The sequence below is a fragment of the Halostella pelagica genome (assembly GCF_004762015.1).
Taxonomy (GTDB): Archaea; Halobacteriota; Halobacteria; order Halobacteriales; family Natronoarchaeaceae; genus Halostella; species Halostella pelagica.
The window spans coordinates 447,783-863,190 of the sequence record NZ_SJES01000001.1; the positions used below are offsets into that span (position 1 = coordinate 447,783).

General features: G+C 65.3%; 412 protein-coding genes, 12 tRNA genes, 2 rRNA genes, 1 other RNA gene and 3 pseudogenes. 221 read left to right on the plus strand and 209 right to left on the minus strand.

The features are described 5' to 3' along the window. Positions 1–140 precede the first annotated feature (140 nt). The 4 genes and pseudogenes from EYW42_RS20500 to EYW42_RS02250 all read right to left on the minus strand — a co-directional run. A pseudogene (locus tag EYW42_RS20500) lies at positions 141–278 on the minus strand (hypothetical protein); the annotation flags it as partial. Next, complete coding sequence (locus tag EYW42_RS02245) at positions 253–1,023, minus strand: response regulator (protein WP_135533625.1); 771 nt, start codon at positions 1,021–1,023, stop codon at positions 253–255. The pseudogene EYW42_RS20500 and the gene EYW42_RS02245, both read right to left, overlap by 26 nt. Before the next feature lie 54 nt (positions 1,024–1,077). Further along, entirely contained in the window at positions 1,078–1,242 is a 165-nt protein-coding gene (locus EYW42_RS19385; protein ID WP_161972900.1) for a hypothetical protein, read from the minus strand. Between the two features lie 83 nt (positions 1,243–1,325). Further along, positions 1,326–2,306: a transcription initiation factor IIB gene (locus EYW42_RS02250; RefSeq protein ID WP_135533626.1), complete on the minus strand. Its 981-nt coding sequence runs from the start codon at positions 2,304–2,306 to the stop codon at positions 1,326–1,328. Between the two features lie 337 nt (positions 2,307–2,643). Here EYW42_RS02250 and EYW42_RS02255 point away from each other — a divergent pair, with 337 nt between their 5' ends. Beyond that, entirely contained in the window at positions 2,644–3,822 is a 1,179-nt protein-coding gene (locus EYW42_RS02255; RefSeq protein WP_135533627.1) for a redox-regulated ATPase YchF, read from the plus strand. Positions 3,823–3,898: 76 nt separating this feature from the next. Here the strand turns inward: EYW42_RS02255 and EYW42_RS02260 are convergent, their stop codons facing one another. Further along, on the minus strand, positions 3,899–4,366 hold the full coding sequence (locus EYW42_RS02260; protein ID WP_135533628.1) for a GNAT family N-acetyltransferase: 468 nt from the start codon (positions 4,364–4,366) through the stop codon (positions 3,899–3,901). A gap of 335 nt (positions 4,367–4,701) precedes the next feature. Between EYW42_RS02260 and EYW42_RS02265 the strand changes: the two genes are divergently transcribed. The 3 genes from EYW42_RS02265 to EYW42_RS19665 all read left to right on the plus strand — a co-directional run bounded on the left by EYW42_RS02265 (position 4,702) and on the right by EYW42_RS19665 (position 6,975). Further along, complete coding sequence (locus EYW42_RS02265) at positions 4,702–5,427, plus strand: phosphocholine cytidylyltransferase family protein (protein WP_135533629.1); 726 nt, start codon at positions 4,702–4,704, stop codon at positions 5,425–5,427. Positions 5,428–5,431: 4 nt separating this feature from the next. Beyond that, positions 5,432–6,598, plus strand: coding sequence for a CDP-glycerol glycerophosphotransferase family protein (locus tag EYW42_RS02270; protein ID WP_135533630.1), 1,167 nt, complete (start codon positions 5,432–5,434; stop codon positions 6,596–6,598). A gap of 206 nt (positions 6,599–6,804) precedes the next feature. Then, positions 6,805–6,975 carry a hypothetical protein gene (locus tag EYW42_RS19665; RefSeq protein ID WP_168192926.1) on the plus strand — a complete coding sequence of 57 codons (171 nt, stop codon included), beginning with the start codon at positions 6,805–6,807 and terminating at the stop codon, positions 6,973–6,975. A gap of 45 nt (positions 6,976–7,020) precedes the next feature. Here the strand turns inward: EYW42_RS19665 and EYW42_RS02275 are convergent, their stop codons facing one another. The 6 genes from EYW42_RS02275 to EYW42_RS02295 all read right to left on the minus strand — a co-directional run bounded on the left by EYW42_RS02275 (position 7,021) and on the right by EYW42_RS02295 (position 13,023). Then, the gene (locus EYW42_RS02275) at positions 7,021–7,800 is read right to left on the minus strand and encodes a class I SAM-dependent methyltransferase (protein ID WP_135533631.1); all 780 of its coding nucleotides are present in this window, start codon (positions 7,798–7,800) and stop codon (positions 7,021–7,023) included. Positions 7,801–7,836: 36 nt separating this feature from the next. Continuing rightward, entirely contained in the window at positions 7,837–8,688 is an 852-nt protein-coding gene (locus EYW42_RS02280; RefSeq protein WP_135533632.1) for a UbiA family prenyltransferase, read from the minus strand. Between the two features lie 106 nt (positions 8,689–8,794). Then, positions 8,795–9,916, minus strand: a complete 1,122-nt coding sequence (locus tag EYW42_RS02285) for a pyridoxal phosphate-dependent aminotransferase (protein ID WP_135533633.1) — start codon at positions 9,914–9,916, stop codon at positions 8,795–8,797. A gap of 99 nt (positions 9,917–10,015) precedes the next feature. Then, the gene (locus tag EYW42_RS02290) at positions 10,016–11,896 is read right to left on the minus strand and encodes a PAS domain S-box protein (protein WP_135533634.1); all 1,881 of its coding nucleotides are present in this window, start codon (positions 11,894–11,896) and stop codon (positions 10,016–10,018) included. Between the two features lie 72 nt (positions 11,897–11,968). Beyond that, positions 11,969–12,115, minus strand: coding sequence for a hypothetical protein (locus tag EYW42_RS19670; RefSeq protein WP_168192925.1), 147 nt, complete (start codon positions 12,113–12,115; stop codon positions 11,969–11,971). 164 nt (positions 12,116–12,279) lie between these two features. Next, a complete protein-coding gene (locus tag EYW42_RS02295) occupies positions 12,280–13,023 on the minus strand; it encodes a proteasome assembly chaperone family protein (RefSeq protein ID WP_135533635.1) in 744 nt (247 codons plus the stop codon). A gap of 125 nt (positions 13,024–13,148) precedes the next feature. Between EYW42_RS02295 and EYW42_RS02300 the strand changes: the two genes are divergently transcribed. Then, the gene (locus tag EYW42_RS02300) at positions 13,149–14,057 is read left to right on the plus strand and encodes an RsmB/NOP family class I SAM-dependent RNA methyltransferase (RefSeq protein WP_135533636.1); all 909 of its coding nucleotides are present in this window, start codon (positions 13,149–13,151) and stop codon (positions 14,055–14,057) included. After that, on the plus strand, positions 14,054–14,602 hold the full coding sequence (locus EYW42_RS02305; RefSeq protein ID WP_135533637.1) for a DUF7122 family protein: 549 nt from the start codon (positions 14,054–14,056) through the stop codon (positions 14,600–14,602). The genes EYW42_RS02300 and EYW42_RS02305 overlap by 4 nt, the downstream gene beginning before the upstream one ends. Before the next feature lie 26 nt (positions 14,603–14,628). Here the strand turns inward: EYW42_RS02305 and EYW42_RS02310 are convergent, their stop codons facing one another. Together EYW42_RS02310 and EYW42_RS02315 are read right to left on the minus strand one after the other, a co-directional pair. Continuing rightward, positions 14,629–14,919, minus strand: a complete 291-nt coding sequence (locus EYW42_RS02310; RefSeq protein WP_135533638.1) for an ion channel — start codon at positions 14,917–14,919, stop codon at positions 14,629–14,631. Positions 14,920–14,954: 35 nt separating this feature from the next. After that, positions 14,955–16,466, minus strand: a complete 1,512-nt coding sequence (locus tag EYW42_RS02315) for a DUF790 family protein (RefSeq protein WP_135533639.1) — start codon at positions 16,464–16,466, stop codon at positions 14,955–14,957. An 83-nt stretch (positions 16,467–16,549) separates the two neighbouring features. Between EYW42_RS02315 and EYW42_RS02320 the strand changes: the two genes are divergently transcribed. Next, entirely contained in the window at positions 16,550–17,005 is a 456-nt protein-coding gene (locus tag EYW42_RS02320) for a hypothetical protein (protein WP_135533640.1), read from the plus strand. A 137-nt stretch (positions 17,006–17,142) separates the two neighbouring features. On the opposite strand, the gene EYW42_RS02325 is transcribed toward EYW42_RS02320, so the two are convergent. Continuing rightward, positions 17,143–18,483 (minus strand): DEAD/DEAH box helicase, encoded by a 1,341-nt coding sequence (locus EYW42_RS02325; protein ID WP_135533641.1) that lies wholly within the window; start codon positions 18,481–18,483, stop codon positions 17,143–17,145. Positions 18,484–18,644: 161 nt separating this feature from the next. On the opposite strand from EYW42_RS02325, the gene grpE reads away from it, so the two are divergent. The 3 genes from grpE (at position 18,645) to EYW42_RS02340 (ending at position 22,988) form a co-directional block, all read left to right on the plus strand. Beyond that, positions 18,645–19,643 carry a nucleotide exchange factor GrpE gene (gene grpE, locus EYW42_RS02330; RefSeq protein ID WP_135533642.1) on the plus strand — a complete coding sequence of 333 codons (999 nt, stop codon included), beginning with the start codon at positions 18,645–18,647 and terminating at the stop codon, positions 19,641–19,643. A gap of 133 nt (positions 19,644–19,776) precedes the next feature. Beyond that, positions 19,777–21,684, plus strand: a complete 1,908-nt coding sequence (gene dnaK / locus EYW42_RS02335; RefSeq protein WP_135533643.1) for a molecular chaperone DnaK — start codon at positions 19,777–19,779, stop codon at positions 21,682–21,684. A 296-nt stretch (positions 21,685–21,980) separates the two neighbouring features. Then, positions 21,981–22,988 carry a sodium:calcium antiporter gene (locus tag EYW42_RS02340; protein WP_135533644.1) on the plus strand — a complete coding sequence of 336 codons (1,008 nt, stop codon included), beginning with the start codon at positions 21,981–21,983 and terminating at the stop codon, positions 22,986–22,988. Between the two features lie 41 nt (positions 22,989–23,029). Here the strand turns inward: EYW42_RS02340 and EYW42_RS02345 are convergent, their stop codons facing one another. Beyond that, the gene (locus EYW42_RS02345) at positions 23,030–24,808 is read right to left on the minus strand and encodes a Rieske (2Fe-2S) protein (RefSeq protein ID WP_135533645.1); all 1,779 of its coding nucleotides are present in this window, start codon (positions 24,806–24,808) and stop codon (positions 23,030–23,032) included. A 129-nt stretch (positions 24,809–24,937) separates the two neighbouring features. Here EYW42_RS02345 and dnaJ point away from each other — a divergent pair, with 129 nt between their 5' ends. From dnaJ to EYW42_RS02360, 3 genes are all read left to right on the plus strand, one after another. Continuing rightward, positions 24,938–26,101 carry a molecular chaperone DnaJ gene (gene dnaJ, locus EYW42_RS02350; protein ID WP_135533646.1) on the plus strand — a complete coding sequence of 388 codons (1,164 nt, stop codon included), beginning with the start codon at positions 24,938–24,940 and terminating at the stop codon, positions 26,099–26,101. A 110-nt stretch (positions 26,102–26,211) separates the two neighbouring features. Further along, entirely contained in the window at positions 26,212–26,721 is a 510-nt protein-coding gene (locus tag EYW42_RS02355) for a DUF7504 family protein (RefSeq protein ID WP_135533647.1), read from the plus strand. A 42-nt stretch (positions 26,722–26,763) separates the two neighbouring features. Continuing rightward, positions 26,764–27,498: a hypothetical protein gene (locus tag EYW42_RS02360; protein ID WP_135533648.1), complete on the plus strand. Its 735-nt coding sequence runs from the start codon at positions 26,764–26,766 to the stop codon at positions 27,496–27,498. A gap of 44 nt (positions 27,499–27,542) precedes the next feature. Here the strand turns inward: EYW42_RS02360 and EYW42_RS02365 are convergent, their stop codons facing one another. The 5 genes from EYW42_RS02365 to EYW42_RS02385 all read right to left on the minus strand — a co-directional run bounded on the left by EYW42_RS02365 (position 27,543) and on the right by EYW42_RS02385 (position 31,991). Continuing rightward, positions 27,543–27,830, minus strand: coding sequence for a transcriptional regulator (locus EYW42_RS02365; protein WP_135533649.1), 288 nt, complete (start codon positions 27,828–27,830; stop codon positions 27,543–27,545). 4 nt (positions 27,831–27,834) lie between these two features. After that, positions 27,835–28,455: a hypothetical protein gene (locus EYW42_RS02370; RefSeq protein WP_135533650.1), complete on the minus strand. Its 621-nt coding sequence runs from the start codon at positions 28,453–28,455 to the stop codon at positions 27,835–27,837. Between the two features lie 146 nt (positions 28,456–28,601). Next, positions 28,602–29,504: an ABC transporter ATP-binding protein gene (locus tag EYW42_RS02375; protein WP_237561259.1), complete on the minus strand. Its 903-nt coding sequence runs from the start codon at positions 29,502–29,504 to the stop codon at positions 28,602–28,604. After that, on the minus strand, positions 29,501–30,355 hold the full coding sequence (locus EYW42_RS02380; RefSeq protein WP_135533652.1) for an ABC transporter permease: 855 nt from the start codon (positions 30,353–30,355) through the stop codon (positions 29,501–29,503). The genes EYW42_RS02375 and EYW42_RS02380 overlap by 4 nt, the downstream gene beginning before the upstream one ends. A gap of 163 nt (positions 30,356–30,518) precedes the next feature. After that, complete coding sequence (locus EYW42_RS02385) at positions 30,519–31,991, minus strand: short-chain fatty acid transporter (protein ID WP_135533653.1); 1,473 nt, start codon at positions 31,989–31,991, stop codon at positions 30,519–30,521. Between the two features lie 58 nt (positions 31,992–32,049). Between EYW42_RS02385 and EYW42_RS02390 the strand changes: the two genes are divergently transcribed. The 6 genes from EYW42_RS02390 to EYW42_RS02415 all read left to right on the plus strand — a co-directional run bounded on the left by EYW42_RS02390 (position 32,050) and on the right by EYW42_RS02415 (position 37,065). After that, positions 32,050–33,282: an MFS transporter gene (locus tag EYW42_RS02390; protein ID WP_135533654.1), complete on the plus strand. Its 1,233-nt coding sequence runs from the start codon at positions 32,050–32,052 to the stop codon at positions 33,280–33,282. A gap of 122 nt (positions 33,283–33,404) precedes the next feature. Further along, positions 33,405–34,667, plus strand: coding sequence for a dicarboxylate/amino acid:cation symporter (locus tag EYW42_RS02395; protein ID WP_375137121.1), 1,263 nt, complete (start codon positions 33,405–33,407; stop codon positions 34,665–34,667). A gap of 172 nt (positions 34,668–34,839) precedes the next feature. After that, positions 34,840–35,379, plus strand: a complete 540-nt coding sequence (locus EYW42_RS02400) for a GNAT family N-acetyltransferase (RefSeq protein ID WP_135533656.1) — start codon at positions 34,840–34,842, stop codon at positions 35,377–35,379. Next, a complete protein-coding gene (locus EYW42_RS02405) occupies positions 35,379–35,945 on the plus strand; it encodes a GNAT family N-acetyltransferase (RefSeq protein ID WP_135533657.1) in 567 nt (188 codons plus the stop codon). The genes EYW42_RS02400 and EYW42_RS02405 overlap by 1 nt, the downstream gene beginning before the upstream one ends. After that, complete coding sequence (locus EYW42_RS02410; RefSeq protein WP_135533658.1) at positions 35,945–36,502, plus strand: GNAT family N-acetyltransferase; 558 nt, start codon at positions 35,945–35,947, stop codon at positions 36,500–36,502. Before EYW42_RS02405 ends, EYW42_RS02410 begins: the two co-directional genes overlap by 1 nt. Continuing rightward, positions 36,502–37,065 carry a GNAT family N-acetyltransferase gene (locus EYW42_RS02415; RefSeq protein WP_135533659.1) on the plus strand — a complete coding sequence of 188 codons (564 nt, stop codon included), beginning with the start codon at positions 36,502–36,504 and terminating at the stop codon, positions 37,063–37,065. The genes EYW42_RS02410 and EYW42_RS02415 overlap by 1 nt, the downstream gene beginning before the upstream one ends. 48 nt (positions 37,066–37,113) lie before the next feature. On the opposite strand, the gene EYW42_RS02420 is transcribed toward EYW42_RS02415, so the two are convergent. Then, positions 37,114–37,983 (minus strand): SDR family oxidoreductase, encoded by an 870-nt coding sequence (locus EYW42_RS02420; RefSeq protein WP_135533660.1) that lies wholly within the window; start codon positions 37,981–37,983, stop codon positions 37,114–37,116. 75 nt (positions 37,984–38,058) lie between these two features. Continuing rightward, on the minus strand, positions 38,059–40,095 hold the full coding sequence (locus tag EYW42_RS02425) for an AMP-binding protein (protein ID WP_135533661.1): 2,037 nt from the start codon (positions 40,093–40,095) through the stop codon (positions 38,059–38,061). 95 nt (positions 40,096–40,190) lie between these two features. Between EYW42_RS02425 and EYW42_RS02430 the strand changes: the two genes are divergently transcribed. Next, positions 40,191–40,772: a GNAT family N-acetyltransferase gene (locus EYW42_RS02430; RefSeq protein WP_135533662.1), complete on the plus strand. Its 582-nt coding sequence runs from the start codon at positions 40,191–40,193 to the stop codon at positions 40,770–40,772. A gap of 42 nt (positions 40,773–40,814) precedes the next feature. Here the strand turns inward: EYW42_RS02430 and EYW42_RS02435 are convergent, their stop codons facing one another. Beyond that, a complete protein-coding gene (locus EYW42_RS02435; protein ID WP_135533663.1) occupies positions 40,815–41,048 on the minus strand; it encodes a hypothetical protein in 234 nt (77 codons plus the stop codon). A 131-nt stretch (positions 41,049–41,179) separates the two neighbouring features. On the opposite strand from EYW42_RS02435, the gene EYW42_RS02440 reads away from it, so the two are divergent. From EYW42_RS02440 to EYW42_RS02450, 3 genes are all read left to right on the plus strand, one after another. Further along, positions 41,180–42,862 carry an acyl-CoA mutase large subunit family protein gene (locus EYW42_RS02440; protein WP_135533664.1) on the plus strand — a complete coding sequence of 561 codons (1,683 nt, stop codon included), beginning with the start codon at positions 41,180–41,182 and terminating at the stop codon, positions 42,860–42,862. Between the two features lie 318 nt (positions 42,863–43,180). After that, positions 43,181–43,564, plus strand: a complete 384-nt coding sequence (gene mce, locus EYW42_RS02445) for a methylmalonyl-CoA epimerase (RefSeq protein ID WP_135533665.1) — start codon at positions 43,181–43,183, stop codon at positions 43,562–43,564. Positions 43,565–43,628: 64 nt separating this feature from the next. Next, positions 43,629–44,441 carry an aldo/keto reductase gene (locus EYW42_RS02450; protein WP_135533666.1) on the plus strand — a complete coding sequence of 271 codons (813 nt, stop codon included), beginning with the start codon at positions 43,629–43,631 and terminating at the stop codon, positions 44,439–44,441. A 13-nt stretch (positions 44,442–44,454) separates the two neighbouring features. Here the strand turns inward: EYW42_RS02450 and EYW42_RS02455 are convergent, their stop codons facing one another. Further along, on the minus strand, positions 44,455–45,015 hold the full coding sequence (locus tag EYW42_RS02455) for an NUDIX hydrolase (protein ID WP_135533667.1): 561 nt from the start codon (positions 45,013–45,015) through the stop codon (positions 44,455–44,457). A gap of 103 nt (positions 45,016–45,118) precedes the next feature. After that, positions 45,119–45,742 carry a ferredoxin--NADP reductase gene (locus EYW42_RS02460; RefSeq protein ID WP_135533668.1) on the minus strand — a complete coding sequence of 208 codons (624 nt, stop codon included), beginning with the start codon at positions 45,740–45,742 and terminating at the stop codon, positions 45,119–45,121. Between the two features lie 206 nt (positions 45,743–45,948). Between EYW42_RS02460 and EYW42_RS02465 the strand changes: the two genes are divergently transcribed. Together EYW42_RS02465 and EYW42_RS02470 are read left to right on the plus strand one after the other, a co-directional pair. Beyond that, complete coding sequence (locus EYW42_RS02465; RefSeq protein WP_135533669.1) at positions 45,949–47,700, plus strand: 2-oxoacid:acceptor oxidoreductase subunit alpha; 1,752 nt, start codon at positions 45,949–45,951, stop codon at positions 47,698–47,700. Continuing rightward, positions 47,697–48,560, plus strand: coding sequence for a 2-oxoacid:ferredoxin oxidoreductase subunit beta (locus EYW42_RS02470; protein WP_135533670.1), 864 nt, complete (start codon positions 47,697–47,699; stop codon positions 48,558–48,560). The genes EYW42_RS02465 and EYW42_RS02470 overlap by 4 nt, the downstream gene beginning before the upstream one ends. Positions 48,561–48,664: 104 nt before the next feature. Here EYW42_RS02470 and EYW42_RS02475 read toward each other — a convergent pair whose 3' ends face one another. Then, positions 48,665–49,330: a DUF6517 family protein gene (locus tag EYW42_RS02475; protein ID WP_135533671.1), complete on the minus strand. Its 666-nt coding sequence runs from the start codon at positions 49,328–49,330 to the stop codon at positions 48,665–48,667. A 113-nt stretch (positions 49,331–49,443) separates the two neighbouring features. Between EYW42_RS02475 and EYW42_RS02480 the strand changes: the two genes are divergently transcribed. The 5 genes from EYW42_RS02480 (at position 49,444) to EYW42_RS02500 (ending at position 54,000) form a co-directional block, all read left to right on the plus strand. Next, positions 49,444–50,811: a geranylgeranyl reductase family protein gene (locus tag EYW42_RS02480; protein ID WP_135533672.1), complete on the plus strand. Its 1,368-nt coding sequence runs from the start codon at positions 49,444–49,446 to the stop codon at positions 50,809–50,811. 125 nt (positions 50,812–50,936) lie between these two features. Continuing rightward, positions 50,937–51,767 (plus strand): aldo/keto reductase, encoded by an 831-nt coding sequence (locus EYW42_RS02485; protein ID WP_135533673.1) that lies wholly within the window; start codon positions 50,937–50,939, stop codon positions 51,765–51,767. A gap of 47 nt (positions 51,768–51,814) precedes the next feature. After that, on the plus strand, positions 51,815–52,555 hold the full coding sequence (locus EYW42_RS02490; protein ID WP_135533674.1) for a hypothetical protein: 741 nt from the start codon (positions 51,815–51,817) through the stop codon (positions 52,553–52,555). A 49-nt stretch (positions 52,556–52,604) separates the two neighbouring features. Further along, positions 52,605–52,796: a DUF7333 family protein gene (locus EYW42_RS02495; RefSeq protein ID WP_135533675.1), complete on the plus strand. Its 192-nt coding sequence runs from the start codon at positions 52,605–52,607 to the stop codon at positions 52,794–52,796. Positions 52,797–52,920: 124 nt separating this feature from the next. Then, on the plus strand, positions 52,921–54,000 hold the full coding sequence (locus tag EYW42_RS02500; RefSeq protein ID WP_135533676.1) for a guanosine monophosphate reductase: 1,080 nt from the start codon (positions 52,921–52,923) through the stop codon (positions 53,998–54,000). Between the two features lie 321 nt (positions 54,001–54,321). Here EYW42_RS02500 and EYW42_RS02505 read toward each other — a convergent pair whose 3' ends face one another. The 4 genes from EYW42_RS02505 to EYW42_RS02520 form a co-directional block, all read right to left on the minus strand. Then, a complete protein-coding gene (locus EYW42_RS02505) occupies positions 54,322–55,293 on the minus strand; it encodes a phosphoadenosine phosphosulfate reductase family protein (protein ID WP_135533677.1) in 972 nt (323 codons plus the stop codon). A 115-nt stretch (positions 55,294–55,408) separates the two neighbouring features. Continuing rightward, complete coding sequence (locus EYW42_RS02510) at positions 55,409–55,981, minus strand: DUF7110 family protein (protein ID WP_135533678.1); 573 nt, start codon at positions 55,979–55,981, stop codon at positions 55,409–55,411. A gap of 164 nt (positions 55,982–56,145) precedes the next feature. Beyond that, positions 56,146–56,793, minus strand: coding sequence for a transcriptional regulator GfcR (gene gfcR / locus EYW42_RS02515; protein WP_135533679.1), 648 nt, complete (start codon positions 56,791–56,793; stop codon positions 56,146–56,148). Beyond that, a complete protein-coding gene (locus tag EYW42_RS02520; protein WP_135533680.1) occupies positions 56,780–57,856 on the minus strand; it encodes a glucose 1-dehydrogenase in 1,077 nt (358 codons plus the stop codon). Before EYW42_RS02520 ends, gfcR begins: the two co-directional genes overlap by 14 nt. Before the next feature lie 199 nt (positions 57,857–58,055). Between EYW42_RS02520 and EYW42_RS02525 the strand changes: the two genes are divergently transcribed. From EYW42_RS02525 to EYW42_RS02540, 4 genes are all read left to right on the plus strand, one after another. Next, positions 58,056–59,312, plus strand: a complete 1,257-nt coding sequence (locus EYW42_RS02525; RefSeq protein ID WP_135533681.1) for an HAD family hydrolase — start codon at positions 58,056–58,058, stop codon at positions 59,310–59,312. An 87-nt stretch (positions 59,313–59,399) separates the two neighbouring features. Further along, entirely contained in the window at positions 59,400–60,638 is a 1,239-nt protein-coding gene (locus EYW42_RS02530; protein WP_135533682.1) for a mandelate racemase/muconate lactonizing enzyme family protein, read from the plus strand. Positions 60,639–60,808: 170 nt separating this feature from the next. Next, positions 60,809–61,390 (plus strand): NADPH-dependent FMN reductase, encoded by a 582-nt coding sequence (locus tag EYW42_RS02535; protein WP_135533683.1) that lies wholly within the window; start codon positions 60,809–60,811, stop codon positions 61,388–61,390. Positions 61,391–61,399: 9 nt separating this feature from the next. Then, positions 61,400–62,257: an arylamine N-acetyltransferase family protein gene (locus tag EYW42_RS02540; protein ID WP_135533684.1), complete on the plus strand. Its 858-nt coding sequence runs from the start codon at positions 61,400–61,402 to the stop codon at positions 62,255–62,257. A gap of 252 nt (positions 62,258–62,509) precedes the next feature. Here EYW42_RS02540 and EYW42_RS02545 read toward each other — a convergent pair whose 3' ends face one another. Continuing rightward, a complete protein-coding gene (locus EYW42_RS02545; protein ID WP_135533685.1) occupies positions 62,510–63,121 on the minus strand; it encodes a translation initiation factor IF-2 subunit beta in 612 nt (203 codons plus the stop codon). A gap of 278 nt (positions 63,122–63,399) precedes the next feature. Between EYW42_RS02545 and EYW42_RS19675 the strand changes: the two genes are divergently transcribed. From EYW42_RS19675 to EYW42_RS02560, 3 genes are all read left to right on the plus strand, one after another. Then, positions 63,400–63,561: a DUF7563 family protein gene (locus tag EYW42_RS19675; RefSeq protein ID WP_202613786.1), complete on the plus strand. Its 162-nt coding sequence runs from the start codon at positions 63,400–63,402 to the stop codon at positions 63,559–63,561. Positions 63,562–64,462: 901 nt separating this feature from the next. Next, positions 64,463–65,854, plus strand: coding sequence for an arylsulfotransferase family protein (locus EYW42_RS02555; protein WP_135533687.1), 1,392 nt, complete (start codon positions 64,463–64,465; stop codon positions 65,852–65,854). Positions 65,855–66,000: 146 nt separating this feature from the next. Beyond that, a complete protein-coding gene (locus EYW42_RS02560) occupies positions 66,001–66,444 on the plus strand; it encodes a hypothetical protein (protein WP_135533688.1) in 444 nt (147 codons plus the stop codon). A 504-nt stretch (positions 66,445–66,948) separates the two neighbouring features. Here EYW42_RS02560 and EYW42_RS02565 read toward each other — a convergent pair. Next, the gene (locus EYW42_RS02565; RefSeq protein ID WP_135533689.1) at positions 66,949–68,373 is read right to left on the minus strand and encodes a hypothetical protein; all 1,425 of its coding nucleotides are present in this window, start codon (positions 68,371–68,373) and stop codon (positions 66,949–66,951) included. A gap of 366 nt (positions 68,374–68,739) precedes the next feature. After that, positions 68,740–68,813: transfer RNA gene (locus EYW42_RS02570), tRNA-Tyr, on the minus strand. A gap of 131 nt (positions 68,814–68,944) precedes the next feature. Between EYW42_RS02570 and EYW42_RS02575 the strand changes: the two genes are divergently transcribed. The 3 genes from EYW42_RS02575 (at position 68,945) to ftsZ (ending at position 71,094) form a co-directional block, all read left to right on the plus strand. Continuing rightward, positions 68,945–69,499, plus strand: coding sequence for a double zinc ribbon domain-containing protein (locus EYW42_RS02575; RefSeq protein WP_135533690.1), 555 nt, complete (start codon positions 68,945–68,947; stop codon positions 69,497–69,499). Between the two features lie 222 nt (positions 69,500–69,721). Beyond that, a complete protein-coding gene (locus tag EYW42_RS02580) occupies positions 69,722–69,901 on the plus strand; it encodes a ribbon-helix-helix domain-containing protein (RefSeq protein WP_135533691.1) in 180 nt (59 codons plus the stop codon). Between the two features lie 2 nt (positions 69,902–69,903). Continuing rightward, positions 69,904–71,094, plus strand: coding sequence for a cell division protein FtsZ (ftsZ, locus tag EYW42_RS02585; protein ID WP_135533692.1), 1,191 nt, complete (start codon positions 69,904–69,906; stop codon positions 71,092–71,094). Between the two features lie 197 nt (positions 71,095–71,291). Here the strand turns inward: ftsZ and ncsA are convergent, their stop codons facing one another. Both ncsA and EYW42_RS02595 read right to left on the minus strand, forming a co-directional pair. Then, positions 71,292–72,269, minus strand: a complete 978-nt coding sequence (gene ncsA / locus EYW42_RS02590; RefSeq protein WP_135533693.1) for a tRNA 2-thiolation protein NcsA — start codon at positions 72,267–72,269, stop codon at positions 71,292–71,294. Between the two features lie 101 nt (positions 72,270–72,370). After that, the gene (locus EYW42_RS02595; protein ID WP_135533694.1) at positions 72,371–73,069 is read right to left on the minus strand and encodes an alpha/beta fold hydrolase; all 699 of its coding nucleotides are present in this window, start codon (positions 73,067–73,069) and stop codon (positions 72,371–72,373) included. Between the two features lie 136 nt (positions 73,070–73,205). On the opposite strand from EYW42_RS02595, the gene EYW42_RS02600 reads away from it, so the two are divergent. Next, entirely contained in the window at positions 73,206–73,859 is a 654-nt protein-coding gene (locus EYW42_RS02600) for a DUF7095 family protein (RefSeq protein WP_135533695.1), read from the plus strand. Here EYW42_RS02600 and EYW42_RS02605 read toward each other — a convergent pair. Together EYW42_RS02605 and EYW42_RS02610 are read right to left on the minus strand one after the other, a co-directional pair. Next, positions 73,856–75,025 (minus strand): MinD/ParA family ATP-binding protein, encoded by a 1,170-nt coding sequence (locus EYW42_RS02605; RefSeq protein WP_161972901.1) that lies wholly within the window; start codon positions 75,023–75,025, stop codon positions 73,856–73,858. The genes EYW42_RS02600 and EYW42_RS02605 overlap by 4 nt on opposite strands. Positions 75,026–75,141: 116 nt before the next feature. Further along, a complete protein-coding gene (locus EYW42_RS02610) occupies positions 75,142–76,137 on the minus strand; it encodes a glycosyltransferase family 4 protein (protein ID WP_135533697.1) in 996 nt (331 codons plus the stop codon). A gap of 155 nt (positions 76,138–76,292) precedes the next feature. On the opposite strand from EYW42_RS02610, the gene EYW42_RS02615 reads away from it, so the two are divergent. Continuing rightward, positions 76,293–76,784, plus strand: a complete 492-nt coding sequence (locus EYW42_RS02615; protein WP_135533698.1) for a GNAT family N-acetyltransferase — start codon at positions 76,293–76,295, stop codon at positions 76,782–76,784. Positions 76,785–76,861: 77 nt separating this feature from the next. On the opposite strand, the gene EYW42_RS02620 is transcribed toward EYW42_RS02615, so the two are convergent. From EYW42_RS02620 to EYW42_RS02630, 3 genes are all read right to left on the minus strand, one after another. After that, positions 76,862–77,611, minus strand: a complete 750-nt coding sequence (locus EYW42_RS02620) for a class I SAM-dependent methyltransferase (RefSeq protein WP_202613808.1) — start codon at positions 77,609–77,611, stop codon at positions 76,862–76,864. 53 nt (positions 77,612–77,664) lie between these two features. Next, entirely contained in the window at positions 77,665–78,492 is an 828-nt protein-coding gene (locus EYW42_RS02625) for a deoxyribonuclease IV (RefSeq protein WP_135533700.1), read from the minus strand. A gap of 139 nt (positions 78,493–78,631) precedes the next feature. Beyond that, complete coding sequence (locus EYW42_RS02630) at positions 78,632–79,465, minus strand: lipoate--protein ligase family protein (RefSeq protein ID WP_135533701.1); 834 nt, start codon at positions 79,463–79,465, stop codon at positions 78,632–78,634. Between the two features lie 309 nt (positions 79,466–79,774). Between EYW42_RS02630 and EYW42_RS02635 the strand changes: the two genes are divergently transcribed. The 3 genes from EYW42_RS02635 to EYW42_RS02645 all read left to right on the plus strand — a co-directional run bounded on the left by EYW42_RS02635 (position 79,775) and on the right by EYW42_RS02645 (position 82,527). Continuing rightward, entirely contained in the window at positions 79,775–80,686 is a 912-nt protein-coding gene (locus EYW42_RS02635; protein ID WP_135533702.1) for a serine/threonine-protein kinase RIO2, read from the plus strand. Between the two features lie 262 nt (positions 80,687–80,948). Then, positions 80,949–82,088 carry a multicopper oxidase domain-containing protein gene (locus EYW42_RS02640; RefSeq protein ID WP_135533703.1) on the plus strand — a complete coding sequence of 380 codons (1,140 nt, stop codon included), beginning with the start codon at positions 80,949–80,951 and terminating at the stop codon, positions 82,086–82,088. A 181-nt stretch (positions 82,089–82,269) separates the two neighbouring features. Beyond that, positions 82,270–82,527: a DUF5789 family protein gene (locus EYW42_RS02645; protein WP_135533704.1), complete on the plus strand. Its 258-nt coding sequence runs from the start codon at positions 82,270–82,272 to the stop codon at positions 82,525–82,527. A 72-nt stretch (positions 82,528–82,599) separates the two neighbouring features. Here the strand turns inward: EYW42_RS02645 and EYW42_RS02650 are convergent, their stop codons facing one another. Further along, positions 82,600–83,001: a DUF7344 domain-containing protein gene (locus EYW42_RS02650; protein ID WP_202613787.1), complete on the minus strand. Its 402-nt coding sequence runs from the start codon at positions 82,999–83,001 to the stop codon at positions 82,600–82,602. Between the two features lie 120 nt (positions 83,002–83,121). Between EYW42_RS02650 and EYW42_RS02655 the strand changes: the two genes are divergently transcribed. Together EYW42_RS02655 and EYW42_RS02660 are read left to right on the plus strand one after the other, a co-directional pair. Further along, positions 83,122–83,400 (plus strand): HalOD1 output domain-containing protein, encoded by a 279-nt coding sequence (locus EYW42_RS02655; protein WP_135533705.1) that lies wholly within the window; start codon positions 83,122–83,124, stop codon positions 83,398–83,400. A 236-nt stretch (positions 83,401–83,636) separates the two neighbouring features. After that, on the plus strand, positions 83,637–84,227 hold the full coding sequence (locus EYW42_RS02660; protein ID WP_135533706.1) for a 50S ribosomal protein L15e: 591 nt from the start codon (positions 83,637–83,639) through the stop codon (positions 84,225–84,227). A 295-nt stretch (positions 84,228–84,522) separates the two neighbouring features. Here the strand turns inward: EYW42_RS02660 and EYW42_RS02665 are convergent, their stop codons facing one another. The 5 genes from EYW42_RS02665 to EYW42_RS02685 all read right to left on the minus strand — a co-directional run bounded on the left by EYW42_RS02665 (position 84,523) and on the right by EYW42_RS02685 (position 88,950). Further along, complete coding sequence (locus EYW42_RS02665) at positions 84,523–84,753, minus strand: hypothetical protein (RefSeq protein WP_135533707.1); 231 nt, start codon at positions 84,751–84,753, stop codon at positions 84,523–84,525. Between the two features lie 337 nt (positions 84,754–85,090). Then, positions 85,091–86,668: an acetolactate synthase large subunit gene (locus EYW42_RS02670; protein WP_237561260.1), complete on the minus strand. Its 1,578-nt coding sequence runs from the start codon at positions 86,666–86,668 to the stop codon at positions 85,091–85,093. Beyond that, positions 86,665–88,065, minus strand: coding sequence for an NAD-dependent succinate-semialdehyde dehydrogenase (locus EYW42_RS02675; protein ID WP_135534027.1), 1,401 nt, complete (start codon positions 88,063–88,065; stop codon positions 86,665–86,667). The genes EYW42_RS02670 and EYW42_RS02675 overlap by 4 nt, the downstream gene beginning before the upstream one ends. Before the next feature lie 120 nt (positions 88,066–88,185). Further along, a complete protein-coding gene (locus EYW42_RS02680; protein ID WP_135533708.1) occupies positions 88,186–88,419 on the minus strand; it encodes a hypothetical protein in 234 nt (77 codons plus the stop codon). A gap of 261 nt (positions 88,420–88,680) precedes the next feature. Continuing rightward, a complete protein-coding gene (locus EYW42_RS02685) occupies positions 88,681–88,950 on the minus strand; it encodes a glutathione S-transferase N-terminal domain-containing protein (RefSeq protein ID WP_135533709.1) in 270 nt (89 codons plus the stop codon). A 609-nt stretch (positions 88,951–89,559) separates the two neighbouring features. Here EYW42_RS02685 and psmA point away from each other — a divergent pair. Both psmA and psmB read left to right on the plus strand, forming a co-directional pair. Continuing rightward, complete coding sequence (psmA, locus tag EYW42_RS02690; protein WP_135533710.1) at positions 89,560–90,309, plus strand: archaeal proteasome endopeptidase complex subunit alpha; 750 nt, start codon at positions 89,560–89,562, stop codon at positions 90,307–90,309. Positions 90,310–90,312: 3 nt separating this feature from the next. Beyond that, positions 90,313–91,023: an archaeal proteasome endopeptidase complex subunit beta gene (gene psmB, locus EYW42_RS02695; RefSeq protein WP_135533711.1), complete on the plus strand. Its 711-nt coding sequence runs from the start codon at positions 90,313–90,315 to the stop codon at positions 91,021–91,023. A 30-nt stretch (positions 91,024–91,053) separates the two neighbouring features. On the opposite strand, the gene EYW42_RS02700 is transcribed toward psmB, so the two are convergent. After that, positions 91,054–91,557, minus strand: a complete 504-nt coding sequence (locus EYW42_RS02700; protein ID WP_135533712.1) for a hypothetical protein — start codon at positions 91,555–91,557, stop codon at positions 91,054–91,056. Positions 91,558–91,831: 274 nt separating this feature from the next. On the opposite strand from EYW42_RS02700, the gene EYW42_RS02705 reads away from it, so the two are divergent. Then, on the plus strand, positions 91,832–92,047 hold the full coding sequence (locus EYW42_RS02705) for a DUF7535 family protein (protein WP_135533713.1): 216 nt from the start codon (positions 91,832–91,834) through the stop codon (positions 92,045–92,047). Between the two features lie 4 nt (positions 92,048–92,051). On the opposite strand, the gene EYW42_RS20665 is transcribed toward EYW42_RS02705, so the two are convergent. The 3 genes from EYW42_RS20665 to EYW42_RS02715 all read right to left on the minus strand — a co-directional run bounded on the left by EYW42_RS20665 (position 92,052) and on the right by EYW42_RS02715 (position 93,261). After that, entirely contained in the window at positions 92,052–92,222 is a 171-nt protein-coding gene (locus EYW42_RS20665) for a DUF7577 domain-containing protein (RefSeq protein WP_449271863.1), read from the minus strand. A gap of 15 nt (positions 92,223–92,237) precedes the next feature. Then, complete coding sequence (locus tag EYW42_RS02710) at positions 92,238–92,444, minus strand: heavy-metal-associated domain-containing protein (RefSeq protein WP_135533714.1); 207 nt, start codon at positions 92,442–92,444, stop codon at positions 92,238–92,240. Between the two features lie 181 nt (positions 92,445–92,625). Further along, complete coding sequence (locus tag EYW42_RS02715) at positions 92,626–93,261, minus strand: DsbA family oxidoreductase (protein ID WP_135533715.1); 636 nt, start codon at positions 93,259–93,261, stop codon at positions 92,626–92,628. Positions 93,262–93,492: 231 nt separating this feature from the next. On the opposite strand from EYW42_RS02715, the gene EYW42_RS02720 reads away from it, so the two are divergent. The 7 genes from EYW42_RS02720 to EYW42_RS02750 all read left to right on the plus strand — a co-directional run bounded on the left by EYW42_RS02720 (position 93,493) and on the right by EYW42_RS02750 (position 102,814). After that, positions 93,493–95,508, plus strand: coding sequence for a hydantoinase/oxoprolinase family protein (locus EYW42_RS02720; protein ID WP_135533716.1), 2,016 nt, complete (start codon positions 93,493–93,495; stop codon positions 95,506–95,508). Beyond that, positions 95,505–97,184 carry a hydantoinase B/oxoprolinase family protein gene (locus tag EYW42_RS02725; RefSeq protein WP_135533717.1) on the plus strand — a complete coding sequence of 560 codons (1,680 nt, stop codon included), beginning with the start codon at positions 95,505–95,507 and terminating at the stop codon, positions 97,182–97,184. The genes EYW42_RS02720 and EYW42_RS02725 overlap by 4 nt, the downstream gene beginning before the upstream one ends. A 71-nt stretch (positions 97,185–97,255) precedes the next feature. Beyond that, positions 97,256–98,197, plus strand: a complete 942-nt coding sequence (locus EYW42_RS02730; protein ID WP_135533718.1) for an oxidoreductase — start codon at positions 97,256–97,258, stop codon at positions 98,195–98,197. A gap of 76 nt (positions 98,198–98,273) precedes the next feature. Continuing rightward, on the plus strand, positions 98,274–99,278 hold the full coding sequence (locus tag EYW42_RS02735) for a Cdc6/Cdc18 family protein (RefSeq protein WP_135533719.1): 1,005 nt from the start codon (positions 98,274–98,276) through the stop codon (positions 99,276–99,278). Positions 99,279–99,470: 192 nt separating this feature from the next. After that, positions 99,471–100,220: a hypothetical protein gene (locus EYW42_RS02740; RefSeq protein ID WP_135533720.1), complete on the plus strand. Its 750-nt coding sequence runs from the start codon at positions 99,471–99,473 to the stop codon at positions 100,218–100,220. After that, positions 100,221–100,595: a hypothetical protein gene (locus EYW42_RS02745; RefSeq protein WP_237561261.1), complete on the plus strand. Its 375-nt coding sequence runs from the start codon at positions 100,221–100,223 to the stop codon at positions 100,593–100,595. It abuts the gene before it with no gap. Between the two features lie 2 nt (positions 100,596–100,597). Continuing rightward, a complete protein-coding gene (locus tag EYW42_RS02750; protein ID WP_135533721.1) occupies positions 100,598–102,814 on the plus strand; it encodes a type B DNA-directed DNA polymerase in 2,217 nt (738 codons plus the stop codon). Positions 102,815–102,824: 10 nt separating this feature from the next. Here EYW42_RS02750 and EYW42_RS02755 read toward each other — a convergent pair whose 3' ends face one another. Further along, positions 102,825–103,949, minus strand: coding sequence for a serine hydrolase domain-containing protein (locus EYW42_RS02755; RefSeq protein ID WP_135533722.1), 1,125 nt, complete (start codon positions 103,947–103,949; stop codon positions 102,825–102,827). Between the two features lie 278 nt (positions 103,950–104,227). Here EYW42_RS02755 and EYW42_RS02760 point away from each other — a divergent pair, with 278 nt between their 5' ends. Next, positions 104,228–106,504: a NosD domain-containing protein gene (locus EYW42_RS02760; RefSeq protein ID WP_135533723.1), complete on the plus strand. Its 2,277-nt coding sequence runs from the start codon at positions 104,228–104,230 to the stop codon at positions 106,502–106,504. A 35-nt stretch (positions 106,505–106,539) separates the two neighbouring features. Here the strand turns inward: EYW42_RS02760 and EYW42_RS02765 are convergent, their stop codons facing one another. Next, on the minus strand, positions 106,540–106,896 hold the full coding sequence (locus tag EYW42_RS02765; protein WP_135534028.1) for a thioredoxin family protein: 357 nt from the start codon (positions 106,894–106,896) through the stop codon (positions 106,540–106,542). 128 nt (positions 106,897–107,024) lie between these two features. On the opposite strand from EYW42_RS02765, the gene EYW42_RS02770 reads away from it, so the two are divergent. Beyond that, entirely contained in the window at positions 107,025–107,798 is a 774-nt protein-coding gene (locus tag EYW42_RS02770) for a DUF2267 domain-containing protein (protein WP_202613789.1), read from the plus strand. A gap of 167 nt (positions 107,799–107,965) precedes the next feature. After that, the gene (gene mutS, locus EYW42_RS02775) at positions 107,966–110,749 is read left to right on the plus strand and encodes a DNA mismatch repair protein MutS (RefSeq protein WP_135533725.1); all 2,784 of its coding nucleotides are present in this window, start codon (positions 107,966–107,968) and stop codon (positions 110,747–110,749) included. Positions 110,750–110,879: 130 nt separating this feature from the next. On the opposite strand, the gene EYW42_RS02780 is transcribed toward mutS (EYW42_RS02775), so the two are convergent. Beyond that, on the minus strand, positions 110,880–111,818 hold the full coding sequence (locus tag EYW42_RS02780) for a diacylglycerol/lipid kinase family protein (protein ID WP_135533726.1): 939 nt from the start codon (positions 111,816–111,818) through the stop codon (positions 110,880–110,882). Positions 111,819–112,049: 231 nt separating this feature from the next. Between EYW42_RS02780 and EYW42_RS02785 the strand changes: the two genes are divergently transcribed. Next, complete coding sequence (locus tag EYW42_RS02785; RefSeq protein WP_135533727.1) at positions 112,050–112,508, plus strand: hypothetical protein; 459 nt, start codon at positions 112,050–112,052, stop codon at positions 112,506–112,508. 1 nt (position 112,509) lies between these two features. Here the strand turns inward: EYW42_RS02785 and nucS are convergent, their stop codons facing one another. Beyond that, a complete protein-coding gene (gene nucS / locus EYW42_RS02790) occupies positions 112,510–113,220 on the minus strand; it encodes an endonuclease NucS (RefSeq protein ID WP_135533728.1) in 711 nt (236 codons plus the stop codon). Positions 113,221–113,391: 171 nt separating this feature from the next. Further along, entirely contained in the window at positions 113,392–114,060 is a 669-nt protein-coding gene (locus EYW42_RS02795; RefSeq protein WP_135533729.1) for a DUF6735 family protein, read from the minus strand. 126 nt (positions 114,061–114,186) lie between these two features. Between EYW42_RS02795 and EYW42_RS02800 the strand changes: the two genes are divergently transcribed. Continuing rightward, positions 114,187–115,194 carry an AIR synthase-related protein gene (locus EYW42_RS02800; RefSeq protein WP_135533730.1) on the plus strand — a complete coding sequence of 336 codons (1,008 nt, stop codon included), beginning with the start codon at positions 114,187–114,189 and terminating at the stop codon, positions 115,192–115,194. Between the two features lie 74 nt (positions 115,195–115,268). Then, positions 115,269–116,636, plus strand: coding sequence for a bifunctional hydroxymethylpyrimidine kinase/phosphomethylpyrimidine kinase (thiD, locus tag EYW42_RS02805; RefSeq protein WP_135533731.1), 1,368 nt, complete (start codon positions 115,269–115,271; stop codon positions 116,634–116,636). 14 nt (positions 116,637–116,650) lie between these two features. Here thiD and EYW42_RS02810 read toward each other — a convergent pair whose 3' ends face one another. Next, the gene (locus EYW42_RS02810; protein ID WP_135533732.1) at positions 116,651–117,067 is read right to left on the minus strand and encodes a hypothetical protein; all 417 of its coding nucleotides are present in this window, start codon (positions 117,065–117,067) and stop codon (positions 116,651–116,653) included. 83 nt (positions 117,068–117,150) lie between these two features. Here EYW42_RS02810 and mutS (EYW42_RS02815) point away from each other — a divergent pair, with 83 nt between their 5' ends. Then, on the plus strand, positions 117,151–119,850 hold the full coding sequence (mutS, locus tag EYW42_RS02815; protein WP_135533733.1) for a DNA mismatch repair protein MutS: 2,700 nt from the start codon (positions 117,151–117,153) through the stop codon (positions 119,848–119,850). A gap of 67 nt (positions 119,851–119,917) precedes the next feature. Here the strand turns inward: mutS (EYW42_RS02815) and EYW42_RS02820 are convergent, their stop codons facing one another. Then, the gene (locus EYW42_RS02820) at positions 119,918–121,423 is read right to left on the minus strand and encodes a hypothetical protein (RefSeq protein WP_135533734.1); all 1,506 of its coding nucleotides are present in this window, start codon (positions 121,421–121,423) and stop codon (positions 119,918–119,920) included. A 239-nt stretch (positions 121,424–121,662) separates the two neighbouring features. On the opposite strand from EYW42_RS02820, the gene EYW42_RS02825 reads away from it, so the two are divergent. The 6 genes from EYW42_RS02825 (at position 121,663) to EYW42_RS02850 (ending at position 129,608) form a co-directional block, all read left to right on the plus strand. Next, positions 121,663–122,811, plus strand: a complete 1,149-nt coding sequence (locus EYW42_RS02825) for a site-2 protease family protein (protein ID WP_135533735.1) — start codon at positions 121,663–121,665, stop codon at positions 122,809–122,811. An 88-nt stretch (positions 122,812–122,899) separates the two neighbouring features. Then, the gene (gene mutL / locus EYW42_RS02830) at positions 122,900–125,239 is read left to right on the plus strand and encodes a DNA mismatch repair endonuclease MutL (RefSeq protein ID WP_237561262.1); all 2,340 of its coding nucleotides are present in this window, start codon (positions 122,900–122,902) and stop codon (positions 125,237–125,239) included. 164 nt (positions 125,240–125,403) lie between these two features. Further along, positions 125,404–126,357 carry a bifunctional 2-dehydro-3-deoxygluconokinase/2-dehydro-3-deoxygalactonokinase gene (kdgK1, locus tag EYW42_RS02835; RefSeq protein ID WP_135533737.1) on the plus strand — a complete coding sequence of 318 codons (954 nt, stop codon included), beginning with the start codon at positions 125,404–125,406 and terminating at the stop codon, positions 126,355–126,357. A 143-nt stretch (positions 126,358–126,500) separates the two neighbouring features. Beyond that, positions 126,501–127,901, plus strand: a complete 1,401-nt coding sequence (locus EYW42_RS02840; protein ID WP_135533738.1) for a dihydrolipoyl dehydrogenase family protein — start codon at positions 126,501–126,503, stop codon at positions 127,899–127,901. A 133-nt stretch (positions 127,902–128,034) separates the two neighbouring features. Further along, positions 128,035–128,802 (plus strand): CbiX/SirB N-terminal domain-containing protein, encoded by a 768-nt coding sequence (locus EYW42_RS02845; protein WP_135533739.1) that lies wholly within the window; start codon positions 128,035–128,037, stop codon positions 128,800–128,802. Between the two features lie 275 nt (positions 128,803–129,077). After that, a complete protein-coding gene (locus EYW42_RS02850) occupies positions 129,078–129,608 on the plus strand; it encodes a hypothetical protein (RefSeq protein WP_135533740.1) in 531 nt (176 codons plus the stop codon). A gap of 97 nt (positions 129,609–129,705) precedes the next feature. On the opposite strand, the gene EYW42_RS02855 is transcribed toward EYW42_RS02850, so the two are convergent. The 4 genes from EYW42_RS02855 to cobN form a co-directional block, all read right to left on the minus strand. Then, on the minus strand, positions 129,706–130,089 hold the full coding sequence (locus EYW42_RS02855) for a hypothetical protein (protein WP_135533741.1): 384 nt from the start codon (positions 130,087–130,089) through the stop codon (positions 129,706–129,708). Positions 130,090–130,203: 114 nt separating this feature from the next. Next, complete coding sequence (locus tag EYW42_RS02860) at positions 130,204–130,956, minus strand: cobalt-precorrin-7 (C(5))-methyltransferase (RefSeq protein WP_135533742.1); 753 nt, start codon at positions 130,954–130,956, stop codon at positions 130,204–130,206. Beyond that, positions 130,953–131,699, minus strand: a complete 747-nt coding sequence (locus EYW42_RS02865; protein WP_135533743.1) for a precorrin-8X methylmutase — start codon at positions 131,697–131,699, stop codon at positions 130,953–130,955. Before EYW42_RS02865 ends, EYW42_RS02860 begins: the two co-directional genes overlap by 4 nt. Then, positions 131,689–135,582, minus strand: a complete 3,894-nt coding sequence (gene cobN / locus EYW42_RS02870) for a cobaltochelatase subunit CobN (protein ID WP_135533744.1) — start codon at positions 135,580–135,582, stop codon at positions 131,689–131,691. Before cobN ends, EYW42_RS02865 begins: the two co-directional genes overlap by 11 nt. 35 nt (positions 135,583–135,617) lie before the next feature. Between cobN and EYW42_RS02875 the strand changes: the two genes are divergently transcribed. The 4 genes from EYW42_RS02875 to EYW42_RS02890 all read left to right on the plus strand — a co-directional run bounded on the left by EYW42_RS02875 (position 135,618) and on the right by EYW42_RS02890 (position 139,136). Then, on the plus strand, positions 135,618–137,792 hold the full coding sequence (locus EYW42_RS02875) for a VWA domain-containing protein (protein ID WP_135533745.1): 2,175 nt from the start codon (positions 135,618–135,620) through the stop codon (positions 137,790–137,792). Positions 137,793–137,909: 117 nt separating this feature from the next. Next, the gene (locus EYW42_RS02880; protein WP_135533746.1) at positions 137,910–138,095 is read left to right on the plus strand and encodes a CbtB domain-containing protein; all 186 of its coding nucleotides are present in this window, start codon (positions 137,910–137,912) and stop codon (positions 138,093–138,095) included. Then, positions 138,095–138,790 (plus strand): CbtA family protein, encoded by a 696-nt coding sequence (locus EYW42_RS02885; RefSeq protein ID WP_202613790.1) that lies wholly within the window; start codon positions 138,095–138,097, stop codon positions 138,788–138,790. The genes EYW42_RS02880 and EYW42_RS02885 overlap by 1 nt, the downstream gene beginning before the upstream one ends. Then, positions 138,774–139,136 carry a (2Fe-2S) ferredoxin domain-containing protein gene (locus tag EYW42_RS02890; protein WP_135533748.1) on the plus strand — a complete coding sequence of 121 codons (363 nt, stop codon included), beginning with the start codon at positions 138,774–138,776 and terminating at the stop codon, positions 139,134–139,136. The genes EYW42_RS02885 and EYW42_RS02890 overlap by 17 nt, the downstream gene beginning before the upstream one ends. Here EYW42_RS02890 and EYW42_RS02895 read toward each other — a convergent pair. From EYW42_RS02895 to EYW42_RS02940, 10 genes are all read right to left on the minus strand, one after another. After that, the gene (locus EYW42_RS02895; protein ID WP_135533749.1) at positions 139,099–139,878 is read right to left on the minus strand and encodes an MOSC domain-containing protein; all 780 of its coding nucleotides are present in this window, start codon (positions 139,876–139,878) and stop codon (positions 139,099–139,101) included. The two genes, EYW42_RS02890 and EYW42_RS02895, sit on opposite strands and share 38 nt — an antisense overlap. 189 nt (positions 139,879–140,067) lie before the next feature. Continuing rightward, positions 140,068–141,336, minus strand: coding sequence for an outer membrane protein assembly factor BamB family protein (locus EYW42_RS02900; RefSeq protein ID WP_135533750.1), 1,269 nt, complete (start codon positions 141,334–141,336; stop codon positions 140,068–140,070). Then, entirely contained in the window at positions 141,329–141,700 is a 372-nt protein-coding gene (locus tag EYW42_RS02905; RefSeq protein WP_135533751.1) for a DUF3209 family protein, read from the minus strand. Before EYW42_RS02905 ends, EYW42_RS02900 begins: the two co-directional genes overlap by 8 nt. Positions 141,701–141,761: 61 nt before the next feature. Further along, positions 141,762–142,139, minus strand: coding sequence for a hypothetical protein (locus EYW42_RS02910; RefSeq protein WP_135533752.1), 378 nt, complete (start codon positions 142,137–142,139; stop codon positions 141,762–141,764). 105 nt (positions 142,140–142,244) lie between these two features. Beyond that, on the minus strand, positions 142,245–143,468 hold the full coding sequence (locus EYW42_RS02915; RefSeq protein ID WP_135533753.1) for a CbiX/SirB N-terminal domain-containing protein: 1,224 nt from the start codon (positions 143,466–143,468) through the stop codon (positions 142,245–142,247). Further along, positions 143,465–144,121 (minus strand): cobalamin biosynthesis protein, encoded by a 657-nt coding sequence (locus EYW42_RS02920; RefSeq protein WP_135533754.1) that lies wholly within the window; start codon positions 144,119–144,121, stop codon positions 143,465–143,467. The genes EYW42_RS02915 and EYW42_RS02920 overlap by 4 nt, the downstream gene beginning before the upstream one ends. Next, positions 144,121–144,384 (minus strand): ferredoxin, encoded by a 264-nt coding sequence (locus tag EYW42_RS02925; protein WP_135533755.1) that lies wholly within the window; start codon positions 144,382–144,384, stop codon positions 144,121–144,123. The genes EYW42_RS02920 and EYW42_RS02925 overlap by 1 nt, the downstream gene beginning before the upstream one ends. Beyond that, positions 144,384–145,343, minus strand: coding sequence for a precorrin-3B C(17)-methyltransferase (gene cobJ / locus EYW42_RS02930; protein ID WP_135533756.1), 960 nt, complete (start codon positions 145,341–145,343; stop codon positions 144,384–144,386). The genes EYW42_RS02925 and cobJ overlap by 1 nt, the downstream gene beginning before the upstream one ends. 3 nt (positions 145,344–145,346) lie before the next feature. After that, positions 145,347–146,210 carry a precorrin-3B C(17)-methyltransferase gene (locus EYW42_RS02935; RefSeq protein ID WP_135533757.1) on the minus strand — a complete coding sequence of 288 codons (864 nt, stop codon included), beginning with the start codon at positions 146,208–146,210 and terminating at the stop codon, positions 145,347–145,349. 155 nt (positions 146,211–146,365) lie between these two features. Then, a complete protein-coding gene (locus EYW42_RS02940; protein ID WP_135533758.1) occupies positions 146,366–147,913 on the minus strand; it encodes an HTTM domain-containing protein in 1,548 nt (515 codons plus the stop codon). 147 nt (positions 147,914–148,060) lie between these two features. Here EYW42_RS02940 and EYW42_RS02945 point away from each other — a divergent pair, with 147 nt between their 5' ends. Together EYW42_RS02945 and EYW42_RS02950 are read left to right on the plus strand one after the other, a co-directional pair. Further along, complete coding sequence (locus EYW42_RS02945) at positions 148,061–148,477, plus strand: thiol-disulfide oxidoreductase DCC family protein (protein ID WP_135533759.1); 417 nt, start codon at positions 148,061–148,063, stop codon at positions 148,475–148,477. A 79-nt stretch (positions 148,478–148,556) separates the two neighbouring features. Then, a complete protein-coding gene (locus EYW42_RS02950; protein ID WP_135533760.1) occupies positions 148,557–149,024 on the plus strand; it encodes a hypothetical protein in 468 nt (155 codons plus the stop codon). A gap of 65 nt (positions 149,025–149,089) precedes the next feature. On the opposite strand, the gene cbiG is transcribed toward EYW42_RS02950, so the two are convergent. The 4 genes from cbiG to cbiT are packed head-to-tail and all read right to left on the minus strand — an operon-like array spanning position 149,090 to position 152,313. Then, positions 149,090–150,082 (minus strand): cobalt-precorrin 5A hydrolase, encoded by a 993-nt coding sequence (cbiG, locus tag EYW42_RS02955; protein ID WP_135533761.1) that lies wholly within the window; start codon positions 150,080–150,082, stop codon positions 149,090–149,092. Positions 150,083–150,084: 2 nt separating this feature from the next. Next, positions 150,085–150,969 (minus strand): cobalt-precorrin-4/precorrin-4 C(11)-methyltransferase, encoded by an 885-nt coding sequence (locus tag EYW42_RS02960; protein ID WP_135533762.1) that lies wholly within the window; start codon positions 150,967–150,969, stop codon positions 150,085–150,087. Beyond that, positions 150,962–151,738: a cobalt-factor II C(20)-methyltransferase gene (locus EYW42_RS02965; RefSeq protein WP_135533763.1), complete on the minus strand. Its 777-nt coding sequence runs from the start codon at positions 151,736–151,738 to the stop codon at positions 150,962–150,964. The genes EYW42_RS02960 and EYW42_RS02965 overlap by 8 nt, the downstream gene beginning before the upstream one ends. Then, positions 151,735–152,313, minus strand: a complete 579-nt coding sequence (gene cbiT / locus EYW42_RS02970; RefSeq protein WP_135533764.1) for a precorrin-6Y C5,15-methyltransferase (decarboxylating) subunit CbiT — start codon at positions 152,311–152,313, stop codon at positions 151,735–151,737. The genes EYW42_RS02965 and cbiT overlap by 4 nt, the downstream gene beginning before the upstream one ends. Positions 152,314–152,669: 356 nt before the next feature. Between cbiT and EYW42_RS02975 the strand changes: the two genes are divergently transcribed. After that, positions 152,670–152,918 carry a hypothetical protein gene (locus EYW42_RS02975; protein WP_135533765.1) on the plus strand — a complete coding sequence of 83 codons (249 nt, stop codon included), beginning with the start codon at positions 152,670–152,672 and terminating at the stop codon, positions 152,916–152,918. Positions 152,919–153,057: 139 nt separating this feature from the next. Here the strand turns inward: EYW42_RS02975 and EYW42_RS02980 are convergent, their stop codons facing one another. After that, complete coding sequence (locus tag EYW42_RS02980) at positions 153,058–154,848, minus strand: DNA mismatch repair protein (protein WP_135533766.1); 1,791 nt, start codon at positions 154,846–154,848, stop codon at positions 153,058–153,060. A gap of 137 nt (positions 154,849–154,985) precedes the next feature. On the opposite strand from EYW42_RS02980, the gene EYW42_RS02985 reads away from it, so the two are divergent. Continuing rightward, on the plus strand, positions 154,986–156,047 hold the full coding sequence (locus EYW42_RS02985) for a zinc-dependent alcohol dehydrogenase family protein (protein ID WP_135533767.1): 1,062 nt from the start codon (positions 154,986–154,988) through the stop codon (positions 156,045–156,047). 166 nt (positions 156,048–156,213) lie between these two features. Here EYW42_RS02985 and EYW42_RS02990 read toward each other — a convergent pair whose 3' ends face one another. Continuing rightward, positions 156,214–156,456 carry a glutaredoxin family protein gene (locus EYW42_RS02990; protein WP_135533768.1) on the minus strand — a complete coding sequence of 81 codons (243 nt, stop codon included), beginning with the start codon at positions 156,454–156,456 and terminating at the stop codon, positions 156,214–156,216. A 111-nt stretch (positions 156,457–156,567) separates the two neighbouring features. Here EYW42_RS02990 and EYW42_RS02995 point away from each other — a divergent pair, with 111 nt between their 5' ends. Both EYW42_RS02995 and EYW42_RS03000 read left to right on the plus strand, forming a co-directional pair. Further along, the gene (locus EYW42_RS02995) at positions 156,568–157,122 is read left to right on the plus strand and encodes a metal-dependent hydrolase (RefSeq protein ID WP_135533769.1); all 555 of its coding nucleotides are present in this window, start codon (positions 156,568–156,570) and stop codon (positions 157,120–157,122) included. A 52-nt stretch (positions 157,123–157,174) separates the two neighbouring features. Further along, entirely contained in the window at positions 157,175–157,618 is a 444-nt protein-coding gene (locus EYW42_RS03000; RefSeq protein WP_135533770.1) for a TIGR03668 family PPOX class F420-dependent oxidoreductase, read from the plus strand. Here the strand turns inward: EYW42_RS03000 and EYW42_RS03005 are convergent. Then, positions 157,610–159,283 carry a hypothetical protein gene (locus tag EYW42_RS03005; protein ID WP_135533771.1) on the minus strand — a complete coding sequence of 558 codons (1,674 nt, stop codon included), beginning with the start codon at positions 159,281–159,283 and terminating at the stop codon, positions 157,610–157,612. The two genes, EYW42_RS03000 and EYW42_RS03005, sit on opposite strands and share 9 nt — an antisense overlap. Before the next feature lie 244 nt (positions 159,284–159,527). Here EYW42_RS03005 and EYW42_RS03010 point away from each other — a divergent pair, with 244 nt between their 5' ends. The 6 genes from EYW42_RS03010 (at position 159,528) to EYW42_RS03035 (ending at position 165,521) form a co-directional block, all read left to right on the plus strand. After that, positions 159,528–159,986 carry a CopD family protein gene (locus EYW42_RS03010; RefSeq protein WP_135533772.1) on the plus strand — a complete coding sequence of 153 codons (459 nt, stop codon included), beginning with the start codon at positions 159,528–159,530 and terminating at the stop codon, positions 159,984–159,986. A 168-nt stretch (positions 159,987–160,154) separates the two neighbouring features. After that, positions 160,155–160,583, plus strand: coding sequence for a hypothetical protein (locus EYW42_RS03015; protein ID WP_135533773.1), 429 nt, complete (start codon positions 160,155–160,157; stop codon positions 160,581–160,583). Between the two features lie 102 nt (positions 160,584–160,685). Next, positions 160,686–161,579: a phosphogluconate dehydrogenase (NAD(+)-dependent, decarboxylating) gene (gnd, locus tag EYW42_RS03020; protein WP_135533774.1), complete on the plus strand. Its 894-nt coding sequence runs from the start codon at positions 160,686–160,688 to the stop codon at positions 161,577–161,579. 212 nt (positions 161,580–161,791) lie between these two features. Beyond that, the gene (locus EYW42_RS03025; RefSeq protein ID WP_135533775.1) at positions 161,792–162,376 is read left to right on the plus strand and encodes a 2Fe-2S iron-sulfur cluster-binding protein; all 585 of its coding nucleotides are present in this window, start codon (positions 161,792–161,794) and stop codon (positions 162,374–162,376) included. 175 nt (positions 162,377–162,551) lie between these two features. Next, a complete protein-coding gene (locus tag EYW42_RS03030; protein ID WP_135533776.1) occupies positions 162,552–163,898 on the plus strand; it encodes a metallophosphoesterase in 1,347 nt (448 codons plus the stop codon). Between the two features lie 192 nt (positions 163,899–164,090). Continuing rightward, on the plus strand, positions 164,091–165,521 hold the full coding sequence (locus tag EYW42_RS03035) for an MATE family efflux transporter (protein ID WP_310732938.1): 1,431 nt from the start codon (positions 164,091–164,093) through the stop codon (positions 165,519–165,521). A gap of 178 nt (positions 165,522–165,699) precedes the next feature. On the opposite strand, the gene EYW42_RS03040 is transcribed toward EYW42_RS03035, so the two are convergent. Beyond that, positions 165,700–165,774: transfer RNA gene (locus EYW42_RS03040), tRNA-Arg, on the minus strand. A 172-nt stretch (positions 165,775–165,946) separates the two neighbouring features. On the opposite strand from EYW42_RS03040, the gene EYW42_RS03045 reads away from it, so the two are divergent. After that, positions 165,947–166,477: a GNAT family N-acetyltransferase gene (locus tag EYW42_RS03045; RefSeq protein WP_135533777.1), complete on the plus strand. Its 531-nt coding sequence runs from the start codon at positions 165,947–165,949 to the stop codon at positions 166,475–166,477. A gap of 219 nt (positions 166,478–166,696) precedes the next feature. Here EYW42_RS03045 and EYW42_RS03050 read toward each other — a convergent pair whose 3' ends face one another. Then, positions 166,697–167,911 (minus strand): MFS transporter, encoded by a 1,215-nt coding sequence (locus EYW42_RS03050; RefSeq protein ID WP_135533778.1) that lies wholly within the window; start codon positions 167,909–167,911, stop codon positions 166,697–166,699. A gap of 261 nt (positions 167,912–168,172) precedes the next feature. After that, the gene (locus EYW42_RS03055) at positions 168,173–169,264 is read right to left on the minus strand and encodes a molybdopterin-dependent oxidoreductase (protein ID WP_135533779.1); all 1,092 of its coding nucleotides are present in this window, start codon (positions 169,262–169,264) and stop codon (positions 168,173–168,175) included. Positions 169,265–169,742: 478 nt separating this feature from the next. On the opposite strand from EYW42_RS03055, the gene EYW42_RS03060 reads away from it, so the two are divergent. Next, positions 169,743–169,991 carry a DUF6684 family protein gene (locus tag EYW42_RS03060; RefSeq protein ID WP_237561263.1) on the plus strand — a complete coding sequence of 83 codons (249 nt, stop codon included), beginning with the start codon at positions 169,743–169,745 and terminating at the stop codon, positions 169,989–169,991. A gap of 1 nt (position 169,992) precedes the next feature. Further along, positions 169,993–170,997, plus strand: a complete 1,005-nt coding sequence (locus EYW42_RS03065) for a Gfo/Idh/MocA family protein (protein WP_135533780.1) — start codon at positions 169,993–169,995, stop codon at positions 170,995–170,997. A gap of 15 nt (positions 170,998–171,012) precedes the next feature. On the opposite strand, the gene EYW42_RS03070 is transcribed toward EYW42_RS03065, so the two are convergent. The 3 genes from EYW42_RS03070 to EYW42_RS03080 form a co-directional block, all read right to left on the minus strand. Next, the gene (locus tag EYW42_RS03070; protein WP_135533781.1) at positions 171,013–171,501 is read right to left on the minus strand and encodes a hypothetical protein; all 489 of its coding nucleotides are present in this window, start codon (positions 171,499–171,501) and stop codon (positions 171,013–171,015) included. Positions 171,502–171,571: 70 nt separating this feature from the next. Next, positions 171,572–172,414, minus strand: coding sequence for a YihY/virulence factor BrkB family protein (locus EYW42_RS03075; protein ID WP_135533782.1), 843 nt, complete (start codon positions 172,412–172,414; stop codon positions 171,572–171,574). A 41-nt stretch (positions 172,415–172,455) separates the two neighbouring features. Further along, the gene (locus tag EYW42_RS03080; protein ID WP_135533783.1) at positions 172,456–174,585 is read right to left on the minus strand and encodes a helix-turn-helix domain-containing protein; all 2,130 of its coding nucleotides are present in this window, start codon (positions 174,583–174,585) and stop codon (positions 172,456–172,458) included. 307 nt (positions 174,586–174,892) lie between these two features. Here EYW42_RS03080 and EYW42_RS03085 point away from each other — a divergent pair, with 307 nt between their 5' ends. Beyond that, complete coding sequence (locus EYW42_RS03085) at positions 174,893–175,720, plus strand: hypothetical protein (protein ID WP_135533784.1); 828 nt, start codon at positions 174,893–174,895, stop codon at positions 175,718–175,720. Here EYW42_RS03085 and EYW42_RS03090 read toward each other — a convergent pair. Further along, positions 175,717–176,775, minus strand: a complete 1,059-nt coding sequence (locus EYW42_RS03090; protein ID WP_135533785.1) for a TrmB family transcriptional regulator — start codon at positions 176,773–176,775, stop codon at positions 175,717–175,719. The two genes, EYW42_RS03085 and EYW42_RS03090, sit on opposite strands and share 4 nt — an antisense overlap. Before the next feature lie 55 nt (positions 176,776–176,830). After that, positions 176,831–177,292, minus strand: a complete 462-nt coding sequence (locus EYW42_RS03095; protein ID WP_135533786.1) for a deoxyuridine 5'-triphosphate nucleotidohydrolase — start codon at positions 177,290–177,292, stop codon at positions 176,831–176,833. Between the two features lie 180 nt (positions 177,293–177,472). On the opposite strand from EYW42_RS03095, the gene EYW42_RS03100 reads away from it, so the two are divergent. Then, the gene (locus EYW42_RS03100) at positions 177,473–179,446 is read left to right on the plus strand and encodes an aconitate hydratase (RefSeq protein ID WP_135533787.1); all 1,974 of its coding nucleotides are present in this window, start codon (positions 177,473–177,475) and stop codon (positions 179,444–179,446) included. A 316-nt stretch (positions 179,447–179,762) separates the two neighbouring features. After that, positions 179,763–180,272 (plus strand): GNAT family N-acetyltransferase, encoded by a 510-nt coding sequence (locus EYW42_RS03105; RefSeq protein ID WP_135533788.1) that lies wholly within the window; start codon positions 179,763–179,765, stop codon positions 180,270–180,272. Between the two features lie 39 nt (positions 180,273–180,311). On the opposite strand, the gene EYW42_RS03110 is transcribed toward EYW42_RS03105, so the two are convergent. Further along, positions 180,312–180,539, minus strand: a complete 228-nt coding sequence (locus EYW42_RS03110) for a hypothetical protein (RefSeq protein ID WP_135533789.1) — start codon at positions 180,537–180,539, stop codon at positions 180,312–180,314. Positions 180,540–180,681: 142 nt separating this feature from the next. On the opposite strand from EYW42_RS03110, the gene EYW42_RS03115 reads away from it, so the two are divergent. The 4 genes from EYW42_RS03115 to EYW42_RS03130 all read left to right on the plus strand — a co-directional run bounded on the left by EYW42_RS03115 (position 180,682) and on the right by EYW42_RS03130 (position 182,849). After that, complete coding sequence (locus tag EYW42_RS03115) at positions 180,682–181,104, plus strand: DUF5810 domain-containing protein (RefSeq protein ID WP_135533790.1); 423 nt, start codon at positions 180,682–180,684, stop codon at positions 181,102–181,104. Between the two features lie 25 nt (positions 181,105–181,129). Further along, positions 181,130–181,543: a DUF5809 family protein gene (locus EYW42_RS03120; protein ID WP_135533791.1), complete on the plus strand. Its 414-nt coding sequence runs from the start codon at positions 181,130–181,132 to the stop codon at positions 181,541–181,543. Between the two features lie 119 nt (positions 181,544–181,662). Next, entirely contained in the window at positions 181,663–182,244 is a 582-nt protein-coding gene (locus EYW42_RS03125; protein ID WP_135533792.1) for an NUDIX hydrolase, read from the plus strand. A gap of 248 nt (positions 182,245–182,492) precedes the next feature. Further along, the gene (locus EYW42_RS03130; protein ID WP_135533793.1) at positions 182,493–182,849 is read left to right on the plus strand and encodes a rhodanese-like domain-containing protein; all 357 of its coding nucleotides are present in this window, start codon (positions 182,493–182,495) and stop codon (positions 182,847–182,849) included. A 51-nt stretch (positions 182,850–182,900) separates the two neighbouring features. Here the strand turns inward: EYW42_RS03130 and yciH are convergent, their stop codons facing one another. The 5 genes from yciH to EYW42_RS03155 all read right to left on the minus strand — a co-directional run bounded on the left by yciH (position 182,901) and on the right by EYW42_RS03155 (position 188,045). Then, positions 182,901–183,194 carry a stress response translation initiation inhibitor YciH gene (gene yciH / locus EYW42_RS03135; protein WP_135533794.1) on the minus strand — a complete coding sequence of 98 codons (294 nt, stop codon included), beginning with the start codon at positions 183,192–183,194 and terminating at the stop codon, positions 182,901–182,903. Between the two features lie 66 nt (positions 183,195–183,260). Continuing rightward, positions 183,261–185,522 (minus strand): transglutaminase TgpA family protein, encoded by a 2,262-nt coding sequence (locus EYW42_RS03140; RefSeq protein ID WP_135533795.1) that lies wholly within the window; start codon positions 185,520–185,522, stop codon positions 183,261–183,263. Positions 185,523–185,545: 23 nt separating this feature from the next. Beyond that, positions 185,546–186,580 (minus strand): DUF58 domain-containing protein, encoded by a 1,035-nt coding sequence (locus EYW42_RS03145; RefSeq protein ID WP_135533796.1) that lies wholly within the window; start codon positions 186,578–186,580, stop codon positions 185,546–185,548. Next, positions 186,577–187,563 (minus strand): AAA family ATPase, encoded by a 987-nt coding sequence (locus EYW42_RS03150; protein ID WP_135533797.1) that lies wholly within the window; start codon positions 187,561–187,563, stop codon positions 186,577–186,579. Before EYW42_RS03150 ends, EYW42_RS03145 begins: the two co-directional genes overlap by 4 nt. A gap of 164 nt (positions 187,564–187,727) precedes the next feature. Continuing rightward, positions 187,728–188,045, minus strand: coding sequence for a DUF7573 domain-containing protein (locus EYW42_RS03155; protein WP_135533798.1), 318 nt, complete (start codon positions 188,043–188,045; stop codon positions 187,728–187,730). An 83-nt stretch (positions 188,046–188,128) separates the two neighbouring features. On the opposite strand from EYW42_RS03155, the gene EYW42_RS03160 reads away from it, so the two are divergent. Next, on the plus strand, positions 188,129–188,335 hold the full coding sequence (locus EYW42_RS03160) for a hypothetical protein (protein ID WP_135533799.1): 207 nt from the start codon (positions 188,129–188,131) through the stop codon (positions 188,333–188,335). Here the strand turns inward: EYW42_RS03160 and EYW42_RS03165 are convergent. The 3 genes from EYW42_RS03165 to EYW42_RS03175 form a co-directional block, all read right to left on the minus strand. Next, entirely contained in the window at positions 188,292–189,272 is a 981-nt protein-coding gene (locus tag EYW42_RS03165) for a 5,10-methylenetetrahydromethanopterin reductase (RefSeq protein ID WP_135533800.1), read from the minus strand. The genes EYW42_RS03160 and EYW42_RS03165 overlap by 44 nt on opposite strands. A gap of 22 nt (positions 189,273–189,294) precedes the next feature. Beyond that, positions 189,295–190,053, minus strand: a complete 759-nt coding sequence (locus tag EYW42_RS03170) for a coenzyme F420-0:L-glutamate ligase (RefSeq protein WP_135533801.1) — start codon at positions 190,051–190,053, stop codon at positions 189,295–189,297. 82 nt (positions 190,054–190,135) lie between these two features. After that, positions 190,136–190,654 carry a metallophosphoesterase family protein gene (locus EYW42_RS03175; protein WP_135533802.1) on the minus strand — a complete coding sequence of 173 codons (519 nt, stop codon included), beginning with the start codon at positions 190,652–190,654 and terminating at the stop codon, positions 190,136–190,138. Positions 190,655–190,713: 59 nt separating this feature from the next. Between EYW42_RS03175 and EYW42_RS03180 the strand changes: the two genes are divergently transcribed. Next, positions 190,714–192,099, plus strand: a complete 1,386-nt coding sequence (locus tag EYW42_RS03180) for an initiation factor 2B (RefSeq protein WP_135533803.1) — start codon at positions 190,714–190,716, stop codon at positions 192,097–192,099. Between the two features lie 186 nt (positions 192,100–192,285). Further along, on the plus strand, positions 192,286–193,218 hold the full coding sequence (gene ddh / locus EYW42_RS03185; protein ID WP_135533804.1) for a D-2-hydroxyacid dehydrogenase: 933 nt from the start codon (positions 192,286–192,288) through the stop codon (positions 193,216–193,218). Positions 193,219–193,435: 217 nt separating this feature from the next. Here ddh and engB read toward each other — a convergent pair whose 3' ends face one another. Continuing rightward, positions 193,436–194,053 carry a GTP-binding protein EngB gene (gene engB, locus EYW42_RS03190; protein ID WP_135533805.1) on the minus strand — a complete coding sequence of 206 codons (618 nt, stop codon included), beginning with the start codon at positions 194,051–194,053 and terminating at the stop codon, positions 193,436–193,438. A gap of 92 nt (positions 194,054–194,145) precedes the next feature. On the opposite strand from engB, the gene EYW42_RS03195 reads away from it, so the two are divergent. From EYW42_RS03195 to EYW42_RS03205, 3 genes are all read left to right on the plus strand, one after another. Next, entirely contained in the window at positions 194,146–195,558 is a 1,413-nt protein-coding gene (locus EYW42_RS03195) for a TIGR00341 family protein (protein ID WP_135533806.1), read from the plus strand. A 98-nt stretch (positions 195,559–195,656) separates the two neighbouring features. Further along, the gene (locus EYW42_RS03200; protein ID WP_135533807.1) at positions 195,657–197,045 is read left to right on the plus strand and encodes a DUF389 domain-containing protein; all 1,389 of its coding nucleotides are present in this window, start codon (positions 195,657–195,659) and stop codon (positions 197,043–197,045) included. 34 nt (positions 197,046–197,079) lie between these two features. Then, positions 197,080–197,850: an SIMPL domain-containing protein gene (locus EYW42_RS03205; protein WP_135533808.1), complete on the plus strand. Its 771-nt coding sequence runs from the start codon at positions 197,080–197,082 to the stop codon at positions 197,848–197,850. A gap of 199 nt (positions 197,851–198,049) precedes the next feature. On the opposite strand, the gene EYW42_RS03210 is transcribed toward EYW42_RS03205, so the two are convergent. Beyond that, entirely contained in the window at positions 198,050–199,060 is a 1,011-nt protein-coding gene (locus EYW42_RS03210) for an NOG1 family protein (RefSeq protein ID WP_135533809.1), read from the minus strand. 196 nt (positions 199,061–199,256) lie between these two features. Between EYW42_RS03210 and EYW42_RS03215 the strand changes: the two genes are divergently transcribed. Further along, a complete protein-coding gene (locus tag EYW42_RS03215; RefSeq protein WP_135533810.1) occupies positions 199,257–199,658 on the plus strand; it encodes a DUF5518 domain-containing protein in 402 nt (133 codons plus the stop codon). Positions 199,659–199,674: 16 nt separating this feature from the next. On the opposite strand, the gene hisE is transcribed toward EYW42_RS03215, so the two are convergent. From hisE to EYW42_RS03235, 4 genes are read right to left on the minus strand one after another with little or no spacing between them, the layout of a single operon-like run. Next, positions 199,675–199,974: a phosphoribosyl-ATP diphosphatase gene (gene hisE, locus EYW42_RS03220; RefSeq protein WP_135533811.1), complete on the minus strand. Its 300-nt coding sequence runs from the start codon at positions 199,972–199,974 to the stop codon at positions 199,675–199,677. Continuing rightward, entirely contained in the window at positions 199,971–200,420 is a 450-nt protein-coding gene (locus EYW42_RS03225) for a bifunctional nuclease family protein (protein ID WP_135533812.1), read from the minus strand. The genes hisE and EYW42_RS03225 overlap by 4 nt, the downstream gene beginning before the upstream one ends. Positions 200,421–200,455: 35 nt before the next feature. Further along, entirely contained in the window at positions 200,456–201,097 is a 642-nt protein-coding gene (gene pdxT / locus EYW42_RS03230) for a pyridoxal 5'-phosphate synthase glutaminase subunit PdxT (protein WP_135533813.1), read from the minus strand. 43 nt (positions 201,098–201,140) lie between these two features. Then, on the minus strand, positions 201,141–201,302 hold the full coding sequence (locus EYW42_RS03235) for a preprotein translocase subunit Sec61beta (protein WP_135533814.1): 162 nt from the start codon (positions 201,300–201,302) through the stop codon (positions 201,141–201,143). 178 nt (positions 201,303–201,480) lie between these two features. Here EYW42_RS03235 and EYW42_RS03240 point away from each other — a divergent pair, with 178 nt between their 5' ends. Further along, on the plus strand, positions 201,481–201,750 hold the full coding sequence (locus EYW42_RS03240; protein WP_135533815.1) for a thioredoxin family protein: 270 nt from the start codon (positions 201,481–201,483) through the stop codon (positions 201,748–201,750). Positions 201,751–202,131: 381 nt separating this feature from the next. Here EYW42_RS03240 and npdG read toward each other — a convergent pair whose 3' ends face one another. Genes npdG through EYW42_RS03260 form a run of 4 tightly spaced genes read right to left on the minus strand, consistent with a single transcriptional unit; the run spans position 202,132 to position 204,076 of the window. Then, entirely contained in the window at positions 202,132–202,800 is a 669-nt protein-coding gene (npdG, locus tag EYW42_RS03245; RefSeq protein WP_135533816.1) for an NADPH-dependent F420 reductase, read from the minus strand. A 39-nt stretch (positions 202,801–202,839) separates the two neighbouring features. Beyond that, the gene (locus tag EYW42_RS03250) at positions 202,840–203,400 is read right to left on the minus strand and encodes a hypothetical protein (protein WP_135533817.1); all 561 of its coding nucleotides are present in this window, start codon (positions 203,398–203,400) and stop codon (positions 202,840–202,842) included. Further along, positions 203,400–203,780: a hypothetical protein gene (locus EYW42_RS03255; RefSeq protein ID WP_135533818.1), complete on the minus strand. Its 381-nt coding sequence runs from the start codon at positions 203,778–203,780 to the stop codon at positions 203,400–203,402. Before EYW42_RS03255 ends, EYW42_RS03250 begins: the two co-directional genes overlap by 1 nt. 32 nt (positions 203,781–203,812) lie before the next feature. After that, complete coding sequence (locus EYW42_RS03260) at positions 203,813–204,076, minus strand: hypothetical protein (RefSeq protein WP_135533819.1); 264 nt, start codon at positions 204,074–204,076, stop codon at positions 203,813–203,815. 169 nt (positions 204,077–204,245) lie between these two features. Between EYW42_RS03260 and EYW42_RS03265 the strand changes: the two genes are divergently transcribed. Next, the gene (locus EYW42_RS03265; RefSeq protein WP_135533820.1) at positions 204,246–204,668 is read left to right on the plus strand and encodes a hypothetical protein; all 423 of its coding nucleotides are present in this window, start codon (positions 204,246–204,248) and stop codon (positions 204,666–204,668) included. Here EYW42_RS03265 and EYW42_RS03270 read toward each other — a convergent pair. Next, positions 204,640–205,506, minus strand: coding sequence for a TIGR01548 family HAD-type hydrolase (locus EYW42_RS03270; protein WP_202613809.1), 867 nt, complete (start codon positions 205,504–205,506; stop codon positions 204,640–204,642). The two genes, EYW42_RS03265 and EYW42_RS03270, sit on opposite strands and share 29 nt — an antisense overlap. 111 nt (positions 205,507–205,617) lie before the next feature. Beyond that, a pseudogene (locus tag EYW42_RS19680) lies at positions 205,618–205,953 on the minus strand (UPF0146 family protein); the annotation flags it as partial. Positions 205,954–205,993: 40 nt separating this feature from the next. Here EYW42_RS19680 and EYW42_RS03275 point away from each other — a divergent pair. Together EYW42_RS03275 and EYW42_RS19390 are read left to right on the plus strand one after the other, a co-directional pair. Further along, the gene (locus EYW42_RS03275) at positions 205,994–206,515 is read left to right on the plus strand and encodes an archaemetzincin family Zn-dependent metalloprotease (protein WP_135533822.1); all 522 of its coding nucleotides are present in this window, start codon (positions 205,994–205,996) and stop codon (positions 206,513–206,515) included. Positions 206,516–206,594: 79 nt separating this feature from the next. Further along, positions 206,595–206,756 (plus strand): UPF0058 family protein, encoded by a 162-nt coding sequence (locus EYW42_RS19390; RefSeq protein WP_161972902.1) that lies wholly within the window; start codon positions 206,595–206,597, stop codon positions 206,754–206,756. Positions 206,757–206,858: 102 nt separating this feature from the next. Here the strand turns inward: EYW42_RS19390 and EYW42_RS03285 are convergent, their stop codons facing one another. From EYW42_RS03285 to EYW42_RS19685, 4 genes are all read right to left on the minus strand, one after another. Then, complete coding sequence (locus EYW42_RS03285; protein WP_135533824.1) at positions 206,859–208,673, minus strand: ribosome biogenesis/translation initiation ATPase RLI; 1,815 nt, start codon at positions 208,671–208,673, stop codon at positions 206,859–206,861. Position 208,674: 1 nt separating this feature from the next. Continuing rightward, on the minus strand, positions 208,675–209,010 hold the full coding sequence (locus tag EYW42_RS03290) for an EMC6-like membrane protein (RefSeq protein WP_202613791.1): 336 nt from the start codon (positions 209,008–209,010) through the stop codon (positions 208,675–208,677). Between the two features lie 198 nt (positions 209,011–209,208). After that, a complete protein-coding gene (locus EYW42_RS03295) occupies positions 209,209–210,459 on the minus strand; it encodes an RNA-guided endonuclease TnpB family protein (protein WP_135533825.1) in 1,251 nt (416 codons plus the stop codon). After that, positions 210,443–210,586 carry a hypothetical protein gene (locus tag EYW42_RS19685; protein WP_202613792.1) on the minus strand — a complete coding sequence of 48 codons (144 nt, stop codon included), beginning with the start codon at positions 210,584–210,586 and terminating at the stop codon, positions 210,443–210,445. The genes EYW42_RS03295 and EYW42_RS19685 overlap by 17 nt, the downstream gene beginning before the upstream one ends. Positions 210,587–210,814: 228 nt before the next feature. Here EYW42_RS19685 and EYW42_RS03300 point away from each other — a divergent pair, with 228 nt between their 5' ends. Then, complete coding sequence (locus EYW42_RS03300; protein WP_135533826.1) at positions 210,815–211,126, plus strand: winged helix-turn-helix transcriptional regulator; 312 nt, start codon at positions 210,815–210,817, stop codon at positions 211,124–211,126. A 35-nt stretch (positions 211,127–211,161) separates the two neighbouring features. On the opposite strand, the gene EYW42_RS03305 is transcribed toward EYW42_RS03300, so the two are convergent. Beyond that, on the minus strand, positions 211,162–213,030 hold the full coding sequence (locus EYW42_RS03305; RefSeq protein ID WP_135533827.1) for a PINc/VapC family ATPase: 1,869 nt from the start codon (positions 213,028–213,030) through the stop codon (positions 211,162–211,164). Between the two features lie 200 nt (positions 213,031–213,230). On the opposite strand from EYW42_RS03305, the gene EYW42_RS03310 reads away from it, so the two are divergent. Next, positions 213,231–214,862 (plus strand): protoglobin domain-containing protein, encoded by a 1,632-nt coding sequence (locus EYW42_RS03310; protein WP_135533828.1) that lies wholly within the window; start codon positions 213,231–213,233, stop codon positions 214,860–214,862. Between the two features lie 52 nt (positions 214,863–214,914). Here EYW42_RS03310 and EYW42_RS03315 read toward each other — a convergent pair whose 3' ends face one another. Then, on the minus strand, positions 214,915–215,289 hold the full coding sequence (locus tag EYW42_RS03315) for a hypothetical protein (RefSeq protein ID WP_135533829.1): 375 nt from the start codon (positions 215,287–215,289) through the stop codon (positions 214,915–214,917). 301 nt (positions 215,290–215,590) lie between these two features. Between EYW42_RS03315 and EYW42_RS03320 the strand changes: the two genes are divergently transcribed. From EYW42_RS03320 to EYW42_RS03345, 6 genes are all read left to right on the plus strand, one after another. After that, positions 215,591–216,706 carry a M20 family metallopeptidase gene (locus EYW42_RS03320; RefSeq protein ID WP_135534032.1) on the plus strand — a complete coding sequence of 372 codons (1,116 nt, stop codon included), beginning with the start codon at positions 215,591–215,593 and terminating at the stop codon, positions 216,704–216,706. A gap of 27 nt (positions 216,707–216,733) precedes the next feature. Further along, positions 216,734–218,254 (plus strand): carboxypeptidase M32, encoded by a 1,521-nt coding sequence (locus tag EYW42_RS03325; RefSeq protein ID WP_135533830.1) that lies wholly within the window; start codon positions 216,734–216,736, stop codon positions 218,252–218,254. 302 nt (positions 218,255–218,556) lie between these two features. Then, positions 218,557–218,829 carry a hypothetical protein gene (locus tag EYW42_RS03330; protein ID WP_135533831.1) on the plus strand — a complete coding sequence of 91 codons (273 nt, stop codon included), beginning with the start codon at positions 218,557–218,559 and terminating at the stop codon, positions 218,827–218,829. Positions 218,830–219,042: 213 nt separating this feature from the next. After that, on the plus strand, positions 219,043–219,966 hold the full coding sequence (locus tag EYW42_RS03335) for an ABC transporter substrate-binding protein (RefSeq protein WP_135533832.1): 924 nt from the start codon (positions 219,043–219,045) through the stop codon (positions 219,964–219,966). Further along, entirely contained in the window at positions 219,963–220,439 is a 477-nt protein-coding gene (locus EYW42_RS03340) for a desampylase (protein WP_135533833.1), read from the plus strand. Before EYW42_RS03335 ends, EYW42_RS03340 begins: the two co-directional genes overlap by 4 nt. 73 nt (positions 220,440–220,512) lie before the next feature. Further along, complete coding sequence (locus EYW42_RS03345) at positions 220,513–221,838, plus strand: hemolysin family protein (RefSeq protein ID WP_135533834.1); 1,326 nt, start codon at positions 220,513–220,515, stop codon at positions 221,836–221,838. 13 nt (positions 221,839–221,851) lie between these two features. Here EYW42_RS03345 and ubaA read toward each other — a convergent pair whose 3' ends face one another. Next, positions 221,852–222,676, minus strand: coding sequence for an SAMP-activating enzyme E1 (gene ubaA / locus EYW42_RS03350; RefSeq protein WP_135533835.1), 825 nt, complete (start codon positions 222,674–222,676; stop codon positions 221,852–221,854). Between the two features lie 121 nt (positions 222,677–222,797). Here ubaA and EYW42_RS03355 point away from each other — a divergent pair, with 121 nt between their 5' ends. The 6 genes from EYW42_RS03355 (at position 222,798) to EYW42_RS03375 (ending at position 227,095) form a co-directional block, all read left to right on the plus strand. After that, a complete protein-coding gene (locus EYW42_RS03355; protein ID WP_135533836.1) occupies positions 222,798–223,139 on the plus strand; it encodes a rhodanese-like domain-containing protein in 342 nt (113 codons plus the stop codon). After that, a complete protein-coding gene (locus EYW42_RS03360; protein ID WP_237561264.1) occupies positions 223,136–223,384 on the plus strand; it encodes a hypothetical protein in 249 nt (82 codons plus the stop codon). Before EYW42_RS03355 ends, EYW42_RS03360 begins: the two co-directional genes overlap by 4 nt. 139 nt (positions 223,385–223,523) lie before the next feature. Continuing rightward, positions 223,524–223,709 (plus strand): HVO_0416 family zinc finger protein, encoded by a 186-nt coding sequence (locus EYW42_RS03365; RefSeq protein WP_135533837.1) that lies wholly within the window; start codon positions 223,524–223,526, stop codon positions 223,707–223,709. Positions 223,710–223,891: 182 nt separating this feature from the next. After that, positions 223,892–224,050 carry a DUF7563 family protein gene (locus EYW42_RS20670; RefSeq protein WP_449271864.1) on the plus strand — a complete coding sequence of 53 codons (159 nt, stop codon included), beginning with the start codon at positions 223,892–223,894 and terminating at the stop codon, positions 224,048–224,050. A 90-nt stretch (positions 224,051–224,140) separates the two neighbouring features. After that, positions 224,141–225,979 carry a UvrD-helicase domain-containing protein gene (locus EYW42_RS03370; protein WP_135533838.1) on the plus strand — a complete coding sequence of 613 codons (1,839 nt, stop codon included), beginning with the start codon at positions 224,141–224,143 and terminating at the stop codon, positions 225,977–225,979. A 6-nt stretch (positions 225,980–225,985) separates the two neighbouring features. Then, a complete protein-coding gene (locus EYW42_RS03375) occupies positions 225,986–227,095 on the plus strand; it encodes a M24 family metallopeptidase (protein ID WP_135533839.1) in 1,110 nt (369 codons plus the stop codon). Positions 227,096–227,198: 103 nt separating this feature from the next. Here EYW42_RS03375 and EYW42_RS03380 read toward each other — a convergent pair whose 3' ends face one another. Both EYW42_RS03380 and EYW42_RS03385 read right to left on the minus strand, forming a co-directional pair. Then, the gene (locus tag EYW42_RS03380; RefSeq protein ID WP_135533840.1) at positions 227,199–227,450 is read right to left on the minus strand and encodes a hypothetical protein; all 252 of its coding nucleotides are present in this window, start codon (positions 227,448–227,450) and stop codon (positions 227,199–227,201) included. A gap of 77 nt (positions 227,451–227,527) precedes the next feature. Continuing rightward, on the minus strand, positions 227,528–227,764 hold the full coding sequence (locus EYW42_RS03385; protein ID WP_135533841.1) for a DUF7533 family protein: 237 nt from the start codon (positions 227,762–227,764) through the stop codon (positions 227,528–227,530). 83 nt (positions 227,765–227,847) lie between these two features. Between EYW42_RS03385 and EYW42_RS03390 the strand changes: the two genes are divergently transcribed. After that, positions 227,848–228,444 (plus strand): riboflavin synthase, encoded by a 597-nt coding sequence (locus EYW42_RS03390; RefSeq protein ID WP_135533842.1) that lies wholly within the window; start codon positions 227,848–227,850, stop codon positions 228,442–228,444. A 41-nt stretch (positions 228,445–228,485) separates the two neighbouring features. Here EYW42_RS03390 and EYW42_RS03395 read toward each other — a convergent pair whose 3' ends face one another. Further along, a complete protein-coding gene (locus EYW42_RS03395; protein ID WP_135533843.1) occupies positions 228,486–229,502 on the minus strand; it encodes a PrsW family intramembrane metalloprotease in 1,017 nt (338 codons plus the stop codon). Between the two features lie 130 nt (positions 229,503–229,632). Between EYW42_RS03395 and EYW42_RS03400 the strand changes: the two genes are divergently transcribed. From EYW42_RS03400 to EYW42_RS03410, 3 genes are all read left to right on the plus strand, one after another. Continuing rightward, positions 229,633–229,815, plus strand: coding sequence for a hypothetical protein (locus EYW42_RS03400; protein WP_135533844.1), 183 nt, complete (start codon positions 229,633–229,635; stop codon positions 229,813–229,815). A gap of 215 nt (positions 229,816–230,030) precedes the next feature. Beyond that, complete coding sequence (locus EYW42_RS03405; protein ID WP_135533845.1) at positions 230,031–230,408, plus strand: DUF7532 family protein; 378 nt, start codon at positions 230,031–230,033, stop codon at positions 230,406–230,408. Beyond that, positions 230,405–231,823, plus strand: a complete 1,419-nt coding sequence (locus tag EYW42_RS03410) for a DUF402 domain-containing protein (protein WP_135533846.1) — start codon at positions 230,405–230,407, stop codon at positions 231,821–231,823. Before EYW42_RS03405 ends, EYW42_RS03410 begins: the two co-directional genes overlap by 4 nt. Before the next feature lie 6 nt (positions 231,824–231,829). On the opposite strand, the gene EYW42_RS03415 is transcribed toward EYW42_RS03410, so the two are convergent. The 3 genes from EYW42_RS03415 to EYW42_RS03425 form a co-directional block, all read right to left on the minus strand. Beyond that, entirely contained in the window at positions 231,830–232,207 is a 378-nt protein-coding gene (locus EYW42_RS03415) for a NifU family protein (protein WP_135533847.1), read from the minus strand. Between the two features lie 58 nt (positions 232,208–232,265). Next, positions 232,266–233,747 (minus strand): LVIVD repeat-containing protein, encoded by a 1,482-nt coding sequence (locus tag EYW42_RS03420; protein WP_135533848.1) that lies wholly within the window; start codon positions 233,745–233,747, stop codon positions 232,266–232,268. Between the two features lie 81 nt (positions 233,748–233,828). Then, on the minus strand, positions 233,829–234,803 hold the full coding sequence (locus EYW42_RS03425; RefSeq protein ID WP_135533849.1) for an ROK family protein: 975 nt from the start codon (positions 234,801–234,803) through the stop codon (positions 233,829–233,831). A gap of 222 nt (positions 234,804–235,025) precedes the next feature. Between EYW42_RS03425 and EYW42_RS03430 the strand changes: the two genes are divergently transcribed. Further along, positions 235,026–235,415 (plus strand): hypothetical protein, encoded by a 390-nt coding sequence (locus EYW42_RS03430; protein ID WP_135533850.1) that lies wholly within the window; start codon positions 235,026–235,028, stop codon positions 235,413–235,415. Position 235,416: 1 nt separating this feature from the next. On the opposite strand, the gene EYW42_RS03435 is transcribed toward EYW42_RS03430, so the two are convergent. After that, on the minus strand, positions 235,417–235,866 hold the full coding sequence (locus EYW42_RS03435) for a universal stress protein (RefSeq protein WP_135533851.1): 450 nt from the start codon (positions 235,864–235,866) through the stop codon (positions 235,417–235,419). A 241-nt stretch (positions 235,867–236,107) separates the two neighbouring features. Here EYW42_RS03435 and EYW42_RS03440 point away from each other — a divergent pair, with 241 nt between their 5' ends. Next, positions 236,108–236,848, plus strand: coding sequence for an SDR family NAD(P)-dependent oxidoreductase (locus EYW42_RS03440; RefSeq protein ID WP_135533852.1), 741 nt, complete (start codon positions 236,108–236,110; stop codon positions 236,846–236,848). A gap of 124 nt (positions 236,849–236,972) precedes the next feature. Here the strand turns inward: EYW42_RS03440 and EYW42_RS03445 are convergent, their stop codons facing one another. Further along, positions 236,973–237,557 carry an LURP-one-related/scramblase family protein gene (locus tag EYW42_RS03445; protein WP_135533853.1) on the minus strand — a complete coding sequence of 195 codons (585 nt, stop codon included), beginning with the start codon at positions 237,555–237,557 and terminating at the stop codon, positions 236,973–236,975. Between the two features lie 211 nt (positions 237,558–237,768). Between EYW42_RS03445 and uvrA the strand changes: the two genes are divergently transcribed. The 3 genes from uvrA (at position 237,769) to EYW42_RS03460 (ending at position 242,967) form a co-directional block, all read left to right on the plus strand. Next, the gene (gene uvrA / locus EYW42_RS03450) at positions 237,769–240,720 is read left to right on the plus strand and encodes an excinuclease ABC subunit UvrA (protein ID WP_135533854.1); all 2,952 of its coding nucleotides are present in this window, start codon (positions 237,769–237,771) and stop codon (positions 240,718–240,720) included. A gap of 84 nt (positions 240,721–240,804) precedes the next feature. Further along, entirely contained in the window at positions 240,805–241,800 is a 996-nt protein-coding gene (locus EYW42_RS03455) for a WD40/YVTN/BNR-like repeat-containing protein (protein WP_135533855.1), read from the plus strand. An 87-nt stretch (positions 241,801–241,887) separates the two neighbouring features. Next, positions 241,888–242,967, plus strand: coding sequence for a geranylgeranyl reductase family protein (locus EYW42_RS03460; protein ID WP_135533856.1), 1,080 nt, complete (start codon positions 241,888–241,890; stop codon positions 242,965–242,967). A gap of 154 nt (positions 242,968–243,121) precedes the next feature. Here the strand turns inward: EYW42_RS03460 and ygfZ are convergent, their stop codons facing one another. After that, on the minus strand, positions 243,122–244,204 hold the full coding sequence (gene ygfZ / locus EYW42_RS03465) for a CAF17-like 4Fe-4S cluster assembly/insertion protein YgfZ (protein WP_135533857.1): 1,083 nt from the start codon (positions 244,202–244,204) through the stop codon (positions 243,122–243,124). Positions 244,205–244,322: 118 nt separating this feature from the next. Beyond that, positions 244,323–244,622, minus strand: a complete 300-nt coding sequence (locus tag EYW42_RS03470; protein WP_135533858.1) for a DUF6432 family protein — start codon at positions 244,620–244,622, stop codon at positions 244,323–244,325. Positions 244,623–244,712: 90 nt separating this feature from the next. On the opposite strand from EYW42_RS03470, the gene EYW42_RS03475 reads away from it, so the two are divergent. Beyond that, positions 244,713–245,618, plus strand: coding sequence for a DUF7093 family protein (locus tag EYW42_RS03475; protein ID WP_135533859.1), 906 nt, complete (start codon positions 244,713–244,715; stop codon positions 245,616–245,618). 40 nt (positions 245,619–245,658) lie between these two features. Continuing rightward, positions 245,659–246,051 carry a DUF5611 family protein gene (locus EYW42_RS03480; protein ID WP_135533860.1) on the plus strand — a complete coding sequence of 131 codons (393 nt, stop codon included), beginning with the start codon at positions 245,659–245,661 and terminating at the stop codon, positions 246,049–246,051. 60 nt (positions 246,052–246,111) lie between these two features. Here EYW42_RS03480 and EYW42_RS03485 read toward each other — a convergent pair whose 3' ends face one another. Next, entirely contained in the window at positions 246,112–246,471 is a 360-nt protein-coding gene (locus EYW42_RS03485) for a cell division protein SepF (RefSeq protein ID WP_135533861.1), read from the minus strand. 155 nt (positions 246,472–246,626) lie between these two features. On the opposite strand from EYW42_RS03485, the gene EYW42_RS03490 reads away from it, so the two are divergent. Genes EYW42_RS03490 through EYW42_RS19395 form a run of 3 tightly spaced genes read left to right on the plus strand, consistent with a single transcriptional unit; the run spans position 246,627 to position 248,334 of the window. Further along, on the plus strand, positions 246,627–247,337 hold the full coding sequence (locus EYW42_RS03490; protein ID WP_135533862.1) for a DUF1028 domain-containing protein: 711 nt from the start codon (positions 246,627–246,629) through the stop codon (positions 247,335–247,337). Between the two features lie 40 nt (positions 247,338–247,377). Further along, entirely contained in the window at positions 247,378–248,124 is a 747-nt protein-coding gene (locus EYW42_RS03495) for a DUF7537 family lipoprotein (RefSeq protein WP_135533863.1), read from the plus strand. A gap of 3 nt (positions 248,125–248,127) precedes the next feature. Next, positions 248,128–248,334: a hypothetical protein gene (locus EYW42_RS19395; RefSeq protein ID WP_161972903.1), complete on the plus strand. Its 207-nt coding sequence runs from the start codon at positions 248,128–248,130 to the stop codon at positions 248,332–248,334. A gap of 158 nt (positions 248,335–248,492) precedes the next feature. Here the strand turns inward: EYW42_RS19395 and EYW42_RS03500 are convergent, their stop codons facing one another. After that, on the minus strand, positions 248,493–248,972 hold the full coding sequence (locus EYW42_RS03500) for an RNA-binding protein (RefSeq protein ID WP_135533864.1): 480 nt from the start codon (positions 248,970–248,972) through the stop codon (positions 248,493–248,495). 147 nt (positions 248,973–249,119) lie between these two features. Here EYW42_RS03500 and EYW42_RS03505 point away from each other — a divergent pair, with 147 nt between their 5' ends. The 7 genes from EYW42_RS03505 (at position 249,120) to EYW42_RS03535 (ending at position 257,441) form a co-directional block, all read left to right on the plus strand. Next, a complete protein-coding gene (locus EYW42_RS03505; RefSeq protein ID WP_135533865.1) occupies positions 249,120–249,416 on the plus strand; it encodes a DUF7562 family protein in 297 nt (98 codons plus the stop codon). A gap of 226 nt (positions 249,417–249,642) precedes the next feature. Further along, complete coding sequence (locus EYW42_RS03510; RefSeq protein WP_135533866.1) at positions 249,643–250,929, plus strand: RNB domain-containing ribonuclease; 1,287 nt, start codon at positions 249,643–249,645, stop codon at positions 250,927–250,929. A 503-nt stretch (positions 250,930–251,432) separates the two neighbouring features. Beyond that, on the plus strand, positions 251,433–252,890 hold the full coding sequence (locus tag EYW42_RS03515) for a sulfatase (protein ID WP_135533867.1): 1,458 nt from the start codon (positions 251,433–251,435) through the stop codon (positions 252,888–252,890). 77 nt (positions 252,891–252,967) lie between these two features. Further along, positions 252,968–253,150 (plus strand): DUF1450 domain-containing protein, encoded by a 183-nt coding sequence (locus tag EYW42_RS03520; protein ID WP_135533868.1) that lies wholly within the window; start codon positions 252,968–252,970, stop codon positions 253,148–253,150. Then, positions 253,147–254,730, plus strand: a complete 1,584-nt coding sequence (locus tag EYW42_RS03525) for a sulfatase (protein WP_135533869.1) — start codon at positions 253,147–253,149, stop codon at positions 254,728–254,730. Before EYW42_RS03520 ends, EYW42_RS03525 begins: the two co-directional genes overlap by 4 nt. Next, on the plus strand, positions 254,730–255,185 hold the full coding sequence (locus tag EYW42_RS03530) for a DUF2243 domain-containing protein (protein WP_135533870.1): 456 nt from the start codon (positions 254,730–254,732) through the stop codon (positions 255,183–255,185). Before EYW42_RS03525 ends, EYW42_RS03530 begins: the two co-directional genes overlap by 1 nt. Before the next feature lie 156 nt (positions 255,186–255,341). Beyond that, entirely contained in the window at positions 255,342–257,441 is a 2,100-nt protein-coding gene (locus EYW42_RS03535; protein WP_135533871.1) for a hybrid sensor histidine kinase/response regulator, read from the plus strand. Positions 257,442–257,504: 63 nt separating this feature from the next. Here the strand turns inward: EYW42_RS03535 and EYW42_RS03540 are convergent, their stop codons facing one another. Beyond that, the gene (locus EYW42_RS03540) at positions 257,505–260,162 is read right to left on the minus strand and encodes an efflux RND transporter permease subunit (RefSeq protein WP_135533872.1); all 2,658 of its coding nucleotides are present in this window, start codon (positions 260,160–260,162) and stop codon (positions 257,505–257,507) included. 222 nt (positions 260,163–260,384) lie between these two features. On the opposite strand from EYW42_RS03540, the gene EYW42_RS03545 reads away from it, so the two are divergent. The 3 genes from EYW42_RS03545 (at position 260,385) to EYW42_RS03555 (ending at position 264,094) form a co-directional block, all read left to right on the plus strand. Then, positions 260,385–261,146, plus strand: a complete 762-nt coding sequence (locus EYW42_RS03545; RefSeq protein WP_135533873.1) for a TrmB family transcriptional regulator — start codon at positions 260,385–260,387, stop codon at positions 261,144–261,146. Between the two features lie 317 nt (positions 261,147–261,463). After that, complete coding sequence (locus tag EYW42_RS03550; protein WP_135533874.1) at positions 261,464–262,717, plus strand: inorganic phosphate transporter; 1,254 nt, start codon at positions 261,464–261,466, stop codon at positions 262,715–262,717. Positions 262,718–262,888: 171 nt separating this feature from the next. Next, entirely contained in the window at positions 262,889–264,094 is a 1,206-nt protein-coding gene (locus EYW42_RS03555) for an inorganic phosphate transporter (protein ID WP_135533875.1), read from the plus strand. Positions 264,095–264,105: 11 nt separating this feature from the next. Here the strand turns inward: EYW42_RS03555 and EYW42_RS03560 are convergent, their stop codons facing one another. Together EYW42_RS03560 and EYW42_RS03565 are read right to left on the minus strand one after the other, a co-directional pair. Then, positions 264,106–264,537: a universal stress protein gene (locus EYW42_RS03560; RefSeq protein ID WP_135533876.1), complete on the minus strand. Its 432-nt coding sequence runs from the start codon at positions 264,535–264,537 to the stop codon at positions 264,106–264,108. A 184-nt stretch (positions 264,538–264,721) separates the two neighbouring features. Beyond that, positions 264,722–265,303 carry a cation:proton antiporter regulatory subunit gene (locus tag EYW42_RS03565; protein WP_202613794.1) on the minus strand — a complete coding sequence of 194 codons (582 nt, stop codon included), beginning with the start codon at positions 265,301–265,303 and terminating at the stop codon, positions 264,722–264,724. A gap of 120 nt (positions 265,304–265,423) precedes the next feature. Here EYW42_RS03565 and EYW42_RS03570 point away from each other — a divergent pair, with 120 nt between their 5' ends. Next, positions 265,424–265,873, plus strand: coding sequence for a universal stress protein (locus EYW42_RS03570; protein WP_135533877.1), 450 nt, complete (start codon positions 265,424–265,426; stop codon positions 265,871–265,873). Positions 265,874–266,039: 166 nt separating this feature from the next. Here EYW42_RS03570 and EYW42_RS03575 read toward each other — a convergent pair. From EYW42_RS03575 to EYW42_RS03610, 8 genes are all read right to left on the minus strand, one after another. Further along, a tRNA-Ala gene (locus tag EYW42_RS03575) sits at positions 266,040–266,111 on the minus strand. 25 nt (positions 266,112–266,136) lie between these two features. Continuing rightward, positions 266,137–266,760: a rhomboid family intramembrane serine protease gene (locus EYW42_RS03580; protein ID WP_135533878.1), complete on the minus strand. Its 624-nt coding sequence runs from the start codon at positions 266,758–266,760 to the stop codon at positions 266,137–266,139. A gap of 127 nt (positions 266,761–266,887) precedes the next feature. Next, positions 266,888–267,196 carry a 30S ribosomal protein S10 gene (gene rpsJ / locus EYW42_RS03585; protein ID WP_135533879.1) on the minus strand — a complete coding sequence of 103 codons (309 nt, stop codon included), beginning with the start codon at positions 267,194–267,196 and terminating at the stop codon, positions 266,888–266,890. A 1-nt stretch (position 267,197) separates the two neighbouring features. Continuing rightward, the gene (gene tuf, locus EYW42_RS03590) at positions 267,198–268,466 is read right to left on the minus strand and encodes a translation elongation factor EF-1 subunit alpha (RefSeq protein WP_135533880.1); all 1,269 of its coding nucleotides are present in this window, start codon (positions 268,464–268,466) and stop codon (positions 267,198–267,200) included. Positions 268,467–268,688: 222 nt separating this feature from the next. Next, positions 268,689–269,639, minus strand: a complete 951-nt coding sequence (locus EYW42_RS03595) for a homoserine dehydrogenase (protein WP_135533881.1) — start codon at positions 269,637–269,639, stop codon at positions 268,689–268,691. Then, positions 269,636–270,259 carry an amino acid-binding protein gene (locus EYW42_RS03600; RefSeq protein WP_135533882.1) on the minus strand — a complete coding sequence of 208 codons (624 nt, stop codon included), beginning with the start codon at positions 270,257–270,259 and terminating at the stop codon, positions 269,636–269,638. Before EYW42_RS03600 ends, EYW42_RS03595 begins: the two co-directional genes overlap by 4 nt. Before the next feature lie 354 nt (positions 270,260–270,613). Then, positions 270,614–271,642 (minus strand): CBS domain-containing protein, encoded by a 1,029-nt coding sequence (locus EYW42_RS20055; protein WP_237561265.1) that lies wholly within the window; start codon positions 271,640–271,642, stop codon positions 270,614–270,616. A gap of 278 nt (positions 271,643–271,920) precedes the next feature. Further along, a complete protein-coding gene (locus EYW42_RS03610) occupies positions 271,921–274,110 on the minus strand; it encodes an elongation factor EF-2 (protein WP_135533883.1) in 2,190 nt (729 codons plus the stop codon). Between the two features lie 255 nt (positions 274,111–274,365). Between EYW42_RS03610 and EYW42_RS03615 the strand changes: the two genes are divergently transcribed. The 5 genes from EYW42_RS03615 (at position 274,366) to EYW42_RS19695 (ending at position 277,196) form a co-directional block, all read left to right on the plus strand. Next, positions 274,366–275,457 carry a saccharopine dehydrogenase family protein gene (locus EYW42_RS03615; RefSeq protein ID WP_135533884.1) on the plus strand — a complete coding sequence of 364 codons (1,092 nt, stop codon included), beginning with the start codon at positions 274,366–274,368 and terminating at the stop codon, positions 275,455–275,457. Between the two features lie 93 nt (positions 275,458–275,550). Then, positions 275,551–276,306, plus strand: a complete 756-nt coding sequence (locus EYW42_RS03620; RefSeq protein ID WP_135533885.1) for a DUF5781 family protein — start codon at positions 275,551–275,553, stop codon at positions 276,304–276,306. 38 nt (positions 276,307–276,344) lie between these two features. Then, positions 276,345–276,509: a hypothetical protein gene (locus tag EYW42_RS19690; RefSeq protein ID WP_202613795.1), complete on the plus strand. Its 165-nt coding sequence runs from the start codon at positions 276,345–276,347 to the stop codon at positions 276,507–276,509. A gap of 268 nt (positions 276,510–276,777) precedes the next feature. Beyond that, positions 276,778–277,026: a hypothetical protein gene (locus EYW42_RS03625; protein WP_135533886.1), complete on the plus strand. Its 249-nt coding sequence runs from the start codon at positions 276,778–276,780 to the stop codon at positions 277,024–277,026. Next, positions 277,023–277,196, plus strand: coding sequence for a hypothetical protein (locus tag EYW42_RS19695; protein WP_168192900.1), 174 nt, complete (start codon positions 277,023–277,025; stop codon positions 277,194–277,196). The genes EYW42_RS03625 and EYW42_RS19695 overlap by 4 nt, the downstream gene beginning before the upstream one ends. A 218-nt stretch (positions 277,197–277,414) precedes the next feature. Here the strand turns inward: EYW42_RS19695 and EYW42_RS03630 are convergent, their stop codons facing one another. Together EYW42_RS03630 and EYW42_RS03635 are read right to left on the minus strand one after the other, a co-directional pair. Further along, a complete protein-coding gene (locus tag EYW42_RS03630) occupies positions 277,415–278,758 on the minus strand; it encodes a PQQ-dependent sugar dehydrogenase (RefSeq protein ID WP_135533887.1) in 1,344 nt (447 codons plus the stop codon). Between the two features lie 74 nt (positions 278,759–278,832). Next, positions 278,833–280,062 carry an MFS transporter gene (locus tag EYW42_RS03635; RefSeq protein WP_202613796.1) on the minus strand — a complete coding sequence of 410 codons (1,230 nt, stop codon included), beginning with the start codon at positions 280,060–280,062 and terminating at the stop codon, positions 278,833–278,835. A 110-nt stretch (positions 280,063–280,172) separates the two neighbouring features. Here EYW42_RS03635 and EYW42_RS03640 point away from each other — a divergent pair, with 110 nt between their 5' ends. Further along, a complete protein-coding gene (locus EYW42_RS03640) occupies positions 280,173–281,390 on the plus strand; it encodes a serine hydrolase domain-containing protein (RefSeq protein ID WP_135533888.1) in 1,218 nt (405 codons plus the stop codon). Positions 281,391–281,446: 56 nt separating this feature from the next. Then, positions 281,447–282,805 carry a hypothetical protein gene (locus EYW42_RS03645; protein WP_135533889.1) on the plus strand — a complete coding sequence of 453 codons (1,359 nt, stop codon included), beginning with the start codon at positions 281,447–281,449 and terminating at the stop codon, positions 282,803–282,805. Between the two features lie 79 nt (positions 282,806–282,884). Here the strand turns inward: EYW42_RS03645 and EYW42_RS03650 are convergent, their stop codons facing one another. The 8 genes from EYW42_RS03650 to EYW42_RS03685 all read right to left on the minus strand — a co-directional run bounded on the left by EYW42_RS03650 (position 282,885) and on the right by EYW42_RS03685 (position 292,379). Then, positions 282,885–283,499, minus strand: a complete 615-nt coding sequence (locus EYW42_RS03650; protein WP_135533890.1) for a 30S ribosomal protein S7 — start codon at positions 283,497–283,499, stop codon at positions 282,885–282,887. Between the two features lie 2 nt (positions 283,500–283,501). Continuing rightward, positions 283,502–283,930: a 30S ribosomal protein S12 gene (locus EYW42_RS03655; protein WP_135533891.1), complete on the minus strand. Its 429-nt coding sequence runs from the start codon at positions 283,928–283,930 to the stop codon at positions 283,502–283,504. Positions 283,931–284,115: 185 nt separating this feature from the next. After that, positions 284,116–284,586: a NusA-like transcription termination signal-binding factor gene (locus EYW42_RS03660; protein WP_135533892.1), complete on the minus strand. Its 471-nt coding sequence runs from the start codon at positions 284,584–284,586 to the stop codon at positions 284,116–284,118. Next, on the minus strand, positions 284,586–285,788 hold the full coding sequence (gene rpoA2, locus EYW42_RS03665; RefSeq protein ID WP_135533893.1) for a DNA-directed RNA polymerase subunit A'': 1,203 nt from the start codon (positions 285,786–285,788) through the stop codon (positions 284,586–284,588). The genes EYW42_RS03660 and rpoA2 overlap by 1 nt, the downstream gene beginning before the upstream one ends. Continuing rightward, entirely contained in the window at positions 285,781–288,744 is a 2,964-nt protein-coding gene (locus EYW42_RS03670; RefSeq protein WP_135533894.1) for a DNA-directed RNA polymerase subunit A', read from the minus strand. The genes rpoA2 and EYW42_RS03670 overlap by 8 nt, the downstream gene beginning before the upstream one ends. Before the next feature lies 1 nt (position 288,745). Further along, positions 288,746–290,578 (minus strand): DNA-directed RNA polymerase subunit B, encoded by a 1,833-nt coding sequence (rpoB, locus tag EYW42_RS03675; RefSeq protein WP_135533895.1) that lies wholly within the window; start codon positions 290,576–290,578, stop codon positions 288,746–288,748. Positions 290,579–290,581: 3 nt separating this feature from the next. After that, positions 290,582–292,150 (minus strand): DNA-directed RNA polymerase subunit B'', encoded by a 1,569-nt coding sequence (locus EYW42_RS03680; RefSeq protein WP_135533896.1) that lies wholly within the window; start codon positions 292,148–292,150, stop codon positions 290,582–290,584. A 1-nt stretch (position 292,151) separates the two neighbouring features. Next, positions 292,152–292,379: a DNA-directed RNA polymerase subunit H gene (locus tag EYW42_RS03685; RefSeq protein WP_135533897.1), complete on the minus strand. Its 228-nt coding sequence runs from the start codon at positions 292,377–292,379 to the stop codon at positions 292,152–292,154. Between the two features lie 301 nt (positions 292,380–292,680). On the opposite strand from EYW42_RS03685, the gene EYW42_RS03690 reads away from it, so the two are divergent. Together EYW42_RS03690 and EYW42_RS03695 are read left to right on the plus strand one after the other, a co-directional pair. Next, positions 292,681–292,753: transfer RNA gene (locus EYW42_RS03690), tRNA-Asp, on the plus strand. A gap of 385 nt (positions 292,754–293,138) precedes the next feature. Continuing rightward, positions 293,139–293,211, plus strand: a tRNA-Asp gene (locus EYW42_RS03695). 65 nt (positions 293,212–293,276) lie between these two features. Here EYW42_RS03695 and EYW42_RS03700 read toward each other — a convergent pair. Then, positions 293,277–294,356, minus strand: a complete 1,080-nt coding sequence (locus EYW42_RS03700; protein WP_237561266.1) for an ATP-binding protein — start codon at positions 294,354–294,356, stop codon at positions 293,277–293,279. Positions 294,357–294,431: 75 nt separating this feature from the next. Between EYW42_RS03700 and EYW42_RS03705 the strand changes: the two genes are divergently transcribed. After that, entirely contained in the window at positions 294,432–294,881 is a 450-nt protein-coding gene (locus EYW42_RS03705; RefSeq protein WP_135533898.1) for a DUF7382 domain-containing protein, read from the plus strand. A 153-nt stretch (positions 294,882–295,034) separates the two neighbouring features. On the opposite strand, the gene EYW42_RS03710 is transcribed toward EYW42_RS03705, so the two are convergent. From EYW42_RS03710 to EYW42_RS03740, 7 genes are all read right to left on the minus strand, one after another. Further along, positions 295,035–295,766, minus strand: a complete 732-nt coding sequence (locus EYW42_RS03710; protein ID WP_135533899.1) for a protein-L-isoaspartate O-methyltransferase family protein — start codon at positions 295,764–295,766, stop codon at positions 295,035–295,037. A gap of 119 nt (positions 295,767–295,885) precedes the next feature. Beyond that, positions 295,886–296,524 carry a protein-L-isoaspartate(D-aspartate) O-methyltransferase gene (locus EYW42_RS03715; RefSeq protein WP_135533900.1) on the minus strand — a complete coding sequence of 213 codons (639 nt, stop codon included), beginning with the start codon at positions 296,522–296,524 and terminating at the stop codon, positions 295,886–295,888. Between the two features lie 3 nt (positions 296,525–296,527). Then, positions 296,528–297,184 (minus strand): HVO_0476 family zinc finger protein, encoded by a 657-nt coding sequence (locus EYW42_RS03720; protein WP_135533901.1) that lies wholly within the window; start codon positions 297,182–297,184, stop codon positions 296,528–296,530. A gap of 198 nt (positions 297,185–297,382) precedes the next feature. Continuing rightward, a complete protein-coding gene (locus EYW42_RS03725) occupies positions 297,383–298,528 on the minus strand; it encodes a DoxX family protein (protein WP_135533902.1) in 1,146 nt (381 codons plus the stop codon). A 61-nt stretch (positions 298,529–298,589) separates the two neighbouring features. Further along, on the minus strand, positions 298,590–299,540 hold the full coding sequence (locus EYW42_RS03730) for an aminopeptidase (RefSeq protein WP_135533903.1): 951 nt from the start codon (positions 299,538–299,540) through the stop codon (positions 298,590–298,592). Positions 299,541–299,565: 25 nt separating this feature from the next. Then, positions 299,566–300,066 carry a metallophosphoesterase gene (locus tag EYW42_RS03735; RefSeq protein ID WP_135533904.1) on the minus strand — a complete coding sequence of 167 codons (501 nt, stop codon included), beginning with the start codon at positions 300,064–300,066 and terminating at the stop codon, positions 299,566–299,568. A 130-nt stretch (positions 300,067–300,196) separates the two neighbouring features. Continuing rightward, positions 300,197–301,291 carry a phosphotransferase family protein gene (locus EYW42_RS03740; RefSeq protein ID WP_135533905.1) on the minus strand — a complete coding sequence of 365 codons (1,095 nt, stop codon included), beginning with the start codon at positions 301,289–301,291 and terminating at the stop codon, positions 300,197–300,199. 84 nt (positions 301,292–301,375) lie between these two features. Here EYW42_RS03740 and EYW42_RS03745 point away from each other — a divergent pair, with 84 nt between their 5' ends. Then, a complete protein-coding gene (locus EYW42_RS03745) occupies positions 301,376–302,077 on the plus strand; it encodes an SDR family oxidoreductase (protein ID WP_135533906.1) in 702 nt (233 codons plus the stop codon). Positions 302,078–302,172: 95 nt separating this feature from the next. Here the strand turns inward: EYW42_RS03745 and EYW42_RS03750 are convergent, their stop codons facing one another. After that, the gene (locus EYW42_RS03750) at positions 302,173–303,384 is read right to left on the minus strand and encodes a phosphoglycerate kinase (RefSeq protein WP_135533907.1); all 1,212 of its coding nucleotides are present in this window, start codon (positions 303,382–303,384) and stop codon (positions 302,173–302,175) included. Between the two features lie 6 nt (positions 303,385–303,390). Beyond that, positions 303,391–304,476 carry a type I glyceraldehyde-3-phosphate dehydrogenase gene (gene gap, locus EYW42_RS03755; RefSeq protein WP_135533908.1) on the minus strand — a complete coding sequence of 362 codons (1,086 nt, stop codon included), beginning with the start codon at positions 304,474–304,476 and terminating at the stop codon, positions 303,391–303,393. A 291-nt stretch (positions 304,477–304,767) separates the two neighbouring features. Between gap and EYW42_RS03760 the strand changes: the two genes are divergently transcribed. Both EYW42_RS03760 and EYW42_RS03765 read left to right on the plus strand, forming a co-directional pair. Next, positions 304,768–305,781, plus strand: coding sequence for a type II glyceraldehyde-3-phosphate dehydrogenase (locus EYW42_RS03760; RefSeq protein ID WP_135533909.1), 1,014 nt, complete (start codon positions 304,768–304,770; stop codon positions 305,779–305,781). A gap of 99 nt (positions 305,782–305,880) precedes the next feature. Further along, entirely contained in the window at positions 305,881–306,279 is a 399-nt protein-coding gene (locus tag EYW42_RS03765) for an Hsp20/alpha crystallin family protein (RefSeq protein ID WP_135533910.1), read from the plus strand. Between the two features lie 59 nt (positions 306,280–306,338). On the opposite strand, the gene EYW42_RS03770 is transcribed toward EYW42_RS03765, so the two are convergent. From EYW42_RS03770 to EYW42_RS03780, 3 genes are all read right to left on the minus strand, one after another. Next, positions 306,339–307,229 (minus strand): ATP-grasp domain-containing protein, encoded by an 891-nt coding sequence (locus EYW42_RS03770; RefSeq protein ID WP_135533911.1) that lies wholly within the window; start codon positions 307,227–307,229, stop codon positions 306,339–306,341. A 72-nt stretch (positions 307,230–307,301) separates the two neighbouring features. Then, entirely contained in the window at positions 307,302–307,832 is a 531-nt protein-coding gene (locus EYW42_RS03775; RefSeq protein WP_135533912.1) for a 50S ribosomal protein L16, read from the minus strand. Positions 307,833–308,170: 338 nt separating this feature from the next. Continuing rightward, positions 308,171–308,401, minus strand: a complete 231-nt coding sequence (locus EYW42_RS03780; protein ID WP_135533913.1) for a TrmB family transcriptional regulator — start codon at positions 308,399–308,401, stop codon at positions 308,171–308,173. A gap of 216 nt (positions 308,402–308,617) precedes the next feature. On the opposite strand from EYW42_RS03780, the gene EYW42_RS03785 reads away from it, so the two are divergent. Both EYW42_RS03785 and EYW42_RS03790 read left to right on the plus strand, forming a co-directional pair. Beyond that, entirely contained in the window at positions 308,618–309,217 is a 600-nt protein-coding gene (locus EYW42_RS03785; RefSeq protein ID WP_135533914.1) for a DUF6663 family protein, read from the plus strand. Positions 309,218–309,268: 51 nt separating this feature from the next. Next, positions 309,269–309,625 (plus strand): CHY zinc finger protein, encoded by a 357-nt coding sequence (locus EYW42_RS03790; protein WP_237561267.1) that lies wholly within the window; start codon positions 309,269–309,271, stop codon positions 309,623–309,625. A 35-nt stretch (positions 309,626–309,660) separates the two neighbouring features. Here EYW42_RS03790 and EYW42_RS03795 read toward each other — a convergent pair whose 3' ends face one another. Together EYW42_RS03795 and msrB are read right to left on the minus strand one after the other, a co-directional pair. Next, on the minus strand, positions 309,661–309,870 hold the full coding sequence (locus tag EYW42_RS03795) for a hypothetical protein (RefSeq protein ID WP_135533915.1): 210 nt from the start codon (positions 309,868–309,870) through the stop codon (positions 309,661–309,663). A gap of 107 nt (positions 309,871–309,977) precedes the next feature. Continuing rightward, positions 309,978–310,391 carry a peptide-methionine (R)-S-oxide reductase MsrB gene (gene msrB, locus EYW42_RS03800; protein ID WP_135533916.1) on the minus strand — a complete coding sequence of 138 codons (414 nt, stop codon included), beginning with the start codon at positions 310,389–310,391 and terminating at the stop codon, positions 309,978–309,980. A 104-nt stretch (positions 310,392–310,495) separates the two neighbouring features. On the opposite strand from msrB, the gene EYW42_RS03805 reads away from it, so the two are divergent. From EYW42_RS03805 to EYW42_RS19400, 6 genes are all read left to right on the plus strand, one after another. Further along, positions 310,496–310,789 (plus strand): hypothetical protein, encoded by a 294-nt coding sequence (locus tag EYW42_RS03805; RefSeq protein WP_135533917.1) that lies wholly within the window; start codon positions 310,496–310,498, stop codon positions 310,787–310,789. A 56-nt stretch (positions 310,790–310,845) separates the two neighbouring features. Next, positions 310,846–312,078 (plus strand): cation:proton antiporter domain-containing protein, encoded by a 1,233-nt coding sequence (locus EYW42_RS03810; protein WP_135533918.1) that lies wholly within the window; start codon positions 310,846–310,848, stop codon positions 312,076–312,078. 256 nt (positions 312,079–312,334) lie between these two features. Next, positions 312,335–312,658 (plus strand): DUF2892 domain-containing protein, encoded by a 324-nt coding sequence (locus EYW42_RS03815; protein WP_135533919.1) that lies wholly within the window; start codon positions 312,335–312,337, stop codon positions 312,656–312,658. Between the two features lie 118 nt (positions 312,659–312,776). Next, on the plus strand, positions 312,777–313,580 hold the full coding sequence (locus EYW42_RS03820) for an HpcH/HpaI aldolase family protein (protein ID WP_135533920.1): 804 nt from the start codon (positions 312,777–312,779) through the stop codon (positions 313,578–313,580). A 327-nt stretch (positions 313,581–313,907) separates the two neighbouring features. Further along, the gene (locus EYW42_RS03830) at positions 313,908–314,927 is read left to right on the plus strand and encodes a tyrosine-type recombinase/integrase (protein ID WP_135533921.1); all 1,020 of its coding nucleotides are present in this window, start codon (positions 313,908–313,910) and stop codon (positions 314,925–314,927) included. A gap of 80 nt (positions 314,928–315,007) precedes the next feature. Further along, positions 315,008–315,157, plus strand: a complete 150-nt coding sequence (locus tag EYW42_RS19400) for a hypothetical protein (protein WP_161972904.1) — start codon at positions 315,008–315,010, stop codon at positions 315,155–315,157. A 136-nt stretch (positions 315,158–315,293) separates the two neighbouring features. Here EYW42_RS19400 and EYW42_RS20060 read toward each other — a convergent pair whose 3' ends face one another. From EYW42_RS20060 to EYW42_RS20280, 5 genes and pseudogenes are all read right to left on the minus strand, one after another. Beyond that, entirely contained in the window at positions 315,294–315,785 is a 492-nt protein-coding gene (locus tag EYW42_RS20060; RefSeq protein WP_135533922.1) for an FxLYD domain-containing protein, read from the minus strand. A gap of 955 nt (positions 315,786–316,740) precedes the next feature. Continuing rightward, a complete protein-coding gene (locus EYW42_RS03845) occupies positions 316,741–318,594 on the minus strand; it encodes a hypothetical protein (protein ID WP_135533924.1) in 1,854 nt (617 codons plus the stop codon). Between the two features lie 687 nt (positions 318,595–319,281). Continuing rightward, positions 319,282–319,355 (minus strand) — tRNA-Phe (locus EYW42_RS03850). 78 nt (positions 319,356–319,433) lie between these two features. Next, a pseudogene (locus EYW42_RS03855) lies at positions 319,434–319,760 on the minus strand (GNAT family N-acetyltransferase); the annotation flags it as partial. A gap of 33 nt (positions 319,761–319,793) precedes the next feature. Then, entirely contained in the window at positions 319,794–319,928 is a 135-nt protein-coding gene (locus tag EYW42_RS20280) for a hypothetical protein (protein WP_259371273.1), read from the minus strand. A 92-nt stretch (positions 319,929–320,020) separates the two neighbouring features. On the opposite strand from EYW42_RS20280, the gene EYW42_RS20285 reads away from it, so the two are divergent. Further along, positions 320,021–320,146 (plus strand): hypothetical protein, encoded by a 126-nt coding sequence (locus tag EYW42_RS20285; RefSeq protein ID WP_259371274.1) that lies wholly within the window; start codon positions 320,021–320,023, stop codon positions 320,144–320,146. Here EYW42_RS20285 and EYW42_RS03860 read toward each other — a convergent pair. Next, positions 320,128–320,201, minus strand: a tRNA-Val gene (locus tag EYW42_RS03860). The genes EYW42_RS20285 and EYW42_RS03860 overlap by 19 nt on opposite strands. Positions 320,202–320,284: 83 nt before the next feature. Here EYW42_RS03860 and EYW42_RS03865 point away from each other — a divergent pair. Genes EYW42_RS03865 through EYW42_RS03875 form a run of 3 tightly spaced genes read left to right on the plus strand, consistent with a single transcriptional unit; the run spans position 320,285 to position 323,191 of the window. Next, positions 320,285–320,938 (plus strand): DUF192 domain-containing protein, encoded by a 654-nt coding sequence (locus tag EYW42_RS03865; protein WP_135533926.1) that lies wholly within the window; start codon positions 320,285–320,287, stop codon positions 320,936–320,938. Further along, positions 320,935–321,204 carry a DUF7538 family protein gene (locus tag EYW42_RS03870; protein ID WP_135533927.1) on the plus strand — a complete coding sequence of 90 codons (270 nt, stop codon included), beginning with the start codon at positions 320,935–320,937 and terminating at the stop codon, positions 321,202–321,204. Before EYW42_RS03865 ends, EYW42_RS03870 begins: the two co-directional genes overlap by 4 nt. A 52-nt stretch (positions 321,205–321,256) precedes the next feature. After that, the gene (locus tag EYW42_RS03875; protein WP_135533928.1) at positions 321,257–323,191 is read left to right on the plus strand and encodes an ABC transporter ATP-binding protein; all 1,935 of its coding nucleotides are present in this window, start codon (positions 321,257–321,259) and stop codon (positions 323,189–323,191) included. A 100-nt stretch (positions 323,192–323,291) separates the two neighbouring features. On the opposite strand, the gene otsB is transcribed toward EYW42_RS03875, so the two are convergent. The 3 genes from otsB to EYW42_RS03890 form a co-directional block, all read right to left on the minus strand. Continuing rightward, positions 323,292–324,107, minus strand: coding sequence for a trehalose-phosphatase (gene otsB, locus EYW42_RS03880; RefSeq protein ID WP_135533929.1), 816 nt, complete (start codon positions 324,105–324,107; stop codon positions 323,292–323,294). Beyond that, on the minus strand, positions 324,107–325,627 hold the full coding sequence (locus EYW42_RS03885) for an alpha,alpha-trehalose-phosphate synthase (UDP-forming) (protein WP_135533930.1): 1,521 nt from the start codon (positions 325,625–325,627) through the stop codon (positions 324,107–324,109). The genes otsB and EYW42_RS03885 overlap by 1 nt, the downstream gene beginning before the upstream one ends. Before the next feature lie 281 nt (positions 325,628–325,908). Then, entirely contained in the window at positions 325,909–326,253 is a 345-nt protein-coding gene (locus tag EYW42_RS03890; protein WP_135533931.1) for a DUF5789 family protein, read from the minus strand. Positions 326,254–326,338: 85 nt separating this feature from the next. On the opposite strand from EYW42_RS03890, the gene EYW42_RS03895 reads away from it, so the two are divergent. Beyond that, positions 326,339–327,076, plus strand: a complete 738-nt coding sequence (locus EYW42_RS03895; protein WP_135533932.1) for a creatininase family protein — start codon at positions 326,339–326,341, stop codon at positions 327,074–327,076. Between the two features lie 100 nt (positions 327,077–327,176). Here the strand turns inward: EYW42_RS03895 and EYW42_RS03900 are convergent, their stop codons facing one another. Together EYW42_RS03900 and EYW42_RS03905 are read right to left on the minus strand one after the other, a co-directional pair. Next, entirely contained in the window at positions 327,177–327,614 is a 438-nt protein-coding gene (locus EYW42_RS03900; protein ID WP_135533933.1) for a DUF5790 family protein, read from the minus strand. Positions 327,615–327,694: 80 nt separating this feature from the next. After that, entirely contained in the window at positions 327,695–328,042 is a 348-nt protein-coding gene (locus EYW42_RS03905) for a dihydroneopterin aldolase family protein (RefSeq protein WP_135533934.1), read from the minus strand. Between the two features lie 115 nt (positions 328,043–328,157). On the opposite strand from EYW42_RS03905, the gene azf reads away from it, so the two are divergent. Next, positions 328,158–328,928 (plus strand): NAD-dependent glucose-6-phosphate dehydrogenase Azf, encoded by a 771-nt coding sequence (azf, locus tag EYW42_RS03910; RefSeq protein ID WP_135533935.1) that lies wholly within the window; start codon positions 328,158–328,160, stop codon positions 328,926–328,928. Positions 328,929–329,118: 190 nt separating this feature from the next. Here azf and EYW42_RS03915 read toward each other — a convergent pair whose 3' ends face one another. Beyond that, entirely contained in the window at positions 329,119–329,340 is a 222-nt protein-coding gene (locus tag EYW42_RS03915) for a hypothetical protein (protein ID WP_135533936.1), read from the minus strand. Between the two features lie 167 nt (positions 329,341–329,507). On the opposite strand from EYW42_RS03915, the gene EYW42_RS03920 reads away from it, so the two are divergent. Beyond that, positions 329,508–331,799: a PAS domain S-box protein gene (locus EYW42_RS03920; RefSeq protein WP_135533937.1), complete on the plus strand. Its 2,292-nt coding sequence runs from the start codon at positions 329,508–329,510 to the stop codon at positions 331,797–331,799. On the opposite strand, the gene EYW42_RS03925 is transcribed toward EYW42_RS03920, so the two are convergent. Both EYW42_RS03925 and EYW42_RS03930 read right to left on the minus strand, forming a co-directional pair. Beyond that, entirely contained in the window at positions 331,796–332,416 is a 621-nt protein-coding gene (locus tag EYW42_RS03925; RefSeq protein ID WP_135533938.1) for a DUF309 domain-containing protein, read from the minus strand. The two genes, EYW42_RS03920 and EYW42_RS03925, sit on opposite strands and share 4 nt — an antisense overlap. Positions 332,417–332,619: 203 nt before the next feature. Then, positions 332,620–332,692, minus strand: a tRNA-Arg gene (locus tag EYW42_RS03930). Positions 332,693–332,881: 189 nt separating this feature from the next. Here EYW42_RS03930 and EYW42_RS03935 point away from each other — a divergent pair. The 4 genes from EYW42_RS03935 to EYW42_RS03950 all read left to right on the plus strand — a co-directional run bounded on the left by EYW42_RS03935 (position 332,882) and on the right by EYW42_RS03950 (position 336,571). Next, on the plus strand, positions 332,882–333,454 hold the full coding sequence (locus EYW42_RS03935) for a hypothetical protein (RefSeq protein ID WP_135533939.1): 573 nt from the start codon (positions 332,882–332,884) through the stop codon (positions 333,452–333,454). Between the two features lie 138 nt (positions 333,455–333,592). Next, positions 333,593–335,056, plus strand: a complete 1,464-nt coding sequence (locus tag EYW42_RS03940) for a single-stranded DNA binding protein (RefSeq protein ID WP_135533940.1) — start codon at positions 333,593–333,595, stop codon at positions 335,054–335,056. A 67-nt stretch (positions 335,057–335,123) separates the two neighbouring features. After that, entirely contained in the window at positions 335,124–335,555 is a 432-nt protein-coding gene (locus EYW42_RS20410; RefSeq protein WP_135533941.1) for a histone, read from the plus strand. Then, a complete protein-coding gene (locus EYW42_RS03950) occupies positions 335,555–336,571 on the plus strand; it encodes a histone deacetylase family protein (protein WP_135533942.1) in 1,017 nt (338 codons plus the stop codon). Before EYW42_RS20410 ends, EYW42_RS03950 begins: the two co-directional genes overlap by 1 nt. Here EYW42_RS03950 and cca read toward each other — a convergent pair. After that, positions 336,550–338,010: a CCA tRNA nucleotidyltransferase gene (cca, locus tag EYW42_RS03955; protein ID WP_135533943.1), complete on the minus strand. Its 1,461-nt coding sequence runs from the start codon at positions 338,008–338,010 to the stop codon at positions 336,550–336,552. The two genes, EYW42_RS03950 and cca, sit on opposite strands and share 22 nt — an antisense overlap. Before the next feature lie 108 nt (positions 338,011–338,118). On the opposite strand from cca, the gene EYW42_RS03960 reads away from it, so the two are divergent. The 11 genes from EYW42_RS03960 (at position 338,119) to EYW42_RS04010 (ending at position 351,209) form a co-directional block, all read left to right on the plus strand. After that, positions 338,119–338,191, plus strand: a tRNA-Asn gene (locus EYW42_RS03960). Positions 338,192–338,272: 81 nt separating this feature from the next. Next, positions 338,273–338,347 (plus strand) — tRNA-Ile (locus EYW42_RS03965). Positions 338,348–338,615: 268 nt separating this feature from the next. Further along, on the plus strand, positions 338,616–341,303 hold the full coding sequence (locus tag EYW42_RS03970; RefSeq protein ID WP_135533944.1) for a transglutaminaseTgpA domain-containing protein: 2,688 nt from the start codon (positions 338,616–338,618) through the stop codon (positions 341,301–341,303). Then, positions 341,300–342,001, plus strand: a complete 702-nt coding sequence (locus EYW42_RS03975) for a DUF7269 family protein (protein ID WP_135533945.1) — start codon at positions 341,300–341,302, stop codon at positions 341,999–342,001. Before EYW42_RS03970 ends, EYW42_RS03975 begins: the two co-directional genes overlap by 4 nt. Further along, a complete protein-coding gene (locus EYW42_RS03980; RefSeq protein WP_135533946.1) occupies positions 342,001–343,308 on the plus strand; it encodes a DUF58 domain-containing protein in 1,308 nt (435 codons plus the stop codon). The genes EYW42_RS03975 and EYW42_RS03980 overlap by 1 nt, the downstream gene beginning before the upstream one ends. Further along, positions 343,305–344,828 carry a DUF7519 family protein gene (locus EYW42_RS03985; RefSeq protein ID WP_135533947.1) on the plus strand — a complete coding sequence of 508 codons (1,524 nt, stop codon included), beginning with the start codon at positions 343,305–343,307 and terminating at the stop codon, positions 344,826–344,828. Before EYW42_RS03980 ends, EYW42_RS03985 begins: the two co-directional genes overlap by 4 nt. Before the next feature lie 86 nt (positions 344,829–344,914). Next, positions 344,915–345,619, plus strand: a complete 705-nt coding sequence (locus EYW42_RS03990) for a hypothetical protein (protein ID WP_135533948.1) — start codon at positions 344,915–344,917, stop codon at positions 345,617–345,619. Between the two features lie 119 nt (positions 345,620–345,738). Further along, positions 345,739–346,713, plus strand: coding sequence for an AAA family ATPase (locus EYW42_RS03995; RefSeq protein ID WP_135533949.1), 975 nt, complete (start codon positions 345,739–345,741; stop codon positions 346,711–346,713). A 120-nt stretch (positions 346,714–346,833) separates the two neighbouring features. Then, complete coding sequence (locus EYW42_RS04000; protein WP_135533950.1) at positions 346,834–347,547, plus strand: queuosine precursor transporter; 714 nt, start codon at positions 346,834–346,836, stop codon at positions 347,545–347,547. Positions 347,548–347,625: 78 nt separating this feature from the next. Next, positions 347,626–347,895 carry a hypothetical protein gene (locus tag EYW42_RS04005; RefSeq protein WP_135533951.1) on the plus strand — a complete coding sequence of 90 codons (270 nt, stop codon included), beginning with the start codon at positions 347,626–347,628 and terminating at the stop codon, positions 347,893–347,895. A 242-nt stretch (positions 347,896–348,137) separates the two neighbouring features. After that, a complete protein-coding gene (locus EYW42_RS04010; RefSeq protein WP_135533952.1) occupies positions 348,138–351,209 on the plus strand; it encodes an FAD-binding and (Fe-S)-binding domain-containing protein in 3,072 nt (1,023 codons plus the stop codon). A 12-nt stretch (positions 351,210–351,221) separates the two neighbouring features. On the opposite strand, the gene EYW42_RS04015 is transcribed toward EYW42_RS04010, so the two are convergent. After that, positions 351,222–351,995 carry an NAD-dependent protein deacylase gene (locus EYW42_RS04015; RefSeq protein ID WP_135533953.1) on the minus strand — a complete coding sequence of 258 codons (774 nt, stop codon included), beginning with the start codon at positions 351,993–351,995 and terminating at the stop codon, positions 351,222–351,224. A gap of 242 nt (positions 351,996–352,237) precedes the next feature. On the opposite strand from EYW42_RS04015, the gene EYW42_RS04020 reads away from it, so the two are divergent. The 6 genes from EYW42_RS04020 (at position 352,238) to EYW42_RS04040 (ending at position 355,557) form a co-directional block, all read left to right on the plus strand. Continuing rightward, positions 352,238–352,987, plus strand: coding sequence for a hypothetical protein (locus EYW42_RS04020; protein WP_135533954.1), 750 nt, complete (start codon positions 352,238–352,240; stop codon positions 352,985–352,987). A 111-nt stretch (positions 352,988–353,098) separates the two neighbouring features. After that, entirely contained in the window at positions 353,099–353,452 is a 354-nt protein-coding gene (locus EYW42_RS04025) for a hypothetical protein (RefSeq protein ID WP_135533955.1), read from the plus strand. Positions 353,453–353,599: 147 nt separating this feature from the next. Then, positions 353,600–353,851, plus strand: coding sequence for an MTH865 family protein (locus EYW42_RS04030; protein WP_135533956.1), 252 nt, complete (start codon positions 353,600–353,602; stop codon positions 353,849–353,851). Positions 353,852–354,184: 333 nt separating this feature from the next. Then, positions 354,185–354,352: a hypothetical protein gene (locus EYW42_RS19405; protein WP_161972905.1), complete on the plus strand. Its 168-nt coding sequence runs from the start codon at positions 354,185–354,187 to the stop codon at positions 354,350–354,352. Between the two features lie 447 nt (positions 354,353–354,799). Beyond that, a complete protein-coding gene (locus tag EYW42_RS04035; RefSeq protein WP_135533957.1) occupies positions 354,800–355,108 on the plus strand; it encodes a hypothetical protein in 309 nt (102 codons plus the stop codon). Positions 355,109–355,203: 95 nt separating this feature from the next. Next, positions 355,204–355,557 (plus strand): hypothetical protein, encoded by a 354-nt coding sequence (locus EYW42_RS04040; RefSeq protein WP_135533958.1) that lies wholly within the window; start codon positions 355,204–355,206, stop codon positions 355,555–355,557. Positions 355,558–355,627: 70 nt separating this feature from the next. Here EYW42_RS04040 and EYW42_RS04045 read toward each other — a convergent pair whose 3' ends face one another. After that, positions 355,628–357,187, minus strand: a complete 1,560-nt coding sequence (locus EYW42_RS04045) for a long-chain-fatty-acid--CoA ligase (protein ID WP_135533959.1) — start codon at positions 357,185–357,187, stop codon at positions 355,628–355,630. A gap of 275 nt (positions 357,188–357,462) precedes the next feature. Between EYW42_RS04045 and EYW42_RS04050 the strand changes: the two genes are divergently transcribed. Beyond that, positions 357,463–358,560: an aminopeptidase gene (locus EYW42_RS04050; protein ID WP_135533960.1), complete on the plus strand. Its 1,098-nt coding sequence runs from the start codon at positions 357,463–357,465 to the stop codon at positions 358,558–358,560. Between the two features lie 27 nt (positions 358,561–358,587). Here the strand turns inward: EYW42_RS04050 and EYW42_RS04055 are convergent, their stop codons facing one another. The 3 genes from EYW42_RS04055 to rnpB all read right to left on the minus strand — a co-directional run bounded on the left by EYW42_RS04055 (position 358,588) and on the right by rnpB (position 360,883). Continuing rightward, positions 358,588–359,364, minus strand: coding sequence for a YihY/virulence factor BrkB family protein (locus EYW42_RS04055; RefSeq protein ID WP_135533961.1), 777 nt, complete (start codon positions 359,362–359,364; stop codon positions 358,588–358,590). A 114-nt stretch (positions 359,365–359,478) separates the two neighbouring features. Beyond that, a complete protein-coding gene (locus EYW42_RS04060; protein WP_135533962.1) occupies positions 359,479–360,459 on the minus strand; it encodes a matrixin family metalloprotease in 981 nt (326 codons plus the stop codon). 57 nt (positions 360,460–360,516) lie between these two features. Further along, positions 360,517–360,883, minus strand: an RNA gene (gene rnpB, locus EYW42_RS04065) — RNase P RNA component. 318 nt (positions 360,884–361,201) lie between these two features. On the opposite strand from rnpB, the gene EYW42_RS04070 reads away from it, so the two are divergent. Next, on the plus strand, positions 361,202–361,804 hold the full coding sequence (locus EYW42_RS04070) for a TIGR00296 family protein (RefSeq protein ID WP_135533963.1): 603 nt from the start codon (positions 361,202–361,204) through the stop codon (positions 361,802–361,804). 72 nt (positions 361,805–361,876) lie between these two features. On the opposite strand, the gene EYW42_RS04075 is transcribed toward EYW42_RS04070, so the two are convergent. The 3 genes from EYW42_RS04075 to EYW42_RS04085 all read right to left on the minus strand — a co-directional run bounded on the left by EYW42_RS04075 (position 361,877) and on the right by EYW42_RS04085 (position 366,218). Beyond that, positions 361,877–363,025: a nicotinate phosphoribosyltransferase gene (locus tag EYW42_RS04075; protein WP_135533964.1), complete on the minus strand. Its 1,149-nt coding sequence runs from the start codon at positions 363,023–363,025 to the stop codon at positions 361,877–361,879. A gap of 74 nt (positions 363,026–363,099) precedes the next feature. Beyond that, on the minus strand, positions 363,100–364,410 hold the full coding sequence (locus EYW42_RS04080) for an Hvo_1808 family surface protein (RefSeq protein WP_135533965.1): 1,311 nt from the start codon (positions 364,408–364,410) through the stop codon (positions 363,100–363,102). 86 nt (positions 364,411–364,496) lie between these two features. Beyond that, positions 364,497–366,218, minus strand: a complete 1,722-nt coding sequence (locus tag EYW42_RS04085; protein ID WP_135533966.1) for an Hvo_1808 family surface protein — start codon at positions 366,216–366,218, stop codon at positions 364,497–364,499. Between the two features lie 97 nt (positions 366,219–366,315). On the opposite strand from EYW42_RS04085, the gene EYW42_RS04090 reads away from it, so the two are divergent. Then, a complete protein-coding gene (locus EYW42_RS04090; RefSeq protein ID WP_135533967.1) occupies positions 366,316–366,888 on the plus strand; it encodes a cysteine hydrolase family protein in 573 nt (190 codons plus the stop codon). A gap of 4 nt (positions 366,889–366,892) precedes the next feature. Here EYW42_RS04090 and EYW42_RS20415 read toward each other — a convergent pair whose 3' ends face one another. After that, positions 366,893–369,205, minus strand: a complete 2,313-nt coding sequence (locus tag EYW42_RS20415; protein WP_135533968.1) for a sensor histidine kinase — start codon at positions 369,203–369,205, stop codon at positions 366,893–366,895. Between the two features lie 74 nt (positions 369,206–369,279). After that, on the minus strand, positions 369,280–370,119 hold the full coding sequence (locus tag EYW42_RS04100; RefSeq protein WP_135533969.1) for a hypothetical protein: 840 nt from the start codon (positions 370,117–370,119) through the stop codon (positions 369,280–369,282). Positions 370,120–370,171: 52 nt separating this feature from the next. On the opposite strand from EYW42_RS04100, the gene EYW42_RS04105 reads away from it, so the two are divergent. Both EYW42_RS04105 and EYW42_RS04110 read left to right on the plus strand, forming a co-directional pair. Beyond that, positions 370,172–370,849, plus strand: a complete 678-nt coding sequence (locus EYW42_RS04105) for a lipoate--protein ligase family protein (RefSeq protein WP_135533970.1) — start codon at positions 370,172–370,174, stop codon at positions 370,847–370,849. A 102-nt stretch (positions 370,850–370,951) separates the two neighbouring features. Next, positions 370,952–372,217, plus strand: a complete 1,266-nt coding sequence (locus tag EYW42_RS04110; protein ID WP_135534038.1) for a dihydroorotase — start codon at positions 370,952–370,954, stop codon at positions 372,215–372,217. 180 nt (positions 372,218–372,397) lie between these two features. Here the strand turns inward: EYW42_RS04110 and EYW42_RS04115 are convergent, their stop codons facing one another. The 5 genes from EYW42_RS04115 to EYW42_RS04135 form a co-directional block, all read right to left on the minus strand. Continuing rightward, positions 372,398–372,745, minus strand: a complete 348-nt coding sequence (locus tag EYW42_RS04115; protein ID WP_237561269.1) for a DUF7268 family protein — start codon at positions 372,743–372,745, stop codon at positions 372,398–372,400. Between the two features lie 2 nt (positions 372,746–372,747). After that, positions 372,748–373,710: an ABC transporter permease gene (locus EYW42_RS04120; protein ID WP_135533971.1), complete on the minus strand. Its 963-nt coding sequence runs from the start codon at positions 373,708–373,710 to the stop codon at positions 372,748–372,750. Next, positions 373,707–374,720, minus strand: coding sequence for an ABC transporter permease (locus EYW42_RS04125; protein WP_135533972.1), 1,014 nt, complete (start codon positions 374,718–374,720; stop codon positions 373,707–373,709). Before EYW42_RS04125 ends, EYW42_RS04120 begins: the two co-directional genes overlap by 4 nt. A 16-nt stretch (positions 374,721–374,736) precedes the next feature. Continuing rightward, positions 374,737–376,374, minus strand: coding sequence for an ABC transporter substrate-binding protein (locus tag EYW42_RS04130; RefSeq protein ID WP_135533973.1), 1,638 nt, complete (start codon positions 376,372–376,374; stop codon positions 374,737–374,739). 100 nt (positions 376,375–376,474) lie between these two features. Then, entirely contained in the window at positions 376,475–378,985 is a 2,511-nt protein-coding gene (locus EYW42_RS04135) for an ABC transporter ATP-binding protein (RefSeq protein WP_135533974.1), read from the minus strand. Between the two features lie 99 nt (positions 378,986–379,084). Here EYW42_RS04135 and EYW42_RS04140 point away from each other — a divergent pair, with 99 nt between their 5' ends. Then, on the plus strand, positions 379,085–379,564 hold the full coding sequence (locus tag EYW42_RS04140) for a DUF7529 family protein (RefSeq protein WP_135533975.1): 480 nt from the start codon (positions 379,085–379,087) through the stop codon (positions 379,562–379,564). Positions 379,565–379,668: 104 nt separating this feature from the next. On the opposite strand, the gene EYW42_RS04145 is transcribed toward EYW42_RS04140, so the two are convergent. Continuing rightward, the gene (locus tag EYW42_RS04145; RefSeq protein WP_135533976.1) at positions 379,669–380,154 is read right to left on the minus strand and encodes a hypothetical protein; all 486 of its coding nucleotides are present in this window, start codon (positions 380,152–380,154) and stop codon (positions 379,669–379,671) included. Between the two features lie 215 nt (positions 380,155–380,369). Continuing rightward, positions 380,370–381,092 (minus strand): DUF5806 family protein, encoded by a 723-nt coding sequence (locus tag EYW42_RS04150; RefSeq protein WP_135533977.1) that lies wholly within the window; start codon positions 381,090–381,092, stop codon positions 380,370–380,372. A gap of 171 nt (positions 381,093–381,263) precedes the next feature. Between EYW42_RS04150 and EYW42_RS04155 the strand changes: the two genes are divergently transcribed. Both EYW42_RS04155 and EYW42_RS04160 read left to right on the plus strand, forming a co-directional pair. Beyond that, positions 381,264–381,632 carry a universal stress protein gene (locus EYW42_RS04155; protein WP_135533978.1) on the plus strand — a complete coding sequence of 123 codons (369 nt, stop codon included), beginning with the start codon at positions 381,264–381,266 and terminating at the stop codon, positions 381,630–381,632. Next, positions 381,629–382,162 carry a GNAT family N-acetyltransferase gene (locus tag EYW42_RS04160; RefSeq protein WP_135533979.1) on the plus strand — a complete coding sequence of 178 codons (534 nt, stop codon included), beginning with the start codon at positions 381,629–381,631 and terminating at the stop codon, positions 382,160–382,162. The genes EYW42_RS04155 and EYW42_RS04160 overlap by 4 nt, the downstream gene beginning before the upstream one ends. A gap of 7 nt (positions 382,163–382,169) precedes the next feature. On the opposite strand, the gene EYW42_RS04165 is transcribed toward EYW42_RS04160, so the two are convergent. After that, the gene (locus tag EYW42_RS04165; RefSeq protein ID WP_135533980.1) at positions 382,170–382,646 is read right to left on the minus strand and encodes a universal stress protein; all 477 of its coding nucleotides are present in this window, start codon (positions 382,644–382,646) and stop codon (positions 382,170–382,172) included. Between the two features lie 135 nt (positions 382,647–382,781). Here EYW42_RS04165 and EYW42_RS04170 point away from each other — a divergent pair, with 135 nt between their 5' ends. From EYW42_RS04170 to EYW42_RS04180, 3 genes are all read left to right on the plus strand, one after another. Further along, positions 382,782–383,207 (plus strand): universal stress protein, encoded by a 426-nt coding sequence (locus tag EYW42_RS04170; RefSeq protein WP_135533981.1) that lies wholly within the window; start codon positions 382,782–382,784, stop codon positions 383,205–383,207. 86 nt (positions 383,208–383,293) lie between these two features. Then, on the plus strand, positions 383,294–384,538 hold the full coding sequence (locus EYW42_RS04175; RefSeq protein WP_135533982.1) for a DHH family phosphoesterase: 1,245 nt from the start codon (positions 383,294–383,296) through the stop codon (positions 384,536–384,538). Then, positions 384,535–385,401 (plus strand): BtpA/SgcQ family protein, encoded by an 867-nt coding sequence (locus EYW42_RS04180; RefSeq protein WP_135533983.1) that lies wholly within the window; start codon positions 384,535–384,537, stop codon positions 385,399–385,401. Before EYW42_RS04175 ends, EYW42_RS04180 begins: the two co-directional genes overlap by 4 nt. Positions 385,402–385,464: 63 nt before the next feature. Here EYW42_RS04180 and EYW42_RS04185 read toward each other — a convergent pair whose 3' ends face one another. The 4 genes from EYW42_RS04185 to EYW42_RS04200 all read right to left on the minus strand — a co-directional run bounded on the left by EYW42_RS04185 (position 385,465) and on the right by EYW42_RS04200 (position 387,942). Then, on the minus strand, positions 385,465–385,896 hold the full coding sequence (locus tag EYW42_RS04185) for a DUF5807 family protein (RefSeq protein WP_135533984.1): 432 nt from the start codon (positions 385,894–385,896) through the stop codon (positions 385,465–385,467). Between the two features lie 36 nt (positions 385,897–385,932). After that, positions 385,933–386,973 carry a hypothetical protein gene (locus tag EYW42_RS19410; protein ID WP_161972906.1) on the minus strand — a complete coding sequence of 347 codons (1,041 nt, stop codon included), beginning with the start codon at positions 386,971–386,973 and terminating at the stop codon, positions 385,933–385,935. An 81-nt stretch (positions 386,974–387,054) separates the two neighbouring features. Then, on the minus strand, positions 387,055–387,501 hold the full coding sequence (locus EYW42_RS04195) for a DUF7112 family protein (RefSeq protein ID WP_135533986.1): 447 nt from the start codon (positions 387,499–387,501) through the stop codon (positions 387,055–387,057). Between the two features lie 48 nt (positions 387,502–387,549). After that, on the minus strand, positions 387,550–387,942 hold the full coding sequence (locus tag EYW42_RS04200) for a 30S ribosomal protein S6e (RefSeq protein WP_135533987.1): 393 nt from the start codon (positions 387,940–387,942) through the stop codon (positions 387,550–387,552). A 172-nt stretch (positions 387,943–388,114) separates the two neighbouring features. On the opposite strand from EYW42_RS04200, the gene EYW42_RS04205 reads away from it, so the two are divergent. The 8 genes from EYW42_RS04205 to EYW42_RS04240 all read left to right on the plus strand — a co-directional run bounded on the left by EYW42_RS04205 (position 388,115) and on the right by EYW42_RS04240 (position 396,796). Next, positions 388,115–388,405, plus strand: coding sequence for a hypothetical protein (locus EYW42_RS04205; protein ID WP_135533988.1), 291 nt, complete (start codon positions 388,115–388,117; stop codon positions 388,403–388,405). 158 nt (positions 388,406–388,563) lie between these two features. Next, positions 388,564–389,406: a QueT transporter family protein gene (locus EYW42_RS04210; protein WP_237561270.1), complete on the plus strand. Its 843-nt coding sequence runs from the start codon at positions 388,564–388,566 to the stop codon at positions 389,404–389,406. Positions 389,407–389,453: 47 nt separating this feature from the next. Continuing rightward, positions 389,454–391,433, plus strand: coding sequence for an ABC transporter ATP-binding protein (locus EYW42_RS04215; RefSeq protein ID WP_135533989.1), 1,980 nt, complete (start codon positions 389,454–389,456; stop codon positions 391,431–391,433). Beyond that, on the plus strand, positions 391,430–392,215 hold the full coding sequence (locus EYW42_RS04220; protein WP_135533990.1) for an energy-coupling factor transporter transmembrane component T family protein: 786 nt from the start codon (positions 391,430–391,432) through the stop codon (positions 392,213–392,215). The genes EYW42_RS04215 and EYW42_RS04220 overlap by 4 nt, the downstream gene beginning before the upstream one ends. A 75-nt stretch (positions 392,216–392,290) precedes the next feature. Further along, positions 392,291–393,538, plus strand: coding sequence for an adenosylhomocysteinase (locus EYW42_RS04225; RefSeq protein WP_135533991.1), 1,248 nt, complete (start codon positions 392,291–392,293; stop codon positions 393,536–393,538). A gap of 107 nt (positions 393,539–393,645) precedes the next feature. Continuing rightward, positions 393,646–394,305, plus strand: a complete 660-nt coding sequence (locus tag EYW42_RS04230) for an HAD family hydrolase (RefSeq protein ID WP_135533992.1) — start codon at positions 393,646–393,648, stop codon at positions 394,303–394,305. A 164-nt stretch (positions 394,306–394,469) separates the two neighbouring features. Beyond that, positions 394,470–395,762, plus strand: coding sequence for an MBL fold metallo-hydrolase (locus EYW42_RS04235; RefSeq protein WP_135533993.1), 1,293 nt, complete (start codon positions 394,470–394,472; stop codon positions 395,760–395,762). A gap of 125 nt (positions 395,763–395,887) precedes the next feature. Continuing rightward, positions 395,888–396,796 carry a DMT family transporter gene (locus tag EYW42_RS04240; RefSeq protein ID WP_135533994.1) on the plus strand — a complete coding sequence of 303 codons (909 nt, stop codon included), beginning with the start codon at positions 395,888–395,890 and terminating at the stop codon, positions 396,794–396,796. A gap of 93 nt (positions 396,797–396,889) precedes the next feature. Here the strand turns inward: EYW42_RS04240 and EYW42_RS04245 are convergent, their stop codons facing one another. The 4 genes from EYW42_RS04245 to EYW42_RS04260 all read right to left on the minus strand — a co-directional run bounded on the left by EYW42_RS04245 (position 396,890) and on the right by EYW42_RS04260 (position 401,401). Beyond that, positions 396,890–398,386, minus strand: coding sequence for a hypothetical protein (locus EYW42_RS04245; protein ID WP_135533995.1), 1,497 nt, complete (start codon positions 398,384–398,386; stop codon positions 396,890–396,892). Between the two features lie 443 nt (positions 398,387–398,829). Then, positions 398,830–399,114: a DUF6360 family protein gene (locus EYW42_RS04250; RefSeq protein WP_135533996.1), complete on the minus strand. Its 285-nt coding sequence runs from the start codon at positions 399,112–399,114 to the stop codon at positions 398,830–398,832. A 52-nt stretch (positions 399,115–399,166) separates the two neighbouring features. After that, the gene (locus tag EYW42_RS04255) at positions 399,167–400,942 is read right to left on the minus strand and encodes a nitrite/sulfite reductase (RefSeq protein ID WP_135533997.1); all 1,776 of its coding nucleotides are present in this window, start codon (positions 400,940–400,942) and stop codon (positions 399,167–399,169) included. A 144-nt stretch (positions 400,943–401,086) separates the two neighbouring features. Then, positions 401,087–401,401: a hypothetical protein gene (locus EYW42_RS04260; protein ID WP_135533998.1), complete on the minus strand. Its 315-nt coding sequence runs from the start codon at positions 401,399–401,401 to the stop codon at positions 401,087–401,089. Between the two features lie 311 nt (positions 401,402–401,712). On the opposite strand from EYW42_RS04260, the gene EYW42_RS20295 reads away from it, so the two are divergent. Further along, complete coding sequence (locus tag EYW42_RS20295; protein WP_259371275.1) at positions 401,713–401,841, plus strand: hypothetical protein; 129 nt, start codon at positions 401,713–401,715, stop codon at positions 401,839–401,841. Between the two features lie 136 nt (positions 401,842–401,977). Beyond that, positions 401,978–402,667 carry a DUF7119 family protein gene (locus EYW42_RS04265; RefSeq protein ID WP_135533999.1) on the plus strand — a complete coding sequence of 230 codons (690 nt, stop codon included), beginning with the start codon at positions 401,978–401,980 and terminating at the stop codon, positions 402,665–402,667. Positions 402,668–402,727: 60 nt separating this feature from the next. Here the strand turns inward: EYW42_RS04265 and EYW42_RS04270 are convergent, their stop codons facing one another. Beyond that, a complete protein-coding gene (locus EYW42_RS04270; RefSeq protein ID WP_135534000.1) occupies positions 402,728–403,978 on the minus strand; it encodes an ArgE/DapE family deacylase in 1,251 nt (416 codons plus the stop codon). A gap of 103 nt (positions 403,979–404,081) precedes the next feature. Here EYW42_RS04270 and EYW42_RS04275 point away from each other — a divergent pair. Beyond that, positions 404,082–404,155 (plus strand) — tRNA-Lys (locus tag EYW42_RS04275). A gap of 297 nt (positions 404,156–404,452) precedes the next feature. Here the strand turns inward: EYW42_RS04275 and EYW42_RS04280 are convergent. After that, positions 404,453–405,298 carry a hypothetical protein gene (locus tag EYW42_RS04280; protein WP_135534001.1) on the minus strand — a complete coding sequence of 282 codons (846 nt, stop codon included), beginning with the start codon at positions 405,296–405,298 and terminating at the stop codon, positions 404,453–404,455. 443 nt (positions 405,299–405,741) lie between these two features. On the opposite strand from EYW42_RS04280, the gene EYW42_RS04285 reads away from it, so the two are divergent. Together EYW42_RS04285 and EYW42_RS04290 are read left to right on the plus strand one after the other, a co-directional pair. Continuing rightward, positions 405,742–411,504 (plus strand): hypothetical protein, encoded by a 5,763-nt coding sequence (locus tag EYW42_RS04285; protein ID WP_135534002.1) that lies wholly within the window; start codon positions 405,742–405,744, stop codon positions 411,502–411,504. A 154-nt stretch (positions 411,505–411,658) separates the two neighbouring features. Further along, positions 411,659–412,117 carry an NUDIX domain-containing protein gene (locus EYW42_RS04290; protein WP_135534003.1) on the plus strand — a complete coding sequence of 153 codons (459 nt, stop codon included), beginning with the start codon at positions 411,659–411,661 and terminating at the stop codon, positions 412,115–412,117. A gap of 134 nt (positions 412,118–412,251) precedes the next feature. On the opposite strand, the gene EYW42_RS04295 is transcribed toward EYW42_RS04290, so the two are convergent. After that, positions 412,252–412,327, minus strand: a tRNA-Cys gene (locus EYW42_RS04295). 160 nt (positions 412,328–412,487) lie between these two features. Between EYW42_RS04295 and EYW42_RS19705 the strand changes: the two genes are divergently transcribed. Both EYW42_RS19705 and EYW42_RS04300 read left to right on the plus strand, forming a co-directional pair. Then, positions 412,488–412,649: a DUF7331 family protein gene (locus EYW42_RS19705; RefSeq protein ID WP_168192908.1), complete on the plus strand. Its 162-nt coding sequence runs from the start codon at positions 412,488–412,490 to the stop codon at positions 412,647–412,649. A gap of 89 nt (positions 412,650–412,738) precedes the next feature. After that, a complete protein-coding gene (locus EYW42_RS04300; protein WP_135534004.1) occupies positions 412,739–413,476 on the plus strand; it encodes a GNAT family N-acetyltransferase in 738 nt (245 codons plus the stop codon). Positions 413,477–413,488: 12 nt separating this feature from the next. On the opposite strand, the gene EYW42_RS04305 is transcribed toward EYW42_RS04300, so the two are convergent. From EYW42_RS04305 to EYW42_RS19710, 3 genes are all read right to left on the minus strand, one after another. Beyond that, the gene (locus EYW42_RS04305) at positions 413,489–414,727 is read right to left on the minus strand and encodes an NADH dehydrogenase subunit (protein WP_135534005.1); all 1,239 of its coding nucleotides are present in this window, start codon (positions 414,725–414,727) and stop codon (positions 413,489–413,491) included. A gap of 223 nt (positions 414,728–414,950) precedes the next feature. Further along, positions 414,951–415,072: ribosomal RNA gene (rrf, locus tag EYW42_RS04310) — 5S ribosomal RNA — on the minus strand. A gap of 111 nt (positions 415,073–415,183) precedes the next feature. Continuing rightward, positions 415,184–415,408 (minus strand): 23S ribosomal RNA (locus EYW42_RS19710); the annotation flags it as partial.

Sequence of the window (415,408 nt, forward strand, 5' to 3'; positions counted from 1 at the left end):
CGCGGCGCTCGCTCCCCTGCTCGAACCTCTCCTCCTCGCTGACGAGTCCGAACAGGTTGTCGAACTCCTCGTCCGGCAGGCTGGTGCACGTCGTCAAGTTCGCTTCTCGGAACGAGGTCGCCGACCAGCGCGACGATAGCCTGTGCGTAGAAGACAGCATCCGACTCCTCGACGTCCGCACGGTCGCAGACGCGGTCGACGAACTCGTCCCAGTCGAACCGCTGGCCGTGGTCTGCGCTTTTCAGAATCGTCCTACTGGTCAGTCTGCCGCTGGACACTACAGATGTGTGCCCCGTCTTCGAGGTGAGTGAGTACGAGCGATTCCGAGATCGAACTCCCGTCGGAGCGTTTGCCGACTGCGGTACCCGACCAGTGGCCGCAGTCTTTCAACTCGGGGAGGATATCGTCGTGGAACCGTTCGACCTCCTCGTCGGGATACAGTTCTTCCCAGTGCCGTCCGATGAGGTCTTCCTTCGACCGTCCGTAGATGGATGCGTAGGCCTCGTTCAGGTACAGATACGTTCCCTCCGAACTGATGACTCCGATCCCCTCTTGCGTGGATTCGAGAGCCTGGAAACACTGCTTGAGTCGCTGTTCGGTTTGGTACTTGTCGATGTGGTTCTGAATGCGGTTGGCCAGAATTTCGAACACGTCGGACGTGCCGCCTTTCTGAAGGTAGTCCGAGACGCCCTCGGAGATGGCCTCGTCCGCGACTTCTTCGCTTCCTTTCCCGGTGAACAGGATGAACGGGAGCATCGAGTGGTCGTTCCGGACCTGCTTGAGAAGTTCGATGCCGTCTAGCGTCGGCATGTCGTAATCGCTGACGACACAATGGATATCGTCCGACGAGACGAGTTCGAGTCCCGCTTCGGGGTCGGTTCGAACGATGATCCGTGCGTCGGGTAGCTTGTTCCGTAATCGCGTTTCCGCAAGATCTGCAAACGCTCGATCGTCCTCTATCAGTAGGATCTGTAGCTCGTCGGTGAAAGATGGAATCGGGAATTGATCTACAGAAAATGACATCTTCCTGTGTTTTTTGTACTTCTCAGACTTATAAATTTTGTTAATATTCTAACACTACCGTCGTGGTACGACGCCGGGACCGGGAGAGACGAACGACAATGGGTCCGTTCGTACTGACGGGGCGAAGACGGCGTCTTCGACATCCCCGTCGCCGGCGTCGCGCTGGAGGGCGAACTGGAGACGGTCGCGGAGCTGGGCGCTGAATGGTTCGAGACGCACCACTGAGTTCGATAGACGGAGTCTCCGTCTGCGTTACGCGTCGGCCGAGAGAAGAGACGGGCCGGTGAAAACGACTGCGGTCATCAGGCGGGCGTGATGGTGCCTTCGGCTTCGAGCAGTTCCTTGTAGCGGTTGCGGATGGTGACCTCACTGATGTCGGCCACTTCGCTGACTTCGCGCTGGGTGATCTGCTCGTTGGTCAGCAGCGGGGCCGCGTAGACGGACGCCGCGGCCAGGCCAACGGGCGACTTGCCGCTGTGGACGCCCTCTTCTTTCGCGTTCTGGAGCAGCTGGCGGGCGCGCCGCTCGGCCTCGTCCGAGATGTCGAGGTCGCTTGCGAACCGGCCGACGTAGCTCTCGGGGTCCGCCGGCTGGACTTCGAGACCGAGTTCGCGGACGATGTAGCGGTACGTCCGCTTGAACTCCTGGTCGTCGATGCGGCTGACGTTGGCGACTTCGTCGATGCTTCGCGGCGTGTTGGCCTGCCGCGCAGCCGCGTACAGCGCGCTGGTCGCGACGCCCTCGATGGAGCGGCCGGGCAGCAGGTCCTCTTCGAGCGCGCGGCGGTAGATGACGGACGCGGTTTCGCGGACGTTCTCCGGGAGGCCGAGCGCCGACGCCATCCGGTCGATCTCGCCGAGCGCCTGCTTCAGGTTGCGCTCCTGGGAGTCGCGGGTTCGGAAGCGCTCGTTCCAGGTGCGCAGGCGCTGCATCTTCTGGCGCTGGCGGGAGTTCAGTGAGTTGCCGTAGGCGTCCTTGTCCTGCCAGCCGATGTTGGTCGAGAGCCCCTCGTCGTGCATCATCTTCGTCGTCGGTGCGCCGACGCGGGATTTCTCGTCTTTTTCCTTGGCGTCGAACGCGCGCCACTCCGGACCGCGGTCGACGTTGTCCTCTTCGACGACGAGACCGCACTCTGCACAGATCGTCTCGCTGCCTTCGGTGACGAGGTCGCCCGAACACTCGGGACAGACCTGCTCGTGTTCGGTCTCCTCTGTTGTCTCCTCTTCTCGTTCAGTGTCCGTTACTCGCCTCTGGTTGCCGGTATGGATGCTTGTTTCAGTCATTGATTTGTACCGTGAGAGGGCAGCGACTGCCGGTGGGGAAAAACCCGAAGAAGACCGGAAGCCACGCTTCCTATCCATAGACAAGGGCGAAAGCTACTTAAACCTTTCGCCGATATTGCGAATCCCGCACAATCTACCGCCGCATTCGACATACATTCTAGGCCGTTCAATATTGGCGTATACAGGCCAGTTACGGCGCTGTACCACAGACTACCTGAGAAGTCCAATTACCAACGGTATTGCTCATCATGTACATTCATGATTGTGAGGTGTTCACGTGGTGGCCGATGGTCGGCAGGATCGAAAGGCAGTTTTCGGCGTCGGCGGTAGGGCCCGTATGCTCTCGATCGCGCTTGCCGGGAAGCCGAACGCCGGCAAGTCCACGTTCTACACCGCGGCGACGCGGGCCGATGTCGACGTCGCGAACTACCCGTTCACGACGATCGACGCGAACCGCGGCGTCAGCCACGCCCGGACGACGTGTCCCTGTCTCGACCGCGACCGTCGCTGTGACAGCGACAACTGTCGTGACGGGAAGCGCTATGTCCCCGTGGAACTGTTAGACGTCGCCGGTCTCGTCCCGGGGGCACACGAAGGGAGGGGCCTGGGTAACCAGTTCCTCGACGAACTCACGAACGCCGACGCGATAATCAACGTCGTCGACGCGAGCGGTGCGACCAACGAGGAGGGCGAACCCGTCGAGATCGGCGACCACGACCCGATGGACGACATCGACTTCGTCGAGGAGGAGATGGACCTGTGGCTCGCGAGCATCGTCGACCGGAACTGGGAGTCGGTCATGCGCAAGTCCCGCTCGCCCGACTTCGACATCGACGACGCGCTGGCGGAGATGCTCACCGGGTTCGGTGCGACGGAGGCCGAGGTGGCCGCCAGCCTCCGCTCGATCGAGTATCCGGACGAACCGCAGCAGTGGACCGACGAACACAGGGAGGCGCTGGCACGCGACGTTCGCAGGCGTACGAAACCCATCATCGTCGCCGCGAACAAGATAGACGTCGCCCCCGAGGAAAACGTCGAGCGGTTGCTCGAACTGGACAAGCCCGTCATCCCGACCACCGCGGAGGGCGAACTCGCCCTTCGCAACGCCGCGGACGCGGGCGTCGTCGACTACGACCCGGGCGACGGGACGTTCGACATCGTCGGCGACGTGAGCGACGACCAGCGCACGGCGCTCGAAGGCCTGCGCGAGGCGACGGCCGAGTACGACGGCACCGGCGTCCAGGCGGCCCTGAACTACGCCGTCTACGACCTACTCGACCGAGTGACGGCCTACCCCGTTCAGGACGCATCCAAGTGGACCGACGCGACGGGGACCATGCTCCCCGACGCCTTCCTTCTCCGTCGCGGGTCGACCCCCGTCGACCTGGCCTACGCCGTCCACAGCGATATCGGCGACGGCTACCTCCACGCAGTGAACGCAAAGACCAGCCGGGAGATCAGTGACGGGTACGAACTCGAAGAGGCCGACGTTATCAAGATCGTGAGCACTAACTAACGGAATCAGCACACGCCAAACCGCCGTTCTATCTCGTTTCAGCCGGGTACGGTGCCAGTACGGGAACCGGTTTGAGTCACTCTAACGGTCGTGCGTAGTCGACCTGTTTCGGTCGGAACCCCGTACTCCTGTAGAACCGGCGCGCGTCTTCGTTCTGCCACTCGCAGGAGACTTTGACGTGGTCGCACCCCTGGTCGCGGGCCATCTCGACGACGCGCTCGACGACTTTCGAGCCGTGACCCTGGTTCCGGTGGTCTCTGTCGATAGCGAGGTTCACGATCCGGAGATACTGAGAGTACTGTCGGGAAGGGTGGTTGCCGTCGCGAAGCGTAACAAAGCCGATCGTCTCGTCCTCGTGAACGACGAGGTAGTCAGTGATTTCGTCGTCGTCGAGATGGTCGCGGAAGCCGTCGTCCGGGACTTCGGTGATTTCCCCATAAGCGAGTTCATTCAGTTCGTCGTACGGTTCCATCGATTTTGCGAGGGAATACCAGCGGTCGACGAGCGTGTCGAGGTCTTCCTCACCGGCTTCGACGAGTTCCATACGACGATCCTCCGCCGCGTCCACTTTACGTTTCGCAGGGTGTGTTTCGGCCCGTCATAGTTCGGGAAAGGACTGGTACTGTCGGACGTAACTGTTGCAGATATTTCGCGGGCGCGTCCCCGCGGAATTCTCCACTGACTTCCGTCCGGCAGTATGTGAGGTGAGCCGACAGTCCGTTCTCGGTTGCGTTCGCCGACGGAGAGTCGGCCGGCCGTCGATCCCTTTTACCTTCGTTCGCGTCTCTCCGGCGACCCTTGCATCTCCGTCCGTACATCTCAATTGATATCCATTGACATACCCGACCCTTTTGACCGTATTCGTTGTCCGCTTCTCTCATGGGGGGAGACAGCCACGCGGTCGTACTCGCCGCCGGCCTGGGTCGCCGGTTGCGGCCGCTGACCGAGGACACGCCGAAGACGCTGTTAGCAGTGGACGACAAACCGATCCTCGACCATATCACGGACGCGCTCGCCGCGACGGGGTACGAGGACCTCACCGTCGTCACGGGCTTCGAGGAAGCCCAGATCCGGGCCTCTCTCGTCGGCCACGGCGATCTGTCGGTGTCGTTCGTCCACAGCGACCGATTCAGGGAGACGAACAACCTCTACTCGCTGTGGCTCGCCCGCGACCGCATCGGGGACGGGTTCACGCTAATCAACTCGGACACCATGTTCCCGCGGTCGGCCCTCGGCCGCCTGCAGTCGGCGGAGGGGTCCGCGCTCGTCGTCGACGCCGAGAAAGACCTCGGCGAGGAGGAGATGAAAGTCGACACCGACGGAGACACCGTCGTCGACATCGGCAAGGAGATAGACAGCGCGACGGGCGAGTACATCGGCGTCTGCAAATTCGACGAGCGCGGAGCGGAGCGGGTGGTCGACGCGCTCGACCGGTTCGTCGACGAGGGACGGGTAAACGAGTGGTACGAAGCCGCCTTTCGGGAGACGTTCGACGACATCGACGTCAGCATCGTCGAGGTGGGCGACGACTGGATCGAGATAGACGACTTCGCCGACCTCCAACGGGCGCGTCAGATGTGGCAGGCCCGGACCATTCCGGAGTGAGCGGATGGGCGCGTTCGGGGTCCTGCTGTCGCTGCTTGCGCACCGTCTCGCCGTTTTGCTCCCGCGGCGCGACGACGTGTGGGCGTTCGGCTCGCGCGGCGGAACCGGGTTCGAGGGGAACACGAAGTATCAGTTCCTGCACGTCGCGAACCGGGACGACACCGACGTTCGCCCCGTCTGGATCACCGAGGACGAGGACCTCGTCTCCGAACTCCGGGCCGAGGGGTACGGCGCTCGCCGCGCGTCGAGCCTTCACGGCATCTGGACGCTTCTGCGGGCCGGTCGAGTGTTCGTCACCGGGGCGCTGACGGACGTTCCGATCTGGCCCACCGGCGGCGCGGAGGTCGTCCAGTTGTGGCACGGCGTGCCGCTGAAGCGAATTTCGACCGACTCCGCGGCGTACGCCGACGCCTCGCTCCCGGACCGTCTCGCCAAACGGTACGTCTACCGCCAGTTCGACTGGGTGACGGTGACCTCGGCAGGGGTGTCGGAGCACTTCGCGTCGGCCTTCCGCCTCCCGCTCTCGCGGATGGTGGTAACGGGATACCCCAGGACGGACGTGCTGTGGCGGGACGTTCCCGGTGCGACGGTGGGGTTCGACGGGCGCGTACTGGACGACATCGCGGACCTCGACGCCGAACGCGTCGTCGCGTACTTCCCGACGTACCGAAACGACCCGGACCGCACACCGGCGTCCGCTCTCGACTTCGCGGCGCTCGACGCCTACCTCGCCGACCGCGACGCCGCGCTCCTGCTGAAGTTTCACCCCGCAGACCAACCCGACGTTGACCTCGACGACTTCGATCAGATCCGTCGGCTGCCGTCGGATGCGGACCCGTACCCGCTGCTGGAACACGTCGACGTGCTCCTAACGGACTACTGCTCTATCTACTTCGAGTTCCTCCTGCTCGACCGCCCCGTAGCGTTCTACGCGTACGACCTGCCGGCGTTCGAGGAAGCGAACGGCCTCTACTTCGAGTACGACGAGTACGCACCGGGACCCGTCGCTACCGACTTCGACGGCCTGACGGCCGCGCTGGACCGGTGTTTCGAGGACCCGTCCGCGGACGCCGACCACCGGCGGCGCGTCCGCGACGAGATGTTCGACCACCGCGACGGTCGGTCGGCGGAGCGGGTCTGTGCGCTCGTCGAGGACGAAAGAGACCGCTGAGAAAGCGCGGTTCTACGCCGCAGGCCTCCCCCTCGACACGCCGCCCTCCGTCCATTCTACACACTACTGACCTCCCAGTCTCTTCTCTACTGCCCTCCGTTCTACTCCTCGCGGCCGTTTGTTGTGACTAGAATCACAACAGTCCTGCGTTCACTATCATCCTCACGATACCATTTAATCCGTGCTGTCGTACGGTCGGTCGGTAAATGGAACGCAAACCAGAGGCCGGGGGGATCCCACAGACGTTCGCGCGGTGTACCGAGTGCGGTACTATCTATCCCGCACAGCTGACCGACGACGACAACCTGCGACCGGTCGGAACTGACGGTAGCTGTAGCTGCGGGAACGACGAGTTCGAACCTCCCGCTTTGCAGTAGCCGCCCCGTTTCTCGGAGCCCGGCGTTCGACTCGACGGCAGTCGGTTACGCCGTCGCGACGAAGACGCCAACGTCCTTCTCGGCTCGAAAGACGCCGTCCTCGAACCGCTCGGCGAACGCCTTCCGGAGAGGGTCGCGGTCCGACTCGTCGAACTCGTCGCGGGAAAGCGCGTACTCGGCCAGCGGTTCGACCGCCGTCACTTCGAGGGCGTCGTCGTACGTCCGGCGCTCGACGCGTTCGAAGAACGGGTCGAGCTGTGCCGCCCCGTTTTGCAGATCGAACCCCGCGGCCCGCGGCAGTGCCTCGCCGGCGATTTCGGCCATCACGTCGTACAGCACCTGCATGTTCGACTCGCCGTTGGTCGACGCGTAGAGGCGACCACCGGAGTTCAGCACGCGACGGATCTCCGCGAACGCCGCCTCGCGGTCCGGGACGTGATACAGCATGTGGTTGGCGGTCACGATATCGAACGTCTCGTCGCCGAAAGAGATGTTCTCGGCGTCCATCACCTCGAAATCGAACCCGTGCGAGCAGTCCGCGAGGTTGTTGCGGGCCGCTTCGACCATCCCCGGCGAGAAATCAGTCACCGTCACGTCTACCCCGTCCGGGATCCGCTCACAGTTCTCGGACCAGAGCGCTCCCGGACCGGACCCGAGCGTGAGGACGCGGCCCTCCGACGGCAGGTCGAATTGGTCGAAGAGCCAGGGGTGGAGGTCGCGGTCCGCGGTGCTGTACCGCTCGTGGAGGGCCGCCCGCGCGTTCAGGTTCGATGCGTCCGCGTACTGCTCCGCCAGCGCGTCGGAGTCGTCCAGCCAGTCGCTCATCCGCGTTGGTTCGCCGTCGTTCGGGATAAAACTGGTTTACGCGAACGGTTCGAACCACACCGCCGCGACGAGGACGGCGAGAAACACGTACGACCCGCGAACGAGCAACATCGTGGCGAGTTCCGGGTCCGCGCGGCGGGCGACGAGTGCCACAGCGCCGAACGCGAGAACGGCGAGGACGCTGGACGGGGGGAACAGTTCCGCCGCGGAGAAGGCGACGACGGCGAGCAGAGCGGTCGCCATCAGCAGGAACGCGACCGTCCGCGCCCGCTCTTTACCGAGGAGGACGGCGACCGTCCGCTTGCGGATGGATCGGTCGTACTCGTAATCCTGCGCGTCGTCTATCACCTTGACGCCGGAGAGCAAGACGAGGAAGACGACGCCGAACGCGAGCGCCGTCGCGCCGACCGTGCCGGCCTGGACGTAGTGACCGCCGACGATGGCGAACGCGATGCCGAGCGGGTAGCCCGTCGTCGCGGTCACGGGGTTCATGTCGAGTTGCGGCGCGTGGTGGTAACCGATGAGCCACGTCGGCAGGGTCACCAGCGCCGCGCCGACGCCGACGAGCGCCCAGAGGCCGGCGAGACACACCGCGAACAGGACGCAGACTCCCGCGAGAGCAGCCTTGCATCCGCGCTCGGTGAGCGGATGGTCGTCGTCCTCGCCGCGGACGTGGAAGTCGACGTAGCCGTCTTTCACGTGGGCGGTGTACACCGCCGAGAAGACCGCGACGACGTGCAGTCCCGCGACGACCGGGGCGACGCCGCTCGCGAGGACGCCGCCGAACAGCGACGCCGCCAGCGGCGGGAGCATGAACACCGGATGAACCTGCGAGAGAAGCGCTCGAAGCGCCGGTTCCGGTCCGGATCCGCGGCGCGAGATGGCCATAGGTTCAACATAGGCTCGACCGAACATAACGTTCGGGGCGTTGGGAGAATTCGGCCGGACACGTAGCCGACTGCATGGCCGGACTGACACTGAGCGGTTCGTTCCGTCAGCGAACCGCTCGCGTCGCCTCGCCCATGACCTCTAGCGCCTCTTTCAGCGTCTCGATGCCCGTCGCGTAGGAGATGCGGGCGTAGCCCTCGCCGTGTTCTCCGAACGCCTCGCCGGGGACGACGACGACGCCGCGGTCGATGCACTCGTCGACCCAGCCCTCGGGCACCTCCGGCATCGCGTAGAACGCGCCGCGAGGCGTCGGGGTGTCGAGGCCGATGTCCGCGAGGCCGTCGAGCAAAACGTCGCGGCGCTCCTCGAAGGCGGTCACCATCTCGTCGACGGGTTCCTGCGGGCCGGTGAGGGCCGCCTCGGCGGCGAACTGCGCCGGGGCGCTGGCGCAGGCCTGCATGTACTGGTGGACGCGGAGCATCCGCTCGATCCGCTCGTTGGACCCGGTCACCCACCCGAGTCGCCATCCTGTCATCGAATACGTCTTCGAACACGCGCCGACGACGACGACGTTGTCGCTTTCAGCGTACGCCATCGGCGAGTGGTGTTCGCCGTCGAAGACGATGTACTCGTACACCTCGTCGGAGATACAGAGCACGTCGTGTTCGTCCGCGATCCGGGCGAACTCGCGGATATCGTCCTCGCTCTGGACCGCACCGGTGGGGTTCGCAGGGCTGTTGACGATAAAGACCGCGGTGTCGTCGGTGATCGCGTCCTCGACCGTCGCGGGGTCGAGAGTGAGGTCCTCGCGCAGTCCCACTGGCTTCGGCGTGCCGTCGGCGAGATGCGTCAGGGCGTCGTAGGAAACGAACCCGGGGTCCGGGAAGATAACCTCTTCGCCGGGGTCGACGTGAGCCTCGATCGCGAGGTGGAGCGCCTCGCTCCCGCCCGAGGTCGCGATGATGTCGTCGGTGTCGACCGAAAACGCTCCGTCGCGGTCGTACTTCGCGCTGATCGCCTCGCGGAGACCGAGCGTCCCCTTGTTCGACGTGTAGGCGTCGGCGTTGCCGTTCTCGACGGCCTCGACGGCGGCCTGCCGAGCGTGGCTCGGGGTCGGGAAGTCCGGTTGCCCGATACCGAGGTTGATCGCGTCCTCGCTCGCAGCCTCGAACACTTCTCGTATCCCGCTCATCGACACCTGTTCGACCCGTTGTGAGAACTCCGTCATGGAGTATACCGATAGCGCCGCCCGCTTAACTGTTCGTGGTCCGCTCCCGTCATCGATACGTAGCCCGTCTCCCGTCATCGATACGTGACCCGTCTCCCGTCATCGACGCGTGACGGTCATCCGGAACTCGAAACGTGCGCCACCGCCGGACTGCATCCGGTGCGTACCGCCCGCATCTCCGTCGGGCGCAGTTCCGCAGGTGGTAGCGTGTCGGCCGGTCTCGGAGTCACGTTCCCGGTCCGAGGTGTCCCCGGAGCCCCTGAGTAACCGGGCGGTGTCGGTGCGGTCGCCGTCCCCGCTCACCGTCGCCGACACCGACCACCCGTGCCCCTCGGCGATCCGCTTGACGATGTTCAGGCCGAGCCCGGTGCCGTCGTCCGCCGTCGTGTACCCCCGGTCGAACACCCGTTCCGAGTCCGATACGGGGATTCCGGGACCGTCGTCCTCCACGTAGAAACCCTCCCCAGTCGTGCCGACGCGCACCGTCGCGTCCGGACCCGCGTGTTCGACCGTGTTTCGGAAGAGGTTCTCGAATAGTTCCCGAAGGCGGGTGCCGTCGGCCTCGACCGTCGGGTCGCCGTCCGGCAACTCCAGCGTCGCATCGCCGGTGGCCACGCCGTCCCAGGCGTTCCGGGAAACCTCGACCAGCGACACCGTCTCCGGGTCGCTCACGACTTTCCCCTGGCGAGCGAGCGCAAGCAGTTCATCGAGGAGGTCCTCCATCCGGTCGACCCCTTCGCAGATCGCGTCGAAGTGCTCCGCTTCGCCCGTCTTTCGGGCGATGTCCAGATGCCCCTGAATGACGTTCAGCGGGTTACGCAGGTCGTGGCCGACGACGCTGGCGAATTCGTCCAGACGTTCGTTCTGCCCTCGGAGCGCCTCGATCCGGCGTTTGCGCTCACTGATGTCGCGGATGACACCGACCGACCCCGCGTAGTTCCCGTCGTCGGTGAGGACTGCCACGTTGTTTTCGGTGAGTATCCGCTCGTCGTTCGCAGTGACGCTTTCCATCTCGTAGGTCCCCCAGTCGCGTTCGTCGTCCTCGTACAGGTCTCTGAGCAGTTCGGTCCCGCGCTCGTAGTCCCCGTCGGCCACGAACTCGCTCGTGTGCGTCCCGACGATATCCGCACGGTCGTAGTCGAGATGCTCGGCCATTGCCTCGTTAGCCATCGTCACGACTTCCTCTTCGTCGAGGATGTACATCGGGTCGCCGACGGCCTCGACCAGCGTTCGGTAGCGGGCGAGTTCCCGCTCTCGTCTCTTCCGGTCGCTGATGTCGCGAATGACGCCGACTGACCCTGTGAGTTCCCCGTTGTCGTCGGTGAGGACGGCGAGGTTGTCCTCGTACTGCCGCAGTTCGCCGTCGGCGTCCGCGATTTCGAACTCCAGTCGCCCGCGCTTCCGGTCGTCGTCGCTGAGGATCTCCCCGATCAACGACTTCGCTTCCGCGACGGCGTCGTCGCCGATGCGTTCGCCGGGATGCGACCCAATGAGGGCCTCTCTCGACTTGTTCGTGAACTCGACGTGAGTCTCGTTGACCATCGTGATCCGCCCCTTCTCGTCGAGCGCGTACATCGCGTCGCCGGCCGTCTCGACGAGCGTCCGGTACCGTTCCAGTTCCCTGTCGCGGGCCGCCCGGGACGTAGTGATATCCCGGACACGGCCCCGGGCGACGCGCGGCGGATCGTCGACGCGGAAGTAGTCCGTAGCGCCAGCGTGTAACGCCTCGTCTACCCCTTCCTCTCCGTCGGTCACGAACAGAACGCCGGGGGCGTCGTCGGCGGTGGCGAGCGAACGGATCAGGTCCGTCGCCCCGTCGACGCCGTTCTCGACCAGAACGCCGTCGAAGCGGCCCGCATCGAGTTCGGCGCGCGCCTCCGCGGTGTCGTCGACTGTGATGGACCGGTCAACGGCCGCGGCGACGCCGTCCGCGACCGTCTCGTCGCCGACGACGAGGAGTCGCTGCTCCGAGAGAGCCATATGATGTTCTGTTCACACAAACCGGACCACGATAAATGGTGTGACTGACCGGAATCGTTCGGAACCGCCGCTCTACTCGCGGGCCTCGCGCAGTTCCTCGACGTGGTCCTCGATCCGGTCGAGCGCAACGTCGGCGTCCATGTAACCCTGTTCGTACTCCCCGAACACCGTGTCCGTATCGTCGAGAAACGTCTCAACTGCCGCTTCGAGGTCGCTCATAGTTCACAGTCGTTCCGCCAGACGCAAAAGAAACTACGATCGCAGTCGGCGATAGTTCGGCGGTCGACGGTCGGACCGGAGAGGCCCATAGCTCTCGCAAGTCAGTTCGGCAGTTCACCGACGCGGGTCGGCGAACACCGCGACACAGTTACAACGTTTCCCTCTCACTGGAACATTCGCAGCGGCTGAGCCTGCGAACTCTCCTGCTCGTTCGCTTCGCCCATCCGCTGTGCGAGTTGCTCCTTCTGGCTCTGGATCTCCTCGGCGCGGTCGACCAGGTCGGAGACGTTCGGGTCGATATCGGCGACCGGACCGATGCCGCGGTCGATAAGTACCCGCGCCGCCTCCGGGTCCGGGAACTGCGGGTCGCTCTCGACTATCAGACCGACGCCGTCGATGTTACGCTCGGCCGCCTGCGATATCAGCGCGCCTGTCGGCCCCGCGATAGCCCCGTTTTCGGTCGGCGTACCGATGTCCAGTTCGTCGAGTATGCCGCCGGAGTCGCCCGTCGAGATGCCGAACATGTCCGGGGCGCTCCCGTCTTTTTCGGCGGGGCGTCCGCTGAGGTACAGCGGCTTGGCGCCCGTCTCTTCGAGCCACGTCGTGACGCAGGTGGCGAAGTCGGTTGCGGTCTCCGCGGAGACCGGCACGTCGCTCTGGAGCGCGAGGAGGTTGCGCTCCCGGTCGGCGTACAGACGGACCGGCGGACGGACCGCCCGGTCGCCGTCCTGATAGACGCCGATCTGCGGGATGCCGTCGGAGTGCACGCTCGCGTAGTACTCCATGTCGAACTGTTCGACGATGTGGTCGGTCGCTATCTTCCCGACGAGACCGACGCCGGGCATTCCCTCGACCAGCCACGCTCCCTCGAAGTCGGCCTCGTCGCTGCGGAGTTTGACGTGCGCCATACACTGGACGTTTCGGGGACGAGTCTTAACCGTGGGGGTAGTCGCGAACCGCGGCGGGGAGGAGACAGCGGCCGCGAACGGTCGCTTCGAAACGCACTTGCGACCGCCGGGCGAATCCGCCGGTAATGGAACCACTGGAACGGTATCGCCCCATCGTCGACGATTTCGACGCTTTCCTCGACGCGTGTGAGCGGCCGCTCCCCTCGGCCGTCCGCGTCAACACGATCAAGTCGTCGACCGAGCGGGTTACCGCCGCGTTCGACGAGGCTGGCGTCGGCTGGGAGCAGGCCGACTGGAACGACCGCGTCATGACGGTGGAGACTGACCGCCCCGGCAACACCTGGCCGTACTTCCACGGCTGGGTCCAGGGCCAGGAGGAGGTGTCGTCGCTCCCCGCCGTCGTTCTCGACCCGAACCCCGGCGAGCGCGTCTGGGACGCCTGCGCCGCACCCGGAAGCAAGACGACCCACCTCGCCGCCTTGATGGAGGACACCGGGACGCTCGTAGCCAACGACAACAACCTCGGTCGCCTCTCGGCGTTGCGGTCGAACGCCGAACGTCTGGGCGTCTCGAACGTCGCCGTCACGAACCGGGACGCGCGGAACTTCTCGCTGAAACCGTTCGACGGCGAACCGTTCGACCGCGCGCTGGTCGACGTCCCCTGCTCCTGCGAGGGGACGGTTCGAAAGAACCCGGACACGTTCGACGAGTGGTCGTTAAACCACGTCCACAGCGTCGCGGGCGTCCAGAAGGGGATACTCCGACGCGCCGTACAGGCCACCCGCGAGGGCGGCACGGTCGTCTACGCCACCTGCACGTTCGCGCCGGAGGAGAACGAGGCCGCTCTCGACCACGTGATCGCCGAGGAGGACTGTCGCGTCGTCGAGATGGACATAGACATCGAACACGCGCCCGGCATCACGGAGTGGGAGGGCGACGGGTTCGACGACAGCGTCCGGAAGGCCGCCCGCATCTACCCCCACTTCCAGGACACCGGCGGGTTCTTCGTCGCGAAGTTGGAGGTGACGGCATGAGCGACGAACCACTGCGGACCGACGGCGGTCGGGCGGACGACGGCCGCACCAATGACGGCCAGCAGTTCGACCGTCTCCCCGAGACGCCCGCGGACCGAGAAGTGGAGGGCCGCGCCTCCCGCCGAGAGGTCCTCGACTGGTGGGACGAACGCTTCGGCGTCCCGCCCGAGACGTTCGATGGGGTCACGTTCTGGGAGAAAGGCGCGGGGAAGGTCTGGGCGTTCGCCGGCGATGTCGACTCGCCGATCCGGATCGAGGGCCTCGGACTGACGTTCATGCGGACCCGTCAGGAACACTGGAAGCCGACGACGGAGGCCGTCCAGCGATTCGGCGCTGACGCGGACCGGAACGTGCTCCGACTCTCCCCGGAGCAGGCCGAGCGGTTCGTCGCGGGAGAGGACCAGGAACTCGACTGGGACGGCGACTGGGGTTACCTCATCGCGGCGCACGAGATAGCCGGTGAGGACGCCCCGCTCGGCGTCGGCCTCTACCTGCACGGCGAACTCCGCTCGCGGATCCCGAAGGGGCGGCGGCGGGAGTTCTGAGCGGACGGGAAAGCGGTATCGCCCGCTCACCGCGGCGTCATGGTCAGCACGTTCACGAGCAAGGCGAGCAGTAGCGACTCAAGCAGCGACTCCACGCCGGCGAGAAAGCGCGCGAAGCTTCCGACCGGGCTGATATCGCCGAACCCGAGCGTGGCGAACGTAACGACGCTGAAGTAGAGCTTCGCTGGTTTCCCGTCCTCGCCAGCGTGCCAGACGCACCGGTCGCGGTCTCCCCAGGTGGGACGCCAGCAGGTCGTCTCACCGACATTTGGAATCGCTGTGACGTCGTGTACGTACCCGCAGCGGTCCTCAGGCATGGGACGTACCACGTTCTTCCCTATACCTGCCGGGGTCACTCGGACCGTTCGCGGACCGTTCCGCCGCCAAGTCCAGTCCACTCGACGCGGTAACCGAGGGTCGCGAGCGCCGCGCTGGCGTCGGTGATACCCGCCTCCTCGAGTACGGCGGTTGCCTCGTCGAGTTCCATCCCGGCCTCGATCCGCTCGCGGAGGTCCGACAGCACCGACGGGTGGACCAGCGTCCGTCCGACTCGCTCGTGGTCGGGAAACGCCTTGCCCTCTATCGCCGCCTCGCTGACGCCGTGGCGGTCGGCGAGCGTTTCCAGCGTCACTACGTCCTCTTCGGGGACGAGTTCGTCGGGGAGCGCCGCCGCACTCTCGGCCACGAGGTCGGTTTCGTACCGTCGGAGTGCGTCACGGACATCCTTGATTCGGACGGTCCCGGAGTAGAGGATCGCTCGATGGTCTCTCGCCTCGATCGCCTCGCCGACACCGAGGCTCTCGTCGGCGGCGACGAGCAGTTCCACGTCCTCGACGGCGTCCATCTGTGACAGTTTCTTCTCGACGTACTCGGGGGTCCAGAACCCTATTATCTCGAAGAAGAGACGGAAGTTCGCGTGCTCATACTCGAACGCGAAGTCCGGGATCATCACGCGGGATCCGGCCGCCAGCGGCTCCGGTTCGCGGACGAGGTTCCAGTCCAGGTCCAGTGACTCGAACCGCGTCGCGAAGTCCGCCTCGACGCCGCTGTCGTAGGTGACGTCGGTCACCGGTTCCACGTCGAGGGGCCGAACGGGGTCGGAATCGGACAGCGATAGCTCCCGCTCCGTGCCCCGGTCGTCTATCGTCGCGGTCAGTTGCCACTCCCGAGCCTTCGCGACGGTGCGAAGCAAGCGAGCGAACCGCGTCCCGTAGCGCCGCGTCGACCGGAACAGGCGGGTCGGCCCGGTGACGACTACCTCGCGCTCGCCCGAGTCGGTTCGCAACACCTCGTACATCAGGCGGAGGCGCTTTACCGCGGAAACGAGCGCCTTCGGGTCCGAGGAACGCACGCGGACCTCCGTCGCGTCGAACAGGACCGTCTGGGCCACCGAGAGGTTGTACTGCGCGATCAGGTCGTCCGGGTCCCAGCGCGCGTCGAACGACGCGAGCACCTGGCGGTCCTCCCGGTCGGCGTAAAGCGCCGTCTCGACCGTCGCGGGGTCCGCACCCAGCGACTCCGCGGCTTGCGACAGCGCCGCGTCTCGCTCCGCTTCAGCGACCACGCCGACCGCCTCCGCGGCGGCGAACGTTTCCCGACGCGCCCGCTCCGGGTCGACGCCCGCGCGCGTCTCGAACGTCGCCTCCCGCTCCAGCAGTTTCGCGAAGCCGCGGACGAGTTTGAAATCCTCGCTCTCGCGTTCGAGGTCGGTCAGGGCGTCCTGCAGGTCGCTCCGTTGCTCGCCGACGTGGCCCTGATAGGTTCCGAGAACTTTCGCGGCGAGCGGTCTGTGCTCGCGGCCGGCGAACTGCGGTCGGTAGCCCCCGCCGGCGCGCGAGACTCGAAGCAGGTCCTTCGTCAGCATCCGACCGGTAGTCGACGCGCCAGCGTCAAAAGCGGTCGGTCCGGGTCGCAAAGCATACGTCCCCCTGCTACCACGTGGCGGATATGAAACGGCGGGAACTCCTCCGGGCGCTCGGCGTCGCTGGCGTTGCGGGGCTCGCGGGGTGTGGCAAGAACCGCGACGAGTGGTCGGCACGCGAGGGGCCGCCCAAATCCGACGACTACCCCACCGCGTCCGAGTCGGGGAACGTCACCCTCAATCTGACTGCGACAGCCTCTCCCGGGGACGGTTTTACCTTCGTCGCCACGGATTACGGCGAGACGGACAACGGGTACCTCTCGGTCACGTCTACCGTCACGAACGAGACCGAAAAACCCCAGGCGGCCGTTCTCGTCTTCAAAGTGGTCGTCGACGAAACGACCTACGCCGAACGAGAGACTGTCCGCCTCGAACCCGGCGAGCGCGAGACCTACGAGTTCGTGTTCGACATAAAGCGCAGCGAATATCTCGAAGCGGACAGTAAGCGGATCGCCCCGCACTGGGAGCCCATCGAGGAGTGAGTTCGTCTCTGCTTCCGAAGCCGTACTCCGATGATACGCAAGCTAAGCGCGTCCTCTCACGTTCCGCTGAGACGGACTCATCGACGGCGAGAGGCCACGCTAAGCACGTGACTTCTCACGTTCCGCTGAGACAAACTTCATCGACGGCGAGAAGCCACGCGCTCCTCCGCCGTTTCCTCGCTCACAATCTCGTAGAGGAGCGCTCGCCCTCCGTCCGCTTTCGGGCGCAGGATCCGTCCGAGACGCTGCGTGAACTCCCGCTCGCTGCCGCTGCCGGAGAGCACCACGGCGACGTTCGCATCCGGCACGTCGACGCCCTCGTCTAACACGTTCGACGTGACGATGCGCGAGTAAGTGCCGTCGCGGAACCGCTCGATGATCTCGCGTCGCTCGGCGGCGCTCGTGCGGTGGGTCACCGCGGGGATCAGGAACCGCTCCGAGATGCGGTAGGCGAGGTCGTTGTGGGCCGTAAACAGGATGACGCGGTCCTCGCGGTGGTCGTCGAGGATATCGGCGAGACGGTCGACTTTCCGCTCGCTACCCATCATGATCTCGCGAGCGCGTTGCTTGGCCAGTAACGCCTCGCGGGCCTCCGGGTCGTTCCCGGAGCGCTTGACGAGTTCCTGATAGTCGCTCCCGCTTCGCATCTGTATGTTCGACCGCACGAGGTAATCCGTGAAAACGTCCTGCTGGCGCTCGTACTCCTCGCGCTCGGCGTCGCTGAGCGAGACGGATATCCGCTTGACGTCGTACGGCGCGAGGTGGTCGCCGGCGAGTTCCTCCGGCGAGACGCGGTAGACGACGGGACCGACGAGTTCCTCTATCACCTCGTGGGCGTCGTCCGGGCGCTCGAACGTCGCCGTCAGTCCAATCCGCGGCGGTGCGGGGAGGAGCCGAGCTATCTCGCGGTACCCCTCGCCGCCGAGGTGGTGCACTTCGTCGAAGACGACGAAGCCGAAGCGGTTTCCGATGTCGTCGGCCCGCAGGTACGCCGAGTCGTACGTCGAGACTGTCAGCGGTTCCAGCCGCTGCTCGCCGCCGCCGAGCTGTCCGACGGGGCGGTCGAACTCGGTTTCCAGTTCGCGCCGCCACTGCGTCACCAGGTCGATAGTCGGGGCGACGACGAGCGTCGGAACCGCGAGGGCTTCGAGCGCTTTGATCGCGATGACCGTCTTTCCGCTGCCGGTGGGCAGTTCGAGGACGCCGCGTTCGTCCGCATCCCGCCAGGCGTCCAGCGCGTCGGCCTGATACGCCCGGAGTTCGTACGCGGAGTCGAGGTTCGACAGCAGGTCGACATCGAGCACGCGGTCCTCGTACGTGACGCCGCGACCGTCGAGGCCCGCCAGCAGGTCGGCGTAGCGGAATCCCGGTGCCCGGCGGGTTTCCGACCGCGGGTCGCTCTCGACGAACGGCGGACACCACCCGTCACCCTCGATCCGAACGGTCCCGTTCTCGTAGCGAAGCGTGAGTGCGGCCACGCCCGCTCGTTGGCGCTACTGGTTTAAATCGGTCCCCGTCCCGTTCTGACGTGTCGGCCCTCCCCGGACCGGAGAGTCCACAGGCGTCTCTGCGACAGCGGGCGATGACTTACGGCCGTCAGTATGAAGTATTAAACCCGCCGGCCGTCTTCGTTCGGGCAATGAGCGAAGACGAGGGACCGGACGCCACGACGGGGGAACGAGACCCCGGCGCCGAGACGGAAGACGCGGAGACGGAACCGGAAGACGCCGAAGCGACGGAGTCCGAATCGGTGGGATCGGAACCGATAGAGTCCGAACCGGAGCGGTCAGTACCGGCAGAGTCCGAAACGACGGACAGCGAACTCGGAGGGGCAGAACCGACGCTGAGTGACCTCCCGGACAGGGTCGCCGAGTACGACGACGAACTCGGAGCGGAGGTCGGCGCACTGCTTTCGAAAGCGGTCGAACTCGACGAGCGGGTGGACGAACTGGAGTCCGCGACCGAGGAGCGCGACGAGGAGATCGAGGACCTAGAGGACCGCCTGAAACGCAAGCAGGCGGACTTTCAGAACTACAAGAAACGCGCAAAGAAGCGCCAGGACCAGATCCGCGACCGCGCGACTGAGGACCTCGTCGAGCGACTGCTCGACGTTCGGGACAACCTGAAGCGGGCCGTAGACGGGGACCACGACGACGTCGAGAGCATCCGCGAGGGCGTGAAAATGACGCTGAAGGAGTTCGACCGCGTGCTCGACGGGGAGAACGTCTCCGAAGTCGACCCGGAACCGGGCGAGGCGGTCGACCCCCAGCGACACGAGGTGATGATGCGCGTCGAGAGCGACCAACCGGAAGACACCATCGCCGAGGTGTACAAACCCGGCTACGAGATGGGCGAGAAAGTCCTCGAAACGGCGCAGGTCACCGTCAGCGACGGGAGCGGCGGGAATGCCGACGTCGAGGCAGATCCGGACGCCGACGAGAGCGAACCGTCCGGATCGAACGGCGATTCCGGCGAGAAAACGGACGGCGGCGAGGTGGACGCCGACGAGGAGGCAGAAGCGATCGAACTCGGCGGCGAAATCGAAGGGTCCGACGACGCGGACGAGCGAGGGACCGGCGACGTTTCGGAGGCGAGCGACAACCAGATTAGCGACGCGATAGACGGGAGCGACAACTGACAGCGCGTATATAAGTCGAGGGGGTTCGGCTCCCCACGGATTTCTTTAATCCAGGCGCTGCGTCGTAGTTTTATTCGGCGGTTCAGGGTGTGTAGCAAGGTTTAAACCAACGAGTGAGCAAGTACTGTTCAAGATGGCGAGTAACAAGATTCTCGGAATAGACTTGGGTACGACAAACAGTGCGTTCGCAGTGATGGAAGGCGGTGACCCGGAGATCATCGTCAACAGCGAAGGGGAACGAACGACGCCCTCTGTCGTCTCGTTCTCCGACGACGGCGAGCGACTCATCGGAAAGCCGGCGAAGAACCAGGCCGTCCAGAACCCGGAACGGACGATCCAGTCCATCAAGCGCCACATGGGGGAGGAGGACTACACCGTCGAGATAGACGGCGAGGAGTACACGCCGGAAGAACTCTCGGCGATGATCCTTCAGAAGATCAAACGAGACGCCGAGGAGTATCTCGGCGACGAGATCGAGAAGGCCGTCATCACGGTCCCGGCGTACTTCAACGACCGCCAGCGTCAGGCGACGAAAGACGCCGGGGAGATAGCCGGCTTCGAAGTAGACCGGATCGTCAACGAACCGACGGCCGCTTCGATGGCGTACGGTCTCGACGACGAGTCCGACCAGACCGTCCTCGTCTACGACCTCGGTGGCGGAACGTTCGACGTCTCTATTCTCGATCTCGGCGGCGGCGTCTACGAAGTCGTCGCGACGAACGGCGACAACGACCTCGGCGGTGACGACTGGGACGGCGCTATTATCGACTGGCTCGCCGACGAGTTCGAGGACGAACACGGCATCGACCTGCGCGAGGACCGCCAGGCTCTCCAGCGACTGAAAGACGCCGCCGAGGAGGCGAAGATCGAACTCTCATCGCGCAAGGAAACCGAGATCAATCTGCCGTTCATCACGGCGACCGACGACGGCCCCATCCACCTCGAAAAGTCGATGACTCGCGCGAAGTTCGAGTCGCTCACGTCTGACCTCATCGATCGGACGGTCGGTCCGACGGAGCAGGCCCTCGAAGACGCCGGCTACGACGAGAGCGACATCGACGAGGTGCTGCTCGTCGGCGGGTCGACCCGAATGCCGCAGGTCGAGGAGCAAGTCGAGTCACTCACCGGTCAGGAGCCGAAGAAAAACGTCAACCCGGACGAGGCGGTTGCACTGGGCGCGGCAATCCAGGGCGGCGTCCTCTCCGGCGACGTCGACGACATCGTTTTGCTCGACGTGACGCCGCTTTCTCTCGGTATCGAGGTCAAGGGCGGTCTGTTCGAGCGCCTCATCGAGAAGAACACGACGATCCCGACCGAGGAGTCGAAGATCTTCACGACCGCGGCGGACAACCAGACCTCCGTCCAGGTCCGCGTGTTCCAGGGCGAACGCGAGATAGCCGAGGAGAACGAACTGCTCGGCGAGTTCCACCTGACCGGCATCCCGCCGGCCCCCGCAGGGACGCCGCAGATCGAGGTGACGTTCTCCATCGACGAGAACGGCATCGTCAACGTCTCCGCCAAGGACCAGGGCTCCGGCGAGAGCGAGGAGATCACCATCGAGGGCGGTGCCGGACTGTCCGACGAACAGATCGAGGAGATGCAGGAGGAAGCCGAGGAACACGCCGAAGAGGACGAGCGCCGCCGCGAGCGCATCGAGGCCCGTAACGAGGCCGAAGCGTCGGTCCAGCGCGCACAGACCCTGCTGGAAGAGAACGAGGACGAAGTCGACGCGGAACTCCGCGAAGCGATCGAAGCCGAGATCGAGAACGTCGAAGCCACCCTCGAGGACGACGACGCCTCCAAGGAGGAGATCGAGGACGCTACCGAGACCCTGAGCAAGGAACTTCAGGAGATCGGCAAGCAGATGTACCAGCAGCAGGCCCAGGCCGGCGCAGGCGGCGCTGGTGCTGGCGCTGGCGGAATGGGCGGCGGCCCGGCCGGCGGTCCCGCGGGCGGCCCCGGCGGCGCGCCCGGCGACGACGAGGAGTTCGTCGACGCGGACTTCGAAGACGTCGACGAGAACGACGAAGACGAGCAGTAGCGAGTCGAGTCGTTCTCGTCGGCTCGGGAGAGCAAAGCTCTCCCGGTGTCTTCGGGAGTAAGAGAAACGAGCGACCGAAGGCTGGAAGCATCGGAGATGCTTCCAAGTCTGAAAACGTGAGCGGAGCGAACTTTTTCAGTTAGGCGACGACGAGCAGTAGCGAGTCGGCGAGAACACGAGACGAAAGCCAGTACAGACTTGCTTACGTCACGTTTCGAAAACGAACGCAGTGCCGTCTCTGTTTCACGCGTCTGGATGAGACACGTCTTTCACTGGGAACCGACAAATACCAACAGATGAACGGCATCCTCGTCTCGCTTGCACTTGCAGTGACTGCGACGGGCGTCATCTGGAAGGGGAGCGAACTCCTCGAAGGGTCAGCTGAACGCCTCAGCAAGTACTACGGGTTGCCCGTCGCCGTACACGGCGCTATCGTCGTCGCCGTCGGGTCGAGCTTTCCCGAACTGAGTTCCGTCGTGATCAGCACGCTGGCCCACGGCGAGTTCTCTCTCGGCGTCGGGGCCATCGTCGGGAGCGCCATCTTCAACCTCCTCGTGATCCCGGCGCTCTCCGCGCTGTTTAGCGACCAACTCGAAGCGACCCGCGACATCGTCCACAAGGACGCCCAGTTTTACATCATCAGCGTTCTCGTCCTCTTTATCGTGTTCGCGCTCGGAGCGACGTACGTTCCCGGCGGGACGAACGGGGCCGCGATACTCACGCCGCCGCTCGCCGCCATTCCGCTCGCCACGTACGGCGTCTACGTCTTCCTCCACCAGCAGGACGCAAGCGACCACGCGGCTACCGAGGTCGTCGACGTGAATCTGCTTCGGGAATGGGCGACGCTCGCGGGGGCGCTGGTCCTCATCGCAGTCGGCGTCGAAGGGATAATCCGGGCGGCGCTCACTCTCGGAGCGATCTTCGACACGCCGAGTTTCCTGTGGGGGATAACCGTCATCGCCGCGGCGACGAGCCTTCCCGACGCGTTCGTCAGCGTTCGCGCCGCCGCGAACGGCGAGGACGTCACCAGTCTCACGAACGTCCTCGGGAGCAACACGTTCAACTTGCTCGTCGCCATCCCCGTCGGCGTCCTCCTAGCTGGGTCGGCGACTATCAACTTCCTCGCGGCGATCCCGACGATGGGGTTTCTCGCGTTCGCGACTATCGTTTTCATCGTGTTCACCCGCACGGATCTCGAACTGACCGACAACGAGGCCGTTGGCTTCCTGGGCCTGTACGCGCTGTTTCTCGCGTGGATGGTCCTCGAATCAGTAGGCCTCATCGAAACCGTACAGGGGATCTAAAGGGAAGAACAGTTCACCCCCGAAGGTGACAAAGGTCGTCGTTACTTGTGGATCCGCTCCCCTTGGTGGAGTCGCTCGGCGATGGTGAACGTCTGCTCGGCCGAGCGCCGCGTGGGGAAGTGCGCGGCCATGTAGCGCGCCGGGGCCATCAGATACACGCTCGCCTCGTCGGGGTCGTCCGCGAGGTCGAACTGCTCGAACCCGGCTTCGACGTGCTGGAGCGTGTGGAACCCGGCGTCCTCACGGAGGAGTCCCCGCCCGAGCGTCGCCTTGAGCGCGGCGGGGTCGCCGTCGGCCGCGAGGTAGTCCGCGACGAGTCGGCCGGCGGTGTCGACTTCGCCCTCCTTGTCGAACGTCTCCAGTAGTTTCTCGGGGATTGTTTCCGGGTCCGCGTCGGGGTCGCCGTCCGGTATCGGCGCGGGCGGCGTGTTGAGGAAGCGGTCGAGGTAGACGCTCATCGCGCCGTGGAGCGCACCGCGGTAGAGCGCGGGCGCGTCGACGCGCCGGGCCCCGCCGTGGACGCCGTTGCAGTAGCTGAACGTGTGATGGACCGTGTTCCAATCGTTGAATTCGTTGGTGGTCGCGAACTGAACGACCCGCGTCGCCGCCGCGAACGTGACGCGAGAGGCCAGTTGCTCGGCGGTCGCGCCGTTCCGGATAGCCCCGCGAACGGCGTCGACGATATCGTGCGGGTCGTCGGAGAGCAGCGTGTCGACGAACCCCGCTTGCGGTTCCCAGCCGCCGGCGTCCCGCGCGTCGAGCAGGTCGGGGAGGTCGCCGTGAAACTCGAACACCAGTTCGCCCAGATCGATCGGCTGACGCCACTCGGACTGCTCCTCGCTGCGGCGCGCCTGCGTGAACCGCGGGACAAGCGTCGGAACGGCCTGCTCGGCGTGCTCCCACCCGACGTGGTCGAGGGTCTCCAGCGCCTTGTTGACGAAATCGAGCGTGTGGCCGGAGTCGAGGTAGACGTGGTCGGTGCCCGCGGCGTAAAGTATCTCCGCGATTTCCGGCGGGTCGAGCGTCGCCACGGCGGTGCGGAGGCAGCGCTCCGCGCCGTCGTCGTCGCGTACTTCGACGGTTTTCCGGAACCACTGTTTCAGGCGGTCCTTCGAGAGGTCAGGGTTGGAAAACGTCGGTTGTTCGAACCGCGGCGGTTCGCCACTGGTGTCGTCCGCGACTTCGAGCAAACCCCGGTAGAGCGCCCGGCGGCGGTCCTCGGGGCGAACGTCGTCGTACATGTTCGCCATCGCGCCGAGGATGACGAGGCCCGGCCCCCACCCGTCAGCGCGGTACTCCGTGCCGAACTCCAGTCCGGTTCTGACGGGGTCTGTGTACGGGACGTTCCGGGACGATGTCCCGGGGCTCGACGAGCTATGCTCGTCGGTGTCGTCCGCAAGCAGGCCGATGACGGATTTGGCGATGACGAGGCGGAGGTCGTCGCGGAGTCCGGCTTCCAGACGGTTCTGCCAGTGTTCGACCGGCGGTTCGTCGGGTTCAGGATACGGGTCCACGTACACGTCGCCGTCCCGGACCTCGACCGGGTACGTCTGGACGTCGTCGGCCCACGGGTCGAACGTGTCGCCGCAGGAGAGTTCGAACCGCGCGTGATGCCAGTGGCAGGTGAGTATCCCGTCCTCGACGGTCCCTTTCGCCAGCGGGAACCCCATGTGCGGACAGCGGTTGTTCACGGCGCGGATCTCCCCCTCGTGGTGGAACAGCGCCATCGGTTGTCCCTCGACTGTGGTCACCGCCCGACCCTCCTCGACGAGGTCGTCGTGGTCGGCGACGCGGACGTACTCTGCTGATTCGGTTGTCATACGTCACCATACCGCAAAGACAGATATCAAGGTTCCCTGAAGGGCGTTTACGTAGAGGCGATGACAATTCTTCTGACGGTCCCGAGCCAGTCTTTTCAAGTAGCTCAACCGTATAGGATCGCTCAACTGATGAGCGAGGATTTCTACGATGTTCTCGGCGTGAGTACGGACGCGTCCGAGGAGGAGATACAGAAGGCCTACCGCGAGATGGCGAGCAAGTACCACCCGGACGTCAGCGACGAACCGAACGCCGAGGAGAAGTTCAAGAAAGCCAAGAAGGCGAAGGAAGTGCTCACCGACGAGGAGAAGCGCCGCGCGTACGACCGCATGGGCCACGAGCGGTTCGAACAGGCCGAGAAACGCGGCGGGTTCGACGAAGGCCGCGGCGGGGGCGCTGGCGGACCCTTCGGCGGTGGCGGCGGCCCGTTCGGCGGCGGTGGGGGCGCGGGCGGCATGGGCGACATCTTCGAGCAGTTCTTCGGCGGCAGCGGCGGCAGCAGACGCGACCGACCGCGACAGGGGTCGGACCTGCGGACGCGTCTCCAGATAGACCTCGAAGACGCGTACGAGGGCGTCGAAAAGGCAGTCACCGTTCGCCGACCGGAGCGCTGTGACACCTGTAACGGCGAGGGCCACCCGCCGGGAACCGAGAGTCAGACCTGCCCCGAGTGTAACGGTCGCGGGCAGACAACGCAGGTGCAACAGACGCCGCTGGGCCGCGTCCAGCAGACGACGACCTGTCCTCAGTGCGAGGGCGAGGGCGAACTCTACGAGGAGACCTGTAGCGACTGCCGCGGCCAGGGGAAGGTCCGCCGCGAAGCGTCCCTGTCGGTCGAGGTCCCCCCAGGGATCCGCGACGGACAGACCCTCCGGATGGAAGGCGAAGGCGCGCCGGGCGAGAACGGCGGGCCGAACGGCGACCTCCTGATCGAGGTGTCCGTCGCCGACCACCCCGACTTCGAACGCGACGGCGACGACCTCCGCTACCACCACGCAATCTCGTTCCCGCAGGCGGCGTTCGGCGACACGGTCACGGTTCCGACGATGGAGGGCGACGTCGAACTCGACGTGGACGCGGGAACCCAGAGCGGAGAAACGTTCCAGCTGGAAGGGAAGGGGATGCCCCGCCTCCGTCGGCGCGGCCACGGCAACCTCTACGTCACGGTGCAGGTAGTGACGCCGGAGAGCCTGAACGAGGAACAGCGCGAGGCGCTCGAAGCGTTCGCCGAGGCCGGAGGCGAGGAGATAGATGTCGAACAGGGGTTCTTCGAGAAGATCAAGAACTCGTTTTGAACGCCTCGGCCGCCGTCGCGATCCCCGGTTTGATGCTCTCTACTGTCCGTTAGGCGACGTGTAACAAAGGTAGGTGGTTCCGGATCACCTGCTGCCGGATGTCACAGTACATGCACGAACCGGACCCGTCGTCGGAGCAGAGTTTCCTCGTCGCCGGACCGTCCGGTACGGGGCAGCGAGAACTGGCGTTCGACGCGCTCTCCCAGTGCGAGACAGTCGTCGCTGTCGCACCGGAGCAGGCGGCCACTACCGTCGGGTCCTGGTATCGGGGCCGTACTGCGGAACTCGTCACCATCGATCCGGCCGAGGGGGGTGGGGGGTCGATGGGGCTCTCGGAACTGGGCGTTTCGGTGTCAGAGGCGATCGAGGAGGCGAACGATGCGGGCGTCTGGGTTGCCATCGACGAACTCCCGGGACTCGTTCCGGAGTGCGACCTCTTCCCGCTTTTCGCCTTCTTCGACCTGCTCCACCGTCGCATTGCCGACGACGGTACCCAACTCGTCTGTACTGTCGACACGCATCGGCTACGGCCGGACGAACTACGAACCCTGGAACAACTGTTCGACTGCCGACGCGTCACGCGTTCCGACCGCGTCGCCGAGCAGACTGAACCGCGGTAGCGTCCCGGCGCGCTTTTCTCGGCCCCGTCCCAAGCCGCAGGCATGGAGACGCTCGACGATCTGGTCGCTCGTGACCGGCGGAGCGAGGCGACCGCGCTCTCGATAGCTGACGGGCCGACGTACGACTACCACCGTTTCTGTACGACGGCCTGGAAGACGGGCAACTTCCTGCGCCACCAGGGTGTCAGGGAGAGCGTTACGGTGTTCGTCGCCGACGACGAGACCCCGCAAGCGCTACTCTCGTTTTTCGGCACTGCGCTACTGGGCGGCGTGACGTTGTTCGACAGCGTCTCACGCTGGAACGACGGCGAGGCGAGCGACCTCCAGGCGCTCGTCCTCCCGGGGGCCGATGCCGACGACGCCGCGGTACCCGCCGGAACGAACCGCGTCGGCTACGGGACGGAACCCTCGGACCCGGCCGTGGCGCACTTCGAGCGGGACGTCTGGAGCGAGAACCCGTCGTTCCCCCCGGTCGAACGGGACCCGACCGCGCCGGTGTTGACGACGGGTGACGCGACCTACTCCCACCGCGACCTGTTCGAGGCGGCGGAGCGGATCGTCGACGGCTACGAACTGACCGCGGACGACCGCGTCGCCGTTCGCGCGCCGTTGTCCGACCCGGGCACTGTCGTCGCGGGCGTCGTCGCGCCGTTGCTCGTCGGCGGAGCAATAGCGTTCGACGGCGCGGACGGCACGAAGGTGGACGCGACGGCCTCCGTCGCGGGAGACGACCAGAGTGACCGGGCGATCCCGGTCGAGGAAGCGCGACCGCGGTAGTCGCCGCAGAACGGTCGAGGAAGCGCGACGCCGTCACCGCGCGGTTACTCGTCTAACCCATCGATCAGTGCCTCTAACCTGTCGATGTGGTCTTCGAAGGCCGTCTCGCCCCCGTCGGTCAGCCGGTAGGTCGTCTTCGGTTTGCGGTCGACGAACTCCTTCTCGACTGCGACGGCGTCCGAGTCCTCCATCGTGCCGAGGTGACTGGCCAGGTTCCCTTCCGTGATCCCGAGTTCCTCCTGTAGTTCGGTGAACCCTGTCTCGCCGTGTCGGTAGAGGTAGGCGAATATCTGCAACCGAGTCGGCTGGTGGACGAGTTTGTCGAACTCCATGGGCTCACTTGGTCAGCGCGTACGCGGCGACAGAGTGGATCAGAAACAGGACACCGAACAGCGCGTAGCCGGTTAGCTGGAGGTATCGAGAGTGGGGTAACAGCACACCCAGTACGAGCATCCAGACGCCGCCCGCGTAGAACGGTAACCTGTCGCGCCGCCGGATCCGTTCGGCTTTGAGTATGTTCCCGGCGACGAGCAGTCCGAGTCCGAGAAAGATCAGCACGTGACTGAAGTAGTGCGCGCCGCGGGCGGCACCAGTGGAGTTTTCGGCTATCAGCGGCCCCAGCGAGGTCCACATGGCGTGGAGCGAAACTATCAGCGCGGTCAGAAGGATCCACCAGTCGAGCCCCGACGAGGAGCGTTCGGTCGACGCGTTCGAAACGAGTCGCCACTGTGCTACCGCGATGACGCCGACCATGCCGTACCAGAGCGCGATGTACGCGGCGTTAGGCAGGTCGGCGGTGAACGCGACGTTCGTGATGATGGCCGTGAGACCGATGACGACGCCGTAGACCAGCCACATCCGGCGCTGGCCGGGGTATCGCTCCTCGATTCCCATCGCGCCCTTGATCTGGTCCAGTTCGCGCTGCAGGTCCTGGGGGTCGACGTCCTGTTCTGACATGATGTGCCGTCAGTCGCTTCGCCGGAGGTTGCGGGGGACGCAGTATGATTGTTCCGCTTCGATCGACCTGACACGACGCCGCGGCCCGCCCAGAAAACACGGACGCGGGGATCGACCGTGGCCGCGGTCGCAGCCGTCGTCGCCTATCAGTTCGTCTCGCCGTCGAGGTGGACGTGGTAGTTGAACAGGTCGGTGTACGTCGGATCCGCTGTCGTCACACGAGCGCTACCGGAGGACTCGGCGTCGGCCAGGACGGCTTTGATGTCGCTTACGTCGCTCTCCGGGTCGAGGAACCCGCGGGCCTCCGCTCCAGCGTGAAACAGTTCGCCACCGACGAAGTGGTCCTTCGCGGCGGTGGCCGCACGCGGTCCGGCAACGCGGACGACAGGCGGTACCGACGCAAGCAGTTCGTCCGGGGGACCGGTCGCCGTCACCGTCCCGTCGACCATGAACGCGATACGGTCGGCCAGTTCGGCGTCCTGTGGGCGGTGGCTCGCGATGACGAAGGTCTTGCCCTCGTCGTTGGCGTCGAGGATGCGGTCGTGGAAGCGCTGGAGCATCGCGAGGTCGATACCGGCCGTGGGTTCGTCGAGCAGGTAGAGCGGCACGTCGACGCTGAGCGTGAGTGCGAGTTCGAGTTTCCGGGTCATCCCCTCCGAGTAGTTCTCGACGAGTTTGTCGAGGTCGTCTTCGAGTTCGAACGCCGCGACGTCCTCACGCCAGCGGTCGGTGAAGCGAGGATGCAGACGAGAGTAGAACCGAGCGTTCTCCCGTCCGGTGAGGCGTCCGATACTCATCGCGTTCTGCAGCATGAAACTCAGCGTCTCGCCGCCGTCCTCGCCGATAGTTCGACCGTCGACTGTCACCGTTCCCGAGGTGGGTCGAGAACTCCCGGCGAGACACGACAGCAGCACGGTCTTACCGACACCGTTCGGGCCCATGAGCAGTAGGATCTCGCCGGGTTCGACAGAGAGGTCGACGTCGTCGACGACGCCGTCGTTGCCGAACGACTTCCGGACGCCTTCGGCGCGGAGCGCGGGGGTACTCACGGCAGAACACCCCGTTTGTAGATCAGACGACGCATGATCCCGAGTGCCAGGAGGAAGCTCCCGGCACCGTACGCCGCGAGCAGACCGACCCACCGGGGACCGGTCGGCACCGGCGGCGGCGTCATGCCGGACGCCCCCCAGTTCGAGATAGTCGTTAGATGATAGTTGAGAAACCGGTTGGGAAGGGTGTTCGGGAGGTAGTTGAGAAGCGTCGCGTCGGCGGCGAACATGGACGGTTCGGCACCGTTGAACCCCGTAACGAAGTAAAGCACCAGCGCGGCGACGGTCGAGATGACAGTCGCGTAGCGGGCGTCACTCAGGACAGCCCCGAGAAGGAGTCCGAGCGTCAGCCAGGGGACCGCGAAAGCGATGAACGCCCCCAACGCGAGCGGTAACGATGCAGGGTCGCGGAGGCCGTACTCGGCACCGGTCAGGACGCCGATGCCGAGCATCACGAGAAACGCCGAGAGCGCGACTATCACGCCGGCCAGAATGCGACCGACCAGGTCGGCAGTGGGTGAGACGGGAAGCGACCGGAACTGCTCGTACCGACCGGCCTCGATGTCGTTGACCAGTAACTGCGCGAACACGCTGATGCAGACGATGATCGTTGTGAACGTCCCGAACCCGATCACGACCGCACCTTTCACCTGGCCGAGAAGTTCGTCGGGAACGGTGCTCAGATCGATAAACAGCGCGAGGTTCAGGAGGTAAAACACAGCGGGAAAGCCGACCGACCAGGCCAGCATTACGCGACTCCGGGCTATCTCCCGCAGGTATCGTTCCGTGAACGCGTGGACCTGGCTGGCCCACCCGCCGTCGTGCGATGTCTCGTACGTTTCCACTGCCATGAGCCTACCGTCACGATCGGTCTGGCTCACAATAAAGTTTGTGCTGTAATCTACTTTGTGCTACAAAGTAGCCTCTCAGCGGCGCTACGGTCGGTTTCGTCGCGCCAGAAGCCAATGGGAGCGGTCGACGACGCGTCGCCGAGAGAAAACGGCACGCCCTCGATCAGTACGGCAGGACAAACAACACGACGGCGAGGAAGGGGATCAGCGCGATGAGCATCGCGATGGCGTAGCCGAACATCTCGCGGGCTTTGATGCCCGTGATAGCGAGCAGCGGGATCGCCCAGAACGGGTTGAACAGGTTCGTGTGAGCGTCGCCGACGGCGTAGGCCATCGTCGCCTTGCCGACCGGAACGCCGAGGTCCTGTGCCGCCTCGATCACGGACGGTCCGATGACTATCCACTCGCCGCCACCGGAGGGGACGAACATGTTCACGACTGCGCCGGTGATCCAGGCGATGACGGGGTACGTCGCCGGTGTCGACACCGCGAACAGCGTTTCGGCGATAGTCTCGGAGAGGCCGGACGCGTTCATCATCCCCTGGATACCCGCGAAGAAGGGAAACAGCAGAATGATGCCGGCGGCGGCCTCCGCGGCCTCGCCGAACCGCTCGCGGTAGAGCGCCGGGCGCTGGTAGATCAACAGGCCGGAAAACAGGAACGCGAAGTTGACGACGTTGAGGTTCCACCCGTCTAGCCCCTGGGTTGCCAGCGTGTAGACGACCATCGCGACGCCGGTCAGCGCGATCACTCCGCCCAGGATACGGCTGTTGTCGATCCGTTCGGCGGGGACCGGTTCGGCATCGGCCGACTCGTCGTCGACCGCCTCGCCCCCGTCAGAGCGGTCCTCAGAGGAGGCTTCCGGACCGTCGGACCGCTCGCCGCCGTCTGATACCGCGCCGAACAGTTCGGTCTCCGGAACGAACTCCGTGATTCCCTCGGACCGTTCCGGACCAGGCGTCAACAGGTACAGTACGGCCGCTGCGAAGAGGATCGAGAGGGCGGTCAAGGTCAGCGCGTACGCGCTGAATATGGTTTGGCTGGTGGGGACGACACCGCCGAGGATATCGAGTTCGACGAACTCGTTGCCCGGCGTGTTGAGAAGCAACGGGGCGGACCCGGACAGACCCCAGTGCCACGTCAGGCCGAGACCCATGTACCCCGCCACGCACAACAGCGGGTAGTGGACCTCGATTCCCCGTTCGTGGGCGGCCTTGCCCATCTCGCGGGCGAAGATAGCGCCGACGATAAGACTCAGTCCCCAGTGGATCCACCCTAGCACCATCGCGAACACGCCGACGAGAACGACTGCCTGCTTGCCGTCGTTCGGTATCGCCGCCAATCGCTGGAGCAGGTCGTTGACCCGTGGGTGATACGCTATCACGAAACCGGTCATGAGGATGAGTACCATCTGCATCGCGAACGTGAGGAAGGCCCAGAACCCGTCGACCCAGAATTCGACCATCTCGAAGGGGCCGGTGTTCTCGACCGCGATCCCGACGACGAACACCACGTATGTCAGGATGATCGCGAACAGGAACGGACTCGGCATCCACCGTTCGACGACATCCGCCAGTCGCCGCCCCGCGCGCTCTATCGCGTTTTCGCCGTCCGCTGAAGTGGTATCAGTTGACATACCTAGTAAAAAGGCAACAATAATAGTTTTAAATCTTTTCGAGACCACGGACGGATAGATGGTCGATAGCGCGAGGGTCTACCGCGGGTGGTCGGTCGTCGCCGGGTGTTTCCTGGGCGCGCTCGTCGTCTTCGGCGTCTCGTACTCGTACAGCGTGTTTCTGGAACCGATCCAGCGCGATTTGGGACTGTCTCGCGCCGACGTGTCGCTCGTGTTCTCCGTCCAGACGGCAGTCATCTACGTCTCAGCCGCCGGGATCGGCGTTCTGGCCGACCGATACGGCGTCCGGCGGTTGCTGGGGCTGGGCGGCGGCCTCTTCGTCGCGGGGACTCTGCTCGCGACGCGGGCGCGGTCGCTTCTGACGTTGCTTCTCAGCTACGGAGTGCTGACGGCGGTCGGCCTCGGCGCGGTGTACGTCGTCTCGTACGCCACCGTCCCGCGGTGGTTCCGGCGACGCCGCGGCCTCGCGGCCGGCGTGGCGACTGCCGGTCTCGGCGTCGGGATGCTCGTGGTCGCACCGGCGGCGAGCGTCCTCGTCTCATCGGCCGGGTGGCGGGCGGCCCTGCTGGCGGTGGCTCTCGGTGCGGCGCTCCTGCTGGCGGTGGCAGTGACACTGGTCGCAGACGACCCCCCGAGTCAAGGTATCGACGCGAGCGTGGAGTTCCCGACGGGGTACCCGGAACGCCCGCCCACGGACTGGTCAGTCTATCGCGACGAGGTCGTCGCGGTCGCGGCCTCGCGGACGTTCCTGCTCGTGTTCGTCGGGTGGGTGTTGGTCTACGCGACGCTGTACGTCGTCTTCGTTCACGTGGTCGCCCACGCCGGCGCGGTCGGCATCGGGGAGCGAGTCGGTGCGCTCGCGCTGGCCGTTATCGGCGCGACCACGAGCGTCGCCCGGATCGCCGTGGGGTGGGGTGCGGACAGGGTCGGTCGACACCGGACGTTCGTCGCGTGCTCGGCGGCGATGGGCGCGTCGACGCTCGCACTGCCGCTTGTCGAATCGGCGGTAGGACTGTACGCATTCGCCGTCGTCTACGGTGTGGCCTACGGGGGGAACGGGGCACTCCTCTCGCCGCTGACGACGGACCTGTTCGGGACCACGAACCCGAACGCGGTCTTCGGCCTCGTCTCGCTCTCGTTCGCCGTGTCGGGTCTGGTCGCACCCTGGGCGGCCGGACTGACGTTCGACGTGACGGGCACCTACGCGCCGGCGTTCGTCGCCGCTGGTGCGGTCGGACTGGTCGGGACCGGACTGGTCGCCGCGGCGCGAACGGCCCCACGAACTAGCTGAAACAGGGACAGCCAATAGTATACCCCCATACTACACGTGAATTTATATGGAGGTGTAATGAAACAGAAGGCCGAGGGATATCAATTAGTAGCACGATTCGATACTGGCGGCAGTACCGTTCGATCCCGATTGTGTACCGGATCGGGGCGGCGTTCGTCCTCGGGTCACTGTTCGGACTCGCTGTGGGTGACCCGGCGACGCGACTGCAACCGCTCGGGGACCTGTTCGTTCGCCTGCTGAGCATGCTCATCATCCCCATCGTCGTGTTCACGCTGGTGATGGGCGCTCGGCGACTCTCGCCGAGCAGTCTCGGAAAGATCGGCGGGCAGGTCGTAATGCTCTACGCGATCACATCGGCATTTGCGGTGTTCATCGGTCTGGCGGTCGGCAACCTGCTGAACCCGGGTACCGGCCTCGAACTCACGGACGCGGAGGCACAGGAGGCGGAAGCGCCAGACATCGTGGAGGTGTTTCTGGGCATCGTTCCGGAAAACCCGATCGCTGCGATGGCGGAGGGGAACGTGTTGCCCACCATCTTCTTCGCCATCGTGTTCGGCCTGGCGCTGGCGATGCTCCAGGAGGAACTAGACGAGGGAGACGTCCGTCGCGGCGTAGAGACGATATTCGACATCATGGAGGCCGGTGCCGAGGCGATGTTCAAGATCGTCTGGGGCGTGATGGAGTACGGCGTTATCGGGGTGTTCGCCCTGATGGCGGCGGTGTTCGGGCAGGCCGGCGTCGACGCTATCGTCCCCTTTGCCATGCTCATCTTCGCGGTGGCGCTGGCGGTGACGATCCACATCGCCGTGGTTCACCTCGGCGGCATCATCGCGCTGCTGGTCGGCGAGTCGCCGCGTGGTTTCCTCGTCGGAGGGAAGGAAGCGTTGATCACCGCGTTGAGCATCCGTTCGTCCAGCGGGACGCTCCCGGTGACGATGTCTAACGCGGAGATCAACCTCCAGATCGACGAGAGCGTCTACAGCTTCTCGTTACCGCTTGGCGCGACGATCAACATGGACGGGACGGCGATGTACCAGGGCGTCGTCGCCATCTTCGCCGCGAACATCGCCGGCGTCTCGCTGACAATCACCGAACAGCTAACCGTCGTTGCTATCGCCGTGCTCGCGAGCGTCGGGGCCGCGGGCGTCCCCGGAACCGGCCTCATCATGCTGACGCTCGTGCTCACGCAACTCGGGCTTCCGCTGGAGATAGTCGGCTTCGTCGCCGGCGTCGACCCCATCCTCGACCGGATGCGGACGATGACGAACATCAGCGGTGACCTTGCGGTGACGACGCTGGTCGCCAAGTGGAACCACGCGGTCGACTTCACGGGCGGTACCTGGGTCGGGAACGAAGCGACCGGGGCGGCCCCGACGGACGACTGAGCGGGCCTGCGGACGACTGAGCGGACCTGCGGACGACTGAGCGGGCCCGCGGTCGACTACCCCTGCCGTTTCCAGTTGCGCGATGGCCGCGCTGTCCGGCGGCGAGCCGTCGTTCGTCAATGCGACCCACTCTCCCGAAACCGATTTAGTGCCCCTGTCTCATCTTTGTGACATGCCAGGGACAGTTTTCCGTCGCGGCGACCGTCTCGCCCTCCGGACGGTCGAACACGAGGACGCAGAGTTCATTCAGCGAGGACACAACCATCCGGATGTAGGGGTGACGCTTGGCCTGAACCGCCCCGAGAGCGAGACTGAAGCCGAGGCAAACATCGAAGACGACGAGGGTGACCCGCTGAACGTCGGACTCCTCGTCTGTCTCGAAGACGGGGACGAGCCGACCCCCATCGGGAAAGTGAGACTGAGCAACCTCCACCACACGCGTCCCGAGATATCGTACTGGATCCTCCCCGAGTATCAGGGCGAGGGGTACGGTACGGAGGCGGTCGGCGTCCTCGTGGACTACGCGTTCAACGCACACGAGATCCGCGGACTGCAGGCGCAGGCGTTCGCACCGAACGAAGGCTCCGTGGGCGTTCTGGAGAACCTCGGGTTCACGCACGAGGGACAACTGCGCGACGCGCGGTTCCGGAACGGCGAACACGTCGACGTCGTCTGGTACGGACTGCTCCGTGAGGAGTGGGAGGACGACTGATGCCGGGGCCGATAGTCGAGGCCGGCGACGACCTCGTGTTGCGTACCGTCGAACGAGAGGACGCCGAGTTCGTACAGCGACTCTTCGCGGACCCGTGGGCGCGTGTCGGGTTTCAGGAACACGGTCACAAGAACCACGCAGAGGTCGAGGAACTGCTCGAAGGCGACCTCGAAGAGAGCGACACGGCGGCGTATCTCGCCTGCGTTGACGATGACGACGCACCCTGGGGACATCCCGAAGAGGACGAGACGACCCCTGTGGCGTTCGTCGCCGTGACCCACGTAGACCGTGACCGGCCGGGCGTCAATCACTGGGTCGCGCCGGCGTTCCGCGGCGAGGGCTACGGCGTCGAGGCGCTCTCGCTGGCGGTCGACACGGTGCTTCGGACGTACGACCCGAACACCATAGGCGTCGAAGTGGTCGCTGGCGACGAGGCGACTCGCGAGCACGTCGAAGCGGTCGGCTTCGTCGAGGAGGGGCGTAACCGCGAGGTTCTGTTCGTCGAGGGCGAGTACCGCGACGTGTATCAGTACGGCTTGCTCCACGAGGAGTGGGAGGGCCGGTGATGCCCGGTCCCGTCGTCACCGCCGGCGAGCGCGTCGTCTTGCGTACCGTCGAGCGCGAGGACGCCGCGGTCCTCCAGCGGTCGAAAACAGACCCCCGGATCCGGTTTTCCCTCGGGTCCGTCTTTCCGAGCAGTCGCGCACAGTTGGAATCGGGCATGGAAGAGTGGCTAGAGAGCGACAGCACCGTAGCGTACATCGCGTGCGTAGACGACGACCCGTCCGCCGGACACCCGGACGAGGACGAAACGACGGTGATCGGGTCGGTGAGCGCGCGCCACGTCGACGGCGACCGGCCGTGGCTGGCGTACTGGCTGCTTCCGGAGTTCCACGGCGAGGGCTACGGGAAAGAGATGGTCCGACTCGCCGTCGACGACATATTCAGTTCGCATCCGGTCCACGGCATCAGTGCGGGCGCGTACGGTTTCAACGAGGCGTCGCGCGGCCTGCTCGAATCACTCGGCTTCACGCAGGAGGCGCGGCAGCGACAGTGCCGCTACATCGACGGCGCGTACCGCGACGAAATACAGTACGGCCTGTTGCGCCGCGAGTGGGAGTGATGCCGGGGCCGATCATCGACGCCGGTGAACGCGTCACTCTGCGTGCCGTCGAACGCGAGGACGCGGAGTTCGTCCAGACGTGTGCGACCCACCCTCGCGTTCGGTTCTCACTCGGCATCGACTCGCACCAGACGAAAGCCGAAGTGCGAGAGCGGATCGAAAACGACACCGAGAACGAGGGAACGCGCGGATTTCTCGTCTGTCTCGACGAAGAGGGCGCGGCCGCTGGCGACCCCGACGAAGAGGAGACGACGCCCGTCGGCGCGGTCCACGCCCGCGGCGTCGACAGGGAGCGGGCGTGGCTCGGCTACTGGCTCGACCCGGACTACCACGGCGAGGGCTACGCCGGCGAAGCCGTCGAACTCGTCGTTGACGCGGTGTTTCGCTCGCATCCGGTCCACGGCATCAGCGCGGGCGCGTACGGCTTCAACGAGGCGTCCCGCGGCCTGCTCGAATCGCTCGGCTTCACGCAGGAGGCGCGTCTGCGGAACGCGTGGTACGTCGACGGCGCGTACCGCGACGGCGTCCAGTACGGCCTGTTACGCCGCGAGTGGGAGTCGTAGCGGGACGGTATTCCCCCGACTACGGCGGGCCAGACGCCACAAACCCGTCTATTCGTACGTGAGCGTCATGCCGCCGTCGAACAGCAGGTCGCCGCCGTTCAGATGCGTCGCGTGTTTCGAGAAGCCGAACACGAAGAGGTTGGCGACGTCGACGGGATCCATCATCTCCGTGACGCGGGACTGGCCGAGCATCACGTCGTCGATGACCTCGTCGACGGAGATGCCTCGTTGCTCCGCGGTGTCTGGTATCTGTTCGGTGACAAGCGGCGTCTTCACGTACCCCGTGCTGATCGAGAACGAGCGCAGTCCGTCTCCCCCCTCGGCGGCGATCGACTGCGTCAGCCCCCGGAGGCCGAACTTCGAGACGTTGTACCCGACCTTGTCGGACGTGACGTAGTGGCCGTGGACCGACGCCATGTTTCCCACGGCACCGACGCCGTCGTCGGTCGCACGGATGTGCGGGATGGTCCGTTTCGCGAGATACAGCGGTGCCCGTAGCATCACGTCGTGCATCCGGTCGTACTGCTCCATCGGAAAGTCCTCGATGGCGTCGATGTGTTGCATGCCCGCGACGTTCGCCAGATAGCGGAGCGTTCCGTGGTCCGCCGCCGTCTCGACGATGCGCTCGATATCGTCGTCGTCAGTGAGGTCGCCAGCGACCGTCTCGACGCGGCCGTCGACGCCTATCTCGTCGCCCAACTCCGCCGTTCCGGCGAGTCCCGACTCGTCGACGTCCGTCGCGACGGCGGTCGTTCCGTTCGCGGCCATCGCGACTGCCGTGGCCCGGCCGATACCGGACCCGGCCCCGGTCACGAGACAGACCGTCTCTTCGACGAAGTGGTCGTCGTCGACGAACATGAGCGAGTCGTCGTCGATAGGCCGTGCTTCGAGGCGCTCGTGCGTGCCAGATTTACCCATACGTCACTAAACGAACCGGACCACCCAAAACCCGGAGGTTGGTATGTCCACCTCTCCGTGCTTGGACAGGCGACGCTACCGCGCCGCGTCTATCTCGTCTAGCGCGTCGGGGTTCTCTATGCTGCTCATGTCGCCGAGGTCCTCGCCGGTGTACGTCGCCTCGATGGCGCGGCGGATGATCTTCCCGCTCTGTGTCTTGGGGAACTCGTCCACGAACAGCACCTCGCGCGGGCGGAACGGTTTGCCGAGTTCCTCGCCGACCTGCGCCCGCAGTTCGTCGCGCAGTTCGTCGGTCTCCTCGACGCCGTCCTCGGTGACGACGTACGTGACGACGGCGGTGCCGGTGGTGTCGTCCGGCGCGCCGACGGCGGCGGCCTGATTCACGTCAGGGTGTTCGATGAGCGCCCCCTCGACCTCGGCGGGGCCGACCTTGCGGCCGGCCACGTTCAGTGCGTCGTCGGCGCGGCCGTGGAGGAACCAGAAGCCGTCCTCGTCCTTCTGCGCCCAGTCGCCGTGGTCCCAGAGGTCGTCCCAGTTCGACCAGTACTCTTCCAGGTAGCGCTCGTCGCCCTCCCAGAGCGATTTCGTCATGCTGGGACAGGAGTCGCGGGCGACGAGGAATCCGCGCTCGTGGGTGTCCGCGATGGACTCGCCGTTGTGGTCCACGATGTCGATGTTCATGCCGAGACCGGGGCCGCCGAGCGTACACGGTTTCAGGTCCTGGATCGGCATCGGCATGAGGAAACAGCCGCAGATCTCGGTGCCGCCGGAGATGTTGATGATCGGCGCGTCACCGCCGCCGACGTTCTCGTGAAACCACTGCCAGGACTCCGGGTCCCAGGGTTCGCCGGTCGACCCCAACAGGCGGAGCGTCGAGAGGTCGTGACCCTCGACCCAGTGGTCGCCCTGCTTGCGGAGGGCGCGGATGGCGGTCGGCGAGATGCCAAACACCGTCAGGCCGTGGCGGTCGATCATCTCCCAGAAGCGGTCCGGTTCGGGGTAGTCGGGCGCGCCCTCGTACATGAACACGGTGCCGCCGAAATGCTGGTTGCCGATCAGCGTCCACGGCCCCATCATCCACCCGATGTCGCTGACCCAGAAGAAACGGTCGTGGTCCTTGTGGTCGAAGCCGAAGTAGATCTCCTTGGCGCACTGAGCGAGGACGCCGGCGTGGGTGTGGACGATACCTTTCGGTCGCCCCGTCGTCCCCGACGAGTAGAGCAGCATCGCCTCCTGGTCCGACGGAAGTTCCTTCGTCTCGTACTCGTCGTCGGCGGTTTCGACGGCGTCGTCCCACCACTCGTCGCGGTCGTCGTTCCACGGAATCGAGGCTTCGGTCCCGCTGTCTCCCGTGGTGTCGCTCTCGGCGTCCGCCTCGCTACCGAATCGGTCGTAGACGATGGTGTGTTCGACGTGTCCCGCCTCTTCGATAGCCTCGTCCGCAGCACCCTTCAGCGTCACCTCGCTGCCGCGCCGGTAGAAGCCGTCACCGGTGAACATGACCGAACACTCGCTGTCCTCGATGCGAGTCGCGGTCGCGTCGACGCCGAACCCGGAGAAGATCGGAACGGCGATAGCGCCGACCTTGAAACAGCCGTACAGGATAGAGATCACCTCGGGGATCATCGGCATGTACAGGCCGACGGTGTCGCCGGTCCCGACGCCCCGCTCTTCCAGAGCGTTTGCGACCTTGTTCGACTGACGCGCGAGTTCGTGATACGTGATCTCCCGGATATCACCGTCCTCGCCCTCCCAGATACAGGCCACCTTGTTCCGCGTCTCGCTCTCGGGGTCGGCGTGGCGGTCGAGCGTGTTGTGCGCGATGTTTATCTCTCCACCCGGGTACCAGTCGGTGAACTGGGGACCGTCCGAGTCATCACGGACCTCGTCGTACCCCTCGTAGAACTCGATGTCGAGGTAGTCGACCATTTCGTCCCAGAACCAGTCGACGCCGGACTCCTCGACCCCCTCGACATCGCCGGTGGTCCGAGCGATCAGTTCGTCGTAGTCCTCCATGCCGTACTCCCGCATGAACTCGTACACGTTCGTAGATTCGACGAACTCCTGTGTCGGCGTGTGGACGACCTCGTCCACGTCAGCAAGTGATTCCATGGTTGGTCCTCGTATGGGATTCTTATTGGATCGACCAAGAACTTTTCCGACCGCGTCGGGGCACCCTTTTTACCACAGGGGACAAACTTCCATCCATGTACGTCCGGGAGGCCAAAAACAGGGAAGAGGTCTGGTTGCTCGACCACATCGAAGCGATGGGACTGGACGAAACGGCGTTTCGCTCCCGCGACTACGTCATCGCGCTGGACGAGGAGACTGGGGAGAAGGCCGGGTTCGGCCGCATCCGGATCCACAAAGTAGAGGATGGTGACGACGTCTGCGAACTGACGAGTATCGGCGTCGTCGAGGACTGGCGAGGGAACGGCGTCGGGGCGCACGTCGTCGAGCGTCTGGTCGAGCACGCCCGCGACGAGGGGTTCTCGTTCGTCTACTCGCTGGTCGACGAACCAGCCTACCTCGCGCAGTTCGGCTTCGAGCGGATCGCCGAGGACGAACTGCCCGCCGTGCTACGGGACCGCCTCGAAAGTAAGCGCGACGACATCGCGCCCGAGGCCGTCGCGATGGTGCTCTCCGTTTCGGAGTTCGTGATGCCGGATCGGTTCCGCCAGCGATTCAAGGGCGCGACGGTAGAAGCGGACGACGAACCGGAGGAGTCCGCGGAGGACTTCGGTATCGATCCGGAAAACACGTCGTACAAGTACGACACCGGGCGGTGAGATCGGTTTCCGCCGTTGCTCAGTGAGTGCGACTGTGGCCTTTCACTCGGCCAGTTCGTTCTCGCGGTCGTGGACGAACCCGCCCTTGAACGCTATCCACCCGATGACGGTGATAAAGAGTATCGGCGGCAGGATAGCGAAGCCCCACAGCGGATTGACGCCCCACTGAAGGATCAGAACCAGGTTCCCGATACCCAAAGCGAGAAAGGGCGCGATGTACAGCGCCGCCCGTCGCCTGTCGGTATCGCCGTCGTCGTCGGGGATGGGCGTCGACATACTCGCAACTCGGTCGTCCACGAGCAAAAACGGACCGGTGGCAGTTTCCGACACCCGGTAACGTGTGGCACCGCCGCCGACCCGCTCGATCCGTCAACCATTAAGGTCGGTGGAAACCTTCCGTTAAAATAATGTTCGACTCGGACGACCTCGAAGCGATCCGCGAGTCGAAGGCCGAGTGGGAGGCGGACGACGTCGACCCGACGGTCGAGCGGTTCGGGGAGCGCAAGGAGCAGTTCACCACCGACACGGGCGGGCAGACGGTTAGCCGGCTGTACACGCCCGACGACGTGGCGGACATGGACTACGACGACGACCTGGGGTATCCGGGGCGAGAGCCATACACTCGCGGCGTCTACTCGACCGGCTATCGCGGCCGCCTGTGGACGATGCGGCAGTACGCGGGTTTCGGGACGCCCGAAGAGACGAACGAGCGGTTCAACTACCTGCTCGACGAGGGCCAGACCGGTCTCTCGATGGCGTTCGACCTGCCGACCCAGATGGGGTACGACTCCGACAACGCCATGGCCGCCGGCGAGGTCGGCAAGTCGGGCGTCGCGATCGACACGCTGCACGACATGGAAACCGTCTTCGGCGGCATCCCGCTGGACGAGGTGTCGACATCGATGACGATCAACGCCCCCGCGTCCGTGTTGCTCGCGATGTACATCGCCGTCGGCGACCGGCAGGGCGTCGACCGCGAGCAACTGCGCGGCACCATCCAGAACGACTTACTGAAGGAGTACGTCGCGCGCAACACCTACATCTACCCGCCGGAGCCGTCGATGCGGATCATCACCGACATCTTCGACTTTTGTGCCGACGAGACGCCGAACTTCAACACCATCTCTATCTCCGGCTATCACATCCGCGAGGCGGGGTCTACGGCCGCACAGGAACTCGCGTTCACCCTCGGTAACGGCATCGAGTACGTCGAGGCGGCGCTCGATGCGGGCCTCGACGTCGACGAGTTCGCTCCCCAACTCTCCTTTTTCTTCAACGCCCACAACAACATCTTCGAGGAGGCGGCGAAGTTCCGGGCCGCCAGACGGATGTGGGCGACGATCATGGAGGAGCGCTTCGACGCGGACGATCCCAAGTCGAAGCAGTTGAAGTTTCACACCCAGACCGCCGGGTCGACGCTCACCGCCCAGCAGATCGAGAACAACGTCGTCCGCGTCGCCTATCAGGCGCTCGCCGCCGTCCTGGGCGGCACCCAGAGCCTCCACACGAACGGCAAGGACGAGGCGCTGGCGCTCCCGACCGAGGAGAGCGTTCGCACGGCGCTTCGCACCCAGCAGATCCTCGCCCACGAGTCCGGGGCCGCCGACACCATCGACCCACTCGCCGGGAGCTACTACGTCGAAAACCTCACCGACGAACTCGAATCGGAGGCGTTCGACATTCTGGACACCGTCGACGAGAAAGGCGGCATGTTACGCGCCGTCGAATCACAGTGGGTCCAGCGACAGATCCAAGACACCGCGTTCGAGCGTCAGGAGGAGATAGAGGAAGGCGACCGAATCATCGTCGGCGTCAACGAGTTCGAGACCGACGAGGAGCCCGAGATGGACATTCAGGAGGTCACGGAAGAGGACGAACGCCGGCAGATAGACCGACTGGAGACCGCCAAAAGCGACAGGGACGACGAGGAGACCGAGGCCGCACTCGCCGCGCTCCGCGAGGCCGCCGAGGGCGACGAAAACGTGATGCCGTACATCGTCGACGCCGTGAAAGCGTACGCGACGGTCGGCGAGGTCTGTGACGTGCTTCGCGATGTCTTCGGGGAGCATCGTCCGGGCGGGACGCTATAGTAGCGCTTGCGAGTTGCCCACACTCGACCGCACGGTTGCATGCGGTCGGATGTGTAAACAGTTGCAAGCGCTACTGTCGGTTGACCCCAGGTTTTTGTACGAGGGCGAGGCCACCCGTCGGCGTGACCTGATATGTCGGACGTAACTGTTTCAGACATTTCGCGGGGACGCCCCCGCGAAATTCTTCAGTGATTTGCGTCCGTCAGTATGAATCCGGTCGCGCGACGGCCAGCGCGGGAGTGCGACGCACCGTCGCGCCGAGAACCCGAGCGTCGCCTGTTCGCTTCCTATTAGTGGTTCCTCCGCGTTCGCTCAGCCATGCAGTTCGACCACGCCGGCCTCGCCACCGAAGACGCCGACGACCTCGCGGCCCTGTACGCCGACCTCTTCGACGCGCCGGTCGTCCACGAGGAAGACCTCGACGACCTCCGGGTCGTCTTCCTCGACCTGGGTAACGGCTACTTCGAGTTGCTCGAACCGATCGACGATGGGACCGTCGCGCGCTATCTCGACCGGAACGGCCCGGGGATCCACCACCTCGCCCTGGAAACCGACGACATCGAGGCGGCGCTGGACGCCGCGCGCGACCGCGGTGTCGACCTGATCGACGACGAACCCCGCCCCGGCGCGTGGGGCCACGACGTCGCCTTCCTCCACCCGAAATCGACCGGCGGTATCCTCGTCGAGTTCGTCGAGCACTGACCGGACGCCACAGCGGTCACGCGGACCGACCGGTTTCTTTGGAGTCGCGCCCGTACGTCGAGCGATGGAAACCGTCACCGTCCAGGGCGTTGACGTACCGGTGCTCGGCCTCGGGACGGCCCGCATGGAAGGAGAGGAGTGCCGGAACGCCGTCGAGACTGCTCTCGACCTCGGGTACCGACACCTGGACACGGCCCAGATGTACGACAACGAGGCGGCGGTCGGCGCGGCCATTCGCGACCACCCGGTCGACCGTGAGGATCTGTTCGTCACGACCAAGATCGACCCGTCGAATCTCTCGCCCGACGACGGTCACGCGTCCTTCGAGGCGAGCCTCGACCGCCTCGACGCGGAGTACGTCGACCTCCTGTTGATCCACGCGCCGCGCGACTACGCTCCAGTCGCCGAGACTATCGGTGCGATGAACGAGTTACAGGAGGCGGAGACAGTCCGCCATATTGGCGTCAGTAACTTCTCTGTCGACGGACTGCGGGCGGCCATCGACGCCTCGGAGACGCCGATCCTCACGAACCAGGTCGAGTACCACCCGTACACCGACCAGACGGACCTGCTGTCGTTCTGTATCGACACCGACGTTCTGCTAACGGCGTACAGTCCACTCGCCAAGGGAAAAGTCGCAGACGACGAGACGCTCGCCGAGATCGGCGACCGCTACGACAAGACGCCCTCGCAGGTCGCACTGCGCTGGCTACTCCAGCAGGACCGCGTCGCGGCTATCCCGAAAGCGAGCAGTCGCGACCACATGGCCGAGAATCTCGACGTGTTCGATTTCGAACTCTCGAACGAGGAGATGGAGACAGTGTTCGATCTTCAGGGGGGTTTGCTCGACAGGCTCAGGATGGCGCTCGGACTGTAGGTGCGAACTGTCGTCACCGCGTGACCCGGTTCGCCCCGCTGGCCCATTGCCGGATCCGAGACTGAGCGCTCGTGTGGACGGCTTCGGGCGGTCGTGACCACCACGCGGCGTCCGTTACTGACTCGTCCGCAGGGACCGGCGTTCCCGCCTCGTAGTCGGCATCGAACACCGCCCATAGACTGTGTATCGTCGGCCCGTCGGGGTCGTCGGACGCCACCGTCTGTCGCCGTCGCACCTGGAAGAGATCGCTGATAGCGCACTCGACGGCAGTGTGGTCGCGAACGGCGCGGGCCGCCGCCGTTTCGAGCGTTTCCACGCCTTCCATCGCCGTCCCCGGAACGCACCAGGCGTCGGCGGTATCCCGGGTCCGGACCAGAAGCAGACTGTCGTCGTCGTCGTGGACGAACGCACTCGCACCGCCCACGTACCCGTTACGGGCGCGTCTGCGGGCGACCTCGAACTCCTCGCGCGGCAGTTCGACGGTGTCGCCGGTTACCCGGAATTCGCCGTACTTCGACCGGAGGCGCGCGAAATGACCGTTGACCGCCCCTCTGGTCCGCTCCGCCAAAGACATGTAGGATTTCTAAGAAACAGCGGTACTTAGAACCCGACGTTCTTTCACCGAGGTGCAGTTGCGGGATCCGGTCGTCGACGTGAGTGATCTCGGTCAGTTGCTCTCATCCGAAGTTCTCTATCTTCGCGTCGTCGGAGTCGCCGCCGGCCGAGTCGATAGCCGCCACGGAGTCGTCGACGAACTCGCGGAAGCCGAACACGTACACTTGCCCGCCGTCAACGACCTCCGCGACGGCGTCGTCGATCTCACCGTCGGTGATGATGACTGTCGCGCCGCCCGCGGCGAGTGTCGCGAGGCGGTCCTCGTGCGCGGGACTGTCGTCTTGATACACGACGGCCACGTCGTGACCGTCCGCGAGTGCTCGCTCGCCCATGCCGACTGCGGGGCCGACGCCGGGGCCGCCGGCGAGCAACACGACGTCCTCGTCCTCGTAAAACACCGTGCCGAACGGCCCCTCTACCGTGACCGTGTCGCCGGGTTCGCGGTCCGCGAGCCACGGACTCAGGTCGCCCTCGGGGTCGACTCCGACTGTGATTTCGAAGGTCTCCTCGACGTCGGCCGACGACAGCGTGTAGTGACGTGACACGTCCTCGCCGCCCACTGTCGCCCGCAGGAGTACGAACTGACCGGGTTTCGCGTCGAACTCCGGCGGAGTCTCGAGTTCCAGTGCGACCGTCTCGTCGCCGACGGTCCGCACGTTCCGGACCGTCACTTGCGTTGCGTTCATGTGGGACCGTACAGGTGGGCCGGACAAAGGCCTTCCTTTCGACCACAGGGACCGCTGCGTTCGAACCGCCTGCTCGGGCCAGTATCGACGGTATCTTTCCGCGGACACGGAGGATTCAGTCCACCTGTCGCCGTGTTTACTCGCCGACGTGTAAGGTCGGTGTTTCAGAAGGCTTTTGATTTGGTAACGGCTACTCATACGTCAATATGGCCGACGACCTGAACTGGGCGATAGGTGGGGAGGCTGGCGACGGCATCGCTTCCACCGGGAAGATCTTTGCGCAGGCACTCTCCAGAGCAGGACGACACGTTTTCACATCGAAAGACTTCGCGTCACGGATCCGCGGTGGCTACACCGCCTACAAGATCCGGACGTCGACCGACCGCGTCCAGAGCGTTGTCGACCGACTCGACATTCTGGTCGCGTTGACTCAGCGGACCATCGACGAGAACCTCGACGAACTGCACGACGACAGCATCGTCATCTACGACGGCGAACGCTCCTGGGACGCCGAGATCCCCGAGGGTGTCACCGGTGTCGACGTTCCGTTGAAGTCGCTGGCCGAGGACGCCGGCGGCGCGATCATGCGCAACATCGTTGCGCTGGGTGCCGCCTGTGAGATAGCCTCGTTCCCCATCGAGAACCTGGACGAATCGCTCGAAAAGCGCTTCGCCAGCAAGGGCGAGAAACTCGTCGAGAACAACAAGCAGGCCGCTCGACTGGGTCAGGAGTACGTCCAGGAGAACTACGACGACCTACCGGAGTACAGCCTCGACACCACCGACGAGGACTACGTCCTCCTGAACGGCGACGAGGCGATCGGAATGGGCGCTATCGCCGCCGGCTGTCGGTTCTACTCCGGCTACCCGATCACGCCCGCGACGGACGTCATGGAGTATCTCACCGGTCGTATCGACAAGTACGGCGGCCACGTCGTCCAGGCCGAGGACGAACTCTCCGCGATCAACATGGCGCTCGGTGCGGCCCGCTCCGGCGCTCGCGCGATGACGGCAACCTCGGGTCCGGGCATCGACCTGATGACGGAGACGTTCGGCCTCGTCGCGACCAGCGAGACACCGCTGGTCATCTGTGACGTGATGCGTTCGGGCCCCTCGACGGGGATGCCGACCAAGCAGGAGCAGGGCGACCTCAACATGGCCCTCTACGGCGGTCACGGTGAAGTGCCACGCTTCGTCGTCGCTCCGACGACCGTCGCCGAGTGTTTCCAGAAGACAGTCGAAGCGTTCAACCTCGCCGAGAAGTACCAGCTACCGGTGTATCTGGTCGCTGACCTCGCGCTCGCGGTGACGGAACAGACGTTCCGACCCGAGGAGTTCGATATGGACGCCGTCGAAATCGACCGTGGAAAGGTCGTCGACGAGGACGACATCGACCAGTACCTCGACGAACAAGACCGCTTCCAGCCGCACTACGACGCCGCGGACGGCGTCAGTCCGCGCGCGTTCCCCGGCACTGAGGGCGGCGCGCACATGTCGACCGGTCTCGAACACAACGAACTCGGCCGCCGGACCGAGGACACCGACGAGCGCGTCAGTCAGGTCGACAAGCGCAACCGCAAAGTCGAAACGGCAAAGCAAGAAGAGGAGTTCGACTACCGGGAGTTCGGCGACGAAGACGCCGACACGCTCGTCATCTCGTGGGGGTCGAACGAAGGGGCGATGGTCGAGGCCCTAGAGTACCTCGAAGACGACGGCATCGACGTACGCTTCATCTCGGTACCGTACATCTTCCCGCGTCCCGACCTCTCCGAGGAGGTCGAAAGCGCCGACGACGTCATCGTCGTCGAGTGTAACGAGCAGGGTCAGTTCGCCGACCTGCTGGAGCACGATACCCTTACCCGACTGAAACGCGTGAACAAGTACAACGGAATCCGCTTCAAAGCGGACGAGTTGGCAGACGATATCGCGGCAACCCTGACGGAGGAGATAAAAGCATGAGCTCAGACGTTCGATTCACGGACTTCAAATCCGACAAGCAGCCGACCTGGTGTCCCGGATGCGGGGACTTCGGCACGATGAACGGCATGATGAAAGCGCTCGCCGAAACCGGCAACGACCCGGACAACACGTTCATCTGCGCCGGTATCGGCTGTTCCGGGAAGATAGGCACGTACATGCACTCGTACGCCCTGCACGGCGTCCACGGCCGCGCGCTCCCGGTCGGCACCGGCGTCAAACTCGCCAACCCTAACCTCGAAGTGATGGTCGCGGGCGGCGACGGCGACGGCTACTCCATCGGCGCGGGCCACTTTATCCACGCCGTCCGCCGGAACGTTGACATGACCTACGTCGTCATGGACAACCGCATCTACGGCCTCACCAAGGGCCAGGCCTCGCCGACCTCGCGCGAGGACTTCGAGACGAGTACGACCCCCGAGGGTCCGAAACAGCCCCCGGTCAACCCGCTCGCGCTCTCGCTGGCCGCCGGCGGCACCTTCATCGCGCAGTCGTTCTCGTCGGACTCCCAGCGCCACACCGAGATCGTCAAGGAAGCCATCGAACACGACGGCTTCGGCTTCGTCAACGTCTACTCCCCCTGCGTGACGTTCAACGACGTCGACACCTACGACTACTTCCGCGATTCCATCGTCGACCTCGACGACGAGGACCACGAACCGAACGACCGCGAGGCAGCCAAAGAGAAGATCCTGGAAGGCGACAAAGAGTATCAGGGAGTCATCTACAAGGACGAAAACTCCGTGCCGTACAGTGACCTGCACGGGATCGGCTCGAACATGTCCGAGATACCCGACGGCGCGCCCGAGGACGCGATGGACCTGGTTCGGGAGTTCTACTAGAACGACGGCGTTTCCGTTCGGACTAAAACGACTTTTTTCGGTTCGAGAGAACGGAGCTTTCGACACTCGCCAGCGACGGCTCTACTAATAAAAGAAACGCCGCGTCAGTCGCCGCCGTCGTGTTCGACCGACTGCATCAGCGTCTCGATGTCCTGTTCTCCCTCCGGCCGCTGGGTCGGGTGTGCGCCGAGCATGACGACCCAGTCACCGTCGTGTTTGACTTTCGTGGCGTACACCGCGACTTCTATCTCCTTGTCGTTGAATCGGGTCGTTCCGGTGAAACGCGTCACGTTCACCTGTTCGCCGAGGACGCCGTCGAGACGCTTCTCTTCGTCGACCGAGAAGTCGGCGTCCCGGGAGCTATCAGTCATTTGCGACTGGAACTCGTCGAGTAGGTCCGCGTTTGACATGTCGTCGAGGGGGTTGAACGACTGCCCGAGCACCTCGACTTCCGGCACTGCGACGGCGGTGAACCTGCCGACTTCCCGTCTGTCGTCGAGGATCGTTTCGTGCTTCGAGTAGGCGTTAACGTGACTCTCGACGACTATTTCCCGGTCGCCGGCGTCTTCGAGCGTTCGGTTCTCCACGAGGGCGTGGCTCTCGTTCAGCGAGTAGCCGGTTTCGTCGAGGGCATCGTCGCTCACTGTCGCGTTCGACGCGGTGAATTCGAGCGAGTCGTTCCCGAGAAGGAATCCGATACATCCGCTCGAAGCGAGCAAAACGGCGACCGCGAGAACGGCGACGCGTTTCCGGTCTATCGGTCCCGACATCGTACAGAGACAGAGTGGTACCCGGGTATATTCCTTCCGGCTATCGGTGTGGTTGGACCGCGGAGTTCATTCCCTCCCGTTTTTTATGAGATGGACGCGAAACTGCGACAATAATGACTGAAACCTACGACATCGTCGTCGTCGGTGGTGGGACCGCGGGTTGCTTCGCCGCGGCGACGGCGGCGGACCGCGGGGTAGATGTCGCTCTGTTAGAACGGAAGTCGGAGGAGGAGGCAGGTCATATCGCCTGCGGCGATGCGATCAAGGGGAAAAACACGTTCCCGGACGTGATCGACCGGGAGTATCTCAAGGAGGAGTCGTTCCAGAACCAGAACATCGAGCGCGCGGTGTTCGAGAACCCTCACTCCGGCGACGACATCGATATCCCGTTGCCCGCCTCGGGTGCCGTTCTTGACCGCACCCGCTACGGGGAAGTCCTCCTGGAAGAGGCCGACCGCATCGGAACCGATATCGAGTACGACACGGTCGTACAGGACGTGATACAGGAGGACGGGCGCGTCACGGGCGTTCGCGCCAAGCGCAAAGGCGAGGCGTTGACCTACGAGGCGAACGTCGTCATCGACGGTGCGGGAGCGCTCTCTATTCTGCAGGACAAGGCCGATCTGGAGGACGCGACGTTCGACACGAACGTCGATTACTCGCAGTTTTGCTCCGCGTACCGCGAGATCGTTCACGTCGAGGACCCGGTCGAGTGGCACGACGCAATCGTCTTCAAGCCGACCGAGGAACTCGGATATCTCTGGTACTTCCCGCGGTCGGAAACCGAGATCAACGCCGGTCTCGGTTTCCAGATGAACAAGGAACCGATGGAACTGGTCGACGTTCTCAAACGCGACTTGGAGAACCGTGAGGAGTTCGACGGCGCGGAGGTAGAAGATAAACTCGGCGCTGCGCTCCCGACACGGCGGCCGTACGACTCCGCAACCGGACCCGGGTTCGTCGCCGTCGGCGACGCCGCGGGCCACGTCAACCCTACCACAGGCGGCGGTATTCCGGGAGCGGCGAAAGCGGGACATTGGGCCGCACAACAGGCGATCGAAGCTATCGAGAAAGACGACGTGGGCGAGGCGAACCTCTGGGAGTACAACCAACGCATCATGCAGGACTTCGGGAAGCGCTTCGCCGCGATGGACCTGTACAACATCTTCGGAAGCGCTCACGAAGTCGACGAACTCGTCGCCGTCGTCTCCTCGCTCCCGGGCCAGCAACTCGTCGACGCGCTCGGCAGTAAGGGGACCTCGTCGATGAGTCTCGGCCTCAAACTCAAGACCATCCTGAAGACGTTCGGGCACTGGGAGACGCTGTACGAACTGTACAAGGTCCACGAGTGCGCAGAGCGACTGAAAGAGGTGTACAACGAGTACCCGAGTTCCCCCGACGGGTTCGACCAGTGGCGGGACCGCCGGGACGCGATCATGGACGACGTGTACGAGATAACCGGCGCTGAGCCGAAGTATTAGAAACGACCTTTGTGCCGCGAGCGCCGCAGGCCGTGTCCCTTTCGTAGTTCTACTTCGCCTCTCCATCCCCGTCGTCTCTCTCCGCATTCACAACCCATTTTTGCGTGACGCCCCTCCCTTGCAGTATGTCTCAAGAGCAACAGACACCGGATAGCGTTCCGTCCGTCGATGGCATGCCGCGACTCGGCCTGGGTACGTGGCAAAACACCGACCCGGACCAGTGTCGCGAGAGCGTCCAGACCGCGCTGGAGACGGGGTATCGCCACGTCGACACCGCGCAGGCGTACGACAACGAGGTCGAGGTCGGCGACGGGATAGCGGCGGCGGACGTCGACCGCGACGACGTCTTTCTTGCGACGAAGATCTGGACTGATAACCTCTCGTACGACGACGTGATCCACACGGCGCGCGAGAGTCTGAATCGTCTCGGCGTCGACTACCTCGACCTGCTGTACGTCCACTGGCCGTCCGGGGAGTACGACGCGGAGGACACGCTGGCGGCGTTCGCTGAACTGTACGACGACGGCCTGATCGACCGCGTCGGCGTGAGCAACTTCCTACCCGAGCAGGTCCGGGAGGCAACAGAGGTCTGTGACGCGCCTATCTTCGCCAATCAGGTCGAGATGCACCCGCTGCTTCCCCAGGAGGACCTCCAGGCGTGCGCCGAACGGGAGGACGTGAACCTCGTGGCGTACTCGCCGCTCGCGCGCGGCCGGGTGTTCGACGTACCCGAGATCCAGGCGGTCGCGAAGAAACACAACGCGAGCGCGGCGCAGGTAAGTCTCGCGTGGCTGCTCGAGAAGGGAGCCACGCCGATCCCGAAGGCCACCAGCGAGGACCACATCCGCGACAACTGGAGTAGCCTCTCGATCGAACTCGACGAGGACGACATCGAGACTATCGACGGGATCGACCGACAGGAGCGGCAGGTCGACCCCGGCTTCGCTCCCTGGTAGGTCCAAAGGCCGGAAAGTTGAAACCGAGCGATCCTGTCTACGTGCATATGGCTACCGGGTCAAAGACCAGAGGTGGTGTCTTTCACGCGATATCGGTGGATCTGCGCCGGTTACACGAGACCTGGATGGAACTCGTTTTCCCCCGGCAGCGCACGTCCACGCACTCGGTGCTCGGCAAGTGGACGCCGAACACGACGACTGGCTGGATCGGCTATCGTCTGTGGGCCGCGTTAGGGGTGCTGATAGTCGCCTTGCTGTACCCGCTCGCGCTGTTCGGGTTCATGGCGCGGTTCTACGCGCGGAAGGCGGACGGGACTGCGACTCGGATCGGCATTCTCGGCGTCGTCGCCGTCTCCGTTCTCATCTGGGGGGCACTGACGGTGTTTGCACACTTTCGCTTCTCGCGCACCGGCTTTCTCGCCGTGGGCGCAGCGGGCGTCGTGGCCACCATATCGGCGGCGCTCGCCGTGGTGTTCTCCCGGATCGGCGGTCGGAAGACGACGGTGTTTCTCGGCTATCCGTTCGGCATGACCGCCGTCTTCCTCCCGCCCGTCGTAGCGGCGCTTTACTCCCCGACGCTCGCACAGACGATCTTCCCCCAGAGCGAATCGCTCGCCATCTGGCTCCTCGACAACGTACTGTACGTCGGCGGGATCAACGAGTTCCTTCGGTCCCGATACTCGCTGTCGGGGCTGGGCTACGTCGGCATGTGGTTCGGCATCGCCGTTCCCCTGGGCTGGATCCTCGGGGGGTTAGTGACGCTCGCCGACCTGATCAGGCCGAAGTGAGCTGCTGATCTCGGAACCATTAGGTGTTTCTCGCCCGTAGATGACGGACATGGAGTTCGACCTGTCCAAGACGGCGGCCGCGTTCGTGGCTCTGATCGCCGTTGGCGTGGGAAGTCTGATCGTCACACCGATGATGACGACTCGGATCGTGTTGATGATGGTGCTACCCTCGATGGTCGTGTTCGGTGCGATCTGTCTCGCCATCGGCGTCGCACACGGACAGTACCGCGCGACGCACTGATACGGACTGTTGTGACTGTGTACCGGTGTTCGCCGACCCCGTGTCGGCGCTATCCGGAACTGACTTACAGCAGTCCGACGGTCCGGTATGCTTTTGCCGTTGTGTACGATACACAAGTGGCGGTATGAACAACCTGCGAACGGGACTCTCGTACGGCGACGTCTTGCTGGTGCCCCAGCGGTCGCCCGTCGAGTCCCGAAACGACGTGGACATATCGACAACCCTCACCGACGAGTTAGAACTCGAAACGCCTCTGCTGTCCGCGCCGATGGACACCGTCACGGAGTCCGAGGCGGCTATTGCCCTCTCGCGAGCCGGCGGGTTCGGAACGATCCACCGGTTCGTTAGTATCGAGGAACAGGCGGCGGAAGTTCGGGCCGTGGCGGACGCCGGCGAACAGGTCGGCGCGGCGATCGGGATCAACGAAGACTATCTGGAGCGAACCGAAGCCGTCCTCGACGCGGGCACCGACTGCGTGATGGTCGACGTGGCTCACGGCCACCTGGAGTCGTGTCTCGATGTCGTCTCCCGTCTCCGGAAGGAGTTCGGCGACATCGATCTCGTCGTCGGAAACGTCGCAACGCCGGACGGCGTCCGCGACCTCTACAGCGCCGGTGCCGACTGCGTGAAAGTCGGCATCGGACCGGGATCGCACTGCACCACGCGGAAGGTCGCCGGTGCCGGCGTCCCGCAACTCACCGCAGTCGACGACTGCGCAGCGGTCGCCGACGACCTTGGCGTCCCGATCATCGCCGACGGCGGTATCCGCTCCTCCGGCGACGCGGTGAAGGCGCTGATGGCCGGCGCGGACTCGGTGATGATGGGCAGCCTCTTCGCCGGCACCGAGGAAGCCCCCGGCGAGGTCGTCGACGTCGACGGCCGCACGTACAAGCGCTCGCGCGGGATGGCCACCACCGCGGCGAACGAGGACCGTTCGGACAAGGAGGTAGACGTGGACGCCGACGAGGGCGTCGAGGGACTCACGGAGTACAAGGGTCCGCTCGTCGACGTCGCCGAGGAGTTCGCCGCCGGTATCCGCTCCGGCCTGAGCTACTGCGGCGGCCACACTATCGAAAAAGCCCGGCAGAACGCGGAGTTCATCCGCGTCGCCGCCAGCGCCCGGGAGCGAGAGGGCGCTCACTCCGACGACGAGTGGGAGACGGTGACCGTCGACCACGGCGTCGTCCGCGAAACCGAGCAGTAGACGAGTTCTGTAGGGACGCACCGATCCCGAGGGGGTGGTGTGCGCTTCGCGATGTGGTTTTTCACCCCCGGTTGGGCCAGCGCGAACGTGCTCGCCGAGAGCGGCGAGCGGGTGAGCGTACGGGGGAGGGCAGGCTGTCGCCGATTAGCCGCCAAAGGAAAGCGTCCGCGCGAACGGAGAGTGCGGTTCGCCGTGGAAGGCATACGGCGGCTTCGCCGCCGTTTCACCGGGCGCGACCGTAGAGAGCGCACGGGGTTTTTTGGCCGAGCTTTTTTGCGCGAGTGGTCGCCGAAGGCGACCTGAGCGTCAAAAAAGGGCGTCTTACATGTAGCCGAGGTCGCGCAGGCGCTCCATCAGGTCCTCCTTGTCCTGGGCGCGGCCGGCGCGCTCGGTCGTGTTCTCCATGTCCTGCAGCCAGGCGGGCTCCTCGGCGGACTTGTCGGTCGAGATCTCGCTGCCGAGCGAGCGGAAGCCGGCGAAGTACTTCGGCGAGACGGGAACGTCCTCCTTCTCGATCCCTTCGGGGAGGTCGTCCTGACCCTGCGGGACGTACCCCTCGTCCGGGTAGTCCTCGACGGTGTCCGGTACGACGAAGTTCCAGAACGTCTCCCAGACGTCGGGTTCGGCAAACTGGAGGATCGGCTGGACGCGGTCGTGCGGCGGGTAGATATCGGGGTCGTGGCGCGGCGAGAAGAACGTCTCGTCGGCGCGGGCCTCCTGTTCGTCCCAGCGGACGCCGGAGAGGATGCCGTCGACATCGTGCTCTTCGATAGCGTCGTTCAGCGCCACGGTCTTCAGCAGGTGGTTGCCGACGTAGGTGTCGAGCAGGAACGGGAACTCGTCCTCCTCGTACTCCAGAATGTTGCGGACGTGATGCTGGTTGTGCTCCGAGAGTTCGTCGATCGGGATGTCGTCGCCGGGTTCGAGACCGTTCTCGTCGACGTACTCGCCGATGTCCTCGTTGCGGGCCCAGATGACATCCAGGTCCCACTCGTCGGCCCAGTGGTCGACGTAGTCGATGAGTTCGTCGAAGTGCTGGTAGTGGTCGATGAAGACGACCGGCGGAACTTCGAGGTCGAAGCGGTCGGCAACCTCCTTGACGAAGTAAAGCGTCAGCGTCGAGTCCTTGCCGCCGGTCCACATCACGACCGGGTTCTCGTACTCTTCGAGGCCTGTCTTCGTAACCTCGATGGCCTTCTCGATCTTGTGGTTTACCGACGGGTAGTCGGCGGGGTCTTCGCCCTCGCCGTCCTCGTAGTCGACGTTAACGTAGTCGGGGAAGTTCTCTGCCATCTCGTAATTAGATATAATTAGGAGCGGTAAAAGTTTGATGGACGCTTATCGCTGATCGCTTGCGAGATGGTACCACACGGGTCGTTACGGGAGAATAGCCGCGGGAGACGGGAACTCAGTCCGAGATGAACTTGTTGTCGCGCCAGTTGACGCCGCTTTCGCCCTTGTTGCCGTCTCCGGGGCCCTCGACGACCTCTATCGATGCCGGGCGGTCCTCGCTGTCGACGATGCGGGTCGCCTGAAGTTCGTCTTCTTCGACGGTGATAGCCGTCAGCGTTCCTTTCTCGGCCTGCCGGGCGATGTCACAGAGGACCAGGAACATCTCGTACTGGAGCGTCGAGTTCTGGAGGACGGTTTCGCGGTCGCCCTTGAACGCGGCGTACTCGACGAGTTCGGATTCGATCTCCTCTTCCTCCTCTTCGCCCCACTGCGGGCCGCTCTGGCGTCGCTCCTCGGGTTCTTCCTCGTACACCCTGTTTTCGGTTACGCTGGCTTTCAACTGTGCCGTCGGCGTGTACTTGCTGATGCTCTTGTCGTCCGCGACGGCTTTCAGGATCAAGGTGTTGTTCCGCCGGGTTATCTCTATGTCCTCTATCCCGTCCGGGAGATCAGCGTCCTCGAAGTGGTCATGGACTGTTTCGAGCGGCAGTTCCAGTGTCGAGTGAAGTCGATAAACGTGGTTTGACATAGCTGATTGTGTTCGAGGTCCGCGACAGCAGTTGGTTGTGTGTGTGTAGGACTCCGGCGCTTATATGGACTGCTATTTCATTCTCTAGATGTAGGACCGAAATTTGCTCGCCTATCGCCGCTGTATAATACGGAGTCACGCAGTCTCCGGAACGGTCGGCCCGTCTACTCGTCCTCGGAGCCGACACGGATGACCTGGAGGAGCGAGTACACCGGGACCCCTTCTATCTCCTCGACGCCCTGCTTGTCCGCGAGTACGCCACAGGCGACCGGTTCGCCGCCCTGTTCGCGGATAGCCTTGACCGTCTCGGTCATCGTCGTCCCGCTGGTGATCGTGTCGTCGACGACGTAACACTCGCGGTTTCGTATCTGCGCGAAGTTCCGAGAGAACGACCCGCCCAGTTCCTCGATATCGCCCTCCTCCCACTGATGTTTCCGAGGGGCGTACGTTCCGAGGTCAGTGTCGAGTTCGCGGGCTACGGTCGTCGCGAGCGGCGCGCCGGCTTTCTCGATGCCGATGGTCAGGTCCACGTCTTCCCCGCGCTTCTGGAGGAGGTCGGCCATCGCCGACCCGACGGACGCGAGACGCTTGCTGTCCCGGCCGATGGCGCTCCAGTCGACGTGAATATCGTGCGGACTGCCGGCAGACGGTTCCGCGGACGCCATCGCCGGCGGAGTGGTCGTCCCGCTCCGTTCTACGAGCCAACTCGCCGTCTCGCGCGAGACGTTGAGTTCGTCGGCTATCTCGCCTTTCGACAGCCCCCGCTCCGCCAACTCGGCGGCGCTCTCTATCAGATCGTCAACGTTCTTCATATGTGCTGAATTCGACCGCTGTTTTTATAGTCGTGTCGTCGTCGTCAAACGCGCGGTCGAGTTCGACGAGGCCGTAGACGCCGGTAACGAGGTCGTCGAAGAGCCACTCCGGCAGCGTTTCGAGCGTCTCCACCGCCGCTTCGAAGTGTTCGACGCGGGAGTTGACGCTGCCGACGAGCGCCTTGTTGTGGAGGACGAACTCGTTGTGAAGCGCGCCGCCGTCTATCTCGAACTCCCAGGAGTCGGGGACGCCGAGGAGGGCTCCGACGCCGTTGGGTTCGAGCGCCCGGATCGTTTCAAACGCGTGCTTCGCGTAGCCGGTTGCCTCGTAGACGACGTCCATGCCCTCATGAGCGTCCGGTACGTCGGCGACCGCGGTCTGCCGGGAGTCGATGTACGTCGCGCCGAGTTCCTCGATGATGTCGATGGTCGGGTCCGGGCGGTCGCGGCGACCGAGACAATACGTACGGTCGAACCCCTCCGTGTGTTCGAACATCGCCAGCGTCAGCAGCCCGAGGCTGCCGTTGCCGAGCACCATGGCGGACTCCGGATTCCAGTCGAACGCGGAGCGGGAGGCGTAGGCGAGTTCGAGCGCTTTCTCCGTGATGCTGACCGGTTCGACCAGAAAACCCAGGTCGGCCATGGCCGCAGGGACGGTGACGAGACAGTCGGCGGGGCTGGTGAAATACTCCGCCATGAACCCGTGAGCCCCCTCGATACCGCGTTCCCGATACTGCCCGCTCGGGGCCATGTCGGGTTCGCCGCGCTCGAAGAACTCGTTGCTCTCGCCCGGTGTGCGCCGGACGGTGGGAACGACGACATCACCGTCAGTCAGGTCCGTCCCGTTCGGATCGACGACGACGCCGACGGCCTCGTGACCGAGCACGAGATGGTCCTCGCCGTCCGGAAAGCCGCCGTGCAAGCCATTGATGACCTCGTGGTCGGTGCCGTCGACGCCGACGCGCAGCGTTTCGACCAGCGCTTCTCCGGGCTCCGGGTCTGGTTTCGGTTTCTCGACGACGGTCGGGGTTTGCTCGCCCTCCCTGAGTACGACAGCGTCCATACCTACCCGTTAGCACGGAAGGTGAAAAGTATTTATTCTATTCTGAGTAAATATACTGAAAGTTCCGTTTCACCTCAGTTCTCTCCGAGCGGACCAACAGTAGTCAACCTTGACCGCCACGGCCGGGACGGAGCGGGAGCGTTCGCGGGTAACGACTCCGTCCGGCCACGTTTATGCCGGTCCCGACACGTGATACGGTATGGAACGGTACGACCACCTCTATCGGCTCTACGACGAGTTCGACACGGGGACGCTCCGGGACTATCAGGAGTTCGTCGACGTGTTTCCGCCGGTCGACTCCCGGGTCGCCCTCGAACACTGGCAGAACGCGAGCGACGAACTCAGCGAGCGGAAAGACGAGATCCGAGAGTCGTTTACCGCCGGTGAGACGTTCGCGGAGACCGCCGCGCACGCGACGCGCGACCAGGCGTTTACCGCCCTCGACCTCCTCGCCAAACACGGCCGGTCGGTCAACGTCCTCGTTCTCGACGTCGACGAGACGCTTCGCTCCGCCGGAAGCACGGACAACGAGATCCCGCGCGACACGCTCCACCTGCTGACGGAGTTCCACGAGGACGGCGTGCCTATCGTCATCTGCACGGGACAGACGCTTGAGAACGTGAAGGGGTTCATGATCCAGGGACTCGGCTCGGAGATCGTCCACTCGGGCGACCTGAGCATCGTGTACGAGGCCGGGACCGGCGTGTTCACGCCCGGTCACGGTGCGGAGACGAAGCAACTGCTGTACGACGACCTCGACGACGATATCGTCGAGGTGTTCGACGAAGTACGCTCGCGTATCCTCCGGGAGGCACCGGACCACCTCCGCCGCGGGTGTCACCTCCAGGGCAACGAGTTCAACGTCACGCTCAAGCCGAACTTCGAGATCGGCGGCGAACGGGCGGGCGAAGTGATAGACGACGGACTGGTGTACGAACTCGACCTCCTCGGCGAGGCGGTCGCCGGGCGGGTCGACGGAGTCGAGACGGACGACAGGGCCTCCCGATGGGCCCGGACGTACTACGCGGCACAAGACCCGGAGATACGGAGCGTGCTCGAACAGCGAGGCGAGTATCCCGACACGCACTCCGAGTCGATACCCGACGCCGTCGCGGACGTGTTCGAGCGGATCGACGTGGCGTATTACGAGGCCGACGCCGCGGAGATAGGGAGCCTCGAACTGAACAAGGTCGTCGGCGTCCGGACCGCGTTCGACGTCCTCGGTATCGACGCCCCGTTCGCGCTGGTGATGGGCGACAGCAAGAGCGACCTGCGCGTGATGGAGTGGGTCGCGGAGAACGACGCGGGCATCGGGGCCGCGCCGAACCACGCGTCGCGGGACGCGCTTGATCACGTCCTTTCGACGGACGAACTCGTTTTCGACCGCGGCAAGAGCGCGGAGATGCTGCGGACGATTTACGCGCTGAACCGACTCGCCGCACTGGACGGCGCGTGACTCACGAGAGATCCGTCATCTCAGCGCCCGTAACTGTCCCGGACGCGTATCTCAAACCTTTACTTCCGCGTGAGTAAACGATCCACCATGGGGATCGACTACTCGGACCTGCACGACCCGAACGCGGAGTACACGATGCGCGAACTCTCCGCGCCGGAGATGGGAGTGACGAGAGAACGCGGCGGCGGGCGCGACGTCGAGATCACGGACGTTCAGACGACGATGGTCGACGGGAACTTCCCGTGGACGCTCGTTCGCGTCTACACGGACGCGGGCATCGTCGGCACGGGCGAGGCGTACTGGGGGGCCGGCGTTCCCGAACTCATCGAGCGGATGAAACCGTTCGTCGTCGGCGAGAACCCCCTCGACATCGACCGCCTCTTCGAACACCTGATCCAGAAGATGTCCGGCGAGGGCTCCGTCGAAGGCGTCACAGTCACGGCCATCTCGGGGATCGAAGTGGCCTTGCACGACCTGGCCGGCAAGATCCTCGACGTGCCGGCCTACCAGTTGCTCGGCGGGAAGTACCGCGACGAGATGCGCGTCTACTGCGACTGTCACACCGAACAGGAGGCCGACCCGGACGCCTGCGCCGACGAGGCGGAACGCGTCGTCGAGGAACTCGGCTACGACGCGCTGAAGTTCGACCTCGACGTACCGAGCGGGCACGAGAAAGACCGCGCGAATCGACACCTCCGCCCGCCCGAGGTCCGACACAAGGTCGAGATCGTCGAGAAAGTAACCGAGCGCGTCAAGAACCGCGCCGACGTGGCCTTCGACTGCCACTGGACGTTCTCCGCCGGGTCAGCCAAGCGTCTCACCGCGGCGCTGGAGGAGTACGACGTCTGGTGGCTCGAAGACCCGGTCCCGCCGGAGAACTTAGACGTACAGGAGGAAGTGACGAAATCGACGACGACGCCGATCACCGTCGGTGAGAACCGCTACCGCGTCACGGAGGAGCGCCGCCTCATCGAGAACCAGGCCGTCGACATGATCGCCCCGGACATGCCGAAGGTCGGCGGCATGCGCGAAACCCGGAAGATCGCAGACGCCGCGAACCAGTATTACATCCCAGTCGCGATGCACAACGTCTCCTCGCCCGTCGCGACGATGGCTTCGGCCCACGTCGGCGCGGCCATCCCCAACTCGCTCGCCGTCGAGTACCACAGTTACGAACTCGGCTGGTGGGAGGACCTCGTCGAGGAGACGGTCATCGAGGACGGATACATCGAGATCCCGGAGGAACCCGGACTCGGCGTGACGCTCGACATGGACGCCGTCGAGCAGCACATGGTCGAGGGCGAGGAACTGTTCGACGAGGCCTGATAGCACCCGTCCGCAACGCGCTTTCGGCGGACGGTTGACCGTTCCGCGTCCGGTTCGCAGTGACCGCGGACGCTGTCACTTTTTTCGTCGGGTTGATATAAAATATCGATCAAAAATTCGTTTCAGGGAGCGCTTTAGTGGGTATCGTCGGTAGTACGGAGTAGAGACCGATGCCGAGGAATCCACATGTCGTCGCGGTGTGCGGAAGCCTGAACGACGACAGCAAGACACGAGTCGCGCTACGGACCGCGCTGGACGCGGCGGCGGCCGCGGGCGCGACGACTGAACTGATCGACCTCCGCGACCACGAACTCCTGCCGTACGGGTGGGACGGTGCCGACGCGAGCGACGCGGAGTCGCTCCGGCGGAGCGTCCGCGAGGCGGACGCCGTCCTCTTCGGAACGCCTGTGTACCACGGGTCCTTCTCGGGATCGCTGAAGAACGCCCTCGATTACTGCAAGCGCGCCGACTTCGACGGAACGACAACCGCCGCACTGGCCGTTGCCGGCGGTGGGTTTCCGCGAGCGACGCTCGAACACCTGCGGGAGGTCGCTCTTACGCTCGACGCGTGGCCGCTGCCACAGCAGGTCGCCATCCCGAACTCGGGATCGACGGTCGGTGACGACGAGATACGCGACGGCGACGTCGAGCGCCGCGTCCGCGAGTTAGGCGAGAAACTGGTCCGGTACGCGGGTGTCGAGCGCTACCCCGAGGCCACTCGGGCCCCGGCAGACCCCGCGACCGTCGACTGACCGCGACAGATGAATTCCGAACGCTACCTCGAACGGATCGGCCTCGGCGCGACGGATATCCCGCGTCCCGACCGCGAGTCGCTCGAACGACTTCAGGAGGCACACGTCACCGCGGTCCCGTTCGAGACGCTATCTATCACCGGACATCCGTTCGGAGACCGGAAGTCGAGCGGAGCGGGCGCTCCCAACGAGCGACCGGACGGAACCGCGAATCCCGACGGCGAGGGGGTCTCGCTCGACCGGGCCCACCTCTACGAGAAGGTCGTCGAACGCCGCCGGGGCGGCTTCTGTTACGAACTCAACGGCCTGTTCGGGTGGCTCCTCGGCGAACTCGGGTTCGATGCGGACCGCGTCGCCGCCCGCGTCGTCAACGACGGCACGGCCCGCCCGCCGGCGAATCACCTCACTCACGTCGTCGAGTTCGACCGACGGTACGTGACGGACGTCGGAACGGGGACCCCCCAGATCCGGCGTCCGGTCCCCCTCGACGGGACTGTCGTCGCCGACGCCGCCGACGTCGAGTGGCGCGTCGTCGAGAGCGACCGCCCCGACGCGGAGTATCTAACGCAGTACCAGGAACAGGGTGACGACGGATGGACCGACCGGTACGTGTTTCGCGACCGCCCGCGGCCCCCTGGCTTTTTCGAGGCGACCTGCGAATACCTCCAGAGCGCGCCTGAATCGCCGTTTACCGGCGATCCCGTCGTCGCTATCGCGAGCACGCGAGGGTACAAACGGCTCTCGACGGAGACGTTCACCGAGAGGACCGGCGGCGAATCCCGCGAGAAACCGGTCGCCCCAGAGGAGTGGGATGACGTTCTCGAACGCGAGTTCGGCGTGCGGTATCCGGCGAACAGGACCGGTTGACGACCAGCAGCGAACGTTCCCGTCCGACATCACTCACTTGTGCCCTAGAATCCCACCCTCGGGCAGCGTCCGGCAATCAGGGACCCCGTGACCAAGAGCACAAGAACTCACCGTTTACAGGAATCAGAACCCGGTGCACGGGCGTCCTCTTTCGGCGCCTCGCTCTCCCGACGGTACGGACATCGCTATCGAGCGGAAAATACACGAGAGAGCGCACGGCAGGGGCCTCTGAAGTCGAAAAGCGAACCGGCGTCAGTTCGCGAGGCGGGCGAACGCGAGATTGCCGCTGATGTTTTTGATGTAGATGTTCACGACCTGGCCCTCCTGCGTGCCCGGGACGAAGATTGTGTACTTGCCCTTCTCGGCGACGCCGTCGCCCTTGCGACCGGTGCCGGTGATCTTGACCTCGTAGGTTTGACCCTCCTCGACCGCATCGCGGTTCTGCGTAGTCTCGGTGTTCGACCGCTTCGTGACCGGTCGGAACGCACCGCAGGCTTCACAGCGGAGCATCTGGGTTCGGTCCTCCATCGTCAGTTTGGTGTCGGGGAGTCCACACTGCGAACAGGTGACGAACTCGTCGATGTAACTGTCGATCGCGGCGTCGAAGTCGCTGCCGGTAAACGATCCGTTGTACCGCGCGCGGCCGTCGTCGAACTGACCGGCCGTACCGAGTTCGCGCTGGATGACGCTGTGTAGATGTTCCGGGTCGCGCGAGAGCGCGTCTGCGACAGCGCCGAGGTTCGTGAGTCGCGTGAACGCGCCGTCTTTCTGGGCCTCTGCGTCGGGCACCGACAGTCGTTCGTCGGAGCCGGTGTAATCAGGGACCGCGTCGAGGGCGCGGTCGAGGCTAGCTTCGTAGTCCATATCACACCAAGAGGCCCGGCAGGTAAAGGGGTTCGCTTTGCGCTATCGGCGACCGCAGTCCACATTTAGGACAGCCCGACAGTAGTATTATTCTACATATTAACAGTAAGGAATAATATATAGTGTGATATAGAGTATATGTGGATCAGTATCGCCAGAACCAATTCTACTACTGTCACTTTCGGCAACAGATCAGGTCGTAAGGCACAGTTTAATCGGCAGTATCCAGTGTATAACTATGCCCATACTGTGAGTTGTCGCTGGCAGGGTGAATTAGAATGCCCAAATGTAACAACTGTGGTTCGTTCGTAACACCGGATTTCGTTAGAGTGTTCGGCGGAAACGAAGACGAGGTGTACGGTTGTCTCGACTGCGTCGGCGCGACCGCAGTCAAAAACGGCGCGGGACGAGAACAGATCGAAGCGCGAACCGGACTGTAACCGCAGCGGATTTCACCACACTGTTTGTCCTGATTGTCTCCAGTAGTGTCGCTACTGGGTATCCGCTCACAGGCGATAGCTGACAGCATCCAAATACGTCCGGTAGGTGAGAGAACAGTACGAGATCCGGAAGTCGGACTGGTATCCGAATGCGAATTCACACAGTTCCTATCAGGCCGTCCTGCCCTTGTGAGATGGCCGTCCGTCGACTCTATCAGTGGTTCGCCTCGGACGGAGTTCCGATCCGAAGAACCGATCTGTCCGCAACAAAGTTCCTGCTTACCACCGTTTCGCGGCCGATCCAGTTCCCGATACGAGTGGACACGACTTCCGCGAACGCGAAACCGTCCGAGTAAACGAACGCTACGACGGCCCGGCGCACCGATCTCGCGGGTAGCCGCTCGGACTCGTGACGCTAAACCGTGGGCGTCGACACGTGTCGCTGTACGACCGTAGCCACTGGATAGTCCCGTCCGCCAGAATGAACGTCAATCGACCCCAGTAATGGACACCCTTAGCCGATTGAACGAAAATGCCCTCTTATATCAGACGGGATCGTGTGAGAACACTTACGGGAGGACTGGCGAATGAGCGTATTCGAGAACTTGCGGCAGGTGTTCCGGAGTGAAACCCCGGATCACACGTACGAATGCAAAGGCTGTGGGAAGCCGTTCGAGTTACAGCATCAAGTCTGTCCCTCCTGCGGTGGGTTCCGGGTCGAACGAGTCGACTGGAGCGACATTACGAACTGATTATAACGAGGTCGAAGCGTTTCGCAAGTCTCCGAAATACTGCGACATCTACGACCGCTCCGGATATCGACTGCTATCACGGATCGGAAACGCACACGAGACTCACCCGAAGTGGACAGTTCTTTTAGAGTCCCGTTTGAGGGGTAGGTATGGACGGTGAAACCGCTGACTCCTCCCCGTTCGACCGGATCCGTTCGAGGGTCACGCGTCGACGGCTTCGCATCGCGTTTCTCGTCATCGTTATCCTCTGCGGAGCATACCTGGCGTACGGTGCCGTGACGGGGGTCACGACCGCAACCGAAGACGGCGTCCCCGAGGCCCCGCCGACGGAGAACCACACTGTCGTCACTGAATCAGCCAAATTCGGCACGATAATCGCCTACGCGCCGAACGGGAGCGTCGCGTACTACAACAACACGCACACGAAGTATTTCGACGTCGATCCCGTGGAAGGGGAGTCGATGACCGTGGAGTACGTTGCGACCGACACCATTCACACCGCAGGACCGCGGTGTCAGGACCCGCCGTGTGCCAGAAACGTCATCGAGCGGGCGAATCTCACGACGGGCGAGGTCACTGAACTGTACGTCCGCTACGTTCCGGAAGAGAACGCCGCCGAGTGGCACGACGCCGACCGAGTCAACGAGTCCCACGTCGTGCTCGCGGACATGGTCGACGACGAGGTGTACATGGTCGACACCGAAACGGAGATGATAGAGTGGACCTGGGAAGCCCAAAGCGAGTTCCCCGTCGAAGAGGGCGGTCCGTACCCCGGGGACTGGGCGCATCTCAACGACGTGGAAGTCCTGAACGACGGCCGCGTCATGGCCAGTCTGCGAAACCAGGACCAGGTCGTCTTCATCGACCCCGAGACCGGCATGCAGAAGAACTGGACGCTCGGCGAGGAGGGTAACCACGACATCCAGTACGAACAGCACAACCCCGACTACATCCCCGAAGAGCGCGGCGGCCCCGCCGTCATCGTCGCGGACTCCGAGAACGCACGCGTCCAGGAGTTCCAGCGCGAGGACGGTTCCTGGAACCGTACCTGGGTGTGGTCCGACGAGCGCATGCAGTGGCCCCGCGACGCCGACCGCCTGCCGAACGGCAACACGCTCATCACCGACACGAACGGCAAGCGCGTGATCGAAGTGAACGAGTCCGGCGACATCGTCTGGCAGGTCGAACTCTCGCACCCGTACGACGCCGAACGCCTCGGGACCGGCGACGAGAGCGCAGGAGGACAGAGCGCGACGGCCCTCGGTCTCGACTCCCGGACCGCCGGCGATGACGGGGGCGGAGGCGGGTTCAGTCTCGGCATCTTCGAAACCGTCTCCGACGTCGTCCGCGGACTCTTGCCCTCTCGGGTCGTCAACGCCATCATCTACGTCGGTCCGACGTGGATGGGCAGACCGGAGTTCGGCGCGGCTGCCGTCGCCGTCCTCACCGGTCTGACGTGGACCGGCCTCGAACTCCGCTGGTTCCTGCGGGCGCGAGGGATCACGTTCCAATCGCCGATCACTCGCGACGAGCGGAACTGAACCGCGTCACAGGACCGAGTTCGGCGTTTACCACTCTCCGCCGCCGGACGCTACGAAGCGGGTCACCAGCGTTCTGGTGACAGATCCTCAAGCGCAGATCGAGTACGAGGGCAACAGTTTTCGTCGTCGAACGCTTCGTATCGAACGTGTTTCCCGAACGGAGAGTCCCGTTCGTCCGCGACGCCGTGGTCGCAACTGCGGTCGTCACCGGGTCGTACGCTCTCGCGTCCAACGTCGAATTCGCGCCCCTTCAGATACCGGGCTATCTCGTCATCGTGGGATTCGGCGTACTGGAGGCGGCCTTCGGCTTCGCCGGTGACTACTCCGAGGTGCTGTTCGCCGCGTATCTCATCGGCCTGGGGCTGGCCGGTGCCGTCGCTGCTGCCGCCGTCCGCTCGCGGGCGGACGAAACCGGCGCCCCCGGCTGGCAGACCGGACTGGCCGGCGCTCTCGCCGTCCTCGGGTCGCTCTCGCTCCTGTTCGCGCTGGCCGTTCTCGTCGGGACCTCGCAATGGGAACCAGTTCTCATCACGGGCGCGTTCGGTCTGGGCACGCTGGCGCTTGCAGGCTGGCTAGCCGGAGCGCGGTAGTGGAGCGAGGCCGTCTGGCCAGTAATCGGTAACTATCGGCGGTCCGCACTCGCCGTTCGTCGGTCCTCGTCGACGAGCAGTACATCGATCCCTCGTATACGATTGGGAGACGCGGCTTCAAAGTCGGCGTCTTACAGAACGGAGTTCGGTTGCTGTTACGGATCTGTCCTCAACGATCTTACGCTGGAGTTCCTCCGCGCAGAAGAACGGCGACGCCCTCCCACATCACCAATGAGGCTTCACTGTGCGCCTCGCAGAGACGGGTGACAGAACGCTGTATCCCGCTCTCTCGGGCCGGTCTCATCGCTCCCGTCTCCCAAGACTGGCGTCACTACGAGATCACCGGGAAGGGCGAAGAATACCTCGACGGGGAGCCACGTCTCGCGGTGCTTGCTTCAGATCGGCTCGGGAGAGAGTTTTGACTGCTCACGATGTTCGCAGGAAAAGTCCGCCCTCCCCGAACTGTTTTCTCCGTCTGTCGCCGTCGGTCGTTGATCCGTTTGCTCATAGGTCATCTCGTTCTATCGGTTCGACTATTTCCGTTTCATGGTAGTCGTGGGCCTGACCGTCGATCAATACCCCGACTCGTGCCCGAAGTCGTTTCTCCGGAGGGTAGAGGGTAGTTGTTACCGTTTTGCTTTCCCGAGGGGCAATATTCACTGAGGAAGATCGACCGCTCGTCACTATATTTCCGTTCGGCAACTCCAGTTCTACCTGTGACTCCACGTTTCGAGCAGGTGCTTTCCCTGCGTTCAATATCTGTATCTCGGCCTTTGCCTTCCCGATCTCAGGCGTCATCGACCAACTGAAGACGAGAGACGGATAGGCGTCAACGGACTCGATTTGGGCTCGGTCGTCTTCGATATCTGGGGGGAGTTCCCCGACATTCCAACCGGGGGCGGTAGTCTCAACGTAGTAGTACTGTCGTCCGTCGTGATCGTAATAGGAACCCTCGATCGATTCGTCTCCGGCAACCCCAAGCGCCATGTGGTTCTCGTTACGAAGGACGAGAAGGACGGTCGCATATCCCATTTGATCTAACAGAGAGGAAAGGAGAATGCAGGTGTCTTCGCAGTCACCTCCTTTATCATAAAGCGTTTCGACTGGATACTTCGGATACTCGTCGTATCCAGTCGAAACCTTGTCCTTGGTATATTCTAAGTCTTGTACGAACGCTATCGCGTGGTCTACTACCTCCCGGTCTGAGAGGTTGTTCTGCTCGCCATACTCTTCGAATTCGCTAGCCAGACTCTTGATGTACCTGTCATCAAACCGGTCGGAGACATAGCTTCCATAGTTGGGATTGCGCTCCCGATCCTTGTAGTACTGATACAGGACATCTGGAACTTGGAGCGTGAAGTTCGTTCTAATCCCGTGCGCAGTCTGGGTGAACTCTCGTTGTGTCTGAGAACTCTGTTTGAGGTCCGGTGAGACTGAGCCATTGAGTTTTATGACGTGTGTCGCCACTGGAGGCGTCTGATCCGAACTGACTCGATATAGATCGACGCTCATGTTCGGCCCCTCCCGCGGAACGAGAGCTTCGACCATCGTCTCCATACTGATGAATCCGTATGCCGTCTCACGCCCCGCGATCTTCGTTGAATGAGTTCGCCCATCTGAACGGGAGAACTCGGCAACCACGTCTTCACTATTCTGGGTTTCGAAGCGTAACTTTTCGGCGTCCTTGAGATCGACATCCACCGAAAGACTGTACTGCTCTCCCTCTACCCATTGTTCCTGCCAACTGATCTCCGGAGGTGTCGTCTCTTCAGGAGAGGCTATCTTGGTCGTGTCCGTTTCGGGTTCTGTATTCTCGTTCTGAATCTGTGAACAGCCAGCAACACCTGTTAGTAAACCGCCGGCTGCAAGCATGTATCTCCGTTTGGTGAGACCGCTGTATGAGGATGAGGAGGGACCGTTATCTGACATCTCATAGTAGATGTTATCCGAGATGAATAAGATTAGTGGTAGTTACTTGGAAATAGAGTAGATGCTATTTATAATATTACACAACTCACAACCAAAAGACATTCTGCTTAGGTTTCGTCCGGGCCTTCGAGTACGGGTCACAGTCTCACGCGCCGCTTGAAGTACTCTCAGAGCAAATACGACCGAAACTAGGGGAGAATCCACTGCCATCTATCGACTGTGATGCGGCGGGGTACAGGAGTTCGCTCTCCGGTTTGAACTGAGGAAGGTATTCCTGCTCGCTACGCTGTCGGGCTGTGACTTCCAGACTCGAATCGGCTCAGTTCAATTTTCGGACCTCATCGCGCCCGCTTCGGACACAGAAAATCCGCCCTCCCCGATTTGAACGGGGGACAAGTCGATCTACAGTCGACTGCTCTACCAGTCTGAGCTAAGGGCGGGCAGGCGATTACACGTAGTCCCTCTGTTGGACTTAAGGGTTATTATTCGGTTCGCACGTCGACAGACGAGCGTCAGACATCGCGGGAAGATTGAAATAGGTGGCGCTACATCTGTCTGACGAGAGACGCGCATGAGCAAGATCACGTTCCGCGCCGACGACACTCTCGTCGACGAGTTAGAGCGGTTCGACGCCTCCAAGAGCGAGGTGTTGCGCCGCGCCCTCCGAGAGTATCTCGAGGGCCGGGACGGCGCGAGCGCGGAGCGGAGCGACCGCGGCGCGGAGGGCGGGAGCATCGACGACATCGTCGCGGAACGGGTCGATACGCTCGTCGAGCGGCGACTGGCGGAGCGGACAGCGAACGGCGGCGGACAGGACATCAACGTAAACATCTCACTCGACGGGGACCGCGCGGCGAGCGAACAGTCCCAGGCGGGCGCTCGTAAGACGGCCGCGCCTGACGAACGCGACGCGTCCGACGCTCGCGACCCGGCCCCCGACGGAAGTAATACGTGCGGCCAGTGCGGCGAGAACGTCAGTTCGGACCACGTGTACTGCCCGAACTGCGGGGAAAAAGCGACCCACAGAGTGTTCTGTGACTGCGGCGACGAGCTCAGAACGGACTGGGCCTTCTGTCCCAGTTGCGGTCGTCGGACGCCGGCCGCCGACGTGCTCGATTCCGCCTGACCGGCAGTATCGGCGCTCTACGCCGCTGTTTTCTCCGGTTGTCATACGATCAGCGATACTTTTATTACATATCGGCTGGTGTGTTGATTCGCGTAAGACGGTCGTCTTACACGGCGAGAACATACGGCAGTATCGTACTCCCATCGTGGAGTTATGACGTGTAAGACACCACGCGTGTGAGGGGAATCGCACGTATCCGTCTTACCAAAGGGGAATCTAACAATGGAGCGTGTGACACTGCGAATTCCGAAACAGCAGATCGACGAGGTCGAACAGTTAGTCGAGACGGGGGAGTTTCCGAACCGGAGCGAGGCGATCCGGTCGGCCGTCCGCGAAATGATCAACGAGCAGGGCGAGAAGACCCAGGATAGCTCGAGCAAACACAACTGGGCGAAGGTGTAACTATGCAGGACATCGTTCAGGACGCGCTCGAGAACGCCGAAGCCGAGAAGCGTGACATGGATGTCGACACCGACGGGGACGAGTTCGGCGACCCGCGGATCGTCATCGTCGGAGCGGGCGGGGCGGGCAACAACACCGTCAATCGCCTGTACAACATCGGCGTCGACGGAGCGGAGACCGTCGCGATAAACACCGACAAACAGCACCTGAAGATGATCGAGGCCGACACGAAGATCCTCGTGGGCAAGTCGCTCACGAACGGTCTCGGCGCGGGTGGCGACCCCTCGATGGGCGAACGAGCCACCGAGATGGCTCAGGGGACCATCAAGGAAGTGCTCGGCGACGCCGACCTGGTGTTCGTCACCGCCGGGATGGGTGGCGGCACCGGTACCGGCGCTGCGCCCGTCGTCTCGAAGATAGCGAGCGAGCAGGGTGCCATCGTCGTCGGCATGGTGTCGACGCCGTTTAACGTCGAACGCGCGCGGACGGTCAAGGCCGAGGAAGGCCTCGAAAAACTCCGCGAGGAGGCCGACTCGATCATCGTCCTCGACAACAACCGCCTGCTCGACTACGTTCCGAACCTCCCGATCGGCAAGGCCTTCTCGGTGATGGACCAGATCATCGCCGAGACGGTGAAAGGTATCAGCGAGACCATCACTCAACCGTCGCTCATCAACCTGGACTACGCGGACATGACGACGATCATGAACCAGGGCGGCGTCGCGGTGATGCTCGTCGGGGAGACTCAGGACAAGAACAAGACCCAGGAGGTCGTCAACGACGCGATGAGTCACCCCCTGCTCGACGTGGATTACCGCGGCGCGAGCGGCGGACTCGTCCACATCACCGGCGGCCCCGACCTCACGCTGAAGGAGGCCGAGGGTATCGCCAACAACATCACCGAACGCCTGGAAGCGAGCGCGAACGTTATCTGGGGCGCTCGTATTCAGGAGAACTACAAGGGCAAGGTGCGCGTCATGGCGATCATGACGGGCGTCCAGAGCGCGCAGGTGCTCGGCCCGACCACGCAGAAGCAGGCCAACAAGTCCCGACAGAGCCTTGACGGCGTCGACGAATCCGACTTCGACGCGAGTCAGAACCTCGGGAACGACGCCGTTCACGGCAACGGCGCACAGAGCGACGGCGGCCGGGAAACGGTCGAACAGAACAACGGCCTCGACGTCATCCGATAACCCGTTTTTTCGACGGAGACTCGTGGGGCTTCGGCCCCTTTATTTCGCACCCCACGAGCGACGCTATCGGTGGGCTTCGGACGCATACTCGGGGGCGGGTGCCGCCGCTGGAGTCGCCTATCGGCTCGTTTTCGGCGGACTGGGCGGCTGTCTCGCCGGAAAGACGGCGGAACGAGAACGTCGGGTGACAGTCCGTCTTACACGGCATGAACCGATTCCACGAGAGCACACTTTCGACATTTCTCTCTCGTCGTCGCCGCGCCACACTCCGCGCACTCTCCCAGGTCGCGTTCGCTCGCGTCGCCGTACTTGCTGGCGGCCATGGCCGCGATCTCCTCGTACCCCGCCATGATCGAGTGGCGAGCCCCGGGGTGGTTCTCTTCGAGGTCGAGTAGCAACTCCTGAATCTCGCCGCGGTAGGCCTCGCTGGCGTGGGGACACTCCGTGATGTGGGCGGGGAGGTCACGCAAGTGTGCGTACAGGGCGACCTCCTTCTCGGGGATGTCCCGAAGCGGTTTGGCGCGGGGGACGAAATCGGCCTGCTCGCCGCGAGTGTCGGGGCCGTCACCGAACGGGCCGAGGCTGGCATCGAAATGCTTCGCCATCTGGGGGATATCGCCTTCAAAGAAGTTCATCAGTGCCGTCTGGGCCTCGTCGTCCAGGTTGTGGCCCGTCAGGAGTTTCGTCGCGCCGTACTCCTCGGCGTACTTCGAGAGGAGGTCGCGGCGGAACACGCCGCAGTACGCGCAGGCGGCCATGTTTTCGGGGTCCGTCTCGACGACCTCGTCCATCTTCACGTCGAATTCCTCTTCGTAGGTCACTATCTCGTGGCGGATACCGAGGTCCGCGGCGAGTTCCTCGCAGGCATCGACGGACTTGTCGCGGTAGCCCTCGATCCCTTCGTGGATGGTCAAGGCGATCATCTCGACGCGGGGGTCCTCGGCGAACGTCTGGTCGAGGATCTGCGCGAGGACGACGCTGTCCTTGCCGCCCGAGAGACCGATCACCCACGTCTCGGGGTCGTCCGGCGTGGCCGACCGCGGGAGGAGGTTGTCCTCGCGGATCCGGCTCCGAGCCCTGCTCTCGACCGACTCGCAGAAGTGGTGCTCGCAGAGGTGCGACCCGGAGTAGGCCGCGTGCATCACCGCCTCGCGGTCGCACTTGGTGCAGTCCATTACCGACACGTACCTTCGCGCCGCCCATCACGGTTTCGCCTCGGCGCGTTCGCGGGTGGCTGTCGTCGACGCTGGTCCGCCCGCCACTGCGGCATCACCGGTCACGCCGAGAGCGCGGCCGAACCGTCCTCCAGAGCGGCCAGGAGCGTGTCGAGGTGGCGGTCGCGCACCGACGAGGAAAACAGTTCGTGACCGCCGTCGTAAAGGACGATACGCTCCGGCGGAACCCGGTCTCCGATGGCGCGCGTGCTGACGATCCGGTCCCGAAGGGTGCAGAAGACGACAGCGTCGTCGTCGATGGGCGGAAGGGTCCGCTGTGCCTCGCGGCACTCCCGTATCCACGACGGCGCGGCGGCGTTCGCCCCGGTCGCTATCTGTCGGTCGGTCGCCAGGTCACCGATGTTCTCCGCGTCAGTGTTCGCCGGCAGGAATTCGACGCTGGTCGGGAGTTTCGCGAACAACGGGCCGAGAACGTCGAGCACACCCTCGGGGAACCCCCAGAACGGACTGAGATAGACCCGCCGGTCAGCGCCGTCGAGATGGGCCGCGATCAGGCCGCCGGTGCTGTGCGAGAGCAGGCGGTATCCGTCCAGTTCCGCGACGAACTCGGCGACGGGTTCGAGGTACTCGCTCCGGAAGTCGGAGATAGCCGTCGGGATCCGAAACGCGTGGACGCGGTATCCCGCGCCCGTGAGTTCGTCTATCAGCCAGCGGACGTTCTCGTGGTACAGTTTGTTCCCCCAGCCGAGAACGAACACCAGGTCCTCGTCTCCGCCGTCGTCGAACGTGCGCTGTTCCATACGGTCGGGTTCTCCGTAATACGACAAAAGCGATGCGGGAGACCTACTCCGCCGTCCAGAAGCCGGTGACTGCGCGCACGGCTACTGCGGGACCAGCACGAAGACGTTTTGCGCGTCCGGCGACTACCGGGAAACGATGAGCGGACTGGACCGCGACGACGCCATCGACCGCGTCGAAGCCATCGTCGACGCCGTAGAGAGCGAACGGATGCCCGTCCCCGTCCGCGAGGTGTGGGTGTACGGGGACGTTGCTCTCGGTCTCGACCCGGTCGAACGCCTCGACGTCTACCTGACGAAAGACATCCTGCTGGACGGCGAGAGCGACCGCGAGGGGGAGTTCGTCGACAGCCACGGAATACAGGGGGTCGGCAAGTCCGTCCGAGCGGACTGGGCCGAGGACCACCCCGACCTGCTCCGGGCGAACCCGAACGGTCACGCCGCGCCGGAGAAATGTCTCGCTGCACACCTGATAGACGAGGACGAACCGATCCACCTCGAAGTGTGTAACGCCAGTTTCGAGGACAACGTCACGCAGCGCTTGCGCGGGGCGGTAGACCGCGAAGCCTACGAGGAGATACTCGACCCGCGCGGGGCCTGCCTCTGGGTCGATGGGACTCGGAGCGAGGACGCACTCTCGAAACTCCGCAACAGCGAACTGCCGTTCCCGACGCTGTCGGAATCGCTCGAAATGCTCGGGCTCGAACCCGACCAGGCCGACACCGCCGCAAAGGAGATTCACGCCTGGCGCGAACAGCAGGAGGGCGCGACCGTTCGCGGCGACGTAGTTTAGCTGAAGAACTTGTCGAGCAGGCCTTCCTCGCCGACCTCCTCGCTGCGTTCAGTCTCGCGTTGCTCACGGGCGTTTTGCATCCGGTCTTTGAACGCCGCGGCGACCGGATCTTCCTCGTCGTCGCCTGCTGTCTGTCCGGTCTGATCGGCGGAAACTCCGGCGACGGAGTTGCCCTTTCCGCCGCCGGACCTACCGGATTCGGCGTCGGCCGCCTCGCCGCTGGCTCCGGCCGACCCGTCCGAATCGACCCAGTCGAACGCCGGATTCGAACCGCCGTTCTCGCCGTCCGCGGCCGTCTCCGTCCCGCCTGCAGCGGCCGCCGTCGGCTGATCGGCTTCCTGCGTCGTCTCGGACGCTCGTTCGCTCCCCGCCTCCGCCGCACTCGTCGCTCCCGGAGAGTGATACGTGCCCTCGTCGAGACCGTTTGACAGCGATGACGGGACGATCGGGTCCGCGGACAGGTCGTCCGCGGCGATGCGCGCCGCCAGCTCCCAGTACGTCTCCGCGGTCGGGCTGTCCGGGTCGTGTTCGATCACCGGAACCCCGGCCGCCGAACTCGCAACGACGCTCTCGTCGTGCGGTAGTGCGGCGAGTACGGGGGTCGAAACGTGGCGTTCTATCGCCGACAGGTCCGGCGTCACGCCGGCATCGATTCGGGTCACGATCACGCCTTCGACCGGCGTCCCTAGATACTCCACGGCCTGTCGCCCCTCAGCGGTGGCCGTTAGCGATTCCTCGTCGAGCGTCGACGCGAACACGGCTCTGTCGGCGAGTGACGCCCACAGCATCGCCTCCAACCGGTCGCTGACGCCGACGTCGAGCAACACCACGTCGTAGCGCTGGCGGGCCACGTCGACGATATCCGCGGCGATCCCCAGGTTCGCGTTCCGCTGCCAGTCGCAGTCGGACGCACTGGGAACGACGGCGAAGTCCCTCGACCGCTTGTACGTCGCGTCGAGCAGGGTCGCCTGCCCCGCCAGGACCGACTCGATCGTCGGTCCGTCGACCGCTACGTCGATGCTCTCTGTCAGTTCCGCCCCGCCCAGGTCGGCGTCGACGATGCCGACCCGAAGCGGTCCCTCCGCGAGCGACGCCCCCAGCGCCGCCGTGGTAGTTGTTGCCCCCGCGCCGCTCGATCCCCCGAGTATCGCGTACACCCCTGTCATCTTGCGGGGATCTGTACCGATGCGTAATAAATAATCTCCGTGATACATTAACATTTATTTTCTGAGACTTTCCGCCCCGGTGACTGAACAGGTCACGGGAGAATGGCGTATCCGTCTCAGACAACGCTCCGATACAGCGACACGAGATCGTCGGCGACAGTGTCGAGTTCGAACGACTCGCTCGCGGCCTCCGCGTTCGCGCCGAGGCGCTCGCGCTGGTCAGAGTCTTGCACCTGCTTGATCGCGCCGGCGAAGTCGTCGTCCGCTTTCAGGCAGTTCGTTCCGTCCGTGAGCCACTCGAACGTCGGGATATCGCGGACGACCGGCGGTTTCCCACAGGCCATCGCCTCCAGCAGCGCCATCCCCTCGTTCTCGTTTTTCGTCGGGAAGAAGAACACGTCGCCGGCGGCGTACGCCCCGCGGATGTCCTCGACGTAGCCCGTAAACGTGCAGTTGTCCGGCGCGTTCTCGACGAGTTTCGTCGTCTCTCGCTTCCGGAGGAGGCGGTCGAGACCCCCGCCTCCGGTGGGGTTGAGGTAGCCGAACCAGACGAAGTCCGTGTCAGGCATCGCGCGAGCAGTCTCGACGAACGACCGGAGGCCTTTGCGCTCGATGACGTGGCCCACCATGAACGCGACCGTTCCGGAGAGGTCGTACCTGTCGCGGTACTTCTCGCGGAGGTCCGCGTATCCGGCCAGCATATCCGGGTCGAACCCGTTGCTGATGACGGTTTTCGGAGCGTCCGCGTACCCCTCCAACACCTGGCGGTTGTGCTCGGAGGGACAGACGAGGTGATCGGCCAGCGAGTACGCGTACTCCAGATAGGGGCGCATCGGACGCGCGAGCAGGTTCGAAAGGGCGAAGCTCTCCCGGAAGTCCTCCGCGGTCTGGTGTGCATGGACCAGTACGGGAACGCCGCTCAGGCGTGCTTTCCGGGCGTAATACACGGAGCGCGGCCCCATGTTGTTCAGGTGCAGGAGGTCGGCGTTCAGGTCGGGTTCGGTGGTGTACTCGATCCCCCGCCGGTCCAGTATCTTCCGCTGGTTCCGCACCGACTGGGCGTGTCCGCCCGTGATGTGGTCCTCCCACTCGAAGTAGTGGCTGACGCGCATTCCTTGTCCGCACTCTCAAACGCGGAGGGTTCAACCCTTCCGGTTCCGACGCGGGGTCCCGGCGGCGTTGCGCTCGCCGCCGAGCGACGCCGCGGTTCGACACATCGGACTGCCGAACGGCCGCGTATATCTCCGACGCGCCCGTACGACGCCGCATGAACGTCCGCGAAGCCACGCCCGCCGACGCTGCGGCGGTCAACGCAGTCCATCTCGACTCCGTCGACGGCCTCGGCCCCGCGGCCTACGACGAGAAACAGGTCGCGGCCTGGGGGACCAGCGCAGGGCCCGACGATTATCCGGTCGACGCCGGCGATACCCGCTTCGTAGTCGCGGAAGTAGACGGCGAAGTTCAGGGGTTCGGCGAACTCGCGTTCGATCCGGGCGAGTATCTCGAACCGCCCGCAGACGCCGAGGTAAAAGCGGTTTACGTCCACCCGTCCGTCGCCCGCCGAGGCGTCGGGTCGGCGCTACTCGCCGAACTGGAGGACGCGGCACGCGAAAACGACACCGAGACGCTCGGCCTCTACGCGTCGAAAAACGCCGTCTCCTTCTACGAGGCGTGTGGGTACGACCGCGTCGCCGAACGGGCCCACGAGTTCGGCGGCGAGGTTCCGGGAACCGTTGTGGAGATGCGGAAACGCCTGTAAACGGAGGCGAGGCGACTGGTAACTTCCAAACTTCACCGTCTAACCGTCCGGCGACCACCGACAGTTGTCCGGGTATCCTACACCCGTCCGACGGTCACGAAAAAGGGGACGACCTCCGCTCGCCGGTAGTTCTCATCTTGCATCTGCTCGATGACGTCCCGTCCCATCGCGCGCCACGCTGCGCGCAGGTCGTCGAACTCCTCGGCGGAGAGGTCGCCGTTGAGCATCGTCGTGCGGTCGTCCGTTAGCCCCTCGCCCGACGCCTTCCGCTTCGCTGCGGAGAGCGCAGACTCCGAATACGGCGGGGCGACCGTCCGCTCGTGGTCGTAGCGACGCGTCTCCACGCTATCGAGATCGGCTTCGTCGAACACCCGGCGGGTTCCGGTCCCGCCCAGCGAGACGTCCGTCGGCACGCCGTCGATGTACGCGCGGCGGGCGCGTCCCTCCAGTCGTGATTCGGCGGCGACGCTGGAGTCGACGGTAACGGCACCGTTGTCGGGTTCGACCGCGGCCACGCGGTCCCGCGAGACGCGCGCGAACTCCCGGACCGTCGCCGCGGGGTCGGGGAGGTTGATCAGCAGGGCCTGACAGACGACGAGGTCGAAAGAACCGTCAGGGAACGGGAGGCGGGTCGCGTCGCCAGCGACGACCGGGGCGTGGTCGGCCGCAACCGCGAGCAGGTCGGCGTCGGCGTCGACGCCGATCACCTCGCCCGGCGACTCCTCGGCGAGGACGCGAGTCAACTCACCCGTCCCGCAGCCGACGTCGAGGACGTGGTCCGCGTCCCCGAGTTCGAGCGGGTCGAGGGCCCTGCGGTCCTCCCACATCCCGCGACGCGTCTCGTCGAGGTAATCGGCTGTGAACTGGCGCACGGGGCGCGTTACTCCCGCAACTCCTTGACTCGCTCGATGTTCCAGGCGAATCCCTTCCCGTCCTCGTTCGGCGTCTCAAGCACCAGCGGCACGTCGCGCAGGTCTTCGTGGTTGACGAACGCGCGCATCCCGTCCTCGCCGATGAGGCCCTCGCCGATGTGGGCGTGTTCGTCCTTGTTCGTGCCGCACTCGTGCTTCGAGTCGTTGAGATGGACGCATTCGAGATGCTCCAGTCCGACCACGTCGTCGAACTCGGCGACCGTCTCCTCGACGCCTTCGGCGGACGAGAGGTCGTAGCCCGCGGCGAACATGTGGGCGGTGTCGAGACAGATGTCGAGGTCCTGCTCTGACCGGTCGAGGACCTCGGCGAGATGCTCAAAATCGCCGCCCAGCTTGGTGCCGCTGCCGGCGTCGCTCTCGACGAGGACGGTGACCCCATCGGGGATATCGAGTTCGTCCAGCGCGCTGGCGGCGTTGTCGAGGCCGCCCTCGACGCCCGCGCCGGTGTGTGCGCCGAGATGAACGTTGACGTACTCGATGCCGAGTTTGTCCGCCGCGTCGACCTCCTTCTGCATGGCGTCGATCGACTTCTCGCGGAGGTCGTCTTTCGGCGTACAGAGATTGACGAGATACGATGAGTGGATCACCCACGGCCCGTCGAGTTTCTCGCCGGTACCCTCGCGGAAGGCCGCCGCCTCGTCGTCCCCCACGTTGGGGTCCTGCCACACCTGTGGGGAGTGGGTGAATATCTGTCCGCAGTTCCCGCCGACGTCGCGTTGCCTGTCGACGGCGAGATGAACGCCGTCAGCGATAGACACGTGTGCTCCGACTCGCATGTGTTCGGAGAGTGACCGAACCGGCAAATGCACTTCGACTCCGACGGGCTAACAGTGACTCTAAGCAGTCGCACTGACTGCAGCCGTGCTGGCAGTGTTTCACCCGGTAGCAGCGGCGTCGAGGAATAGCGAACGACTCCTAGGTCGGATCGTCCCGGTGACGGTTCCAGTATTCGCTGTCGTACTTGCGATCCGCGCGCAGTTCGGCGTCGTCGAGTTCCTGGTCGGACCAGCCGCCTTCTTCGGCGTCCGCCCACTCGGCGAGACACGTTTCGAGCGTCTCGACTGCCGCCTCCCGAGTGACATCCGCGTGGTCTGTCACGCTCGTCACCCGACCAGTGAACTCCTCGGGCGACGTGTCCGGCTCCGAGAAGACGCCGAGATGGCGGGTTTCGGTGAGGTCGAAGTTGATCGAACCGTGCTGTATGACGGCGTCACGCTGGCGATACTGAGCGTTCCCGCTTATCTTCCGACCGCCACAGAGCAGGTCGTGAGCGGGGTGGACCGCCCGCAGGTAACAAGCCGGGTCGTGGATCGCCGGGAGGTCGTCCTCAGCGAACTCCGCGAAGACGCCCATCCGTTGGAACGCCTCGACGATAGGTTCACAGAGGAGTCCGTAACAGTCCATCAGGTCACCGGGAAGGTCGTCCGCTGGCGCGATTATCGAGTAAGAGATGTCGCCGAACGAATCGTGATAGATGCCGCCGCCGCCCGTCTGGCGCCGGACCACGTCTATCCCCTCTCGTTCGCAGTACTCCCAATCTACGGATTCGGGATCCTGTCGATATCCGAGCGAGAGGCAACTGGGATCCCACCGATACACCCGGACGGTCCTGATCCCCCCGGTGGACGCCGTTTCGGCGGCTATCTCGTCGAGAGCCATATTCATCGCGCCCGAACGGGACTCTTCGCTGACGAAACGCCAGTCCTTGTCTGCGAGCGAAGACCGGAGAGATCCTGAGTCGTCGGCCATGCCGTGGCGTACGTCGGGTTCCGACAAAAAGCCGGTGCAGACCCACCGTCACAGGTGTCTCCTCGGAGACGAATGCGACGCAGTGGACCGACGCGTAACTGTAGTGCTGTCGGTCAAACCCTGCTTACTGGAGGCCGGTCGAGTCCGTGCGAGCAAAGCGACAGTTCACCAGCCACGCTGACGGCGGTACTCGGCCGTGATCGAAGCAGGACGAGCCACGCCCCATATATTGTGTATATCGGAATGTAGTTTACACATCCGACGGACAACGCACGGGGCTTAAACCTGCCCGTACGCTACGGATACGGTATGGTCCAGAACGTCGCCGGGATCCTCCCGGAACTCGAACCGGAGGATTTCCACCTTCTCTCGGGCGTCGAGCAGGGAATGCGATTTTCGGAGTGGGTAAAACGCGAGAAGTTGCCCGAGTTCTCGCGGTTGACGAAAGAAAACGTCGACTACCGGATAGACCGGTGTCTCGATTACGACCTCATCGAGCGGAACACGATCCAGTACGAGGGGTATCGCCTGAAGTTCGAAGGGTACGACGCGCTGGCGTTGCACGCGTTCGCCGAGCGAGAGACCATCGAAGGGTTCGGGTCGTCACTCGGCGTCGGGAAGGAAAGTGACGTCTTCGAAGTACAGTCGTACAAGCCCATGGCGCTGAAATTTCACCGAGAGGGCTTTACCAACTTCCGTGAGGTGATGCGGGAACGGGATTACACGACGGACAAAGACCACGTTTCCTGGCTCTACACTGCCCGGAAAGCGGCCGAACGCGAGTACGAGGCGCTGGAAGCCGTGTATCCAGATGTCGCAGTGCCGCAACCGATCGACCAGAACCGTCACGCTATCGTGATGGAGAAGATAGACGGGGTTGAGCTCTCCCGCACGAAACTCAAGGACGAACAGGTCGTCCCAGTCTTGCGGTTGCTCTTGGAAGAGATGAGCGAGGCGTACGCGCACGGGCGCGTACACGCAGACATGAGTGAGTACAACGTGTTCGTCGATGAGAGCGGAGTCACGATCTTCGACTGGCCACAGTCGATACCCACGGACCACGAGAACGCCGAGGAGTTCCTGGAACGGGACGTGGAAAACGTTGTCAGCTACTTCCAGCGGAAATATCCCCAGTTACTTCCGGAGGCTGTCGATAGCGCCGCACTCGCGGATGCTGTGGCGGCTGGCGACGACGGCGGGATCCGAACGACGTTAGAATAAACTTCATTTCGATATAGAAAATAGGTTAGTCCAGTAGTTGAGACTGGGAACGAACACGTGCGGGGTCGGACTGAGGGAGGTTGCGATGCAATCCCAAACTGGGGCGTACCGCCGTCTAACTATCACCTGGCCGTGGCACCGAAGACAGGTCGCACGGGAGGCCGTCCGTGCGACTGGCGTTTGTGGCGACAGCCCCCGTTCTCAGATCCCGGGAATCTGAGACGCTCCTTTTTATGGGGGGTTCGAAGTTGCAGGTGAAGCCATGACCCAAATCGGTGCCCCCGGCGACGGTATCTCTCGACGAGCGTTTCTCGCGGCGACTGGCGCAACCGGCCTCGGTGCGGTTGCCGGATGTACGGCTCCCGCCAGTCAACGTGACGAAGGAAATACGGCAGCGGCGACCGAGTCGCCCAGCGATCTGCCGACGACCTCCCCGCCTCAGGTCGTCGATGTCGACGAACAGGGGGGACAGGTGACGCTCAGTTCACAGCCTGCCCGCCATCTCGCACACCCCGGCGAATCGATGGGCGGCCCCGTCGAACTGCCGCAGGTGTGGGCGTTCCAGGCCGACGACCGGGAACCGAGCGTCCCCGGACCGATCCTGCGAACGACGGAGGGCGAAGACATGGAGGTGACGTTTGACAACACCGATGGAAAGCACCCGCACACGGTGCACTTCCACGGCGTCCGAAAGACCTGGGAGAACGACGGCGTTCCCACAACGACGGGTATCACCATTCCGCCCGGGGAAAAACACACGTACGAGATCCCGGCGAACGTTCCCGGCACGCACCTCTATCACTGCCACTACCAGACCCACCGCCACATCGACATGGGGATGTACGGCGTCTTCCGCGTCGACCCCAAGGGGTACGAACGCGCGGACAAGGAGCATTTCCTGACGTTCAAAGATTGGGACTCACGGCTGAACCGGCGGATGGCCGGCGAAGACGTCGAGTACAGCCCGCGCCAGCGCGACCCCGACGTGTTCACGATCAACGGCAAAGTCGCGCCGCGGACGCTTCACCCGGAAGACGGGTCGCCGATCATCGTCTCCGAGGGAGACACGGTCCGCCTTCACATGGCTAACAACGGGTACATGTCCCACCCGATCCACATTCACAACCACCGCTTCGAGCGCGTGGCGAAAGACGGCGGGACGATCCCCGAAGCGGCCAGACACGAAATGGACATCACGAACATAGCGCCCGCCGAGCGACACACGATTGAGTTCGAGGCGGACGCCGACCCCGGCATCTACCTCATGCACTGCCACAAGGTCAGCCACGCGATGAACGGCGAGGTGTACCCCGGCGGTATGGTCGGCGGCGTCGTCTACGAGTCCGCGATGGACACCGACATCTTCGCGGATCTCATGGAGTACGCGGGCTACGAGGGGTAGTGCGGTATCGGCGTTCCGGCCGACGAGAGTGATCCCGAACGCCCGCGTATCGTCGGACGCGTAAGGTACGGAGACTTTTGCACGTCATCACGCACCTGTCGTACGCAGTCGTGTGATCTGGTATGTAAACAGTCGCAAACGCGACTATACATCTAAGCGTCTGGCGCGCGTTTCCGAACGTATGGGACGCACTGTCAAACTCAACGATATCGACTCCGTGGTTTCGGCCCTCGACTATCCAGTCTCTCGTGAGACGGCGGTTGAGGAGTACGCGGACGTGACCCTCAGTCTCGCCGACGGCGAAGAGAACATGGGCGACATCATCTCACAGTCAAGCGACGACACGTTCGACAGCGCCGACGACCTAGAGAACGAACTGATGAACCTCCTCCCGCGTCACGCCGTGGGGGAACCGTATCAGTCTGAGGGTGACGGCTGACGGCGGCAGTGTCGGCGTAACAGTTGGATGCTCGCCGGTCGCGTGCCGTCCGACGAGGATGTGCCTCGTCTGTCAGTGGCTGCCGTACCAGTCGGGTAGTTCCTGCATCGCGGCGTGTTCGGCATACTCCTCTATCGACGGCTGGCCCCAGAACCGAACGGTGTCGGACCGGCTGTCGAAGTCGACGACGCCCGCGTCGTCGAGTTTCGGGAGGTGAATCTGATACAGGTCGGCGGCAATCCGGTCGATCCGCTCCGCGGACGGGTCAGTGTCAGCCTCCAACGATGCGATGTGTTCTACCAAGGAATCGCAGTCGACGGTGTCGTCGTCCGTGTCGACGAGATAGTAAATGACGTAGCGGCGACGTCGGGCCGACAGAAGGTCGAAGACGGTGTCGAGAGACGGAGCGGACGACAGATTACGACTACCGGGTCCGGTGTTCCCGTCGCGATCGTCCCTGTTACCGTCGCTCATTCTCGTGGGTGGACATGAATCTCGTAGTACAAAAAACGCCTTCTTTGTCTGAATGAAATCGCGTCATGGTCAGATAAATCGGCCACTGACTTTAAGCAATGGTGCGGTGCAGGTAGGGTAATGAGTAACAGCGAGGTCGAGTTATCGACCACTTGGGAACCGAGCACGCAAGTGATCGAATCCATCGCGGCGGCCGAAGGTGTCGACCCGATCGATCTCGACCCACCGCTACACACCGCTATCGACCTCGACGCACTCGACGCGCTGTTTTCGCCGACGAGCGGGGTTCCGCGCCCGGAAGGTCGAGTCGAATTCGAGTACGCGGAGTACGAAGTCGTCGTGTCGAGCGACGGTTCCGTCACCGTGGATCCGCGGGACACGACAGCCTCGGAACAATAACTCGATCGGTCGAGTCGAACGACCCGGTGCAGTCGCTTTCGCGCGATAACGGCGACAGAGCGCCTCTGATAGCAGAGCGTCGCCCACCGGGCGGCCGAGCGTTTCGAAGCCCTTAAACTCGGAAGTCGAGAAGAAGCAGTAACTCGCTGGACGACGGGCGCCAGCGGGCACCTGTACACTCAGGACGGAATGTGGCCGGTCAACCGGCTGAACCACAAACGCCCGTGGTGATATAGATGGCACGAAGCTTCTACTCCCACATCAAGGAAGCGTGGAAAGACCCCGGCGACGGCGACCTCGCCGAACTACAGTGGCAACGAAAGCAGGAATGGCGCGACCAGGGCGCGATCGAACGCGTCGACCGTCCAACCCGCCTCGACAAGGCCCGCGAACTGGGCTACAAGGCGAAACAGGGCGTCGTGGTCGCTCGCGTGAGCGTCCGTAAGGGCTCGGCCCGCAAGGAGCGGTTCCGCGCCGGTCGACGCTCGAAGCGCCAGGGTGTCAACGCGATCACCCGACGGAAGAACCTCCAGCGGATCGCCGAGGAGCGTTCCAGCCGGAAATACCGCAACCTGCGCGTCCTCAACTCCTACTGGGTCGGAGAGGACGGCAGTCAGAAGTGGTTCGAAGTAATCATGCTCGACCCCGAGCATCCGGCCATCCAGAACGACGACGATCTCAACTGGATCTGCGACGACACGCACAAGAACCGCGCGTTCCGCGGCCTCACGAGCGCCGGCACCAAAAACCGCGGGCTCTCGGAGAAGGGCAAGGGCTCGGAGCACACTCGCCCGAGCAACAGCAGCGACCAGGGACGCGGGAAGTAAACGCGGCCGGCTGATTTCTCCCGTTTTTCGCGGCGACGAGCGTCCGCTTTAGTGAATGTACTTACGGCAGGTCCTCCGTCTCCCGTCGCTCGACGAACTGGCTCACGGTCCCGCAAAACAAAGCGGCGGTTGGAAGACGGCTAGACTCGCCGATACAGAGATCAGCCACCGACGACTATGCGCCGAAATCCGGTCTCCCGTCGGAACGCGTCGTCAGTTCCCTTCGTCGGGCGATCCGAGCGAGAGACAGGGGTGACCGACCTGTGCGCGGGATGCGAGAGTGGACCATCAGAAGTCAGTCGGACGAGGAGAAGCTACGAAAGACGACCGTCACGGTTGCGTACGTGACGCCGAACGCGATCCCCTGCAGCGTCGCACTGATGAGATCGTCTCCCAGCGCGTACGCTGTCACGGTCACGGTGATGAGCGGGACGAGGACCAGGAGGGCGACCTCGACAAACGGATGCACCGCGAGCAGGTCGTTCCAGCGGTCAACAAGACGCCGAACGCGTGCGAACCTACCCATGATAGATCAGTACTCCGAAGCTCCGGAGCGTCGGTTGCTCTTCGGGATTCGAGGGCGACTGCGTCGGGGTCCAACCGCAGAAGGGCGGAGCGTCGAACGTGCGTTCGGTTCGGAAGAGTACAGACATTGCTTATATAATTTTACTACTGGGTCGGCTTAACTGTCGGTGGATGTCGTCCCGTTTCGGGACCACGTTTATCCCCCACGTCGCCGTAGTCGAACGTATGTCTGGCGCTGACAGGTTCTTTATGGTGGTAACGCTGCTGATCTTCGCGCTAATCGTCGTCGGGTTCGCCATGGCCGCCCTCGGAATGTAAGCGGGGCGAGACCAACTCGATTATCCAAGCGGCACTTCCACGAGCGACAGTTCGTCGGCCCCGATAACGTCGTTCAGGGTCGCCTCGATCTCCCCCCAGTCGTCGGCGCGGTACGCCTCGATCCCGAAGCTCTCGGCGAAGTCCACGAGGTCGGGGTTTGAAATCCTCGTGCCGAAGTGTTCGTCCCGGTGTTCCTCCTGATGCTCGGATATCATGCCGTAGTCGTCGTCGCGGAAGACGACGATGGTGTACGAGCAGTCGAGGCGGTTCGCGGTCTCTATCTCGGCGGCGTTCATCAGGAACCCGCCGTCGCCGGTCGCGACGACGACATCATCGTCGAGCGCCAGGTCGGCCGCGATCCCGCCGGGGACGGCGATCCCCATGCTGGCCAGGCCGTTCGAGATGATGCAGGTGTTGGGTTCGTACACCGGGAAGTGCTTCGCGATGGCCATCTTGTGGCTGCCCACGTCCGATATCAGCACGTCCTCGTCGTTCATCGCGTCGCGGAGGACGGGCAGGACGCGGCGCACCGAGACGGGGTCGCCGGCGTCGGGCCACTCGCTAACGTCGCCGGCGATGCGCTCGCGAAGGTCGTGCCACCAGGTCGAACACTCCGTGGAGAGACGGTCGGTCAGTTCCTCCAGCGTCCGGGACACGTCAGCGACGACTTCCACGTCCGGGTTGTAATGGCGGTACACCTCGGCCGGTTCGTGGTCGACGTGGACTACCGTCTTGTCGGGGACGGGGTTCCACTTCTCGGGGTCGTGTTCGGCGATGTCGTAGCCGACGGCGACGACGCAGTCCGCACGTTCGATGGCCGTCGTCGCCTCGGCCGACGGACCGGAGTCGAGCGTCAGCAACGAGTGTTCGTCCGCGTCGGAAACGGCCCCTTTCCCCATGAACGTCGAGACGACAGGGACGTTAGTCGTCTCGACGAACGCCCGCAGTTGCTCTGCGGCGCGGGTCCGCACCGCGCCGTTGCCCGCGAGGACGAGCGGATGCGCCGACGCCGATATCAGGTCCGCGGCCTCGTCCAGCGATGACCGGTCGGGGTCGGGACGACGGACCCGTTCGCGCGACGCGAGCGGCGTCGATTCGACCGCCTCCGCGGCCACGTCCTCCGGTACTTCGAGGTGTGTCGCGCCGGGTTTCTCGAACTCGGCGAGTTTGAACGCCTTGCGGACCGACTCCGGGACGGTTTCGGGGGCGCTGACCTGCGTGTTCCACTTGACGACCGGTTCGAACGTATCGACGATGTCTAACGCCTGATGGCTTTCCTTGTGCAGACGCTCTAACCCGCCCTGACCGGTGATGGCGACGAGCGGGCTCTTGTCGAGGTGGGCGTCCGCGACGCCGGTGATCAGGTTCGTCGCGCCCGGTCCGAGCGTCGCCAGGCAGACGCCGGCATCGCCGGTGACGCGCCCGTGAACGTCGGCCATGAACGCCGCCCCCTGCTCGTGGCGGACCGGGAAGAAGTCGACGTTGGAGTCCCGCAAAGCGAAGAGTATGTCCTCTAGTTCCTCGCCGGGAATGCCGAAGACGTAGTCGACGCCCTCCTCCTCCAGACACTCCACGAGGAGGTCGGCGGCTTGTATCATTCGACGAGATCACTCTCCTTGCTCGGGCCATGTGAGACCCACACCGTCTTCTCGTTGACGAACTCGCGGATCCCCTGTTTCGCCAGTTCTCGGCCGTACCCCGAGTCCTTGACGCCGCCGAACGGCAGGCGTGGGTCGGACTGAACGAGTTCGTTGACGAACGCGAGGCCGGACTCGAACTGCCGGGCGACGTGCTCGCCGCGCTCTAAGTCCTCGGTCCAGACGCTCGCGCCCAGCCCGTAGTTGCTGTCGTTCGCCTTCTCGATGGCCGTCTCCTCGTCCGGGACGGAGAACACGGGCGCGACGGGCCCGAACAGCTCCTCGCTTTCGGCTGGGGACCCCTCGGGCACGTCGGTGAGCACCGTCGGCGGGTAGAAGTAGCCGTCGCGGTCCATCGGCTCGCCCCCCATCCGGACCTCCGCGCCCTGTTCGACGGTCGTTTCGACCTGCTCGTGCAGGTCCTCCATGAGGCCCTCGCGGGCCTGTGGGCCGACGTCAGTGTCGTCGTCGGTCGGGTCGCCCGTCCGCAGGCTCTCCATCTCGTTCAGGAACCCGTCGAGGAACTCGTCGTACACGTCCTCGTGGACGATGAAGCGCTTCGCGGCGATACAGGACTGTCCGGAGTTGATGATCCGGGCCCTCGCACCGACCTCGCAGGCCCGCTCTATCGGCGCGTCGTCGAGGACGACGAACGGGTCGCTCCCGCCGAGTTCGAGCACGTGGTGCTTGAGGTTCTTTCCGGCGGTCTCGCCGACGTTCCGGCCGGCACCTTCACTCCCCGTGAGCGTGACTGCGCGCACCCGGTCGTCGCTGATCACGTCGCCGATAGCGTCCGAGCCGACCATGAGCGTCGTAAAGACGCCCTCGGGATAGCCGGCCTCCTCGAACACGCCCTCGATGGCTTTCGCACAGCCGGGCACGTTCGAGGCGTGCTTGAGCAGGCCGACGTTGCCCGCGGTCAACGTCGGCGCGGCGAAGCGAAACACCTGCCAGAAGGGGAAGTTCCACGGCATGATGGCGAGAACGGGGCCGATCGGTTGGCGGGCGACGAACGTGTCCGCGCCCGTCTCACCGCCCACGCGCTCGTCCTGCAGGAACTCCCCCGCGCGCTCGGCGTAGTAGTCACAGACCCACGCGCACTTCTCGACCTCCGACCGGCCCTGCTCGATGGGTTTCCCCATCTCGCGGGTCATCAGTTCGGCGTACTCCTCGCTGTTGTCACGCAACACCTCGCCGGCGCGTTCGAGCAACGCTTCGCGTTCGGTTATCGTGTGCTCGCGCCACTCCTCGAACGTCTCGTTGGCGCGGTCGAGTAGGTCGTCGATGTCTCCCTCGCCGTGTGTCTCGTACGATTCCAGAGCCTCCTCGGTCGCCGGATTGACACTGTCCATTGGTATCCCCCACACCCCGGTTATGGCTCCGGGTTGCTGGTAAACGAACTACGGCAGAGACCGGCTTATCTGTGGGGGCACACTCCGGACCGTACAACCGGCGTTCGGCAGTGCCGACGGACGAAATCAGGCGGAACCGGTGTTTTCGGGTGGGTTCCGGAAGAGTCCGTCGAACATCGCACCGACGCCGACTACCGAGGCGGCGATCAGCGTGGTACGTGACGGAAGCGAGAAGAGATAGCCTATCAGCAGTGCGAATATGAACGCCGCCGGGATGACGGCCAGAACGAGGTCGTAGCGCGATACTCCGAGTGACCGACCTGTGGCCGTAGAGCGGCCATCGTTGACACTATCTGTCATACTGTCACCACCCTCAGTGATCACTACAACGGATCCCCACTAAAATCTTATCCCAGTGAAGTTCAGACAACACATTTTGAAGCAGTCTGTGATCAGTTCCGTGAATTCTCCTATTTACTTTGTTGCATACCCATAACTTATGGCACCGTGAACGGACTGACGCTTTGCGGGATGCAATAAAAGAGTCACTTTCCGCTCGCTCGCCGAGAACCGTCTCCGGACGCCGTTATATCGTTATCGTCACCGGCTGACGTTCGACCGTCACCGCGCGTCGCTGTATCGCTCCGCGAGGTAGTCCCGAATGTCGTCGCTCTCGGCGATGACTTCACCGTACCGGTGGTCGACAAGTAGCGGTATCTGGTCTTTGCCGCCGACGGCTTGCAGTTGCTCGTACGTCTGGTCGTTGAGAACCTCCGGGTCCTCGCCGGGCCGGCGCGGGTTATGCGCGACGTAGGACAGGCCCAGATCGGTGAGTTTCTCCCGGACGTCTTCGCTGTGCGGACAGCCTTCTGCCTGGTACAGTTCGAGCACGACGGAGTAAACGACGCGACGAACCAAAAGCGTCGGTACGAACGCCGCGGTAAGTGCCGGAGAAGCCGGACGGGAGGCACGTTCCACAGCCCGTACGACCCCCGCCGATTCACGGACCGCCCTCGCGCGCAGTCCGGTACTCGGTCTTCGTACTCCGCGCTCACAGCGGAGCGACGGGCTGCTGCGGTCCTCCGACGGGCTATCCCCTCGGTCTGGTATTGCGGGTTTCGCCCTTTCCTCTACCCGCCCAACACGGCCGGATATAGGTCGTCCGGTCGGCCTGCATCCGGCACGTTATTTGTTATCGCACTGCACGAAAAAGCCTTCCGCAACGTCACCGCCGTACGACAGGTTCGTCTCAGAGATGGACGTATCAGCGGGGACCACTCGTCACCCCCTAGGAACGGATCCAGCACCCGAACGTATCGGTGACCCTTGCAGGCAGTGACGGTCTTTTGTCCTTGCAGATCCAAGTGACTCACGTCGACGCACCGACGGAAGAGTTAGTCCGAAGCCGACTAACTTCCGGGCGGAGATAGCCATCACACACAAAAGGTACTTGAATGGCCCCGCCTTAACCCGAGGTGAAAGATACATCGGACTTCTACCATGCAAGGACAATCTCAACAGCAGGCGTACGACCGTGGGATCACCATCTTCTCCCCGGATGGTCGTCTCTATCAGGTCGAGTACGCCCGCGAAGCGGTCAAGCGCGGCACGGCGAGTATCGGCATTCGAACGGCAGAGGGCGTCGTCCTCGTCGTCAACAAGAAGCTCCGTTCGCGGCTGATGGAGCCGAACAGCATCGAGAAGCTACACAAGGCAGACGACCACGTCGGCATCGCGAGCGCCGGCCACGTCGCCGACGCCCGACAGCTGATCGACTTCGCACGCCAGCAGGCCCAAGTCAATCAGTTGCGATACGGCGAACCGATCGGCGTCGAGACGCTGACGAAAAACGTCACCGACCACATCCAGCAGTACACCCAGACGGGCGGGGCCCGCCCGTTCGGCGTGGCACTGCTCATCGGCGGGATCCAGAACGGCGAACCGCGCCTGTTCGAGACGGACCCGAGCGGGACGCCGAACGAGTGGAAAGCGCTCGCCGTCGGCCGCGACCGGGGCGAGATCCAGGAGTATCTCGAGGAGAACTACGAAGAGAGCGCCGACCTCGACGCCGGTATCGACCTCGCGCTCGAAGCGCTCGCGTCCGTCTCGGACGACGACTTCGAGGCCAGCGGCGTCGGTGTCGCCACGGTCGACGTCGAAACCGAACAGTACAGCGAACTCGACGACGAGCGCGTGCAGGCGCACCTCGACGAACTCGACCTGCTCGACGAGGAGGACGAGGAGGAGTAAATCATGCACGACAACTTCAACAACACTATCGACAGCGGACTTGCGAACCCGGCCGAACCCGAGGTGGGGGAGATGCCGACGAACGACCACAGTCTGGACGACCTGGAGAACGTGAACAAGACGGGGACGACGACGGTGGGGCTGGCGACGGCGGAGGGCGTCATCATCGCGACGGACATGCGCGCGAGCCTCGGCGGTCGGTTCGTTTCGAACAAGAACGTTCAGAAGGTCGAGCAGATCCACGACACGGCGGCGCTGACGCTGGTCGGCTCCGTCGGCGGTGCGCAGTCGTTCATCAGTAGCCTCCGCGCCGAGGCGAACCTCTACGAGGCTCGCCGCGGCGAGCCCATGAGCATCAACGCGCTGGCGACGCTCGCGGGGAACTTCGCCCGCGGCGGTCCGTTCTTCGCCATCCACCCGATCCTCGGCGGCGTCGACGAGGAAGGCCACCACGTCTACTCGATCGACCCCGCCGGCGGCGTCGTCGCCGACGACTACACCGTCACCGGCTCCGGCATGCAGATCGCCTACGGCGTCCTCGAACAGGAGTACGAAGAGGGCCTCTCCAACGAGGAAGGCAAAGCCATCGCCGCTCGCAGCGTCAAAAGCGCCGTCGAGCGCGACACTGGCTCCGGCAACGGCGTCTTCCTCGCCGAGATCACCACCGACGGCGTCGACATCCGTGGTCACAAGGACTTCGACGACGTCATCTGACGACGTTCGGCACCTGTACCCCGCAGCGGCCTATTCGAGGTCGCTCGGGTCGACGTTCTCGCGTTCTCCACAGTAGTGGGCGAACGCACGTAACTCGTCCTCGGAGAGTTCGTTGTACGCGCCGCGCTCTATTTTCTCGATCACTTCGTCGACCGGAGCGTCGGTTCGTTCCACGTCGAACGTCGCGCTGACGGTACACTGCCCGTCCGCCTGCTTGCGTTCGGCGCGGTAAATCGACTCCAGAAACGTCGCCTTCCGCGAGCGGTCGCCGTCGCCGAGGCCGAGATAGAAGAAAGCGAGCGCGTCGACCAGCGCCTCGTCGAGCGCGTCGTCCGCAAACACCCCCTCGCGGTCGCGCGGTTCCGCGTGTTCGAACAGGAGCGCGAGGTCGCAGATAGCGTTTCGCAAGCGCCGGCGGATGCGGTACCGGGCGTCGTAGGCGGACTGTTCGCTTCGGAGCGTCGTCTCGCCGCGGAGAAACGCCCTGTCGGCCGGAGTGAGTACGCCGCGGTCGCGGTTCTGGTTGTCTTTCATCGTCTGTATCGGACTAACCGTACGGAACGACGCATCTATTTCCGCAAAAACCTTGGGACGAGGTCGGCGACGGAGTTGCCCGTGACGCGACTGCGGGACGGTCCCGCCCTCGTAGCCTCCGCGCCGCGGAGCACGTTCGATGTCGGACCGACTCCCAGCGGACCGCTCCGTTCCGGCGACGGGCCACACGTGACGGTCGTTTTACCGAACGGCCCGAGCGGCGGCGTTCGGGCGGATCAACAGTTAATAGCGGGTAGTTCGTACGTTTACACGTATGCCCAGAAGCGTGACCGAACCCTCCGACTACGAACCGAGCGAGGAGATGAGCGTGATCGGGTATCTGCTGGCCGCGATGACGGCGATCCTGTTGCTCCCCCTGTTGCCGTTCCTTGCCGTGTTGTGGGTGTTCGACCGCCTGTTCGGCGGAAACCGCGTCGAACGGACCGTCAAGCGGGTCGAGTACCGCACCGAGTCGTCCGGCAACGAATAGCCGCTTAGAACGTCTCTCGGCCCCGCGGTGCGTCGGTTCTCGTTCCGTACGGCGACGCGCGGGGAAGTTCGCCGACGCACTGCCGACAGAAGCGGTACCCCGTGTCGTTCTCCGTTCCACACGGGGCAGATACTGCCCGGCGAGCGACGGTCAGCGAGGTCGGAGGAGAAAACACAGAGACAGCAGCCGATCAGACAGCGACGTCATAGCCCGCCTGCTCAACGGCAGCGTAGAGGTCGTCGTCTTCGACGTCCTCTTCGGCGACGATCTCGACGGTGTTCCCGTCGTGGTCGGCCTCGACACGCGTCACACCGTCTATGTTGTCGAGGGCGCTTTCGACGTTCTGCTCGCACCCGGTACAGGACATTCCGGTGACGGAGAGCGTTTCGCGCTTCATATCAGTCGCTTTCTGCTCCACGTCAAAGACCGTTACGACGCGGTGCAAAGTGGAACGGACTCCGCACGCCCGCGAAGTCAGAAACGACGATGGTCTTTGCGGAGATCCACGGGGCAGGGCGAAAAAAGAGAGCGCTTACCAAGCGACTGAGGAAGTAAGAGTCGAAAGAGCCTTGGTCCGATTACGCGCCCTCGACGAGGCGGCGCAACTGCTCCGGCGGCACGGCACCGCGAGCGGCGTGACCCTCGAAGACGAACGTCGGGACGCCGGTGACGCCCTGCTCGTGGGCGGCGTCGAACGCCTCCCCGACCTCGCTCCGGAGCGTGTCGTCGTCGAGCGCCGACCGGACTTCGTCGGGGTCGACGCCGGCCTCGCCGGCGAGGTCGGTGAGTACGTCCTCGTCGCCGATGTCCCGGCCGTCCTTCCAGAGGGCGTCGTACACCGCTTCGTCGAACTCGGCCCACGTCTCGTACGGGTAGTGCCCTTTCATGTAGTAGGAGGCGACCTGCGCGTCCAGCGAGTCGACGTCTGTGACGAGTTCCTGCACCATCTCCACGTCGTACTCCTCCTGCAGGCGCTCGACGTTCTCGCGGGCCTGTGAGTAGTAGTCGTCGTCCTTGCCGTCGTCGACCTCGTGGTCGATCTCGCCGTTCTCGTCGCGCTTTTGCGCACGCAGGTCGAACGGGTGCCAGTCGACCGTCAGTTCCTCGTCGCGAGAGTCCTGATACTGTCGCAGCGATTCGCGCCCGAGATAACAGAACGGGCACACGTAGTCGGCGAACACCGTGATGGCTGCCGCTTCCTGCTGTTTGCTCATGCACCCGGATAGGCGATTCGGACACAAAAGGAAGCCGTTCGGGTGCGTCGCCAGCGCACAGCCACGAGCCGTAGGTTATACCTGGCCAGTCGCCGACGAGCGAACCATGTTCATCGAGTGCAGGTGGCACGCCCGCGGCGGTAGGTGCCGTGGGCCGGAGGACACAAGGTCCGCACGACAGCGGTGCGGTCCGCGGCGACGCGCGAACGCGACGGAGCGCCGGGAGGGCCGATGACGGACCGACCCAGACTCGGAGCGGATGTGGGCGGGACGTTCACCGATGTCGTCCTCGCAACCGGGGACGACCTCGTCACGGCGAAGGTTCCAAGCACCGCCGATCAGAGCGTCGGCGTCATGAATGGCGTCCGGACGGCCTGCGACGAGGCGGGGGTCGATCCCGCGACGATCGGCGAGTTCACCCACGCGATGACCGTCTCGGTCAACGCCCTGCTGGAGGAGACGGGCGCGAAGACGGCGCTCGTCACGACCGAAGGGTTCCGGGACGTGTTAGAGATCGGTCGGCAGGACCGGCCGGACCTCTACGACCTCGATGCGGGGCGGCCAGAGCCGCTGGTGCCGCGCCGCCGCCGCTTCGAACTGCCGGAGCGGGCGACCCCGGACGGCGTCGAGGAACCGGTCGACGAGGCGGCGCTCCGCGAGGTCGCGGCGCGGATCCGCGACGTGGACGCCGAGAGCGTCGGGGTGTGTCTGCTCCACGCGTACGCCGACGCCGAGAACGAGCGGCGCGTCGCGGAGGTCCTCGACGAGGAACTCGACGTGCCCGTCTCGGCCTCTCACGAGGTCCTCGCGGAGTTCCGCGAGTACGAGCGGGCGTCGACGACCGTCGTCGACGCCTACGTCACGCCGACGATCGACAGCTACCTCGGCCGGCTCACGAGCGAGGCCGTCGACGCGGGGCTGCCCGAACCGCTCGTCATGCAGGCCAACGGCGGGATCGCCGACGCGGCGACGGTCAGGGCAAACGCCGTGACGACGACGATGTCCGGCCCCGCGGCGGGCGTCGTCGGCGCGAACGCCGCCGCGGGCGAACTGGTCGCCGAGCGAGGCCTCCGGGGCCTCGTCACCTTCGATATGGGCGGCACGTCCAGCGACGTGAGCCTCGTCCGCGACGGCGAGGCCGAGCGAACAACTGACGCCGAGATCAACGGCCGACCCGTCCGCACGCCGATGGTCGACGTGACGACCGTCGGTTCGGGCGGCGGTTCCGTCGCGTGGGTCGACGAGGGCGGCGCGCTCCGCGTTGGCCCCCGCTCGGCCGGCGCGGAGCCGGGTCCCGCCTGCTACGGCAAGGGCGGAACGGAGCCGACCGTCACCGACGCCGACCTCGTCCTCGGCTACGTCGGCGAGAGCACGGAGCTCGGCGGCGATCTCTCGCTCGACGCAGAGGCCGCACACGACGCGCTCGCCGCCCTCGCGGACGAGGCGGGCCTCGACGGCCCGGTCGAGACCGCACGCGGCGTCTACCGCGTCGCCAACGCGAACATGGCGCGGGCCATCCGCTCGGCGACGGTCGAGCGCGGCCACGACCCGCGGCGATTCGGCCTCGTCGCGTTCGGCGGCGCGGGGCCGATGCACGCCGGCGCGCTCGCCGCCGACCTCGGCGTCGGGACGGTCGTCGTCCCGCCGGCAGGGGGCGTTCTATCGGCCTACGGCCTCCTCGCAGCCGACGAGAAGCACGACGCGGTCCGGACCCACCGCGTCGCGCTCGACGAGACCGACCCCGACCGAGTCGACGACCTGTACGACGACCTCGAACGCGAGGTGCTCGCCGACGCCCGAGACCCGGCGTCGAGCGTCGTTCGCCGGCACGCCGACCTGCGCTACGCCGGCCAGAGCTTCGAACTCACCGTGGACGTGGAGGGGTCGTTCGACCCGGCCCGCGCCGCAGAGCGCTTCCACGACTCCCATGAGTCGACGTACGGCTACCGGATGGACGAGCCAGTCGACCTCGTGAACCTGCGCGCGACGGCGACGGCCGCCCGGAGCAGTCCCGCCACCGAACGCGAGGCGGCGGGCGAGGCCCTGACCGACCGCCGCGAGGCGCGTTTCGGCGACGGGTCGGCGTACGAGACGCCGGTGTACGACCACGCCGCGCTGCCGACCGGCCGGACGGTCGGCGGCCCCGCAGTGATCGAACAGGCGGAGAGCACCGTGGTCGTTCCGCCGGCGTGGGACGCGGAGGTGCGCGCGGACGGCTCGCTCGTTCTCACGGAGGGAGACGCATGACGGGAGATAACGGCGATAGTAGCGCGACGGAGGACGATGGGACGGAGCGGGTCGACCCCGTCACGCTGGAGATCCTTCGCAACCAACTGGAGGGCGTCGCCGAGGAGATGGGCCAGGTGCTGATCCGTGGCGCGTACTCGCCGAACATCAAGGAGCGGCAGGACTGCTCGACGGCGCTGTTCGACGCGGACGGTCGAATGGTCGCGCAGGCCGAACACATCCCGGTCCACCTCGGCGCGATGCCCGAGGCCGTCGACGCCGTCGCCGAGAAAGACCCGCAACCCGGCGAGGTGTACGCCCTGAACGACCCGTTCGCGGGCGGCACCCACCTGCCCGACGTGACGCTCGTCTCGCCGCTCGCGCCCGGCGGCGAGGGGAGCGGAGTGAACGATGGCGGAGACAGCGAGGGCGGCGAGGTGGTCGGCTACGCCGTCTCGCGCGCCCACCACGCCGACGTGGGCGGGTCGACGCCCGGCAGCATGCCCGCCGGCGCGCGGGAGATCTACGAGGAGGGGGTCCGCCTGCCGGGCGTCCGCCTCGTCCGCGACGGGGAGATAGACGACGACGTGATGGATCTGTTCCTCGCGAACGTCCGGACGCCGGACGAGCGCCGGGCCGACCTCCGGGCGCAACTGGCCGCCCACGACCGGGCCGAGGAGCGTCTGGGCGACCTGCTCGACGAGCACGGCGAGACGCTGTTCGCGGCGTTCGACGGCGTGATCGACTACTCCCGCGACCGGGTCGAGGCGGAACTCGCGGAGATCCCCGACGGCACCTACGAGGCCCGCGACGCGATGGAGGGCGACGGCGTCACTGACGACGACGTGCCGATCGAGGTTGCCGTCACCGTCGACGGCTCCCGCTTGCGGGTCGACTTCACGGGGACGGCCGAGCAGGTGACCGGCAACATCAACGCCCCCCTCGCGGTCGCGAAAAGCGCCGTCTACTTCGTCGTGCGCTGTCTCACCGACCCCGATATTCCCCCGAATCATGGGTGTTACGACCCCGTGACGGTCGATGCGCCCGAGGGGTCGCTCCTGAACCCCCGACCGCCGGCCGCCGTCGTCGGGGGCAACGTCGAGACGAGCCAGCGGGTCACAGACGTGGTGTTCGCAGCCCTCGCGCAGGCCGTCCCGGAGCGCGCCCCGGCGCAGGGCCAGGGGACGATGAACAACCTGATCGTCGGCTCCCGCAAGGGCGACTTCGCGTACTACGAGACCATCGGCGGCGGCGCGGGCGCGACCAGCGCCGGCGACGGGACCGACGGCGTGCAGGTCGGCATGACGAACACGCTGAACACCCCCGTCGAGGTGCTGGAGGCGGAGTACCCGCTGCGCGTCGAGCGCTACGCTTTCCGCCCGGGCACCGGCGGCGACGGCGAGCACCGCGGCGGTCTCGGCCTCGAACGGTCGCTCACCGTCGAGCGCGACGCGACGGTGTCGCTGCTCACCGAGCGCCGGCGAACCCTCCCCCGCGGCGTCGCCGGCGGCGAGGACGGCGCGACCGGCGAGAACCTCGTCGGCGGCGAGCGCGTGCCCGCGAAGGCGACCGTCGACGTGCCCGCGGGGACGACCGTCACCGTCCGGACGCCCGGCGGCGGGGGTCACGGCGACCCCGCCGACCGGGACTCGGACGCGCGAGAGCGCGACCGGCGGGACGGGAAAACGGAGGAGTAGCCGCGGGCGACGGTCCCGGCGACTTCCGCGGGTGACGCCAGATAGATTTCGCGCCGGTCCCTAGCGAGCGTATGAGTGAATGGGACGTCTCGTCGATGCCAGACCTGTCCGGGAAAACGGTCGTCGTCACCGGCGCGAACAGCGGGATCGGACTGGAAGCGACGCGGGCGTTCGCGCGGAAGGGGGCACACGTCGTGATGGCGTGTCGCGACGTCGGCCGCGGCGAGTCGGCGAAGGCGACCGTCCGCGAGGACGCCCCGGCCGCGTCGCTGACGGTGCGTGAACTCGATCTCGCGGACCTCGACTCGGTGCGGACGTTCGCCGAGGCGGTCGCGGACGAGGAGCGGGCGCTGCACGTGCTCTGTAACAACGCCGGCGTGATGGCGATCCCCCGCCGGGAGACGGCAGACGGCTTCGATCGACAGTTCGGCGTCAACCACCTCGGACACTTCGCGCTGACGGGCCTGCTCCTCCCCACCCTTCGCGAGACGCCCGGGGAGACGCGGGTCGTCACCCAGAGCAGCGGCGTCCACGAGCGCGGCCGGATCGACTTCGACGACCTCCACGGCGAGTCGTCGTACGACGAGTGGGACGCCTACGCACAGAGCAAGCTCGCGAACGTGCTGTTCGCCTACGAACTCGATCGCCGGCTCGACGCGACGGGGGCGGACGTCCGCAGCGTCGCTTGCCACCCGGGGTGGGCCGCCACGAACCTCCAGCAGCGCGGCCCGGAGATGGCAGGGTCGCGGCTCCGCCTGTGGCTGATGGAGGTCGCCAACCGGGTCTTCGCCCAGTCGGCGGCCGACGGCGCGCTCCCGCTGCTGTACGCCGCCACCGCGCCGGCCGTCGAGGGCGGCGACTACGTCGGCCCGGGCGGCCTGCTGAACATGCGCGGACTCCCTGAGAAGCAGCGCTCCAACGACCGGTCGTACGACGGGTCGGTCGGCCGCCGCCTGTGGGCGGTCTCCGAGGCGGAGACGGGCGTCGCGTATTCCCTCCCTGACCCGGCGTGAGGCGGGTCTCGGTCTGCCGCACGCCGCGAGCGGACGCCCGGCGACTTTATGTCGGTCGAGGAAGCACTGTCCGACGATGATCCGCGACGCTCGGGTTCTCCGGACGGACTTCGTCCCGCGGGAGGTCGAGCACCGCGACCACGAGGTGAACTACCTCTCGGAAGTACTCCGGCCGCTGACCGACGGCGACCCGGCCGACACGGTGCTGGTGACGGGGCCGACGGGGACGGGCAAGACCTGCGTGACGCAGTTCGTCGGGGACCGCCTGCGAGAGGAGACGTTAGACGTCGAGTTCCAGTACGTCAACTGCTGGCGGCACTACACGTTCTTCCGCTGCGCCTACGCCGTCCTCGACGGGATGAACGAGACGATGGACGTCCACCGTCAGTCGACGCCGGGGGACGAACTCCTCGCTCGGCTGGAGGCGTACGACGGGCCGCCGCGAATGCTCGTCCTCGACGAGGTCGACCAGCTAGAGGACCCGAGCCTGCTGTACGACCTCCACGAACTGCCGCAGTTCGCGCCCGTGCTCATCGCCAACCGCGAGGCCGAACTGTTCGGCCAGATCGATGACAGGCTGACGAGTCGTCTCCGCGGGAGCGAGCGGATCCGCTTCGAGAAGTACGGGCTCGACCAGTTAGTCGCCATCCTCGACGCTCGCGCCCGTCGCGGACTGGCGGCGGACGCCGTCGGCACGGCGGAACTCGAACGGATCGCCGACGCGGCGGCGGGCGACGCCCGCGTCGGGATCAGCGTCCTCCGGAGCGCCGCCCGGAAAGCCGACCGCGACGGCGACGAGCGGATCACCGCCGCGACCGTCGAGGCGGCGATCCCCGACGCCAGGGAGGAAGTCCACCAGCGGAACCTGGAGAACCTCACCCGGCACCAGAAGATACTGTACGACATCGTCGAGGATGCCGGGGAGATCGAACCGAACGCGGTGTACGAACGCTACCGCGAACGAGTCGCGGACCCGAAGAGCGACCGGACGGTGCGGAACTACCTGCAGAAGATGGCACGCTACGACCTGATCGAGATCGAGGGAACGAGCCGCGCCCGCGTGTATCGGAGCCTGAACTGACGCGGGGCGAATCGCACTGTTCGCGGCGAGACCGAATCGACCGTGACGGCGGCTTCTGGAACTTCTGGAAACGGCCGCTTTCGACGTTCGATCCCGTCCACGTACGGTTGTTACGGGAACTCTCCGACGACTTCTGGAACTTCTGGAAACGCCACGCCTCGGCTTATGCGGCGAGCCGCGGAACGTACCGGTATGGTTCGAACGCCACCACCAGACGGTAGCACACTCACGGCGGCGCGGGGCGGTCGCCTCGACGTGCCGGAACTGCCGACGCTCGACCCGGGGATCACGCTTCTCTCGACCGAGGAGGGGGCGACCGGTCCCCTGCAGGCGCTGGTCCTCGACCACCTTCTCCTGCAGGGCGGCGAGGCGCTGTGGGTCGACAGCCACGGCCACGCACAGTCGCAACTGCTCGGTCGCCTCGCGCCGAGTCGGCGCGTCCTCGACCGCGTCCGGGTCGCAAGGGGGTTCACGCCGACCCAGCACGCGACACTGGTCGAGCGACTGCCGGAGCGGGTGACGCCGAACACGTCGCTGGTCGTCCTGCCGGCGATAGACGGTCAGTACCGCGGCGACGAACTGCCCCGTGAGAACGGCAGGGAACTGTTCCTGCGGAGTCTCGCGACCGTCGGCCGCCTCGCCCGCGAGCGCGACCTGCCGGTTCTCGTCACCCGGCGGCGGGACGACGAGTTCGGCGCGCCCGCTGCGGCCGCCGCCGACGCGACCGTGGCCTGCGATCGGACCGAGTTCGGCCCGCGGTTCCGGACCGAGGGGTTCGAGACGCTCGTCTACCCGGGCGAATCGGACGGCACCGTCCAGACGACGCTCGCGTACTGGACGCGGATCCTCGAAGCGCGAGATCCGATACACGGCGCGACGGCGACTCCGGACGAGGACCGCGAACCGAGCGTCTCGTCCGCCGGCGCGGAGGGGGTGCGGTAGATGGGCCGAACCAATCCGACCTATCGGGACCTGCTCCGGCGCACCGCCGAGCGGTGGGAGACGTACCGCCGCGGCCTCCGCCACGACGAACAGCGCCGCTTCGACCGGTTGTGGGCACACGCCGACCGCCACGCCGACGCAAGCGGTCTGTTGAACCACCCCGATCCCATCGTCCCGGCGCTGTTTTCCGTCGCGCTGGAACACGAGCGCAGACTGGACGAACTGGCCGAGCGCCTGGACGACCTCGCGGACGGCGACGGGAGCGCCGAGGGCGCAAACGGGACCGGTGAGGGCACGATTGGGACCGGTGAGACCGCAAACGGGAAGACGGAAAGCGCAAACGGGAACGGCGAGAACGCCGGCGCGACGCGGTAGAAATGTTCACGGTCGATTTCCGTGACGACGCCGTCTACGCGTGGTCGCGGACGGGCAACGGCGTCGAGTGCGAGCACGACCCGGACTACACGCCGACGGTCTACCTCGAAGCGAACGACTGGGCGACGGTCGCCGAGAACCGCGAACACGTCGACGCCCATCCGAACGTCGCCGCGACCGCCCGCGAGGAGTGGCGGCCGGGGTTCCGAGAGGACCCGACGGACGTGCTCCGGGTCGACGTGACCGGCGTCGACACCGTGCGGTCGGTCGCGCGCCAACTGCGAAGTTGGGAGCGATCCGGGACGTTCCGGCTGTTCAACGTCGACTTCACGCCGGCGTTTCGGTACTGCCTCGAAACCGACGCGGACCCGACGCCGGACGGGTCGCTCCGGACACTCGCCATCGACGCCCCGGCGACGGAACTCGCCGGCGACGACCCGGAGATAACGGAGTGTACGGTGCGGAGCGGGGAAGGGGCAAACGGGGGCGGGTCGCGCGGCGCGGAGACGGTCGCGGGCAACCCCGAAACCGTCGTCGAACGGGTGGGCGAACGAGTCGAGAGCGCCGACCCGGACGTGCTCGTCCTGAGCACCGCGCGGCTGATACCGGTCCTGTTCGAGACGGCCCGCGAGCGGGGAGTCGATTTCCAGTTAGGGCGGCGTCCAGGCTACCGGAAGCGAGCGGGGGCGTCGACGTACGAGAGCTACGGGCGGGTCGGCCACTCGCCGGCGCGGTACGGCATCCCCGGGCGAGCGGTTATCGACCGCGAGAACACGTTCTTCTATCGCGAGACGAACCTGGCGGGCTGTCTCGACCTGGTCTCGCGGTCCGGCAAGCCGCTCCAGGAACTCGCGTGGGCGTCCATCGGGAACGTCCTCACGGCGATCCAGGTCCGCGAGGCGCTCGACCGGAACGTCCTCGTCCCCTGGCGGTCCTGGCGCGCGGAGTTCTTCAAGACGATGGGGCAGTTACAGGACGCGGACCGCGGCGGCTACACCTTCTCGCCGCGCGTCGGGGTCCACGAGGACGTCCACGAACTCGACTTCGCCTCGCTGTACCCCAACATCATCGTCACGCGCAACGTCAGCCCGGAGACGGTCCGCTGTGACTGCCACCCCGACCGCGAGGACGTACCGGGGCTCGGCTACGCCGTCTGCGACGAGCAGGGGTATCTGCCAGAGATGCTGTCGTCGCTCGTCGACGCCCGCGACGGGATCAAGCGGGAGCGCCGGTCGACGGACGACCCGGAGCGCCGGGAGACGTTAGCGGGTCGGTCGGCCGCACTGAAGTGGATCCTCGTCGCCTGCTTCGGCTATCAGGGCTTCAGCAACGCGAAGTTCGGCCGGATCGAATGCCACGAGGCGATCAACGCGTTCGCCCGGGAGATACTGCTCGACGCGAAGGCGGCGCTCGAAGCCGGCGGCTGGGAGGTAGTTCACGGTATCGTCGACAGCGTCTGGGTGACGCCGCGCGAGGGCGCAAAGCGGCGGCCGCTGGACGCGCTGGCCGCCGAGATCACCGACGACGTCGGCGTCCGCCTGGAGTACGAGTCGGCGTACGACTGGGTGGCGTTCGTCCCGCGGCGGGACTCGAACGCTGGAGCGCTCACGAAGTACTTCGGGAAGCGGGCGAGCGAGGGCGGCACGGAAGGCGGTGCGGAGGCGAGGGATGACGGGGGGAACGGCGGCGAGGATGCGTTCAAGTACCGCGGGGTCGAGTGTCGCCAGCGGTCGACGCCGGAGTGGGTCGCCGACGTTCAGCGCGACCTGATCGCGGCACTGGACCGGTATCGCGAGCCGGAACCGGTTTGTGGCGTCCTCGCGCAGTACCTCCAGCGACTCGACGCGGAACGGGTCGAACCAACGGACCTTGCTGTCTCGAACCGCGTCTCGAAGGAATCGGGGGAGTACGCTCATTACACGCACTCGACGGCGGCGGTAGAGCGCGCGGACGACGCCGGACTCGACGTCGAACCCGGCCAGTCCGTCGACTACGTCGTAGTGGACAACGAGAGAGACACCAGAGAACGGGTCGCGCTCGCGGCGGAGGAACCGGAGGGCTACGACGCCGACTACTACCGCGACCGGACGCTCCGGGCGGCCGAGAGCGTCCTCTCGCCGCTGGGGTGGCGGCGGGGCGATATCGAGGCGTATCTCGCGGACCGCGAGGACGCGGTGGTCACGGCGTACGGCGGCGCGGCGGACGGCGATGGCCCGTAGCGCGAGACGCCTACCCGTACGTCTGTCGCACCGCGTCCGCGACGGTGTTCGCCCGCGCCCAGTGCTCGAACGACCCCTCGCGGATCCCGTTCGTGACGTAGGCGAACCCGAGGTCGGCGGCGCTATCGCCCCATCCGGCGACGCTCCCGAGGCCGAGATGGCCGAACGTCTCCGGACCGCTCAGCGTGCCGAACCCGTCGTTGACGGCGCCGCCGTTCCAGACGCCGAGCGCGTACCGCATCGGCCGGGAGAGCGTCCCGTCGTCGCGGGTGTCGCCGTGTATCGATGTCATCGCATCGACCGTCTCACGGGCGAGGAGCCGGCATCCGTCTATCGCGCCGCCGTCGGCCAGACAGCCGTAGAACCGCGCCATGTCGCGGGCCGTTCCGACGCCCGTCGACGCCGGAACGACGGACTCGAGAACCGACGGGTCGTTGAACGCGGCCGCGGCCTCCCGCGGTGCAAGCGTCTCCAGCCCCTCCCCCGGGTCGCGACAGCGGTCGAACTCCTCGAACCCGACGAGCGTTGCGACGTCGTCGGCGTCGTCGGCACCGAGCGTCGTGTCGTCCATGCCGAGGGGGTCGAACACGTTGGCCTGGACGTACTCCTCGACCGGCGTCCCGGTGACGCGCCGGACGAGTTCGCCGACGATCCAGCCGTACGTGAGCGTCTGGTAGGCGGCCGTCCCCGGTTCGAGGGTCAGTTCGGCGTCCTCCATCGCCGCGACGGCGGCGTCCCAGTCGTGCCACAGGCCGGGGCGGTCGTCAAACGCGCTCTCGGTGAGCCCGGAGTGGTGGCTGAGCACTTGCCGGACGGTGACCGCGGCTTTCGCCGTCCCGTCGTCGGCGAACTCGGGCCAGTGGTCGACGATCGGGTCGTCGTACGAGAGGTCGCCGCTCTCGGCTAACTGGTGGACGCAGACGGCGACGAACGGCTTCGTACACGAAAACAGGAGGTGCTGCTGGTCGGCCGCGGTTTCGTCCCCGTCGGGTCCGGTCGTCCCGCCCGCGAGGTCGAGAACGAGCTCCCCCTGTCGGTACACTGCGAGCTGTGCGCCGTGGTGGAGTCCCACGTCGAGGTGTCGCTGGAACAGGCGTCGAAGCTTCCCGTCAGGGTCCGTGGGAAACGCAGTCATAGTCGTGCCGGTGGTTCGGCGAGACCTGCAAAGAACCTGGCGACGAGTCAGCCGGCCGAAACGAACGGCCGCCGTAGTCGCCGTTTTCGCGGACGTAGGCACTGTTTGATTGTCCGAATGCCGAACGTAACAAAGGCCGTACTTGTCCGATACTCGGACGGTAGCATGACACTGCATCGTATGCAAGAACGGCGAACTGAACCGCCGCGACGGATGAGGCGATCCCTGACGACCGCCGTCGACGGCGCGAACCGACAGATCGACAATGGTGACGACGCATGACGGCCGCTCGGAAACTCTGTGTCGCGTTCGCGGCAGCGCTGATGGTCCTCTCCGCCGCGACCGCGGGAGTCGGGACGGCACTCGCGAGCGGAGCGGCCGCGGCACCCGCTCCCGCCGCGAACGTCGACGGCTGTACCGTCATCGACGAACCGGGCACGTACGAACTCACGCAGGATATCACCACGAGCGAGTCGGGACCGTGCATCGAGATCCGGTCGAGCGACGTGACGCTCGACGGGAACGGGCACTACCTCAGCCAGACCGGACCGTCCGGTGACCAGACGGACGGCGTGTACGTCAACGGAGCAGGCCGGTCGGTGACGAACGTCACGGTGCAGGACATGACCGTCGAGAACTGGCGTCTCGCCGTCTACTACGACCGGACGTCCGACAGCACCGTCCGGAACGTGACGACGCTCGGCAACCTCTACGGGGTTCGAACGGAGCTCTCAGACAACGTCACTGTCGAGGACAGCGTCGCCCGAGGCAACTCGCTCGGATTCACTGACCTCCGGTCCGATGACCTCGAATACCGCGAGAACGTCGCGACCGACAACAAGTGGGGGTTCCATTTCGAGCAGGAGAGCACGGGCCACGTGCTCGTCGACAACTACGCGGCCAACAACAGCCTGAACGCGTTCTACACGAATGATATAGGCGAGCAGGCGAACTACCGCGTCGAGAACTTCACGATCGGCGGGGGCGAACGGAGAGTGTCCGTCGGGTTCGACGGCGGGCGTAGCGTCGCGTTGCGGCCGGCTCCGTCCACCCCGGACGTTCCCGGTAACCGCTCCGACGTGGGCGCGTACGTCGAGGTCGGCATGAGCGGCGGCGACACGACGCTCGGTACGCTCACCGTCCACTACCAGGACGCGTCGGGCGTCGACGAGTCCTCGCTGACGCTCTGGCAGTACGACGAGGACGCCGGATCGTGGTCGGAGTTCGACGAACCGAACGGGGTCGACCGCGACTCGAACGCCGTCACCGCCCTCGGGATCCGCGGCGGACATCTGTCGAACGACCCCGTCATCGTTGCACCGGTCGGTGTCACTCACGACGGTGACGATGGCAGCGACGGTAGTGACGGCGACAATAGTGATGACGGTAGCGACGGCGGCGATGGGAATGACGGTAGTGACGGCGACGACGGTAGTGACGGTGATGACGGCGATGGTGACGACGGAAGCGATGGCGACGACGGAAGCGATGGCGACGACGGAAGCGATGGCGACGACGGAAGCGACGGTGATGACGGCAATGATGACGACGGAAACGATGGTGACGACGGAAACGACGGTGATGACGAAGACGACAGCGACGACAACGGTGGCAGCAGCGCCGGTGGCGGCGTGCCCGTCTCCAACAGCGAACCGATAATGACCGTCGACGTGGAGAGCGACGACGACGGCGTCACCGCAACCGTGCTGAACGGGAACGGCGGCGAACCGGTCGACATCGCCCTCGCAGAGCACGATGTCGGCACGACCGCGGTCGCGTTCGAGGACCTGTCGACAGCGCTCACCGCGGACGCCGACGGAACCCTGTCGGTCGCGGCGAGCGAGACGTCGCCGGTGAGCGAGGACGCGTCGGCGGAGAGCTTCGAACCCGTGTCGTACCTCTCGGTCGCGCACGACCTGCCGCTCGAAAACGAGTCGTTCCGGGTGACGATGAGCGAGGAACAGTTCGCCGCCCTCGACGCTGACCCGTCGGACGTGACGGCGATGGTTCACTCCGACGACGGCTGGGAACGCGTTGAGACGGAGAGCAAGATCGCCATCGGCGGCCGAGCCTACGACATCGACGCCGGCGGCGTCGGCAACGACACCGTCTTCGCTGTCGGCGTCGACCGCCCGGCAGTCGACGTGACGGACGTCACCACGAGCGACGACGCGACGGTCGGCGACGCCGCCACCGTCGAGGCGACCGTGACGAACGACGGCGCGACCGACGGGTCGACGACGGTGACCCTGCAGGTCGACGGCGAGGAGCGGGCCACCCGCAACGCGACCGTCCCCGAAGACGGGTCGGTCACCGTCGCGTTCGAACCGACGTTCGACGAGGCGGGCACGTACGACGTCGCGGTGGGGAACGCCACGGCGACGGTATCCGTCAGCGAAGCGGCGACCGAGACGTCCGACGAGACGACCGCTGCGACGAGCGAGGGATCGGAAGTCGAGGCGGCCTCGACTGAAGGCCAGCCGGGGTTCGGCCCGGTCGTGGCCGCGGTCGCGCTCGCGGCTGCGGCGCTGGTCGCCCTACGCCGTCGCCGGTAACGACCTCGGGCGGCCGCGGACGGTGCGTGAGTCCGTCAGGTGAACTGTTCGACCATGTCGACGAGTTCGTCGGCTTCGACGAATCCGTCGGCGCGGCGGTCGACCGCTTCGCCGTCGGCAAATAGAAGCAGCGTCGGAACGCTTCGCACGTCGTACTCGTCGACGAGGTCGAGGTCGGTCCGCGGGTTGCACATCGCGACGACCGCGTCGGTCGCGCGGGCAACGGTACCGATGACTGGCTCGACCGCCTGACAGAGCGTACAGCCCTTCGTGTAGAAATCGACGAGGACGACGTCGTGTTCTTCGACGAGGGCGTCCAGTTCGGCCCCGGTGTCGACGTGGACGGGCGCGTCGACATCGGCGTCGGGTCCCGGAGTTGTCGTATCGGTCATCACCGTTCGTAGCTGTTCCACGCGTTTTCTCCTTTCGGGGGTGGGCGATGCAGGCACACTATCGCGGCGGCGTGTCACCCGGCCGAGGGCTGTCAACGCTGAAACCGCAGGCGGTCGTGGGTCCGAGTATGGGGGCTGACGACTTCTACGGCACCGTCCAACTGGAAGGGGAACCGGCGTCGAACGAAACGGCCGCAGAGGCGACGCGAGCGGTTCTAACGACGCTCGCGGAGCGGATCACCGGCGGCGAGGCCGAAGATCTAGCCGCCGAACTCCCCGACGAAGTGGGGGACGCGCTCACGAACGTCGACCCGGACGAGGCCGAGGAGTTCTCGCGCGAAGAGTTCCTAAACAGGGTCGAGGAGCGCGCGGACGTGGACGACCCGCTGGCGGCCGCGCGGGCGGTAGCGGCCGCGCTCGGTGAACACGCGAGCGACGCGGAACTGGCGAACGTATGCGAACAACTGCCTGGCGAGTTCGACACGGTACTCGAACCGGGCGTCGGGATTGCCGCCGGCGAGTTCTACGACACCATCGCGGAACGAGGCGGTCCTGAGTCCCGCGACGAGGCGAGGACCGCGACGGCGGCGGTGCTGGAGACGCTCGCTGAACGACTGGCCGGCGGGGAGGCCCGGGACCTCGCGACGTACGTTCCCGGTGACCTGGACGTGCCGCTGAAGGACGCCGAGGGCGACCCGCCGGGGTTCGGCGTCGACGAGTTCGTCGCCCGCGTCGCGGACCGGGCCGGTGTCGACGATGACGCCGCCGCTGAGTACACGCGGGCGGTGACCGACGCCGTGGGGGAGGCGGCGAGCGGTGCGGAGTTCGAGGACGCCATGAGCCAGTTGCCGGGCGAGTACGGCACCGTGTTCCGGAGTCCGGACGCCGCCAACGGCGAGTGATCGGAGCCGCCCCCGACAGCCGCCAACAGCGAATGACGGGAGAACGGCGGTGCTGACGACCGACGACGAATGACCGAGACGGCGGAGCGGTCCTGACGACGACCGGCAGCGGGCGACCCGGATCGGTTTCCGAGAAGTATATTTCCCCGGGGACACGGTGGACAGCCATGGACCCGGCGCTGGGATCGCCCGAGAAGATGGCGGAGCAGAGCGAGGACCTGACGCCGATGATGAGTCAGTATCACGACCTCTGCGAGCGGTACGACGACTCGCTCGTCCTTTTCCAGGTCGGCGATTTCTACGAGACGTTCTGCGAGGCCGCGGAGACGGTGTCTCGGTTGCTGGAGATAACGCTGACGAAACGCGAGGACAGCACGGGAACGTATCCGATGGCCGGCATCCCGATAGACAACGCGGAGTCGTACGTCGAGACGCTGCTGGATGCGGGCTACCGCGTCGCAGTCGCCGACCAAGTGCAAGAGCCAGAGGAGGCAAGCGGCGTCGTGGACCGCGCGGTGACGCGCATCGTCACGCCGGGAACGCTCACCGAAGACGAACTGCTGGAGACAGACGACAACAACTTCGTCGCCTGTTTCACCGAGTCGCCCGTCGACGGCGGTCGAGCGGAGTCGAAACGGGACGGCCCGAGCCACGACGCCGAGTACGGCCTCGCGTTGCTCGACGTCTCGACCGGCGACTTCTACGTGACCGGCACCGATTCGGTGTCGACCGTCGCCGACGAGGTCGGCCGGTTCGCGCCGCCGGAGGCTATCACCGGTCCGGACGTGTGCGTCGGGGCGAAAGAGGTCTTCTCCGCGGACTGCATGGTGACGCCGTACGACGAGGCGGCGTTCGAGAGCGACGCGGCCCGCGAGAAAGTCGCCGCCTACTTCGGCTCGCCGGACCGCCTGCTCGCATCGGACGCGGAGATACGGGCCTGCGGGGCGCTGCTCGCCTACGCCGAGTACACGCGCGGCGGCGGCAAGTCGGCCGACGACCTGCGGGCGCAGCGGGATTCGGAGTCGTCCCCCGACGGACGGGACGGCCACCTCGACTATCTCAATCACCTGACCCGGTACGACCCGCGGGAGTACATGCTGATGGACGCGGTGGCGCTCCGAAGCCTCGAACTGTTCGAGCGCCGGGGCGTCCACGGCGCGGACGGCGCGACCCTCGTCGACGTGCTGGACGAGACGGCGAGCGCCATCGGGAGTCGGAAGCTGAAAGACTGGCTCCGGCGACCGCTGGTTGACCGCGACCGCATCGAGGCCCGACACGCGGCCGTCGCTGAGTGGACCGAACGCGTCCGGACCCGCGAGTCGGTCCACGACCGCCTGCGGGACGTGTACGACATCGAACGGCTCATTGCTCGCGTCTCCCGCGGCCGAGCGAACGCGCGGGACCTCCGCTCCTTGAAGGAGACGCTAGACGTGGTGCCGGAGCTGAAAGCGTCCCTCGCGGACGCCGAGACGGAGCGGCTTCGAGCGATCCGCGGGAACCTCGACGAACTGGCGGACGTCCGTGACTTGATCGGCGAGGCGATCCGGGAGAACCCGCCCGCCGAGATAACCGAGGGCGGCCTGATAGCGCGCGGCTACGACGACGAACTCGACGAACTGCGCGAGACGGAGCAGTCGGGCAAGGAGTGGATAGACAGCCTCGAAGCGCAGGAGCGCGAGCGCACCGGCGTCGACTCGCTGAAAGTCGGGCACAACTCCGTCCACGGCTATTACATCGAGGTGACGAACCCGAATCTGGACCGCGTGCCGGACGACTACACGCGCCGGCAGACGCTCAAGAACTCCGAGCGGTTCTACACCCCGGAACTGAAGGATCGAGAGGACGAGATAATCCGGGCCGAACAGCGCGCCGACGACCTGGAGTACGAACTGTTCCGCGACGTGCGCTCGACGGTCGCCGCGGAGTCCGAGCGCGTCCAGCGCCTGGCCGACACGGTCGCGGAACTCGACGCTCTCGTGGCGCTCGCGGAGGTAGCCGCCAAGCACGACTACTCGCGGCCCGAGATGGTCGACGACCGCATCCGGATCGAGGACGGACGTCACCCCGTTGTCGAGCGTACCCAGGAGTCGTTCGTCCCCAACGACGCCTCCTTCGACGGCGACGCCTTCGTCGGGGTCATCACCGGTCCGAACATGAGCGGGAAGTCGACGTACATGCGTCAAGTGGCGCTGATCTGCGTCCTCGCGCAGGTCGGGAGTTTCGTCCCCGCCGACGCCGCCGAACTCCGGATCGTCGACCGCGTGTTCACCCGAGTCGGCGCGAGCGACGACATCGCCGGCGGCCAGTCGACGTTCATGGTCGAGATGACCGAACTGTCCGAAATTCTGCGGGCCGCCACCGACGACTCGCTCGTCCTACTGGACGAAGTCGGCCGCGGCACCAGCACGACGGACGGGTTCGCCATCGCGCGGGCAGTCACCGAGTACCTCCACGACGAGGTCGGCTCGACGACGCTTTTCGCCACGCACCACCACGACCTCACCGACGTGGCGAGGGACCTGTCCGGCGCGTTCAACCGCCACTTCGCCGCAGAGCGTGAGGGGGAGTCCGTGACATTCAGCCACGAACTCCGGCCGGGTTCGGCGACCGCCTCCTACGGCGTCGAAGTGGCCAGCATGGCGGGCGTCCCCGACCCCGTCGTGGAGCGCTCGCGGGCGCTTCTGGCCGGCGCTGGCGAGGGCGGGTCCGCCACGGCAACTGCGGCTGGCGCGGCCGAGAGCGAGTCACCCGCGGATGTCGGCGACCCGTCGACCGCCGACGTGCCCGACGATGCGTCCGCGACGGCGGACCGCGACCCGCCCGTCGCCGCCGACGGCGACCCGGACGTGCCGCTCTCGGTGGCCGAACGCCTGCGCTCGGCGAGTCTCGCCGACACGACGCCGCTGGAGGCGCTCCAGTTGCTCGACGAGTTAAAGCGCGAACTGGACTAATCGTCCTATCGGGCGGGTCCGGTGGGCGTCCCATCCACCGGGCCGTGGACCAGAAACGCACCCCGTCGTCGACGCATCAGATACGTCACGTCGACAGCGCCGCGACGAGACCGGCGAACGGCGGACCGCATTACGTCGCGTCGTCCGCGGCCACGCTGTACTCCTCGGCTACTTTCACTCGGAGCGCACGGGGGCGAACGGTGATCCGCACGTCTTCGAACGGCCGGATCTCGCCGTCGAGACTGAACCGTACCTCGCCGCCGTCGAGGCTGGAGATATCTATTTCGGATGCCCGCAGGTCGGTCACGTGGGGCGTCTCCTCGTGGAGCAGTCGCTGCTCGATCGCCTCGACGAGGGCGTCGTCCGGCGGCATTTCCTCGACGATGGTCACCCGCAGCAGCCCGTCCTCGGCGTTCGCCTGCCCGCCCGTCTTCGCGAACTGCCGGACGTTGCCGACGAGCACCGCCAGCGCCTCGCCGCGCCACTCGACGCTGCCTTCGGTTGTGTCGGCCTCCACGTCCACCCGCAGACCGTCGAACTCCAGCGCCTCCTGTGCAGCGCCGACGACGAACGCGAACGGGCCGAAGCGCTGTTTCAAACCGTGAGTCGCCGCGGCGCTCACGTCCGCGGGCAACCCCGCGATGGCCGACATCACGAACGGTTCGTCACCGGCCGTCCCCAGGTCGATCCGCCTGATTTCGCCGGAGTCGGTGACCGCGAACCCGTGTTCCACGTCCCGAACACCGAGAGCCGACGCGATGATGTTGGCCGTCCCCGTGGGAACGACAGAGAGCGTCACGTCGCCCAGCGCGTCCGCCTCGACCACCCCCTGAACGGCCTCGTGGACGGTGCCGTCGCCGCCGCAGACTGCGAGCAGGTCGACTCCGTCGGCGGCGGCTCTCGCAGCGAGTGTGACGGCGTGTCCGGTGCGCTCGGTTTCGACCACGTCGAATCCCCGCTCCGCGGCGAGTTTGCGGGTCCGTTCGACGTGGTCGGCCGTGCCGCTCGTGGGGTTCAGGATGAGTCGACGGGCTCCGTCTCCCGCCTCCTCCGCGGCGTCGCCGGTCATCGGACACAGTACGCGACGGGAACACAAAGGCGATGGGCTGTCGACAGTCGTTCGGCGTCGGAGATGACGGTAGATATCACCTCACACTGTCGGCTGTACCTTCGGAACGATACTCGGATCCCTGCTGGTTCGATATTCTCCAAGAGATCACAGCCGACAGTATCAGTGGTTTCATCGGTCGATGAGTAGATTTTTTGCACGACAGTGAGAAGAGAACCGAGAGGGAACAGCGTGTACACGAAAGGAACTGCGGCGCAGACGTACAGAGCGGTCAATCAGTTCGCGGCAGCCCTGCGGTCGAATCTGATCGGTCGGCCCCGCACTGCCGTCGCCGTGACTGTCGCCGCCCTCACGCTGGCAGTCGTCTCCGCACAGCAGGTCGCCGCCAGAGACGCTTATCTGTGGATCGAACATTCGCTTCCGACGTACGCTGGAGAGGTGACTGGCGTTTTCCTCCTCGCCGGCGCAGCGCTCGTCGTCCTGGCAGCGGTCGCCACAGTACTCGGGGCCGGACTGGTTCCGGCGGCCCTGCTGGCTGGTGCCCCGGCGTTCGGGTGGGCGGTCACCCACACGGGTGCGCCGATCACGCTGCAGTACGCGGCCACCTACCCGGTAGAGATGGCACTGCTGTACGGCATCGTCTTCGGGAGCGTCGGCTACGTGTTCGGGAACACTCTCCGACGCACCTGACTCACGGCGGCGACAGCGAAACGAACTCCAGTCCTTTCTCGTTCAGTAGACGGCGCGCGCGGTCCGTGACAGAGGGCGCAACGAGGACGCCGCGGACGCTCGCCTCCGTGTGGAGCGAGCGTTCGAGCGCGTCCACGTAGCGGTCGAGTTGGCCGACGGCGTCCGGGCCGACGCGGCGGCGCTTGAGTTCGACGACGGCGGTGCGGCCGTCCGCGTCCTCCGCGTAGATGTCGACCGCACCGGCCGGCGTCTCACGCTCGGTCGCGAGCGGCGTAAAGCCGGGTTCGACCAGAGACGGGTCGTCGAGGATGCGCTGGCGGAGGTCCTCCTCCGTCCCTTCGAGCGAGAGGTCGTTCGCGTCCGTCACGTCGAACGCTGACACCTGGTCGACGCGCTCGAACTCGACGATGAGTTCCTCGTCGGGCGTGGAGCGGCGGCTACGGACCCGGAGTCGGCCGTCGTCGGTCAGGCCGGGAGCGTGCGTGCAACCCGGCGGCTGCCAGTTGACGGGCTTTTGTCCCTCGTCGGTGTGGACGAGTATCGTCCCGTCGGGCTTGAGCATCACGTGGCGGTCGCCGGGGCCGAGTTCGCTCGACGCCCGACCGTCGTAGTCGACGGTACAGCGGCCGAACAGGGTGACGAGTGACCCCCGTTCGACGCCGTCCTCGACCGTCGCCAGCGCCTCCTCGGCCGTCGGGGCTCGCAGCGTCACATCCGTCGTTCGTCCTCCGCTCGCAGTCACTGGATCGGGGTACGGGCCGGGCGGACAAAAGCGGACCGCGTTGCGGTGCGAGTGAGGGAACGGAACTGCATCGGGAGCCGGACTGGACCCGGCCGGGGAATCGCGAACAGAAACCGCGTGGGGAACGAGGCGAGTATCGTCCTACTCTCGCACGATCACCTCCCGTCGTTCGCCGACGTGTTCCCGGGCCCTGTCAGCGAGATACGCCGCCGCCTCGTCGCGGGAAACCGTCCCCTCGGCAACCACGTCTGCGACCACGGCCTTCGTCGCGCGAAACCACCGGCGCAGGCGCGGGCCGCCGTACGGCCCCCCGTCGGGGTCGGCAGCGACGAGCGCGCCCGCGTCCTCGCGAGCGTCAGCGAGCGAGGGCTCGCCGGAACTCGTTCCGGCGGCGTCCTCGTGAGACGAAGTCGAACGAGGGTTCGATCTGCTTCGCTCATCGGCGTCCTCGCGACCGTCAGTGAGCGAGGGCTCGCTGACGGTCGGCAGGCCGAACCACAGCGACAGGTACGCGGTGGTGTCGTAGTCCGCCGCGACGGCGAACAACGCTTCGTGTTGGCGGAAGTCGACAGCGTCGACCACGCCGTCGAAGTCGAGGTCGGTCACGACGGGGCGACGGTCGACGGGACGCGGACTGGATCCCAGTGACGGGCCGCGTCTGACCCGCGCAGCACCGGTCTGCGCTCCGCCGAACGGCGTATCTTCGGCGATCCGGCGGGCGAGCGACAGGTCGGACCCGCCCCAGCGCGATCGGTGCAGGTCGTAGTTGCCGTTCGGACGTTCGTATGCGACGAGCGCTCTGTGGGCCACGGGAGACGAGGTGGCCGCGGTATCCTACAAAAACCTCAGCCGTCTCCGCAGCGTCGGGCACCGGCGAACCGCTCAACCGGTCCCGGAAATCAGCACGACTTTGCCGCCGCCGACCGGACCCACGGTATGAGCGATACCGGGAAAGTCGACCGAGAGTTCTTCGACGAGTTCATCTACCCGCACCTCGGGACCGACCGCGGTGACGTAGCGCTCGGACCCCGCCCCGGCGTCGACTTCGGCGTCGTCGACGTGGACGGGACGGCGCTGGTGACGGCGACGGACCCCATCTCGATCCTCCCCGGTCTCGGGTGGGAGCGCGCGGCGCGGTTCGCCCTCGGCATCGTCCTCGCGGACGTTGCCGTCTCCGGGCTTCCGCCGTCGCATTTCGCCCCGGCATTCCACCTGCCGCCGGAGATGGACGACGACTCGTTCGCCGCGGTCTGGACTGCGATAGACGAAACGCTGACTGAACTGGGGACCGCGGTCGTCACCGGCCACACCGCCCGGTACGCCGGGTGTTCGTTTCCCTGGATCGGCGGCGCGACCGCGATGGCGGTCGGCGACCCGGACGACATCGTCCGTCCGGACGGCGCGAACCCGGGCGACCGCCTGCTCGTGACCACGGGCGCGGGGGTCGAGGCGACGGCGCTGTTCGCATCGCTGTACTCCGGACAGATCCCCGCGGACGACGTGACTGTCGATGCCGCCGCCGCCCGGCTTCCGGGAGCCAACCACGTCCGCGGCGCGGTCGCCGCTGCCGCTGCCGGCCCTGTGTCGGCGATGCACGACGCGACGGAGGGTGGCCTTCACGGCGCGCTCCACGAACTCGCAAGCGGTGCCGGCGTCCGGGTCGAGTTCGACCGCGACGCGGTTCCACTGCCGGACGACGTGCGGCAGGTCGCCGACGCTCTCGACTTCGACCCGTGGTGTGCGACGAGTTCGGGGACGCTGCTGGTGACCGCGCCGTCGGAAGCAGTCGACCGGGTGCTGGAGGCGCTGCGGGGCGAAGGCCTCGCGGCCGCCGAGGTCGGCGAAGTTCTGGAAGGGGAGGGCGTCGCCGCCGACGGTGAGGCGGTGCCGAAGCCGGAGGGCGACTCGTCGTGGCCGGTGTACGAGCGATTGGCAGGGGAGTGAGAGCTACGACGGACAGAAGGCGACTACTCTCCGACTCCATCACTGCTTTGTATCACCAGGTAATACCACCGGATATGAGACAGCCAGCACCAGTCGACCGTCCCGTTGTCCTGACGGTCGCGGGGAGCGACTCGGGCGGCGGCGCGGGGATACAGGCGGACCTGAAGACGATGGAGGCCCGCGGCGCGTTCGGGACGAGCGTGGTGACGAGCGTCACCGCGCAGAACACGACCGGTGTCGAAAGCACGCACGTCCTGCCCGTCGAGGAGGTGGCGGCGCAGTTCGACGCCGTCCGCGACGACATGGACGTGCGGGCGGTCAAGACCGGGATGCTCGCCACCGCAGCGGTGATCGAGACGGTGACCGAGCGCGTGGCCGCGGACGACGCGCCGGCGGTCGTCGATCCGGTGATGGTCGCAACGTCGGGCGACCGCCTGCTCGAACGCGAGGCCGAGAGCGCGTACGAGGATCTTGTCGCTGAAGCGGCGCTCGTGACGCCAAACGCCGACGAGGCGGCTGTGCTGACAGGTATCGAGGTCGTCGACGAACCGAGCGCCCGCGAGGCCGGCGAGGCGCTCGTCTCGATGGGTGCGGAGGCGGCGCTCGTGAAGGGCGGCCACGTCGAGGCTGACGCCGACGTGGTCCGGGACGTTCTCGTCACCGCCGACGGCGTCGAGACGTTCGAACACCAGCGAGTCGAGGGCGCAGCCACGCACGGGTCCGGTTGCACGCTGTCGTCAGCGATCGCGGCCGATCTCGCGGACGGCGGATCGCTCGTCGACGTCGTCGAGCAGGGCGTCGCGTTCATGGAGCGGGCGATCCGTTACCACCACGACATGGGCGAGGGCCCGGGAGCGGTGCATCACCTCGCCGCGCTCCGCGAGCGCGCCGACCGACAGCCGACCGCCGAGGCCGTCCACAGCGTCGTCCGGGAGTTCGTCGATGCCGACGTGAGCGCCGTCGTTCCGGAGGTCGGGATGAACGTCGTCGGCGCGACACCGTACGCCGAGGAGACGGCGGAGACCGCCGCGGTCGAGGGGCGGATCACTCGCACGATGAGCGGCGTTCAGCCGAATCGCGGCGTGCGCTTCGGCGCGTCGAGTCATGTCGCGCGCTTCCTGCTCTCGGCGCGGGAGTTCGACCCCGACCTGCGCTTCGCGGTGAACTGCCGGTTCGACGGCGACGTGGAAGCGGCGCTCGACGACCTCGGCTGGACCGTCGCGGAGTACGACCGCGACGCCGAACCCGAGGACGTGAAGGAGACGGAAGGGAGTACGATGGGTTGGGGTGCGCGGCAGGCGTTCCGGGCCGCCGACGGAAGCCCCGCGGTCGTCCTCGACCGCGGCGAGGTCGGTAAGGAGGAGATAGCGAAACTGGTCGCGCCCGACATCGAGACGATAGTCGAGCGAGTGCGTTCGCTAAACCGGGCCGTCAGTCGGTGACTGCAGTCCGGCAGTTACTCGTTTTCCCGGTCGTCCGTGCGACGAGACGGGTCTTCGGCCTCCACCGACGGCGACTCGTCCGCTGACCCGCCGCCGCGGACCGACCGAACCTGTGTCAACGCGGACTCGACGGTCCATCCGGCCCAGCGGGCCTCGGCCCCGGTCCAGGCGACCAGCGTGAGAGAGAGAACGGCGATACCGGCGAGTTCGGCGAATCCCACCCGGACGGGGAGCAGGGAAAACAGCGTCGAGGTGAAAGTGTCGGGGACGAACGCCTCCCACGCGCCGAGCAGGTCGACCCACCACTTGACGACCCCAACATCGTCGCCCCGGTCCGTCGACCTGACAGCGTAGCTAAGTCCGACCGAAAGCAAAGCGACGAACACGACGGCGGCGAACCCCGCCCGGAGGAGTTCCCGTCTGGATACCACTGTGATGGTACTACCACGACGGGAGGGAAATATACTCTGCGGAACCCGGAGGGTTTTAGCCGCCGACGCTCCGAAGGGTGGATATGACAGAGGCGACGGGGATAGTCGGGGAATTCCTCGGACTGAAAGCGGAGACCGACGCGGACATCCTGACGATGCAGTGCGGGGACTTCTACGAGTTTTTCGCCGACGACGCGGAGACGGTCAGCGACGAACTCGATCTGAAGGTCTCGCAGAAATCCTCGCACGGGTCGTCGTATCCGATGGCTGGCGTCCCAGTCGACGACCTGACGCCGTATCTCAAGGCGCTCGTCGAACGCGGCTACCGCGTCGCCGTCGCCGACCAGTACGAGACAGAGTCCGGCCACGCCCGCGAGATAGAGCGCGTGGTCACGCCCGGCACCCTGCTGGAGACGACGTCCGCCGACGCGCAGTATCTCGCGGCTGTCGTCGCCGCGGACGACGGCTACGGCCTCGCGTTCGCCGACGTGACGACCGGCCGGTTCCTCGTGACGGACGTCGGCGGCGAGGACGCCACCGGCCGCGCGCTGACTGAGCTGTACCGCTTCGACCCCGCCGAAGTGCTGCCCGGACCCGACGTTCGCAACGACGACGACGAGTTCGTCTCCGCCGTCCGGGAGCGCGTCGACGCCGCGGTGACGCTGCACGACGCCGCCGTGTTCGAACCGGGACGGGCCCGCCACGCCACCCGCGAGCAGTTCGGCGACGAGACGTTAGACAGCGTCGGCGTCGACGACGACGGACCGGCGGTGCAGGCGGCGGGCGCCGTCCTCTCGTACGTCGAGGAGACCGGCACGGGCGTGCTAGCGTCGATGACCCGCCTCCAGCAGTACCACGGCGACGACCACGTGGAACTCGACGCGACCACCCAGCGCAACCTCGAACTCACGGAGACGATGCAGGGCGACCGCTCGGGGTCGCTGTTCGCCACGATCGACCACACCGTCACAAGCCCCGGCGGCCGCCTGCTGAAGGAGTGGCTCCAGCGGCCGCGTCGCTCCCTGGAGACGCTCGAACGGCGACAGGCCAGCGTCGCCGCGCTGACCCGCGGCGTGATGGCCCGCGAGGGGTTGCGGGAGACGCTCGGCACGGCCTACGACCTCGAACGGCTGGCGTCGAAAGCCAGCTCCGAGAGCGCCGACGCGACCGACCTCCTGCGGGTGCGCGACACGCTCGGCCTCCTGCCGGACCTGGTCGACGTCGTCCAGAACGACCCCGAACTCTCGGAGTCGCCGCTCTCCGATATCGTCACCCGCCCGGACCGCGCCACGGCGGCCGACCTCCGGAACACGCTGGACGAGGCCCTCGCCGATGACCCGCCGTCGACCGTCAGGCAGGGCGGTCTGCTGACCACGGGGTACGACGAGGAACTGGACGAGGTGATCGAGCGCCACGAGCAACTCCAGGAGTGGTTCGACACGCTCGAAGGCCGCGTGAAATCGAAACACGGCCTCGCGCACGTCACGGTCGACCGGAACAAGACGGACGGCTACTACATTCAGGTCGGGAAGAGCGAGGCCGACCGGGCGCCCGACCACTACGAGAACGTCAAGACGCTGAAAAACTCCGAGCGGTTCGTCACGGCCGAACTGGAGGAGAAAGAGCGGGAGATCCTTCGTCTGGAGGAGCGACGCGGCGAACTGGAGTACGAACTGTTCCAGCGACTCCGCCGCGACGTCGCCGACCGCGCCGAGTTGCTCCAAGACGTCGGCCGCACCGTGGCGACGCTCGACGCGCTTTCGAGTCTCGCAACCCACGCCGTCGAGAACGACTGGACGCGGCCGGCGCTCCGCCGCGACGGCGACCTCCGGATCGAACAGGGTCGCCACCCCGTCGTCGAGCAGACGACCGAGTTCGTCCCGAACGACGCCGCTCTCGACGGCGACCGGCGGTTCCTCGTCGTGACGGGACCGAACATGAGCGGGAAGTCGACGTACATGCGCCAGGTCGCGCTGATCACGCTGCTGGCGCAGGTCGGGAGCTTCGTCCCCGCCCGCGAGGCCGAGATCGGACTCGTCGACGGGATCTACACCCGCGTCGGGGCGCTTGACGAACTCGCGCAGGGGCGTTCGACGTTCATGGTGGAGATGCAGGAGTTGAGCAACATCCTCCACTCCGCCAGCGAGGACTCGCTGGTCATTCTGGACGAGGTGGGACGGGGAACGGCGACGTACGACGGCATCTCCATCGCGTGGGCCGCGACCGAGTATCTGCACAACCAGGTCAGAGCGAAGACCCTCTTCGCGACGCACTACCACGAGCTAACGGCGCTCGCCGACCACTTAGACCGTGTCGCAAACGTCCACGTCGCGGCCGACGAGACCGACGGCGACGTCACCTTCCTGCGAACCATCCGCGACGGCCCGACGGACCGGTCGTACGGCATCCACGTGGCGGACCTCGCCGGCGTTCCCGCCCCCGTCGTCGACCGCTCGCGGGACGTACTCGAACGCCTCCGCGAGGAGAAAGCCGTCGAGGCGAAAGGCGACGCGGGCGGCGGCGAACCGAAACAGGTCGTCTTCGACGTCGGCAGCGGCGAGATGAAACCGGCGACCGCGGACGGCGGGGCGACGACCGGGGCGAGCGCGGACGGCGCGGACACAACCGATGCCACTGACGCCGGTGGTACGGCGGACACCGACGCGCTCGACCCGGAGACGGAAGCGGTTCTGGAGAACCTGACCGATATCGACGTGGACGAGACGCCGCCGGTCGAACTGATGACGAAAGTCCAGAAGTGGCAGGAGCGCCTGAGCGAGTAGAGACACCGCGGTATAAGGCGCTGAGAGTGCGCGTCCGCATTACTCCGCGGACAGTCCGGTATCGCTGTCACTCGGCGGCCGCGTCTCGGCTGACTTCGTAGTCCTCGCCCCGGAACCGGAACCGCCGCGTCGACTCGTCGGATCCAAAAACGGCGTTAGCGACATGTTCGTCAGTACGAACGACGACGCGGTCGACGTCTGCCGTCATGGCAGAGAGCGCATTCCGAAGGCCTCTACCGCGGGACAGGCCGCCACTGGAACCCATCACCTGTTCGGCGATCACCCGTTCCGTGGCCGAGACAGTCCGCGTTACCGCGAACGTCGCGTCCGGTGGGTGTTCGCCGTCGCCGTATCGGTCCGTCGTAACCGTGACGGTGTTGCCGTTTTGCTCGGCGGTGGCGTCGTCGGTCGGCACCAGCGTCACCGGATCACCCGTCAGTTCGACCAGCGCGGCGCTCTCGTCGGCCGGGTGCCCGTAGCCGGCGACCACGGCGTACTCGCCGCCGCCGAGGTAGCCCTGGGTGAGGCCGCGACACCCGCAGTTCTCGTGACCGCAGGGGACGGCCTCGCCGTTGAACGCTCGGAGCGACCACTGCTCGCGCCCGCCCGGCGGGAGGCTTCGACAGTCCGCGGTGTGGAAGGCAGGACAGACGTGGAACCACCTGCCGTCGACGAGTTTGTAGAGGTTCCAGTGGCCACACCCTAGCTCCTCGTGGCTGTTGTTGACCATCTCGAAATCGATCCGTCCGTCGAGTTCGATCCGCTCGGCCGAGGGGCGGACGAACGCGGGCGTCGTGCTGTCTGCCTCGTGGAACCACTGAACAGTTCGGTCGTTGTCGAACGCGGGGACGGACCGCCCGGCGAACCGCGATTTGGCCTCCGGGCCGGGAGCGTCCGTGTTCCAGACGGTCACGCTGGCGGACTGGTCGTCGCCCCGGTACTCGTAGGTGCCCGTGGGCCGGCCCGACATCCCTCGCTCGCCGACGAGAACGTACTCCAGTTCGACGCGCTCACCGGGGTCCATACGGTAGGTTTCGGTCATCCAGGGACCGATATCCTTGACTCGCCAGTAGCCGTCGTCGGTACGAATGACTTCCGGCACCGTCTCCGCGAGGTCGTTGTTCTCGGTCGGCGCGAAGTGGAGGCGCGCCTCGTGGTCGTACCCCGCGGGCTGCCGCCCGTGCGTCCCGCCGACGACGGGGATCCATTCGATTCGGAACGTGTTCGCGAAGTCGTTTCCGTTCTCGAACCAACCGCGAAGCCTTGCCGGGTGGTCGGCGGTTGCTGTCCTATCGAACCACAGCGCGATGCGCGCTCTGTCGTCGGTGTGCATCGACGTCGGGCCGAACGCGTACGTTCGCGGCCCGGTCTCCAGTTCGACGACGCTCGCCCACCCCTCGGGCTGGGAGTGGTCGTCGGGCCGGGTGCCTGTCTCGCCGTCATCCGTCGGACGACCCGTCGTCCGAGTCCCGTCGTTCGTCGGCACGCTGTCGCCGTTGCCCGTGGAGAGCGAACAGCCGGCCAGTCCGGACGTCCCGGCCGCAAGCGCTGTGAGGAAAGCACGTCTGTCCATAGTTTCCGTACCGAATTTGAATGTAAATCCTTTCGGAAGGCACAAACGCCGGTTTCAGTAAACGGCCGGCTATTCCCCGCCATCCGCCGTTCCTGTCACTGTCCACACCCCCGCACCGCGCGGTCAAGTGAGTCCGAACGGAACCGTCGGCGACGACGTCTCGACCGCGCCGGCGGACTCTGGCGCGAGTAACGCGTACTGGGCGGACGACTTATCCGCGTCTCGACCTTTCGATATGTATGCGCAACTTCACCGTCGCCCGGATCTGGGGGATCCCGATCCGGATCAACGTGTCGCTGCTCGTTTTTCTTCCCGTACTGGCGTGGCTCATCGGGAGCGGCGGGCAGATATCCGCCTACGAAGGGGTCATCGAGGGGCTAACCGGCGTCGAGTTCGACCCCGGAACGCTGGAAGCGGGAACGACACCATGGATCATCGGCGTCGCGGCGGGCGTTGGCCTGTTCGCGAGCGTTCTCCTGCACGAACTCGGTCATTCGTGGGTGGCGATGCGGTACGGGCTGTCGATCGAGTCGATCACGCTGTGGATCCTCGGGGGCCTCGCCGCGCTGAGCGCCATCCCGCGCGAGTGGGACCGTGAGTTCTGGATCGCCATCGCCGGCCCGATCACGAGCGTCCTCGTCGCTGGTGTGAGCTACGTCGCCCTGCTCGCGACGCCGTCGTCGCTGCCGGTCGTCAGGTTCGTCTTCGGATGGCTGGCGATCACGAACGTCGCGCTCGCGGTGTTCAACATGCTTCCCGCCTTCCCGATGGACGGCGGCCGGATCCTCCGGGCGCTGTTGGCACGGAACCGTTCCTACGCCGGCGCGACGCGGATCGCGGGCCGAATCGGCGTCGTCTTCGCGGTGCTTTTCGCCGTCGTCGGCGTCATGGCGTTCGACGTGATCCTCCTGTTGCTCGCCTTCTTCATCTACGGTGCCGCCACGACCGAGTCCAGAACTGTCCTCATCGACGAACTCCTCGAAGGGCTGACCGTCGGCGACGTCGCGACACGCGACGCCGAGGCCGTCCCGGCCGACTCGTCCGTCGCGGAACTGGTCAACCGTATGCTTCGAGACCGGCGGACCAGTTACCCGGTGCGCGTCGACGGGTCGGTCACGAGCGTCGTGACGCTCTCCGACCTCCGCTCGGTCTCCGAGGGCGACCGCGAGACGACCAGCGTGCGGTCGGTCGCGCGTGAGGTCCCCCGCGTCGAATCGTCGACCGACGCGTTCGAGGCGCTCGCGACGTTCAACCGGGCCGACGGCGGGCGCGCGCTCGTCGAGGAAAACGGCGATGTCGTCGGCGTGCTGTCGCAGGAAGACTACTCGCGTGTCCTCGCCATGCGGCGCGATATCGGCGGGACGCTCCCGACGCGCGTCCCGCAGTGACCGCCGGCCGCTCCCGCACGTTCAAGTAGTCTCGGACGGAACCGCCGGCAATGACTCCCCGACCCGCGACTGCGGAGGTGTCTCCGCCGTGAGCGACGCGACCGAGGACTCCGACATCCGGAAGCTAGACGAGTCGACGGTCCAGCGCATCGCCGCCGGCGAGGTGGTCGAGCGACCGGCGAGCGTCGTGAAGGAACTGGTCGAGAACAGCCTGGACGCGGACGCCTCCCGCATCGACGTCACCGTCGAGAGCGGCGGCACCGATCGGATCGCGGTCAGCGACGACGGCACGGGGATGACCGAAACCGACGTTCGGACCGCCGTCCGCGAACACACGACGAGCAAGATACGGAACGTGGAGGACCTGGAATCCGACCTGTCGACGCTCGGGTTCCGCGGCGAGGCGTTACACACCATCGGAGCCGTCTCGCGGGCGACGATCACGACGAAGGCTCGCGACGGCGACGGCGCGGCGACGGAACTCCGGTTCGAGGGCGGCGAGGTGACAGCGGTCTCGCCCGCCGGCCGACCCGCCGGGACGACGGTCGAGGTGACAGACCTCTTCTACAACACCCCCGCGCGGAAGAAGTACCTGAAGACGGAGGCGACGGAGTTCGCGCACGTCAACCGCGTCGTCACCCGATACGCGCTGGCGAACCCGGACGTGGCGGTATCGCTTTCCCACGACGGCCGCGAGACGTTCTCGACGACCGGCCGGGGCGACCTCCGGGCCGCGCTGCTTTCGGTGTACGGCCGCGAAGTGGCGGAGTCGATGATCTCGGTCGACGCCTCGGCCGAGGACCTGCCGGCGGGGCCGCTCGACGAGGTGTCGGGGTACGTCAGCCACCCCGAAACCAACCGCTCCAGCAGGGAGTACGTCTCGTCGTTCGTCAACGGGCGGTACGTCACCGCGAGCGCGGTCCGCGAGGCCGTGATCGACGCCTACGGCGGTCAGCTCGCGTCGGACCGCTACCCGTTCGTCGTCGTCTTTCTGGACGTGCCCGCCGCCGACGTGGACGTCAACGTCCACCCGCGGAAGATGGAGGCCAGATTCGGCGACGAGGCCGGCCTCCGTCGACAGGTCGAGGCGGCCGTCGAGGGGGCGCTGCTCGACAACGGTCTCGTCCGCTCGAACGCGCCGCGCGGCCGGTCCGCACCGGACGAGGCGACCGTCAGCCCGGATTCGCCGTCGGACGGCCGAGCGCGGTCCGAGGCGGGCGTCGACGGGGGGGCGGACGGCGGTGCCGACGCGAACGGCGGAACCAGCGCGGACGGCGTCACGAGCCCGAACGCCGGCGAGACGGCGGCCGACGTTACGTCGTACGGGGACGAGAGCGGCTCTGGCGACGTATCGACGGCAGACGACGGCGGTGACGCGACAGCGGTCGAGTGTGGAAGCGTGACGGCGGAAACGGACGAAAGCTCTACGGACGCCGTAGAACTCGACGGACGTTCGCCCGGTGACGGTTGTACCGAGAGGGGAGCCGCGTCACCAGCACGGACTGCGGACCCTGACCCGGAGCGGTCGACCTCGGGGACCGCAGAGATATCGGGAACTTCGCACGCACCGAGATCCGCGGAGACGCAGGAACCGACGGCCGAAGCCGACGGTGCCGCGGCGGACGGAGCGGCCCCGGAGGGTCCGGGGGTCGACTCGGCGGACGACGCGGCGACCGGCGGAACGAACGCCGACGGAGCCGAACGCGACTCCGCCGGCGCTGGGCGGGACGCGTCGCCGAAGTTCGGCGGCGGCACGAACCAGCGAACGCTCGCCGGCGAGTCCGTCGACCGGACCCGCGAGTACGAGAGCCTCCCGGCGATGCGGGTGCTGGGACAGTTCAGCGACACCTACGTCGTCGCGGAGACGGAGACCGGTCTGGCGCTCGTCGACCAGCACGCGGCGGACGAGCGGGTGAACTACGAGCGCCTCCGCGAAGCGTTCGCGGACGACACCACGGCTCAGTCGCTTGCCGAACCGGTCGAACTCGAACTGACGGCGGGCGAGGCGGCGCTGTTCGAGGAGTACACCGACGCGCTGGCGAGCCTCGGCTTCTACGCGAACCGCGCGGGCGACCGCACCGTCGAGGTGACGACCGTGCCCGCCGTCTTCGACGAGACGCTCGACCCGGCGCGCGTCCGGGACGTGCTCGCGACGTTCGTCTCGACGGCGGACGAGGCGTCGGGGCGGGAGACGGTCGAGTCGCTGGCGGACGAATTCATCGCGGACCTGGCCTGCTATCCCTCCGTCACCGGCAACACGTCGCTCACGGAAGGCGCGGTGACGGAACTGCTGACGGCGCTCGACGGCTGCGAGAACCCCTACGCCTGCCCGCACGGCCGCCCCGTCGTGATCGAACTCGACGAGGACGACCTCGCGGAGCGGTTCGAGCGGGATTACCCCGGTCACGGCGGCCGCCGCGAGGCCTGACCGAGGCCGCCCGGGGAACGCGAACGTGTCCAGCGCCCCGGAACCGCTACGAAACACGAGCGATCGGGGGGACTTATACCAGTCCCGTCCGTTTGCGGGGGTATGAACCGGACGATCGACCGACGTGAATCGGCCGAGCGCCCTCCAGCGCCCGGAAAGAACACATGAGCGACCTCGTAACGTTCGGCGAGACTATGCTCCGCCTCTCACCGCCCGGAGACGAACGCCTGGAGACGGCGTCGGAACTGGAGTTCCGAGCGGCGGGTGCGGAGAGCAACGCCGCGGTCGCCGCCGAGCGTCTCGGAGCGGTCTCGACGTGGATGTCGAAACTTCCCGACTCCCCGCTCGGTCGTCGCGTCGACAACGGCCTGCGCGGGTACGGAATCGACACCGATGTCGTCTGGTCGGACGAGGGCCGCCAGGGGACGTACTACCTCGAATCAGCCGGCGCGCCCCGCGGGACAAACGTCGTGTACGACCGAGCGAACGCCGCGGTGACGACGGCGAGCGCCGAGGAGTTCGACCTCGAAGCCATCCGAAACGCCCGCGCCTTCTTCACGAGCGGGATCACGCCGGCGCTGTCCGACACGCTCCGGGACACGACGGCGAACCTCCTTCAGGTCGCCAAGAAGGCCGGCACGACGACCGCATTCGACCTGAACTACCGCTCGAAGCTCTGGTCCCCGGGCGAGGCGCGCAAGACGGTGACGAAGCTCTTTCAACTGATAGATATACTCGCCATCCCCTTCCGCGACGCGGAGACGGTGCTCGGATACGAGGGTGACGCACCGGAACTCGCACACCACCTCGCCTCGAAGTACGACTTCCAGACGGTCGTCGTCACGCAGGGCGAACACGGCTCGCTCGCCTGGCACGACAACGTCGTCCACGACCAAGAGGTGTACGAGACCGACACCGTCGACGCCATCGGCACGGGCGACGCCTTCGTAGGCGCGTTCCTCGGTCGCCGCCTGACCGGCGACGACGTACCGCGTGCGCTCCAGTACGCCGCCGCCACCGCGTCGCTCAAGCGCACTATCCCCGGCGACGTCGCGACAGTGACTAAACGGGAAGTCGAGTCCGTCATCGGCGACGACCTCGATCAGATATCGCGGTAGCCGGCGTTACGACCGCCGTCCCTGTCAGCCTCAGTCTGGCCGGTATCGCCGCTTTCGTTCCGACACGCACGGGAGTTCGAGTCGTGCGCCCCTGACGCACAGTTCCCCGAACGGATAAGCGGCAGGGGGCCGCACGCTCTCCTATGCCACACGTCGCCATTATCGGCGCGTACGGGAGCGCCGGCGTCGCCGCCGCGGGCGAACTCGTAGACGAGTCGGACGTGGAACTGACGCTGATCGACGACGGGGAACCCGGTGGCGGCCTCTGCATTCTTCGAGGCTGTATGCCGTCGAAGGAGGTCATCTCGGCGGGCGCACACCGCTTTCAGGCCCGTCACGACCACCGCCTGACCGGGGACCTCCCCGAGGTCGACTTAGAGCGCGTCGTCGAGACGAAAGACGACCACGTACTCGGGTTCGCGGAGCACCGCCGCGAGGCTGTCCACGAGATGGCCGAGCGCGACGACGTGGAGTTCCTGCACGAGGCGGCGCGGTTCGTCGACGACCGGACTCTCGCGGTCGGCGACCGGACGATAGAGACCGACTACGTAGTGATCGCGACGGGGTCGACCGTGAACGTACCCAATATCGACGGAATCGACGACGTGGACTACGCGACGAGCGCGGACGTGCTGGACGCCACGGATCTCCCGGAGTCGGGCGTCGTGATGGGGTTCGGCTATGTCGGGCTGGAGTTAGTGCCCTATCTCGCCGAAGCGGGCACCTCGCTCACCGTGATCGAACACGACGAGCGCCCGCTAGACGAGGCGGACCCCGAGTACGGCGACGAACTCCTCGACCTCTACGAGGAGGAGTGGGACGTAAACGTGCTGACGGAGACGTACGAGGAACGGCTCGAACCGACCGACGACGGCGGCGTGCGTCTGCATCTCGACCGCGACGGGGACGACGAGGCGGTCGAGGCCGACGAACTGTTCCTCTTTACCGGCCGCCGGCCGAACATCGACGGCCTCTGCCTCGAAGAGACCGCGCTCGATCCGGGGGCAGGGTGGGTGCAGGACACGATGCAGGCCCGCGATGACGAGCGCGTGTTCGTCGTCGGCGACGTGAACGGGCACGAACCGATCCTCCACGTCGCGAAGGAACAGGGGTTCAAAGCGGCCGAGAACATCCTGTCGCACTGCCGCGAACAGACGCTTTCCTCGTACGAGAACGTCCACCACCACGTCATCTTCTCGGGCCTCGGCGTCTACCCCTTCGCCCGCGTGGGCCACTCGGTCGAGTCGGCCGAAGCGAAGGGGGTCGACCACGTCGCCGTGACGCGCGAGGCGAGCGACGACGGGGTGTTCAAGTCGAAGGACGTTCCAGAGGGTCGTGCGACGCTCGTCGTCGACCCCGACGACGGGACGGTACTCGGCTATCAGGGACTGCACTACCACGCGGACGTCATGGCGAAGACTATGCAGGTCGCAGTCGAGATGGAACTGGACGTGCGCGACCTGCCGGACCGGGCCTACCACCCCACGACGCCGGAGATACTCGACGGCCTCTTTCGTGAAGCGAGCGACCGCTTTGAGGAGTGACGAGCGCCGGATCGCCCGACGTGAAGGGGGTACGATCGCCGAAACCTCCCGAGACGCAAGTTATTTAACCGATTCCATCGATTCGTTAGTCAACCTGAGTTGCGCTAAAGCAAACTCAATTGAACAAAGTACAATGACAGACGCGCTCCTTCTCATCGCCCGAGACACGACCCAAGCCCGCGACGTGGTCGGGACCCACGCTCGGCGACTCCGAGAGTCCGACATCGCCGACTCGGTCCGGACCGCCTACTACGAACACGACACCGTTCACGAACTGGCCGACGAGTTCACCGACATCGAGGCCGAGACGGTGTACGCGTTGCCGGTAACGATCGCACACACCTACGAGACGACGGACGACATCCCGGCGGCGCTGTCGTACTGCCCCGGAGAGGTCCACTACTGCGAGCCGATCGGACGCAGTCCGGGCGTCACCGGAGCGATCTGCGACCGCGCCGCCACGCGTTCCCCCCGCGCGGACTCGCTCGTTCTGGTCGGGTTGGGTAACAGCGCGCTCCCGTACGGCCGACAGACCGTCGAACATCACGCCTCGCGTCTCAGGGACCGGGGCACCTACGACGAGGTGGAGACCTGCTATCTGCTGCAAAACCCCGCCGTGGAGTGCGTCCGGTACAACGTCACTGGCGACGACGCGGTCGCAGTACCGCTGTTTCTCACCGGCGGGCGGGCGACCGAGGAGGAGATCCCGCGGAAACTGGAACTCGACCGCGGCGGCATCGCCTACGCCGACGTGCTCGGGACGCACGAGGGCGTGACCGACGCGATGCGCGCGGCGGTCGACACGCAACGCGTCATGGCCGGCGGCTCGCACCCGTCGTCGTTCGAGGCGACGCTGGCGATGAACGCCCGGCCGATGGCGACCGACGGCCGCGGCGACTGAGGAGCGGACACTACATCGCCGCGGCCCCGCCGAGGGACCGGAGCGCCCCTCGACGACCGGAAGCACGTCTCACTCGTCCGGAACGATCTCGACAGTCATGCCGCGGCGCAGGTCTTCCGCGCGGGAGGGCCCGTCAACATAGCCGGATCGTCGTCGCGACCGTCCAGTCCACCGGAAGCGTCCCGAGCGTACGGCGACGGACGCGAGGCCCCGGAATCACTCGGAACGGCGAGAGGTGGCGACGGACATAATCGTCGCTGTCGCCTACCGCCCGTGTGGTCAACGCGTTCTGGCTGGACCGCGACACCGCTCGCGCCGTCGAGTACCTCGTGGACAAACACGTGCTGAGCAGCGTCTTCGAGTGTTCGATGGTGCTGACGACGGCAGTCCAACTCAACGGTTACCCAGGGTCCGACGACCTCTATTTCACGCACCCGGACCACCCGCTTACGGTCTGGACCGCGGACTCGCTCGCGAACTGGAACCGCCTCCGCGAGTACGTCCGCCTCGCTCACGAGGAGTGGCGGCATCGGTACGACCACCCGCCCGAGAAAGAACACGGGTCGTGGGCGACGGTCGAGTCGCTGGACGAGGAGACTGTCGCCGGACTCGACTGGCCGAGCGAGGAGGCGTCCGACCCGCCGCAGGTCACCGGCGAGTGGCAGGCCACCGACTACGTGGACGCATACCGCCTCTACTACGCCAACGAGAAACGCGGCCTGTTCGAGTGGACTGGCCGCGACTGCCCGCCGTGGATCGAGGCGTACACCGTCCCGGACGGGAACGAGAGCCATCCGTACGAGTAGCCGACCTGACCGTTCGGTCCGCGTTGGTCGCTGAGCGCTCGCCGCTCGTCGTCCACGGGCGTCGATAGCGCCGGGCCTAGTCGTCCGTCGGCGTCACCTACTTCCGTCCCGACTCGGTATCGCCGCGCTCGACTTCGATGCGCTCGGGTTCCCGGTCGCTCTGCTGACTGGACTGCCCCCCGCCGATCAGTTTCGAGCGGAGGTCTTCCGTGATCGACTGCACCTGGTCCCTGATCGTCTTGACCTCCTCCTCGAACTCCTCGACGGACCGCTCGACGTAGTAGACGCGCTGTGCGGGGATCCGCCGCACCGTGTCTCTCCCCTCCATCCGCTCTTCCTCTTCCGTCTCCTCGTCGTCTATCTTGATGATCCAGTGGTCCTGGAAGTACGCCACGTGTTCGTTGTCGACCGTCCGCTCGACGGCGTCGCCGTCCGGTCCCTCGTACACGATAGTCGCCTGTCCGATGTCCTCTTGTACCATGTACGAGGATAGCCCGCGGACACGGGTAGTCCTAGGCAACTGTGGGCGAGGAGTCATGTCGGGGACCGCGAAAGGCGACGCGAGTCGCAGGCCCGTCGCGGGGGCGGGTCGTACCTACCGCCGTATGGCCAGCACCGACAGGTCGGAAAACGGCGTCGACTCGGGGCCGCTCCCGCCGGCGTGTTCCGTCAGGCTGCCGAGCGTCGTCCGCGTGATCGACTCGTCGTCGTGAGTCAGCCGTTCCAGCACGAGCGCCGAAAGTGACGGGTCCGCGCCGGCGTCGAGCAACTCTGCCGCCACGTCGCCGGGCATCAGGTCGAACGGCCGCGGCAGGACGAGCAGGTGGCGGTCGCCGACGGCCGCGCGGAGTCGGTCGAGGTCGTCGGTCAGGTCGCCGCTCTTGTGGAGCGTGACGAACTCGCTGTCCTCCATCGGCGTCCGCGCCCTGCTGGCGGCGACCTGGAGCGAGGAGATGCCGGGAACGACGCGGACGGGGCGGTCCGCTGCGTCGTCTACCTTGCCGAGGAACTGGTAGCCGGAGTGGTTCGGGTCACCCATCAGCACCGCGGTGCCGCGCTCGCCGGCGGCGACGCGCTCCGCGAACGTTTCCAGCGCCGCCGCCTCGTCCTTGTACCCGCAGGTCAGCAGGTCGGCGTCGGTCAGGTCAGCGACGAACTCGACGACGGTCTCGAAACCCACGAGCACGTCCGCATCGCGGATCGCTCGCTCGCCCCGCGGCGTCAGGAACTCGGGGTTTCCGGGGCCGATGCCGACGGCGTAGACGGGAGTTTCAGGGGCCGGATCCTCCGGTTCGGCCGCCGCGAACGTCGCCGGGTCAGGGCCGGCGTCGAGGTCGTAGTCGCTCACGGGTCGCGCTCCGCGAGGGTGACCTCGCCGTCTCTCGCGTCGCTCGCCACGTGTACCAGTTCGTTCGTCAGGCCCGCGGCGAGGCCGCTGCCGCCGCGCCGGCCGACGTTCGTGACGGCGGGGACGCCGTGTTCCTCGCAGACCTCGCGCAGGCGTTCCCGACTCTCGGCGGCCTTCACGAATCCGACCGGCGTCGCGACGACGACGGCCGGGCGGGTGCCGTCCTCGATGCAGTCCGCGAGCGCCAGCGCCGCGGTCGGGGCGTTGCCAATGGCGGCGATCGCACCGTCGTAGACGCCCTCCTTGTCGAGTTCCAGGACCGACGCCGCGGTTCGGGTCATCCCCGTCTCGGCGGCGAGTTCCGTACCGTTTCCGATGGCCTTCCGAACGGGACAATCGTGGCCGCGACCTGTGATCCCCTCCATGACCATCGTGATGTCCGTGACGATCGGCTGTTCGTCCAGCACCGCCCGCGCGCCGACCCGGACCGGTTCGCTGTCGTCGGTCCCGGTAAAGCGCACGAGGTGCTGGAACTCGGGGTCGCCGGTCGCGTGGACCGACTTCTGGCGTATCCGGTCCGCGAGCGTCTCGTCCGGCACGATCCGCCGAACGCGGTCCATGCTCGTCTCCGCTATCTCCATCGCATTCGAAGTCGTCGCGCCGAGGTCGGCGTACTCCTCGAAGTCACCGTCGTCGGACTCGGATCCGGCGGAGTCGGCGTCTTCGGCTCCCTCAGTCGTCATCGCTTGCCACCTCCGTGGAGTCCGTCCCACTGGCACGCGCTTCCAGGTCGCCGTCGACCCGCAGGTTCAGGTCGCGCAGGCGCTCCTCCGTCTCGTCGTCGGCGTCCCAGAGGTTGCGCTCGACCGCTTCCAGCAGGGTGTCGGTGATGCTCTCCAGCGCCCACGGGTTCACGTCGCGGAGCCAGTCCTGCCGGTCGGCGTCGAAGGCGTACTTCTCGGCCACGTCCTCCCAGAGCGTATCGCTGACGACGCCGGTCGTCGCGTCCCAGCCGAGGACGACGTCGACGGTGGTCGAGAGGTCGCCCGCGCCCTTGTAGTCGTGTTCCTCCATCGAATCGAGCCACTGCGGGTTGAGGACGCGGGCGCGCATCGCCTTGCGGACCTTCTCCTCGTTGGTGTACACGTCGACGTTGTCCGGGTCCGAGGAGTCGCCGACGTAGGAGGCAGGTTCCTCGCCCGCCGTCTCCGCGACGGCGGAGATGAAGCCGCCGTGGAACGCGTACCAGTCCGAGGAGTCGAACTCGTCCTGTTCGGCGGTGTCTTCGATCTTTACGGTCGCCTCGACGCTGCCGAGGCGACGCTCGAAGGCGTCGTGGGCCTCCAACACCTTCCCGCGAGAGCCCATGGCGTAGCCGCCCCACTGGACGTACACCTCTGCCAGATCGGAGCGGTCGTCCCAGTTGCCCTCGTCGACCGCCTTGTTCGTCCCCGCGCCGTAGCCGCCGGGACGGGTCGTGAACACGCGGTGCGTGGCGGCCGCCCGGGCGTCGCTCTCGTCCAGACCGCGCTCTTCGGTCAGGCGCTCGGCCTCCTCCTCGACGTGCTTTTTGACGTAGTTCATCTCGTTCGGTTCGTCGAGGTCGACCACCGCCTCCACCGCGTCGTGGATGACGCCCGCCGCGGCGGGGAAGGCGTCACGGAACAGCCCGGAGACGCGCGTCGTCACGTCGATGCGCGGGCGGTCCAGTTCGGAAAGCGGGATCGGTTCCACGTCGTCGACCCGACCGGCATCTGTCCACACCGGTTCGACGCCCATCAGCGCGAGCACCTGCGCGATGGTTTCGCCGCGGGTGCGGACGGTCGGCGTGCCCCACGCGACGACGCCGATCTCCTCGGGGTACTCGCCCTCCTCAGCGTGATGGCGCTCGGCGACGCCGTCGGCGACCTCGCTGCCGACCTGCCACGCGCTCTTCGCTGGCACCTTCCGCGGGTCGAGCGTGTAGAAGTTCCGCGCCGTCGGCAGGAGGTCAACGCCGCCGCGGGTCGGCGCACCGCTGCCGCCCGGCGGGACGTACTCGCCGGCCAGCGCGTCTGCGGTGCGGGGGATCTCGTCCTCGGACCCCTGGACACGCGGTTGCGCCTCCTCGCAGATGTACGTGAGCGCCTCCCGTAGGTCGTCGTGTGCGCCGCGCTTGGCGCGACCGTCACCGAGCGGTTCGATGTCGACGACGAGCAGGTTGGCGTTCACCTCGTCATCCGGTCCCGCCTCCTGCTCGTTCGCCGGCAGGTCGAACTCGTACTCCGCGAGCGTCTCCACGAGGTCGACGCTCGTCTCGTACACCTCGTCGGCGGCCTCGGCGTAGGTCATCCCGAGGGTCTCGTCGTACGCGCCCGGTTCGTCGAGCATCGTCTGGTAGTCGACGCCGAGGACGCCGGCGACGCTCTCGCGGAGGCTCGGCGCGCCCGGGTTTTCGAGCCGGGTGAGCGCGACGAGATACTCCACGAGACGGTCGTCAGCGGGCGGTTCGCTCATCGTGTGCAGGCCGAGGCGGATCTGCGTCGTCTTCACGTCGGTGACGTACTCGTGGACGCGCTCGACGAGTTCGTCGATGTCCGCCTCGTCCCCGTCCACGTCGCCCTCCGCCAGCGTCGTTCCCGCCTCGTCCGGCCCGCGCACGTCGGCCTTCTCGTCTATCTCTCCGGCGATACCCAACTCGACCGCGAGGTCGAGTTCGTCCACCGTCTCCCGGATCAGCTGTTCGAGATGCTCGCCGTCGTCGGTGCGAGCGTCCTCCATCCCGGCCTCTCGGTAGCGGTCGGCGAGTTCCTCCAGTTCGGCTATCTCGTCGTACGTCCCAGCGTTCGACATCACCGGCGTCAGGTAGTCGACGACGGCGGCGTAGGAGCGGCGCTTGGCCTGCGTCCCCTCACCGGGATTGTTGACGATGTACGGGTAGACGTTCGGTAGGTCGTCGATAAGCTGGTCGGGTGCACTCTCGCCGTTCAAACCGACGGTCTTGCCCGGGAGCCACTCTAGACTGCCGTGCGTGCCGAGGTGGACGACGCCGTCGGCGTCGAACTCGTTCCGGAGCCACGAGTAGAACGCGACGTAGTCGTGGGGCGGTTGGAGGTCCGAGTCGTGGTACACCTTCGACGGGTCCATGCCGAACCCGCGCGGGGGCTGAACCGTCACGAGGACGTTGCCGAACTCCACGCCCGGGATGGCGAACGGGCGGTCGGGGGCCTCGCCCCACTCTTCGACCACGTTCTCTCTGAATCGCTCGTCGGTTTCGGCGAACCAGTCGGCGTACTGCTCCGGCGACACCACGTCGACCGAGCGCTCGCGCACGTCTTCCGGCGCGACCCAGCGGTCGTCCAGCGTCAGTTGCGAGGTGAGCGTCTCGACGAGCGACTGGCCGGACTCTGGCCGACGGCCTCCGAGGTCGTACCCTCGCGCGCCCAGTTCGTCGAGCAGGTTCACCGTGCTCTCGGGGCTGTCGAGGCCGAACGCGGTGCCGATGCCGTCGTCGCTCGGCGGGTAGTTGTGCAGGACGACGGCGACCCGTTTCTCGTCGTTGGGTACGTGGCGTAGGTGCGCCCAGTTGACGGCGAGGCGGGCGGCGTGGTCGACCCGGTCCTCGATGGGGAAGTGCTGTTTCGGTGCGGAGCCGATACCGGCGTCGTCGTCGGTGCGCTCCTTCCCACTGATCGGGTGGGTGATGACGTTGCCGTCGAACTCCGGCAGCGCGACCGACAGCGCGAGTTCGAAGCCCATCACGCCCGTGTCCGAGGACTGGTAGCGCGAGCGCGACCGCATCGTCGTGATCGTCTGCAGGACGGGGACGCCGAGGCGGTCGAGGAACACGTCCTCGGCGGAATCGCCCTCGTCGGCGGCGCTGCGGCCCCGCTCGTCCATCGACAGCGAGAACATAAAGGAGGAGAGGACGGCGTCGACGACCGGGTCGCCCTCGTCGTCCGTGAGCCACTCGTCGGTGACCCACTCGGCGTCTTCCTGCTCTTCCGTGTCGGTCGCCGGGTTGCAAAACACAGGGAGCGCGTCCGCGCCCTGCGCCTCGACGTGGCGGACCAGCGCGTCGACGTACCGCGTGTTCTCGTGGGTCCAGTGCGACTCGTAGAACCAGACGGCGACCGTGGGACTGTCGGGGTCGAGCGAGGCGCGCAGTTCTTCGTACTCGGCCCCGGGGTGGTCCGGGTGGTAGACGCCCTCGGTCGGAAGCGCGACGGGTTCGTCGTACTCCCGCTCCGCGTCGGCGAACTCGTCGACGAGGTAGCGCACGCAGTTCTCGACGTTGACCGCGCCGCCGCGGTCGAGGTATTCATAGACCGTCTCACGCTGCTCGGCGGCGGCGGAGGTGTCTTCGAACGCGAACGCGTCGCCGGTGGCTTTCACGACCAGCGGCGTACCGGCCTCCGCCAGACGGGAAACGGCGCGGTCGTAGCCGGGCATGCTGTCCTCTGCGCCGTGGAGCCAGAACACGGCGGCCGTGGCGTCGGCGGCGGCCTCGACGAACTCGTCCACGTCGGGTTCGTCGTCCAGGTCGCTCTCCGAGCGCACGACCAGATCCGCGTCTATCCGCTCGGCGGCGCGCTGGACGGCCCCGAGCTCGTTCTCGGTCGCGGTGTAGATGGCGATGGTAGGCATAACGTTGTTAAACCTCTATTGTGAATAATACAAGTATGGTTGATTTAGCGAGCGGCAAAAAGCTGTCGACGGCCGTGCCGTTCGGGGCGGTCGTCGGGCAGGCGGCGCTGAAGGAGGCGCTGCTCGTCGTCGGCGCGAACGACGCGATAGACGGCCTGCTCGTTCGCGGCGAGAAGGGGACCGCCAAGTCCACCGCGGTGCGGGCGCTGGCCGACCTCCTCCCGGAACAGCGTGCCGTCGCCGACTGCCCGTACGGCTGTCCGCCGGACGACCCCGACCGGCAGTGCGCGGACTGCCGCGAGCGCGCGGACCCGCCGGTCGAGACGCGCCCGGTCCCGCTCGTCACCCTGCCGCTGGGCGCGACGCGAGAGCGCGTCGTCGGCACGCTGTCGGTCGCGGACGCGCTGGACGGCGACCCCGAGTTCGATCCCGGCCTGCTCGCCCGGGCGAACCGCGGCATCCTCTACGTCGACGAGGTGAATCTACTCGACGACCATCTCGTGGACGTTCTGCTCGACGCCGCGGCGAGCGGCGTCAACCGCGTCGAACGTGACGGCGTCAGTGTCGCCCACCCCGCGGAGTTCACCCTCGTCGGGACGATGAACCCGGAGGAGGGTGATCTGCGACCCCAGCTACGCGACCGCTTCGCGCTCCAGGCGACGGTGACCGGCTGCGAGGACGTCGACGACCGCGTGGAGATCATCGACCGCGCGCTGAACGACTCGTGGGCGGCCGCTGACGACGCCACCGCCGACCACCGCGAGTCGCTGCTTTCCGCCCGCGACCTGATAGACGACGTGACGCTCCCCCGCGAGTTCGCGGCGGAGATCGCAGAGCTCTGCCGGGATGCCGGCGTCGACGGCCACCGCGGCGACATCGCCACCGCACGGGCCGCCCGGACCATCGCGGCGCTTTCCGGCCGCGCGAGCGTCATCGAGGGCGACGTGCGCCGCGCCGCAGAGCTGACCCTGCCCCACCGACTTCAGTCGAAACCGTTCGAGGACGCGCCCGACCCGGAGGACGTGGTGGACGACCACTTCGACGAAGGGGAGAGCGCGGGCGACGACACGGCAGACGGTAGAGACAGTGACGATGGCGACGGCGAGAGCGGCGCGGACGGCGACGAGGCAGGTGGTTCCGGCGACGCCGACGGAGAGAGAAACGAACCGACTGAGGACGGAGACAGTTCGGACAACGGATCGGGCGAACCCGGCAAGAGCGACGATACCGGTGGCCAGGACGGCGGCGCAGGCGACGCACCCCAACCGCGACCAGCCGGGGGGAGCGACGGCAACAGTCCGGACGAGCGCGACGGGTGCCGCGGCGATACTGACGATGGCGAAGCGGGCGACCCGGAGAACGGGAACGACGAGAACCGCCCCGACGGTGACGACGGGGTGGACGGCACGCCGCTGATCCCCGGTCAGACCCGGGCTGAGGTCGGCGACGCCGTCGCGCCGGGCGTGGAGACGGAGGCGGCGACAGCGGCGACGGGCGCCGGCGGCACCGGCTCCCGCGCCGACCTGACCCCCAGCGCGGACAACGAGGGAGCACGAGTCCGCACCGAACGAGCTGAATCGGGGAGCGTCGACGCCGCCGCGTCCGTCAGGGCGGCCGCGGCGCGCGGGTCGGACAGCGTCGAGTCACGGGACCTCCGGCAGTCGGTGCGCTCGGGCGAGAGCAACGCCTTAGTCGTGTTCGCGCTGGACGCGAGCGCGTCGATGCGCGGGCCGATGCGGACGGCGAAGGGCGTCGCGCTGGAACTGTTGCAGGACGCCTACGAGCAGCGCGACGACGTCGCCGTCGTGGCGTTCGCGGGCGACGACGCCGAGGTGCTCCTGCCGCCGACGGACAGCGTGACGCTGGCGGCGCGGCACCTGAAGGAACTGCCCGTCGGCGACCGGACGCCGCTCCCGGCGGGCCTGCGGACGACGAGCGAAGTCGTGGCGCGGGCCGACCCCGCGACGAGCGTCGTCGTGCTCGTCACCGACGGGCGGGCGAACGCGAGCGAGAACCCCACTGCGGAGACGCGAGCGGCCGCCGAGGCGCTCGCCGACCGGGGCGCACACGTCGTCGCCGTGGACGCCGGCGGGGACGACCGTACCGGCCTGACCGGGGACGTTGTCGAGGCTACCGGCGGCGAACGGGTGCCGCTCTCCGCGCTCACCCCCGAGCGCGTCGAGCGGGCGGTCGGCCGGGCGCGAGAGTAGCCGGGTGTCCGCCGGACCCGGGAGTGATCGACGGTCGAAGGGACCGACGGCCGAGACGGACGCGACGAGAGGCGGAAGTTTTACAACCATATTTGTTCTATTGAAAGTAGAGTTTCAATGGAGACCGCAGACACCGTTCACGACCGCATCGAACGCGCGGGCACCGAACTGACGCCGACGCGAGCGGCGCTGGCGATCGGCCTCGCGGCCGCGATCGGCTTCACACTCATGTTCCTGCAGGACCCGATGGCCCACGACGCGATGCACAACTTCCGGCACGCCGCCGGCGTCACCTGCCACTGATGTACGACGCCCTGAAACGCGGCGTCGGCGCGGGAGCGGTCGCAGGCGTCGCGTACGGCCTGTTCGTCGCACTCGTGGCGACGCCGGCGATCGCGTTCGCCGAGACGTTCGAGGCGGGCCACGGCCACGAGTCCGGCATCGACCTCGTCGCGGCCGCACCGAGCGTCGTCGGCGGCGGCCTGTTCGGCCTGTTGCTCGGGGCGGCCTTCGGGGTGGTGTACTACCTGTTCGAACCCGCGCTACCGGGCGCTACCGACACGCGGAACTACCTGCTCGCGGCCGCCGGGTTCGTCACCGTCTCCGGCGCGCCGTGGCTGGCGCTACCGCCGCAGGCACCCGGCGCGGAGTACGCGCTCGGGAGCGACGCCAGACTCGTCATCTACGCGGGGATGATGGCGCTCGGAGCGCTGGCCTGTGCGCTGTCGGCGCTCGCCTGGCGGCGGACCGAGGGCACCGCGACCGTCGCTCGCGCGGCGGCCGCCCTCCTTCCGTTCGGCCTCGTCGTCGCCGCGGCGTTTTTCGTGCCGACGGCCTCCTCGTCCGGCCCGATCCCGGACGGGCTGGCGACGGCGTATCGCGGCCTGGTCGTCGTCGGGCAGGTCCTCCTCTGGATGACGCTGGCGACCGCACACACTTGGCTTCTCGACCGCACCGCCGCCTCGGAACTGACGATCCCCCGTGAGACGCCGCACTGACGAGGTCCGCGAGGAGGGATTTACCGATCACGTCCTCGTCTGCACGAACGACCGCGACGCCGAGTACGCCTGCTGTGCGGACGTCGGCGGCCGCGAAGTGCTGGACGCGGTGAAGTCGTGGCTCCGCGAACGTGACGTGTTCTGGTCGCACGTCTACGTCGCCGAGACCTCCTGTCTCGGCCTCTGTAGCGAGGACGGAACCGCGATAGCGATCCAGCCGCGAAACGAGTGGTACTCCGACGTGACCCCTGACGAGGTGCCGGCGCTGCTCGACGGAGAGTTCGGCCCAGCGGCGGACCGCCTCGGCGTCAGTCCGACAGCATCCGTACCGAGTCGCCAACGCTGATCGTTTCTCCCCGGCCGGGTCCGGGAACGCGCGTGTTCGTCATCAGCTTGTAATAGTGGTCGAACCGCTCCGACGGCGTCCACTCGGGAAGCGTCTCCTCGCGCTTTTCGACGAACCGCTCCTGAAACCCCTCCGTTCGTTCACCCGTATCCGGATCGCGGGTCGGAACGGCACAGCGGCCGCAGGGACCGTCGCCTTCGAACCGAACGTCTCCGATCTCGAAGGACCGCGTTCCGTCCGCACCGTAGAGCCTGTCCTCCCAGAACGGCGGGACGCCGCCGATCTCGACGTTGGCGCGGAAGCGGCGACGCGTGCCGTCGACGGTGACGCCGCCGAACCAGGACGCCACCTCTCGGAGCGTCGCCGCGCTGATCACCGTCGGTCCCCGGTCGGGTCGGTCCGGCATGCCGGTCTCGTCGCGCACCACGGTGACGTCGAAGCCGAAGTAGTCGGAGAGCCAGGCGTTCAGGTCCGCACGGTCGTTCAGGTCGAACTCGCGGCGCTCGTTCTCGCCTCTACGGCCGATGACCACCGTCTCGCTCTCGCGGTCGACTGAGACGGAGAGGCCGTGGACGTCGGGCGTCCGGATGCCGTTGACGTACTCCCCCTCGTTGTCGACGATAGCGAACTCGCGGTCGCCGGCGAGACAGCCGCCCGACACCAGTTCTGCCCGCTCGCGCTCCGCGCCGTCCAGCGACTTGATCGGGTAGGTCCGGATCCGTTCGACCGTCGGTAGTTGCACGCGAGGGGATTCTTCGGCAGCGATTACAAGGGTTGTGGTCGGTGAAAGAACCGTTCCCTGACCGCCGCGCGTCGGGGAGGTCCCCGCGGTCGTTCACCGGCGAATACATGATTTTATTTTGAAACCCAACAATAATTGGGCGACTACCGGAGGGTCGGCGTCGAGAGCGTGTCGCGGGAGGGCTCCGGATCAGACGCGCCCGACGTGCAGTCGGTGCGCGCCGCGGCGTTCGCCGTCATCGTGATACTCGACTGGTTCCTCGACGGCGGCGACGGTGTCCCCTGAAAGCGACGCCGCGGTGACGACGCCCGCGGCGTCGAGGAGTTCGCGGCGGCCCTCCGTCACGTCGAACGCGCGGAGCGCGTGGTCGCCGGGGTCGCGCTCCCGGAAGTTCTGCGCGCCCGGCGCGGCGACGAGGTCGCCGTCCGCGCCGAGGCCGGTGACGAACCCGCCCACCCCGTCGGTCCACCGGCACTCGCCGTCGGGCGAGTAGCCGAAGGCGGTGTGATCGCGGGGGTGGCGTGCCTCCGTCTCGCGGCCCTCCTCCGGGTAGGTGTTGCCCGTGACGAAGACGACCCCCGCGTCCGTCGCGTGGACGTGGTTCGGGTAGGCGTACACCGTCTCGCCGTCGCGCTCGACCGGCGTCGCGAGGTCGGCGCGCCAGCGGACGGCCCCGTCGCGGTCGAGGACGTAGCCGCGGTAGTCGCCGTGACTGGTGACCGCGACGCCGTCCGCGAGGAGGGACACGTCGCCGCAGCGCCGCTGCCCCTCGTTGCCGGGGTCCCAGTCGACCAGCGGGTCGCCGCTCTCCGCGTCCAGCACGACCAACCCGTGCTGGTGGTCGTCGAGGCAGCGGTTGAACGCGACCGCGAGACGGTCGTCGCGGCGGTCGAGCGCGATAGGGGAGGCGTCCGTCTTGAACGTCCACTCGATGGAGCCGTCGGCCTCGAACGCGTAGACGACGCTCTCGAAGACGCGGTCAGGGCCAGATTCAGTCCCGTCGCGCTCGTACCGCCGGCTTGCGACGTACGTCCGGTCGCCGTCGGTGACGATGTCGGCGACGAACGGGTAGAAAAACCGCGTTTCCTTCTGCGGGTCACCCACGTCGGCGGCCGTCTCGTAGCGCCAGCGGACGTTCCCATCGGTCGCGTCGAGAGCGGTGACCGCGCCGGACGGGCCGCGCTCACCGACGACGATTCCGGAACCCTCGCCGCCGTCGAGTGTCGCCAGTGACACCGGTTTTCCGCCGCAGTCGACGGACCAGCGCCGGTCGAGGCTCTCGCGGTCGAACGCCCGGATATCGCCGTTTGCAGTGCCAGCGACGACGAGGTCGCCGGTCAACAGGACGCTCGACCGGCGACCGCGGTGGCGCGACCCTGCCGCCGGTACGTCGCCGAGGTCGAGGCTCTCGTGGTCGGGCGCGGCGGGCGTCTCGGTCGGGTCGGCGGCGTCACTCATCGGTCGGGAACGTCTCGTGCAAGACGTGGTGAGCGTCCCCGAGGCCGTCGAGGACGCTCTCGCCCTGCGCGGTGAGTCGCCCCACGGCACGCTCCGCGTCGCGAACGGCGACGAGGCGGCCGCGGAGGTAGTCGTACTCCTGCGAATCGCTGTCGGCCTCGGCGACTTCCTCCTCCAGATCCACGAGCGCCGCGTCGAGATGACGCTCGATCTCGGAGAGCGAATCAGCGTTCGCGAGGCCCTCGATGGGGCCGTCGAGTGCGCCGTCGAGTTCGTTCTCCGCGTGCTCGCGGGTGCTTCGGTCCTCGGTGCCGAGGACGTTCATCAGTCCGAGTCGTAGGGCTTCGAGTTCGTGACAAGTCATGGATGTGTATCGGTCGGTCGGGTCGTTCGGCGATGCGGTCCGTCGAAACCGGACGACGGCGTTACGGAGTCGGGAGCGACACTCGCGGTCGCCAGCGGAGAGCCACCGCGTAGGCGACGAGAAGCGAGACTGCGAGGACGAACGGGACCAGCGCGTCGGAGCGGCCGTCCCCCGAGGCGTCGACGCCGACGGCCGAAATAGCACCGGCGACAACGGCCAGCAGGGCGACCAGCACGACGAATCCGATCAGCGCGTAGCCGAACTCGTCTAACCGGTCGCTCCACGCGGCGTGGACAGCGAGCCCCAGGCCGACAGTCGTCGGAAGCAACCCCGGGAGACTCGTCGGGTCGGTCACGAGGAGACCGGTGATGACCAACACGCCGACCCCGTAGGTGAGAAATTCGACCATCCGGTCCAATCGCTCGTCGAAAGAGGGCATAGCCAAACGCTTCGGAGAGTGAAATAAAGTGTCTGTCGGTCGGTTCGGGCCGTTCGTTTCGCGTGCGAGGGCGGCCGCTTCCGACGGTTCGGGTGACTCGCACAGTCATAGCGTCTGGTCCACGATGTCGCTGACGATCCGGTCGCGGTCGAGATGCGACGAGACGATGCGATCGGCGTCGTCCGCTTCGACGCCGCCGTACCAGACGCCGTCGGGGTAGACGGCGACCATCGGACCGTCGCCGCAGCGGTCGAGGCAGGACGTCCGCGTGATGCGGGCGTCGCACTCGTCGGAGTCGCGGGCGGCCTGGCGCAGGCGTTCGAGGACGGCCGGGGACCCCTCGGCGGCGCAGGTCTGATTCGTACAGACGGCGACGTGTTTCTCCGGCGCGTCGTGGACGTGCGGGTCATCGTCGACGTTCTCCCGGTCGGCGTGGGTCTCCTGGTGGGTCAGCGCGCGGAGCATCGCCCGTGCGCCGCCCTGGTCCTCCTCGTAGCCGTCGAGTTCGACCTTGTACTTGCAGGTGTCACAGGACATCTCGACGCTGCCCGTCCTGGCCTCCTGCCAGCGGTCGCCGAGCACGTCGAGCAGTCGGGAGTCGGTGCCGAGCGGGTCGCCACAGGCCGCGTCGACGTAGGGGTACTCCGCGTCGAACTCGCCCGCGCCGTCGCGGATGCGCCCCGTCAGCACGCCGTCGCCGAGCATGTACGGCACGACGACGACCGCGTCGGGGCGGTGCTTGGCGACGGAGTGAAGCGTGTCGTCGAGCAGCGGCTCCGTGACGCCGATGAACGAGGCCTCCACGCGAGAGAACTCGCGGCCCTCGTACAGCAGGCGGGCGAGTTTGTGAACATCGGCGTTGGCGTCCGGGTCCGAGGACCCCCGGGCACACAGCACGACTGTCACGTCGTCCGCCTCGCGGTCGACGCCCAGATCGCGCTCGACGGCGGCCACGCGGTCGTCGAGCAGGTCGACGATGGCGGGGTGGATGCCGAGGTGCGCGCCGTTGTTGAGCGTCAGCCCCGGATGGTCCGAGCGCGCTCCCTGGACCGCTAGCGGCACGTCGTTTTTGACGTGGCTGGCGGCGAACAGCGATAGCTGGACGACCGTTATCTCCGAGACCGCCGGTGCAAGCCCGCCGATAGCGTCCGGGATCGCCGGCTCCGCGAGTTCGAGGAAGCCGGCGTCGACCGGGATGCCGAGTCGCCCCTCCAGGTCGGCCGCGAGTTCCCGTACCTGCTCGTTCGACTTCTCGCGGCGGGAGCCGTGCCCGACGAGCAGGACCGCCTCGTCGTCGAACCCGCCCGCCGCGTCGGTCGTCCGGCTCATATCCGGTCGAGGCTCCGCCGCAGTTTCCGCCGCCGGCTCGGCGCGAACAGGCCGGTGTCCTCGCTCCCGTCGTACAGCCACGGGCCGAGATCGGGAACGGCGTCGTCGTCCACGCCGAACCAGTGGCCAGACGACGCCTCCGCCGGGTCGCCGTACGGCGCGTCCACCGGCGCGTCGTCGAGCAGCGACTGGACCGTCTCCAGCAGGCGGCGGTCCTCATGGACGAACGACACTCCTACCGCCCCGTCGCCGGACTTGAAACACACCGTCCCGCAGCCTTCGAGCAGGCCCCGCAGGAGCTGTCGGTCGTGGTCCGCGAACGCGCCGAAGCGGTAACCGCCGGGCTCGCCGTCGACCGGCAGGCCCAGCGCCGCGCCGGCGCGGTCCGCCAGGTCGCCGAACACCTGCACGGCGTACTCGTCCTCGGTACGGGTGATCGACGTATCGTGGGCGTACTCGCGCTCGAGGATGCGGCGGTCGACCTGCTCCGCGCCGGCGACGGCGGCGAGGCGTCGGGCCGCCGTCTCGTCGTTGGTCCGCACGGTCACGCAGTCCGATTCGAGGTCGCCGTCGCCCGCGACCCGCCCCCAGAAGTACGCCGTCTCGGGGTGGGCCGCGAGCATGTCGTCTGGCTTGCCGATGCTCAGTGACATTAGATATCTTCCACCGTGATCGCGTTCGGGGGACACGCCGCGGCGGCCTCGCGGGCCTCGTCGGCGCGGTCGTCATCGAACTCCGCGACTATCTTGCCGTCCTCCTCGCGGATCGTGCCGTCGTCGGACCCTTCAGGGGGAACTGGGTCGGCCGCGGGGTCCACGGTCGCGAGGCCGTCGTCGTCCTCGACGAACCGCGGGTCCCGCGTCAGGCAGGCGAAGATGCCGTCGCAGGCGTCCTTGTCGATCGTGATTCGGTACATCAGTACTCGTATTTGGTCTCGTAGCCGCGCGGGGTGACCATCCGCCCGTCCCACTCGTAGGTGTCCTCGTTGCCGACGAGGATGGTGGTCGTCATGTCGATCAGGTCCGTCTCGCCGAGGTCTTCGAGTTCACCGAGCGTGGTGACTTCGACTTCCTCGTCGTCGCGGCCCGCGGCGTGGACGATGCCGACCGGCGTGTCCGCGTCGCGGTGCTCAGTGAGGATCTCACAGCACTTCTCGAAGTTCTCCCGGCGCTTGCGGCTCCACGGGTTGTAGATGGCGATGGTGAACCCCTCCTTGGCGACCGCGTGGAGGCGCGACTCGATGGTCGGCATGTCCGTCAGGTGGTCCGACAGCGAGATAGAGACCGTATCGTTGACCAGCGGCGCGCCGACGCGGGCCGCACAGGACTGCGCGGCGGGGACGCCGGGCACCACCTCGAAGTCGAGCATCGACGCCGTTGCCCCCTTCGACTCGACTATCTCCAGCGCGAGGCCGGCGAGCGCGTAGACGTTCGGGTCGCCGCTGCCGATGATCGCCACGTCGTTGCCCGCCAGCGCGCGGTCGATGGCTTCCTCGGTTCTCGACACTTCACCGCACATCGGCGTCGAGTAGATCTCCTCCGCGTCGTCGGTGATCTCGTCGGGCACCAGGTCGACGTAGGTCGTGTAGCCGACGATGTGCTCGGCGTCCCCGAGCGCGGCCTTCGCGCGGGAGGTCATCCCCTCGGGCTGGCCCGGGCCGAGGCCGACCGCGACGAGGCGGCCGGGATCCGCGTCGAAGTCGTCGACGGTGGAGCCGACCTCCTCCTCCTCGTCACTGCCGGAAGCGCCGCAGGAAGACGACGAGACGGAATCGCTCCCGCTCGCCCCGCATTTCGACTCGCTTTCAGTACTCGTGTCGGTTTTCGATGCCCCGCACTTCGATTCCGATTCGGTCGTGGTGTCGTCAGTGCTCATGGTTCAGAAGTCGTCGACGTCACGCCCGCCGCGCGGGGTGACGAGGAACTGCTCGTAGTCGTTGCTCCAGACCTCCGTCTCGTGGTTGCCGATGACGAGCGAGGTGCCCATCCCGGCGACCTTGTCGTCGTGGTCCGTGGCCTCGCCGAGCGTCGTGATCGTCTGGCTCTCGCCGTTGCGGCCGGCGTCGCCGCGGCCGGCGTCGTTGACGATGGCGACCGCGGCGTCGTCGGCGCGCTCCTCGCGGACGATGTCGACCGCCCGCTCGTAGTTGCGCCAGCAGTTGTACAGGACGATGACGAACCCGGAGATGGCGGCGGCCCGTAGCTTCTCCTCTATCTCGTCCCAGCCGCGCCACTTGTCCGACAGCGAGATGGTACAGAAGTCGTTCGACAGCGGCGCGCCGAGGTTGGCCGCGCCCCCGAGTGCCGCGGTGACGCCGGGGACGATTTCGATAGGAACGTCCTCGACCTCGTCTTCCTGAGCCATCAGGAACAGGAGGTCGGATTTTCCGTACACGTTCGGGTCCCCGCCGGAGACGTGCGCGACCGTCTCGCCGTCGCGGACGCGGTCGAACGCCTCCCGGGCGAGTTCGATCTGGCGGCCCATCGTGGAGCGGATCACCTCCTGGTCCGAGCGCGCGCCGGCGGAGGCGCTCGCCGTCCCGCCGTCGGTCGCCGTCTCCGGCGGGAGCGTCCCGTCCTTGCGGAGGAACTCCTGATAGAGATTGGAGGCGATGACGCAGTCGGCGCTCTGAATGACGTCTTTCGCCCGCTGGGTCATGTCGCCCGGCAGGCCGGGGCCGATACCGACGACGTATACCTTGCCGAGGTCGTCGGAAGCGGCCGCAGTCGACTCCTCGGTCATACCCGTGGAGACCTCCCGACCGCCGCTTGCGCGAGCGTGCCGTTGCTGTGTCGCATATCAAGTGCAACGCTAGTTTCGCATAAAACAATTTTGCTTGTTTTAGCGCAACTCTGTTTTGATAGAGTGCCAGTGAGAGTGAACTGCGAACGGAGAGACTAGCCGTCGCTCTGAACGAACTCGCCCGAACAGTCGTACTCCTGTATGGAGACGTTCCCGCCCGACGTGGACCCGTCGTAGGGGTCGGACTGTTCGTACAGGAAGTAGATGGAAACGTCGCGGACTTCGGTGTCGTGATGCCCGTTCCAGCGGTTACAGAGGTAGTTACTGAGATACGAACGGTGGCGTTCGTTGTCGGCCGACTGGACGGTAGAGAGGTACTTTCGCCACCGCGAGGTGGGATACGCGTCCTGCGCTCTCGCCGGCCGGTCGAGGTCCACTCTCGACCGGTGGAGAACGTCGACCTCCGTCCCGTTCTCCAGCGTTCCGGGGGCCGCAAACCACTTCGTCGTCCGCGTCGGGTTCGGCGCGAACATGCGCCAGTTCTGGTCGCCCTGGATGGCGTCTAACGCCCGGTCGCCGTGGTCCGGCATCGTCGCGTAGCCGACCGCCGCGGCGTTCGACGTGACGACGAGGACGAGAAAGACGAACGGGACGACCGTCAGACACGCTCCGTACGCCCGAGTGACCCCGTCCGAGAGGACCGAGACAGCGGAGCAGTCCCGTACGAACTCGTCGGGGGTAGACACTGCGGTGGACAACTCGACTGACGCCGACCGGCGGCGGAACCAGGAAACCGCTCCCGTCCGGTCCGCCAGAGACTCCACCGCGTTCCAGACGACAGGCGGATAGAACGGGACGAGCCCAGCGACGGCGATCAGCGGGAACAGGTCGATACGGAGCGTGACGAGCATCCCGAGATGCATGCCGGCGAACGCGACTGCAAGCACCGCCCGCGGAATACCGGTACACAAAAGGAGCAACGGCGAGGCGACGATCATCGCCATCCAGAGGTACGTGAACAGTTCCAGCAGCGCGTGATGCTCCGCGATAACGTCGCCAAGCAGGATGGTGAAGTGGTCGGCCTGGAAGATGTAGGCGACCGCTTTCCCGCTCGTCCACGCGTCGCTCCGGGTCTTGTGGACGGCGTTCGTCGCGTACATGAGAACGACCTGAATCAACAGCGCGACTGTCGCGATAGAAGCCACCACTGACCGTTCTCGGTCGTTTCGGCCCGCGTCGACCGCCCACCGCTCGCCCAGGGGCAGAAATGTCCCCCAGAAGAGAAGCATTCGCAACAGGGTATCGCCGGCGTTGAGAACCAGCGGATTGCGAAGGTGAAGCGAGACGAGCAGCACCCAGGAGACGGCGGTCGCGACCCGCGTCCGGTATCCAACGACCATCGCGAGGGCGACCGCGCCCGCGAGGACGAACAGGAGGACCTGCGCCCACGCCGCTCCGGAGAGGGCGTGAAGCGAGTAGAGGGTTCCGTAGTCAGCGAACAGAGCGCTTCGCGGAAGGACGCCGGCGTCAGTGTAGAAGGCGACGAGGTCCCGAGACCGGAGCACTAGATCGACGATCACCAGCGTTCCGACCGCGACTCGGAACGCGGCGAGCGCCCGGAGGTCGACCTCGAACCGCCGGGCGAGGGCGTGTGAAATACGGTCAAGGACGTTCGCGGGGAGGGAGGGCGTGCGTGAATCCATACGTACCGGGCGACCCGTTCGCCAGCCTCCCTCCCAGGTATAAATAAGTTTTCTGTATCATGAAACGAACGCGCGGCGTCCGCCCGAAACCCTCAATTATCATGGATCCCAAGGGCAATTATCACGGGAACCAAGGGAACGCGATCGATGACCGCGGACAAACCGGACGGCGGCCCGGTCGTCCTGTTCGACGGCGTCTGTGATCTCTGCAGCGGGTTCGTCCAGTTCATCGTACCGCGGGACCCGGAGGCGACGTTTCGCTTCGCACCGCTCCAGTCGGACGTCGGGAAAGCCCTGCTCGCCGAACACGACCTCCCGACCGACGAACTGGAGTCAGTCGTGCTGATCGAGGGTGACGACTGTTACGTGAAGACGGACGCCGTCCTCCGGATCGCCACGCATCTGGGCGGTGTGTATGCGCTGTTGCGACCGGCCCGAATCGTCCCGCGGTCGCTCCGCGACCGGATCTACGACTTCGTCGCCGCCAATCGGTACCGATGGTTCGGCGAGAAGGACCGCTGTGAGATCCCGGACGGCGACGTTCGCGGTCGGCTACTGGAGTAGCGCTGCGCTCCACACCTCGTCGGGACGGGACGCTTCCCGCTTTCAGAGAACTTATTGTCTCTATTCCGGAATTACGCCCATGCGATTCCCTCCAACACCCCGCATCGTCGCGATCGGGACCGCCGTTCTCGGCGTGTTCGCCCTCGTCACTGCCGGGGTCACGTTCGCGACCATCCCCGAAAACCCGCCCGGAGACGGATTCGCGGCTGGTCTCGCCGGTATCTTCGTCATGGTCTATCTGGTAGCTGGAGTCCTCGCGCTCGCCGAGGCGGGACTGCTGTATCTCGTCGTTCAAACGTGCACCCCGGGAGAATGGCCGCTGCGACTGCTCACGCTCGGAGCCGCTGTCGGTGGCAGTGCCGTGTTCCTGCTGGTCTCCCAGTACGCGTTATCGATACTCTGGAGCCTCACCGGTAGCTACTACGTACTGCGTATCAGTAGCGCGTTCAGCATGGGCCTGGTGTTCGTTCCGGCCGGCCTCATTTGCACCGGACTCGGAGCCGTCCTGCAGGTCGTCGACGGGATACGTACCGAGACTCACTCGTAACACCCAGCGGTCCGCCGACCGGTTCCAGCCGGTGAATAACGGGGAGAAAGCAGCCAGTATCGCCGCTACCGCCCGATCGCGACCGTCACGGCGTCGTCGTGGCTGATCTTCTCCAGCAGGAGTTCGTGTTCAGCGCCTGCCGCGATGGCGCTCGCTTCGGCGATACCGGGCCAACCGATCAGTTCCTTCGAGCGCGATGGGGTCGGCCCTTCGTACGATTCGAGGTCTTCTTTCTCGAACGATATGACGCCGAGGCCCTTCTCCTCGGCCGCTTCGAGCAGACCGGGTTCCTCCTCCTTGCGCGTGCCAGTGGCGACGAACTCCACGTGGTCCCAGTTCGTGCCCGCCTCGTCGAGCGCCCGCTCCCACGCCGCGTGGAACTGCTCTTTGTCCGCGTCGGAGACGCTCCCCGTGCCGAGTACGACGCCGTCGTCCAGATTGCGTTTCAGGACGGTCACGTCGTCGCCCACGAGGACGGCCTTCGGGCCGTCGAGGCGCTCGATGGGGCCGAGTTCCTCGTCCAGTACCGCGAGGTTCGTCGCCACCGTCGAATCGCCGTTGACCACGTGGGCGTCGAGCGCCTTCGCCCGCTTCTCGACGCCTTGCTTGTCGGCGGCCTCGCTGGCGGTCGTCATCGCCGGAACCGCGCCCATCGACGCGAGGTCGTCCGCGACCTGGTTCGCACCGTGGTGCCCGCCCGTGATCGGGATGGCCCACGTCAACTCCTCGTCGACGACGCAGATGGCGGGGTCGTCCCACTTGTCGTCGAGCAGGGGCGCGGTCTTGCGCATCGCGATGCCGCTCGCCATCAGGCCGACGAAGCAGTCGTACTCTCCCCAGTGCTCTTCGAACACGTCGCCGTGGTACTCGATGATGTCGATGCTGTCGTAGCGGTCGCCGATGCCCTCCTTGATCTCCTCGGCGGTGTCTAGCTTCCGCTCGAAAGAGATGATCGCTATCTCCTCGGCGACTTCGCCGTCGCTGTCCGGCGTGCTACAGTGCCCGCCGCTGTCGTCGGTCGATGCGTCCCCGTCAGTGTCGTTGGCGTCAGTACTCATGGTCAGTCATCAGCCTCGGTTTCGTCGTCGTTCTGTCCGCGGTTCGCCCAATCGCCGTAGAGATACGAGCGCTCGTACCCCGCGCCCGTTCCGGCCTGCCCGATTATCACCATCGCGGAGGCGCGGTAGCCCGCGTCCTCCAGGCGGTCGCCGATGGTCGCGACGGTTCCCTCGACGATGTCCTCGTCGGGCCACGAGGCGTGATAAACTACCGTCACCGGCGTGTCGGGGTCGACGCCCTCGTCGAGCAGGCGGTCCATCGTGTCCGCGACGGCGTGCGTGCCGAGGTAGATACACGTCGTCACGTCGCCCATCTCGGCGAACTCCGTGATGTGGTCGTCCTCGGGGTCCAGCGTCTTCCCCTGCGGCCGGGTGAAGGCGACGTGATTCGCCGTCTCGTTCAGCGTCAGTTGCGTCCGCAGGGTGGCGCTCGCGGCGAACGCCGAGGTGACGCCGGGGACGAAGTAGGTGGGGACGCCCTCGTGTTCCAGCGCGTCCATCTGCTCCAGCGCCGCGCCGTAGATGGCGGGGTCGCCGCTGTGCAGGCGCACGACTTCACGGTCGTCCTGGTAGGCGTCCCGCATCAGCGGGATCAGTTCTTCGAGGTCCTTGCCGACGGAGTTGACCAGTTCGGCGTCGGCGCAGTACTCGTCGAGTAGTTCGCTGTTGACCAGCGACCCCGCGTGGACCACGAGGTCCGCGTCCTCGACCAGTTCCTTCCCGGTCACGGTCAGCAGGCCGGGGTCGCCCGGACCCGCACCGATGAACGGGATCCCCTCCTGTACGTCGCCCGCAGTGTGTTCGTACACGCGTGGGTCGCGCTCGCGCTGGCGCTGTTCGCTCGCTTCGTCTATCGCCGCCTGCGGGTCAGTGGAATCGTTAGTCATCGGACGGCACCCCCTCGTCGCGGCGGTCCGACCTACGGGGCTCGACCTCGTCCCCGTGTTCCGCCGCCTCCGCGCGTTCCTCGCTGTGGCCGAACTTCGCCGTTGCGCGGTCGACCGACAGGTCGGCCTTCTCCGCGTAGGCAAGCGTGTAGTAGTCGCGTTCGGCGATCTCCGCCGGGTCCTCCGTCACGAGCGTCTCGCCCTGCTCCATGTAGAGCCGGCGGCCGTACGTCACGTCGTACCCCGCGTCGGCGAGTCCCTCGTGAGTGGCCGGTGCGTCGGTGACTTTGAACAGAATCATCCGGTCCGGTCCGGTCGGCGACGCCCCCTGTGCGGCTTCGCGGAGCGCCAGACCCGCACCGGCGTCTATCTCGACGCCGAGCGCCGTCGTGAACGCGGTGACCGCGCTGACGCCGGGGACGAGTTCGAGGTCGACATCGGGGTGGAAATGGTCCATCGTCCGGCGCAGGTGGCCGAACGTGGAGTAGACGTTCGGGTCGCCGAGCGTCACGAAGGCGGCGTCGCCCTCTCTCGCTTCAGGCGCTATCTCGGCGGCGGCCTCCTTCCAGGCCCGCCGGAGTTTCTCCTCGTCGCGGGTCATCGGGAAGTCGAGGTCGCCGATGCGCTCCTCGGGGACGTGTTCGGTGGCGACCGTCCGGGAGAGGCGGCCGGGCGAATAGACGACATCCGCCGCTTCGAGCGCTCGCTTGCCCTTGACCGTGATCAGTTCGGCGTCGCCGGGGCCGAGACCGACGCCGTAGAGGGTCATCTGCCGGCACCTCCCGCGTCGCCCGCAACGGGTCCGTCGCTCGCTCCACCGACGAGCATGTACACGGGGTTCTCCGAATCGAAACTCGTCGCGCCGGCGAGTTCGTAGCCGTGGCTCACCTGGAACTGGACGACGTCGTCGAGCAGGTCGCGCTCGCGGAACGCTTCGGTCGCCGCGCCCGCGACTTCGAGCCGCGAGACGTTCATCACGACCGTCTCGACCCCCGCCTCGACGGCGTGGTCGAGGACGGCCTCGTAGTTGCGACTCCCGCCGAGAAAGAGCGCGTCCGCGTCGTCCGGCAGTCCCTCGGGCGCTTCGGCGACGCGGACCTCGACGCCGTCGACGCCGTTCGCGGCGAGGTTCTTCCGCGTCGTCTCCGCGCGCGATTCCTTGCGTTCTATCGCCGTCACGCGGCCGGCGCGTCGCGCCGCCTCTATCGTCACGGCCCCGGTACAGGACCCGACTTCGACGAAGTGGTCGGACGGTCCGAGCGCCAACTTTCCGAGCAACACGGCCCGCACCTCGGATTTCGTCGGCCCGGCTTTCGCGTCGTGGGGTAGCTCCACCCGTGGCATGCGTAAAGCAAGTACAGTAGCACGTAAAACAATTGTGCTTGTTCTAACCCAACAGAGTTTGAGTAGTATCCTATTCAGGTTGTACGTCATCGACGGGTCGGAGAAGCGGCCGTCAGTTACAGTAGACGCGGCGCGGAGCCGATGCGCTATGACCAAGGCAGGGCACTGTCCGTCTTCGTTCGGACGGCGACCGCGATCTGACTGTGCGATTTCATATCTGATCCGACTTATTTAGAATTTCCAATCTTTCTTTTTGCATTACAATTTGGCATACATTTACGTAGTAATAGGTACGTAGCGGGTAATGCGATCCATGTGACGGTCCGGGGTGGCCGTCGCAGGGGGGTTGTGTAACTATGGGAAAACGCATCAACGTCGCTGTCAGCATCGCAGGATTACTAATAACGCTTATGGCCGCGTGGTTCATCATGCGGGGGCCGCTCCTCGGAGCAGCGTTGCCGCCGAAAACGCATTTGATCGGCGCGACGGCCTGGTTCGTCATCGGCCTCATACTGCTCACCTGGGGGTACAAGAAGCTCACCAGCGTGACCGGTACCGAACGGCCGAACGCCGACCGCGCTCAACTGCGAACGTACAAGCGGTAACACGTTCGCCGTGACCACGCCCGTTTTCGCGCACTCGCCGACCAGTCGTATCGCCGTCCTCAGAGGGTATTGGAAGTCAGTTCGGTAGTTCGGCGATCCGAGGCCGGCGAGCACCGGTACACAGTTACAACGGTCGCTATCAGCGACCGTCGGCGGGCCGTTCCTCCCACGCTTCCGCCAGCGTTCGCTGGACCGTCTCGTGACCGACTGCCTCCGCGAGGGTTTCGAAGCCCGCCCGCTCGGTGCGGTCGCTCGCGTCAGCCACTAGTCTGGAAACGATGAACTCCGGCGTCGAACGCCCGACCGTGCCGAAGCGGGGCTGGTAGTCGACTTCGAGTTCCAGGTCGGGCGTCAACCCCTCCGCGAAGATGCCGTCGGTCCGCGCCGCGTCGGGAAGCGGTTCGAGGTCGTCCGCGAGGTGGGTAACGAACGTCCCCAGAGCGCCCTCGTCGACGGCGAGGCGGACCAGTCCGTGCAGGAGGTCCGCGGCGCTGCCGGGTTCAGTGATGGCCTCGAACTCGTCGACCAGCATCAACGTCCGGTCCGACGCCGACAGCGGCGGGACGATAGAGCGAAGGGTCGACTCCAGTACGCCCGCGTTGAAACTCGCGTGCCGCCGGTGGAAGACAACGGTGTCGAAATCCGCGACCGCCGCTCGCTCCGCCGGGACGGGCAGACCCATCGCCGACAGCAAGACCACCTGACAGAGCGTCTCCAGTAGCGTCGTCTTCCCGCCGCTGTTGGCTCCGGTCAGGACGGACACCCGCTCCTCGCCGGGGACGCCGACCGCCGCGTCCGCCGTATCGCGGGTCGACGGAACCTCGTCCACGTCGTGGTCGCCGAGGGCGTAGGTGACCGGCTGTACCGCCTCGTCGCTCGCCGCGAGCGAGAGGTTACGGGCACCGACGACGGCGACCCCGTCGTCGACGAACTCCGGCCGAGTCAGGTCGTGCGCCTCGGCGAACCGCGCGAGCGAGAGGTGAAAGGCGATGTCGCCGACCGCCTCCACCGCGACGTCGACGTCCGCCCGGGCCGCCTCGATCTCCTCCCGGAGGTCCGCGGCGACCGCCGCCTCGCGGTCCTCGACCGCGCCACGGAGGTCGTCGACGAGCGCCCGGAGCGTCCGCGCGACGAAATCCGTCGCGTCCGCCGCCTCGTCCGGCATGGCCTCCCGGACGCGGCCCGCGGTGACGCCCGGTTTGCCCGCGAGGTGGTCGACGAACGAGTCCCGGAACGCGTCGGTGCGGCGAACGTCGCCGTCGCGGACCGCGTCGACGACTTCGACGGGACTCGACGATGCCGATTCGACAGCCGTCAGCGCGTCGCGGAGGCGGTCCAGGTCGTCGTCGACGCCATCGCGGACGCGACCGTCGTCCAGCGCGGCGAGGGCGTCGGCGGCCTCGGCCAGCGCGTCTGGATCGACCGCGGCGATGGCGTCGAACGCGCCCTCCGTCACGTCCGCCTCGCGCAGCGCCAGCGCCGCTTCGACCGCGGGTCGCTCGCCGCCGCCCGTCTCGTCGTACTCCGCGAACGCGTCGAGTACGGTTTCGCGGGTCTCCTCGTCGAGATCGGTCCACGTGTCGCGCGCCGAGAGCACGGCGTGGAGCCGCTTCACTCGCGTCTCGTGGGAAGGCGTCGGCGTCAACACCTGAATCCTGTCCGCGGCGTCTTGCGTGACGGCGTACTGCCGTGCCAGTTCGAGCAGTTCCTTGTACACCGACCGCCCGTCGCTCGTCGCCAGGACGTCCATGCCGGCCTCGCCGTTCGCGCGCCGCAGGATGCGCGTGGCGCGGCCGCGACTCAATCCGGCTTCCGTCAGGGTCCGAACGTCGGCCGATTCGATAGCGGTCACGGCGTCCTCGACGCCGAGTTCCGTCTCCAGCAGTTCGCGGGTCTTCGGCCCGACGCCCCAGTACTCCTCCAGTCGCATGGGTACGTCTGGCGAGCGGGCGGTCTTAACCGGTGCGGTCCCGGCGGCGCGCGGAGTCGGACCACTGCGACGGGTGAGGCCGAGAACGGACTCGACGCGACGCCGGATTTTTCGTGGTGCGCGGTGTCACGGACCGTATGCGAGCCGCCGTCCTCCGAGAGCACGGAGAACCGCTCGTCATCGAAGAGGTCGAGCGACCCGAACCCGACCCCGAACAGGTCGTCGTGGAGACAGAGGCCTGCGGCGTCTGCCGGAGCGACTGGCACGCCTGGCAGGGCGACTGGGAGTGGGTCGGTGCGCAGGCCCAACCCGGCCAGGTCCTCGGACACGAACCCGCGGGAGTCGTCGCCGAAGTCGGCGAGGACGTGGAGACGCTCCGGGAGGGCGACCGCGTCGCCGTGCCGTTCGCGCTCTCCGACGGCACCTGCCACCACTGTCGGAACGGTCGCGCGAACGTCTGCGAGACGGTCCTCCCGCTCGGATTCGCATCGATAGCGCCGGGGGCGTTCGCCGAGGCGTTTCCGGTCCGCGCCGCGGACTACAACGCGGTGAAACTCCCGGACGGCGTCGACTCCGTCGACATGGCCGCCCTCGGCTGCCGGTTCGCAACGGCGTTTCACGGACTCTCCCATCGCGCCGACCTGTCGGCGGGCGACTGGGTCGCCGTCCACGGCTGTGGGGGCGTTGGTCTCTCGGCCGTACACATCGCCGACGCGCTCGGAGCGAACGTTGTCGCGGTCGACATCCAGCAGTCGAAGCTCGACGCCGCCGCCGACCTCGGCGCGGACGAGACGCTCGACGCCAGCGCGGTCGACAACGTCGGGAGTCACGCGAAAGCGCTTGCCGGCGGGGGCGTCGACCTCGCCGTGGACGGCCTCGGCGTCGCCGAGACGTGTCGCAACGCGCTCGACAGCCTCGGACGGACCGGCCAGCACCTCCAGATCGGCCTGACGACCAGCGAGGAAGGCGGCGAGATACCGCTGCCGACGGACGCGATGGTGATGAAGGAGATCGACTTCCTCGGGTCCTTCGGGATGCCGCCGACCCGCTACGACGAGATATTCCGTATGGTCGAACGCGGGAAACTCGACCCCGGAGCCATCGTCTCGGAGACCATCGCACTGGCGGACGTGCCGGACCGCGTCGCCGCGATGAGCGAGTTCGACACGGTCGGGATACCCGTGGTGACGGAGTTCTGAACGACGGTTGCCGCTGGCGGCACTGCCGACGGACCATGACCGACACACGAACACGATGAACACACACGCCCGGCCCGGTTCTCGGTAACGGACACCTCCTAAAGGAGTTCTATCGCGGAGCAAACTGCGCTAGCGCGTTCGATAGGGTCTGCCGGTGAGGATCCCCTTAGGCGTACGTCGTCTCGATGAACTCCAGGATGCGCTCGGACTCGCCCATCGTCACGCCGTACTCCTCGTCTACGAGCACGGGCACCGAGCGCTGATTGGAGACGCGGGCCACCTCGTCGCGTTTCGAGTGTAGACCCTCGACCCAGACGCTCTCGTACTCGATGTCGAGGTCCTGCAGGCGCTCGTGGACGTTCTCGCAGTACGGACAGCCGTCGAGTTCGTACAGGGTGATCTGGCTCATGTGACCAGATCGTGGCGCGCGCGGCAAAAAGCCGCGGGCCGCAGTCACCCGTTTGTCGACGGACGCGACCGAACGGACAGCGTTTTGCCCGTCGTGGCCCTATCGCGATCCATGATGGTGACCACCCACGCGTTCGTCGGTCTGGCGCTGGCGAGCGCGGTGGTCGCGGTCGCACCCGAGTTCGCAGTCGCCGCGGCGGTCGGCGGGGCGGCGGGCGGGATATTCCCGGACCTGGACCTACTCGCCGCCCACCGCAAGACGCTGCATTTCCCCGTGTACTACACCGGTCTCGCGGTCCCTGCGGTCGTCGGTGCCGCGGTTGCCCCGAGTACGACGACCGTCGCCGCCGCCCTGTTTCTCGTCTCCGCGGCGGTCCACTCGGCGAGCGACGCCTTCGGCGGCGGCCTCGAACTGAAACCGTGGGAGGGGACCTCCGACCGCGCGGTGTTTCTCCATCCGACGAAGACCTGGGTTCGGCCCCGGCGGTGGGTCCGCTACGACGGGTCGCCAGAGGACTTCGTTCTGGGCGCGCTGGTTTCGGTGCCGGCGCTCGTTACGTTCGACGGCTCCATCCGGACGGCGGTCCTCGCCGCGCTTCTCACGTCGCTGGTGTACACCGTTCTCCGCAAGCGAATCGTCGAGTTCGCGCCCGAGTGGATGGAGTGAGAATCGGCGTCGCGTGCGGAGCGTTAAGCGGGAGCGAGCGGTATCTCGGGATATGACTCTCTCCGAATCAGAGCGCCAGTTCGTCCGACGAGCGCGGGTCGCGCGCCTGGCGACGGTGACGGGAGACGGCGCGCCACACGCCGTCCCGGTCTGTTACGCGCTCGTCGACGGAGCGGTCGTCTCGCCGCTAGACGAGAAACCGAAGGCAGTCGAGGCGACGGAACTGCGTCGCGTCCGGAACGTCCGGGCCGACCCGCGGGTGACGCTTCTCGTTGACCACTACGCGGAGAACTGGGACGAACTCGGCTGGGTACAGATCCGCGGCACAGCGGAACTGCGACAGCCGAACGACGACGGCCACGAACCGGCGGTGCGGGCGCTGCGCGAGAAGTACGACCAGTACGTGGATCAGGCTATCGAGTCGCGTCCGGTCCTCCGCGTCAGTCCCGGGACGGTAGTGTCCTGGGGCAACCTCTCCGCACGTGAGTCAGTGTAGGTGATACGATTCGAACCGGCGGACAGCGTACGCGACTGAAACGAACGGCGAGACGAGCGCCGCGGCGAGTGCGACGATACCGACGGTTTCCAGAGTCCCCGGCGAAACCGCAATCCGGGGAACGAGAACCGTCACGAGAGCTGCGACGGCCTCTCGGAGCGGAGCCTCGAACGTCAGCCCCGCCGCCAGACCGGCGGCGGCGATCGTCACGGAGTAGGTCAGAAACGCCCGCTTACTCGGCATCACCGCCTTCCGGTTCCCGACGACGTTGACCGCGCCGTACCGCGGGAACAGTGCCCCGATACCGGTCGCCAGCAGCGGCATCAGCGCCGCGAGGACGCCGGCACCGACGGCCAGTTCCGCGACGCTTGCGAGCGAGAGCGGACTGGCGAGACCGCTACCGACAGCCAGGATGACGGTCAGTGGTACCATCAGCCCAGCGGCCACGACGACGTGTCCCGCGACGAACTGCCGGCCGGAAAGCGGCGTCGTCAGCGTCCCCGGCAACACCGCCCCCTGGTCGCCGAAGGGGTTCAGCGTGACGAGTACGCCCGACGCCCACGCGGCGTACAGCGCAAGGGCGTACGGGAGCGACGCCGGTATGCGGCCCTGCTCGATCGCTGACTGAGCGACTGGTATCACGCCGAACAGCGGGTAAATGACGTACGAAAGCTTGATCGGTGCGCGCACCGCTCGACGGACCACCGCGCCGGCCACGGCCCGCGTCGGGCGGGAGAACGCGGAGGACGGGAGCGCTATCGGGAGCGCCGGGAGTACGTCGGCAAACCGCCCGCCAGCGTCGTTATCGTCCTCGGATGTCGGTCCGGCGGGGTCGGAGAACCAGTGGACGGCGGCGATTCGAACCGTGACGGCGAGCGCCGGAACGACTGCGGCGAGGACGGCGGCGGGCGCGACGGTTGCACGGGCGAGCGACCCGTCGATACCTGGGATCCCGACAAGGAGCAGGTCGCCGAGCCACCCGACCGGCGTCCGCGCGAGGGGGTCAAGCAACACGGCCGCTATCTCGTTGATGCCGCCGCCGAAGACGAGAGCCAAGTAGCCGAGAAACGCGAACGCAAAGAGGACCTGACGGTGTTTCGCCAGCACGTCGTAGCGCGTGACGGCCTGCCGGACAAGCAGGCCCACGGGGTACCCCGTCGCGACCCCTAGCGCGCCGAGTGTAGCGACCACCGGGACCATCACGATGAACGGGCCGGGCGTCCCGGCACCGTACGAAAAGCTCCCGGTCAGAAGAACGAGCGGCGGCAGCGTCCACAGCAGGACGAATATCAGTTCGGAGAGGAGTATTCCGCCGACGGCGTCCGCCGTCGGGATCGTCGTCAACAGGCCGTCGGCCTTGGGGACCGTGCCGCGCTTTGCGACGGCGCGGGCGGCGACGAGCGCCGAGATCCCAACCCAGACGAGACCGACGACACCGCGCAGCGTAGAGGTCACGTCGAACCCGCCGAGGTCGCTACCCGAACGAAGCGCCTGACCGGCGAGATAGACGCCGTACGACCCGGCGGCCACGACGGCCAGGACGAAGACGCCCGAGAGAGCGGTCAGCGCCAGACGGGTCCGGTTCTCGACGAACGAGCGGAGCGTCCGCCTGACCTCGACGCGGGCGACGAGCGCGCTCCGCCGCGGAGTTGGCAGTCGTTTCACGGGCGCACCACACGCCGTACTGCGGCGTCACCTCCGAACGCAGTCCGACGGAAGAGAGGGGGACGTGAGCAGGGAAGCAGGGTAAATATCGCGTTCATGCGAGTAAATGTTATCGCGCTCGTCATAAACGGCCCGATACGGGCAACGAACCGGGGCGGACCCGCCGGCGACGGGATCACCGTCTCCTGGCTGACATCTCGGCTCCTTGGAAAAACTGAAACCCTTCGGCCCGAACAGTACAGTAATGTCACTGGTCGACGCGGCGATACGGACGACGCATCTCCTGTTTGCGGCACTGTGGGTCGGTAGCGTTCTGTTCGTGACGCTCGCAGTCCTGCCGGCAGCGCGCGACGGTCACTTCAACGCGGACCCGCTCGAACGTCTCGTAGGCAGTCTGAAGACCATCTCGCGGGTTAGCGCCGCCCTCCTGTTCGCCACCGGCGGCCACATGGCCGCCCAGGGATACCCCGGAAAGAGCCTGCTCGAGACGACGAACGGGAACCTCGTCCTCGCTATGCTCGCGCTGTGGCTGGTGCTCGCCGGCCTCGTCGAAGTCGGGAGTTCGAAACTGACGGCGGACCTGAAGATGAAGAAGGTCAGAGCGCCGGCCAGAGAGAACATCGGCCTGTTTCGCGCCGCTGCGGTCGTCGGCGTCCTCCTGCTCGTCGACGCCGGCCTCATCACGACGGGCGCGCTTCTCTAATTCGCCCGTTTCGTTCGACATCTCGAAGCCCCTCGTCCCGTGGAACCGGGGAGACACAGCTAGTATTCGTGAAACTAGTCGGCGGATACTGACCGCCGTGCGTCAGACAGTTCCCCCGGACGTTCGGCCACGCAAAAGATTAATATATGATAGTTCCAACCGTCCGGTATGAATCGGGACCTGCGTGATCTGCTCTTCTCGCTGGGAATCATCGTAACCACGGCCGCGTACGGACTCGCCCGGCGGCGTACCAGTGGCGACGCAGACGCCGTCACGAGCGTCGCAGCGCGAGTCGTCGAGGACGTGCCGGCGCGAGCGACGGTTCTTTACGACGGTGACGGGATACTCGACGGCGTACCGGGTGTCGGGGCGGCTATCCGCCGCGCGGTCGACCGCGACGTCCGCGACGAGTGGGAGGCAGTCGACCTCTCCGGCCGTGACACGCTCGAACTCGTCGACGTTCTCCAGCATGACCTGCCGTACTACGTCTCGTCGGGAGACGAACCGCACGAGAGCGGCGTCTACGTCAAGTACGGCGGTGCGACGGTCGTCGTCACTGCCGTCGGATACGAACGCGTTGACAGTCTGTCCTACTGACGGACGCGCCGCCGCGGACCGCGTAGGTGCGCTGCTGACGAACCGCACGTATCGCTCTGACGAACCGCAACCACTACCTGCGCCCGCCCGACAGCCCCCACCATGCAACTGGGCGTCATCGGACTCGGACGCATGGGACAGATCGTCGTCGAGCGGACGTTGGACGCGGGTCACGACGTTATCGCCTTCGACTTGGACGAAGAAGCCGTTGCCTCGGCGGCGGACGCGGGCGCGACGCCCGCCGACTCCGTCTCCGACCTCGCAGAGCGACTGGGCGAGGACAAGCGGATCTGGCTAATGGTGCCCGCCGGCGAGGCGGTCGACGCTGCCCTCGACGACCTCGAATCACACCTCGACGGCGATGACGTGGTCGTCGACGGCGGCAACTCCCACTTCGAGGACTCCGTCCGCCGCGCCGAGTCCACCGCGGCCGCGTATCTCGACTGCGGCACCAGCGGCGGTCCCGCGGGCGCGGAACTCGGCTTCTCGCTGATGGTCGGCGGCCCCGAGTGGGCCTACGACGAACTGACGCCCGTCTTCGACGCCGTCGCCACGGGACCCGACGGCCACGACCGAATGGGCCCGGCCGGGAGCGGCCACTACGTGAAGATGGTCCACAACGGCGTCGAGTACGCCCTGATGCAGACCTACGGCGAAGGGTTCGAACTGCTCGCGAACGGCCGCTACGACCTTGACCTCGAAAGCGTCGCGAACACGTGGAACAACGGGGCGGTCATCCGCTCGTGGCTACTGGAACTCTGCGAGGAAGCGTTCCGCGAGGAGGGCAACGACCTCGGTACCGTCGCGGACCACGTCGAAGGCGGGTCCACCGGCACGTGGACCGTACAGGAGGCGCTGGAACAGGAGGTGGCGGTGCCGCTCATCTATCAGGCGCTCTCCGAGCGGTTCGCCAGTCGAGACGAGCGGTTTTCGCGTCGGTTAGCGAATCGGTTGCGGTATGGCTTCGGCCGTCACGAGGTAGTTCGCGACGAGTGAAACGGGGAAGCCATACCACAGGGGCGGGCTTCGGCCGTCACGAGGTAGTTCGCGACGAGTGAAACGGGGAAGCCATACCACAGGGGCGGGCTTCGGCCGTCACGAGGTTCGCGGGAAAGGGACGAGTCCGGAGATCCCGCCCCACCGGACGACCGCTACACGGCGCAAATAATCACAACAGAGTTAAACCAGGATTTCCAACTTCGACGCATATGGTGAACGAAATTGGGCTCGGTCTCGGGTTGCTGCTGACGGTGACGGCAGTGATCTTGCACTTCTCCCGAGGCACCGAGTGGACCGCGAACGAGGACATCTCGCAGGAACTCCTGGAGCGGCGGGCCGAATCGGTGCCCGAGACTGATTTCCCGGAACCGATGAACCGCGCTATCGGCGGTGGCGGCGGTGCCGGTGCGGTCGCAGCGGGCGAGTCCGGCGGCGAACTGGCGGAGGGTGAGGAGGGCGGTGCCGAGGAAACCTCCGGCCCCGGCGACATCCCCGAAGACGAGATCGAACACTACGAGATCGAGTACGTCAAGGAGGGCGAGACTATCGAGGTCGCCAACAACGAGACGCTGCTGGAGGCCGGCGAAGACGAGGGCTGGGACCTGCCGTACGCCTGCCGCCAGGGACAGTGCGTCTCCTGCGGCGGACGCATCCCCGACGGCGACGCCACCGAGTTCGTCGAACACGACGACCAGGAGATGTTAGACGAGAACGAACTCGGCGATGGGTACACGCTGACCTGCGTCGCCTACCCCCGCGGCGAGTTCTCGCTGGAAACCAACGAAACGCCGTAGCGCGGTCAGACGTCGCCGGTCTCGTTTACTCGGTGGTGTCGACGCTCCGGTTTCGAAACCCCCAGCCGCGAAGCGGCGTCAAGCGGGCAATATATACGACTGTTTCCTCATACCTACGTAAGCGAGTCCCGGCCGCCGAATCGACCGTCCACCGGCCGGGAGACGGCTACTAATAATGAGTCAAAGCTCCGAAGCGACGGCCGATGAGCCGGTTTACTACGTCATCAGCGACCTGCACATCGGTGGGGACGAGCAACTGGAAGACGCCGAGTTTCTCGACGAGTTACTCGGGTTTCTCGAACGGTTGGAAACGGCCGAGGAGAACGCGGAGTTGATCATAAACGGCGACGCGTTCGGGCTCTGGGAGTTCACCGCGATAGAGGGACTGGCGAAGTTCGACCGTCTGGAGGAGACGTACCCGAAGCTGTTCGATCAGTTCCGAGCAACTGGCGACAGCGTGCCGATCACGCTCCTGCCGGGCAACCACGACCACGAACTGGCCGCCTACGACGAGTACGTCGAGCGGTTCGCCGAGTACAACGTTAATCTGGTTCAGGACGAGTCGATCACCCGGGAGGTCGGCGACCAAGCGATCCACTTCGAGCACGGCCACCAGCGGGACCCCAACAACCGGATCGAGGACTGGGGGAACCCCCACGCGTCCCCGCTGGGATACTTCTACAACACGCTCGTGACTAGCCGGGCCGGCAAGCTCTCCCACCGGGGACGGTACAACTGGCTGAAGGACGTACAAGCCGTCACCCCTACCGAGCGAATGCCGGTCTGGTTGATCTCGAAGTACTTCTACCGCGAGATGAACCCTCTCCTCCGGTACGCTCTGGTGCCGTTTCTCCTCCTGTTCAACATCAGCGCGCTCCTTTCGGTGCTGGCGGGACTGGACCTGGCCGGCGTCTGGTCGATGCCGGTCGACCGAACCGTTTCGTTTCTCGGCCAGTTCGGCACTGCAGGGACGGCCGTCTGGTTCCTGCTATCGGTCAACGTGGCCATCGCCGGACTGCTCGTACTCGTCGGGATCCCGCTGTATTTCATCCGACGAGACGTTCGCAAAACGATCCAGCGGTTCGGCGTTTTCGAGACGGCGTTGACAGTCGACGCCGAGGCACCCTACGTCGAGGCCGCCCGCGACGTCTTCGCCGAGCGCCCGGACACTGCGATATTCTGTTACGGCCACACTCACCGCCCGACGACGCGGGAGACAGACGGCGGTCTGCTCGTCAACAGCGGGACGTGGCTCAAGCGCCTCCACCGCCGCGACGGGATTATCGGGGTCCTGCCGCCGGTTTTCTTCCCGTCCTATCAGCTGTGCGCCGTCCGCATCGCCGCCGAGTCCGAGGGCGTAGCGGTCGAGTACGAATCGATCGAGAAATCCAACCCGAGCGCAGAGGAACTCACCCTGACCGAGCGTCTTCTCACCCTGGGTCGGGAACCGAATCCCGAGTTACCGGACCGGACGGTCGTCGGGGACGAGTCGACGGTATCGACACCCGAAGCAGTTGATTGAGCGGGCGATATTCGAGTCGCAGCAACCGTCACAGACTCGCCGGAATCGGTCGGTATTCAGATTCGCTCCCGGGAGATGAACCAGTCTGTCGAACTGCCGACGCCTCGAGTAGAGATACCGACCGGTCTTCTCTGATCGGTATCGTTCGCCGGATCAAAGGGTTCAACTACGGGGGTTTCGTTTCGAAATACAGTGAGCGTCGACGAACACGACGGATCGATTACCGAGGGCGGACTCGTTCGGCCGCTGTTCCGGTTGGCCTGGCCGATCGTAGTGATCCAGCTCCTGCAAGTCGCCTACAACGTCACCGACACGTTCTGGCTGGGGCAGTTGTCGGCCGACGCGGTCGGAGCGATGAGCCTCGCGTTCCCGCTCATCTTTCTCCTCATCTCGGTCGCGGGCGGGTTCACGACCGCCGGCAGCATCCTCGTCGCCCAGTACACCGGTGCCGACAGCGAGCGGTCCGCCGGCACCGTCGCGGGCCAGACGCTCTCGTTCGTGACGCTCCTCGCTATCGGTCTGAGCGCGCTGGGCTATCTGTCGACGCGGGACCTACTCGCACTGCTACCCAGCCAGACCGACACGACCGCCCGGATCGTCCCGCTCGCAGCCGACTACATGGAAGTGTTCTTCCTCGGTCTACCCTTCCTGTTCGTCTTTTTCGTCTTCTCGGCGCTGTTACGCGGCTACGGCGACACCAAGACGCCGATGCGCGTGATGCTCGTCTCCGTCGCAGTGAACGTCGTCATCGACCCCGTGCTCATCTTCGGTTGGGGTCCAGCGCCCCAACTCGGCATCGTCGGCGCAGCGGTCGCGACCATCTTCTCACGCGGCGTCGGGTCGGTCCTGGGACTGTACGTTCTCTTTTTCACGTCGGCCGGGCCGGACGTCGCCGTCGGGGACCTGCTCCCCGACCTCTCCATCGTCTGGGAGATCGTTCGCATCGGCACGCCGAGCGCGCTCGAACAGTCGACGAGCGCGCTCGCGATGATCACGCTGACGGCGATGGTCGTCACGTTCGAGCCGCCCGTCGTCGCCGCATACGGCCTCGGCAACCGCCTCGTCTCGCTGGTGTTTCTCCCCGCGATGGGACTCGGCCGAGCGACAAACACGATGGTCGGCCAGAACCTCGGCGCACAGAAGGAAGACCGCGCCGAGCGGGCAGTGTGGCTGGCCGTGAAAACCGGTGCCGGCGTGCTGTTGGTCGCCGGCGTCATCGCCGCCGCCGTCCCGGAACCCATCGTCAGCGCCTTCATCGGAGCCGACACCGACAGCGCGGCGGAGACGGTCCGCCTCGGCAGCGAATACCTCCGGATCCGCAGCATCGAATTCGCCTTTATCGCCGTGACACAGGTATTACTCGGCGCGTACCGCGGCGCTGGCAACACCAAGACCGCGCTCGCGTTCTCGATGGTCGCACTCTGGATCGGCCGTGTCCCCACGGTGTACTATCTCGCGTTCGTCGTCGGATGGGGCGCGACAGGCGTCTGGGTCGGCATGGCGCTCGGCAACATCGTCGGCGCGCTCGCGGCCGGGCTGTGGTTCACGCGCGGCACGTGGAAAGAGCGCGTCGTCGACGAGGACGAGACGGTGTCGGCTCCCGCTGCGAGCGCGGAGGATTAGCGTCCGGAAACCGGCGACAGATGAGCGAAAGAACTCACTACGTCATCCTACGGAGACGGACTTACTGCAACAGCCGGGGAGGTGAGTCCGAGAGCGACAGACGTACGTCGTCGAAGAATCACGCCGGGACGGTCCGCGACGGATCAGAACCGATCAGGTCGGTAGTACAAACAGTGAGCGGGCGGAACGGGATTCGAACCCGCGATCTTTGGCTCCGGAAGCCAATGCCTTGTCCGAGCTAGGCTATCCGCCCACGCCTCCCGCTTGTGTCGCATATACCTTAACCGAACCGATTCACGAAGCGCCGATCCGAGAAGCGGACCCGATCACTCACCGGAGCGCCCCGCCGTGCTCCCGTATGACAGTTCGACTACGGAAATAGAATTCAGCGAACATATAATTCGGATACAGCCTAACCACAGGATATGCCAGGACCAGCGTTCGCGATGGGGGATACTGTCTCTCTCCATCCGGTCGAAGAAGAGGACTACGAGTTCATCCAGCGCGGACGGAACGAGCCGAGTACGCGCGTCCCGCTGACAGACACGACGATTCGCAGTCGCAGCGACGTCGAAGAGATGTTCGACGACGACACGGAGTATCACTTTCTCGTCTGCGCTGACGGGGACAAGGAGGAACCCGAACCCGTCGGCGTCGTCGCGTTCCCGTGGGTGAGTGACGGGGATTCGGGGAGTCTGATGTACTGGATAGCCTCCGAACACCGCCGCGAGGGGTACGTCTCCGAGGCCGTCGAACTGGTCCTCGACTACGTGTTTCGCGAGTGTGGCTTCCACAAGGTGACTGCCCGAGTACTCGTCACGAACGACGCCTCGATCCAGACGCTCGAATCGATCGGGTTCGAACGCGAAGGCCACTTCCGTGAAGACAATTTCTATGACGGGGAGTGGGTCGATGCCTATCAGTACAGCCTGCTCTCGCACGAGTGGTTGAACTGATATCCGGAGTCCAGGGATTACCGACTGATCCCCGGAGTCCAACGGAACTACCGTCATACTGACGGACGCGAGTGCGACCGGTCTCACGCGTTCTAATACTGTCTGTTGTACCTTCGGAACGATACTCAGACCCCCGAGAGTCCGATACTCTGCAAGGAATTACAGCTGACAGTATACCGCCAAACGGTACGCGACCGCAGTCGGTCGCGGCCGAAGATCTCAGTCGGAGTCCGCGGGGGCGGTGGCCGTCGCACCCGCCTTGGTCCCGCCGTCCCGAACCGGTGAGGTCGCCAACCAGAGCAGGCCGGCGAGACTCGCGACGGTCAGGCCGGCCCAGGGGAGGACGCCGACCGCACCGACCGACCCGGCAACTGCTCCCCCGAGAAGCTTCGCAACTCCGCTGGCTAGCGACAGCGCCATCGACACGCCAGAAAGCACCGTCGCCCGACCGAGGTCGCCCAGGCGGTCGTTGAGGTACTGATTCTGTAGCGGACGGAGAACGGTCTGGGTTGCGCGGTACAGCACCAGCGTCGGAACCAGCATGAGCGGCGTGAGAGCGACACTGGCGTAGGTAACGGCGAACGCTGGAACGAGCAGCGCGAACGTCGAGCGGATCCCGAGGGTATCGTCCAGCCACCCGGTCGCGGAGGCCGCGACCGCCGAGACGGCCTTGAACCCGGCGTACAGGAGTCCGATACCGACCACGGGGACGCCGGCGGCGTCGAGCGCCGGTTGCTCGAACGTGCGGGTCACGCCGAAGAGGCCGGCGAACAGCGCGGCGTAGGCGACGAACCACCGGACCTCGGAGCGGCCGACCTGGACGCGGAGCATCTGCGTCGCCTCGCGGACGGTGAACACGTCGTCGGCGTCGTTCTCGCACTCGACGCAGGGGAACGTGGCCAGGACGACGATGCCGGCGGTCGCCAGCCCCGCGTTCACAAGAAACGGGAGACCGGTTCCGACGGTGTAGAGCAGTCCACCGACGACGGCACCGACGCCGGAGGTGGTCAGGAGGACAGTGCTACCGCGGCCGTCGATTCGGGCGTACTCGGACTCGTCGAAGCGCGAGGAGAGCATCTCGTAGAGCCACGCGCTCTGAGTGCCCGAACGGAACGCCCACCCCATCGCCCAGACCGCTTTCACGACGAGAATTCCGAGCGCCGACCCCGCGAAGACGTACGCGACCATCGCGGTCGCCCGGAGGGCGTTCCCGAGCGCGAGGCTCCCTCGCCGACCGATACGGTCGCCGAGGTAGCCCGATGGGATCTCCGCGGCCAGAAGCGCGAAGGAAAACACCGCCTGCGCGAGTCCGATGAACGCCAGGCTGTACCCCTGGTCCTTCAGGTAGAGGATGCTAACGGGGAGGTAGAATCCGGCGGCGCTGCTGGCGCGATAGGCGTAGTACTTCCAGATGAGCCGCCGTGACTCTGTCATCGTCTGAAGGTTGTACGGTCAGTGTAATGGTGTTTTCCGGAAATTCGGTTTTGTACTATTTGTTATATTATCGGGGCCGGGTCCCGGACCGGGGTGGTCGGGGTCTCGAACGGCCCGAACACGCCGATCTTAAACGGTCCACGAACGCGCTGAGTTTGAGCAGCCCGCGGACGTGTCGGACGCCAAGTAACGGGACCCGGCCGGTCACTGGCTGCAGCGTAGGCCAGAGAGTGCCGTCCCCGAGATACTCAGTCTGTAAGTTCAGTCGAGCCCGCTGATCAGCGTCACGATCCATTGCGCCGGGTCGCCCGACTGGCGGACCTCGACCCGCTCGACCCACTTCACCCACTGGAACCCCCGGTGACCTGGCGCTACGAGACGCAGTGGCCCGCCGTGGCCGTGGCTCAGGCGCTCACCGCCGACGTGTGTCGCCAGCAGAGCATCCCGCGCCTCTGCGAGCGGGAGACTCCACCGATACCCCGTCACCGAGACGAAGCGGACGTATTCGGCGTCGTCAGTCGGACCGGCGTCGCCCAGCAGATCGCCGACTCGGATCCCCCGCCAGTCCTGCACGGTGTACCACCCGCTTGTGCAGTCCAGCAGCGCCTCGCGCTCGGCGTCGGGCGTGAGGTCGGCGTACGACAGATCGGCCGCTTCCTCGACTTCGCCGCGGACCGACAGCGACCAGGCGTTCCTGTCGACCGGGGCGGGGTCGTCGGCGACCCACGAGGTGACGGGGAACCCCTCGTTCCCGTCGCCGTCGCGGGGTTGGGACCCCGTGAACCGGCGGTCCGAACCCGGCGTCTTCAGCGCGCGGTTGATCGCCTGCTGGCCGCGGTAGACGACCGCACCGCCGACGAGCATCGCCGAGTACTGAAGCGCGGTGCGTCGGCCCTCGAAGTCGGCCCGGCGTGGCGGTCGAAACCGCGTCCGGACGTGCAGGAGAACGAGCGGTACGAGCGCCAGTCCGAACCCGACGTGGACGGACAGCAGCGTCCAGTACGAGAGGCGCACGTCGAGGCCGAACACCCAGACGACGCCGGTCGTTATCGCGCCCAGCGCCGCGGCGGCGGTCAACAGCGATAGCGCCGTCGATGGACGCCACTCGTCGCTGTCGGTCAGTCGGTACGCGACTCGGGAGAACTTGAATGCCAGGAGGACGATCAGCGATAGCCCGACGGCCCGGTGGAGCCAGAACAGCGGCCACCAGTTAGTACTGGCGACGGTAAACGAGACCAGTCCAGTGACTACTTCGACCACGACCACGAGGAAAAGCGACCAGTCGACCGTCCGCGGACGGGGCCGTAACCGACGGAACGCGGCCGCCGCTGATCCTCGGCTATCGCCGTCCATACGTACGTCTGCGATACGAAGCGTCAAGAATCGCACGGCGAGTATCGGCGCGTCCGGTAGCGTGCGGAGAACGGCGATTGTTTCCCACCGAGCAGTTTTCGCGAAACCGATCAGTCGCGGATACTCCGTTTGTATCACTCCAGCGCTATGTCTACTGGACGGCTGAGACCGAGACAAACCGACAAAAACCGCCCATTTCTTCGGACTGGACCGCGTTACTTGTTCGCAAACCATTGGCCAAATAACATATATACCACCCACCCAATAGATCGGGTAGAGGGTACATTCCAGACCCTCGTTCCCCACCCCCCACCCCTCACACATTTTGCTCTCGTACGACGTACGAGAGTGGCTACATCGGGACGGTAACCATGCAGTCGTCCGACAGAGAGTGACCACTCATATCAGGCAGAATACGCAAGTATCCGGCAGTGAATTGTGAACTAAGCCTTTTTTCGCTCTCGTAGATTAGAGGAGTGTGACGGAGCGCTACATCGACCGCGAAACGATGCTGGACCTGACGGTGAACTTCATTCCACTGGGGATACTGGCGTTTTTCTTCGTCCTCTTTATCGCGTTCGACCCGTGGGGGTGGGAACCGCTGTTCACCACGCTCGCACTGGCGCTGATCGCGTGGCACTTCCTCTTGCTGGCACTCCTCACCTGGATCGCGGGGCGGACGATCGCAAAGGAAGAAAAGACCGGCGACCCCCAGCACACCGAGTGAGATGGACGAACGGACGCTTCGGGTCGGCATTGTCGGCCTCGGATACATCGGACGGACAGTCGGTGGACAGTTCCACCGCCACGACGGAGCGACTGTCGCGGCGGTCGCTGATATCGCCGAGGAGACGCTGTCAGAGATCGGCGACGAGTTCGACGTGCCGGCAGACGCGCGCTACGCCGAATACGAGCGGATGCTAGAGAACGAGGCGTTAGACGCCGTCCTCGTCGGAACGCCACACACCCTGCACTACGACCAGGTCGTCCGTGCGCTAGAGCGAAACCTTCACATCTACTGCGATAAGCCGCTGACCACGTCGCTGTCAGACGCCCGGGAACTGGCCGACCGCATGGACGGGTCGGACCGGACGCTGATGGTCGGCTACCAGCGCCACCTCAACACTGCGTTCCGGACCGCTCGACGGCGCTGGGCCGACGAACTGGAACCGCAGTGGATGACCGCCGAGATCACGCAGGACTGGGCCGAACGGTTCGATGACACGTGGCGGATGAACCCCGACCTCTCCGGCGGCGGCTACCTCTACGACACGGGGAGCCATCTGCTAGATGGGTTACTGTGGATTACCGACCTGACCCCGTCGAGGGTTCGGGCGGACATGACGTTCGCTGACGACGACCGGCGGGTCGACACTCGCGCGACGCTGGAGATAGCGTTCGAGGAGGGTGCGACCGCGACAGTGTCGGTCAACGGCGACGCCCCCTGCACACGCGAACACGTCCACGTCTGGGACGACGAGGGTGCAGTGTACTTGGATGGTCGGCAGTGGGAGACGCGCCAGTTGCGTACTGTCGACGCCGAGAACACGGAACACAAACCGTACATCGACCGCGAGAGCCTGACGACTCGCGCCGCGGCGTTCGTCGAGGCCGTACGGACCGGCGACGACCCACCGGCGACCGCCCGCGACGCCCTGCGCGTGACGGCCGTGACGGAGGCGGCCTACGAGTCCGCTCGTGAGGGTGGATGGGTAGACGTGAACGCGGAGTGAGACGCTCCGTGACCGTCAGTCCCGAACGGTCGCCGAACCCCCCTCGACGACCACGTCCAGCGTGCCGGTTCGGGGGCGCTGGGATTGACAGGCAGTCGTGTAGGAGAGACGGTACCGGCCGTCGTCCGGAAGCGTCGCGCTCCCCTCGTACAGTTTAAATCCTGTGTCCCGGTACACGATATCGTCGAGGAACGCCTTCCACTCGCCGTCCCGGGCGGTCGTCTCGTCGTCGCAGGTCGTCGTTGAGAGCCCGTCGACCGGCGCCGCGTCGAGCACCCAGTCGCCGGCAGTGACGGAGACGTACCCGTCCTCCGCGAAATCGCGGCCGACGTTGGCGACGTACAGTTCCAGGTCGAGAGCGACGCCGTCGGTGGTTCGAACCGCACCGGTCACCTCGGCGTCGACGATCAGCGACGGCCGCTGTATCCAGAACTTGTACACCGTGATAGACGTCGCGACGATGGCGGCGAGGGGGACCACCCACTGTGCCAGTATCGCACTCATTAGTCGGCGAACTGGTAGTACGACTTGTAGGTTTGTCGGTATCGCCGAGTATGGTAATGGATTCGATACGTTACGGGACGATATCTCGGACGTCGGCGTTCGCGATGTCCTCGGTGTCGACAGTCTCGTCGACGCGGCCGGCGAGAACGACGTTGACGGCGGCCCCGGTCATCAGTACGAGGCCGCCGAAGTACAGCCACGTTAACAGGAGGAGGACGGCACCGATCGTACCGTACACCTCGTACGTACTCGCCGCGGCGGCGTACACCTGGAAGAGCGCCTCTAACAGCGCCCATCCGACGGACGCGACGACGGTTCCCGGAAGCACCTCTCGCACGGTCACGTCGGCGTCAGGAAAGACGTAGTACATGGGGAGGAAAGCGAGCGAGAGTCCGACAACGAGGACTAGCGGACTCAGAAACCCGACGTACGGAACCGCCGGGAACAGCGCGAACGCCGCGCCCGCGACACCCGCGGCGAGGATTGCGAAAAGCACCGCGAACAGCACGACGAAGCCGTCCCGCAACTGGTCGAGCAGTGTCGACTCCGCCTCCGACGCGTACAGTTCGGCGAACGCCGTATCGAGCCCTCGAAATATCTTCAGCGTCCCCCACAACAGTGTCACGACGCTGATAGCAGAGAGGCCCGCCTGCCCGGTCCTGTCGGTCAGCGCGCTCGCCAGTAACAGTTGCGCGTTCGGCGTCAGATACCGCTCGGTCAGTTCGACGACGTAGAGGGCCAGCGGGTCGTTACCGACGGCCGCGACGACGAGAAACAGAATGAGAAGGAGCGGTAGCAACGAGACGAACGCGTTGTACGCGATGCTCCCGGCCATGAACGTGATGTTCTTCCGGCGAACGACTCTGACGACGGCGACGACGACCGCCAGCAAACGCCGGAGCCGGTCCCACATGGCGTCCAGTACGACCAGCAGCGACAAAAGGGGCGACCCGGTCAGTCCGCGCTACCGGGCTGGCGCGGCGAATCAACGTCGGCCGCGGGCGACTGGATGACGGGGGCTACGTCGGATGCGAGGCGGTTGACAACGGCCCGGCCGTCCCGTTCTCTGGCGACCAGTCCGTCCTCGTCGAGACGCTTGAGGTGATGGGTGACCGTACTCGGGTCCCGGTCGAGTTCCTCCGCGAGCGTCGACACCGTCGCGGGACCGGTGTGTGCGAGCGTCTCCAACACCGACGCGGCGGCGTCGTCGGCCATCGCGGCGGCGAGTTCCCGCTCGGTCGAGTCAGCCGGGAAGTAGCGACGCTTGCCCCGGTCTTTGACGCTCGACACTAGCCCCTCGCCCTCCAGCACGCGGAGGTGATACCGCGCCGTCGACAGCGATACGTCGGTGCGCTCACACAGCGCCGAGAGGTGCGTCCCCGGCGCTTCGACGATAGTCTCGTGAAGGCGGCCGCGAGCGTCGTGGTCCAGCGGGTCCGAATCGTCGTACTTGCTGTACAGGCCCGCCATGCCGCGGACGGCCCAGTGTTGCTCCGGCGCAAGCGTCGTCGTGGCCGTCGACGTCGTCGAGAGATGGACCACCGCACTGTTACCGTGTCGAACCGCCGCCCCGACAGCGATCACACCGGCCCCGTAGCCGGCCGGAGCGGGCTCGTCCGAGGGCGAGGACGGCTTCGGGGTGTCGGAGTTCGCCGACGAGGATCCGTTCGTGGAGTTCTCGTCGTCAGTTTCGGTCTCCGCGGAGTCCGCGTCCGTCGTATCGTCTGTCGATTCGCCGTCAGAAGCAACGTCGTCCGACACTGCGACTCCTCCGGGTGTCTCGTCGACGGTGTCGTTCGCGTCGGACGAGCCCGTTTCGTTCTCAGTATGCCCGGACTCGTCAGGCACGGCGTCGTCCGTTTCGTTCTCAGTATGCCCGGACTCGTCAGGCACGGCGTCGTCCGTTTCGTTCTTCGGGTTCGGGGGTGTCGGGGCGTCGTCCGAAGGCGGGTCGTCGTCTGACGGCGTATCATCATCCGACGGCGTGCTGTTCTGCGGCACATCGTCGTCCTGAGTGGCGTTGTCGTCGGACGGCGCATTGTTGTCCGGCGTCGAGTTGTCGTTCGGCGTCGGGGTATCGTCCGGCGGCGTCGAGTTAGCGTGATCCGGCGGAGCATCGTCAGTCTGACCGGGTGGTGACGTATCGCCGGCGGGAGTCTCTCCGCTCTGTCCCGGCGGTGTACCGTTACTGGCTGGAGTCTCGCCAGCGTGGCCGGGCGGCGACGTATTACCGGTCGGAGTTTCCCCGCTCTGTCCCGGCGGAGTCGTATCGTCGGCGGGTGTCTCCCCGCTCTGACCCGGCGGAGTCGTATCGTCGGCAGGTGTCTCCCCGCTCTGACCCGGTGAAGACGTGTTTTCTCCGCTCTGTCCCGGCGGTGTACCGTTACTGGCCGGAGAATCACCAGCGTGGCCGGGCGGCGACGTATCGTCGGCGGGTGTCTCCCCGCTCTGACCCGGCGAAGATGTGTCTTCTTCCTTGTTTTCTCCGCTCTGTCCCGGCGGAGACGAATTGGTCGTCGATTCGCCGCTCTGTCCGGGTGCTGGCTCGTTCGTCCCGGACTGCCCCTGTTGCTCCGGCGCATCCCCGGACGAACCGGGAGAGCTTCCGGACTCTCCGCTGCGAGCGTTGGACCCGTTAGTTTCGCCAGTGGAGTTCTCGTCTGTACCGGCGGCGGTCGAGTGGCCCGGTGTCCCGTTACTGGCTTCCGGAGCGGTGTCGTTCCCGGTCGATTCCGAACTGCCCCCGGTTTGGTTGCCCGCGGAACCAGTGTCTCGCGGTGAATTAGAATCGTCAGCCGGGCCGGCAGAACCGTTCGCGTCCGGCGAAGCGTTCTCTGCCGTGTTTCCAGTAGCCTCTGCCGTGCCGTTCACAGGAGTCTCATTCGGCGGACCGCCGCCATCGTCGTTCGGCGGACCGCCGCCGTTCTCGTCTGGTGGACCACCGACGTTTTCCTCCGGCGGACCGCCACCTCCTTCGCCCGGAGCGGCCGCTGCCGCGGCCGGAGTCACACACAGCAACACGACGACCACGATGACGAGAACCGCACTCACCCTGGCCGTCGCCGACCCGTCGTCCGTTTGCACGGTGTTAGTCCGTTTGTCGAGGGACAAATATGTTGTGGTGACTGACGTTTGAGGGTTTCGCACAGAAACCAGAGGGGTCTGACGAGCCCGGTCGTTTCACTGCGACAGTCGCATCCGACGGTAATTGGCATCGCTGAGAACGAGAAACGACGCGAACGTGGCTCTCGTTTGGACTTTCAGTCGTGTCGAGTGGACAGTACGTACTGAAATATTCCTGAGAAACAGGACGGTTCCAGGGACCGTGGAGTGGCTTCAAACGCCCGAGGGAGGAAATTTTAAGCGTTCTGGCCGAGAATAATCAGAAGGAATGGAACTTAGAAAACGAGTAGCGCTCGTCGCCCTTTTGGCCCTCCTCGTCACCGGTGCGGGATGCATCGGGCAGGGTGCCAGCGACAGCGTCGCGGACACCACGACCCCAGCCGAAGAGTACGACAACGCGACGGCCGTCCAGCAGGCCGCCGCCGAGGCGATGGCCGACGTCGACACCTACACCTTCTCGATGGAGATGACGATGGAGGCCGATAACATCACGATGGCATCACAGAGCAACGGTAGTGCCGACGTCGAGCAACAACGACTCCGACAGAACCAGTCGGTAGTGATGACGAGTGCACAGGGCCAGAACATCACACTGAACAGTTCCTCGTATCTCATCGGTGATACCATGTACATATCCACCGAGGGCCAGTCGTGGGAGACGAGGAATCTCTCGGAGATGGCGGGCCCGATGGACGCCGATACTATGTGGAACCAGAGCTCGCAGGTGCGTCAGCAGCAGCAACTTCTGAACGCGTCGGACGTGAGTTTCGGAGACGAGAAGACGACGACGATAGACGGGCAGGAAGTGTACGTCATCGTCCTCGACATCGACGGCGAGGCACTGATGAACGCGACGATGCAGGAGATGGATAGCCAGATGCAACAGCAGATGAGCCGGTCCGGGATCCAGTACGACAACATCTCCGCGACCCAGTACGTCGCGACAGACAGCATGCGTATCGTCAAGACTGAGATGACCGTCGATATGACTATGGACGGCCGCACGATGCACCAGGAGATGGTTATGACGTTCGACAACTTCAACGAGGACGTGACTATCGAACCGCCGGTCGAGACGAACGAGTCGGCAGCTTAGCTGGCCCCATTTTTTCGAGTGTCGCCCTGTGAGAGGACGGTTTCCGCCGCCTGATACTCCTCGATGAACGCGTTGCGTCCGCCGACCGTAACTCGCCCCGACGGAGTTTCGACCACTATCGTGTTCTCTATCGGGAACCTGCTCGTCGTCCGTTCGGCCAGACCCTGTCGCACGTCGACGATACGGCCGTCTATGGTTTCTCCGTCTCTCGTTTCGATGCGAGCGTCGATAGGTCCGCCGTCACGGAGATGGAGCGCCGCATCGAGGACTGCGTGCCGGAACATCGAGTACGTCCGAGGGAGTACCGACGGTTCAGCGACCCACGTTTCGTCCGATATCTGCCAGTAGTTTCCGAGAATAGAACTAGTGAGGGACGGGACTAACTGGTCCTGTACGAGGGATATAGCGCCGTTATCTGTCTGTTCACCCGATATCAGTTCGCTCGGCATGAACAGAGCGGACTGCTGGTCGACCGTAAGCAGCATCGGTGCCGTCTCGCTCCAGACGCGAACGACGTTACCGATCCCGTCGAACGCAGTCTCGTCGACCGAATCGTCAACGCCAGTGACGAGCACCAGCGTCAGAACGCCGCGGTCGACCGCCGCCAGCAGGGCGTCGCGCACCTTCGGTACGACCGACGCGGGAAGCGAGAGAGTCAGCACCTCCGTAGCGCCGTCGATCAGAACGACGGTTCGGTTGTAGGCCGTCGAGCGTGATTTGATGACCTGAACGTCCTGTTGCAGTTCTGTCGGAGCGTTGAATCGGTCCTCGAGTTCGGATTCGATGCGCTCTAGGTCCTCGCGGAGAGCGGCTACCACCTCGGACGGCGGTCTGGCGACGATCGTCGACGGTGTAACGTGGTCGTTGACCTCGACGAAGCCGCGGTCTTCGAACCGTTCGACCACGTTGTACACGTACCGGTTCGAAACGTCTGCGTCCTCCGCTATCGTGCTCGCCTTCGCCGATCCGTGTTCGAGGATAGTCAGATACGTCTCGATCTCTGTTTCGGAGAAACCGAACCGCCGAAGGTGATCAATGAGTGCCCCCTTCTTCATCAATGTTCATGTTATACCTCCGTCCTCAAGAAACCTATTAACTAGAACACATATATTAGCGGTTCTCGCCTTGATACGAACCGTCGTAGGTGTGTTCGTGGTTCGCCCGTGCGAACACGATCTGTGCGACCCGAGCGTCCCGTTCGAGGGCGATCTCGTGGTGGACCTGGAGCAGCCCTTCGCCGCGGCCCTCGTAGCCGGCGTCCCACACTGCAGTGTTCAGCATACAGGAGTTACGCAACAGCGACGACCGCGGATAGATAAATCCGACGTGGTCTGACGGTATTTTGACCGTCTCCCCGTAGCGGAGAACGTAGCCGCCCGGCGAGAGAACGAACGCGTCGCCGGCAGGGTCCACGTCCTCGCGGTCACCCACAGTCTTGCCGTCTCGGCCGATACGGCCGGGTTCGACCTGTTCGAACACCGCATCGACCGTCAGGTCTACGCCGTTTGGCTGTATCTGTTCGTCGTCGACGGGACCGATATGCTCAGCGACGAAGGCTCCGGAACGGAACATAGAGAGACACGGTCTGGAGAGACACAAAACGGTCACGGATTTACCCCGAACCAAAGTGATCGGACGTAATATTTGAATCGCCCCTTTCGAGAAAATTGCCTCCTTACGGCGGATCCTACACGGATGAATGCACGGAAACTCGCGGGATTTATATCCGTGGAAGGATGATATTCGGCCGCTATGGGACAAACCCTTACAGAGAAAATTCTCGATGACCACCTCGTCGAGGGCGAGCTGACGCCCGGCGAGGAGATCGGCATCGAGATCGACCAGGTCCTCACGCAGGACACGACGGGGACGATGGTGTGGCTGCAGTTCGAAGCGATGGGGCTGGACGAGGTCCAGACCGAGATCGCAGCGCAGTACTGCGATCACCAGACGTACCAGTTCGACTTCAAGAACACGGACGACCACCGCTTCCTTCGCTCTGCCGCCGGCACCTACGGCGCTCACTTCTCCCGACCCGGTAACGGTATCTGCCACCAGGTGCACAAGGAGAACTTCGCCGCGCCCGGCAAGACGATGCTCGGAAGCGACTCTCACACCCCGACGCCCGGCGGCCTGGGCGAACTCGCCATCGGGAGCGGCGGCATCGACGTCGCCGTCGCGATGGGCGGGGCACCGTACTACATCGAGATGCCCGAGGTCGTCAACGTCCGCCTCGAAGGCGAACTGCCCGAGTGGGCGACCGCCAAAGACGTCATCCTCGAACTCCTCCGTCGCCTCTCCGTGAAAGGCGGCGTCGGCAAGGTGCTGGAGTACACCGGCCCCGGCGTCGAGACGCTCACCGTTCCAGAGCGTACCACCATCACCAACATGGGGACGGAACTCGGCGCGACCACCTCGATCTTCCCGACCGACGAGAAGACCGAGGAGTTCCTCGGCATCCTCGGCCGCGAAGACGAGTACGTCGAGATCGGCCCCGACGAGGACGCCGACTACGCCGACGAGATCGTCGTCGACCTCTCGGACCTCGAACCGCTCATCGCGACGCCGTCGATGCCCGACAACGTCGTCCCCGTCCGCGAGGTCGAGGGCGAAGAGGTCGAGCAGGTCATCATCGGCTCCTGTACGAACGGCGGCTACGAGGACATCCTCCCCTCCGCGAAGATGCTGGAGGGCCGCGAAACCGCAAAGCACACCGAGATGATCGTCGCGCCCGGTAGCAAGCAGGCATCCGAGATGCTCGCTCGCGAGGGCTGGACGGCCGAGATGATGGCCGCCGGCGTCAACTTCTCCGAGGCAACCTGCGGTGCCTGTATCGGCATCGGTCACGTCCCCGCCAGCGACTCCGTCTCGCTGCGGACGTTCAACCGCAACTTCGAGGGTCGCTCCGGCATCGAGGACGACTCCGTTTACCTCTGCTCGCCCGAGGTCGCCACCGCCGCGGCGATCAAAGGCGAGATCGTCGACCCGCGCGACCTGGCCGACGAACTCGGCGACCTCGAGGACCCCGGCTTCGAGATGGGCGACAAGTACGGCAAGAGCGACGCCGACCTCATCAGCCCCGACGAGGCCATCGACGACGAGCTCATCAAGGGCCCGAACATCGGCGACGTGCCGCTGAAGGACCCGCTCAGCGAGAACCTCAAGGGCGAGGCCCTCCTGAAGATGGAGGACAACATCACGACGGACCACATCATTCCGGCCACGTCGGACATCCTCAAGTTCCGTTCGAACGTGCCGAAGCTCTCCGAGTACACGCTCAGCCGCGTCGACGAGACGTTCGCTGACCGCGCGCTGGAGGCTGACGGCGGCTTCCTCGTCGCCGGCGAGAACTACGGACAGGGCTCCTCGCGCGAACACGCGGCGCTGTGTCCGATGTACCTCGGCGTCGAGGGTGTCCTCGCACAGAGCTTCGCCCGGATCCACAAGGCGAACCTCTTCAACTTCGGTCTCATTCCCCTGGAGATCGACGCGGACGACTACGAGCAGATCGAGCAGGGCGACGACATCGAGATCGTCGACGACGTCCGCGAGGCCGTCGACAGCGGCCAGGAGGAGTTCACGGTTCGCGTGAACGACGACTGGGAGGCCACCGCACGTCTCGACGCCTCCGAGCGCGAGCGTGCCATCCTCTCGGCCGGCGGCAAGCTGGCCTGGACGAAAGAGCAGGCGGAAGGCGGAAGCGGTGCGGCTCCTGCCGACGACTAAACGGTTGCGAGTGCCCGCAAGGGCCGAGCGGCCGTAGTCTCGGCAGGACAACGGCGGACGACTGATCGGGTACGAGTGCCCGCAAGGGCCGAGTACCTGCCATGTCTGTGGTCGGCGGTTTTTTTCTACACGCTGTCAAACAGGTGAGTGACTCGATAGTCTCTCGAGGACCTCGAACACGGACTGCAGCCGATTGGTCGTCGTACTCCCGGATCGCTCGCACAGGTGCGCCGCTGTCCACCGAAGACGCCGGCATCGGACGCAGTCCCACCGAAATGCCGAGAGACTAATTACGGACGGTCACGTACGGCGAGCCGTGACGACCGTCCCCGACGACCAGGACAACGTCAGCATCCGCGAGGCGGAACACGCGGACCTGCTCGCCGTCGTGCGGATAGAGAAGGCGTCGTTCTCGAAGCCGTGGCCGTACGACGCGTTCGCTCGCTATCTCGACGCGCCGGGGTTTCTCGTCGCGACCGACCGAGCGACCGACAACGGCGACGATGATACCGTGATAGACACCGGCGAGGTCATCGGCTTCGTCGTCGCCGACTTCGTTCCGAACCACGGCCGAGGGCTGGGCCACGTCAAAGACCTGGCTGTCCACCCCGATAGGCGGGGCGAGGGCGTCGGCGAGACGCTTCTGACAGCGGCGCTGCGGACGCTCGCCGGTCAGTCCGCGGAAACGGTCAAGCTGGAGGTGCGAGAGACCAACGACCGCGCCCGGGAACTGTACGAGAAGTTCGGGTTCGAGCCGCTGCGGCGCGTGCCACGGTACTACGACGACGGCGAGGACGCGTTGATTCTCGTCCGCGAACTCTCCTAGGGGTTCGACGGCACTGTCCGGTAGGGGCAACCGGCGGTGTCAACTCCGACCGGCAGTGTCGGCTCTCTCCAGAAGGGAGAGACATTTCTCGCACGGCCTGAGGTCCCGCTTTTCGGCCACGTCTCGCGGGAAGACTTCGTGTGCGTCGCCCCCGAAAAACTGGTCTTCCTTGACCGCCCCACAGAGGCTCTGGTCGTTTTCCTCGTCTACGATGTGATAACAGCCCGTGTTCCCCGACTCGGCTTCCCGAGTAGTGACGACACGCATGAGTCGCCCGAGACGTACAACACCGGTCCGGAAAAACGTAACACGTGTGCGCTGAAGACGCTGAGAGTGCTGAAAGCGTCCGGCGGCCTTCCGTCGTCGACTACCCGAACCCGTTTTGCCGCTGGAGGCGCTGCGTCCGACTATGGGATACGCCTGTCCGGTCTGCGAGACGCCTCAGGCAGACGCCGAACACCTCGCGAACCACCTCGCGTTCACCGCCATGCTCGGCCGCGAGGACCACGAGACGTGGCTGGACGACCACGCGCCGGGGTGGGACGAGGACGACCCGGAGACGCTCGGCGACCGCGTCGCGGAACACGCCGAAGCGGCGGAGTACAACGAGGTGTTCGAGGACACGACACATGACCACGATCACGGGGGCGCGACCTTCGAGGAGGAACTGGAACGGCAGGTCGGCGGCGGGCGGAGCGGAGCGGGTCGCGGCGACCTGACCGGCGACGCACAGGAGGCCCTCGCCGAGGCACGGGCGATGACGGAGCGCATGTATGCAGAGGAGGACGCGGACGGCGAAACCAGCAACGACGACGGCGAAGGAAAGGAGTAACTACGACCCCGAGAGAGTCGCAGATATGCAAACTACCGGGTTTCTCTCGCCGAAGAGCGAAAACGAGGTCGACCAGTTGAGCGACGTTCTCGGGCCGACGGCACAGGTGTTAGTCAAGGAGGTGGCGAAAGCAATGGAGTTCGACGCGGCCGAGTACGACGAGCGAGTGACGACCGACGTGGTTCAGACGGCACGTGACGCGCTGTTCGCGTCGCTACTGGAGGTACACGTCGGTTCGCGCGCGGAGTTCGACGAGTGGGCCGAGTCGTTCGACGGCGAGGTGGTGGAAACGGGAAGCGACAACGTCGACAACGTCGCGTGGCACGCCGCCGAGTTCGCGGACATGGCTGTCGCCGCGACGTTCCAGAACGAGGAGCAAGCCGCCGTCGCGACCCTGCGGCGGCAAGCATTCGGCCGTATCTACGCCGAGTGGCTCTGAAACCGACGGCCGTGCGACAGTGAAGGCTCCGGCGAGTGCGTCCCCCGAAACAGCTGAAACGGTCACATTCGTCAGTACGAGGGCGAAACTACCTTTTCCGTCCGCGGCCAGACACGACCATGGACGACCACGACTGGCCCGTCATCGAGTCGCGCGTCGAGTACGAGACGCCGTGGTACACCGGTGGATACGACCTCGTCGAGCAACCCGACGGGACCGAGAAACGCTATTACTGGGCCGAGCTACCGCCCGCTGTGGTCGTCGTCGCGGTGACCGACGGGGATGTCGTGTTCGTCGACCAGTACCGACCGACCGTCCGGGAGACGCAACTCGAACTGCCGGCGGGGATCGTCGAGGCCCACACCGACGGCGACGCACACGCCGACGGGACCGTTCCCCGCGAGAACGGAGAGAGCTACGAGAGCGCGGCCGCCCGGGAACTCCGCGAAGAGACCGGATACGCCGCCGACGAGACGACGCTACTACAGCGCTACGACGTCGCGACCGGCATACTACGACACGAACGAGGCATCGTCTTCGCAGACGGACTCACCGAGGTCGGTCGAGAACTCGACGAGAGCGAGTTCCTCTCGGTTGAGCGCGTCCCGGTCGACGAGGCGCTCGCCGTCGCGCGGACGCTGCCGACGAACGATGCGACTGTCGAAGGGCTGTTACTCGCAAAAGAAGACGGGTTACTCTAGAGGCCAGTGGAAGGCCGGAACGTCTCGGTCCTCTTCGTAGTCTTTCGGTTCGGTAGCTATGAAAGGGTGAAGCAGCGCCAGACGTGAATCGGTTTGTTTCGTTGCCATGGTGATCCTAGCTAGCCGCCAGAGCCTATTTGAGCGTTTCGAACGGTACGAGGCCTGTACCGCCGGAAATTCGCGTTAGAGAGTACCACACGAGGGGCGATATCGGTGGTCTTATTCACGGCGCTCTCAGACGGGCGGACATGGACGGCGAGATCTCTCCCGACGAGGTACAGACGCTGCTCTCCGACGACGCCGATGTCACGGTCGTCGACATCCGCTCGCCGGCGGGGTTCCGGCGGGGCCACATCCCGGGAAGCGTCAACGTCCCGTTCCAGCGACTCCCGAACGAGGTGAACCGACTGGCCGATGCCGAACGCATCGTAACGGTCTGTCCCCACGGGAAGTCGAGCGTTCAGGCCGCCCGCCTGGTCGCATCACACGAGGGGGTCGACGCGACATCCGTCGAAAGCATGGCTGGTGGCCTCGACGCGTGGGAGTACGAACTCGACGAAAAAACGAATGGAGACGAAACCGAGGGGCCCGGCGCGCCGTTCTAATACTACGTCGTTCTGGATGAACAGGCTCGCAGGCCGATCACCGAAGGAGTGTCAGGCCACGTTGAAACCGCGGTCGCGGAGGAAATCCCCCACGCGACCCGAGTGGTTCCCCTGCAGTTCTATCTGCCCGTCCTCAACCGTCCCACCGCAGGCAAACTTCGACTTGAGGTCGGACGATAAGCTGTCCAGGTCCACGTCCTTGGGGTCGAATCCTTCGATGATCGTTACCTCCTTACCGTATCTGCGCTCGTCAATGCGGATGGAGATCTGCTGAGACTCTTTGGCTACGTCCTCGCAGACGCAGAGCTCCTCAGGCAGCCCGCACGTCGAGCAGACTTCCGACATTACGTTTTCACGTACGAAATCGCCCTATTAAACACTGTCGGGAACTCGTCCCTCGACGGAAACCGCTCACGAGCGGACGTACTTGCCGACGACGCGTGTTCGCTCCCTGACCAGACTATCGACCAACCGGATCGCCGTCTCGGCCTCGTCTCGTGGGACGCCGTCGGCGTACCGGGCGCGCTCGTGGATCCGGACGACTCGCTCGGCGCGGTCGTCCAGACCGGCGAGCGAGAGCGCATCGATATACTCCCGTCGCGTCTCCCCGGGTCGGCGGGGCCGATACTCGTCGGCGAGTAGCGCGTCGAGCCGTTCGACTGCGCGTTCGACATCTTCCTCGGGGGTACCCCGAGACCCCTGCCAGTAGAGGCGGACGACGCCGTACGCCTTCTCGGTCAGCCCCGTTCGGTGCGCTCCGGCGACGAGACCGAGACCGAGAAACAGGCTCCACGCCATCGTTTCCGGGGGCGGCAGTTCCGGGACCGGCGACCCGTCGTCGTCGCCGCTCGCGGACGGGTCGGCGGTCGTCGACTCGCTCGACGAGGCGTCTGTGCGGTTTACCGAGTTGCCGGTCGTTCCGTCGATGCCGCCGAGTTGCGGCAGGTTTTCGTCCCGGGCCGAGTCCGGAGAGACGGCGTACCGCGACCGGTTCGCGCGTTCGATCGACGAGGCGGTACTGGGGGTGTCGGTAGTGGTCGTCTGCCGGAGCGGTTCGCCCTGGCTCTGTTCGGTGTCGACGCCGTCGGCGTCGTTCTCGCGGGCCTCCTGGACCGTGTCGCGTTCGGCATCCGAGCGCTCGGCGCTCGGCGTCGGGTCGAACCGGACCCACCCGTGGTCGGGGAAGTACACCTCGACCCAGGCGTGAGCGTCGACGCCGCGGACGACGTACGTGTCGTCCTCGACCTGCTGACCCGGCGTGTATCCGGTTACCATCCGCGCGGGGATACCCTCCTCGCGAAGCATCACCGTCATCGTCGTCGCGTAGTAGGTACAGTACCCTTCGTCCATCTCGAAGAGGAACTTGTCGGCGATGTTACCGTCCGGCCGCTCGATTTCGAGCGAGTACTCGTTGTTCCGTTCCAGATACCGCTCGATAGCGATGGCCTTGTCGTACGGGTTGTCGAGTCCCTCGACAATCTCCGACGTTCGCTCTCCGACGCGGTCGGGCGTGTCGTCCGGGAGTTGGGTGTAATCACGACTGGAGATCCGGTTGGGGTAGTCAGTGCCGGCGTTTCGGAGTTCGCCCGGCGACGCAGTGACCACCTCGCTTTGCACCATGTAGGAGTCTCCCGGAGAGAGCGGCGAGTTGGTCATGAGGCCGCCCTGAGCGGTGACTCTCGCGGGGGATCTCGCATTGCCGCGGAGCGAGACAGGTTCGGCCGCCGCCGGTATCGCCCGCATCGCCGTCTTGACCTCGACGCGCTGTTCGACGGTGACGGATTCACCGGGTGGCCCGCTGAGTTGGCCGTCCAGGTCGGCCGACGTTCCGGACCGAATCCACTCCCGACCGGTGAAGCGGTCGTATGTGGCGACGCGCCAGTACTCGGAGCGGTCGCTCTCGACGGTGAATCTGACCTCGGTCGACAGTTCCGTTTCACCCTGGATAGTCATGCGGTCCGTGGACTCGGCGAGGCCGCCAGCGCCGCCGCCGCCACCGGGAACGAGAAAGAGCGGCTTGTTTCCGTCCCCGCCGACGGCTGGGAGCCACAGCGACGAGACGGCCATGAGAACGACCAGAACGATAAGTACGTCCGCCTGGATCAACGTCCCGCCGCGGCGTTCGAGTTCGCCGAACCCGACGACTGTGACGGCTCCGACGACGCCCACGAGCGTCGGTATCGTCCCGGCGTCGCCGGTCAGCACCAGAACGAGCAACGCGATTCCGCCCGCCGTCACGGAGAGGACGTACCGACGGCGGGCGAGGAGAAACCACGAGAGAAAGACCGGGGCCGGCGCGAACCCGAGCGACCAGACGTGCGCTTTCGTCATGCGGAGGATAGAGTATCCCGTCAGCATCGCTATCGCGTCGGAGACGATGCGGTCCGTCGCCGTGATCAGTACGTCGAGTCCACCGGGCGTCACGACGAGGTAGTACGCGTACCCGCCGGCCGCCAGTCCGGCACCGAGTAACACCGCGGTGCGCTCGCCGACGACCCGGGAGAGCGCGACGCCGCTGACCAGCGACGCCACCACGACCGGGAAGAGTAGTCCGCTGTCGCCGACGACCGTCGCCAGGTCGTGGAGGACAACGACGTACGACGCAGTCAGCGCGAGAAGCCCGCCGACTGCGACCGCACGGTACACGCCCCCGCTCGTGGATGTTGTCGTCATCCTTTCGCGGATAGTCCGGGCGCTCACGGCGACACCTCCTGTCGCGGTGTTCGAGTCCGCGCGGCCGACGGCGTCGCGTTCCCGGACACCACCGCGAGGTCGTCGAACGGAACGCTCCGGCCGTCGGCCTCGACAGTGACCTCTCCCTCCTCCGGGGCGGTGATGACGACATCAGCGGGAGTGCGTCGCTCCGGCGGGACGACGCCGGCACCCGTCCGTGCGAGCAGCGAAAGCACCGCCTCTCGTTGGGCCCGGCCAATGCCCGCATCCACCGACCCGTCGGGAGCGTCGAGCGCGACCGGGACGCCCGCGTCGAGGAGCGCGAGTGAGACACTCGCCGCCGCGGTCGCCATCGCGCTGGCGTGGTCGTGGACGGCGTCTGCCGCCTCCGCGACGACGTGGACCGTGTCCGGTCGGTCGTTTCCGTAGTACTCCCTGACGAGCAGGTCCACGTCAGGGCGCTTGGCGCTGGATTTCCAGTGAACGTCGCGCAGCGAGTCCCCGCGAGCGTACTCCCGAACGGAGTCGAACTCGTCGCGGTTTAAGCCGGCGTCGTCAGTGTCGAACAGGAACCCCTCGCCCCCGACCTCGAACACCTCCGGATACGCGAGTATCGTATCGGTTTCCCGGTACTGGAAGGTCCGCTCGACGAGTCCGAGCACGTCGGTGACGGTGACGGTCGCGGGGCCGAGACGTTGCGGGCCTCGGCGCGTCAGCGTCACGTCGTAGGAGATGTCTGTCGCCCCGAGCGTCGTCTCCTGGCTGGTCTCCGGTGCCCAGATGCCGTCGTCGACCGCGTCCGTGACCACGCCGGAGATCGGCGTTCCGGCGTCGATATCGAGGGCCACGGTGTGCGTTTCGTCGACGAATCCGTCGGACGGCGCGTCGCGTTCGAACGACGGGCGGTCGACGCGTCGAACCTGGATGGCCGCGCCGGCCAGAGCGACTAGAGCGGGGACCATGACGGCGTTGAGCGAGCGCGCGCCGTAGGCTATCGCCATCCAGAGGGCGACGACCACGAGACCGAGCAGTCCCCGGCCGCGTCGTGTGAGGTTCATTCGACCGAGACGTTGTCGAGTGCTTCCGAGACGATACGTCCGCCGTCGCGAGCGGTTCCGCCTTCCGTCCGAACGCGGTGTGCGAGCACCGAGGGGGCCTCGGCCTGAACGTCGTCCGGAATGACGTAATCACGCCCGCCGAGTACGGCCCGGGCCTGAGCGGCGCGAAGCAGCGCGATGGTTCCGCGGGGGCTCACGCCCAGTGCCGCGTTCTCGCGGGTGTAGCCGGCGAGGCGGCTTCCGTACTCCCGGATCGGGCCGTTGACCGTCACTCCCGACACCGTCGCCCGCGCACGGCGGACCGTCTGGACATCGGTGACGGCCGACAGGTCGTCGATGGGGTGGCCGCCGACGACGCGGTCTAACATCGTCGTCTCCTCCTCGTGGTCGGGGTAGCCGAGGTTTATCTTCTTCATGAAGCGGTCGACTTCGGCCAGCGGGAGTTCGTAAGTGCGGTTTTGCTCGACGGTGTTTTGCGTGGCGACGACGGTAAACGGGTCCGGGAGCGGTCGTGTCTTCCCGTCGACGGTCACCTGCCCCTCCTCCATCGCCTCCAGCAGCGCGCTCTGGGTCTTCGGCGGCGCGCGGTTTATCTCGTCGGTGAGAACGAGGTTAGCGAACACCGGTCCGCGCTGGAACTCGAACTCGCGCGTTTTCTGGTTGAACACGTTGACGCCGGTAACGTCGGAGGGGAGGAGATCGGGCGTGAACTGGACCCGGTTGAACGAGCAGTCGATCGACCGAGAGAGCGCCCGAGCGAGCATCGTCTTGCCGACGCCGGGGACGTCCTCCACGAGTACGTGGCCGTCGGCGAGAACGGCGGTGAGGACGTGTTCGATCTCCTCGTGATGGCCGACGATCACCTCCTCGACGTTGTCGATCACGGAGTTACTCGCTCGCGCCGCGTCGTCGACCGAGAGCGGGTCGAGGTCGTCCTCCCGGTTCCGCTGGGCCGTCGTCTCAGGTCCATTTGCGTCGGTCATGCGTTGAGAGCGGGGACGGTCGAGACGGACGCAACCTCCCGTACGCTCGCCCCGACCGCCGCCTTCGTGTGGGCATCACTAACGGGCCGAGGCATGTAACGTTGCCGTTCCTGGCGATTAATAATGTAGTATAAGGGCGACACGACATCGCGGGTCCCCGGCCGTCACCAGTCCTTGCAGGCGGGACAGACGAACCGCTCGCCGTCGTGCCACCGCCGCTCGGCGACCGCTCCGCAGTCAGGACACTCGGCACCGTTCGGCGACCAGCGGTACGTCGCAGTCGCCGGGTCTCGTGACCGGGCAGTCGAGGCGGTCGCGTCAGCGGTGGCTTCGTCGTCGGTCGAATCAGCGGTGGCGTCGTCAATAGCTTCGTCGGTGGCGGGATTCGACCCGTCGTCCGCGGTGTCCGAATCCGAACCGTCGACCGCAGAGTCTGAACCCGAATCGTCGTCGAAATCGTTCAGGGACGCGTCCTCTGGCACGGGTCGCCGTACGAAGCGGGTGTTCATAGGACTGTGGGATCGGGAGACGAACGACACAAATACCAGGACTCCGAACGGCCGGTATGGTCTCGATTATCGAGAACGTCACCGAGATGGTCGATCTCTTCGGGAACGTCGCGACGTTCGGTCCGGCATCCGCCGTGTTACTCGCTATCGGCGCGCTCCTGATTATCGGGTCGAGCGCCGTTCTGGGCTACCTCACGGCCGGCGCGTTCGTCGACCTCCTCATTCCCGAGTCGCTCGGTCGATCGCCGCCCCAGCAAGGCTGACTGCGGTGTCTAGGTCCGGGCCGAGCGGGGCGCTCGCGACGATACTGTCCGCGTACTCTGCGATATCCGATAGCCGCTCGGCCACCGTTTCCTCCGTACCGGCGACGGCGAAGGAGTCGATCATCTCCGGCGTCACGGCTGCGAAGGCGTCCGAGAACTCCCCGGCCTCGATGGACTCGCCGATCTCCGCGGCCAGGTCGTCGTCGACGCCGTGGCGGTCGAGCACCGGCGGCGCGGCCCCGCCGACGATGAAGGCGACGGGCGGCCGCGCCGCCTCGCGTGCGGCGTCGGCGTCCGCTGCGACGCTGACGCTTACGTGTGCGCCCACGTCGAACTCGCCGCGGTCGTCCGGCCGCTCCGCGAAACCCTCCGCGACGCGCTCCGATGCCCACTCGAAATCGGCGGGGTGTGAGGCGTTCAACAGGACGCCGTCGGCGTGTTTCGCGCTCATACGAATCATGTGCGGTCCCTGCGCCCCGACGTACACCGGTATCGCTTCCGCGTCGTAGTTCAGCGAGGCGTCGCGAGCGGTGAACGTCCCGTCGTGAGACACTGTCTGCCCGTCCCAGAGGTCTCTGGCCACCGTAAACGCCTCCAGCACGCGCCGCAGTGCGTCGTCGTGGTCGTATCCGAGGTTGGCTATCGTCGAGCGGTCGCCGGCCGCGATGCCGTAGAGCGCGCGGCCGTCGCTCACCTCGTCGAGCGTGGCCATCTGCGAGGCCAGTTTGACCGGGTGGACGTCGTACGGGTTCGCGGCCGCCGGGCCGAGACGGACCCCGTCGGTGGCGTCCGCTATCCGCGTCAGCGTCACGAGCGGGTCTCGGTTGTTGTAATGACAACTCGCCAGCACGGCGTCGAAACCGGCCGCTTCGGCGCGCTCCGCGAGGTCGACGGTTCGATTTATCGGATGTTCCGGCGTGAGTTCGATCCCTTTCATAGTTTGCCCTCTCGCGACCCGGTCATCCCTCGTACTCCCACGCGGCCAGCGCCTGCCTGACGAGGTCGCTCTCGTGGTCGCGGAACAGTTCGTCGCTCCCGCCGTGGTCGCCGAACTCCCAGTCGCGGACGACCGCGACCGGCGTTCCGCCGCCGCCCTCGCCGGTGACGAGGTTCGCCGCCGCCGAGAGTTCGTCGACGACGCTCTCGACCGTTGCTTCGAGTTCGTGACCGTCGCGGTCGACCTCGCCCCGCCAGTCTCGGCTCGCCGGCATCCCCGCCCAGCCGATGGCGACGCCGCGCTGGCCGTTCCGGAACGGCCGTCCGCTCGTGTCCGTTACGACGACTGACGCGTCGACGGAGAGGTTCTCCCGGATCCGCTCGGCGCTTTCGGTTGGGGCCTTCGGCAGGAGCAACAGGTCGTTGCCCGGTACGTTCGACCGGTCGATGCCGGCGTTGACGCCGACGTGTCCGAACCGCGTTTTCGCGAGGAGAAACGGCGACTCCAGCAGCAGTTCGTCGCTCTCCTCCAGAACTGCCTGCGCGAACCGGGGGTCTTTCTCCTCGTCGGTGAGATCACTGATCCGCTCGGCGATGGCTTCCGCGCGCTCGCTCGGCGGGAACGCCGAGAGGTCGGCGGCACGGTCCTCGGCTTTCGAGACTATCGTACTTGCTACCAGTACGATGTCGTCGTCCCGGATGTCCGTCCGGTCCTCGATGAGAGTCGCGACGTCGTCGCCCGGGCGCACTTCTGGGAGACCCGGGACAGCGAACACTTCCATGCGCGGAAATCGGCGCGACGTGATAAAAAGCGCGCGGATGGGGGCAGGTTCCCCCGGCGATAGTGACAGATGCCCCCGGCCGTCACTTCTCTCGCACCGTCACGTCCACGTCGCCGTCCGCCACCTCTGCCGTCATCACGGTCGCCTCGTCAGCCGGGTCCGCCCCCGTCGCGCTACCGGGGTTAAGCAAGCGGACAGGCCCGCCCTCCGGGGGGTCGACGGGTTCGTCCATCAGCTCGTGCGTGTGTCCGGCGACGCCGACGACGGGCCCCGCGACGTTCGCCGCCTCGTCCGCCACGATGCCGGCGACGCGCTCGCGGTAGTTCCGCATCGCGCCGGTGCCATGGACGACGACGAACGTGACGCCCCCGAGTTCGACCGCGGCCGTCTCCGGTAGGTCCAGGTCGACGGGGTCCATGTTGCCGCGGACGGCGGTGAGGTCGGCGGCAAGGTCGCGGAACTCGTCGTACGCATCGACCGCGTCGAAGTCGCCGGCGTGGATGACGTGGTCCGCCTCGCGGACACGGTCTTCGACCCACTCCGGCACCTCGTCGGCGCGGGTCGGTACGTGGGTGTCGCTGACGATAGCAACGGTCGGCATATCCGGTCTTTCGGCCCGCACCCCGAAAGAAGTTCCCGGTGGAGCGAGTACGCCGCGATATGACAGAGTACGTCGCGTGTTTCGTCCGGAGGGGAAGCGGGATTCTGCTCGGACGGCGGACCGACAGCGGCGCGACCGGAGCCGGAAGAGCCGGGGGCACAGGAGACGGAGGGGGAACGGAGAAGGTTGAGGACGCAAGAGAGGGCACAGAAGACGGAGGAGACGCCGTGGGGCAACAGGGCTCGGAGCACGGTGTGGGCGATGTCTGGGACATCGTTCACGAAACGGCCGGCGCAGACCCGGAAACCACGGCCGTCGACGCCGTCGAACGGATCGCCGACGCGACGCTCGTCCGGACTGGACAGCCGGTTTATCCCGACGACGACACCGCAGTCCACCCGTTCCTGTTCGACGTGAGCGTCCCGCTACTGAAAGAGGACGCGAGCGAGCGTTCGGCCGACAGCGAATCGACCCTCGGCGGGACGGTCGCCAGCGACGCGTTCGAGGGGACGGAGTGGGCCGCGCCGACGGAACTGCTCCGCCGGGAGACGCCGCCCGGCCGCTGGCGCGCCTACGAGGTCGTCGCACCGACGGTTCGCTCGGTCGCGGCGGACGACGAACACGGGTCCGCGTACATCTCACTGCGGGGGCTGGAAGTGCTTCGCGACCGGGCGGCGATAGTCGCCGATGAGAGCGAGGACGGCTCCGGAGAACTCGTCGACCTCGCGGCGCGACTTCGCCGCGCTCGTCCGAGCATGGCGGCGCTGCACAACCGCGTTAACCGCGCTGTCGCCGAGAGCGACGGGACGCCCGAAGGGATCGAGGCGGCCGCCGCCGAGGGGATAGACCGCGCGCTCCGCGCCGACACGGACGCCGCGAGCGGGGCCGCCCAGCGCGCGGACGACGCGGCGGTGTTGACGCTCTCGCGCTCCCGCACCGTCCTGTCGGCGCTCCGCGAGGCCGACGCGCGGGCGCTGTTCGTCGCGGAGTCCCGGCCTGGAAACGAGGGCGTCGGCGTGGCCGAGTCGCTGGCGGAGAGTTGCCCTGTGACGCTGCACACCGACGCCGCGATAGCGCACGTACTACGTGAGGAGCCTGTCGACGCCGTTCTCGTCGGTGCCGACACGGTGCGCCCGGACGGGGGCGTGGTGAACAAAACGGGAACGCGAGTCGCGGCGCTCGCCGCCGACCGCGAGGGCGTGCCGTTTCTCGCCGTCGCCGCCAGCGACAAGGTGGCGACGGCAGAGACGGTCCCGCTGGAATCGGGCGACCGGGCCGCGGTGTACGACGGCGACGCGCCGCTCGACGTGCGAAATCCGACGTTCGACGTGACGCCGCCGGACCTGGTCGACGGCGTCGTAACCGAACGCGGCACGCTGACGCCAGACGAGGTTGGCGAGGTGGCCGACGAACTCCGCGACCTGGCGGCGCGAGCGCAAGAGTAAAACTCGTCGACCGGCTACTGACCGCCGGCGGCAGTGACGAGGGTTACCCCCACCGAGCCCCTTGTGACGAGGCCTTTTCCCGAGCCGCCGTTCCTCGCCCTCTGAGCGGCGGCTCCACGTCTCCCGGCTGAAGCGGTCAGCCGCGTCGCCGCAAGATTGAACGGCGCTTTCCGCGAACACCGACGCATGCAACTCCGTCGACTGGGCATCAACGAGACCGTGAGCGTCATTTTCCCGCCTGAGCGGTTGGCAGACGCACTCGCCGACATCGACGCCGAGGTGGCCGTCGTCGGCGACGACCGCGAGGAACTCGCCGAGTGCGACGGCGTCGTCACGTTCGCGCACCGCGAAGCCTACCTCGACACCGTCGACTGGGTGCATTCGGTACAGGCGGGAATCGACCGCTTCCCGCTGGAGGAGTTCGAGGCGCGCGGCATCGCTCTGACCAACAGCACGGGCATTCACCGCGACGCCGTCGGCGAGACGGTGACGGGCTACGTGCTGATGTTCGCCCGTCAGCTACACGACTACGTCGCACAGCAGGAACGCACGGAGTGGCGACATCCGGACTGGGACGGCCCGTTCACCGTCCGCGGCGAGTCGCTCTGCGTCGTCGGCCTCGGGACGCTCGGCCGTGGCATCGCCGAACGCGCGGACGCTCTGGGGATGGAGGTCACCGGCGTCAAGCGAACGCCGGAGGACGTGCCGGGCGTCTCCCACGTCCGACCGGCCGACGAGTTACGCGAGGCCATCGCTGACGCGACGTTCGTCGCCCTCGCGGTCCCGCTGAACGACGAAACCGAGGGGCTGATCGGCCCCGACGAACTCGACGCGATGCGGGACGACGCGTACCTGATCAACGTCGCGCGCGGCGGGGTCGTCCGTCAGAACGCGCTCGTGGAAGCGCTCCGCGAGGACCGCCTCGCCGGTGCCGCACTGGACGTGTTCGAGACGGAACCCCTCCCGGAGCGCTCGCCGCTGTGGGAGATGGACGACGTCATCGTCACGCCCCACGCCGCCGCCCAGACCCGCGACTACTTCCGCAATATCGCCGAACTGGTCCGAGAGAACGTCGACCGGATCGGGGCCGGCGAGGAGTTCCACAACCGCGTCGTTTAGCGCTCGCGGCGGCCGGGTTGGCGTGTGTCGGCCGGGCTGGATTGCGGCGGCCGGGCTGGACCGCTCCGCGACGCGGGGCGTGTCCAGGTACGGGGGAGGGCAGGGCGTCGGGCTAGCGATAGATCCGCGAGCGCCGTCAGGCGCGAGCGGGGTTTTTTGGCCGAGCTTTTTTGCGTGAGAGGTGGCCGAAGGCCACCCGAACGGGAAAAAAGGTCGCTCAGAAGAACTTGAACAGGTCGTCCCGCTCCTGTTCGTGGAGGTGGTGGCGGATCGCCTCCTCCAGCGGTTCGATGCTTCCGGTCTTTGCGGTGATCGGGGCGACCGTCTCCTGCCACTGCTGCCACGGCGGGTAGAGACCGAAGCGGTCGCAGATCTCGTCGAGTCGCTCGTCCTCGTCGTCGACCTTGTCCATCTTGTTGACGGCGATGACCGTCGGGATCCCGAGGTCCTGAAAGAAGTAGTACATATCGAGCACGTAGGGGACGTCGTCCTCACCTGAGTGACGGTCGATGATGTCGACGGCGCTCTTGCCGTCGAGGACTATCACGGCGACGAGAACGTTGTCGGCGCGGTCCTCGATGTACTCCACGATGCCGTCTTTGATCGCCTCCCGGTGGTCCTCGTCGACGCCGGACATGAAGCCGAACCCGGGGAGGTCAGTCAGGACGAAGTCCTCGGGAGCCCAGTCGTAGTGATTGGGCGAACGGGTGACGCCGGGTTTCTGGCCGGTGTCGAACGTGTGGCCCGTCAACTCGCGCATCAGCGTCGACTTGCCGACGTTCGACCGGCCGGCGAACACGACTTCGGCGTCACGGTCCGGTCGGTCATCAAACATGGCCGCAGGTAGCGCGCGCTGGCGGTTAAGACTGCTGTCTCGGTCATCTCCCTTCCCGGGATTATTTGCCGACGGCCCCCAAAGCGGCGCACGTGCGTCTCGTAGAGGTCATGATCCCGGCAGGAAAGCGTGAGGCGGTTCTGAAAACCCTCGACGACGAGGGTATCGACTACGCCCTCACGGACGAAACGAGCGGCCGGGAGTACACCGCCGTCGTCTCGTTCCCGCTGCCGCGGAACGCGGTCGAACCGATACTGGAACGGCTCCGCGAGATCGGGATCGACGAGGACAGTTACACGATCGTTATCGACGCTCAGACAGTCATTTCGCGGCGGTTCGACGAACTGCAAGAGCAGTATAACGACACAAACGAATCGGACCAGCGGATCGCTCGCGAGGAGATACAGTCGGAAGCGGCGGACCTCATGCCGAACGTCCGGACCTATCTGACGCTGGCTATCGTAAGCGCCGTCGTCGCGACGGCGGGCCTGCTGCTCGATTCGCCGGCGGTGGTCGTCGGGTCGATGGTCATCGCGCCGGTGCTCGGCCCGGCGATGGCGACCAGCGTGGGGACCGTCATCAACGACAACGACCTGTTCCGACAGGGTGTGAAGTTCCAGGTCGTCGGATTCACAGCGGCGACTATCGCCGCGACGGTGTTCGCGTTGCTGGTCAAGTCGCTGTATCTGGTGCCGCCGGGGCTGGACGTCCTCGAACTCGGCCAGGTGCAGGGACGCCTCTCGCCGGACTTGCTCTCGCTCGCGGTGGCTCTCGGCGGCGGGATAGCCGGGGCGATGAGCCTCTCCGGCGGCGTCTCGGCGGCGCTCGTCGGCGTGATGATCGCCGCGGCACTCATCCCCCCCGTCGCTGCCGTCGGGATCGGTATCGCGTGGGGCCTCTCGGACGTCGTTCTCGGGGCCGGTGTACTGGTTCTCGTCAACCTCTTTTCCATCAACCTCGCGGCGCTCGTCGTGCTCTGGTACATGGGGTATCGTCCCGGGAAGTGGTTCGAGGCGGACGAGGCTCGGTCCAAGACGGTCCGGCGCATCGGGATGCTTCTCGTCGGCCTGCTCCTCCTGTCGGGCTTTCTGGCGGGCGTCACCCTCACGTCGTTCCAGACGGCGACCAGCGACCAGGCGGTCCGGGACGAGGTAAACGCCGTCCTCAGCGACGAGGAGTACGCGAATCTCTCTCTCATCGACGTCGAGATAACCCGCGAAGGCGGCCCGCTCGGGTCCCAAACGGACCAAGTGGTTATTACCGTCGGTCGCCCGGGCGACGAGAACCACCCGGGACTGGCGAGTCGGATCGTCGAACGCGTCAGGGACACGACCGGACAGAACGTCAGCGTTCAGGTGCAGTTGGTTACGGTCCAGACCGCGGGCGGGTCGTCCGAGCGAGTCGCCGAACCGGTCCGGGCCGCCGAGCGCTCTCCGTTCGCCCGGGCGCGCGACAAACACGGCGGAGCGCACAGTTCTGCGGTCCCGGGGCAGACCGTAACGTGACCTTAGCCGGTTGTTCGGGGCGGTAACCGACTGCTTCCGCGACCCGGACGCACACAACGACCCCCGGTCCTTTTTCGACCGGGCGGCGTTGGCCTGCTGTGCGTCTCATCCAGATCCTCGTTTCCGACGAGAAACGCGACGCCGTCACCGCCGCGCTGGAGTCGGAAAACGTCGACTACGTCATCAGTCGTAACGAGAGCGACGCCGGCGGTTGGATCGTGGAGTTCCCGTTGCCCACGGACGCCGTCGGGACCATCCGGGACACGCTGGAGCAAGCCGGCTTCCCCGAAGACGGGTACACCGTCCTCGGCAACGCGGAGACTGCGACGACACCTCACTCCGAGGAACTGCAGGACCGGTTCGCCTCCGATTTCGACCCGCTGACGCGACCGGAACTCAAGTCGAAGGCCCAGGACATGAGCCGGGACCCGACGTCGTTCGTGGCGATGATCTTCTTCAGCGCCATCATCGCGACTGCCGGTCTCCTTGTCGGGTCGCCGGCGGTGGTCGTCGGGTCGATGGTCATCGCCCCCATCGTCGGCCCGGTGCTGACGACCGGCGTCGGGGGGGTGACCGGCGACGAGAAGATGTTCCGGGAGAGCATCTGGCTCCAGGGGCTCGGCGTCGTCGTCGCTGTCGGCGGCGCGTTCCTGTTCGCCTGGTTGCTCAGGGCCGGCGGGTTCGTCCCGGCGGAACTCGACATCGCGTCGATCCAGCCGATCGCGCTCAGGATCTCCCCGAGCGTGTTCTCGGTGGTCGTCGGACTGGCGTCGGGTGCTGCCGCCGCGTTCGGCCTGACGACGAAGGGACCGACGTCGCTCATCGGCGTGATGATCGCCGCGGCGCTTATTCCGACGGCGGCGACCACCGGTATCGCCCTCGTCTGGGAGTACAACGTCATCGCCTTCGGGACGCTGTTTCTCCTCGTCGCCACGCTGATCGCGATCAACGTCGCCGTGTTCGTCACGCTCTGGGCGCTCGGCTACCAGCGTGTGCAGTGGCGGGCGTTCCTCTCGGGCGATACGCGGCGGAAGACGGTTGCGCTCGGCCTGACCGCGGTCTTACTCATCGCAGTCATCGGCGTGACGGCGGTCGGGACGGGCCAGCAGATCACGTTCCAGCGATCGGTCAATCAGGCGGCACACGACGTCGTCGATTCGGACCAGTACGACCGGGCCAGCATCGTCTCCGTCGGCGTCGAGTACATCGGTGTCAAACCGTTCAGTGCGCCGGAGAACGTTACGGTCAGCATCAGTCATCCACAGGGTACTGAGTATCCGGAACTGGCGAACGACCTGAAAGCGGCCATCGCCGAAGAGACGGGGGAGAACGTCACCGTTCACGTGCAGTTCCAGACGTACCAGACCTCGTCTACCGGCAACGTGACGAACGGCACGGATGACGATCAACCGTCGTCGGTGGCGGCGAGACCGACCGCATCCACGACCCAAGGCTCGTGGCTCAAACTCCCATTTCACCCTCCGTGAACTACTTTGTTAGGTGGGTCGCAGTGAAGATCGTATGACCCGAAAACGTCTCCTCGCGACGCTCGCAGTGGTGGCAATGCTCGTCACCGCGGGCTGTGCGGGGACGATCGGCAGTAGCAGCGATGCCTCTCCGGAGGGAGATACGTCACCAGCAGCAAGCGCCCAACAGCAACAACAACCGGCGAAGTCGGTGAGCGTGTCCGCGAGCGGTGAGGTGACAGCGGACCCCGACCGTGCCGTGTTGGATATCGGGGTCGAGGCGAGCGCTAGCGACGCCGAGACAGTGCGTCAGCAGCTTTCCGAGAACGTCTCCGAGATGCGGGCGGCGCTCGAAGAGATCGGTATCACTGACGACCAGATAGAGACCAGCCGGTATATCATCCGGGAGGACCACGAATCGCGACGGTCCGAGGGTCCGACCAGATACATCGGCACCCACTCCTTCGAGATCGAGATCAACGACACGGACGCGGTCGGCACGGTCATCGAAACGGCCGTCAACAACGGCGGGACGAACGTCGGTCAGGTGTCGTTCACTCTCTCCGAGGAGACGCGCGACGAACTCCGAGAGGAAGCACTCTCGAACGCCATGGACAACGCGCGAAGTGACGCCGAGGTGCTGGCGAAGAACGCCAACCTGACGATCACGGGCGTCACGTCGGCCTCGACCGGTCACGTCGACGTTCGGCCGTACTACGCCGAGGCACAGACCGCGGCGAGCGGCGACGCTTCGACGAGCATCGAGTCCGGCCCCGTCAGCGTCAGCGCGCAGGTCCAGGTGACCTACAACGCGACGGACGCCTGATAGGGACTGTTGTAGGCCAGTCGGGTAGTTCCCATGTCGGGCCGGTGAAAACCGACACAAAGCTGCAACGATCCCAACGAGGGATCGTGAACCGCCTCGGAGTCAAGTAGTTCGAGACTCTCGTCATCACGGAAGACTTCGTCTTCCGTACGACCCCGAAGAACTCGCCTTGTTCGTCTGTAGAAGTAACCGACCGACGCTACTCGTCGAACGGTAGTTCTAGTTCGTAACCGATCTCCTCGACGGCGGCGTCGAGGACGCCTTCTACGTTCTCGCCGTCTGCGACGCTCATGTAGTAGTCCGCGTCGACGTCACGCGAACGGTCGGCCTTGTTACACACAGTGAGAACGGGGACGTCCTCGAACTGCGCTTCGACCGCGTTTCTGAGTTCCAGTTGGACGTCAAGCGGATAGCCGCAGTCGAGGCTCGCGTCGACGAGGAAGAGGACGCAGTCCGCGAGGTGTTCCAGTGCGCTGACCGCCTGTGACTCGATATCGTTCCGGTCCTCCGGCGGTCGGTCGAGGAGCCCCGGAGTGTCGACTATCTGATAACGGATGTGGTCCCGGTCGAAGTGGCCAACGCCGATTCCTCTCGTCGTGAACGGGTACGACGCCGTCTCGCCGCGGGCGTTTGTCACCTCGTTGACGAACGACGATTTCCCGACGTTGGGGTAGCCCGCGACGACGATAGTGGGGGCGTCGGGGTCGATGTCCGGAAGCTTCCGCAACTGTTCGCGCGCTTCGTTGAGGCGAAGCAGGTCGTCCTCGACTTCCTCGACCACGTCGGCGAGGCGGGCGAACGCTTGTTTTCGCACCTTTCGAGCCGTGTCTACGTCGCCGCGCATACGGCCCTGATACTCCTCGCGGAGTTCGTCGGTCTTGCGGCTCGCCCAGGTAACCTCGGAGAGGCTCTTCCGGAGTTCGTCGACGCCGGAAGGCGCGTCAGCGTCTCCCGCGGCATCCGAGTGCGACTCGGAGGCATCCACCATCGCGTCGGCGAGTTCGTAGTAGAACGGGTCGATGTCCTCGAAGTCCGGCCACGCGGTCACCACGTTTTCCAAGTTGTCCGAAAGGATATTCGCCGCCGTCTGAAGCATCGACTGCTGGGCCTGGAATCCGCTCTTGGCCCGCCCCGACCGCGACGCCCGCGAAAACGCCTTGTCGATAAGTTCCTCCGACGTGGGCGTCGTCGGAAGGTCCTCGAAAATCATGGGCGTGAATACGTCTCCGGAGCGTAAAAGCGCGCGGATTCACGCGTCTGAGCGGCGGCGGAGTGGGTCGGCTGTCTACCTATCGGGTCTGAACCACTCGTGCGCGGGACGAACGGCGTTCGCGTCGCGCGGTTCTCGCCCTTGACGGAGCCGTAACGCCGAGAAGGCTTTATTCGTGAACCGCCTACGTCCAGACATGAACTGGCGCGCAGTCATAACCGGGTTTCTGGTCGAGATCGTTGCCGGACTGTTCGCGTTGGCTGCTCCCGGAGTTGGCCACGCAGCGGCCGGCCTGGTCGGCGGGTTCATCGCCGGCTACATGGCCGGTGGGGGACTGCTCAGCGGCGCGTGGCACGGCCTGCTCGCCGGGTCGCTCGGCGGCATCGTTCTGGCGATCACGTTCGGGTTCGGCGCGACCGTCGTCGGCACCATCGGCCTCGGGCCGCTCGGGCCGTTCGTCGGCGGCGCGGTCTTTTTCGTCGCCCTTGCCATCGCCGTGCTGATGGCGCTGGATAGCGCGCTGGCCGGGGCGGTCGGTGGCGTACTCGGGGACTCAGGTGCGAAAAAGGAGCGCATCCGCGCCGACCGCCGCTACTGAGTCCAGCGACTCTCCGTCACCGCCGTTCGGCCAGTTCCGCACGCAGGTCCTCGATGTCCATCCCTTTCATCGACAGCAGGACGAGCAGGTGATAGACGATGTCGGCACTCTCGTGGGCTATTTCATCGTAGTCGTCGTCTTTCGCGGCGAGTACCAGTTCCGTCGACTCCTCGCCGAGTTTCTCCAGCACCTCGTTTTCTCCTTTCTCGCTGGTGAACAGCGAGGCGGTGTAGGAGTCCTCCGGCAGCGTCTCCTTGCGGTCCTCGATGACGGCGAACAGGTCGTCCAGTATCTCCGCGGTGCTCTCCTGGGTCATGCGAGGTCTGCCACCTCCCGGATGTCGTCGAGCGCGTCGAACTCATCCCGCGGTTGCCGTCCGCTCTCGAAGACGGACTCGTCGACCTCGACGGGGGTGTTCGTCCGCGCAGCGAGCGCCAGCGAATCGCTTGGACGGGCGTCGATGATTGCCTCGTCGCGGGGGGTCTCGACGTGCAGGTCGGCGATGTACGTGCCGTCTTCGACGCCGCTGACGACGACTTCGGTCACCCGCCCGCCGAGTTCCTCGATCACGTCGAGCAGGAGGTCGTGAGTCAGCGGTCGCCCGATGTCCTCGGCATCTAAGCCCCGCGCGATGCTCGCCGCCTCGTCGAACCCGATGAAGATAGGGAGAACGTCCGATTCCTCCTCGACGGCGAGGACGGCAACGGGAACGGGGCCGTCGGGCGTCCCGGCGACGCGTACCGCGTCGATAGTCGCGTCCATACACGAACCTCGGACCCCAGGGAGAAAAGTCTCCCCTACTGGGTCGCCGGCGTCTCGGCGAAGAAGGCGAGTTCGTGGATCCTGTCGTCGTCGGTCAGTTCCGGATGGAACGAAGTCCCGATGACGGGGCCGTCGCGGACGGCGACGGGGCGGCCGTCCCACTCGGCGAGGACCGCTACACCACCCGATTGCGTCCGACCGGTCTCCGAGCCACGGCCGGAGTCCCCGCCGACCTCGCTGATAACCGGTGCGCGGATGAACACGCCAGGGAACGGGTCGTCGAGACCGTCCACGTCGAGCGGGGCCTCGAAGCTGTCTTTCTGCCGGCCGAACGCGTTGCGTTCGACGGTAACGTCGATCAGGTCGAGCGTTTCAACGCGCTCGTCACCGGCGTCTCGCGAGGCGACGATGAGCCCCGCACACGTCGCCAGGACCGGTTTGCCGTTGTCGACGTGGTCGACTATCTCTGCGGCTATCCCCTCGTCGTGGAGCAGGCGCGAGATGGTCGTCGACTCCCCGCCCGGCATGAGGAGGGCGTCGCAGTCGGGAACTATCCCGGCGTCACGTATCTCCACCACCTCGGCGGTCCGGCCGCGGCGCTCGGCGGCGTGTTCGATCGCAGCGGCGTGTTCGCTCACGTCGCCCTGTACGGCGACGACTCCGGCTGTAAAGGTCATTGCGCCTACTACGTGCCGCGGCTAAAAAACCCGCACGGACTCGTTATCCGATGAGAGACAGGACCTGAATCAGGACGCCGAACAGTACGCCGAAGGCGACGACTGTTTTCGGGTTGATGGTGATCGCGTTTCGGTCTTCCGCGTCGAAGTAGCGGACTAGTCCCGCACTGGACATTAGCCCGCCGCTGTTTTCGCCGCTGCTCATGTTCGAGTAGTCCGCAATGGGACAGGGTAAACCTTTCGCACCGGTACCGCCACTACTGTCAGGTAGATATCGGTCGGATATCGGTCAGCAACCGAGTGCGTCCAACTGATTGTGCCACGGTTGTACAAGAGTGGGAAACCCTTATGCGCGACGCGCGGGTATTTCCGCCGAGCGCAGTATGACTGTAACACTGAAGGATTTCCATGCAGACTGGTGTGGTCCGTGCAAGACGCAGGACCCGATCCTCGAAGAACTTGAAGAAGATTGGGAGGACCGCTTCGAGGTCGAGAAGATAAACGTCGACGAGAACCAGGATGTGGCCAACGAGTACCAGGTCCGTTCCCTGCCGACACTCATCGTCGAAAACGACGACGGAATCGTCGAACGATTCGTCGGCGTTACCCAGCGCGACGACATCGAAACCGCACTGGAGAACGCCGGGGCCTAGAACGACGACCTTTTTCGGGTGGGGTGTCCTCGCCCCGAAGGCGCTGCGGGCACTCTCCCGGTAAAAAGCTCGGCCAAAAGGGCCGCAGCCTCTCCGTTCGATTACGGACTCTCCGCTATCAGAGTGAGCAGAGACTCGTCAGAGCGACTCTCTGACGGTGAAGCGGCGGCTTCACGGTGTGTGTTACTACCCGCCACACAGCCGGCCGGCCGCGCTGGCGTTTTATCGCCAGCGTGCGGGGAAAGGCAGGCACTCGAAGCGTGCGCTGACGGCCGTCAGCGCCGCGCGAACTAGCTGCCTGGACCGACGCGCTCTCCGCTCGCGCGTCGTGGAGGACAGTGAAAGGGCGCAGCGAGACCCGCCAGGGTCGAGCAAGGGCTTTCAGTGGAACGTTGTCCCCACGTCGTGCATGCCCTCGTTGTACCGGGCGATGTTGATGACCAACGGCGTCACGCTCTCGACTTCGGCCGCGTTTGCGATGGGCCCGGCGTCCAAGGCGCGGAGGCCGTCTATCTGCTCGGCGATCATCGTCACCGTCTCCTTCGCGTCGTCGTCGTCGCCGACGACGAGAGTGTCGACGTCGAGGTCGATGTCGAGGTTGGCGAGGCGGTCGGCGGCGAGGTTGTGGAACGCACCGACGACGGACACGGAATCGGGCGCGGCGGCGGCGGCGACGGCCGTCACGCTCCCCGCGCCGGGGCGATGATAGTGCATGCCGTCTTCGTCGCTTTTCATGCCGACCGCGGGCGTGACGAGGACGGCGTCGTCGTCGAGCCTGTCCGCCACGTCCTCGATGGTGTCGGAGACGTGATAGGGCGGAACGGCCACGACGACCACGTCCGAGCGGTCGGCGGCCATGCCGTTTTCGAAGCCCTTGACGTCGGGGTCGACGCCGCGGCTGTCGAGTTCCGTCTCGTACTCCTCGGCTTTGGTGCGTGCCTTCTCGGGGTCGCGCGACCCGATCAGTATCTCGTGGGCAGTGTCGTACGCCAGACGGAGCGCCAGTCCCTGACCGATATCGCCGGTACCGCCGAGTAGAGCGATTCGCATACCCGTTGGTTAGCCCCTCGGAGATTAAGCGTTGGGTGTTCAGGCGGCGACGCGCATTCTACCGGCCAACGCGACAGCAAAGCCGACGGCTTGCGCGGCGAGGAACGCGACGGCCACAGCGTTCTCAGCGATCGACACGTCGAGCAACAGAGCGGCGCTCGCCCCAACGACGAGCGTAGCCAGCCAGCCGCCGATCAGTCTGTCGAACGTGCCGCTGTCGACTCCGAGGCGGTCGGCACCGCCGTAGAACGCGAGCCAGGCCGCGACGGGCGAGAACGAAGCGACGGTCGCGGGTAAGAAGATATCGTACGGGAGAACGACGAGACGGTCGACCGCGGCGAGCGTCGGCAGGAACCCCCAGGGGAGATACAGAACCACCAGCCAGAAGAACGTTCCCGCGCCGTCGGAAGCAGCGCCGAGGCGCTCGTACCCGCCGTTGTCGAGCCAGGTCGACAAGCGCCACAGCGCGACGAACGCCAGAGCGGCGAAGGCGACAGCCGGTGTGCCCGTTGTCCCGACGCGGTCCGCGACGGGCGAGGAAAAGACCGCGACGAGGTAGGCGCCGCTCGCGAACGTCGAAAGCCAGCCCCAGTCCGCCATCAGGACACGTCCTCCCGAATGCGGTCGTATCCGCCGTAGTACGCCAGCCACGTCGCGAACAGGAACACGATCGCGATTCCGACACCTCGGAGAGCGAGCGTCACCGTCCCCCCGGGTGCAACGGCGTCCATGACCCAGAACAGCGGCATGGCGAGAACGATGGTTCCCCAGAACAGCGTCAGGCGACCGGGCTGGTCGCTGTCGGGACCGATAGAGCGGTCGAGTACCCGAGAGACTATCGGCAGGCCGATGAGGAAGGCAACGGCGGCGACCAGCAGGAAGGAGGCGGGATCGGCCGCGACGGAGCCCCCAACGACCACTCCGACGAGAGCTGAGAGGCCGACCGTCCAGGCGCGATGTTCGAGCGTAGCGCGGTCCATACCGGCCACTCGGTCCGCGGCCGGGATAAGTGTCAGGGAGCGTCTTCGTCCTCGGGGTTCATCGCGGCACCGTCGGGAGCGCCGCCGTCGTACGCGTCGCGCTCGGAGCGTTCCCGCAACCGCTGGGATACCGCCGCCGCCAGGGCATCGAGGCGGTCCTCGTCGACGTCCGCCGCACCGCGCAAGTCGTCGATATCGTCCTGAGCGTCGGCGAGCAGACGGGCCGCCTCGTCGTCCGTCACACCGGTCGCGCGCTCCAGTTTCGACTGCACCGCGTCGAGGTCGGGATCTGTCACGGGCGACCTGCCACGGCGAGAGGGAAAAGCGCTCGGTCGAGCGGCTTTCATAGGGACTGTTGTAACTGATTCACGATATTCTCCGACCCCGTGGCGGCGAACTACCGAGCTAACTCACAACAGTCTCTATCAGGCTGGCCGTGGTACGGCGTTCGAGGCGAGAGTACATATGAAAGGATTCGCTGCGGGCGTCGTCGCGACAGTCTGGAAGACAGCCGCCGCGATCACCGGCCGGCGACAGGGACTGACTGCGCTCCCGACGCCGTTTCCGCGGGCGCTGACCGAACGAATCGTCGGCGAGGACGCGCCGGAGGGACCGAAGTTACTGGCGGCCACCGTCTCGCACCTCGGTTACGGCGGGACGATGGGCGCGGCGTTCGCGCTCCTCCAACCGCGCGGCGGGGCCGTCCGCGGCGCTGCCTGGGGGGCGTTTCTGTGGGTAATACAACAGACCGTCTTCTTCCCGTTCGTCGGCTGGGGGCCGTTCGGCCGGGACCTGTCCCGAGAAGCGTCCCTGGAGACGCTGTGGCACCATCTGGTCTACGGTCTCGTCCTCGGCGTCCTCATCCGAGATGGTCCGGAAGATCGTTGACGGAGTCGACGACGGCTGACGCGCCCGCTTTCTCGTACTTCTCTCGTCCCTCTTCCCCGGTGAGACCGCCGGTGAGGACGCCGACGCCGCGGTAGTCGCGGGACGGGTCCGTTTCGGCCGCGTTGACCGCCGTCCGCACGTCGTCTAACGTGTCGCCGACGAAGACGACGGTCCCCGCGTCGAAGCGCTCGGCGAGAGTGACGAGCGCGTGCGGGTCAGGTTTGCCCGCCTCCCAGTCGTCCATCGTGAACCGATGCGGGGCGGGGACGTCCAGACCGACGCGTTCCAGCGCGATGCTTGCCTCCGCTTCCGGCCGGCCGGTGAGCACCCCCACGTCGTAGCGGTCGGTGAGCGCGGCTATCGTCGACTCGTCGGCGATGACCGGCTCGTCGTGAATGAACCCGTCCGTCTCGGTGTCGGGGTCGCCGCCCTCGATAGCGCGGTAGAGGTCGGCACCGAGATAGAGCTGTTGGAACACCTCGCGGAGTCGCTCGCGGTCCCACGCCTCGCGGACGCGTTCGGTCGCGTTCGCGCCGAGCGCGTCGGTGATGACCGCCTCCGCGGCGTCGACGCCACCGCCGCGGGCCGCGATAGCGTCGGTGTACGCTCCGATGCTCTCGCCGTACCCTTCCCCGGCGGCGAGGACGTACAGCGCGGCGGCGTCGGTGAGTTCCCAGTCGTTGTTGAACCCGCCGGCGTCCTTGAACTGCTGAATGTCTGCCTTGCGGATCGTGCGGTCGTAGACGCGCTCGATCGACTCGACGATCGCGCGGCGGTACGAGTCCTCCACGTCGACGAGGACGCCGTCGACGTCCAGAACGACTGCGTCGGCGTTCATATCCGAGCGGAGGCGGGACTGGGATAAGGGCGTGTCGTTACGGCAGAGCGCCCGGGCCGGCCCCCGCGCACGGTACAGCGTGTCGCCGGGCACCGTCTCCCTGTCGACGGGAACCGACGGCGGGTCGCCGCCCAGAGTGGTAAAGAACAAGACGGCGTCGGCCGCGTCGGCGACATCGCGGAGCGGCCGGTGGAGTTCCGGCGGCGCGTTCAGCGCGTAGACCGCGTCGGCATCGGCGTAAACGGCCGGGTCCGGATCGGTCACGTCGTCCACGACGAAGGAGACGCAGTCGGGGACAGAACGGTCGCGGACATCCGTCGCGGTGACGGTAACGCCGCGGTCGGCGAGCGTTCGCGCCACGTCGGTTCGCCGGCCGATTCCGACTTCCACCACGTGTTCGTATCGAGCGAGGTGGTCGGCGAGCGCGTCGGTCGAAGGGCGGGACACAGGCGGGATGTTTATTGCCGGCGCGCCCTAATTGCTGTGCATGCTCGTTGACATCGTGCCGGTCGGGGAAGTGCCCGCCAGGGTCAAACGGCAGGCGTCCGCCGGGCTGCGGAGCGTCTACGACTGCGAAGTTACTGTCCAGCAGTCGCAATCTATCCCCAACGGCGCGTACGACAGCAACCGCAACCAGTACGGCGCGGAGGAGTTCATCAAACTTGCCAGCCGCGTCGGAAGCGGCGAGAAGAACATTGCCGTCACGACGAAGGACCTCTTCTACCGGCGTCGAAACTACGTCTTCGGCCTCGCCTATCTCGACGGCAACGGCAGCGTCGTTTCGACGTATCGTCTCCAGACATCCAGCGACGGCGGCTTCTCGAACAAGGACGCCGGCGAGATATTCGGCGACCGCGTTCGCAAGGAGATCGTCCACGAGGTCGGCCACACGCTCGGTCTGGAACACTGCGACAACAAGCGCTGCGTCATGAACTTCTCGCCGACCGTCCGGGAAGTCGACGTGAAAGAGCAGACGCTGTGTGGCTCCTGTCAGCGGCAGGTTCTCTGACGCCGTCGCGGTTTGTACCTGCGATCTCGGCAGAGATGCCCCACCTCGTTTTCCTCCTCGAATCCCTAACTTGGACACCTTGCGAAAGACTGAACTGATCCATCTCCACTCGCTCCTTCGACTCCGCCGGGTGCGATACGCGGCGGAAATAAACGACGAGACGTTCGAGGAGTACGAGTCGCTGGGCGTCAGTCCGACGCACGTCCACCGGCCGAAGGCGACCACAGGGAAGCCGTGCTGACGCTGTCGTCACAGCTAACGAACTCTCGAAAAACGGGAAGTACAGTTGCGACGACCGACAGCCGGAACCGGCGTCTGCGAACTGGCAGCGCCCCGACGGACCTCAGGGCGCGTAGTAGTACTCGCCCTTGTCTTTCTGCTCGCTGTCGAGTTGACTGCCGGGCTTGTTGATCCGCGGACGGCCGACGCGCTCGTCGCGTCGGAAGGTGATCTCCAGATTCGCGAGGAAGTCGTTCATTCCAGAACGCATGTCCTGCGGTTTCCCGGCGCGGCCGCGCTCGGCGGGTTCGCCGTCGAATACCATCAGGCGGTCCGCCAGCAGGTCGATCATGTAGATGTCGTGGTCGATGACCAGCACCGTCGCGTCCTGGCTCTCGGCGTACCGCCGGATCGCGCGGGTCGCCTGGACGCGCTGTTCGACGTCCAGGTGAGCGCTCGGTTCGTCGAGCAGGTAGATGTCGGCGTCTTCGGACAGACACGCCGCGATAGCGACCCGCTGGCGCTCGCCGCCGGAGAGGTCGTTCAGGTTCTGCTCCATGATCCGCTCTAGCTGGAGCGGTTGGGCTATCTCGGTGTTCCAGTACGACGAGCCGAACTGGTCGGTGATAGAGGAGAGGAACGCATCGACCCGCATCGGCTGGTCGATCTCGATGTACTGGGGCTTGTAGGAGATATCGAGCGCGAAATCGACATCGCCCTCGTCGGGCTGGAGGTCGCCGGTGAGCATCTGGGCGAACGTCGATTTCCCGATACCGTTCGGGCCGACGATGCCGAGAACCTCGTTCTCGCGGACCTCTCCGCCCTCGACGTCGAGCGAGAACTCGCCCTCGCCGTAGCTCATCGAGAGGTCCGGATACTCGACGAGCGTGTCGGCGGACGAGACAGGTCGCGGAGCGTGCTGCTCGAACTCGATGGCCTCCGGCCGGATACGCATGTTCTCGTTGTCGAGATAGCCGGCGAGATACTCGTTGATGCCGTTGCGGACGGATTTAGGCGACGTGATGACACCGTACGCGCCGGGTTCACCGTACGCGACGTGGAGGTTGTCGGCCAGCAGGTCGAGAATCGCGAGGTCGTGTTCGACGACGAGCATCGACTTGTCGCCCTCCTCGGCGAGTTCCTGGATCAGGCGGGCGACGGTGACGCGCTGGCCGATGTCGAGATAGGGCGTGATCTCGTCGAGGAAGTAGAAGTCGGCTTCCCGCGCGAGACAGGCCGTGATGGCGACTCGCTGGAGTTCGCCGCCGGAGAGGTTGTCGATGTTCTGGTCCATCACGGGGCGGATCGAGAGACGGTCGATCAGGTAGTCGAGGTCGCCGCGCTCGTCGGTCTGTTCGAGCAGTTCGCGCGTGTTGCCGTCGAACTGGCCGGGGATCTGGTCGACGTACTGGGGCTTTCGCGCGACGGTGACGTCGCCGTCCCTGACTGACGCGATGTAATCCTGAAGTTCGGTTCCGCGGTACGCGTCCAGAGCGTCGTCCCAGTCCGGTTCCGTTTCGTGCTGGCCGAGGTTGGGAACGAGTTCGCCGGCGAGGATGCGGACGGCCGTCGTCTTCCCGATGCCGTTCGGTCCCAGAATACCCGTCACTTGGCCTTCCTGCGGAACGGGCAGGCCGTACAGCGAGAAGGCGTTCTCGCCGTAGCGGTGAGCCGGGTCGTCCTGAAGCTCCTGTGGCAAGTTGATGATCTCGATAGCGTCGAACGGGCACTTCTCGACGCAGATGCCGCAGGTCTCGCCCAGGCAGATCTCTTCGCTGATGTGGATCTGGTCGGGGTCGCCCTCGCGGGTGTCTTCGCCCCGCAGCGTGATGCACTCTTTCCCGGTGCGGTTCGGCGGACAGAAGTTCTTACACTCGTAGTTGCACCGGTCGGGCTGACATCTGTCGAGGTCGACGACGGCGATACTGTCGCTCGCCATGTTAGAACGAGATCCCGAATCCGGTTTCGAGCATGATTCCCCACGTCACGAACCAGAGGGCAAACGTCATGAAGGCGATGAAGAGGTAGTCCTTTATTCCGGGACCCTCCTCGCCGTACGCCCCTATGGCCCGGTAGAGAGGGATCTGTACGAGGACGAGCGCGAGGACGATGGCCTGTGCGGGTTGGTGCATAGCCGCGTCCGCCGGAGCCATGTCTGCCGTCATCGCGGAAGAGACCAGCGCCGCCGCGATCCCGCCGATGGACGCGAGCGACGTGACCGTGATAGAACGGAGATGAGAATCCATCCCCTCAGATTCGGCTTGTTCGGTCGCCATACGAAACGGTCGGGGACCCGCGGTGAAAAACAGTTCGCTTGCGGGCGCTCGACGGACGTCACCACCGGGCAACGGCAGAGCTGACTAACTATCCTGCGGATAAACAGCTCCAAACGGCACCGATGTTCCGACAGGTGACATCCTCCCCGCCGTAAACGGCGGGGCTTCCCACGCATGGGGAATACCAGTCAGTCGTCGCTAGGTAGAGGGTTCCGACTCTTGGAACGCCGTGAGCGTCATCTGCGAGGGGTTCTCGCTCGTCTCACAGTGAGCCGTGGCGGTGTCACTACCGCTCCCATCCCGAGGCGAGTCATCGCGTCCCACCTTATCAAGCGGGACGCTCTCTCCCCACGGGTCAATCCGTCGTGCGATATTCGCGGAAGCGTTGATGTCGGCCTGAAACGTCGAAACGTGGCAGTCATCGTTCAGACACCGAAACTCGGCTTGAGAGTCCCGCCGACCGATGCGGTGGCACGAGTGGCACGTCTTCGAGGTGTATGCCGGGTTCACGTACTCAACCGGGATGCCTGCTTCCGTCGCCTTGTCTTTGATGCGGCCTTGGAGCCGGGCGAATGCCCAGGAATGAAGCCGACGGTTCATGTACTTCCCGTAGTCGAGACGCTCACGGATGTACGTCAAGTCCTCCATCACCAACACCGGGTTCTCAAACTGTTTGGCGTACTCGACGGCCTGTCGAGACGCCTTCTCCACGATGTCGGTGAGTGCGTTCTGGTAGTGCGAGAAGCGGTTTTCAATCCGCCACTCGGAGGCGTCACGCTCTTGGAGTCGTTGCAGGGTTGTGTGCATCTCTTTGCGGAGGTGCTTCGCTCTGCTTCCGCTACACACGAACGGGTCAGTCGGAGAACCATCCTTGAGGGCACAGCCCGTGATGAGGGCGGTTTCTCCGATGTCTAAGCCGATGTGCGTGGCGTCACAGTCCGTCGCTGGTTTTTCGACCGGGTACTCGACGGTGACATGCAGTACCCAGTTTTTCCGATGCTTCTGAAGCCGTATCTCACCCGCCTTCGCGCCCTCCGATACGAGGTCGTGCCAGAGGTCTTCCTGCTCAGGGTTGATGCGGAGCGGAATCCAGAAGTTCGTCCCCCGACCGGGGCGCGGAACCCACCACGTAAACTCGTAGTCACGTTCCTCGGAGTGGTCGAACTTCGCAGCTTGATTCGTGAGCCGTATTGGGTGGCTGTCGTCCAACTCCTTGGCGTTGTATGTCTTGCGGAGTTTCGGGACGTAGTTACAGAGAGCAGCTTTGGCCTGATATGGCAGATCGTAGGGCGTCACGATGTCGCTCACTGCCGACATGGTACTCGCCCCGGCGTCGAACGCCTCTTGCAGACCGTCACGGTAGGTTTCGAGCAGGTCGTTTAGTTTCGACTGCTTGTGGGCTGTCGGTGGGGCGAACGTCGCTTGAAGGGTCTTAGTTATTGTTGTCACTGGCGTCTAATCCTTTCTCGATTAGTTCAGCGTAGGCGCGAGGATGTCGGATGCCATTGTCGCGGGCGTACTCTTTCACCCGTTCGTGGAGGTCGCTCCCTCGCTCCATATCGATTTCAGTTCTCACAACCCTTTGTACGTTATTTTGGCACTAATAACTTCCGTTCGGTATTCGGGCTGCTGTAGACTTTGGATTGCGTAGTCCAGTGACGCGATTCACGCCCGCCGTGAACGGCGGGATTCTCTCGCTGTTTAAAGATAGTACTGTCTCGATAACCGGGAAACCGTGTGATCGAGGGGTTCGAGAGACCGATGCGGCAATCTTTATGCTTCTGGGTCCTTTCGAATCGTAACGATGGCTGGTACAGACGAGGAGCTCGAAGACCTTCCGCCGAGTGCGAAGTTAGTTTTCAAAGTGCTCGAATACGACGGGCCGCTCACGCAGAAACAGATCGTTCAGGAATCGATGCTATCGGCGCGGACGGTTCGGTACGCCCTCGAACGACTCCAGGATATCGGTATCGTCGACGAAGACGTCTACTTCGCCGACGCTCGGCAGAGCCTCTACGAACTCACGGAGGAACAGGCGGTCGAAGCCGACGGCGGACCGGACGCGAAGGGGTCGGACTCGTCCGACGACGCCGAGCCCTGCCGATGTGCCGAATAATTCGTTTCTGACGCCTTCTTCCGCCGCTTTCTCGCTTACTGTGAGATGACGCTGATACTCCGGCGCTCGTCGATCGCCCGTTCGAGTTCCTCGGCGATAGCGCTCCCGCGAGTGACCTGTACGTCGCCGCCTCGACCCACGGTGGCTGTGAACAGGTACTCGCCGTCGGCCTGAACTTCGACGGTTTCGCCAGCGTGACCGTCGACCGGGATGACGATGTGCCGCGACGTGACCTCGGGTTCGACGATGTCGCCGGCACGGCCGCCGGCGCTACTGGTACCGCCGCTTCCGCCGCTACCGCCAGCGCCCGAACTCCGCCCGCCGGGTTTCTCGTCGTGGGTCCGGACGTCGATGTCGATCCCGAGACGGTTCTCCACGTCCGTGATGCGGCCGCCGCCCTTGCCGATGACGGTGGAGATGTCGTCTTCCTCGACGTAGACGACGGCGGTGTTCTGGCTCTGGAGTTCGACGTCGACGTGGCCGCGAGCGATGGAGCGGATCTCGCGTTCTATCTCCTGCCGTGCGATGCGGTCGACGCCGCTTTCGTCCTCCTCGCCCTCGCCGATGGGGACGGTAACGACCTGGCGGTTGAACGTGTAGATCTCGTACTCTGGTTGACCCGTCTCGAAGTCGCGGATCATGATGACCGGGCGGGTGAGATCCTCCTCGGTGAGGCCCTCGGGAACCTTCACCTCGGTGGTCACGTCGTACACCTTCGACACCTCGCCGGCCTCGATGTAGACGACCGTGTCGACTATCTGCGGGATCATGCCGAGTTCGACGCGGCCGACGAGTCGCTGGAGCGCGTCGATAGCGCGGGTCGCGTGGACGACGCCGATCATGCCCACGCCGGCCAGGCGCATGTCCGCGAACACCTCGAAGTCGTCTGTCTTGCGCACCTCGTCGTAGATGGTGTAGTCGGGGCGGACCATCAGCAGGGAGTCGGCGGTTGCCTCCATCTCGCCACCGAGTTCCGTGTACTGGGTGATCTCCGGGCCGACCTGCAGGTCGCGGGGTTTCTCCATCGTCTTGACCGCGAAATCGTGGTCGGCGATGTACTCAGCGACGGCCTGGGCGAACGTCGACTTCCCGGCCCCGGGCGCGCCGGAGATGAGGACGCCGCGTTTCGATTCGAGCAGGCGCTCTTTGAGTTCGTCGGCGAACTCGTAGTCCTCGATATCGGTTTTGACGATGGGCCGGACAGCGGTGATCTCGTAGCCGTCGGCGAACGGCGGTTCGGCGACCGCGATGCGGTAGTCCCGGAACTGGACGATGGTCATACCGTCGTCCGAAAGCTCGACGAAACCCTCGTTTGACTGCTTCGCGCTCTCGATTATCTCCTGGGAGTGTTCCTTCATCTCCTCCTCGGAGGTGGGTTCGTCTCCGATCTCCTCGAACTGCATCTCGCCGATCTCGCCGCGTTTCGCCATCGGAACTGCCCCGGAGCGAAGGTGGAGACTCATCGTCTGGTCGTCGACCATCTCCTCGATCGAGAGGGTTCCGACGTCGCGGGTCCGGGGCGTGATGTACTCGACGTCTAACCCCTTGGCCTGTGCGACCTCGCTCTGGACGACGTCGCTCGTGACGAACGTGGCCTCGTGTTCGGCGGCCAGTTCGCGGATCAACGCGTCGATCTCCCCCTCGGAGGCGTGGCCGCGCTCGACGGCGTCCGGCCGAGTCCCGATGTACTCCAGGTCGACGGTCCCGTCGTCGGCCAGTTCCGCGAGTCGCTGCAGTTCGGAGAGGCCGTCCCACCCGCTGTCGATGCCGTCGTTGGCCTGTGCCTCCAGTTCGGCCACGACCGCCTCGGGGACCTGTATCGTCGCGCCCTCGAAGTCGCCGTCTTCTACTCGCTCGGACACGCGGCCGTCGATGACCACGCTCGTGTCCGGAACAACGTTCATGAGAGTAAATACGGTCGCCGTGGTTCATAAGGGCACGGACCCGTAGCGGTGTGTTGGTACGCCGAGGCGGTCGCGCTACGACAGCAGTATAGCATCAGTTCGAAGAGCGGCGATGGGCGGTCCCGGTATACTGTCACCTCGTTCTCACTTTTTGGGAACGCCGTCGAACATTTTCGTACTCGAACTGATTTCACGCTGTCATGGACCCGTCGAAGGAGTTCGGATTAGGTGGACTGAATCGGTTCGTTCAATCGGCAGGGCTCACGGACCAGATCGGGCTGGACGAGGAGGAGATCAGGTGGCGCAAGGAGTTCATCGGATTCGACGACGAAGACGTAGCGCGTCTCTCGGACCTCGAACCGTTGCTCCGGGAGAATCAGGACGCCATCGCGGACGCCTTCTACGACAACCTGACCGAGTACGACCAGACCACGGCGATCTTCGAGCGGTCACCGAAAGGCGTCGAGGACCTCAAGCGCACCCAGAAGGCGTACCTGGTGTCGCTGGCGAGCGGCGAGTACGACGAGGACTACTTCACGAACCGGGCGCGCATCGGGAAACTCCACGAGATACTCGACATGCCTCTCAAGCATTACGTGGGGCAGTACGGCCTGTACTACGACCTCATACTCTCGCGAGTCGACGAGCGCGTCCAGACGCAGGTCGTCGAAGCGATCGAAGAGTGGGCCACAGAGCGCGAGGAAACCGACGGCGGACTGGACCGGGTCGTCGGGGCGCTCCGCGATATCAGCGGCGAGAGCAACGGCGACGACGGATTGGACGCCTCGCTGGAGGAGACGGTGCGCGACGCGATACACGACGGGATGGAGGACGTACTCGCCGTGTTGCGCATCCTGAACCTCGACCTCCAGGTGGCCAGCGACACGTACGTCGAGTCGTACAACCAGCGACTGGAACGCGCACTCGAAGAGCAGCGCGCGCTCGCCAGCGAGGTCGAGAACGACGTTCAACCGCCGGTCCTCCAGTTACAGCAGTCGTCCGCCTCGGTCGCCGAGAGCGCATCGACTATCTACGACCACGCCGAGAACCAAGCGGACGGCGTGAACGATGCCGCCGCGGACCTAGAGGAAGTCAGTGCGGCCGCGGAGGAAGTCGCGTCAGTCGCGGCCGACGTCCGGGAGACGAGCGAGGGCGCGGTCGACGTGGCTGCCGACGGCGTCGACGCCGGTGAGCAGGCGTTAGAGGCGCTAGAGACCGTCGAAGAGACGACCGAGCAGTTACTGAACGCGGCGGAGACCGTCGAAGCGCGCGCGAAGGATATCGAGGACGTCGTCGACAGCGTCGACAGCGTCGTCGACCGGACCGCAGTGCTAGCGACGAACGCGAAGGTGGAGGCCAAACGCGCGTCCGGAGACGGAACGGCAGAGACCATCGCCGGGGAACTGGAGACGTTCGTTTCGCAGACGCGGGAGGACCTCGAAGCGGTCAGTGACGCCGCCGAGTCTGTGCGTGTGGGAGCAACGGAGTCGCGTACTGCCATCGAGACGGCGAACGAGCGGGTTGGGGCGGGACGCGAACAGGTCGCGGCCGCTGTCGACTCCATCGAAGACCTGGAGGACATCGTTGCGGACTCCGCGGCCGGTATGGAGGAGGTCGCGGCGGCGGCTGACCAGCAGGCCCGCAGCGTTACCGCGCTCTCGGAGACGGTCGAAGACCTCGCGGACGCCGCGGATGCGGTCGCTACTGAGGCAGAGTCGGTCGCGAGCGCGAGCGAGGAGCAAGCGGCGAGCGCGCGACACGTCGCCAAGGCGGTCGAGAAACTGTCGACTGAAACCATCGACGAACAGGATCCGGTGTACGAGCGGGTCTGATACGGGTACGCCCGGGCCGCCCGACGTGTCTATCTTGGCCCGGGAAAACGAGTTAAATTGCGGTGACGGTCGTCCCGTTCGTCCGTGGGTTAGGGCCTGGCCGGTGGAGGCCTTTCGTACTTGCCCGATGGACTTCCTTGTCGTCGGCCACGTAGTAGTTCACCGTGTATTGGGTATCAGCTGACGAGACTTCGCCGGTGTTCGATTCAACACGAAGCCCGACGTTGTACTCCAGGTGAACGACGGTTCCATTCGCCGACCGTTCACTGATCGTAGCGTTGTTGATGCTGATCGTTACTGCTTGAATCTCCCCGGACGTGGAGTTTCGAGCCCGTTCAGTCGCCAGTGCACGCTCGTTTGCTTTCGAGAAGTTCAGTAGCGACCTGTTCGAGTCTGATTCTGGTACGTCAGGATAATCGACGGCCATCGTGGTTGGTTCTGTAGTTGGCGATTCAGCGGGGGATTGAGGACTCACGAGACACCCGGAAACCGGCAAACACAGCAGGACCATCACGGTGGTGTATCGGTTCTGCATATATCCAGTTCGAGTTTTGGATTTGTTAAAATTAGTGCCCTATATGCGATCCTAAGGTGACGGTGTTGATTACGACGAATACGGCCAGAGTGATCAAGAACAGTACTCTGATCGCACACGTCCTACGACCCAGCGTGTGATGACTTGGACGCGCTACTGTAGCTTCTTGTGCCGGGCGCTCGAACGAGACACCGTGACGGAACTCCGCGAACTCACCCGCGAACTCGTGTCGATACCGAGCCACGAGGACGAGACGGCGGCCGGCGACGCCGTCGAGGACTGGCTCCGCGCGGCGACCGACGCGGACGTGCGCCGCGACGACGCTGGCAACGTGATCGCCCGGACGGGAACGGGCGACGCGTCGCTGGCGCTGATAGGACACCACGACGTGGTGCCGCCGGACGACGATCAGGTTGCCGAGGACGGGTCGTACGTCGTCGAGGAACGCGACGGCCGGTTGTACGGCCGCGGTGCGGCGGACATGAAGGGCGCGGTCGCGGCGGCGATGTGCGCGTTCCGCGACGCGGACCCGCCCGACGGCCTCGAACTCGTCTTCGCCAGTTTCGTCGGCGAGGAAATCGGCGGCGAGGGCGCGCGCCACGCCATCGGCGAGGGGTTCGCACCGAACTACGCTATCGTCGGCGAGGGGTCGACGGGCTACTCCGCGCCTGACGTGACCGACGTGGCCATCGCGCACAAGGGCCGCCGGGGGTCCACGATCACGGCTCGGGGGGAGGCGGCCCACGCAAGCGAGGCCGAGGCGGGAGTAAACGCCGTCTACCGTTCCTGCGACGCCGTCGACGTGGTCAAAGAGATGGACGCGCCAGCGGTCGATATCGCCGGCGAGCGCGTCGAGGGAAGCGTCGTCGTCACGGAGATAGACGGCGGAACGGCGTGGAACGTCGTTCCGGAGACCTGCGAAGTCACCGTGGACGAGCGAACCGTGCCGGGCGAGCGAGCCCCCCTAAAGCGCGTCGAAGCGCTCGACGGCGTCGAGTGGACGGTGGACCAGGACCTGCCGCCGATGCGCTGTGCCGACGAACGGTTCGTCGACCGGGCGCTGGCGGCCGCCCGGGAGTCCCAGAGCAAGACGCCGGACGGGGTCGTCAAACCGCACGCGACCGACGCAGGATGGCTCTCGCAAGCTGGCGTCGAGTGCGTCGTCTGCGGTCCCGCCGAACCGGGAGAGGCGCACACGGAAGACGAGAGCGTCTCCGTCGAGGCGCTGGATCGCTGTTACCGGATCTACCGCGGTGTCGTCGAGCAGTTCGGAGCGGAACCCGCGCGAGACCCTGAAACAGGGGATTGATAGTGAAGGATGCGGTAGGAATCGATGATGGCAACGGAAGCCGCCGCTGACGACGTTTCGGACACGTACGAGCAGTTCCTCGCGAAAGTAAAACGCATCTCCAACATCGGCAACGCCCGGGGAGTCCTCAGCTGGGACCAGGAAGTGATGATGCCGGAGGACGGCACGCCGGCCAGGTCCCAACAGCTGTCGGCGCTCTCCGCGGTGAGCCACGAACTACTCACCGACGACGAGATGGGCGAGTATCTGGACGAACTAGAGGCCGCGGACCTGTCCGACGAGCAGGCCGCCGTCGTTCGCGAGGTCCGACGCGAGTACGACCGCGCGACGCAGGTGTCGACGGAACTGGTCGAGGAGATATCCCGAACCACCTCCGAAGCGCTGCCGAAGTGGGAGAAAGCGAAAGAAGAGGACGATTTCTCGGTCTTCGCGCCGGTTCTGGAGGACCTCGTCGAACTCAAGCGCGAGTACGCCGAGCAGATCGACCCGGACGCGGACCCGTACGCCGTCCTGTTCGCGGAGTACGAGCCGTATCTCGACCTCGAAACGGCCGAGGAGACGCTGACGCGCCTGCGAGAGGAGCTCGTCCCGCTGATCGACGATATCCGCGAATCTGACGCCGACCTCGCGTTCGACGCGTTCGACGGCGAGTTCGACATCGACACGCAGGAGGAACTGGCCCGCGACGTGCTTGACACGCTCGGCTACGACTGGGACCGCGGCCGCCTCGACACGGCACCGCACCCGTTCTCGACCGGGACCCAGTACGACGCCCGCGTCACGACGCGGTTCGACGAGTCCGACGCGCTCGGCGCACTGACGAGCACGGTCCACGAGTTCGGCCACGCCACTTACACGCTCGGCCTGCCCGACGAGGACTACGCCACGCCGCTGGGCGAATCCCGCGACCTCACCGTTCACGAGTCCCAGTCGCGCCTCTGGGAGAACCACGTCGGGCGCTCCGAAGCGTTCTGGGAGCGGTTCCTCCCGGTGATGAAAGAGCGGTTCCCGCAGATAGACGACGTTACGCCGCAGGAGGCCTGCGAGGCCGCAAACGAGGTGTACGAGGACAACCTCATTCGCGTCGAGGCGGACGAGTTGACGTACCACATGCACATCGTCATCCGCTTCGAAATAGAGCGCGAACTGATCGAGGGCGAACTTGACGTCGAGGACGTCCCCGAGGTCTGGAACGATAAGTACGAGCAGTACCTCGGTATCCGCCCGGAGACGGACGCCGAGGGCTGTCTGCAGGACATCCACTGGAGCCATGGGAGCTTCGGCTACTTCCCGACCTATTCGCTCGGGAGCGTCCTCGCGGCGCAACTGTACGCCAACGCCGAGGACGACATCGACGACCTGGAGGGGAAGATCCGCGAGGGCGAGTTCGGTCCGCTCCACGACTGGCTGACCGAGAACGTCCACCGACACGGCAGTCGGTACACGACGCCGGACCTGATCGAGGCGGCGACGGGCGAGGGCTTCACCGCCGACTACTTCCTCGACTACGTCACCGAGAAGTACACCGACCTGTACGAACTGGAGTAACGACGCGCAGCATCGGCTGTCTTCGGTTCGGGCTGAGAGACGGGGAAGGGACTATTCTCGGCACGAACTGAGAGATGGAGTATGGACTCTTCCCGGTATGAACTGAGAGAGGTGTATGAGTGTTCCCGGTGTCCTCCGCCGGGAAACCGCATCGGCACCGCCGAGAAGCGGCGACGGCGGTGACTTTTCACGAATGTTTCAGGGAATACCGCCATACGGGACGGAGCATCTGTACGGCCCCTGTCGGTTTGTGAGCGTGGAAAACGGCGCATAACAAACATCTATACGGTGTTACGGGGAGTATGGGCGCGAACGAAGTCCGCACAACGATCCAGGTATGGTCCATTCGAGCCAAGGTGGCTCTGTTGCTTCTGGCGAGCTTTCTCGGCCTCTCGCTCGTCGGGATCGCAGTCGGTAGCACCTGGGGAAAGGCCCGCTCGGTGTCGAGTGCGAGCGCGCTCGTCCCCGGTGGGAGTGAAGGACTGCAGTACGTGCTCCTGCCGGAATTCGGACTGGCGTTTCTCGGCGCTGCCCTCTGGTGTCTCGTCTGGATCGAGATCCCCCGGAAGTTCTGATTAGTAGCGCTTGCAACTGTTTACACATCCGATCGCACGCCGTCGTGCGATTGAACGTGTGATGACTTGCAAGCGCTACTATACTGTCGGACGGAGGCCGCCGAAGCATGTCGCCCCCTCGGAAACGAATCTCCTCGCGGAGTTCCGACCGACAGTGAGAGTCCGGCCCGTCGCGGCGGACGGTTTAACGGGGCTCGTTCCCAACGCACCGGTATGAACGTCGTCACGCTCCTCCCCTCGGCCACCGAGATAGCGTACGCACTCGGCGTCGATCCGGTCGGCGTCTCGCACGAGTGCGACCACCCGCCTGCGGCCGCTGAGAAGCCGTCGATGAACCGCTCGCGGGTGGACCCGGAGGCGAGCAGCGAGGAGATAAACGAGCAGGTCGTCGCGGCCGAGAACGACCACGGCGGCGTCTACGAGATAGATGTCGACGCGCTGGACGCCGTGGACCCGGACCTGGTCGTCACACAGGGGATCTGCGACGTCTGCGCCGTCGACGAGATACTCGTCGAACGCGCCGTCGAAGCCATCGACGCGAACCCCGAGATACTGACGAGCGACCCGCACAGTCTGGCGGACCTGTACGACGACGTTCGCAGGATCGGCGCGGCGACGGACCGGGCGGACCGCGCCGCGGCGCTCGTCGACGAACTGCGAGAACGCGTGGAGTCCGTCGAGGCACGCGCGGAGGCGGCAGAGTCGATGCCCACCGTCGCTGTGCTCGACTGGATGGACCCGGTGATGGTGGCCGGCCACTGGGTCCCCGAACTGGTCGATATCGCGGGCGGCGACTACGAGATGGCTGACCCCGGCGACCGCTCGCGACCCCGCGAGTTCGCCGCGGTACGCGAGTACGATCCGGATGTACTCGTGGCCGCGCCCTGCGGGTTCGACCTCGGCCAGACGGCGGAGAACGCTGAAGAACTCGCGGAGCGGGACGCGTGGAGCGACCTGACGGCGGTTCGAGACGGGCGGACGTACGCGATGGACGGGCACAACTACCTGAACCGTCCGGGACCGCGACTGGTCGATTCGCTGGAGCACCTCGCCGGTCTGGTCCACCCCGACCTGTTCGACGCGCCCCCGGCGAACGTCGCGACAGCGTTCCCGGCGACGGCGGCGACGCAGCGATGAGTGACGACGAGGCGGACAGCGGCGGCGCGAGCGCCGCCCTCGTCTTCTCGGGCGACGCCTACGACGCCGTCCTCGACCACGCCCGCGACGGCGCGCCCGAGGAGGTCTGCGGCGTGCTTGGCGGAACCGGAGGCGGCGAGGAAGGCGGGGGGAGCGCCGCGGACGGCCCCCGGCGCGTCGAAACCGCGCTGCCGGTCGAGAACGTCGCCGAGATGCGTCGAACGCGGTACGAACTGGACCCGGCGGAACAACTGGATCGCATCGAGGCGATAGAGGCAGACGGCGGGGACGTAGTCGGCTTCTACCACTCCCATCCGAAAGGGCCGTCGGAACCGTCGCCGACCGACCGCGCGGAGGCGACCTGGCCCGGCGCGTCCTACGTCGTCGTCGACCTGCGTGACGAGCGCGTCGGGTCGTGGCGCTGGACCGGCGAAGAGTTCAGGCGGGAAGCGGTTCGCGTTGAGCGCGACTGAAGCGTTTACCCCCGGAAACCGGCGGTAGCCGTAACTACCATCGCTTACGGGGCTGACCCTCGTAGCCCCGGGCATGACCGTCCCGCTGCAGTTCGGAGTCGAACTCACGACGCGAACGATAACGATAGGCGGGAGCGGGGCAATCGCCGTTCTCATCGCCCTCTCGGCCTTTTTCTCCTCCTCGGAGATCGCCATGTTCTCGCTGGCGGACCACAAGGTCGAGGCGATGGTCGCCGAGGACCGCCCCGGGGCCGCGCTGGTCAGCGATCTCAAGGCCGACCCGCACCGCTTGCTCGTGACGATCCTCGTCGGCAACAACGTCGTCAACATCGCGATGGCCTCCATCTCGACGACGGTCCTCGCGCTCCACTTCTCGCCGGCCGAGTCGGTCCTGGTATCCACGTTCGGGATCACCGCGCTCGTGCTGTTGTTCGGCGAGAGCGCGCCGAAGTCCTACGCCGTCGAACACACAGAATCGTGGGCCCGCCGGATCGCGCGTCCGCTGCAGTTGTCCCAGTACCTGATGTATCCGCTGGTCGTCCTCTTCGACTACCTCACCCGGATCGTGAACCGGCTAACCGGCTCCACGGCCGCGATCGAGACCCCGTACATCACCCGCACCGAACTCCAACAACTGATCGAAACCGGAGAGCGAGAGGGCGTCATCGAAGAGCAAGAGCGCGAGCTACTGCTCGGGATATTCCAGTTCAGGAACCGCATCGCGAAGGAGGTGATGCGGTCCAGGCTGGACGTGACCGCCGTCGAGGCCGGCGCGACCGTCGCCGAAGCGATCGACGTCTGTATCGACGAGGGACACGACAGGCTCCCGGTGTACGAGGAGACGCTCGACACCGTCGTCGGCGTCGTCGAACTGCCCGATCTCGTGCGCGCTGGGCGGGACGGGACGACGACCGTAACCGTCGACCTCGCCGAACCGGTACTCCACATCCCCGAGACGAAAGACGTCGACGAGCTACTGATCGAGATGCGCGAAGCGCATCGGAATCTGGCGATCGTGGTCGACGAGTTCGGGACGACCCAGGGGCTCGTCACGCTTGAAGACATCGTCGAGGAGATAGTCGGCGACATCCTGGAAGAGACGGAGCGCCCGGCGATCGAGGAACTCGACGAGCGGACCGTGCGCGTCCGCGGAGACCTCAACGTCCACGAACTGAACGAGGAACTCGGCGTTTCGGTCCCGGAGGGCGAGGAGTTCGAAACCGTCGCGGGCTTCGTCTACGACCGTCTCGGCCGCGTCCCCGACGAAGGCGACGCGGTCGAACACGACGGGACCCGCATCGAGGTCGAGCGGATGGACGGCACCCGGGTTCGAGTTCTGCGGGTGACGAAACCGGAGACAGAGGTATCGGCGGCCGACGAGCCGCCGGAAGAGCGGTGAGCTCGGATCCGGATCAGTCCGCCGAAATAGAGCAGGTCTCGGCGTACTCCACGTCGCGAACGGATTCGATGGCGGGGTCGTTCCCGCAGACGGGACAGTCGGGGTTCTTGCGGAGCGGCACCTCCTCGAACGACATGTCCATCGCGTCGTACATCAAAACACGTCCGTCCAGCGTCTCGCCGATTCCCATGACGAGCTTGACCATCTCGGTCGCCTGGATGCAGCCGACTGTGCCAGGGAGAACGCCGAGAACGCCCGTGGAGGCGCAGTCAGGAACCGTCCCTTCCTCAGGCGCTTCGGGGAACAGACAGCGGTAGCACGGCGAGTCGTCGTCGCCGGGGAACGTCGTCACCTGTCCCTCGAACCGGAAGATAGCGCCGTGGGAAAACGGGATGCCCGTGAGCGTGCAGTAGTCGTTGACGAGATAGCGCGTCTGGAAGTTGTCGCTCGCGTCGACCACGTAGTCGTAGCCGTCGACGAGATCCGCGACGGTGTCGCTGGTGACGCGCGTCTCGTGGGCGACAGCGTCGACGTCCGGGTTCAGTTGGGTGACGTAGTCGACTGCGCTGTCGACTTTCGGGCGGCCGACATCGTCGTCGCCGTGGATTATCTGTCGCTGGAGGTTGCTCCGCTCGACGGCGTCGTCGTCGGCGATGCCCAACTGACCGACGCCCGCCGCCGCGAGATACTGGACGACCGGCGAGCCGAGTCCGCCAGCCCCGACGACGAGGACGGACGCGTCAAGGAGGCGCTTCTGGCCCTCCGGCCCGACTTCGTCCATGATGATGTGCCGGGAGTAGCGGTCGAGCTGCGTCGCGCCCAGATTCAGATCGGTCATGTCCGACGGTTGCGGGCCTGCGGGCTTAAACCGTCCGCCAGAACGGGTCGACGAAGGGGTAGCGGCCCGAACCCGGCCGCGCCCCGAAGACGTTTAGCGCGACGAGGCCTAGAAACGCGCGATGGTCGAGGAGATCACGCCGGACGAACTGGCAGCGAAACTGGACACCGACGGGAGCGTGTCGGTCGTCGACATCCGCCCGGAAGCGGCGTTCGAAGCGGGACACATTCCGGGCGCGGAGAACGTTCCGTTCCCCGAGTTCACGGCGGCCGTCGAGGGGCGCGACTGGGGCGAAGACGTCGTGATCGCCTGTCCGATCGGCGAGAGTTCGGTGCAGGCGGGCCGCTTGCTGGAGTCCCACGAGGCCGTCGGCCCCGACACCACGGTGGCGTCGCTCGCCGGCGGCTACGAGGCGTGGAATAACGAACTGGAAAGCGCGGGCGGGGACGACGAACGACCGTGACGACCTACGACGGTCTGGCCGACCCGCTCACCTGTGCCGAATGCGGAGAGACGATAGAACGCGGCTACGCATCCGCGGCCAACGGCGAACTCCGGCGGGAGACCGCGGTCTGTGAAACGTGCGGGTGGGGCACCGTCGGCCATATGGGGTGTGCGCCGACGCTCGCCGACTTCGACGGCGGAGACGCCCTCGTCCGCGTCGAGGACGGTCCGGGCGACTACGCAATCGGAAACGTCAAAGAGTGACGCGACGCCGGGAAACCGGTCCCGTTCGCATCGCGGGACGGGGGTGACACTCACACAATCAGTTGTTCGTTCCCGCGTCCCGGCAAGGTCTGTCGGACCCTCACGATTTATATGCGTGGTGTGCCATACCTTACCGTGTATGGCTTCCGCACCCGACACCGGCGACGACGATGTTTTCGACCAGTTCCTCTCGCAGCGCGGCCACGAGACAGAGCGAGTAGACTGGGAGACGGAGTATAACAAGAAGCAGTGTCCGGAGTGCGGCGGGATCCACGACTCTTCCGCGACGGAGTGTACCGTTTGCGGATGGGGCCCGTCGGAGTGAACAGGCGAAACGCGACTCGGTTTTTCTCGGTCCAGTGTGCTGTCAGCCGTGAGTCAGTATGGTCCCGTCCGAGCAGCGGGTCGGCCGGTTCTCGGGCCGAGTAACGTACCAGCGACCGGAGAGTACCCATCCGTCGACAGAATTATAAGAGATTATTTCCTCAGGTAGCGGTGGAGAGAGAAATGCCGGAATGTCAGAACTGCGGCGCGTTTGTCACGGAAGCGTACGCTCGAGTATTTACGCCACGTGGCGTCGACGACCCGCGCGTCTGTCCGGACTGTAAAGACAAGATACGGGACGGGAGTGACGTGCGCGATGCCCGGTCCCCCCGGAACAACTGACCTCGCTGGTTTTACGCGGTTCTATGGCCGATCAGCGGTCCGAAGACGAACCCACGACCCTTATAGTCGTTGGGGGCCTGGAATGTGACAATGACTCAGTCCGACACGGCCGTAACCCGGCTGTTCGGTGGTCCGGGGAGCGGGAAGACGACGGCCCTCCTCGACCGTGTCGAGGGAATCCTAGAGGACGACGACGTCGAGATGCGGGACGTCCTCGTCGTCTCCTACACGCGGGCCGCCGCCGCCGAGGTGCGCGAACGCCTAGCCGAACGACTCGACGAGAACCCTAGATCGCTGAAGGGGAACGTCTGTACGATGCACGCGAAAGCGTACGAGTTGCTCAACCTTTCGCGGAGCGATGTCGTGGGCGAGTCCGACAAGGAGGAGTTCTGTGAAGAGTTCGGGGTCGAGTTCGAGGACGAGTACGGCGGCGCGGGCCGTCGTACCGCCCGGTCGACGACCATCGGCAACAAGATAATCGCCACGAGCCAGTGGCTCCAGCGGACCAACCGCGAGGTGGCCGACTGGTACGACGTCCCGTTCCAGTGGGACGACGAGACGGTCCGACTGCCGCCGGAGGTCGACGAGCGCTCCCAGGAAGGGAACAAGTACACCCCCACCTGGCCGAGCGACGACGACCGCATCGACGTCCCCGAGACGATCCGCGGTTGGCGCTCCTACAAGGGCGAAAACGACCTCGTCGGCTTCGCCGACATGCTAGAGCGCGTAGAACAGCGCTCGCTGCAACCGAACGTCGAATATCTCGTCATCGACGAGTTCCAGGACATCACGCAGCTCCAGTACAGGGTGTACGAGGAGTGGAAGCCCCATCTCGAACGAGTGCTGATCGCGGGTGACGACGACCAGGTCGTCTACGCCTGGCAGGGCGCGGACCCGCAGCTCCTGCTCGAAGAGAACGGTGAGGACGTTATCCTCGACACGTCCTACCGCCTCCCGTCTAAGATCCTCCACACGGTCCAACAGGAGATAGAACACATCGACCAGCGTCAGGAGAAGAACCTGTCGCCGCGAACCGAGGGCGGCGTCGTCGAGGCCGTCGAGAGCCCGTCGATGCTCGACCTCGTCCGGAACGTGCGCCAGACGATAAACACCGACGACGGCTCGCTCATGCTCCTGTTCCGGGCGCGCTACCAGATGTTCCGGTTCATCGACGAGTTCATCACCGAGGGCGTCCCGTTCCAGTGTCTCACCGACCAGCGGATGTGGACCGACCGCCTCGACCAGTACGTCACCGCCGTCCAGCGGATCGACGAGGGGAAAGACGTGACGGGACTGCAGGCACGCCGTCTCGCTGACATGCTTCAGGACTCGGCGTTCGGCACCAAGGACCGCGACGACCTGTTCGACCACATCGACGAGCGGGAGGAAGCCGCCGAGGTAGACGACCTCACCGAGATCACTATCGACTCAGCGGTCGTAAGCGACCACGTCCCGTTCATGCCCGGCCCCGCGTCGGCGTCCGACATGGTCCGGAAGGTCACGAGCTTCCAGAAAAAGAGCATGAAAGCGTACTTCGCGTCCGGTCAGTACGAGGACATGGACCGCGACCGGATCCGCGTCGGGACCATTCACAGCGCGAAGGGTCGCGAGGCCGACCACGTGTTCGTGGGGACCGACCTGACGGAGAAGGTCGTCGAGCAGATGGCCGCGACTGTCGACGACCCGTCCGACATCGACGGCTGCGACGTGTTCACCAAGACGACCAGCCCCGTGCCGACGCTGACCGACAACGAGCGCCGCGTCTTCTACGTCGGGATGAGTCGGGCACGGGAACGGCTCGTCCTCCTCGAGAACCTCGTCGACGGCGCGCCGACGCTCCCCATCGACGTCCTGCTACACAACGAGCCGATCGAGACAGACATCGAGAAGCTCATCGACGAAGCCAAAGAGCCCATCGAGGCGAAGTAGGCGGCGATGGCGGCGCTTTCGACCGCGTTCCTGTCTGGCGCTCTCGCGGAGCGCGATGCGGACGCCTTTCTCCATGCCGGCCACACCGCCGAGCCGGCGCTTCGCTACTGTGCGGGTCCATTGCCGGACGGCGAGGCGGCGTTCGTCTACGCCGACGGACAGGCGACGCTCTGCGTCTCGCCGGCGCTCGACGCTGCGGAGAGGTCGACCGTCCGGACTGAGGACTCGGCGGCGGCTGTCCGCGTCAACGATGCTCCGGTGGGTGAACAGGCCGTCGCCGTTCTCGACGAATGCGGCGTCGCGGGGCCGGTGCTGACGCCGCGCAACGTCCCGCACGACGCAGCGCTGTACGCCGAGAACGCGGGCTACGACGTGGCGTCGACGGATGCCGTCGCCCGCGCACGCGAGACGAAAGACGCCGCGGAACGGGAGCGAACGGCCGCGGCTCAGGCGGCCGCCGTCGCTGGCGTCGAGCGCGCCCGCGAACTGTTGCGGACTGCAACCGTCGCCGATGGACGGCTGTGGCGCGACGGCAGTGACGAACCGGTGACCACCCGAACGCTCCGGGAGGCCATCGACGCCGCGGTCCGCTCGAACGGCGCGTGCCCGGGCGTCGAGTCGCGGGTGGTGCTCGGGCCCGAGGCCGACGACCCGGGCGACCGTATCGAACCCGGCGAGACAGTCGTCGTCCGCGTCGCGCCGCGGGAACCGGGCGGCTACTACGGAGCGCTCGCCCGGACGTTCGTCGTCGAGGGCGAAGGCGGGTGGGAGCGCCGAGCACAACTCGCCGTCGAACGAGCGCTCGACTCGGCGCTGCGCGAACTGGAGGCCGGCGTCCCGGCGTCGACGATACGCGAGGAAGTGATGGTCGAATGCGGCGCGTACGGCTTCGCCGACGACGCGCTCCCCGAAACGGCGGGCCACGGCGTCGGTCTTGCTCCGCGGGAGCGGCCGGACCTGCGAAGCGACGACCCGCTTCCGGCCGGCACGGTGCTCGCGATATCGCCCGCCGTAACGGACCCCGACGGCGGTGAAGTCGCGCTGACGGATCTCGTCGCCGTCACCGAAGACGGGTACGAGTCGCTGGCGACGACTGAGCGGTCGCTCCGACCCTGAAACCGCCGCGACGCGTCGTCGCGGTCAGTCCTAGGGGTGTCGTAACTGTTACCGGCGTTCGCCGACCCCGCGTCGGCGAGTTACCGAACTGCAACAGTCCCTTTCAGGCGACCATCCGTCGCTCGTCCTCGACGACGACGCCCTGGCTGACGCGTTCGAGACGGACCTCCTCGGGTAGGTCCGACGGGGAGACCGGCGCGAGACGGAGCAGCGTCTCGGAGTCGGTCTCGACCCACTCGACGCCGGACTCGCTGTCCCAGCAGCAGGGTGTCCACTTGCCGGACTCGAATCGCTGCCAGATCTGGGTCCCGGTCCAGAACTCCCCGGTCGAGGAGCGGTAGATAGTCTCCTTCATGCCTTACCTAAACAGTCGGGGTGAACTATTAATGGATTCTGGCCGTTCGGCCGCAGTAGCGGTGAGGCCGAACCCAGCTATTCGTCCTCGTCTTTCGCCACCGCGCCGACCGCCTTCTCGGCCGCTTTGCCCGTGAGATCGCCGGGCGTCGTCAGGTACTCCTCGGCGAGCACCATCAGGACCGCGATCGCGAGAAAGCCAGCGCCGAAGAGCGTCCGCCCCGAAAACAGGAAGTCGGCCCCGACGTACGCGATGGGGATAGCGAAAAGGAGAGTCGCCCCGAGCTGTAGCGTGTCGATGATACCGCGGCTCATACTGACGAGGTAGCGCGCCGGGGAAGAAAAGTCCGTCCGTCCGAGTCGAGAGGGTTTTGCCCCGCCGGCCCCGACAATCGGGCATGTTCACCGGTATCGTCGAGGAGACGGGCGAGGTGGTCGCCGCGGAGAGCGCGGAGGGCGGTCTGCGACTCCGGATCGCCAGCGGATTCGACGAGTTGGAGCACGGCCAGAGCATCAGCGTCAGCGGCGCGTGTCTCACCGTCGAGGAGTTCGGCGACGGCGAGGACGGCCAGTGGTTCGACGTGTTCCTAGCGGAGGAGACGCGGGCGAAGACGTACCTTGGCGAGGTGACGGTCGGCGACAGGGTCAACCTCGAACGGGCGTTGCGGGCCGACGACCGCCTCGACGGTCACTTCGTGCAGGGTCACGTCGACGCGACGACGGCGGTGGTCGACGTGCACTCCGTCGGCGACGACTGGGAGTTCGAGTTCGCGCTGCCCCCCGGCCAGGCGCAGTACGTCGTCGACAAGGGCTCGGTTTCGCTCGACGGGATCAGTCTGACGGTGGCCGACCGCGGCGAGGAGACGTTCACGGTCGCGATAATCCCGACCACCTACGAGGAGACGACGCTCTCGGAGAAGGAACCGGGCGACCCCGTCCACGTCGAGGTGGACGTGATAGCGAAGTACGCCGAGCAGTTAGTCGACGGGTACTGACCCGCGTCGGCGAACCACCGAACTGAAGACAGCGGACACTATCACTCCCGCGGCGGGCTATCGAACTCCGTGCGCTCCGGCGGCGCGTCGGCGTCGTGCGTGTCGCCGGCTCCGACCGACTCGTAGACGGAGCGATAGCGGCCGATCTTACGGTAGAGGTAGAACCCGGCGGCGGCGACGTAGAAAGCGATGTAGCCGACGAACGACGCGCCGAGCGAGAGCTGTGTCGAGTTAGCGATGAGCGGCGGCACGACCCCGACGGTGACGTTGTACGTGCCGTGGACGAACGCCGCGATGAGCAGGCCTTTGACGACGATGGGTCCGGCGTCCGCCCGGTTGAACTTCGCCAGACCGAGATAGTAACCGGCGATGCCCGAGTACACGACGTGGCCCGGACCCGCGAGCGCTCGGACGAACGCGATGCTGAACACGCCGCCGTCCGCTTCCATGAACCGCGTGATGTACAGCGCGTTCTCGATGGTTGCGAAACCGAGACCGGCGACGGCACCGTAGACGGCACCATCGACGACGGAGTCGAAGCGACTGCTCCGGAAGGCGTGCAGACGGACCGCGAGCAGTTTGACCGTCTCCTCTATCGGCCCGACGACGAGGTAGAAAAAGAGGACCGAACCGAGGCCAACACCGAAGGCACCGAAGTCGAGCGCCTGTAATCCGCTCCCAAAGTCGTTGAGAACCCCGGCGAACCCGGCGAACAGGACGGCGAGAACGAACGTGACGACCAGCAGGTCAAGCGGTTCGCCGCTGGTCACGTCGGCCCGCCAGAAGTACGCCGCAAGCAGCAACGCGGGGATGGCCGACAGCACGACGAACGCGCCGACGACGGGGTCGAGAATGGCCCCCAGACTGCCGAGGGCGAACAACGCGGCGAGAATGACGACCCCGAGGAGGATGAGCACCCAGCGCAGTATCGGACGGAGGCTCCCGTAGATGCCGACAGCGAGTCGGTCTACGAGCGTTCGCGGCTCCCAACTCGTGACATCGTACAGGTCACGCGAGTTGTCCGACGCGCGATCGACCGGATCGCGACCTGGTGGCATGTCTCTTATTCAGTCGGCACTTCGGGTAACGTTTTGGCTCTCCACCCCTGCCTCAGTATGTATGTGATTATATAACATGGATTGTTTTAGGGTCGACCTTAACAGTGAGGACGAGTCTGTTCAGGTAACAATGTACAATACCAGCCGAGGCATCCTTTACGCATCCCTCCCGACAGCAGACGAGAACGTAGACGAAGCGACAGGCGAAACGGTCGAGACAACCGAGGAAGTGACCGCGGACACGGAAGCGAAAGACGCCACCGTGACCGAAGCGAGCGCGAACTGGACGGGCCGGTTAGCCGCTGACGACTGAGAGAGTTATAGTAGTCCCTGATGCGATCAACTGTGCAATGACTTTCAGTGACTACTGTAGTTGTACCTTTGCCGGCGTTCGCCGGCGCGGGGTCGGTGACCTACCGATCTGAAGGGCAACAGTCCCACTGAGACCGACTCTCCGCTGTTTTCTGCCGTCGACCGACGGTTCGGAGTTCCGGACCGTTCAAATCCCTGGCCTGCGAAGCGCTCGGTATGCACTTCGACCAGCGCACGCAGCGGGCGCTCCGCGAGGCCGGCCTCGACGCTGACGGTATCGAGGCCGCTTCCGACGCGGTCGTCTCGGCTACCGAGGAGACCGCCGATGACCTCGTCGAGTTCTTCGACGGCCGCGATATCGTGTACTCGGATATGGACATGGCCCACGCCGCGAGCGACTATCCGGAACACGCAGTGGAGTATCTCGACCTGACGACCCACGCCGACGAGATGCGGGGCTGGCTCCGCTTCGACACGTGGGGCGCGTACGTCGAGGACGGCCGCGTACTGGACGACAACCTGGTCGAACTGACGCTGGGGCCGACTATCCACGACCGGGTGCTGTTCGCCGACACCCGCGAGCGGTTGGAATGACGGGCGTTCGCGTCCGCGGCATCTACACGACCGCGCTGACCGAGCGACTGCGGGGCGAGTTCGACGTGGTGCAGGCGTCTCCGCCGATCCGCCGGCGGTTCGACGCCGAGTTCGACGCCGCGCCCGCGGACGTTCGCGTCGACACCACGGGCGACCGACAGGGCGTCGGGGTCTCCGGCGGCCCCGCTGCCGTCGACGCGGTGGCCGAAACGCTGAGCGGTATCGGCCGCGACGCCTTCGTCTGGGACGAGACGGCGGCGCTGGGTGCCGTGTTCGACGGCGTGGTAGCGGAGACGCTCGGCAGCGGCGCGGTCGTCGACCTCGACGGCGACCGGGAGGGGTTTCTCCCCTACTCGGCCGTCGACGGGTACGCCGACGACGGCGACCGCATCCGCGTGCAGGTCCGCGACCCCGCGCCGCCGTGGGGCGACGACCGCCCGGAACTCGGCACGGGCCTTGAATTCCCGGGCGGTCTCGTGACGCTCTCGCGGGAGCGAGACGGTGTGACCGCTGACGCGTCGGGCGAGCGGGCGACCGAACTCGTTCGCACGACGGAGATCCTCCCCGCAGACCCCCCGGACGGTTGGGGGGTTCGCTGGCAGCGAGCGGCGGCCGACGCGGAGATGGACGCGCTGGGCGACGCGCTCAGCGAAGCGGCCGACAGCGCGGCGGCGGTAGAGAGCGACGTGGCCGACGCGCCGTCACCGGAGGAGGCTGCCCCCGAACTGGTTGCCGCACCGTACGCGACGCGGTGGTGCTGGTTCGGCCGGGAGTGTCGGTTCAGACTCGACGACGAGCGCCGTGCCGTCGAGACGACGATGCCCGGCCACCACCGGACGAAGGCCGCCCACCGCGCGGCGAGTTCCGCGGTCGATTTCGTCGAGAGCGTCGTCGAAGACGGCGACTTAGACGGCCGCGAGTTCCCCTTCGAGGCGGTGACGGAACAGTACGGGCCGCAACAGGGCGACGAGATCGCGCTGGTCCACGGCAAGCCGGACGGCCGCTGTTACACGCTCGGCCGGGGCGACGTGACCGAGTACGACCCGGACGGGAAGATCACCCTCCGGCGGACGATCCGCGGAAGCGGCACGTACGACGCGCTGGGGACGAAACGCGAACGCGGCGACGCCGCCATCACCAAGATAACGGAGGGAAAGTGGTGGTATCCCACCGCGTACCGCGGCGAGGACGGCGAGCGCAAAGGAACGTACGTCAACGTCTGCACGCCCGTCGAGGTGTTTCCCGACGCCGTCCGATACGTCGACCTACACGTCGACGTGATACAGCGGCCGGACGGAACGGTCGAACGCGTCGACGAGGACGAACTCGACGCGGCGGTCGACGCCGGCCACGTCTCCGAGGCGCTGGCCGAGAAGGCGAGAACGGTCGCGAAAGCCGTCGAGAACGCGCTGTAGGCGGAGCTAGAGGTGGTCCTTTCCGGGGTTCGAGGAGCCCCAGTCGCCGCGGCCGCCCTCTGTGCGGTCGATACCCATGATGCTCTCGGCCTGGTCGACGCCGAGGTTCTCGCCGCCCTCCGGCACGCGGATGGTGACCTCATCGACCTCCGGCCATTTGAGCAGGTCCGCCTCGATGTTGCCGGCGGTTATCTCGCTGACGTCACAGCCGGAACAGCCGCCGCCGAGTTCGACGATCACCTCTCCCGTTTCGGGATCGGCTTTCCTGACCGAACTCGTTCCGCCGTGCATCTGGATGATCGGCATCTGCTGTACGAGCCACGTCTCGACGCGCTCCGCGAGCGGTTCGTCGGAGTCGGGGTCCTCGGGTGAGCCGATGGTCATTACGCGGGGCTAGGCGCTCCAGGTACGGAAGGGTTTGGGTTCGGTCGGGAGACCCGGTTTAACTATCGTTATCGTTACCGCGGTACCGGAGCGCACCCAGGCCGAGACCCGCAAGCGCGGCACCGACGCCGAACCCGGGGAGACTGCCGCCGTCACTGTCGTCACCGTCGTCGTTTTCGCCGTCAGTCTCCGCGGTCGTCCCGCCGCCGTCGGTTTCGGTTCCGTCGTCCGTCACGGTCGTCGTCTGCGTCGGGGTTGTGGACGTGGTCGAACTCGAACTGTCGCCCGGCAGCGCCGGACGGTTCTCCTGTTCACCCGCCTCGTCGGGGAAGGTAAACAGCGCCGCAGGCTCCGTGTCGTTGAGGCCCGTCCCGAGACTGGTGGCGACGTAGAAGTCGTCCTGAACCGCACACTGTGCGGTCCAGATGCTCGTTTCCTCGGGCTGACGCCACCACGATAACTGCTCGGGGTTCGACGGGTCGCTCACGTCGAACACCTTGACGCCGTCCTGATACCAGGAGGTGTAGAGTCGGTCGCCGACCCAGTCGAAGTTGTGCGACGTCGTCCACGTACCGCCGTCGTAGGCGTTGTTTTCCGCGACGTTGGGCTCGATCGCGCCGATCTCTTCGGGCGAGGAGGGGTCGGATACGTCCCAGAAGTGGATCCCGCCCGGGCCGCCGGAACCGGAGTTTCCAGCGTCCCACGCCTCTTTTCCGACGGCGACGACGCTGCCGTCCTCGTTGGGCTGAACGTAGTGGGAGTTGCCCGGCGGTTCGAGGCCCGCGGACGGCGATCCCGCGCCTGTCACCTCGTCCTTCGAGTGGTCGCCGAAGCGAGTGACCAGTTCGGGGTTCGAGGGGTCGCTCACGTCGACGATCCAGGTTCCGGTGTCCCAGAGCGCCACGTACGCGAGGTCGTCTTGCACGTACAGGTCGTGGGTCTGTCGGCGACTGAACGGCACTTCGCCCCACTGCTCGTCGTCATCGAGTACCGACCAGCGCCCGACCTCTTCCATCGTTTCGAGGTCGACGATGACGACGGGGTTCGCTTCCCCGTTGAGTGCGCCGAGATACGCGTACCCGTCTTTGACGTAACAGTTGTGGATAGCCGCGCGGATCGGGAAGAAGCCGATCCGCTCCGGTTCGGACGGCGTGCTCACGTCGTAGCCGAGAACGCCGGTGCTACCGGCCTGGCTCGCAACCACCAGATAGTCGCCGTCCTGTTTCACGTCGTAAACCCGACCGAGCGGGTTCGCCTCGTTTTCGGGAACGAGTTCGCGTTCAGTGACCAGAGGCTCTGGGTTCGCCGGGTCAGAAACGTCGAAAACCGCGTATCCGTCGGTCAGCGCGACGTACGCGGTCGTCCCCTCGTCGTCGACGACGACTTCCTTCGCGTGCGGGATATCGTATCTGCCGAGGGGGGAGTAACCATCGCTCTCCTGTCCTGCGGCGACACCGCCGATAACGGGGAGAGAGAGGGCAGCACCGCTTGCTTTGAGTACATCTCTACGGAGTGGCCGCGGAGTACGGGGGCGCTCCATACGTCTACTCCTAGCGGACGGGAAATAAAACCAATCGATACCGACCAATCACATTTTTGCGATCAGAGCGAAACCGACGCCTCAGTTACGCATTCGGCCCCGGTCGCCGGTACCTCGGGTCAACGCGCTCGCGAGCGCGCCCCTGACGACAACGTCGTCACCGAGCGTCGTCAGTTCGATCTCGGGCAGGTTGGTAAACACCATGTCGTCGAGGCGCTCGCGAACGGGGTCGAGAACGAGTTCCTCGTTGTTGAGGGCAACGGCACCGCCGACGTAGATGACGAGCGGGGCGTACGCGTGGATGATGTTGGCAATGCCCATTGCGTTCCAGTGGGCGACCTGGTCGATGACGTGGTCCGCGAACTCGTCCTCGCCGGCGTGGGCGAACACGTCCGCGGCGTCGAACTCGGCGTCGTCGAGCGGAAGCGCGGTGTCGACGGGGTCCTCGTCGTGCAGGAACTCGGCGTACCGGGGGATGTTGTTGCCCGAACAGTAGGCCTCCCAGTGACCGTCCTTGCCGCACCCGCAGGTCAGCAGTTCCTGCGGGTCGATGACCATGTGTCCGACCTCGCCGGCATTGCCGTCCCACCCCGAGAGAACGTTCCCGTCGACGGCAACGCCCGCGCCGATGCCGCTGGAGATGGTCAGATACACCATGTCGTCGGGGTTACGTTCGCTGTGGAACCGCTCGCCGATGACGCCGGCGTTGGTGTCGTTGTGGAGGTACACCTCGTCGCTGTCGACGAGTTTCTCGACCGGCCCCGTCAGCGGAACCCGGTCGATCGAATCCGGCAAGTTCGCCGGGTTCTCGACCGCCCCTTCCGCGAGGTCGAGCGGACCGATCGAGCCGATACCTACCGCCCCGATACTCGTCGCGTCTATCCCCCCATCCTCGCAGGCCGCACGAAGGGCCGACAGCACGGCCTCGGTGACCGCGATACCGGTCGGCCCGCGCGGGGTTGACTGTCGGTGTGACCCGAGAATCGTCCCCTCGTCGTCGGCGACGACCGCACTGACGTTCGTCGCGCCAAGGTCGACGCCCGCGTAGTTGGCCATTCTGGTGAAGGAACGAACGTGCCGACACTTAACTGCATAGATTCACTCGGCACCGAGTACGTTCAGTTCGCTCCGGTGATGTGTGTGATCGATCTCATGTGCCGGACCGTCCGAACGTTCGACTCTGCGCGGTCAGATCCGCGGACAGTCGTCTCTCGGACAGACGTTCCGCGTCACCGTCGAGCCCCGAAGTCTATCCCGGTCGGCATCGTACCGTCACGCATGGGGGAGGAGCAGTCCGATATCAGTGACACCGAGGCGAAGGCGCTTCACGAGGTCGAACTCTGTCTGGAGTGGCTCCAGCGCGCACACGGACATCTCGTCCAGTTCCACCACGCGACCGGCCACGCGATCGACCATCTGGACGACGGCGAGTCGCTCCTCCGCGAGGTGGGACACGAGGAACTCGCCGACGCTGTGCGGGACGAGTATCTGCCGCGAGGCGTCGTCGACGACCGCTGGACCTACGACCTGCTGGAGACGTATCAGCGGGGGTTCCTCGACGATTTCGAGTCGTTCGAGCGCCGGACGCGCGACGAGATAGCCGACGGACGGCGTCACGTCATGGAACGGCGGCTAGAGAAAGACTGGACGGACCGCGCGGAGGAGTGAGTCACGCGTCGCGGACGAACGTGACCGGACAGGGCGACGACAGCATCACTTCCTGCGCGACGCTTCCGAACACCGCCTTGCCGGTGGGCGAGCGGCGGCGACCGCCGACGACGACGCGGTCAGCGCTGACGTCTTTCGCCAGGTCGACGATCGTTTCGCCGTGGCTACCGACGGCGCCGCGGGTTTCGAACTCGACTCCGGCGCTTGAAAGCAAGTCGCCTATCGTGCGGATCGTCGCGTGCCGGTTTGCGACCTCGTCCGGCGTCACCTCGCCGCTTGGGTCGAAATCTAACTGGTCCAGTACAGTGTCGTATTCGTCGTCGGTGAACACGTGTGCCAGGACGACCGTGGCACCGGTCGGGGCGGCGACGTCGATGGCCGCGTCAGCGAGTCGCTCGGCCCGGGGCTCGTCTTTCTCCCCGACGGCGAGGAGAACGGTTTCGATAGCCATACCGGAAGTACTGGGGCCCACATCAAAGTTTTGACGGTGAGAGAGACGGGCCGAACGGACGGTTTCGACTGTCCGCGTTCGTCAGCGAAACAGCGTAGCGCCCCGAGCCGTCCCTGCGATAGTAGCGTTTGCAACCGTGTACACACCAGATCGCACGCTTGCGGGGCCTGGTGTGCGATGACTTGCAGACGCTACTGTAGCAACCGCCGGTATATTTGACCGGGACAGCCGAACATCCTGTATGATCGAGCCAGATCTGACGGACCGCGTCGTACTCGTCACCGGGAGCGCGAAAGGCGTCGGCAGAGAGCTTCTTCTCTCGACCGCTGAACGAGGAGCAAGCGTCGCCGTCCACTATCGAACTAGCGGGGCCGCCGCTGAACGTGTAGCCGACGCGGCCCGAAACCGCGGCGCGGCGGCCGCGACGACAGTTCAGGGAGACGTGACGGATCCAGACGACGTCGAAGGGGTGTTCGCCGCCGTCGAAGCCGACCTCGGCACGGTCGACGTTCTCGTCAACAACGTCGGGGCGTTCGCGCCGGACCACTGGGCGGAGATATCGTTCGACCGGTGGAACACGGTTCTGGAGACGAACGTCAACGGGACCTACCTCTGCTCGAAGCGCGCGCTACCCGAGATGCGTGAACAGGAGTGGGGCCGCATCGTCAACATCGGCTACGCCAGCAGCGAGAAGGGGCTTATCTCCCCGAAGAACGCGCCCTACTTCATCGCCAAGGCGGGCGTATTGATGTTCACCCGAATGCTCGCTAACGACACCCAAGACGACGGGATCACCGTCAACGCCGTCTCCCCCTACGTCGTCGAGAACTCCGACGAGTTTCCCGACGACCTCCCGCGGGACCGCCCCGCCGCATTCGACGACGTGATTCAGGCTCTGCTCTTTTTCCTCGACGAGGAGAGCGGCTACATCAGCGGGGAGAACGTCGAGGTCGACGGCGGGTGGCTGCCGGAGACGGTGTAGCGGTGGCGGAGCGGTCGCCACCGACGATTCGAGGCAGGAAGTCGTTATACTGTCGGCTGTAACTTCGTAATGATACTCGGTCCCCGAGGGTCCGATATTCTTCAAGGGATTACAGCCGACAGTATTAATTCCCCTCTAGGGCGTCGATAGCGATAGCGCTGGCGACCAGGGCTTCGCGGGGCGCCTCGCCCGTCTCCTGAATGCTGATCTCGTACACGTCACGGAACGAGAACTGCCCCGCGATTTCACCGAGTGAATCGCCGCGAGGCGATTCGATCGTGTACTTGTGAGGGATGAACGACGTGGCTATTTCGAGAATGGGGATGTGCCGGAGGAGTTCAACCAGCGCCCCACGGGACTCGACGGTCGCCACGACGCCGTCGTGATCGGGGTCTTTGACGCGCCAGACGTGCTTGAGGAAGGTGAACTGTTTTTCGAGGACGGCGATAGTCTCACCGCTACGTTCGTCGATGATCGCGTAGTCACCTGCGATATCGAGGAGGTTCTGGGCTTTCACCCTGAACACCGTCTCGCCGTCGGGCGTGACGAACGGGAAGTCCTCTTTCATCTTGAAGAGTTTCTGTTTGGCTTTCAGGACGAGCGACCCGTTGCCGTCGTACACGGCGTACTTGTTCCGTATCAGCGACTGCTTCACCGTGTACCGTTCGCCAGTGAGATCGATACCGGCGATAACGTCAGTGAATGCCATAGATTCGAACTCTCGTTCTATCACTTAAAGATAAATAACCGGTCTATAAAATCAGCTCGGTGGCGAGCGATAGAACGGAGAAACGACACGTCGCCGTGGATACAAGATCGGGCGGGAGACGCCTTCCGATACCCGGTATGGTCGTATCCGCAGATCGACCCGCACCTAAAACCGACAGGGTTTCACACCCTGCGTCCCTGGCACAGTGTAGATGAGTAAGGACTACATCGAGGTACGAGGTGCGGAGGAGAACAACCTCAAGGACCTCGACATCGAGATACCCCGTGAGAAGTTCAACGTCGTGACCGGACTGTCGGGATCCGGAAAGTCCTCCCTCGCCTTCGAGACGGTGTACGCAGAGGGGCAGCGCCGATATATCGAGTCGCTATCAGCCTACGCGCGGAACTTCCTCGGCCAGATGGACAAACCACAAGTCGAGACGGTTGAGGGGCTCTCCCCCGCGATATCCATCGACCAGAAAAACGCCGCAAACAACCCCCGGTCGACCGTCGGCACGGTGACGGAACTCCACGACTATCTCCGCTTGCTGTACGCTCGCGTCGGCACGCCGCACTGCCCCGAGTGCGGCCGCGAGGTGGGCGAGCAGAGCGCCCAGCAGATGGTCACTCGCCTGCTAGAACTACCGGAGGGGACCCGGGCGAAACTCGCCGCGCCGGTCGTCCGCGACCAGAAGGGGGCGTTCGAGGACACGTTCGACGAACTCGTCAGCGAGGGGTACAGCCGGGTCGAGGTCGACGGCGAGTCCTACGACCTCACCCTCGACAGACCGGACCTCGACGAGAACTACGACCACACTATCGACGTCGTCGTCGACCGCGTGAAAGTCTCACCCGACGCACGCTCACGCATCGCCGACAGCGTCGAAACCGCCCTGGAGGAGGCCGACGGCGTCCTCAAGGTCATCCTCCCCGATCCGCCCGAAGACGTCGGTCTCGGCGGCACGAGGGCACGGTCGACCGGCGACCTCGCCGGGGAGGCGGACGACCGCCTCGTCGTCGAGTTCTCCGAAGACCTGGCCTGTACGCACTGCGGCATCGACCTCCCCGAGATCGAGACACGGTCGTTTTCGTTCAACAGCCCGCACGGTGCCTGTCCTGAGTGCGAGGGCATCGGTGAGACGAAAGAGGTGTCCGAGGCCCTCGTCGTCCAGGACACCTCGAAACCACTGAAGAACGTGTTCGAAGCGTGGAGCTACAACCGGTCGTACTACCGCACCCGCCTCGACGCCGTTGCAGACCACTTCGGCGTCAGCGTGAACACGACGTTCGACGAACTGGACGAGGACGTTCAGCAGGCGTTTCTCTACGGCACTGACGACGAGGTGCTGTTCGAGCGCCAGACGAGCAACGGAACCCGCCGGAAGACCAAGCGATTCGAGGGCGTCGTTCCGAACCTCGAACGCCGTCACGTCGAGACGGAAAGCGACAGTACGCGAGAACACATCGAGGACTACATGACTGTCACGGAGTGTCCCGCCTGCGAGGGGACGCGCCTCAAGCCCGCCTCCCGCGCCGTGCTAGTCGAGGGAAGTTCGATAACCGAAGTCAATCAGATGAGCATCGGCGACGCTCTGGAACGTTTCGAGGGGATGGAGGACGGGATGTCCGAGCGCGACCTGACTATCGCGGAGGAGATCTTAAAGGAGATCCGGGCCAGACTCGGGTTCATGACCGAAGTCGGCCTGGAGTATCTGACGCTGAACCGCGAGGCTGCGACGCTCTCGGGCGGCGAGAGCCAGCGCATCCGCCTCGCGACGCAGATCGGCTCCGGTCTCGTCGGCGTCCTCTACGTGCTGGACGAGCCGTCTATCGGTCTCCACCAGCGGGACAACGACCGCCTGCTCGACACGCTGGAAGAACTCCGCGACCTGGGCAACACCCTGATCGTCGTCGAACACGACGAGGAGACGATGCGCCGCGCCGACAACGTCGTCGACATGGGTCCCGGCCCCGGCAAGCGCGGCGGCGAGGTCGTCGCTCAGGGGACCACCGACGAGATCATCGATTGCGAGGACTCCGTTACGGGCGACTACCTCGCAGGGCGCAAGCAGATCCCAGTGCCGGAAACGCGCCGTGACCCGCAAGGCGCACTCACCGTTCGCGGAGCGCGCCAGCACAACCTCAAAAACCTGACCGTCGATATCCCGGTCGGCTGTTTCACCGCTATCACGGGCGTCTCCGGCTCCGGAAAGTCGACGCTGATGCACGAGATCCTGTACAAGGGACTGGCCCGCGAGATGAACGACAACCACTCCGTCGACCCCGGCGACCACGACGCTATCGAGGGAGTCGACAACGTGGAGACGGTCCGGCTCATCGACCAGAGTCCTATCGGCCGTACGCCGCGGTCGAACCCAGCGACGTACACGAACGTCTTCGACTACATCCGCGAACTGTTCGCCGAGACCAAGCTCTCGAAACAGCGCGGCTACGAGAAGGGTCGCTTCTCGTTCAACGTCAAGGGCGGCCGCTGCGAGGAGTGCGGCGGCCAGGGGACCGTCAAGATCGAGATGAACTTCCTCTCGGACGTGTACGTCCCCTGCGAGGAGTGCGAGGGCGCACGCTACAACGACGAGACGCTGGACGTGACCTACAAAGGCGAAACCATCGCCGACGTCCTCCAGATGTCCGTCGAGGAAGCCTACGACTTCTTCGAAGCTGACACCCGCCTCTCGCGTCGGCTCCAGTTGCTGAAAGACGTCGGCCTCGACTACATGAAACTCGGCCAGCCATCGACCACGCTGTCTGGCGGCGAGGCCCAGCGCATCAAACTGGCCGAGGAACTCGGCAAGAAACAGACCGGCGACACGCTGTACCTGCTCGACGAGCCGACGACCGGTCTCCACTCCGCCGACGAGCGCAAACTTATCGAGGTGCTCCAGCGCCTCGTCGACAACGGCAACACGGTCGTCGTCGTGGAGCACGAACTCGACCTCGTGAAGAACGCGGACAACATCGTCGACCTCGGCCCCGAGGGCGGCGAGAACGGCGGCGAGATCGTCGCCAACGGTACGCCCGAATCCGTCGCACGAAACGACGACTCCCACACGGGGCGGTACCTCCGTGACCTGCTACCTGACGTGGACCTCGAAGGCCCGCGCGGACAGCGGAAAGAGCCGGTGAAGGCTGCGGGCGACGACTGAGTAGTTTCGGTACCGACACGTCTCTACTTTTACAGTAGTCGAATTCAGGATAGAACTTTCTCCGAGACGGCCGTAGCTACGCCCATGCCGACAGCGTACGCCGCAATGCGTGACGCGCTCGTAGTCGCCGAACGCGAAGGAGCAGAGTGGTCCGACACGCGATCGCTCGATGGGTACGACCTGGAGTGCGTGGACGTTTCGTCCGACGCTCCGAACCGCGCGTTCGTCGGGACGTTCGGGTCCGGTCTCCGGCGGTCCACGGACGGCGGCGACTCGTTCGAACGGGTCGGTCGCGAGACGATCGAACAGGATGCCGTGATGTCCGTCGCCGTCTCGCCTCGGGACCCCGATGTCGTGTACGCGGGGACCGAACCCTCGCGGGTGTACCGTTCGACGGACGGCGGCGAGACGTGGTCGCTTCTCGACGGACTGATCGACCTCCCATCGGCTGACGAGTGGTCGTTCCCGCCGCGTCCGGACACACATCACGTCCGGTGGATCGAACCGGATCCGAACGACGCGGACCGCCTCTACGTCGGCGTCGAGGCCGGCGCGCTCGTCATGACGGAAGACGGAGGCGAGACGTGGCGGGAGCGCCCGCCGGGATCGCGCCGGGACAACCACACGTTGACCACCCACCCCGACGCCCCGGACCGGGCCTGGAGCGCGGCGGGCGATGGGTACGCCGAGACGCGCGACGGCGGCGAGACGTGGGACCATCCACAGGAGGGGCTTGGACACCGCTACTGCTGGAGCCTCGCCGTCGATCCGGACGATCCGAACACGGTGCTCGTGTCGGCCGCCAGCGGCGCGTACTCGGCACATACGGCCAGCCGAGCGGAGTCGTACCTCTACCGCAAGCGCGACGGCGACGAGTGGTTTCGCCTGACCGACTTCCCGGCGGGCGAGGGTGTCGTCCGAGCGGTCCTCGCGGCTGGAACGGAGGCGGGCGAGTTGTTCGCGGCGACGAATCACGGTCTGTTCCGCACCGCCGACGTGGGCGACCGCTGGGAGCGCGTTCCGGTGCCGTGGGAGCGGTTCGGCGAAGACACCTGCCGCGGCCTGGCGGTCGTAGGCTGATTCGACCGGGGAACGCGGATCGCGCGGCCCGCGAGACGACGATGTGCGACCGGGAAGGATTTAGCCCCTCCCGTCGACTCGTCGGACATGTACGACTTCGTCGTCGTCGGGGCCGGCCCCGCCGGATCGCGATTCGCCCGGCGCGCCGCAGAGGAGGGGTACGACGTGCTCGCCTTCGAACAGGGCGAGGTCGGAGAGCCGCTCGCCTGTTCCGGCCACGTCAGTACCGACATCTGGGGGTTCACCGGCGAGAACGCGCGCGACGAACTGCTGCAGAACGAGATCGTCGGCGCGCGCTTTCACGTCGGCGGGCCGGGGAGCGACGCTCACCGGTTCTACAAGCGCGAAGTGGTGTCGAACGTCATCGACCGCGAGGGACTGGACCGCCATCTCGCGGGTCTCGCGCGCGACGCCGGCGCTGACGTGCGCGAACACCACACTGTCACTGCGGTCGACCAGCGTCACGACCGCGTCGCGGTCACCGTCCGCGGCCCTGACGGTACTGAGACGTTCGAGGCGAAGATGGTCGCGGGCTGTGACGGACCGCGGTCGCGTGTCCGCACCGAACTCGACCTGGCGGAACCGGGCGAACTTCTACACGGCGTTCTCGGGTTCGACTCGGACGCAGACGCCACGGACTACGTCGACGTCCACCTGAGCGCGCCGCGGTTTTTCGCCTGGCGCATCCCGCGTGGCGACGCCGGCGTCGAGTACGGACTCGCGGCTCCGCCGGGAGACGACGTGGGAGGCCGATTCGACGACCTCGTCGACGGGTACGGCGTCGACCTGCACAGACGCTGCTCCGGCGCGATCCCCATCGGACCGCCGGAGAGCGTGACGAGCCACCGAGGGTTCCTGCTCGGCGACGCCGCCGCGCAGACGAAACCGTTCACCGGCGGCGGCATCCTCTACGGGATGACGAGCGCCGATCACGCCGTTCGCGAGATCGATCCGGACAGTCCGGCGTCGCTCGCGGCGTACGAACGCGCGTGGCGCGACGACCTCTCACAGGAGATCCGCCTTGGCCACTGGCTCCGGCGGGCGTATTCCCTGCCGGAACCTGTCCAGCGGGCGGGCCTGAGCGCGCTCTCCGGGGAGATCGGTGTTCACATGGACCGTCCGTCGTCGCTGTTCTCGCGAGAGCACCTGCGGAAGGTGTTCTCGTAGTTGGAGTGGCGCGTAGCGAGCAGGCGATCTATCCGCAGAGACGTTCGAACGCGAAGCGGTTGATCGCGCACCCGCAGACCGCTCCGCGGCGGTTTTTCAGAACACGGCGGGTGTGGCCGCGGCTTCAGTGATAAGTTCCAGGGGAAAAGACGGGTCAGTACGTCGGCAGTCGCGCCGACCGGTCGCTCCCCTCGACGAACGGTAGTGCCGTGCGCTGCGCCGTGACTTCCTCACCGTCGACGCGAACGGTGAGGCCGTCCGCGGGCGCGTCGAAGTCCACCAGCCCGAAGGCGATCGGTTCATCGAGCATCGGGCTCTCGACCGCACGCGTCACCTCGCCGACCGCCTCGTCGCCCGCGAACACGGCCGCACCGGCGTCCGGCACCGCGTCGGGTCGGAGGCCGACGAGGCGCTTGCTCGGTCGACCGCGGTTCTCCACGCGGGAGACGACCTCCTGGCCGACGTAACAGCCCTTGTCGAAATCGAGCGCGTTTCGGATCCCGACGACGTTGGGGATCCGGCCCTCCAGTTCCGTGTCGAACAGCGGCGTCCCGGCTTCGAGCGTGAGTGCTTCCCAGGTGTGCAGTCCGAACGGCGCGGCGTTCAGCCCGTGGTTTACCAGCGTGTCGAAGACGTCCGCGGCGTCGGCCGCGGCGCAGACGACCTCGAACCCCTCCTCGCCAGCGAGACCGTCCGTGCGGACGACGGTGACGCCCTCGTCGCCCATCGACCCGCGGACGAACGAGAGCTGTTCGTCGGGAGACGCGGCACCGTTGAGAACGCTCGCTATCTTCTCGGTCGCTTTCGGGCCGTGGACGCCGAAGACGCCGAACTCGTCGGTCGCGACGCTGATCTCGACGTCCTCGATGAACACCTTCTCTGACCAGTCCGCGGCGAGGGGCTCAGCGCGGCCGGGTGGGGTGAACAGCAGGAGGCGGTCGTTCGCGTTGTACACGTAGATGTCCGTTTCGATGCCGCCCTGAGGGTCTAACAGGAGAGCGTAAACGCCCTCGCCGTCCGTGGACGGAACGTCGTTGGAAACGGCGTTGTCGACATAATCGACGCGGTCGTCGCCGGTGACGACGACAACGCCGTACGGCATCTCCGTCACGCCGACGACGTTCCGGACAGCGCGGTGGGTTCTGTTGGGGCGGCCGTACTCTACCGGAACGCGGCGTCCGCCGCGTCCGCCGAACGTCGCGCCGTGGTCCTCGTGGACCGACTCGATAACTGTCATACTCGTGTCGTGGGGGTAGCGGCGGAAAAACCTCCCTATCATCGGGATCGTTGTAACGTGTCCTGGAACTCGCCGACGCGGATCTTCGAACTGCCGTACTGAGGTACAACAGTTCCTATCAGAACGGTAGCCGGTCGCGGACCCGGTCGAAGACGCTCTGGTCATCGTCCTGTGGCTCGCCCGGGTCAGGGACGACGCGGTCGTCCGGTTTGATCACCGTCCGGTCGCCGTTCTCGTCGACGGTTATTAGCTGGTCCTCCTTCAGCGTCGCCAGTGCGCCTTCGAGGTCGTCGATGTCCTCCTCGACGTGTGACCGGATCTCGAAGACAGTCATCCCCTCCTCGCTCCGGTCGACGAGGGCGTCGAGTACCGAAACCTCGACCGAATCCCGGTCACGGTACTCCCGCTTTGCTCTCATGGCCCATACTTGGCGAGGGTGGGTTTTACCATTAACCCCTGATCAGGCCAAGCAGTAGCCTTTTGAGCCCCGGTTGGATATGGAGTGACAATGGGTATCAGATGTTCGTTACTCGGGCACGACTTCGGGGAAACCGAGGTCGAACGCGAGCGAGAGGAGGACGGTAGCGAGGTGGTGGAGACTGTCCGCGAGGTCGAAACGTGTACGCGCTGCGGGAAGGAGAAACTACTCACGGAGAACACGAACGTCACGTCGCTGGGGCGAACCACAGGCGCAGAGACGACGGACGACACATCGGCGAACACCGACGACAGTCTCGAAGCCGCGCGCGAAAGCGGAGACGGGGATACGCCCGCCAGTTCGCCCACCGCGGACGACACCGCTTCCGCCGAGGAGTCCGCCACGGCGGACGAGAGCGACGACGTAACGGACGACGCGGAGATAATCGAGGAGACTGCCGCGGAAACGGACGCGGCCGAGCAAGCACGCACGGACACCGCCGAAGACGTGGTCGCCGAGGCCGAAAGCGCCCCGGCCACCGAGGAGGACGACGCGGTTATCCTCGACGAGGACGAAGAGCCGGACCGCGACCGGAAACACGGTGAATGGCCGGAGGCCGAGGACACCGGAGCCGACGACGACGAGATGGAACCGACGGCCTGGCCCGAGAACGAGGGCGAGGACGAGGGGTACGACGCCGAACTCGGCGACGAAACGGCCGACGTCGAGTTCGGTGGAGGGCTGACGCCCGAGGCCGAAAACGTCGACATCGACGGCGACGAAACCGTCGGCGGAGACCAGCCGACCACGGAGACGAGTATCACGAGTGCCGGGTCCGCACCGTCGCCCGACGCGCCGACCGATACCGAGAGCGTTGACACGGAGTTCGTCTGCCCGGAGTGCGGGTACAGCGCCTCTGCGACCCGGTCGTCGCTCCGGTCGGGGGATATTTGCCCCGAATGCCGGCACGGATACATCACTGAACGGGAGCGCTGACGCGAAAAGGGTAAACCTCCCCCTGTGCATCTCATCACTTATGAAGGAATACAAGATGCGTCGTGGCGAGTATCTCGAAGAACGGATCCCGGAAATGAAAGCGACTATCGAGGAGTATTTCGGCGAGGTGACCGGGACCGAGGAGTACGAGGGCAACGAACTGTACGTCATCGGGAACCCGGACAATCCGGTGTTCGACCAGATCATCGCCGGCACGGCGTCCTACGGTAGCAAGAAGGACAAACTGGCGGTCCACTTCGAGGAGCGAGACGCGGAAGACGTCATCGCGGAGGGGAACGCCGACGCCGCGGCCGACGCTGTCGACGCGAAAAACGAGTTCCTGCTGGAAGCGACTGGTCGGGACGCGAAGGCCCGGCGCGAATCGCTAAAACGGTCGGTCGAGGACGACCCCGACCACGACGTCGACGCCTGAGACGGTTTTCGACCGCGTTTTCGGTTCCACAGGGCAGAAAGAACGCTGCGCGAGCGACGGTTATCGCGTGCCGAGTTTCTCGCGACTGATGCTGACGCCGGTCGGCGTGACGATGATCTGGTCGTCGCCTTTCTGGACGATGTCGCCGCCGACTTCCTCGGCGACCTGCCGAAGTTCGTCGGTGATATGCTCGACCGTCGGGTCCTCCGTCCGGAGACGAGTGATGTCAGCAATGATAAGGTCCCCGTCGTAGACGGCGTCTTTGATGTCTATCACGTCTTCTTTGCCCGCTATCTCGGCGATATGAACTTCCATCGCCGCCTCGCTCGTTCCGGCGTCGAAGTCATCAGGGTTGAGTTCGACGTAATCCCCAGTCGAGCGACTATTGCGGTCGCCGAGTATCTTACTCATGAGTCCCATAGGGAAACACCTCCGGCGGAGCGAGTATAGTTCTTACGTCAGACACGCCGACGAAGCGTGCGTCGGCCGCCTCCGAAACCGGGGTCGTGTAGCCGACTCCGGCGGCGACTTTCCGGAAGACCGATCTTTTTGATGAACCGGTGTCAGTGATCGGTATGACCTTCAGCATCTGCGTGAAAGAGCGGTTCGAGGACGAGAGCGGAGACGAGCAGACCCGGTTCGGCGTCGCTGTCACGACGCGGCTTCCGGGCGTCGGGACGCTCTGTCCGTTCGCCAGCGAGAACGGGGCCGTCGCCACGCAGAGCCTCGTCAACGTCGAACTCGGGCGGAAAGGCGTCGAATACCTCGACGACGGGCTGGCGGTCGAAGACGCGCTCGAATCGCTGCTGAACGCGGACGACGGACGGGAGGGTCGTCAGTTACACGGCGTGGACGCGGACGGGACCTTCGCCTTCTCCGGCGAGGAGTGCGGGGACTGGTACGGGCACGTCGAGGGGGAGAACTACACCGTCGCGGGGAACCTGCTCACGGGCGAGGACGTCATCACCGAGACGGCGGCCGCGTACGAGGCGGGCCGTGACGAGGACCGACCGCTCGCAGAACGCCTGATCGACGCGCTTGCCGCCGGCCACGCCGAGGGCGGCGACAAGCGCGAGGACCTCCACGTCCAGAGCGCGGCGCTGCTCGTCGAGACGACCGCCGACCCCGTCGTCGAACCGTACTACGACGACCTGCGGGTCGACGCGACGGAGACGCCGATAGAGGACCTGCGCGAGACCTACGAGTATGCCGTCGAGGGGTACGAGATGGCCATGGACCGCTACGAGGACGCATACGACGAGGACAGCATAGACGGGACGGAGTAACTGAGAAGGTACAAACCGATCGTCTTCGTACCGGCTGGCAATGGCCCCTCACCGACGAGCCCTCGCGGTCGCAGTACTGCTCCTGTTCGCCGGCTGTAACGGCGCGCTACTCGACGGCGGCGACGGCTTCGACGCCGAGACGCCGTCGCTCTCGGAGTTCGACTATCCCGACGGGTACGACGAGGACGGCGTCCCGAACGGAACGGTGGCGGCCGAGACGCACTGGGACCGGCTTGCCGCGACGGGCGGTGTCGTCAACGCGACGCAGACGTTCGACGGCGGCGGGACCGCCAGAACGGTCATCCGCATCGACGCCGAGCGGGAGCGGATCTACAGTCGCCAGCATCGGGGCGGCGACACCTCGCAGGAGACGTTCTACTGGGGCGGAACACTATACCGCCACTTCGATGGCACCGTTCACACCGACGCCATCACGTACGAGGAGGCGAACTACCGGGCGCAGGCCGGTCTGCTGCGCACAGTCGGCATACTCAACTTCTCGGCGGCGAGGACCGTCGTCGTCGACGGGACGCCCGCTGTCCGCTACGAGGTAACGGAAGTCGATAGGCGGATCGGAGACATCGCCGACAATGTCGAGTCGGTGTCCGGGGAACTCGTCGTCGACGAGGAAGGTACCATTCACCAGTTCGAGTACCGGATATCGATCGACGAGGGCGGCGAGAGCCGGACGGTAGCCGGCACGTACGAGGTGGAGTCGTACGGCGAGACGACCGTCGAGAACCCGGACTGGATGGCGGACTCCGAACAGGCGGACGAGAGAGCGTGAGATGTGACGGGTTCTCACGTCGCGGTCATCGGGCGGAACGCCGGCCATCTCGCAGTGTCGCCGCTACCGACGGTCCAGCGCCGCTCCGAGCGCGACTCCGACACCTATCCCGACGGCGACGCCGAGCGCGATCTGATCGGTGGCCGCGCCGAGCGCTACCCCGATGCCCGCCCCGATAGCGATCCCAGCACCGACCCTCGACTGGTCTGACCCGTCCTCTTCAGGGCTCATTACCGACCCGTTCGTCGTCCGCGCACATAGCATCACCTCCCGGACGGATCGCTACGGAGCGAAGTATACTGACAGACGAAAAAGAGCCCGCGGATGGGAGCGCGGCGCGAGGTCGCCGACGAGAAAATAGGTCGCGATTAGATCGCGAACTCGTAGAGGTCGTCGCCGACGTGGTGGATCGATTCGACGACTTTCCCGCTGTCGCCGACCATATCCGCGCCGGCGGTCTGGGCGCGGCCGATGGCAAGCACCTTACCGTGAGACTCCTCGGCGATAGCGACGAGGTCGCCCGACTCGATGTCCTCGTCGGCCTCGACGATGCCCGGCCGCATCACGTCCGCACCGTCGCTGACGAACGAGACGGCACCGGCGTCGACAGTGACGACGCGGTTTTCCGGCGGGTACTCGTTCGCGCCGCGAACGGTGAGGAAGGGTTCGCCGTCCACGTAGACGACCGCCGGTTCGCCGTCGACGAGAACGAGTTCGTCGTCGCTGTTCTCGAACTCCACGAGTTCGTACGCGTCGCCGTCGATCTCTACGTCGAGTTGGGCGGCGACGTTGTCCTCGATCTCGTCTATTTCGTCGCTGCGGAGGTGGTGCCGGGACTTGACCTGCATGAACGGTGGATCCACCGCGGCGCGCATAAATCGACCGTTCCGGGGCGGCGACGCGAGGCCGTCGCGAAGTCGGGGACAGGTAAAGGTCGTTACCGGGGACTGACACACTCGAAAAGGGCTAAGTAAATCCCGGCCTACTGTCGTAGTATGTGGTCCTCCCGGAAGAACCGGGACGAGATGGAGACCTGCATCGCCTGCGGGGACTCGATCCCCCGGTCCGACGCGCGGGAATACGACAAGTACGGCGACCGCTGGGACCGAGAGGGTAAGGAGTTCGAGTACCTCTGTAAACCCTGTTACCGCGAACTCTGTCACCAGCCGCGAGACGAACTCGAAGGACTGCTCGTCGAGGTAGACGCCGGCGAGCACCCCAGAGAGCGGTTTCTTGAGTGGTACAGCGCGACCGTCGAGGACCGCTACGGGACACTCGAAGAGGAACAGTAGAGGGATCGACGCGTTCACGACGGGCTTTTTCGGGCCTCACCGAGCCAGAGGCGTTCGATAGCGCCGTCGCTGACGTAGTACACGGCGAGGGCGTCCATCGGTTCGTCGAGACCGATCATGCTTCGCGCAGCCGATGTACTCGTTATCGTTGGAGTGTGTGGGCCGCCGATAGTTGCCGTCGATAGCTACCCGATAGGTTAACTGTGCGACCCCCGTAGCCCCGGGCATGAGCGATACACAAGCCGAGGCGGGCACCGCCGAGGCGCAGGGACCTGTGGAGATCGACGAGGAGATGGCCCGCCATCTGGAGAACAAGCGGGAGGAACTCTTCGAGAAGTTCGAGATCCGCGACGCGTTCCCGTCGGAAGTGCTTGAGGAAGCCGAGGAGCGCACCGAAGGGATCCAGCAGGAGATCGCCGACGAGGTGGACGAGCGCGAGGACCTGCGGGAGATGCCGACCTGGACCATCGACCCGATAGACGCACAGGACTTCGACGACGCGATCAGCATCGAGACGCGCGAGGACGAATACGTGCTGTGTGTCCACATCGCGGACGTGACTCACTACGTCAACCCGGACACCGCGATGTGGGACGAGGCCGTCGAGCGGGGCAACACCGTCTACCTGCCGGGCTACACGGTCCACATGCTCCCGCCGGTGCTGGCCGAGACCGTCTGTTCGCTCGTCCCGAACGAGGACCGCCTCGCTCACACCGTCGAGATGCACCTCGACAAGGAGACGCTCTCATACGAGACCATCGACATCTACAAGTCCGTCATCGAGAGCGACGAGCGACTCACCTACACCGAGGCGGAGAACCGGCTGGACGCCCCGGATTCGCCGCTCCACGGGAAGATATCGGACGTGTTCGACCTGGCCGACCGGATGCACGAACAGCGCAAGGAGGAAGGGAGTCTCGTCCTCAACCCGCGCCGGGACCGCGCTCACACCATCATCGAGGAGTGCATGCTGAAGGCGAACAAGGCGGTCACGCACGAACTCATGTGGGACCGCGGCGTCGAGGCGATGTACCGCGTCCACCCCCAGCCAAGCCCCGACGAGTGGGACGAGGCGCTCCGGGAGATCCAGGACCTGAACGGCGTTTCTATCCCGGGCGAAGCCTGGGAAGACCCGCGGATAGCCGTCAACGCGACGCTGGAGGAGGCACCCGCCCGGCAACTGGACAAGATCCAGTGGGCTGTGATGAAGGTGATGCCGCGCGCGAAGTACATGAACGACCCGTTCGGCGGACACCACGCGCTGAACTTCGAGATATACGGCCACTTCACCAGCCCGATCCGGCGGTTGTCCGACCTCATCAACCACTGGATCGTCTACACGAACGACGTTCCCGAGGACCTCATCGCGCTCTGCGACCGGGCGTCCGACCGCCAGAAAGAGGCGGAGTCCTGCGAGCGTGAGTACAAGGACTTCCTCCAAGAAGTCGGTCTCGACCCGGACGCCGTCAACAGTCGCGGGATCGAAGTAGTCGAGGACGACGAGGCGGCCTGACGCCGGGACGGTAGCGGACCAGCTTTCGTCCGTAGGAATGGCTCTAGCCGGTAGCGGACCGGCACTCGTCGGTAGCAACCGGGGCCAAGCAGAGCCGATCGAACGCTGGCGAGCGGACACGACATCGCTGGATCGGTCAGACCCGACGAGTTCGGATTTTCCGGCCTCCTGCCGAGGAGTAGTGCCGACCGCGAACGCCGTCGGCTGGGGACACGGGGTAGCGAGACCGGGTAGACGGGTCGAATATCTGACGCATGACTGCAGTACGGCTGACAGAACGGATCGTAGCTGTCGCGGCCTGAGACGCCGATTAATCGCCGGTTTCCCGGGTCCCTCTCCACGCCGATATGTTCTCAGACGCGACGACGACGGCCAGAGCGACGCGAAATCACCCCCCGGCACCCATATCAGATATATTATTAACTGATAATCACAGGCGTCGTACCCGATATCTGGCACGTGGCAAAAATATTAACCGTGGGATTCTCATATCTGATAACGAAATGGGTGGGGGGACAAACGTAGTGCTCGTCGTCGCGGACACGACGAGATACGACGATGCACTGACCGCGGAAGTGGCACCGAACATCACCGAACTTGGGAATGAGGGGACGACGTTCACGCAGGCCATCTCGCCTGCACCGTGGACGCTCCCCTCGCATGGGTCGCTGTTCACTGGAACGTACCCGTCGAAACACGGCGCGCACGCTGGACACGAACGGCTGGAAGACCGGTACCCGACGCTGCCGGAACTGTTCCGGTCTGCCGGCTACGATACCGCCGGAGTGTCGGGGAACACCTGGGTCAGCCAGGAAGGCGGGTTCGCCCGCGGGTTCGACGAGTTCCACCAGACCTGGCAGTTCGTGCAGTCGGAGACGGCGATGGGCGAACTGGTCGAGGTCACCGAGGAGAGCCGAGTCCGGGCCGTCGGGCGGAAGCTGTTCGACGGCAACCCGCTGACGAACGCCGCCAACGCCGTCTACCGGACGCTCGTCCGAGAGCGCGGCGACGAGGGGGCCGAACGCGCGACCGACTGGATCGAGAACTGGGTCGGTGAGCGGGACGGCGACGACCCGTTTTTCCTGTTCGCCAACTACCTCGAACCGCATCTAGAGTATCGGCCGCCGAAGCGACTGGCCGAGCGGTTCTTGCCTGACGGCGTCTCCTACGCGGAGGCGATGGACGTGCCCCAAGAGCCCTGGGAGTATCTCGCCGGGACTCTCGAACTGAGCGACCGTGACCTGACGGTCCTGCGGGCGCTCTACCGGGCGGAGATAGCGTACCTCGACGAACACGTCGGCAGGGTTCGGGACGCCCTGAAAGCCGCGGGAGAGTGGGACGACACCGTCTTCGTTCTTGTCGGCGATCACGGGGAGAACCTCGGCGAACACGGTCTGATGGACCACCAGTACTGCCTCTACGACACGCTGTTGCACGTCCCACTCGTCGCCAGCGGGGGCGCGTTCGACGGCCGGGGAGAGGACGACCGCCTGGTCAGCCTCGCCGATGTCGCGCCGACGCTGCTGGACGCCGCCGACGTCCCGGCGACGACGGCGCGCCGGGAGTTCCAGGGGCAGTCGTTTCATCCGGACGCCGACGCCGAACGCCACGAGTACGTGTTCGCGGAGTACGTCCAACCGCAACCGTCGATGGAGGCGCTGGAGGAACACGTCGACGACCTGCCGGCGCACGTGTACGAGTACGACCGCTCGCTCCGGGCCGTCCGCTCGTCGGAGTTCAAGTTCGTCCGTGGGTCAGACGGGTCGCGCCAGTTGTACGACGTCGTCGACGACCCGGGGGAGACGAACGACCTCGTCCGACAGCGCCCGGAGCGGGCCGACTCGATGGAAACGGTTCTCGACGACTGGCTCCGCTCGTTCGAGTCGGCCGACACCGACGCCGACGTCGCTATCGAGGGCGACCGCAAGGCACAGTTAGAGCAACTCGGCTACCTGCAGTGACGTTCGGGCCGGAAGCCCGGCCGTCTGTAGCGAGTTGGTAAGTACCGTTTTACTTCCGGGCGTGAACCGTCGTCACTGTGATCGAGTACTGCCTGAACAACGTCGACGAGCGGACGAGACGCCTGCTTACTGACAGAGACGATACGCGGGAGGCGTCCTGTCTCGACCACTGCGGCAGGTGTTATCGGGACTCGTTTCTCGTCGTCGACGGAACGGTGGAAACGGGGTCGGACCACGAGGCGATACTCGACCAGCGATGAACGTCCTGTTGCTCTCTATCGATAGCCTCCGCCGGGACTTTCTCACGGCGTATCGCGACACGCCGCTCTGTCTCGACTACGGCGTGGAGACGGACAATCTGGACCGCTTCGCCGAGAAAGCGATCACCTTCGACAACCACTACGCGGGGAGTCTCCCCTGCATGCCCGCCCGCCGGGAGTGGCTGGCCGGCGTTCAGGAGTTCCTCTGGCGTCCGTGGGGGCCGATGGAGGCCTACGACGACTCGCTGGCGGAACTGACCCGCGAGGCAGGAGCGCTGACGCACCTGATCACGGACCACTTCCACTACTTCCAGCACGGCAGCCACGGCTACTACGAGGACTTCAACGGCTTCGATTTCCTCCGCGGGCACGAGTACGACGCTTGGCGCACCGCGCCGCGCGACCCCGACGACCGCCTGTATCGCCAGTCCGCGGATCCCGAGACTGACCCGCCCCACGGCGTCGGCTACGTGAACCGGACGAACTACGCCCGCAACGCCGAGGCGCTGGGTCTCGGCGACCCGGACGCCGACGAGGAGAAGTTCTTCGGCCCGCGCGTGCTTTCGCGGACGGAAGAGTGGGTCGGCGACCACGACGACTGGGACCAGTGGTTCTGCTACGTCGACAGCTTCGACGTACACGAACCGTTCCACTGTCCGGAGCCGTACGCCTCGATGTACACCGACGAGGACCCGGCTGACCCGGACCTGCCGTTCTGGCCCTACTACGGCCCGGTCGACGAGGGACAGAGTGAACTGTCCGAACGGGAACTCGACTTCGCCCGCGCGCAGTTCGCCGGGAAGGTGACGATGGTCGACCGCTGGTTCGGCCGCGTCATGGACGCCCTGGACGAGGGCGACCGCTGGGACGACACGGCGGTGATCGTCACCAGCGACCACGGCTTTTTCCTCGGCGACCACGGCTGGGTCGGAAAGAACGAACCGCCGTGTTACGACGTCCTCGCCAACACGCCGCTTTTCGTCTGGCATCCGGACAGCCCCCGGACCGGCGAACGCGTCGACGCGCTCACGTCCGCCGTCGACCTCTACGCCACGGTGCTGGAGGCGATGGACGCGACAGTGCCCGACGGAACCCACAGTCGAAGCCTCGCGCCGCTGATCCGCGGCGACGCCGAGGACCACCGCGACTACGCGCTGTACGGCTACTGGGGAACCTCGGTCAACGTCACCGACGGACGCTACACCTACATGCACCCCTGTGTCCCCGATGAGCCGACAGACTGCTTCTCCACCGAGATGATGAACGCGCGGCAGTTCGCCGTGCCGCGACAGCCGAAAACGGACGCCGAGGCCGGTCCGTTCCTGCCGTACACCGACTCGCCGGTGTGGCGGTACGACGCGCCGTCGACCCAGCAGAACGAGGCTCCCCTGCTGTTCGACACGGAGGCCGACCCCGAACAGACAGAGAACCTCGCCGCGGGGGCCGGTCCGGGCACGGACGAGACGAGCGGCGACGATGGAGCGAGCGACCAGACGGAGCGGATGCGCGGCCTCCTCGTCGACGCGCTAGACGACTACGACGCGCCCGACAGCCAGTACGAGCGCATGGGACTGGACTGATGGGCGAGCGAGGCAGACTCGTGTTCGGCGGGGCCGTCGCCGGATTCGGCCTCGGTGGGGTCCTCGACGTTCTCGTCTTCCATCATCTCCTGGGGACCCACCACCTGCTGTCGAACTACCGCGACCCGGGGACGCTGTCCGGACTTCAGTGGAACGTGTTCTGGGATGGCGCGTTCGCGCTGGCGATGCTCGCCGTCGCGGTGGCCGGTTCGGCCGTCGCGTGGGGGACGGCCAACCGCTCCGACGAGCCGCTGTCACCGCGACGACTCGTCGGAAGCGCACTTGTCGGCGCAGGGCTGTTCAACCTCTTCGACGGCACCGTTGACCACTACGTGCTCGAACTGCACCACGTCGTCCACGGGACGACACACTGGGACCCGCATTGGGTGCTTGCCAGCGTGCTGTTGCTGGCGGGCGGGGCCGCAGTTCTCGGCGCGGGCGAGAACAGTCGGTGACGCTTGTCTTCTGTCGGGAACAGTTAACTCCTCTGAAAGGAATTCTGAACCGAACGGTGAGAGAGACGAAAAAGCCGGAGGTCATTGCTCGTAGATGCAACGCCGGCAGTTCGAGCTGTCACAATGGTTTTGTGATCGCGCTTGAACACTAGTGTGATGAGTGGCTCAATTCGGATCCTCCACGTTGACGACGATCCGAAGTTTGCAGACCTAACAGCGACCTTTCTCGAACGCGAGGACGACCGGTTTACCGTCGAAACGGCGACGAGCGCGACCGACGGACTGGACCGACTCACCGAGGAAACCGATTGCATCGTTAGCGACTACGAGATGCCGGTGACGAACGGTATCGAGTTTCTCGAAGCCGTCCGCGACGAGTACCCGGATCTGCCGTTCATTCTGTTCACGGGCAAAGGCAACGAGGAAGTTGCCAGCGATGCGATCTCAGCGGGCGTTACCGACTATCTCCAGAAGCAGTCCGGCACGCAACAGTACGAACTACTCGGCAATCAGATCTCGAACGCCGTCGAGGCGTATCACTCGAAGCGGTCGTTGACGACGGATGAAACGACCGTCGAAGCAGAATCACTTTCCGCGGACGGCGACCGCGCCCCGTACAGATCCGCCGGCCCACGCCCGACTGATTCCGCCGGGGATCGCATCGGCCTCGTGGGTCCCGGGCGTGATATCTCCGCGCGCCGGGAACGCGAACTCGATCTGAAACGCCAGAAACGGCAGTTCGAGGCCGTCTTCAACAACCCGGTCTCGTTCGTTGGGATCCTAGATCCCGACGGCCGGGTCAGGCGGGCCAACGAACCGGCACGAGACTTCATCGACGTTCCGGTCGGCGAGATCGTCGGAGAGCCGTTCTGGGAGACGTCGTGGTGGGATCACTCGACGGAGCTACAGACCGATATTCAGGAGCGGATCGACCGCGCCGCCGACGGCGAGGTCATCCGATTCGACGCCGACCACTACGGACCGGACGGCGAAAGAGTCGTGATGGACGGGATGGTGTATCCGGTGACCGATACCGACGGTCGCGTCACGGCGATCGTCGCGACCGGCCGTGATATTACCGAGCAGAGAGAACGCGAGCACGTCCTCAAGAAGATACAGGAGGTAACCGCTGACGCGGACCGGTCGTTTACCGAACAGGTCGACGAGTTGCTCTCGATCGGTCGCGACGCGCTCGGTATGGCGTACGGGACCTTCTCGCGCATCGACGGCGACAACTACGTTATCGAGGCGATACGAGGGCCCCCAGGAGCGCCGGACCCCGGCCATTCGATGTCGCTCTCCGAAACGGTTTGCGAACGGACGGTGCGGAACGAGGAGACGGTCGTCATCGAGGATCTCGAACAAGAGAGGCCGGAGTCGAGCGACCGGGCCGAGTTTCTGGAGGCCGCCTGTTACATCGGGACGCCGGTGACCGCCGCAGGGGACGTGTACGGGACGCTGTGTTTCGCCGACGAGAGACCAGCCGACGAGTTCTCCGAATGGGAAATCACAGTTGTCGACCTGATAACCCAGTGGGTGAGTTACGAACTCACTCGCCAGAAGACGCAGGACCGGCTCAAACAGCAGAACGAACGGCTGGAGAGGTTCGCAAGCATCGTCAGCCACGACCTCCGGAACCCGTTGAACGTGGCCGAGGGACGACTCGAGTTGGCTCGGACGGAGTGCGAAAGCGAACATTTGGACGACCTGGCGCAGGCGCTGGACCGGATGAGTGCGCTGGTCGACGACATCCTGGCGCTCGCACGGGAAGGCGAGCGGGTAAGTGAGACGGAAGCGGTCGATCTCGCGGCGCTTAGCGAAACCTGCTGGCGGAACGTCGAAACGCCCGGGGCGACGCTCGTCACCGACACCGACCGGACGATCCGGGCCGACCGTAGCCGACTCCAGCAACTCCTGGAGAACCTCGTGCGAAACGCCGTTGAACACAGTTCAGCCAGCAGTCGGCCAGCGGCCGACGATGCCGTAGACCACGGCGGCGAGAGCGTGGTCGTTACGATCGGCGATCTCGACGGCGACACCGGCTTCTACGTCGCAGACGACGGCCCAGGGATCCCCGAGGACGAACGCGAGAAGGTGTTCGAGAGCGGGTACTCGACATCGGACGAAGGCATCGGGTTCGGCCTCTCGATCGTCGGAGAGATCGCCAAGGCCCACGGCTGGGTGAGCAGCGTGACCGAAAGCGACGAAGGCGGAGCGAGGTTCGAGATCGCGGACGTCGAACTCGCCGAGGAGTAGAGTCACCGACCCAAGGACCGACGCCCAAGCGTCGTCAGTGTGAGTGGCGTCCGTCCAGTGCTATCACTGCCGGGACTGCCAGCGTGAGCGGGCCCGCTCTCGGAGGACCAGTAGGCTGGGAAGCATAGTGACGACAGCAGCGAAGGCAAAAAGGATGGCCAGCCCGGTCACGAGACCGAACCGCTGCAGCGGCGGCGAGAGCGCGAAGGCGAGGACGCCGAATGCGGCCGCCGTCGTCGCAGCGCTCGCCAGTAGCGTCCCGCCGGTACCGGTGAGCGTACTCCGGACGGCCGCATCGAGCGTATCGTGTTTCTCCCGCTCGTCGACGAACCGTTCGCCGGCGTGGATGCTGTAGTCGACACCGAGTCCGATCGCGAGACTTGTGATCACCGCCGTCTCACTGTTGAACGCGATGCCGAGTACCGACATCGCGCCGAGCAACCACGCCAGCGAGACGACGACCGGCACGAGTACCAGCGCACCGAGCGATAGCGACCGGTAGCGCGCCCAGAACAGGGCGGTCAGGAACACCAGAATCACGACCAGCGTCACCGCGAACGCCTCGACGAGCGTCTCCAGCAGAGCGTCCTGGATCACGGCCGTCGTGACTGTCCCGCCCGTAGCCACCGCGGTGATACCGGACGCATCGGCTTCGATCCGGTCGGCGTACGTTCGAGTGTCCGCCGCGATGGTCTGTGCCGATTCGTCACCCCGTATAGACACCAGCAGCCGTGCCGAGGTGACGGTCCCGCTGTCGTCGCGGCTGAGGACCTGCTGGGCCGTCTCCCGGTCGGCGTCGAACAGCGCCGCGTACACCGCCGAGACGTTATCCTCCGGCAGTCTGTCGCCGTCCCTGTCGTTCTCGTCGACTATCGCCGCGACCGTCTCGTTGTCTGCCGCGACATCCCGGATCGCCGTATGGGGTCCCTCGACGGCCGTCCTCCCGTCGGGCCTGACCTGAATCGAACTCCCGTCCGCGACGCCCTCGCTCGCGTTGTCGAGTGCCGTCAGCACGGCGGGGTCGGTTACATTGCCGCGTATCAGTACCTGTGACTGCCCGTCGTCACCCCGTAGCTGGAAGTTGTCGCTGAGATATTCGAAGTCATCGGCGATAGTGTAGCTGTCGGGTGCCAGCGGTCCCGGGAGGTACTGCGCCCACTCGGGCGCGTCCTGCGGGAGGAAGTCGGCCTGGTTGAACTCCGTGTCGATGGTCGTCGCACCGTACGCGCCCGTCGACGCCAGCAAGACCGCGACGACAACGATAGCGATCGGCGCCCGCAAGGAGAGGGCAGCAAGTCGGTCGAGAACAGCGTTCGCTCGTCCGCTCTCGACCCCGAAGGCGCTCTTCCGCCGATTCCAGCCGATCCGGTTTTCGATGAACCCGTCGACTTCGATCTTCAACGCCGGCAGGAACACGCCGAAGGCGACGAACGTTGCGAAGATCCCACCCGCGCTGAGGACCGCGAAATCGCGGATGGCCGGCAACGGACTGACGACGTTCGAGGCGAACCCGACGGCCGTCGAGACGGTTGCCGCGGCGAGTGCCAGCACGACGCTCCCGAACCCGATCGCCATCGCAGCACGGATGCCCCGGCTCCGAGCCCCGTCGTCGGCTTCTTCATCGACACCGAGTTCGCCCTCCCGAGCCTCGCGGTAGCGCATGACGACGTGCAGCGCGTAGTCGATGCTCAGCCCGATGAGCAGGAACGGGACCGCGATGAGAATGACGTTCATCGGGATAGCGAGCCAGCCCATGATCCCCTGAAGCCACACCAGCACGACACCGATGCCCGCAAACGCCAGCAGGATATCCAGTAGGTCACGGTAGGTGATCGCGAGGACCAGCACGATGAGGACGAGCGCGAACGGCGTGATGATCGCGAAGCTGTCGCCCGTCGCTCGTGAGGAAGCATCGTCGCGGACGCCCTGTCCGAACACGAACGCGTCGTCGAACCGGTCCTGAACCATGCTGTCGATGACCACCTGCGCATCGTAGGCCGCCTGGGGGTCTTCATTCTCTCCGCTGTCGTCTGTCTGTGCGATGAGCGTGAGCCGTGCCTCGGCGTCCGTCTCTCCCGGCTCGTAGCTCCGAGGCAGGAATTCGTAGGGGTCCTGTTCTCCGAGCGCGTCACTCTCCGGGTCAAGGACCTCCGCCAGCAACTGCTCGACTGCTTTCTCGTCCCGGGATTCGAGCGCGTCTATCTGTGTCGCCAGCGACGGCGCGGCAGTCGGCGGCTGGCCGCCGTCCGCCGTCGCTGTCCTGGTGCCGTTCCCGCTCGTCGCCGATCCGTTCCCGCCGGTGTTCGACGACTGACTGTCACTATCGCCGCGGTCCTCGTAGACGGCCGCCGTCGCGACGACGTTTTCGATGCCAATGAACCCCCGCTCGGATAGCGTCTCGTTAAGTGTCCCGTTCGCCCTGATGTCCTGCTGGAGTCGCAGTCCCGCCAGCAACGAGTCGCGAGTGAGTACGTCGCCGCTCTCGTTTCGGACGACCAGTTGCGCGGCGACGCCGTCGTCGCCCCCGTAGTTGCTCCGGACGTACTCCTGAGCGTCCGTCTCCTCCGCGTCGACGTCGAACCCGCCGATGTCCTCCTCGCCCGCGCCGCCGAACGCCGCCCCCGCCGCAACCACACCCGTCACCACCAACACGCCGATGATGACGGACTTGCTGTACGTCGTTATCGTGTCCGCGTACCACTGCGAGAGATCCCCCGCCATACTCAGACCTCTGTTTTACGCCACGGTGGTCGCCCGAACGTCCGCCGCGTTTGAGAGTCGTTTTCGCTCACCTGTGATCACTAGTTAGTCGTGTGTATCTCTCCGCACCATTATTAAGTGTTTGTAGATTTCTACAATATTTATCGACAACGGGTCGGGCGGGTTCGACCGGCATCGCAGGACTCAACGGAAATCGAGGTAAACGTCCCCTGAGGAACACTAATGAGTGAGCGCGAGGCGACCGACGCGTTGCGGACGCTAGGGCTGTCTAACTACGAGGCGCAGGTGTTCGTCGCTCTCCAGAAACTGGGGAGTGGCACCGCACAGGAAGTGAGTCAGCTATCAGAGGTCCCGCGGTCGCAGGTGTACGGAGCGGCCGACAGCCTCGCCGAACAGGGACTCGTCGAAGTCGTCGAAGCGTCGCCGAAAGCGTACCGGCCGGTTGCACTCTCGACGGCGCGCGAACTCCTCACCGAACGCCTCGAACGAGAGACAGCGCGGGCGTTCGACCGCCTCGAATCACTCCGTGCAACAGAGGCCGACCACGGCGAGGGACGGGACGTCTCGGTGCTCCGCGGTCGGCAACCGATCGACGACCGCATCGCCGCGCTGGTTCGGTCTGCCGACCACACCGTCGTCTTCGTCTCGCCGACGGCCGAGTCGATGACGCCGGACATCACGGATGCGCTTCGTGAGGCCGCCGGCGACGACGTCGACGTCACCGTCGTCACCGCAGACCACTCACTTGACGGTCAGTTCGCGTCCGGCCCCGTGAACGTCTTCGTTATGTCCGAGGACAACCCCGCCGACTTCGCCGGACGTGCGCTGATGATCGACGACCGCACCGTGTTACTCGCCGCCGAAACGGAAGACGAACCGGTCGGTGAGGAAGCGGTGTGGACCGGCGACTCCAGCATCGGACGGATCCTCGCAGCGTTCATGCGGTCCGGCATGGAGTCCGGCCGCGAGCGACACGCCGAGTGATCCACCTATCCCCGTAATTCGAACCCCGCGAAGCGCAGGTCAGAGGCGGACTCCGTCACGAACCATGACGAACTCTCGCGTCTCCCAACTGTCGGTTAAATACGGTCCGCCGGCTGTTGAACCGATAGGGGGCGAAGGAATGGACTCACCGGGGAAATGACACTACGGCTAAATCACGGGGATACGTCTCGATTCAAGTCGTATCGCGATCGCTTTGAAAGCTAGTTCGGAGTTGGACGGGCAGAGTAACACTCCACAGCACCGAATACGAATGAATAGGCCATTGTGTCTGGAACCGAAACAGTGTGGCTAACTTCATGGTCTCTCTGCTGGTCATCGTCGGTCTCCTCGTTGCCGCGTTCGTCGGGTTCAACATCGGCGGGTCGTCGACCGGCGTCGCTTTCGGACCGGCCGTCGGGAGCAAGCTAGTCAGAAAAGTGACCGCGGCAGCACTCTTCAGCGTGTTCGCGTTTCTGGGGGCGTGGACCGTCGGCCGCAACGTCATCGTGACGATGAGCGAGGGAATCGTGCCGGCCGCACAGTTCACCCCAGTGGCCGGCGTCGGGGTCCTGTTTTTCACCGGCCTCTCGCTGCTGGTCTCGAACCTCTACGGCGTCCCCGCCTCGACCTCGATGACGGCTGTGGGGGCGATCGTGGGGCTCGGGCTCGCAACGGACTCGCTCAACGAGGCGTTGATGTTCACGATCGTCTCCGCGTGGATCATCGCCCCGCTCATTGGACTCACTATCGGTGCAATCATCGGACGGTACGTCTATCCACAACTCGAAGCTCGACTGTCGTTTACGCGCCTCGAACGGCAGTTGATCCAGGTCGACCGCTCTGGACGGTTCCCCCGCGTCCGGATCAACAGGAACGCGTCTCCGCGTGACCTCGTCGGATCGGCGCTGGTGCTCGGCATCGCCTGTTACATGGGCTTCAGCGCGGGGGCCTCGAACGCTGCGAACGCGGTCGCCCCGCTCGTCGGCAACGGATCAGTGACTGTCGACCAAGGTGTGCTACTCGCCGTCGCCGCCATCAGCCTCGGCGGATTCACTATCGCCAGGCGCACCCTCGCGACGGTCGGTGACGACATCACGGACCTCCCCATTCTGGCAGCGCTCATCGTCTCAACCGTGGGTGCGACGATCATCACCATCCTCTCGTACTACGGCATTCCGGCGAGCCTCGCGGTGAGCACGACCTGCTGTATCATCGGTCTCGGCTGGGGACGGGCGAGTCGCGCCGTCACACTCACGGAACTGGCCGCGCCGCCGTCCAAGACCGAACCAGGGCCGAATCTCACTACTCGCGCCCTCGCTACCTCCTCGGCCGAGGATGACAAACCAGGAGGGCCGACTGTGGGCGAACTCGCGTCCGGAGAGGCCCCGGACCCGGCGGATCAGCGCGACGACGCCCCATCTGTCCCACCGATCGGCGAAGAGGACATTGAGGAACTGACCGCCGAGAGTCTGTTCGACCCGGCAGCGACAAGTCGAATCGTCATCCTCTGGATCCTCACGCCGACGCTTTCGGTCGTGGGATCGTATCTTCTCTTCGCTCTCCTCCTGTAACCGTATCTCCACGTACCGAAATCCACTTCGAAAGAGTGGGACCCGGAGTCCGTGAAAGCGTTCCGGGAAACGGTGCGTCTCTACTGTCGGACCCATCGGACGAACGTTTATCCCCGACTTTCCCGAAATGACAGACATGGATCGTCCTCCCGACCATGGAGGGCTCTGAGCATGGCGGGAGCCGTCTTCTGGGCGCTCGTCGTGCTGGCCACACTCACTAGCCTCGCCACGGCGTGGGCGCTCGGTGCTAACAGCAACTCGCCGCCGTTCGCCCCGGCGATCGGTGCCAACGCTATCTCGACGATGCAGGCGGCCTTTCTCATCGGTATCCTCGCCGCGCTCGGCGCACTCACCCAGGGCGGGGCGATCTCCGAGACGGTCGGAGCAGGGCTTATCAACGGCGTCCAGATCACGTCGCTGGCGGCGACGGCGGGGCTGCTGACTGCGACCGGGTTCATGGCCTTCGGCATCTACACCGGCTATCCGGTCCCGGCGGCGTTCGCGACTACCGGAGCGATGGTCGGCGTCGGGGTGTCGCTCGGTGGCAACCCTGCTATCGACACCTACCGCCGCATCGCACTCTTCTGGACGCTCGTCCCTCCCGTTTCGGGCGGGCTCGCCTATCTCACCGCCACTCTCCTCCGACGCGACGACATCCCGGAGACCGTCGGCGTGCCGTTGCTTGCGGCGGTCGTCGGCGGCATCGTCGCCAACGTCCAACTGGGGGTCATCCCCTCGCCGGCCGACGCAACTCAGAGTTCCGTCGCGGGGTTCATCGCGCGACAGGTCGATACACCGACAGTCGTTGGGGTCGACCCCCTGGCGGTGCTCGTGACGCTTGCGGTCGCCGCGGCGGGGTTCCGGTTCATCCGCCGACGGACCCAGGCGTCGGTTGAGGACGGCATCCGGACGTTCCTCATCGCCCTCGGGAGCGTCGTCGCCTTCTCCAGTGGCGGCAGTCAGGTCGGGTTGGCGACCGGCCCGCTCGAGAACCTGTATGGGGCCGAGCTCGGGCTGCCCGGCATCGTCCTACTGGCGCTCGGCGCAACCGGTATCCTCGGGGGCGCGTGGATGGGCGCGCCCAAGTTGCTTCAAGCGACCTCCCGCGAGTACGCGCAGTTGGGGGTCAGGCGCTCCATCGCCGCGCTGGTTCCCGGGTTCATCATCGCACAACTTGCCATCGCGCTGGGGATCCCTATCTCGTTCAACAACATCATCATCTCCGGCGTTATCGGCGGCGGGCTCGCCGGCGGTTCGGCAGGCGTCTCCCGCCGGAAAATCGGCGTGACCCTCGCGTTTTGGCTCATTACGCTCGCCGTCTCTACTGTGGTCGGGTTCGTGCTATACAGGGCCTTCGCCGCGGTGCTCGGCGGGTGAAGAGAACCGGGTCAACGGACGACAGTCACGGACACGGGAGCCTCGCCGACGACGCTCGTCGCCACGGTTCCGAGCAACCGACGAGAGATATCGCTCCGCTCCCCGCCATGCCCTCCCATCACGACGTGGTCGACGTCGTTGGCGGCGACGTATCCCAGGATCGCCTCGGCTGGGTCACCCGTGACCACCGCTGTCTCGATCGTTCGGTCGGCCTCGGTAGCCTGTGCTCTCGCCCGTTCGACGACGCGGTCGGCCCGGTCACGTGCGTTCTCGCGACGATCCTCGCCGGGTGCGAGAATCCCTCCCTCACTCATCGCCGCGTCGATCGGTGTCACCACGTTCAGGACAGTCACCTGACAATCGAAGAGTTCGAGCGCCTGCCCGAATGCCTCGTCCGCCAGCGGCGACCCGTCAAGCGGGACGAGGACGTGCGATGGCGCCATAGGGCACCTTGCATCCGCTCGCACATATCGACAGTGGTCGTCCGCCGCACGGTGGCGACGGTGGAAGACGGACCCTTGCTACCGAGGCGAGGAAACATTCCTGAGACGAAGGGCGGACCCGAAACCGACGACCAATGGGTCGCCGCGTTCGACAGGTGGAGCCGATCGAGCGCCTCGTGGCGGGTCACGACGCGAACCGCCTATGGAACCGACTGATGTTTTCGTCGGTCCCGGCCACCACGAGTTCGTCCCCATATTCGATCACGAACGACGCTCCAGGATTGGTGACAACGCTACCGTTGCGTTCGGCGGCGACTACGGTACATATAGTCCTGTTACGGATGTCCGCCTCGGCGAGCGATTCGCCAACGGCACCCGGAACCGTCGTCCGGACGAGTTCAGTTGCGTCCCCGGGGAGAGGATCTCCTCGTCGCGAACGACCGACGCGAGCATTCGTCCGCTGACTGCCGCGAGCGACAGACGTAGTCAGCGCCGGCGCGAGACAGCTTCGACCCATTCTCGTGCTCGTTCGCTCCAGCGATGATTTCGATCCGGGATTCAGTTCACGAATGACGAACGTCGCGAAGATCGCCGCCGTGCCTTTGGGCAACGCGAGTACGATGGAACTATCGAGTCGGGTCAGTTCGAGACTGACGAGGTCAGTGTCACGGAGTTCACTGCGATGGACGCGGTGGAAGCACTTGACCAAGTAGCCCTTCGAACCTGGGTTTTTGCCGCTGGTGAGTTTGTCGACGACGATACGCACGTTGACTGTATCTTCCGAATAGACCGGGTGGCCAACAAACCGGAATAAGGCCGTCAGAGAAATGGAAAATATATTATATATGAACAAATCTACTTGTAGTTTCAGCTTGATTGAGAATGTATGACAATACTTGCTGCGATCGATGAGAACGAGCGGTCCAGAATTGTCGCCAAAGTCGCATCCGATCTCGCAGCGACGTACGATGATACCCTCGTCGCTTTGCACGTCGTCCCGCAGGAAGATTTCGATGAGCACCGCCGATCCATACAAAGTATTCCAGAGTTCCAGGACTACTCGCTCACGCAAGAAGAGGACAGTGCGGAACGATTTGTCAGAGAATTCGTCGAGGAAACTGCCGATACTGTCGATGTGGAGCGGTTCGAAGCGCGAGGGCGCGTCGGTAATGTTACTGATAAGATATTGGCCGAAACGGCCTCGATTGAACCGCGGTTTCTCGTTATCAGCGGGCGACGGCGGTCGCCGACCGGAAAGGCGGTGTTTGGAAACACTACTCAACAGATCTTGTTGAATGCCGAGTGCCCCGTTGTGACACAGTTGAGTGATCAGTAAGCTGCAGTCATCCGATTCCTCAAATCGCACAGTGCCGCTTCACGTATCTTCTCTATCACTCTCCCTGAGAGGAGTATTAGCTCAGTTTTGTTGATAGCGAGATCGTCCGCATTAATCACCCAGAGCGGTCGCTCAGAGGAGAACTCGACATGACAGAAATTCGTGATGGACTCGCCGGGATTTGAACCCGGGGCCTACACCTTGCGAAGGTGTCGATCTACCACTGATCTACGAGCCCGCTACCAGAACGTAACCCGGTGCGGTTATTTGTAGGTTGTGTTTTCGGGACGGACGCTGGCTCGCGGGCTGGCGTCGAGAACGCCTATCCGTCCGGCGACGAGACCGAGCAGGAAGCCAGTGAAATGCGCGATGAGCGCGACGTCCGGCGCGCCCGTAGCGACGGTGACGACGGCCGCGAGGACGGCGAATCCGAGTAGTTGGACGGGGGGGCTCAGGTCGAAGCGGGAGAAGAAACCGCTGGCAAGGCGGTTCCCGGTGAGAACGTAGCCAAGGAGCGCGAACACGGCACCGCTAGCACCGAGTACCGGGATCGGTTCCGCGATGAGGCTCTTGAGCAGGACCTGGACGATGCCGGCGGTCGCTCCTGTGGCGATGAAAAACACGTGGAACCGGAACGGCGTGGTCGAGCGTTCGACGGGGATGCCGACGAACAGCAAAGTGATGCTGTTGGCGAGCAGATGAGAGACGTCGCTGTGGGCGTACACGCTGGTGACGATGGTCCAGGGCCGGACGGAAAGCGGGGGCGCGAGCGCGAACAGGCCGACTGCGTACGGAATCAGGAGGCCCATCAACTGTTGTGCCAGAAACACTGCGGCGAAGATGAGTAACGTGTCCACGGTTGGACTGTCCGCCAGTGGAGTCCGCATACTGTTGCCTGACTACCCGGCGATATAAAATTGTGAGCGACGCAACTGGCCCGGCCTGCGCGCGAGAGTGACGAGAGGTACCCGTCGTGACCGCGTCGACGGCGGGTCCGCCGCAAAAGCGGTGCCGTTAGTCTTCGAGAACGATCTCGATACTGACGTCGTTCGGCACCTGAATGCGCATGAGCTGGCGGAGCGCGCGCTCGTCCGCGTCGAGGTCGATCAGACGCTTGTGGACGCGCATCTCCCAGTGCTCCCACGTCGCCGTCCCTTCACCGTCGGGGGACTTCCGGGTGGGAATCTCCAGCGTCTTCGTCGGGAGCGGGATCGGACCGGACATCGAAACACCGGTCTTGTTCGCGATCTCCCGAACGTCGTCGGTGATGTTGTCCAGGTCCTCGGGGCTGGTGCCCGCGAGGCGGACGCGTGCCTGTTGCATCTTAGCTCTCGTTGACGCTCAGGACCTTGCCGGCCGCGATGGTCTGACCCATGTCGCGGATGGCGAAGCTGCCGAGCTCCGGAATCTCCTGGGAAGACTCGATGCTGAGCGGCTTTTGCGGGCGAATCGTGACGATGGCTGCGTCGCCGCTCTGGATGAAGTCCGGGTTCTCCTCGGCGACCTCACCGCTGGACGGGTCCATCTTCTTGTCGATGGATTCGATGGTACAGGCGACCTGTGCGGTGTGAGCGTGGAAGACCGGGGTGTAACCGGCCGTGATGACGCTCGGGTGCTGCATGACGATGACCTGGGCCTGGAACGTCTCGGCGACCGACGGCGGGTCGTCGGCGGGGCCACAGACGTCACCGCGGCGGATGTCGTCCTTGCCGATGCCGCGGACGTTGAATCCGACGTTGTCACCGGGACCGGCTTCGGGCACCTCTTCGTGGTGCATCTCGATGGTCTTGACCTCGCCGCCCTCGTCGCTGGGCTGGAAGGAGACGTTGTTGCCCACGTTGAGCATACCCGTCTCGACGCGGCCGACCGGGACCGTACCGATGCCGTCGATGGTGTAGACGTCCTGGATCGGGAGGCGGAGCGGCGCGTCCGTCGGCGGCTCCGGCTCTTCGAGGCTGTTCAGGGCATCGAGGAGGATATCGCCGTCGTACCAGTCCGTGTTCTCGCTCTCTTCGGCGATGTTGTCGCCCTCGAAGGCGGAGATCGGGATGAAGCTGGCGTCCTCGGTGTTGAACTGGACCTGCTGGAACAGGTCTTCGACCTCGGAGACGACCTGATTGTAGTCGGACTCGTTGTAGTCGACGAGGTCCATCTTGTTGACGCCGACGATCAGTTCGTTGATGCCGAGCGTGCGGGCCAGGAACACGTGCTCCTGGGTCTGGGGCGCGACACCGTCGTCAGCTGCGACGACGAGGACAGCGTTGTCAGCCTGGGACGCGCCCGTGATCATGTTCTTGACGAAGTCGCGGTGGCCCGGACAGTCGACGATGGTGAAGTAGTAATCGTCGGTGTCGAACTCCTGGTGGGCGATGTCGATGGTGACACCACGCTCGCGCTCCTCGGCGAGGTTGTCCATGACGTAGGCGAACTCGAAGCCGCCCTTGCCCTTCTGCTCCGCTTCTTCTTTGTGCTGTTCGATTACGTGCTCCGGTACCGATCCTGTCTCGTACAGGAGTCGGCCCACAAGCGTGCTCTTGCCGTGGTCAACGTGACCGATGATGGCTAGGTTCTGGTGGGGTTTGTCTTCGCTCATTGGTATCTCACGCGCAGAGGCGCTATATCGGAGTCTTTCGGCGGAAGCAGTTAAAACCATTTCGATACGGTACGCCCCCCATCCCGTTTCCGTCCGGCGGTTTGGTGACTCGTCACACGGGCATAGTCGCGGTAGTGCGGGCGTACGCCGTCGGCTGACAGTCGGTGAGCGGATCCGCCGGACTACCCAGCGAGTTTGGTCAGGCCGAAACAGGCGACAGGGTCACCGTTCGAGACGACCGACATCGGCGAGGACGGCAGTCGCCGTCTCGGGACCACCCGCACCGCGCCCGCTGACGTTCAGTCGACCCGCGTGACGCGTCTCTAACTGGACGATGTTGCGCGTACCCGTGACCGCGAGAGTACCGTTCTCGGGAACGAGACGAGGGGCGACGCGGACGCCGGCGGCGGTCGCCTCGCCGATGAGACGGACGGTTCGCCCGTCCTCGGCGGCCAGTTCGAGCGCGCTCCCGGGCACGCTCTGGATACCCTCGACGTCGGCGTCGTCGAGCGAGTACTCCGTGGCGTCGTCGGAGAGAACGTTCGCGAGGATGACGCATTTCAGCGCCGCGTCCGTCCCGTCGACGTCGAAGGTGGGGTCCGCCTCCGCGACGCCAAGGTCCTGGGCCTCCGCGAGAACGTGTTCGTAGTCCAGGCCCTCGGTGGCCATCCGCGTGAGGATGAAGTTCGCGGTGCCGTTGAGCACGCCGCGCGCCGCGGTCACCTGCGACGGGCCGAAGTCGGAGATAGTCGAAAGGACGGGAATAGCGCCGCCGACGGTCGCCTCGAACAGTACGTCGCCCGCGCTCTTCCGTTCGAGCCCGCGCAGGTCGCCGTATCGCTCAGCGACCGGCCCTTTGTTCGCGAGTACCACGTCGCGGTCGCGTTCGAGCGCGGCCCGAACGTGACTGAAGCCGGGTTCGGCGTCGCCGAGCGTCGTCGGCGTCGCCTCGACGAGAACGTCGTACTCCGCGGACAGGACCTCGTCGGGGTCGCCGTCGCCGACAGTTCCCGTCTCGTCCTTTCGGTCGAGTATCCTCTCGGCGTCGACGCCGTCGGGAGCGACCGTCGCGCCCCCGGAGTCGGCGATGGCAGTCACCGTGTGACCGTACTCACCGGCGAGTTCGACGACGGAACGGCCGACGGACCCCGCCCCGAGCACTGCGAGGTTCATGCCGGACCCCCCTCGGTGAGCGGTTCGACCACACTCAGGTCCTTCTCGCCCGCGATGCTTCGGACGGTCGACAGCGCGTCGTCGGTGCGGCCGGATTCGACCGCGAGTCGGAGACGAGCCGAGGTGACGTCGTCGGTCCCCTCCGGCGATGTCAGTGAGAAGTCGACGACGGACGCCCCGGAACACTTCTCGATACGGTTCAGCGAGTCTGAGAGGTCAGTGTCGATGATGTGTCCGGCCAGGAGGACGGACACCTCCTCGCTGTAGCGCTCGGCCCCGGCCTGGATGACGTTGACGCCGGCGTCTCGCAGAGCGTCGACGATGTCTTCGAACCGGTCCGGCGGACACTCGATGTCGACCTCGACCGGGACGTGTCCCCGTGGTGTTAGATTGCCGCGTTCGTGGAAAATAGAGAGGAGGTTTCCGCCGTTTTCGGCGATCGGTTCGAGAGTTCGGAGCAGTTCGCCCGGTTCGTCGACCAGTTCGAGGCGGACGGTGTACGACTGTACGCCCCCGTCGGTGCGTTCCTCACTAAAACCGTCGTCCGCGCTAGCGTCGCCTTCGTCCTCTGCGCCGGAATCGGAATCGTCTTCCTGGCTGGTGGCACGTTCATCTCCCACACGGATCACCTCGCGCTACGAAGTTCATATCCCACCTCTCTCGCCCGTGCGGTAAAGAGTTCACTCATTTGCAAATGTCTCCGACGGATCGAGGCGGTGTCCGTATCGCGTTCCTCGACGCCCGACTGTACGCCGCCAGTGTATCAGCGATTTCGTCGCCGTCGAGTCGGGCTCGTGCCAGACGGCAACGGAACGGCGAAAGATAGACGAACTCTCCGGCAGGTCTCCCGGCACCGCGCCCGGCCGAGAACCGGATCAACGCGTGATGTGGGCCACATACTGTTGGCTGTACTCCCTTGCAGGATATCGGCCCCCCGGAGTCCGAGTGTCGTTCCGAAGTGACAGCCGACAGTATCAGAACCGCGGCGATTGCTCTCGGATGACGTCAGTCGCCGAACTGAGTTCCCCGGAGAGCACGACCAGCACGTCGTCGAGCGAGAGGATCCCCGACAGCGTCCCCTCGTCATCGACGACCGGTACCCGTCGGATGTCGTTCTCGCTCAGCGTCCGGACCGCGTCGAACAGTTCCTCGTCCTGAGTGACGGTCACCGGGTCCTCGCTCATCAGATCCTCGACGGACCGCTGGGTGAGATCGGGCGTCTCCTCCAGCGCGAGCGCTATCTTCCGGTCGGTGATGATACCCGCCGGGCGGTCGTCCTCCGTGATCACGACGGTCCCCACGTCCTGTTCTTCCATCATCGCGACGACCGTGGCGATGGGCGTGTCCCGGTCCGCGGTGATTACCTCTTCCCGGGCGATGCGTTCGACGCCGACGGGTTCGATCGGAATGTTCCGTGCGGGCGAGTGCTGCTGTTGTACCCCGCCGAACTGCTGGCCGGTCTGTGTCCGTGCCATCCCCTGTCCGGCTTGTTGGCCGCCGGACTGTTGGCCGGTTGGTCCCGGCTGGACTCCGTGCTGTTCCGGCGGGGCCTGTCGGCCTTGCTGGCTCTGCTGTCCCCCCTGTCCGAAACCGGATTGCTGTCCGGGCTGTCCGAAAGCCGACTGCTGCCCAGTCTGTCCGGCCTGATGCGTACTGCCGTGGTGGGGCTGGTGCTGTTGCTGGGCCGTCGGCCGAGACTGGGGCCGTTCGCCTCCTCCCTGCTGGCCGCCGGAGAGCCGGGGCCCCTGCTGGCCAGTCCCGCTAGGCGGGGTGTGGTGGGACTGCTGACCCGGCGGAGTGTACCCGCCGCCCTGTTGTCCCCGCTGTCCGCCTCGCTGTGGCGGTTGTCCGGTGCCCGGCGTTCCCTGCGGAGCGCCGCCCTGCTGGCCCTGTCTCGGCGGCTGTTGCCCGCCTCGTTGTTCTCGTCGGTCAGGACCCTGTCGGCCCTGGGACTGGTTCCGTTCGCCTGTCGGTCGACGGTCTGGCGTATCGCGGTCTCTCATGAATATCACCTCTGTGTCCGCACCGAGCGGTCACAGCGACAGCCGAGGCCACGACCCTGGCGAGAATAAACCCCAACGACAGTTTCGACCTACCCGGTACGAAACGGGGGTTAAGCCGTCGTTGTCGGGGAGACAAACGGACCGTGCGCTGGGGAGCGCCGCGGAGACGTGGTTGACGCGAGTGCGCTCTGAGAGAGAACTACTTGCGGAGGTAAGCGTCTCGAAACCGCGTCCGAATACGGGTAAGCGTCGAAAAAACGCGGGAATGCGAGGTGTCGTTAGAAGTAGTCGATGGACTCCGGTAGCTCCAGCTTCATCCCCTTACGCTCGCGGATCTCCATGATCTGGTCGCGCTGAAGGTTGTCAGCCATGACCTGGAAGCCGGCGTTTTCGGTGTTCCAGGAGGCGCGGCCTTCCGTGGCCGAGCGGATGTCGCTGGAGAAGCCGATCATCTCCTCGACGGGTGCGACGCCCTCGACGACCATCAGGTCGCCTTCCTGGTACATGTCGTCGACGCGGCCACGGCGACCCTGAATCTCGCCGGAAGCCGAGCCCATGTACTCGTTCGGAACGTCGATGCGGACGTCCTGAATCGGTTCGAGGAGTCGAACCTCACCGCGGATGAGCGCGCGGTGGACAGCCTCGCGGACCGCCGGGATGACCTGTGCGGGACCCCGGTGGATGGTGTCCTCGTGGAGTCGAGCGTCGTGCAGGCGGATGAGCGACCCCTGTACGGGCTCGGCCGCGAGCGGACCGTCGTCGAGCGCCTCTTCGAGGCCCTCGATGACGAGTTCCATCGTCTCGTTCAGGTGCTGGATACCCTTCGTGTCGTCGATGAGGATGTTCGTCCCGTGAATGTGTTCGACGTTCTGGGACGCGTCTTTCTCCATCCCCGCTTCCTGCAGCGCCTCGCGGCGCTCCTGCTCGGGCACGTCCATGGAGACATCGCCGAGCTGGATCGCGTCGACGATGTCGTCCGTCAGCGGCTGTAGCGAGATGTAGAAGCGGTTGTGACGGTTCGGCGAGATCCCCTCGACTTCCTGAGTTGGCTCCTGGGGAGCCTCGCGGAAGACGACGATGGGCTCACCGGTGTTGACCGGGATCCCCTGGTTGCGCTCGATGCGCTGGGTCTGGACTTCCAGGTGGAGTTCGCCCTGTCCGGAGATCAGGTGTTCGCCCGTCTCCTCGTTGATCTCGATCTGGATCGTCGGGTCCTCCTTGGACACTTGCCGCAGCGTCTCGATGAGCTTCGGCAGGTCGTCCATGTTCTTCGCCTCGACGGACTTGGTGATGACCGGCTCCGAGATGTGCTCGATGGACTCGAACGGCGTCATCTCCACGGAGGAGACGGTAGAACCGGCGATGGCGTCCTTGAGGCCCGTGACGGCGGCGATGTTCCCTGCGGGAACGCGTTCGACCTCCTCGCGCTCGCCACCCATGTAGATGCCGACGCTCTGGATCCGGTTCTTCCCGGCAGTCCCGGAGACGTACAGTTCCTGGCCCTTCTCTAGGGTCCCGGAGAAGACGCGGCCGGCGGCGATCTCCCCCGCGTGGGGGTCGACGCCGATGTCAGTGACCATCAGAACGACTTCGCCCTCTTCGTCGACCAGACGCATCGTGTCGGCGAGTTCGGAGTCCGCGTCGCCGCGCCAGATGCGCGGGATACGACGGGGCTGCGCGTCCACGGGGTTCGGGAAGTGCTCGCAGACCATGTCGAGCACGACGTCCGACAGCGGCGTTCGCTCGTGGAGCTCCTGGCGCTTGTCGTTGCGCTCTAGGTCCATGATGTCGGCGAAGTCCATGCCGGTTCGCTGCATCGACGGGAACGAGACGCCCCACTTGTACAGCGCCGACCCGAATCCGACGGTTCCGCCCTCGACGGACACCGTCCAGTCGTCGTCGATGTCGTCCATCTCCTCGGTCATGCCGCGGATGAGGTCGTTCACCTCGCGGATCACCGAGAGGAGGCGGTTCTGCATCTCCTCGGGACCCTCCTGCAGTTCGGAGATGAGGCGGTCGACCTTGTTAATGAACAGGGTCGGCTTCACGCCCTCCCGTAGCGCCTGACGAAGCACCGTTTCCGTCTGCGGCATCGCGCCCTCGACAGCGTCGACGACGACGAGCGCACCGTCGACGGCACGCATCGCACGGGTAACGTCACCGCCGAAGTCGACGTGGCCCGGCGTGTCGATGAGGTTGATGAGGTGGTCGGTGTCCTCGTACTCGTGGGTCATGGAGACGTTAGCGGCGTCGATCGTGATGCCGCGTTCCTGTTCGTCCTCCTCCGTGTCCATGGCGAGTTGTTCCCCCGCGGTGTCGTCGGAGATCATGCCCGCGCCGGCGAGCAGGTTGTCCGTCAGTGTCGTCTTGCCGTGGTCGACGTGTGCGGCGATGGCGATGTTCCGGATGTTCTCCGGTTCGTCCATCAGTCGCTCGCACTGTTCGACGATCTTCTTGCGTCTACCCATTACCCACTCATATCGCCAGCGGAGTGAAAAGGGTAGTGTTTCGTCGGCGACGGAGGAACCGACGTAGCTCGACACGAACAGAGTGACGAGACGGCGTTTCGTCTTCGCCGACGGGAGAGACAAAGGGAAAGCTCGCGACGAGTGAAACGAGTCGAGGTGGTTCGTCGCCGCGGGAGGCCCCACCGTTTTTGAGCCGACGGATCTCCGATCGCTTACCGACCCATCGTTTTGGTGGTGTGGGTCGTACTATCCGGTATGGGAGGGGATCTCCTGATATACGGATCGTACGGCTACGCCGGAAGCCTGATCACTCAGCGGGCGGTCGACCGCGGTCTCGACCCGACAGTCGCCGGGCGTGACGCGGAACAAGTCGAGCGGCAGGCCACCGACCTCGGACTCGACCACGAGGTGTTCAGTCTCGAACACGGGACAGTCGTCGAGGACCGCGTCGCAGCGGCCGACGCGGTGCTGAACTGCGCGGGGCCGTTCTCCCGGACGACCGAGCGCCTGACGACGGCGTGCATGGAAACCGGGACTGACTACCTCGACTTGGCCGGCGAGATAGACGTACTGGAAGGGGTCGCGGAGCGGGACCGCGACGCCGAGAAAGACGGCGTGTCGCTCGTCCCCGGCGTCGGGTTCGACGTGGTCGCGACGGACTGTCTGTCCGGGTTTCTGGAGTCGCAGTTGCGCTCCGCGACGGAACTGACGCTGGCGCTCGACGGGTTAGGAACGTTCTCCCCGGGGACCGTGAAATCGATACTTGAGGAACTGCCACAGGCCGGCGCAGTGCGGAAGAACGGAGCGATACGGTACGTGCCAGCGGCGTGGAAACGCCGCGAGTTCGACTTCGGTGACGAGACGGCGAAAACTGGCGTCACCGTACCGTGGGGAGACGTCTCGACGGCGTACTACTCGACTGGGATCGAGAACATCGAAGTGTACGCGACGGTGCCGGAGTACGCCGTCTCGGTCATGCGCCGAATCCGGCCCCTCGTCCCGGTGCTCGGGCTGACGCCGGTTCGTCGGGCGCTCGAAGTGCTTGCGGACGCCGCGCTGTCCGGGCCGACCGCGCGCGAACGCGCGCTAAGCACGACCCGTGTCTGGGGACGGGTCGTCGACGACGAGGGAAGCCACGTGACGGCAGTGTTAGAGACGCCGGACACCTACGACCTCGCGACGGCGACTGCGGTCGAGGCCGCGAAGCGAATGCTCGCGGGCGAGGTCTCGGACGGGTTCCAGACGCCGGCCTCGGCGTTCGGCACGGACTTCGTCCTCGACGTGGAAGGTGTCACCCGGACCATCACCGACGCCGAGCAGGTACCGACCGCGGACGTAGCCCGGTGAGCGGGATGGCCCGCTCGTCCCTGGTCGAAGCGCGCAGCGCTTCGCAACACCGGGACAAGAGTCATATCGTTCCGTCCCCTGGTAGGTGTACGCATGGACGTTCGCGTGCAGGGACCTGGGCCGGCCGCGCCGTTTCTCAGCGCACAGGACATCTTCGAGACGGAGTACGACGTCGACCGCCCGGTTCACGTGCGGATCCGGGAGGACCCGGACGAGCGCACGTGGACCGGCCACGACGCGGACCATCACGTTCTCAACATCTCCCGTCAGGCGGCGACAAGCGCGATGGCGCGCGAACTCGCACTCCACGAGTACGCGCACATGCGCCGTCACGAGGGGGGCCACCCGTCACACACGCAGTCGACGGAAGAAGCGCTGTATCTCGCACTCGCCGGCAAGTCCGTCGAACGCCGCCGACTCACGCACTGCTACCAGATCGCCAACCACATGAAAGACATCTACGCCGACGACATCACCCTTCAGGTCGGCCCGCCCGACAAACTCGTCGCCTTCCTGGAGTCGAGTCTGGCAGGCGCTATCGCCGACGCTCCGGGGCGGGCACCCCGTGCCGTCTCCAGGCTCACTGATCCCGCGGCTGATCCGGAGATCACGGCCGTCAACGCCGCGTTCGCGTTGGCCATGGTCGAGCGCCACGACCTGGTCGACGCCGACCACCGCCTCTACGACCTCGCCGACGCCGCGGCGAAGGACGCACCGGGCATCAGCCTCGACACGTTCCGTCGACACTTCCGCTCGCTCTCCGAGGACCCAGACGAGAGCGAGTACCGGAAAGCGCTGGTCGACGTGACCCGCGAGTACGCGGTACAGGACAACCAGGCGGCAGACTGACGGGTAGACTATTTGGTCGTCGAGGGCATACGACGGGCATGGCGCTTCCGTTTTGGCCTGACGCGTGGAACGAGATAGAACCGTCCGCCCTGATCCTCGTCGGGTTCGTGCTGTTCATTGTCCCCGAACCGGCGTCGTCGACGCTCGGCGCGGGACTACTGCTGTTCGGTATCGCGTGGTGGTTCTACGAGTGGGGCCGCTAACGAGCACCCGGCGCGTCGACTCGGGACGCCACCGCTGTCAACTGAGATTCAGTTCCGGACCCGGACCGGCGCTCGTGATCCCGGGCCGCACCCCCGCCAACAGCCCGATATTCGGCGCTTTAATCCTACTATAGATAGATAGAAATTATTTATAGTCGGGTCTGTCCGGTCGTATATTTTCGTATCAGTACCGATCTCTACCCAATATTACCGTACCGATCAACAAAACACTTATTTGACGAGTCCCCGCCGTAGATCATTACAGCGAATGGAGCGGGACGACCCAGCGAACGACAGGGACCACCGACTCGACGAGATAGACAGTCGGAGCGTCCACGCCATGAAGACGGACGAGAGGGGAGTCTCCGCGCCGACGAGCGCCGAAACAGTCAACGTCTCCGCCGCAACAGTTCGAAACCGCATCTCGAAACTCGAAGCGACCGATGAAGTCGCAGGACATCACGCTAGGGACGTTCCGCGGCGGCGGCAGCGGCAACGAATGAATTCCACACTATGACAGTACGCGACTGGCTACAGGAACTGCTGACGGACGCCGACGATCCCGTCGAAGACGGGACCAGGATCCTCCACGAGTGCCGTCACTGCGGCGTCGCGGTCGATGCCGACGATGAGTCGTGTCCCGTCTGCGGGACGACCGAAATCGCTCGGTACGTCCTCAAGCAGTGAGTCGGGCGTCTCACGGGCGCTAATACCTGGAGTCCGCTGGTGCACGGAAGGAACTGATACGCGGAAGACGCTGATGCATGGAAGTTCTACCGGGACGTTCCCGAAGTGCGGCGTAAACTGTCCCTAGTAGCGTCCCGTACACGAAGCGAAGACGACCGCGAACGACAGGCCGAACAGAACGCTGGTCAGGAGTACCGTCGCCACCGGACGCCGGTACGTTACTCCTCTTCGGGCGTGAACCGCACCAGCACGTCGTCGCGCTCTGTCGGGAAATCGCCGTCCGCGCGACCGTCGCGGTTACACGTGACGCCGTACAGCGCGCCGTCCGGGCCCTGTTCGACGTGGCGGACGCGGCCGAGTTCGTCCTCGAACGTCTTGTGAGACGTTGCGGTGTAGCTATCGTCGTAAAAGTCGTCGTCGAAGCGCCGGCCGTTTTCGGCGGGCGGCAGGTCGCGGTCCGGTTGCGAGAGCGTGACCACGTTGACGTGCTGGCCGGCGAGCGTGCCGAGAACGAGGCGGTTCTGCCACGCGGAAACGCCGTCGCCCGTGTAAAACACCGACCCGGTCGGTGCCCACGTCTCGTTGCCGGTGTTTACGACCGGCGGGTGAACGTCGGGGTCGAGGTACTCCTCCCCATCCTCGCGGATGTCCGGCCAGCCGTAGTTTCCGCCGGGCGTCAACACGTTCACCTCGTCGTGGGCGTTCTCCCCGTGCTCGTCGGCGACCGGGGTCGCGTCGGGGAGGAACGTGATGCCCTGCGGGTTCCGGTGTCCGTAAGAGAACACCCGCGGATCGCCGCCGTCCGGGTTATCCGGTGCGGCGTCGCCGTCGGGTTTCAGACGGAGGACCTTCCCCGCAAGACTGTCACGGTCCTGCGCCAGCGGTTTTTCGCCGGCGTCGCCGCAGGTGACCCAGAGGTAGTTCTCGGGGCCGAAGGTGATCCGGCCGCCGTTGTGATAACTGTCGGCCGGGATACCGTCGATGATAGTCTCGGCGTGGCGACTCGGGTCGTCGGCGCTCACGTCGAAGTACGCGACCTTATTGTAGCGCTCGTCGCCCTCCTCGTAGGTGTAGTAGGCGTACACCAGCGGTGGGTCCGGATACGAGGGGTGAGCCGCGACGCCGAGCGTGCCGCCCTCGCCGCCCTCGACCCACCAGCTACCTTCTTCCGCACCGGGTTCGACGGACCCCGCGTCGATGGCGTCGGCGGGTTCAGCAACCTCCTGAACCTCGCCGTCCGCGAACGTCTTGATACGCCCGACGCGTTCGGTGATGAACAGTTCGCCGTTCGGCGCGAACGACAGGTCCCACGGGATCTCGAGGTTCTCGACGAGAATCTCCGCGCTGACTTCCGTCTCGACGGGCGAGGTCGTCGGCGACTCCCACTCCGGGTCGTAGTCGTCCCACGACTCGACATCGTGGTCCACGGTAACGTCGTACTCCGGCGACTGGGGCTCTTCGGTCGTCGTTTCGTCGGAGGGCGTGTCGGACGAGCTACAGCCGGCGACGGCTGTCGCTCCCGCGACCGCGAGGAGGCGGCGGCGAGACAATCGTTCTGCCATACACCTCCGTAATTATCGGTCCGGCAAATACTTTCTCTCTCACCTGCCGGGCCGCACGGCGGCCGTAGAGGTGGTCAGGAGCGGTCTACGTCACCCGTGCCGTGAGTATCGCCGAACACGCTCGTGACGACGAACGACATCGTCGCGGCACCGACGAGGAACGTGCCGCCGAATCCGGCGACGGCGACGAGCGGTCCGGCGGCGTCCGCGACGACGCCGCCCGTGAGGATCAGCGGCACCCGAATGAGGGCGTAGGCCATCGACGCGGCCGAGAGCACGGTCGCCCTGCCCGCGCCCTCGATCCGGTCGTTGAGATAGCGGTTCGCCACCGGACGGAGCATCGCGTCGCCCGCTCGCATCGCGAGAAACGTCGGGACGGCGAGCAACGGTACCGCGAGCGGGACAGCGAGCAACACGGCGACGCCGACGGTGACGCCGACGACCGCGGTCCGAAGGCCCAGACGCGACTCGACGGTCGCAGCGTGGTAGCTCGCGACCCCGGAGACACCGGTAAAGGCGGCGTAGAGAACGCCGATCGTCGCCTCTTCGGGCACGCCGAGCGCCGCGACGTTCGCCTCTAACACGTCGACGGTGATCGGCTGAACGTACGTGTTCGACGCCGACACCGCACCGAAAAAGATCCCGACGTAGAGAACGAACGAACGGAGTTCGGGGCGAGTGAGCGCCGTGCGGACGACAGAAGCGGCCTCCCGCACGGAGAGTCGGTCCGCCGTTCCGTCGGCGTACCCCTCGTTTTTCGGCAGCGACAGCAAGACCGGGATCCCGACGACGTTCAGCGCCGCGGCGGCGATAAAGGGAACCGCCGGAGAGACGACGTACAGCAGGCCGCCGGCGATCATCGTGACCACGCTCGCCGCCCGGCGCACGGACTCGCCGCGACCGCGGATCCGAGTGAACCGGTCCTCCGCATCGCGCGCCCGAAGCGCGTCGTACAGCCACGCACTGTCGCTGCCCGAGGCGAACGTCAGCCCCAGCGCCCAGAGGACGTACAGGACGACGAACGCCGGGTACGTGTTCGCCCAGACGAACCCGACGAGCGAGGCGACGAGCAGCGCAGTGCTCACGACGAGACTGTTCCGGCGGCCGACGCGGTCGCCGACGTACCCCGTCGGTATCTCGCCCGCGGTGACGACGACCGCGACGATAGCCGAAAGCGTCGCTATCTCGCTGAAGGACAGCCCACGAGAGAGCATGAACAGCGTAAACACCGGGGTGATGAACCCCACCGAGGACGCCGCCCGGAAGGCGTAATAGCGGAAAACCAGCGAGCGGTCCGTGATCATGATCCGCCACAGAACCGGGCGGTAGTTAACTGCTCGCTGAAACGAATTTGAGTAACTTCCCGGAGCGACCGTTTCATCGACATTATATGAGCGGAAAATAAACTGCTCGTGTGATCTCCGACAGGTCCCGCCGGCGGTTCCTCCGGTCGGCTGCAGTTGCGGTCGGCCTCGGTCTTGCCGGCTGTTCCGAGTCCGCGACCGACGGCACCGACACGACGACCGATCCGTCCGAAACCTCGACACCGACGAGTACGACCGGCGAAACTACCACTGACGACCGGAACGACCGCCCGGTCACCGGCGACGCGGTCCCCGAACTCGAACCGCTGGACGAGGCGGTTCTCGGGTTCATGTCCGACCGAGACGTGCCCGCCGCCGCGATGGCCGTGGCCAGAAACGGCACCGTCGTCCACGAGCGCGGGTACGGCTGGCGGGATGCCGACCGCACCGAAGCGACGCGGCCGGACACGCGCTTTCGGTTCGCGAGCGTCACAAAGGCGATGACGAACGCGGCGGTCCGCACGCTGTTCGACGATGGGACGCTCGACCCGGACACCCGCGTCTTCCGGACGCTCGACCTCGACCCGCTTCCCGGGGACGACCCGGACGAGCGCCTCGACGAGATAACCGTCCAGCACCTGCTCGACCACGCCGGCGGGTGGGATCCGAGACGGACCTTCGACCCGGTGTTCCACGATTTCGCCATCGCCTCCCGAATGGTCCTCTCGAACCCGCCCACCACGCGACAGACCGCTCGTTTCATGCTCGGGCAACCCCTCCAGTTCTCCCCCGGCGAGAGCGAGGCGTACTCCAACTTCGGCTACGCGCTACTGGGGCTACTGGTCGAGACGGTGACCGGGGACGAGTATCCCGAGTACGTTCGGGACTCAGTGCTCGACGGAGCGAGTCCGGACCGCCTGTACGAGGGCGCGTCGCTTCTGGAGGACCGGCCGGACGACGAAGTCGACTATCACAGTCCGAACGAGTGCCCGAACGTGATGGCGCTCGACCAGACTGACCGCGTTCCCTGCCCCGACGGCGGCTACCATCTAGAGGGGATCGGCGCGGCCGGCGAACTCGTCGGGACGACTCGCACCTTGCTCTCGTTCGCCGACGACTACCGGGTCACCGGCGAACCGAGAGTCGAGGGCGACGGTCCGTACGTGTACTTCGGTTCACTCCCCGGAACGTTCACCATGCTCGAACAGCGCAGGGACGGGGTCGACGTCGCCGTCCTGTTCAACAGACGCGGCACAACGCCCACGTCGTTCGCTGATATCCGGGGAACGCTCGGCACGGCGATCGACACAGTCGACGAGTGGCCGTAACCGACCGGGCCGGGGACGGGAAGTTTAATTACCCACCATTTCGGACGGAGAAATACATGCGACGTAGAGCCCTCCTGACATCGATCGCGACGAGCGTTGCCGTCGGCACCGCCGGATGTACCTCGTCGAACGAGGAGTCCGATACGACTAACCCCCGCGATTCAACTACCGCGACGACTGCGAATACGTCGAGGACGACCGAACCGGCCGAGGAGATGCTCCGATTCGGCGACCGGGTCGGCGACGAGATACGCGAGCGGTGCGAACGCGCACTGGACCGAACGGTCGATATCACGGGCGAACACCTCGATGCCCCGGTCAGGATCGAGTTGAGAGACCCGAATGTCGTGTCCCGTACCGGCCCGAGAGGGGCGTTCGCGGTCGCGACCGGGAAGGCCACACATCTCCGCTCCGCAACTCGCCCTGACCGGGCCCCAGGATCACTCGGCCGATACAACATGTCGAACCGGGTGATCACACTCACCGACACGGAGCAGATAGACGTCGATTCGATAACCGAACAGGAGGCCGTCCCGGATATCAGCCTGGAGAACTACCCGAACGAACCGCACATCGCTCACGAACTGACACACGCCATCCAGTACGACGTCACTGACGTTTCCGATGGATCGGATCCGACAAACGACGGCCAGAACGCCGTCACCGGCGTCAGAGAAGGGACGGCGACCTACGTCGAGGGGCGCTATCGCGCGAACTGCATCGACGGCGAGTACGACCCCTGCATCCTGCTCGACTCGTTTCGCCGCGCCGTCGACGTTCCCCTCTGGATGCTGCCGCGGCGGATCCCGTACGTCAATGGGGCGCTGTTCGCCTACGAGGCCGTCGAACGCGGCGGCTACGACCAGCTGTGGGAGAAACACGGTTCGCCGCCCGAGACGGCGGCCGCCATCATGTTTCCGAAGGAGTACTTCGAAACTGGCATCACGTACCGGTCGGTCGACGTCCCGAACGAGGCGAGCGAGGAGTGGAACCGCGTCCAATCGACTCGAATGGGCGTCAACGCGCTGTACAGCAAGTTCGTCGCCCTCGACATCGCGTCGCTCGACGACTCCGACGCCGCGGTCGAGGGCGAGGCCGCCGAAACGGTCGACCTGCCGCGAGCCTATCGCTCCGATCTGCTCCGGAAGTGGCACGGTGACTCCCTGGCCGCGTACAGCGACGGGGACGGCCGCGTCGGCTACCGCTGGCGAACGGCGTGGGAGACCGATGCGCGCACGGTGGCGGACGCGGTCGCCGAGGCATACGACGACCGCGGCGAGGCCCGAGACGGCGGCTGGCTACTGGACGGCGACTTCGTTACCGTCGCGTCGGAGCGGACCCGCGACGGCGAGCGGGTGACGTTCGCCGGCGGACCCGACCGCGACGCCGTGATGGCTATCCTCGGACGGGCCTGACCGAACGCCGGGGACGAACTGACCGGCGGCGAACGCTGTCGGCACTGGACGATGAGTGAGAAACGAGAGAGAGAAAAGATTACCGTGCGGCGGCGGCGACGCGCTCTTTCTCTTCTTTCTGATTGATCGAGTACGTCTGGACGTCGTAGTTAGCGGCACCGAGCAACTGGTCGGCGAGCGCCTCCTCGACGTCGGTCGTGCTCTTGAACGAGGCGTTGTACACGCCCTCGGCGATGAACTTCAGCGACTGGTCGACGCGGCGCTGCGGGGCGACGTCGACGGCTTTCGGGACGGAGATGCCACCGTACTTCAGGCGGACGGTCTCTTCGCGCGGCGCGGCGTTCTCGACGGCCGTGACGAGCACCTGCACGGGGTTTTCCTCCGTGCGGTTGTGGATGATATCGAACGCGTCGCGAACGATGTTCAGCGACTGCTGTTTCTTCCCCGTGTTCTCCTCGGTCTGCATCAGACGGTTGATGAGCCGCTCGACGATGCTGATCTCGGACTTCTGGAACTGCTTGGAAGCGTGACGACCCATCGTGTGTGCGATGGGAGTGACGGTGATGTACCGCTCGGTGGAGGGGTCGCCGTACTCGATGCCCGTGACCTCCCACCGGTCGAACAGCTTCGCACCGACGGCGTCGTCGTCCGTGCCCACCGGTTCGTCCGGTTCGGGCTGGTCCTCTGCCGCCATGGTTATCGCACCGGTTTCTCCGCGTTCCCGCGGACGAGTTCGATCAGGCTCACGCCGTTTACCTTCTCGACTTTGTAGTTGACGCCGGAGAGGTCGCCCATCGCTCGACCCTTCGCACCGCCGATGCCGGCGATAGTGACCTCGTCGTGTTCGTCGATGAAGGAGATAGCTCCATCGCCGGGACAGAAGGCGGTGACCTGCTTCCCGTTTTTGATCAGCTGAACTCGGACGCATTTCCGGATGGCCGAGTTGGGCTGTTTCGCTTCGATGCCCACCTTTTCGAGGACGATACCGCGACCCTGGGGCGCACCCTCAAGCGGGTCGGACTTCTCCCCGAGACCCCGCTCTCTGCGGGCGTACTCGGAGTCGGACCACCGTCGCTTCTGGCGGTCCTGCTTGAGTTTGCGCGCGGCGTACTTGCCGTTTGCCATAGTACAACCCAGTAGCTAACGGAGGCACTTAAGCATCCCCTTTTGCGACGGGGAGTTACGGAAGCAGGAGCCTCGACAGGGGGTGATAACGGTATCTGAACGCGTTTCGCTGGACTAGTTCTGCGCGACGTACGAGCCGAATCCGGTCAGGAGAACGGCTGAGAGGAGACGGGGAGACCCGACCGCTACGTCAACTGTACGTCGTCGATGTCGTAGTGGCGCTTCGCCAGCGTCCGCGCAGTGTCGATGTTTTCGCCGCCTTTACCGATAGCCGCGCCGGTGTCTTCCTCCGCGACCTCGGCGTAGGCGATCGTTTCGTCGTCCTCGCTTATCGTCACGTTGTACACCGCGGCGGGCGACAGGGCGTTGGCGACGAACGCCTCGGCTGTGTCGGCGTCCTCGACGAGTTTGACGTCCCTGCCGATACGGTCCTCGACGCGGCGGACGTGCTGACCGCCGGGACCGATGGCCTCCGCCATCTCGCCCGCGGTCACGAGGATGACCACGCGGTCGTCGCCCGGTCCGTCGTCGGCCGAGTCCGCCGCGTCGTCGGACTCACCCTCGAAGACGACGCAGTCCCGCGCCGTTGCGTCGGTCGCCTCCTCGAAGGCGGCGATGAACTGCCGTGCAGCGTCGGTGAGGGTGCGTGTCGGCATCAGTCAGCCTGTCCGGACTGCCGGCTGAACGACCCCATCTTAAGGTCGACGTCGCCGGTACCCAGCTTGATCGGCTTGCCGACGATGACGTTCTCGGTGACGCCGTTCAGGTCGTCGACCTCGCCGTGGATGGCGGCGTCGAGCAGGTGATTGACGGTCACCTCGAACGCGGCGCGGGCCAGCACGGAGTCTTTCGACCCGGAGATCCCGTGCCGGCCGATAGACTCGATCGTTCCCTCGTTGGTCATGATGTCCGAGACCAGCATCAGGTGCCGGACGTTCACGTCGTCAAGCCCCTGCTCTTCGAGCGTGTCCATCGTCTCGTTGATGATCGCCTCGCGGGCGGCCTCGACGCCGAGATTGCGGTAGATCTCGTGGATGTTGTTGCAGGTCGTTCGGGAGGCGTCGACGCCCTCGATAGAGAGCACGTCGCCGAAGGCAGACCCCTCGGTGTAGAGGACGAACTCCTCGCCGGAGTCTAGCTCCTCCTTGCGGATGACGACGCGGCTGACCTCCTCGATACCCTTGAAGGTGATGTCGCGCAGTTCCTCGACGAGTTGCAGGAGGTCGCGGTAACTGGGCTCCTCGGGGCCGAACTCGACGCTGGTCCCGTCCTGAACCGTCGTGACGCCCAGCGAGTCCTCGATGATCCCGGCGATCTCGCCGGCGATCTCGTCCGTGCTGTCGACGCGCGGCCAGCGTTCCTGCAGCGTGTCCTCGTTCAGGCTGATCTGGACGCGCATGTCGGCGACGTTCGTGGAGATGTCGCCGAGCGCGAGGATCTTCGTCGCCTCGATCCCCCAGACGACCTCGTGGGCGCGCTCGCGGTCGTCGGCGTACTCGTCCTCCAGAAACACCGTCATCATCGGCGTGTCGGGAGTTTTCCGAGCGTCGACGAGTTCGATGAGCCGCGGAAGCCCCTGCGTGACGTCGATCTCCGCGACGCCCGCGTAGTGGAACGTGTTCATCGTCATCTGGGTGCCAGGTTCGCCGATCGACTGCGCGGAGACGGTGCCGACCGGGTCGAGCGGGTCGACCCGCGTGTCGAGATAGCGGTTCTCGACCGCCTTTGCGATCTGGTCGGCCTGCTCGACCGTGACGCCGTCTCGCTCGTCGACCGTGCTGTACACCTGGTCTTTCAGCCGCTTCGGGAGGTTCGTGTCCTCCACGACGGCCTCGATGTCGTCGGTGATCTCAGTCATCGTTCACCTGGGGGGCTTCGGAAGCGACGCTCGTTGCGCCGCGGTCACCGGCGGCGTCCATCCGCCGGGATTCGGCGTGTTCCGAGAGATTGGTTGCCGGTTGCTTCTCGCCGAGGAACTCCTGGAGTTCGTCGCCGTCGAACTCGGCTTCCAGAACCCGGTCGGCGATCCTGTCGACGTCGATGTCGTTCTCCTCGCCGGAGGACACCTTCACGGGACTGGTGCTGTCCTCTCCGAACTCGAACTGGACGATGGTGTCGCCGGTGTCGCGGACGGTACCGTCGTACTGCGTCTCCAGTTCGGACAGGGCGTTGATGAGACGGCGCTGCAGGTATCCGGACTTCGACGTCCGGACTGCCGTGTCGACCAGACCCTCTCGGCCACCCATCGCGTGGAAGAAGAACTCCCGCGGGGTCAGGCCGTTCGTGTATGAGTTCTGTACGAAGCCGTGGGCGTCGGCCGACAGGTCGTCGGGCTTGTAGTGACTCAGGGTGCGGTCCTCGTAGCCGCGGTTGATCCGCTCGCCGCGGACCGCCTGCTGGCCGACACAGCCGGCCATCTGAGTCAGGTTGAGCAGCGACCCACGCGCCCCGGACTCGGCCATCACGACTGCCGGGTTATCGTCGTCGAAGTGCTCCTCCGCGATGTCGCCCGCGTTGTCACGCGCGCGGCCGAGCGTCTGCATGATCTTCATCTCCAGCGTCTCGTCGACGGTGCGGCCCGGGAGCGACTCGAGGTCGCCGTTCTCGTACGACTCGATCAGCTCCTCGACGCGGTCGTTCGCGTCGGTGATCGTCTCGTTGATGCGCTCCTCGGCGACCTGCGGCACCGTCTCGTCGTCGATGCCGATGGAGAACCCGAAGTGCATGATAGAGCGCATCGCCAGCGAGGCGACCTCGTTGATGAACTGTCGGGCTCGCGTCTTGCCGTACACCTTGGCGATGGTGTCGACGACTTCGCCGCCGAACGCGCCGACGCCGCCCTCGTCGATGGTGCCCTCGACGAGCTGGCCGTCCTCGACGACGACCGTGTCGCCGGCCTCGCTCGTGAACTCCAAGTTGAGGTCGTCGGGCAGGAGCTCCGAGAAGGCGTCCCGTCCGGTCCAGTACGGTTCGCCGTCCTCGTACGTCCCGCTCGGTTCGGGCAGTTCGTCGATGCGCGTAGCGCGCAGCAGGTCCAGTGCCTGCGTCTCGTTGAACTCGGGGTTCGTGTGTGTCAGCAGGTACGTCCCGCTGATGTGGTCCTGGATGGCCCCGATGATGTTCTCCCCGAAGCGCGGGCTGAGGATCTGTTCTTGCACGCGCATGAGGACGCGCGCCTCCGCGCGGGCCTCCTCGTTTTGCAGGGCGTGCATGTTCATCTCGTCGCCGTCGAAGTCCGCGTTGTACGGCGGGCAGACGACAGTGTTCAGCCGGAACGTCTTGTACGGCATCACGACGACTTCGTGCGCCATGATAGACATCCGGTGAAGCGACGGCTGGCGGTTGAAGACGACGATGTCGCCGTCGATGAGGTGACGGTTCACCTCCCAGCCCGGTTCGACCTTCTCCGCGAGCTCCTCGCAGTTCTTCTCGGTCACCTTCAGCCGGCGACCGTCCGGTCGTCGGACGTAGTTCGCGCCGGGGTGACCCTCGGGACCGTTGGAGACGTAGCGACGAGCGTCCCGGAGGTTCCGGTCGTTGACGTTCATCGTCTGGGTCATCTCCTTGGCGACGCGGTCTGGGACGCCGACCTCGTTCAGGCTGAGCGTCGGGTCCGGGGAGATGACGGTCCGGGCAGAGAAGTTAACGCGCTTCCCGGACAGGGAGCCGCGGAAGCGGCCTTCCTTGCCCTTGAGGCGCTGGCTGAGCGTTTTCAGCGGGCGGCCGGAGCGGTGACGCGCCGGCGGCGTCCCGCTGATCTCGTTGTCCATGAACGTCGTGACGTGGTACTGCAGCAGTTCCCAGAGGTCCTCGATGATCAGTTGGGGCGCACCGGCCTCGCGGTTCTCCATGAACCGCTGGTTGATGCGGATGATGTCGACCAGCTTGTGCGTGAGGTCGTCCTCGCTCCGCTGGCCGTTGTCGAGCGTGATGGAGGGGCGGGCCGTCACCGGCGGCACCGGTAGCACCGTCAGGATCATCCACTCGGGTCGGGAACGCTCGGGGTTGATGCCGAGTACCTCGATGTCCTCGTCCGGGATGTCCTCGAACCAGTCCCGGATGTCGCTCGGCATCAGCTTGTTCATGTCCTCCTCGGTGAGGTCGATCCCGAGGGCCTTCTCTATCGCCTTGCGGTCCTCCTTGCGCGGTCGGAACTCGCCCGAGAGGATCTCGTTGACGCGCGAGAGGACGATATCTGTCTTCTCGGCGAGTTCGTTGGGGCTGGTCGGCTCCTCGTCCTCCTCGTCGTCGCCCTGCATCGCTGCGGCGATCTGTTCCGGGTACTCGCTGGAGAGGACCTGCTGAACCTCGTAGTACGTCGTCGGTTTCTCGTGGTTGATGTCAAACTGGACCTCGCCGCAGTGCGGACAACGGTCCGCCTTGCGGGCCTGCCGGATGGCGGCCTTCGTCACGTCGTTGACGTCGTTATCGAGGTCTTTCGTCGTCTGGAGCTGGTCGAGGAACTCCTGTTTTTCGTCCTCCGTCAGCGTGAGCCGCGAGCACTCGCGGCAGGTCCCTCGAAGCAGACGGCGAATGAGCTTCGTGAAGCCGACGTGGATGACGGGCGCGGCGAGTTCGATGTGGCCGAAGTGACCGTTACAGGAACCGGAGTGCTGTCCGCAGGTCTTGCACTCCAGGCCGGGGTCGATGACGCCCAGACGCGGGTCCATCAACCCCATGTCGATGGGGAACCCGTCGTCGTCGTAGGTGTCGGCCGTGATGATCTTCGTGGCGCTCATGTCCCGATACTCCTCGGGGTCCATCAGCCCGAAGCTGATTTCGCCGATCTCTTTGGGTGTCTGGTTCGTGGGCATGTTAGACTGCGTCCTCCAGTTCCAGTCGCGGCGCGATACCGAGCGCCTTCATCTCGTCTAGCAGGAGCTTGAACGCGTAGCTCATCTCGATCTCGTGGACGTCCGTCTCCTCGTCACAGTTCGGACAGTAGACGCGCTGTTGCTCGACGTTCTCGACGGCACTCATTCCGCAGTTGCCACAGACGTGGATGAACTCTCGGTCGGACTCGTCGAGGAGTCGTTCCTTGAGTGCCATCGCCGCGCCGTGCCCGATGAGAACGTCGCGTTCCATCTCCCCGACGCGTAGGCCGCCCTCGCGGGCGCGGCCCTCGGTCGGCTGGCGGGTCAACACCTGCACCGGCCCGCGCGAGCGAGCGTGCAGCTTGTTCGAGACCATGTGGTAGAGCTTCTGGTAGAAAATGGTCCCGACGAAGATCTCCGCCTCGATCTTCTCGCCGGTGACGCCGGAGTACATGATCTCCTTCCCGCTGGAGTCGAAGCCTTTCTCCTCCAGCGACCCGCGGAGTTCGTCCTCGTCCTCGCCGGTGAAGGCGGTCCCGTCGACGCGGCGGCCTTCAAGCGACCCGACCTTACCGCCGATCATCTCCAGTACGTGGCCGACTGTCATCCGCGACGGTAGCGCGTGCGGGTTCAGGATGAGGTCCGGCACGACCCCCTCCTGCGTGAACGGCATGTCCTCCTGGGGAGCGATGTGACCGACGACACCCTTCTGGCCGTGTCGCGACGCGAACTTGTCCCCGAGTTCGGGGATACGCTCGTCACGGACGGACACTTTCGAGAGCTTGGAGCCGTCCTCGCCCTCCATCAGCGTCACCGTGTCGACCACGCCGCTCTCACCCGAGCGCATGGTGACGCTCGTCTCGCGGCGCTTCTGGGGCGACAGACCGCCCATGTCGTCCGGTTCTTCGAGGAACCGGGGCGGGCTCGTCTTGCCGAGCAGGACGCTGTTCTCGTCCACCTGCGTCTCCGGGTTCACGAGGCCGTCCTCGTCCAGATGCGTGTAGGCGTCCTCGCCGCGAGCGCCGCGGACGTCCTGGCTCGGGATCTCGAAGCGGTCCTCCTGTCCGCCGGGGTAGCGCCGTTCCTCGCCCTCGTAGGTGCGCAGGAAGTGCGAACGGGCGAGCGCGCGGTCGACCGACCCGCCGTTGAGCACGAGCGCGTCCTCGATGTTGAACCCCTCGTAGGACATGACCGCGACGACGAAGTTCTGCGCCGCGGGGCGGTCGTCGTAGCCGATCTGCTCGGTAGTCTGGGTCTTGACCATCGAGAGCTGCGGGTAATGCAGGAGATGCTGGCGCGTGTCCGGGCGGATGCGGTAGTTCGCCGCCGGCAGGCCGAGCGACTGCTTGACCATCCCCGCGCCCATCGTAATGCGCGGCGAGGCGTTGTGTTCCGGGTACGGGATCATGCCCGACCCGATACTGAATATCAGCTGCGGGTCGATCTCCATGTGCGTGTGGTCGACGGAGACGTCGTCGTTGTCGACGGCGACGTAGATGTCTTCTTCCTCCTCGGCGTCGATGAATTCGATGTAACCGCTATCGACAAGGTCGTCGAAGTCGAGCGACCCGTCTTTGACGGCTGCGATCTCGTCGTCGGAGACGAGCGTCTCGCCCTCTTCGACGACGAGCAGCGGGCGGCGGGCGCGTCCCGCGTCCGCGTTGACGATGACTTCGCGAGTGCGGTCTTTCACCGAGACGTTCACCATCTCGCTGACGTCACCGCGTCGCCGTGCTTCTCGGATCTGTTCCGCGAGCTGGTTCGGGTCCGGGTGGGTCCCGACCAGGCTCCCGTTGACGTAGACTTTCGCCTCGCGTTCTTGTTGCTGACTCATGTGTTAGTCCCCCTCCGCGCGTCGGTCGACGCCTTCGATGCCGGGGATGCCCTCGACACCCATCGACGCCAGTTCTCGTTTCAGTCCCTGTTCGTCCTCGACGTTCTGCGAGAGCTCCATCGCCTGCGCGAAGTTCTTCACCAGGCCGCAGTTCGGTCCCTCGGGCGTCTCCGACGGGCCGATGCGTCCCCACTGAGTCGCGTGCAGGTCACGCGCCTCGAAGTGAGGCTGCGAACGGCTAAGCGGCGAGCGCAGCCGTCGCAGGTGCGACAGGACACCCATGAAGTTCGTCCGGTCGACGAGCTGGGAGACGCCGGAGCGGCCGCCCACCCAGTTCCCGGTCGCGATGGGGTGTTCCAGCCGTTCGGTCAGTACGTCCGAGCGGACAACGGTGTTGACCGACAGCTGACGGTTGCGCATGTTTGCGCGTTCGAGCTGGTACTTCACGTCCCGGGCGAGCTTGTTCAGCGCCGTCCGGAAAAGGTCCCGCATCAGGTCGCCGCTGACCTTCAGCCGCTTGTTCGCGTAGTGGTCCTTGTCGTCGGACTCGCGGCGGCCGAGCGCGAGTTCGAAGCAGGCCTCGGCCATCCGGCAGAGGTAGTACGCCTTGTTGATTCGGACGTCTTCCTCGTCGACGCCTTCCTCGTGGAGGTGCGGGAGGAGATAGCGGTCGATGACGTAGTTCGCACGCTTTAGCTGGTAGTTCTTGCCCTGGCCGCTGGCGACGCGTTCGCCGAGTTCCTCGATGGCGCCTTCCTCAGTCTGGACGTCGGCCGCCTCCAGGTTCTCCAGCATGAACTTCACTATCTCCGGGTCGTCGGAGACGCGGTGAACGATCTCCTCGTCGGATTCCAGGCCGAGCGCCCGGACGAGCGTGACGAAGTTAATGCTCCCCGAAACCGACGGGAACGACACTTCGAGCAGGCCGTCACGGGTTCGCTCGACGAGAACCAGCGCGCGGTACCCCCGGCGCTGTGAGAACGTCTTCGCGACCTGGATCTCGTCGCCGTACTTCGTGTCGTACTCGGCGAGGATCTTGTTCGGCGCGAGGTCCTCGCTCGTCATCAGCACACGTTCGGAGCCGTTGACGATGAAGTAGCCGCCGGGGTCAGCGGGGTCTTCGCCGATCTCGATTAGCTCCTCGTCGGAGAATCCTGCGATGTTACACTTGTCCGAGCCGACCATGATCGGCATGCGACCGACCTTCGTCTCGGTGCTGTCGACGACTCGGTCTTCGCCCTCCTCGGGGTCGCCCTTGACGATCTCCATCTCCATGAACACGGGCGCGGCGTAGGTGATGTTCCGGAGACGGGCTTCCTGCGGATACAGCAGTTCTTCGCTACCGTCGGCCTCGCGAACGCGCGGCGTCACGATGCGGACGTCGCCGAGTTCGACGTGAACCGGTTCCTCGCCCTCCTTGTCGCCGATGTCTGTGTCGATAGTCTCTTTCTCGTTGACGACCTCCTGCATTCCACGGTTAAGGAAGGCGTTAAACGAGCGGTAGTGGTGTTCAGCGAGCCGTTCTTTTCCGAAATACTCCTTCGAGATCGAACGTCTGTCTTCTTGTTCCATATTATTCTACGACCAGTCGGTACACGACTGCTTGGTCTGTTGTTCGGGAGTCCCGGATGATCTCGATCACGTTGCCCACCTCGGCCTCGTCCGGCAGCGCGGGGTCGGCGCGTTTGATCTTCGGCAAGTCGGTCCGGTCTATGTCGTACTCGGCCAGCACCTCGTCGACCTCGGCCTCGTCGAGGACGGAGTGCTCTGGTACCAGGTTGTGTTGGCTTACGTCTACCATGTGTGTCTGACTAGGGAAGAAGCGGCTATCACGAGATACTACAGTGAGTTACACACGGGGATGATTTAAGGCTTACCAAGTCAATTGGCACGCGCGGCTAGGCAAGAAAAGGGCGGATCCGACGGCGGCCGAGATCAGCTGTGTTGTCGATCAGGTATCCGGAACGACGTGAGAAGAGTATAAATCGTTTGTGGGGAGATGGCACGGATCTGCCCGACTGCGGACGTGCGCAGGTCACTCACACGGCGGGGATCTTTGGAAAGTCTTAAGGGTGTAACCCGGATACGATAGGATGCGTTCAGCCCGGGTGGTGTAGTGGCCCATCATATGACCCTGTCACGGTCGTGACGCGGGTTCAAATCCCGCCTCGGGCGCTTCTTCGATTTCTACCCTTCGAGCGACCGCCTTGCGTGTCGCGAACACCTGCAAAATCGAAGAGCGGCGCGTCCGTGATTTGAACTACGGGACGAGGGAGCGCCGCGACCGAAGTCCAGATGGTTCAAATTCCGACTGACTTCGTCAGTCGACGTGCGCGACGGAATCGCGTACTCCCGCCTCGGGCGCTTCTTCCGAAACTCGACTTCTTAGCGAGACGTTTCATCGCCGAGCGACGCCGCTGAAAACGTGTGGAAACTGACAAAGGGATTTGAACACGACGAGTCGCACGGCGGACTGCAGGGCGGTGACTATCCACACGGGTCCAGGCCGAAATCGACACCCCTTAATAATGGCAGGCAGAACGTACGATTGCAGAGGAAAGCCCGGGTGGTGTAGTGGCCCATCATATGACCCTGTCACGGTCGTGACGCGGGTTCAAATCCCGCCTCGGGCGCTTCTTCCGAAACTCGACTTCTTAGCGAGACGTTTCATCGCCGAGCGGTGCGGCTACTGGCAGACTCAATTCTCATCGCTCGCCCGCGGACTCGCTCCGCCGTGAACCGTGTCCCGCTCTCGAACACGCACCGCGTGAACTGCCTCGCTGGCGTCATCGACGAGCGTGATCTCGCCCGGGTTAGTCGGCGACCGTTCGGCGAACGACGCTCCCATGTACGTCGGACGCGCGGCTTCCAACGCCTCGCGGTCTGCCCGAGATGTCAACCGATGGGCCAGCACCAGATCGGCCTGCGAGACGGCGACCGCGGGGAGTGCGCTGGGCCGTTGCGTCGCCGCGACGAGGCTGACGCCGGGATGTCTGCCGCGAGTCAGGAGCCGTCGAAGCGCCGGGCCTGCCACGCCGTCGAAGAAGGCGTGCGCCTCGTCGACGAGAACCCACGGCAGGCGGTCAATCGACCGACTGACCCGCGCCTCGTATACCCCCGCGGCGACGGCACGGACGACCGCGTTCATCGCGGCTTCGGAGAGTCCGGATACGTCGAGAACGGTCACCGCCCCGGACGCGATGTCAGCGGCGGTCAGGCCGTCCGGCGCGAACACGCCCCACGAATCAGCGAGCGCGAGGTGGTTCGACGCCGCCCGGCGCTGTTCGGCGGGAGCGTCGGCGTCGCTTGCTCTCGCTCGCATCTCCGCGAGCGACCCCGCGGCAGCCGCCGACTGCCACACCAACGCGCCCGCGCCAGACGAGGGTTCGAGACCGAGCATCTCGCACCACGCTCGCGGCGGGACGGCGTCTGCCGTCACCGACGGCGACGACCGAACGCACCCTGTCACGTCGCCGCCGTCCGCCGCTAACCCGTCGAACACACCCATCGGATCGACGACGATGGGAGCGACGCCCGATGCGCGGGAGAGCTCTTCCGCGAGGACGCCGAGAGTGTAGGACTTGCCGTATCCTCGCTTACCGACGACGAGCGCGGCGTGGGGACCGTCGACGTCGAGGCGACACGGCGCACCGGAACTCCCGTCGCGAGCGCGGAAACGGCCGAGGGAAGCCGTCGGCCCGTCGGCGTCCGCGCGGCCGATCACGTCGGTCCGAGGACCGTCGGCGGACGGGTCGTGGGGTCGGTCGTCCGGAGTCACAGCGGGTGTGGGCCCACTATCGTATTTCAACCCCCGGACGAGGGTTTATGTAGGAAACCGGGGCCACACCGGGCCATGCGAAGGTTCGACCGATTCGCCGACGACGAACGCGCTATCGAAGGGTTACCGATCCGACTCGTCATCGCACTCGTCGTCGGCGTCGCCAGTCTCGGCGTAATGATGAACATGTTGAGCGGCGTCGGTAGCCTCGCGGTGACCGAACTCGACGCGGAGCCGTCCCCGGATGTAGTGACACCGGGGAACCAGGATCTCGAAGTGCTGGTCGTCGACGAGGACGGGAACTCCGTGGCTGACGCGACGGTCGTCGTGCGCGGCGATTCGGCAGACCTCGACGAAACGAAGACGGCGACGACCGGCGACGACGGGACGGCGACAATCGCCGTCTCGCCGGAACTCGGGCCGAATCAGGACGAGGGTGAACTGGAGGTGGATATCAAACCGCCGAGCGGCGACGAGTACGTCGACCGGAGAGCGAACACGGCGATACTCGTGGTCCAAGACTGATACTGTCGGGTGTCATCCCTTGAATGGTATCGAACCCTCGGAGGTCCGAGTACCGTTCCGAAGTGACAGCCGACAGTATGAGACGCGGACGGGTCGGCTGGGAGACGGAGCCGAAGCCGGAGAGATGAAACACCGACCGGCGGTCCCGCACTGTCAGCCGTCCCAGTTTATCCAGTCCTGTTCCCACCCGCGACGGGACTGCGCCTCGCGTCTGGCGATCTCGCGGTCCTCGCGGGCCGTCCGGTTGCGTTCGATTGATCCGGACTGCTCACCCTCGACGAGCAGCGGCGAGAACGCGACGGAACCGAGCGACGTCGATCCGTCGTTCTCGACCGCAGTCAGCGTTTGTTGTTTCGTGCCCATCGGCATCACGAGGCGCCCGTCGTCTGCGAGCTGGTCGAGGAGGGCGTCCGGCGGCTGAACGGCGGCGGCCTCCAGCAGGATGCGGTCGAAGGGAGCGTACTCGGGAAGACCATCTGCGCCATCGCGGCAGTCGACCAGAACGCCCTCGTAGCCGGCGTCCGCGAGGTTCTCCCGCGCGTCGAGTACGACGCAGCGGGTGATATCGATAGCGTGTACGTTCGCCTCGCCCGCGATCTCGGCGAGGACGGCCGCGGTGTAGCCGACGCCAGCGCCGACGACGAGAACCGAGTCGTCCGGCTCGGGCTGGAGCGCTTCAAGCAGGCGTGCAGCGGTGCTGGGCGCGAGGACACGCGTGCCGAGGCGTTCGTGTGCGGTGTCGGCGTAGGCGGCCCGCTCGTCCGTGACGAACTCGTGGCGCGGCACCGCGCGCATGGCGACGCTGAGGCGGTCGCTCCGGACGACCCCCTTGGCCTCGTGTTCGAGGCTGTCGACCATGTCGTCGCGCAGTACGGCGGGTTCCATACTCGATCTACCGACCTCGACGGTTAAGAATCGCGCGCTTGGGTCCGGGACTGTCTGTCCCTGTCCTATCAACGCGGAGAAACAATCGCGGCTCCCGGCCGCGTTGTGACGTCGTGGCGTTACTTCCCGCGCATCTCCACGAACCGGACGCCACCGTGGTCCTCGCGTTCGAGGCCGACCTCGGTCTTGCGGAGCAGTTCGAGCCGCTGACGGCGGTTCCCGACGGGAGCGAGGACCCGACCGCCGGTCCGAACCTGTTCGAGGACGGCGTCCGGCACTGATGCAGTCGCACAGGTGAGATACGCGGCGTCGTAGGGGGCGTGTTCGGGCCACCCCTCGTGGCCGTCTCCCTGACGGATCGATATCTCGCCGTAGCCGAGGCTCGCGAGCGTTTCGTGCGCCCGTTCGGCGAGAGCGGCGCTGTATTCGACGCTATAGACGCTCTCAGCCCCGACGACTTCGGCGGTGACAGCGGCGTGGTACCCGCATCCAGTGCCGATTTCCAGCACCGTCTCGCCGGGCGAGAGATCGAGCACGTCCGTCATGATGGCGACCATGTGCGGCGCGCTGATAGTCTGGTCGTCGCCGATCGGCAACGGGTGGTCCTCGTAGGCCCTGTTGCGCCGGGGTTCGGGGACGAACTCGTGACGCGGGACCGCACGCATCGCCTCCAGCGTCGCCTCGTCGTCGACCCGCTTCGCGAGTCGGTCGACGAGCTTGTCCCGTCGGTCCACGTAGTTGTTCCCACCCCCGAACATGGCTTACCAGGCGGACCAGGCGGACGTCGTCTCGTCGCGTGCGTACAGGCGGTTGATGTCTTTCGCCATCGCGCTGTCGCCCTCGTAGTCGAGTTTGTCGAACCGGTACCCCTCGGCGTCGTCGCGGATCGCGATCCCTTCGACGGTGAACTCCTCGTCGCCGAACGATTCGGTTTCACCGACTTCGAACTGGTAGTCGCCCGGTACGTGGACGTCGATGCTTCGAGTATCCTCGCGACCGCCGGTCCCTTCTTTCGGGTGGATCGTCGTGTTGACGCTGACGTTGCCGACTGCACGGGTCCAGAACGTTTCGACGTCTTCGACGCTCGCTTCCTCCACCCGTCGCTGTTCGCCGACTTCCAGACCGGTGATGCGAACGGTCATGATCGCCTCTTCGGTTTCGAGAACGAACTCCTCGCCGACGGCGACGCTCTCCTCGGGCGGGGCCTCGACGGTCGCGGTGAACGATTCACCTTCCTGCGAAACGACGACGTCCCGCGTGACGTCCTCGTCAGTCTCGATACTCGTCTTGTGAACGTGGCTACACTCCGTACAGCGGACCGTTGCCTGTCCACCGGGCTTGAGCACCTCGTGGACGGTTTCGACGTCCGGTGAACAGGACGGGCACGTGACCCCGACCCGCTCGGAAACCTCAGTCATACCCGGTTGTACTGGCCGTGAGCGTAAAAGGGATCGGAGTCTCACGTTAGCGGTCGTCCGGGCATCGTACGTATCGGTAGAAGCGATGTATCCGTCGGGGACAGCGAACTCACTCGATTACAGAGCGACGGCTACGATCTCGGGGCGGAGTGGGAGCAAGCGGGCGGTTCCGGCCCACAGCCGTCACTCGCGGAACCGTTACTCGGGCTCGGATGGGCCGCCGGCTCCGACATCTCCGGCTGGCGCTTCCTCGACATCCGTCGCTTCCTCGGTTCCGGTCGTCGACGTGTCGACCGTCGCCGTTCGACCGTGAAGCCAGTTGTCGAGCGCGAGGGGGCCGCTACCCGTGATGAACAGCAATGATGCGAGGCCGAACAGCGAGATGTGCGCGATGACGGGGTCGTCGGCCAGGCCGAACAGCGTGGTGGTGAACAGGACGAAGGCGACGGCGGCACTGGCGCGAGTGAACAACCCCAGTATCAGTATGAACCCCAGCGCCATCTCCGTCAGACCGGCACCGACGACCCACATACCGGGTTCGACCGGGACGACCGCAGTCAGATCGTACTTCTCGACGACCTGGAGCGCGCGGCCAGGGTTCAGTAGCTTCTCGACGAACCCGAGGATGATGAAATTGACGCCAAGAGCGATCCTGACGGCCGTCGCCGCGTAGTCCTCGTAGGGGGAGACGAGAGCGTCGAACCGACGGGAGACGCCCCGGACGGGGTCGATCTCGGAGTACATCGTCCGGTCGTTGTCCGCGAGTTCCTTGAACATCTGGTCGGCACTGGGCCGGCCGCTTCCGACGAGGACGATAGCTAGCAAGGCACCGACGTACTCGCTCGCGAGGAGGAGCAGGGGATCGAACGGGAGGCGCACGAGGTAGCCGATCAGGCCGATGGCGGCGACGAACCGCGTTGCGAACCCGAAAAGCAGGAAGAAGCCGATGCCGACCTGAAACAGCCGCGTCACCGCAGGGACGGCAGGGCTGAAGAAGTAGCCCGCGAAGCCCGCGCCGACGAGGGGGAGCCCGACGCTCAGGCGGAGCATCCACGGGACGAGGTCGACATACTCCTGGAGCGTGGTCCGCAACACGGCCAGATCGTACGCGGCCGGTCGGAATCGAAGGTATCCGGCGACCGTCGCGGCGAGAGCGAGGCCACCGCCCGCGAACAACGCGGCGTTCACCGGATCGCCCAACACGTCGACGACGAACCGAATCGCGTCGACGGGACCCCCTGACCCCTCAGTGACGTACCTGACGTGCGCTCGCGCTCGCCCGCTGACCGCGACCAGCGCGCCCGTCACCGCGACGAACCAGGCGGCCGTGCGTCGGAGTACCATACAGACGTGTACGCAGGGCACTGCCAAAAGGACGGCGCGGAACGACCGCCGAGGCCGCGTCTCAGACCCCCTCCGGTAGTTCGACGGCTTCGCCGTCCGCGTACACCGTCGGGTCGCGGATGATCCCGTCGAGGTGGATAGGGGCGTCCGTGTCGCCGCCGATGCCCGCGTCGTCGCCGAGGGCGATGTGGACAGTGCCGCCGGCTTTCTCGTCTAACAGAACAGACCCGACGAGTTCCGTGACGGCGACGTTCGTCCCGATGCCGAGTTCGGCGAGGTTGTACGCCGCGTCGCCCACCTCGTCGGCTGCCGCCTCGACCTGTCCGCGGATGTCGTCGTCGCTGATCGAGGTGACGTAGCCGTCTTCGACTTCGAACTCCAGGGTCTCGCCGTCGTCGAGCAGGCCGTGGGGCATCATCGTCCCGTCGACGACGTACGTCCCGTCGGCGCTCTCGGGGCTGACGAACACCTCGCCCGCGGGCAGGTTAGAGAAGTCACCCGGGTCGCGGACCATGCCGGTGTCCGAGAGCCACTCGCGGTCGCCCGGATAGAACGTGATGTCGGTGCCGCGCTCCGTCGTCACGCGGACCTCCTCCGCGTCGCCTACCCGTTCCAGCATCGCCTCGCACTCGGCGGCGATGGACTCGTAATCGGCGTCCAGTCCCGTGGTGAACACCTCTTCAGTGATGCCGGGGAGGGTCGCACCGCGAGCGCCCGCCTCGCAGGCCTCGCCGCGTGCGCGGGTGTGGCTCAGGCTCTTCGTCGTCGGTGCGAGAAACACGTCGGCCTCCCGCATCGCCGCCGCGACGGGGGCCGGCGGTTCCTCGCCGTGCTGGTCACCCGGCGGGTACCGCAGGAGCGTCGCGTCGTCGGTGATCTCGCTCGCCACCTCGTACAGCGCCTCGCCGATCGCCTCGCGCTTGTCATCGGTGACGACGGCGCAGGACTCCTCGGTCCCGAGGTTCAGACACTGTTCGACCGCCGTCTCGGCGGAGTTCCGGAGGTCGCTCATGGGGAGACGTGCGCGGGGCGGGAGGTTAGTCCTTGTCTTCTATCCGCTCGAACGCGACCTCGCCGGCGTCCGTATCGAGGACGGCGACGTGGAGCGGTTCGGGCGCGGGCGGGATCGAGATGCCACCCGGATTGATCCGGACGGTTCCACCCTCCTCGTGAGCGCACTGGTGGGTGTGCCCGTGGAGGACGTAGTCGTACTCGCCGCACTCGACCAGCGCCTGCACGATGGGCATGCTGGTGCCGTGATACACCGCGAGGTCGGTGCCGCCGAGCGTCAGTTCGGCCATCTCGCCGTGGTACGTGCCGAACGCCTCGACCGCCGCCTGCAGGTTCCACTCGCCGTCGTTGTTCCCCCGGACGGCGTGGAACTCCCACGCCTCGCGCTCGAACGGCGTCGCGGAGAACGGCGCAACGAAATCGCCGCAGTGGACGACGGCGTCGACGTCCTCGCGCTCGAAGTGTTCGACCGCCCGCTCGACCACGTCGACGTTGTCGTGCGTGTCGGAGACGATGCCGATTCGCATGTGCGCCGGTACGGCGACGGCCGGGAAAAGCGTGGGCGGTCGCTAACTGCGAGCGGTGGCGGCGTAGAAAGTGGTAGAGTTCGACGTGAACTCGCCCGTGAGACGGAGAGAGCCACTGATACCGACTCGCCTAAAGCCGGAACTCCCCGCTGGCGATACTATCAGCTATCAGCGCCATGTAATCGACGTACGGCTCCCAGTCGGACTCCGCCCCGGCTTCTATCTGGTGGCGGTGGAGATCCTCCCAAACAGTCGCGAGCGTAAACGCCGCGAACGCTCGGTAGAACCGCTCGTTTTCGAACGACATCCCCGTCTCGTCCTCGTACCGAGCGACGAGGTCCCGTCGGCTGGGACTGCCCGGTTCGTTGGTGAACGGAGCGAGCCCACGGTCGTTGGTTTCGTTCAGGTCCTGTATTACGTCCTCGTTCGAACATCGGTCCCGAATTCCGGCAAGTGACGGCGTCGGGTCGCCGTCGTCTCGCCACCGGAGCAGAAGGTATCCGAGTTCGGTCAGCGGGTCGCCGAGAAACGCCGTTTCCCAGTCGAGAACACCGGTGATCTCGGGCCTGTCCGTCCCCCCGAAGAGAACGTTGCTCGGCCGGTAATCCCCGTGGACGAGGGCCGTCTCGGTGTCCGACGGGACGTTGTCCCGAAGCCAGTCCGCGACATCCCAGAGTGCGGGGGGATCGTGTCCGGTCACCCGGGTCGCATTGCCGAGTTGGTCGATGACGCGTTCGACCTGTGCCTTCGTCGTCTGCCGTTCACACACGTCCGCGAACTGCTCCGCGTCTACCGTGTGGATCTCGGCGAGCGTATCTGTCAGGACGGTGGCGATCCGGTCGCGCGCTGCCGTGTTTCGAAACCGTTCGGGCGGTGCGGAACCCAGTGGGATCGTCTCTCCGTCGAGATACGTCATCACCAGAAACGGGGCATCGATATCCGGGTTGTCCTCGCAAATCAGGACCGGTTCCGGAGCGGGTACGGCGGTCTCTCCGAGCAGTTGCAACACACTGTACTCCTGACGCAACTCGTTAAACGACTCCGTGTGTCTCAGCTTGTTCGGCCGTCGCAGAACGTATGCTGACTCGTCCTCGGGTGTCGAGATCACGATGGACAGATTGAGCCCATCGTGAACTACCTCGGTTTCGACCCCGCCCACGTCTAATTCGCTCGAAAGGAACGTTTCGAGTTCGGCCGTGTCGATATCCGTCCCCGTCTCAGTCATAGTCGACGTGGATTACTATATCACATAAAACGACTCCGTTCGTGGAGCGGAGACGTTTATCAGGAGGCACTCTACATGGCAGATATGGATTTGGCTGACAGGACAGCAATAGTGACCGGGGCGTCGTCGGGAATCGGCGAGGCGACGGCAAGGGCGCTTGCACGCGAGGGCTGTGCCGTTGCGCTGGTGGCCCGTCGCGAGGACCGACTGGAGGAGATCGCCGACGAGATCGAGAACGGGAGAGCGCTCGTCGTTCCGACCGACGTCGCCGACGAGGACGAGGTCACAGCGATGGTCGAGGAGACGCGGGACGCGTTCGGTAGCGTCGATATCCTCGTCAACAACGCCGGCGTGCTCCGATCCGACCCGGTCGCGGACGCTGACAGGGCTGACTTTCGGCGGCAGGTCCGGGTCAACCTGCTCGGGGTGATGAACACGACTCACGCCGCGTTGCCCGCCATGCTCGCGTCGGACGGGGGTGACATCGTCGCCGTGTCTTCGATGAACGCTCGCTATCCCGCTGAGGGCGGGAGCGCCTACACTGCGTCGAAGTTCGGCGTCAACGGGTTCTGCCGGTCCCTCCGGAAGGAGATGTCCGAGGAGAATGTCCGGGTGACGATCGTCATGCCGGGACCGGTCGCCAGCGAGATGAACGACTGGGAGGAGTGGGACGGCCGGGCGCTGAACCCGTCCGACGTGGCGGAGGCGATAACGTTCGCTGTCTCCCGTCCGGACCACGTCGAAATACCGGATATCACGGTCAACACGACGGATAAGATCGGGTGACCGGAACAGAGCCCCGCCTGAATCCATTCGGTTCCGCGGACGGTACCCGTGGGTGATCGAACTCCCAGCGGCTGGGATCCGATCGCTCGGCGCGCTCACTCCTGACGCAGTGCCTCGACGGCCGCGAGCGGTTCCCCGGTGAGTGCGCGGAGATACGCGCCGCCAGCGATCGAGAGGTGGTCGAAGTTCTCCTCGCCCAGGTCGTACATCGTGACGGTACGGGAGGTGTCGCCGCCGCCGACGACCGAGAAGCAGTCGGAGTCGGCGACTGCGCGGAGCACTTCGATGGTCCCGTAATTGAACCGCTCGTCCTCGAAGACGCCGAGCGCGCCCTTCACGAGGACGGCCTCGGACTCCTCGATGTGGGGAGCGTACGTCTCGACGGTGCCGTGGCCGACATCCATGTAGGAAACTGACTTTTCGTCGATGTCGTCGACGTCGTGTTCGGCGCGGTCACCGCTCTCGTCCTCGTACGCCATGTCCTCGGGGAGCGCGATACGGTCGCCGTACTCGTCGAGCACGCGCTCTATGATCGCCTCGTTTTTCTCGTAGTTGTCGTCGTAGAGGCCCGTACCGTCAGGGAGATCGTAGCCGACCGGATAGCCCGCCGAGCGGAGAAACAGTTCGCCGACGACGCCGCCGAGCAGGAACTGGTCGACCGTCTCGTCCAGGTGGTCCATGGCGGCGATGACGTCCTCGGCTTTGGTGCCGCCGAGCGCCATCGTCACTTTGCCGTCGAAGTCGCGGCGTTCGATGCTGGTGTTGTACTCGTACTCGTCGACCATCACGCGGCCGGCGTAGGCGTCCATCGCCTGCGGGAAACCGACGATAGAGGCGTGTGCGCGGTGGGCCGCGGAGTAGGCGTCGTTGACGTAGGCGTCGAACTCCGGCGCGAGCGTCTGTACGAACTCGCTCCGGGCGTGGTCCTCGGGCGAACGGTCGCCCAACTCCTCGTCTTCGAGAAAGCGGACGTTCTCCAGCAGGAGAACGTCGCCTCTCTCGGTGTCGTCGATGGCGGACAGGGCGTCGTCGCCGTACACGTCGTCCACGAACGAGACCGCACGGTCGAGATGGGAGGCGAGCACGTCGGCGTGAGATTCCAGCGAGACGAACGTATCTCGGCCCGGACGGCCCTGGTGAGCCATCAGGACGACTGCGTGGCCGTCGTCGACCAGTTCCTGCACCGTGTCTGCGTGACGCTCGAACCGGCGGTGGTCCTGCGCGCGGCCGTCTTCGATAGGCGCGTTAAGGTCGAGGCGGACCAGCAGTCGCTGATCGGGCGCGAGGTCGTCGAGAGTTTGGAACATTCGGACTCAGGCCGAAGGCTCAACCTCTGCGGACTTGTCCGTTTCCTTCTCGCTGACGAGCCCGGCGACGTCTAGCATCCGATTCGCGAAGCCGTACTCGTTGTCGTACCAGGCGAGTACCTTGATCAGGCCGTCTTCGGCCTCGACTTCCATCGTCGACTGGAGGTCGACCAGCGACGAGAAGGGAACGCCGACGATGTCGCGGGAGACGACCTCGTCTTCGGTGTAGCCGAGAACGCCTTCCAGGTCGTCGCGGGCGGCCCGCTTGAACGCCTCGTTGACCTCCTCGGCGGAGGCGTCCGCTTCGAGGTCGACGGTGAAGTCCGTGATGGAGCCGTCGGGGACGGGGACGCGCATCGCCATGCCGTCGAGTTTCCCGGCCAGTTCCGGCAAGACTTCCGTCGTCGCCTTCGCGGCACCGGTCGACGTCGGGACGATGTTCTCCGCTGCAGCGCGGCCACGTCGGGTCTTCGCCTTCGGCCCGTCGATGAGGTTCTGGGACCCGGTGTAGGCGTGGACCGTGGTCAGCATGCCGGACTCGATGCCGAACTCCTCGTCTAACACCTTCGCGACGGGGGAGACGCTGTTCGTCGTACAGGAGGCGTTCGAGACCACGTCCTCGCCCTCGTACTCGTCGTCGTTGACGCCGTAGACGATCGTCTTGACCTCCGTCTCGCCCTTCGGCGGAGCGGAGATGACGGCTTTGTCCGCGCCGGCCTCGACGTGTTTGTACGCGTCGTCGTAGGTCCGGAAGAGACCGGTGCACTCGAAGGCGACGTCGACGTCGTACTCGTCCCACGGGAGCTTTGCGGGGTCCTTCTCGGAGAGGAGCGGAACGGAGAGGTCGCCGACGGTGAGTTCGTCGCCGTCGAGGTCGACGCCGTCGAGCGTGCTGTGAACGGTGTCGTACTCCAGGAGGTACGCCATGTCCTCGCTGTCCATCACGTCGTTGATGCCGACGACCTCCGCGCCGGCCGTGTCCATCGCCGCCCGGAAGACGTTCCGGCCGATGCGACCGAACCCGTTTAGCCCGATTCTGATGGGATCGGCACTCTCCGCGACCGTACGCGTAGCATCTGAATCTTTACTCATATCTGAATAATAGAGGGCGGGCAGTAAAGTATTTATCCAACAAACCGGCGATCTGAGAGCTCTCGAAGCTATCGAAAGACAGTCAGGTGTTCCGCGGTCGACGACGAGAGTCACGACGCCCACACCGAGAAAAGTTCGGATAGGTAATATTTATTTCATAGGGAGTAGTTAACTTGCATCGATAGAAGGCCGGCTACGTCCCCTGAATTCCCCCGCCACTACTCAATTTCGAGTTAAAATCTATCATATTGACACGAAAAGGTTATCCCCATCAACGTCGGAGGAGGTCATATGCTCCATGTGGGCATCAACGGGTACGGCACTATCGGGAAACGCGTCGCGGACGCCGTCCAGGCGCAACCGGACATGGAAGTCCACGGCGTCGCGAAGACGTCGGCGGACTTCGTCGCCGAGAGTGCCGACCGCGCCGGTTACTCGCTGTACGTAGCGGGTGCCGACGGGGTGGGAGAGTTCGAGACGGCCGGTCTCGACGTCGACGGAACCGTCGATGACCTCGTCGCCGAAAGCGACGTCGTCGTCGACGCGACGCCCGGCGGCATAGGTGCAGAGAACAAACCGCTGTATGAGAACCACGACACGCCGGCGCTGTTCCAAGGGGCCGAAGCGCCGGACGTCGCCGAAACCAGTTTCAACGCCCGCGCTAACTACTCCGAAGCGCTCGGCGAGCAGTACGTGCGGGTCGTCTCCTGCAACACGACCGGACTGTCGCGCCTTCTCGCACCGCTGTACGAGGCGTACGGTGTAGAGCAGGTCCGCGCGACGCTCGTCCGCCGCGGCGGCGACCCCGACCAGTCGAACCGCGGTCCGATCGACGACATTCTCCCGGACCCGGTCGAGTTGCCGTCCCACCACGGTCCGGACGTTCAGACGGTTTTCCCGGACCTCGACATTCACACCGCCGGGCTGAAGGTCCCGTCGACGCTGATGCACGTCCACAGTATCAACGTCCAGCTCGGCTCCGCGCCCGACGCCGCCGAAGTGAAGGAGTTGCTGGCCGACGAGTCTCGGCTGTTCCTCGTCCCCGAAGGGATGCGGATCGACGGTCCCGGCAAACTCAAGGAACTCGCTCGGGACGTCGGCCGCCCGCGAGGTGACATCTGGGAGAACTGCATCTGGGAGGAGTCGATAACGATGGAGGACGACGAGCTGTTCCTCTTTCAGGCGATCCACCAGGAGAGCGACGTCGTCCCGGAGAACGTCGACGCGCTCCGTGCAGTGTCCGAACTCGCCGACGCCGAGGAGAGCATCGAGCGAACGAACGAGGCGCTCGACCTCGGCATCTGAGCGCGGCCCGGACGCCGATTCTGGTTTCTGCGTCGTCAGTGTCTGGCGACATCCGCGACTGACAGAAGGTTTTTGCCCGCGCTGTCCCTACGGTGTCGTATGCGACGCGACGACCGCGACGAGCCTTTCGACGACCTGTTCCGGGAGATAGAGCGGATGATGAACGAGATGATGGGTGCCGGCACCGGTAGTGCCGACATGCGTTTCGAGAGTTCGGCCGGGTTCGGATCCGACACCCACGTCGACATCCACGAGACCGACGAACAGATCCGCGTCGTCGCGGACCTGCCCGGCGTGGAGAAAGACGACATCGAACTCCAGTGCGACGGAAAGGTGCTCACCATCAGCGCCGCCAGCGAACGCCGCGAGTACGACGAGCGCGTCTCGCTCCCCGTGCGGGTCGACGAACACTCCGCATCGGCCACCTACAACAACGGCGTCCTCGAAGTGTCGTTCGATCGCGCGGGCGACGACTCCGCCGACATCGACGTTAACTGAACTCCCCGGCAGAACGGTATCCGAAGTCGCCGTCAGCATCCGTCCGCTCCGAACCGCCGTCAGACGAGGTCTCTGATCGCGGTTGCTATCCTGTCGTAGAAGTCCGGTCGATACTTCGTCGCCGCGTCTATCGTCGGCCGGGCGTTCGTCTCGTTGACCACCGTCCGGTCAGGCGTGACGAGGAGGTCGACCCCGAGGAACCGAACACCGAGCGTCGCCGCCGTCCGCTCTGCGAGGCGGCACAGTTCCGCGGACAGGTCAACTCCCTCGGCGACTGCCCCCCGGTGGACGTTGTGTTTCCACTGCCCCGCCGCCAGCGCGTCCCCCGGAAGGCGGCGCTCGACCGCGCCGACGAACTCGCCGTCGACGACCATCGCCCGGTAATCCGTCGCCTCGGGCAGGTACTCCTGGACGAGAAACGTCTTGTCGCCGGTCGCTCGGTAGTCGTGGACCAGGTCGAGATAGTCGACGACGCCGAGAAAGGAGTCGAGGTCGTGCGCTTTCGCCACGCCCGCGCCGCGGGTCGCTGAGTTCGGCTTGACGACGACGGGCGGGTCGAACCGTTCGAACGCGTCGACCAGGTCGGCCCGGTCGGCAGGGTTCGACACCATCACCGTCTCGGGAACGGGCAGTCCCGCTTGACCAAGTTCCGCTATTACAGCGCCCTTGTTCCGCGACGTGAGGACGGCCTCACGGCCGTTGAGCCACGGCACGTCGAGGAGGGCGTCGACGGCACCGCCCTCCATTATCCGGCCCGGGAACACGAATCCGGCATCGAACCCGTCGGGAGCGAACCGGCCGTCGTCGGTGGCGTCGAACGGATCGTCGCCGGTCAAAGCGATCGCTCGTTCGCGCGCCGGGACGTGAACGGCCTCGATACCGCGTTCTTCGAGGGGGTCGGCCATCCGCTCGAACGTCTCTTCGCGGTTGGCGACCGCCAGTCGTAGCATAGCGGTACAAACGACTACGGGACGAAAAAACCGCGTGAAAACGGGTCGCGATTCCGCGGCGAACAGTCGCGTCTACGAGATGAGTTCTTCCTCGCCGCGCTCGACGACGATGCGACACGGCGGGGAGATCTTGTTGTAGGCGCGGCGGAACGCTTCCTTGGCGACGTCCGCGTCCTCGACCTCGCACCAGACGGTGAAGATGCGCTCGTCGTTCTGGATACGGGCGGCGGTGCCGACGATCTTCCCGAAGGCCTGGCGCATCCCGTCGGAGACACGGTCCGCACCCGCACCGGTCGCCTGCTTGTTCTCCCGGATGACGTGGTGGGGGAACTTCCGCAGGATCATCTTGTAGTTCTCCTGTCCGACCTCCTTGAGCATGTGGCGGTTGGCCGACAGGCGAGCGGCTTCCATCGAACCGTGGCGGAGTTGGACCTCTTCCTCGACTTCGAGGCTGATCTGAACGGGGTAGTCCTCGGGGTCAGTGTCGGCGTTCCCCATCTTGTGCTGTGCGATCTTCGATCCGGGAATGCCGGTGATGTACTCGCGTCGCGTGTACGGTGGCTTGTCGATGTTCCGGTACATCGAGGCTGGCTTGTCTGACATGGTTATTACAGGGTACTGAGGCTGACCGCGCGAATAAACCCTTCGAAGCCGTACTGTCAACGGGTCTCGGCGCGCGACGACTGACGAAACAGTACTGACGGCTGTCCGACAGTGTATCAACGACGAAACCGACGCAGTACGGTCGGAAACGGGGTCCCGCGAACGGGTACGGGGCGACGGGAAAAAACGGGCGTCAGTAGGCAATAGGTTCGCGCTCGCGGGTCGACGACATCGTTCGACAGCGCGTGTCGAACGGGCGTCTCATAGGGATTTCTGTAACTGTGTCCCGATGTTTGCCGACCCCGCTCGGCGAGATACCGAAACGAATTGCGATCCCCTCAGGCCGGCGCGACGGTGTCGCCGTGCTTCTCGGCGAACCCGTGGGTCGTCAGCGTATTGAGGATGCCGAACAGGGTGATCTTCTGCATGTCCAGTGCGGACTGGAGGTCATCTATAGACGTTTCGCCCGTGACCGACAGCTGAAGGTAGACGAGTTTCGCGCGGGGCGAATCGAGTTCGGCGGGGATCGACTGAACGGATCTGCTCTGGAAAGCCTGTTGCGTGCTCATTGTGTCTCGTCTACGAGTGCAACGTGATGGTATAAGAGCCTATGTTGCAGTGAATTAATACACCAATGATCGATTCCGTGTGATTATATGTCTTGAAGGGAGGAGACATATCCCCCGATTATGGAAGGAAAATAAATAAATAGAGTCCGAGTTGTCTGCAGTTTACTCGGGAGTCGACGCGACGAGTCTTTAGGAGACGGACGACAACCATCCGACGTGCAACCGAGTACGAGCGGGCGGTTCCGGGTGCTTGAGGGGACGCGAGAGGGCGACGAGTGGCTGTTTCTCGACGTGGATACGATGGACCCGACCTACGTGTCGAAGACGGGCCACGGCGACGCCCAGTCCGCGGTCGACGAACTCGAACCCGGCTATCGGATCGACGCCACGATAGCGTGGGAGGACGAGACTCCACGGGTGGCCGACATCGACGTACTGGACCGGACGGTGATCGAGTTCGTCGATGGCGCGGACACAGTCTTCGACGCCGCCCGGGAGACCTGGCGGGACGCCCGCGCGGACGGTGCCGGGATGAACGCGGACGTGACCTACAGCACGGACGGCGAGGCGAACGGCGTCGTCTACACGTTCGCCGAACAGGGCGGCGAACACGACCTGTTCGGCGAGTTTCGGGACGGGATGCGACCGCTCGAACCACTGATCGACCGCCTCGCTGACGGCGAGGAACGGCCGTTCGAGGTGTTCGTCATCCGCCCCGCCGCAGACCCGTTCGTCATCGTCTACCTCACGATAGAGAAAGGCGGACTGCTTGCCGACACGGTCCGCGATACCTACGACTGTCCGCGCACGGAATGACGGAGAGTTTACGACCGTGACGGAGCACGCGATGGGCAGGGGATCACAACCGTGACGCAGCGAGAAGTGTCGGTTACAGTCGGCGGTGAGACAGTCCGCGGCGTCGAAGTGGACCACGAAACGCGGTGTATCCATTACGACGGCCCGAGAGACGTGGTCGCGCTACAGTTCGCCTGCTGCGGCGCGTACTACCCCTGTTTCCGCTGCCACGAGGCGGTCGCCGACCACGATATCGAGCGGTGGCCGCGCGACGCGTTCGACGAGGCGGCGGTTCTGTGCGGCGCTTGCGGGACGACGCTTTCCGTTCGGGCGTATTTATACTGCGATGACGCGTGTCCGCACTGCGGCGCTGCGTTCAATCCGGGGTGTGCGAACCACTACGACCGATACTTCGACATCACAGAGTGAACGGTCAGCGGTGTCGCATTCAGAGGACGGAGACGTTAGGCGGTTCCGGCGACGGCTGCGAGCGCCGCTGTTCTCAGCCCCGACTCGGTCCCTTCCGTGCCGGGAGCGGGGAACCACGTCGGCGGCGGAAGCAGTCCCGCCGCGACCGCGAGAGCGTACAGCAGGAGGATAGCGAGGACGACCAGCAGGAACGCCATCAGATACCGGAACACGCCGCCGGATTCGGTGGGGCTGGGAAGATCCATACGGGATCGTCCCCCGTGAATTTCCTTATGGGTTCGTACCCCTCACTCAAGGGAGTGATCGCCGGCCCGGCAGGCGAGAATCCGGGGCTACACAGTGAAAGTGGGAATTACTGATCGCCGTCGAAGTCGAGCGAAGCGGAGTTGACGCAGTAGCGCTTTCCGGTCGGGTCCGGCCCGTCGTCGAAGACGTGGCCCAGATGGCCACCGCAGCGAGCGCAGACGATTTCGGTCCGCTCCATGCCGAGACTGGTGTCGGGACGGGACTCGATACGGTCGTCGTCGACGGCGTCCCAAAAGCTCGGCCACCCGGACCCGGACTCGTATTTCGTCTCTGAATCGAACAGGTCGGCACCGCACCCGGCACAGGCGTACGTCCCGTCCGCTTTCTGGTCGAGGTACTCGCCGCTCCCGCGCGGTTCGGTCCCGCCCTCTCGGAGCATCTCGTACTCCTCGTCGGTCAGTCGTTCGCGCCACTCCGCCTCGGACTCCGGCAGGTCGTCGGACGCTGTGTCGTTCGGCATGCTCGTGCGTAGGGTCCCTGAAGACATGGGTGTTGTGCCGGTCTCCGCGGCCAGACGCGACCACGCGGTGTGCGTTTTTGCCGGTTCGCGTCGAACAGTCGGACATGGACGTAAACGACGCACTTCGGGAGATAGACGCCGCGAAAGACGGGGCGCTCACCGAGGCCGCCAGGCGGAAGTCACAGTACGACCACCGACGACAGGCGTACAAGAAGGCGCTCCGCGAAGCGCGAGCGATCGCCGGCGATGACGCGGCGCGCGAACTCGCCGACTGGATCGAGGCGACGATCCGGGACGAAAAGCAGTTGCCGCGTGCGCGGGAGGTGCGACAGAAAGGTGCCGACATCTGCCGGGACCGCGGCAAAGAGGTGTCTACCGGGTCCTGGCTCGGCGCGTAGCGGCACTGGAGCGAACCACACGGACCGTTTAGTCACTGAACGGCGAAACACGGACGATGGAGGCGTTGAACGTCGGACTGACGGTTATCGGGGGTCTGGCACTGGTACTCGGCCTGTTTTCTGGGATGTTACAGAGTAGGGTGTACGTCCTCTCGGCTCCGATGGCTGCCACGCTGGTCGGGGTCGCGGTCGGACCGCAGGGATTCGACCTCCTGACTCTCGCCCGGTTCGGCGATCCGTTGGCGATACTCGAGCAGTTCGCGCGATTCACCGTGGCGATAGCCGTGATGAGCATCGCGTTGCGCATCCCCGACGACTACTTCCGGCGGCAGGCGCGGTCGCTCGGAACGATACTCGTCGTCGGAATGACGTTCATGTGGCTCACGAGCGGACTGCTGACCTATCTCGTACTCGACCTGCCGCTTTGGGTCTCGCTCCTCGTCGGCGCGGCCGTGACGCCGACGGACCCCGTTATCGCGAACACCATCGTCACCGGCGGGACAGCCGCGGAGAACATCCCGAAAACCGTCCGGAACTTCCTGTCGGGCGAAGCGGGAGCCAACGACGGCGGTGCGTACCCCTTCGTCTTTCTCGCCATCTTCGCCCTGTCGCACCCGGCCGAGACGGTAGCCGTCGGCTGGCTGACCGAGACGTTGCTCTGGGAAGTCGCCGGTGCAGTGGTGATCGGTGTCCTCGTCGGAGGCGTCGCGGGCGCGGTAGAACGCTGGACGAGCGAGCAGGAGTATCTGGACGACACGTCGTTGCTCACGGTGACCGTCGGGCTCACGTTCGCCGTACTTGGAACGGTGAAACTGCTCGGGAGCGACGGGATCCTCGCGGTGTTTGCAGCCGGGTACATCTACAGCGTCCTTGTCGACCCGGCCGACGAGATCGAGGGACAGCGGTTTCAGGAAGTCGTCAATCAACTGTTCACCGTCCCCGTGTTCGTGCTCTTCGGGATGGCCGTACCCTGGGCCGCGTGGGAGTCGCTGGGCGCGTCCGGCCTCATACTCGTCGTCGCCGTCCTCCTATTCAGGCGGCTACCGATGGTCTTCGCTCTGTGCCGGTGGTTGGACCCGCTCGATGGTCGACGCAATGCCGCGTTCGTCGGCTGGTTCGGCCCTATCGGCGTCGCCGCCGTCTTCTATGCGACCCTCGCCGTTCGACACACCGGACATCGGTCAGTGTGGGACGTCACGAGCCTGATCGTCGCCGGGTCGATAGTCGCTCACGGGTCGACGGCGACGCCGCTGACCCTGTGGTTCGGCGACCGAAACGGGGAGAAGTGATCGGGAAGCAGGGCTTTGGTCCGGCCGGTCGAACGCCCGATATGTCCGACGTCGACGACGAGTACGACGCCGCGTACGCTGAACTGCGCGCGTTCCGCCGGCAGATCTAGTTCCGCTTTCTCACGCGGACCGGTTTCTGCCGACGCTCGTGGCCGGACGCCCGGAAACGCGAACCGTCGTCTCCGCCACTTGCGCGGATCTCGCGTATCGACCAGGATGAATGAACTTCAAGGACACGGAGCCCGATCTACGAGATATGGAGTTGAGCAAGGAGATCGAAGATCGTGACCGGCTGGCTCGGACACTTCTCACTGTCGTTCTCGGTGCCGTAGCGCTCAGGTCGTTTCGGAAGGGGAAGCGATTGACCGGGGCGCTTGCGGGCGTCGGAGCGGTCGCGGTCGGATATACAGCGACGAGTGAATCTGAGGGGCTGGAAGCGGAGATCGGTATCGAAACGGACAGCGAGGACGTGGAGCTACGCTGTTCGGCCTGTGGCGAACCGATAGTCCCGGGGCAGTCGCGGCGGCCCGATGAGAACAACGAGATCGTTCACGAGGCCTGTATGGAAGTCACCGAATAGGCGCTCGGGTGTCGACACGCTCCCCCGATCGACGCGAGAGCGACCTCTGTGCGTCCTGAGAACTGTCAACACGGACCGGCTCCACTACGTTTATCGAAACCGGGAGTGTCGTCGGTCCATGGGGAACGCACAACCGACGAACGACCTCGCAGCGACGCTGAACGATGGGGAAGTCGCAGTGGGCCTGCTCGACAACACGTACAGTCCATCGCTCGTGGAGTTTTACGGCGAACTCGGGCTCGACTTCGTCTGGCTCGACTTCGAACACGGCGGCCCGGATCCGTGGGACGCGGGAACGGTCGAGGATCTTCTGCGCGCGGCCGAGCGGACGGGCGTCGAAGCACTGGTCCGACTTCCCGACACCGACCCGACGCTGGTCCGGAAGGCGCTGGATCTCGGCGTCAGGAACGTGTTTCTCCCGCGCGTGGAGACGGCGGCGGAGGTCCGCGAGGCGGTCCGGTCCGCGCGGTTCCGGTACGACGACGGCGCAGGTGACCGCGGTCTTGCCGCTCCACGGGCACGGCGTTGGGGGCTCGCCGACGACTACGTCGAAACCGAGGACCGCGAAACGCTCGTGGGCGTGACGATCGAAAACCGGGAATCGGTCGAGAACCTGGACGAAATCCTTGCCGTTCCGGAACTGGGATTCGTCTTCATCGGCCCGCTCGACCTCTCAGTGTCGCTCGGACACCCGGGCGAGGTCGACCACCCCGATGTGCAGGACGCCGTCGAGACGGTCCGTTCAAGAGCCGTCGACGCGGACGTCCCCGTCGGCGGCCTCGGCTTCGGGATGGACGACGTGAACGAAAAAGCGTCGAACGGCTACCAGATCCTCAATCTCGGAAGTACGACCGGTGCACTACAACAGACCGTCAGCGGCTGGCTTGACGACTACGAGGGCGAGCGGTCGGGAAGCGAATAATCGAGGTTGCCGCTTGACTTTACGGAGAAGGGACTGATCTCCCGATTACGATTCGGTCGTGATAGAAATGCCGCCTCCCGGACTGTGAACTTCCGAAAGACTCACTTCGCTCGTCTTTCGATTTCCCGCTCGCTGCGCTCGCGGGAACGGGGACAGCTCGATCTTCAGTCGGGTGCGAAAGCTACTCGAATGGAAATCGTGTAGAATCTGGATGCCGCCTCCCGGATTTGAACCGGGGACAGCGTCGCCCTCCGGCGGTTTGCGTCCCCGTACTGACTATGGCGGCGCGCTCGGTTCCGACGCCGATTGGGTGTTCCGGTGGTCGAAATGAATCAGGACGAACTCGAACCCATGACGCCGGAACGCGCCAAGAAGATGTACCTGAACGCCCGCAAGGGTGAAGTATCGCAGTCAACCCTCGACGGCTACCACTACCGTCTCAAGCACTTCATCCGGTGGTGCGGCGAGAAGGGTATCGAGAATATGAACGACCTGTCCGGGCGGAAACTGCAAGAGTTCCGAACGTGGCGGCGCGACGATGGCGACCTGAAGCCCGTGACCCTCGAAGGGAACCTCGACGCGCTTCGCGTGTTCATCCGGTGGTGTGAGTCCATCGACGCCGTCGAACAGGGTCTACACGAGAAGATAATCATGCCGACGCTGTCGAAGGAAGACGAGCAGGCCGAGAGCATACTCTCGACCGAGCAGGCCGAATCCGTCTTGGAATACCTTCGGCAGTATGAATACGCGACTCGGGGCCACGCTATCATCGAACTGCTGTGGCACACGGGGATTCGCCTCGGTGCGCTTCACGCGCTCGACCTGAAAGACTACGACAGCGAGCGTGAGACGCTGGCACTTCGCCACCGACCCGAGACGGGGACGGCGCTGAAGAACGGGAAGGAAGGCGAGCGTATCGTCGCTCTGAACGGGAACGTGTGTAGCGTCATAGGGGGCTACATCGAACACAACCGGCCCGAGTCCCGCGACGACAGTGGTCGGAAACCCCTGTTCACGAGTCGCTACGGTCGCCTCTCGCGCACGAACGTCCGTGAAACCGTCTACAAGGTCACGCGCCCCTGCTACTACGGCGTCGAGTGTCCCCGTGGACGTGACCCCGATACCTGCGAGGGGACGCATTACGACAGTTACAGCAAGTGTCCGGTGAACGTCTCGCCACACGACATTCGCAGGGGCAGTATCACGAATCACCTCTCGGAAGACGTACCCGAGAAGGTCGTCAGCGACCGGATGAACGTCGGCCCCGACGTACTCGACAAGCACTACGACAAGCGTACCGAGGAACAGAAAACCGAGACTCGTCGGGGGTACATCGAGGGGGTGTAGCCCAAAGACCGACTGAACGCTCTCCTTCTCGACGCTCTGCTTGCCCAGACATACTTGTCGCCGGGGACGTACAACGATGTATGGACGAACAAGACGAATCTCCCGAGGTTAGTCTCCCTGCAGACGAAGCCGACCTGCTTGCCAAACTTGAAGACGAGCGCGGTCGGGAACTCACCGAGGAAGAGACGAACTTGGCCGTCGCGCAGGCCCGGCTTATCGGGGACTTGTAACGAGGGCGAACTGCGACCACCCTATTTAAAACTTAAACCACTCCCCCGAAAGCCACAGTCAGATTTGTCCCGATAATCGAACATTCAGAGAGAGGCAGAGAGGGGCTGAGGGGGTGAACGAGCAAGAGCCGAAGTGCTATAGGGACGTGCCAGCCCGAATCTCGTAGTCGGTGATTGCGGCGGCGTCTTCACCGATACCGGGGAACTGTACCTCGAACGCCCACTTTTCGCCTGCTGACCAACCGTTGATATTGTCCAAGAACGACTCTGCCAGGGTGTCGCCTTCGTAGAACTTCACTTCGACCTCGGCATACGAGAGTTCGCCACCACTGGCGTTCTCGGCCTCGCCTTCGACCTTCACGCTTTCAGCAGGACCGCCCTCGTCTTCGCGGACCATCTCGTGCGACAGCAGTTCTATGTCGTTCGAGGACCCGTCGCCGCCGTTGCCGCCACTGGTGGTGTCGCCGCCGTTGTTGTTCCCACCACCGTCGTTACCGTCGCCACCGCTGTTTCCGTCGCCGTTGCCTTCCTCGAAGTCTCCGGATTCGCTTTCCGAACAGCCCGCGAGGGCGAGGGTACTAACAGTCGTTCCGATTGTTGCGAGGTATCGCCTTCTGTTCAGTTCCATACCAGTTCATAGCACCGTACTGACAGGGCATCAAAGTTGTGTCCCAAACTCAAAGTTTGGTTTTCCACTATTCGGCGTAGTCACGACTCGTAGGCGTGTTTTCACTCCCAATGCGATTATCGGCGGGATGGATGGTTGCGGCTGATGACCGCATTCTCGAATATCTATCTGAGAGCGAGACGGGAACTCCGAAGCAAATGGCTGACAGCGGTGCCGTTCGCTTCAGCCGGTCGTACATTACGCAACGGTGCAAGAAGTTACTCGACTATGGCCTGATTCGTCATCTTGGAAACGGGGTTTATATCATTAGCGACAAAGGCCAGCAGTACCTTGACGGCGAACTCGACGCGGCGGAACTTGAGTCTGACAAGGACTAATCAGAGGTAGTTCACAGACCGCGAAAAATACGCTATTGCGACTTTCAAGGGTAGCCATGACACCAGAGGAACAAAAGTATGTACCGCCCATCTTGGAACACGGTCGCCACCCGAGCAACCAGACTACCCGAAACCATTGACCCCCCGGCAGTCCCCCCGTGGCCCCGACGACCCCACCAGTTTCCCTGTCGGCCACCCGGGCTGGCCCGCCCAACCGGCCCTACGGGTGTCCCCCGTGTCTCATGGTGTCGTCAATGGTCACAGAGATACAGCCACACGACTCTCGCCATTGGCGACCGAGTGAGACGACCTGTCCCCCTGCCGGGACGACACCCACCACAGAGGTTGTGCTGACGAACGTGTCTGACTTTCGGCGGTGGCCGTGGCGAAACGGTTATCTCCTTCGGACGGGTGGTCGATTTCGAGGTGTGGGTGGGGGGTCAGAGAATCGAACCCCCCGAAGGGGGTCGGCTTTCAAATTTCATCCCTCGATTGGGGATGGGCAAAGCACGACGACGAGAGTTCATCCTCAATGTCTCTTACCGTACTATACTACTGTAAGAGAGATTGAGGTTGAGTTAGGCCACCCACGAATACTCGTCTGGTTCACGACCTTCGGTAGCGTGCTTGGCGACCCACCCCTGTTCAGTGAACAAATTTCTTGCGCGTCGCGCGGTGTTCTCGGAAACGTCTGCTCCGGTCTGAATATCGGTCATTTTGGCCCGGCTACCATTCTTGTCCCGAAGATACCGGGCGACCTCTCTTTGACCGCTCGCATTCCCGGAGAGAATGTTCGTCGGGGACGCTTGGGTAACGAGTTGGGTGTTCCGTAGCCATACGAGTCGAGTGTTTCGTAGCCATTCGGGGGTAGCGGTCGTGTTCAAAACTACTGTAGCATTTCGGCTGTCGAAGCGAGTCGCCCACTTCCCCACACGGGACTCACTGAATTGGCTTCGAATCTCGTCACCGGTTTGCCCGAACGACTGATTCTGATTACGAACCGATTTTCCCGCGAGCGCACCCCACAGTTGGAACTCTTTAGTTTTTGGACGGGGCGACCCGTTGACAATAATGAGCGGAGCGTCGTCGGTAATGACTGACTCGCCTCGACCGTACTGAATCCCGTCCTTGGCGTCGTCCTTGAGCAAGGCAGGCTGTTTCGACCGGTAGCGTCCGAGCGCGTTCTTGGTACTGACGACCAAGGGACGCTTTCCGAACTCGGCGGTCGCCCATATAGCGATACTCGCGTCTCGTCCCGGCGTCACATTCTTGCTCCCATACGGTTTCCGGCTTGTTGCGGTCTGAACTACCTCGACGCCCATTTCGTCCCGAAGGAACTCGGCAGTCTCGGCGTCAGAGTATACACGCTGGTGGTCGAAATTCACTCCGTAGTAGGTTCGCCACATCCACGGCGTCGGGGCTACGTCAAACGCGACGACGCTCTTGGCTTTGGAATAGTCTGGTACCTTGAGAACATATAGAGTGTCGTCCTCTGGCGTTTCACCCGGCTCTCGAACCACCCGGTGTCGTTGGTAGTCAAGTCCGGCGACCTCGAAGGGATTCCGGCCACCAACTGCATTATATGTCAGGGTAGGCGTCGCCCACTTTGAATTGTATCGGTGGTGCGAGGTTTCCCACCCGTTCGGAAGTTCTTGCGAGCGAACTAACCCAAACAGAGCAAGCGGTGCTAAATGATGGCCGTCCTTGTCGATAGCATAGCCGAACTCTTCGTCGTCTGTAGACGGGTCGATTGCCCCGTCCGCATAGTCCCAGATAGACGGCGCACGGTCTGAATCTCGGTTCCGAATGAAATCGTGGTATCCGGTGAACTCGGTGTTCGTGTCGAGGTAGGAGTCGACCGCGTGTGGCGGGTTCTCTATTTCGGTAATGTAGGCGTCCCCACGAAGGGCACAGGTGAAGACAACGCGCTCTTCGAGAAGACTGCTAATGTAGGCGTGGCGTGGATTGGCGAGAACGACCTGTTCGGTGAACTCGGGGCGCTTCCAACTGGTGAACGGGCAGTTCGGACAGCATGGCAAATCCCGAGTCTTGTGAAGCCGCCCGAGAGGAACCCCCTGTTCGAGAGCCGCCTCGACTTGCTCTTCTACAGCGTCACCATGTTGGCCGTTATATGATGGACACCTCGAATATGGCGAACTGATTTCTCGCGTCGAGAGATTGAGCGCACGACAGCGTCGTTTCATCCGCTTCAGTTGCGTATCAGTCGGCGCAATGAAGACGATTAGTAGGTTGTGAGCGTCTACGAGTTCGGGAATGAGTCGTTCCGGATGAACGGTCGGGGTCGGTTGGACGAGAACGTTCTCGCCCTGCTGTGGCCCTCGTAGCAGGAGTTCCTTCGTCTTGGCAACGGCGTGCTTTCGGCTGATTATGCTGTTCGATAGGCTCTTACCGCTCGGATTCGTAGTAGCCATGTCTGGTGTTGACCACCGACACCCGGCGTCACCGGCGAAAGGGAATCCACAGTTCCCTTCATTTCCATCCTATCGGATTACCCTCATAGTGGCTCGTCCGGTTGTCGATACTGTAAGTAGTCTATTCTGCCGTAAATGGCTTTTGCAGGCGCTCTATTCCCCATTTGGGAACGATTCCTGATAGGGATATTGAGAGCGCGACCGAGGCAGACCAGATACCCGGTCTATGTTTAGGATAGTCTGAACTCTCGACCGCTCTCGAAGCCACTGAACGGCTCACAAGAACCCATAGAAGTGACGCCCCAATCTACTCGATACGTCTCCGACCTTCTCACGACAGGCTGTCGGCGCTCTGATTGGACTCTGGTGGCATTGGTTCCCGTCGCACTCGCACGTCAAGTCCACGTAGGATTAACCAACGATACACAGAGACTCGGTCGTCTGTTGGTTAACAGCGTTCCCAACATTCTCGAAATACCCTCGTATCGCCTTGTTCAGAGGCGCTGACCCGCGTATTCATTCCGGAATCGGGAAAGGACTGAAAGGGCCACGGCACGTACAATGTAATGGAACGCCCGACGGCGAAGGGTGCGCCCGGTTCCCGGTTCAAATCTTACCGAGAATCTCGGGGGCAATACCGCCGAAATCCGCCGCTATACGGTCAATACGGGACGAACCGGAGAAGAATGCCGCCTCCCGGATTTGAACCGGGGACAGCTCGATCTTCAGTCGAGTGCTCTCCCAGTCTGAGCTAAGGCGGCGCGCACTCACTTCTCGGTCGATGTAGGCAAAAAGGATTTCGAAACGCTACGCCGAACGGCGATTCGGGACAGAACCGGTCAGAGCCGACCGCGGAAGACGTGTTCCCGGTACGAACGTCCGCCGAGTTCGGCAGTCTGGGTTTCTTCGCGTTCGTATCCCATGGCGCGGTAGAACTCGATACCGAGGTCGTTTTCGGCGAGGACGCGTATCCAGACCTCCCGGACCCCTTCGGCGGCCAAGAACTGTTCGGCAGCGTCCAGAAGGCGAGACCCGACGCCATTGCCCCAGTACTCGGGATGGACGTAAATGCTCGACAGGTGTCCGATCCCTTCCGTTCCAGCGGTGCTGCCGCTCGCGTACCCCACCACGTCGTCGTCGACGGCGACGAAGTAGCCGACCGAGGTGTCCGTGACGGCCCGTTCGACCGCTACCGGCGATTACCACTCGGAGAGGCACTGTTCTCGCGTTTCCGCGGCCAGTAGGTCGTCGTACGCCGCCTCCCACGCCGCATGGGCGACGCGACGGACGCCCGCCACGTCGTCGGTCGTCGCGGGACGGACCTCAACGCTCATTGGTGGTGCTTCGATGGCCGACAGGAAAGCGTTAGGGGTCACAGAAGAGGCGGCGAAGGTGTTTTGTCCATCGGCGTGGACACCATCCAGTCATGGGAGACCGCGCCTGCTACCGCGACTACTGTCCGGAGTGCGACGCGCAGGTGACTATCGTCGACGAGAAGTGTCCCGACTGCGGGGCGGTCGTACGCGAAGAGAGTGGGCTTGAGCGGAGTTGAACCGCTGATCTCGGCCTTGTAAAGGCCGCGTCATGACCAACTAGACCACAAGCCCGCATCCGTTGCAAGTCCCTCGCGAGGAATAACGTTTTCTTTCTCGTCGGAACCACTTAGGGCCCCGAGAGTGACCGTTCGGACATGGAACGCAGGCAGATCCTGAACGTCGCCGGGGTCCTCGTCGTCGTCGCGCTGCTCGGCGGATTCGCCGTCCAGGCCGGGTTCGTCGAAAACCCCTTCGCCGAAGACCGCGACCAGGCGACGGTGACGGTCCGAGATGGGGGTAACGAGACCACGGAAAACGGCGGCGAGAACGGCAGGGACGGCGACGACGAGGTACTCGCCGTCGTGGACGCGGAAGTCGCGGACACGCAGTCGGAGCGGATCACGGGATTGAGCGAACACGACTCGCTGGACAACGGGTCCGGAATGCTGTTCGTCTACGACGATGAACAGGACCTGACCTACGTCATGCGCGAGATGGACTTCGGTCTCGACATCATCTTCATCGGCGAGAACCGGACTATCACGTCTATCCACGATGCGCCAAAGCCGGGACCGAACGAAGACGGCGAGGAACAGAAGTACAGCGGTCGGGGGAAGTGGGTCCTCGAAGTGCCACGGGGATACACTGACGCGAACGACATCGACGAGGGAGACACCATCGAGATAGAGTACGGAAACGGAACAGCGAACCAGAGCGAGAACGCGACTGTAAACGTGAGCCAGAATACGACCAGCACCACCGGGGAGTCTCTCGAACTCGCCGAGCGGGAGGCAGTCAGACGATCATGACCGACCCAGTCAATGCCCTCGCGACACAGAAAGGGTGGAAAGCGGAGGAGTTCGCGGCGCGAGTCCACTACGAAGGTGCCGACGACCGGTACAGTATCGAGTACTACGAACCGAGCGAATGCGTCCTCTACTGGAAAGTGAAAGGGGACGGGTCGACTGCGGTGCCGGTCGCCAGAGAGTCCGTCCCGTCGCCGTTACGGGACCGCATCCGACAGGATCTAGTCGAGGCCGGCATCGACCCCGAAGTCGAGTCCCGGACGCTGTAGTGTTTCGGTTCGAAACAAATCTCTTTTACCGTGGAAGATCTGATCCATACCGATGGGTATCCACGCGGAGGACGACGACCCGTTCGAGGAACAGCGCGAGAGCGCCGAGAACCCGATGCGGCGGTTGTTCGGGGAGTACGGCCGTGAAAACGCGTTTCAGTTCGTCGTCGGACTCGTCGCGAGCATCTTCGCGCGGTTGCTGGACCTCGTGCCGCCCGTGCTGCTCGGGTTCGCGCTCGACGCCATCTTTCGGGACGAGAAATCCTTCACGGCGCTGTGGCTGGTCCCGGACGCGTGGCTGCCGTCGGACCCGGAGAGCCAACTGATATTCACCGTCGGTCTGATCGCCGCCGCGTTCACGTTCGGTGCGGCGTTTCACTGGATCCGCAACTGGGGCTGGAACTCATTCGCACAGAACATCCAGCACGCGGTGCGGACGGACACGTACGACAAAATGCAGCGGCTGAACATGGACTTTTTCGCCGACAAGCAGACCGGGGAGATGATGTCTATCCTCTCGAACGACGTGAATCGCCTGGAGCGCTTTCTCAACGACGGGATGAACTCCATGTTTCGCCTATCGGTGATGGTGCTCGGCATCGCCGGGATCCTCTTTTACTACAACTGGCAACTCGCCCTCGTGGCGCTTGTTGCCGTGCCGCTGATCGGGCTGTTCACCTGGAAATTCATCGAGACGATCCAGCCGAAGTACGCCGACGTCCGATCCAGCGTCGGGAAGGTCAACTCCCGCCTGGAGAACAACCTCGGCGGCATTCAGGTGATCAAGACGAGCAACACCGAGGAGTACGAGTCGGACCGCGTCGAGGACGTCTCCCAGAACTACTTCGACGCCAACTGGGACGCCATCGCGACGCGGATCAAGTTCTTCCCCGGACTGCGCCTGCTCGCCGGCGTGAGCTTCGTCATCACGTTCCTCGCGGGTGGTCTCTGGGTGCTCATGCCCGCGAGCGCCGGCGGTCCCGGCCCGCTGACCGGGACGCTGAGCAGCGGCGAGTTCGTCACGTTCATCCTGCTCACCCAGCGGTTCATCTGGCCGATGGCGCAGTTCGGGCAGATAATCAACATGTACCAGCGCGCTCGCGCGTCGAGCGAGCGTATCTTCGGCCTAATGGACGAGCCCAGTCGGATCGAGGAAGACCCCGCTGCCGATGAACTCACAGTCGACGACGGCGACGTCGTCTACGACGACGTGACCTTCGGCTACGAGGAGGCAGAGACGATAATCGAGGACGTCTCGTTCGAGGTCGAAGGCGGAGACACCCTCGCGCTGGTCGGCCCGACAGGAGCCGGCAAGTCGACAGTGTTGAAACTCCTCCTGCGGATGTACGACGTGAACGAGGGGGCCATCGAGATCGACGGCACCGACCTCCGCGACGTGACGATCCCAAGTCTCCGGCGGTCGATCGGCTACGTGAGCCAGGAGACGTTCCTGTTCTACGGAACGGTCAAGGAAAACATCACCTATGGGACGTTCGACGCGGACGAAGCGGAGATAGAGGAAGCCGCGAAGATGGCCGAGGCCCACGAGTTCATCCAGAACTTGCCTGACGGCTACGACACGGATATCGGCGAGCGGGGCGTGAAACTCTCCGGCGGCCAGCGCCAGCGGATATCCATCGCCCGAGCGATCCTCAAGGACCCCGAGATCCTGATCCTCGACGAGGCGACCAGCGACGTGGACACGGAGACGGAGATGCTCATCCAGCGCTCGCTTGACAAACTCACCGCGGACCGAACCACGTTCGCGATCGCTCACCGCTTGTCGACGATCAAGGACGCGGACCAGATCGTCGTCCTCGAAGACGGCCAGATCGTCGAGCGGGGCACACACGAGGACCTGCTCGAAAACGACGGCCTCTACGCCCACCTCTGGGGCGTTCAGGCCGGCGAAATCGACGAGCTACCGGAGGAGTTCGTCGAGCGAGCGGCGAAACGCCAGGCGCGGACCGAGACTACCGACGACTGATACCGTTGGCTGCGAGCCCTAGAAGAACATCGGGTCCCGGGGAGTCCGAGGATCGTTCCGAAGGTACAGCCGACAGTGAGGGGCGTTCACGCGAACTGCATCAGGAGTCGCCCAGTTCCGGGGATCCCACGACGCCCTCGAAGAACCTGCGAACGTCGTCCACGTCCCGGACGCGATAGTCCGCCGCCGTCTCCTCGCCTCCGACCTTCACGCCGATTCCCTCGGGCGGCAGCGCGCGAAAGGCCGCCTCGTCGGTCGTGTCGTCGCCGACGTACACCGGCGTCCACCCTTCCCCGTCGGGCGTGAGGTGGTCGAGCAACCACTCGACGGCACGGCCCTTGTCCCACTCCACGTCCGGACGGAGTTCGAGTACTTCCTTGCCCTCGGTGAGTCGCAGCGACGTGGGCGCGATAGCGTCCTGAACGCAGTCGCGCACCAGAGGAACCTCGCTGTCGTCGACCATCCGGTAATGGATCGTCGCCGTCACGCCCTTGTTCTCGACGACCGCACCGGCGACGTCGATAGTTTCGCGAAGGCGCTGGCACACCGCGTCGATCGTCTCTTTTGCGGCTTTGGCGTCCGGGTTGACCACCGTCTCGTCGCCCGCGTGGAGTTCGAGGCCGTGGTTCCCGGCGAGACCGATCCCGTCGACGCCGACGCGTTCGCGCAGGTCGTCAAGCGCGCGACCGCTGACGACGGCGACAACCGTCTCGGGGTGGTCTCGGAGCACCGCCAGTTCTTCCTCGACGGCGGGGGCTATCCTCGCCGCATCCGGACGGTCGACGATCGGTGCGAGCGTCCCGTCGAAGTCGGAGAACGCCGCGAGACCGTCAGCGTCTCCGAGCGCTTCAGTCACGGCAGTCACGGCGGCCGCGACCTCCTCGGGAGCGTTGTCTGGGTCGGTCTCCCCGGACATCACTGTGACTGAGGACTGCGCTGGGCGGGGAATCGCTTGCCCGCCTGTATCGAGCGTGCGGTCCGGAACTGGTCGGCGATCCAGTCGTACACGTCGTTCCCGTGAACCTGAGTGCCGGCGACCTGCATTCGCTGCTGGCGCTCCTTGGTCGGTAGTCGCAGGCCGCGTTCGACGGCGTCAGCCACGGCTTCGACGTCGTACGGGTTGACCAGTTCGGCACCCTCCCCTAGCTCCTCGGCCGCGCCGGCGAACTCGCTCAGGACGAGCGTTCCGGGGTCGCCGACCTGTGCGGCGACGAACTCCTTGGAGACCAGGTTCATCCCGTCGCGGATAGGCGTGACGAGCGCGAGGTCCGCCTCGCGGTACAGTCCGGCGAGGTGTTCCTGAGAGAACATCGACGTGGTGTAGACGACGGGTTGCCAGTCGTCAGTACCGAAGCGGTCGTTTATCTCCTCGACCCGCTCCGCGACGCGGGTCTGGAGGCGGCTGTAAGCCGGGATCGAACTCCGGCTCTCGGCCCCTTTCTGGACGAACGTGAGGCGGTTTCGCCACTCCGGCGAGCGCTCCAAGAGCCGTTCGATCGCGTCCAGGCGTCGCTCGATACCTTTCGTGTAGTCGAGGCGGTCGACGCCGAGCACGAGGCGCGTGTTCTCGTGGATCCCGTGTGTCTCGCGGAACGCGGACCCGAAGTCCGCTGCCTCGGACGACCGAGCGCGTTTGGCCTGCGCCGCAGCGTCGATGCCGAGACGGTAGGGCCGTACCGTGGTGACCCCGCCGCGGTAGCGCACCGTTCCAGTGTCGCGGTCGACTGCCGCGTCGAGCGTCCGTTCGACGCAGTCGAAGAAGTGCTGACAGTACTCCGGCGTGTGAAAGCCGAGGAGGTCGTTTGCGAGCAGTCCGTCGAGTACCGCGGCCGCCCGCGGACAGACCCTGAACGCGTCCCATCCCGGCCAGGGCAGATGCCAGAAGTGCATGCAGAACGCGTCGGGGAGGAGGCGTTCGCGGACGATACGCGGCGCGAGCGACAGGTGGTAGTCCTGAAACCAGATGACGGGAGAGGACTGGTCCGCGGCGGCCGTCGCCGCCTCCGCGAACTGAGCGTTGACGCTCCGGTACTGCTCCCAGTCGTCCTGGGAGAACGAGGCCCGGGCCGTGTCGGTGTGGCACAGCGGCCACAGCATCTGGTTACTGAAGCCGTAGTAGTACCCTTCGACCGCTTCCTCGTCCAGCCACACGCGGTGAAGGTCGTACGACGGGTCGTCGGGGGGTACGGCGACAACGCCGTTGTCACTGGCGTCACGGTCAGCGTCACCGCTTCCCCATGCGACCCACGTCCCGTTTACCGTCTGTAACACCGGATCGAGCGCGGCAGTCAACCCCCCTGCGGGTCGGTCGACCGTCACTTCGCCGCCCTCGTACTCGTGGCTGTACGGTTGGCGGTTCGAAACGACGATGGGAGCGCCGTCCCCTTGAAGCGAAGCAACCGCGCGCGTCGCCTCGGCCGCGCTATCGTTGGTCACGGTGAACACCCCAGTCACCGGAGTGGTCGACGGCGAATTGCTGTGGGTCGGTCACTGTCGTTCCGTTGGACCGATCAGCCCTCGTATCGCGTCGCCGTACGCTGTTTTTGTGCGGCATGTAGATGTACAATCCCCTATCGCCACGGGCCGAATAAGAGACAGAGTCCGTTGCGCTCTGTTTCTCCAGGTAAGTCACAGTTACAGCGACCGCGGGAGTCTCTCCCACAACACAGTCGGAGAAACCTCGGGTTACTACCCTCTGTGTGGGCCGAAAAAGCCCGTTAAAATGACTCCTGGTCCTCGGACACGTCCTGGCCGGGCGCTCCCTCGTCCTGGCGGTCCTCGCCGGGCGCTGGCGGGGTTCGGTCACTGTAGTTTTTCCGTCCGATCGCCTCGTCGCCGACCATGTTGAGCAGGGACTGACGGACTTCCTCGGCGTTCGCGAACTCCTGTTCGCCCATCGGTTCAAGGAGTTCGCGGACGGTCGCCTCACCTTCCGAGAACGTGACTGTTTCGTCGCCGTATTCGTCCAGTAACACCTCGGAATCTGTCGGATACTCGTGATTCTCGATCTGGTCGTTCAACTCGCCGAAATCGACCCCCATCTCCGTATCGTCGTCTGTCATGCTGATTTCCCCCGTGAGAAACGACGACGAGCGAAGGCAAACCGTTTGCCCCACATATAAGCCCGCCGACGTGCAGTCTCGGAACGTGCATCTGACCGACGCCACGTGGACGGACGCCGCGGACGCCGAGACGGATCTGGCTGTGCTACCCGTGGGGAGCACGGAACAGCATGGTCCCCATGCAGCGCTCGGGACCGACGCCATCACCGCCGAAGCCGTCGCCGAAGCGGGCGTCGATGCGTACGACGGCGAGGTGGTCGTCGCGCCGCCCGTCTCGGTCGGCGTGGCCGAAGAGCACCGCCAGTTCCCTGGGACGCTGTGGGTCAGCGAGGACACCTTCCGCGACTACGTCCGAGAGACGGTCGACAGCCTCGCGTACCACGGCTGGGACCGCGTCGTCCTCGCGAACGGTCACGGCGGTAACGTCCCCGCTCTCCGCGAAGTCGCCGGGACGATAACCCGACAGGACGAGGCGTACGCCGTCCCGTTCACCTGGTTCGACGCCGTCGGCGACCACGCCGCGGACATGGGTCACGGCGGCCCCCTCGAAACCGCACTCCTGCGGCACGTCCGCCCCGAGTCGGTGCGAGAGGATCGCGTCGAGGCGGCACGCGACGGTGCCAGTGACGGCTGGGGCGACTGGGTGAGCGGCACGAACCTCGCCTATGATTCGGCCGAGTTCACGGAAAACGGCGTGGTGGGCGACCCCGCTCAGGGGGACGCCGCTCGCGGCGCGGAACTGCTCGACCTGGCCGCCGCGGCGCTCGCTGAGCTGCTGGCCGCCGTCGCGGAGCGGGACATCTCCCGGCCGTCAGACAGGTGAACCTCCGCCGTCGAACCCGTATAGTGAGAGTTGTAACTGTGTATCGGTATGCGCCGACCCCGTGTCGGCGCTATCCGGAAATGGCTTACAACAGTCCGTATCACTCCTCGTCGGCTTCGTCACCGTCGTCCTCGGCCTCCTCGGTCTCAGTCTCGGCCTCGTCCAGCGACCCGCGGAGGTCCGGCACCGTCGCAGTGAGGTCGCCGACCTGGTCGGCCGCCTCTTCCATTTCCTCGACGAGTTCCTCCAGGTCCGCGATAGCCTCCTCTAGGTCGTCGGCGTCGTCGAACGCGTCCGCTCGCTGGCCCATCGTGAACCACTTCTTGGCGTCGCGGAGATGGTCCTCCGCCTCGCCGGCGTCCAGTGCGGACCGAAGCCCGTTGAGCACGCCGAGTACGTTGTCGGCGTCGGTCTCCCAAACATCGTCGCTATCGGGCAGCTCCGACCGCGCGGCGTCGAGTGATTCCTCGACGTCCGACCGCATCTCGGAAGCCGCCTCGCCGAACAGTTCGTCGTCGTCCAGACTGGATTGACTCATGTGCTGACATTCCACGCGGGTAGCTTTAAAAGGTTGCCCGAAAGCGGAAGTGTAATCCGACGATGGCGCGCCCGAAACGGCTATTCGCCGACATCGACCAGTTTCATCAGCGGGTAGTCGCCCTCCATCTCCATCCGCGTCCGGGCGGTGACGCCCTCGTACTCGATCCGCATCTCGACTTCCACGAACCGCCCGGTGAGTTCCGTGTAGTCTGCCGACTGCTCCGCTAATTCGGCGGCGAGAGCCTCGTCTAACACGTCGACGGTAACCGATTCGCAGTACGGCTGGTTCTCGATGGCCTCCGCCATCGCCCGTTCGAGGCTCGCGGCGCTCTCCGGACTCACCGGCGTGCCCGCGAACTGGTGATACAGCGACCCGAACTTGATGCCGGCCTCGAAGCAGGCGGCCTCCCTGTCGGTCGGATCCATGGCCGGACGGATGGTCGCCCGGGGCAAGTGCGTTCGGGTCGCGAGAGCGCGTCGGCGCAGCGGCGACAGAACGGATCGCACGTTTCTTATCCCGGTATCCTCTGGAAACATACGAATGGACGACCCTGTCTTGCTCACGGGCGCGTCGGGCCGTGTCGGACAGGCGATCCTCGGTGGTCTGGCGGACGAGTACGAGTGGCGTCTGCTGGACCGGGACCCGCCGACCGGCGACCAGCCCGGTGAGTTCGTCGTCGCGGACGTGACCGACGAGGAGGCGATCCGCGACGCGATGGACGGGGTCGGCGCGGTGATCCACCTCGCCGGGGACCCGCGCCCGGAAGCGCCGTGGGACAGCGTGCTGACGAACAACATCGACGGGGCGAAGACTGTGTTCGAGGCGGCGGCCGACGCCGACGTCGACCGCGTCGTCTTCGCCTCCTCGAACCACGCCGTCGGGGCGTACGAAACCGACGAGCGAACGCCGGGACTGTACCGCTCGCACGACGAGTACCGACTGGACGGGACCGAGCTTCCGCGGCCGAGCAACCTCTACGGCGTCTCGAAGGCGACCGGCGAGGTGCTCGGGCGCTACTACCACGACCACCACGACCTGCGGGTCTGTTGTGTCCGCATCGGCAATCTCACCGAATCGCACCCGCCGATAGATTACGAGCGCGGGCAGGCGATGTGGCTCTCCTACCGCGACTGCGCCCACCTCTTCGACCGCGCGCTCCGGGCCGACTACGAGTACGAGATCGTCTACGGCATCAGCGACAATGACCGGAAGTACTACTCCATCGACCGCGCCCGTGAGATGCTGGGATACGACCCGCAGGACAACTCCGCCGCGTGGGACGGCGACGAGCGCACTTCTGAAGGAAGCTAAGCGCGGTACCGCTCAAGTTCGGGAGTAATTCAGATCCTCGCAGGGCGCTCCCGAAGCGGAGGCGGCGTATCGGTGAACCGCTCCGCCTGCCGTGTGATACTGTCGGCTGTAGCTTCGGAACGATACTCGGACCCCCGGGAGTCCGATATTCTGCAGGGGAGTACAGCCGACAGTATGAGAAGACACCTCGTTACTCGGCGGAGTAGGACGCATCGTAGCGCCTGTAGAGCGCGGTAAACGCGATGAATACGGCGATTGCTCCGACACCGACGCCGACCCATTTCGCGTACGGAACGCCGAGGGAGAGAAACGACATAGCGACCGCCTGTCCGCCGATCGCCATGGCCGCGAAGACCGCTAAGCCGAGGAGGAACCGCGTGACAACATTGTCCTCGACCGGATTTTGAGCCATAGATGAACGAAGAGTTCGGGTCGAAATAACTCTTTCTTCTACTCGCAGGGTCCGACTGGTCTGTTCCCGACGCCGCGGGCACTGAACTCAACGGAGCGGTAAACACCGAACAGAATGGATCGGCAAAACAGCTTATATGTGGGGGTTCCGTTGTCGGCGGTACCGTAATGCAGTCGTCCATCCGAGTGCTCTACGTCGGCGGCGACGAAAACAGCGTAGCGGCGCTCGAACGGGACGGGATCGACGTCGATGCGGTGAGCGAGAACGCCGCCGTGGAGAACGGGGGAGAGGCCGACTGCGTCGTCTGCGCACAGGACCTCGGGGAGATGAACTGCCTCAGCCTCGTGGAGACGCTCGGATGCCAGTACCCCGACCTGCCGGTTATCCTGTTTCCCGCCGACGGCGACGAGACGCTTGCGAGCGAGGCTATCACGGCGGGCGCGGCCGAGTACGTCCTGCGGAACGGACCCGACGCTGAGGACCGACTCGCGAAGCGGATCCGTTCCGTGACCGGCGCACCCGGCGATCCGGCGACGCGGCCGCTCGACACGGGATCGATCGGCGGTACCGACGGTGGGAACGACGGACACGAGAAGACGCTCGCAGAACTGCACGCGGTCACCCGTGACTTGATGGCCGGAGAGTCGCGAACGGAGATCTGCGATATCGCCGTCCAAGCGGCGAAGGACGTACTTGGTCTATCGGTCACCTCGGTGTTTCTCTACGACGAGGAGACCGAGCGTCTCGAACCGGTCGCCAGTACGCAGGAGACGCGAGACTTGTTCGGGGACATTCCCGATTTCGGGCCGGACGAGTCTATCGTGTGGAGCGCGTTCGAAACCGGTAAACTCGTCTATTATCCGGACATCCGGGAGGCGGACCACGTCTACAACCCGGACACGGAGGTTCGAACGGAACTCCAGATCCCGCTCGGCAGTCACGGCGTCCTGGTCACCTCGTCGACCGAGCGACAGGAGTTCGCCGACCACGACATCGACTTCGCGCAGTTGTTCGCCGCCAACGTGGAGGTCGCGCTCGAACGAGCGCAGCGGGTCGAACTGCTCCGCGAGCGCGAGCGGGAACTCGAACAATACGAGCAGATATTCGAAACGGTCCAAGACCGGGTGTGCGTGCTGGACGAGACCGGCGCGTTCCTGCTCGTCAACGACCCGTTTCTCGCGATGGTCGGCTACGGACGGGCGGATCTGCTCGGCGCGCACGTCTCCACCGTCATCACCGATACGGACGACGAGCGGGCACTCCTGCGTGGGGACCGAACGGGGACCGTCGTCGAGACGGACGTGACCACGGCGGACGGTGAGCGGATCCCAGTCGAGATAGACAGCGCGATCCTCTCCCGTCCGGACACCGAGTTACACGGCGTGGTCGGCGTCGTGCGGGACATCAGCGACCGAAGACGAGTGAGAGCAGAACTCGAACAGGAGCGCGACCGGCTGTCGGCGCTGTTCGAGAACATTCCGGACGCCGTCGTCCGCACGTCGTTCGAGGGCGGCGAACCGCTCGTCCGCGACGTCAACCGAGCCTTCGAGGACGCGTTCGGTTACGACGCCGAGGAGATAGCCGGGGAGCCACTCAATGATTTCGTCGTCCCGCCGGACGAGCGGAGAAACGCGGCCGATCTCGACGAACGCGTCGTGACGGACGGGCGCGTCAAAACCGAGATCCGTCGGCAGACCGAGGACGGGATCCGGCATTTCCTGTTCCGCGGCGTGCCGATCGACCGAAGCGACGAGAGCGACGAGTACGAGGGCTACGGCATCTACACGGACATCACCGACCGGAAGACGCGCGAACGCCGCCGGAAAGTGCTCAACCGGGTACTCCGCCACAACATGCGTAACGAGATGAACGTCATCAGCGGCTACGCCGAACTCGTCGACCCCGACGCCGATGCGGACTACATCGAGTCGGCGGCGACGGCGATAGAGCAGACGGCGAACGAGGTCGCGGACCTGAGCAACAAGATCCGCGAGATAGAGCGAACGCTCGACCGTGACGACGATGACCGGTATCCGGTCGATGTCGTTGCGCTCGTCGACCGGGTGGTCGCCGCACACGGCGATACGGCGGTCGATCTGAGCACGGACCTCCCCGACAGACTCACCGTGGAGGCCGACGACGGACTCGAACGGGCGCTCGAACACGTCCTCGACAACGCGGTCGAACACACCGACCGCGCGGTCCCCTCGGTCCGTGTCACGGGGAGACGGGTCGACGACTGGGTCGAGATCGAGATCCGCGACGACGGGCCGGGCATCCCGGAGACGGAGCGGGAGGTCCTCACCGGCAACCGCGAGATAACCCAACTCGACCACGGGAGCGGTCTCGGTCTGTGGCTGGTCAACTGGATAGTCACGTCCCTCGGCGGCGAGGTACGGTTCGACGATAACGACCCCCGCGGGAGCGTCGTGACGCTCCGCCTTCAGGCGGCGGACTAGTCGAACAGTCCGGCGACGTCAGACGCCCGGTGGTCGCGCTGTGCGACGTGTTCTGCGAGTCGCTGGTAGATGATGTCGCGGTCGTCCGGGGACCGGGCGAAATCCATCACGAACGTGACGAACTCGCTCGTTCCCTGTCCGCAGTCGAGGTCGTCGCGGGCGTAGGCCGCCCCCTGTTCCAGTACGTCTTCGTCGAACCGCTCGGACTCCTCGGCGATGATCCGGGCCGCGATAGCCGACGGGCCGAACCGGAGGTCGTCCGGCGTGACGGGTTCTCCCTCGTGGACGAGACGCGGCGGCGGCGACCGCTCTATCCGCTCCGGGTCCGAGTCGAAGCGTGCGAGAACCGACCGCACCGCGGCGACGTCTATCCCGCGGTACTCGTCGGGTAGGCCGGCGAGGTACTCGGTCGCGCTCTCGGCGAGGCCGGCGACGCCCTGCCAGTTTCGCTGGCGAGCGTGATGCACCACTGCAGTGAACTGAATCAGCCCGTGAAGCAGTCGCTCGTCGTCGGTGTCTCGCTCTAGGTCGAGCCAGTAGTCCTCCCAGGCGTCGTGCGCGGCGTGGTACTCGCCGGCGTTGTACACTGCCACGCCCGCTCGGAGGTGGTCGCGCATATCCGGAGTTGGCCGCTCCGGACCTAACGCCTTTCGCTCGGCAGACGCGGAGTTCGCAGACGCTCGAACGACACGGGAGACGGAGCGGCCTCGCGGTAACCGGTCCAGAACGCTCTGACGGACGTATCGACCACCCACTCAGTCGTCGGTAGACAAACAGTGAAACGGAGTAACTGCTGTTCAGAAACAAAACGTGTGAGAAGCGTCCGGACGGAGATTTGAACTCCGGTCCCTGGCTCCGCAAGCCAAGAGGATAGTCCACTACCCTACCCGGACTCAACTCTACGTTTCCGGGTGATACGTAAAGCGGTTACGGTCTACAAACGGGGTGCGGCACGGTGACACGGGAAAACGACCGCCGGCGTCCGGATGGACGGACTCGTCGTCAGATCGGCGTCCGGGGAAGGTCAAAACCGCCTTTGACCGTACACAAGGGCTTTTCCCAACGCTGTCAGATGTGAATTCATGAAACGACGCGACGTGCTTCGGCGGACGTCGGTGGCGGCGGCAGTCGCAGTCGGCGCGGGAGCGGGTTGTCTGTCCGACCCGGACGACGGGGGTAACGACGACGGTAGCACGGAGACAGACGAGACAGACAACGGGGAGACGAGCCAGGACACCACGACAGAAGCGACGGACGACGAGGAGACGAACCGAGAAACGACGACGGAAGAAGCGGCCGGCGGAGGAGCGTCGGATGTCACAGCCAGATCGATCAGCACTACGAACACGGACTGTCAGTCGTCCGGCGATTCGGAGACCGCGAGCGTCTCGTTCGGTGACGGTCAAGTGGACCTGAGCGGCGTCGTCAGCGCACCGGACCCGTGTCACGAGGCGGCGTTCGAATCAGCCAAGTACGACGGCGACGAGTTCGTCGTCGTCATCGGCGTAGCCTCGAACGGCAAGGCCTGCATGCAGTGCGTGGGAGTCGTCGAGTACGAGGGGTCGGTCGGGTTCGAAGAAGGTGTTCCTGAAACAGTGACCGTAAAACACCGCAGACAGGAAGAGACCACGACCGTTACGACCGCCTCGCCGTAGCGAGGGTTTATCAGCTATCGGGGCGCAAGCAACCGGCGAGATGGACACAAGAGCGAAGCGCCGATCGCAAGACTGCGGCGGGCCGAATGGGCAAGGACAACGCTTAAGCGCGGTCCAACCTTGCCTGTCCGTATATTCATGGGCGAGATAGAGGACGTCTACGAGGATCTCGATGCGGACGTCTCCCTCGAAGAGTTCCGGGAAGCCGTCGAGGAGAAGGTCGACCAGATGGGCGGACTCGCGGACGAGGAGACTGCGGCGATGCTCATCGCCCACGAACTCGACGAGAGCGAGGTCGACGGCGTCGCCGACGTGGAACCGGGGATGGAAGACGTCGAATTCACCGCGAAGGTGACCGGCGTCGGCGAGGTTCGGACGTTCGAACGGGACGGCGAAGAGGAGGAAGACGGGCAGGTCGTCAACGTCGAACTCGCGGACGAGACCGGGGCCATCCGCGTCACCTTCTGGGACAAGATGGCCGCAAGCGCCACTGAAGAACTCGCAGTAGGTGACGTGATCGCCGTCAAGGGCCGCCCGAAAGAGGGGTACAACGGCGTCGAGGTCAACGTCAACGACGTCGACCCCGACGTAACCGACGACATCGACGTACAGATCCAGGACGCGTACCGCGTCGAGGACCTCTCGCTCGGCCTCTCGAACGTGAACCTCGCGGGCAAAGTGCTGGACACCGAGTCCGTCCGCACGTTCGACCGCGACGACGGGAGCGAAGGGAAGGTGGCGAACCTCGTCCTCGGCGACTCGACCGGCAAAGTTCGCGTGACGATGTGGGACGACATGGCCGACCGCGCCGACGAACTGTCGTCGGGTAACGCCGTCGAAGTAGTCGATGGCTACGTCCGCGAACGGGACGGGTCGCTCGAACTCCACGTCGGCGACCGCGGCGCGGTCGAGGAGATAGACGAGGAGATAGAGTACACCCCCGAGAGCACGCCGATCGAGACGCTGGAGATCGGCCAGACGGTCGACATCAGCGGCGTCGTCCGCTCGGCCGACCCGAAACGCACGTTCGACCGCGACGACGGGAGCGAGGGCCAGGTCCGCAACGTCCGCGTGCAAGACGACACTGGAGATATCCGCGTCGCCCTGTGGGGAGACAAGGCGGACGAGGACATCGCTCCGGGCGACGAGATCGCGCTGACGGACGTCGAGATCCAGGACGGGTGGCAAGACGACATCGAAGCCTCCGCCGGTTGGCAGTCGACCGTGACCGTACTCGGCGAGTCCGACGGCGTTTCGGGCGGAGCCGAAAGCGACGACGGGACGACCGGTCTCGACGCGTTCGGCGACGACGCGGACGACGGCAGTTCGACTGCGAGTCGCGACGGTACAGCGAGCGGCGACCCGACCCAAGCCGCCGCGACCGACAGGTCCGGCGATGGCGGCGGGGCCGCGGCGGTCACCGCGGACGGCGAGGAAGTAGAGTTCACCGGGACTGTCGTCCAGGCTGGCGACCCGGTCGTCCTCGACGACGGCGAGGAGACGATGAGCGTTGAAACCGACGCCGACGTGCGGTTAGGACAGGAAGTGACGGTCCGGGGGACCGCCGCCGACGGCCGCATCGACGCGGACGACGTGTTCTGAAACGAGCGCAGATCGGTGGATCGTCACTACGAAAAAGGTTAAGGGTGCGTCCCACCCGGGTTTGGGTATGAGCGTCGAGTTACCGTTCGCCCCGGTCGACACCATTATTCGCCGCAACGCCGGGGAGTTGCGCGTGAGTGCAGAGGCCGCCGAGGAATTGGCTCGTCGTATTCAGGAACACGGAGCGACGCTGGCGGTCGACGCCGCGGAGCACGCCACCGAGGACGGACGGAAGACGCTGATGGCGGAGGATTTCGGCGTCGAACAGGTAGTCGACAAGGATTCGCTGGAACTGCCGGTCGCACCGGTAGACCGCATCGCACGCCTGACCATAGATAACAGCTATCGCGTCTCGATGGACGCCAGGATCGCTCTGGCGGACATCCTCGAAGATTACGCCGACAACGTGGCCGCCGCGGCGGCGACGCTGGCGCGTCACGCCGACCGGCGAACGATTAAGGCCGAGGACATCGAGACGTACTTCACGCTCTTCGATTGATGAAGTTCGGTTACAGCGAGGTCTGCCTGGACCACGATACGGGCACGCGCCACCCGGAGACGCCGGACCGCCTCCGAGCGATCCGGGAGGGTCTGAAGCGGGAGCACGGCGTCTCGTACGTCGACGCCTCGTCCGCAGACCCGGCCGCCGTCGAGGCGGTCCACGACCCGGAGTACGTCGCGAAGTTCCGCGAGTTCTGCGACGACGGCGGCGGCAACTGGGACCCCGACACGGTGGCCGTCGAACGCACGTGGGACGCGGCCCTGAAGAGTGCGGGCCTCGCACAGTGGGCGGCCGAAACCGCGCTCGCGGGCGAAGACGGTCGCAGGACCCCGTTCGCAATCGGCCGTCCGCCCGGACACCACGCTGTCACCGACGACGCGATGGGGTTTTGCTTCGTCAACAACGTCGCCGTCGCCGCCCAGGCCGCACTGGACAACGACGCGGGCGTCGACAGCGTCGCGGTTATCGACTGGGACGTTCACCACGGCAACGGCACTCAAGAGATATTCTACGACCGTGACGACGTGTTCTTCGTCTCGATCCACGAGGACGGCATCTACCCCGGGACCGGAGAAGTGGACGAGACGGGCGAGGGGGCGGGCGGCGGGTACACGATGAACGTCCCGCTCCCGGCCGGATCGGGTGACGCCGAATACGCCGGCGTCGCGGAGACGGTGGTGACGCCCGCACTCGTCGATTTCGACCCCGACCTACTGCTCGTGAGCGCGGGGTTCGACGCCCATCGCCACGACCCGATATCGCGGATGCGCGTCTCGACGGAGGGGTACGGCGTTCTCACAGACCGGGTTCGGAGCATCGCCGACGACACGGACGCCGCCCTCGGGTTCGTCCTCGAAGGCGGCTACGGCCTGGACGTGCTCGCCGAGGGCGTCAGGATGGTCCACGAGGTGTTCGACGGCCGGTCACCGGTCGAACCCGAAAACGAAGTCAACGACGACGTCGACGAATTACGTGACGAACTGCGCCGTGTTCACGGCCTGGGCGAGAAGTAGCGGGCGAGTTCAACGCCGAACGCTTCGGCGAGAGCCGCCACGTCGTCGCCGACCAACACGTCGTACTCCTCTCGGAGTGCGTCTTCGACAGTCACGCCGAGGCCGCCGTCGAACAGCGCGTCGCTCTCCAGAAAGCCCGCGGCGGTCGCGTGCTCCCGCCGCCGCTCGGCGACGTAGCGGTCGCCGTCGACGAACGGACCGTAGGGCGGACCGAACCGGCCCGAGGACTGGCCGTCTCGGGAGTCGGAGTCCGACTGACGGCCGCTGTCGGCGTACTTCTCGTAAAACCCCGTCGCGTGCTGGCGGAGGTGGACGGGCGGGCCCTCGTGGCGTTCGACGGCGGGGCGTTCGGCGACGGCCAGTTCCGCGAACAGGACCGCGTCGTCGTTGGCGAACGTCGTCGCGCGGAGGACGTCGAACCCGCGGCGGTCGAGTTCGTCGGTCACGCCGGAAAGCGACTTTCGGAGTTGCGGGTACAGTTGGTCCTCGACGATGTCGGGCGCGTCGAACCGGACGGCGACGGGCGTCGTCCCGCGTTCGGCGATATGCGCGCGGACGTCGTCCGCCGAGAGCGGGGTCGGCTCGGACGGGAAGAACAGGTCGGAACGCGGGTCGTCGAGTAACTCGCGGGCGTAGTGCTGGAGGCGGGCGAGGTTGTCCGCGGAGAGGACGGCCGCGACGTTTCGCTCGGGGTCCGTTGGGTCTATCACGACGAGCGGGTCGTCGAAAGCGAGGTCGGCGGTGCCGCCCTCGTCGTTCCGAGAGGGCGACGCGGTCTCACGCGCGCCGTGGTTCTCCGGATCCAGACGGACCGGCGGGTTCCAGTCCGCCGCCGCCTCGACGAACCCGCGGAAATCGCCGTACTCCAGAACGAGCAGTTCGGTGAGGTAGCCACTGAACCCCCGCGTCCGGAGGTCGCTGCCGTACGCGCCGATCCCCTTGAGGAACTGCTTTGCGAGGCGTACGTCCGCGGCGCTGTCGTCGTCAAGCCGTTCGCGCAAGTACTCGGTGTGAAACGGCGTGCGGTCGACGGCCGACTGTATCTCGGTCGCCGCGGGCACGTCGTAGCACGGTACGAGGTCGACGTCGAACCCGTCGTACTCGCCGGTAACGTAGGGGTGTTCGGCGTACTCCTCGTGACCGTCCGGCAGGACTTCGTTGCCGACGCGAAGGCCGTACTCTTCGAGCGTCTCGCGGTCGATATCGGGCGGGAACCGGACGAACACGTCGATATCGCGGTCGCCCTTGATCCACGTTTTCCGTGCCGTACTCCCGACGAGTATCACGTCCGCGTCGGCGTCGAGATCCGCGACGGCGTCTTCTGCGCGTTCGACGAGTTCGGCCGCGGTCGCCGACAGGCGGTCGCGTTCCTCGGGACCCGGGTCTATCTCCTCGCGAACTGCCCGTACGGCGGCGTCAAACGCGTCGGCGTCCGTCATCGCCGTTCGATACTCACCGTCGCGCCGAAAGCGTGTCGGTGCCCCGCGCCGTGGGGCGGAAACGAAAGCCATATCAAATGCCCTCCGCTACTCGGAAGTGACGCACGTGCCGCCGTAGCTCAGCTGGTAGAGCACCTGGTTGTTACCCAGGTTGTCACAGGTTCGAGCCCTGTCGGCGGCGCTCTTTCCTCTCTTTCGTCGACGCACTCTGACGCAGTCGCTTCAAAAGACTTGAAAAGCGGGCCCTCCAAATGGTGGCTGAGGGCCCGTAGCTAAGTCTGGTAAAGCGCCCGGCTCATAACCGGGCGATTCCTTGGTTCGAATCCGAGCGGGCCCATTTCTGCGACGGCGCTTCGAGCGTGGCGAAACGCACCTCGTGAGATGGGGCGTCACGGTGAACGGTCATGAGGAGCGGATAGCCCGCAGGTTCGAAATCGACTGCGGCGAACGGGGTGATCCGATGGCGTAGTTCGAATCCGAGCGATCCTACCCCCGCAGGGCGTCCTACCGTCACCGTATGGCACCTCGAAGACTTATTACGATGTCGGCATACTACCAACATAACCGAACTGGCCGGTCCCCTCCACCGGCCGTGAACACGATCTATGGCCGGATCTCGATCCCCTGACGACGACCGACAGGACGCGTCGAACAGCCCGTCAGCGAGCGGCCGCGACCTCAGTCGAGCGGTGCTGGCCGTCTGCTGTGCGATCGGGCTGGTGATAGCCGGAACGGTGATGCCGGCGCTTGCGGCCCCGCTCAGCGGCGGCAGTATCGACAAGACGCTGTTCGACCAACCCGGCAGCGGGAGCACTGATCCGGGCGGTACTGCGAGCGGGAGCGGTCCCGCTGCCAGTTCCGGACTCGGGGCGTTGAACCCGGGGGACTCGACGGGGGTCGGCGGATCGCTGGGGGACCAGTCCGGCGCGTTGCGCAACCAGTCGGCGGAGACACACTTCTACGTGGAGAGCGATGAACCCGCCTACTGGCGCACCGGCGCGTACGCCGAGTACGAGGGATCGGGGTGGCAGAACCTCGGAACCGCGAGCGACGTGACTGGCCAGCGGCCACCCGGCGACGGACAACTCGTCGAGCAGCAGATAGAACTCGAACGCCCAGCGAGTACGCTCCCTGCGGCTTATCGGCCGGTCGACGTCGATGCCGATACAGGCGTGTTCGAGCGGCGGGGGGCGCTCATCCCCGAGCAGTCGGTTCCGGACGGCACAGAGTACACCGTCATGAGCTATCGGGTCGACCCGGATCCCGCGACGCTCCGGAGGGCCGAGACGGAGTTCCCGGGGGACGAGAGAACGTACACGCAACTCCCCGCTACGACGCCGGACCGCGTCGAGGAGTTCACTAGCGAACTGACGGCGAACGACCGGACCGACTACGACAGCGCGAAGACCATCCAGAAGTGGTTGAAGGAGAACCACGATTACTCGCTCGACGCTTCCCACGAGTCGGGAGAACCCGTCGCCGACCAGTTCATCTTCGAGATGGACGAGGGGTACTGCGAGTACTTCGCGACGACGATGGCGGTGATGCTCCGTTCGCAGGACATCCCCGCGCGCTACGTCGTGGGGTACAGCCAGGGCCAACCGACCGACGACGGTCGCTATCAGGTGCGCGGGATGAACGCCCACGCCTGGGTCGAGGTGTACTTCGAGGACGTCGGCTGGGTCAAGTTCGACCCGACGCCGGCGGCCGACCGGCAGACGACTCAGCAACAGGCGATAGAGAACCAGACCGGAAACGGTGAGGAGTACCCTCACGACGTCGAAACCGGACCGAACGAGACGTACGAACCGAGCGACGAGTCGATCTCGAACGCCGGACCGCCGTACAACATCGACCTCGACCGCACGCCCGCACCGGGACGCGACGTGACCGTGACGGTGGAGAAAGGCGGCACGCCCGTGGAGGGCGTCGTCGTCTCGTTCAACGACGACGAGATCGGCGTCACCGATTCGAGCGGAGAGGTGACAGGGACGGTGCCGTACGAGGGAGAGCTCGAAGTGAGTGTCAGGCCGCGAGGCGACGGATACGCGTTCGCCGCGGGGCCGTCGGCCGGGCCGGGCAAGTCGAGCGAGCCGACTACGGTCGGCAACTGGGTGCCCACAACGTCGACTGCTCAGGAGGAAAACGGGAGTCGAACGTACGACGTTGACACGGCCGTCGACTTCGAGGTCAGGGGGACGGCGACGCCGGGCGCGACAGTAGACCTGTACGTCAGGGCGGGCGGCGAACCGATGCGGAACGCGACGGTCCGCGTCGACGGCCGGGCGGTCGGCGAGACGGACGTCGGGGGCATTGCTGCGGTGGCGATCCCGGAGGACGCAGGCGGCCGGATCACGGTCGCAGCGGAGCGCGGGACCGTAAGCGGGGAGACGGAGATCGAACTCGGCGAACTGAGCGTGAGCGTCGACGGGCTAGCCGTCGCCGGACGAAACGCCACCGCGACCGTCACGGTCGACGATCAGCCCGTATCGAACGCGACCGTGTACGTCGACGGCGACGCCGTCGGAACGACCGACGCGAACGGCGAACTGTCTGTGTCGCTGCCGCTGTCGAACGGCGCGACGCTCACGGCCTCAGTTGACGGGCGGCGGACGGAAACGGCGCTCGACTGGCTCTTCCTTCCGATCGCTGTCGGCGTCGCCATCCTCCTCGGGACCCTCGCGGGAGTCGTCGCCTACGCGCGGCGGCGCGACGTGACCGCGGACGACGTGCGAAACGGCCTGCGCTGGCTGGCAGGGGCGGGTCTCGCCGTCATCGTCGCGCTGAGCGACGGCCTCGACGGCGTCGCGCGCCTCGCGCGGCGTGCGGCGGACCGGCTCGACTGGATACCCGACCGACTGCGGGCGCTCGTCGCCGGGATGACGGCCGTGAGCGTCGTCGCCGCCGCGGTTGCGTTGCTCCGACGGCTGTGTCGCCCGATACTTCGACTGTTCGGAGTGGCTGACGAACGGGCGGCCGCGAGCGCCGGAGACGGGGCCGATAGGAACGTCATCAGCGCGACACCCGACGAGAACGTAACCGAGGCCCAGCGCTCGCTCCGGGCGGTCTGGCGGGAGTTCGTCAGAATAGTCTCGCCGCGGGGCTGGCGAACGCAGACTCCCGGTGACATCGCCCGCTCGGCCGTCAAGAGAGGGTTTCCGGACGGACCGGTGTACAGACTGACGAACGCCTTCAGGCGGTCGGAGTACGCCGACGACCCGCCGGACGAGGGGCGTCTCTCGGCGGCCCGGCGGGCGCTCGACCGACTGCGCGACCGGACGGAGGACCGATGACGGTTCCGACGCGACGTGCCGTGATCGCGCTCGGGGCGGTAGGAGTGGCCGCCGGCGTGGCGTTCGGCTTCGCCCCGGATCTGGTCCCCGCCGCGCTCCGCGCCCCGGCCGAATCCGCGGTCGGAGCGGTCGGCGATTCGAGAGTCTCCATCGCCGTCGCGGCGGTGGGCCTGATAGCCGTCCTCTGGACCGTCCGCTCCGGAGGTGACACCGGCGGCGCGGGCGACTCGCTCGTGACGATGCCCCCAGAGGAGGCGACGACGGACACGGCAGTCGCCGGGGGCGGGTTCGACGACGCCGTCGAACAGGTCGGCGACCGGAGCATCGGTATCGGTGGTCCGCGGGGGTCGGAACCGGCTGTGCGTCTCCGCTCGACGGCGACGACAGTGCTCGCGCGGACACGGCCTGACGACGCCGACATCGAGGCGATGGTCGCGACGGGGACCTGGACTGACGACCGCGTCGCGGCCGCCTTCCTCGGGGACGAACGGACGCCCGAGTGGACGTTCGGCGAGCGTCTGAGGGCGTGGCTCGCACCCGAGCGCGAGACGGAGCGTCGGGCACGGCGGACGGTCGACGCGCTGCAACGCGAACTCGACCGCCACGAACGCCGCTGGCACGACGGCGGGATGGCGAGCAGCGGGCGTACCGACGCGGTGACAGACCAGAGACCGGAGGAGGCGGAGGTGCGTCGCTGATGCGGTCTGTGTCGCGGTGGAGCGGCGCGGTCGCCGGGAGCGCCGCGCTGGTATCGGCAGGGATCGTCAGCGGCGAGCAGGCGCTGGTCGCGGCGGCGGCGATCCCGCTCGGGTTCGTCCTGTTCGGAGCGCTCTCCGGGACGACCCCTGCGGAGCGCGCCGTTCGGGTCGAGCGCACGGTTCGGCCCGAGGCCCCGATGCCCGGCGAGCGGGTCGAGGTAACGCTGCGAGTGACGAACGCGACGGAGCAGTCGCTGCCGGATGTCCGCATCGTCGACGGGGTGCCCGACCCGCTACAGGTGATCGACGGATCGCCGCGGGCCGGGTTCGCCCTCAGACCGGGCGAGACCGAGACGGTCGCGTACTCAGTGACCGCGCGACGCGGCGAGTACGCGTTCGATCCGCCGACGGTTCGGACGCGAAACGCGAGCGCAACGCGGTACGATAGCGCGTCAGTTCGCGTTGCGGGCATCGCCCGCCTCACCTGCGAGGTCGGCGTCGACGACGTGCCGCTTCACGAGCAGACGACGGGATTTACCGGGCAACTGCCGACGGATACCGGCGGACCCGGGGTGGAGTTCTACGCCACCCGCGAGTACCGGAGCGGCGACCCGCCGAGCAGGATCGACTGGCGACACCTCGCGAAGAGCGGGTCGCTGACGACGATCGATTACCGCCGGCAGCAGGCCGCGCGGATCGTCGTCGTTCTCGACGCCAGGTCCGAATGTGATATCGCGCCGGTAGCGGGCGCGCCGAGCGGCGTCGACCTCGGCGTGTACGCCGCGGCGCGGCTGGTCGGGACGCTGGCGAACGCCGACCATCAGGTCGGCGTCGCCGCCGTCGAAGACGGCGGGTCGACCCCCGATATCGCGTGGGTCGACCCGTCGAGCGGACCGGAGCTCCGGGCCCGCGCCGAGCGCCTGTTTTCCGAAGTGATCGAGACGCCGGGGGCTGAGCGGAGCGTCGCCGACGGCAGCGGCGTCACCCGAACGGCGCGCGGCGCAGGGTCGGACGCGCTCGCCGAACTTCGAAAGCGCCTCTCGGGGGATACGCAGATACTGTTCGTCAGTCCGTTCGTCGACGACTACCCCGCCGACGTGACGCGGACGCTCTCGGCCCACGGCCACGCAGTGACGGTCGTTTCGCCCGGTGTCACGACAGACGATTCACCCGGGAAGCGGATCGCGACGCTCGAACGAGATGTCCGCCTGGCTAGCATCCGCGACACGGGGGTTCCGGTCATCGACTGGCATCCGAACGCGCCGCTGGCGACCGCCCTCGCCGACGCGCTGGAGGGGATGCAATGAAGCTGACGCGGCCGTTCGTCTCCCCGGACCGCGCGGCGAACGGCGACGCGTCGCCACCGGAGACGAGTCGCCTGCTCGTCACCGCCATCGTCGGCGCAGGCGTCCTGTTCGTCGGGTCTCAGAGCACGGTGTTCGGTCAGGTCGTCGAAACCAGCCTCACCGCGTTCGTCGTGGCCGTGGCGCTGTCGCTGTTGAACGAGGACGAACCGGAGATGCTTGCGATCGGATGTCTCCTCCTCGCTCCCGCCGGCGCGTCGCTCGCAGGGGACCTGATATCTATCGCGAGCGGCCCCCCGATACGGGCGCTGCGGGCGCTCGCTCTCGTCGTCGCCAGCGGCGGCCTCGGCGTCCTCTGGACGGGGAGCCTCGGAAACCGGACGCTCACGGTGGCTATCTCCCGGTTCGGGTACGCCCTGTTCCCGCTTTCGGTCACCGCGCTCGGGGCGATGGTGTGGCAGGTCGGCGCGGTCGAGACGGCCGCGGTCGGCGAGCCGGTCCTCGCCGGACTGTGGGAAGAACTCGTCGCGCCGTCCGGGCCGGGGCCCCGAATCGCCGACTTCCTCCTCTTGCTCGCGGTCAGCGCCTACGTCGTCCGGGCGGCGATAGACCGCTTACCGGTCGCCGAACTCGCGCGGAATCGGAACGTCGAGCGGCGGGTCGAGCAGGTCAGAACCGCTCGCAAGACCCTCAGAAAGACGTACCGTCTCGCCGCGCCCGCGGGCATTCTCCTCGGGATACTGGCTCTCGTCGGAGCGGGCCACTACGAGGCGCTACCCGGACCGGTCGTCGCCCTGCTGGGCGGCATCGCGTCGCTGTCGCTTCTGCGGACGCTGCTCGTGTTCGCGTTCGCCGGCAGCCTAGTCGTCATTACCGTCGTCGACGCGCTACTGTGGGCGCGCAACGCCGCCGCGTCGGACCTGGCCCCGCGGATCGTTCCGTTCGCGTCGGGGTTAGCGTTCGTCGCCGCCGTCGTGCTGTTTACCGAACCAGTACTCGCGAGAGTTCGCGACAGGACGCCGGCCATCGCGATACCGGTGCTGGAGGAACTGGTCAGAGTCGTCGGCGAGACGCCGGTCGCGCTGCTCGTCGTCTCCGCCACGTTGCTCCTGTTTACGGTTCTCGCAGGAGCGGTGGCCGTACTCGGTTGGCTGGGCTTCCTGACCGACCGGGTCGCCCCCGTCTCGGTCGCGAGTAGCGGCCTGTTCGTCGCCGCACTGGTGTCGGGCGTCATCGGCGACCGGTCGGTCGTCGTGTACGTCGGCGTCGCGACGGCGATAGTCGCCTGGGACGTGGGGGAGTTCGGCGTCGGCGTGACGGAGGAACTGGGACGGAACGCCTGGAGCAGACAGGGCGAACTCACACACGCACTGACGAGCGCCGCCGTCGGCGTCGGAACCGTCCTGTCGGCGTTCGCCCTGCACGGCCTCATGCGGCGCTCGATTCCGGAGGGAACCCTCGCCGCCGCCGGCGCGGTTGCGGCGTTCGTCGGGACGCTGTTGTTGCTATCGCGGTTGCGCTGACCGTTTGCCGGGGATCAGTTGAGGTCCGGTAGGTAGTGGCATCTCATGAGGTAATTTTAAAGGCGTTCGTGGGTGGAAAGCTTCGTATGCCCGTCTACGAACGGTCCTCCGCAACGGAGTTCCAGGTGATCGACCGATGGAGCGGCGGTGTCAGTTGGTTGGCCCATCCGAACGAGGAGGGTGAGCGCGCGAGCCACGCGATCAGAGCCGACGACGGCGTCTGGGTCATCGACCCGGTAGACGCGCGAGGGATCGATGACCTCCTCGGAGAACTCGGCGACGTGGCCGGTGTCGCCGTGTTGTGCAGTTATCACGCGCGGGACGCCGGCGCTATCGCGAACCGTCACGACGTGGCCGTTCACGTTCCCCGGTGGATGGACCGCGTCGCAGAGCGAGTGAGCGCCCCTATCGAACGGTACAAGACGACGATCGGCGAGTCCGGATTCCACGTCACTCGAGTCGAACCCCTCTCGATGTGGCAGGAAGCGATCGCATATCGCGAGAGCGACGGGACGCTCATCGTTCCGGATCTGCTTGGATCCGGCTCGGGATACACGGTGAGCGACGAACGGATCGGCGTGGTCCTCTCGCATCGGCTGTTTCCGCCGCGGGAGACGCTCGGCGAACTCGACCCGGACCGGATCCTGTTCGGTCACGGAGGCGGGGTGTTCGAGGACGCGAACGCGGCGCTGGACGACGCTCTGTCAGGTGCGCGAAAGCGGTTCCCGCGTGCGCTCCTCAGTCAGTTCGGGACGAACGTCCGGCTGTTCGCCGCGGCGATGAGAGATTGATTTTATCTGATGCTTTCCGCAGAACCCGGTAAACGTGAACCCCGCTGGCTCGCCCGAGGAGCGACCCCAACCGCCGGGAAGCCGAAAGCATACGTACCGGCCCCCGCTACGGTGAGACGATGAGCGACGCCCCGCAACGCACTGTCGACGAGGCCGCCGCCGAGTCCTCCTCGGTTCTCGACGCGGTCCACGACGCAGTCATCGCCGACCGAGAGTTCCTGCGAACCGTCCTCCTCGGCGTTCTCGCCCGGGGGCACGTCCTTCTTGAGGACGTTCCCGGAACCGGGAAGACGCTCACCGCCCGGTCGATGGCGACGGCGCTCGGCCTCTCGTTCAACCGCATCCAGTTCACGCCGGACCTCCTCCCGAGCGACATCACGGGGACCCACGTGTACAACGAGACCGACGGCACCTTCGAGTTCAACCAGGGTCCCGTGTTCGCGAACGTGGTGCTGGCGGACGAGATAAACCGCGCGCCGCCGAAGACCCAGGCCGCCCTGCTGGAGGCGATGGAGGAGGGACAGGTGACCGTCGACGGCGACACGCACGACCTCCCCGACCCCTTCTTCGTCATCGCGACGCAGAACCCCGTCGAGCAGGAGGGTACGTTCGAACTCCCCGAGGCCCAGCGCGACCGCTTCGTCGTGAAGACGGCGATGGGCTACCCCGGCCGCGGCGGCGAACTTCAACTCCTCAAGCGACGGGCGAACCGGCACGAACAGGCCCCAGAAGTGGACACAGTCGTCGACGGTGCCGACGTGCCGGACCTCCAGGCAGTGCCCGAGACGGTGACGGTCGAGGACAAGGTTCGCGGCTACATCGTCGACCTCTGTCGCGAGACGCGTTCCGATCCCCGTGTCGAGGTGGGCGTCTCGCCGCGCGGAGTCCAACGCCTGTTCGAGGCCGCCCGCGCCCACGCCGTCCTCGCCGGACGCGACTTCGTCGCGCCCGACGACGTCAAGCGGGTCGCACACCCTGTGTTGGCACATCGCCTCGTTCTCACGACGGAGGCGTCGGTCAACGCCGTCGAGAAGGCCGCCGTCGTCGACGACGTGCTGAGTCGCGTCGAGGTCCCGGCGATGGCGACGAGTTGAGAGTGCCGGGCAGCGACGAGTTGGGTCGCGCCGAGACGCCAGTGACGGCGTCGAGTCGGCGTGATACCGTGCGTCGCCGAGCCGGGAGACTGAAGGAAGCGTCGTGCATCGCCTCTCGGTATGAGTGATACGTACGGTCGCGGGCCGCCGGTCGGACAGGTCGGACTGATCGCCCTGTTCGTGACGGCGCTCGTGACGGCGCAGTTGACGGCGACGAAGATCCTCGCGTTCGAACTCCCGTTCTCGCTCCCGGTGACCGGCAGCACGCTGATACTGCCCGGTGCCGCGCTCGCGTACGCCGTGACCTTCCTCGCGAGCGACTGCTACGCGGAACTGTACGGCCGTCGCGCGGCGCAGGTGGTCGTCAACGTGGCGTTCGCGATGAACTTCGTCGTGTTGGCGCTCGTGTGGTCGACCATCGCCGCGCCGGCCGCCGGCAACGGCGTCGCACCGGACATCTTCGAGGCGGCACTCGGCGCGAGCACGAACGTCGTTCTCGGGAGCCTACTGGCGTACGTCGTCAGCCAGAACTGGGACGTGATCGTCTTCCACCGCCTCCGCGAGTACACGGACGGCGACGCGCTGTGGCTCCGCAACGTCGGATCGACGGCCACTAGTCAGGCGATCGATACGGTCATCTTCGTCACCGTCGCCTTCCTCGTCGCACCCGCGCTCCTCGGCCTCGGTCGGGCGCTTCCCCTGGCCGTCGTCGCGCAACTGATGGTCGGCCAGTACCTGCTGAAACTCGCTATCGCCGTCGCGGACACGCCCTTCGTGTACGCTATCGTCGGGGCCGTCCGCGAGTACGAGGGCGACGGCGTCGCGCCCGCCTAGCGCTCGGCGGATCACGGTTCCGGTCCGGTCAGTACACTGAGAACGACACTTTTGCCGCTTTCCGTGGGAGAGAAACGTATGGCCAGCACGCCAGCCGTCGACACTGTCGAAGAGGGCGACGATTACTACCACGTCCGGTTCCGCGACCCGGACGACTTCGACACGATCCGCACGCCGGACTGGGCGGACGAAGCGTCGGATTCGGTCTCCGAGGGGAGCGAGGTCCGAACCGGAAAGCGGGAAGACAGCGACGACTGGGAGGTCCAGAGCGTCCTGATCAAGAAACAGGCGGGCAAGGACACGGCCCGAGAGAAGGCGAAAGAAGTCGTCGAGAAGATCGAAAACTGAGCGGTTCGCGGCGTCGAGTACTCTTTTCGCCACGCACTGGCCGTGCTGTGGCCTATTCTCCGTCCTCGACGAACCCGCGGTGTACGTCGCCGCCGTTCTGGCCGGTGAGTGCGGGTCGCGTGTCGCGGGCGAACGGTAGCGGTCGCCCCGATCCGAACGCTCACAAGCGCCGCCGCGTAATGAGGGCGTATGCGATCGTACGGGACCCGAGTGGCGTGTTCGCGGCGTAGAGGTGGCCGCTCGTGACTGCGAGTCACAGCGACCCCCGAACGAGCACGGCCTATCCCGACGCGGACGACCGTGCGGACTACGACTACCAGGGCGGCGACGTCGACCGACCCGGCCTCGTCGACGACCTCGAATCGATAGTCGTCGGCGAAGTTCGCTTCGACGAGTACAGCCGTCAGCTGTACGCCACCGACGCGAGCGCTTACGAGGTCACGCCGATCGGCGTCGTCTACCCGGCCGCGCCCGACGACGTGGCCGCAGTCGTGGAGTACTGCGGCCTGCGAGAGATACCGGTCCTCCCCCGCGGTGGCGGCACCAGCCTCGCCGGACAGACCGTCAACGAGGCCGTCGTTCTGGATTTCACCCGCCACATGGACGCCGTCGTCGAGGTCGACCCGGACGACCGCCGGGCGCGGGTGCAACCGGGCGCGGTCCTCGCCGACCTGAACGCCGAACTCGAACCGCACGACCTGAAGTTCGCGCCTGACCCCGCGTGGGGCGACAAGAGCGCCGTCGGCGGTGCCGTCGGCAACAATTCGACCGGCGCGCACTCTCTGCAGTACGGCAAGACCGACGCCTACGTCGAGTCCTGCGAGGTCGTTCTCGCGGACGGTACCGTGACGACGTTCGGCGAGGTGAGCGTCGACGAACTTCGCGAACGCGCCGGCGACGACGGTATCGAAGCGCGTATCTACGCCGAAGTCGCCCGGATACTGGACGAGGAGTCCGACGAGATCGAGGCCCGGTACCCCGAACTCAAGCGCAACGTCTCCGGGTACAATCTGAACGCGCTGCTAGAGGCATCCGAGGACGGCACCGTCAACCTCGCTAAACTGCTCGCCGGCAGCGAGGGGACGCTGGCCGTCGTCACCGAGGTCGAGGTGTCGCTTGAGCCGATTCCGGAGACGAAATCGATGGCGTTGCTCTCCTACGGGAGCGTCGTCGACGCGATGGCAGACGTCGAACCGATCCTGGAACACGACCCCGCCGCCGTCGAACTGGTCGACGACGTACTGATCGACCTGGCGCGCGAAACGGCCGAGTTCGAGGACGTGGTCGCGATGCTGCCCGAGGGGACCGACTCCGTACTGCTCGTGGAGTTTTACGCAGAGAACGACGCCGAGGGGCGCGAGAGGGTAGCCGAACTCCTCTCCGACCGCGTACCGGGGAATGGCGTCGAGGGCGCGGTGACGGACGGTGCGCCGGCCGCCGAGAGTACCCCTGCCGTCGCCGCCCTCGAAGCCCACGACGCCGACCAGCGCGCGCTGTTCTGGAAGCTCCGAAAGTCCGGCCTCCCGATCCTGCTGTCGCGGACGACCGACGAGAAGCACGTCTCGTTCATCGAGGACTGCGCCGTCCCGCCGGAGCATCTGCCGGAGTACGTCGAGGAGTTTCGGGCAGTCCTCGAGGACCACGACACGTTCGCCAGTTTCTACGCCCACGCCGGCCCCGGCGTGCTCCACATCCGGCCGCTGATAAACACCAAATCCGAGATGGGGGCCGAGACGATGGAGGCCATCGCGGACGACGTGACGGACCTCGTCGTGGAGTACGGCGGCAGCGTCTCCGGCGAGCACGGCGACGGGCGCGCCCGGACGCAGTGGAACAGAAAGCTGTACGGCGAGGCGCTCTGGGAGACGTTCCGCGACCTCAAATCCGCGTTCGACCCGGACTGGATCCTGAATCCGGGCACCGTCTGCGGCGACCACGACATGACGGAAAACCTCCGCTACGACGCGGAGTACGAGTTCGACGCCGGCTTCGACCCCGACCTGAACTGGAACAACGACAACGGGTTTCAGGGGATGGCGGAGCTGTGTCACGGCTGCGGCGGCTGTCGGGGCGGACAGGACACCACCGGTGGCGTGATGTGTCCGACCTACCGCGCCGAGGACGAGGAGATACTGAGTACTCGCGGCCGGGCGAACATGCTCCGACAGGCGATGAGCGGCGGTCTCGGGGCGGCGAACGCCGCCGCGGAGCGGACAGGGAGGGCCGCTGATGAAGTGGAGAAAGCCCATCTCTCCGAGGAATTCCTCGACGAAGTGCTCGACCTCTGTATCGGCTGCAAGGGCTGTGCGAAAGACTGCCCGAGCGAGGTCGACATGGCGAAGTTGAAAGCCGAAGTCACGCATCAGCGCCACGAGCGAACGGGTGCGAGCCTCCGGGAGAAGTTGTTCGCCAACATCGACGCGCTCTCGGCGCTCGGAAGCGCCACCGCGCCCGTGTCGAACTGGCTCCCGAAACTGCCGGGTGCGCGCCTCCTGATGGAGAAGACAGTCGGTATCGCCCGCGAGCGGTCGCTACCGACGTTCCGCCGGGAAACGGTGCGGGACTGGTTCGAGGACCGCGGCGGGTCGACGGTCGCCGAAGGCGAGGCCGACCGACGGGCGATCCTCCTGCCGGACACGTACACGAACTACAGCTACCCCGAACGCGGCAAGGCGGCCGTCCGAGTGCTCGAAGCCGCGGACGTCCACGTCGAACTAGCAGAGAGCACCGACAGCGGCCGCCCCGCGCACTCGAAGGGGTTTCTCGATGCGTCCCGCGAGACGGCCCGCGAGAACGTCGCCGAACTCGTGCCGGCCGTCGAGACGGGATGGGACGTGGTCGTCGTCGAACCGTCCGACGCCGTCATGCTCCAGTCCGATTACCTCGACCTGAATTCGGGGAGAGACGCCGAGAAGGTCGCCGGGAACACCTACGGGGTCTGCGAATATCTCGACGCGTTCCGTCTGGACGAGCGTCTCGACGCGAACGCGAGCGGCGCGCTCACCTACCACGGTCACTGTCATCAGAAGGCGACGAAGAAAGACCACCACGCCGTCGCCGTCCTGCGCCGGGCGGGCTACGACGTCGACCCGCTGGATTCGACCTGTTGCGGCATGGCCGGGTCGTTCGGCTACGAGGCAGAACACTACTCGATGAGTCAGGCGATCGGGTCGATCCTCTTCGAGCAGGTCGCCGAGAGCGACGGAAACGAAGTCGTCGCCCCCGGCGCGTCCTGTCGGACGCAACTCGGGGACCGCCAGGGCGCTGAGTCGCCCGCGCATCCGATCGAGAAACTCGCCGCGGCGATGGACTGACCCGGACCGTTTCTATCTGATAGCACCGCCGTCGTCGCTATCTCCGTCGATAGCGTCCCGTATTGCCGGCAGAACGTCGGTCACGTCGCCTCTGAAGACGTAGTCCGCGCGGTTCGCTGCGGACGTCGGTTCGTCGTTGACGACCGCAAGCGTCGCGCCGCGTTCCGCCGCCCGCCGCGGCATACTGGCCGACGGTTCGACCGTCAGCGACGTGCCCGCGACGACCATCACGTCGCACCGCCTCGCGTGCATCTGCGCCGCCGACAGCGCCGTCTCCGGCAGGCGCTCGCCGAAGAGGACGGTGTCGGGTTTGAAGATACCGCCGCAGTCACATCGCGGCGGCGTTTCGCCGTCGCGGACGCGCGCTATCACCTCGTTCGCGTCGACCGTCGCGTCGCAGTTCCGACAGACGGCGCGGTCGCCGTTGCCGTGGAGTTCGACGACGCGGCCCGACCCCGCACGCTGGTGGAGGCCGTCGACGTTCTGCGTGACGACGGCGTCGAGATCACCCCGGGCTTCGAGGTCTGCAAGCGACTCGTGGGCGGCGTTCGGGTCGGCGTCGCCGGCTAACTCCGCGTGCAGGTCTACCCAGTCCGTCCAGAACGGACCGGGATTGGCGCGAAATCGCTGGACGTGGAAGTCGTTCTCGTCGTAGCGTTCCCAGAGACCGCCGTCGCCGCGGAAATCCGGGATGCCGGACGCGGTGCTGACGCCGGCCCCTGTCAGCGCCACCGCGTGGTCGGCCCCGACGAGGGCGCGAGCGACCGAGACGATATCGTCGTCCATACGACACTGTACTCCCTCCCCGTCGAAAAGCCCCGCGCCGCTGGGCGCGACCCGCCGGTAGTTCCGTATCCTACGAGCCTAGTTCTGTATTCTATCATATATCCAGATGTCAAATATTAATATATTTATTATAATAAAAAATTTAATATTAACTTACTTCAAATATGTAATCGCATATGTCGGATAATCCAACACAAGGTTCAGACCGAGCCGAGACGAGAAGTTACGACCGACGAAAAGTCATGAAAGGCGGTGTCGCTATCGGGGCGGCAGCGGCCGTTCCCGGCATGGCCTCGGCGAGTGACTCGGGCGGTACAGCGCCGCCCGACACGTCCGACTCCGACGGTGTAGAGACGGAGGTCATCGCAGAAGGGGAAAACTACAAACTGTACAGAACGGACGCCGGGGACAGAGTGTCGCTGGGGAAGTTCTACACTGGTGGACCGAAGGAGGGGAAACTCGAACACGTCAATCTCAACGAGTCAAACGCCGTCGAAGTAAGCACGAACGAGGAAGTGACGATCAGTCAGGCGACCGCCCTCGAAACGGTAGAAAGCAGTAGCATCGAGATCGTCGAACGGTCCAAAAACGTCAATCGAGAGCTTGACAGTTGCTCTCAAGATTACTGTGACGGGTTCACCTACACGCACGTCCAGACCGGGTTCAGTGTGGAGTTCACGGACGCGACCGACGCCCTGGGGAAGAATGCGGTCGCCGAGGCGGTGAGTATCCTGGCGGATATTTATCTCAAAACCAAATGGGCACGATGGGTGAGCGGTCTCGCTGGCATCGTCGCCGGCACGCTGTTGTCGATAGCCACTGGCGCTAAATACACCGTGTCACCCTGGGACCAGGACAAGGGATGGGTGTTTACGAACCCGGTCGTAGAACTCGGTGTCTCGAATGGGTGGGATACACATGCGAACAATCTGACGAACATTCAGGACAACGAGCGCGCGCATATCGGGAGCTTAGACGGCCGCTGTGGATAGCTGAGCCCACAGTTCTCGACACCCTTCGGCCCGGTATCAGTCAATATGTGACTTTTTCACTAATTTCGGCGTAACAAAAAACCTATTCGAACGGACCAGCAAGTCCACGACATGCGCCGCTTGACGCGGTATGCGCTAGCACTTGTCATTTCCGGGGCGATCACTATCTTCGCCGCCACGCTTACCGATTCCGCACTTCTCCTTGCAGGGATCGGTCAGGTGTACGCCGTCGGGAGCGCAGTCGTCCTCCGCCCGGATATTCGCCGGTTGGCGAGCGCGTCCGGCGGAACTCCGAGCACCGTTTTCGTTGCAGTGACAGTGTTCGGAGTCCTCTCGATCGCAGAGGGCCTCTCGTCCGATTACCATTTCGGGGCGGCGATCCTCGCGGGCGGATTAGCGTACTTCGGTCTGGTCTGTGGCATCTGGACGATTAGCGACGGGGAGACGGGCGCCGGAGCGACGTGAACGAGACGTTACGGACTGGGTTCCGTAGACGCAGGTCTGTCAGCGCGCCACGGGAACACGTCACGGCTTTCTCATCGCGGAGCGAGACGGCTATCAGTCGAGGAAACTACACCAAAATTTAATATTTATGCCCAACAAGGGTTGGCCATGGCAGACGAGACCGAGATCCGACAGCAGATGATAGACGCCTTCGAGGGCGCAGACTACCCCATCTCCAGTCCGATGGACCTCGTTCCCGCACTCCCGAACGGTCCGGGGACGAAGTTCGAATCCGGCGATTTCTCCATGACGGCCATGGAACTGAACACGAAGATCCCCGGCGGCGACTTCCCGTACGAGTCGGCCGAGGCGTTCGTGGACGACATCATGGAGAATCTGAAGGACGAGGACTATCTGTAGAGCGGGCACGAGCGAGGCGACTCACGCCGGTCCGTCCCTGTTAGCGTGAGACGCATCCGGCGACGTTGCCATTTGCGGTCCGTCCCGGACAGAGAGCGTGGCGGCGCGCGCCAGTTGCCGGCGACGTGTACCGGCGTTCGCGGCCGCCCGGTAACGACCGTGACGAGAGGGATCACTCACTGTTAGTAATCCGCAGAGAGTCGATCATGTGTTCCGATTATAATACTTGGTTGTGATCCCCTCACACACCGGCGATAGTTTTAATTTACCAACCGTTCACAGGGGTACATACGTCATCAGCCCGGTTCTCCGGGCGAAGACGGGTGAGATCACATGATCATCGCACTTCCATCCCGGACCGTCGCTCGCAAGACGAGCGATGAGTCCGTTCCCGCCGGGTATGCCTTCTCGGCCGTCGCCGGCAACGGCGGCGAGGCGGGCCGTGATGGGTGCGCAACCGTGACTCACCCACGTGCTCGGTCCGAAACCCTCGCCGCGTAAAGGCGTCGCCGAGGGGCGGACCGTTTCTCCGGGGCTCTACGTCTCCGCGGAGGGGTCTGTCCCTGACGGACGTCGGGGCCGAGCACGGTTCTCCGACTCTCCGTCACTTTCGGCGATTCCACACTGTCAGCGCCCCCGTTTCCGCGGGTCCGCCGCCACGGCCCGGCGGATCCCCGATAGCTACGTCCGACAGTGTACCGGCGAGCGCCGGGCACCCGATGATGGCTACGGTCGTGGGCCGTCCGCGACCCTGCCCGTGCCCCGCTGACGCTCCCGAGCGGCTGTCGCCCGTTCCGCGGCGACGCTCGTTGCGGGCGCTCCGGCACCTGGTAGAGGCGTCACTGCCCTCCGACCGACAGCATCCGCCCACCCCTGCCGCGGCGCGTCGCCGCGGTCCCGGACCGTCGCTCCGCGCGACGGGCGCGTTCGATTCGCGCCAGGGGCCTCATGCAAGCACAGAGAACTCCCACGGTGACCGCCACCGCCGAACTCGAACTGCGAGTACCCCGCGACGGCGAACGGCTGGAGCGAGACGCCGAGACCGTCCTCGAACGGGTCGACGGCGTCGTTCGCGCCGACGTGGAGGGTCTGACCGGTGTCACTCCGACGCTGAACGACCTCCAGGTCGGCGTCGCCGTCCGCCTGCGGTTCGACCCGGACGGCTCGACCGCGACCGACGCCGCGGGCCTCCGCGAGACGCTCGCCGACGGGTTCGGCGTTGACGAGGTGTCGACCGTCGAGGTCGAAACCGCCTGATCGTCGGGGAGACGCCGGCACGACCGCCGACACACCGCTCGCGGAGTCCCCGACCCACGACGCATCGCTCGATAACCGCTTTCGGATACGGACCAATGTTAGAGAAACTAGTCCACGCAGTCGTCGGGTATCGCTCCCGACGCGACGACGAATCGTTTGCAAATCACGCGAACGCGGCGGCCGCAACCGCCGTCGGCCGCGTAGCACCGGCCGCGCGCCGCGCACTGGGCCTGGCCGACGCCGCCCTCGCCGCGGCGCTGGTCGCCGCGCTGTTGGTCGGCGCTGCCGCCACCGCGTTCGCCGTGGCGGTCGCAGTCGCCGTCCTCCCCGACTACCCCGCCGGCCTCGCTGTCGTGCTCGCGCTCGGCGGCGCGAACGTCTTCGTCGGCCTGCCGCTGCTCGCCGTCAGGGCCGCGGAGGTCGTCGGTGACCAGTCACTGGACCGGTGAGTCGGTCCCTTCGCCGGTTCCGGCTGTGACTCGGTCCCCGTACGCGGGCGTGTTCGGCGGCCCGTAGCGTTCACTCTTCTTCGCGGAGTTCGAACTTCTGGACCTTTCCGGTGGTCGTCCGCGGGAGTTCGTCGACGAACTCGACCTCACGGGGGTGTTTGTACTCGGCCATTCTATCGAGACAGTACTGCTTGATCTCGTCCTCAGTCACGTCGGCGTCCGGCGTCGGGACGACGAACGCCTTGACCGTCTCGCCGCGGCGCTCGTCGGGGATACCGACGACGGCGGCGTCGGCGACCGCGTCGTGTTCGAACAGTAGTTCCTCTACCTCCCGCGGATAGACGTTGTAGCCGCCGCTGACGATGACGTGTTTCTCGCGGTCGACGATGTAATAGTAGCCGTCCTCGTCGTGATACGCCACGTCGCCGGTGTGGAACCAGCGGTGGCCGTCTCGCTCGGTAAACGCCGCCTCGTTCGCCTCCGGGAGACCCGAATACCCCTTCATCACGTTCGGGCCGTCGACGACCAGTTCGCCGGTGATGTCGTCGAGGTCCACCGCCGCCTCGTCGACGGGACCTTTTTCGACGGGGGCCACTGTCTCGAACTCCTCCGTGACGACCTTCGCGTCGACGTCGGGTAACGTCTTGCCGATGCTGCCGACGCGACGACCGGCCTCGGGGGTGTTGAAGTGTGTGACCGGACTCGTCTCGGTGAGACCGTACCCCTCGTATATCGTCGCGTCGAACAGTTCCTCGAAGCGACGGAGCACTTCGACGGGGATGCCGGCACCGCCGACACCGCAGAGGCGGAGCGACGAGAGGTCGAACGACTCGGCATCGGGCTGGTTGACGAGGTCGTTGTACATCGCCGGCACGCCGTGCATCAGCGTCAGGTCGGCCGACTGGATCAGGCCAACGGCCTGCTGGGCGTCCCACTCCGGAAGCGGATAGTACGCGCCGCCGCCGAACAGCGTCGCGTTCATCACGACCGTCATCCCGTAGATGTGAAACAGCGGGAGGACGCCGAGTTGCCTGTCGTCGGGACCGATCCCCCCCGGGACGAGCCCGGCGGCCATCTCGGCGTTCGATTCGAGGTTTCGGTGAGTCAACTGGACGCCCTTCGGACGACCGGTCGTTCCGCTCGTGTACGGCTGTACCGCGATGTCGTCGCCATCGCGGTCGACGATGTCGTGCGGTTCCTCGGCGAGGAACGACTCGAACTTCGTTCCTGCGTCTGCGTCCCCGCCGACAGTTACGACGTGTTCCACGTCGGTATCGTCACGCACCTCCTCGACGAACGGTACGAGGTCTGCGAGCGCGACGACCACCTCGGCACCGCTGTCGTCCAGCAGGTGTCGTATCTCTCTGGACTTGTACTGCGGGTTCATCGGCACGACGACGCCGCCGGCGCGAAGCGTCCCGTGGAACGCGGTGACGAACTGCGGCAGGTTCGGTAGGTAGACGGCCACGCTGTCGCCAGGACCGATCCCGCAGTCGGCCAGCGCCTGGGCGAACTGGCCCGTTCGTTGCCAGAGCGCGCCGTAGCTAACGTCGCTCCCGTCGAAGTGGACGGCCGTTCCCTCCGGGCGGTCGGCGGCCACTTCGCCGACGTTCTTGACAAGGTTTGCCATAGTCTATCGGTACCGTACGTCTCGGTAGTATAAAACGTTCCGCTCGTTTCGAGTTTCCTCGTCTGACGGACGACCGCTGACTTCCGCGGACGTACTCGACAGGGCCTCTCGGACCGCTGAGGGGTGCGACGGCTCGACGAACGGGAAGTGCGGGAACGTCGCTATCTAACTCGCGAAGGAACCGGAGACGACCTGATCGGGGTGGTGGTCGAGGAGCGGTCGTTCTCTCACCATGGATCCGCGGATCCTTTTGTCCCGCTGTGCGATGGACTGGTATGGACGACAGAGTGTCAGAGCACGCCGAGGTGCTCGTCGACTGGAGCGCACAGATCGAGGAGGGAGACGACGTCGTGGTCAACGTCGGACCGGACGCCCACGAACTGGCAGTCGCCGTCGCGGAGAAACTCGGCGAGCGAGGCGCGAATCTCGTGACGCTGTACAGTTCCGGCGAGGTGATGCGGGCGTACCTCCGCGCCCACGACGACGAGTTCGACGAGAACCCCGACCACGAACTCGAACTCCTCCGAAACGCCGACGCCGTCCTCTCGCTCGGCGGCGGGCGAAACACCGCCGGCACCGCTGACGTGCCGAGCGAGCGACGGCAGGCGAACCGGAAGGCGAAGGAGGGCGTCCGCGAGGCGTACATGGACTCCGACTGGGTGTCGACGGCCCACCCCACGCGGTCGCTGGCCCAGCAGGCGGGGATGGCGTTCGAGGAGTACCGGGACTTCGTCTACGACGCCGTGCTCCGCGACTGGGAGGAACTGGCCGACGAGATGGCGAAGATGAAGGAGGTCCTCGACGACGGGAGCGAGGTCCGTCTGGTCAAAGAAGACACCGACCTCACGATGTCTATCGAGGGACGCACCGCCGTCAACAGCGCTGCCTCGGTCGCGTACGACTCCCACAACCTTCCGAGCGGCGAGGTGTTCACCGCGCCGTACGAGACGGAGGGCGAGGTGCTGTTCGACGTGCCGATGACGCTCCGCGGAACCGCGGTCCGCGACGTGCGCCTCGCGTTCGAGGACGGCGAGGTCGTCGACTACGCCGCCGCGCAGGGCGAGGACGTAGTCGGCGACATCGTCGAGGCGGACGAGGGGTCGCGCCGTCTCGGCGAACTCGGCATCGGGATGAACCGCGGCATCGACCGCGTCACCGACAACATCCTGTTCGACGAGAAGATGGGCGACACCGTCCATCTGGCTCTCGGCCGCGCCTACGACAGCAACCTTCCCGAGGGCGAGTCCGGCAACGAAAGCGCCGTCCACACCGACATGATCACCGACATGAGCGAGGAGTCGCGGCTGGAGGTCGACGGCGAGGTCGTCCAGCGCAACGGCACCTTCAGATGGGAAGACGAGTTCGAGGAGTAGCCCCGCGCGAACGGAGCACGGGAGAGGCTACGCCGCCTTCGTTTTCGGTCCCCGCCGGACGGCGTTGACCGCCGCGCCGATCAGAACGACGATAGCGGCGAAGTACAGCCACGTGACGAAAAGCAGCACGGCCCCGATGACGCCGTAGGCCTGATAGCGCCCGGCGTTGGCCGCGTAGATCCGGAACCCGACCTGCAGGAGGACCCAGCCGACGGCGGCGACGACCGTCCCCGGGAGAACCTCTCGCAGCGACACGTCTACGGGCGGGAGGACGTAGTAGATGGGCAGAAGCGCGACCACGAGTACGAGTATCAGGACCAGCGTCCCGACGACATTGATAAACGGGATCTGCAGGTTCAGTAAGGAAAATGCGACACCGACGCCGATCACGAGTCCGACGGCGAGCGCGATACCGACGACCACTACGAGCGCGTCGCGGACCTGTTCGGGGAGCGAAGCTTCCATATCGTCCTCGTACAGTTCGTCGAACGCCTGGTCGAGCCCCCGGAACAGTTTCAGGGCGCTCCAGGTCAGCGCGACGAACCCGACGATACCGGCGGCACCTCGACCGGTCGTGTTCGTCAGCGTGTTCGTGATGATATCTTGCCCCGACGACGAAAGCTGTTGGCTGAGCATGTTGACGACGCGGTCAGCCAATGCCTGTCCTCCGACGAACGATGCGACCGCTATCGCCAACAGCATCAGCGGGATCAGCGAAACGAACGCGTAATAGGCGATCCCCGCCGCGAGGAACGTCAGGTTTCGGTCGCTGGCGAGGCCGATGACGGAGCGTGCAGTCGACACGGGCGATGTACAACGCCCAGAGGGTCGTTCGTTGGGTTTACTGTTGGTGTGATCACGAGAACACAGTCGCTACGTCGAACTGGCGAGTAGCACCGGAACAGTGTCACAAACAGCCTATCGCCACCACTCGCTCCAGCGGTCCTCCGCGTCAGCGTCGCGGAACGGCTGCGCCCAGTCATATTCCGACGTGTGACCGAACCCGTAACCGAGCCAGTAGCCGACGTGCCAGCCAACGGCGGCAGTGTCTACTCCGGCGACGGTGATCTCCAGGCTGTCGTACCGTTCGGCCGCACCGTCGCCGTCGGGGTCGACACCGGAACGGGACGCACAGGAGCCCACGTCGCCCTGACAGGGGAGTGTCTCGACGTAGGTGATCACGACGTCCGCAGCGGACCGATTCTCGACGATGCGGAAGGAAACGTTCTCCGGCACGGTCCCGTCAGCGCTGTCCCCGTAGTAGTCGAGCGCGTGCCGCACCTGATCCTGCGCACCGGACGGGTTCGAGGCGTTCGAGACATCGACAGCGACGGAGAGGGACTCGTTTTGCCACGGGAGCGCCCGCTCGGTAGCGTTCGGTTGCGGTTCCGTCGTGAGGTCCGTACTGTGGGCCATTATCGACTGCGGATCGTCGTCGTGAGAGAGCCCCAGCACGTGTCCGAACTCGTGTTTCGTCACGATCACGGTCGATTCGTCCGAGAGGTTCGCCTCCACCTCGACGGCGACGGGCGGGTCGACTCGGCTGTCGGACGAGAGTCGCGGCGCACACCCGGCGGCGTCGTCGACGTCGCCGCATTCGTCGACATCGTCGACGAACGTGACGACGACATCCGGGTCCGTGGCGTTCGGGTCGAGAACGAACGCCGCCTCGTACGCGGCGTACTGTCCACCCTCGCCCTCCCAGTACGAAAGCGCCTCGCGCACCAGCGGCCGGTACTCCCGGTCGCCCCCGCCGCTGTCGATGGCAACGACTAGCTCGTCGTCGTCCCACGGCGACCCGGACCCGGTCATCGGGTCGGCCGCGTCGCTCACGTCGTCGAGGCCGACGCTACATCCAGCGACGACGACCAGTAGCGCAACGAGGCAGGCGCGACGCATCGAAACCACGTAGACGACTCTCCGTTATGAACGTTGTCTCCGTGAGATATGAATGCTGGCAGAGAGGAGTAAGCCCCCTTCTGTTTCGACCCTGCATTCGGCTGAGCGTCCGTACCTGTGTCCGGACTACCTGTCGTACGGACTTGCACCAGTGAGGATTCGCCGTTCCATCGGTCCTCCGCCGTCGGGGAAACACCTCCCCTCGTTCGTCAGCGGCTACTGCCGCTTCGGAGACTGCAGTCGCAATGCGACCGCGTATCCCTCGGTGGGTCAACTCCCGTTCCTTTCGGTCGGGTTCGCGCACCTCATCGGTTCGGCGGAGACGTGTCGTTTCTGTTCCAGTGCCAGCGGTCTCCCGCTCCGGACTTGCGTCCGGTCACCTGCCCGGACGGTGGGGGGACTTTCCTCGCGGGCGCGAACCGCCCCGAAGGGCGGCCCGCGTTGAGCACTCGGGTCGTTGCCGACCCGGGCGTCGCGGCGGCCGGGCTCTCTCTACCACTGAAATATAGCCCCGTCCCGCGTTTAAGTTGTTCGGTTAGTTGGATCGTAACGCCCTTCGAATCCGCTGGTAAGCGCGTCCTACAACCGGTAGCAGCCTCCTTCGATTCAGCGTAACTGGGGCAATGACCGACAGTACCGGTGCAGCGTAGAGAAGCGTTTCAGGCCGCAAAAAGTCCAAATTATGTGAGTTCGTACCATTGGAAGGGAAGGGTTGAAGGGTATCAACGCCCTTGAACTGTGTATGTCACAAGTACAGAGCGTCGATCTATCGTACGAAGACGGCGCGCGAGCGGTCGAACTGGCGCGAGAAGCCGTCGAATCGTACGTCCGTAACGGACAACGCGAGCACCCGGGAAGCATGCGAGACGCGTTTTACGCTCGCACCGGCGCGTTCATCCGTCTGGAGTCGACGCGGGGGAGGGGAAGTCTCCGGGGCTGTTCCGGCGGCTATCAAGGGGACGACCAACTCGGCCACGTCATCGTCGACTCGTCTATCCGCGCCGCGAGCGACGATTCGTGCGGCTCGGAAGTGACGCCGGCAGAGCTGTCGAATCTCACAGTCTCCGTCTGTGCGGTCTGTAACGTCGTCCTGACCGACGACCCGGTCGCAGACATGGAGCTAGGAACCCACGGCGTCGCAGTCGACGCCGGCGGCGACAGCGGCTGGCTCTACCCCACCGTCCCCGTCGAGAACAACTGGTCGGAGAGCGAATATCTCGCCCGCGTCTGCCGCAAGGCCGATCTCCGTCCGAACGCCTGGCAGGACGAAGACATCGTCGTGACGCTGTTCGAGGGCCAGATCTTCCGCGAGCGCGAGCCGGAAGGAAGCATCGAGGAGCTGTAAGACGAGCTTTTTTGGCCGAGCGGTTTGCTCTGCTTACTCGCGAGTGCATTCCTCGCCGACGGTATGGTTCCGCTACTCGAACCCGACTTTCGCGGCGTCCGCCACCGTCTGCGCCGCCGCCTCGTCGATGTCGAACTCGCGGACGATCTCACCGTCCCGGACGAGCGGTTTCAGGAGTTTCTCGCCGTCGTCGGGGCCGTCGCGGTCCGCGAGTCCGACGTGATGGCCGCCGTCCGGGGTCCGGTAGACCTCTTTCACGCCGGAGAGTTTGCCGCGTTTGGCGATAGGTTCGCCGTCGATCTCGATGATGTCGAGGCCGAAATCCAGGGGGTCGGCGTCGGTGACGTAACTGCCGACGCCGAACCCGTCGGCCACGTCGCGGAGGTTTCGAAGTTCGACGGGTGTCAGACCGCCGGAGAGGAATATCCCCACGTCGTCGTAGCCGCGCGCGTCCAGTTCCCAGCGCACCTCGCGGACGATGTGTCGGAAGTCGCCGCGACGCGAGCCGGTCGTATCGAGACGCACGCTATCTAGGGCGTCGCCGAGCGTCTCCGCCGCGCGGAGCGTCTCGTCTTTCTCGTCGGTGAACGTGTCACAGAGCGCGACCCGGGGCACGTCCTCGCCGACGGCCTCGTCGAACGCGGCCCACGCCGCTTCCTGGTTTCCGCGGCCGAAACAGAGTAGCAGGGCGTGGGGCATCGTCCCGCCGGCCTCCCGTCCCAGCACCTGCCCGGCCGCGACGTGTGAAAAGCCGTCGAGACCGGCGAGGAGCCCGGCGCGCTCGACGACGGGCGTGATCGTCGGATGGACGTGACGCGCGCCGAACGAGAGAACCAGGGACTCCGGCGCGGCCTGTCGCGCCCGGAGCGCCTTGGTCGTGAAGGCGCTGGCCTGCGAGAGAAAGCCGAGAAGCGAGGTCTCGAAGCGCGCGAACTCCAGATAGTTCCCCTCGATCCGGAGGACCGGACCGCCGTCGAACAGGCGTCCCTCGGTCAGCGCGTCTACGTCGACGTCGTTCCCCTCGAAGAGATGCGCGACATCTTTCACGCCGGCGAAGGCCTCGAACTCGCCGGTCGGGAACTGGTCCGCCGTCACCTCGGCGACCACGCGGGGGTTCCGGCCCGCGTGTTCGAGCGTCCGTTCCGTCCGCTCGAAGTAGGCGTCCGTCGCAGTGCCGTCGAGGATGTCGTCGGACGACACCGTGTCGAACGGGTTCGTCATACTGGGTTTTTCCCGTCGATATCGAAAAAGGCACCCATTGCGTCTCAGAGGCAGCGCCTGACCGTAAACACCGCTCAGGAGCGGGGCTCATGGACGCTTTCGAGCGCCTCGACCGTCGGCGCGTTCACTATTCGGACGGTCCGACCGTCCCGGACGACCTGGAACGCGTCGCCGAACGAGTCGCTCTCGGGGATCCGGTAAGTGTCCGCACTGACGCGTTCGGCACCGCGTTCGTCGAGCAGTTCCACGTACGCCTCGTGGAACTCGCGGGCGTCCGCGTCCGTGTCCCACCGCGTCCCGAACACGTAGCCGAACGAATCGCCGCTCCGATACGGTACGAGCGTGTCGCCCGCCCAGCCGTCCGTGATCGGATGAGAGTAGTTGTACCGCCGCTCGTCGGAGTAGAGGTGGTCTTCAGGGACGATATCGTTGTGCCAGAAAGTAGCGTACAGCGTCGCTTCGCCGACGGTTTCGGTCCCGTCACCGAACCGCTCCCACTCGGCCGACGAGCGGTCGGGAACCGTCACGTTCGCGGGCGACTCGTCGGGATAGCGTTCCGGATGGATGATCTGCTCTGAGCTTTCGGGGAAATCGTCGTACGCGTCGTCGACCGAGTCCCAGCCGCCGCGGTCGCGCAGTTGCCCGACGAACTCGGGGCCGTCGGAGTAGGGGAAGAAGACGACGAGGAAGAGCCCGCGGTTGTACGACCGCTCGGTGCTCGCCCGGCCGCTGCCGGCGCAGTCCCACTCCGAACCGCAGCGCCCCTCGTACCGGTCCATCACGTAGTTCGCGTCCCCTTCGACGAGGCCGTTCGCGGCGATGCCGGCGTCGTGCGTGCTCGTCGGCGTTCCGAGACTGAGTTGCTGGGCCTGCAGGGCGTGGGTGAGTTCGTGGACCAGCGTCGGCCGGTCCACCGACACCTCGTCGGGGTCGTCCGCGACGAGGACGATGCTGTCGTCGACGTAGTAGCCGACGACGCTTCCCCCGTACACCTCGCCGAACGCGTCGTCGGCGTCGGTGTTCTCGCCGACGAGGAACGTCGCCTCCCACACCTGGTCGTCCCACTCTGTGTACCCCCGGCCGATGCCGCCGCGTTCGCGGAACCGGTCGCGGGAGATCACCTCGACCGACACCGAGCGGTCGTACTCCAGGTTGCGGATGCGTTCGATCCGCGCCATCGCGCGAGAGGTCACCGCTCGACGCTCCGTCCGGTCCATCCCGTCGCTCGCGTCGACGGAAACGTTGTCGTCGTACCAGTACCCGCCCTCCCATCCGGTCGGGTCCTCGTCGTATCCCGGCGGTGTGTCGGGGACATCGCTTCCGGGCGGTGCTACACAGCCGGCGACGACGAGGAGACAGACGACGGCGAGGGCCGGGAATCGCATCGTGACTAGGGAGTACTCCGGCGAAATAAAAGGTGGTTTTTCGGACCGGTCGCAAAGAACCGTCTCTGGCCGGAGAGAGCCGCCCGTTACGTCCGGCGGCGGGCGAGCAGTGTCGACGCGAGGAGTGCGGCGAGAGCCGCGCCCACGCCGAATCCGGGCGTTCCGTCGGTGTCGGAGTCGTCTTCCTCCTCCGTGGCGTCGCTGTCCATCTCGTTGGACCCGTCGCCGTCGGCGTTGTTCGAACCGTTCGTAGTTGTTTCGTCGTCGGAACCGCCAGCGTCGAGGTCGGATTCGCTCACGTCGGGGGCCTCCGCGTCGACGCCGTTCAGTTCGTCGAGCGTCGGCGCGTTGACGATGACGACTCGGTCGCCGCGCTGTTCGACGTAGAACGCGTCGCCGAACTCCTCGTCGTCGGGGACGCGGTAGACGCCGTCGTAGCCGTCGACGGCCTGGGCACCGTGGTAGTCGAGGAGGCGCTCGTACCCTTCGACGAACTCCTCGGCGTCCTGCTCGGAGTCCCAGACGGACGCCCAGACGTACCCCGTCTCGTTCGTCTCGGTGGAGTCGTCAGTGACGTACGGAACGAGGCGGTCACCGTCCCAGCCCTCGGTGTACGGGTGGCTGAAGTTCAGCGGGTCGAGGGAGGCGACCTGTCCGCCCTCCACGTTAATGAACTCACGTTGAGATATCAGGTAGTCGTTCGGGGTGGAGTCGTAGGCGGGGTAGACGAACATCGACATCATTCCAGCCTCGCCGAACGACGCGTAATCGATCCCGTCTTCGATTTCGGGGACGCGCCACTCGTCGCCGCTGCGGTCCTCGACGGTCACTTGTGTCGGTTCGTCGTCCATGTACCGTTCGGGGTGGATCACCTGCTCCGTACTCTGGGGCGTCGCGTCGTACATCGCGTTGACGCTCTCCCAGTCACCCGTCTGATAGTGGTGCTGGACGAAGGACGCACCGTCGCTGTACGGCTGATACGAGACGAGGTAGAGCCCGAAGTTGGCCAGTTCACCGCCACCGGACCCCTCGCGCTGTTCGAGGCAGTCCCACTCCTCGCCGCAACGCTGTTCGTAGCGGTACTCGACGTAACTCGCGTCGCCCTCGATGAGGCCGTTGTTGGCGTTGCTCCCGTCGGTCGTGTTCGCGCGGATCGACGAGAGGTTGAACTGCTGGTCCTGGATGGCGTGAACCAGTTCGTGGCCCAGCGTCAGTTCGCCCTCCAGTCGCGGGGAGGTCTGGTTCTCGGAGACGATGACCATGCGGTCCTCTTCCGGGCTGTAGAACCCGAGGACGCTCGACCCGAAGTTCGACTGCTGCACCGACAGCGCGTCAGTGGTCTCGTTGACCATCATCGTCGCCTCCCACTTCACGTTCTGGTGGAGGCGCTCGTTCTCGGTGGTGTTGCCGAACCGTTCGGCGTTGATCTCGCGGTACTCCTCCCGGGAGATGACCTCGATCGGCACGGTGTCCTCGAACTCCAGGTCGCGCACCTCCTCGACGCGGGCCATCGACCGCGCAACGACCGCGTCGAGTTCGCTCTCGTTCAGACCGTTGCTTCGGTCGAGTTCGAGGCTCTCGTTGTGCCAGTATCCGTTCTCCCACCCCACGACATCCTCGTCAGGGTCGTCGGGAGCGCTGTCGTCGTCCTGTACCGTCGATGCTGTCGCCGGTGCGGGCGGGGCGGACTGGGCGGCCGGGGCGGCGTCGGCGGTCGGTCCGTCAGCGGGCGCTGCCGCCGCCGCTACGGGGACCACGCCCGACAGGACGACCATTGCCGCGATCACTAGAGCAGATGTCGTTCGCATGCGATACGAACGGTTCGGCCGGAACTGTAAAAAGAGGTGGGAAGAACGGCCCGACACTGACACAACAGTTTTGCGGCGCACGTCTGTACGAACGAGTATGAACGTCGATACAGACTCCACGGCGGTCATCGTCGTCGACATGCAGAACGGCTTCGCGCACCCGGACGGGAGCCTGTACGCGCCGGCAAGCGAGGAGGTCATCGAACCGATCTCCGGGCTGGTCGGGCGTGCGCGGGAAGCGGGTGCCGAAATCGTGTTCACCCGCGACGTTCACCCGCCGGAGCAGTTCGACGGCAACCACTACTACGACGAGTTCGAGCGCTGGGGCGAACACGTCGTCGAGGGGTCGTGGGAGACGGAGATCGTCGAGGAACTCGCGCCCGAGGCGGACGACCACGTCGTCGAGAAACACACTTACGACGCCTTCCACGGGACGGAACTCGACGGCTGGCTGTCCGCCCGCGGCATCGACGACCTCGTGATCTGCGGCACCCTGGCGAACGTCTGCGTGCTTCACACAGCCGGAAGCGCCGGACTACGGGATTATCGACCGATCCTCGTCGAGGACGCCGTCGGGTTCATCGAGGAGGACCACCGCGCGTACGCGCTGGACCACGCCGGATGGCTGTTCGGCGAGGTCGAACCGCGCGAGGCGGTCGGGTTCGACTGAGCGGTCACTCGACACCGACTATCTCGAACCGGGCCCCTTGCTCGGCGGACTCGTCGACCCGCACCGACCAGCCGTGGGCCTCGGCTATCTCGTGGACGATCGCCAGGCCGAACCCGGTTCCGTCGTCAGAGGTAGTGAACCCTTGTTCGAGGACCTTCTCCCGGTTTTCGGGACGGATCCCCCGCCCGGTATCGCTGACGTAGAAGCCGTGTTCGAACGTTCCGACAGTAACCGAAAGCGGCGAGTCCGTCGCGGCCTCGTCGTCCGAGTTGTCGTCTCCGGAAGGGGACCGACCGGCGGGCGGCGAAACCCCCGTTTCGGCTGCGTCTCGCGGGGGTTTCGAGTCGAAGTCAGCCGAAGCACCCCCGACTGCGTCAGCAGAACACGAAGCGTTCGGGTCGCCTGACGAACCGTATTCCCCGGAGTCGCCGGACTGTGTCCAGTTGTTAGTCGAGCCGTGCTCGATACTGTTCCGGAACAGGTTCTCGAACAGTTGCAACAGACGGGGGCGGTCGGCTCGGATGACCGCGTCGGTCCGAACGTCGAGGCACGCGTCGCCCGTGTCGACGTTCTTCCAGGCTTCAGCGGCCAGATCGGACAGCGACACCGGCGACGGGTCGGTGACGACGCGACCGTTCCGAGCGAGTTCGAGGAGTTCGTCGGTCAGTCGATCCATCCTGTCGATCGCTGACTCCACCCGGTCTAGCGCCCCCACATCACCCTCCTCACGGGCCTTCTCCAGATACCCGTCAGCGACGGTGAGCGGGTTCCGGAGGTCGTGACTGACGACGCTCGCGAACTCGTCCAGTTGCTCGTTCTGTCGCGCCAGTTCGTGCTCGCGCTCCCGGAGCTCCGACTCGCGTTCGGCGCGCGTCAGCGCGGCCGCCGCGTTGGCTGAAAGCAGGGACGTGAGCCGGACGAGCGTCTCGTCGTGCTCGAACGGGGTAGTCGCCGCGGCACTGAGCGTTCCACGGTCGCCCAAGGGGAACACAGCGACCCCCCGAAACGGCGTCGACTCGTCGTGGAGTACGTCTTTCCCCCGGACGTCTCGGTACACGAGCGGTTCGCTGGTTTCGAACACCGTCCCCTGTAATCCCTCACCGACATCGAAGGCGGGCACCGGGTCGTAGAGGTCCACGACCGCGTCGGTGTGAGCGATCGGGCGTAGCTCGCCGTTTTCTTCCAGATGAACTGCGGCGTGTTCCAGGTCGAGGACATCGCGGACAGCCCTGACGGTCCGCTCGGCGACGGCGTCCGGCGTCTCGGCGCGCATCAGGTCGCGACTGGCGGCCTGGATCGCCTCCAGGGATCGCTCCCGCTCGCGGCGCAAGGTTACGTCTCGAAGGACGATGACGGCTCCCTGCTGGTCGCCGAGCGGCGTCACCCGGGGTTCGAAGTACCACCTGTCTCCGTCACCGTCGTATACCACCTCGTCTGTCATCGTACTCGCGACGATATCGACGGAGTCCGATACCTCGGGGAACGACTCGGAGAACTTGCGACCGAGCGGGTCGGGAACGGCGGACAGGTCCCGAGCGGTCGGATTGACGTCGACGACGTGTCCGTTACCGTCGACGGCGACCATCGGGTCGTCCATTCGGTCGACGACCGCCGAGCGGGCAACCGGCGAGAGGTCGAACAGTCGGTAGTCGTACAGCGCCCAGAACACCACGAACCCGTTGATCACGAAGCCGAACGGGGTCATATCGAGATGCGGAACCGGCGACGCGCCGACGTGGTACGCCGCGTTTGTGAGCGCGGGCACTACGGCCGCCCCGAGAACGAGCAGCGACTGCTTCCGGTAGAGGCCCGTCGACTGGACGGCGATGCCCGCGATCAGGATCATGCCGGCCGTGACGAGGAGATAGCTGACGGCGACGCTCACCCACCAACCGGTAGCGAACTGGACGACGAGAAGACGGAACGGCCCCTCCACGACCAGTGAGGGCTCCGACCAGAATAGTTCGTGGACGGGGTTAGTGAACGAGAGCGCGGCCGTGAGAGCCGCTGGAGCAGTGACGACGGTGACCGCGCGAAGGGACACCCACTCGCCGTAGTCAGCGTACTCCAGGGTAAACAGCGCCCACAGCGCTGGGACGAACGCGATAACGGCCGAGCGCCAGCGGAACCAGGGAAGCGCCGACGACGCATCGGTCGCAGTGAGTTCGACGGCAAACCCGAAAAGCCAGAGCGCGTTCACCGCCATCATCGCGGCGAAGAAACGCCCTCCCGGATGCTCGCGCCGACGCCAGGCGAGCGCGGCGAGACTACTCGCTAACACCCCGGCCACGAGTGTCCCTGCAAGCAGAGCCGTCATCGGAAGCGAGTACACGATCAGCAACGTGGGAAAAGCATGACCCGCCCCCGTATATCGATGGCGGCCGACTCTACTCAGCGCCGGATCTCGACGGTCACGAGCTCTCCCTCGTGGAATCCGGCGTTCGGACAGACGAGTTTCGCTCCGAAGTCGCCGTCTCTCGCGAGAAACAGCGAGAGCCCCGTGATCGGGTCGTCGTTCGCCACGACCGTGACATCGCCCCAATCGATAGTTCGACCGTCCGCGACGCCGATGCGGGACCCGCAAAGCGACACCGGGCGTTCGCAGTCACCGTTCCCGAGAACGCCTCCGCCCGAATAGTGTGGGAGGCCGCCGTCGAGAACACACGGTTCGCCGTCCGGCGGACCGCCTGCACCGATCCCGGCGAAGCACTCGCCGGGAGCCGGGTGAGTCGGCGCGTCGAGGACGGCGTACGTTTCGCCCGTCTCGACGACGGTCCCGGTGCCGTCCCACGTGAGCCCGCGGAGTTCGACATCGACCGATACGGGCATCGATCCCGATGCCCGGTACAGGTTCGCGTCGGGGTCGCGAAAGCCCAGGTGGACGTGGTTGTCAACCCAGGGCGCGAAGAACCCGGAACGCACCATCTCGCCGAGCGAGTCGCCGACTGCCACCTCGTCGCCGGGCGCGACCGCCGGGTCGACGTGGAGAACCCTGGCGACCCGGTCGCCCTGGTCTATCAGGATCAGGTGGTCGTGTTCGACGGCGTACGGTTTCTCCGGCGCGGTCACGGTTCGCGTCGAAATAACCTCGCCGGCGACGGGACTCGGCGCGTCGTTCGTCTCCGGATAGAGGTCGATAGCGCAGCCCTCGTCGTGGGCGTCGTACGGCGAGTTGTACAGCGAGAACCGGGGGTATCGGGAGAGAACAGGCTCCGATAACGTGACGACCATTACGCTCACCTTGGAGCCGTGGCGTTTAGTCGCCTCGGGTCCACGGTCCGGTATGCGCGTACTTCGGGGCCGCGCGGCCACAGTCGGCGCGGACCGCGACGTCACGGCCGAGATGCTGGCGACCGTCGGCGACGACCGCGTCCCGGCGGTGCGAGTGTGGCACCCACATCAACAGGTGGCGTTCGGTCGCCGCGATTCCGGCGAAGACGGGTACGAAGCGGCCCGCGACGCGGCGCGTGACCACGGGTTCCCACCGGTCGACCGCAGCGTCGGCGGCCGTGCCGTGGCGTACGCCGACACGACACTTGCGTTCGCGTTCGCGGAACCGGTCGCGGACTTCCGCGAGGGACTAGACGGCCGATACGAGCGTGCCACGGTCGCCGTCGAACGAGCGCTCCGCGATGTCGGCGTCGACGCCGAGCGCGGCGAACCGGACCAATCCTTCTGTCCCGGAACGCACTCGCTGCAGAGCAACGGGAAGATCGTCGGCATCGCCCAGCGCGTTCGGAGCGACGCCGCGCTCACCGCCGGCGTCGTCATCGTCGATGAACGGGAGACGCTCGCCGCCGTGCTTGCGGACGTGTACGAGGCTCTCGACCTCTCGTTCGACCCCGACTCGGTCGGTAGCGTGGCCCGTTCCGGCGGGAACGACGATCCCGCGGCGGTCCGGCAAGCGATAGAGCGCGCGTTCGTCGGGGACGCCGACGCGACCGTCGAGCGCGTGAACTGACCGAGGGCTACGTCCGCTACCGCCGAGTTCGAGTGCTACTGTCCCACAGAGCCACCGCAGCGTACCGGAGAACCCTTCTCCGTGGGCTCCGACCGACAGAACATGCTCATCGGGAACGCAACCCTGCCGGACGGTCGGCGACGAGACGTTCGTATCGAAGACGAGACGGTCGTCGAGGTCGGCAAGAACCTCGGAGACGCGGACATCGATGCGACCGGAAAGCGCCTGTTTCCGGGCGCTATCGACGTACACGTTCACTTCCGCCAGCCCGGGTTCGCGCACAAGGAGACGTGGGAGACGGGCAGCAAGAGCGCCGCTGCGGGTGGCGTAACCACCGTCGTCGACCAGCCGAACACTGATCCGCCGACCGTCACCGGCGACGCGTTCGACGAGAAGGCTGCCCTCGCCGACGCGTCGCTCGTCGACTACGGCATCAACGGCGGCGTCACGCCGGACTGGGACCCCGACTCGCTGTTTTCGCGCCGACTGTTCGCCCTCGGCGAGGTGTTTCTCGCGGACTCGACCGGTGACATGGGGATCGACGCGGAACGGTTCGCCGACGCCGTCGAGCGGGCGGGCCGAGAGGACGTGAGCGTGACGGTCCACGCCGAGGACGCGACTCTCTTTACCGAGGCGACGAAGGACCGCGACGACGCGGACGCCTGGAGCGCCTACCGGACCGCCGAAGCCGAGGCGGCCGCGGTCGAACGCGCGGTCGAAGTCGGCGCGGACGCGGCGGCCGACCTCCACATCGCACACACCAGCACGCCCGAGGGCATCGACGCCGCCAGCGACGCTGGCGTTACCTGCGAGGTGACGCCCCACCATCTCTTTCTCTCGCGTGATGACTTGCCGGATCTGGGCACGTTCGGTCGAATGAACCCGCCGCTACGGAGCGAACAGCGCCGCGAGGCGGTGTACGACCGCGTCGCGGACGGCACTGTCGACGTGATAGCGACGGACCACGCACCGCACACCCGCGAGGAGAAAGACGCGAGCATCTGGAACGCCCCGAGCGGCGTTCCCGGCGTCGAGACGATGCTCCCGCTCCTGCTGGAGGAGGCTCGACAGGGTCGTTTCTCCTACGAGCGCGTTCGCGACCTGACCGCGGCCAACCCCGCCGAGATCTTCGACCTGCCGAACAAAGGCCGCATCGAGGCGGGACGGGACGCCGACCTCGTGCTCTTCGACCCGGACGACGCCCACGAGATACAGGGAGACGACCTCCATTCGAAGTGCGGCTGGACGCCGTTCGAGGGCCGGCAAGGCGTGTTCCCGGAACTCACGCTGGTACGCGGTGAGGTAGTTTACGACACCCGAGACGGAGAGGCGTTCGGAGAGGGAGTCGGAGAGAACGTACGCGCGTAGCGAACAGACGACACTTCGGATCCCCGCGACGACGTGTCGCGCAATCGCGAACCGTCGCGGGGCGGGAGTCAGGTCACGCCGCGCGTTGGTCGCGGCTTCGGTGAAAAACCTCCGGCACTGACCGGCTTCGGTAGCGGGACTCGCGGTCGGTAGTCGGGTCGGCCCGGTACGAACGGACCGTCACAGGCCGACCGTCGACACGGACGCGACCAGCATCACGCCGAGGCCGAACCCGATGAGTCGGGTCATCGCCCGACGGGAGTCGGCCTCCGTCCAGTTGGACCTCGTCTTCATGTAGCGTTGCATGTTCTCGATACCGGTGCCGGCCATAACTGACCCGGACCAGCCGAGCAGCCCGAGGCCGAACGCCAGTGCGCCGAGCGAGAACACCTGCTCGGTCGCCGTTCGGAAGTCGCCGTCGATGGTGAATACGGCGACGGCGACACCGCCCGCTATCGCACCCGCGAGCGCCGCCGTCGCGAGACGGCGGCCGGGCGCACGTATCTGGTCCGGAACGGAGAGTGACACGGTCAGTCGACCGTCTCACGCATCCGCGGGTCCAGCGCGTCGCGCATACCGTCGCCGAGTAGATTGAACCCCAGGACGGTCACCGCGAGGAACAGACCGGGGAAGAAAGACCACCACCACTGCCCGGTGAGCAGACCGTTGTCGACGCCGTTCGTCAACATCAGCCCCCAGGACGGCGTACCGGCCTGGGCACCGAAACCGAGGAACGAGAGGGCGGCGAGGTCGATGATCGCCAGCCCGAAGTTCAGCGTGCTCTGGACGGTGATCGGCGCGAGCGAGTTCGGTAGCACGTGTCGGAGGAGGACGCGGCCGTCCCGCGCCCCCAGCGCCTCCGTGGCGTCGATGTACTCGTCTTCGAGCACCTTCAGTGCCGCGCCGCGGACGACGCGGGCGAAGCGGGGCGTGTAGACGAGCGTCAGCGCGATGACTGCCTTCCAGAGACCGACCCCGAAGATGGCGACCAGCGCGAGCGCCAGCAACAGCGACGGGAACGCGAGCAGAACGTCCATCGTGCGCATGATGACGTTGTCGATCCACCCGCCGTAGTAGGCCGCGATGATGCCGAGACCGACCCCGAACGTCGTCGAGGCGACAACGATGATAGTGCCGTACTTCATCGCCAGCCACGCCCCGTAGACGGTCCGGAGGAAGAGGTCCCGCGCCTGTAAGTCAGTGCCGAACGGGAACTGACAGGAAGCGAAGTTCTGTAGCGCACCCAGGACCGTCGGATCGCCACAGGGACCGGCAAGGCTCGGGTTCGTGCCGAGTTCGGTGTGAGCGAGAGCCTCCGGGTCGAGGAACAACCGGGCGTAGACGGCCATCACGGCCATCGTGACGATGAGTGTGAGGCCGAAAACGGCCAGGCGGTTCGACAGGAGTTCTGAGAGGAACGGAGAGGCGCGCAGCCGGTCCAGCAGACTGCGGCTCGCGCGTTCCTCGGCAGCTGTTTCGGTTTCCGTGCTCATTGTTCGATCCTCGGGTCGAGATAGGAGTACGTCAGGTCGACGAGAAGGTTCACCAGCGTGAAGACGACTGCGAACACCAGAACGATCCCCTGCACGACCGGATAGTCACCGTCCTGGATCACCGTGACAAGCAGTTTTCCGACGCCGGGTATCGCGAACACCGTCTCGGTCAGTACCGCACCGCCGAGCAGGCTCCCGAACTGGATGCCGATGACGGTGACGACGGGGATGAGCGCGTTTCGGAACCCGTGTTTCATCAGGGTGATCTTCGCGCCCTGGCCCTTCGCCCGAGCGGTCCGGATGTAATCTTTCCGTATGACTTCGAGCATCGAGGAACGCATCATCCGGGAGATGAGCGCCATCGAGTAGACCCCGATGACGAGCGACGGCAGGAACAGGTGATGTACCGCCGAGATGAACGCCTCGTACTGGCCGAGCAACAGTGTGTCAACAGTCAACAGCCCCGTCACCTGGGGAGCAGTGTACTCGGAGCCGATCCTGGTGCTCGTCGGGAACCAGCCGAGGGTGACCGAGAACAACAGGATCAACAGCGGACCGCTCCAGAATATCGGGACGCTGATACCGGTGAGTGCGCCGAGACGGCTGAGATGGTCGGTGAGAGAATCCTGCTTGACGGCGCTGATGATCCCGATCGGGATACCGAAGAGTATCCCGGCTAGCTGGCCGAACACGGCGAGTTCCATCGTGATCGGGAACTTCCAGCGCAGGAGCCCTGCAACCGGCTGTCCGCGGCGGTAAACGTACGACTCGCCCAGGTCGAGATGAAGGAGGTCCCAGAGGAACCTGCCGTACTGCACCCATATCGGGTCGTTGAGGCCGAGCCGGCGTTCTATCTCCCGGACGGCCGCCTCACTGGCACGCTCGCCAGCGATAACCCGCGCGGGGTTCCCGGGAGAGAGTTGCAGGATAGAGAACACCAGCGTCGCCACTCCGAGCAACACCGGGATCAACAACAGCAGCCGCTTGACGATGTATCGCTTGCTGATCATCGAGAGGTCGGGGGAATTAGTTCAGCTGAACCTGTGCCAGGAACGGACCCCCGATCAGTTCGACGACGTAGTTGTCGATGTCCGATGAGACGCCGCGGATCTCCTCGGTGTGGACCAGCGGGACCCAGGGACACTCCTCGTGGAATATCTCCCCGGCCTGCTGGTAGAGTTCCTCGCGCTCGCCGTCGTCGTACGTGGTCTGGCCCTCTTCGATGAGCCCCATGAACTCGTTGTTGGCCCAGGCCGCACGATTCGAGGTGTTGTACCCGTCAGCGCCCCAGTCGGCGAAGTCCTGGTCCTCGGGCACGTCGATCTGCGGGTGGAGCAGGGCGTAGTAGAAGTTGTCCGGGTCGCCGTTGTCGGTCATCCAGCCGAGGAAACAGGCGTCGTGCTTACCCGTGCCGGTGTACTCGAGGTAGGACTCCCAGGTCTGCTGTTCGATCGTCACGTTGATACCGATATCTTCGAGGTACGAACTGATCGTCTCGGCGGCCTGCGTCGGAGACGGGTTGTACGCACGGGGGTTCTGGAACGCCGCGAGTTCGAGGTCGAACCCGTCTCCGTATCCTGCTTCTTCCAGGAGAGATTGCGCCTGGTCGGGGTCGTGCGGGTAGGGGTCGAGGTCCTCGTTGTATCCGAGGATAGACTCGGTGATAGGCTGGCTTGCGGGCGTAGCGATACCCTGGTAGATGTTGTTCGCCAGTGCCTCCGTGTCGATAGCGTAGTTCATCGCCTGCCGGACGCGCTTGTCCTGGAACGGTTCGAACTCGGCGCCGTTCATGGCGAGGTAGCCGACGTTCATGCCGGCGATACGACGGACCTCGCCGTCGCCTTCCTCGACCTGACCGACCGTCTGGGAGTCGAGGCCGTCGATGATGTCGAGTTCGCCCGCGTTGAGCGACGAGGCTCGCGTCGAGTTCTCGCCGATCACCTGGAACACCACTTCGTCGACGTTCGGACCGTCGCCCCAGTAGCTGTCGTTCGCGGTGAGTCGGACCTGGCCGCTACCCTCGTTCAGGTTGTCTAACTCGAACGGGCCGGTGCCGACCATTTCCGTCGCGAAGTCGGTCTCGGCCTCGATCTCGGATTTCGGAAGTACGACCAGCGCGAACACGGCCAGATTCGCCATGAACGGGGCGTACCGCTTCGAGATCTCGAAGGTCAGCGTGTAGTCGTCCTCGGCGGTGACGTCTTCAACAGAGCCGAGCAGATACGGACCGTAGATCGACCCATCCTCGTTGTAGTAGTCGTAGTCCTCGTCGAGGTAGCGGCGGTAGGTGGCGATGAAGTCTTCGGCGGTGAACTCGTCGCCGTTGTGGAACTCGGCGCCCTCGCGGAGTTCGATCGTCGCCGTCGTCCCGTCCATCTCCCAGTTCGTTGCCAGTGATTCCGCGAGCGTCGCGGTACCCGGTTCGAAGCCGATGAGAGGCTCGTACACCTGATTGGTCACCTTCGCGACCTCGCCGCTCGTCGAGGACTGCGGATCGAGCGTGTCGGATGGTGCACCCCGGCCGTAGGTGAGTGTTCCCCCCTCCCCTCCGTCGTTGTCGCCTTCTCCGAGGATCCCTGAGAGACACCCGGCAGTCATCGAAGTCGTTACCGCGGCACCGCCTGCCGCCTTCAGGAAATTACGACGGTCTATGTCACGTGCCATGGACACATTATGCCTGTACTTCCGGTATAAATATACCGGAATTGCGGTAGGTATTGCCAAACGTAGTTCCGGAGAGAACGAGAATTTACGACGGGTGTAGTTAACTATTCGAGTAGAGGTGACAAGCGGCCGGATGGTCGTCGTCACCCAGTTTCGGATCCTCGTGTTCGCAGACGCTCTCGAAGTTCTCGCGGAGGAGGTCGGCGGCCTGTTCCCACTCCCGGTCGACGACGAGGCGAAGCGACTCGTCTATCACGTCCCGGACGTTCGCGGGAAGTTGCCCGTCGAAGAGGCGGGCCCGAAGCTCCGGCACCGTCGCGTCCTCTCGTGTCTCGTCCGGTTCCACCTGGTCCGCCGTCGCGGCCTGTCCGCCGTCCGCCGCTGCGCGGGAGTCCGCGACGTCGATCGATGACTCCTCGATCGCTTCGACCGAGATGTTCTCGTTCTCGACGCGCTCACGGTAGTCCATGATCTCGCGGAACGTCGCCTGGTCGATGTCGAGGTCGTCCGGCGGGATCACTTTCGGACACCGCGTCCGGAAGCGGCACCCGCTGGGTGGGTCGATGGGGCTCGGAACGTCGCCTTCGAGAATGATCCGGTTGTCAGTGTCCACGAGCGGGTCCGGTTCCGGGATCGAGGACAGCAACGCCTGCGTGTACGGGTGTTTCGGGTCGGCGAACAACGTCTTCGTCTCCGCTATCTCGACGATCCGGCCGAGATACATCACGGCGACGCGGTCGGTGATGTGGCGCACGACCGAGAGGTCGTGGGCGATAAACAGGTAGGTCAGGTCGAACTCGTCTTGCAGGTCCTCCAGCAAGTTGAGTATCTGCGCCTGGACGGAGACGTCGAGCGCCGAAACCGGCTCGTCGCAGACGATGAAATCCGGGTCGACCGCGAGCGCTCGTGCGATGCCGACGCGCTGGCGCTGCCCGCCGGACAGTTCGTGCGGGTAGCGGTCCCGCTGGTCGACGTCGAGACCGACGGCCTCGATGAGTTCGTCGACGCGTTCCTGGCGCTGCTGGCGCTTCGAGCTATCGTCCGCCGGCGGTTCCTCGGGGAGGTCGTGGATCTTCAGCGGTTCCATAACCGTCTGTGCCACGCTCATTCGCGGGTCCAGCGACGAGAGCGGGTCCTGAAATATCATCTGCATGTCCTTGCGGCGCTCGCGCAGGCTGTCGTCGTCGAGCGTCGCCAGGTCGTCGCCCGCATACAGCACGGTCCCGTCGGTCGGTTCGGTGAGGCGGAGCAGCGCCCGCCCGGTCGTCGACTTCCCGCAACCGGACTCGCCGACGAGACCTAGCGTTTCCCCCTCGTAGAGGTCGAAGTCGACGCCGTCGACGGCCTGGATCGGCTTCGATTCGTCGTCCAGCCACTTATCCAGAAGGTCGTCGGCCTGCGAGAAGTGTTTCTTCAGTCCGTCGACGGAAACGAGCGGTTCGCCGCCGAACGTCCGGCTTTCGGCGCTGATGTCGGCCCGGTCGTCTCCGTACTGGGACTTGTCGAACTCCTCCATAATGCATTTCGAGCGGTGGTCGACGCCGTCTGCACCGTGTTGGAGGTACGGGATCTCCCCCTCCCGACATTCGGGTTGGGCCCACGGACACCGCGGAGCGAAATTACAGCCCTCCGGCATGTCGATGAGGTCGGGAACGTTCCCCTCGATAGGGGTCAGGCGGTTCTTGTCCTCGCGGGGGATCGATTCGAGCAGGGTGTAGGTGTAGGGGTGGCTGGGGTTGTGGAATATCTCCTCGACCGGTCCCTCCTCGACTATCTCTCCGGCGTACATCACCGCTACGCGGTCGCACGTCTCGGCGACGACGCCGAGGTCGTGCGTGATAAACAGGACGGACATACCGAACTCGTCCTGCAGGTCGTTGATGAGGTCTAGTATCTGCGCCTGGATCGTCACGTCGAGTGCCGTCGTCGGTTCGTCAGCGATGAGCAACTGCGGTCTGCAGGCGAGAGCGATAGCGATGAGGACGCGCTGGCGCATCCCACCGGAGAACTCGTGGGGGTAGTCGTCAAGTCGCGCCTCGGGTTCGGGAATGCCGACTTCCGCGAGTATCTCCGCAGTCGCTTCCAGCACCTCCTCGCTGATGCCGCCGCCCCGTAACGAGGGGAGCGTCTCCCGGAGGCCGTTCCACCAGGTGTCGGCCTTCCGCCCGCCGTACTGGTGGAGTTGCAGGCTCTCGGCGACCTGCTCTCCCACGGTCAGCGCGGGGTTGAGCGTCGACATCGGGTCCTGGAAGATCATGCTCATTTCGCCGCCGCGGATCGACCGCATCGCCGGTTCGGGCGCTCTGGCGAGGTCAACGCTGCCGGCCGTCTCGTCGATGAAGTCGTCGGCCTGGCGGGGATGCTCCTCCGAGAGGCGGTCCGCGAGGTCCGGGTCGTGGAGTTCGACCTTGCCGCCGACCACCTCGCCAGGATCGTCGACGAGTCCCATCGCGGACAGCGCCGTGACGCTCTTGCCCGATCCGCTTTCGCCGACGAGACCGACCGTCTCCCCCTCGCGGACGGTCAGGTCGATCCCGTCGACCGCCTTCACGTGGCCGCGGTCGGTGGCGAACTGCGTTCGCATACCGGAGATGGATAGTAGGTCGCGCACTATGTCGTATCCTGCCGTCAGCCGTAAAATAGTTTTCTACATTATTAACCCGACGAGATAACGAGAACGTTTTTCAGGATCCGCCGTCGCCGTTTCACTATGAGTCAGGGCCCCGACGAGACGGTCATGAATTTCTGGGACGAGGTCATCACGGACATGGAGGCGACAGCCGCCGAGTATCGCGACAACGGGTGGGACGTTATCGAGGTCCATCCCGGTGACGTAACGCCGCTCCCGCCGGACCACGAGCGGTTCGGCCTGGACATCCTCGTGCCCGACGACGAGTTCGACACGGTCAGCGAGGCAGTCGAGACCGAGGGAACCAGTTTCGACTCCTTCGAGGTGTTCCGCGCGTCGACCGGCGGCACGGTCTTTCTCGTCGTCGCCGTCGAGGACAAAAACAGCGGCCAAGTGGTTCTCGTTCCGACGTTCTACGCCGTTCGGGAGGCGTCGGACACGCTCGCCGGCGTACGGGAGCGAGACGAACTCCCGATCAACCTGCGGCCGCTCTCGGTCGACGAGGTCGTCACCTTCGAACCCGCGGACCCGGGCCCATTGCTTCCGCCGGGCGAGAAATAGGAACGGAATCGGAACAGACAGGGATTCAAAACCGCCACTGCGGCCTCTCGTACGAGAATAGTTCTCGAAGCGGCAGGCAGATGTACATCACCGAAAACAACGCCTCAGGCCCGGATAAGGCGTAGAAACCGCTTCCCGTCGCTCGGCTTCCCTTCGTACGGCCCCTTCGAGTACGTTTTCGGCACCATCGTCTGGTATGCCCTGTACCCCTCGCTCACGAGGATATTCCCCAGAACCCAGAACAACGAGCCGTCGACACCGCGCAGAAGTACGAAACCGAGTACGCCGACCGCGCTGACGGTCACGGCCGGACCGCCGAGAATGACCGCGGCCCGTACGAACGTCGAATCCGGGCCGCTCCACTGTATGTCGCCGTACGTGAAGAGACTCCGGAACCCGTCCATCCCGACCGTAACTGAGAGTCGCCCGAGCGTCACCGTCCGACCGTCGTGGCTTCCGACGGTGACGTGCGCTCGTCCGCCCGCCAGCAGTGCCGGGAGCGCGTGACCCAACTCGTGACAGAACAACAGACCGAAGATCCCCACCGGGATCAAACAGAAGGTGAGTAAACTCCCAGCGCTGTCGACCATGGGGTTCCGTTTCTCTGCGACGGCATTTACTTTTTCCCACACACCTCATTCAAACACCGGGCGAGGGAGGAGAATTCTAACAAGCACCGCTGTAGACGCAGTAGAGACGTACCGTAACGGATCAACTGTCCCTCCTGTACGACCTGGCTAAGATGGACAACCTGAATGGTTGAGAACGCGCCCGTGGGAGGAACCCCGCACGGGGGAGTACCGGCCTAATCGTCGCCGGTGATCTCGTGACCGCACTCCGGACACTCCGTTCCGTCGTGGCGGAGTTCCTCGCTCGACGCCCGTACTTCTCGCATCACGCCGGAGATGCGGTCCTCCGCTTCGAGTTCCTCCTCGACGGAGAGGTCGACTCCTTCGACTTCGAGTAGAAACTTCGCGACCTCGGTCGTCTCGTACATCACTTCGTCGAGTTCCTCGGCGGTGAAGAAGTCCGACATCGCACCGTAGAGAAACGTCGCGCCGGCCGTGCGGACCTTGTCCTCGAACGACGACCTGGCCTGGTTGACCGCTTGCGGCGAGTAGGTGTCGGTCATGAACGGGACCAGTTCGGGGAGGTTCTCGCCGATCTTCGTCATCTCGACGCCGGTCTCCGTCCGGAAGTCCGCGCACAGACGGGCGATAGCCCACTCGCGGGCCGTGATGTACGTCCGGTCACGCAGGAACTCGTTGACGCGGTCGTACTGCGCGCCGTCCATCTTCTGGAAGCGGTCGTACTTCTGGACGTCCTCGGGGACGCGCGGTTGCGGGTCGTCAGTCGCGGACCCGTCGTCTTCCGGCCCGTCTTCCGCACCGGCGGCCGGCGACGTTTCAACGGCGGTATCTGTCCGCGATTCCGACTCGTCGTCCGTCGGTCGGTCGTCGTCCGCGGAAGCGGAGTCGTCGTCGCGGGCGTCCGTGCCGGCGACCGTCTTCGGCGCGTCGTCGCTCATGTCGCTCCCTTACGAAGCGGTGGGCAAAAGGGTTGTCACGCCGCGGTGACGGGGTCGAGCGGGGTCGGTTCGATGGCGAATCCGCGTGTCCGTTCTCGGAGATGTCGTTCGGTACGGACGTTCTCCGGCCGTTCCCAACTGTTTTGAGACGGGCCGCAGAACACGAGTCCAATGAAAGTACTGCTGGGCATCGCCGGGAGCGACGAGACCGACGCAGCGCTCGAAGAGACGGTACGCCGTGCGGTAGAAGCGAACGACGACCTGACGGTCGCCATCCTCGAGGAGACGGACCACGAGTCCTCGCCGGACGAAGTAGAGGCGAGGGCCCGGGACCGTCTGGACGAGGCCGACATCGACGCGACGATCCGCCGCGTATCGGGTGACCCGGGGAGCGAACTAGTCGAGATAGCGGAACGCGAGGGGTTCGACAGGCTGGTCATCGGCGGCGGGCAGCGCAGTCCGATGGGCAAAATCCAACTCGGGTCGATCACGGAGTTCGTCCTGTTGAACGCCCAGGTGTCGGTGACGCTGGTACGATGACCGGCGACCGATCACACTCGGACGAACAGGCGGACAGGTTCTCCGAACCCCCCCAAACGTTCGAGGACCGTGAGGGGCGGGAGATCACGATCCGGGCGCTGGACCCGGACGGGTTCGACGCCCTCGCCGAGATGTACGCGGCGTTTGACCCCGCCGACCGCGCGCAGGGGATCCCCCCGACCGGCGAGGATCGTATCGAGGGGTGGCTGGAAACCCTCGTCGACGAGGGGCTGAACGTCGTTGCCTGGGACGGCGACCGGGCGGCCGGCCACGCCACGCTCGTCCCCGACGGGGACGACGGCGAGTCGTACGAACTCGCTATTTTCGTCCTTCAGGAGTATCAGGAGTCCGGTATCGGGGGCCGACTCATGGACGCCTTGCTCGGATACGGCCGGGGGAACGGCGTAGAGAACGTGTGGCTGACGGTCGAGCGCTGGAACACGGCCGCGGTAAACCTCTACGAGAAAGTCGGGTTCGAGACGACCAACGCCGAGAGCTTCGAACTGGAGATGTCGTTCCGCCTGAACTGACCGCCGGTCACACGGAGAGGACGGGTTGGCTGGCGTACAACAGGACGTACTCGGCGGCCTTCGAGAGTATCTCGCCGGGTTCGCCGGAGAGCGGTTCCCGCGGAACGACGATGAAGTCGGCGTCCACGTCGTCGGCGGTGTCGAGGACGACGCTTCCCGGGTGGGTCATCTTGCTCGTCGTCGAGAACCCGTAGGCCGTCGAGTTCGTCATCGACACGTCGTACTCCGCGACTTGGTCGGCGACGTCGCGGATAAACGACTGCGCCTTGTTGGCCGCCTCCGCCTCGTCGATGGAGTCGGTCTCGATAGCGCGGACCATCTCCTCGCCCAGCACGTAGACGGCGTGGACGGTGGCGTCGTATCGGTCCGCGACGGCGGCGGCGTAGTCGACGGCGCGTACCGACGAGTCGCTCCCGTCGACGGGGACGAGCACCGTCTCGACCGCCAGCGGGTCGTCCGCGTCGAGGGCCTGTTCCGTTTCCATACAACATCGTGCGAAAGCGGGGAGCAAAAATCTGGCCCTCGAACGGACCCCGTCCGGGCCGAGGGCTGTTCTGACCGTCTCCGCGGCGGCGACGTGGTCCGAGGTTTAAAGCCACGCCCGGGGGAAACGAACAGTATGTTCGAGACGGTCGTCATCGCAACCGACGGGTCCGAGAGCGTGGAACGGGCTGTCGAAACCGCGCTGGACCTCGCGCGGCGGTTCGACGCCGAAGTCCACGCCCTGTACGTCGTCGACGAGAGCGAAGTGGACTCCTCGCCCGAATCGATCCGCGACGAAATGCGCGCAGCGCTCGAAGAGAGCGGCGAGGACGCGCTGGACGCGGTCAGCGAGTGGGCGGACCGCGAGGTCGTGACCGCCGTCCGGGAGGGCCGCCCCGCGGGCGAGATCTGCGCCTACGCCAGGGAGAACGACGTGGACCTCGTGGCGACCGGAACGCGCGGCCGTCACGGCGAGAACCGGTTTCTCATCGGCAGCGTCGCCGAACGGGTCGTCCGGTCCTGTCCCACGCCCGTGTTGACGGTACGGCAACTAGACGAATAGCGCCCGCGGCCGGCGGGTAACGCGGGGACCGGGCTGGCGAGACGCCGAACCGGCGGGTTCTTGCCGCGCGGGACGGAGGTACGGGTATGGACGATTCACTCATCGAGAGCAGCGACCTCTCGCTCGCCCGCAAGTCCGTCATCCCCGGAGAGGGCTTTTTCATCCCGGATTCGCTAGAGGAGAGCCAGGAGGAACAGGCCGCCGCCGATGCGCTCGACGGAGCCAGCGTGGCCGTCGTTGCCGACCCCGACGCCGACGGCCTCGCCTGCGTCGCACTGATCCGAGAACTGTACGGCGACGACCCGACGGCTGACGGCGGAGACGACTCTGACGCTCCTGACACCGCGGAAGACAACAGTTCCGACACCGAATCGGATCTCTCGCTCGACGCCGACGCCGTCGTCGAGGACGCGCCGGGCCGCGTCTCCCACGACGTTGCGCTCGTTCCCGCGGGACCGCACGACCTGGAGGACGGTATCGAGTACGTCGCGGAGTACGGCACCGAGGGGATCGACCTGTTCGTCTGCGACCTCTGTCCCGACCGCTACGAGTACGTGGAAGACGAACTCGACGCGGCCGTCGAAACGGCCGACACAGTTCGGTGGTTCGACCACCATCAGTGGGAAGACGACGTCGCCGCCGCCGTCCGCGACGCCGGCGCGGAATTGGTCGTCGGCGACAGCGACGAGGAGTGTTCTGCCGACGTGGCGCTCCGGTCGCTCGACCACGACTTCCCGCGGCACTACACGGAACTCGCCGCGGTGACCCGCGACCACGACCTCTGGATCCGCGAGGACCCGCGTAGCGACGACCTGGCGGACTTCTCGTACTGGAGCGACGCCGAGGAGTACGTAGACACCGTGATGCGCCACGGCCCCGACCTGCCCGAGGAGGTCGTCGAGTTCATCGAGGAGCAACGCGTCGAGAAGGAGGCACTGATACGCCGGGCCGTCGACCGCGCCGACGTGCGCGAGATCGGCCCCTGGACGGTCGGCGTCACCTACGGCCGCTGCTCCCAGAACGAAGTCGCCGAAGCGATGCGCGAGAAAGGTGCCGACGCCTCCGTCGTCGTCAAACCAGCCGGGAGCGCGAGCATCCGCGGCACCGACGAATTCGAGCGCTGTCACGAGGTCGCCCGCCAGGTCAACGGCGGCGGCCACCCCAAGGCTGCGGGCTGTAAGCCCGACATCTACGACGACATGCTCGATTACGCCAACCACTGGACGACCCGCGGTGCCGTGACGAAGCAGGTCATCCTCGACGCGTTCCGCGAATTGGTGCCGGAAGACGTCGCGGACGGCGAACCAACGGACTCCGATGGGGACCAATGACCTTCGACAGTATCGACGCCGAGAAACCGATCGTCGGCATGCTCCATCTCCCGCCGCTGCCGGGCGCGCCGAGGTCCAACGGTGACCTCGACATGGTCCGCGAGGCCGCACTGCGGGACGCCCGCCGCCTCGCCGCAGGCGGTGTCGACGCACTCATGATGGAGAACTTCGGCGACGCACCGTTTTATCCCGACGACGTCCCGAAGCACGCGGTCGCCTCGATGACCCGGGTTGCGGGCGAGGTCCGGGACGCCGTCGACCTCCCGCTCGGGATCAACGTCCTCCGGAACGATGTCGAAGCGGCGCTGTCGGTCGCGGCCGCGGTCGGGGCCGACTTCGTCCGTGCGAACGTCCATGTCGGCGCGCGCGTGACGGACCAGGGCGTCGTCGAGGGGCAGGCCCACGAGACCGTCCGGTTGCGCGAGCGCCTGGACTGCGAGGCGTCGGTCCTCGCGGACCTGGACGTGAAACACTCCGCACCGCTGGCGACCCGCGATACGGCCCACGATGCGGACGGGGACCAGCGGGCCCCGGAGGCCGCCGCGTCACGGTTCGACGCCGAGACCGTTGCCGAACCGGTCGAGAGAGGGCTCGCCGACGGCGTCATCGTCAGCGGCGCAGGTACCGGTCACGCGGTCGCGACGGAGGCGGTCGCGGCGGCCGCCGCCGCCAGGGACGAGGCGGGCCTCGACGCCCCCGTTATCGTCGGAAGCGGGGTCACGACGGAGAACGCGGCGTCGCTGCTGTCGGTCGCGGACGGCGCAATCGTCGGCACGGCGCTGAAGGAGGGCGGGGTGACGACGAACCCGGTCGACGAGGAGCGGGTCCGGCGACTCGTCGACACCGTGGACGAGACGCGGTAGTCGCGCCGCCACCTGGGGCGCGTCGTGAGGGCGGAGAACAGGCCGTTCTCGAACTCGGGGGCGTTACCGCTCGCCGACGACCCACTTCTGGGAGTACGCAGTCCCGCACTCGCACTGGGCGTACGCGTGGATCACGTCGCCCTCGGCGTAGAGGTCGCCGACCTCCTCGTTCTGTTCCTCGGAGAAGGCGAAGACGAACCGCGCCGCGTGGTCGGGACCGTCGCCCTCGGGACAGTCGCCGCCGGCCAGGTCCGCGTGGACCGTCCCGTCTTCGGCCATCGCCTGCTTCGCGAACGCCATCGGGTCCTGCCCCGTCGCCGTCTGGAAGGCGTTCCGGCCGTTCTCCCCGTCGACGACGATGACGATGCCGTCCGGGACGTCCACTCCGTAGTCGCGTAGCTTTCCGAGGTCGTCGACGGCGTCCTCGGCCAGGTAGAACGCGACATCCTCGTGTCGTTCCCCCGCGAGAAACGCATCGCGTTTCGAATCGGTCATACTCGCGATTGGCGGGCGACGGGGAAAAGGGACGCGTTAGAGCGCCGGCATCGCCAGCGCGGCGGGAGACGAATCGCAGCGACTCGCGGCCTCCTGTCCGGCCTCGGCCTCCTCGTTTGCGGTTTGGTCGTCGCCCTCCTCGAGCGCCCGCGCCGCCTCGGCGAAGTGTTCGCTGGCGTCCGCAAGCGCCGCAGCGTAGCAGGTGAGGCTGATAACCGAGGACTGCATGTCCGCCGGTGCGAACTCCTCGGCGTCCGTAAACGCTGACTCCGCGTCGCCGAACCGAACCGATGCGGTGTCGTACTCGTCGGCAGCGGTCTGATACCGCTCCTCGTCGAGCGCGGTAGTGGCGACGGTGAACCGCTCGTATCCGCGGACGAACTCCCGGTAACCCGTCAGGAACGGATCCATCATGTCGACTAGCTGGCGGGCCATCTGCATGGAATCCTCGACCTCGGCGTACGTCGTCCCGTCGATGCGCTCGAACGACCCCTCGTCGAGCGCCTCGAACGCGTCCTCGGCGTCGGACAGGTCGTCGCTGGCGTCGCGAAACGCCGAGCGCGCGTCGTCGAGCGATTCGATCCCGTCGTCGAACCGTTCGGTGTCGACGTAGCTCTGGGCGACGTCCACCTCGTTGAAACCGCGGTCCAACTGGAGCATCGTGTCCGTCAGGAGTGAGAAGTACGCCGCGACGTTTCGCATGTCCTCGACATCAGCCTGCTGGTCCTCGGAGAGGTCGGCCTCCTCCGCCGCGTCGAGGTGGTCGTTCGCCGTCGTGATCGACTGGCGGATCCCGCTCTCGTCGAACGACTCCCCGTCCTCACCGAACGCGTCGGACTGTGTGCCGATCCCCTCGGACGCCTCGTTCAGTGCCGCCGCCGCGGCGTCGAGCGACTCCTCGGGCGTCGCCGTCGGTTCTGTGGTCGACGCCGATTCTGTGGTCGCCGTCTCGGTGTCGGTATCAGTATCGGCGTCAGTATCGTCGCCTTCGTCCGGTTCGTCGCCCGACGAGGAACAGCCTGCTGCACCGGCTACCGCGGTAGCCGGTAGTAGCCGCAGGTAGGTGCGTCGTTTCATGATATCTACACTGTGAGAACAGGTCAAATACGTGACGGTTGAGCGGAGCGCGGCGCTGACTGATGCGGCGGTTTGCGGCAGTTAGCGCTCGTCTTCCACCCGCTCCGCGATGGCTGCGAGACTATCATCGGGTGATTCGGTCGCCTCGTAGACGACTCGTTCGCCGGGTTCGCGGACGCCGTATTTGAATCCGGGTTCGACCACGTCGACGAGGACCGAGTCGCCGACCGCGACGTCGACGTCGTCGAGCCACGGGCCGAGACGGTCCGGCGCGTCGCCGGGAGAGCGAGCGAAGCGCGGGGCGTCGTATGCTCCGGACAGTATCCGGGTTTCGTCGGTCAGGGCGGTCTCGATCCGGGCGTGGAACTCCGACCCGTCGACGACGAGACGGACGACCTCGTCGGCGGGGAATTCCTCGGCCGCGTCGGCGGGGAGTTCGAGGCGGCGTCGTCGGGTCGATCCGGCGGTCGAGAGCGTCGCTCGGACGGTCGTTACGGAGTCGTGGTCGCTTGGAACTCGGTCGGCCATGGGTGGCGTAACGGCTGTGACGGTGGTACGTTCGGGGAAAACGGGGAGTTACTCCTCGTCGCTCTCGCCGAGGAGTTCGTCGACGGACTGGTCGCCGCGCTCGGTGATCTTGGCGTTGATCTGCGAGACGGCCTCGCTGACCTCGCCGCCGCGGACGGTGACGCGCTTGCGCTCGCCGTCGCGGGTCGGGTTGAAACCCGTCCCGCCGTCGGAGAGGACTTCCTGCAGGTTCGGCCCGGGGACGTCGCCGCTCATCGGGCGGCCGGCGTCGTCGGAGCCGCCGGTGATCTCAAGCGTGTAGCCGTCGAAGCCGACAGCGCCGCCGTCGACCGTCTCTCCTATCGACCGGCCGATGAATCGGTTCGCGTCCTGGTCGTCCGCCTCTCGCTGGTACGTCTCGCCCGACTCGGGGTCCGAGACGACGATTGTGAAGCTTGCCATGCGTCGAACCAGTCGGTCGCGGCCCAAAAGGACATCGAAACGTTCCGTCCCGAGCGAGAGCCGCGATCACCCGCCGGACCGAGACTGGGCTGGCGGTCGGACTCGCGTGCGGAGTCGACACAGCCGGGAGCGTCGAACTCTTAAAGAAGATACAGCCGACAATGTACCAGATATGGAACGCGAGGTCCTGATGCTCCACTTGCGCCAGGCGTTCGGCGGCACGCCGGCGGAGCGCCGCGCCGTCGCCCGCGCCGCCACGGACCTGACGGACTCCGAGCAGTTTGAGGTGGACCGCGGCGACGAGTTGACCCCGGAGATCATCGTCGAAAACCTCGCAGACTGCCGAGAGGGGACGCCGGCCGAACGGTGGAACTGGTGGATGGGTGCGCTGGAGGCGGCCTACGGCGGCTACGAGCAGTTCGTCGTGACGCGCTGGAACGAAGACGACGCACCGAACGCCTGATAGGATCGGGTCGGTGGGATCGGCGTTCGACACCGAGAACTGTTCGTCACCACCTCGCTCGCGGAGGATCGAGTCAGACCATCGGTGTGGCACACCCTAGTCCGATCTTTGACAAGTTTCGATCAGTTTTAAGTATCTGTTGAGAAGTGTTTTCGATGATGAAAGAACTGGTCACGATGTGGCGGGATACACGAATGATAATGCTGGTAGCCGTCGTCGCCGCTGTGTACGCCGCGCTACTGATACCCTTTGCCGGTCTCGTGATAATTCCGGGAATCACCGCTGTTCGTCCGGGGAACGTCATCCCCGTGATATTTGGCATACTGTTCGGTCCGGCAGCGGCCTGGGGGTCCGGTATCGGGAACCTGATCAACGACGTCTTCGCCGGTACCTTCGGCCCGGGAAGCCTGTTCGGGTTTATCGGGAACTTCTTCTTCGGGTTGATCGGGTACAAGCTGTGGGGCAACCTCGGTGTGCTTTCGAGCGGTGTCGAGCCCAACTTCCGTGAAAACGCCGGCAGACAGCTCCTCGAATACGTCATCGTCGTCGTCGTCGGTTCGGCGCTGTGTGCGTCGATCATCGCCTGGGGGCTCGAGGTACTCGGACTGTTTCCCTTCTCGGTGCTCGGCACGATCATCCTTCTGAACAACGTGATCGCGTCGGTGGTCCTCGGACCGCCGCTTCTCTACCTGACGTACCCGCGAATCAAGGACATGGGGCTTCTCTACCCCGACCTGCTGCGCGACGAGGATCTGCCCGACGCCTCGGCCTCGCGGGCCCAGACCGCCGCGTTCGGTCTCGCCGTCGTCTCGGTCGTCTGGGCCGCTGTCGGGATCGCCGTCTCGCTGGGCATCCAGGACGTACCGTTCGGGGCGTCTCAGGGCGAACAGTTCGGTGCCGGCGGTTCGACGGTCCAGATCGCCATCGGCGCTATCAGCTTCCTGGCCGTGCTCGGTCTGACAGTGATCTCAGGCGAGCGGCTGTCGAAGCTGCTCGATTAGCCGAATCGCTCAGTTTTTAGTCCCGGGCGGGACTTGACGAGAATACGATGGACAACGACCCGGCCAGCGGGGATGCAGCGACCCTCGAAGAGGTCGTATTCGCCTACGAACGGGGTTCGGATCTCCCGCCGGCCGACAGTTTCGCCGACGATGCTGACTACGACCCGGACGAACGCGGCGGCCCGGTCCTCCGCGGGATCGACCTCGGTGTCCCCGCCGGGTCGTTCACCGTTATGATGGGAGCGAGCGGCGGCGGTAAATCGACGCTGCTGCGGACGTTCAACTCGATCATTCCCAGCTTTCTCACCGGGTCGTTCGACGGGAACGTCGACGTACTCGGACGGGACGCCACCGACGCTCGCGTCCCGGAGATGGCCGAAGTCGTGGGGATGGTTCTCCAGGACTACGAGGCCCAACTGTTCGGGACCAGCGTGACGAGCGAGGTCGCGTTCGGCCCGGAGAACCTGGCGGTCCCGCCGGCCGACATCGACCCCCGGATAGACCACGCGCTGGAAGTCGTCGGCCTCGGCGACCTCGACCGGCGACGGCCGCCCGAAGCGCTGTCTGGCGGCCAGAAGCAGCGCCTCGTGTTCGCTGGCGTGGTCGCGAACCACCCCGAACTGCTCGTCCTCGACGAACCGACCAGCGACCTCGACCCCGCGGGGAGCCACGACACGCTGGAAGTGATCCGCTCTCTGGCCGACAGCGACGAGGCGAGCGCGCCGGAGGACTGGCGGGGGCCCGAGACGATCGTGATGGTCACGCACGATATCGAGGAAGCGCTGCTCGCAGACCACGCCGTCCTGTTGCGCGCGGGGCAGGTGTACCGACAGGGACCGGCCCGAGAGGTGTTCACTGACGTCGAGGCCCTCCGGAACGCCCGCGTAGCGGTCCCGCCGGTGGTGGACGTGTTTGACCGCATCGGCTGGTCTCGCGAGGAACTCCCGCTTACGCCGGCGGAGGCCGTTACGGCGGTCGAGGACAGCGACCTCGCGTGGACGCCCCCCGCACACCGCGGGGAGACGCTCCCGGGGACCCCCGCAGGAACCGGCGAGAACCCCGGCGACCCCCTCTTCGAACTCGACGGCATCGTCTACGAGTACGAGACGGACCGGGAGTCGGTGCGAGCGGTCGACGACGTCGACCTCACCGTCCGCGAGGGCGAAGTCGTCGCTATCGTCGGGCACAACGGGAGCGGCAAGACGACGCTCGCCAAACAGCTGAACGGACTGCTCGAACCCGACGCGGGTAGCGCGCGCTGGCGAGGACAGGACGTTTCCGAACTCTCGATGGGGGAAGTGGGTCGGTCGGTCGGATACGTGTTCCAGAACCCGGACCACCAGATCTTCGCAGACACCATCCGCGAGGAGGTCTCCTTCGGTCCCGAGAACTTCGGGATGGAGGGCGAGGCGCTCGAACGCGCCGTGAGCGAGGCCGTCGAAACCGTCGAACTCGACGGGCTGGAGGAGGCGGACCCGTTCAACCTCTCGAAGGGACAGCGACAGCGGGTCGCGCTCGCGTCGATCCTCGCGACCGACCCTGACGTGATCGTCTTCGACGAGCCGACGACCGGCCTCGACGCGACCCAACGCGACCAGTTCATGGACCTCGTCGCCCGTCTCAACCGCGAGGAGGGCCTGACCGTCGTGATGGTCACGCACAGCATGCGCACGGTCGCCCGGTACGCCCCGCGGACCGTCGTGATGGCAGACGGGCGGAAAGTCGCCGACCGACCGACGCGGGAGCTGTTCGCTGACGAGTCGGCCTTAGAGCAGTGGGAACTCCAACAGCCCCAGCCGGTTGATCTCTCGAATCGGCTCGCCGGTGTGTCCGGCCAAGAGGACGCGCTCCCCGCGCTTTCGGTCGCGGAGGTCGTTCAGGGGCTCGGAGGGTCCGACGCCTCGTCCGTAGATGCGGAGGCCGGCGGGGAGGAGGCGGGAGTACGCAATGACCCCGATTACGGTGGCGGCGGCCGGACTGACGGCGGGTCCGGCACCGGACAGACGAGCGGAGGTGAGAACGAATGAGTTCCTCTCCCTCCCTGTACGTGGACCGGGACACGTTCCTCCACCGGCTGAACGCTCGGTCGAAGTTGGCGCTGCTCGTAGGGGTGTTCGTGACGGTGTACGTCTTCGGCGACCCGCTGTGGGTGTTCGTCCCGCTGGCGGCGACGTTCGCCGCGCTACTGCTGGTCGGCGGGTGGGCGAACTTCAAGCGCCTCTCGTTTATCGTCGCGGCGCTGTTTCTGGTCGGTTTCGCGGTCTGGCCGGCGTTCGCCGAGTCCGGCGGTCCAGTGTTGCTAGAGACCCCACTCGGAACGCTCACCGAGCGGGAACTGCTGTTCGCGCTCGGCCGCTCCGAGCGGATAGCGGCGTTCATCGTCGGCGGGCTACTGTTCGTGACGACCACCTCCAACGAGGAGATAGTCGCCGGGATGCGGTCGCTCGGATTCCCGTACGCGTTCTGTTTCGCCGTCGGCACCGCACTGCGTCTGTTCCCGACGTTTCTGGGGTCGGCGAACACCGTCCGGCAGGCCCAGGCCGCGAGAGGTCACGAGGTCGGCGGCGGCAACCCCGTCGAGACGCTCCGGAGCTACATCCCGCTCCTGATACCGGTGTTCATGACCGCGATCCGTAACGTCCAGACGCAGGCGATGGCGCTGGAGGCCCGCGGGTTCGACACGCGGGGCGACCGGACCTTCTACGACCGGCAGCCGTTCGGCCCGACCGACTGGGCGGTCGCCGCGTTCGGCCTCGCGCTCGTCGTCGGGTCGATATACCTCCGTCTACAGGGGTACGGGACGGTCTGATCCCCGAACCATCAAACGGGCAAATTAGACGGTCCTTGGCGGGGTTTATGGGGATGCACGGTAGAGAACCCCACTATGTCCGACGAAACCGACCCGCTCGCCTGGACGCGAGACTACACACCGATCCTTCGCTCGCTCGCCGAGGAGTACGGCGATGACGAACCGCTTTCCGACTACACGGTCGCGCTGGCGTCGCACCTCGAACAGAAGACCGGTGTACTGGTCGAGACGCTGAACGAGGCGGGAGCGGACGTCCTCGTCACGGGAAGCGAACCGCACAGTACGAAGGCCGAGGTAGTCGACGCCCTCCGCGACCAACCCGGCATCGAAACGTTCGTCGAGGCCGGGATGAGCGAGGAGGCGTGGGAGGCGGGCCAGCACGACCTGCTCGAACGGGAACCGGACTTCATCCTCGACGACGGGTGCGAACTGATCGCGAAGGTCCACGCGGATCACCCCGAAATCGCCCGTCACGTGGTCGGCGGCGGCGAACAGACGACCGCCGGGATCACCCGTCTCGAAGCGATGGAAGCCGACGACGTGCTCGAATTCCCGGTGTACGGCGTCAACGACACGCCGATGAAGCACTTCTTCGACAACGTCCACGGCACCGGCGAGTCCTCGCTATCGAACGTGATGATCACCACCAACACGATGCTCTCGGGCAAGACCGTCGTCGTCGGCGGCTACGGCTACTGCGGACGCGGGATCGCTCGCAAGGCCCGCGGCATGGGCGCACAAACGATAGTCACCGAGGTCGACCCCCGGAAGGCGCTAGAGGCGCACATGGACGGCCACCGCATCGAGACGATGGAATCGGCCGCGAGCGAGGCCGACTACATCATCACCTCCACCGGCAACCGCGACGTCGTTCGCGAGGAGCATCTTGACGAGCTCCAGGACGGAGTGATCCTCGCGAACGCGGGCCACTTCGACGTGGAGATAGCCATCGCAGACCTCGAAGACGCCGCCGAACGCGTGACCGAACCCCGCGACGGCGTCACCCGGTATCACCTCGACGACGGGCGGCGGATCAACCTGCTCGCGGAGGGGCGTCTGGTGAATCTCACCGGCCCACACAGTAACGGCCACCCCGCCGAGGTGATGGACACGACGTTCGCGATGATGTTCGAGGCGGCCCGCGACATGCTCGCGGGGGGGAGTGGCGAGGAGCTCGCGCCGGGCCTGTATGCCATCCCAGACCGCCTCGACCGCGAGGTAGCCTACCGGAAGCTCGACACGCTGGACGTTGCGGTCGACGACCTCACCGAACGCCAGCGCGAATACTACGAGGACTGGGAACACTCCGACAGCGCGTTCTGAGGCGCTGCTCCGAGCCAATTCGTCTCGTCCGTCCCGGTGAACCCATCCCCGCGGACCTGCGGCCAGGTGACTGAAACCCTTATACCGGCGGCGGCACATTACATAATATGACTTACGATACCGTCATCTTCGACAACGACGGTGTCCTCGTCGGTCGAACGAGCTTCGACGTCCTTCGTGAAGCCACGCAGGAGACGTTCGCGCAGTTCGATGTTACCGATCTGGACCCGGACCACGTAGAGGATATGACTATCGGCGCGACCCCCGCGCAAGTCGGCGATATTTGCGACCTGTACGGCCTCGACCCGGAGACGTTCTGGCGCGCTCGCGACCGCACGCTGTCCCGTGCCCAGCAGGAAGAGGCCCGCGCGGGGCGGAAAACGCCCTACGGGGACATCGACACGCTGGCCGACCTCGACACCGCAAAGGGAATCGTCAGCTCCAACCAGCAGGAGACGGTCGATTTCCTTCTGGACCACTTCGACATCTCGGACCACTTCGGCACCGCCTACGGCCGCGAACCGACCGTCGAGAGCCTCGACCTCCGGAAGCCCGACCCCCACTATCTCGAACGCGCGCTCGCCGATCTCGACGCCGAGTCCGCGCTGTTCGTCGGTGACAACGAGTCCGACATCAAAGCCGCCGAGAACGCCGGCATCGACTCGGCGTTCATCCGTCGGCCCCACCGCCGAGACTGGGACTTCAACGTGTATCCGACCTGGGACATCGACTCCCTAGACGACCTTCACAGGGTTTGTAGCGCCTGATACCGGTCCGGGGAGCGCCCGGTTCCCAGACTAGACGAGGCCGCATCGACGCCGCGTGAGCGGCACGGCTACCGCTTCGGACAGAAAGCCGGACCAGACCACCGATCCGGATCTGTCCGGGGGAACCGACGAACCCAAACGCCCCGAGCGGCTATCTCTCGGCAATGGACATCCGGTTTCTCGGCGGCGCTCGCGAGGTCGGCCGGAGCGCCATCCTCGTCAACGACCGTCTTCTCCTCGATTACGGGATGAAGACGGGGACCCCGCCGCAGTTCCCGGTTGACTCGGTCGACCCCGAGGCCGTCGTCGTCAGCCACGGCCACCTCGACCACGTCGGGGCGATCCCCTCGTTGCTCTCCGGGGACCGACGGCCGCCGATCCACTGGACGCCACCGACGCGGGAGCTGGCGCTTACGCTCGCCCGCGACACGCTCAAGCTACACGGTGGGTCGTACAGATGCCCCTTCACCGAAACCGAGGTCAAGCGCGTCACGCAGGTGTCTGAAACGCACGGCTACGCGGACACGTTCGAGGCCGCCGACCATGAGATAACGTTCTACAACGCTGGCCACATCCCCGGCAGCGCGCACGTACTCGTCGATGACGGCGACACGCGACTGCTGTACACCGGGGATTTCCACGCCGGTGGCCCGGAAAGCGACGGCGACACTCCGGACCGAACTGACCGCCGGGGCGAACCGATCCGCGGACAGCGACTTGTCTCCGAATCGACTGCGCGGCCGGACGCCGACGTGGTCGTCTGCGAGAGCACGTACTCGGACGTTACCCACGAAGCGCGCGACCGCATCGAATCGGCGTTCGCCGAGAGCGTCCGGACGACGCTGTGGGAAGGCGGCACCGTCGTCGTCCCGGCCTTCGCCATCGGGCGCACGCAGGAGATGCTCATGGTCTGCGACGCGCACGATATCGACTGCTACGTCGACGGGATGGGCAAGGGAGTCACACAGATGCTGGCGCAGTATCCGGAGTTCGTCCGCGACGGTGAGACTCTGCAACGCGCCCAGTCCAACGCCCGGTTCGTCACGGGCCGGGACGGTCAACGCAAGCGGATCGCTGACAAAAACACGGTCGTCGTCACGACGAGCGGGATGCTCTCAGGGGGGCCCGCCATGACGTACATCCCGGAGATACGGAACCTGCCGGTGAACAAGATAGCGCTCACCGGCTACCAGGTCGAGGGGACGCCCGGACGGAACCTGCTCGACTCCGGCCGCGCCGAGATAGACGGCCGCGTGATGCCGGTCAGCGCGCAGGTCGAATCGTACGACTTCTCGGCACACGCCGACCGTACCGGGCTGCTGGATTTCCTCGACTCATACCGGGACGCTCGGATCCTCGTAAACCACGGCGACAGGTGCGAACCCTTCGCGGACGAACTCGCCGCCGACGGGTTCGATGCGGTTGCGCCCGAACTCGGGGACGTCTGCAGGCAGTAAAGCGATCGAGTGCGGAAACGCTTCGCGCCTCGACGGTCGAACGTCTGGGACCGCGCCGCGGAGAGAATCCGGACGCACCGGCCGGAACCGGGATCGGTAATTGTCCGGCACTCCGTTGTCGATCCGTGAACTACCGTTTCGCCACTGTCGGACTGTTCGGATCCCTCGCTGTCCTGTGGGGGCTCTCGTTTCTCGCGATCGCCGTCGGCCTCGAATCGCTCGAGCCGGTGCTCTTTGCGGCTTTCCGATACGACATCGCCGCCGTCCTCCTGCTCGGCTACGCTCTCGTCGCAGACATCACGTGGCGGCCGACAACCCGTCAGAACGTCAAGGCCGTCGTCGTCGGCGGAGTGTTTCTCATCGCCGCGAACGCGTTTCTGTTCATCGGGCAACAGACCGTCCCCAGCGGGGTGGCGGCTATCATGCAGAGTCTCGTTCCCATCGTAACGTCGCTGTGGGCACTGGGTCTTCTACCGGAGGAGGAGATCTCGGCGCGGGACGCCGTCGGGATCCTCCTCGGTTTCGCCGGCGTCGGCCTTATCGTCCGCCCGGACCCCGCAAACTTGCTCGGAGCGAACGTCGTCGGTCGCTTCATGATCCTGCTGCAGGTCGCAGGCGTCGCTCTGGGGGGCGTTCTGATACAGCGCTTGCGGCCGACGCTCGATAAGATAACGCTCGCGGGGTGGTCGATGCTCATCGGCGGAGTCATCCTTCACGCCGTCAGTTCCGGCATCGGCGAGTCGTTCACACTCCCGACTACGGTGCCGGCGGGGGTCGCTGTCGTGTATCTGGGAATCTTCGCCACCGCTATCGCCTTCTTCATCTACTTCACGCTTCTGGAAGTACGGGGTGCACTCGAAACGTCGCTGGTCACCTATCTGGTGCCGGTCGTTGCGACTGTCGTCGGCGTCGTGGTTCTCGGGGAGTCGATCACGCCCGTGACTGTCGTCGGGTTTATCGTCGTTTTCGCCGGGTTCATCATGCTCAAACGCCGTGCGATCGCTGACCTAATAAGCAAGACGAGAGGGCCATGAAGGGAACCCGGGACTGAAAAACTCGTTCGGTCACCCAGTGTCACCACTGGGCGTCCGTCAGCGCCGAAAAAATCCGGTCGGTCGTAACGGCCGTTACGCGACGACTGCCTCGTCGGCCGACGTTTCGTTGTCGTCGAGGACGCCGCCGTCAGTCTCGTTGTCGTCCGATTCGTTGTCGCCCAGCATGCCGTTGTCCGACTCGTTGTCGGATTCGTTGTCGCCGAGGATACCGTTGTCAGTCTCGTTGTCAGTCTCGTTATCTCCCAGCACACCCTCGTCAGTCGTCGTGTCGTTCCCGGTCTGGAGCGACCACGAGTCCGACGACGCGTTCTCGACCGTCACGTTCTCGGCCGAGAGCGTGTCGATAACTATCTCGTCTTCGGTTTCGTTGTCGACGAGACCGGTGTCCGTCTCGTTGGTGTCGTTGTCGTCGAGGATGCCGTCGGTTTCGTTGGTGTCGTTGTCCTCCTGTGCGTTGAACGCGCTCGTCACGTTCGTGTCGTTGTCGCCGAGGATCCCGTCGTCCGACTCGTTGTCGGATTCGTTGTCGCCGAGGATCCCGTCGGTCTCGTTGTTCGATTCGTTGTCACCCATGACGCCGCCGGTTTCCTCGCCTTCCTGCACGTCGATCTCATCGACCGTCATGTTCTGGATCGTCATCTCGGTGACGTTGACCGTCCGGATCGTCACGTTACCGAGTTCCTCGCCCTCGTCCTGAAGGGCCGTCTGGTTCGAATCGTTCAGTTCGAACGTGGTGTCGTTCTCCGCAGTCACGTTGTCGTCGGTTTCGTTGTCACCGAGGATGCCGTCGTCTGTCTCGTTGTCCGATTCGTTGTCACCGAGGATGCCGTCGTCCGACTCGTTGTCGCCGAGGGCACCGTCAGAGACGGTGAGTTCCTCGATAGTGAGCGTCTCGACGGTCATCTGTTCGATAGTGAGGTTCTCGACTGTCACCTGTTCTGACTCGGTGTCGGTCACGTCGGACCCGCTATCGTTGAGCGGCGTGTCCGTCTCGTTGTCCTCGGTTTCGTTGTCGTCGAGGATCCCGTCGGTCTCGTTGGTGTCGTTGTCTTCCTGTGCGTTGAACGCGTTCGTCACGTTCGTGTCGTTGTCGCCGAGGATCCCGTCGTCCGACTCGTTGTCCGATTCGTTATCGTCGAGAATGCCGTCGGTTTCGTTGGTGTCGTTGTCGCCGAGAACACCGTCGGTTTCGTTGGTGTCGTTGTCGGTCAGACCGGCGGTCTCGTTGTCTTCAGTCTCGTTGAGAACGCCGATGTCCTCGATCTCCGTGTCGTCACCGACGCTCACGTTGAGGTCCTCGAGAGTCACGGACTCCAGCGTCAGGTTGTCGAAACTGACGTTGGAAAGAACCGTCGTCTCGTTCGGGTCCACGGAGTCGGTCAGTTCGTCCGCACCCGTCTGGTTCTCTACCGTGAAGTTCTCCACCGTGAGTGATTCTATCGTCGCGTTCTCGACCGTGACGTTCTGGAGTTCGAGTTCGTCGACCGTCACGTTCTGCATCGTCGTGGCGTTACCGACTGTGCCGTCGTCTCCGTCGTCGCCGTCTTCCTGTACACCTGTGTCTGCCATCGCCGGCGCAGCGAGCGCCGGACCTGTCAATGTGACTACTACTGCCATCAATATCGCGGTTGCTGTTTTGCGATTCATACGCCTGTTTCCACGCCGCTGGCTCTCATAAACAGGGGAAACCGTTTGCACCTGGAAACCGAGGTTTACGGATGTCTCATCCGTATTTCCGGTCCGATTTCGCACCTGTTCAGCCTGCGAGACATACCCGGCATGAATCGGGCGAGTGATACGACAAGCGGGAGTCCGGTCTAACCTCTGCTTAGCCCCCACGGGGGCCGGGTAGACAACGGTACGAAACCGAGGTAACGAGGACCCCTGGGTTCGCCCGACAGGAGTTGTACGGTGCATAACGCCCGGGACTGTGTTGTTTGAGTATTCCCTTCCGAGGAATAAAATAGGAGAGTGTCGTATCGGACCGGACCAAACGAGAGAACGCGTCGGGGTTACTCCTCGTCGGTTCGCTCGACTTTCGACGCGTGTTTCTCCAGGTCGGCCGCGAGTTCGCGGGCTTCCTGGGGCGAGAGTGATACTTCCTCCATGTGCGCCGGGAGGTGTTCCTCCTGCATGTTGTCGAGTTCGAGTTGCAACTGGACGCGGTCGGGGTTTTTCCGCGGCGACGTGGCGTTTAACACCGCGAACGTCTCCTCTTCGAAATCGTGTCCCGTGACGGTCGCGTCGATCAGGTCGAAGGTCGTGTACGCGTTGACCTTCATCAAGCGGTCGGCCATACGGGTTGGCAGGAAAGGGAGCTACTTATACTGACGGACGCGGCCGACGTCGTCAGTCGTCCGCGGGCGTGGGACTCTCGTCGGCCGCGTTCGGCGCGGGGCTTGCGTCCATGTCGTCGTTCTCGGCGTAGGGGTACCACGTCTTCTTCGTGTTGTGCATGTACGGGTCCTCGTAGTCCGTCTCCTCGGGTTCGACGAGTTCGGCGAGTTCCTCCTCGTCGCGGTCGACGACGAACTCGCGGAACGTCTCACCGTCGTCGCGCAGTTCGTCGTAGTTCTGAACGAGGTTCTGGATGGCTCCGGGCACCTCGTCGGCGGGGACGCGCTCGGTGACCCAGTCCGCGAAGTTCGGGTTCTCGCCGAGGCCGCCGCCGAGACCGATGTCGAGCGCCTCGACCGGTTCGCCGTCCTTGCGCGTCTTCATGCCGCGCAGGCTGATGTCGGCGATCTGTGGCTGGGCGCACGAGGCGGTACAGCCCGAGAGGTGGATGTGGAAGTCCTGGACGTCGTCGGGCAGGTCGACGTTCTCCTTCAGCCAGCGCGAGAACCGCACCTGACGGTTCTTCGTCTCGACGATGGAGAGCGAGCAGAACTCGGTGCCGGTACAGGCGATTGACCCGCGCTGGAAGGGGTGCGGGTCGGGGCTGTACTCCTCCAGCAGCGGTTCGGCCAGAAGGGCGTCGAGGTTCTCCTCGGGGACGTCCGTGAGGATGATGTTCTGGCGCTGGGTGAGGCGAGCCTCGCCGCTACCGTACTCGTCGGCGAGGTCCGCGAGTTCGATGACCTCGTCCGCGCCGATACGACCGACGAGCACGTTCAGGCCGACGTAGTAGTTGCCGTCTTTCTGCTCGTGGACGCCGACGTGGTCGGCGTGGCCGTGGTCGACGCCGGCGTTGTAGGAGTACTGGTCGCGCTTGTCCTCGCCCGCGGCGTACATCTCGAAGTCGACGTACTCCTCCTGGAGCGTCTCGCGGACCTTCTCGGGCCCCCACTCGTCGACGAGGAACTTGATCCGGGCGTTGTACCGGTTCTCGCGGTCGCCGTGGTCGCGGAACAGCGCCGACAGGCCGCCGGCGACGTCCGCGGCCTGCTCGGGCGTCACGAACACGTCGACGTTCTTGGCGAATCGAGGTTCGTTCCGGGCCAGACCGCCGCCGACGCGGACGTTGAACCCCTCGACGGTCTCGCCGTCTATCTCCTTCTCGGCGGGTTCCAAGGCGAGGTCGTTGATGTCGCCCTGCCCGCAGCCCTCGTGACAGCCGGTCACCGAAACCTTCCACTTGCGGGGGAGATTCACGTGATCCTCGTTCCCTTTGAACGTATCGTGGAGTTCGTGGATGGTGTCTAGGGCGTCGACGTGCTCGTTCTTGTCCTTGCCTGCGACGGGGCAGCCGACGATGTTCCGCCAGGAGTCACCGCAGGCCTGCAGCGTAGAGAGCCCGTTCTCTTCCAGTTCGTCCCAGATCGCCGGGACGTCCTCGATCTCGATCCAGTGGAGCTGGACCGCCTGTCGCGTGGTCACGTCGGCCCAGCCGTTGCCGAACTCGGGGTTCTCCGCGGGACCGGTCGAGTACTCCTTCGCTATCTCGCCGATGGTGCGGAGCTGACCCGGCTCCAGCACGCCGTTGGCGGGACCGATCCGCATCATGAAGTAGCTCTCCTGTCCGGCGCGCTGGTGGTACAGACCGTACCACTTGAACCGCTCGAACCAGGCGTCGTGTTCGTCCTCGGGTATGGCCTCCCACCCCTCTTCGGCGAAGCGCTCCATGTGGGCACGGATGTCCGTCCCGTAGATCTCGTCTTTCCATTCCTCGACGTCGGTAGGCATGTGCGTTCGATACGAGCGTATCTCGTAAACCCCCCTTCCTCGCGTCAGTTCTCCCCTACTCTCCCGCTTACCGGAGAGGCTTGCCTGACGTGCCATCACGTGTCACGGACGAGCGTCGTCCGCTCGAACGGTGACGAACACAGTTTACGACTGCGGCTCGTTCACCGCTTGAAGCGCTCCTGCCTCGAACGCACGGAACTCGCCGTCGATGACGCGACCGACGGGTAGCGCGTCTATGGTGTCTTGTGACCCACAGTCGATGCACTGGCCAACAGCGCCAACGGCGATAGTGTCGCGGTGAACTGAGACATCGAAAAAGGACTCGCAGAGGACGTGCGCAACGTCACAGTCACAGAAGTCGTAGCTCGCGAGCGGCCAGATGTCGCTGTTACTGACCGCGCGAGCGTTGTTGACGCTTATCCACGCTCCGTCGTCGAGCGTGCGAACGGGAACCGTCATTGGTCCCCCTACTCGCTCACCACTCCTTAGCGCGTCGACTGCTACAAGCCTTACCGCGGAATGACGGCGTCGGGATGGCAAAACCGGGAGACGGAACCGTGTTTTATCGCGGCAGCGGTGACCGGAGTACCGGCCAGTGTTTCTGGTATGCGGGAGCCCGGGAAGCGTTTGTGAGTTAAAGCGGCCTTAAGGGGACACCGCTGTAACGAACTGTTGATGACTGACGACGCTCGCCGGTGCGACGAACCGCGCCAACACACGTCCGCTGACGTCGCGCCCGAGCTATACGAAGCCGATCCGGAGCCAGAACAATGACCACGACTCAAGAACCCGACGAAGAGGAAGAAGAGCAGGTCGACGACCACCTGGCGGACGTCGAAGAGGGTGCCGGCTGTACGGAGATATGGGAGCACCTCTCGGAGCGGCGCAACGACGATTGATGGTGAGAGAGGGTCGGGTCGGGACGTCTCCGAAACCGACGCGGAGCGGATCTTCGATTCCTCACGGCCCTCGCTTCGAGACGGCGAGTACGACCAAAACGGGGCTTTTTGATAGTCCCTTCCCTAGGGGGTGCTGATGACTGCAGACCGGTCGGACGACTCCGACGCGACCAACATCGACGATAAGTTGCCGACCGACAGGGAGTCGCCCGTCGGCCAACCGGTCGTTCGCGGCGACGCCGACGTTACCGGCCAACGCGCACGCGAGGCCGTCCAGTTCGACCCCGACGACCCCGAGAGCCTCGCGGACGCCGCCGAGACGGTCCGCAAGTTCGCCGACAACACCGTCGGCGGCGAAGACCACGTGTACATGCTCCGCGGAGCGGCCGCCTGCGCCGCCCTCGTCCGCGGCGAGGGGTCGTACAAGGCCGCCGCGGAGCGGGCGGGCGGCGAGGCGACGGTCGCGTTCATCCGGAAGTGGGCGCGGGTCCACGACCTGCCGCAGTCGATCCGCCGCCACGTCGCCATGGGTCACGTCGCGCCAACCGCGGCCAAACACATCGCCCGAGTCGCCGGTAACGCCCGTTTTCTCCTCGCGTTCGCGGTGCTCGACGCCGACCTGACGGTCCGCGAAGTCCGCACCATCGCCAGCGACGTAAACGGCGGCACACCCATCGAGGCGGCCCTCGACGACCACGGCGTGACGGTCGGGGAGATCACGGTGACGCTCCCGGCCGACGCCTATCAGCAACTCCGCCGCGAGGCCGCCCTCCAGAACACCGACCCGGACGAACTCGTGTCCGACGCCCTCGACGAGTATTTCTGATCGCTCTCGTCCGACGCCGTTGGTCGGACCCGTCGAACGACTGCCGACCGTACAACGCACCTACTGACGGAGGAACCGTTCCGCCGCGTCCGCGAGAACGGCGCTCGCCGTCTCCACCTCGCCCGCGTCGACGGACTCGTCGGGGAAATGCGCCTGTTCGATGCTCCCCGGACCGAACAGGACGGTCGGGATCCCGGCCGCTTGATAATGTCGGCTGTCCGCGCCGTACGTTGCGCCGCGCGGCGTCGCGTCTAACCCCGTTTCGGTCACGGCTTCGCCGAGGGCCTCGACGACCGCGGCGTCGAGGGAAACTGACGCCGCCTCGAACTGGATGGAGAAGCGCTCGAACGTCGGCGGGTGGTCGCGGAGCCACTTGCTTTCCTCGACGACCGCGTCGAGTCGCTCCTGGAACTCCGACTCCACCTCGGCAACGGTTTCGCCGGGCGCGACGCCGATACGGAGTTCGGCGACGAGGTCGTCCGGCACCGTCGACGCCCAGTTACCCGCCCGAACGGTGCCGAAACAGACTGGCCACTTCGTCGGAAACTCCTCGTAGAGCGGATGGTCGACCCGTTTTTCGCGCTCCGCCTCGAGTTCCTCGAAGGCCCGCCGGATCCGGTCGAAATGCGGTAGCACTGACTCCCCTCGCCAACTCGTCGCCGCGTGAGCGGACCGCCCGCGGAGGCGCAGGCGCTTCATCACGCTCCCTTCCACTGCGGTAACGACGCCGAGTTCGGTCGGTTCGGCGACGATAGCCGCGTCGCGCTCGAAGGGGTACGGGTTCGACAGTGCCGCCGTGGCTGCTCCGATCCCGCCTTCCTCTTCCCCGGCGACGCTCTCGACGACGACTCGCCCGTCGACAGCCTCCGTCTCGGCGATCTGTCGCGCGGCGAAGACGCAGGCCGCAAGTCCCCCTTTCATGTCCGCGGCACCGCGGGCGGTCACGCAGTCGTCGTCCCAGACAGGATCGAACGGGTCGCTCGTCCACGCGGACCGCGTCGCCGGTACGACGTCGACGTGGCCGTTCAGCACCAGCGTCGGTCCGGCGTCGGGGTCACCTAACTCGACGACGCCCGCGACGGACGGCCGATCGGCCGTCGATATCTCGCTCGGGTCGTCCGGAAACGAGGGGTGTTCGGCGAGTGCCGCGGCGTCGGCAGTCCACTCGTACGTGTCGAACCCGAACTCCTCGAAGCGCTCGCGGAGCCAGTTCTGCGCAGGACCCTCCCCGCCGTCGGTGGTGTCGAACCGCAGTAGTTCGTCCAGAAACGCTCGCAGATCCCCCTCGCGAGCGCTGGGAAGTTCGTTCATGAGTATTGAGGATAACGGTAGAAGCTAAAAGTTGCCGATAGTCGTATTCGCCCGGCCCGAACAACAACTCTTTAACCGTTCTACTGCGAATTGATGACTGCGCGGGCCGGTAGCTCAGTCAGGCAGAGCGTCTGGCTTTTAACCAGATGGTCGGGGGTTCAATTCCCTCCCGGCCCGTTTCTCACGAGAACGACAGTGAGCGGTGAGAAACGTCTCCGGAGGAATTGAATTAGAACGGACGCGCAGCGAAGCGGGCGCGTCCAGGCGTGGTTCAATTCCCTCCCGGCCCGTTTCTGCGACGGTCACGAGATACACAGCGTCTCGTGAGCAAATCAGAACGCAAAGTGTTCTGATGAGAACGCCCGTGGCGAACGGTGAGAACAATCTCGTTCGGGAGAGTACGGTCTCGGAGTCGAGGCGGTGAAACAGCGAAAAGCGGAGTGTACGACGGAAATGCCGACGTTTTGGCGCGGCCTACTCCTTCCGGGGCAGGTACGCGAGTCCGGTGAGAAGCACCGTTGCGATGCTACTTATGATGACGATTCCCCAGACGCCGTTTATCCGTTCGTGGAAGTGTTGTTGCTCCTCTACCTGCTCGTGATACCCCTCGACGTCGGTCGTCAGGACGAACGACTCGCCGGACCTGAAGTGCGGGATGTACTCGGTCCCCTCCGTATCCGTGGAGTTGAGGATGAACGCCTCGCCGTCGCTGATTGTGAGCGATTCAGTGCGCTCGCCCTGCCACTCCAGAAGCACGGTCTCTTGAGTGATGTTGGCGACGGTCGTCGCGTTCCCCTGGAACTCGATTTCGTCGCCTTCGCTGATCGTCGTGTTCGAGAACGCCTCGTCCTGGAGGTACGGCGTTAGCGTACGGGTTCCGTCTTCGCTCTCACGGACGACGTACCACTTGTCGTCGTAGGTCAGGTTTGCGTTGGAACCGTTCCCCGGTACGGTGCGAAGCGTCGCCTCGTCGGGGTCGGTGGCGTTGGGGATGAACAGGTGGCGGTCCTCGCTCTCGATGGACACCGTGCTGTTTTGCTCCCACGTTTCCGCGAAGACGGCGGAGTTGTTGGTCCGGGAGAGGGTGGCTTCGAGCGTCACTCCACCGCCGCCGCCGTGACCGCCGCTACTCTCGGATTCCTCGATAGCCGTCACCGTGTACGTCCGTTCGCCGGCGTCGATTTCGGAACCGTTCTCCAGTTGGTACTCGGGGTCGTCGACCGTTATCGACGGCCCGTCTGCCGTCGCGATGAACGCATACGACCCGGCAGCGAGTACGACGAAGAACGCGATATACACCGCCGCTGCTCGTCGTTGCATATTCCGACTGACGCACGCTCTCCGTAAAACGATTACTTTTCACGGGAAGGAACAGCGGCACACAGATCGAAAGCCGCGATGAACGCCGACGAACCTCTGCTTACTCCGTTCGTCGTCCGCGGCGCTGAACAGGTCACCGACCGAAGACGACACCGCGCCGTCCTGCGGTAATTCGGGATGACTCGCGAGAACAACCGCTCGTTGATATGAACTGCCCGTAAACGATAGCCCGCGTTTATTGGCGGAAGCGGCGACGCTGACCGTATCATGAGAGCGAGCCACGCGTCGTCTGCACGCACGCGCGAGTCGGGTTTCGCGGACCGGTTTGGACGAACAGCCAGGCCGCGCCGAGCGACCCGTCGAAAAGCTCGGGGTCGCTGGGCCGGGGAACGAACGATCCCGAACCGGTGTGACCGAGACCGGGTTTTACGGGGGGTTGGCCGATGAACGTGAAGCGCGGACTCGTCGTCGCCGTCGCGGTTATCCTCGTCGTCAGCGCCATCGCCGTCCCGGGCCTCGCCGCGGCGGGGACCGGCGACGTGGCGGAGACGAACGACGTTTCATCGACCGCAACCGCGGCGACCGAAACCGACCAGAGTGAGGTACTCGACACGGGCAGGGCGCATGGAGCCGCGTCGGAAGCGGCGACACAGGAGCAAGCCGAGTACGCTGAGGCGGCAGCCTCGGGTGCCGAAGCGGGGGCGGAGATGGCGCGCGAGGAAGGAGCCAACGTCAGTGACGCACAGGTCGAGGCCGCACAGCAGGGAGCGAGAAACGCGGTGGAACAGACTCTCGAACGCGGCCCTGATACCGACCTGACGGTCGAGCAGGTCAGGCGGGCGGCCCGCGGCGCTGCGCACGGGACCCTGCTACAGAGCGAGGACGCGACCGCCGGCGAGGTCCGGTGGGTCGTCGAGGGAAGCACCCACGGCGCGCTCGTCGCACCGCGCAGCACCGAGGCCGGGATACAGGCCGCAGCGTACGGCGCAGGCCACGGGGCGGTCGCTCGGAACGCGCGGGCGAGCGGTCGTCAGATGCGAAAGGTCTCGCTCGGCGCTGCCGCGGGCGCGGTCAGAGGTCAAGCCCAGTACGGAGTGACCTCTCCCGAACGAGTCAAGCAGGCCGCACAGGGCGCAGCGTACGGCGCGCTCGAACGACCCAATGCGGCGGACGTCGAGAAGCTCAAGGGGGCCGCCCGGGGCGCGGCCTTCGGCGTCCTCAAGCACCATGGACAGGCAAACGTCAAGCAGATCCAGTTCTCGGCGGTCGGAGCCGCGTCCGGATCGCTCACTGGCAGTCAGCACGCGACCGTCGCGCAGGTCGAGGCAGCGAGCCACGGCGGTGCGGCCTGCGGTGCCAGCGTGAGGCAGGTCCAGCGCGTGAGCGTCGAGCAGGTTCAGGTCGCCACCGGCGCGGCGTCCTCCGGCGCGATTTCACAGAGCCAGAAGGCCAGCGTGGTGCAGATCCAGTCGGCCGCTGAGGGGGCCTGTTCGGGTGCGCTTCAGGAAGTGTCCCAGGTCCAGGTCGTCGACATCACGCAGATCCAGATCATCGTTCGGGAGAGCGCGTCGACTGCAACCGCGACTGCGGCCCAGCGAGACCTGCGGTCGTCGACCACCATCTACATCGACGCCCGTAGTCAGGGCCGCGACCGCGTCGTCCCCCAGAACGACGACGACCGGGACGGGTTGACGAACGAGCAGGAACGACGGGTCGGGACCGACCCGACGGAGGCTGACACCGACGGTGACGGACTGAACGACGGTGCGGAGGTTCTCACCTACAACACCGATCCGACCGAAACCGATACGGACAACGACGGACTCGACGACGGACGCGAGGTCACCATCGGCACGGATCCGACTGACGCGGACACGGACGGTGACGGTATCCCGGACGGCGAGGAGGTCGACCAAGGGAGCGACCCGCTCGACCCCAACGACCCGGAGATACGTGACAGCGACGGCGACGGCCTCACCGACGAGCGCGAGGAGGAACTCGGGACGGACCCGAGCGACCCCGACAGCGACGGCGACGGCCTCAGTGACGGGACAGAGGTAGACGTGTACGGAACGGATCCGCTCAACGTCGACACGGACAACGACGGACTCACCGACGGCCGGGAGGCGGACCGGGACACCGATCCGACAGACCCCGATACGGACCGTGACGGCGTCACCGACGGCGAAGAGGTCCGACAGGGAACCGACCCGACGGACCCGAGCGACTTCCCCGGTGCTGACAGCGACGGCGATGGCCTGAGCGACACGTACGAGGAGGAGGAACTCGAGACGGACCCGAACGACGCCGACACGGACGACGACGGGCTATCGGACAGCCGCGAACTCCGTCTGAACACCGACCCGACGGAGGCGGACACGGACGGTGACGGTGTGCCGGACGGCGAGGAAGTCGAACAGGGCTCCGACCCGCTGGATCCCAACGACCCCGAACCGCGCGACAGCGACAACGACGGTCTCATCGACGAGCGAGAGGAGGAACTCGGAACGGACCCGAGCGACCCCGACACCGACGGCGACGGCATCACGGACGGCGCGGAGGTCCGGCAAGGGACTGACCCGCTCGACCCGAACGACCCGCCGGAAATCGAGAGCCTCGGCGTCGCGACCGACTGCGAGGAAGTGACCGTCTCGAACCCCAACGTCTTCCCGGTGAACGTGACGGTCGAGAACGACACCGGCGAGTCGACCGTGACGGTGCCGGCTCGCGACCAGGTGTCGCTCGACATCGCGCCGGGCGACCAGACGCTCACCGCCGAGAGTAACGGAACGGCTGTGCCGCTCGGCGGCGAAGAGACCCGCGAGATCGCCGTCGATGCGTGCCCGCCCGATATCGAGGGCACCGTCGAGAACAGCACGGTCACGCTTAGCAACCCCGGCGAGATCGGTGTCACCGTGACCGTCGAGAACGAGACCGGCGACGAGCGCACCGTCGACGTCGCCGCGGGCGCGAGCGAGGAGGTCGCTGACCTCTCGCCGGGGGAGTACACCGTCACGGCCCAGACCGACGACGGCGACTCGGCCCGTGTCAACGGCAACGAGGCGTGGTCGTTCATCGTCGATGACCCCGATACCATCGAGTCGTTGCGGGCCGACCTGGGCGGCGACGTCCTCTTGCTGACGAACAGCAACGACGAGACCGTCGACGCCACGGTGACGAGTAACGAGACCGAACAGACAGTGACTATCGCCGGCGGAGAGACGGAGCAGGTCGAGGATCTCACGGCTGGCGACTACACCGTCACCGCCGAAACTGAGGGCGGCGAGAACGTCTCGGTGAACGGCCTCGACCTGTTCGGGTTCACGGTTCCCGAAGACGACGGGGACGTGCCGGACGGGAACGAGACGCCGGACGATAACGAGACGCCGGACAACGTCACCGCGTCGGTAACCGTCTCGGACCAGACCGACAACGGAATGAACCTCACCATCGACGAGGCAACCGCGAACACGGAGTTCTACGTCGCCGTTCACGACAACGAGACGGTGCTGAACGAGACCGACACGTTCGGACCGAACGAGACGTTCGCTGGCGACCTGACGCTGGAGCCGGCACTGGAGGAGAACAGCACCCTCCGCGTAGCGATCCACGATGCGGAGACTGACGAGGAGTTGAACGCGACGAACGTCACGTACAACGTGACAGCCGAGGAGGAACCGGCGGTGCCGACGGCGAGTGTCGCCGTCTCGGACCAGACCGGCAACGGCACGAACCTCACCGTCGACAACGCCAGTGCGAACGTCGGGTTCTATCTGAACGCGAGCGCGAACGGTTCGACGCTCAACGAGACGGACGACTTCGCCGCGGACGAGTCGTTCGAGGGGAACCTCACGCTTGCTCCGCCGCTGGAGGAGAACAGCACTGTCCAGGTCGCTGTCTACGATGCGGAGACTGACGAGGAACTCGCGGATACAAACGTCACCTACAACGTCACGCCCGCCGAGGAGCCTGCGGCACCGACCACCACGCTCGAGGTCGCGAACCAGAGCGGTAACGGGGCGAACCTCACCGTCGACAGCGCCTCCGCAAGCACGGAGTTCTACGTCGATGTCCACCGAAACGAGACTGTCCTCAACGAGACGAACGACTTCGCCGCGGACGAATCGTTCGAGGGGGATCTCACGCTCGCTCCGGCGCTGGAGGACAACGCCACGCTCCGAGTCGCGGTCCACGACTCGGACACCGGCGAGGAACTGAACGCGACGAACGTTACCTACAACGTCACGCCCGACGAGGAGATCTCGCCCCCGACTGCGGCTATCGACGTTGCGAACCAGACCGGCAACGGCACAAACCTCTCGGTCGACAACGCGACGGCGAGCACCGACTTCTACGTCGACGTACACGACGACAACGGTGTGACGCTCAACGAAACCGCGACGTTCGCTGCGGACGAGTCGTTCGAGGGGGATCTCACGATGGAGCCGCCGCTGGAGGGCAACGCCACGCTTCGCGTGGCTGTCCATGACGCCGAAACTGACGAAGAACTAAACGCGACGAACGTTACCTACAACGTCACACCCGACGAGGAACTCGTCGATATCACGTCGAACCTCTCCGTGGCGGACCAGGCCGGCAACGGCACGAACCTCACCGTCGACAACGCAACGGCGAGCACCGGCTTCTACCTGAACGCGAGCGTGGACGGTGACACGCTGACCACGAGAGACACGCTGAACGAAACCGACGCGTTCGATGGTGGCGAAACCTTCGAGGGGAACCTCTCACTCGACCCGCCGCTCGAATCGAACGACACCGTCCGCGTCGCTCTCGTTGATGCGGAGACCGACGAGGAACTGAACACGACGAACGTCAGCTACACCGTGGTCGAGGAGCCCGTCGGTGCGACGGCGAGCCTGAACGTCACCGACCAGACGGGTGACGGCACGAACCTCTCCGTCGACAACGCCTCCGCGTCCGTCGGTTTCACCGTCTCTGCGAGCGTGAACGGGATCGCACGAAACGGAACCGATGCGTTCAGTGCGGACGAGACGTTCGAGGGGAACCTCACGCTCGCCCCGCCGCTGGAGGAGAACGCGACCGTCAACGTGACAGTCACCGACGCGGCGACCGGCGAGATGTTGAACGCGACGAACGTCAGCTACACCGTGATCGAGGAGATGACTGAGGTTTCGGCGACCGTCGAAGCCGCGGACCAGACCCGCGACGGCACGAACCTTACCGTCGACAACGCCACCGCGGAGACGGCGTTCTACGTCAACGCCAGCGTCGACGGAACGTCGTACAACGAGACGGGAGCTTTCGACGCCGGCGAGTCGTTCGAGGGTAATCTCACGATGGAGCCACCGGTCGGCGAAACCAGCACTGTCCGCGTGGCGGTACACGACGCCGAGACCGACGAGGAACTGAACGCCACGAACGTCAGCTACACTCCCGCCGTAACCGGTGACACCGTCGACGCGATCGGCGAGTACGAGGACGTCGAGGCCGCACGCCGGGACGGGTACGTCGACACCCACCGGTTCGATAGCAACGAGTCCGGGGCCGTCGGCATTCGGTTCGTGAACGAGAACGCCGTCGACGGAGACCTCGACCCGCGTGAGCCCGAGGCGCTGCTGTACACGATTAACGACACCGGAGAATACGAACTCCTCGGGGCCGAGTGGGTGGTCCCCGAACTGGACGCTGACGACCGTCCGGTGCTGTTCGACGAACCGTTCGACGGGCCCTTACAGCCCCACACCGACGAGTTCAACGAACATTACGGCCTGTACGCGTGGCTGTTCGAGGACAACCTCGACGGACAGTTCGAACAGCGAAACGCCGCGGTCGACGATCCCGACCTCGTGAGCGTCAGCGACCAGACTGGCGACGGCGACACCGTCACCGTCGACCGGACAATGTTCGCCGAGGAGTACGTCGTCGAAGTTCGTACCGAGGCTGGGACGGTACTCGGCCAGTCCGGGGTGCTCACCGGTGAAGAAACGGGCACTACCGTCGCTCTCGGCACGGCTCTGGACGCCGATGCGACGCTCAACGTCTCGATCCATCACGCTGATTCCGGAGCCGAGATCGGGGAACCGGTCGTCCGCGAGACGATCAACTACACCGTCGACACGGGTGGACTAGTCGACGATGAACCGGATAACGAAACCGACACGACAGTCGGCCAAAACGAAACGACCACCACGAACCCGACCGTCACGACCCGATACCGCGGCTAAACCCTGTCGCGGTGTTCTCTCACGAGTCGCGTTGCCCTTGGACGTGAGAAGCCTTCTCTCCGCTTCGGCAGAATCTGTTACTCCGTATGTTGACTCCCCCAGAGATGGAGATAACGACCAGAAACAGTAACACCGTGACCTGTCAATGGTAAGTATGGTCGACTCGTACGAGGACGGATACAAGGAAGGCGCTATCTTCTTGTTCTACGACGGGGAATCGATTCTGATCGAGCATCGCCCGACGGACGGCGGGACGGAGACGTTCATTCCAAACGGGACGATAGAGGAGGCGGACAAATCCTCGGGGTCCAACGACAACTACGTCCTAGCTGCGCTCCAGCGCGAGATAGACGAAGAGTTTTCGGGCCAAGTCGAGGTGGAGTCTCTGGACAAACTCTGCGAGCACAAAATAGAGGAGCCCGCGATCTGGTTTCACTCGTACGTCGTAACCGAGTGGAGCGGTGAAGTGCCCGATTACACGGTCGAAGATGGCGAGAGATACGCGGATCTGGAGTGGGTTCCATTGGACGAGTACGACGAACACCTGCAGTTTCGCAGTGCAGTTGAAACCTGCGAGGAGTTACGGGCACAGGTCTCGGAAGGCACAGTTTGAGGAACGGGGAGATCAGTTACGGGAACGGAAAGTCAAGCCGGGGCCCGATTTGAACCCCGACTACTCCGCTTCGGTCGGTCCCTTCTTTAGATCCTGGTTGCAGACACGACTCTCGTGTCTGTCGAGCCGAGAAAAGCCAAGGGCCGGATTTGAACCGGCGGTGGGCGGCTCTGCAGGCCGCTGCGTTCGGCCGGACTCTGCCACCTTGGCGCAGTTTTCACTAGTTTCGGCCGTCGTTTAAGCCTAGCGTTTCGCGTTGTTCCGCTGCGACGGTCCGTGGGACACTAGGACAATAATATTCCTTGAGCATAGAGCCTTTAGGGCTCACAGCAGTTCAGACCGGTAGACGAGCCGTTTAGAAGACGAAATTATGCGTGACACTATCGCCCAGACGAGCGACCGCGGATCCGTGGACCGTCCCGACCTCGAACAGTACGTGAGCTATTCCGACGGCGACGATACCGTCATCTGCGACCGCGAGAACCCAAGCGCCTGGATCAAATCCGACGCCTTGGACGTCGTCGAACCCTAATTCTCCGTCACTGGGTCGCTGAGAGCAGTTCACCGCGAGCCGGTAGCAGCGCCGAAAGTAGTTTATCGTGTGAACTGGTACCAACAAACATGAAACTCTCCGACCCCGTATCGATCGAGCACGACGACCGGCAACAGATATTCGAAGAGATAGAGCGCAATGGAGGGCTACCGAAAGACAAGGTGATCACCGGAACAGTCGAGAAACAGCGCGCCGCGCGCCATCACGTCGCGATCCTCAAGCGCAACGGGTACCTCCGAGAGACGGAGGACGGGCGACTCGAACCCGCACTGGAGGTAGACGGTGACGAGGAGGAGTTCGACGTAGCGGACGTCACCGTCACTATCCGCCCGGCACGTCAAGCGGACTTGACCGGGATCGTCGGCGCGATCCGGCAGGTCGCCACCGAGAAAACCTACATCGTCGCGGAATCGGTCGCCGACGAACTCGACCACGAGAACGTCCTGTTGCGACACAACACTGTCGAGTCGCGCATGTTCTTCGTCGCGACCGTCGACGAGACAGTGATCGGCTGGGTTCATCTCAATGCGCCGGAACTGGAGAAACTCGACCACACCGCCGAACTGACCGTCGGCGTTCTGGAGGAGTATCGCGGGCAGGGCATTGGGAACGAACTGCTCGACCGCGCAACGGAATGGGCGCGGGCGAACGAGTACGAACGGCTCTACCAGAGCGTTCCGTCGACGAACCAGCGGGCGATCGAGTTCCTCGAAGAGAACGGCTGGCAAGTGGAGGCGGTCCGCGAGGACCACTACAAACTCGACGACACGTACATCGACGAAGTGATGATGGCCACGACGCCGTAGCGCCGATAGCCCCTACTGACAGTCCTCGCAAACGTACGTCTTTTCTCCGATGAACTGGTCGCGTTTCGGCCGGGCGACGTACTCTCCGCACTCGACGCACCAGGTCCAGTAGATAGAGCGTCCCGCTTCCGACATCATCCGGCCGCTCTCGTCCGATAGACTGCGGATCTCGATATAGCGGTCGCTCACCGCCGTCACTTCGCCGCCGATCGGCGCGTGTTGCGCGTTGCTGATCCCGTCGTCTGCGGGCACCGCGATCATCTCACCGGCAGATATGTCCGCACCGTCAGAGACGACGGGCCGACTCGGCGAGACGACACCCTCGAACGCCGGGTTCGTAATCAGTGGCACCCGGACGCGGTCGGGTGTCAACGTCGTCGGTGACGTCTCGTGGTCCGCGGTCCAGTCGATCGCGTTCAGGACGTTGATTCGGTCACCGCCGAGCGTGTTCTCCTCGGCGATGTCCTCGTCGATGACTGTCAGGCAGTTCGTTCGCTTGGTCGTTCCGAAAGCGTCCGGATCCGCCTCGATCTCGAAACACCAGCCCGGTCCGCCGTCGGCAAGTATCTCGTCCCGGTCAAGGTCTTCGGGATCTCGTCCCGCCGCTTCGAGGAGCGTTGACGCGGGTGTGCCGACGGGAACCCGCAAGAATCGGTGACGGGGGACGTTCCCGTCAACGTGAACGTGCTTGTACGTCACCGGTTCGTCGCGGTCGAGCGTCCGGTAGACGTTATCCAGTGTCTCGGTGTTCTGGACGATCCACCCGTGGTCCATCGGGAGGTCATCACCGATGACTGTCCCCGCGACGAGGCGCAGGAGGACGCTCTCCATCCCGTACTCGTACTGGTCGTCCGTGTACGCGAAGACGATCCCGGCCTCAGCGGCCGGGTCGAGCGGCAGATCCGCCGGTTCGTACACCGTCGCGTCGGTCGCAGATTCGAGCGGTCCCATCCACTCGTCCCTGTCTTTCGCCTTCGCCCCCACCACGATCGTCTCGAACGCTCGGTCTAAGAGTGCGTCGAACAGTTCCCCGAACGCGTCCGCGCGCTCGCGACCCAACCGCTTGTCGATGTAGTAGTTCGGTTCGCTTTCTTGGTGGTTTACCAACAGGTAGTCCACCTCGTCGAGACGGCCCCACTTCGCGTGCGCAGGGAATCCGGCACCCCCAGCACCCGCGATGCCCGCGTTCCGGAGCGTCGTCGCGAGTTCAGTCGGTGCTGCCTGGTCGAGCCGCTGTAGGCCGATACTCATGTTCACCCCTCCAGTTCGATACTTCTCACCACCACAGCATAACTTTACCGTGAAGCATCACGAATACGATTAGATTGTCATACGTTACCAAATGACACTGTCGATGGCGGACTACGGAAAACGACAATCGATCAATCAACCGCATACACGCGGTGTGGCCGTCGCTCGCGGTCGATATGAAAAAAGCCCATCCGGCGGAGCCGGACGGGCTAGTAGTATGAGTGGGTGGCGGCGAACCGGATTTCCCAGAGACTCGCGTACTCCAGTACTCGCCGAAACGCTAGTGGGCTTAACGACCGTGTTCGGGATGGGTACGGGTGGAACCCCACTGCTATGGCCGCCGTAACGCCGATCCACGGAGTCGAACCATGGTGGTATACCGATATCGGTGGTATGAAACCGTAATGTACGTGCAATCCAGGTAACGCCTGGACCCGTTCGTGGGTACAGTGCGATGAGTGTGTGGCGTCGATTTGTTAGTGCTCGCGGACTGAACGCCTCGTTGCCTTGGCGCGTACATCCCGAGTCTATCGAACTCGTCTTCTACGAGTAATCTCAGTGGTACCTCTTTTTCAGGTGGGTTTCGAGCTTAGATGCGTTCAGCTCTTACCCCGTGTCACGTGGCTGCTCGGTACGTGCCCTTTCGGACAACCGATACACCAGTGGTGACCATTCGGAGTT

Excerpts from the sequence above, each read along its gene's own strand:
- EYW42_RS03055 (WP_135533779.1), bottom strand. The coding sequence starts at position 169,264 with ATGGACGGCGATAGCCGAGGATCAGCGGCGGCCGCGTTCCGTCGGTTA.
- EYW42_RS03530 (WP_135533870.1), top strand. The coding sequence starts at position 254,730 with ATGGGCGAGCGAGGCAGACTCGTGTTCGGCGGGGCCGTCGCCGGATTC.
- EYW42_RS03390 (WP_135533842.1), top strand. The coding sequence starts at position 227,848 with ATGTTCACCGGTATCGTCGAGGAGACGGGCGAGGTGGTCGCCGCGGAG.
- EYW42_RS02485 (WP_135533673.1), top strand. The coding sequence starts at position 50,937 with ATGTCTCAAGAGCAACAGACACCGGATAGCGTTCCGTCCGTCGATGGC.
- EYW42_RS04060 (WP_135533962.1), bottom strand. The coding sequence starts at position 360,459 with ATGCGTCGCGCCTGCCTCGTTGCGCTACTGGTCGTCGTCGCTGGATGT.
- EYW42_RS02900 (WP_135533750.1), bottom strand. The coding sequence starts at position 141,336 with ATGAGTGACGCCGCCGACCCGACCGAGACGCCCGCCGCGCCCGACCAC.
- EYW42_RS02800 (WP_135533730.1), top strand. The coding sequence starts at position 114,187 with ATGAGCGATACCGGGAAAGTCGACCGAGAGTTCTTCGACGAGTTCATC.
- dnaK (WP_135533643.1), top strand. The coding sequence starts at position 19,777 with ATGGCGAGTAACAAGATTCTCGGAATAGACTTGGGTACGACAAACAGT.
- npdG (WP_135533816.1), bottom strand. The coding sequence starts at position 202,800 with ATGCGAATCGCTCTACTCGGCGGTACCGGCGATATCGGTCAGGGACTG.
- EYW42_RS02765 (WP_135534028.1), bottom strand. The coding sequence starts at position 106,896 with ATGACCGATACGACAACTCCGGGACCCGACGCCGATGTCGACGCGCCC.
- EYW42_RS03490 (WP_135533862.1), top strand. The coding sequence starts at position 246,627 with ATGACCTTCAGCATCTGCGTGAAAGAGCGGTTCGAGGACGAGAGCGGA.
- EYW42_RS04225 (WP_135533991.1), top strand. The coding sequence starts at position 392,291 with ATGTCCGACGAAACCGACCCGCTCGCCTGGACGCGAGACTACACACCG.
- EYW42_RS02270 (WP_135533630.1), top strand. The coding sequence starts at position 5,432 with ATGGGCGCGTTCGGGGTCCTGCTGTCGCTGCTTGCGCACCGTCTCGCC.
- EYW42_RS02575 (WP_135533690.1), top strand. The coding sequence starts at position 68,945 with ATGAGCAAGATCACGTTCCGCGCCGACGACACTCTCGTCGACGAGTTA.
- EYW42_RS03715 (WP_135533900.1), bottom strand. The coding sequence starts at position 296,524 with ATGTTCGGGGGTGGGAACAACTACGTGGACCGACGGGACAAGCTCGTC.
- EYW42_RS02425 (WP_135533661.1), bottom strand. The coding sequence starts at position 40,095 with ATGGAATCACTTGCTGACGTGGACGAGGTCGTCCACACGCCGACACAG.
- EYW42_RS03270 (WP_202613809.1), bottom strand. The coding sequence starts at position 205,506 with ATGAACGCCGACGCAGTCGTTCTGGACGTCGACGGCGTCCTCGTCGAC.
- EYW42_RS03740 (WP_135533905.1), bottom strand. The coding sequence starts at position 301,291 with ATGACTGAGACGGGGACGGATATCGACACGGCCGAACTCGAAACGTTC.
- EYW42_RS02360 (WP_135533648.1), top strand. The coding sequence starts at position 26,764 with ATGGAGACGCTCGACGATCTGGTCGCTCGTGACCGGCGGAGCGAGGCG.
- EYW42_RS04030 (WP_135533956.1), top strand. The coding sequence starts at position 353,600 with ATGGCAGACGAGACCGAGATCCGACAGCAGATGATAGACGCCTTCGAG.
- EYW42_RS03250 (WP_135533817.1), bottom strand. The coding sequence starts at position 203,400 with ATGGCGGACTGGGGCTGGCTTTCGACGTTCGCGAGCGGCGCCTACCTC.
- EYW42_RS03300 (WP_135533826.1), top strand. The coding sequence starts at position 210,815 with ATGGCTGGTACAGACGAGGAGCTCGAAGACCTTCCGCCGAGTGCGAAG.
- EYW42_RS03560 (WP_135533876.1), bottom strand. The coding sequence starts at position 264,537 with ATGGCGCCATCGCACGTCCTCGTCCCGCTTGACGGGTCGCCGCTGGCG.
- EYW42_RS02480 (WP_135533672.1), top strand. The coding sequence starts at position 49,444 with ATGACTGAAACCTACGACATCGTCGTCGTCGGTGGTGGGACCGCGGGT.
- EYW42_RS03140 (WP_135533795.1), bottom strand. The coding sequence starts at position 185,522 with ATGACGACAACATCCACGAGCGGGGGCGTGTACCGTGCGGTCGCAGTC.
- EYW42_RS03985 (WP_135533947.1), top strand. The coding sequence starts at position 343,305 with ATGAAGCTGACGCGGCCGTTCGTCTCCCCGGACCGCGCGGCGAACGGC.
- gfcR (WP_135533679.1), bottom strand. The coding sequence starts at position 56,793 with ATGAAGAACGTTGACGATCTGATAGAGAGCGCCGCCGAGTTGGCGGAG.
- EYW42_RS02320 (WP_135533640.1), top strand. The coding sequence starts at position 16,550 with ATGAAACGGCGGGAACTCCTCCGGGCGCTCGGCGTCGCTGGCGTTGCG.
- EYW42_RS03720 (WP_135533901.1), bottom strand. The coding sequence starts at position 297,184 with ATGACTGAGGTTTCCGAGCGGGTCGGGGTCACGTGCCCGTCCTGTTCA.
- EYW42_RS03305 (WP_135533827.1), bottom strand. The coding sequence starts at position 213,030 with ATGAACGTTGTTCCGGACACGAGCGTGGTCATCGACGGCCGCGTGTCC.
- EYW42_RS02615 (WP_135533698.1), top strand. The coding sequence starts at position 76,293 with ATGAACGTCCGCGAAGCCACGCCCGCCGACGCTGCGGCGGTCAACGCA.
- EYW42_RS04185 (WP_135533984.1), bottom strand. The coding sequence starts at position 385,896 with ATGACCGATTCGAAACGCGATGCGTTTCTCGCGGGGGAACGACACGAG.
- EYW42_RS03325 (WP_135533830.1), top strand. The coding sequence starts at position 216,734 with ATGGCAACGGAAGCCGCCGCTGACGACGTTTCGGACACGTACGAGCAG.
- EYW42_RS02770 (WP_202613789.1), top strand. The coding sequence starts at position 107,025 with ATGGGGGCTGACGACTTCTACGGCACCGTCCAACTGGAAGGGGAACCG.
- mutS (WP_135533725.1), top strand. The coding sequence starts at position 107,966 with ATGGACCCGGCGCTGGGATCGCCCGAGAAGATGGCGGAGCAGAGCGAG.
- hisE (WP_135533811.1), bottom strand. The coding sequence starts at position 199,974 with ATGACCCAGGAGAGCACCGCGGAGATACTGGACGACCTGTTCGCCGTC.
- EYW42_RS02710 (WP_135533714.1), bottom strand. The coding sequence starts at position 92,444 with ATGAAGCGCGAAACGCTCTCCGTCACCGGAATGTCCTGTACCGGGTGC.
- EYW42_RS02665 (WP_135533707.1), bottom strand. The coding sequence starts at position 84,753 with ATGGGTAGGTTCGCACGCGTTCGGCGTCTTGTTGACCGCTGGAACGAC.
- EYW42_RS02430 (WP_135533662.1), top strand. The coding sequence starts at position 40,191 with ATGTACGTCCGGGAGGCCAAAAACAGGGAAGAGGTCTGGTTGCTCGAC.
- EYW42_RS03075 (WP_135533782.1), bottom strand. The coding sequence starts at position 172,414 with ATGTGGGACCGGCTCCGGCGTTTGCTGGCGGTCGTCGTCGCCGTCGTC.
- EYW42_RS03050 (WP_135533778.1), bottom strand. The coding sequence starts at position 167,911 with ATGACAGAGTCACGGCGGCTCATCTGGAAGTACTACGCCTATCGCGCC.
- EYW42_RS02495 (WP_135533675.1), top strand. The coding sequence starts at position 52,605 with ATGGAGTTCGACCTGTCCAAGACGGCGGCCGCGTTCGTGGCTCTGATC.
- EYW42_RS19400 (WP_161972904.1), top strand. The coding sequence starts at position 315,008 with ATGGACGAACAAGACGAATCTCCCGAGGTTAGTCTCCCTGCAGACGAA.
- EYW42_RS04170 (WP_135533981.1), top strand. The coding sequence starts at position 382,782 with ATGTTCGAGACGGTCGTCATCGCAACCGACGGGTCCGAGAGCGTGGAA.
- EYW42_RS02630 (WP_135533701.1), bottom strand. The coding sequence starts at position 79,465 with ATGGCCGACGACTCAGGATCTCTCCGGTCTTCGCTCGCAGACAAGGAC.
- EYW42_RS02700 (WP_135533712.1), bottom strand. The coding sequence starts at position 91,557 with ATGAAAGACAACCAGAACCGCGACCGCGGCGTACTCACTCCGGCCGAC.
- EYW42_RS19665 (WP_168192926.1), top strand. The coding sequence starts at position 6,805 with ATGGAACGCAAACCAGAGGCCGGGGGGATCCCACAGACGTTCGCGCGG.
- EYW42_RS02945 (WP_135533759.1), top strand. The coding sequence starts at position 148,061 with ATGACCGCGGACAAACCGGACGGCGGCCCGGTCGTCCTGTTCGACGGC.
- EYW42_RS02825 (WP_135533735.1), top strand. The coding sequence starts at position 121,663 with ATGCGCAACTTCACCGTCGCCCGGATCTGGGGGATCCCGATCCGGATC.
- EYW42_RS02635 (WP_135533702.1), top strand. The coding sequence starts at position 79,775 with ATGGTCCAGAACGTCGCCGGGATCCTCCCGGAACTCGAACCGGAGGAT.
- EYW42_RS02455 (WP_135533667.1), bottom strand. The coding sequence starts at position 45,015 with ATGTCTTTGGCGGAGCGGACCAGAGGGGCGGTCAACGGTCATTTCGCG.
- EYW42_RS02780 (WP_135533726.1), bottom strand. The coding sequence starts at position 111,818 with ATGACCGGCGACGCCGCGGAGGAGGCGGGAGACGGAGCCCGTCGACTC.
- EYW42_RS03760 (WP_135533909.1), top strand. The coding sequence starts at position 304,768 with ATGCTCCATGTGGGCATCAACGGGTACGGCACTATCGGGAAACGCGTC.
- EYW42_RS03120 (WP_135533791.1), top strand. The coding sequence starts at position 181,130 with ATGCAAACTACCGGGTTTCTCTCGCCGAAGAGCGAAAACGAGGTCGAC.
- EYW42_RS02730 (WP_135533718.1), top strand. The coding sequence starts at position 97,256 with ATGAGTGAATGGGACGTCTCGTCGATGCCAGACCTGTCCGGGAAAACG.
- EYW42_RS03765 (WP_135533910.1), top strand. The coding sequence starts at position 305,881 with ATGCGACGCGACGACCGCGACGAGCCTTTCGACGACCTGTTCCGGGAG.
- azf (WP_135533935.1), top strand. The coding sequence starts at position 328,158 with ATGGACGACCCTGTCTTGCTCACGGGCGCGTCGGGCCGTGTCGGACAG.
- EYW42_RS03890 (WP_135533931.1), bottom strand. The coding sequence starts at position 326,253 with ATGACAGACGACGATACGGAGATGGGGGTCGATTTCGGCGAGTTGAAC.
- EYW42_RS03030 (WP_135533776.1), top strand. The coding sequence starts at position 162,552 with ATGAGTCAAAGCTCCGAAGCGACGGCCGATGAGCCGGTTTACTACGTC.
- EYW42_RS04245 (WP_135533995.1), bottom strand. The coding sequence starts at position 398,386 with ATGGCAGACACAGGTGTACAGGAAGACGGCGACGACGGAGACGACGGC.
- EYW42_RS04035 (WP_135533957.1), top strand. The coding sequence starts at position 354,800 with ATGCAAGCACAGAGAACTCCCACGGTGACCGCCACCGCCGAACTCGAA.
- EYW42_RS03810 (WP_135533918.1), top strand. The coding sequence starts at position 310,846 with ATGGAGGCGTTGAACGTCGGACTGACGGTTATCGGGGGTCTGGCACTG.
- EYW42_RS03660 (WP_135533892.1), bottom strand. The coding sequence starts at position 284,586 with ATGCCGACACGCACCCTCACCGACGCTGCACGGCAGTTCATCGCCGCC.
- EYW42_RS02475 (WP_135533671.1), bottom strand. The coding sequence starts at position 49,330 with ATGTCGGGACCGATAGACCGGAAACGCGTCGCCGTTCTCGCGGTCGCC.
- EYW42_RS02660 (WP_135533706.1), top strand. The coding sequence starts at position 83,637 with ATGGCACGAAGCTTCTACTCCCACATCAAGGAAGCGTGGAAAGACCCC.
- EYW42_RS03000 (WP_135533770.1), top strand. The coding sequence starts at position 157,175 with ATGACTCTCTCCGAATCAGAGCGCCAGTTCGTCCGACGAGCGCGGGTC.
- EYW42_RS03090 (WP_135533785.1), bottom strand. The coding sequence starts at position 176,775 with ATGAAGAAGGGGGCACTCATTGATCACCTTCGGCGGTTCGGTTTCTCC.
- EYW42_RS03355 (WP_135533836.1), top strand. The coding sequence starts at position 222,798 with ATGGTCGAGGAGATCACGCCGGACGAACTGGCAGCGAAACTGGACACC.
- yciH (WP_135533794.1), bottom strand. The coding sequence starts at position 183,194 with ATGTCGGAAGTCTGCTCGACGTGCGGGCTGCCTGAGGAGCTCTGCGTC.
- EYW42_RS03170 (WP_135533801.1), bottom strand. The coding sequence starts at position 190,053 with ATGGAAGTGTTCGCTGTCCCGGGTCTCCCAGAAGTGCGCCCGGGCGAC.
- EYW42_RS02440 (WP_135533664.1), top strand. The coding sequence starts at position 41,180 with ATGTTCGACTCGGACGACCTCGAAGCGATCCGCGAGTCGAAGGCCGAG.
- EYW42_RS02595 (WP_135533694.1), bottom strand. The coding sequence starts at position 73,069 with ATGGAACAGCGCACGTTCGACGACGGCGGAGACGAGGACCTGGTGTTC.
- EYW42_RS03845 (WP_135533924.1), bottom strand. The coding sequence starts at position 318,594 with ATGGCTACTACGAATCCGAGCGGTAAGAGCCTATCGAACAGCATAATC.
- EYW42_RS03625 (WP_135533886.1), top strand. The coding sequence starts at position 276,778 with ATGGAGCGGGACGACCCAGCGAACGACAGGGACCACCGACTCGACGAG.
- EYW42_RS04045 (WP_135533959.1), bottom strand. The coding sequence starts at position 357,187 with ATGGCAAACCTTGTCAAGAACGTCGGCGAAGTGGCCGCCGACCGCCCG.
- EYW42_RS03805 (WP_135533917.1), top strand. The coding sequence starts at position 310,496 with ATGGACGTAAACGACGCACTTCGGGAGATAGACGCCGCGAAAGACGGG.
- EYW42_RS04025 (WP_135533955.1), top strand. The coding sequence starts at position 353,099 with ATGCGCCGCTTGACGCGGTATGCGCTAGCACTTGTCATTTCCGGGGCG.
- EYW42_RS03975 (WP_135533945.1), top strand. The coding sequence starts at position 341,300 with ATGACGGTTCCGACGCGACGTGCCGTGATCGCGCTCGGGGCGGTAGGA.
- EYW42_RS02755 (WP_135533722.1), bottom strand. The coding sequence starts at position 103,949 with ATGACTGCGTTTCCCACGGACCCTGACGGGAAGCTTCGACGCCTGTTC.
- EYW42_RS02510 (WP_135533678.1), bottom strand. The coding sequence starts at position 55,981 with ATGTCAAACCACGTTTATCGACTTCACTCGACACTGGAACTGCCGCTC.
- EYW42_RS04120 (WP_135533971.1), bottom strand. The coding sequence starts at position 373,710 with ATGAGCACGGAAACCGAAACAGCTGCCGAGGAACGCGCGAGCCGCAGT.
- EYW42_RS02530 (WP_135533682.1), top strand. The coding sequence starts at position 59,400 with ATGGGGATCGACTACTCGGACCTGCACGACCCGAACGCGGAGTACACG.
- EYW42_RS03775 (WP_135533912.1), bottom strand. The coding sequence starts at position 307,832 with ATGTCAGACAAGCCAGCCTCGATGTACCGGAACATCGACAAGCCACCG.
- EYW42_RS02610 (WP_135533697.1), bottom strand. The coding sequence starts at position 76,137 with ATGCGCGTCAGCCACTACTTCGAGTGGGAGGACCACATCACGGGCGGA.
- EYW42_RS04180 (WP_135533983.1), top strand. The coding sequence starts at position 384,535 with ATGACCTTCGACAGTATCGACGCCGAGAAACCGATCGTCGGCATGCTC.
- EYW42_RS02960 (WP_135533762.1), bottom strand. The coding sequence starts at position 150,969 with ATGACTAACGATTCCACTGACCCGCAGGCGGCGATAGACGAAGCGAGC.
- EYW42_RS03950 (WP_135533942.1), top strand. The coding sequence starts at position 335,555 with ATGAAGTTCGGTTACAGCGAGGTCTGCCTGGACCACGATACGGGCACG.
- EYW42_RS03680 (WP_135533896.1), bottom strand. The coding sequence starts at position 292,150 with ATGGAACAAGAAGACAGACGTTCGATCTCGAAGGAGTATTTCGGAAAA.
- EYW42_RS02420 (WP_135533660.1), bottom strand. The coding sequence starts at position 37,983 with ATGGGTAAATCTGGCACGCACGAGCGCCTCGAAGCACGGCCTATCGAC.
- EYW42_RS03725 (WP_135533902.1), bottom strand. The coding sequence starts at position 298,528 with ATGGTACTCCGACGCACGGCCGCCTGGTTCGTCGCGGTGACGGGCGCG.
- EYW42_RS04200 (WP_135533987.1), bottom strand. The coding sequence starts at position 387,942 with ATGGCAAGCTTCACAATCGTCGTCTCGGACCCCGAGTCGGGCGAGACG.
- rpsJ (WP_135533879.1), bottom strand. The coding sequence starts at position 267,196 with ATGCAACAGGCACGCGTCCGCCTCGCGGGCACCAGCCCCGAGGACCTG.
- EYW42_RS03745 (WP_135533906.1), top strand. The coding sequence starts at position 301,376 with ATGGATTTGGCTGACAGGACAGCAATAGTGACCGGGGCGTCGTCGGGA.
- EYW42_RS04070 (WP_135533963.1), top strand. The coding sequence starts at position 361,202 with ATGTCACAAGTACAGAGCGTCGATCTATCGTACGAAGACGGCGCGCGA.
- EYW42_RS02720 (WP_135533716.1), top strand. The coding sequence starts at position 93,493 with ATGACGGACCGACCCAGACTCGGAGCGGATGTGGGCGGGACGTTCACC.
- gap (WP_135533908.1), bottom strand. The coding sequence starts at position 304,476 with ATGAGTAAAGATTCAGATGCTACGCGTACGGTCGCGGAGAGTGCCGAT.
- EYW42_RS19670 (WP_168192925.1), bottom strand. The coding sequence starts at position 12,115 with ATGAGCGACCTCGAAGCGGCAGTTGAGACGTTTCTCGACGATACGGAC.
- engB (WP_135533805.1), bottom strand. The coding sequence starts at position 194,053 with ATGTTTGATGACCGACCGGACCGTGACGCCGAAGTCGTGTTCGCCGGC.
- EYW42_RS03470 (WP_135533858.1), bottom strand. The coding sequence starts at position 244,622 with ATGAGAGCAAAGCGGGAGTACCGTGACCGGGATTCGGTCGAGGTTTCG.
- EYW42_RS03125 (WP_135533792.1), top strand. The coding sequence starts at position 181,663 with ATGGACGACCACGACTGGCCCGTCATCGAGTCGCGCGTCGAGTACGAG.
- EYW42_RS02915 (WP_135533753.1), bottom strand. The coding sequence starts at position 143,468 with ATGAGCCGGACGACCGACGCGGCGGGCGGGTTCGACGACGAGGCGGTC.
- EYW42_RS02255 (WP_135533627.1), top strand. The coding sequence starts at position 2,644 with ATGCTCTCGATCGCGCTTGCCGGGAAGCCGAACGCCGGCAAGTCCACG.
- EYW42_RS03370 (WP_135533838.1), top strand. The coding sequence starts at position 224,141 with ATGACTCAGTCCGACACGGCCGTAACCCGGCTGTTCGGTGGTCCGGGG.
- EYW42_RS02340 (WP_135533644.1), top strand. The coding sequence starts at position 21,981 with ATGAACGGCATCCTCGTCTCGCTTGCACTTGCAGTGACTGCGACGGGC.
- EYW42_RS02460 (WP_135533668.1), bottom strand. The coding sequence starts at position 45,742 with ATGAACGCAACGCAAGTGACGGTCCGGAACGTGCGGACCGTCGGCGAC.
- EYW42_RS02390 (WP_135533654.1), top strand. The coding sequence starts at position 32,050 with ATGGTCGATAGCGCGAGGGTCTACCGCGGGTGGTCGGTCGTCGCCGGG.
- EYW42_RS04175 (WP_135533982.1), top strand. The coding sequence starts at position 383,294 with ATGGACGATTCACTCATCGAGAGCAGCGACCTCTCGCTCGCCCGCAAG.
- EYW42_RS02545 (WP_135533685.1), bottom strand. The coding sequence starts at position 63,121 with ATGGACTACGAAGCTAGCCTCGACCGCGCCCTCGACGCGGTCCCTGAT.
- EYW42_RS03870 (WP_135533927.1), top strand. The coding sequence starts at position 320,935 with ATGACCGACCCAGTCAATGCCCTCGCGACACAGAAAGGGTGGAAAGCG.
- EYW42_RS02990 (WP_135533768.1), bottom strand. The coding sequence starts at position 156,456 with ATGAGCCAGATCACCCTGTACGAACTCGACGGCTGTCCGTACTGCGAG.
- EYW42_RS04080 (WP_135533965.1), bottom strand. The coding sequence starts at position 364,410 with ATGCGATTCCCGGCCCTCGCCGTCGTCTGTCTCCTCGTCGTCGCCGGC.
- EYW42_RS02965 (WP_135533763.1), bottom strand. The coding sequence starts at position 151,738 with ATGACCCTCTACGGCGTCGGTCTCGGCCCCGGCGACGCCGAACTGATC.
- msrB (WP_135533916.1), bottom strand. The coding sequence starts at position 310,391 with ATGCCGAACGACACAGCGTCCGACGACCTGCCGGAGTCCGAGGCGGAG.
- EYW42_RS03935 (WP_135533939.1), top strand. The coding sequence starts at position 332,882 with ATGAAACGACGCGACGTGCTTCGGCGGACGTCGGTGGCGGCGGCAGTC.
- EYW42_RS03115 (WP_135533790.1), top strand. The coding sequence starts at position 180,682 with ATGGGATACGCCTGTCCGGTCTGCGAGACGCCTCAGGCAGACGCCGAA.
- EYW42_RS03485 (WP_135533861.1), bottom strand. The coding sequence starts at position 246,471 with ATGGGACTCATGAGTAAGATACTCGGCGACCGCAATAGTCGCTCGACT.
- mutS (WP_135533733.1), top strand. The coding sequence starts at position 117,151 with ATGACAGAGGCGACGGGGATAGTCGGGGAATTCCTCGGACTGAAAGCG.
- EYW42_RS02505 (WP_135533677.1), bottom strand. The coding sequence starts at position 55,293 with ATGGCAGAGAACTTCCCCGACTACGTTAACGTCGACTACGAGGACGGC.
- EYW42_RS03110 (WP_135533789.1), bottom strand. The coding sequence starts at position 180,539 with ATGCGTGTCGTCACTACTCGGGAAGCCGAGTCGGGGAACACGGGCTGT.
- EYW42_RS02305 (WP_135533637.1), top strand. The coding sequence starts at position 14,054 with ATGAGCGACGAACCACTGCGGACCGACGGCGGTCGGGCGGACGACGGC.
- EYW42_RS03400 (WP_135533844.1), top strand. The coding sequence starts at position 229,633 with ATGTACAATACCAGCCGAGGCATCCTTTACGCATCCCTCCCGACAGCA.
- EYW42_RS03435 (WP_135533851.1), bottom strand. The coding sequence starts at position 235,866 with ATGGCTATCGAAACCGTTCTCCTCGCCGTCGGGGAGAAAGACGAGCCC.
- EYW42_RS19690 (WP_202613795.1), top strand. The coding sequence starts at position 276,345 with ATGGCGCTTCCGTTTTGGCCTGACGCGTGGAACGAGATAGAACCGTCC.
- ftsZ (WP_135533692.1), top strand. The coding sequence starts at position 69,904 with ATGCAGGACATCGTTCAGGACGCGCTCGAGAACGCCGAAGCCGAGAAG.
- EYW42_RS02840 (WP_135533738.1), top strand. The coding sequence starts at position 126,501 with ATGCCACACGTCGCCATTATCGGCGCGTACGGGAGCGCCGGCGTCGCC.
- EYW42_RS03010 (WP_135533772.1), top strand. The coding sequence starts at position 159,528 with ATGTCACTGGTCGACGCGGCGATACGGACGACGCATCTCCTGTTTGCG.
- EYW42_RS03915 (WP_135533936.1), bottom strand. The coding sequence starts at position 329,340 with ATGGCTCAAAATCCGGTCGAGGACAATGTTGTCACGCGGTTCCTCCTC.
- EYW42_RS19695 (WP_168192900.1), top strand. The coding sequence starts at position 277,023 with ATGACAGTACGCGACTGGCTACAGGAACTGCTGACGGACGCCGACGAT.
- EYW42_RS02925 (WP_135533755.1), bottom strand. The coding sequence starts at position 144,384 with ATGTACCGAATCACGATCGACAAGGACGCCTGCGACGGCATCTTCGCC.
- EYW42_RS03610 (WP_135533883.1), bottom strand. The coding sequence starts at position 274,110 with ATGGGTAGACGCAAGAAGATCGTCGAACAGTGCGAGCGACTGATGGAC.
- EYW42_RS04260 (WP_135533998.1), bottom strand. The coding sequence starts at position 401,401 with ATGACGGTTCCCGTTCGCACGCTCGACGACGGAGCGTGGATAAGCGTC.
- EYW42_RS02920 (WP_135533754.1), bottom strand. The coding sequence starts at position 144,121 with ATGTCACTGAGCATCGGCAAGCCAGACGACATGCTCGCGGCCCACCCC.
- EYW42_RS03065 (WP_135533780.1), top strand. The coding sequence starts at position 169,993 with ATGGACGAACGGACGCTTCGGGTCGGCATTGTCGGCCTCGGATACATC.
- EYW42_RS02245 (WP_135533625.1), bottom strand. The coding sequence starts at position 1,023 with ATGTCATTTTCTGTAGATCAATTCCCGATTCCATCTTTCACCGACGAG.
- cbiT (WP_135533764.1), bottom strand. The coding sequence starts at position 152,313 with ATGCCACGGGTGGAGCTACCCCACGACGCGAAAGCCGGGCCGACGAAA.
- EYW42_RS02450 (WP_135533666.1), top strand. The coding sequence starts at position 43,629 with ATGGAAACCGTCACCGTCCAGGGCGTTGACGTACCGGTGCTCGGCCTC.
- uvrA (WP_135533854.1), top strand. The coding sequence starts at position 237,769 with ATGAGTAAGGACTACATCGAGGTACGAGGTGCGGAGGAGAACAACCTC.
- psmA (WP_135533710.1), top strand. The coding sequence starts at position 89,560 with ATGCAAGGACAATCTCAACAGCAGGCGTACGACCGTGGGATCACCATC.
- EYW42_RS03780 (WP_135533913.1), bottom strand. The coding sequence starts at position 308,401 with ATGAGCACGCAACAGGCTTTCCAGAGCAGATCCGTTCAGTCGATCCCC.
- EYW42_RS03290 (WP_202613791.1), bottom strand. The coding sequence starts at position 209,010 with ATGGCGACCGAACAAGCCGAATCTGAGGGGATGGATTCTCATCTCCGT.
- cobN (WP_135533744.1), bottom strand. The coding sequence starts at position 135,582 with ATGCCTACCATCGCCATCTACACCGCGACCGAGAACGAGCTCGGGGCC.
- EYW42_RS04000 (WP_135533950.1), top strand. The coding sequence starts at position 346,834 with ATGAGTGATACGTACGGTCGCGGGCCGCCGGTCGGACAGGTCGGACTG.
- EYW42_RS02745 (WP_237561261.1), top strand. The coding sequence starts at position 100,221 with ATGGGCCGAACCAATCCGACCTATCGGGACCTGCTCCGGCGCACCGCC.
- EYW42_RS03995 (WP_135533949.1), top strand. The coding sequence starts at position 345,739 with ATGAGCGACGCCCCGCAACGCACTGTCGACGAGGCCGCCGCCGAGTCC.
- EYW42_RS03750 (WP_135533907.1), bottom strand. The coding sequence starts at position 303,384 with ATGTTCCAAACTCTCGACGACCTCGCGCCCGATCAGCGACTGCTGGTC.
- EYW42_RS02650 (WP_202613787.1), bottom strand. The coding sequence starts at position 83,001 with ATGAGCGACGGTAACAGGGACGATCGCGACGGGAACACCGGACCCGGT.
- EYW42_RS04205 (WP_135533988.1), top strand. The coding sequence starts at position 388,115 with ATGGAACGCGAGGTCCTGATGCTCCACTTGCGCCAGGCGTTCGGCGGC.
- EYW42_RS04085 (WP_135533966.1), bottom strand. The coding sequence starts at position 366,218 with ATGCGAACGACATCTGCTCTAGTGATCGCGGCAATGGTCGTCCTGTCG.
- EYW42_RS02280 (WP_135533632.1), bottom strand. The coding sequence starts at position 8,688 with ATGGCCATCTCGCGCCGCGGATCCGGACCGGAACCGGCGCTTCGAGCG.
- EYW42_RS02645 (WP_135533704.1), top strand. The coding sequence starts at position 82,270 with ATGGGACGCACTGTCAAACTCAACGATATCGACTCCGTGGTTTCGGCC.
- EYW42_RS02405 (WP_135533657.1), top strand. The coding sequence starts at position 35,379 with ATGCCGGGGCCGATAGTCGAGGCCGGCGACGACCTCGTGTTGCGTACC.
- EYW42_RS02740 (WP_135533720.1), top strand. The coding sequence starts at position 99,471 with ATGGTTCGAACGCCACCACCAGACGGTAGCACACTCACGGCGGCGCGG.
- EYW42_RS02865 (WP_135533743.1), bottom strand. The coding sequence starts at position 131,699 with ATGACGACTGAGGGAGCCGAAGACGCCGACTCCGCCGGATCCGAGTCC.
- EYW42_RS02370 (WP_135533650.1), bottom strand. The coding sequence starts at position 28,455 with ATGTCAGAACAGGACGTCGACCCCCAGGACCTGCAGCGCGAACTGGAC.
- EYW42_RS03405 (WP_135533845.1), top strand. The coding sequence starts at position 230,031 with ATGCACTTCGACCAGCGCACGCAGCGGGCGCTCCGCGAGGCCGGCCTC.
- EYW42_RS03650 (WP_135533890.1), bottom strand. The coding sequence starts at position 283,499 with ATGGCGGCAGAGGACCAGCCCGAACCGGACGAACCGGTGGGCACGGAC.
- EYW42_RS03980 (WP_135533946.1), top strand. The coding sequence starts at position 342,001 with ATGCGGTCTGTGTCGCGGTGGAGCGGCGCGGTCGCCGGGAGCGCCGCG.
- EYW42_RS03505 (WP_135533865.1), top strand. The coding sequence starts at position 249,120 with ATGTGGTCCTCCCGGAAGAACCGGGACGAGATGGAGACCTGCATCGCC.
- EYW42_RS03925 (WP_135533938.1), bottom strand. The coding sequence starts at position 332,416 with ATGCGCGACCACCTCCGAGCGGGCGTGGCAGTGTACAACGCCGGCGAG.
- EYW42_RS03900 (WP_135533933.1), bottom strand. The coding sequence starts at position 327,614 with ATGAGTCAATCCAGTCTGGACGACGACGAACTGTTCGGCGAGGCGGCT.
- EYW42_RS02940 (WP_135533758.1), bottom strand. The coding sequence starts at position 147,913 with ATGGATTCACGCACGCCCTCCCTCCCCGCGAACGTCCTTGACCGTATT.
- EYW42_RS03375 (WP_135533839.1), top strand. The coding sequence starts at position 225,986 with ATGGCGGCGCTTTCGACCGCGTTCCTGTCTGGCGCTCTCGCGGAGCGC.
- EYW42_RS04150 (WP_135533977.1), bottom strand. The coding sequence starts at position 381,092 with ATGAGCGACGACGCGCCGAAGACGGTCGCCGGCACGGACGCCCGCGAC.
- EYW42_RS04125 (WP_135533972.1), bottom strand. The coding sequence starts at position 374,720 with ATGATCAGCAAGCGATACATCGTCAAGCGGCTGCTGTTGTTGATCCCG.
- EYW42_RS02705 (WP_135533713.1), top strand. The coding sequence starts at position 91,832 with ATGCCCAGAAGCGTGACCGAACCCTCCGACTACGAACCGAGCGAGGAG.
- EYW42_RS03235 (WP_135533814.1), bottom strand. The coding sequence starts at position 201,302 with ATGAGCAGCGGCGAAAACAGCGGCGGGCTAATGTCCAGTGCGGGACTA.
- EYW42_RS03865 (WP_135533926.1), top strand. The coding sequence starts at position 320,285 with ATGGAACGCAGGCAGATCCTGAACGTCGCCGGGGTCCTCGTCGTCGTC.
- EYW42_RS03710 (WP_135533899.1), bottom strand. The coding sequence starts at position 295,766 with ATGGAACCCGCCGTACTGCGCGACGACATGGTCGACAGCCTCGAACAC.
- EYW42_RS02520 (WP_135533680.1), bottom strand. The coding sequence starts at position 57,856 with ATGGACGCTGTCGTACTCAGGGAGGGCGAGCAAACCCCGACCGTCGTC.
- EYW42_RS04270 (WP_135534000.1), bottom strand. The coding sequence starts at position 403,978 with ATGAACGAACTTCCCAGCGCTCGCGAGGGGGATCTGCGAGCGTTTCTG.
- EYW42_RS02975 (WP_135533765.1), top strand. The coding sequence starts at position 152,670 with ATGGGAAAACGCATCAACGTCGCTGTCAGCATCGCAGGATTACTAATA.
- EYW42_RS03990 (WP_135533948.1), top strand. The coding sequence starts at position 344,915 with ATGCCCGTCTACGAACGGTCCTCCGCAACGGAGTTCCAGGTGATCGAC.
- EYW42_RS04110 (WP_135534038.1), top strand. The coding sequence starts at position 370,952 with ATGCTCATCGGGAACGCAACCCTGCCGGACGGTCGGCGACGAGACGTT.
- EYW42_RS03770 (WP_135533911.1), bottom strand. The coding sequence starts at position 307,229 with ATGCTACGACTGGCGGTCGCCAACCGCGAAGAGACGTTCGAGCGGATG.
- EYW42_RS03510 (WP_135533866.1), top strand. The coding sequence starts at position 249,643 with ATGAGCGATACACAAGCCGAGGCGGGCACCGCCGAGGCGCAGGGACCT.
- EYW42_RS02540 (WP_135533684.1), top strand. The coding sequence starts at position 61,400 with ATGAATTCCGAACGCTACCTCGAACGGATCGGCCTCGGCGCGACGGAT.
- EYW42_RS04090 (WP_135533967.1), top strand. The coding sequence starts at position 366,316 with ATGAACGTCGATACAGACTCCACGGCGGTCATCGTCGTCGACATGCAG.
- EYW42_RS03635 (WP_202613796.1), bottom strand. The coding sequence starts at position 280,062 with ATGATCACGGACCGCTCGCTGGTTTTCCGCTATTACGCCTTCCGGGCG.
- EYW42_RS02985 (WP_135533767.1), top strand. The coding sequence starts at position 154,986 with ATGCGAGCCGCCGTCCTCCGAGAGCACGGAGAACCGCTCGTCATCGAA.
- EYW42_RS03275 (WP_135533822.1), top strand. The coding sequence starts at position 205,994 with ATGCTCGTTGACATCGTGCCGGTCGGGGAAGTGCCCGCCAGGGTCAAA.
- EYW42_RS02885 (WP_202613790.1), top strand. The coding sequence starts at position 138,095 with ATGTACGACGCCCTGAAACGCGGCGTCGGCGCGGGAGCGGTCGCAGGC.
- otsB (WP_135533929.1), bottom strand. The coding sequence starts at position 324,107 with ATGTCCGGGGAGACCGACCCAGACAACGCTCCCGAGGAGGTCGCGGCC.
- EYW42_RS02910 (WP_135533752.1), bottom strand. The coding sequence starts at position 142,139 with ATGCCCTCTTTCGACGAGCGATTGGACCGGATGGTCGAATTTCTCACC.
- EYW42_RS03225 (WP_135533812.1), bottom strand. The coding sequence starts at position 200,420 with ATGGACGCGACTATCGACGCGGTACGCGTCGCCGGGACGCCCGACGGC.
- ncsA (WP_135533693.1), bottom strand. The coding sequence starts at position 72,269 with ATGGACTGCACCAAGTGCGACCGCGAGGCGGTGATGCACGCGGCCTAC.
- EYW42_RS02680 (WP_135533708.1), bottom strand. The coding sequence starts at position 88,419 with ATGACAGATAGTGTCAACGATGGCCGCTCTACGGCCACAGGTCGGTCA.
- psmB (WP_135533711.1), top strand. The coding sequence starts at position 90,313 with ATGCACGACAACTTCAACAACACTATCGACAGCGGACTTGCGAACCCG.
- EYW42_RS04015 (WP_135533953.1), bottom strand. The coding sequence starts at position 351,995 with ATGGACGACGATATCGTCTCGGTCGCTCGCGCCCTCGTCGGGGCCGAC.
- EYW42_RS02640 (WP_135533703.1), top strand. The coding sequence starts at position 80,949 with ATGACCCAAATCGGTGCCCCCGGCGACGGTATCTCTCGACGAGCGTTT.
- EYW42_RS03970 (WP_135533944.1), top strand. The coding sequence starts at position 338,616 with ATGGCCGGATCTCGATCCCCTGACGACGACCGACAGGACGCGTCGAAC.
- EYW42_RS04195 (WP_135533986.1), bottom strand. The coding sequence starts at position 387,501 with ATGGCCGACCGAGTTCCAAGCGACCACGACTCCGTAACGACCGTCCGA.
- EYW42_RS03540 (WP_135533872.1), bottom strand. The coding sequence starts at position 260,162 with ATGGCGGGGGATCTCTCGCAGTGGTACGCGGACACGATAACGACGTAC.
- EYW42_RS20285 (WP_259371274.1), top strand. The coding sequence starts at position 320,021 with ATGGGAGACCGCGCCTGCTACCGCGACTACTGTCCGGAGTGCGACGCG.
- EYW42_RS02490 (WP_135533674.1), top strand. The coding sequence starts at position 51,815 with ATGGCTACCGGGTCAAAGACCAGAGGTGGTGTCTTTCACGCGATATCG.
- ygfZ (WP_135533857.1), bottom strand. The coding sequence starts at position 244,204 with ATGACAGTTATCGAGTCGGTCCACGAGGACCACGGCGCGACGTTCGGC.
- EYW42_RS03815 (WP_135533919.1), top strand. The coding sequence starts at position 312,335 with ATGGAGTTGAGCAAGGAGATCGAAGATCGTGACCGGCTGGCTCGGACA.
- EYW42_RS02655 (WP_135533705.1), top strand. The coding sequence starts at position 83,122 with ATGAGTAACAGCGAGGTCGAGTTATCGACCACTTGGGAACCGAGCACG.
- EYW42_RS03365 (WP_135533837.1), top strand. The coding sequence starts at position 223,524 with ATGGCTTCCGCACCCGACACCGGCGACGACGATGTTTTCGACCAGTTC.
- EYW42_RS02555 (WP_135533687.1), top strand. The coding sequence starts at position 64,463 with ATGGACGGTGAAACCGCTGACTCCTCCCCGTTCGACCGGATCCGTTCG.
- EYW42_RS03440 (WP_135533852.1), top strand. The coding sequence starts at position 236,108 with ATGATCGAGCCAGATCTGACGGACCGCGTCGTACTCGTCACCGGGAGC.
- EYW42_RS02260 (WP_135533628.1), bottom strand. The coding sequence starts at position 4,366 with ATGGAACTCGTCGAAGCCGGTGAGGAAGACCTCGACACGCTCGTCGAC.
- EYW42_RS02275 (WP_135533631.1), bottom strand. The coding sequence starts at position 7,800 with ATGAGCGACTGGCTGGACGACTCCGACGCGCTGGCGGAGCAGTACGCG.
- ubaA (WP_135533835.1), bottom strand. The coding sequence starts at position 222,676 with ATGACCGATCTGAATCTGGGCGCGACGCAGCTCGACCGCTACTCCCGG.
- EYW42_RS03535 (WP_135533871.1), top strand. The coding sequence starts at position 255,342 with ATGAGTGGCTCAATTCGGATCCTCCACGTTGACGACGATCCGAAGTTT.
- EYW42_RS02600 (WP_135533695.1), top strand. The coding sequence starts at position 73,206 with ATGAGCGGACTGGACCGCGACGACGCCATCGACCGCGTCGAAGCCATC.
- EYW42_RS03130 (WP_135533793.1), top strand. The coding sequence starts at position 182,493 with ATGGACGGCGAGATCTCTCCCGACGAGGTACAGACGCTGCTCTCCGAC.
- EYW42_RS03340 (WP_135533833.1), top strand. The coding sequence starts at position 219,963 with ATGAGTGACGACGAGGCGGACAGCGGCGGCGCGAGCGCCGCCCTCGTC.
- EYW42_RS02365 (WP_135533649.1), bottom strand. The coding sequence starts at position 27,830 with ATGGAGTTCGACAAACTCGTCCACCAGCCGACTCGGTTGCAGATATTC.
- EYW42_RS03255 (WP_135533818.1), bottom strand. The coding sequence starts at position 203,780 with ATGGACCGCGCTACGCTCGAACATCGCGCCTGGACGGTCGGCCTCTCA.
- EYW42_RS19405 (WP_161972905.1), top strand. The coding sequence starts at position 354,185 with ATGATCATCGCACTTCCATCCCGGACCGTCGCTCGCAAGACGAGCGAT.
- EYW42_RS02295 (WP_135533635.1), bottom strand. The coding sequence starts at position 13,023 with ATGGCGCACGTCAAACTCCGCAGCGACGAGGCCGACTTCGAGGGAGCG.
- rpoA2 (WP_135533893.1), bottom strand. The coding sequence starts at position 285,788 with ATGACTGAGATCACCGACGACATCGAGGCCGTCGTGGAGGACACGAAC.
- EYW42_RS02980 (WP_135533766.1), bottom strand. The coding sequence starts at position 154,848 with ATGCGACTGGAGGAGTACTGGGGCGTCGGGCCGAAGACCCGCGAACTG.
- EYW42_RS04105 (WP_135533970.1), top strand. The coding sequence starts at position 370,172 with ATGCGCGTACTTCGGGGCCGCGCGGCCACAGTCGGCGCGGACCGCGAC.
- EYW42_RS03265 (WP_135533820.1), top strand. The coding sequence starts at position 204,246 with ATGAAAGGATTCGCTGCGGGCGTCGTCGCGACAGTCTGGAAGACAGCC.
- EYW42_RS02935 (WP_135533757.1), bottom strand. The coding sequence starts at position 146,210 with ATGACCGAGGAGTCGACTGCGGCCGCTTCCGACGACCTCGGCAAGGTA.
- EYW42_RS02470 (WP_135533670.1), top strand. The coding sequence starts at position 47,697 with ATGAGCTCAGACGTTCGATTCACGGACTTCAAATCCGACAAGCAGCCG.
- EYW42_RS02535 (WP_135533683.1), top strand. The coding sequence starts at position 60,809 with ATGCCGAGGAATCCACATGTCGTCGCGGTGTGCGGAAGCCTGAACGAC.
- EYW42_RS03820 (WP_135533920.1), top strand. The coding sequence starts at position 312,777 with ATGGGGAACGCACAACCGACGAACGACCTCGCAGCGACGCTGAACGAT.
- EYW42_RS03615 (WP_135533884.1), top strand. The coding sequence starts at position 274,366 with ATGGGAGGGGATCTCCTGATATACGGATCGTACGGCTACGCCGGAAGC.
- EYW42_RS02855 (WP_135533741.1), bottom strand. The coding sequence starts at position 130,089 with ATGGTACAAGAGGACATCGGACAGGCGACTATCGTGTACGAGGGACCG.
- gnd (WP_135533774.1), top strand. The coding sequence starts at position 160,686 with ATGCAACTGGGCGTCATCGGACTCGGACGCATGGGACAGATCGTCGTC.
- EYW42_RS03545 (WP_135533873.1), top strand. The coding sequence starts at position 260,385 with ATGAGTGAGCGCGAGGCGACCGACGCGTTGCGGACGCTAGGGCTGTCT.
- EYW42_RS04230 (WP_135533992.1), top strand. The coding sequence starts at position 393,646 with ATGACTTACGATACCGTCATCTTCGACAACGACGGTGTCCTCGTCGGT.
- EYW42_RS02300 (WP_135533636.1), top strand. The coding sequence starts at position 13,149 with ATGGAACCACTGGAACGGTATCGCCCCATCGTCGACGATTTCGACGCT.
- EYW42_RS03525 (WP_135533869.1), top strand. The coding sequence starts at position 253,147 with ATGAACGTCCTGTTGCTCTCTATCGATAGCCTCCGCCGGGACTTTCTC.
- EYW42_RS03070 (WP_135533781.1), bottom strand. The coding sequence starts at position 171,501 with ATGAGTGCGATACTGGCACAGTGGGTGGTCCCCCTCGCCGCCATCGTC.
- EYW42_RS20670 (WP_449271864.1), top strand. The coding sequence starts at position 223,892 with ATGCCGGAATGTCAGAACTGCGGCGCGTTTGTCACGGAAGCGTACGCT.
- EYW42_RS02250 (WP_135533626.1), bottom strand. The coding sequence starts at position 2,306 with ATGACTGAAACAAGCATCCATACCGGCAACCAGAGGCGAGTAACGGAC.
- EYW42_RS03655 (WP_135533891.1), bottom strand. The coding sequence starts at position 283,930 with ATGGCAAACGGCAAGTACGCCGCGCGCAAACTCAAGCAGGACCGCCAG.
- EYW42_RS03795 (WP_135533915.1), bottom strand. The coding sequence starts at position 309,870 with ATGGATCTTCCCAGCCCCACCGAATCCGGCGGCGTGTTCCGGTATCTG.
- EYW42_RS03920 (WP_135533937.1), top strand. The coding sequence starts at position 329,508 with ATGCAGTCGTCCATCCGAGTGCTCTACGTCGGCGGCGACGAAAACAGC.
- EYW42_RS03570 (WP_135533877.1), top strand. The coding sequence starts at position 265,424 with ATGACAATACTTGCTGCGATCGATGAGAACGAGCGGTCCAGAATTGTC.
- EYW42_RS03240 (WP_135533815.1), top strand. The coding sequence starts at position 201,481 with ATGACTGTAACACTGAAGGATTTCCATGCAGACTGGTGTGGTCCGTGC.
- thiD (WP_135533731.1), top strand. The coding sequence starts at position 115,269 with ATGAGACAGCCAGCACCAGTCGACCGTCCCGTTGTCCTGACGGTCGCG.
- EYW42_RS02290 (WP_135533634.1), bottom strand. The coding sequence starts at position 11,896 with ATGGCTCTCTCGGAGCAGCGACTCCTCGTCGTCGGCGACGAGACGGTC.
- EYW42_RS03515 (WP_135533867.1), top strand. The coding sequence starts at position 251,433 with ATGGGTGGGGGGACAAACGTAGTGCTCGTCGTCGCGGACACGACGAGA.
- EYW42_RS04130 (WP_135533973.1), bottom strand. The coding sequence starts at position 376,374 with ATGGCACGTGACATAGACCGTCGTAATTTCCTGAAGGCGGCAGGCGGT.
- EYW42_RS02285 (WP_135533633.1), bottom strand. The coding sequence starts at position 9,916 with ATGACGGAGTTCTCACAACGGGTCGAACAGGTGTCGATGAGCGGGATA.
- EYW42_RS02605 (WP_161972901.1), bottom strand. The coding sequence starts at position 75,025 with ATGACAGGGGTGTACGCGATACTCGGGGGATCGAGCGGCGCGGGGGCA.
- EYW42_RS02315 (WP_135533639.1), bottom strand. The coding sequence starts at position 16,466 with ATGCTGACGAAGGACCTGCTTCGAGTCTCGCGCGCCGGCGGGGGCTAC.
- EYW42_RS02410 (WP_135533658.1), top strand. The coding sequence starts at position 35,945 with ATGCCCGGTCCCGTCGTCACCGCCGGCGAGCGCGTCGTCTTGCGTACC.
- EYW42_RS19410 (WP_161972906.1), bottom strand. The coding sequence starts at position 386,973 with ATGAAACGACGCACCTACCTGCGGCTACTACCGGCTACCGCGGTAGCC.
- EYW42_RS03730 (WP_135533903.1), bottom strand. The coding sequence starts at position 299,540 with ATGAGCGACCTCCGGAACTCCGCCGAGACGGCGGTCGAACAGTGTCTG.
- EYW42_RS02400 (WP_135533656.1), top strand. The coding sequence starts at position 34,840 with ATGCCAGGGACAGTTTTCCGTCGCGGCGACCGTCTCGCCCTCCGGACG.
- EYW42_RS03905 (WP_135533934.1), bottom strand. The coding sequence starts at position 328,042 with ATGGATCCGACCGACAGGGAGGCCGCCTGCTTCGAGGCCGGCATCAAG.
- EYW42_RS20280 (WP_259371273.1), bottom strand. The coding sequence starts at position 319,928 with ATGAGCGTTGAGGTCCGTCCCGCGACGACCGACGACGTGGCGGGCGTC.
- EYW42_RS03495 (WP_135533863.1), top strand. The coding sequence starts at position 247,378 with ATGGCCCCTCACCGACGAGCCCTCGCGGTCGCAGTACTGCTCCTGTTC.
- EYW42_RS20060 (WP_135533922.1), bottom strand. The coding sequence starts at position 315,785 with ATGGAACTGAACAGAAGGCGATACCTCGCAACAATCGGAACGACTGTT.
- EYW42_RS03160 (WP_135533799.1), top strand. The coding sequence starts at position 188,129 with ATGGTCTCGATTATCGAGAACGTCACCGAGATGGTCGATCTCTTCGGG.
- EYW42_RS03500 (WP_135533864.1), bottom strand. The coding sequence starts at position 248,972 with ATGCAGGTCAAGTCCCGGCACCACCTCCGCAGCGACGAAATAGACGAG.
- dnaJ (WP_135533646.1), top strand. The coding sequence starts at position 24,938 with ATGAGCGAGGATTTCTACGATGTTCTCGGCGTGAGTACGGACGCGTCC.
- EYW42_RS04145 (WP_135533976.1), bottom strand. The coding sequence starts at position 380,154 with ATGGTCGACAGCGCTGGGAGTTTACTCACCTTCTGTTTGATCCCGGTG.
- EYW42_RS03875 (WP_135533928.1), top strand. The coding sequence starts at position 321,257 with ATGGGTATCCACGCGGAGGACGACGACCCGTTCGAGGAACAGCGCGAG.
- EYW42_RS19705 (WP_168192908.1), top strand. The coding sequence starts at position 412,488 with ATGCGTGACACTATCGCCCAGACGAGCGACCGCGGATCCGTGGACCGT.
- EYW42_RS03420 (WP_135533848.1), bottom strand. The coding sequence starts at position 233,747 with ATGGAGCGCCCCCGTACTCCGCGGCCACTCCGTAGAGATGTACTCAAA.
- EYW42_RS02845 (WP_135533739.1), top strand. The coding sequence starts at position 128,035 with ATGACAGACGCGCTCCTTCTCATCGCCCGAGACACGACCCAAGCCCGC.
- EYW42_RS03705 (WP_135533898.1), top strand. The coding sequence starts at position 294,432 with ATGCGAAGGTTCGACCGATTCGCCGACGACGAACGCGCTATCGAAGGG.
- EYW42_RS19675 (WP_202613786.1), top strand. The coding sequence starts at position 63,400 with ATGCCCAAATGTAACAACTGTGGTTCGTTCGTAACACCGGATTTCGTT.
- ddh (WP_135533804.1), top strand. The coding sequence starts at position 192,286 with ATGCAACTCCGTCGACTGGGCATCAACGAGACCGTGAGCGTCATTTTC.
- cobJ (WP_135533756.1), bottom strand. The coding sequence starts at position 145,343 with ATGAGCACTGACGACACCACGACCGAATCGGAATCGAAGTGCGGGGCA.
- EYW42_RS03595 (WP_135533881.1), bottom strand. The coding sequence starts at position 269,639 with ATGAACCTCGCAGTGCTCGGGGCGGGGTCCGTCGGCCGTTCCGTCGTC.
- EYW42_RS04155 (WP_135533978.1), top strand. The coding sequence starts at position 381,264 with ATGAAAGTACTGCTGGGCATCGCCGGGAGCGACGAGACCGACGCAGCG.
- EYW42_RS03335 (WP_135533832.1), top strand. The coding sequence starts at position 219,043 with ATGAACGTCGTCACGCTCCTCCCCTCGGCCACCGAGATAGCGTACGCA.
- EYW42_RS02625 (WP_135533700.1), bottom strand. The coding sequence starts at position 78,492 with ATGCGAGTCGGAGCACACGTGTCTATCGCTGACGGCGTTCATCTCGCC.
- EYW42_RS02905 (WP_135533751.1), bottom strand. The coding sequence starts at position 141,700 with ATGACTTGTCACGAACTCGAAGCCCTACGACTCGGACTGATGAACGTC.
- EYW42_RS02265 (WP_135533629.1), top strand. The coding sequence starts at position 4,702 with ATGGGGGGAGACAGCCACGCGGTCGTACTCGCCGCCGGCCTGGGTCGC.
- EYW42_RS03475 (WP_135533859.1), top strand. The coding sequence starts at position 244,713 with ATGGGTATCAGATGTTCGTTACTCGGGCACGACTTCGGGGAAACCGAG.
- EYW42_RS02310 (WP_135533638.1), bottom strand. The coding sequence starts at position 14,919 with ATGCCTGAGGACCGCTGCGGGTACGTACACGACGTCACAGCGATTCCA.
- EYW42_RS02385 (WP_135533653.1), bottom strand. The coding sequence starts at position 31,991 with ATGTCAACTGATACCACTTCAGCGGACGGCGAAAACGCGATAGAGCGC.
- EYW42_RS03015 (WP_135533773.1), top strand. The coding sequence starts at position 160,155 with ATGAATCGGGACCTGCGTGATCTGCTCTTCTCGCTGGGAATCATCGTA.
- EYW42_RS04215 (WP_135533989.1), top strand. The coding sequence starts at position 389,454 with ATGGACAACGACCCGGCCAGCGGGGATGCAGCGACCCTCGAAGAGGTC.
- EYW42_RS03445 (WP_135533853.1), bottom strand. The coding sequence starts at position 237,557 with ATGGCATTCACTGACGTTATCGCCGGTATCGATCTCACTGGCGAACGG.
- EYW42_RS02880 (WP_135533746.1), top strand. The coding sequence starts at position 137,910 with ATGGAGACCGCAGACACCGTTCACGACCGCATCGAACGCGCGGGCACC.
- EYW42_RS03165 (WP_135533800.1), bottom strand. The coding sequence starts at position 189,272 with ATGAAAGGGATCGAACTCACGCCGGAACATCCGATAAATCGAACCGTC.
- EYW42_RS02380 (WP_135533652.1), bottom strand. The coding sequence starts at position 30,355 with ATGGCAGTGGAAACGTACGAGACATCGCACGACGGCGGGTGGGCCAGC.
- EYW42_RS04075 (WP_135533964.1), bottom strand. The coding sequence starts at position 363,025 with ATGACGAACCCGTTCGACACGGTGTCGTCCGACGACATCCTCGACGGC.
- EYW42_RS04250 (WP_135533996.1), bottom strand. The coding sequence starts at position 399,114 with ATGGCCGACCGCTTGATGAAGGTCAACGCGTACACGACCTTCGACCTG.
- grpE (WP_135533642.1), top strand. The coding sequence starts at position 18,645 with ATGAGCGAAGACGAGGGACCGGACGCCACGACGGGGGAACGAGACCCC.
- EYW42_RS03385 (WP_135533841.1), bottom strand. The coding sequence starts at position 227,764 with ATGAGCCGCGGTATCATCGACACGCTACAGCTCGGGGCGACTCTCCTT.
- EYW42_RS04300 (WP_135534004.1), top strand. The coding sequence starts at position 412,739 with ATGAAACTCTCCGACCCCGTATCGATCGAGCACGACGACCGGCAACAG.
- pdxT (WP_135533813.1), bottom strand. The coding sequence starts at position 201,097 with ATGACCTTTACAGCCGGAGTCGTCGCCGTACAGGGCGACGTGAGCGAA.
- EYW42_RS03095 (WP_135533786.1), bottom strand. The coding sequence starts at position 177,292 with ATGTTCCGTTCCGGAGCCTTCGTCGCTGAGCATATCGGTCCCGTCGAC.
- EYW42_RS03085 (WP_135533784.1), top strand. The coding sequence starts at position 174,893 with ATGGAACTTAGAAAACGAGTAGCGCTCGTCGCCCTTTTGGCCCTCCTC.
- EYW42_RS03145 (WP_135533796.1), bottom strand. The coding sequence starts at position 186,580 with ATGAACCTCACACGACGCGGCCGGGGACTGCTCGGTCTCGTGGTCGTC.
- tuf (WP_135533880.1), bottom strand. The coding sequence starts at position 268,466 with ATGAGCGAAGACAAACCCCACCAGAACCTAGCCATCATCGGTCACGTT.
- EYW42_RS02465 (WP_135533669.1), top strand. The coding sequence starts at position 45,949 with ATGGCCGACGACCTGAACTGGGCGATAGGTGGGGAGGCTGGCGACGGC.
- EYW42_RS03410 (WP_135533846.1), top strand. The coding sequence starts at position 230,405 with ATGACGGGCGTTCGCGTCCGCGGCATCTACACGACCGCGCTGACCGAG.
- EYW42_RS04305 (WP_135534005.1), bottom strand. The coding sequence starts at position 414,727 with ATGAGTATCGGCCTACAGCGGCTCGACCAGGCAGCACCGACTGAACTC.
- EYW42_RS03460 (WP_135533856.1), top strand. The coding sequence starts at position 241,888 with ATGTACGACTTCGTCGTCGTCGGGGCCGGCCCCGCCGGATCGCGATTC.
- EYW42_RS03380 (WP_135533840.1), bottom strand. The coding sequence starts at position 227,450 with ATGAAGGAGACTATCTACCGCTCCTCGACCGGGGAGTTCTGGACCGGG.
- EYW42_RS03315 (WP_135533829.1), bottom strand. The coding sequence starts at position 215,289 with ATGGCCGTCGATTATCCTGACGTACCAGAATCAGACTCGAACAGGTCG.
- EYW42_RS02435 (WP_135533663.1), bottom strand. The coding sequence starts at position 41,048 with ATGTCGACGCCCATCCCCGACGACGACGGCGATACCGACAGGCGACGG.
- EYW42_RS02355 (WP_135533647.1), top strand. The coding sequence starts at position 26,212 with ATGCACGAACCGGACCCGTCGTCGGAGCAGAGTTTCCTCGTCGCCGGA.
- EYW42_RS04255 (WP_135533997.1), bottom strand. The coding sequence starts at position 400,942 with ATGCCTACCGACGTCGAGGAATGGAAAGACGAGATCTACGGGACGGAC.
- EYW42_RS03630 (WP_135533887.1), bottom strand. The coding sequence starts at position 278,758 with ATGGCAGAACGATTGTCTCGCCGCCGCCTCCTCGCGGTCGCGGGAGCG.
- EYW42_RS04285 (WP_135534002.1), top strand. The coding sequence starts at position 405,742 with ATGAACGTGAAGCGCGGACTCGTCGTCGCCGTCGCGGTTATCCTCGTC.
- EYW42_RS02525 (WP_135533681.1), top strand. The coding sequence starts at position 58,056 with ATGGAACGGTACGACCACCTCTATCGGCTCTACGACGAGTTCGACACG.
- EYW42_RS04220 (WP_135533990.1), top strand. The coding sequence starts at position 391,430 with ATGAGTTCCTCTCCCTCCCTGTACGTGGACCGGGACACGTTCCTCCAC.
- EYW42_RS02995 (WP_135533769.1), top strand. The coding sequence starts at position 156,568 with ATGATGGTGACCACCCACGCGTTCGTCGGTCTGGCGCTGGCGAGCGCG.
- EYW42_RS03580 (WP_135533878.1), bottom strand. The coding sequence starts at position 266,760 with ATGCGGACTCCACTGGCGGACAGTCCAACCGTGGACACGTTACTCATC.
- EYW42_RS04210 (WP_237561270.1), top strand. The coding sequence starts at position 388,564 with ATGAAAGAACTGGTCACGATGTGGCGGGATACACGAATGATAATGCTG.
- kdgK1 (WP_135533737.1), top strand. The coding sequence starts at position 125,404 with ATGAGCGACCTCGTAACGTTCGGCGAGACTATGCTCCGCCTCTCACCG.
- mce (WP_135533665.1), top strand. The coding sequence starts at position 43,181 with ATGCAGTTCGACCACGCCGGCCTCGCCACCGAAGACGCCGACGACCTC.
- cbiG (WP_135533761.1), bottom strand. The coding sequence starts at position 150,082 with ATGAGTACTGACGCCAACGACACTGACGGGGACGCATCGACCGACGAC.
- EYW42_RS04290 (WP_135534003.1), top strand. The coding sequence starts at position 411,659 with ATGGTCGACTCGTACGAGGACGGATACAAGGAAGGCGCTATCTTCTTG.
- EYW42_RS03285 (WP_135533824.1), bottom strand. The coding sequence starts at position 208,673 with ATGGCGAGCGACAGTATCGCCGTCGTCGACCTCGACAGATGTCAGCCC.
- EYW42_RS03345 (WP_135533834.1), top strand. The coding sequence starts at position 220,513 with ATGACCGTCCCGCTGCAGTTCGGAGTCGAACTCACGACGCGAACGATA.
- rpoB (WP_135533895.1), bottom strand. The coding sequence starts at position 290,578 with ATGAGTCAGCAACAAGAACGCGAGGCGAAAGTCTACGTCAACGGGAGC.
- EYW42_RS03940 (WP_135533940.1), top strand. The coding sequence starts at position 333,593 with ATGGGCGAGATAGAGGACGTCTACGAGGATCTCGATGCGGACGTCTCC.
- EYW42_RS03670 (WP_135533894.1), bottom strand. The coding sequence starts at position 288,744 with ATGCCCACGAACCAGACACCCAAAGAGATCGGCGAAATCAGCTTCGGG.
- EYW42_RS02760 (WP_135533723.1), top strand. The coding sequence starts at position 104,228 with ATGACGGCCGCTCGGAAACTCTGTGTCGCGTTCGCGGCAGCGCTGATG.
- EYW42_RS03180 (WP_135533803.1), top strand. The coding sequence starts at position 190,714 with ATGACAGAGTACGTCGCGTGTTTCGTCCGGAGGGGAAGCGGGATTCTG.
- EYW42_RS04040 (WP_135533958.1), top strand. The coding sequence starts at position 355,204 with ATGTTAGAGAAACTAGTCCACGCAGTCGTCGGGTATCGCTCCCGACGC.
- cca (WP_135533943.1), bottom strand. The coding sequence starts at position 338,010 with ATGACGGACGCCGACGCGTTTGACGCCGCCGTACGGGCAGTTCGCGAG.
- EYW42_RS03100 (WP_135533787.1), top strand. The coding sequence starts at position 177,473 with ATGGGACAAACCCTTACAGAGAAAATTCTCGATGACCACCTCGTCGAG.
- EYW42_RS03455 (WP_135533855.1), top strand. The coding sequence starts at position 240,805 with ATGCCGACAGCGTACGCCGCAATGCGTGACGCGCTCGTAGTCGCCGAA.
- EYW42_RS03430 (WP_135533850.1), top strand. The coding sequence starts at position 235,026 with ATGGGGGAGGAGCAGTCCGATATCAGTGACACCGAGGCGAAGGCGCTT.
- EYW42_RS02950 (WP_135533760.1), top strand. The coding sequence starts at position 148,557 with ATGCGATTCCCTCCAACACCCCGCATCGTCGCGATCGGGACCGCCGTT.
- EYW42_RS03395 (WP_135533843.1), bottom strand. The coding sequence starts at position 229,502 with ATGCCACCAGGTCGCGATCCGGTCGATCGCGCGTCGGACAACTCGCGT.
- EYW42_RS02670 (WP_237561260.1), bottom strand. The coding sequence starts at position 86,668 with ATGATACAAGCCGCCGACCTCCTCGTGGAGTGTCTGGAGGAGGAGGGC.
- EYW42_RS03550 (WP_135533874.1), top strand. The coding sequence starts at position 261,464 with ATGGTCTCTCTGCTGGTCATCGTCGGTCTCCTCGTTGCCGCGTTCGTC.
- EYW42_RS02725 (WP_135533717.1), top strand. The coding sequence starts at position 95,505 with ATGACGGGAGATAACGGCGATAGTAGCGCGACGGAGGACGATGGGACG.
- EYW42_RS02735 (WP_135533719.1), top strand. The coding sequence starts at position 98,274 with ATGATCCGCGACGCTCGGGTTCTCCGGACGGACTTCGTCCCGCGGGAG.
- EYW42_RS20415 (WP_135533968.1), bottom strand. The coding sequence starts at position 369,205 with ATGACGGCTCTGCTTGCAGGGACACTCGTGGCCGGGGTGTTAGCGAGT.
- EYW42_RS20295 (WP_259371275.1), top strand. The coding sequence starts at position 401,713 with ATGACCACGACTCAAGAACCCGACGAAGAGGAAGAAGAGCAGGTCGAC.
- EYW42_RS03025 (WP_135533775.1), top strand. The coding sequence starts at position 161,792 with ATGGTGAACGAAATTGGGCTCGGTCTCGGGTTGCTGCTGACGGTGACG.
- EYW42_RS20055 (WP_237561265.1), bottom strand. The coding sequence starts at position 271,642 with ATGAGAGACCGCGATACGCCAGACCGTCGACCGACAGGCGAACGGAAC.
- EYW42_RS02750 (WP_135533721.1), top strand. The coding sequence starts at position 100,598 with ATGTTCACGGTCGATTTCCGTGACGACGCCGTCTACGCGTGGTCGCGG.
- EYW42_RS03215 (WP_135533810.1), top strand. The coding sequence starts at position 199,257 with ATGAACTGGCGCGCAGTCATAACCGGGTTTCTGGTCGAGATCGTTGCC.
- EYW42_RS03830 (WP_135533921.1), top strand. The coding sequence starts at position 313,908 with ATGAATCAGGACGAACTCGAACCCATGACGCCGGAACGCGCCAAGAAG.
- EYW42_RS02580 (WP_135533691.1), top strand. The coding sequence starts at position 69,722 with ATGGAGCGTGTGACACTGCGAATTCCGAAACAGCAGATCGACGAGGTC.
- EYW42_RS04050 (WP_135533960.1), top strand. The coding sequence starts at position 357,463 with ATGGACGACAGAGTGTCAGAGCACGCCGAGGTGCTCGTCGACTGGAGC.
- EYW42_RS04160 (WP_135533979.1), top strand. The coding sequence starts at position 381,629 with ATGACCGGCGACCGATCACACTCGGACGAACAGGCGGACAGGTTCTCC.
- EYW42_RS04165 (WP_135533980.1), bottom strand. The coding sequence starts at position 382,646 with ATGGAAACGGAACAGGCCCTCGACGCGGACGACCCGCTGGCGGTCGAG.
- EYW42_RS02415 (WP_135533659.1), top strand. The coding sequence starts at position 36,502 with ATGCCGGGGCCGATCATCGACGCCGGTGAACGCGTCACTCTGCGTGCC.
- EYW42_RS02620 (WP_202613808.1), bottom strand. The coding sequence starts at position 77,611 with ATGTGGGAGGACCGCAGGGCCCTCGACCCGCTCGAACTCGGGGACGCG.
- EYW42_RS03175 (WP_135533802.1), bottom strand. The coding sequence starts at position 190,654 with ATGCCGACCGTTGCTATCGTCAGCGACACCCACGTACCGACCCGCGCC.
- EYW42_RS03620 (WP_135533885.1), top strand. The coding sequence starts at position 275,551 with ATGGACGTTCGCGTGCAGGGACCTGGGCCGGCCGCGCCGTTTCTCAGC.
- EYW42_RS03330 (WP_135533831.1), top strand. The coding sequence starts at position 218,557 with ATGGGCGCGAACGAAGTCCGCACAACGATCCAGGTATGGTCCATTCGA.
- EYW42_RS04005 (WP_135533951.1), top strand. The coding sequence starts at position 347,626 with ATGGCCAGCACGCCAGCCGTCGACACTGTCGAAGAGGGCGACGATTAC.
- EYW42_RS02500 (WP_135533676.1), top strand. The coding sequence starts at position 52,921 with ATGAACAACCTGCGAACGGGACTCTCGTACGGCGACGTCTTGCTGGTG.
- EYW42_RS03415 (WP_135533847.1), bottom strand. The coding sequence starts at position 232,207 with ATGACCATCGGCTCACCCGAGGACCCCGACTCCGACGAACCGCTCGCG.
- EYW42_RS03645 (WP_135533889.1), top strand. The coding sequence starts at position 281,447 with ATGCGACGTAGAGCCCTCCTGACATCGATCGCGACGAGCGTTGCCGTC.
- EYW42_RS02345 (WP_135533645.1), bottom strand. The coding sequence starts at position 24,808 with ATGACAACCGAATCAGCAGAGTACGTCCGCGTCGCCGACCACGACGAC.
- EYW42_RS20410 (WP_135533941.1), top strand. The coding sequence starts at position 335,124 with ATGAGCGTCGAGTTACCGTTCGCCCCGGTCGACACCATTATTCGCCGC.
- EYW42_RS03425 (WP_135533849.1), bottom strand. The coding sequence starts at position 234,803 with ATGGCCAACTACGCGGGCGTCGACCTTGGCGCGACGAACGTCAGTGCG.
- EYW42_RS03210 (WP_135533809.1), bottom strand. The coding sequence starts at position 199,060 with ATGATTTTCGAGGACCTTCCGACGACGCCCACGTCGGAGGAACTTATC.
- EYW42_RS04235 (WP_135533993.1), top strand. The coding sequence starts at position 394,470 with ATGGACATCCGGTTTCTCGGCGGCGCTCGCGAGGTCGGCCGGAGCGCC.
- EYW42_RS03480 (WP_135533860.1), top strand. The coding sequence starts at position 245,659 with ATGAAGGAATACAAGATGCGTCGTGGCGAGTATCTCGAAGAACGGATC.
- EYW42_RS04265 (WP_135533999.1), top strand. The coding sequence starts at position 401,978 with ATGACTGCAGACCGGTCGGACGACTCCGACGCGACCAACATCGACGAT.
- EYW42_RS04100 (WP_135533969.1), bottom strand. The coding sequence starts at position 370,119 with ATGGTCGTCACGTTATCGGAGCCTGTTCTCTCCCGATACCCCCGGTTC.
- EYW42_RS03555 (WP_135533875.1), top strand. The coding sequence starts at position 262,889 with ATGGCGGGAGCCGTCTTCTGGGCGCTCGTCGTGCTGGCCACACTCACT.
- EYW42_RS03685 (WP_135533897.1), bottom strand. The coding sequence starts at position 292,379 with ATGGTAGACGTAAGCCAACACAACCTGGTACCAGAGCACTCCGTCCTC.
- EYW42_RS02565 (WP_135533689.1), bottom strand. The coding sequence starts at position 68,373 with ATGTCAGATAACGGTCCCTCCTCATCCTCATACAGCGGTCTCACCAAA.
- EYW42_RS03150 (WP_135533797.1), bottom strand. The coding sequence starts at position 187,563 with ATGACCGACGCAAATGGACCTGAGACGACGGCCCAGCGGAACCGGGAG.
- EYW42_RS04020 (WP_135533954.1), top strand. The coding sequence starts at position 352,238 with ATGAAAGGCGGTGTCGCTATCGGGGCGGCAGCGGCCGTTCCCGGCATG.
- EYW42_RS03310 (WP_135533828.1), top strand. The coding sequence starts at position 213,231 with ATGGACCCGTCGAAGGAGTTCGGATTAGGTGGACTGAATCGGTTCGTT.
- EYW42_RS04280 (WP_135534001.1), bottom strand. The coding sequence starts at position 405,298 with ATGCAACGACGAGCAGCGGCGGTGTATATCGCGTTCTTCGTCGTACTC.
- EYW42_RS04140 (WP_135533975.1), top strand. The coding sequence starts at position 379,085 with ATGAGTCAGGGCCCCGACGAGACGGTCATGAATTTCTGGGACGAGGTC.
- EYW42_RS02820 (WP_135533734.1), bottom strand. The coding sequence starts at position 121,423 with ATGGACAGACGTGCTTTCCTCACAGCGCTTGCGGCCGGGACGTCCGGA.
- EYW42_RS03205 (WP_135533808.1), top strand. The coding sequence starts at position 197,080 with ATGACCCGAAAACGTCTCCTCGCGACGCTCGCAGTGGTGGCAATGCTC.
- EYW42_RS02875 (WP_135533745.1), top strand. The coding sequence starts at position 135,618 with ATGGTTGATTTAGCGAGCGGCAAAAAGCTGTCGACGGCCGTGCCGTTC.
- EYW42_RS02715 (WP_135533715.1), bottom strand. The coding sequence starts at position 93,261 with ATGAGCAAACAGCAGGAAGCGGCAGCCATCACGGTGTTCGCCGACTAC.
- EYW42_RS03045 (WP_135533777.1), top strand. The coding sequence starts at position 165,947 with ATGCCAGGACCAGCGTTCGCGATGGGGGATACTGTCTCTCTCCATCCG.
- EYW42_RS03735 (WP_135533904.1), bottom strand. The coding sequence starts at position 300,066 with ATGCGAATCGGCATCGTCTCCGACACGCACGACAACGTCGACGTGGTC.